The sequence below is a fragment of the Paenibacillus alkalitolerans genome (assembly GCF_016482785.1).
Classification (GTDB): Bacteria; Bacillota; Bacilli; order Paenibacillales; family YIM-B00363; genus Paenibacillus_AE; species Paenibacillus_AE alkalitolerans.
Map to the genome: position 1 here is coordinate 115,344 of NZ_JAEMXM010000001.1, position 461,373 is coordinate 576,716.

General features: G+C 49.1%; 377 protein-coding genes, 20 pseudogenes and 1 riboswitch (2 of these 398 running past the window's edge). Of the genes and pseudogenes, 187 read left to right on the forward strand and 210 right to left on the reverse strand.

The annotated features are described in order from the left end of the window. Positions 1-225 carry the 5' end (the start) of a C40 family peptidase gene (locus JET16_RS00525; protein ID WP_199613627.1) on the reverse strand. The gene continues 432 nt to the left of window position 1, outside the view, so only the first 225 of its 657 coding nucleotides appear in the window; the start codon lies at positions 223-225; its stop codon lies off the left edge, out of view. 207 nt (positions 226-432) lie between these two features. Between JET16_RS00525 and JET16_RS00530 the strand changes: the two genes are divergently transcribed. The 4 genes from JET16_RS00530 (at position 433) to JET16_RS00545 (ending at position 3,221) form a co-directional block, all read left to right on the forward strand. After that, entirely contained in the window at positions 433-1,212 is a 780-nt protein-coding gene (locus tag JET16_RS00530; protein ID WP_199613628.1) for a VOC family protein, read from the forward strand. Between the two features lie 273 nt (positions 1,213-1,485). Continuing rightward, positions 1,486-2,025: an ATP-binding cassette domain-containing protein gene (locus JET16_RS00535; protein ID WP_199613629.1), complete on the forward strand. Its 540-nt coding sequence runs from the start codon at positions 1,486-1,488 to the stop codon at positions 2,023-2,025. Then, a complete protein-coding gene (locus tag JET16_RS00540; protein WP_199613630.1) occupies positions 1,991-2,401 on the forward strand; it encodes an ABC-2 family transporter protein in 411 nt (136 codons plus the stop codon). Before JET16_RS00535 ends, JET16_RS00540 begins: the two co-directional genes overlap by 35 nt. Positions 2,402-2,552: 151 nt before the next feature. Next, the gene (locus JET16_RS00545) at positions 2,553-3,221 is read left to right on the forward strand and encodes an ABC transporter permease (protein ID WP_199613631.1); all 669 of its coding nucleotides are present in this window, start codon (positions 2,553-2,555) and stop codon (positions 3,219-3,221) included. 17 nt (positions 3,222-3,238) lie between these two features. Here JET16_RS00545 and pdxR (JET16_RS00550) read toward each other — a convergent pair whose 3' ends face one another. Next, complete coding sequence (gene pdxR / locus JET16_RS00550; RefSeq protein ID WP_199613632.1) at positions 3,239-4,651, reverse strand: MocR-like pyridoxine biosynthesis transcription factor PdxR; 1,413 nt, start codon at positions 4,649-4,651, stop codon at positions 3,239-3,241. 397 nt (positions 4,652-5,048) lie between these two features. Between pdxR (JET16_RS00550) and JET16_RS00555 the strand changes: the two genes are divergently transcribed. The 8 genes from JET16_RS00555 to JET16_RS00585 all read left to right on the forward strand — a co-directional run bounded on the left by JET16_RS00555 (position 5,049) and on the right by JET16_RS00585 (position 9,634). After that, positions 5,049-5,870, forward strand: coding sequence for an alpha/beta hydrolase family protein (locus JET16_RS00555; protein ID WP_199613633.1), 822 nt, complete (start codon positions 5,049-5,051; stop codon positions 5,868-5,870). A 262-nt stretch (positions 5,871-6,132) separates the two neighbouring features. Next, on the forward strand, positions 6,133-6,729 hold the full coding sequence (locus JET16_RS00560) for a histidine phosphatase family protein (RefSeq protein WP_199613634.1): 597 nt from the start codon (positions 6,133-6,135) through the stop codon (positions 6,727-6,729). 194 nt (positions 6,730-6,923) lie between these two features. After that, a complete protein-coding gene (locus tag JET16_RS30720; RefSeq protein ID WP_325176575.1) occupies positions 6,924-7,151 on the forward strand; it encodes a hypothetical protein in 228 nt (75 codons plus the stop codon). A gap of 2 nt (positions 7,152-7,153) precedes the next feature. After that, on the forward strand, positions 7,154-7,417 hold the full coding sequence (locus tag JET16_RS30725; RefSeq protein WP_325176576.1) for a cysteine hydrolase family protein: 264 nt from the start codon (positions 7,154-7,156) through the stop codon (positions 7,415-7,417). Between the two features lie 50 nt (positions 7,418-7,467). Next, on the forward strand, positions 7,468-7,950 hold the full coding sequence (locus JET16_RS00570) for a GyrI-like domain-containing protein (RefSeq protein WP_199613635.1): 483 nt from the start codon (positions 7,468-7,470) through the stop codon (positions 7,948-7,950). 45 nt (positions 7,951-7,995) lie between these two features. Continuing rightward, the gene (locus JET16_RS00575; RefSeq protein WP_199613636.1) at positions 7,996-8,379 is read left to right on the forward strand and encodes a hypothetical protein; all 384 of its coding nucleotides are present in this window, start codon (positions 7,996-7,998) and stop codon (positions 8,377-8,379) included. 44 nt (positions 8,380-8,423) lie between these two features. Further along, positions 8,424-9,038 (forward strand): HD domain-containing protein, encoded by a 615-nt coding sequence (locus JET16_RS00580; RefSeq protein WP_199613637.1) that lies wholly within the window; start codon positions 8,424-8,426, stop codon positions 9,036-9,038. Positions 9,039-9,070: 32 nt separating this feature from the next. After that, entirely contained in the window at positions 9,071-9,634 is a 564-nt protein-coding gene (locus JET16_RS00585; protein ID WP_199613638.1) for a GNAT family N-acetyltransferase, read from the forward strand. A gap of 66 nt (positions 9,635-9,700) precedes the next feature. Here JET16_RS00585 and JET16_RS00590 read toward each other — a convergent pair whose 3' ends face one another. Further along, complete coding sequence (locus tag JET16_RS00590) at positions 9,701-10,714, reverse strand: Gfo/Idh/MocA family protein (RefSeq protein WP_199613639.1); 1,014 nt, start codon at positions 10,712-10,714, stop codon at positions 9,701-9,703. A gap of 367 nt (positions 10,715-11,081) precedes the next feature. Here JET16_RS00590 and JET16_RS00595 point away from each other — a divergent pair, with 367 nt between their 5' ends. The 10 genes from JET16_RS00595 (at position 11,082) to JET16_RS00640 (ending at position 22,370) form a co-directional block, all read left to right on the forward strand. Beyond that, positions 11,082-12,182 carry a GerAB/ArcD/ProY family transporter gene (locus JET16_RS00595; protein ID WP_199613640.1) on the forward strand — a complete coding sequence of 367 codons (1,101 nt, stop codon included), beginning with the start codon at positions 11,082-11,084 and terminating at the stop codon, positions 12,180-12,182. A 73-nt stretch (positions 12,183-12,255) separates the two neighbouring features. Continuing rightward, positions 12,256-13,857: a spore germination protein gene (locus JET16_RS00600; RefSeq protein ID WP_199613641.1), complete on the forward strand. Its 1,602-nt coding sequence runs from the start codon at positions 12,256-12,258 to the stop codon at positions 13,855-13,857. Positions 13,858-13,900: 43 nt separating this feature from the next. Beyond that, positions 13,901-15,115, forward strand: a complete 1,215-nt coding sequence (locus JET16_RS00605) for a Ger(x)C family spore germination protein (protein ID WP_199613642.1) — start codon at positions 13,901-13,903, stop codon at positions 15,113-15,115. A 6-nt stretch (positions 15,116-15,121) separates the two neighbouring features. Beyond that, on the forward strand, positions 15,122-15,355 hold the full coding sequence (locus tag JET16_RS00610; protein ID WP_199613643.1) for a hypothetical protein: 234 nt from the start codon (positions 15,122-15,124) through the stop codon (positions 15,353-15,355). A gap of 382 nt (positions 15,356-15,737) precedes the next feature. Beyond that, the gene (locus JET16_RS00615; protein ID WP_199613644.1) at positions 15,738-16,562 is read left to right on the forward strand and encodes a helix-turn-helix domain-containing protein; all 825 of its coding nucleotides are present in this window, start codon (positions 15,738-15,740) and stop codon (positions 16,560-16,562) included. A gap of 68 nt (positions 16,563-16,630) precedes the next feature. Next, complete coding sequence (locus JET16_RS00620) at positions 16,631-16,813, forward strand: hypothetical protein (protein WP_199613645.1); 183 nt, start codon at positions 16,631-16,633, stop codon at positions 16,811-16,813. A 166-nt stretch (positions 16,814-16,979) separates the two neighbouring features. Further along, on the forward strand, positions 16,980-18,449 hold the full coding sequence (locus tag JET16_RS00625) for an alpha/beta hydrolase family protein (RefSeq protein WP_199613646.1): 1,470 nt from the start codon (positions 16,980-16,982) through the stop codon (positions 18,447-18,449). 87 nt (positions 18,450-18,536) lie between these two features. Then, the gene (locus JET16_RS00630; RefSeq protein ID WP_199613647.1) at positions 18,537-20,372 is read left to right on the forward strand and encodes a LysM peptidoglycan-binding domain-containing protein; all 1,836 of its coding nucleotides are present in this window, start codon (positions 18,537-18,539) and stop codon (positions 20,370-20,372) included. Positions 20,373-20,447: 75 nt separating this feature from the next. Beyond that, on the forward strand, positions 20,448-21,881 hold the full coding sequence (locus JET16_RS00635) for an ABC transporter substrate-binding protein (protein WP_199613648.1): 1,434 nt from the start codon (positions 20,448-20,450) through the stop codon (positions 21,879-21,881). Between the two features lie 117 nt (positions 21,882-21,998). Beyond that, on the forward strand, positions 21,999-22,370 hold the full coding sequence (locus JET16_RS00640) for a hypothetical protein (protein WP_199613649.1): 372 nt from the start codon (positions 21,999-22,001) through the stop codon (positions 22,368-22,370). 245 nt (positions 22,371-22,615) lie between these two features. Here the strand turns inward: JET16_RS00640 and JET16_RS00645 are convergent, their stop codons facing one another. Continuing rightward, positions 22,616-23,671 carry a glycoside hydrolase family 5 protein gene (locus JET16_RS00645; protein ID WP_199613650.1) on the reverse strand — a complete coding sequence of 352 codons (1,056 nt, stop codon included), beginning with the start codon at positions 23,669-23,671 and terminating at the stop codon, positions 22,616-22,618. 372 nt (positions 23,672-24,043) lie between these two features. Between JET16_RS00645 and JET16_RS00650 the strand changes: the two genes are divergently transcribed. The 12 genes from JET16_RS00650 to JET16_RS00705 all read left to right on the forward strand — a co-directional run bounded on the left by JET16_RS00650 (position 24,044) and on the right by JET16_RS00705 (position 40,528). After that, complete coding sequence (locus JET16_RS00650; RefSeq protein WP_199613651.1) at positions 24,044-25,132, forward strand: LacI family DNA-binding transcriptional regulator; 1,089 nt, start codon at positions 24,044-24,046, stop codon at positions 25,130-25,132. Positions 25,133-25,203: 71 nt separating this feature from the next. Then, positions 25,204-26,229, forward strand: coding sequence for a substrate-binding domain-containing protein (locus tag JET16_RS00655; protein ID WP_199613652.1), 1,026 nt, complete (start codon positions 25,204-25,206; stop codon positions 26,227-26,229). A gap of 339 nt (positions 26,230-26,568) precedes the next feature. Then, complete coding sequence (locus JET16_RS00660; RefSeq protein WP_199613653.1) at positions 26,569-27,936, forward strand: ABC transporter substrate-binding protein; 1,368 nt, start codon at positions 26,569-26,571, stop codon at positions 27,934-27,936. 230 nt (positions 27,937-28,166) lie between these two features. After that, positions 28,167-31,064 (forward strand): extracellular solute-binding protein, encoded by a 2,898-nt coding sequence (locus JET16_RS00665; RefSeq protein ID WP_199614234.1) that lies wholly within the window; start codon positions 28,167-28,169, stop codon positions 31,062-31,064. 15 nt (positions 31,065-31,079) lie between these two features. Next, on the forward strand, positions 31,080-32,048 hold the full coding sequence (locus JET16_RS00670; protein WP_199613654.1) for a carbohydrate ABC transporter permease: 969 nt from the start codon (positions 31,080-31,082) through the stop codon (positions 32,046-32,048). Positions 32,049-32,051: 3 nt separating this feature from the next. Beyond that, complete coding sequence (locus tag JET16_RS00675) at positions 32,052-32,918, forward strand: carbohydrate ABC transporter permease (protein ID WP_199613655.1); 867 nt, start codon at positions 32,052-32,054, stop codon at positions 32,916-32,918. A 10-nt stretch (positions 32,919-32,928) separates the two neighbouring features. Further along, positions 32,929-34,398: an NHL repeat-containing protein gene (locus tag JET16_RS00680; protein WP_199613656.1), complete on the forward strand. Its 1,470-nt coding sequence runs from the start codon at positions 32,929-32,931 to the stop codon at positions 34,396-34,398. Beyond that, entirely contained in the window at positions 34,379-34,999 is a 621-nt protein-coding gene (locus JET16_RS00685) for a Yip1 family protein (protein WP_199613657.1), read from the forward strand. Before JET16_RS00680 ends, JET16_RS00685 begins: the two co-directional genes overlap by 20 nt. A gap of 15 nt (positions 35,000-35,014) precedes the next feature. Beyond that, the gene (locus JET16_RS00690; RefSeq protein ID WP_199613658.1) at positions 35,015-37,591 is read left to right on the forward strand and encodes a DUF5696 domain-containing protein; all 2,577 of its coding nucleotides are present in this window, start codon (positions 35,015-35,017) and stop codon (positions 37,589-37,591) included. Continuing rightward, positions 37,588-38,490, forward strand: coding sequence for a carbohydrate ABC transporter permease (locus JET16_RS00695; RefSeq protein WP_325176577.1), 903 nt, complete (start codon positions 37,588-37,590; stop codon positions 38,488-38,490). Before JET16_RS00690 ends, JET16_RS00695 begins: the two co-directional genes overlap by 4 nt. A gap of 24 nt (positions 38,491-38,514) precedes the next feature. Beyond that, positions 38,515-39,516 (forward strand): carbohydrate ABC transporter permease, encoded by a 1,002-nt coding sequence (locus tag JET16_RS00700; RefSeq protein WP_199613659.1) that lies wholly within the window; start codon positions 38,515-38,517, stop codon positions 39,514-39,516. Positions 39,517-39,538: 22 nt separating this feature from the next. After that, positions 39,539-40,528, forward strand: coding sequence for a glycoside hydrolase family 113 (locus JET16_RS00705; RefSeq protein WP_199613660.1), 990 nt, complete (start codon positions 39,539-39,541; stop codon positions 40,526-40,528). Between the two features lie 96 nt (positions 40,529-40,624). Here JET16_RS00705 and JET16_RS00710 read toward each other — a convergent pair whose 3' ends face one another. The 3 genes and pseudogenes from JET16_RS00710 to JET16_RS29865 all read right to left on the reverse strand — a co-directional run. Further along, positions 40,625-41,965, reverse strand: coding sequence for a multi antimicrobial extrusion protein MatE (locus tag JET16_RS00710; RefSeq protein WP_199613661.1), 1,341 nt, complete (start codon positions 41,963-41,965; stop codon positions 40,625-40,627). Positions 41,966-42,381: 416 nt separating this feature from the next. Further along, positions 42,382-42,834, reverse strand: a complete 453-nt coding sequence (locus JET16_RS00715) for a hypothetical protein (protein ID WP_199613662.1) — start codon at positions 42,832-42,834, stop codon at positions 42,382-42,384. Between the two features lie 106 nt (positions 42,835-42,940). Then, positions 42,941-43,143 (reverse strand): annotated as a pseudogene (locus JET16_RS29865) (IS1595 family transposase); the annotation flags it as partial. A gap of 171 nt (positions 43,144-43,314) precedes the next feature. Here JET16_RS29865 and JET16_RS00725 point away from each other — a divergent pair. The 30 genes and pseudogenes from JET16_RS00725 to JET16_RS00865 all read left to right on the forward strand — a co-directional run bounded on the left by JET16_RS00725 (position 43,315) and on the right by JET16_RS00865 (position 80,761). After that, the gene (locus JET16_RS00725) at positions 43,315-44,997 is read left to right on the forward strand and encodes a glycoside hydrolase family 2 protein (protein ID WP_199613663.1); all 1,683 of its coding nucleotides are present in this window, start codon (positions 43,315-43,317) and stop codon (positions 44,995-44,997) included. A gap of 88 nt (positions 44,998-45,085) precedes the next feature. Further along, entirely contained in the window at positions 45,086-46,249 is a 1,164-nt protein-coding gene (locus tag JET16_RS00730) for an ABC transporter substrate-binding protein (RefSeq protein WP_199613664.1), read from the forward strand. Further along, on the forward strand, positions 46,236-47,393 hold the full coding sequence (locus tag JET16_RS00735) for a CaiB/BaiF CoA transferase family protein (RefSeq protein WP_199613665.1): 1,158 nt from the start codon (positions 46,236-46,238) through the stop codon (positions 47,391-47,393). Before JET16_RS00730 ends, JET16_RS00735 begins: the two co-directional genes overlap by 14 nt. A 6-nt stretch (positions 47,394-47,399) precedes the next feature. After that, complete coding sequence (locus JET16_RS00740) at positions 47,400-48,386, forward strand: CaiB/BaiF CoA transferase family protein (protein WP_325176578.1); 987 nt, start codon at positions 47,400-47,402, stop codon at positions 48,384-48,386. Beyond that, positions 48,383-49,219: an amidohydrolase family protein gene (locus tag JET16_RS00745; protein WP_199613666.1), complete on the forward strand. Its 837-nt coding sequence runs from the start codon at positions 48,383-48,385 to the stop codon at positions 49,217-49,219. The genes JET16_RS00740 and JET16_RS00745 overlap by 4 nt, the downstream gene beginning before the upstream one ends. Positions 49,220-49,244: 25 nt before the next feature. Continuing rightward, entirely contained in the window at positions 49,245-49,568 is a 324-nt protein-coding gene (locus JET16_RS00750) for an L-rhamnose mutarotase (RefSeq protein WP_199613667.1), read from the forward strand. Between the two features lie 27 nt (positions 49,569-49,595). Next, a complete protein-coding gene (locus tag JET16_RS00755; protein ID WP_199613668.1) occupies positions 49,596-50,048 on the forward strand; it encodes a MaoC family dehydratase in 453 nt (150 codons plus the stop codon). Between the two features lie 27 nt (positions 50,049-50,075). Then, positions 50,076-51,179, forward strand: coding sequence for a Gfo/Idh/MocA family protein (locus tag JET16_RS00760; protein ID WP_199613669.1), 1,104 nt, complete (start codon positions 50,076-50,078; stop codon positions 51,177-51,179). A 268-nt stretch (positions 51,180-51,447) separates the two neighbouring features. Then, positions 51,448-51,957, forward strand: coding sequence for a GNAT family N-acetyltransferase (locus JET16_RS00765; protein WP_199613670.1), 510 nt, complete (start codon positions 51,448-51,450; stop codon positions 51,955-51,957). 231 nt (positions 51,958-52,188) lie between these two features. Further along, a complete protein-coding gene (locus JET16_RS00770) occupies positions 52,189-54,015 on the forward strand; it encodes a cache domain-containing sensor histidine kinase (RefSeq protein WP_199613671.1) in 1,827 nt (608 codons plus the stop codon). Then, positions 54,012-55,607 (forward strand): response regulator, encoded by a 1,596-nt coding sequence (locus tag JET16_RS00775; protein WP_199613672.1) that lies wholly within the window; start codon positions 54,012-54,014, stop codon positions 55,605-55,607. Before JET16_RS00770 ends, JET16_RS00775 begins: the two co-directional genes overlap by 4 nt. A 172-nt stretch (positions 55,608-55,779) precedes the next feature. Then, on the forward strand, positions 55,780-57,105 hold the full coding sequence (locus JET16_RS00780; protein WP_233530910.1) for an ABC transporter substrate-binding protein: 1,326 nt from the start codon (positions 55,780-55,782) through the stop codon (positions 57,103-57,105). Positions 57,106-57,191: 86 nt separating this feature from the next. Then, entirely contained in the window at positions 57,192-58,103 is a 912-nt protein-coding gene (locus tag JET16_RS00785; protein WP_199613673.1) for a carbohydrate ABC transporter permease, read from the forward strand. Between the two features lie 15 nt (positions 58,104-58,118). Continuing rightward, positions 58,119-58,940, forward strand: a complete 822-nt coding sequence (locus JET16_RS00790; protein ID WP_199613674.1) for a carbohydrate ABC transporter permease — start codon at positions 58,119-58,121, stop codon at positions 58,938-58,940. Between the two features lie 37 nt (positions 58,941-58,977). Further along, entirely contained in the window at positions 58,978-62,958 is a 3,981-nt protein-coding gene (locus JET16_RS00795; RefSeq protein WP_199613675.1) for a cohesin domain-containing protein, read from the forward strand. A gap of 120 nt (positions 62,959-63,078) precedes the next feature. Beyond that, positions 63,079-63,177: a YjcZ family sporulation protein gene (locus JET16_RS29870; RefSeq protein WP_233530911.1), complete on the forward strand. Its 99-nt coding sequence runs from the start codon at positions 63,079-63,081 to the stop codon at positions 63,175-63,177. A gap of 136 nt (positions 63,178-63,313) precedes the next feature. Then, positions 63,314-64,027: a nucleotidyltransferase domain-containing protein gene (locus JET16_RS00800; RefSeq protein ID WP_199613676.1), complete on the forward strand. Its 714-nt coding sequence runs from the start codon at positions 63,314-63,316 to the stop codon at positions 64,025-64,027. A gap of 200 nt (positions 64,028-64,227) precedes the next feature. Next, a complete protein-coding gene (locus JET16_RS00805; protein WP_199613677.1) occupies positions 64,228-65,739 on the forward strand; it encodes a DUF5605 domain-containing protein in 1,512 nt (503 codons plus the stop codon). 206 nt (positions 65,740-65,945) lie between these two features. Next, on the forward strand, positions 65,946-67,295 hold the full coding sequence (locus JET16_RS00810) for an ABC transporter substrate-binding protein (RefSeq protein WP_199613678.1): 1,350 nt from the start codon (positions 65,946-65,948) through the stop codon (positions 67,293-67,295). After that, positions 67,292-68,200: a carbohydrate ABC transporter permease gene (locus JET16_RS00815; protein ID WP_199613679.1), complete on the forward strand. Its 909-nt coding sequence runs from the start codon at positions 67,292-67,294 to the stop codon at positions 68,198-68,200. Before JET16_RS00810 ends, JET16_RS00815 begins: the two co-directional genes overlap by 4 nt. A 20-nt stretch (positions 68,201-68,220) precedes the next feature. Next, complete coding sequence (locus JET16_RS00820; protein ID WP_199614238.1) at positions 68,221-69,045, forward strand: carbohydrate ABC transporter permease; 825 nt, start codon at positions 68,221-68,223, stop codon at positions 69,043-69,045. 15 nt (positions 69,046-69,060) lie between these two features. Next, on the forward strand, positions 69,061-70,323 hold the full coding sequence (locus tag JET16_RS00825; RefSeq protein ID WP_199613680.1) for an MGH1-like glycoside hydrolase domain-containing protein: 1,263 nt from the start codon (positions 69,061-69,063) through the stop codon (positions 70,321-70,323). A gap of 171 nt (positions 70,324-70,494) precedes the next feature. Next, the gene (locus JET16_RS00830; RefSeq protein WP_199613681.1) at positions 70,495-71,226 is read left to right on the forward strand and encodes a hypothetical protein; all 732 of its coding nucleotides are present in this window, start codon (positions 70,495-70,497) and stop codon (positions 71,224-71,226) included. Positions 71,227-71,715: 489 nt separating this feature from the next. Further along, positions 71,716-74,224 (forward strand): annotated as a pseudogene (uvrA, locus tag JET16_RS00835) (excinuclease ABC subunit UvrA). 321 nt (positions 74,225-74,545) lie between these two features. Further along, a complete protein-coding gene (locus tag JET16_RS00840) occupies positions 74,546-75,604 on the forward strand; it encodes a LacI family DNA-binding transcriptional regulator (RefSeq protein WP_199613682.1) in 1,059 nt (352 codons plus the stop codon). Then, positions 75,597-77,318 carry an extracellular solute-binding protein gene (locus JET16_RS00845; protein ID WP_199613683.1) on the forward strand — a complete coding sequence of 574 codons (1,722 nt, stop codon included), beginning with the start codon at positions 75,597-75,599 and terminating at the stop codon, positions 77,316-77,318. Before JET16_RS00840 ends, JET16_RS00845 begins: the two co-directional genes overlap by 8 nt. A 15-nt stretch (positions 77,319-77,333) precedes the next feature. Further along, on the forward strand, positions 77,334-78,224 hold the full coding sequence (locus JET16_RS00850) for an ABC transporter permease (protein ID WP_199613684.1): 891 nt from the start codon (positions 77,334-77,336) through the stop codon (positions 78,222-78,224). 17 nt (positions 78,225-78,241) lie between these two features. Beyond that, the gene (locus tag JET16_RS00855; protein WP_199613685.1) at positions 78,242-79,126 is read left to right on the forward strand and encodes a carbohydrate ABC transporter permease; all 885 of its coding nucleotides are present in this window, start codon (positions 78,242-78,244) and stop codon (positions 79,124-79,126) included. Positions 79,127-79,149: 23 nt separating this feature from the next. Continuing rightward, positions 79,150-79,950 carry an endonuclease/exonuclease/phosphatase family protein gene (locus tag JET16_RS00860; RefSeq protein ID WP_199613686.1) on the forward strand — a complete coding sequence of 267 codons (801 nt, stop codon included), beginning with the start codon at positions 79,150-79,152 and terminating at the stop codon, positions 79,948-79,950. A gap of 400 nt (positions 79,951-80,350) precedes the next feature. Further along, positions 80,351-80,761: a VOC family protein gene (locus JET16_RS00865; RefSeq protein ID WP_199613688.1), complete on the forward strand. Its 411-nt coding sequence runs from the start codon at positions 80,351-80,353 to the stop codon at positions 80,759-80,761. Positions 80,762-80,823: 62 nt separating this feature from the next. On the opposite strand, the gene JET16_RS00870 is transcribed toward JET16_RS00865, so the two are convergent. Then, the gene (locus JET16_RS00870) at positions 80,824-81,090 is read right to left on the reverse strand and encodes a hypothetical protein (RefSeq protein WP_199613689.1); all 267 of its coding nucleotides are present in this window, start codon (positions 81,088-81,090) and stop codon (positions 80,824-80,826) included. An 86-nt stretch (positions 81,091-81,176) separates the two neighbouring features. On the opposite strand from JET16_RS00870, the gene JET16_RS00875 reads away from it, so the two are divergent. From JET16_RS00875 to JET16_RS00895, 5 genes are all read left to right on the forward strand, one after another. Next, positions 81,177-81,725 carry an MOSC domain-containing protein gene (locus JET16_RS00875; protein WP_407673073.1) on the forward strand — a complete coding sequence of 183 codons (549 nt, stop codon included), beginning with the start codon at positions 81,177-81,179 and terminating at the stop codon, positions 81,723-81,725. Positions 81,726-82,087: 362 nt separating this feature from the next. Next, positions 82,088-83,191, forward strand: coding sequence for a helix-turn-helix domain-containing protein (locus tag JET16_RS00880; protein WP_199613693.1), 1,104 nt, complete (start codon positions 82,088-82,090; stop codon positions 83,189-83,191). A gap of 156 nt (positions 83,192-83,347) precedes the next feature. Continuing rightward, complete coding sequence (locus tag JET16_RS00885) at positions 83,348-84,259, forward strand: carbohydrate ABC transporter permease (RefSeq protein WP_233530914.1); 912 nt, start codon at positions 83,348-83,350, stop codon at positions 84,257-84,259. Beyond that, entirely contained in the window at positions 84,256-85,095 is an 840-nt protein-coding gene (locus JET16_RS00890) for a carbohydrate ABC transporter permease (RefSeq protein ID WP_199613696.1), read from the forward strand. Before JET16_RS00885 ends, JET16_RS00890 begins: the two co-directional genes overlap by 4 nt. 70 nt (positions 85,096-85,165) lie before the next feature. Further along, positions 85,166-86,458: an ABC transporter substrate-binding protein gene (locus JET16_RS00895; protein WP_233530915.1), complete on the forward strand. Its 1,293-nt coding sequence runs from the start codon at positions 85,166-85,168 to the stop codon at positions 86,456-86,458. A gap of 771 nt (positions 86,459-87,229) precedes the next feature. Here the strand turns inward: JET16_RS00895 and JET16_RS00900 are convergent. The 5 genes from JET16_RS00900 to JET16_RS00920 are packed head-to-tail and all read right to left on the reverse strand — an operon-like array spanning position 87,230 to position 92,119. Then, positions 87,230-88,621: a mandelate racemase/muconate lactonizing enzyme family protein gene (locus tag JET16_RS00900; RefSeq protein ID WP_199613700.1), complete on the reverse strand. Its 1,392-nt coding sequence runs from the start codon at positions 88,619-88,621 to the stop codon at positions 87,230-87,232. A 37-nt stretch (positions 88,622-88,658) separates the two neighbouring features. Beyond that, a complete protein-coding gene (locus JET16_RS00905) occupies positions 88,659-89,399 on the reverse strand; it encodes an SDR family NAD(P)-dependent oxidoreductase (protein ID WP_199613702.1) in 741 nt (246 codons plus the stop codon). Between the two features lie 19 nt (positions 89,400-89,418). Continuing rightward, positions 89,419-90,198, reverse strand: coding sequence for an SDR family NAD(P)-dependent oxidoreductase (locus tag JET16_RS00910; protein WP_199613704.1), 780 nt, complete (start codon positions 90,196-90,198; stop codon positions 89,419-89,421). 36 nt (positions 90,199-90,234) lie between these two features. Further along, the gene (locus JET16_RS00915; protein ID WP_199613706.1) at positions 90,235-91,197 is read right to left on the reverse strand and encodes a mannonate dehydratase; all 963 of its coding nucleotides are present in this window, start codon (positions 91,195-91,197) and stop codon (positions 90,235-90,237) included. Positions 91,198-91,213: 16 nt separating this feature from the next. Further along, a complete protein-coding gene (locus JET16_RS00920) occupies positions 91,214-92,119 on the reverse strand; it encodes an RraA family protein (RefSeq protein WP_199613708.1) in 906 nt (301 codons plus the stop codon). A 226-nt stretch (positions 92,120-92,345) separates the two neighbouring features. Between JET16_RS00920 and JET16_RS00925 the strand changes: the two genes are divergently transcribed. The 26 genes and pseudogenes from JET16_RS00925 to JET16_RS01050 all read left to right on the forward strand — a co-directional run bounded on the left by JET16_RS00925 (position 92,346) and on the right by JET16_RS01050 (position 117,332). After that, positions 92,346-92,993, forward strand: a complete 648-nt coding sequence (locus tag JET16_RS00925; protein WP_233530916.1) for a GntR family transcriptional regulator — start codon at positions 92,346-92,348, stop codon at positions 92,991-92,993. A 156-nt stretch (positions 92,994-93,149) separates the two neighbouring features. Next, a complete protein-coding gene (locus tag JET16_RS00930; RefSeq protein WP_199613710.1) occupies positions 93,150-93,440 on the forward strand; it encodes a hypothetical protein in 291 nt (96 codons plus the stop codon). A 151-nt stretch (positions 93,441-93,591) separates the two neighbouring features. Next, positions 93,592-93,744 (forward strand): hypothetical protein, encoded by a 153-nt coding sequence (locus JET16_RS00935; protein WP_199613712.1) that lies wholly within the window; start codon positions 93,592-93,594, stop codon positions 93,742-93,744. 22 nt (positions 93,745-93,766) lie between these two features. After that, entirely contained in the window at positions 93,767-95,140 is a 1,374-nt protein-coding gene (gene pdxR / locus JET16_RS00940) for a MocR-like pyridoxine biosynthesis transcription factor PdxR (RefSeq protein WP_199613714.1), read from the forward strand. A 127-nt stretch (positions 95,141-95,267) separates the two neighbouring features. Next, a pseudogene (locus JET16_RS00945) lies at positions 95,268-95,459 on the forward strand (polyketide cyclase); the annotation flags it as partial. Between the two features lie 329 nt (positions 95,460-95,788). Next, entirely contained in the window at positions 95,789-97,525 is a 1,737-nt protein-coding gene (locus JET16_RS00950; RefSeq protein ID WP_199613716.1) for an ABC transporter ATP-binding protein, read from the forward strand. 127 nt (positions 97,526-97,652) lie between these two features. Continuing rightward, on the forward strand, positions 97,653-99,314 hold the full coding sequence (gene hutU / locus JET16_RS00955) for a urocanate hydratase (protein WP_199613718.1): 1,662 nt from the start codon (positions 97,653-97,655) through the stop codon (positions 99,312-99,314). 13 nt (positions 99,315-99,327) lie between these two features. Beyond that, positions 99,328-100,626: an imidazolonepropionase gene (gene hutI / locus JET16_RS00960; RefSeq protein WP_199613719.1), complete on the forward strand. Its 1,299-nt coding sequence runs from the start codon at positions 99,328-99,330 to the stop codon at positions 100,624-100,626. Next, positions 100,598-101,863 carry a Zn-dependent hydrolase gene (locus tag JET16_RS00965; protein ID WP_233530917.1) on the forward strand — a complete coding sequence of 422 codons (1,266 nt, stop codon included), beginning with the start codon at positions 100,598-100,600 and terminating at the stop codon, positions 101,861-101,863. Before hutI ends, JET16_RS00965 begins: the two co-directional genes overlap by 29 nt. Positions 101,864-101,876: 13 nt before the next feature. Next, on the forward strand, positions 101,877-103,205 hold the full coding sequence (locus tag JET16_RS00970; protein ID WP_199613721.1) for an amidohydrolase family protein: 1,329 nt from the start codon (positions 101,877-101,879) through the stop codon (positions 103,203-103,205). A gap of 13 nt (positions 103,206-103,218) precedes the next feature. Then, on the forward strand, positions 103,219-103,419 hold the full coding sequence (locus tag JET16_RS00975) for a hypothetical protein (RefSeq protein WP_199613723.1): 201 nt from the start codon (positions 103,219-103,221) through the stop codon (positions 103,417-103,419). A gap of 381 nt (positions 103,420-103,800) precedes the next feature. After that, on the forward strand, positions 103,801-104,997 hold the full coding sequence (gene cntE, locus JET16_RS00980) for a staphylopine family metallophore export MFS transporter CntE (RefSeq protein ID WP_233530918.1): 1,197 nt from the start codon (positions 103,801-103,803) through the stop codon (positions 104,995-104,997). 43 nt (positions 104,998-105,040) lie between these two features. Beyond that, positions 105,041-106,036 carry an ABC transporter substrate-binding protein gene (locus JET16_RS00985; RefSeq protein WP_199613726.1) on the forward strand — a complete coding sequence of 332 codons (996 nt, stop codon included), beginning with the start codon at positions 105,041-105,043 and terminating at the stop codon, positions 106,034-106,036. A gap of 8 nt (positions 106,037-106,044) precedes the next feature. Beyond that, on the forward strand, positions 106,045-107,076 hold the full coding sequence (locus JET16_RS00990) for a FecCD family ABC transporter permease (protein WP_199613728.1): 1,032 nt from the start codon (positions 106,045-106,047) through the stop codon (positions 107,074-107,076). Further along, entirely contained in the window at positions 107,069-108,121 is a 1,053-nt protein-coding gene (locus tag JET16_RS00995) for a FecCD family ABC transporter permease (RefSeq protein WP_199613730.1), read from the forward strand. The genes JET16_RS00990 and JET16_RS00995 overlap by 8 nt, the downstream gene beginning before the upstream one ends. A gap of 109 nt (positions 108,122-108,230) precedes the next feature. After that, entirely contained in the window at positions 108,231-108,686 is a 456-nt protein-coding gene (locus JET16_RS01000) for a GNAT family N-acetyltransferase (RefSeq protein ID WP_199613732.1), read from the forward strand. Positions 108,687-108,829: 143 nt separating this feature from the next. Continuing rightward, positions 108,830-109,021: pseudogene (locus tag JET16_RS01005) on the forward strand (thioredoxin reductase); the annotation flags it as partial. A gap of 244 nt (positions 109,022-109,265) precedes the next feature. Next, the gene (locus tag JET16_RS01010; RefSeq protein ID WP_199613733.1) at positions 109,266-109,469 is read left to right on the forward strand and encodes a hypothetical protein; all 204 of its coding nucleotides are present in this window, start codon (positions 109,266-109,268) and stop codon (positions 109,467-109,469) included. A gap of 84 nt (positions 109,470-109,553) precedes the next feature. Further along, entirely contained in the window at positions 109,554-111,170 is a 1,617-nt protein-coding gene (gene nikA, locus JET16_RS01015) for a nickel ABC transporter substrate-binding protein (RefSeq protein ID WP_199613735.1), read from the forward strand. A gap of 18 nt (positions 111,171-111,188) precedes the next feature. Beyond that, positions 111,189-112,133 carry a nickel ABC transporter permease subunit NikB gene (gene nikB, locus JET16_RS01020; RefSeq protein ID WP_199613737.1) on the forward strand — a complete coding sequence of 315 codons (945 nt, stop codon included), beginning with the start codon at positions 111,189-111,191 and terminating at the stop codon, positions 112,131-112,133. Continuing rightward, entirely contained in the window at positions 112,130-112,972 is an 843-nt protein-coding gene (gene nikC / locus JET16_RS01025) for a nickel ABC transporter permease subunit NikC (protein ID WP_233530919.1), read from the forward strand. Before nikB (JET16_RS01020) ends, nikC (JET16_RS01025) begins: the two co-directional genes overlap by 4 nt. 54 nt (positions 112,973-113,026) lie before the next feature. After that, positions 113,027-113,812 carry an ABC transporter ATP-binding protein gene (locus JET16_RS01030; RefSeq protein ID WP_199614241.1) on the forward strand — a complete coding sequence of 262 codons (786 nt, stop codon included), beginning with the start codon at positions 113,027-113,029 and terminating at the stop codon, positions 113,810-113,812. A gap of 59 nt (positions 113,813-113,871) precedes the next feature. Further along, positions 113,872-114,684: a nickel import ATP-binding protein NikE gene (gene nikE, locus JET16_RS01035; protein WP_199613741.1), complete on the forward strand. Its 813-nt coding sequence runs from the start codon at positions 113,872-113,874 to the stop codon at positions 114,682-114,684. Between the two features lie 153 nt (positions 114,685-114,837). Continuing rightward, positions 114,838-116,316: a protein adenylyltransferase SelO gene (locus tag JET16_RS01040; RefSeq protein WP_199614242.1), complete on the forward strand. Its 1,479-nt coding sequence runs from the start codon at positions 114,838-114,840 to the stop codon at positions 116,314-116,316. Between the two features lie 230 nt (positions 116,317-116,546). Beyond that, positions 116,547-116,924, forward strand: a complete 378-nt coding sequence (gene mscL / locus JET16_RS01045) for a large conductance mechanosensitive channel protein MscL (RefSeq protein ID WP_199613743.1) — start codon at positions 116,547-116,549, stop codon at positions 116,922-116,924. 36 nt (positions 116,925-116,960) lie between these two features. Beyond that, positions 116,961-117,332, forward strand: a complete 372-nt coding sequence (locus JET16_RS01050; RefSeq protein WP_199613745.1) for a winged helix-turn-helix transcriptional regulator — start codon at positions 116,961-116,963, stop codon at positions 117,330-117,332. A gap of 55 nt (positions 117,333-117,387) precedes the next feature. On the opposite strand, the gene JET16_RS01055 is transcribed toward JET16_RS01050, so the two are convergent. After that, the gene (locus JET16_RS01055; protein ID WP_199613747.1) at positions 117,388-118,458 is read right to left on the reverse strand and encodes an SDR family oxidoreductase; all 1,071 of its coding nucleotides are present in this window, start codon (positions 118,456-118,458) and stop codon (positions 117,388-117,390) included. A 324-nt stretch (positions 118,459-118,782) separates the two neighbouring features. Between JET16_RS01055 and JET16_RS01060 the strand changes: the two genes are divergently transcribed. Further along, complete coding sequence (locus tag JET16_RS01060; RefSeq protein WP_199613748.1) at positions 118,783-120,003, forward strand: metallophosphoesterase; 1,221 nt, start codon at positions 118,783-118,785, stop codon at positions 120,001-120,003. Between the two features lie 264 nt (positions 120,004-120,267). Further along, the gene (locus JET16_RS01065; RefSeq protein ID WP_199613750.1) at positions 120,268-120,918 is read left to right on the forward strand and encodes an SGNH/GDSL hydrolase family protein; all 651 of its coding nucleotides are present in this window, start codon (positions 120,268-120,270) and stop codon (positions 120,916-120,918) included. Between the two features lie 128 nt (positions 120,919-121,046). On the opposite strand, the gene JET16_RS31010 is transcribed toward JET16_RS01065, so the two are convergent. Then, complete coding sequence (locus JET16_RS31010; protein ID WP_407673063.1) at positions 121,047-121,280, reverse strand: hypothetical protein; 234 nt, start codon at positions 121,278-121,280, stop codon at positions 121,047-121,049. Next, on the reverse strand, positions 121,255-121,842 hold the full coding sequence (locus JET16_RS01070; protein WP_407673064.1) for an oxidoreductase: 588 nt from the start codon (positions 121,840-121,842) through the stop codon (positions 121,255-121,257). Before JET16_RS01070 ends, JET16_RS31010 begins: the two co-directional genes overlap by 26 nt. A 405-nt stretch (positions 121,843-122,247) precedes the next feature. Here JET16_RS01070 and JET16_RS01075 point away from each other — a divergent pair, with 405 nt between their 5' ends. Genes JET16_RS01075 through JET16_RS01085 form a run of 3 tightly spaced genes read left to right on the forward strand, consistent with a single transcriptional unit; the run spans position 122,248 to position 123,615 of the window. Then, positions 122,248-122,844: a pentapeptide repeat-containing protein gene (locus JET16_RS01075; protein ID WP_199613752.1), complete on the forward strand. Its 597-nt coding sequence runs from the start codon at positions 122,248-122,250 to the stop codon at positions 122,842-122,844. Between the two features lie 29 nt (positions 122,845-122,873). Further along, positions 122,874-123,182, forward strand: coding sequence for a hypothetical protein (locus tag JET16_RS01080; protein WP_199613753.1), 309 nt, complete (start codon positions 122,874-122,876; stop codon positions 123,180-123,182). Positions 123,183-123,207: 25 nt separating this feature from the next. Next, positions 123,208-123,615 (forward strand): VOC family protein, encoded by a 408-nt coding sequence (locus JET16_RS01085; RefSeq protein ID WP_199613755.1) that lies wholly within the window; start codon positions 123,208-123,210, stop codon positions 123,613-123,615. A 126-nt stretch (positions 123,616-123,741) separates the two neighbouring features. Here JET16_RS01085 and JET16_RS01090 read toward each other — a convergent pair whose 3' ends face one another. Continuing rightward, on the reverse strand, positions 123,742-124,140 hold the full coding sequence (locus JET16_RS01090; RefSeq protein WP_199613756.1) for a hypothetical protein: 399 nt from the start codon (positions 124,138-124,140) through the stop codon (positions 123,742-123,744). Positions 124,141-124,484: 344 nt separating this feature from the next. On the opposite strand from JET16_RS01090, the gene JET16_RS01095 reads away from it, so the two are divergent. From JET16_RS01095 to JET16_RS01110, 4 genes are all read left to right on the forward strand, one after another. Then, positions 124,485-125,600, forward strand: a complete 1,116-nt coding sequence (locus tag JET16_RS01095) for a M20 metallopeptidase family protein (RefSeq protein WP_199613757.1) — start codon at positions 124,485-124,487, stop codon at positions 125,598-125,600. A 268-nt stretch (positions 125,601-125,868) separates the two neighbouring features. Beyond that, the gene (locus JET16_RS01100) at positions 125,869-126,705 is read left to right on the forward strand and encodes an RCC1 domain-containing protein (RefSeq protein ID WP_199613758.1); all 837 of its coding nucleotides are present in this window, start codon (positions 125,869-125,871) and stop codon (positions 126,703-126,705) included. A 22-nt stretch (positions 126,706-126,727) separates the two neighbouring features. Further along, positions 126,728-126,952 carry a hypothetical protein gene (locus tag JET16_RS01105; RefSeq protein WP_199613759.1) on the forward strand — a complete coding sequence of 75 codons (225 nt, stop codon included), beginning with the start codon at positions 126,728-126,730 and terminating at the stop codon, positions 126,950-126,952. Positions 126,953-127,646: 694 nt separating this feature from the next. Continuing rightward, a complete protein-coding gene (locus JET16_RS01110) occupies positions 127,647-128,564 on the forward strand; it encodes an aminoglycoside phosphotransferase family protein (RefSeq protein WP_199613760.1) in 918 nt (305 codons plus the stop codon). Between the two features lie 92 nt (positions 128,565-128,656). Here JET16_RS01110 and JET16_RS01115 read toward each other — a convergent pair whose 3' ends face one another. Then, entirely contained in the window at positions 128,657-129,877 is a 1,221-nt protein-coding gene (locus tag JET16_RS01115; RefSeq protein WP_199613761.1) for a cytochrome P450, read from the reverse strand. Between the two features lie 101 nt (positions 129,878-129,978). On the opposite strand from JET16_RS01115, the gene JET16_RS01120 reads away from it, so the two are divergent. The 3 genes from JET16_RS01120 to JET16_RS29880 all read left to right on the forward strand — a co-directional run bounded on the left by JET16_RS01120 (position 129,979) and on the right by JET16_RS29880 (position 131,508). Further along, positions 129,979-130,524 (forward strand): PadR family transcriptional regulator, encoded by a 546-nt coding sequence (locus JET16_RS01120; RefSeq protein ID WP_199613762.1) that lies wholly within the window; start codon positions 129,979-129,981, stop codon positions 130,522-130,524. Positions 130,525-130,828: 304 nt separating this feature from the next. Then, the gene (locus tag JET16_RS01125; protein ID WP_233530920.1) at positions 130,829-131,287 is read left to right on the forward strand and encodes an aldo/keto reductase; all 459 of its coding nucleotides are present in this window, start codon (positions 130,829-130,831) and stop codon (positions 131,285-131,287) included. Next, a complete protein-coding gene (locus tag JET16_RS29880; RefSeq protein WP_233530921.1) occupies positions 131,176-131,508 on the forward strand; it encodes an aldo/keto reductase in 333 nt (110 codons plus the stop codon). Before JET16_RS01125 ends, JET16_RS29880 begins: the two co-directional genes overlap by 112 nt. A gap of 86 nt (positions 131,509-131,594) precedes the next feature. On the opposite strand, the gene JET16_RS01130 is transcribed toward JET16_RS29880, so the two are convergent. Beyond that, positions 131,595-132,350: an exodeoxyribonuclease III gene (locus JET16_RS01130; protein ID WP_199613763.1), complete on the reverse strand. Its 756-nt coding sequence runs from the start codon at positions 132,348-132,350 to the stop codon at positions 131,595-131,597. 188 nt (positions 132,351-132,538) lie between these two features. On the opposite strand from JET16_RS01130, the gene JET16_RS01135 reads away from it, so the two are divergent. From JET16_RS01135 to JET16_RS01170, 8 genes are all read left to right on the forward strand, one after another. Beyond that, entirely contained in the window at positions 132,539-133,303 is a 765-nt protein-coding gene (locus tag JET16_RS01135; protein ID WP_199613765.1) for a copper amine oxidase N-terminal domain-containing protein, read from the forward strand. 441 nt (positions 133,304-133,744) lie between these two features. Further along, positions 133,745-135,010 carry a VOC family protein gene (locus JET16_RS01140; protein ID WP_199613766.1) on the forward strand — a complete coding sequence of 422 codons (1,266 nt, stop codon included), beginning with the start codon at positions 133,745-133,747 and terminating at the stop codon, positions 135,008-135,010. 187 nt (positions 135,011-135,197) lie between these two features. Then, positions 135,198-137,477: a helix-turn-helix domain-containing protein gene (locus JET16_RS01145; RefSeq protein ID WP_199613768.1), complete on the forward strand. Its 2,280-nt coding sequence runs from the start codon at positions 135,198-135,200 to the stop codon at positions 137,475-137,477. 164 nt (positions 137,478-137,641) lie between these two features. Continuing rightward, positions 137,642-138,610, forward strand: a complete 969-nt coding sequence (locus JET16_RS01150) for an ABC transporter permease (RefSeq protein WP_199613770.1) — start codon at positions 137,642-137,644, stop codon at positions 138,608-138,610. A 36-nt stretch (positions 138,611-138,646) separates the two neighbouring features. After that, positions 138,647-139,519 carry a carbohydrate ABC transporter permease gene (locus JET16_RS01155; RefSeq protein ID WP_199613772.1) on the forward strand — a complete coding sequence of 291 codons (873 nt, stop codon included), beginning with the start codon at positions 138,647-138,649 and terminating at the stop codon, positions 139,517-139,519. Positions 139,520-139,591: 72 nt separating this feature from the next. Continuing rightward, positions 139,592-141,118 (forward strand): extracellular solute-binding protein, encoded by a 1,527-nt coding sequence (locus JET16_RS01160; RefSeq protein ID WP_199613774.1) that lies wholly within the window; start codon positions 139,592-139,594, stop codon positions 141,116-141,118. 332 nt (positions 141,119-141,450) lie between these two features. After that, positions 141,451-141,696, forward strand: a complete 246-nt coding sequence (locus tag JET16_RS01165) for a hypothetical protein (protein ID WP_199613776.1) — start codon at positions 141,451-141,453, stop codon at positions 141,694-141,696. Between the two features lie 183 nt (positions 141,697-141,879). Then, a complete protein-coding gene (locus JET16_RS01170) occupies positions 141,880-142,239 on the forward strand; it encodes a Lin0512 family protein (RefSeq protein WP_199613778.1) in 360 nt (119 codons plus the stop codon). Positions 142,240-142,510: 271 nt separating this feature from the next. Here JET16_RS01170 and JET16_RS01175 read toward each other — a convergent pair whose 3' ends face one another. Further along, on the reverse strand, positions 142,511-143,527 hold the full coding sequence (locus JET16_RS01175) for an MFS transporter (protein ID WP_233530922.1): 1,017 nt from the start codon (positions 143,525-143,527) through the stop codon (positions 142,511-142,513). Here JET16_RS01175 and JET16_RS01180 point away from each other — a divergent pair. Then, positions 143,442-143,711, forward strand: a complete 270-nt coding sequence (locus JET16_RS01180; RefSeq protein ID WP_233530923.1) for a helix-turn-helix domain-containing protein — start codon at positions 143,442-143,444, stop codon at positions 143,709-143,711. The two genes, JET16_RS01175 and JET16_RS01180, sit on opposite strands and share 86 nt — an antisense overlap. A gap of 136 nt (positions 143,712-143,847) precedes the next feature. Here JET16_RS01180 and JET16_RS01185 read toward each other — a convergent pair whose 3' ends face one another. Continuing rightward, positions 143,848-144,426: a TetR/AcrR family transcriptional regulator gene (locus tag JET16_RS01185; RefSeq protein ID WP_199613783.1), complete on the reverse strand. Its 579-nt coding sequence runs from the start codon at positions 144,424-144,426 to the stop codon at positions 143,848-143,850. A gap of 371 nt (positions 144,427-144,797) precedes the next feature. Between JET16_RS01185 and JET16_RS01190 the strand changes: the two genes are divergently transcribed. From JET16_RS01190 to JET16_RS01225, 9 genes are all read left to right on the forward strand, one after another. Beyond that, positions 144,798-145,565 carry an isocitrate lyase/PEP mutase family protein gene (locus JET16_RS01190; protein WP_199613784.1) on the forward strand — a complete coding sequence of 256 codons (768 nt, stop codon included), beginning with the start codon at positions 144,798-144,800 and terminating at the stop codon, positions 145,563-145,565. A 274-nt stretch (positions 145,566-145,839) separates the two neighbouring features. After that, the gene (locus JET16_RS01195) at positions 145,840-147,006 is read left to right on the forward strand and encodes an MFS transporter (RefSeq protein ID WP_199613785.1); all 1,167 of its coding nucleotides are present in this window, start codon (positions 145,840-145,842) and stop codon (positions 147,004-147,006) included. 363 nt (positions 147,007-147,369) lie between these two features. Continuing rightward, positions 147,370-148,998: a pectate lyase family protein gene (locus JET16_RS01200; RefSeq protein WP_199613786.1), complete on the forward strand. Its 1,629-nt coding sequence runs from the start codon at positions 147,370-147,372 to the stop codon at positions 148,996-148,998. A 558-nt stretch (positions 148,999-149,556) separates the two neighbouring features. Beyond that, a complete protein-coding gene (locus JET16_RS01205) occupies positions 149,557-150,195 on the forward strand; it encodes an FHA domain-containing protein (protein WP_325176580.1) in 639 nt (212 codons plus the stop codon). A 19-nt stretch (positions 150,196-150,214) separates the two neighbouring features. Beyond that, positions 150,215-151,525 (forward strand): UDP-N-acetylglucosamine 1-carboxyvinyltransferase, encoded by a 1,311-nt coding sequence (gene murA / locus JET16_RS01210; protein ID WP_199613787.1) that lies wholly within the window; start codon positions 150,215-150,217, stop codon positions 151,523-151,525. 8 nt (positions 151,526-151,533) lie between these two features. Then, the gene (locus JET16_RS01215; protein ID WP_199613788.1) at positions 151,534-152,187 is read left to right on the forward strand and encodes a zinc dependent phospholipase C family protein; all 654 of its coding nucleotides are present in this window, start codon (positions 151,534-151,536) and stop codon (positions 152,185-152,187) included. A gap of 115 nt (positions 152,188-152,302) precedes the next feature. Beyond that, on the forward strand, positions 152,303-152,827 hold the full coding sequence (locus tag JET16_RS29885) for a phosphotransferase (protein WP_233530924.1): 525 nt from the start codon (positions 152,303-152,305) through the stop codon (positions 152,825-152,827). 62 nt (positions 152,828-152,889) lie between these two features. Continuing rightward, a complete protein-coding gene (locus JET16_RS29890; RefSeq protein ID WP_233530925.1) occupies positions 152,890-153,390 on the forward strand; it encodes a phosphotransferase in 501 nt (166 codons plus the stop codon). Positions 153,391-153,894: 504 nt separating this feature from the next. Next, positions 153,895-154,344 carry a VOC family protein gene (locus tag JET16_RS01225; RefSeq protein WP_199613789.1) on the forward strand — a complete coding sequence of 150 codons (450 nt, stop codon included), beginning with the start codon at positions 153,895-153,897 and terminating at the stop codon, positions 154,342-154,344. Between the two features lie 314 nt (positions 154,345-154,658). Here JET16_RS01225 and JET16_RS01230 read toward each other — a convergent pair whose 3' ends face one another. Both JET16_RS01230 and JET16_RS01235 read right to left on the reverse strand, forming a co-directional pair. Beyond that, positions 154,659-155,537 (reverse strand): haloalkane dehalogenase, encoded by an 879-nt coding sequence (locus JET16_RS01230; RefSeq protein ID WP_199613790.1) that lies wholly within the window; start codon positions 155,535-155,537, stop codon positions 154,659-154,661. A 152-nt stretch (positions 155,538-155,689) separates the two neighbouring features. Beyond that, positions 155,690-156,277, reverse strand: a complete 588-nt coding sequence (locus tag JET16_RS01235) for a TetR/AcrR family transcriptional regulator (protein ID WP_199613791.1) — start codon at positions 156,275-156,277, stop codon at positions 155,690-155,692. A 234-nt stretch (positions 156,278-156,511) separates the two neighbouring features. Between JET16_RS01235 and JET16_RS01240 the strand changes: the two genes are divergently transcribed. The 42 genes and pseudogenes from JET16_RS01240 to JET16_RS01455 all read left to right on the forward strand — a co-directional run bounded on the left by JET16_RS01240 (position 156,512) and on the right by JET16_RS01455 (position 195,194). Next, entirely contained in the window at positions 156,512-156,886 is a 375-nt protein-coding gene (locus JET16_RS01240) for an NUDIX domain-containing protein (protein ID WP_199613792.1), read from the forward strand. Positions 156,887-158,279: 1,393 nt separating this feature from the next. Beyond that, positions 158,280-159,248, forward strand: a complete 969-nt coding sequence (locus tag JET16_RS01245) for a hypothetical protein (protein WP_199613793.1) — start codon at positions 158,280-158,282, stop codon at positions 159,246-159,248. Between the two features lie 623 nt (positions 159,249-159,871). Next, the gene (locus JET16_RS01250) at positions 159,872-160,450 is read left to right on the forward strand and encodes a stalk domain-containing protein (RefSeq protein WP_199613794.1); all 579 of its coding nucleotides are present in this window, start codon (positions 159,872-159,874) and stop codon (positions 160,448-160,450) included. 458 nt (positions 160,451-160,908) lie between these two features. Continuing rightward, positions 160,909-161,148 carry a hypothetical protein gene (locus tag JET16_RS01255; RefSeq protein ID WP_233530926.1) on the forward strand — a complete coding sequence of 80 codons (240 nt, stop codon included), beginning with the start codon at positions 160,909-160,911 and terminating at the stop codon, positions 161,146-161,148. Between the two features lie 106 nt (positions 161,149-161,254). Continuing rightward, entirely contained in the window at positions 161,255-161,398 is a 144-nt protein-coding gene (locus tag JET16_RS01260; RefSeq protein WP_199613795.1) for a hypothetical protein, read from the forward strand. Positions 161,399-161,730: 332 nt separating this feature from the next. Next, the gene (locus JET16_RS31015; RefSeq protein WP_199613796.1) at positions 161,731-161,907 is read left to right on the forward strand and encodes an NUDIX domain-containing protein; all 177 of its coding nucleotides are present in this window, start codon (positions 161,731-161,733) and stop codon (positions 161,905-161,907) included. Positions 161,908-162,110: 203 nt separating this feature from the next. After that, positions 162,111-162,806, forward strand: coding sequence for a vancomycin resistance response regulator transcription factor VanR-A (vanR-A, locus tag JET16_RS01270; protein WP_199613797.1), 696 nt, complete (start codon positions 162,111-162,113; stop codon positions 162,804-162,806). Then, entirely contained in the window at positions 162,784-163,941 is a 1,158-nt protein-coding gene (gene vanS, locus JET16_RS01275; RefSeq protein ID WP_199613798.1) for a vancomycin resistance histidine kinase VanS, read from the forward strand. The genes vanR-A and vanS overlap by 23 nt, the downstream gene beginning before the upstream one ends. Positions 163,942-164,175: 234 nt before the next feature. After that, positions 164,176-165,144 (forward strand): D-lactate dehydrogenase VanH, encoded by a 969-nt coding sequence (gene vanH / locus JET16_RS01280; RefSeq protein WP_199614244.1) that lies wholly within the window; start codon positions 164,176-164,178, stop codon positions 165,142-165,144. Continuing rightward, complete coding sequence (gene vanA / locus JET16_RS01285) at positions 165,137-166,168, forward strand: D-alanine--(R)-lactate ligase (protein ID WP_199613799.1); 1,032 nt, start codon at positions 165,137-165,139, stop codon at positions 166,166-166,168. Before vanH ends, vanA begins: the two co-directional genes overlap by 8 nt. A 26-nt stretch (positions 166,169-166,194) precedes the next feature. Further along, entirely contained in the window at positions 166,195-166,803 is a 609-nt protein-coding gene (gene vanX, locus JET16_RS01290; protein WP_199614245.1) for a D-Ala-D-Ala dipeptidase VanX, read from the forward strand. 133 nt (positions 166,804-166,936) lie between these two features. Next, the gene (gene asnB, locus JET16_RS01295; protein WP_199613800.1) at positions 166,937-168,787 is read left to right on the forward strand and encodes an asparagine synthase (glutamine-hydrolyzing); all 1,851 of its coding nucleotides are present in this window, start codon (positions 166,937-166,939) and stop codon (positions 168,785-168,787) included. 198 nt (positions 168,788-168,985) lie between these two features. Continuing rightward, positions 168,986-169,999 carry a D-alanyl-D-alanine carboxypeptidase family protein gene (locus JET16_RS01300; protein ID WP_233530927.1) on the forward strand — a complete coding sequence of 338 codons (1,014 nt, stop codon included), beginning with the start codon at positions 168,986-168,988 and terminating at the stop codon, positions 169,997-169,999. A 198-nt stretch (positions 170,000-170,197) separates the two neighbouring features. Beyond that, a pseudogene (locus JET16_RS29895) lies at positions 170,198-170,838 on the forward strand (FadR/GntR family transcriptional regulator). A 72-nt stretch (positions 170,839-170,910) separates the two neighbouring features. Beyond that, positions 170,911-171,024, forward strand: a pseudogene (locus JET16_RS01315) (FtsW/RodA/SpoVE family cell cycle protein); the annotation flags it as partial. 7 nt (positions 171,025-171,031) lie between these two features. Next, positions 171,032-172,102, forward strand: a complete 1,071-nt coding sequence (locus JET16_RS01320) for an undecaprenyldiphospho-muramoylpentapeptide beta-N-acetylglucosaminyltransferase (RefSeq protein ID WP_199613803.1) — start codon at positions 171,032-171,034, stop codon at positions 172,100-172,102. 337 nt (positions 172,103-172,439) lie between these two features. Continuing rightward, complete coding sequence (locus tag JET16_RS01325) at positions 172,440-173,423, forward strand: SMODS domain-containing nucleotidyltransferase (protein WP_199613804.1); 984 nt, start codon at positions 172,440-172,442, stop codon at positions 173,421-173,423. Then, positions 173,420-174,355, forward strand: a complete 936-nt coding sequence (locus JET16_RS01330; protein WP_199613805.1) for a CBASS cGAMP-activated phospholipase — start codon at positions 173,420-173,422, stop codon at positions 174,353-174,355. Before JET16_RS01325 ends, JET16_RS01330 begins: the two co-directional genes overlap by 4 nt. Positions 174,356-174,485: 130 nt before the next feature. Beyond that, complete coding sequence (locus tag JET16_RS30730; protein ID WP_199613806.1) at positions 174,486-175,364, forward strand: DUF2971 domain-containing protein; 879 nt, start codon at positions 174,486-174,488, stop codon at positions 175,362-175,364. A 475-nt stretch (positions 175,365-175,839) separates the two neighbouring features. After that, entirely contained in the window at positions 175,840-177,201 is a 1,362-nt protein-coding gene (locus tag JET16_RS01340) for an excinuclease ABC subunit UvrA (RefSeq protein ID WP_199613807.1), read from the forward strand. 62 nt (positions 177,202-177,263) lie between these two features. After that, complete coding sequence (locus JET16_RS01345) at positions 177,264-178,232, forward strand: excinuclease ABC subunit UvrA (RefSeq protein ID WP_199613808.1); 969 nt, start codon at positions 177,264-177,266, stop codon at positions 178,230-178,232. Next, on the forward strand, positions 178,225-179,175 hold the full coding sequence (locus JET16_RS01350; protein WP_199613809.1) for a serine hydrolase domain-containing protein: 951 nt from the start codon (positions 178,225-178,227) through the stop codon (positions 179,173-179,175). Before JET16_RS01345 ends, JET16_RS01350 begins: the two co-directional genes overlap by 8 nt. Before the next feature lie 26 nt (positions 179,176-179,201). Then, positions 179,202-180,122 carry a serine hydrolase domain-containing protein gene (locus JET16_RS01355; protein ID WP_199613810.1) on the forward strand — a complete coding sequence of 307 codons (921 nt, stop codon included), beginning with the start codon at positions 179,202-179,204 and terminating at the stop codon, positions 180,120-180,122. 552 nt (positions 180,123-180,674) lie between these two features. Further along, positions 180,675-181,118, forward strand: a complete 444-nt coding sequence (locus JET16_RS01360; RefSeq protein ID WP_199613811.1) for a MarR family winged helix-turn-helix transcriptional regulator — start codon at positions 180,675-180,677, stop codon at positions 181,116-181,118. Between the two features lie 84 nt (positions 181,119-181,202). Beyond that, positions 181,203-181,694, forward strand: a complete 492-nt coding sequence (locus tag JET16_RS01365; RefSeq protein ID WP_199613812.1) for a pyridoxamine 5'-phosphate oxidase family protein — start codon at positions 181,203-181,205, stop codon at positions 181,692-181,694. 34 nt (positions 181,695-181,728) lie between these two features. Beyond that, entirely contained in the window at positions 181,729-182,730 is a 1,002-nt protein-coding gene (locus JET16_RS01370) for a hypothetical protein (protein WP_199613813.1), read from the forward strand. 29 nt (positions 182,731-182,759) lie between these two features. Further along, positions 182,760-182,984, forward strand: coding sequence for a hypothetical protein (locus JET16_RS01375; RefSeq protein WP_199613814.1), 225 nt, complete (start codon positions 182,760-182,762; stop codon positions 182,982-182,984). Positions 182,985-183,117: 133 nt separating this feature from the next. Beyond that, positions 183,118-184,230: pseudogene (locus tag JET16_RS01380) on the forward strand (aminotransferase-like domain-containing protein); the annotation flags it as partial. Positions 184,231-184,308: 78 nt separating this feature from the next. After that, positions 184,309-184,536 (forward strand): annotated as a pseudogene (locus JET16_RS01385) (DUF420 domain-containing protein); the annotation flags it as partial. A gap of 457 nt (positions 184,537-184,993) precedes the next feature. Next, positions 184,994-186,484 (forward strand): aminoacyl-histidine dipeptidase, encoded by a 1,491-nt coding sequence (locus JET16_RS01395; protein ID WP_199613817.1) that lies wholly within the window; start codon positions 184,994-184,996, stop codon positions 186,482-186,484. Positions 186,485-187,269: 785 nt separating this feature from the next. Next, a pseudogene (locus JET16_RS01400) lies at positions 187,270-187,889 on the forward strand (chloramphenicol phosphotransferase CPT family protein). 180 nt (positions 187,890-188,069) lie between these two features. Next, positions 188,070-188,891 carry a GNAT family N-acetyltransferase gene (locus JET16_RS01405; RefSeq protein WP_199613818.1) on the forward strand — a complete coding sequence of 274 codons (822 nt, stop codon included), beginning with the start codon at positions 188,070-188,072 and terminating at the stop codon, positions 188,889-188,891. Positions 188,892-189,167: 276 nt separating this feature from the next. Then, positions 189,168-189,398: a methyl-accepting chemotaxis protein gene (locus JET16_RS30470; protein ID WP_325176608.1), complete on the forward strand. Its 231-nt coding sequence runs from the start codon at positions 189,168-189,170 to the stop codon at positions 189,396-189,398. 131 nt (positions 189,399-189,529) lie between these two features. After that, positions 189,530-189,838, forward strand: a complete 309-nt coding sequence (gene tnpA / locus JET16_RS01415) for an IS66 family insertion sequence element accessory protein TnpA (RefSeq protein ID WP_199613819.1) — start codon at positions 189,530-189,532, stop codon at positions 189,836-189,838. Then, positions 189,832-190,092: pseudogene (gene tnpB / locus JET16_RS31020) on the forward strand (IS66 family insertion sequence element accessory protein TnpB). Before tnpA ends, tnpB (JET16_RS31020) begins: the two are co-directional and overlap by 7 nt. After that, entirely contained in the window at positions 190,041-190,280 is a 240-nt protein-coding gene (gene tnpB, locus JET16_RS01425; protein ID WP_407673065.1) for an IS66 family insertion sequence element accessory protein TnpB, read from the forward strand. Before tnpB (JET16_RS31020) ends, tnpB (JET16_RS01425) begins: the two are co-directional and overlap by 52 nt. Positions 190,281-190,410: 130 nt before the next feature. Continuing rightward, entirely contained in the window at positions 190,411-191,046 is a 636-nt protein-coding gene (locus JET16_RS01430; protein ID WP_199613822.1) for a DUF4004 family protein, read from the forward strand. Between the two features lie 24 nt (positions 191,047-191,070). Further along, entirely contained in the window at positions 191,071-191,799 is a 729-nt protein-coding gene (locus JET16_RS01435) for a polymer-forming cytoskeletal protein (protein ID WP_199613823.1), read from the forward strand. Between the two features lie 15 nt (positions 191,800-191,814). Continuing rightward, a complete protein-coding gene (locus JET16_RS01440; RefSeq protein ID WP_199613824.1) occupies positions 191,815-192,534 on the forward strand; it encodes a bactofilin family protein in 720 nt (239 codons plus the stop codon). 39 nt (positions 192,535-192,573) lie between these two features. Next, positions 192,574-193,527, forward strand: a complete 954-nt coding sequence (locus JET16_RS01445) for an ABC transporter ATP-binding protein (RefSeq protein WP_199613825.1) — start codon at positions 192,574-192,576, stop codon at positions 193,525-193,527. Beyond that, a complete protein-coding gene (locus JET16_RS01450) occupies positions 193,524-194,306 on the forward strand; it encodes an ABC transporter permease (protein WP_199613826.1) in 783 nt (260 codons plus the stop codon). The genes JET16_RS01445 and JET16_RS01450 overlap by 4 nt, the downstream gene beginning before the upstream one ends. 501 nt (positions 194,307-194,807) lie before the next feature. Continuing rightward, a complete protein-coding gene (locus tag JET16_RS01455) occupies positions 194,808-195,194 on the forward strand; it encodes a hypothetical protein (protein ID WP_199613827.1) in 387 nt (128 codons plus the stop codon). Between the two features lie 741 nt (positions 195,195-195,935). Here JET16_RS01455 and JET16_RS01460 read toward each other — a convergent pair. From JET16_RS01460 to JET16_RS29915, 24 genes and pseudogenes are all read right to left on the reverse strand, one after another. Continuing rightward, entirely contained in the window at positions 195,936-197,309 is a 1,374-nt protein-coding gene (locus JET16_RS01460; protein WP_199613828.1) for a sulfatase-like hydrolase/transferase, read from the reverse strand. A gap of 13 nt (positions 197,310-197,322) precedes the next feature. After that, the gene (locus JET16_RS01465) at positions 197,323-200,553 is read right to left on the reverse strand and encodes a glycosyl hydrolase (RefSeq protein ID WP_199613829.1); all 3,231 of its coding nucleotides are present in this window, start codon (positions 200,551-200,553) and stop codon (positions 197,323-197,325) included. Positions 200,554-200,752: 199 nt separating this feature from the next. Continuing rightward, positions 200,753-202,351, reverse strand: coding sequence for an extracellular solute-binding protein (locus tag JET16_RS01470; RefSeq protein ID WP_233530928.1), 1,599 nt, complete (start codon positions 202,349-202,351; stop codon positions 200,753-200,755). Positions 202,352-202,416: 65 nt separating this feature from the next. Then, positions 202,417-203,218: pseudogene (locus JET16_RS01475) on the reverse strand (carbohydrate ABC transporter permease). Beyond that, positions 203,219-203,821 (reverse strand): annotated as a pseudogene (locus JET16_RS01480) (ABC transporter permease subunit). Between the two features lie 1,120 nt (positions 203,822-204,941). Next, positions 204,942-205,088, reverse strand: coding sequence for a hypothetical protein (locus tag JET16_RS29910; RefSeq protein ID WP_233530929.1), 147 nt, complete (start codon positions 205,086-205,088; stop codon positions 204,942-204,944). Positions 205,089-205,276: 188 nt separating this feature from the next. Next, positions 205,277-206,140, reverse strand: coding sequence for an RNA polymerase sigma factor SigJ (gene sigJ, locus JET16_RS01490; protein WP_199613830.1), 864 nt, complete (start codon positions 206,138-206,140; stop codon positions 205,277-205,279). Between the two features lie 56 nt (positions 206,141-206,196). Beyond that, on the reverse strand, positions 206,197-207,297 hold the full coding sequence (locus tag JET16_RS01495; RefSeq protein ID WP_233530930.1) for an NAD(P)/FAD-dependent oxidoreductase: 1,101 nt from the start codon (positions 207,295-207,297) through the stop codon (positions 206,197-206,199). Between the two features lie 574 nt (positions 207,298-207,871). Then, positions 207,872-209,497, reverse strand: coding sequence for an extracellular solute-binding protein (locus tag JET16_RS01500; protein ID WP_199613831.1), 1,626 nt, complete (start codon positions 209,495-209,497; stop codon positions 207,872-207,874). A 59-nt stretch (positions 209,498-209,556) separates the two neighbouring features. Next, on the reverse strand, positions 209,557-210,435 hold the full coding sequence (locus tag JET16_RS01505; protein ID WP_199614250.1) for a carbohydrate ABC transporter permease: 879 nt from the start codon (positions 210,433-210,435) through the stop codon (positions 209,557-209,559). A 15-nt stretch (positions 210,436-210,450) separates the two neighbouring features. Next, on the reverse strand, positions 210,451-211,413 hold the full coding sequence (locus tag JET16_RS01510; RefSeq protein WP_199614251.1) for an ABC transporter permease: 963 nt from the start codon (positions 211,411-211,413) through the stop codon (positions 210,451-210,453). A gap of 240 nt (positions 211,414-211,653) precedes the next feature. Beyond that, positions 211,654-213,978, reverse strand: coding sequence for a helix-turn-helix domain-containing protein (locus tag JET16_RS01515; RefSeq protein ID WP_199613832.1), 2,325 nt, complete (start codon positions 213,976-213,978; stop codon positions 211,654-211,656). Positions 213,979-214,183: 205 nt separating this feature from the next. Continuing rightward, entirely contained in the window at positions 214,184-215,761 is a 1,578-nt protein-coding gene (locus tag JET16_RS01520; RefSeq protein ID WP_199613833.1) for a glycoside hydrolase family 43 protein, read from the reverse strand. Between the two features lie 120 nt (positions 215,762-215,881). Further along, on the reverse strand, positions 215,882-216,739 hold the full coding sequence (locus JET16_RS01525) for an MBL fold metallo-hydrolase (RefSeq protein WP_199613834.1): 858 nt from the start codon (positions 216,737-216,739) through the stop codon (positions 215,882-215,884). A gap of 44 nt (positions 216,740-216,783) precedes the next feature. Further along, positions 216,784-218,118, reverse strand: a complete 1,335-nt coding sequence (locus JET16_RS01530) for an MATE family efflux transporter (RefSeq protein ID WP_233530932.1) — start codon at positions 218,116-218,118, stop codon at positions 216,784-216,786. Between the two features lie 48 nt (positions 218,119-218,166). Beyond that, complete coding sequence (locus JET16_RS01535; RefSeq protein WP_199613835.1) at positions 218,167-218,931, reverse strand: ABC transporter ATP-binding protein; 765 nt, start codon at positions 218,929-218,931, stop codon at positions 218,167-218,169. Next, positions 218,912-219,727 carry an ABC transporter ATP-binding protein gene (locus JET16_RS01540; protein ID WP_199613836.1) on the reverse strand — a complete coding sequence of 272 codons (816 nt, stop codon included), beginning with the start codon at positions 219,725-219,727 and terminating at the stop codon, positions 218,912-218,914. Before JET16_RS01540 ends, JET16_RS01535 begins: the two co-directional genes overlap by 20 nt. Further along, the gene (nikC, locus tag JET16_RS01545; protein ID WP_199613837.1) at positions 219,724-220,572 is read right to left on the reverse strand and encodes a nickel transporter permease; all 849 of its coding nucleotides are present in this window, start codon (positions 220,570-220,572) and stop codon (positions 219,724-219,726) included. The genes JET16_RS01540 and nikC (JET16_RS01545) overlap by 4 nt, the downstream gene beginning before the upstream one ends. Then, positions 220,569-221,516 carry a nickel ABC transporter permease gene (gene nikB, locus JET16_RS01550; RefSeq protein WP_199613838.1) on the reverse strand — a complete coding sequence of 316 codons (948 nt, stop codon included), beginning with the start codon at positions 221,514-221,516 and terminating at the stop codon, positions 220,569-220,571. The genes nikC (JET16_RS01545) and nikB (JET16_RS01550) overlap by 4 nt, the downstream gene beginning before the upstream one ends. Continuing rightward, positions 221,516-222,985 (reverse strand): nickel ABC transporter substrate-binding protein, encoded by a 1,470-nt coding sequence (gene nikA / locus JET16_RS01555; RefSeq protein ID WP_199614253.1) that lies wholly within the window; start codon positions 222,983-222,985, stop codon positions 221,516-221,518. The genes nikB (JET16_RS01550) and nikA (JET16_RS01555) overlap by 1 nt, the downstream gene beginning before the upstream one ends. 101 nt (positions 222,986-223,086) lie before the next feature. Beyond that, positions 223,087-223,605 carry an ABC transporter ATP-binding protein gene (locus JET16_RS01560; RefSeq protein WP_199613839.1) on the reverse strand — a complete coding sequence of 173 codons (519 nt, stop codon included), beginning with the start codon at positions 223,603-223,605 and terminating at the stop codon, positions 223,087-223,089. Continuing rightward, positions 223,592-224,896, reverse strand: coding sequence for an MFS transporter (locus tag JET16_RS01565; RefSeq protein WP_199613840.1), 1,305 nt, complete (start codon positions 224,894-224,896; stop codon positions 223,592-223,594). Before JET16_RS01565 ends, JET16_RS01560 begins: the two co-directional genes overlap by 14 nt. Before the next feature lie 95 nt (positions 224,897-224,991). Further along, positions 224,992-225,942 (reverse strand): FecCD family ABC transporter permease, encoded by a 951-nt coding sequence (locus tag JET16_RS01570; protein WP_325176609.1) that lies wholly within the window; start codon positions 225,940-225,942, stop codon positions 224,992-224,994. A gap of 353 nt (positions 225,943-226,295) precedes the next feature. After that, complete coding sequence (locus JET16_RS29915; RefSeq protein WP_199614254.1) at positions 226,296-226,433, reverse strand: SCO family protein; 138 nt, start codon at positions 226,431-226,433, stop codon at positions 226,296-226,298. A gap of 595 nt (positions 226,434-227,028) precedes the next feature. Here JET16_RS29915 and JET16_RS01580 point away from each other — a divergent pair. Then, positions 227,029-227,334, forward strand: coding sequence for a hypothetical protein (locus JET16_RS01580; RefSeq protein WP_199613842.1), 306 nt, complete (start codon positions 227,029-227,031; stop codon positions 227,332-227,334). 236 nt (positions 227,335-227,570) lie between these two features. On the opposite strand, the gene JET16_RS01585 is transcribed toward JET16_RS01580, so the two are convergent. Beyond that, on the reverse strand, positions 227,571-228,446 hold the full coding sequence (locus tag JET16_RS01585; protein ID WP_199613843.1) for a cell wall hydrolase: 876 nt from the start codon (positions 228,444-228,446) through the stop codon (positions 227,571-227,573). Positions 228,447-228,666: 220 nt separating this feature from the next. Here JET16_RS01585 and solA point away from each other — a divergent pair, with 220 nt between their 5' ends. Beyond that, a complete protein-coding gene (gene solA, locus JET16_RS01590) occupies positions 228,667-229,812 on the forward strand; it encodes an N-methyl-L-tryptophan oxidase (RefSeq protein WP_199613844.1) in 1,146 nt (381 codons plus the stop codon). Positions 229,813-229,829: 17 nt separating this feature from the next. Here the strand turns inward: solA and JET16_RS01595 are convergent, their stop codons facing one another. The 11 genes and pseudogenes from JET16_RS01595 to JET16_RS01645 form a co-directional block, all read right to left on the reverse strand. After that, the gene (locus tag JET16_RS01595; RefSeq protein WP_199614255.1) at positions 229,830-231,650 is read right to left on the reverse strand and encodes an ABC transporter ATP-binding protein; all 1,821 of its coding nucleotides are present in this window, start codon (positions 231,648-231,650) and stop codon (positions 229,830-229,832) included. Positions 231,651-231,687: 37 nt separating this feature from the next. Further along, the gene (locus tag JET16_RS01600; RefSeq protein WP_199613845.1) at positions 231,688-233,442 is read right to left on the reverse strand and encodes an ABC transporter ATP-binding protein; all 1,755 of its coding nucleotides are present in this window, start codon (positions 233,440-233,442) and stop codon (positions 231,688-231,690) included. Between the two features lie 3 nt (positions 233,443-233,445). Then, a complete protein-coding gene (locus tag JET16_RS01605; protein ID WP_199613846.1) occupies positions 233,446-233,880 on the reverse strand; it encodes a MarR family winged helix-turn-helix transcriptional regulator in 435 nt (144 codons plus the stop codon). Between the two features lie 153 nt (positions 233,881-234,033). Beyond that, positions 234,034-235,389: an MFS transporter gene (locus JET16_RS01610; protein WP_199613847.1), complete on the reverse strand. Its 1,356-nt coding sequence runs from the start codon at positions 235,387-235,389 to the stop codon at positions 234,034-234,036. Between the two features lie 605 nt (positions 235,390-235,994). Further along, positions 235,995-239,087 carry an S-layer homology domain-containing protein gene (locus tag JET16_RS01615; protein WP_199613848.1) on the reverse strand — a complete coding sequence of 1,031 codons (3,093 nt, stop codon included), beginning with the start codon at positions 239,085-239,087 and terminating at the stop codon, positions 235,995-235,997. A 165-nt stretch (positions 239,088-239,252) separates the two neighbouring features. After that, positions 239,253-241,742, reverse strand: coding sequence for a carbohydrate-binding protein (locus JET16_RS01620; RefSeq protein ID WP_199613849.1), 2,490 nt, complete (start codon positions 241,740-241,742; stop codon positions 239,253-239,255). Between the two features lie 335 nt (positions 241,743-242,077). Continuing rightward, on the reverse strand, positions 242,078-242,881 hold the full coding sequence (locus JET16_RS01625; RefSeq protein ID WP_199613850.1) for a TIM barrel protein: 804 nt from the start codon (positions 242,879-242,881) through the stop codon (positions 242,078-242,080). Positions 242,882-243,196: 315 nt separating this feature from the next. Then, a complete protein-coding gene (locus JET16_RS01630) occupies positions 243,197-243,787 on the reverse strand; it encodes a DUF3967 domain-containing protein (RefSeq protein ID WP_199613851.1) in 591 nt (196 codons plus the stop codon). A 350-nt stretch (positions 243,788-244,137) separates the two neighbouring features. Then, complete coding sequence (locus JET16_RS31025; RefSeq protein WP_407673075.1) at positions 244,138-244,773, reverse strand: fibronectin type III domain-containing protein; 636 nt, start codon at positions 244,771-244,773, stop codon at positions 244,138-244,140. Then, a pseudogene (locus tag JET16_RS29925) lies at positions 244,769-245,139 on the reverse strand (Tn3 family transposase); the annotation flags it as partial. The pseudogene JET16_RS29925 and the gene JET16_RS31025, both read right to left, overlap by 5 nt. Positions 245,140-245,383: 244 nt before the next feature. Next, positions 245,384-246,928, reverse strand: a complete 1,545-nt coding sequence (locus JET16_RS01645) for an MFS transporter (RefSeq protein WP_325176582.1) — start codon at positions 246,926-246,928, stop codon at positions 245,384-245,386. Positions 246,929-247,158: 230 nt separating this feature from the next. Between JET16_RS01645 and JET16_RS01650 the strand changes: the two genes are divergently transcribed. Both JET16_RS01650 and JET16_RS01655 read left to right on the forward strand, forming a co-directional pair. Further along, positions 247,159-247,338 carry a hypothetical protein gene (locus JET16_RS01650; RefSeq protein WP_199613854.1) on the forward strand — a complete coding sequence of 60 codons (180 nt, stop codon included), beginning with the start codon at positions 247,159-247,161 and terminating at the stop codon, positions 247,336-247,338. A 329-nt stretch (positions 247,339-247,667) separates the two neighbouring features. Next, positions 247,668-248,519 carry a LysR family transcriptional regulator gene (locus JET16_RS01655; protein WP_199613855.1) on the forward strand — a complete coding sequence of 284 codons (852 nt, stop codon included), beginning with the start codon at positions 247,668-247,670 and terminating at the stop codon, positions 248,517-248,519. Positions 248,520-248,835: 316 nt separating this feature from the next. On the opposite strand, the gene JET16_RS01660 is transcribed toward JET16_RS01655, so the two are convergent. After that, positions 248,836-253,293, reverse strand: a complete 4,458-nt coding sequence (locus tag JET16_RS01660; protein WP_199613856.1) for a glycerophosphodiester phosphodiesterase family protein — start codon at positions 253,291-253,293, stop codon at positions 248,836-248,838. A 240-nt stretch (positions 253,294-253,533) separates the two neighbouring features. Between JET16_RS01660 and JET16_RS29940 the strand changes: the two are divergent. Both JET16_RS29940 and JET16_RS29945 read left to right on the forward strand, forming a co-directional pair. Next, positions 253,534-254,166, forward strand: a pseudogene (locus JET16_RS29940) (DUF2278 family protein); the annotation flags it as partial. A 66-nt stretch (positions 254,167-254,232) separates the two neighbouring features. Further along, entirely contained in the window at positions 254,233-254,553 is a 321-nt protein-coding gene (locus tag JET16_RS29945) for a lamin tail domain-containing protein (RefSeq protein ID WP_325176610.1), read from the forward strand. A 576-nt stretch (positions 254,554-255,129) separates the two neighbouring features. On the opposite strand, the gene JET16_RS01670 is transcribed toward JET16_RS29945, so the two are convergent. The 3 genes and pseudogenes from JET16_RS01670 to JET16_RS01680 all read right to left on the reverse strand — a co-directional run. Continuing rightward, positions 255,130-255,678, reverse strand: coding sequence for a hypothetical protein (locus JET16_RS01670; protein ID WP_199613858.1), 549 nt, complete (start codon positions 255,676-255,678; stop codon positions 255,130-255,132). A 571-nt stretch (positions 255,679-256,249) separates the two neighbouring features. Then, complete coding sequence (locus tag JET16_RS01675) at positions 256,250-258,817, reverse strand: helix-turn-helix domain-containing protein (RefSeq protein ID WP_199613859.1); 2,568 nt, start codon at positions 258,815-258,817, stop codon at positions 256,250-256,252. Between the two features lie 308 nt (positions 258,818-259,125). Continuing rightward, a pseudogene (locus JET16_RS01680) lies at positions 259,126-259,290 on the reverse strand (Tn3 family transposase); the annotation flags it as partial. 78 nt (positions 259,291-259,368) lie between these two features. On the opposite strand from JET16_RS01680, the gene JET16_RS01685 reads away from it, so the two are divergent. The 3 genes from JET16_RS01685 to JET16_RS01695 all read left to right on the forward strand — a co-directional run bounded on the left by JET16_RS01685 (position 259,369) and on the right by JET16_RS01695 (position 260,517). After that, the gene (locus tag JET16_RS01685) at positions 259,369-259,521 is read left to right on the forward strand and encodes a CDGSH iron-sulfur domain-containing protein (protein ID WP_199613861.1); all 153 of its coding nucleotides are present in this window, start codon (positions 259,369-259,371) and stop codon (positions 259,519-259,521) included. Then, complete coding sequence (locus tag JET16_RS01690; RefSeq protein ID WP_199613862.1) at positions 259,522-260,115, forward strand: HD domain-containing protein; 594 nt, start codon at positions 259,522-259,524, stop codon at positions 260,113-260,115. It begins immediately after the preceding gene. 78 nt (positions 260,116-260,193) lie between these two features. Further along, positions 260,194-260,517 (forward strand): NIPSNAP family protein, encoded by a 324-nt coding sequence (locus JET16_RS01695; RefSeq protein ID WP_233530933.1) that lies wholly within the window; start codon positions 260,194-260,196, stop codon positions 260,515-260,517. 375 nt (positions 260,518-260,892) lie between these two features. Here JET16_RS01695 and JET16_RS31030 read toward each other — a convergent pair. Beyond that, a pseudogene (locus JET16_RS31030) lies at positions 260,893-261,097 on the reverse strand (IS1595 family transposase); the annotation flags it as partial. Positions 261,098-261,376: 279 nt separating this feature from the next. Between JET16_RS31030 and JET16_RS01705 the strand changes: the two are divergent. After that, entirely contained in the window at positions 261,377-261,703 is a 327-nt protein-coding gene (locus JET16_RS01705; RefSeq protein ID WP_199613863.1) for an NIPSNAP family protein, read from the forward strand. Between the two features lie 13 nt (positions 261,704-261,716). Here the strand turns inward: JET16_RS01705 and JET16_RS01710 are convergent, their stop codons facing one another. Continuing rightward, entirely contained in the window at positions 261,717-261,899 is a 183-nt protein-coding gene (locus JET16_RS01710) for a hypothetical protein (RefSeq protein WP_199613864.1), read from the reverse strand. 23 nt (positions 261,900-261,922) lie between these two features. Beyond that, positions 261,923-262,300, reverse strand: a complete 378-nt coding sequence (locus JET16_RS01715) for a GerAB/ArcD/ProY family transporter (RefSeq protein WP_199613865.1) — start codon at positions 262,298-262,300, stop codon at positions 261,923-261,925. Positions 262,301-262,585: 285 nt separating this feature from the next. On the opposite strand from JET16_RS01715, the gene JET16_RS01720 reads away from it, so the two are divergent. Both JET16_RS01720 and JET16_RS01725 read left to right on the forward strand, forming a co-directional pair. Continuing rightward, entirely contained in the window at positions 262,586-263,215 is a 630-nt protein-coding gene (locus JET16_RS01720) for a recombinase family protein (protein ID WP_199613866.1), read from the forward strand. After that, positions 263,200-266,169 carry a Tn3 family transposase gene (locus tag JET16_RS01725; RefSeq protein WP_199613867.1) on the forward strand — a complete coding sequence of 990 codons (2,970 nt, stop codon included), beginning with the start codon at positions 263,200-263,202 and terminating at the stop codon, positions 266,167-266,169. Before JET16_RS01720 ends, JET16_RS01725 begins: the two co-directional genes overlap by 16 nt. Before the next feature lie 14 nt (positions 266,170-266,183). Here the strand turns inward: JET16_RS01725 and JET16_RS01730 are convergent, their stop codons facing one another. The 4 genes from JET16_RS01730 to JET16_RS01745 form a co-directional block, all read right to left on the reverse strand. Then, the gene (locus JET16_RS01730; RefSeq protein WP_199613868.1) at positions 266,184-266,966 is read right to left on the reverse strand and encodes a hypothetical protein; all 783 of its coding nucleotides are present in this window, start codon (positions 266,964-266,966) and stop codon (positions 266,184-266,186) included. 227 nt (positions 266,967-267,193) lie between these two features. Further along, a complete protein-coding gene (gene mreB, locus JET16_RS01735; RefSeq protein ID WP_199613869.1) occupies positions 267,194-268,171 on the reverse strand; it encodes a rod shape-determining protein in 978 nt (325 codons plus the stop codon). A gap of 101 nt (positions 268,172-268,272) precedes the next feature. Beyond that, entirely contained in the window at positions 268,273-268,413 is a 141-nt protein-coding gene (locus JET16_RS01740; protein WP_199613870.1) for a hypothetical protein, read from the reverse strand. Continuing rightward, on the reverse strand, positions 268,410-270,710 hold the full coding sequence (locus JET16_RS01745; RefSeq protein ID WP_199613871.1) for a beta-L-arabinofuranosidase domain-containing protein: 2,301 nt from the start codon (positions 270,708-270,710) through the stop codon (positions 268,410-268,412). The genes JET16_RS01740 and JET16_RS01745 overlap by 4 nt, the downstream gene beginning before the upstream one ends. Before the next feature lie 132 nt (positions 270,711-270,842). Here JET16_RS01745 and JET16_RS01750 point away from each other — a divergent pair, with 132 nt between their 5' ends. Beyond that, entirely contained in the window at positions 270,843-271,694 is an 852-nt protein-coding gene (locus JET16_RS01750; RefSeq protein ID WP_199613872.1) for a helix-turn-helix transcriptional regulator, read from the forward strand. Positions 271,695-271,791: 97 nt separating this feature from the next. Here JET16_RS01750 and JET16_RS01755 read toward each other — a convergent pair whose 3' ends face one another. The 4 genes from JET16_RS01755 to tkt all read right to left on the reverse strand — a co-directional run bounded on the left by JET16_RS01755 (position 271,792) and on the right by tkt (position 276,762). After that, a complete protein-coding gene (locus JET16_RS01755; protein WP_199613873.1) occupies positions 271,792-271,944 on the reverse strand; it encodes a beta-xylosidase family glycoside hydrolase in 153 nt (50 codons plus the stop codon). A gap of 24 nt (positions 271,945-271,968) precedes the next feature. Next, the gene (locus tag JET16_RS01760; RefSeq protein WP_199613874.1) at positions 271,969-273,483 is read right to left on the reverse strand and encodes a glycoside hydrolase family 43 protein; all 1,515 of its coding nucleotides are present in this window, start codon (positions 273,481-273,483) and stop codon (positions 271,969-271,971) included. A 32-nt stretch (positions 273,484-273,515) separates the two neighbouring features. Beyond that, positions 273,516-274,532: an endo-1,4-beta-xylanase gene (locus JET16_RS01765; RefSeq protein ID WP_199613875.1), complete on the reverse strand. Its 1,017-nt coding sequence runs from the start codon at positions 274,530-274,532 to the stop codon at positions 273,516-273,518. Positions 274,533-274,767: 235 nt separating this feature from the next. Beyond that, positions 274,768-276,762 carry a transketolase gene (gene tkt / locus JET16_RS01770; RefSeq protein ID WP_199613876.1) on the reverse strand — a complete coding sequence of 665 codons (1,995 nt, stop codon included), beginning with the start codon at positions 276,760-276,762 and terminating at the stop codon, positions 274,768-274,770. A 114-nt stretch (positions 276,763-276,876) separates the two neighbouring features. Between tkt and JET16_RS01775 the strand changes: the two genes are divergently transcribed. Further along, a complete protein-coding gene (locus JET16_RS01775) occupies positions 276,877-277,758 on the forward strand; it encodes a LysR family transcriptional regulator (protein WP_199614258.1) in 882 nt (293 codons plus the stop codon). A gap of 125 nt (positions 277,759-277,883) precedes the next feature. Here JET16_RS01775 and JET16_RS01780 read toward each other — a convergent pair whose 3' ends face one another. The 8 genes from JET16_RS01780 to JET16_RS01815 all read right to left on the reverse strand — a co-directional run bounded on the left by JET16_RS01780 (position 277,884) and on the right by JET16_RS01815 (position 287,406). Further along, on the reverse strand, positions 277,884-278,597 hold the full coding sequence (locus tag JET16_RS01780) for an N-acetylmuramoyl-L-alanine amidase (protein WP_199613877.1): 714 nt from the start codon (positions 278,595-278,597) through the stop codon (positions 277,884-277,886). Between the two features lie 327 nt (positions 278,598-278,924). Further along, positions 278,925-280,508, reverse strand: coding sequence for an ABC transporter substrate-binding protein (locus JET16_RS01785; RefSeq protein WP_199613878.1), 1,584 nt, complete (start codon positions 280,506-280,508; stop codon positions 278,925-278,927). Positions 280,509-280,542: 34 nt separating this feature from the next. Beyond that, entirely contained in the window at positions 280,543-281,565 is a 1,023-nt protein-coding gene (locus JET16_RS01790) for an ABC transporter ATP-binding protein (RefSeq protein ID WP_199614259.1), read from the reverse strand. Beyond that, the gene (locus JET16_RS01795; protein ID WP_199613879.1) at positions 281,528-282,559 is read right to left on the reverse strand and encodes an ABC transporter ATP-binding protein; all 1,032 of its coding nucleotides are present in this window, start codon (positions 282,557-282,559) and stop codon (positions 281,528-281,530) included. The genes JET16_RS01790 and JET16_RS01795 overlap by 38 nt, the downstream gene beginning before the upstream one ends. Before the next feature lie 38 nt (positions 282,560-282,597). Beyond that, a complete protein-coding gene (locus JET16_RS01800; protein WP_199613880.1) occupies positions 282,598-283,536 on the reverse strand; it encodes an ABC transporter permease in 939 nt (312 codons plus the stop codon). A 6-nt stretch (positions 283,537-283,542) separates the two neighbouring features. Beyond that, positions 283,543-284,463, reverse strand: coding sequence for an ABC transporter permease (locus JET16_RS01805; RefSeq protein WP_199613881.1), 921 nt, complete (start codon positions 284,461-284,463; stop codon positions 283,543-283,545). A gap of 342 nt (positions 284,464-284,805) precedes the next feature. Further along, positions 284,806-285,756, reverse strand: coding sequence for a J domain-containing protein (locus JET16_RS01810; RefSeq protein ID WP_199613882.1), 951 nt, complete (start codon positions 285,754-285,756; stop codon positions 284,806-284,808). Between the two features lie 114 nt (positions 285,757-285,870). Next, positions 285,871-287,406, reverse strand: a complete 1,536-nt coding sequence (locus JET16_RS01815) for an ABC-F family ATP-binding cassette domain-containing protein (protein WP_199613883.1) — start codon at positions 287,404-287,406, stop codon at positions 285,871-285,873. Positions 287,407-287,836: 430 nt separating this feature from the next. Here JET16_RS01815 and JET16_RS01820 point away from each other — a divergent pair, with 430 nt between their 5' ends. Then, entirely contained in the window at positions 287,837-288,400 is a 564-nt protein-coding gene (locus tag JET16_RS01820; RefSeq protein ID WP_199613884.1) for a hypothetical protein, read from the forward strand. 112 nt (positions 288,401-288,512) lie between these two features. Here JET16_RS01820 and garD read toward each other — a convergent pair whose 3' ends face one another. From garD to JET16_RS01965, 29 genes are all read right to left on the reverse strand, one after another. Further along, complete coding sequence (gene garD, locus JET16_RS01825) at positions 288,513-290,042, reverse strand: galactarate dehydratase (protein WP_199613885.1); 1,530 nt, start codon at positions 290,040-290,042, stop codon at positions 288,513-288,515. Positions 290,043-290,079: 37 nt separating this feature from the next. Continuing rightward, complete coding sequence (gene gucD, locus JET16_RS01830) at positions 290,080-291,540, reverse strand: alpha-ketoglutaric semialdehyde dehydrogenase GucD (protein ID WP_199613886.1); 1,461 nt, start codon at positions 291,538-291,540, stop codon at positions 290,080-290,082. Continuing rightward, positions 291,527-292,486 carry a 5-dehydro-4-deoxyglucarate dehydratase gene (gene kdgD / locus JET16_RS01835; RefSeq protein WP_407673066.1) on the reverse strand — a complete coding sequence of 320 codons (960 nt, stop codon included), beginning with the start codon at positions 292,484-292,486 and terminating at the stop codon, positions 291,527-291,529. Before kdgD ends, gucD begins: the two co-directional genes overlap by 14 nt. Before the next feature lie 13 nt (positions 292,487-292,499). Further along, positions 292,500-293,615: a glycoside hydrolase family 88/105 protein gene (locus tag JET16_RS01840; RefSeq protein ID WP_199613888.1), complete on the reverse strand. Its 1,116-nt coding sequence runs from the start codon at positions 293,613-293,615 to the stop codon at positions 292,500-292,502. A gap of 26 nt (positions 293,616-293,641) precedes the next feature. Beyond that, positions 293,642-294,484: a carbohydrate ABC transporter permease gene (locus tag JET16_RS01845; protein ID WP_199613889.1), complete on the reverse strand. Its 843-nt coding sequence runs from the start codon at positions 294,482-294,484 to the stop codon at positions 293,642-293,644. Beyond that, positions 294,484-295,389, reverse strand: a complete 906-nt coding sequence (locus tag JET16_RS01850) for a carbohydrate ABC transporter permease (protein ID WP_199613890.1) — start codon at positions 295,387-295,389, stop codon at positions 294,484-294,486. The genes JET16_RS01845 and JET16_RS01850 overlap by 1 nt, the downstream gene beginning before the upstream one ends. 107 nt (positions 295,390-295,496) lie before the next feature. Further along, positions 295,497-296,852: an ABC transporter substrate-binding protein gene (locus JET16_RS01855; protein ID WP_199613891.1), complete on the reverse strand. Its 1,356-nt coding sequence runs from the start codon at positions 296,850-296,852 to the stop codon at positions 295,497-295,499. Positions 296,853-296,977: 125 nt separating this feature from the next. Then, the gene (locus JET16_RS01860) at positions 296,978-298,534 is read right to left on the reverse strand and encodes a response regulator (RefSeq protein ID WP_199613892.1); all 1,557 of its coding nucleotides are present in this window, start codon (positions 298,532-298,534) and stop codon (positions 296,978-296,980) included. Continuing rightward, positions 298,527-300,263 carry a cache domain-containing sensor histidine kinase gene (locus tag JET16_RS01865; protein ID WP_199613893.1) on the reverse strand — a complete coding sequence of 579 codons (1,737 nt, stop codon included), beginning with the start codon at positions 300,261-300,263 and terminating at the stop codon, positions 298,527-298,529. The genes JET16_RS01860 and JET16_RS01865 overlap by 8 nt, the downstream gene beginning before the upstream one ends. Before the next feature lie 231 nt (positions 300,264-300,494). After that, a complete protein-coding gene (gene glgP, locus JET16_RS01870) occupies positions 300,495-302,669 on the reverse strand; it encodes an alpha-glucan family phosphorylase (RefSeq protein ID WP_199613894.1) in 2,175 nt (724 codons plus the stop codon). Between the two features lie 151 nt (positions 302,670-302,820). After that, positions 302,821-305,484, reverse strand: a complete 2,664-nt coding sequence (locus JET16_RS01875; protein ID WP_199613895.1) for an Athe_2463 domain-containing protein — start codon at positions 305,482-305,484, stop codon at positions 302,821-302,823. Positions 305,485-305,492: 8 nt separating this feature from the next. Then, complete coding sequence (locus JET16_RS01880; protein ID WP_199613896.1) at positions 305,493-306,293, reverse strand: copper amine oxidase N-terminal domain-containing protein; 801 nt, start codon at positions 306,291-306,293, stop codon at positions 305,493-305,495. A gap of 17 nt (positions 306,294-306,310) precedes the next feature. Continuing rightward, entirely contained in the window at positions 306,311-307,057 is a 747-nt protein-coding gene (locus tag JET16_RS01885) for a hypothetical protein (RefSeq protein ID WP_199613897.1), read from the reverse strand. A 21-nt stretch (positions 307,058-307,078) separates the two neighbouring features. Further along, complete coding sequence (locus tag JET16_RS01890) at positions 307,079-307,723, reverse strand: hypothetical protein (protein WP_199613898.1); 645 nt, start codon at positions 307,721-307,723, stop codon at positions 307,079-307,081. 14 nt (positions 307,724-307,737) lie between these two features. Beyond that, entirely contained in the window at positions 307,738-308,754 is a 1,017-nt protein-coding gene (locus tag JET16_RS01895) for a hypothetical protein (protein ID WP_199613899.1), read from the reverse strand. Positions 308,755-308,885: 131 nt separating this feature from the next. Continuing rightward, positions 308,886-309,179 (reverse strand): WXG100 family type VII secretion target, encoded by a 294-nt coding sequence (locus JET16_RS01900; RefSeq protein WP_199613900.1) that lies wholly within the window; start codon positions 309,177-309,179, stop codon positions 308,886-308,888. Positions 309,180-309,216: 37 nt separating this feature from the next. Further along, entirely contained in the window at positions 309,217-309,531 is a 315-nt protein-coding gene (locus JET16_RS01905; protein ID WP_199613901.1) for a WXG100 family type VII secretion target, read from the reverse strand. 32 nt (positions 309,532-309,563) lie between these two features. Then, entirely contained in the window at positions 309,564-313,493 is a 3,930-nt protein-coding gene (gene essC, locus JET16_RS01910; protein WP_199613902.1) for a type VII secretion protein EssC, read from the reverse strand. Next, positions 313,493-314,323, reverse strand: a complete 831-nt coding sequence (locus JET16_RS01915) for a DUF5050 domain-containing protein (protein ID WP_199613903.1) — start codon at positions 314,321-314,323, stop codon at positions 313,493-313,495. Before JET16_RS01915 ends, essC begins: the two co-directional genes overlap by 1 nt. A gap of 12 nt (positions 314,324-314,335) precedes the next feature. Then, the gene (locus tag JET16_RS01920; RefSeq protein ID WP_199613904.1) at positions 314,336-314,566 is read right to left on the reverse strand and encodes an EsaB/YukD family protein; all 231 of its coding nucleotides are present in this window, start codon (positions 314,564-314,566) and stop codon (positions 314,336-314,338) included. Between the two features lie 12 nt (positions 314,567-314,578). Then, positions 314,579-315,076: a hypothetical protein gene (locus JET16_RS01925; RefSeq protein ID WP_199613905.1), complete on the reverse strand. Its 498-nt coding sequence runs from the start codon at positions 315,074-315,076 to the stop codon at positions 314,579-314,581. A 13-nt stretch (positions 315,077-315,089) separates the two neighbouring features. Further along, positions 315,090-315,569: a hypothetical protein gene (locus JET16_RS01930; RefSeq protein ID WP_199613906.1), complete on the reverse strand. Its 480-nt coding sequence runs from the start codon at positions 315,567-315,569 to the stop codon at positions 315,090-315,092. 20 nt (positions 315,570-315,589) lie between these two features. Further along, positions 315,590-315,787 carry a hypothetical protein gene (locus JET16_RS01935; RefSeq protein WP_199613907.1) on the reverse strand — a complete coding sequence of 66 codons (198 nt, stop codon included), beginning with the start codon at positions 315,785-315,787 and terminating at the stop codon, positions 315,590-315,592. Between the two features lie 25 nt (positions 315,788-315,812). After that, positions 315,813-316,697: a hypothetical protein gene (locus JET16_RS01940; RefSeq protein ID WP_199613908.1), complete on the reverse strand. Its 885-nt coding sequence runs from the start codon at positions 316,695-316,697 to the stop codon at positions 315,813-315,815. Next, the gene (locus JET16_RS01945; protein WP_199613909.1) at positions 316,694-317,686 is read right to left on the reverse strand and encodes a hypothetical protein; all 993 of its coding nucleotides are present in this window, start codon (positions 317,684-317,686) and stop codon (positions 316,694-316,696) included. The genes JET16_RS01940 and JET16_RS01945 overlap by 4 nt, the downstream gene beginning before the upstream one ends. Beyond that, positions 317,673-319,127 (reverse strand): ATPase, T2SS/T4P/T4SS family, encoded by a 1,455-nt coding sequence (locus JET16_RS01950; protein WP_199613910.1) that lies wholly within the window; start codon positions 319,125-319,127, stop codon positions 317,673-317,675. The genes JET16_RS01945 and JET16_RS01950 overlap by 14 nt, the downstream gene beginning before the upstream one ends. Before the next feature lie 15 nt (positions 319,128-319,142). Next, positions 319,143-319,970, reverse strand: coding sequence for a P-loop NTPase family protein (locus tag JET16_RS01955; protein WP_199613911.1), 828 nt, complete (start codon positions 319,968-319,970; stop codon positions 319,143-319,145). Further along, the gene (locus JET16_RS01960) at positions 319,943-320,827 is read right to left on the reverse strand and encodes a CpaB family protein (protein WP_199613912.1); all 885 of its coding nucleotides are present in this window, start codon (positions 320,825-320,827) and stop codon (positions 319,943-319,945) included. Before JET16_RS01960 ends, JET16_RS01955 begins: the two co-directional genes overlap by 28 nt. A 3-nt stretch (positions 320,828-320,830) precedes the next feature. Next, positions 320,831-322,198 carry an AAA family ATPase gene (locus JET16_RS01965; protein ID WP_199613913.1) on the reverse strand — a complete coding sequence of 456 codons (1,368 nt, stop codon included), beginning with the start codon at positions 322,196-322,198 and terminating at the stop codon, positions 320,831-320,833. A gap of 221 nt (positions 322,199-322,419) precedes the next feature. Here JET16_RS01965 and JET16_RS01970 point away from each other — a divergent pair, with 221 nt between their 5' ends. After that, on the forward strand, positions 322,420-322,833 hold the full coding sequence (locus tag JET16_RS01970) for a prepilin peptidase (protein ID WP_233530994.1): 414 nt from the start codon (positions 322,420-322,422) through the stop codon (positions 322,831-322,833). 269 nt (positions 322,834-323,102) lie between these two features. Here JET16_RS01970 and JET16_RS01975 read toward each other — a convergent pair whose 3' ends face one another. Next, positions 323,103-323,921 (reverse strand): helix-turn-helix domain-containing protein, encoded by an 819-nt coding sequence (locus tag JET16_RS01975; RefSeq protein WP_199613915.1) that lies wholly within the window; start codon positions 323,919-323,921, stop codon positions 323,103-323,105. A gap of 123 nt (positions 323,922-324,044) precedes the next feature. Between JET16_RS01975 and JET16_RS01980 the strand changes: the two genes are divergently transcribed. Further along, a complete protein-coding gene (locus JET16_RS01980) occupies positions 324,045-325,340 on the forward strand; it encodes a Gfo/Idh/MocA family protein (protein ID WP_199613916.1) in 1,296 nt (431 codons plus the stop codon). Positions 325,341-325,505: 165 nt separating this feature from the next. On the opposite strand, the gene JET16_RS01985 is transcribed toward JET16_RS01980, so the two are convergent. From JET16_RS01985 to JET16_RS02245, 53 genes and pseudogenes are all read right to left on the reverse strand, one after another. Continuing rightward, a complete protein-coding gene (locus JET16_RS01985; protein ID WP_199613917.1) occupies positions 325,506-326,855 on the reverse strand; it encodes an ABC transporter substrate-binding protein in 1,350 nt (449 codons plus the stop codon). A 37-nt stretch (positions 326,856-326,892) separates the two neighbouring features. After that, positions 326,893-327,774: an Ig-like domain-containing protein gene (locus JET16_RS01990; protein WP_199613918.1), complete on the reverse strand. Its 882-nt coding sequence runs from the start codon at positions 327,772-327,774 to the stop codon at positions 326,893-326,895. A gap of 24 nt (positions 327,775-327,798) precedes the next feature. Continuing rightward, a complete protein-coding gene (locus JET16_RS01995; RefSeq protein WP_199613919.1) occupies positions 327,799-329,094 on the reverse strand; it encodes a pectate lyase family protein in 1,296 nt (431 codons plus the stop codon). A 153-nt stretch (positions 329,095-329,247) separates the two neighbouring features. Further along, positions 329,248-331,557, reverse strand: a complete 2,310-nt coding sequence (locus JET16_RS02000) for an AraC family transcriptional regulator (protein ID WP_233530995.1) — start codon at positions 331,555-331,557, stop codon at positions 329,248-329,250. 44 nt (positions 331,558-331,601) lie between these two features. After that, positions 331,602-333,752, reverse strand: a complete 2,151-nt coding sequence (locus JET16_RS02005) for a glycoside hydrolase family 88/105 protein (protein WP_199613921.1) — start codon at positions 333,750-333,752, stop codon at positions 331,602-331,604. Further along, on the reverse strand, positions 333,752-336,220 hold the full coding sequence (locus tag JET16_RS02010) for a glycosylhydrolase-like jelly roll fold domain-containing protein (RefSeq protein WP_199613922.1): 2,469 nt from the start codon (positions 336,218-336,220) through the stop codon (positions 333,752-333,754). The genes JET16_RS02005 and JET16_RS02010 overlap by 1 nt, the downstream gene beginning before the upstream one ends. Positions 336,221-336,277: 57 nt before the next feature. After that, positions 336,278-337,237: a carbohydrate ABC transporter permease gene (locus tag JET16_RS02015; RefSeq protein ID WP_199613923.1), complete on the reverse strand. Its 960-nt coding sequence runs from the start codon at positions 337,235-337,237 to the stop codon at positions 336,278-336,280. Between the two features lie 14 nt (positions 337,238-337,251). Continuing rightward, a complete protein-coding gene (locus JET16_RS02020; RefSeq protein ID WP_199613924.1) occupies positions 337,252-338,112 on the reverse strand; it encodes a carbohydrate ABC transporter permease in 861 nt (286 codons plus the stop codon). Further along, complete coding sequence (locus JET16_RS02025) at positions 338,109-340,352, reverse strand: DUF5696 domain-containing protein (protein ID WP_199613925.1); 2,244 nt, start codon at positions 340,350-340,352, stop codon at positions 338,109-338,111. The genes JET16_RS02020 and JET16_RS02025 overlap by 4 nt, the downstream gene beginning before the upstream one ends. Continuing rightward, positions 340,349-342,508: a YIP1 family protein gene (locus JET16_RS02030; RefSeq protein WP_233530935.1), complete on the reverse strand. Its 2,160-nt coding sequence runs from the start codon at positions 342,506-342,508 to the stop codon at positions 340,349-340,351. Before JET16_RS02030 ends, JET16_RS02025 begins: the two co-directional genes overlap by 4 nt. Before the next feature lie 18 nt (positions 342,509-342,526). Beyond that, complete coding sequence (locus tag JET16_RS02035; RefSeq protein ID WP_199613926.1) at positions 342,527-343,432, reverse strand: carbohydrate ABC transporter permease; 906 nt, start codon at positions 343,430-343,432, stop codon at positions 342,527-342,529. Positions 343,433-343,434: 2 nt separating this feature from the next. Next, on the reverse strand, positions 343,435-344,400 hold the full coding sequence (locus tag JET16_RS02040; protein WP_199613927.1) for a carbohydrate ABC transporter permease: 966 nt from the start codon (positions 344,398-344,400) through the stop codon (positions 343,435-343,437). Beyond that, complete coding sequence (locus tag JET16_RS02045; RefSeq protein WP_199613928.1) at positions 344,387-347,353, reverse strand: extracellular solute-binding protein; 2,967 nt, start codon at positions 347,351-347,353, stop codon at positions 344,387-344,389. The genes JET16_RS02040 and JET16_RS02045 overlap by 14 nt, the downstream gene beginning before the upstream one ends. A 36-nt stretch (positions 347,354-347,389) precedes the next feature. Next, positions 347,390-348,502 (reverse strand): ABC transporter ATP-binding protein, encoded by a 1,113-nt coding sequence (locus tag JET16_RS02050; RefSeq protein WP_199613929.1) that lies wholly within the window; start codon positions 348,500-348,502, stop codon positions 347,390-347,392. 219 nt (positions 348,503-348,721) lie between these two features. Beyond that, positions 348,722-349,690, reverse strand: a complete 969-nt coding sequence (locus JET16_RS02055) for an NAD(P)-dependent alcohol dehydrogenase (protein ID WP_199613930.1) — start codon at positions 349,688-349,690, stop codon at positions 348,722-348,724. A gap of 89 nt (positions 349,691-349,779) precedes the next feature. After that, positions 349,780-352,431, reverse strand: a complete 2,652-nt coding sequence (locus tag JET16_RS02060; protein WP_199613931.1) for a LuxR C-terminal-related transcriptional regulator — start codon at positions 352,429-352,431, stop codon at positions 349,780-349,782. 165 nt (positions 352,432-352,596) lie between these two features. Beyond that, the gene (locus JET16_RS02065; RefSeq protein ID WP_199613932.1) at positions 352,597-353,505 is read right to left on the reverse strand and encodes a carbohydrate ABC transporter permease; all 909 of its coding nucleotides are present in this window, start codon (positions 353,503-353,505) and stop codon (positions 352,597-352,599) included. A 14-nt stretch (positions 353,506-353,519) separates the two neighbouring features. Beyond that, positions 353,520-354,425 carry an ABC transporter permease gene (locus JET16_RS02070; RefSeq protein WP_325176611.1) on the reverse strand — a complete coding sequence of 302 codons (906 nt, stop codon included), beginning with the start codon at positions 354,423-354,425 and terminating at the stop codon, positions 353,520-353,522. Positions 354,426-354,569: 144 nt separating this feature from the next. After that, positions 354,570-356,249, reverse strand: a complete 1,680-nt coding sequence (locus JET16_RS02075) for an ABC transporter substrate-binding protein (RefSeq protein ID WP_199613933.1) — start codon at positions 356,247-356,249, stop codon at positions 354,570-354,572. 125 nt (positions 356,250-356,374) lie between these two features. Next, the gene (locus JET16_RS02080; protein ID WP_199613934.1) at positions 356,375-357,910 is read right to left on the reverse strand and encodes a response regulator; all 1,536 of its coding nucleotides are present in this window, start codon (positions 357,908-357,910) and stop codon (positions 356,375-356,377) included. Beyond that, a complete protein-coding gene (locus JET16_RS02085; protein ID WP_199613935.1) occupies positions 357,907-359,718 on the reverse strand; it encodes a sensor histidine kinase in 1,812 nt (603 codons plus the stop codon). The genes JET16_RS02080 and JET16_RS02085 overlap by 4 nt, the downstream gene beginning before the upstream one ends. Further along, positions 359,715-361,304, reverse strand: a complete 1,590-nt coding sequence (locus tag JET16_RS02090) for a response regulator transcription factor (RefSeq protein WP_199613936.1) — start codon at positions 361,302-361,304, stop codon at positions 359,715-359,717. The genes JET16_RS02085 and JET16_RS02090 overlap by 4 nt, the downstream gene beginning before the upstream one ends. 162 nt (positions 361,305-361,466) lie before the next feature. Next, a complete protein-coding gene (locus JET16_RS02095) occupies positions 361,467-362,351 on the reverse strand; it encodes a DUF2935 domain-containing protein (RefSeq protein WP_199613937.1) in 885 nt (294 codons plus the stop codon). Between the two features lie 407 nt (positions 362,352-362,758). Further along, the gene (fur, locus tag JET16_RS02100; protein ID WP_325176583.1) at positions 362,759-363,235 is read right to left on the reverse strand and encodes a ferric iron uptake transcriptional regulator; all 477 of its coding nucleotides are present in this window, start codon (positions 363,233-363,235) and stop codon (positions 362,759-362,761) included. 130 nt (positions 363,236-363,365) lie between these two features. Next, a pseudogene (locus tag JET16_RS02105) lies at positions 363,366-363,704 on the reverse strand (ribulose-phosphate 3-epimerase); the annotation flags it as partial. Between the two features lie 173 nt (positions 363,705-363,877). After that, positions 363,878-364,264, reverse strand: coding sequence for a hypothetical protein (locus tag JET16_RS02110; RefSeq protein WP_199613940.1), 387 nt, complete (start codon positions 364,262-364,264; stop codon positions 363,878-363,880). 64 nt (positions 364,265-364,328) lie between these two features. Next, positions 364,329-365,129: pseudogene (locus JET16_RS02115) on the reverse strand (2-hydroxyglutaryl-CoA dehydratase); the annotation flags it as partial. A 306-nt stretch (positions 365,130-365,435) separates the two neighbouring features. Then, positions 365,436-366,965: a 4-hydroxyphenylacetate 3-hydroxylase family protein gene (locus tag JET16_RS02120; RefSeq protein WP_199613941.1), complete on the reverse strand. Its 1,530-nt coding sequence runs from the start codon at positions 366,963-366,965 to the stop codon at positions 365,436-365,438. After that, entirely contained in the window at positions 366,965-367,780 is an 816-nt protein-coding gene (locus JET16_RS02125; RefSeq protein ID WP_199613942.1) for a TatD family hydrolase, read from the reverse strand. Before JET16_RS02125 ends, JET16_RS02120 begins: the two co-directional genes overlap by 1 nt. 92 nt (positions 367,781-367,872) lie before the next feature. Further along, a complete protein-coding gene (locus tag JET16_RS02130; RefSeq protein WP_199613943.1) occupies positions 367,873-369,210 on the reverse strand; it encodes an alkaline phosphatase family protein in 1,338 nt (445 codons plus the stop codon). A gap of 15 nt (positions 369,211-369,225) precedes the next feature. Beyond that, the gene (gene eboC / locus JET16_RS02135) at positions 369,226-370,104 is read right to left on the reverse strand and encodes a UbiA-like protein EboC (protein WP_199613944.1); all 879 of its coding nucleotides are present in this window, start codon (positions 370,102-370,104) and stop codon (positions 369,226-369,228) included. 85 nt (positions 370,105-370,189) lie between these two features. Further along, a complete protein-coding gene (locus JET16_RS02140; protein WP_199613945.1) occupies positions 370,190-371,914 on the reverse strand; it encodes a PQQ-dependent sugar dehydrogenase in 1,725 nt (574 codons plus the stop codon). A 365-nt stretch (positions 371,915-372,279) separates the two neighbouring features. Continuing rightward, positions 372,280-373,266: a superoxide dismutase gene (locus tag JET16_RS02145; RefSeq protein WP_233530937.1), complete on the reverse strand. Its 987-nt coding sequence runs from the start codon at positions 373,264-373,266 to the stop codon at positions 372,280-372,282. A 420-nt stretch (positions 373,267-373,686) separates the two neighbouring features. After that, on the reverse strand, positions 373,687-374,439 hold the full coding sequence (locus tag JET16_RS02150; RefSeq protein ID WP_199613946.1) for a response regulator transcription factor: 753 nt from the start codon (positions 374,437-374,439) through the stop codon (positions 373,687-373,689). 12 nt (positions 374,440-374,451) lie between these two features. Further along, the gene (locus JET16_RS02155; RefSeq protein ID WP_199613947.1) at positions 374,452-376,275 is read right to left on the reverse strand and encodes a cache domain-containing sensor histidine kinase; all 1,824 of its coding nucleotides are present in this window, start codon (positions 376,273-376,275) and stop codon (positions 374,452-374,454) included. Between the two features lie 67 nt (positions 376,276-376,342). Continuing rightward, a complete protein-coding gene (locus JET16_RS02160; protein ID WP_199614263.1) occupies positions 376,343-377,365 on the reverse strand; it encodes a TRAP transporter substrate-binding protein in 1,023 nt (340 codons plus the stop codon). Between the two features lie 113 nt (positions 377,366-377,478). Then, positions 377,479-378,774: a TRAP transporter large permease gene (locus JET16_RS02165; RefSeq protein ID WP_199613948.1), complete on the reverse strand. Its 1,296-nt coding sequence runs from the start codon at positions 378,772-378,774 to the stop codon at positions 377,479-377,481. After that, positions 378,771-379,286, reverse strand: coding sequence for a TRAP transporter small permease (locus JET16_RS02170; protein WP_199613949.1), 516 nt, complete (start codon positions 379,284-379,286; stop codon positions 378,771-378,773). The genes JET16_RS02165 and JET16_RS02170 overlap by 4 nt, the downstream gene beginning before the upstream one ends. Positions 379,287-379,404: 118 nt before the next feature. Further along, positions 379,405-380,205, reverse strand: a complete 801-nt coding sequence (locus JET16_RS02175; RefSeq protein ID WP_199613950.1) for a polysaccharide deacetylase family protein — start codon at positions 380,203-380,205, stop codon at positions 379,405-379,407. Positions 380,206-380,211: 6 nt separating this feature from the next. Then, positions 380,212-381,207 carry a Gfo/Idh/MocA family protein gene (locus JET16_RS02180; protein ID WP_199613951.1) on the reverse strand — a complete coding sequence of 332 codons (996 nt, stop codon included), beginning with the start codon at positions 381,205-381,207 and terminating at the stop codon, positions 380,212-380,214. Positions 381,208-381,224: 17 nt separating this feature from the next. Next, positions 381,225-382,022 (reverse strand): alpha/beta hydrolase, encoded by a 798-nt coding sequence (locus tag JET16_RS02185; RefSeq protein ID WP_233530938.1) that lies wholly within the window; start codon positions 382,020-382,022, stop codon positions 381,225-381,227. A 5-nt stretch (positions 382,023-382,027) separates the two neighbouring features. Next, on the reverse strand, positions 382,028-382,813 hold the full coding sequence (locus JET16_RS02190; RefSeq protein WP_199613952.1) for an alpha/beta hydrolase: 786 nt from the start codon (positions 382,811-382,813) through the stop codon (positions 382,028-382,030). 213 nt (positions 382,814-383,026) lie between these two features. Then, entirely contained in the window at positions 383,027-384,421 is a 1,395-nt protein-coding gene (locus JET16_RS02195) for a glycoside hydrolase family 43 protein (RefSeq protein WP_233530939.1), read from the reverse strand. A gap of 720 nt (positions 384,422-385,141) precedes the next feature. Then, entirely contained in the window at positions 385,142-387,436 is a 2,295-nt protein-coding gene (gene metE / locus JET16_RS02200; protein ID WP_199613953.1) for a 5-methyltetrahydropteroyltriglutamate--homocysteine S-methyltransferase, read from the reverse strand. Between the two features lie 112 nt (positions 387,437-387,548). Beyond that, positions 387,549-388,451 (reverse strand): LysR family transcriptional regulator, encoded by a 903-nt coding sequence (locus JET16_RS02205; protein WP_199613954.1) that lies wholly within the window; start codon positions 388,449-388,451, stop codon positions 387,549-387,551. 308 nt (positions 388,452-388,759) lie between these two features. Next, on the reverse strand, positions 388,760-390,712 hold the full coding sequence (locus JET16_RS02210) for an AMP-binding protein (protein WP_199613955.1): 1,953 nt from the start codon (positions 390,710-390,712) through the stop codon (positions 388,760-388,762). Between the two features lie 40 nt (positions 390,713-390,752). Continuing rightward, on the reverse strand, positions 390,753-391,913 hold the full coding sequence (locus JET16_RS02215; protein ID WP_199613956.1) for a homogentisate 1,2-dioxygenase: 1,161 nt from the start codon (positions 391,911-391,913) through the stop codon (positions 390,753-390,755). Positions 391,914-391,933: 20 nt separating this feature from the next. After that, positions 391,934-392,875, reverse strand: a complete 942-nt coding sequence (locus JET16_RS02220; RefSeq protein WP_199613957.1) for a fumarylacetoacetate hydrolase family protein — start codon at positions 392,873-392,875, stop codon at positions 391,934-391,936. Positions 392,876-392,885: 10 nt separating this feature from the next. Beyond that, a complete protein-coding gene (locus JET16_RS02225; RefSeq protein WP_199613958.1) occupies positions 392,886-393,509 on the reverse strand; it encodes a flavin reductase family protein in 624 nt (207 codons plus the stop codon). Positions 393,510-393,526: 17 nt separating this feature from the next. After that, positions 393,527-394,639 carry a 4-hydroxyphenylpyruvate dioxygenase gene (gene hppD / locus JET16_RS02230; protein WP_199613959.1) on the reverse strand — a complete coding sequence of 371 codons (1,113 nt, stop codon included), beginning with the start codon at positions 394,637-394,639 and terminating at the stop codon, positions 393,527-393,529. A gap of 102 nt (positions 394,640-394,741) precedes the next feature. Further along, a complete protein-coding gene (locus JET16_RS29950) occupies positions 394,742-394,861 on the reverse strand; it encodes a RidA family protein (protein WP_325176584.1) in 120 nt (39 codons plus the stop codon). A 278-nt stretch (positions 394,862-395,139) separates the two neighbouring features. Further along, a complete protein-coding gene (locus JET16_RS02240) occupies positions 395,140-396,045 on the reverse strand; it encodes a PhzF family isomerase (RefSeq protein WP_199613960.1) in 906 nt (301 codons plus the stop codon). 124 nt (positions 396,046-396,169) lie between these two features. After that, a pseudogene (locus JET16_RS02245) lies at positions 396,170-396,382 on the reverse strand (EamA family transporter); the annotation flags it as partial. On the opposite strand from JET16_RS02245, the gene JET16_RS29955 reads away from it, so the two are divergent. After that, entirely contained in the window at positions 396,362-396,586 is a 225-nt protein-coding gene (locus JET16_RS29955; protein WP_233531058.1) for a LysR family transcriptional regulator substrate-binding protein, read from the forward strand. The pseudogene JET16_RS02245 and the gene JET16_RS29955 sit on opposite strands and share 21 nt — an antisense overlap. 319 nt (positions 396,587-396,905) lie before the next feature. Here the strand turns inward: JET16_RS29955 and JET16_RS02255 are convergent, their stop codons facing one another. From JET16_RS02255 to JET16_RS02270, 4 genes are all read right to left on the reverse strand, one after another. Further along, on the reverse strand, positions 396,906-397,823 hold the full coding sequence (locus JET16_RS02255; RefSeq protein ID WP_199613962.1) for an aldo/keto reductase: 918 nt from the start codon (positions 397,821-397,823) through the stop codon (positions 396,906-396,908). 231 nt (positions 397,824-398,054) lie between these two features. Then, on the reverse strand, positions 398,055-398,339 hold the full coding sequence (locus tag JET16_RS02260; protein WP_199613963.1) for a hypothetical protein: 285 nt from the start codon (positions 398,337-398,339) through the stop codon (positions 398,055-398,057). Positions 398,340-398,452: 113 nt separating this feature from the next. Beyond that, positions 398,453-401,536: an S-layer homology domain-containing protein gene (locus tag JET16_RS02265; RefSeq protein ID WP_199613964.1), complete on the reverse strand. Its 3,084-nt coding sequence runs from the start codon at positions 401,534-401,536 to the stop codon at positions 398,453-398,455. A gap of 230 nt (positions 401,537-401,766) precedes the next feature. Continuing rightward, positions 401,767-405,525 carry an OmpL47-type beta-barrel domain-containing protein gene (locus tag JET16_RS02270; RefSeq protein WP_199613965.1) on the reverse strand — a complete coding sequence of 1,253 codons (3,759 nt, stop codon included), beginning with the start codon at positions 405,523-405,525 and terminating at the stop codon, positions 401,767-401,769. Between the two features lie 488 nt (positions 405,526-406,013). Between JET16_RS02270 and JET16_RS02275 the strand changes: the two genes are divergently transcribed. Next, the gene (locus JET16_RS02275; RefSeq protein ID WP_199613966.1) at positions 406,014-406,883 is read left to right on the forward strand and encodes an aminoglycoside 6-adenylyltransferase; all 870 of its coding nucleotides are present in this window, start codon (positions 406,014-406,016) and stop codon (positions 406,881-406,883) included. A gap of 197 nt (positions 406,884-407,080) precedes the next feature. Here the strand turns inward: JET16_RS02275 and JET16_RS02280 are convergent, their stop codons facing one another. The 17 genes from JET16_RS02280 to JET16_RS02360 form a co-directional block, all read right to left on the reverse strand. After that, positions 407,081-408,094 carry a sialidase family protein gene (locus JET16_RS02280; protein WP_199613967.1) on the reverse strand — a complete coding sequence of 338 codons (1,014 nt, stop codon included), beginning with the start codon at positions 408,092-408,094 and terminating at the stop codon, positions 407,081-407,083. A gap of 22 nt (positions 408,095-408,116) precedes the next feature. Beyond that, positions 408,117-409,001 carry a carbohydrate ABC transporter permease gene (locus tag JET16_RS02285; protein ID WP_199613968.1) on the reverse strand — a complete coding sequence of 295 codons (885 nt, stop codon included), beginning with the start codon at positions 408,999-409,001 and terminating at the stop codon, positions 408,117-408,119. A gap of 14 nt (positions 409,002-409,015) precedes the next feature. Further along, positions 409,016-409,927, reverse strand: coding sequence for an ABC transporter permease (locus JET16_RS02290; RefSeq protein WP_233530940.1), 912 nt, complete (start codon positions 409,925-409,927; stop codon positions 409,016-409,018). A gap of 106 nt (positions 409,928-410,033) precedes the next feature. Beyond that, the gene (locus JET16_RS02295; RefSeq protein WP_199613969.1) at positions 410,034-411,590 is read right to left on the reverse strand and encodes an extracellular solute-binding protein; all 1,557 of its coding nucleotides are present in this window, start codon (positions 411,588-411,590) and stop codon (positions 410,034-410,036) included. Between the two features lie 174 nt (positions 411,591-411,764). Next, positions 411,765-414,128 (reverse strand): helix-turn-helix domain-containing protein, encoded by a 2,364-nt coding sequence (locus tag JET16_RS02300; protein ID WP_199613970.1) that lies wholly within the window; start codon positions 414,126-414,128, stop codon positions 411,765-411,767. Positions 414,129-414,203: 75 nt separating this feature from the next. Continuing rightward, positions 414,204-415,265, reverse strand: coding sequence for a GntR family transcriptional regulator (locus JET16_RS02305; protein WP_199613971.1), 1,062 nt, complete (start codon positions 415,263-415,265; stop codon positions 414,204-414,206). A 163-nt stretch (positions 415,266-415,428) separates the two neighbouring features. Further along, positions 415,429-416,538 (reverse strand): phosphodiester glycosidase family protein, encoded by a 1,110-nt coding sequence (locus tag JET16_RS02310; protein ID WP_325176585.1) that lies wholly within the window; start codon positions 416,536-416,538, stop codon positions 415,429-415,431. Then, positions 416,528-417,007 carry a hypothetical protein gene (locus JET16_RS02315; RefSeq protein WP_199613972.1) on the reverse strand — a complete coding sequence of 160 codons (480 nt, stop codon included), beginning with the start codon at positions 417,005-417,007 and terminating at the stop codon, positions 416,528-416,530. The genes JET16_RS02310 and JET16_RS02315 overlap by 11 nt, the downstream gene beginning before the upstream one ends. A gap of 221 nt (positions 417,008-417,228) precedes the next feature. Then, entirely contained in the window at positions 417,229-418,794 is a 1,566-nt protein-coding gene (cbiQ, locus tag JET16_RS02320) for a cobalt ECF transporter T component CbiQ (protein WP_199613973.1), read from the reverse strand. After that, positions 418,791-419,099, reverse strand: a complete 309-nt coding sequence (locus tag JET16_RS02325; RefSeq protein WP_199613974.1) for a PDGLE domain-containing protein — start codon at positions 419,097-419,099, stop codon at positions 418,791-418,793. The genes cbiQ and JET16_RS02325 overlap by 4 nt, the downstream gene beginning before the upstream one ends. Further along, positions 419,096-419,725, reverse strand: a complete 630-nt coding sequence (locus JET16_RS02330; RefSeq protein WP_199613975.1) for an energy-coupling factor ABC transporter permease — start codon at positions 419,723-419,725, stop codon at positions 419,096-419,098. The genes JET16_RS02325 and JET16_RS02330 overlap by 4 nt, the downstream gene beginning before the upstream one ends. 2 nt (positions 419,726-419,727) lie before the next feature. Next, positions 419,728-420,879 (reverse strand): agmatinase family protein, encoded by a 1,152-nt coding sequence (locus JET16_RS02335; RefSeq protein ID WP_199613976.1) that lies wholly within the window; start codon positions 420,877-420,879, stop codon positions 419,728-419,730. 40 nt (positions 420,880-420,919) lie between these two features. Continuing rightward, on the reverse strand, positions 420,920-421,717 hold the full coding sequence (locus JET16_RS02340; RefSeq protein WP_325176586.1) for an ABC transporter ATP-binding protein: 798 nt from the start codon (positions 421,715-421,717) through the stop codon (positions 420,920-420,922). 24 nt (positions 421,718-421,741) lie between these two features. After that, positions 421,742-422,611 (reverse strand): ABC transporter permease, encoded by an 870-nt coding sequence (locus JET16_RS02345; protein ID WP_325176587.1) that lies wholly within the window; start codon positions 422,609-422,611, stop codon positions 421,742-421,744. Between the two features lie 6 nt (positions 422,612-422,617). Further along, positions 422,618-423,637: an ABC transporter substrate-binding protein gene (locus tag JET16_RS02350; protein ID WP_199613978.1), complete on the reverse strand. Its 1,020-nt coding sequence runs from the start codon at positions 423,635-423,637 to the stop codon at positions 422,618-422,620. Positions 423,638-423,699: 62 nt separating this feature from the next. After that, a riboswitch (guanidine-I (ykkC/yxkD leader) is annotated at positions 423,700-423,808 on the reverse strand. Positions 423,809-424,074: 266 nt separating this feature from the next. Next, positions 424,075-424,404, reverse strand: coding sequence for a chaperone CsaA (gene csaA, locus JET16_RS02355; protein ID WP_199613979.1), 330 nt, complete (start codon positions 424,402-424,404; stop codon positions 424,075-424,077). A 118-nt stretch (positions 424,405-424,522) separates the two neighbouring features. Beyond that, a complete protein-coding gene (locus JET16_RS02360) occupies positions 424,523-426,196 on the reverse strand; it encodes an IS200/IS605 family accessory protein TnpB-related protein (RefSeq protein WP_199613980.1) in 1,674 nt (557 codons plus the stop codon). A gap of 115 nt (positions 426,197-426,311) precedes the next feature. Between JET16_RS02360 and JET16_RS02365 the strand changes: the two are divergent. After that, positions 426,312-426,611 (forward strand): annotated as a pseudogene (locus tag JET16_RS02365) (DJ-1/PfpI family protein); the annotation flags it as partial. Here JET16_RS02365 and JET16_RS02370 read toward each other — a convergent pair. The 24 genes from JET16_RS02370 to JET16_RS02485 form a co-directional block, all read right to left on the reverse strand. Further along, complete coding sequence (locus tag JET16_RS02370) at positions 426,580-427,680, reverse strand: alcohol dehydrogenase catalytic domain-containing protein (protein WP_199613982.1); 1,101 nt, start codon at positions 427,678-427,680, stop codon at positions 426,580-426,582. The pseudogene JET16_RS02365 and the gene JET16_RS02370 overlap by 32 nt on opposite strands. Positions 427,681-427,930: 250 nt before the next feature. Further along, positions 427,931-428,767 (reverse strand): carbohydrate ABC transporter permease, encoded by an 837-nt coding sequence (locus tag JET16_RS02375; protein ID WP_325176588.1) that lies wholly within the window; start codon positions 428,765-428,767, stop codon positions 427,931-427,933. Between the two features lie 15 nt (positions 428,768-428,782). Next, a complete protein-coding gene (locus JET16_RS02380; RefSeq protein WP_325176589.1) occupies positions 428,783-429,685 on the reverse strand; it encodes a carbohydrate ABC transporter permease in 903 nt (300 codons plus the stop codon). A 79-nt stretch (positions 429,686-429,764) separates the two neighbouring features. Continuing rightward, on the reverse strand, positions 429,765-431,102 hold the full coding sequence (locus JET16_RS02385; protein WP_199613983.1) for an ABC transporter substrate-binding protein: 1,338 nt from the start codon (positions 431,100-431,102) through the stop codon (positions 429,765-429,767). Between the two features lie 118 nt (positions 431,103-431,220). Further along, positions 431,221-433,017 carry a sensor histidine kinase gene (locus JET16_RS02390; protein WP_199613984.1) on the reverse strand — a complete coding sequence of 599 codons (1,797 nt, stop codon included), beginning with the start codon at positions 433,015-433,017 and terminating at the stop codon, positions 431,221-431,223. Between the two features lie 24 nt (positions 433,018-433,041). After that, entirely contained in the window at positions 433,042-434,655 is a 1,614-nt protein-coding gene (locus JET16_RS02395) for a response regulator (protein WP_199613985.1), read from the reverse strand. 145 nt (positions 434,656-434,800) lie between these two features. Further along, entirely contained in the window at positions 434,801-436,135 is a 1,335-nt protein-coding gene (locus tag JET16_RS02400) for an ABC transporter substrate-binding protein (RefSeq protein ID WP_199613986.1), read from the reverse strand. Positions 436,136-436,262: 127 nt separating this feature from the next. Beyond that, positions 436,263-437,882, reverse strand: coding sequence for a response regulator transcription factor (locus tag JET16_RS02405; protein ID WP_199613987.1), 1,620 nt, complete (start codon positions 437,880-437,882; stop codon positions 436,263-436,265). A gap of 29 nt (positions 437,883-437,911) precedes the next feature. Further along, positions 437,912-439,654 (reverse strand): cache domain-containing sensor histidine kinase, encoded by a 1,743-nt coding sequence (locus tag JET16_RS02410; protein WP_199613988.1) that lies wholly within the window; start codon positions 439,652-439,654, stop codon positions 437,912-437,914. A gap of 23 nt (positions 439,655-439,677) precedes the next feature. Next, a complete protein-coding gene (locus tag JET16_RS02415; protein ID WP_199613989.1) occupies positions 439,678-440,526 on the reverse strand; it encodes a carbohydrate ABC transporter permease in 849 nt (282 codons plus the stop codon). After that, positions 440,523-441,431 carry a carbohydrate ABC transporter permease gene (locus JET16_RS02420; RefSeq protein WP_199613990.1) on the reverse strand — a complete coding sequence of 303 codons (909 nt, stop codon included), beginning with the start codon at positions 441,429-441,431 and terminating at the stop codon, positions 440,523-440,525. Before JET16_RS02420 ends, JET16_RS02415 begins: the two co-directional genes overlap by 4 nt. A 557-nt stretch (positions 441,432-441,988) precedes the next feature. Beyond that, positions 441,989-442,891 (reverse strand): dihydrodipicolinate synthase family protein, encoded by a 903-nt coding sequence (locus JET16_RS02425; RefSeq protein WP_199613991.1) that lies wholly within the window; start codon positions 442,889-442,891, stop codon positions 441,989-441,991. Positions 442,892-442,929: 38 nt separating this feature from the next. After that, positions 442,930-443,892: a phosphoglycerate dehydrogenase gene (locus JET16_RS02430; protein ID WP_199613992.1), complete on the reverse strand. Its 963-nt coding sequence runs from the start codon at positions 443,890-443,892 to the stop codon at positions 442,930-442,932. A 2-nt stretch (positions 443,893-443,894) separates the two neighbouring features. After that, entirely contained in the window at positions 443,895-444,725 is an 831-nt protein-coding gene (locus JET16_RS02435) for a carbohydrate ABC transporter permease (protein ID WP_199613993.1), read from the reverse strand. Positions 444,726-444,738: 13 nt separating this feature from the next. Beyond that, positions 444,739-445,608: a carbohydrate ABC transporter permease gene (locus JET16_RS02440; protein ID WP_233530941.1), complete on the reverse strand. Its 870-nt coding sequence runs from the start codon at positions 445,606-445,608 to the stop codon at positions 444,739-444,741. 65 nt (positions 445,609-445,673) lie between these two features. Further along, a complete protein-coding gene (locus JET16_RS02445; RefSeq protein ID WP_199613994.1) occupies positions 445,674-447,005 on the reverse strand; it encodes an ABC transporter substrate-binding protein in 1,332 nt (443 codons plus the stop codon). 137 nt (positions 447,006-447,142) lie between these two features. Further along, on the reverse strand, positions 447,143-448,810 hold the full coding sequence (locus tag JET16_RS02450; protein ID WP_199613995.1) for a response regulator transcription factor: 1,668 nt from the start codon (positions 448,808-448,810) through the stop codon (positions 447,143-447,145). 3 nt (positions 448,811-448,813) lie between these two features. Continuing rightward, the gene (locus JET16_RS02455) at positions 448,814-450,499 is read right to left on the reverse strand and encodes a sensor histidine kinase (protein ID WP_233530942.1); all 1,686 of its coding nucleotides are present in this window, start codon (positions 450,497-450,499) and stop codon (positions 448,814-448,816) included. A 225-nt stretch (positions 450,500-450,724) separates the two neighbouring features. Continuing rightward, entirely contained in the window at positions 450,725-453,112 is a 2,388-nt protein-coding gene (locus JET16_RS02460; protein ID WP_199613997.1) for a glycosyl hydrolase family 95 catalytic domain-containing protein, read from the reverse strand. Next, positions 453,109-454,239, reverse strand: coding sequence for a glycoside hydrolase family 88/105 protein (locus JET16_RS02465; RefSeq protein WP_199613998.1), 1,131 nt, complete (start codon positions 454,237-454,239; stop codon positions 453,109-453,111). Before JET16_RS02465 ends, JET16_RS02460 begins: the two co-directional genes overlap by 4 nt. Before the next feature lie 15 nt (positions 454,240-454,254). Further along, positions 454,255-456,306, reverse strand: coding sequence for a glycoside hydrolase family 65 (locus JET16_RS02470; RefSeq protein ID WP_199613999.1), 2,052 nt, complete (start codon positions 456,304-456,306; stop codon positions 454,255-454,257). After that, positions 456,275-458,638, reverse strand: a complete 2,364-nt coding sequence (locus JET16_RS02475; RefSeq protein WP_199614000.1) for an AraC family transcriptional regulator — start codon at positions 458,636-458,638, stop codon at positions 456,275-456,277. The genes JET16_RS02470 and JET16_RS02475 overlap by 32 nt, the downstream gene beginning before the upstream one ends. Positions 458,639-458,930: 292 nt before the next feature. Then, positions 458,931-460,526 (reverse strand): extracellular solute-binding protein, encoded by a 1,596-nt coding sequence (locus JET16_RS02480; protein ID WP_233530943.1) that lies wholly within the window; start codon positions 460,524-460,526, stop codon positions 458,931-458,933. A gap of 81 nt (positions 460,527-460,607) precedes the next feature. Continuing rightward, positions 460,608-461,373, reverse strand: partial view of a carbohydrate ABC transporter permease gene (locus tag JET16_RS02485; protein WP_199614001.1) — the 3' portion only. Its footprint extends 104 nt past the window's final position; 766 of the gene's 870 nt are visible here — the last part of the coding sequence; its start codon lies off the right edge, out of view; it ends in the stop codon at positions 460,608-460,610.

The window sequence follows — 461,373 nt, forward strand, 5'->3', positions numbered from 1 at the left end:
GCCGTCCTGCACTTGTATCTTTAGCCAACCGCTGTTTACTTTCTCTATGACATGGATTCGTTCGCCTTTAGGAATCATCCTGTATTTGTATCCGCTTATAGTCGGTTGATCTCTGAAATTGACCCCCCATGTGACTACCGTTTCGTACTGCACCGCGGCGGATACTGATGAAGCGAAGAACACGATTGCCAGTACAGATGCGAGTAAAATAATAGACTTGCGCATTGCTGTCACCTCCATAAGTTATACTAATAGAATAGCTTGCGAAACTAGAATGGGACAGAGGCCAAATCATGGAAATGCCCTACACCCCGTCGATCGGGGGATAAATATTTTCCAATTTCGATTCCAATACGAACATGTGTGTGGTATTATCGTAGAAGCGTCGACAAACTTATATCAAATAATCATTTTTGGAAGGAAGATTCAATTATGAGTAGTCCCAAGGCAATCGGTTCTTCTTTAACAGTGTTTCTAGTCAGCGATTTGGCACAGTCACAAGCTAATTACCGCGACGTACTTGGTTTTAGCGTCACCGACTGGTGGGCGGAGCGGGACGGGTTGAGCGGTCTGGCGCTGAAGCTCCAGCAAGCCGCGAAACCCGAAGACGTCCGGCCGAATGCCCCAGCAGCGGGAAGTTCCATCGGAGTCGACGTCTACGCTTATGTCGATAACTGGGCGCAGCTGGACTCCATGATTAAGGAATTCAAAGAAAAAGGAGCGCACATCGCGCAAGAAATCGTCACCTATCCGGATGGAGGACCGTGGAAAGAATTCATCGTACGCGACCCGGACGGATATGCAATCGCTTTCGGCGGCGTTGACGGGCGTCCCGGCGGGCGGCGCAGTCCTCTGAAACCGCATATTGGCGGCGTAACGTTGTGGGTTCGCGACCTTGATACCGCTGTTGAACGATACGCAAAGTTATTGGATTTAAACGTGTCGGAACATGATCGATATTTCGGCCATCTGCATGTATTCAAACTTGAGAACGGGACCGATTTGACGCTTGATTCGAACGGTATGGAGAACGTGCCTGTCAACTGTCACGGCCCGGTGCTGTTTTCGGTGCACACCGACGACATCTACGCGGCGCGTGAGCATGCGGAATCGCTTGGATTTAAGGTCGTGTACGGCATTGCGCGCCATCCGGGCATGTCGTACTTCAACATCCGCGACGAAGACGGCAATGTTATTACGGTTATCCAGTGAGTCTAAATATGGATGGCTTCTATGGCAAAAACCAGCATGCACCGATTTCCGCGTTCGACACCGGAGGAGCAAGGAATTTCATCTGATAAGAACGTCCCGTAAATGAAGGAAGCTGGGAGTAGTTAGCGATCATAATTGATTTTACGTTGACCCTATAGCTTCTATAGGGTCTATTGGATTTTGACTCTAATTTTCCTAGTACAATTTTCCGCCGAAGCTGGTAAAATGGTCTAACATATAAAGAAACTTTTGAACTAGTACAGGGGAGCTCACATGAATATCATTGACGTTCAAGACGTAACGAAATTGTTCCGGCAATATCGACGCTTTCCGGGAATAACAGGGGCTTTTCGCAGCTTGGTTACTCGTGAATACACGGAACAGAAAGCGGTTGACAAATTATCGTTCCATATTCGGGAAGGAGAAGCCGTAGGTTATCTCGGTCCGAATGGAGCAGGCAAGTCGACGATGATTAAGATGCTTACAGGCATTCTTGTTCCGACCTCTGGAGATATCCGTGTGATGGGGAATATACCTTATAAATCGAGGAAGCATAACGCGCAGCACATCGGTGTCGTGTTCGGGCAGAGAAGCCAATTATGGTGGGACTTGCCCGTTATAGATTCTTTCGATTTGCACAAATACATATATAAACTTCCGGATCGCCGTTTTCAGGAAAATCTCGAATTCTGCGTTGAATTGCTTGGAATAGGCGATTTTATTCAAAAACCGGTCCGGCAGCTTAGCCTGGGGCAGCGCCTCTTTCCTCGTATCTTGGGTGTTTTTCGGTATTCAAGCGCCGGCTTCAGTTGAACATTTTTCCGCTTTTCTCATTGCTCTCGTTATAGCTTTGATGTTATCGTTCCTGCTTGGCTACCTAATTTCGTTGATCGCATTTTGGTTTCTGACTCATTTTGCATTGGACTGGACTTTAGGGGGATTGATGCTCATATTTTCGGGATCTTTCCTGCCGCTGTGGTTTTTTCCTGATTCGTGGGCGGCGGTTGCAAGCGCATTGCCGTTTCAATTCCTCGGGTTTATTCCAGCCGCTATCTATATGGGGTATATCCCGGCAAGTGAGCTCGTACCCACTTTATTGGCCGGGTTGGCATGGATCGGAGGCTTGATCATCGTCGTGCAATGGCTTTGGTGGAGAGCCGTCCGCAGGCTGGTCGTTCAGGGCGGTTAATTTATTCAGAATGGAGGTGTGCGCAAATGACGTGGCCGCTTTTCGGCAAACTGGTGCAGCTGCTCATGAAAGAGCGGATGGAGTACCGGGGCGATTTCATATTAGGAGCGTTTGCTCAGATTATCAATTATGGGGCGAGTTACGCCGTAATTTGGTTGTTCTTAAAAAATTCGATACGATTGCGGGGTGGACTTGGCCGGAAATCGCCCTACTATATAGCATCGGATTATTCACTTATGCGATCGGCGCTTCTTTCTCATTCGTACAGATGCGGGAGCTTGAAGGACAAGTGAGAAGCGGGACGTTTGACGGTATTCTTACGAAACCTGTGAATCCTTATCTTTATATGATTTGCAGGGGCTTTAACTTGGGTTATATCGCGCATGTCTTCATTTCCGGCATCGTGCTCCTTTGGGCTCTATCTCAGTTACATATAGAATGGACATGGTTTAAGGTCGTTTATTTTTTGTTGGCGCTTCTTAGCGGTTCGATGATTCAAGCCGGGTTGATGTCGGTCATCGGCGCCTGTTCGTTTATATGGATACGTACCGGCTTTTTGTTCAGTCTGTTTTTTCGGTTAAAAGATTTTATTTCGTATCCGATATCCGTCTATGGAACTTTTATACAAATCATCTTGGTTTTTTGCCTGCCGTTCGCATTCGTCAACTTTTTTCCAAGCGCATTCTTGCTTTCCAAACAAACGCCGCTCATTCCCGAATGGGGGACGTGGTTTGCGCCGCTGGTCGGACCTGTATGCTTTTGGATTGGTTATAAATTTTGGATGTATTGCGCCGATAAATATCAGGGTGCGGGCGGTTGACATACAGTTCGGTCCGGTTATACCGGCAAACGGCTGGCGACAAACCGGTGCAGCCGCCTCACGCCTTCCGCGATCTCCTCCTCATTCAGCTTGCCGTAACCAAATACGATATTATTCCGGTGGCGTCCTTTGGCGATCGCGTAATCCTCGAATGAGCTAAGCCGGACACCGAACGATTCGGCTTCCGCCCAATTGAGACAGCCGTACGGTTCCGATGGAAAGACGACCTGCACGTGCAAGCCGGTTTCGTCTCCGCAGATGTCTGCATCTTTACCGAAATATCGCTTCATTTCTGCCTTCAGGTGGAAGAGTCTATTCTTGTATACAGTTTTCATCTTGTGGATGTGCCGGTCAAAGTGGCCATTCTCTATAATCCGGGCTAATGCTAGCTGGATGATCGCCGGCGATGACAGATTCAACTCGGTTTTCACGCGAACAAAGGTATCGACCAACTGCGGCGGTACAGCAAGAAAGCCTAGCCGAAGCCCTGGCGACAGCGTTTTGCTGAATGTCGCGGCATATATGACACGGGAAGGGGCGAGCGCCTGAAGCGGTGGTACCGGGACGCCCTTATGCCGGAATTCGCTGTCGTAGTCGTCTTCCACGATGTAATGACCGGCGGCTTCCGCCAATATGACCGCTTGCTGCCGTCTCTGAATCGACATGATGCTGCCTGTCGGGTACTGATGGGATGGAGTGACCAACAGCAGTCCGCGCGGTTCTGCGGGGGCAATGCTGTCAACTTCCATTCCTTGTCTGTCAACGCCGACCGGACGGATAGTGTAACCCATTCGACGAAAGATGTCCGGTATGAAATCGACAGTCGGGTCTTCGACATATACGGTCAGAAACATGGGTGAGCAAGCGGAAGCAATGAGCAGAAAGCCTTCCGACGACCCGGATACGATGAACAACTGATCGGGGCTGCAGCGGATGCCTTTGACACGGAACATATAGCGGGCGATTGCAGCCCGCAATTCCGGTTCGCCCTGGGGATCGCCGTAATTAAACACCTCGTCCGGTGAGTATTCCGTCACTTCACGAACATATTTCCCCCACAGCTTGCGCGGAAAGAGCCTCAGATCGGGTGTACCGCTATTGAAGTCGATAATGTCCTGCCGCTCTTTCGCACGATTGGAAGGATTATGCTGAAGCATGGCCGCCGGTTGATTAGCACCGGTACGGATATGAATACCTTCGGCGATATAAGTGCCGGAACCGACGCGGCTTTCCAAATACCCCTCGGCCGTCAATTGCTCGTACACTTCAATTACGACATTCCGCGCCACCCGCAGCTCCTGCGAGACCTTCCGCGTCGGAGGGAGCCGCATTCCCTGCCATAGCTCGCCGGTTTCGATCATATTCCTCAAGTGAGCGCACAGCTGCCGTGTGATCGAACCCACTGCGGGATTTAGTACGAACCCGAACATGCAATGCAGCACCTCCAAATTGTCTCCTTCAAATTGGTTCCTCAAAATTGAATGGAGTTGGAATTAAGCTGTACCAATCATTCCTTATTATACTAAACGTGAAGGATGGATATAAGAGGAGGATGTAAATCCTGAAAAGGAAGTTGGGAAGATCGGGTATCGAAGTGGGGTATTCAATATCGGTTGGGAGGGCGGGGGACCTCACTAAATATATGGTAGGATGGAGGTAGCTAGTCCCTACGAATTTCCAAAAATGTATAGCTCTGCGCATGTTATATCCTGTATATTGGTAATGGGATTAGTTATAAAAAGAAGAACGATTGAAAGTCCATAGCAGTAATAACGCGGCTTCGTTCAACTAGATCGCATCTGAAATTAAAGTTAGGAGGTTTCTCAATTGAAAGCAACCAACGAGAATGGTGTGATTATATCTCAAGTCGAAGTTGAACGATCTCTCGGAGAATACGCTGAACAAGCGGTAGCTTATCGAATTGAATATTTGAGTGATGGTTACAAAGTGGTTGGTTTTATCATAAAACAAAGAGAAATCAATGGAAAAACCCCGCTTTTAATCTATAACCGTGGTGGAGCAGAAGAACGAGGATTGATCAACCATAATGTTCTCATATTTTTATCTTACTTTGTAAGGAAGGGATTTGTCGTTCTAACCACACAATATAGAGGAAACGACGGTGGAGAGGGACAAGACCGATGGGGTGGTGACGATATAAACGATGTACTTAATCTCATGCGTGTAGCAGAAAAGTTAGATTATGTGGACATGAGTAAGAAGGTGATGCTTGGCCAATCGAGAGGCGGGTTAATGACATATTTAGCGCTAAAGAAAAAGGCAGAATTGAATGCTGCGGTTGTTATAAATGGTCCAAGCAATATGATAGATTTGTACTATCAGAGGGAAGAAGTAATGAAAGAAATACTGGATCGTCTTGTAGGGGACCCCGTGCGAGATAAGAAGGAGTATACGGAGCGGTCCGCCATCTACTGGGCAGAGGAGATCAATGTTCCCGTACTAATAATCCATGGAGAGAAGGATTTGATGGTACCGGTAAGTCAAGCGAGGGAGATGATCAAAAAATTAGAAGAATATAAAAAAAAATATCGGTATCTCGAATTGTCTGGGACAGGACATTTTGTAAAGGATAGATGGGAAGAATTGAGGAAAGAAATCATCGAATTTTTTAATGACTATATAACGTAAAACGGCGAGTGAGGATTGGATCAGTATTTCGAAGAAGTAGCTGACATCCTATTACACCGCATTCATGCATCGGGTCGGTTTCGCCGCCCCTCGGTCCACACGAGGTATTTCGTAGAAGCGGATCAAGCTGACAACCCTGTACCGACTAACTGCACAAGCGCAGCCGCTCACTCCGTTCGCTTTAGTCGGTGAGGGTTCTGAATGCAAGAGACGTTAGCTAATCATTGCAATGTTCATATTAAATGCAGCTTAAGGAGGCACTATGAAAACCTATATATATTTTGTTAGACATGCGATTTCTCCATTGTCATTAGAAAACGAAAGGATAAGAGGATTGTCTGAACAAGGAATGAAAGACTCTGAGCGAATCGCAGAGATCTTGAAAGATGAGGGAATTGATTTTATATGTTCGAGCTCGTATGTACGAGCAATTGAGACAGTTAAACCATTAGCTGATCTCTTGAATAAAGAGATTAGACTATTTGAAGAATTAATAGAACGACCTATTGCAAGTTTGAAATATGAGATTGAAGTAGAAGCATTATTAAAGGGCATTGAAAAGTCGTTTATTGATATAGATTATTGCTTACCAGAAGGGGAAACGACAAGGCAAGCCCAGGAAAGATCAATACCAACGATAAAACAACTCCTTGCAGAATATAAAGGAAAGAAGATAGCGATTGGAACTCATGGGAACATCATGACAATAATATTAAAGTATTTTGAGGACAGTTTCGGGTATGATTTTTGGAAACAGACTACAAAACCAGATATTTACAAACTAGAATTTGATGGAGTCGAATTAATAAAAGTAGAAAGACTATGGAAACCTGAAGGCAAAGGCAATGACAACAGCTAACAATGTGTTTACGCATCGGGGGACAACCCTCCTGGGGCAGATCATGGTAAAAACAAGTAGGTCTTCTTTATCCGAACTTCAAATAACCCGCGGAGCGGTTTAGTTCAACACTAACATTCACGCTCCGAGCCTGGCAGCCCTCTGTTCGCAAGAGGCATTTCGCGCAGCAAAGACATTTTGAAGGAGTAGATTCAATGAAGATCGGGTTTTTGATTATCGATATGCAAGCAATCTTTTTGCAGGACACATTAGAAAAGAAGATTGTAGACAGAGCCTGTGAATATATAAATTATGTATCCGATATTGTCCGTTCTAGAGATCATTTGGTTATACATATTCAGGATGTAGAAGGAATGGAAGAAGCAAATAAAGAGTTGTATAATTTTTTATACCACAAATTCATATTAAGAATAATGATCTAAAGATGACAAAAGAATATTCGAATGCATTTTGGAAAACAGAACTGGATCAAATTTTAATATCTCATGGTGTTGAATTAGTTATCATTTCCGGGTTTGCAGCAGAGCATTGCGTCTTATTCACTTATAATGGAGCAAAAGAAAGAGGGTTTGAACCTATACTGTTACAACAAGGTATTCTAAGTTCGAATAATGATGCAATAGTCTCAACTTACAGAGAAAGGAACATGATTTCCTACCCCGCGATTAAATATTTAGCAAATAAATAAGGTTCTCAGCGCCGTAGATACATATCGAATAAAAAAAGGGAGAGTGCAATATGTCTGTTACCATCGAAGATAAGGAATCTTTTACAGTTATCGGGAAGTTAGGAAAAGGTCTTTCATCCGAAGGTTACAAGTGGATTCCAGCTATTTGGCAAGAGGCAAAAAGTAATTTTGCCGAAATTCGTGAATTAGTAAAGAAAGACAGTGAAGGTAATTTAGTAGGAATTTGGGGGGCTATGAGTGATATTTCGGAAAGATTTGAACGTTGGACAGAACGAGGCAAATATTTAGCTAGTTGCGAAGTGTCAGATAACTCCGTTGCTCCAACAGGATGGACTAAATGGGTCATCCCTCCATATAAATATGCGGTTATTGGATGCAGTCAAGATACATATCAAGAAAAATTTAATTATATGCTTAGTGAATATCTTCCAAATAATGGTTACTCGATCGTCGGGGCCGTTCATGAATTTTACAACCCCAAAGAGACAAATGGAAACTTATATTTGTATTTTCCGATAGAAAAAAACTTGTAGGATAATCCATCCATCTATATCTCCAACATTAAAGCGGGTGAAAAAATGGTTGTATTGATATCGGCAATAATATTTTCTGCATTAATTGGTATTGTGATTGTTTTCCAATTTGCGTTAGCGGCAGGAATGCCTTGGGGAAGTTATGCAATGGGAGGGAAGTTTCCCGGAAAATATCCGCCAACTATGCGTGTCGCCGCTTTAGTTCAGATCATTATTCTGATATCAATAGCTTCAATAGTGCTTAGTAAATCAGGTCTTGTGTTTCCTGATTGGCGCTCGTTTACCAAAATAGGTATTTGGTTTGTTGTTTCTTTTTCTGTTCTCGCTACAATACTGAACATAATAACAAGAAGCAAATGGGAAAGAAGAATTTGGGCACCTGTATCTTTGCTGCTGCTCATTACAAGTATAATTGTAGCTTTCGGATAGCTATAAGTTCGTACCGGAACAGGCCGCTACACAAAGGAGGATCAATGAAGTCACCTTATAATGCGATAAAAATCAATAATATAACAGGTAACATTAGGGAAGACGTATACCAATTTTTGGTTATAAACAACCGTCCTCAAACCGCAGAACATTGCATGCTGGTAGGAGATGAGGCAAAGAGAATCGCAGAAATATTCAATGTTAATATTGAGGCGGCAGAAGTTGCCGGATATTTACACGATATAAGTGCAGTATTTGCAAATGAGGTTAGAGTGCAGGTCGCTCAAGAATTGGAGCTGGAAGTTTTGCCGGAGGAAAAGATATTCCCCATGATCATACACCAAAAGATATCCAAAGCGATGGCAAGAGATATATTTAACGTACAGTCGCCTGAGATTTTAGATGCCGTCGGGTGTCATACAACACTAAGGAAGGGTTCAACAATCCTGGATAAAGTGTTGTTTGTTGCAGATAAAATAAGATGGGATCAAGCCGGCAATCCGCCATATTTGGGTGAAATATTGAAAGGGTTAAATCGATCGCTTGAACATGCGGCGTTTGCATACATAAATTATTTGTGGAACGAGCGGGAGAAATTGAGAGTAGTTCATCCTTGGTTAAGAGATGCATATTACGAACTAAAGGAACAGTTGGGTTAATTGTTATCCGAGTCGGGGAAGGACGATGAACGGTGGGACATATCGCAGAAACTCTGTTTGAAACTAAAGATCAGATGTTAATATCACTGAGATCCCCTACAGTATCTGATGCTCCAAGATTGCATACATTCGTCAAAGACCTTCTTAGCTCTGAGCAAGAGTACCTCTTAACTACACCGACAGAGTTTCATTTGACAGCAGCACAACAAGCAGAATGGATCGAAAAGTTGTATAAACAAGAGAATAGTGTGATCATCATTGCAGAGAAAGATCAATCGATTATCGGGCTCTTAGATTTTCAAGGAGCTCGTAAGAATAAAATGGCGCATGTCGGATCTTTTGGATTGAGTGTTCGGAGCGGCTATAGGGGTCGAGGTATTGGAAGAGTCTTGATAAACAACCTTATTGAATGGGTTAATCAACGAGAACAAATAGAAAAGATTTGCCTGGAAGTATTTTCAAATAACGCAGCTGCGATAAAACTATATAAGTCAGTCGGATTTATAGAAGAGGGCAGACAAGCGAGACAAATTAGATTAGAAGACGGGAGGTATCTGGATCTTATACAAATGGGTTTATTTGTTATTCGCAATTGAAAAAACCTTCGCTAGCTGAACGAAAAAAAGCCGGAGTCACCTCCGGCTTTTCGGTTTTTTACGCGCTTATTTCACGAAATCTTCATGCGGTACCGGCAGCTCTTTACCTTCCGCGGCGGAACGCTCCGTCGTCTCAATTACAGCGATATTCCGCATCGCCTGCTCCGGTTTTACAACCAGTTCAACCCCCTTATATAGGTGGGCTGCGATATTCTCGTAATATTTATGGCCTTGGTCCTTCTCGCATGCGACCTTCGTTTCCACCTTCACACCGTTTATTTGCGAGAACAATGTCAGCTCGCCGTCAAAGATGTTCGTATCGATAATGGCGCCCTTAGTTCCGAGCACTCGAACGTGGGGCTTAGGCGCGTGAGCGATACTCGATATTTGAATGTGGGTAACGGCGCCGTTTTCCATGTGGATAATGCTGTCGACTTGATCTTCGTTGGAAACCTCATGCCAAACGCGATTATGGATAAAGCCTCTGACCGATTTGATCTTCCCCGGAACGACTCCTAGCGCATAATCGATCAAGTGGGCTCCCCAATCATAGAAAGCTCCGCCGGAAATTTTCTTGTCGGAACGCCACCAGCTGCCGGGAGCATTATATCCGCCGAAGGAGAACTCCATATGGAAAATATCCCCGATGATATCTTTGGAGATTAAATCTTTCAGCGTCAAGTACCAGCCGTCCCAGCGCCGGTTATGGTATACGGACAGCATTTTGCCGGTTTCCCGGGATAGTCGGACCATGTCATAAGCATCTTCCGTGAAAATACACATCGGCTTTTCCAATATGCAGTGTTTGCCGCTTTGCAATATTCTCTTACCGAGATCGGCGTGCGTGTTATGCGGAGTAATGACTGTAATAATGTCAACGTCGTTCCTGGCTATGAGCTCGGCAGGATCGGTAAATGTCAGTATCTCCGGGAAATCCTGCTTCGCTTGCTCCATTCGTCCGCTATCCAGGTCGCAGGCCGCAACGAACCGTATTCCGTTATTCATCATTTGCTGAGCGTGCTGCTTTCCCATGTTGAAGGCGCCGCCATAACCGATAACGGCACCGCGCAATGCTGCCATATTGAGATCATCCCCTAGTCAAGTGCAAATTAATTTCCTGTCTTAATGTAACCACAAACGCTTTATATTCGCTATGTCCTAAATGGCAACAACATGAACAATCTGGCTATCATTTTTATTGGCGTTATCCTTCGGGCAAGTTTCTTTGTTGGCGCCAATGAGGGAAATAGGGACCGTATTCGGTACGTTAATGGGTGTGTTTATTCTTCAAGAACGCCAAGGATCGAAGAACATAGCTTCATCAATAATGATCACGATAGGCGTAATACTGTCTGGAATGTTCACCGATTAAGTAAATACGGTTGTGATAATTAAAAGTTGGGAATGAATACTTATATCCTCAATTGAAGTAGACGGTGAGTAGAAATTGAAAGTTGAAAACATATCCGTACGTCAATTTGGCGTTCTTGTCATTTTGTATACCATCGGCACTACAATCTTAATTATCCCATCGGGTCTTGCCACATTAACTCGACAGGATGCTTGGATTGCATCCATACTCGGATTGGGACTCAATATGTTATTGGTTTTGTTCTATAACAATCTGAGCCGCCGCTTTCCCGATATGACTTTGGTTCAGTATAGTGAAAAAATTTTGGGGAAATGGCTGGGAAAGCTGGTTTCCCTTTTTTTTATTTTCTTTTCGTTTATCGGTGCTGCAACCGTATTATTTTATATGGGTAATTTTATTACGACGGAAGTGATGTCCGAAACGCCGATACAAGCGATCAACGTGTTATATGCAATGATTGTTGTAATGGGTTTGCGCCTCGGACTTGAAACATTGGCTCGTGCGGGAGAAATATTATTCCCTTGGGTGTTTGCAATATTTTTTGTTTTGGCGGTGTCTCTATTGCCGGAGATCCAATTATATAAAGTGCAGCCCGTCTTTGAGGCTGGGGGCAAACAGTTATTATATGCCGCGTTGTCTGTAACCGGTACCGCTTCGCTCCCGTTCATCGTGCTGTTCATGATATTCCCGGTGAATGTTAACGACAATCAAAAAGCAAGAAAAGTCTTTATTAATGCGACATTGACAGGAGGTATTTATTTTGTAGTCATTACATTTTTGTGCATTACGGTACTTGGAGCCGATTTAACGGCAAACCATTTGTATCCCAGCTATGCTTTAGCCAAAATTATAAACATTGGGCAGTTTTTCCAACGGGTCGAAGTTCTTATAGCGGCGATTTGGTTTATTACGGTGTATTACAAAACAACATTTTACTTTTACGGATTTGTAGTAGGGATCGCACAAGTATGCAATCTTTCAGATTACCGACCGCTGGTTTTGCCTTGCGGAATGATTTTAGTCGTATATTCTCTTGTTGTATATCCGAATGTCGTTTATGCGGCAAAGTTCGATTCTATGGTTTGGATCCCTTTTGTGATGACGTTTGGCTTGCTAATGCCGTGCATTTTACTCGTGATAGATGCTCTCCGGAGAAGAAAGAATACGAAATCGTGAACTTGATGGGGATTTATTTTGCCATTGGAGGAAACAATATCCTAAACATTTAGCTTTAGTCGAGGTTCATCATATGAGCAGCTTTATCAAAATGTTCAAGAAAACATCAAAGCAACCGCCATTAAAGCCAACCATACAACCGCAAAGCCCGCAGGGTAAGGAACCGATTGAAGCTTCGCTCGCGGCAAATTTGCAGAAGGTAAAGCAGGCGACGGGGAATAGCGGTGATGTAATCATCCGGGAGTTCGAAATAGGCGATTCCGGGCAATTGAAGGCTGCTGTCATCTACACGGACGGTTTGGCCGACAGCAAGGCGATCTCCGACTTCATATTGGAATCGTTCATGTTTGACGCTAAAGAAAACGGGTTGCATATAGGCGAAGAACCATTCGGGCAAGATGTTTTGAAACGTATAAAAAGTTCATCTTTAGCCATTGGCGAGATCAAGGAAGCCACTGACTTCGAAATGATATTAAATGCCGTACTTTCAGGGGATACGGCAATTTTAATCGATGGACAAAGCGTTGGTATTGTTAGCGGAACGAAGGGATGGAAGGACAGAGGCGTAACGGAGCCTTCCTCGCAGACGGTCGTCCGGGGACCGAGAGAAGGTTTCTCGGAATCTCTTCGTACGAACACCGCTCTTATCCGCCGGAAAATCAAAGATTCAAATCTTTGGCTGGAATCGATGCAAGTCGGCCGTGTCACGAAGACAGACGTCGCCCTCATGTACATCAAAGGTATTGTCAATGACGAGGTGCTGCAAGAGGTTCGTACGAGACTGCAACGAATACAAATTGACGGTATATTGGAGAGCGGGAATATTGAGGAACTGATTCAAGACGATACCTTTACGCCTTTTCCTACGGTTTTCCACTCGGAGCGTCCGGATACGATTGCAAGCGGCTTGTTGGAAGGACGCGTTGCGATTCTGGTGGACGGCACTCCATTTGTGCTGTTGGTACCAGCGCTATTCGCCCAGTTTTTTCAGGCCAGTGAAGATTATTACCAGCGTGCGGATTTCGCCAGCGTTCTGAGAATTGTGCGTTACATATGTTTTTTTATCGCTTTGATGGCGCCGTCGCTTTACATTGCGATCACCACCTTTCATCAAGAGCTTCTGCCCTCGGGACTCTTGATCGGGTTAGCAGCGCAACGGGAGGGAGTGCCTTTCCCGGCTTTCGTCGAGGCGCTGCTCATGGAGATCACATTTGAAATATTGCGGGAAGCCGGGGTTAGAATGCCCCGTGCGATCGGTCAATCCGTTTCCATCGTGGGGACGCTCGTCATCGGACAGGCGGCTGTCGAAGCGGGATTAGTTTCGGCCGCCATGGTCATTGTCGTTGCAATTACTGCCATATCAAACTTCGTCTTTCCGGCTTTCAACATGGCCATTTCAATAAGGATGCTGCGTTTCCCGCTCATGGGACTTGCAGCATCGTTCGGCTTATATGGAATCACGATCGGATTGATCGCGCTCATATTGCATTTATGCAGTTTGCGTTCCTTTGGTGTTCCGTACATGTCTCCGTTTGCTCCGTTCATAGCCACAGACCAAAGGGATGCCATTTTCCGTTTTCCATTATGGAGTCTTTCTTCCCGGCCGCGGTTGATCAGCCAAAAAAACATTATTCGGGAAAATACCGACCCGCCGTCGCCGGAACGCGGAAAGTGACGCCTTGCCGAGAAAAATGTTTTGAACATCAGGGGAGGTCATAATGAGACGAACTGTCGGATTGGTTTTAATTATCCTTGTTTTCCTATCCGTAATGACAGCTTGTTGGAGCCGGAGGGAATTGGATGAGTTGGCGATCGCGGTTGCTCTCGGAATCGACAAGAAAGGCGACCGATATCAGGTCACGGCGCAAGTCGTCAATCCAAGCGAAGTTGCTTCGGGAAATAAAAAAGGCGGAGGAGGATTGGGAGCCCCGACTACCACGATTACGGCAACGGCGGATACGATCTTTGAGGCGCTTCGAAGAATGACGGTCAAATCGCCAAGGAGAATATATGTGGCACATTTAAGAATGCTTGTCATCGATGAAGATATCGCCAAAGAAGGAATCCGAAAAATTCTGGATTTTATGTCCAGGGGTCCGGAATTTCGTACGGATTTCTACATAGTAATCGCCAATGGGGTATCGGCTGAAAAAATATTACGTGTGTATAGCACCCCTCAAGAAATTATCCCTGCCAACAATATGTTCGCATCGCTTGAAACCGCGGAAGAAGCGTGGGCGGGGGTAGCGAAAGTAACATTGGACGAGTTGATTGAAGATTTGAAAGCGGCAGGAAAACAACCGCTGCTCACAGGCGTAGTTCTTACAGGCCGAAAAGATTCGGAACAATCGGAAACGAAAACAAACGCAGAGAAAATGAAACCGATTTCGGTTATAAAGTTCCAAGGTATGGCGGTTTTTAATGAGGATAAGATGTCCGGCTGGTTAAACAGTGATGAAACCTTGGGCTATAACTTCATTCAAGGGAAAATTAAGAATACCGTAAAATCCGTTTCCTGTCCGGATGGAGGTAAACTGGTACTTGAGGTAATTCAATCGGAAACGCAAATGAAAGGGAAAGTCGTGAACGGTCAACCGCAGATCGAAATCGAGGTCAGAACCGAAGAAAATGTGGCGGACGTTGAATGTAAAATCGATCTCATGAAACAGGGAACGATTTATGAATTGCAGAGTAAAGAGGAAGAAAAAATCGACAAGTTTATGAAACAGGCGATTAAGAAAGCTCAAGAATTTCGTTCCGATATTTTCGGCTTCGGCGAAGCGATCCACAGAGCTGACCCCAGAGCTTGGAAAAAACTGAAGAATGGCTGGGATGATCATTTTGCAGATGTAAAAGTAAATACCAAGATTGATGTAAACATACGTCGATTAGGTACGATTATGCAACCGCTGGAAGGCAAACCAAAGGAGTGAATATCCGTGTCCGGAATTGCCTTTATTATTGCAGCTGCCGTTATCATCGCGATTATCGAAGTTCCTGCGATGTTGAAGAAGAAGCTCAAGAGAGATCTGACGGTTTTTTTTATTCTTCTCCTGTTCGGAACGACAACCGCCATTCTCCAGAGTCTTCATGTGACTTTACCTAATCCTTTGGATTGGATCACTTTCGTATATAAACCTGCAAGCGACGCGATTCAATATTTATTGAAATGAAAGGGCTAGGCCACTGGCCCAGCCCCGTTTCTTTTATTCGGCTGCTTCCTCGTCTTCTCCGGTTTCTTCCTCGACTGCCTCTTCCGCCGCCTCTACCGTTGCTTCGTCAGAAGGTGAGATTTCATTTTCGTCAGCAACCATACAAATCCCTCCAATATAATCTTAGACTTCTGTCTAAGTTATTTAAAATATATTGAAAAGGTTTACATTTTAGTACGGGTGCGGATGAGGCAAGAATATAAAAACTGTTCAACCATAAGTTGAATACGGGAGTTATTGCGCTGCAACCGGCAATTGATTGGAAACGTGTTGGATTGATGATAAGTTGGATGTATCATAGCGCGCTCTGGTATAAATCCAATCTTTCGAGGAGGAAGAAAGCATGATTGATGTTAGGAAAATAGGCGCATTCATATCGGAATTGCGAAAGAGCAAAGACATGACTCAAGTGGAGCTTGCCGATCAATTGAACGTGAGCCACCAAGCTGTTTCCAAATGGGAACGGGGCGAATCCCTGCCGGATATCGGAATCATCCCGAAGCTGGCAAAGATGTTTAATATTACGGTTGATGCATTGTTAAGCGGAGGAGAAGCGGAAGATGCTGCTAACGATGAGGGAGTCGGCGCCGCTGTCGAAGGTCTGGCGGAAAACCGACCGGAGCAATTTGCCGACGCCGTTAATGAAGGCAAAATTGAAGTGGAAGAGCTTGTGGAATTGGCTCCTGTGTTAAAATCAAGCGTTCTTAATCAAGTGACTGAACGTTTGGATCAACACCGGATTACGATTCATCACATCGTCGGGCTGGCTCCCTTCCTAGGAAAAGAAACCCTAAGTAATCTCGTAAACAGATTGATAGAAGGTGAATTGGACGCTGATACAATATCCGGCATTGCGCCGTTCCTCGATAAGGAGCATCTCGACCGGTTGTTGAATCATGCGGGGGCCGGCAGCCTGAATTGGGATGTTGTCCAGAGATTGGCTCCCTTCGTGGGGAAAGAGACGTTGACCAACCTTGTTCAACGGGTCGTTGACGGAAATATCGATGCATCGCGTCTGATAGGATTGGCCCCGTTTCTCGGTCAAGACAATATCGATAAGCTAGTTGAGCAAATCGAATTGGAAAATCTGAACCCTGAATTACTGACCGGATTGGCGCCTTTCATCCACAGAGATACGTTAAACAGGCTTGTCATGCGCTTCGTGTGAACTTTGTCCGAACCTTCTCTTTTTCTAAAGCATATTATGCTTACAGAAAATAATAGGAGGTGGGACAAATGGATAAATTTCTGACCTATTTGGGAGGGATCATAGGCGGTTACACCTTGATTCAAACCGAAGTTTCGGGAACAGTATTGTCCAGTTTGGAACCGATCTTTGATATTGTCGGCGCCGTATCGATGATTGTATTTGCAACCGCATTCATTGTGCGGGGTGTCCGTTCGCTGTTGGGGAAATAGAAGTTATCGAATAAATGGATCAAATAGGGAGAAACCGTTGGAGTTTCTCCCTATTTGGATTTGAACAAACTGATTTTACATAAAAATCACATTTTTTTATCAGCCGATTTTATAAATGGTCATTATAATTGAATGGATTTGATACCAATGAAGGAAGGAAATATAAGTGAGAACGGGAGAAATCATTTTCTTAGGACTTAGCATGATCGGATGGGTTTATATTTTGTTTTCACGCAAACCGCTTCGTACATGGACAGGACGGTTGCTTGCGGCAAGTACCTTTGTTTCGTTGGCGTTCCATCTCTTATTCGAGGGATTGAGATGGCAGATGGTACCCGCATATAGTTTCTCGCCGGCAGCGGCAATCGTCATATTATTACGAAACACTTCGTTCGTGAGACGTACGGCCCGGTTTTGGATCGCTAAGACTTTCGTTGCAACTGTATCATGCTTGTACGGCGGGATAGCCTTGCTTCTTCCGATTGTGCTGCCCGTATTTGAATTTGATTCTCCTTCCGGACAATATTCCGTCGGGAAAGTATCCTACCATCTGATCGACAATAATCGGGAAGAGATATTGACGGACTTGCCCGGCGATCGGAGGGAGTTGATGATTACCGTTTGGTACCCGGCTCTTACTCCCAACAATAAAGCAGACCGTTCGCCATATATCGACCGTTGGTCAGAGATGGGCAAGGCGCTTTCCGGACAGTACGGAATACCGGATTTATTATTTACGCATTTACGGCAAGTAAAAACGAACTCTTACTCCAGACTTGAAGTTGACGATCGGGAAAGGAAGTATCCGGTTGTTTTATTTTTACATGGGTTCCCGGGAATGCGCGAGACCAATACGTTCCTGGTGGAGGAACTGGCCAGCCACGGTTACATAGTCGTAGGTGTAGACCATCCGTATCATTCGATTGCGACGGTGTTTCCGGATGGAAGGTCGGCGCTTCTTGACAAAAACACGCCCAACATGCTCGACATCGAAGGTTCCGATAAATTCATTAGGGACGTCTGGGTGCCGGATTCCAGATTTGTAGTCAACGAGTTGATTACAATCAACGGTAAAGACCGCTACGGGTTGTTAACCGGAAAAATGGACCTGGAGCGCATAGGTGCGGTGGGACATTCATTCGGGGGAGCGGAAGCGGTGCAACTGCTTGTCCTCGAAGGCAGAATAAAGGCTGGTATCAATATGGACGGTACGCTGTTCGGCAGCGATTTTCCTGCAGAAGGATTACATAAACCGCTATTGTACATGAATACGGACGACGATCGATGGGAAGAAGGGCTTCGTCTGCCCCCACCGCCGAAGGATATTCTCGAACAGTTAGGGATTACGGCTGAACAGTTCGAGCAGCTCAAAACTACGATTGCCGATAGGAGAAAGAGCATTTACGAACATGCACATATCCTTACGCTGCATGGCGCAAAACATATGAGTTTTTCGGACTATTATTTGTGGAGCCCATATCTTGCCTTAACGGACGGAGTATCCCCGAAAACGCAGCACAATATAATCAACCTGTATACGGTGGCGTTTTTCGACCATTACCTGAAACTAAAGCAGAATCGGTTGACCGATTATCACGGAAACGACTATTCGTTTCAAACAGCGCGAATCGAGTAAGCCGAAAAGTGATTTTTTGCTAAAGATGCCCTGCCAGCCCAATAGTCGGCATAAAGATTAATAAGGCTGATTCGAGGGGGTAGGAAAATGCAGCTGTTTTATACGGTTCGAGCCGGCGATTCGTTATTTCTGATTGCAAGAAGATGGGAACTGCCGATCCAATCTTTGATTGCGGCGAACAATTTGACTCCGCCGTACACGATTTTTGTCGGGCAACAGCTATCGGTTCCGCCTGGAGTGGATAGGGTGAGAGTTGAGCCGGGGGATTCGGTATACCGGATTTCTCAATCTTTCGGAGTTCCCGCATCGGTGATTATAGAGGCGAACCGTCTTCAACCGCCGTACGTCATTTATCCCGGTCAACTTCTCAAAGTTCCTCCGGGTGTACCGTATTATGTCGTTCAGCCGGGGGATACGCTGTTTGAAATTGCTCACCGGTATAACGTAATAAGCGGGGGGCAGGCGGCGCCTGAATTGATCCAACGGTTGAATAGGCTTCCTACTGTTTCGATTACGCCCGGTATGAGGCTCGCCATCCCATACGCCCCGCCGGGTGACGGGGGTCTGATAGCTTATACGACGGACGCAGCAGGAGAGTTCGATATATGGTTGTACAACCCCCGGAATGGTGCCGTTATACGTCTTACATACGGATTGGCCGATACTTTTTCCGTACCTGTTTGGTCACCGGATAGCAGAACGATCGCTTTCATCGGAAGGAACCGGATTATTTTTGTAATTGATGTCAATACCGGCGCCGTTGCCAGCATAGATCAAGTGGGAGAATTGCCTCCGCCCGGGCTTGACTGGTCGGCGGATAACCGGACATTGGCGTATGTAAAACAAGACGCGATCGTACTGTACGATATTGTTGCACACCGGTCTCGTACGATACCGCAGCCGGGCGTCTCGGAAGTGCAATGGTTCCCAATCGGCGACGAACTGCTCTTCGAAGCGCCCGATGAATCGGGAACGAGCCAGCTGTTCCGCATACGCACCGACGGAACCGGCAAGAGGCAGATCACCAGGAACACGGGCGGGCTGCTTCATAACATTCGGATTTCTCCCGACGGTTATTTTGCGCTATATACTACGCCTGGAGTAAGCATTTCAATCATTCATACCGTAGAAATCGATACCGGCAACGATTTCGAGGTTCCGGGCGGACCGCTTGCCAAAAATTATTTTCCCGCATGGTCGCCCGACTCGACAAGAATTGCTTACAGTGCAACGGCTTTCGAAGACAGAGGGTACTTCTCGCTTATACGAATTGCCGGGAGCCGCGGAGAAAACGACAGCACTTGGGCGATCTCCGATTGCTTCGCCACTCCCGTCGATTGGTCTCCGGACGCCAAGAAGGTCGTGTATCTTTCCGGCTGCAACGGCGGAGGCTTTGCGAGCGAGATATGGTTATTCGATACGTCTCATCCTGTTCCCATACGCCTTCTTGCAGGTGGAAGGATTACGGCTGTCCAATGGTCACCGCAACCGATCGCCGGTTTACCTAAGAAAACATATACCAATCCGGTATACAAAGTTTCATTTGAGTATCCGGCACATTGGCGGAGGGTAACGGATGAGAGGTATGAAGGACCGGACGGATTTTTCCAAATATCCGCTATATCAGCCGGATCGGACATCCAAGAGGTTTGCCGGAATGAAGCGTTTCACCCTTTAAGGCCGTACGGGTCGCAGCCGCGAATATCTCCTGCGGTCATACGGGGCCAGGAGGCTTGCTATATTTTCCCGTCACCGGACCAACCTGCCGAAATGCGGGGCCAAGCGGCTCTCATCGTCCGGTATCCCCGGCCGGTTGTTATTGAAGGGCAGACGTACAACTACTTCATCTTATGGGCCGATCAAATGCATATTAACGAAATCTCTGCAACATTAACATTTTTAAATACAAAAAATTTTCCATAAATTGTGAACCTTTTCCATGCCTAGTACGTTAGTAGTATAGGACATACATACTGCCGTTTTAGGAGTGGAAAGTAATTGAAACGAATAGTGTTGAAGCGTGCCAAGTTGAGGATTATTGCAGTTCTTGCGTTTTCGATGCTCGTCGCTTGTTCGAGCGGAGGCGCTCCCAAACAAGTGCTCGCGCCATTGGCCGAGGGAGAAGAGGTGACGATCAAGGTAACTTATTGGGACGAGAACATATTTTATCAGCATTTCGGAAACTTGTTCATCGCTCAGCATCCGAATATCGATATCGAGGTCGTATCTACTAGAGGCTTGTACAGCCCCGATAAAGACCGGTCCGAAGCGATGAAAGAGCTAATTGAGAAAGAGCAACCGGATGTCCTGTTGTTAGACGATTATTTGTTAGAGCCCCTTATTAAAGAGGGGATGCTGTACGAGCTTGATCCCGTCATGGAACAGGACGGATTCGCGCTTAAGGGAATACTTCCGTCCGCCATTGAGAAAATACGCCGGCATGGGGATGGGAAGCTGTTCGGTTTGGCGCCGACCTTTTCAAGCTATGTAATATATTATAATAAGTCATTGTTCGAGGAGCACGGCGTACCGCTGCCGAAAGACGGCATGACGTGGGAAGAGACGCTGCAGCTGGCGGAACGGTTTCCGGTGGACGGGTCCGAAGAAGAGCGCGTTTACGGTTTGGAAGCATTCGGTGGTTCTACATACTATTACTTTTTACGCTTTGGCATGGATCAAGGTCTTTCCTATTTGGATACCGCAAACAAGAAGGTAACGCTGAATACGGATTCTTGGAAGCAGGCTGCGGAAACTGCGCTGCGCTTCCAACGTTCGAAAGCAATATACGTGGAGAAGCCGTTTAACCCGAAACAGGGGGAAACATATGACAATCATTTGCGCAGGGATCCCTTCTTGACCGGCCGGCTTGCTATGAAGATGACAGGCTCCTGGTATATGAACCAACTGAAGGAGGCGAAAGACCGGTTCGGGGAGAAGTCCGCATACGAATGGGATGTGGTCACGATCCCGGTGCATCCCGACAATCCTACGGAAACGAACTATTTTAATTTGTCGGATATTTTCAGCATTAACGCAAAATCGGCCAATCTTCGCGCCGCATGGGAGTTTGTGAAGTACGTCAACTCGGACACGATGGCCAAGATTACGGCCCGCTCTCCGATATTCGGCGGGCTTCCCGTGCGAACGGAACATATTCGGAACGATGAAGGGAAACATATGGAGGCTTTCTACAGCTTAAAGCCGAGCACGAAAGATACGTATGCCGATTACGGCGAGCTTCCGAGATCGTTTTTCGAAGAGTCGGATAAGATTTTGCCTAAACATTGGGACGCGTTGGTCAAAGAAGAAGTAACTATCGAGGAAGCATTGCGTTTGATGGAAACTGAATTACAGGCCGTGCTTGACAAAGCGATTGAGAATGTGGAGAAGAGCGGCGAGGAAAGCGGTGAAGGTTCCGAAGCCGGCGCTTGAATGTTTTGAGACCGGGAGAACTGGCGCTCCCGGTCTCATTTGTTAGTCTGTCAGCTTTATCGTCTAGTTGCATCCCGCCGCCCGTCCTGTTCCAGAGTGAAACACGGTGGTTCACGGATGAATCACGTTGTGCCGGAATGGAACAAGAGGCGGAGTGCGCGGCACGCTTGTTCCAGAGTGAAACACGGTGGTTCACGGATGAACCACAGTGTCGGAATGGAACAAGAGGCGCAGTGCGCGGCACGCTTGTTCCAGAGTGAAACACGGTGGTTCAAGGATGAACCACGTTGTGCCGGAATGGAACAAGAGGCGGAGTGCGCGGCACGCTTGTTCCAGAGTGAAACACGGTGGTTCACGGATGAACCACGTTGTGCCGGAACGGAACAAGCGAGATTGGGCCTGTTGAAGCAACTAGGTATGTTAAATAGCGATACGCGCCAACGAGAAGTTCTAACGATACTGTCGTCAAGAAAGCAGCTTAAGGGATAACTTCCCTCCCGCGCCTTTGCTTGGGCTACGTCCTCCATCAAAACAAAAACATACTATTCTCCATCGTCCCGATGGATAATCCAACCTGCTCACGCAAACGGGCGTCCGCTACGACGGCAATCAAATCAAGCAAGTGTTTACAACCTGGTGAAAATGCGATCGAAATAATTCCAACGGTGAGTAGTCATTGATTTACCGTCTTGCTTCCGGTGGTTTCGTAATTGCGCCGGCGTGCCGCCGCTGAATTATTCGGTTACGGTTACGCCGCCGATTAACGCTTTATGAAGCTCGGTTCTCCAATTACCCAGCTGCCTGTCATACACGCCGAACCCAGCGGCGAACTCCCAGTAAGCCCACGGAATATTTCTCTTCTCGGCTTCGCTTCGGACAAATTCCGTCCATTTCACACGAGATGCCATATCCGACTTCGAATAAGCGCCGAATTCTCCCAGCCACAATGGGCGATCGTTTTCCTTCGCCCATGCGGCCGCTTTATCGAAATCCCGGACGACTTGTTCGGGACCGGCCGGATTTTTATCGGGAGACAATGAATGATAGTCTTCAAACCAACGCTTTACCCAATCAATCTTGATGGCGGCATCCGCGGGCGTTACCTGAGAATCGGGAGGTCCGGGCCATGTTACTCCCGTAGTGCCGACCTCCGGACCGCCCCATTCGGCCCCTTGATGAGTGTATAGGTACGGATCGTAATAATGAAATGTAACAATCGCATTCTTCTCTTCCTCGGGTACGGATAAGCTTGTCAATCCGCGTATTCCGCCCCAATCGGACGTGCCGATAATAAGCGTCCGGCGCGTGTCCGTCATACGGATTTCGGCAATCGTGTCCGCCAGTAGATCGTTCCAAGCGCGCCAGGAAAGGTTCCCGTGCGGCTCATTCAACGGTTCAAAGTAAAGAGAGAGGGGGCGATCTTTATATCGGCCGGCGATTTGTCTCCATATGCCGATAAACCGATCCTTATGAGCTTCGGGTGAGTCGAACAATTCATCATAATGATGTACATTGATTACAACGTTTAATCCTTGTGATTGGGCCTGGTCTATAACCCAGTCGATCCGTTCGGCGAACGCCTCTTCTATTGTGTAAGGGGGTTCAGTTGCGGCATGGGATGACCATTTGATCGGGACGCGAACCGTGTCGAAACCGCCTTCTTTGATAATTTTAAAGTACGATTCCTGCAGCGTAACACCCCATTGTCCTTCGACAGGTGCCTCCAGCGCATTTCCCAGATTTATGCCTTTGCCTAGCTTGTCAGCCTGCAAGAAAGGATCCGGCATCATGTCACTCTCCTTTACGGAGTCAGCGGGGAAACAGGAAGTTAATAACAACAGTATCAAAATGAACGACTGCAAAGGAAGGTACTGTTTCAAGATTCTCAATACCGCCACCCCGCTATGCCAATATTCACCTTCCACATTATTGTAAGCGCATCCAACATAATTTGTAAATAACTTTCGAGCGCTCCTTTTTGGTATACACCGCTTTATAGATAACACGAAAAATAACAAATATTGTTATGTATAACTTTATGTTGCATTAACTAACCCCAATGTTGACGTGGAGTAAATTACCCATTATAGTAGAAATGCCTAACAAAAACCTAACATATTTAAATGCGTGTTCTTGCGTTGACAAAATTGGAGTGATAACGGTTGACAAAAAAAGTGACGATGCAACAAATTGCCGACCATCTCGGGGTCTCGAAATTTGCAGTCTCCAAAGCTCTCTCCGGCAAAGCCGGCGTGAGTGTGAAAACTAGAGAACGCATCTTTAAAGCAGCCAAGCAACTCGGATATTTTTCACGGAAGCATGATAGGTTTAAACAGGCACCGGCAATATCAAAAGCATCCTCCACAGGAGTTGTTGTGGTATTGTTTCCCGATGTGCGCTTTCAGACGCAGGAGTCTTCGTACTGGGCGCCTATTGTGGAAGGGATAACACATGAACTGACAAATAACGGTTTGGATATGGTGGCTATTACGGAGCTTGTCGGCGACAATGCGATAAATGTTATTAATCCGGCAAGCATTGACGGCACAATCAGCGTCGGACCTGTGAGCAACGCGTTGCTGTCGGAGCTTGGAAGATGGGGGTTGCCGCTAATAACGATCGATAATGAAACTTCCTCGGATGCGGAGACGGACTGTCTGTTTACCGATAATTTTAATTCCGTTCGCCGATTAACCGATCAATTAATCGGTGCCGGTCATCGATCCTTGCAATTTGTGGGAGACGTTCGCTATGCCAGAAGCTTTTATGACCGGTGGTTAGGGTTTCGTTCTTCTTTGGAAGAGCACGGCATCCCGTATAGTCCGGAACAAGGCCTTATTCGGCTTAGCGAGAGCAGCTTTCACAACTTCGAAGAATTGGTCGGGATCATATCCGGACTAGTTCAACGCGATGCGCTCCCTGGCGCGTTCGTTTGCGCATGCGACAAAATTGCCATGATGACGATTGAAGCGTTGCGCAGTCTGGGTCTGAGCGTTCCTTCCGATTGCTCGGTAACCGGTTTTGACAACATCGAAGAGTGCGCCAAATTCACCCCTATGCTGACAACGATCGATGTACCGAAGCAATGGCTCGGAATTCGCGCCGTTCAAATGCTGCTTTGGAGAACGCGGTTTCGCGAAGCGCCTCCGGAGAAAATATATGTTCCAGCGGAGATCGTAAATCGAGAGTCGACCTCCATTCCCAAAATAAGAAAGATAGCCGATATGTCGATTAATGTTGAAAATTGTTAAAAGATAGTTGAATATTAAGAGATAGCTGGACAAATGAAGCGAACATCATTTTTATCGATTGGATGAGGTGCATGAGGGGAAAAGTGACGATTCAGGAGATCGCGGATCTCGCAGGCGTTTCCAAATTTGCCGTATCCCGCGCTCTGGCCGGCAAGTCCGGTGTTAGCGATCAGACGAGGGAGAAGATTTTAAAGATGGCAGGGCAGCTCGGTTATTTTAAAAACAACGAACCAAAACGTTTTGCCGGCGAACTGCAGGATCATAACGGCATTCATTGGTCCGGGACGATTGTCGTTTTGTTCCCGAACATCCGATACCAAAACAGGGAATCGCTCTATTGGGGGCCGGTTTTCGACGGGATTTCGACTCGTTTGAACCAAAAGGGACTCGACATTCTTACCCTTACCGAACCTTCGAGCGATCACGTGTTTTCCGTGCTCAAGCCGGAAGCGATCCGGGGGATCGTTACGATCGGCACAATATCGACTCAGATTCTGCTCGACATTGGAGAACTGAACATTCCGGTTGTTATGGTCGACCATATGGATCCGGTGTTCCAATGCGATACTGTTTTCACGGATAATTTCTACTGTATGAAGGACATGATGATCAAGCTAGTGAGCAAGGGCTACAGGAAATTTCAGTTCGTCGGCAATATCCGTGACGCGCAAAGCTTCTATGAGCGATGGCTCGCCTATAAGGCTACGCTGGAAGAGCATGACATCGAGCTGAACCAAAATCCTCTCCTCATCGGGCCGGAGGCGAACGATATGTATAAGCTCATTCCGCAAGTTCCGCTCGATGCGCTGCCGGAGGTATTCGTATGCGCGAACGACTCCAACGCCGTCTTCTTGATCGACGAGCTTCGAAAACGCGGCTTGAACGTTCCGGACGCCTGCGTCGTCACCGGGTTTGACAATGTGAACGAAACATATCCGATCATGGCGACGGTCAACGTTAACAAGGAACTGCTGGGCATGCGGGCGGTCGACCAAATGTTATGGCGTATCGTGAACAGGGATTCCGCGTTCGAACGCAAACTGATTTACGGCGATATTATCGTCAGGGACGATTACGCCGGCCAGCCTCCCGCTTAACCGGAAGATATTGATACTTTCGCGGGCTATCCTCTAGTCATCAAATGATGACTAAGGGATAGCTCGTTTATTTTAGGTACCAAACAGTCAAATAACAAAAAGATAACAAAAACATAAAATTTAGCAAATTATATAATTGACGACGACTAGTCGTGATGCTATTATTGTTTTGTAATAGACAAAAACATTACATAACGGTGGTGATGAGCGACTTTCCAGCGAGTACTTGTAAGCGGTTTCGTAGGGGGAGCTTAGCTGGTAAACGGCCGAACGGGTTCAACTGGCGATTCGCGGTCGGCTATCGGCAAGACGTACAACTAATAAACGGGAGGTTAGGAAATGAAAAACTTGAAAGTGCTTACAATTGTACTTATTGTTTTTATGCTCGTGCTAACAGCTTGCGGCGGCGGCGGCAGCAATTCCGGCGACGCCGGCAATACCGAAGCGCCGGCCGACACCGGCGGCGATAAAACGGCCGAGGAAGAAGAGCCCGTTTCCGAAGAACCGGTAGCGATCGATCTTGGCGGCCGCACCATCCGTATCGCGGCTTGGTGGGACGATAAACCGAAAGGCGAAACGGCAGGGGAGAAAGCCCGCCTGGAGAAGATGGCGGAGCTTGAAAAGAAATATAACTTCAAGTTTGAGTTCCTAAACATTCCGTTCGGTGAATACATGGATAAATTTACGACGACCGTGCTTGCGGGCGAACCTCTCGCCGATATCGCGATCATGGAATACAAGAGGGCGATCGTGCCCGTAAAAGAAGGCCAGGTGCTTCCGCTCGACGCATTTACAACCCCGACGAGCGACATCAACAACGATCAGAAGCTTGTGAAGAAGCTTCCTCCGCTCGGAGGCGGCGAGTATGCCTTCAACTCGCCGGGCGTTTCGGTTGTCGGCATGCATTATAACCGCGACTTGTTCAAGAAGCTTGGTCTTCCGGATCTGCAAGAGCTGTACAACAATGGCGAATGGACGTGGGAGAAGTTCCTCGAGGTCGCAAAACAAGCGACGCGCGACACGGACAACGACGGCAAAACCGATGTGTACGGATATTCCGGCTGGGCGGCTGACATGGCTCGCCACTTCGGAGCCGCCAACGGCATCTCGTTCGTCGACGACGCAACGCTCAAAGATAATTCCTCAGATCCGAAGATGGTCGAAGCGCTCGAGTTCGTAAACCGTATTTACAATGTCGAGAACGTCGTAAAGGTGAAGACGGGCAATAAGATGGACTGGAATGAGACGAGTACGTTCAAAGACGGGGACGTTGCTATGTCCATCATGTACGACTGGAACGTAGGCGACCTTACCTTCGAAGCCGGTCTCGTTCCGATTCCGGTCGGTCCGCAAGGCAACGAGAAATTTACTTACGCGAATACGGCCCTCAACGGATGGTTCATTCCGAAAGGCGTGAAAGATGCGCCTATCGTATATCAAATCTTCGAAGAGATGCGCGACGTGCCTCCAACCGAAGAATATTTAGGCCAAGATTGGCTGGAGTCCCGATATAAAACCGAAGAAGACATCAAGATGGCTTTGGAGCACATCAACGGCACGGGCATGATTTCCGTCGAAGAAGGCATTCCGGATTATCCGTTCTATAGCATTATGGACGATATAATCAAAAACAATCAATCCGTGACTGCAACGATAGAGAAATATAAAGCGCAAGCTCAAGCCGCATTGGATAAAGTTTCGAAGTAGAACCGACTCGAATGAGAAAGGGGTGTGCCGTACAGACCGGTGCACCCCTATCGTTTTAGCATAACAACAAAACAAAAAACCTAAATTATTTAGTGTAATAATTGACGGTTGTTTTGTCCGATGATACGATCATTATGTGAAATTCGCATGATACATAAAGCCGATATTGTGTTGGCATTGGGGGGCTGACATTGAGAGGGAAAGAACGAATCGGGAAATTGGCGTTGGCGATGTTGAACGTCATGCTGACGATCGGGTTGCTGGGACCCGTCCCCCTTGCGTCGGCCGAAGGCGGCGCAAGTTCTTCGGTCACTGACGCCGCGATCGAATTCGGCGCCGACCGGTTGTTCGAGATGCTCCTGGACCGTCAGGGCTTTTCGGATTATATCGCTCAATATGAAAACGCTTCATTACCGGATCGGGAAATCGTGGTGGAGGCTTCCGACTATTCCGGAATCGAAGGAGAGGGCTTCGAGACGCTGAACAATTACGAAGGACAGGAAGGCGTTTCCCTTAAGACGGGGGAACAGGGGAGCGCGGAATGGACCGTTACCGTGCCTGAATCCGGACTGTACCATATCTCGATACTGTACTTTCCGATCGAAGGGAAGAGCTCCAGTATCGAACGATCGCTGCTAATTGACGGCGAAGTGCCGTTCGAAGAAGCCGCTTACCTGCAGTTCGATCGAATATGGGATAACGAGTTGGATCAGGTCAAGCGCGACAACCGCGGCAACGATCTTCGTCCGCAGCAAATTGAGAAACCCGAGTGGCGGGAGGCGATGTTCAAAGATTTCGAAGGGTACTACGAACAGCCGTTTCAATTCTACTTTACCGCGGGCACCCACAAAATCTCGCTAGTCTCGCAGCGGGAGCCGATGGTCATCCGAAATCTGAAGCTGTTTCAATATAAGCCGCCCGCTTCATACGAGGAAACATTGAAACGCTATCAAGCCGAGGGGCTTAACGAAGCTAAAAATATCATGATAACGGTACAAGGAGAGGACGCGATCGCCAAATCGTCGCCGACCTTGTATCCGCAAAGCGAGCGGACGAGTTCGGCAGTCTATCCGTATAGTCCGTCCATGATAAGGGTCAATACGATCGGCGGCTATAATTGGCGCATTCCGGGGCAGTGGATCGAATGGGAATTCGAAGTGCCCGAGACCGGGCTGTACAAAATCGGAATGAAGACACAGCAAAACTTTGTACGGGGTATTTATTCCACCCGCAGGTTAACGATTGACGGCAAAGTGCCGTTTAAGGAAATGGAGCGCGTCCCGTTTCGTTTCAACAACAATTACCGCTTGGACGTGATGGGCGGCGCCGAACCGTACTTGTTTATATTGGAGAAGGGAAAGCATATTTTGCGCCTGGAGGCGAGCTTAGGAGAATTCGCTCCGCTGATCCGCGAGGTCGAGGAAAGCTTGTTCAACCTCAACGCCATGTACCGCAAAATATTGATGATAACCGGGTCTTCTCCCGACGAGTTCCGCGACTACCGCGTGGAGAAACAAATTCCGAACTTGTTGGAAACGTTCGCCGCGGAGAGCAAGCGGCTTAAAGACGTCAGCGCCGAGCTGCGCAGACTGTCCGGCGGGAGCGGCGATTCGGAGGCGTTATTGAAGACGATGGCCATCCAGCTTGACGAAATGATCGAGAATCCGGACACGATTCCAAGACGCTTGACCGCCTATAAGACGAATACCGGCGGACTCGGCACTTGGCTGCTGAAGACGCGGGAAATGCCGCTCGAGATCGATGCGATCTACGTGGCGTCGCCCGATAAGAATCTGCCGAACGACGGTATGGGTTTTTTCGCGAAGCTCAGGCACGAGATCGTAACATTCATGTACTCGTTCTTTATCGATTACAATCAGATCGGCAATGTGTCCGACGGGAGCGGGGAACGGTCGGTTACGGTATGGATCGGAAGCGGCCGCGACCAGGCGAATACGCTGAAAGCGATGATCGACGAAACCTTCACGCCGGAAACCGGAATCAACGTCAATCTTAAGCTTGTCCAGATGCAAACGCTGCTGCCTGCCACGCTTGCCGGGCAAGGGCCTGACGTCGCCATGCAGATCGGCAACGACATTCCGGTAAACTACGCGATGCGCAACGCGGCTGAAGACCTTACCCGATTCAGCGACTTCGAGGAAGTCGCGAAGCGCTTCCGGCCTAGCGCATTAGTACCGTACACGTACGAGAACGGCGTATATGCGCTGCCTGAAACTCAGACGTTCAACATGCTGTTCTACCGGAAGGATGTGCTCAACGAGTTGGGGCTGTCCGTGCCGGAAACGTGGGAAGATGTGGCCAACATCTTCGCCGTCCTGAATAAAAATCATATGGAATTCGGATTGCCGCTCGTTCTACAACCGTCTTATCCCGGCGAAAACATTCCGCCGAACTCCGTTTACGCGATGCTGCTGATGCAGAACGGCGGGCAGTTTTACCGCAATGGAGGCAAGGAATCCGATCTGGATTCCCGTATCGGCATCGAAACGTTCAAAGCTTGGACGGAGTTCTATACGGACTACAAACTGGAACGGGAATTCGATTTCCCGAACCGTTTCCGGACCGGACAGATGCCGATCGGCATCGCGGACTACACGACGTATAACCAATTATCCGTGTTTGCGCCGGAAATTCGCGGAATGTGGGGCTTTGCACCCGTTCCGGGCACGAAACAGCCGGACGGAACGATCAGGCGCGAGGTGCCGGGCGGCGGAAGCGGAACGCTTATGCTGCAGGGCGCCAAAGACAAAGATGCGGCATGGGAATTCATGAAATGGTGGACCAGCGAACAGATTCAAACAAAGTTCGGAAGGGAAATGGAGAGTCTGATGGGAGCTGCGGCGCGCTATCCGACCGCAAACATCAAAGCCCTTGACAGCCTGCCTTGGCCGGTTGCCGATTACGAAAACCTTAGGGCGCAGTTCGAATGGGTGCGCGGCATACCGGAGGTGCCGGGCGGCTATTTCACCGGACGCCACCTTCTGAATGCATTCTATAAGGTTGTCGTTAACGCCAAGACGGAGCCACGGGAAGCGATAGTGGATTACACGCAATATATTCAGGAAGAAATTCGCGCGAAGCGAAAAGAATTCGGCCTGCCGGAATAAAGGGAGGGAACCACAATGTCTGACGCCATCATTAATGAACCGAACCCAGCCGCATCGGCCTTGAAACCCTCCGCCCGCTCTCAATCCTGGTGGGCAGTCAAGAGGCAGGCCATCAAAGCGAATAAGCATGCATACGTTCTTATGGCGCCATATATGCTGTTGTTCGCGATGTTTACCGTTCTTCCCGTCATCATGTCGATTTTTATCAGCTTTACCTATTTCAATATGCTCGAGTTCCCGAGATTTATCGGTTGGCAGAACTACTCCAGACTGTTCCTGGAGGACGACATATTCCTCATCGCCATCAAGAACACGCTGTTGTTCGCGGCAATTACAGGTCCGGTCAGCTACTTGGCGTGCTTCATCTTCGCCTGGATCATTAATGATTTGCGGCCGAAGATGCGCGCCTTCATGACCCTTGTTTTCTACGCTCCGTCCATATCGGGCAACGTCTATTTCATATGGCAAATGATATTTTCCGGCGACCGGTACGGTATCGCCAACGGCTTCTTGATCAATTGGGCGATCATTCTCGAGCCGATCTTATGGCTGAAGACGGAGAAGTACATTCTGGCGATTATCATTCTCGTGCAATTATGGCTGAGCCTTGGCACCGGCTTCCTTGCTTTTATCGCAGGGCTGCAGACCGTCGACAAGACGTTATACGAAGCCGGCGCCGTCGACGGCGTCAAAAACCGCTGGCAGGAGCTCTGGTACATTACGCTGCCGTCGATGAAGCCGCAGCTCATGTTCGGTGCGGTCATTCAGCTGACTACGTCGCTTGCGGTAGCCGACGTATCGATAAACTTGGCGGGCTTTCCAAGCGTTAACTACGCCGCGGAGACGATCGTAACGCACCTGATCGACTTCGGTACGATCCGCTTCGAGATGGGCTACGCTTCGGCAATCGCCACCGTACTGTTTACCCTTATGGTGGGCACGAACCTCATCGTTCAACGACTTCTCCGGAGGGTGGGGAATTAGCGCATGAATATCACATTTCAACTGCGAAAAAAACGCGTGAACCGCTCCTTCATGGGAAGCTTCTGGATGTTCGCGTTTCTGGCGGCCGTCGGCGCTTTTATGGCGCTTCCGCTCGTCTATGCGATCAACGCGGCGTTCAAGCCGCTCGATGAGATTTTCCTGTTCCCGCCGACGTTATTCGTTCGCAATCCGACTTTGAACAACTTTGTCGATCTTATGACGCTGCTGGGCAACTCGTGGGTGCCGTTCTCCCGCTACATTTTCAACACCGTATTCATCACAGGCATGGGAGTCATAGGTCACGTCATCTTGGCTTCGGCGGCTGCATTCCCGCTTGCGAAATATAATTTCCCCGGCAAAACGATTTTGTTCACGACAGTCGTATTGTCGCTCATGTTCACGCCGGCGGTCACCGCCATTCCGAACTATATGATCATGTCCTGGATCGGCTTTATCGATACGTATTGGGCCGTTATTGTGCCGGCCTTCGCATTCCCGTTGGGACTGTATCTGATGAAGCAATTTATGGAGCAAATCCCGGACGCGCTGCTCGAAGCGGCCAAGATCGACGGCGCCTCCGAATACCGGATTTTCTGGCAAATCATAATGCCGAACGTGAGGCCGGCATGGCTGACGCTGATCATCCTGCTGTTCCAATTGCTGTGGGGGACGGACGGCAACGGATTCATATACAGCGAGCAGCTGAAAACATTGCACTTTGCGTCCAATCAAATCATACAGGGCGGTATCGCCCGTGCGGGCGTCGGCGCCGCGGTAGCGTTAATATTGATGAGCGTGCCGATCACGCTGTTCATCTTTACGCAAAGCCGTATCATCGAGACGATGGCGACGTCCGGTATGAAAGATTAGGGGGGCGGCCGTGATATTGAACAAAGCGCTTATCATAACGGCGATCATTTCATTCATTGCGGTGAACGCCGCTCCGCCGGTATCGGCGGGGGCTCCGTACGAAGCTTATACCTACAATTACTATCGGGATTCCGTCCCGCTGCCTGCACCGTTCCTTCCGGATCGTTCGGTTTCGGGAAGCGATCTGGGTGTCGGGAGCTTCAAAAATCCGAACGATTTGTACGTGACGGAGGACGGGTTCATCTACATTCTGGATAGCGGCAACAATCGCATCATATGCACTGACGGCAACTGGAACGTCATCCGGGTCATATCTTCGTTCGAGAACGCCGGCAAGGAAGATAAGTTCAACAATCCCGGAGGCGTATTCGTAACGGAAAGCAAAGAGATCTACGTCGCGGATACCGAAAACAGCCGTATTGTCGTGCTGACGAATCAAGGGAAGCTTGTCAAAATCGTCGACAATCCTCAATCCGACATTTTGCCGGGCAATTTCAAGTTCAACCCGGTCAAGCTCGCTGTGGACAAGGCAAACCGGATCTTTGTCGTGGCGCGCGGCGTATTTGAGGGATTGATGCAATTCGAGGACAAAGGCGGCTTTATCGGGTACGTCGGCACGATCAACGTAACGCAAAGCTTCACCGACAAACTTTGGCGCCGGCTTGCGACGGATGCGCAGCGCGAGCGGATGCAGCTCTTTATTCCAACGGAATTCTCCAACGTCGATATTGACAGCAAAGGGTTTGTCTACTCCACCAACATCGACATGAATATGCAAAACCCGATCAAACGGCTCAATCCGTCGGGTCAAGATGTCATCAAGCGGTTCGGTTATTATCCGAATATGGGCGATGTGCGATACCGGATATTCGGCAATAACGCGGGTCCGTCGAAGCTTACCGATATCAAGGTGATCGGCGGCGGGATGTATACGGTGCTCGATTCGTTCCGCGGCCGGTTGTTCACGTATAACGACGAAGGGGAGCTGCTTTACGCTTTCGGAGGCAGAGGTACGCAGCTGGGCGTGTTTAATACTCCGGTTGCGGTCGAACGGATCGGCGATAAGCTCGCCGTGCTTGACCGGGGCAAGAACAACGTCGTTGTGTTCCGACCGACCTTGTTCGGAAGCTCCGTCCATAAGGCGGTAACCCTTCATTATAACGGCAACGACGAGGAAGCGGTTGAAGTATGGAAAGAAGTGCTTCGCTTGAATTCCAACTATGACATCGCTTACCTGGGTATCGGCAGATCGCTCCTTATGGAGAAAAAGAACAAGGAAGCGATGGAATACTTCGAGCTTGGCATGCAGCGCAAATATTATTCCGTTGCATACAAGCGGTACCGGAGAGAAGTGATGAAGGAGCATTTCGGCACGTTCATGACTGTGTTGGTGACAATAATGATTGCGCTTGTATCGTTCCGGTTCGTCAAGAAATGGAGAAAGAGGAGGACTGTGAATCGTGAAGCCGGAGCATTATAAATTTCCGTTCCATGTCATTCTGCATCCGTTCGACGGATTCTGGGATTTGAAGTATGAAGGCAAAGGCAAAGTCAGAGTCGCTATGATCATATTGGCGCTGCTTGTTCTTAGCGTTATTCTGCAGAAGCAATTCGCCGGATTCCTGGTAAATTACAACGATCCGCGCTACCTGAACAGCCTGAACGACATTCAATACACCGTTCTTCCGTTCTTCCTGTTCTGCATTGCCAATTGGTCGATTACGACGTTGATGGAAGGCGAGGGTAAATTCAAGGAAATTGTCATGGCTGCCGGCTATGCGCTGCTGCCGTTCGTGCTTATCAATTTGCCTATGACCTTCATCAGCAGGTTCATGACCGAGGAAGAGACGCCATTCTATTATTTGACCGGGAGCTTGGCGGGGGCTTGGTTTCTCTATCTGCTGTTCGTCGGCATCATGACCGTGCATCAGTATACCCCGGCCAAAACCGTCATTACGTTGGTGTTGACCGTCATTGCAATGGGAATTGTCGTATTCCTCGGATCGCTCGCCTTCAGCATGGGCATGCAGATTTATTTTTTCATCTTGAATATTTACCGTGAACTTATATTCCGGATGTAAAGGAGGCCGCAACCTTTGAGAAAACGGACAAAATGGTACGCGGCATCGGCTTGCATTCTGGTTGCCGGCATAGCTGCATTCTTGATTTACAAAGTTAATACAGGCGTGCCGGCGATCAACACGGCTTCCTACGACCAAGGGACGTCCGAGCCCGTGCAAGCGGCGGAGCTGAAGTTTCTGCAGGGCGGCGCCGATGCCGTTCCGGGAATGAAGCTTGCGGCTGAAACGGATGAGCTGGCACTCTACTTCCATCCCGAAACGACGGAATTTGCCGTATTGAATAAACGAAGCGACAAAGTGTGGCACAGTAACCCGGCTGACAAAGACGAGGACTCCAAGGCTTCTCCATTCGAGAAGGAAACGCTGGCTTCGCAAATTACAATAACGTATCGGGACAACATGGGGCGGGTCGACACGTTCACCAATTTCGCGCAAAGCATCAATCGCGGCCAGTTCACGGCGGAGAGCATCGAGAACGGCATCCGCATCGCATACACGCTTGGCGATATGTCGCTGGGCATTGACGCGCTCCCGAAGTTTATCAGCAAGAAGAGGATGGAGGAGAAGGTGTTTAGCAAGCTGGACGAAGCGACGGCGCGCTATGTAAGCACCAGGTACTATCCGCTGAAATCGAATCCGGACGTTCTGGAGCGGTTGGATTCGGCCGTCGAACGGGCCCTGGTGCTGAAGAGAATGCTGGAAGCATTCCAGAAAGCGGGCTATTCGCCCGACGATCTTGCCTTTGATAACGAAGAGAACGGGGTTGCGGGAGGAACAGCCGCTAATAAGCCTAATTTTACGATTCCGCTCGAAATTCGGTTGAACGGCGATTCGCTTGTCGTTACGGTACCTGTCAGCCAGATTCAAGAAAGCGAAGGTTACAGGATTCGCATGTTGAATTTGCTCGGATTTTTCGGGGCTGCGGGAACGGCGGAACAAGGCTACATGCTCGTGCCGGACGGCTCCGGAAGTTTGATTTACTTGAACAACGGCAAGACGGGAGAAGAGGTTTACGCGCAGAGGGTTTACGGTGAGGACTACAACGATAACAGCGGCAGGCGCGGCCAGGTGGCCGAAAGCGTAAGGTTGCCGGTGTTCGGTCTGAAATCCGGCAGTGAGGCGTGGCTCGCAGTCATTGAGAAGGGTGACGGCATTGCGAGCATAAACGCCGATATTAGCGGGCGCAGTAATTCTTACAACCATGTTTTTTCCAGCTTCGCCATTCGCGGTGAGGATGAGCTGGAGCTGTATAAGGGCAATAAAGTCGAAGAAATAAAATTGCTGACCGATGAGCGGTTTGCCGGCGACGTTCAAGTGCGGTACAGCTTTCTTTCCGGCGATGACGCGGATTACTCGGGCATGGCCAAGCGTTATCAGGAATCGCTCGAAGAGCGGGGCGTGCTGAAGCCGCTTGCGGCAGAGGGAGATATGCCTTTCTATCTAAGCGTTCTCGGTGCCGTCGATAAGCGGCAGACGTTTCTCGGCGTTCCGTATAAGGGCATGATCTCAATGACAACGTTCGATCAAGCCGGCGCGATCGCCGACCGGTTGAAATCGGACGGAGTTTCCAATATCCGTATGCGTTATTTGGGCTGGTTCAACGGCGGAATAAATCATAAAATCGCTGCGAATGTGAATGTAGACGGAGTGCTTGGCGGGAGCTCGGGTATCAAGTCTCTTGCTGCCAAGCTGGAGGCGATGGGCGGCAAGCTGTACCCGGATGTCGCTTTCCAGCACGTTTACCGGGACGACTTCAACTTTGCGCCGGCTTCCGACGCCGCGCGTTTCGTCACGCGCGAGGAAGCGGTCCGCACGCCGTTCAACCGCGCATTCAATACGATGGATTACGATTTGGGCATTTATTATTTGTTGTCGCCGGCCAAGCTGCCTTATTATGTGGATCGTTTTATCAACGGATATGAACGGTTGGAGAACGACGCCGTCGCGCTCCGCGATCTCGGGGACTTGCTGCATGCCGATTACCGGGTCAATCGCGTTATCTTCCGCGATACGGCCAAACACATCGTGGCGGAACAGCTCGGCAAATTGAAAGAGCGCTACCCGAATTTGCTGATTACCGGAGGGAACGCGTACGCTCTCGCATATGCCGATCAGGTGGTGAACGTTCCGACCTCAACGAGTTTGTTCAATATTACGGACGAGGAGGTGCCGTTTTACCAGATGGTCCTTCACGGGTATGCCGATTATGCAGGAGCGCCGGTCAACCTGGATGACGAACAGGACGTACACGCGCATCTGCTGCGTTCGATCGAACTCGGTTCCGCGCCGCACTTTTTCTGGTCCAACGACTCCTCGTCAAAATTAAAATTTACACTCTACGACACGATGTTTTCGACGCAATATACGTCTTGGTACGATCAGGCGGTGGACATGTACAAGAATGTAAACGCAGCGCTTGCTGGCCTTCGTTCAGTGAAGATCGACAAGCACATTCGTCATATGGAAGGTGTCGTGGAGGTACGGTACGAGAACGGCGCTTCCGTATTTATCAACTACACGGATAAGCCGGTAACGGTGAACGGAACGAGAATCGGCGCGAAAAACTTTACGGCGGGCGGTGGAAGCCAGTGAACAAGAAAAGGATGACACTGACTCGGAAGAGGGCGCTTCTCGGCTATGCCTTTATCCTGCCGTGGTTGATCGGATTCGTATTCTTGTTCGCGGCGCCGCTCGTTCAATCGGCCAATTTCAGTTTTCACGAGCTCAAAGTGGCTCCGGGCGGCTATGAATTGCGCTTTACCGGTCTCAAAAACTTCAACGACGCACTGTTCGTCGATGCGAATTTCAACAGGATATTGACGGAATCCGTAACGGAAATGGTCTGGAACGTACCGATGATATTGTTCTTTAGCCTGTTTTCGGCGGCTTTGCTCAATCAGAAGTTCAGAGGACGGACGATGGCAAGAGCGGTGTTCTTTCTTCCGGTCATTCTCGCTTCCGGCGCGATCGCGGCCGCCGAAACTTCCGGTTTGATCAGCTTGACCGGCAGCTCGGAGGTTGCGAAAGAGCTTGGCGAGATGCAAAGCGGGTTCGACACGCTGTCTCTTATCTTCCTACTGGAAAACGCCGGATTTCCGGAATGGTTTATCAATTATATCGTCGACGGCGTTATGCGAATCTATGAAATTATACGCAGCTCAGGCGTTCAAATCTTGATTTTCTTGGCTGCTCTGCAGTCGGTTCCGCCGTCGATGTATGAGGTGGCCAAGATGGAAGGCGCGACCGCTTACGAATCGTTCTGGAAAATTACTTTCCCGATGGTGAGCCCGCTCATTCTGACCAACGTCATATACACGATCATCGACTCGTTCTCGAACAGCACGGTAACGCAGACGATCTATGAAACGGCATTCCGGTCGCAAAACTTCGGGCTCAGCGCGGCCATGTCCTGGCTGTACACGCTGGTAGTCGCCGTCATACTGGTCATTATCGGAGTACTCATCTCCAGAAGAGTGTTTTATTACAACTGAAGGTTGCGAAAGGAGGAACGGCGCATGGAATCGTTCAATGTCAGAGAAGACGCGTCCATGGTGTACCGGCTGCAGAGAACGAAAAACAAATCGTTGGAATGGTTATGGTCCGTCGTCCGCTATATACTCGTCATCGGGATATCGTTCGTCATTATTTATCCGCTGGCAAGGCAAATTTCCACAGCGGTCAAAGATCCTGCCGATATCTACAACCCTACGATTTATATGGTGCCGGTTCATTTCACGCTGGATAACTTCAGGCTCGCTATGGAAGTTCTGAATTATTGGCCGCTGCTCGGCAATACGCTGCTGTTCGTTACGATTACAACGTTACTGCAAGCCGCTTCTTGCGCCCTTGCGGGATACGGGTTTGCAAGATTCACTTTTCCGGGCAGCAACATATTGTTTACGTTTGTTATTTTAACGATTCTTATTCCGATGAGCACGTTGATGGTGCCGATGTACCTGCATTTCCGCAATTTTGATATTATGGGTCTCGTCACTCTGTTTTCCGGGAAGGACGGCGTCAATTTGCTCAACACCTATTGGCCCTCCATGATAACGTCGGCGACGGCAAACGGTTTGAAGTCAGGTCTGTACATCTATATTTTCCGGCAATTTTTTCGCGGTCTTCCCAAGGAGATTGAGGAAGCCGCATTGATTGACGGAGCGGGCGGGTTCATGACATTTTTCCGCATCATGCTGCCTAACGCGATCCCTGCGTTGGTGACCGTTATGCTGTTTGCATTCGTATGGCAATACAACGACACGTTCTATGCGTCGCTGTTCATGAGCGAGAGCGCCTTAATGTCAGTCAAGATCGCTTCTTTGCCTGCCGATGCCAACCAGTATTTGCCGTCCCTTCTCGGGCTCGGTGCGAATGCGGAAATGAAGGCGGACCCGAATCATGTTGCGATGATTGTCGATACGGGGATTTTGCTGGCAATCGCTCCGCTCATCGTAATGTACCTGTTCGTGCAGCGGTATTTCGTTGAGAGCGTGGAGCGTACGGGAGTTGTGGGTTAATGAAAAGGGGCGGATTTTGAAAATGGAGCGGTTATTCATCAAGGGAATGACGTGGGGATGGAACTCAAAGCGCGGAGATTACAGAACGCCCGAGGCGGCCGATTCTCTTCGCAAGCTTTGCGAGACGGGATGTGAATGGGTCGCTCTGTCGTTTTGGACGTGGCAGGACACGGTGCATTCCACCGAAATCTCTTTCGATTACGGATATACGGTGACGGACCGCGATTTGGAGTTCGCGGTTCGCGAAGCAAAGAGGCTCGGGTTGAAGGTTTGCTTAAAGCCGGTTGTCAATTCTCGAGACGGTCTGTGGAGAGCGAATATCGGTTTTCCGGATGAGGAGAGCGTTACGCACAGATACTGGGATAAATGGTTCGAGTCGTACACGGATTTTTTGGTGCATTATGCCGAACTGGCTGAAGAGCTTGACGTCGAAATGTTCTGCGTCGGCTGCGAAATGGTGAAGTCGGAGTCTCAAACCGACCGCTGGAGAAGCGCTATCGTGAAAGTGCGTCAAGCGTATTCGGGTCCGCTCGTTTACAACGCAAACCACGGCAAGGAAGAAGGAATCGCCTGGTTCGACGCGGTGGATTATATCGGAACGAGCGCATACTACCCGGTAGGAAAAGCGCCCGGAGACACCGAGGAGAACATGATCGCGAACTGGCTCCCCGTTCGGGAAAAGCTGGAGCGGCTTCAGCGCAAGTTTAATAAGCCGATTATATTTATGGAGATCGGCTGCCGCAGCGCCCTCGGGTGTGCGACGATGCCGTGGGATTACGCCAGCAGCGAGCTTCCGTACTATGAAGAGGAGCAAGCGAATTTCTATAGCTCCGTCATCAAAGTGTTTTGGGACGAGCCTTGGTTTTCGGGCTTCTTCTGGTGGGATTGGAGCGTCAAGCTTTATCCGTTGGAGCAGGCCGGAACCAACCTCGGGTTTGATGTTTACGGCAAGAAGGCCGGTGTAATACTTGCGGAGTGGTATAGCAAACCAATTAATATATTAAGTAAGTAACATCATGAATAATTAATATAGTTAATTGTTATATGACATTAACAAATTTGGTCGGCTTAATGCCGATCTTTTTTTTACACAATAGATAGTCGGATCCTACAGTGCCGTTAATTTAGAACGGTGCTGCAGGTACAGCGCAGTCCACACAACCGCCAGCTCGCCCGCAAAACCACCCGTAATGGCGACGGCGCCGATGCTGCCGTTCCAGGATGGAACGAGGGCGACCAATATGACGAGCAGACTGACTGCTAGTCCGGCGTTGGCGCACTGGGACCAGACGAACACGTTCGTCCGCCGGCGGAGCATAAGCAATCCGTTGCCGAAATCCAGCCATGGAAGCACGAATGCCAGTGCAAGGAACGAACGCAGCACATCGATCGTTGCCGGCAGCAGACGGCCGCTTAATCCGAGCAGCTCCGCAAAGATATAAGAACCGATAGGCGTCCACCCGATGGCGATGAGCAAAACGCCCGGGACAAATCCGACGATGAGCTGAAACCGTCGTACAAGCTCCGGGGAAGAGGCGTGAAAGTTAAGCACAATTTGATGAATGTAAGTAAAGAAGCTCATCACTAAATTAAATATGCTGGAAGCGACGGCGAATGAGGCGATCGCCAACTCGATGTCCGACGTCTTCCCGAGCAGGGCGTTGACGGCGGGATGGATCGTTACCGCGATGAACGATGAATAGAGCAACGGGCGATAAAATCCGAATACCTGCTTTTTTTTTGTGATGCCATGCGATTGTATTCGTTCCGGCATTTTGCGTACGAGAATTCGGCCTTCCAGGAAACTGACAAGCGCTTCAATCATCATACCTGCAGCAAATATAAGTGCGCCGACCGCACCGCTGTCGACTTGTTCCATCCGGATGAAATATTGAGAGAGTGCGAACATGCCGGCTAATCGGACGACCATGCCGATCGTCATCCATTTGGTCCGCATCTGCGAGATGATAACGCCGTGGTACAGGCAGCGTAACGCGGAAAATACGCTTACCCACATTAAGAACCGGTAACCTTCGACTACGGAACCGACGGCGCCCGGCTTGACTCCGAATATTTGTCGGAATACGAGCGGGCCGGCCGGAGTGTAACTAATGATTGCGCCGAATGCGATGCACGCCGCAATAAGAATGTATGTTACACCCGACATGGCCCGGAACGACACACGGTCTCTGACCAGTGCCGAGCAAGTTTGCCTTATGAGAACCGCCGGTCTTTCCGTTAAAATAAATAAACTCATCCCGATCGCGTAGCTGGCAATGACCGCCTCCGGCTGCTGCGCTTGGGATAAGGTGGCATGAATGATTACGTGTGTAATTGTCACTAAACAAGAGGCTAGGCCTAGCGGCAGAAAAAACAGCACCAGAGTTAACATGGAAGTTGTTCGGGCCGTTGCAGGCTTGGCGGTTTGGGATAAAGATACGTTTGACATATGGCTGGGCCCCCGGTCGGATGCTGTTTCAAGATTATAGGTCCCATTGTAACACGAATGGACAGCGAAGGGTCCATCACTTTTCTACGCGTTTGTCACTATGTAAGCCGTTGATGTTGTCACATCTATCGGGTGGCATGATGGAGCGGTGAAAATTATGCATAGTACGGTCGGAATGATCGTTATGATACTAATCGATGATAGCGGGGGTATACGCCTTTGAGTATTTTCAAGAAAACTGTTGTCGAAGAAGCCGGCTTAGGGAATATTCCCCTCCCGCACCTTCGCTTGGGCTACGTCCTCCATCAAAACAAAAACGCTGTTTTCGCAAATATTGTTGCTCTCTACTGATGTCTAAAATTGTCCAATACTAGTAAGGATACCTAATTCCCATACGGGCGGGCATCCTCAACTAATCAATATCTTTGGGTTTTACGTCTATACTCTTCTTCAATCTCTGCTTTTTCCTCTTCTGTTGCATACCTAAACAAATGCAAATGCTCATCTACGTTTATTTCAATAATTTCAATTGGAGTAACGGGATTGGGATTTACCCATTGATTCCCACCTGCGTATGTAAATCCTTCACTTGACACTTTATATACATAACCTTTTCCTCCGTAGTTTGGGTGCCCACTAACAAATATCATTTTTAACGGCTCTCCATACTTGGGGTGCATAACTCGGCTGCTATTGCCATGTTCGTCAGGAACGACTCCTAATGCAAAAGCTATTGCATGATCTTTAATAGAAGTTGCGTATACTGCAAACTGGTTTCCTTCATTGTGGCCCCAATCATACGCTTGATTTGGCTTTAATTCATCAACCAACTTACTTCCCCCGTGGAACAAAAATACTGGCTTTTCCATTAAAGGTCACCTCTATCATCAAGTAATGCGATATCACAACCATATTTTACCATATACATGCATGCTTTGAGGGAAATTTTTTAGTCAATTCAGTTTCTTAAGCAATCTACTTGAAGTTCTGTATAGTTATAATATTCGCTCGCTTACATGTATCCAGTAACATCTTTTTCTGCCTGTCTGCATGATGTAACTCCAAGAATCGTTACCAAAACATATAATTGTCGAGATTTTGGTTGCAACACCTTGAAACCTATCCATCCACTTCTTCAAACGGGAATGGATCGAGTTTACATGTTGGATGTGATATACGGATTAGTCGCGAAAATTGCGGTTGCACGGCGATGAATGCCGAATTCAGGCGCTGAATCTGATTGCTTCCGTATTCTTATACCTGCCGGCTTGATAATTATATTTTTCACCTTCTTTGAAAAACGATATGATAGAAGTGCTTACTATATATAAGGAGATGAGATCGGGCCGATGATACGTTTATTCCAAACGAATGTCGTTCGCAAATTAAAAGAGTTGGAAGGGGATTGGGATTTCCAGCCGGTAGAGGCGGATGGAACGCTTCCTTCCGAATATCGGTACAGGATGCCGGTGCCCGGCTGCTGGGAAATGCATCCGCGTTTCGATGTATACAGGGGAAAGGCAGCATATCGCACGACAGTGCAAACAGCAAAGAAGACGGCACTGCGGCTCACATTTAAAGGCGTGAGCCATACGGCTGAAGTTTATTTTGACGGAGAGAAAATTGCCGAGCACTATAACGCATACACTGCTTTCTCCGTTATTGTGCCGGAAGCCGATGCGGGGACGCACGATGTCGCAGTATTGGTCGATAACTCGTTTAACGACGCTTCCGCACTGCATGTTCCCAACGATTATTTTACGTACGGGGGAATTATTCGGCCGGTCGTCGTTGAAGAGATTCCGGACACATTCATTGAGCGGATCGAGTTTATTCCTTCAATGGCGGGTTCCGGTTGGCAAGCTTCCATTAACGTGTATGTCCGAAATATCGGAAACAAAGATACGGAGGCGGAGCTCCGCGGAACTTTGGCCGGCACTTCAATCCATATGGGGAAACGTCTTATTCCTGCGGGACAAACGGCAGTTTTCCACGCTAACCAAATGTTCAACGGTGTGAACGCTTGGTCAAACGCGGCGCCTAACCTATACTTACTGCAAATGCAGCTTTATTCCGCTTCCGGCGGCGAGCCGGTCGACGATTTGATCGAGCGGGTCGGATTTCGCGAAGTAACGACGCACAACGGGAAAATTCAGATCAACGGGGAAGACATTATGCTGAAAGGCTTCAACCGCCATGAGGACCATCCTCTCGCCGGAGCGGCCATACCGTACCAGCTCATGGTAAAAGATGTGGAGCTGATGGTCGACATGGGCGCCAACACGGTGCGGACGAGCCATTACCCGAACGACGAACGTTTCCTGGATCTGTGCGATGAACGAGGTATTTACGTATGGGAAGAAAACCATGCCCGCGGCCTGAGCTTGGAACAGATGAAGCACCCGAATTTTATGAAGCAATGCGAAGGTTGCAACCGTGAGATGGTCGAACAGCACTACAACCACCCGAGCATCATCATCTGGGCGATTCTCAACGAGTGCGCGAGCGATACGCCGGAAGGCAGGGAAATGTACAAGGCGCAGCTGGAGCAAATTCGCTCGATGGATCAATCCAGGCCGCTTACGTTCGCCTCCCATCATAGAGATAAGGAGCTTTGCTTCGATCTGGCAGATATTGTGTCGTTCAATTTATATCCGTTATGGTACGGCGAAGAAGATCCGGGTGAGCTTTGCGATCAGGCCAGAAAGTGGGCCGATGAAGCGGGCGGATTGGGCAAGCCGATGATTATGAGCGAATTCGGAGCCGACGGTTATTACGGACTACGGGATCCCGCCCGTTTCAAAGGCACCGAGGAGCGCCAGGCGGACATCATCAGACGGAACATTGTGGCTTATCAAGCGAGACCGTTCATATCCGGGATGTTGATTTGGCAGTTCTGCGATTGTAAGGTAACGGAAGGAAACGGATGGCTGTTATCCCGCGCAGGGACGCAAAACAGCAAAGGGATTGTCGACAGATACCGCAGGCCAAAGCTTTCGTATGATACGGTAAAAAGCTTATTTCACCTATAATTATGATGCGTTCACTGTATTGAACTAAGTAAAAGAGGAGGGTATTGTCATGTAGAGGTAAGGAATGTTTGCGAGGAGGAAGCGTACGATGCCGGTTAAATTGAAAGGGATTACATGGAATCACAGCAGAGGTTTCGTACCCGTCGCTGCGACGTCGCAGCGGTTCGCGGAGTTAAACCCCGGCGTGGAGATCGTCTGGGAAAAGCGGTCTCTTCAACAATTCGCCGATATGCCGATTCAGACGCTGGCGGAATCATACGATCTGTTGATTATCGATCATCCGTGGGCGGGAGTTGCAGCCGAGCACAACGTACTTCTTCCGCTGGAACGTTACTTATCGGAGGAATTTCTTGCGGACCAAGCCGCCAATTCGGTCGGAAAATCGCATGAAAGCTACAATTTCAGCGGCTTCCAAAGCGCGCTGGCTGTGGACGCGGCAGCTCCTGTAGCATCTTATAGAGAAGATTTATTGCAGGCTTACGGACTTGAGCCGCCGCAAACGTGGGAAGACTTATTGGCGTTTGCCAAAACAGGCCGCATGGCGTTCCCCGGTATCGCAATCGATTCGTTGATGAACTTCTACATGCTGTGCAGCACCCAAGGCGAGGATCCGTGCGTGTCGGATGAATACATCGTCAGCTCCGACATGGGGTTGCAGGTACTCGATCAGTTAAGAGAGCTCGCCGCATATTGCACCAAAGAAATGTTCGATTGGAATCCGATCAAATTGTACGAGGCGATGTCCGGAGGAGACGATATTGCGTATTGTCCGTTCGCATACGGATATTCGAACTATGCCCGCGCCGGCTATTCCAATCATCCTTTGCGTTTTTGCGATATGGTGACGATCGGACGTCACGGCAAACTTAAATCGACGTTGGGCGGAACGGGAATCGCCGTTTCGTCCCGGTGCGCCCATCCGGATATCGCCGTCCGGTACGTCGAGTTTACCGCAAGCCCGCAATGCCAAAGAACGATATATGTGGAAAACGGGGGCCAACCGGGGCACCGTACCGCATGGATGGACGAAGAAGCGAACCGCCGGTGCGGAAATTACTTTGTTGCGACGCTTCCCGCATTGGACCGTTCCTATCTCCGTCCCCGTTACAACGGATACTTGCATTTCCAGGATCATGCGGGCGATCTCGTTAGACGATTCATGATGCAAGGCGGTTCGGGGAAAGTCGTTCTGGACGGTATGAACAAATTGTACCGGGAATCGAAACGGGAGGTGCCTCATGAGACCGCTTGACGGACTTTTGGTCTTGGACTTCAGCCAGTTTTTATCGGGACCGTCGGCGGCGCTCCGTCTGGCGGATCTCGGAGCGAGAGTGATCAAAATCGAAAGGCCGAACGGCGGCGATTTATGCCGGCAGCTTTCTTTGAGCAATTTATTGTCTGACGGAGACAGTATCTTGTTTCATACGATTAACCGGAATAAAGAAAGCTATGCCGCCGATCTGAAGCAGCCCGGCGACCTGGAAAACGTGAAGAAACTGATCGAACGGGCGGACGTGCTAATCGAAAATTTCAGACCAGGAACGATGGAGAAGCTCGGGCTCGGTTATGAGCAGGTGCGGCTGCTGAATCCCCGAATCATATACGGCAGCATTACGGGATACGGTAAAGAGGGACCTTGGAAAAGCAAACCGGGCCAAGATTTGTTGGTTCAAGCGATGTCCGGCGTCACATGGTTGAACGGCGATGCCGGACAACCCCCGGTACCGTTCGGTCTCGCTGTGGCGGACATGCTGGCCGGCGCTCATATGGTCCAAGGGATACTAGCCTGTCTCATCCGAAGAGGCAAGACGGGGACGGGCGGGATTGTGGAAGTGAGCCTGCTGGAGTCGATCCTCGACTTTCAATTCGAGGTGCTCACTACATATCTGAATGACGGTCAACAATCTCCCGTCAGAAGCTCCGTGAACAATGCGCATGCCTATTTAGGTGCACCTTACGGTATATACGAGACGAAAGACGGTTATATAGCGTTGGCGATGGGATCGGTGGTGCGGCTTGGGGAACTGCTTGAATGTCCGGAGCTTCAAGCTTACACGGATCCGAACGATTGGTTTGCACGGAGAGATGAAATTAAAAGCGTGCTCGCAGCTCATGTCAAGAACAAGACGACAAATGAGTGGCTGGAGCGGCTCGAACCGGCGGATTATTGGTGTGCGGACGTAATGAATTGGGACTCGCTGATACGCCACGATGGGTTCCAAGTGTTGGACATTGTGCAGCAAATCGCCCGTCCCGGAGGAGCTCCGCTTCGCACGACCCGCTGTCCGATCCGTATCAACGGGGAGCGGTTGAAATCGCCGAAATGGGCACCGTCCGTCGGCGAGCATAATGAATCGATCCGGACGGAATTCGGTTTAGAGGAACAGGGCGGTTGATTCCCAATGTGTGCGATGAAACCGTTGGAAGGCATCACGGTGATCGATTTCAGCCAATTCCTGTCCGGACCGTCCGCAAGCTTGCGTCTTTCAGACCTTGGAGCCCGCGTCATTAAGGTGGAACGTCCCGGCAGCGGCGACATATGCCGGAGGCTGTATATTTCCAACCTCGTAATTGACGGAGACAGCTCAATCTTTCATGCGATCAACAGAAATAAAGAAAGTTTATGCGCGGATTTGAAGAAGCAAGAAGATGCCGATTTCGTCAAGCGGTTGATCGGGAAAGCGGACGTAATGATACAAAATTTCCGGCCAAGCGTTATGGAGAAGCTTGGATTTCACTACGAAGCGGTCAAGGAAATGAATCCTGCATTAATTTATGGGGAAGTGACGGGGTACGGTTCGGAAGGGCCTTGGAAGGATTCGCCCGGTCAGGATTTGCTGGCGCAATCGAGATCGGGTTTGGTTTGGGTTAAAGATAAGAACGGAGAGCGGCCTTCTCCATTCGGTCTCGCAATTGCCGATATAATGGCGGGAGTACATTTGGCGCAGGGCATTTTATCGTGTATGGTTCGCAGGGCTGTAACCGGAGAAGGGGCGCACGTTCAAGTAAGCTTATTGGAGTCGGTGATCGACATCCAACTGGAACAATTGTCAGAATATATGAACGGCGGGAATTGCGCACATCCGTCTGCAACCCCGCACTCGCATAATGGAATATACGAAACGGAAGAAGGTTACCTCGCAATCGCTTCATCCTACACTGACCCGGCTGACGTTCATGAGACGAAAGTGCTTACTTGGGAACAACTGATGAAGCAAGACGGGTTTAAAGCGCTGGACATGATTCAAGAGATCGAGCGGGAGGGTGGTCCCGTAATGAGAACGACCAGATGCCCGATCCGTATCGACGGTCAACTATTCAAATCGCGCAAAGGCTCTCCGCGAACCGGGGAACATAGTGCAAAAATCAGAAAGGAGCTGTTTCAATGAAAATCGACGCTCATCAGCACTTTTGGAATTTGGAACAAGTGGCTTATCCGTGGCTGGATCCGATGTTCGGTCCGATTTGCCGCACGATCGAGCCTCCGGAGCTGGAACCGTTGTTGAAAGCGGCGGGAATCGACAAGACGGTCATCGTCCAGTCGATGAACTCCTTTGCAGATACGCATTATATGTTGGAAGTTGCAGCCGCCTACGATTGGGTGGGAGCGGTAGTCGGCTGGGTTCCGCTGAACATTCCCGAGATTGCCGACAAGAAATTGCAAGAGTTTACGAAGAATCCGTATTTTAAAGGCGTGCGCCACCTCATCCACGAGGAGAAGGATCCGGACTGGGTCGTTCGCGATAATGTGATCGAAGGTTTGAAGGTGCTGGCCTCCTACGGAATGACATTCGACGTGGTCGCCGTTTTTCCGAATCATCTGAAACACGTGCCGACTCTTGCCGAGAAGGTGCCGGATTTGAAAATGGTCATCGACCACTTTGCGAAGCCGCCGATCAAGGACAAGCAAATGGGGGAGTGGGCCGAACAATTTACCGCGGCGGCTCAATATCCGAACGTCTTTGCGAAAGTATCGGGACTGAATACGGCGGCGGATTGGGAAACTTGGATAGCCGACGATTTGAAGCCCTATATCGATTATGCGTTACAAACGTTCGGCTCGCACAGGCTCATGTTCGGCAGCGATTGGCCGGTCGCCAATTTGGCGGGGGATTATGCGAAAGTTTGGACGGAAACGAACAAAGCGATCGCGGATAACGACAAAAGGGACATTGATATGATTTTAGGCGGTACGGCGGCGCGATTTTATGGGGTTAAATGAGTGGACTAACAGGAGGGACAACGATATGAAGCGATATGGAAGCGTGATTAAAGTAAGGCCGGAGAAGCTGGAAGAGTACAAGCGGCTGCATGCGGCCGTATGGCCTGACGTATTGAAGATGATCAAAGAATGCAATATCCATAACTATTCCATTTACTATAAGGACGGTTATTTATTCAGCTATTACGAATATAGCGGTACCGATTATGAAGCCGATATGGCAAAAATGGCCGCGGATCCCGTGACACAGAAGTGGTGGGAAGTGTGCATCCCATGCCAAGAGCCGCTGGAGACGAGAAAAGAGGGCGAATGGTGGGCACAGATGGAGGAAGTGTTCCATCTCGATTGATGCTGGACCTTCGGAGGTGACCGGTTTATGTTTCGGACGCAATATTTTGAAGACTATTCAATCGGGCATACGAGAGAGACGCTAGGGAGGACGATCACGGAGACGGATATCGTTCTTCATGCCGGACAGACGGGGGATTTTTACCCTCATCATATGGATGCCGAGTGGTGCAAAGGCCAGGATTTCAAGCAGAGAATAGCGCATGGCACGTTGATTTTCAGCGTCGGAGTAGGGATGACGGCCGGAGAGATCAATCCGGAAGCGATGTCGTACGGTTACGACAGGCTTCGGTTTATTAAACCTGTGTTTATCGGCGATACGATTCGGGTAAAGGTTACAATCAAAGAAAAACGCGATCATCCGAAACGTCCGCAAAACGGCATTGTAACGGAAGCGATAGAGGTGCTTAATCAGAAAGACGAAACGGTGCTGGTATGCGAGCATCTGCTTCTCGTAAACAAGCGGACTATATTTGCTTAATATTTCATCGCGGGAGGATGGGCAGCCATGCATCTGAAGGATCGATCGGATTGGCTCGATTTGGACTATAAGCCGAAACTGCCGTTTAACAAATCCCGCGGGATCGGCATCATCGGGGCGGGAGCGATCGTAGAAGCGTGCCACCTGCCTGCTTATCGTATGGCGGGGCTCCATGTTGTCGGCATTTACGATATTGACCGCTCGAAGGCGGATAAGCTCGCCAGTCAATTCGGTATCGGCCGGGTGTTCGGTTCTTTGGACGAGTTGCTTGCTCATCCCGATGTGGAGGTCGTCGATATCGCCGTACCGGCGAAGTTTCAACCGGATACGGTGGAGCGGGTCGCCGCCGCAGGCAAGCACGTGCTGTGCCAGAAACCGCTCGCCGAATCTTACGAGGAAGCGAAACGCATCGTTAGCTCCATTGAGAAGGCCGGTGTCGTCGGCGCGGTAAATCAGCAGATGCGGTGGTCGCCCGGCATTCGCGCAAGCCATACTATTGCTCAAAGAGGTTGGTTGGGAGACATTACGCAAACGACCGTTCAAGTCAACGTGCTGACCGAATGGGAGCAGTGGCCGTGGATCACCAAGATCGATAGGCTTGAAATTATGTACCACAGCATTCATTATCTTGACTCGATCAGATTTTTGGCAGGCGTAGCTCCCGAATACGTATATGCCGACGGCGCGAAGTTTCCGGGACAAGCGAGCACAGGAGAAACCCGGACGCTCATCCATATGAAATTTCCTGGAGAAACCAGAGGACTTATCCATGACAATCATAACAACATCGCCGGTCAGGACGATTGGTACGCGACGTTCCGGCTGGAAGGCACGGAAGGCGTCGTTACGGGCACAAACGGTGCGCTTTATAACTATCCGACCGGAAGGGAAGACACGATCCGGTTCTTCAGCAGACGAATCGATCCGGACTACTGGTTTGCACCGAAGCTCGAGGGCCGTTGGTTTCCGCACGCTTTCATGGGAACGATGGGCGAGCTGCTGCGTGCGATCGAAGAGAGCCGGGAGCCGGAAAACAGCGTCAGGGACAATCTTCTTACGATGCAAATGGTGTTTGCCTGCTACCGCTCGATGGAACAAAACAGACCGGTGAGACTGGATGAATTTTTGTAGCAGTTAAAGAGAATAATTACGAACTTTGCGCTCCGTACAATATTGAAATATATGGGGAGAAGAATAACGGACCTGAATCCGAGGATTCGGTTACGGATATTATATTTCCGATTCGGAGCAAATAAATTTTGCCAAGAACCGCTCGAAATACTATAACGATGATTATAACCGCGGCCTCTCGAAGATTGACCTTCGGGAGGTTTTTTCATTTGTGGTATAATTAGCTAACTTTCAATAGAGTGTTTTATGGAGGGAGCGAACTGTTTTTATGAATAGAATTACACTGCGGTTGATGAATGAACACGATTCGGAAATGATCTCTAATGCATTTAGCGAGCAAGGATGGAACAAGCCGGCAGAAAAATATGTCAGATATGTAAAAGAGCAAAATAACGGAGAAAGAGTCTCGTTGGTCGCAGAGTATGACGGCGATTTTGCCGGTTATGTGAATGTCATTTGGAAATCCTATTATCCTCCTTTTCGGGAAAGAGGCATTCCGGAAATTAACGATTTTAACGTGTTGATCAAATATCGCAGACGCGGTATAGGCGCCAAGCTAATGGATCGAGCCGAAGACATTATCGGAGAGCGCACGAACATAGCGGGAATCGGCTTCGGCTTATACTCCGATTACGGACCTGCGCAAATACTGTATGCAAGACGCGGCTATATTCCAGACGGGAACGGCATATACCGGAACGAACACCGTGTCGAACCGGGGCAATCTGTAGTAATAGATGATGATGTGGTGCTCTACTTGACGAAAAAATTGAAGTGAGAAGGCTGTGAACGTTTTACATGACGTTTGCGCGCAAGCTGTACCTCGGAATAGTGGCGGCCGTCTTCCTTATTAAATGGAAGTGATCCGCCGATGGAACAACAACGAATTTATTGCAGACGCTCCCAGAATCGCGCAAAAGGTAGAATAGCGGTGAACCGTTTTCTTAAACGTGCAGAAGTGTTACATTGATTGTAATGATTGAAAGCGGATACAATGGGACGGTGTGCAATGATTCCGACAGAGAAAGAGCGGTTTGTCAGCATTAAGACGAAGATGATCGTGTTGTTTCTTCTAGTGATTATATTGCCGATTCTCGTCATGTCGTACAGTTCCTATCTTTCTTCGCAGAAACTGTTGGAGAGAAAGTATACGGATCTGCTTCAAGAGATTTCAAGGCAGGCGAATATTCGGATCGATGAGTATTTGACGGAAGTGGAGAAAATATCGATGCTGGCCAGCTACGGCGTGAACAGTTACGTCTCTTACTCCGCCCAAGACAATTATCCGATTCAGAACTTTTTGCGAGACAGCAGCAAGGAGAACGAAAGCCAAGCCTACCGGCTGCTGATGAACTACATCATGATGAAGGACCGCGCTTTTTCCGTATATATCTACAATTTAAACGGCGGAAGGGATCTGTACATCAGCTCGAACAAGCCGGTTAACTATAACTACACTTCCGTACAAGAGCCTTGGTTTCAACAATTTCTTCAGTCGTCTCAATCCGTATTTTATTTGCAAACCCATCAGGATTATCAAACCAAGAGCGACAATAATTGGGCGATCTCCAACGTGCGTAAAATATTCGACATGAAAGACGGCAAATTGTTGGGAGTCATGGTCGTCAGCATTGACATCGACTTCATCGATAAAGTGAACGGCCGTCTGCTGGAGTCGCGGCGCTCGGCTTTCACAATTTTGGATGAGAATGAAAATATCATTTATAACAGTGATTACGAAACAATAGGAAAGCCGTTTGCCGAAGTGTTTCCGGTGAACCTCAACGATATCGACGGGGTGTCGGGCGGAGGAATTACGCATGTGGGAGACAAGGATTATATCGTAACTTATTTGCCGTTCGAGCGGCGCAATTGGAAGACGGTTCTGTACATGCCGCTAAATGAGTTATCAGTTGAGGGGGACATTCTGAGGCGAAATTTGCTCATGATCGCGTTCCTGCTTATTTTGTTCGCCGTAGTCAGCTCATTTTATATATCGGCCAGAATTACAAGACCTCTCAAAATATTAATGCGCAACATGACCTCGGTGGAAAGAGGCGTATTCGAAAATTTGCCGACCGTCAAATCGAATGACGAAATCGGTTTGTTGGCGAACCGTTTCCACCTCATGTCTCACGAGTTGAAGCAACTGGTCAACCGCATCTATGTGGAGGAAAAGGAAAAAGCGGAAGCGGAGATGAGAGCGCTGCAAGCGCAAATCAATCCTCACTTCTTGTACAACACATTGAATTCGGTGAAATGGATTGCGTCGATGCAGCGATCGGACAAGATCGTCGAGATGACGGAAGCGTTGATATCCATGCTGCGTTACACGACCAATAAAACCGGTACGCTCGTCTCCATATGCGACGAGTTGGAAAATATCAAGCATTACGTAACGATTCAAAAAATTCGCTACTATAACCGGATACAAGTAGATTTTGACGTCGATGAGAACGTGTTGGATTGCAAAATTTTGAAGTTGACGATTCAACCGATCGTGGAAAACGCCATATTCCACGGGACGTCGGAGCATGAAGACGAGGGGAAGATCCGGATCGCCGTTTACGTTGAGGATGGAACTGTCGTCATTTCCGTCTCCGATAACGGAGCCGGTATGGATGAAGCGACAATTCGAAACTTAAACCAAGGATTGGCAAATCCGAAGGGTACGTTTAACGGCATCGGGATCAGCAATGTTAACAGCAGAATTAAAAATCACTTCGGTTCCTCGTACGGTATTCGTTTCACCAGCAGTTTGGGAAACGGCACGACATTTTATATCAAAATTCCCGCAATCTTTGATCGATCGGACACAGAGGTGAGCACGGCATGATCAAAGTGTTGATTGTCGAAGACGAGCTGTTGATGAGAATAGGAATCAAATCGATTATCCCGTGGGAAGAGCACGGATTTACGATCGTCGGAGAAGCCTCCAACGGCAAAGAAGCGTTGGAGGCGGCGGAGAAATCCCGGCCGCATCTCGTCATTACCGATATCAAGATGCCGGTAATGGACGGGATCGAATTTATACGCAATGCGGCCAAAGTACTCGATTCGTGCCAGTATGTCATATTGAGCTGCTTGGAGGAGTTTCAGTATGTGAAAGAAGCGTTGAAGCTCGGCGCCGCCGATTACTTGATCAAGAGCGACTTGAAACCGCATCAGCTGATCGAGGTGCTGGACAGGATCAAGGGAAAAATCCAGAACGATGACAGCCTGCGGAGGAACGGAAACTTCAATAAATCCGTCGGGTTTTTGAAAGAAAGCTTGTTCAAAGAGCTGATCAGCGGATTGAAATCCGAGAAGGACTTCATAGAAGAGCTGAAGCAGCTGAACACCCGGCTGCAGCCTAACGAGCTGTCGGTAATCAAGTTATCCATCGACCGTTTCGAGAAGGTAAGGCAGAAATACGTGGAAAAGGATGAGAAGCTGCTCCGGTTTTCCGTCGTTAATATTTTAGAAGAGATGATTCCGCCAAAGTGGAACAAAGAAATCGTTGTCGAGAGCTCCAGAGAATATTTGCTTTTCGTTAATCCGGAGCCTGAGGAAGTGAAGTCCGGGACGTATAAGCATAGTTTGGATAAGCTTTGCCAGAAGATGATCGAGGCGATGAAGGACTTCATGAATATTTCGTTGACGATCGGCTTTAGTTCGGTCGTGTCCGGTTTTATCGGTTTGAAAGCGGCCTATAAGGAGGCGGATACTGCGGTCCGGAACCGCTTCTTTCTTGGAGCCGGGCGGACGATTTGCTTTAACGACGTCAAGACGATGCCGGAGCGGGACAATCACGGCAATGTAATGGGGCGTGAAGAAGAGAGACAGTTCAGAATCGCACTGGAAAGTTTAAGGATAGACGATAGTATGTCGTTTATCCATTCAATCTGCCGGCGAATCGCACAGAATGATCATTTGTCCGAACATGCCATCCGAAAAACGTATATCCGATTGATAGAATTGATCGGCACGCATCTTCCCGAGGCTGCGCCTTTGCCGGAAGCCGGAAAAACGCCGTATGAAGGAATATTGGAGTTGGATACCGTTCAAGAACTGCAAGAATACACCGAAAGCTATTTGGTTGACCGTTTCAAGAGGCAAACTGCGGAAACGGATCATCGGAGTTATGTGGATATGGCGATCGACATTATTATGGAGTTTTATGCGGAAGATATTTCGCTTCAAAGCGTCGCCAATCAAATCAATGTCAATCCGTCGTACTTGAGCCGGGTGTTCAAGCAAGAAGCGGGAGACAACTTCATCCGGTTTCTTACGAAAGTACGCATCGATAAAGCGAAGTTTTACCTCGAGACGAAGAATATAAAAGTGTACGAGGTAGCCGAAAAAGTAGGCTATCACAATTACACGTACTTCAGCAAAATTTTCAAAAAGGTAGTGGGGGTAAGTCCGGAAGAATACCGGTGCTCGTGAAGCGGACAGTAAAAAAAGTGCATGGTGCATCCATGCCTTTTTTTATTGCCGGACTTGCGGACTGTAATCAGGTAAAAAAAGTGGACGATACCGTAAACAACGTTCATTTTCTATCGCTCGACTTATTTTTACAATGTAAATGCAATCGAAAACGAAAGGGGAACGAACATCTATGAACGCTTCTAAAAGATGGCTGGCAGCGGCGTTGTCGCTTATGCTTTTGTTCGTGCTGGCTGCATGCGGCTCGACCGGTTCCGGCGGAACGGGGGAAACGGCGAACCAAGGATCGGAGCAGACGGCCGGCGGCGGTGAATCCGGAAATTCGGACGAGAAGAAAGAAGAGCAAGTTACGCTTAGATATTCCAGTTACCTGCTGGATACGGCGCAGGCCGGCAAAGCGTATTTCGATGCGATCGCCGAATTCGAAGCGCAAAACCCTAACATCAAGATCGAAACGGATTTCATTCAAAATGCGAACTATACGGCCGGCATCAAGACGCGTTTGCTCGGCGGAGAGAAGATGGACGTGTTCGATACTTGGTCTCCAAGCTTATTCGCGGAATTCGCCGCATTGGACGAGCAAGTGTATCTCGATTTGACGGGAGAGGAGTTCCTCAACGACTTTCTGCCCGCATCCTTGAAACCGGTCACGGTCGATAGCAAAGTGTTCGGAGTGCCCGAGCTCATTCACAGCGACGGCCTGTTGTATAACAAGACGCTGTTTGAAGAACACGGACTTCAAGTTCCGCAAACATGGGACGAGTTTTTGGCGGTTTGCGAAACGCTGAAGCAAAAAGGCATTATTCCGATCGCAATGGACTCGGAATGGTGGGTGCCGCAATTTTTCTGGGGCTCGATCATGTCGAACAACGGCGCCGATGCAGCCTGGACGGCAAAACTGGAAAGCGGCGAAATCAAAATCAACGATCCGGCATTCGTCGATGCGATCCAAAAGCATAAATTGCTGATCGATAAAGGTTACGTTCCAGAGGATTGGACGGGAATGAAGCACGAGCAATCCAAGGACCTTGTAGGACAAGGCAAAGCGGCCATGATCATTACGGGAACATGGGACATCGCCAGCATTATGGAACGGAATCCGGCATACGATATCGACTTCATGATCGTGCCTGGCAATGAGAAGACGGTTCCGAACATAAACGTCGGCGCTTACCGCGTTATCAACAATAAGACGGAGCACCCTGAAGAAGCGAAGAAATTCGTGGCGTTCATGAACGGCAAAGCTCAGCAGGAGAAGCTGTCCGCCGGCGCCAAAGCGGTGCCTTCGATTAAGGACGCCGCGATCAGCGATCCGGTGAGCGAGAAGATCGCCGCCGTCGTCACGCGGGACGATGCGACGCTGTATTGGCCGCATACGGTGTCGACCGAATCGCTGCAGGTCAAGATCCTTGAAGGCGTGAACAAATACTTGGCCGGTCAGGAGCTTGACAAGACGTTGGAAGAGATTCAGAAAGCGATCGACGACGCCGGAAAGTAGTTGGTATAACGCGCGGCAGGAAGGGTTCAAGGCGTTCGCGTTCCGCATCGTCTTGAACCCTTTCATTCAACTCTGAGGTGACTTAAATGACCAGACATTCGCTGCAATCGGCACGAAAGAGAAGAAACATCGTTTTGTTCCTGTTTACGCTGCCGGCGCTGCTTGTTTACACGGCATTTTTCCTTCTGCCCATTGCCGGCGATATTTACTTGAGCTTGTTTGAGTGGAACGGCGGCAATACGAAGATGAACTTCGTCGGGCTGGACAACTTTATCGAGCTGTTTACCGACGATCCGGAATTTGCGAGCGCTTTATGGCACAACGTTGTATATATGGTTACTGTTGTCGTCATCCAGCTGACGTTGGCGCTCGCCTTTGCGCTCATCTTGGTCAAGAAGCTGTGGGGCGGCAACTTCTTCAAGACGATCTTCTTGCTGCCGGTCGTTCTCTCCAACGTGACGCTGGCGCTCGTATGGTCGTATATGTTCGATCCGATGAACGGGTTCGTTAATTCATTTTTCAATACGGCCGGTCTCGGTTTTCTGGCGCACAATTGGCTGGGCGACAGCAATACCGCGCTGTTCTCCATCGCGTTCGTGAATGCGTGGCAGTATGTCGGCTATTCGATGGTCATTTTTATCGCCGGGCTGCTCACGATTCCCGAATCGCTCTTTGAAGCGGCGGATATTGACGGCGCCGGCAGGTGGAAGAAGTTCGTATTTGTGACGGTTCCGTTGTTAAAGCCGGCCATCATGATGAACGTCGTCCTGTCCACCACAGGCAGCCTGAAAGTGTTCGACCTGATTTACATCATTACGCCGCCGGGCGGACCGGTCAGCAGCTCGACGGAAGTGCTCGGGACGCTTATTTACAAAGTCGGATTTACTTACGGCGAAATGGGCTACGCATCCGCGATTTCTCTTGTGCTGCTCATCATTATCATGATTGTCGGCTTCGTGCAAATCCGGTTATTCCGCGCCAAAGACATCGGTTACTAGGAGGGGGCGAATCAGATGAGAGACAAATTGCTGCCGTTTCAGTACGCCGGATTGGCGCTGTTTGCGCTGGTCATTTTGACGCCGCTTACGATTGTATTCTTTGGCGCTTTCAAGACGTCGGCCGAATTGTTTAACAATCCGTTTTCGATTCCGCAAGCTCCGGTGTTCGAAAATTTCCATGCCGCATTTATACAAGGGAATATGCTTGTGTATTTCAAAAATACGATACTGATTTCCGCGGTGTCGTTAGGAGTTGTGTTGTTCCTCAGCACGATTACGTCTTATGCGATTACGAGAAACGATTTCAAGTTAGGCGACAGGTTATATGCTTATTTCATATTCGGCATTATCGTACCGGCGCAGGCGGTCATGATTCCGACGTACTGGATGATCGCGAAGCTTGGGCTCGTAAACACATTGTGGTCCGTGATCATTATTTATATCGCCTCAACCATGGGGTTTTCGATCTTCATTCTGAGCGGATTTTTCCGGACGATACCGAGGGAACTGGATGAGGCGGCCGTCATTGACGGGTGTAACGAGTTTCAGGCGTTCTGGAAAGTCGTGCTTCCGCTGTGCGCGCCTGCCGTCAGCACGGTGCTTATATTAAATCTGTTGTTTATCTGGAACGACTTTTATAATCCGCTGCTTTATATCCGAAGCGAAGAGATCAAGACCATTTCTCTGGGTCTGTCCAAATATATGGGCCGTTATTTGACCAACTACCCGATCATGTTTGCCGCCGTCGTGATGGCGTCGGTGCCGGTTATTGCCGTATTCGTGGCGCTTCAGAAGCAATTCGTCAGCGGCATTACGGCGGGCTCGGTGAAAGGCTGATCTTGAAATCTTAAAATATGGCGAAGGAGTGATTTTAATGGGAAGAAGAAGGAGAACATTGTCGTCGATTTTGTCCGTTGCATTGCTGTTGTCTCTGTTTTCGGGCTTTGCGTCGGCTGCGTCGGGGGCGTCCTGGGCGGAGCTGTCCGTTGATTTGGCGGACAGATCGCTCGGCGAAATTTACCACGGGGCAAGCGCAGCGCTGTACGGCTTGAGCGAACCGAACGTTCCGGACATTAATACGTTGATTCCGCTCAAACCGTCGCATATTTCGCAGAAGGCGCCGGACGGCGTGCAGCATCCGTCGGGAGACGGCTTGCGCGTCGCCGATTATTTCTTCGAAGCCGGGGGAGGGTTTGTTCAGGTTCTTATTCAGGATTATTACGGCCTATGGTATTACCCGTCCAGAACCGCCGAGGAGTACATAAATGAAGCCGTCGTGCCGGTGGCGACCGCGGTCAAGGCTTACAAAGACGAGTGGGCGGCGAAACATCCCGGCCAAGATCCCGATGAAAAATTCCTGTACATTCCTTACAACGAACCCGAACAAAACGGCACCCGATATCCGAGCATCAACAACGCGAACGCTACCGGCGAGAACTCCAGAAATACGTTCAACAACGATTGGTTGAAGGTGTACCGAGCCATCAAAGCGATCGATCCGGGCGCCAAAATATCGGGTCCGAACTTAATTAACTACAAATCCAATGTGATGAATTCGTTCATATCGTTCTGTGTGCGAAACGATTGCTTGCCGGATATCGTCTCGTGGCATTTGCTGTCCAACAAAGCGTACAATCACGCGGCGAGCAACTTGGCTGCGTATCGCGCATTGGAAGCGACTTTGGTTTCCGAGTATGAGAGCTTGTACCCGGACCGCAAGAGCCCGTTCCCGATTCCCGTCGATATTAATGAATACGCTTCCACTGCGGAAATCGCATCAGGCGGTTCGCTGGTGCAATATATTGCCCGCTACGACGAACTGAAAATACACGGCGCTCTTCCGTATTGGAACACCGCCAATTCATACGGATCGCTGCTTGCCGGACAAAATGAACCGAACGGCGCATGGTGGCTCTACAAATGGTATGCCGACATGCAAGGGGACATGGCCAAGGTCAGCGTTGTGAAGGCGAATGATGATAGCGATGCGTATGGCCAAGGTTTATACGGGTTTTCCACAATCGATGACGACAAAAAACAAGTGAACATCGCCTTCGGAGGAACGAAGGGCGAGAGCCGGATCGTATTCCGTAACATCACCGGGCAAGAAAACAGCCCGAGCTTTCTCGCCGGCGCCGATCAAGTGCATATCACCGTTTGGTATGCCGGTTACACCGGACTTACGGGCTTCCTGGTGGAGCCGGCGCAAATCATCGACGGCAACTTCGACGTCGTTGACGGTTCGGTAACGCTGCCGGTGCGGATGGACGATCACACCGCCGTATATTTTGCCGTTATGACGGAAGCGGCCGATTCCGAACCGAGCGAAGTATGGACCGAGAGGTATGAAGCGGAGGAAGCGGAAGTAAGGGTCAATGTACAGTCTCCGCAAAATGTGTATCCGCGAACGAACTCCGGCCGTTCTTCCTCCAACGGACAGCACATCGGAGGGATCGATTATCCGGACAGCATGATCAAATTTACAAGCGTCACAGTGCCGAAGGACGGAAGCTATCGGCTCGATATCGTCGAAGGCAGCGGATCGACCGCGCAACTCCCGGCCCAATCCGGCGGCGGTGTTTCGAACCAACGGCAAAACTCCGAATTTTTCATAAAAATTGACGATCAGCCGTCGTTCAAGGTCGTCCTCCGGGCGGATTACAGCTGGCAGCAGATGGGGATGGTCAGCAAGTACATCGATTTGACCGCGGGAACTCATTCAATTGCCATCGGCAAGTACAATCAGGATACGGGAGAAATGGGGCAGGGAGCCGCGACGTTGGATGCGGTCGAGCTCACTTATAACGGGGTAATGGGATCGCAGCCGAGCTATCGCGTTCAAGCCGAGTTCGCCGATTACGATGTTTCGAAAGGGTTGACGAGAGAGAGCGTATTGCCCGGCTTTGAAGGAGCAGGGTATGTGACCGGATACCATGCCGCGGATGCGAAAACCCGCTTTGTGCTAAGCGTGCTGGAAGACGGCATGTACGATGTGACGTTCAAGCTTGCAACGGACAGCGCCGGAAAGCTGATCGTCGATCACGACAGACGAAATGTGATGAACATTCCGTTGAACAACACGAACGGCACATGGCGCGAATGGACTGTAAAGATGTTTTTGCGCACCGGCATCAATCTGATCGATGTGAAATCTGCCTCAGATATCAAACTTGACTATATTGAAGCCGTATATGCCGGCAAAGATCCGATCATTACGATTGAAGCGGAGGATGCCGTTGTAGCGGGAACTCCGGCAGAAGGAGACCCGCCGCTCATTCGCGGCGACGCGTTTGCCAAATACGCTTCCGGTGGCAAATATGTCAATGGAATCACTTCCTATGACGGACAAGAGAGATACCTGGAAATCCCGGACATCTATGTACCGCAATCGGGCACGTACAAGCTCGTCATCACGTATGCGAACGGCGAATATTCCGGTTCTCATTCTTATAACAACAACGTCGTTGAACGTTATGCGCAAATGTCGGTGAACGGCGCGGAACCGCAAACCGTTTATTTCAAAAACACGATTTCCTGGCAGCAATTCGCGACGGTCACGCTGGACGTCGAGCTGCGGGAAGGGACGAACAGCATCAGGTTCTCCAATAACAATACGTACGACGGCGGTTCGAATCCGTACGGCGGAAGCAACGCGTCAGGCACGGAGCCGTTTGTTCCCACCGTCATGGTGCCGAAGCAATATACGCCGGCATTCGATAAGTTTGATATTTACCCGCTGCCTGTCATAGCGGATAGAAATTCGGAACCGTCCGCTGCGCATCCGGTCATATCGCTGGAAGGAGCGGACCGCGTGAAGGTGAACGAATCGTTCGAACTCACTTTAAGGATGACGGGTCTGCCTAAAAATTCGAAAGAGGCGCGGATGACGCTCTCGTACGATCCGGATATTATTGAATTTATCGCTGCCGAACCGATTATGAAGGGGTTGGATGTGTTGGCGGCGCCTTCCGAAACCGCCGGCGAAATCGTCGTTACAATGAAGAAGACGCCGGAAATCGGTTCCGGAGACTTGCTGAAGCTGCATTGGAGAGCGAAACAATCTGAAGCGGTTTCTGCGGACATCAAAGTGAAGGATGCCGGCATAGTGAAGGCACAAGCGGTACCGCTGTACGATATGATCTATACGGTTGCGATTTATGCGGATGTCCGCTCGATCGAAGTAAAAGGTGCCGGCGGCGCCGATTCTATCACCAGCAATAAAGGAACATTGCAGATGGAAGCGAAAGTTGCTCCAGCGAACGCTAATCAAACCGTGACCTGGTCGGTTTACGATTTGGAAGACAACGAAACCGACATTGCGGTCATCGGTCCGGACGGTGTGCTGACGGCTGCCGGCAACGGAAAGAACGGTCAGGTGAAAGTGACGGCGGAAGCAACCGACGGCACCGGTGTCATGGGAGAGACGATCGTTCACATCGGCAATCAATTGCTTCAAGTAACCGGAACCCCGTTCGGACTTGGTCCGGCTTGGTCGCCCGGCGGCGAATACGATAAAGCGTTCGACGGCGATGTCAACACGTTCTACGACTATTACACGGCAAACGGAGGATATACGGGAATTGATTTAGGTGAAGGTAATTCCGCCGTAATCAATCAGATTCGCTTCTATCCCCGTATCGGGTTCGCCGGTAGAATGCCCGGAGGAAAATTCCAAGGCTCAAATGAAGGACCGGATACAGGATTTGTAGATCTTTATACGATTCCTTTCACTCCGCCGGCAGGTTGGAACGAAGTTACGATTAGCGATCCGACCGCCTACCGATATCTTCGCTATGTTGCGCCGGATGGAGGGTACGGTAATATCGCGGAAGTCGAATTTTTCACAAATCCATAGTTTCGCTAATGCAAGCGCCGGAGTATTTAAGTTAGACTAATGATACGGGGATTGAGTCTATTCCGGGCTCCCGGAGCTTACATACTCTAATATAGTATGATGCAATGGGAGGTGATATTGATGTCCGCTGTAGGTAAGGTATTTACTTCGACAGGCACAATCTTGGTCCTCTTTATATTACTTGTCATTGTTACTCGTACGGTCTTCTTTGGCGCATAATTTCCCGTTCCAAAAAACCGCGATTCAATTCGATTCGCGGTTTTCCCGTTTATTCGAGATTATGCGTTCAGTAAAGTTGGGCCGCGAATCCAGGAAAGTCGGATACTGTTATTTCTAACCAAGAGACGGTGAGGAGATGAGGCGAACAGCGATTGAAGCTGCAGAACAATTTGTGATGAACCATTTTCCCTGTTGCAATACAGCTATATTGTCAGGGAGTGTGAGTCAAGGAAGGGAAACAATGCATTCAGATCTCGACATCGTAATAATAGATGACACTCAGCTTTTTCCCTATCGTGAATCGTTTTATGAGTCGGGATGGCCGATCGAAGCATTTGTCCTAACCAAAGATACGTATCGCGATATGTTTGAAATCAATGAATCCCGGGGTTTGCCTACGCTTCACCGGATGTGCGCCGAAGGAATCATCTTAAAAGATGATGGTACTGCAAGCGAGGTTGTCGAGATTGCGAGAGAAACCCTAAAGAAGGGGCCGCTGCCTTGGACGGCTGAAGAAATGAAACAAGCAAGATATGAAATAAGTGAATGTTTGGAAGATTTGACAGGTTCAGATTGTCATTATGAAAATATATTTATTGTCAATAAACTGGTTGGACTTGTTCATGAGTATGTGTTAAGAATGAATGGTTGTTGGATTGGAGATGGAAAGTGGGTCGTGCGTTCGCTGCAAATATACAACAAGGAGTTTACTGACCAATTTCTCCACATATTAAATGATTTTTATAAGACGGAGAGAAAAGATGCGATTATACAATTTGTCGATAATATATTAGCGCCGAACGGCGGCAGACTATTTGAAGGTTATTCGGAAGGGAAATATGTCGATTGATAAGGTAATAAACATATTTCCCTTGCATGAGAAGGTCAACAGGGATTCAACCTGTTGACCTTCTTTATCTTAGATTGAAAAATTTGGACGGCGGTTGGTGTCTAACATCAAATTCTACTACATATCATAACAATTTATTGATAAAATTTAGTTATTGTTTACTAAACTTTAGTTGAGATTATTTTAAAGGAGGAGCGGGAATGAAATCGAAGACGCAAACGCATGCGGAACGGTGGGGGTTGTTCGAATTGGCATTGGAAGGGACGGACGAAGGCAATCCATACAAGGAATGCCTACTGACCGCTATATTTCGGCATAGAGAAAGGACGGTCGATATCACGGGATTTTACGACGGTAACGGCGTATACCGAATCCGATTTATGCCGGATACGGAAGGGGAGTGGACTTACAAGACGGCCTCTAACTACCCGGAGCTGGACGGCATCACGGGCAGGTTGACATGCGGCGCTCCGGCTGCCGGAAACCGCGGTCCCGTTCGCATTCGGAACCGTTACGGTTTCATGTATGAAGACGGTACCGTCTATCATGCGTTCGGCACGACCTGTTATGCGTGGATCCACCTGAATGAGCACTTACAGGAGCGGACGCTGCGAACGCTCGCTTCGGCTCCGTTTAATAAAATCCGCATGTGCGTCTTTCCGAAGCATTACAGTTTCAACTCGGAAGAACCCGTCTATTTCCCTTTCGTCCGAACGGAAGCGGGCGAAATTGACTTCAGCCGGTTCGATCCGCGATTTTTTGCGAACCTGGAACACCGCATCCTTCAACTCCAACGGCTGGATATTGAGGCGGATTTGATATTATTCCATCCATATGACAAGGGGCGATGGGGCTTCGATTCAATGGATCGGGAAACGGACGACTTCTACTTGCGTTATGTATTGGCCCGATTATCCGCTTTCCGCAATGTGTGGTGGTCGTTAGCCAACGAGTATGATTTCATGAAGGGCAAGCATACCGAAGATTGGGACCGATTGTTTCAGATCGTTCAGCAGGAGGACCCGTACGACCATCTTCGTTCCATTCACAACGGAACCCGAATGTACGATCCGGGCAGCGTTGTCATGTACGATCACGGAAAACCTTGGGTCACGCATTGCAGCATTCAGCACTGGGACGTGACGTTAACGGCCGTGTGGCATGATTTATACAAGAAACCGATTGTCATTGATGAATGCTGTTATGAAGGAAACATACCGCAGCGCTGGGGCAATATTACAGGCGAAGAGATGACCAGGAGATTTTGGGACGGAGTCACCCGTGGAGGATATGTCACGCACGGCGAAACTTTCTTGCATCCCGAAGACGTCATATGGTGGGCGAAGGGCGGAGAACTACACGGCGAAAGCCCGAGACGCATTGCGTTTCTCCGGTCGATAATCAACGGTGCGCCCGCTGACTGCGAGCCGATTCCAGCGGTATACGATGTACCGACAATCGGGGTAGAGGGCGAATATTATTTGCAATATTTCGGTCTCCATGTTCCTGCATACCGAATGATCGAGCTGCCGGATACCGCGGAATACTCCTTGGAAATCATCGATACTTGGAACATGACGATTTCTGACGTTCCGGGGAAAGTTAGCGGAAAATTCCGGCTCGATCTTCCCGGCAAACCGTATCAGGCTGTCCGGACACGAAAAATAACAAGCGATATAAACAATAATCCAATTTGTCATAAGCAGCACTAACTAAAATATTAATAGTAATAAACAGAAAAATATTTAGTAATTACCCTAAAAACAAACTAAACTTCTCGTTGACAACGTAAAATTGCTGATGTTATCATTATTTTGTACAATGAAAGCGCTTGCCATTAATAAACTGATTCACTGAACAAAACTAAATTAATTTACAATTGGTTTAGTTGTTGAGAGAATAAAGGAGGTTGGGATCGTTGAAAACAGCGAAGGCGATTTGGATTATGTTTATTGCGGCAATGCTGCTGTTCGTTGGCGCTTGTTCGGGTGGCGGAGGGAACCAGGATGCAGCCGACGACCCGACGGTAACGGAAAATAATGAGCAAACGGAACAGAAGGTCGATGAAGACAGTAACAAACAGCAAAAAGTTGAGCTGCGCATCATGTGGTGGGGCTCGCAAATTCGGCACGACGCTACTTTGAAAGTGATTAATTTATTCCAACAAAAGTACCCTCATATTAAAATCAAGCCCGAGTACATGAGCGACGGTTACTGGGATAAGTTGAACACGGTCGTCGCCGGCGGCAACGCCCCGGATTTGATCCAGCTTGGAAACAACTATCCGGACTACGTGCTGCGCGGAGCTATAATGGATATTTCGTCACTGTACGGCAACGAACTCAAGCTTGACAGCTTCGATCAAACCGTTATCGATTCCGGAAAGATGGACGGCAAACTGTACGCAGTAAGCTTGGGATCAAATGCTTCAGGAATTATTTACAATAAGGCTTTAATCGAAAAAGCGGGAATGCAGCCTCCCAAAGAAGGCTGGACTTGGGAAGAGTTTGAAGCTTACAGCAAAGAACTGAAACAAAAGCTCGGAGACGGCTACTATCCGTTCATCGATCAATCGGCGTATACACACTATATAAATCATTTCGTACGCCAGCGGGGCGGAGCGTTATATAAGGACGGTAAAATCGCCTTCACCGCGGAGCACATCAAGGAATGGTTCACCATGTGGGACAGATTCCGGAAGGACGGGTTAATCCCGGATGCCGAAACGACAGCCGCCTATAAAGAAGGTCCGGATAATTCGCTGTTTGTCGAAGGAAAAGCCGTTATGAAAAATATTTGGTCGAATCAAGTTAACGCCTATCAGAATGCTATGACCGATGAAATCGGCATCACTCTGCTGCCGGCAGGAGGAACGACGCAAGGCATGTGGCAGCAGCCGAGCCAGTTCATGTCCGTCAATGCAAAATCGAAGCATCCGAAGGAAGCGGTCATGTTTATCGATTTCATGGTGACGGATCCGGAAGCTACCGCAATCTTAGGCAGTGAACGCGGCATTCCCGGCTCCTCCAAGGTTCGGGATATGCTTAAAGAACAAGGGACTGAAGTAGAGAAGCGGATTTACGAATATGTTGACCTGGCGCTTAAACATTCCCGTCCGATGGATCAGGAGATGGTTAACATTGCCGAATGGCAGAACGAGCTGACGGTTCAATCGCAAAAACTCGCTTTCGGCCAGAGCTCGATCGAGGATGCCGCGAAAGCGGTGTATGAAGCGGCGGTTAAAGCGGTGGCAAAAATACAACAATGATAAATTACATAAGAACGGTATGGAAGAGGGACGGAATCGCGTATTTGTTCTTACTGCCCTGGTTCATCGGATTTTTTGCACTGACGGTCGGACCTATGATCAGCTCTTTATATTTATCGTTCACCTACTACGATGTATTATCACCCCCCAAATTTATCGGGTTCGATAATTATAAGAAGATGTTTACCGATGATCCCAGGTTATTTACTTCCTTGCGGGTAACGTTCCTCTATGTGTTTACTTCGGTGCCCCTTCGGCTGTTGTTTGCACTATTCGTTGCGATTTTGCTTAACAAAGGCCTTAGAGGGTTAGGGATTTATAGAACTGTGTACTACATTCCGTCGTTGTTGGGCGGCAGCGTGGCCATTGCTGTGCTATGGCGCAAAATATTCGGAGGCAACGGCGTAGTGAATGCGATCCTGCTTGAGCTCATTGGATGGAAAGCCCCGGATTGGATCGCGAATCCGAAATATGCGTTATACTCTATCGTGGCATTGTCAGTGTGGCAGTTCGGAGCTTCCATGATTATTTTCTTGGCTGGACTGAAGCAAATTCCGCAAGAGCTGTATGAAGCGGCCGAAGTGGACGGAGCGGGCAAAATCCATCGATTCTTCGCGATTACCTTGCCGTTGCTGACGCCTGTCGTATTCTTTAATCTGGTGATGGGAATGATCGGCGCCTTCCAGGCCTTCACTTCATCTTTCATTATAAGCAACGGAACCGGCGGGCCGATCGATTCGACGTTATTTTATACGCTATATTTGTACTTGAAGGGCTTCTCCTTCTTCGAAATGGGTTACGCCTCCGCCATGGCTTGGCTGCTGCTCGTTATTATCGGTGTGTTCACCGCGGCCGTTTTCGGATCGTCGAAATATTGGGTGAACTATATGGATGGGGGGAGATAACGGTGGCGAGAGGGATCGGTATGAGGAATATATTGATCCACTGCATCATTATCGCTGTCGGCGTCATTATGCTGTACCCCATCGGATGGCTCGTCAGCAGTTCTATTAAGCCGAACAACCTGATCTTTTCGGATTTGAGCATTTGGCCGAAACAAATAACGTTCGGGAACTATTTGCAAGGATGGAACGGGGTCGGGGGCAATAAATTCAGCGTGTTCTTTGTCAATTCGTTTGCGATATGCATTTGGGCTGTGGCCGGTAATTTGATATCTTGCTCGTTGGCGGCGTATGCGTTCGGACGGCTGCAATTTTCGCTGAAGAAGCTTTGGTTCTCGCTGATGATGATCACGATCATGCTGCCGCATCACGTTACCATTATTCCTCAATATATTTTGTTTCAGAAGATGGGCTGGGTTGACAGCTATTTTCCGCTCACAATACCGAAGTTTTTGGCTACGGAAGCTTTCTTTATTTTCTTGATGATTCAATTCGTCAGAGGAATCCCGAAGGAGCTGGACGAATCTGCGATCATCGACGGCTGCGGCCCGGTTCAGATTTATTGGCGCATCATTTTGCCGTTGTCCGTTCCCGCTCTTATTACGACCGCGCTTTTCACCTTTATGTGGACGTGGGACGACTTTTTCAGCCAATTGCTGTACATCAGCTCGGCGGAGCTGTTTACGGTTCCTTTAGGCTTGCGGCTGTTTATGGATTCGACGGGAGAATCGTTCTACGGGGCATTGTTCGCGATGTCGGTTCTTTCATTATTACCTTGTTTAATCTTGTTTTTCTCCATGCAGAAATATTTCGTGGAAGGAATTTCAACTTCGGGGATTAAAGGGTGAAAAGGGGGCGCAGGAATGGATCGATATGAGAGCATGCTAGGAGAGTATATCAAGGATAACGTCGATAAGACATTGAAAGAACCCGCTCATTATTTGAAACATCCTTTCGTCGATCCCGGGTCCGTGTATGACGGAAACTTATGGGACTGGGATTCTTTCTGGGCGGTGTATGCGCTTCTAAATATGACGGAATCGCCTTCGGCGGACCATCGGTATGTAAAATATGCGAAAGGCAATATACACAATTTCTTTGATCACCAGCTCGACGACGGATATATTCCTATGATGATTGCAAAAGACCGCTATCAAGAGCCTTATTTGATTGGAAAGCATAAAGAGGGCCATGTGCTGAACATGCACAAGCCGTTCTTATGCCAGCAAATCGCGTTGATCAGCGGCTATTGCAACGATTACTCATGGATGGAAAGTTATTACGATCATTTGGAAAAATACTTCGCATGCTACGACCGTAATTATTTCCATGACCGATCTCAACTGTATGTATGGGCGGACGATGTCATGATCGGCGTCGATAACGACCCTGCGATATTCGGGCGGCCGCGCTTTTCGACTGCGGGCATTTATTTGAACGCTTTTATGGTCGGCGAATGCAAAGCGATGTCCGTCATCGCGAGGAAATTAGGGAAGCTTGAGGAGAGCGGCAGGTATAAAAGAAAAGCGGAAGCATTATGCGAAGCGATACAGAATGAATGCTGGGACCGCCGCGACAGATTCTACTACTCCGTGGATGTGGATATCAAAACCCGGCCTTATGACTGGTTTCATAAAGGGCTGGGTGTATTCTGGAACACGCTTCCGATAAAAATCCGCTCTTGGTCCGGGTTTATTCCCATGTATTCCTGTATCGCTTCACCGGAACAGGCGGCGTTCCTTGTAAGGGATCATATCATGGACTCCAATACGTTCAGAAGTCCGTTCGGCGTCAGAACATTGGCGCGGGACGAGAAAATGTACGATGTGAGAGCGACAAACAATCCGTCGAATTGGCTGGGGCCGATTTGGATCGTAAGCAATTACGTCGTATTTCGCGGTTTGATGAACTACGGTTATGCAGCGGAAGCGGAAGAACTGTGCGGGAAGACCGTGGAGTTGCTCGGGAAAGATTTGGAGCGTACGGGAACGCTGCACGAATATTACGTTCCGGAAAGCGGCGAACCGGTCATGAACGGAGGATTTCTGAATTGGAATCTCTTAGTGGTCAATATGCTGGATGAGTTAAACGGGAAGCCGCCGATGTCGGAGTTGTTCCTATCATGATGCCGGATTTGATTACGATCTCGCCAGATGCTTGAACCGGCGCACCTGGATCAACGAGGTGCTCCCTATTCCGGGGGGGCATTTTTTTTTGTCGATTTCAATCGGTCGCGGTGAGCAACGAGTAACATTTTCAGAGAGGAGATCGTCTAAGTGGGGAAAGGGGGGCCGAGTATGGGGAACATGATGAAGCTGTTGGGAGCGAGCATTTGTATTATTCTTATTGTGATGATTATTTCAGGCTGCGGCAGGGGGAATATGATCAACGGAAGCATCGGAAAAGATGATTTGGAGAACTATGTAAACAAGCTTCATAAGCTGGAGGATGTGTTTAAAGGCCATCGTGTCAAGTTTCAGTCTTCACACAGCAACGAACGGGAAGGTTTTCTGGAAATTCGCCGAATAGGCGAGCATTCCAAGCCGCTTTCGGACGAAGAGATAGCCTCCCTTAAACGATCGATCTATGAAGCCGTAGGAGGCGTGTTTCCGTTGAACATTACGGTTTATACGATTGAAGAGCAACCGGGAATATCCGGCAAAATTACGGCAATCGACAAAGACGGGCGGTTCCTGGTCGTTTCATCGGATAAGTTTTTGGACAAAGAAGAGAAGATGCCGGACGCCGCGTGGTACGCCATGTCCGACGACGCGGAAATCGAGTTTGAAGGGAAGCCGGTCAATGCGGAGGACGTGAAGATCGGTTCGTCGGTAAAGGTTTGGAGCGAAGGGCGAACAATCGAACTGGATGGGGAAAAGCACCGGCTGCTCCCGATCGCGAAAGTGTGGTTGAACGGTCAAGCGTCGGATGCTTCCGACATCGCGGTGGGCGACGCGGTGAAGATTTGGTTTGCAGGATATGAAATCGGTCCGGAGAAAATGGTGACGCAGGTGGTTATCGAACGATAGAAGAATAAGGGTCGCTCATTGATTCGCTCAACTGACAGATAGATAATGAAACATGAGAATACACCGCCGGTCAAAATAACGGCGGTTTTTATTATTTACTAAAGCAACATTATTAGAAAGAAGAGCCTATGAAAAACAGCAAATGATAAGAAATATAGTAAAAGTCATTTTGATATGAATTAGATTGTCTGGTAATCCGGCATGCAGTAATGACAGCGTGTTATGCGGGTAGTTGCACGGTATGTCCGAAAGTTCTTGAACAAATCCGCCGCGCACTTTCTGGCAAGTTAATGACTTTTGCTAAAGGGGAAGGGTCATACAGGTTCATGTGCAGAAGCCGGCAGAAGTTACTGCAAAACATTAAAGTGCATCGAGAAACTTTTCCATGATCGAGATTGAATTATTAAATACTTTGTGAAACGACCTTCTCACTTGCATGAATGTTGTAGAATGGGTCGTGAAGCAATAAATACCAATTAGAAAGGCTGGATGTTGGTGAAAGATGTAATAGAAATCCGGGGCGCCCGGGAAAACAATTTGAAGAACATTACGCTGCAGATTCCGAAATACAAGCTGGTTGTGCTGACCGGCCCGTCGGGATCCGGAAAGTCGACACTCGCCTTGGACACGCTGCAGCGGGAGTGCCAACGCCAATACATGGAATCGATGGGCATGACCGCGGAAACCGTCGCCAAGCCCAAGGTCGATTCGATTGTCGGCTTATCCCCGTCGATCAGCGTCGGACAGCATGTGACGAACCGAAATCCTCGGTCGACGGTCGGTACGGTAACGGACATCCATACGTACTTGCGCTTAGTTTACGAGAAGCTCGGCGAACGTCCCTGTCCCCGTTGCGGGACACGGTTCATGCCGTCCGGACGAGCAATCGCCGCTTTCGGCAGCCGATGACGACGGGGGGCAGGACTATGAGACCGTCCGTTGTCCGCATTGCGGGGAACAGATGGAGAGGTTTACCCGCCGTCACTTCTCGTACAATACGCCGGAGGGTGCTTGCGAAGGATGCGACGGGCTCGGTCATACCGTCAGTCTGAATATGGACGCCGTATTCGACAAGGAGCTTAGCCTGCGCGGCGGATGCGTGACGACCTGGTTCGACATGCTGATCAAATATAACATACCGATCTTGGAAGCGGCGGCGAAGCATTACGGCATCGAGTTCGACGCCAATCTGCCTTTGAAGGAGTACGGCGAGGTTCAGCGCGATTTGCTCTATTATGGCGTTGAAAGCGAGGACTTCACCCGTCGCTTCCCGGACATAAAACCGCCGAAATCAGTCAATGCCGGCAAGTTCGAAGGTGTTGTGACCGGCATATGGAGACGGTATAAGACGAACGGTGGCGAATCCGGAGAAGCGGCCTTGTTCCGCGAGAAGACGTGCGAAGCGTGCCGAGGCGCCAAGTTGAAGGAAGAGGTACGCCGGGTGACGGTCGGCGGAGCTTCGATCGCCGAGGTTTCCGGTTGGTCGCTGCACGACACGCACGCTTGGCTGGAGCGCCTCGCGCGCGAGCTGCCGCCGGACGACAAGGAGCTTACGGAATCGATCCTGCACGATCTCGCCGTTCGTACGAAGCGGATTGTAGATGTCGGTCTCGGGTATTTGACGCTAAGCAGGCAATCGATCACGCTCTCAGGCGGTGAAGCGCAGCGGCTGCGGCTTGCCTCGATTCTCGGATCCGGTCTGACCGGCGTGCTTTATATACTGGATGAACCGACGGCCGGGCTGCATCCTCGAGACACGGAGGGACTCATCAAGGTGCTAAAGCAGTTAAGGGATCTCGGCAACACGGTGCTCGTTATCGAACACGACGTCGAGATGATGCGGGCCGCGGATCACGTCATCGACATGGGGCCGGGGGCGGGGAGTTTTGGCGGCCGCGTGGTCGGGCAAGGGACGCTGCGGGAGCTTGAGGACAGCGGGGAGTCGGTCACGGGCGCCTTCCTCCGCGAAGCAAGAGGTTCGGCTGCCGCGCGCGAACGCCGTTCGGGGAACGGGCGGTATCTTCACATTCGCGGCGCTCATGCGAGAAACTTGAAGCATATCGACGTATCGCTGCCGCTCGGCTGTCTTGTCGCGGTCACCGGCGTGTCCGGTTCCGGGAAGTCGACGCTTCTGTTCGATCTCGTCGCTGCCGGCGGGCGAGACGAGCAGATGAGGGAAGGCTGCGAAAGCATTACCGGGTTCGACGCCGTGAACGGGATTGTGACGGTCGATCAGTCGCCTCTCGGCCGGATGAGCCGGTCCAACGTCGCGACGTACACAGACGTATTCACCGCGATTCGGAATTTATACGCGGGACTCCCGGAAGCGAAAGAGGCAGGCCTGACTTCGAAACACTTCTCGTTTAACACGCCTGGCGGCAGATGCGAGCATTGTCAGGGTCTCGGCGTTGTGCCGATGGACATGTTTTTCTTGCCGGGACTCGAGGTTCGCTGTCCGGTATGCCGCGGCAGGCGCTTTAAGGAGGAAGTGCTTCGCGTCGCGTATCAAGGCGTCAATATATCCGATCTGCTGGACATGACGGTGGAGGAAAGCTTGCCGCTGCTTCAAGGTCAAGGCAAGATGGACGCGCAGATCGCCCTTCTGCACGAAGTCGGTCTCGGATACTTGCATTGGGGTCAATCGCTCCGGACTTTATCGGGCGGTGAAGGTCAGCGGATTCGACTCGCCAAGGAGCTAAGCGCCAAGACGAAGCGGCATACGTTGTATTTGCTGGACGAACCTTCAACCGGACTGCATCCGCGCGATACGAAGCAGCTGCTCGTGCTGCTGAACAAGCTGGTCGACGCCGGCAACAGCGTTATCGTCGTGGAACATAACCTCGACGTTATTAAAGAGAGCGATTGGGTTGTCGACATCGGTCCCGAAGGAGGGCATGAGGGGGGACAAGTCGTCGCCGAAGGAACGCCGGAAGCGGTCGCCGCCATGGTCGAGGCGTCGCATACGGGACGATTTCTGCGAGAAGCGCTGGTAATCTGACCTCCCTCGGTTAAATTCTCTGGATCGCTTGAACGGCGATCTTTTGTAGGAATATGCAAGTATCCTTTGGTGCACCTTCTCTTTCCTAGCTGTTGGAAGAGAAGGTGTTTTTTTATTTGAAAGCGGTTTTTCGCCAGGTATACCGGCATTAACGGAAACATAACAATCATTAAACCGGTTTCATTGCTTTTGCGATAAATCATATCCATATATTGCCGGAATTAATAAAAACTCAACAAAATCATGACAGTCAGTTAATAAAACCGGTTTAATATAACCTTGTCCATTCGATGTTTCTTTAGAGAGGGGGGAGAGGGAGACTTGGCAACGATCGACGATGTGGCCAGAACGGCCGGCGTTTCGAAAAGCACCGTATCCAACGTGTTCAGCCAGAAACGCCCGATCAGCAAAGAAGTGACCGAACGCGTTCTGGCTGCCGCGCGGAAGCTGAATTACAGGCCGAATTATTGGGCGAGAAGTTTGGCGAACCGGACAACCCGCATTATCGGACTGAATATGCCGGGCGAACGGGTGAAGTTCAGTTTGTTTCACCTGTCGCTAATGAACGGCGTGCTGAATGAGTGCAGCCTGCACGGTTACCGGCTATTGGTCAATTCGCTGCCTAAATCTTATTTGAACGAGCTGCCGCACGTATCGTCGGAGCCGGTAGACGGAGATATTTTGCTCGATCCGGTGGAGAAGGACACGCGTATTGCCGAACGGATTCGAAAAAATTTGCCTGTCGTCGTTATCGGGCGGCCGCCCGGGGATTTCGAGTCGAAAGTGTCCTATGTCGACAATGATAATGTCGCCAATGGCGAGAATGCAACCCAGTATTTGCTGCGTCTCGGACACAATCGAATATTGTTCCTCAATGCATCGCGCTACAAGACCGTCTCGATAGACCGGGGGTTAGGTTACCGCCGCTCGCTCGAAGCAGCCGGGGTGCCGTTCGACCCGCAGCTTCTCATTCACAAAGATCCGGATATGACATCTTCCTCGTTCGGGTACTCGATCTCGAAGGAGATGCTCATGAAGCTTCCGGATATAACGGCGATCATTACCGATACGGATAAGATGGCGCTCGGCGTCTACCGTGCCGCATCCGAGATGGGGATCGCCATCCCGGACGATCTGTCCGTGATCGCGTTTAGCGACGATTCGGTATTCGCCCCCGAATTTAATCCGCCGCTAACCGGAATCAAGCTGTTCGGGGAGCAGCTTGGCCGGGAGGCAGCCAAGCTGCTGATTGATCAATGCGCGGCAAAGCAGCATTCGGTGAAACGTATTCTGATATCGACGGAAATGGTCGAGCGGGGTTCATGTGCAGCCGCCTCCCAAAATAAGGGGAAAATACAAGGAGGGATGAAGAATGAATAAATGGAGTAAACGAATGATTCTTGCATGCCTTACGGCGATTGTAGTTCTTACATCGGCATGCGGGGACGGCACCCCGAGCGCAAGCGACGGGGGAAGCAAGCAACCGGATCCGGCGGCAACAAACCAAACGGAAACGAAGACGGAATCGGAATCTAGTGCAGAATCAAAAACGGAGACGAATACAGATACGTTTGACCCTTTCCGCATGCCGGAACCGATAGAAGTGACTACTTTCAAGAGCGTGAGCGCGGGTGCCAAGCTGAACGCCGGTGAGACGGTCGAAGACAACCAGTACACCAAATATATTAAAGATAAAACGAATATCAGCTTTAACATTTTATGGCATGCATCCGGTCCGGACTTCGATCAAAAATCAAAGTTAGCCATATCGAGCGGTGATATCCCGGATATTCTATTCGTTAATGAATTGACGTTCCTGTCGCTCGCCGAAGCCGGTCAAATTGAAGATTTGACTGAAGTGTTCGAGAAATACGCGTCGCCATTGACGAAAGAGCTGTACGCGTCGACGAACAACAGGGCGCTGGACAAAGCAAAGTATCAAGGCAAGCTGATGGCTATCCCGAACATAAGCGTACAGGCGGATGCGGCTAGTCTGCTGTGGGTACGGAAAGATTGGATGGATAAGCTCGGTTTGAAACCGCCGGCATCGGCGGACGACATTGCGACGATCGCCAAGGCGTTCGTCGAAGGCGATCCCGACGGCAACGGGAAACCGGATACGATCGGGTTGACCGGCTCCGACGGCGCACTGTCCGTACCGGGAAAAGCGGGCCACCATAACTACAAAGGTTTGTTCATGGCATACAACGCGTACCCTGGGAATTGGATCAAAGATAGCTCGGGCAGTATCGTCTACGGCTCCATTTTGCCTGAAACGAAGCAAGCGCTTGGGAAAATTCGGGAATGGTATGCGGCCGGTCTCATCGATAAGGAATTCGCGTTACGCAAAGATCTCAATCAACCGGTCATCGGCGGGCAGGCGGGAATGTTTTTCGGACCGTGGTGGTCGGGAGGCATGGCGGCGGATACGATGACCAACAATCCGAAGGCGGAGTTTGAACCGTATCTTATTCCCGATGCCAATGGTCAATACAACAACCTGATGGTGCCGGTCAGCAATCGATTCATCGTCGTAAAGAAGGGGATGAAGCACCCGGAGGCGGCCGTCATTTACGCCAACACGTTCATTGCCGCTCAGCGTAAAGCCGACCCGGACGCTTTGAAATTGGACTTTACGGTAAGCGCCGAATATTGGCCGATCGGCAACGCAACCTTCGATTATGCGGACGCTGTGGAAAGAAAGTCAGAAACATTGAAGAAAGCATTAGCCGGAGAGATTAAGCCCGAAGATTTAAACCCCGAGATGAAACAATTGTACGATAACGCAGTCGCCGATAAAGCGATTCCGAAAGCCGATCTGAAAGTTTGGCGGTCGTTCTACGGATATACGGCACCGGCCGAGTTGCTGAAACAACCGATGAACCAGGTTTACAGCGAGTTTACGGCGACAACGAAAACGATGGAACGGAAATGGGAGAACTTACAGAAGCTTGAGAAGGAAACATTTTTGAAAATCGTTATGGGTGAAAAGGAGCTGGACGCTTTCGATCAATTTGTGGCCGATTGGAAGGCGCAGGGAGGCGACGAGATCACGAAGGAAGTGCAGGAGGAAGTCTCCAAACTCCAGAAGTAACGGGTGATCCGACATATGAACATGAAATCGTATCATAAGCATTATCATCTGATGCTGCTTCCGGGTGTCGTGCTTCTTATCATCTTTCAAGTCATTCCGATGTTCGGAATCGCGATCGCTTTCCAGGATTTCAAAATCGGCAGAGGTATATGGAATTCCGAATGGATCGGTTTGGAAAATTTCATCTACTTGTTCGAGATCCGCGACAGTGGAATTATCTTCTATAATACTGTGTTCATCGCACTTTGCAAGATCGTTGCCCACCTGATCGTTCCGCTCGTATTTGCGTTGATGTTAAACGAAGTCCGGATCATGGCATTCAAAAGATGGGTACAAACCGTCGTTTATTTGCCTCACTTCATTTCATGGGTAATTTTGGCCGGTATCGTCGTCGACATGCTTTCGCTGAACGGGATCGTCAATCAGACGCTGAAAGCGTTCGGCGTCGAACCGATTATGTTTATGGCCAGCAACGCGTGGTTTCCCGCGATTGTCGTGGGCAGCGATATATGGAAAGAATTCGGCTTTGCCGCCATTATTTACTTGGCTGCGCTTGCCGGAATTAATCCGGCATTATACGAAGCGGCGGAAATTGACGGGGCCAGCCGCTTCCAACAGCTGCTGTACATTACGCTGCCCAGTCTTGCGACGACGGTCGTTTTGCTTGCGACGTTAAGCATCGGTAACATCCTGAATGCCGGCTTCGATCAAATTTTTAACTTGTACAATCCGCTTGTGTACGAATCCGGAGACATCATCGATACGTTCGTATATCGAGTCGGTCTTGTTCAAGCGCAGTACGGTTTGGCAACGGCCGTCAGTCTGCTCAAATCCGCCATCGGGTTTGTTTTGATCATCATTTCGTATGCGCTGGCTTACCGGTATGCAAATTACAGAATTTTTTAAAAAGGCGGTGAAAGTTGATGGTCCGGGATCGAACGTTGTCTGCTCGATTGTCCGAAATGCTGCTGCTTGCGGTGATGCTCGTTATTTCATTGATTTCGCTTGGGCCCGTTCTGCATACGGCCGCCGTATCGTTTAGCGATAATGCGGCAGCGGCAGGAGGTTTCGTCAAACTGTGGCCGGTCGGGTTCTCATTGGAATCGTACAAAAAAATCATGGAGGAACCCCATTTCATCCATTCGTTTTACGTTTCCGTCAAGCGCGTTCTGATCGGCGGCGCCATCAACTTCGCCTTGACCGTGCTTATGGCGTACCCGCTTTCTAGAAGCACCAAAGAGTTCCCGTATCGGAACGTATATATGTGGTTTTTACTGTTCACGATGCTGTTCAGCGGGGGAATCATTCCTCTGTATTTGACCGTCAAGACGCTCGGCATGTTCAACACGATTTGGGCGCTTGTGCTTCCGGGAGCGGTGCCGGTGTTTAATGTGGTCTTGTTGATGAACTTCTTCCGGAACATGCCGAAAGAATTGAGCGAAGCGGGATATATCGACGGAGCGGGGCCTTGGTATATGTTGGCCAGAATATTCGTGCCGCTGTCGCTGCCTTCGCTTGCGACCGTAACGCTGTTCAGCATCGTCGGACATTGGAACTCCTTCTTCGACGGTCTCATCTTCATGCGGAGCGTGGAAAACTACCCGCTGCAAACCTATATTCAGCAGCTTGTCGTGCAGATCAATTTGCAGGAGCTTGATTCCACCCAAGCGGAGCTGCTGCAGAAAATATCGGAGAAAACTTTAAATGCGGCGAAAATCGTCGTCTCCATGGTGCCGATCCTCGCGGTTTATCCGTTTCTGCAAAAATATTTCATTCACGGCATTATGCTCGGGTCCGTGAAAGAGTAATGAACAGGGGAGAATGAAGCTTGATGGATATGACCGTGATGACATTCAATCTGCGGCATGCAACCCCGGACGACGGTAATAATTATTGGTCGAACCGGATCGGCAAGGCGGCTGCTATTATAAAAGAGCATTGCCCTCTTGTGATCGGTACCCAAGAGGGTTATCATTCGATGCTTCTTGATTTGGAGCCGTACCTAAACGATTATGCATGGGTAGGAAGCGGCCGTTTCGGTGAGCACGATAATGAGCATTGCGCGATTTTTTATCATAAGGGCATGCTGGAAATCGCAGAGCATGGACAGTTTTGGCTGTCGGAAACCCCGAATGTCGTCGCCTCGAAAAGCTGGGACAGCTGGTTTCCTCGAATATGTACATGGGCTCGTTTCACAATAAGCGGTAAGGGCGAATCCTTTTATATTTACAACACGCATCTCGATCACTACAGTCAAGCGGCTAGAGGCGAGGGCGGCAGGCTCATCATGGAGCGAATGCAACGTCAGCGAAGTCTGAACGGCGTATCGGCAATCTTGACCGGAGATTTCAATAGTGTACCGGGCGACCGGCCGATCCGCTTGCTTCGCGGGGAAGAGGGCAGAGTCGCTTCGGAGATGAGGCTGGTCGACGCTTATTCGCTTATGGAGGGCAATCCCGGCCTCACCGCGCACAGCTTTGCCGGAGGTGTCGATGGAGAGCCGATCGATTATATTTTCGCGACGCCGGAGTTTCGAATCATTGACGTATGTGTCGATCGAAGGGAAATCGACGGCGGCTATCCGTCGGATCATTACCCGGTAGTGGCGAAGCTTCAGATAGATAACGATTAAGCAACAATCGATTATATCGCACATGCTGGCGCTTGGATGCGCCAGTTTTTTGTTGACAGACTGTCTATAGATTCAACTGACTTAGTACGCTGAATCGAAGAAATTTCGGTTCCAGAGTCGCGAAAGCCCTTTTCAGACGCTGCAAGCGAAGAAATTTCGGGTGACGTTCGTGCCCTCAATTAATCGACAGTCTCACTTTGGACCCTATCCGGCTTCGGGTTTCCCGAGACCCGGATACGTTAGGAAGTTTGTGTAAACATTCGACAACAGTTCTATCACGTACCGGATAATGCAGGGTTAAAAAAATAAAAAAACATTCCTTGACAGGAATATACCGTTTTGGGTATATTATAACCAAGGGATTGACAAGCTCCCATAAAAAACTTTGAGGTGATATGAGATGGCAGTTAAATCGAATAACATTTTTGTAAATTTGCCCGTGAAAGATCTGAAGAAAACAAACGAGTTTTTCTCACAAATCGGTTTTGAATTTAACGCGCAATTTTCTAATGAAAATGCAACGTGCATGGTAATTAACGAGAACATCTTCGTCATGCTGCTGGCTGAAGAGTTTTTCAAGACATTTACTAAGAAAGATATCGCCGATGCCACGAGAAGTACGGAAGTACTTATCGGATTGTCGGCCGAAAGCAAAGAAAAAGTGGATGAGATGGTCAACAAAGCGCTGTCTGCCGGAGGAAAGCCTGCCAACGAGCCGCAGGATCACGGTTTTATGTACGGGTGGAGCTTTCAGGATTTGGACGGCCATATTTGGGAAGTTATTTATATGGATCCAAGCGCGATTGCCTAATGCACGCGAGCAAGAGCTAAGACGGCCGGTTCCGGCCGGACTTAGCTTTTTCTTCTGCTCAACTATCTGACAAAGTAACCGATGATCATCATCACGAGACCGAAAATCGCAGCCCCGCGTTTCACGCTTTTATTTTCTTTCGGCCGTAAAAATAAGCTGACGATAAAGCCTAACGGGATTACAAGTCCGTTCAAGTTAAAGTAGAAAGCGCCTAGAATGTAGTACCCGAAAAGCTTCAGCACCAGTAAATCCTCGTCTTGTTCGCGGTTTTTGTACAGCAAGAAAACGGCGCCGATCAAGACCAAAGTCCAAAAAATAAAATACATCATGTTCCTCCTTCCAATAAAATTATACTTATACTACGCTTGTATATGGAAGAAGTTCCTCATTTTATCTGACGGGGTGAAAGCGAGTGATATTTTCGGATGGTCTTGTAATTGCAGTAAGCTCAAGCCCGACCCATTCCTTTAGCAAAGAGAACCAAGAAAGCATTTCACTGCTTGCGGGATTGGGTGTTGCAGAAGACGCGCATTCGGGCGTTACGGTCAAACATCGTTCCAGAGTAACCGTTGATCCTTCCCAACCCAATCTCAGACAAGTTCATCTTATTCATTCCGAATTGCATGACGAGCTGCGGACGAAGGGCTTCAATGTCTCCGCAGGTCAAATGGGGGAGAATATTACTACGCGCGGAATTGAACTGTTGAAGCTTCCAAGAGGAACACGTCTTCATATTGGCAATACCGCAATAGTTGAAGTAACCGGCCTTAGAAATCCGTGCAAGCAATTGGACGATTTTCAAACAGGTCTGATGTCGGCGGTATTAGAGACGGACGAACAAGGGAAATTGATTCGCAAAGCGGGGATTATGGGAGTAGTTATAGCGGGAGGAGAGGTAAAACCGCTGGACCGGATTAAGGTTTCGCTCCCTGATGAACCATATTTGCCGCTTGAACGTGTGTAATCATGCCAAGAGGTGCTCTCGATGCACCTCTTTTTTCTTTAAACGATAAAATCGCCAAATTTCGGCAAAATCTCCTATGGTCAAACATAATGAGAGCGGATACAATTGGACCATGAATAGAATTATCGATAATCGTTAATCGGTAATGACCAATAAGAAAGATGGTGAGGATAAGGACTTTAAAACGGCTTAGGGAGCTTCTTCTGTAAAGAATCCATGTCGAGCAGTATGAAGCCACTCAACTGAACTAACGCATTTCATCTTAGTGCATTAACATGTGTTAAGGGGGAAGTGGAGGTATGCAAAACCAAGGTCTTTTATTCAAGAACGAGGTTGTCCTCAAGTTGATGAGAGATCGTTATATGTCTGATCTAGTCTCCGATAAAGGAAATGCCAAGCAAAATTTAAAAGAGAATCTCACCTACTTGCAATTAAATCCGTACTTCTCCTTTCCGACAGTGGCATTGATTGAGCCGGCAGGCTCTTTGCGGGAAGAGGATGAGAAGCGGCAAATAAAACATCAGATCAGAGCTTTCTTGGAAGAACATCTATCTAATGACTGCATAGTGTTCCTAGATGAGTCCGGGCGAATCGGGATCTTGTTCTCATGGGTATCGAAGGAAGTAATGGAAGCTGTCCGAACGATGCTGAAAAAATATTTTGCGAACCCGGTAAATATTGGTGTGGGCAAGCCGTGCAACCAACTCTCGGTAATACATTCTTCATACACGGAAGCTTCCCACGCACTGCAATATAAATTTTACAAGGGAACGGGACAGATCATTTATTTCAGCGAGCTTGGAAAATATGAGTCATCCGGTGACTATCCGGCGGCAAAAGAGCAAGAGCTGTTCCAATATATTAGATCCGCGAAGTGTCCGTCCGAAATCGAACAGGCCGTCAATGAATTCTACCAATATATTTTACGGAACGGCCCGGTCGAAATAATAAACATTTACGAACTATCGATTCGTCTTCTGGTGGGAATCGAAAAGAGGATTCTTGCCGCAGATCTTAAAGGCGGTTACAAATCTTATGAAGTTATGTCGATAATCAAGATGGAGACGCTGCAAGAAATAAAACTCTACGTCAGCAAGTATTTAACGGATATTGCGGAAATACTCTCCCAAAACGCAAGAGTGAACCACCGAAGCATTATCAAGAAGACGATTCAATATATGGAGCAGGAATGCCAGCACGCAACATTGCACAGCGTTGCAAAGAAGGTATATATGACTCCCGCGTATTTGAGTTTGCTTTTCAAAACAAACACCGGCAAAACGTTCATTGAACAGTTGACCGATATCCGAATGGATAAGGCCAAAGATATGTTGAAAAGCACGCATTTAAAAAACTACGAAGTGGCAGTAAGAGTCGGATACCATGATTCTAGATATTTCAGCCAAATATTTAAGAAAAAGGTCGGCGTTTCGCCCAGCGAATATCGTGCATCGCTAGGGCATTAAGAAATCTTTATCTCTAAAAAAAACAAACATTTTCGTAAAATCGTCACCTGTCAATATGAAAGCGGTTTCTGATATATTAAGTTCACTTGGGTTATGAGGGGTGAGACATATGGGATAAACTCAGCCGCAGTAAGCAAGCTTTCGTTATGGACACGATTGGTTCGAAAGAAAAAGAATAACTCGTACGAAACCAATATAGCGGGTTACGTATTTATTTCGCCCTGGTTAATAGGTTTTCTACTGCTTACGCTTTGGCCGATTGCTCAGTCTTTCTACTTATCCTTCACCGAATACTCCCTTTTAGCCGATCCGATTTGGGTAGGTACCGAAAATTACAAGAAAATTTTTACCAAAGACGCGCTGTTCGGCAAATCGCTAGCTGTCACATTTACATTCGTACTGTTTTCCGTTCCTCTCAAACTGTTTTTTTCGTTAATGGTAGCCATGCTTCTTAATAGAAGGTTAAAGGGCATGAACCTGTACCGGACGGCGATTTACTTTCCATCCTTAATTGGCGGCAGTATTGCCGTATCCGTTCTTTGGAGAAACATGTTCGGTTTAGATGGCTACGTGAACCAAGTACTTGCATGGTTCGGTATTCAAGGTGTCGGTTGGATTACAAATCCGGACACCGCGCTTGGTACGCTGATCCTATTGAACACTTGGCAATTCGGTTCAACAATGGTGATTTTCTTGGCCGGATTAAAGCAAATTCCACAGGAGCTGTACGAATCGGCCTCCGTGGACGGAGCAGGAAGATTGAGGAAGTTCGTCAATATTACGCTTCCAATGCTTTCACCGGTCATGTTTTTCAACCTTGTGCTTGGCGTAATCGGCTCGTTCCAAATGTTCACGTCGGCGTTCATCATTACTAAAGGCGGACCGGTCCAATCGACGTATATGTACGCCTTGTTCCTTTACGAGAAAGCATTCAAGCATTATCAGATGGGCTATGCTTCCGCACTGGCTTGGATACTGCTTGCGATTGTTGCCGCCTTAACCGCGCTTAACTTCTTTGCTTCGCGTTACTGGGTATTTTATGAGGCGGATGGGGGGAAGTCCAAATGAATGCGTTGCGCCCCAAACTTTCGGTACTCGGCAACCATTTGTTCTTATCGAGCTTCTCGCTGCTGATGCTGTATCCGGTGATTTGGTGGATCGGGGCATCCTTGAAAAAAACCGAGGAAATGCGTTTGCCTACCATTTGGCCGGAGACGCCTATGTGGGGAAATTACACGAAGGGTTGGAATTTCTCCGCCGAGTTTTCATTCGGGCACTTCTTCGCCAATACGTTGATGATGGAGTTTTGGAACGTACTGGGCGGGGTGCTGACCAGCGCCGTAGTGGCTTACGGCTTCGCCCGATTGAATTTTAAGCTTCGCAGCTTTTGGTTCTCGATTCTCCTCCTTACGATGATGCTGCCGGGTCAGGTAACGATCGTTCCGCAGTATATTTTGTATAACAATTTGGGTCTTGTGGACAGTTATATTCCGTTGATTTTACCGCATTTCTTCGGCGGCGGGGCATTTTTCGTCTTTCTGTTGGTTCAATTTATCAGAGGTATTCCGAAGGATTTGGACGAAGCGGCAAAGATAGACGGTGCCTCGGTTTACGGAATTTTCCTCCGGGTTGTTTTTCCATTAATTAAACCGGCGTTGGTCACGGTGGCCATCTTCACATTTATTTGGAGTTGGGATGATTTTTTTGGGCAAGTGCTGTATTTGAGCTCCGTCGAGAAATTTACCGTCGGCTTGGCATTGAGGATGTTTATCGACCAGTTTGAAATTCAGTGGGGGCAGCTTTTAGCGATGTCGCTGCTCTCGATTGTTCCGTCGGTCATTGTATTTTTCCTAGCACAGAAGCATTTCGTCGAAGGAATCGCCACTACCGGTTTAAAAGGATAATCATTACAGTCAAGAGAGGGGTAATGAAATGAAGGGTGATCGTTTGCGGGCAAAGGGGTTGACTTTGCTGATGACTATTGTTCTGTTGCTTGTAACGGCTTGCAGCGGGGGCGGGCAAGAAGCGGGAACAGAAGTCCAGGAGGAACCGGCGGCTGAGTCCGGGGAGAAATCAAACAATAACGCAAAGCTTAGCATTATGTGGTGGGGACCGGATGCAAGACACGAAGCCACATTGAAAGCGCTCGAAATTTATACGAAGCAGCATCCTAACGTCACGTTTACGCCGGAATATCTGGCTTGGGACGGGTATTGGAGCAAATTGCCTACGCTTGCGGCGTCGAAATCAATGACGGACGTGCTGCAGATGGACGCCGCTTATATTAAGGAATACGTGGCGAGAGGCACGCTTGAGGATTTGTCCGACATTGATCTTAGCGGTATCGTTGATCCTAAAGTAATCGACAACCTGAAGATCGACGGTAAGCTGTATGGCATTCCGCTTAGCCAAAATGCGCAAGGTATCGCGTTCAACAAAGCCGAACTCGAACAATTCGGCATTCCGCTGCCGCAAAAGGATTGGACATGGGACGACTACTTCAACTGGGCTAGGGAGGCTCGCAAGAAACTGCCGGAAGGCCAGTATCCGATCGGTGATACCACCACTTGGGACTGGTATCAATATTACCAAGCGTCCATGGGTAAAGGCGAGATCATGGCGGACGGCGGAAAAACATTCAATCTCGACAAAGAATTATTCATGAAGTTTTTCAACACTTATGCGGAATTCCGCAAAGAAGGCATTGTTCCGCCGGCGGAACAAGCGGCGGCGTTTGTGGAAAACGATCCGCAAGCGGATCCGATGGCATCCGGCGTCGTTATGACCCGCGGCGGTACAACAGGTTCCGTAAGCGTGCTGGAAACATTAATGCCAGGTAAAGTAGATGTCGTCAATGTTCCAACGGGACCTGCAGGCGGCGGTTGGGCGCAATCCACGATCTTCTTGAGTGTCAGCGCGAACTCAAAGTATAAGCAAGAAGCAAAAGAGTTTGTTCGGTGGTTCATTACGGATAAGGAAGCCGGTCAAGCGCTTCGTCTGACCCGCGGCATTCCGATCAATCCGGAAATTTATGCAGAGCTTGAACCGACGCTGGAACCGAAAGATAAGCTCGGCAAGAAAATATATGACGTCTCAGTCGATAAAGCGATGCCATTCTTCAGTGCCGCCCCAGGCTATACGGAATGGGTAGACGCTTTCAAAGCGGAGATGGAAGCAGTTACTTACGGCCAGCAATCGATAGAGGAAGCTTATAATAAAATCAATCAAATGGGTCAAGACCTGGCAGCTAATGCAGCCAACAAATAATAGCTGACAGAGTGCGCAATTTTTTTCATTCCCGAATTAACGGAAAAGCGTTCCGTTAATTCGGGGTTTCTTGCTACATTAACTCTGTGTCGAACCCCCTTGTGCGAACTATTCCCTTGAAACAGATAAACCGAGTCGGTTGTGACCTATGTCTCGAACCTCCTTGCGGGCACTATCCCTATGAATCAGACAAACCAAGTCGGTTTTGACCCTTGTCTCGCCCCCCTTGTATGCACCATCCCCATGAATCATATAAACCGTGTCGGTCTGACCTATGTCCAGAACCTCCTTGCAGGCAATATCCCCAAGGTTCAGATAAACGAGTCGCCATGACCTCGTTTCAACTGTTTTATGAGAGCTATCCCTGTTGTTTCAGAACTCGGCAAGGATCGCGGTCGAAACGTACAAAGAGGGATGAACTCCGGAATCCGGAATCTCAAAATACCCATTGCTGACTAACCGGGAGAGTATGCGCAAGTTGATACGCAACTGGAAGTCCGGGCAGCAGGATCGGGACAAATGGACAAACGATCGTCTGAATGTAGGGGATAGTGCGCGCAAGGAGTAACGAGGGGACTTATGAAGTTGCGAAGGGGCTTCTTCTTGAGGTAAACGGGGGTACTTATGAAGTTGCGAGAGGTGAAGGGATCGGCGCTTATGGAGGTGCGAAACAGAAAATTGAGTAGCAGTTTCGAGCTGCTCAAGTGGTCTAAAGGAAGGGGGTGACCGCCAAGGCAAACTCCTTAACGGTCCTATTGATATGCAATCCCATTAGCTCCACAATCGGTCGTTGCCGACAAAGTCGTTCCATTCGTCCGTAGATTCCCACAGACCGGGAACTTGCGGATGCAGGTGCTGCGCGATCACTTCGTCGTTAAGCTCTTCTATGCCGAGACCCGGCGCGTCCGCAACGCGGATGAACCCGTTCTGCAGGAGCGGTTTTGGAAGTTGGGGAGCAATAATAATATCATCCCACCACGGAACTTCGACGGAGTGGAACTCAAGCGCTAGGAAGTTCTCGGTTGCTGCCGCAACGTGAACGGCCGCCAAGCAGGCGATTGGGCTTTCCGCCATATGGATGGCCATTGCGACACCGTATTCCTGCGCCATATCGCCGATCTTCTTCGTTTCCAAAATACCGCCGGCCGTCAGAACGTCCGGGTGAATGATAGAAACACCGCCGGACTCGAGAAGCGGCTTGAAGTTTTCTTTTAAATAAATATCCTCTCCCGTGCAGATCGGTGTCGTTACGGAGTTGGCCAAACGTACATATTGATCGGTATAATGCCAGGGGATCATGTCTTCCATCCAAGCAAGATTGAACTTATCGATGCGGCGTCCGAGCTTGATGCAGTCTTCGATGCCAATATGGCCGAAATGGTCGATACAGAGCGGCACTTCGCAGCCGATTACGGAACGGACATCGGCCACGTATTGCTCGAGTATATCCAATCCTTTCTCGGTCACGTGGATACCGGTGAAAGGATGGGCGATATTTTGGAAGTCATAAGCGCGATTGCGCAGGTAACGCAGTTCTTCCGCCGGCACATTGCCATTCTTCCTTGCATTCCAATAAGCCCTGGATGCCTCGCGCATTTCCTCTAAGAAACCTAGCGGCGCGCTGAGTGTTCCCGGTTCGTCGATGATTTGGCCGATCCCAAGATCCATCTTCAGGAAGGTGAAGCCTTGCTCCATCCGTTTCTTAAGCGCATGTCCCATCGCCGTGCCTGTATCTTTACCGTCCACATCGGTATCGCAATACATCCGGATTTTATCGCGGAACTTGCCGCCAAGCATTTGGTAGATCGGGATGCCGTAGGCTTTGCCGGCCAAATCCCATAATGCGATCTCGATTCCGCTTACGCCGCCGCCTTGGCGTGCGTGGCCGCCAAACTGCTTAATCCGGCGGAACAGCTTATCGATATTGCAAGGATTTTCACCGAGAAGGCGGGGCTTGAGCATTTGTGCGTACAGTTTATCTGCGCCGTCGCGCACTTCGCCGAAGCCGACCAAACCTTGGTTTGTATATACTTTGATCAAAGAGCAGTGCATCGGGGCGCCGACAATATCAGCGAACCTGATGTCGGTAATTTTCAACTCGGAAGGTTTCGAATGGGTGTTTACATGGGCTAGCGCGCTTCCATAAGATTGTTGTTGTACCATCGTTCGGACTCCTTTGCCATCATATTAAGAGGTTTGGTTATAACAGCATGCTTGCACCGTCTAATCGAATCGAAGCGCCGGTCATAAATTCGCTTTCATCGGAAGCGATGTAGCAAACCATGCTTGCCACATCCGAAGGAAGGCCGATACGGCCCAACGGGAACTTTTTCCGAATATCGCGTCTTGTTTCCCCTGTGCCATGCTTCCCTACATTTACGGCGCCGGGCTCAATGGTATTGACGGTTATTCCGTATTTCGCCAGCTCGATCGCGCTTTCCCGTCCCAACATTTTTACGCCGCCTTTCGTCATGGAATAGACGGTATCAAAATCGGTCGGCCGCTTCCCGTGGACGGAAGAAATATTGATGATTCTTCCGGTTCCATTTTCCTTCATATACGGAATTACGGCTTGGATGCACTGCCAGTACCCTTTCAAATTGATGTTCATCATGCGATCGTATGTTTCGTCGTCATGATCGTATAAGTTCAAATTCAACTGAAGTGCGGCATTATTTACAAGAATATCGATTCCGCCGAGATGGCGCGCAACCTCATTCACCATGCTGTCGATTTCATGCTTGTCGGCTGCGTCCGCTCTAACGATGATCGACTCGCCGCCGATTTCTTCAATTTTCTGCTGCGTATCTCTCGCGCCTGCGTCGCTCGAGTTGTAGGAGATGGCTACTTTGGCTCCGCGTTGCGCTAGCGCAATGGCGATTCCCTTGCCGATGCCGGTTCCGGCGCCGGTAACAATGGCAACCTTTTGTGACAGACTCATGGAATACCACCTCCCAAAGCTATGACCGTTTCATTTTGTGATCCATATAGTGCATGAGGAACCCTCCGTCCATACGGATTTCCGCACCGTTCACATAGCGCGCTTCATCGGTGGAGAGGAATAAGACAAGGTGGGCTAGGTCGTCATAGCTGCCGAGAAAGGCATTGGGGACTTTATATTGATAGAAATCGTATAGAGTAGAGATATCGCTCTTAAACAAGAGATCGTCTCCATCGACAGGACCCAATTCGATTGTATTCACGTTGATACCGTCGCGGCCTAATATAATCGCCGCTTCGCGGCAGAGCATCTTGACCGAGCTCTTAGATACGCTGTATGCGAATGAGGAGCCCGTCGGTTTCTCGGCATGTATGGAACTTGCGTAGATGATTTTGCCGGATTTCTTGAGAGCCATTTGTTTGCCCACCGCTTTCGTGCATACAAACGCGGATTTGGCGTTCGCATTCATGATTTCCAGAAACAATTGCTCATCGCATGTTTCTACGCTGGCCGGTTTTAAGACATTATTGTTGTGTACCAGAACGTCAATAATGCCCAACCGCCGAGCGGTTTCCTCAAGTATGGCCTCCACATCGGAGCTCTTGCACAGGTTAACGTTTGTCACAACGGTCTTTGATCCGGAGTCTTTCAGCAGCTGCAGGTTCGATTTGATGTTTTCGCCGCCTGAAGCGCTGTTTAAAATAAAATGAGCGCCTTCCGCAGCCAAACGTTCGGCAATCGCTCTTCCCGAACCGCTATCGGCATCCGTGATGAACACGATTTTGTCTTTTAGTTTCATAGTTCGCCCCACCTGCCTATGAACTTTTGGAGCCGGTTAATTCCTGTAAGCGGCTTCCATAAGACCTTTTATATAACCGACACCGAACAGTCGCCCAAGCGTTTCGTAACCGGGATTTCCGTTGTCTTCGCCTGCCATCGTAGGAACGTGGTCCGGCCGGGCGGGGCCGTCAAATCCTACTTCGGCGTATGTTTTCATCGCCTCGAACATGTCCGTTATTCCATCATCGTGGAAGGTTTCCTCAAACTTCTCGGCAGTTCCGCGCACGTCCCTGAAGTGAACGAAAAACAATTTATTTTGTTTGGCGAACTTGCGAATCGCGGCGGGAATATCGTCTCCGGCTGTCGCAAGGGTGCCTTGGCACAAGCAAACGCCGCTGTACTCGCTTGGCACCAAATCGATAGCGCGCTGAAGTGCGTCTGCACTCGTAAGAATTCGGGATACGCCGCGAATCGGCGAGATCGGCGGATCATCGGGATGCAGCGCCAATTTGACTTTTGCCTTTTCAGCCACCGGTACGATCGCTTTCAGATAATACTCCAGGTTCTCCCACAGTTGATCTTCGCTTATCGGGGCATTCTCGGTAAATGGCGCATTTTTCATGAGGGAATGGTCGTAACTGGATACCAATGCGCCTCCGCGCGTACGAGTGCTGGTTGAAGTGCGGAACCAGTTAAACTCGGCCATGAAATCGTAACACCATACCGGAATTCCCAGTTCGCCCATATTCCGAATTAGCTCTTGAATGACAGCTATTTCTTCATCTCGTCCCGGCAATCCTAACTTTATTTTATTTGCCGGCGGCCTGGCTTCGATCACTTCAACATGAAAACCGAAATTTTCGAATCTTTGTTTCATAAGCAATAGATTTACATAGTCCCAAGGCTTATAGCCGTTCTCTACCCCGGGCAATCCTGCTACCGCGTAATTAACGCCCATCTGCTTACACAAAGTCCATAATCGGTTTTCATGGGTTCCTAACGCTTCTGCTAATTTCAAATGAATAACCCTCCCTTTACAGACGAACGTCGCTGGACGGTCCGTTTTGGTCCAATTTGCGTGCTTCATCGATTTCCCGGTCCCATGTCAGGTGCCGGTATTCGGCTGCTTCTTCGGAGCTATTGAACCAGTCCAGGAAGTCCTGCCAAAGCGGCATCGTCCATGAGGCGTCGATTTGCGCTGTCGTATAAACACCTTCCTTCAAGCGGATGAAGCCGAAAACGTCGCGAACTTGGGACTTCTCCGCATTAACGACAGTAAGCTCGGCCAGATGGGGAGGGATAAAGATCACTCCGGCCGGAGACGCGTATACGATGTCGCCCGGAAGACATATCGCTCTGCCGATCCGCGCCGGTACGTTCATCCCAACCATCGTTACGTCCGCAATGGCCGTCGGATCGCTTCCGCGGTAGAACACGTTGATATTTTCGATCTTTACTACCTGCTGATTATCGCGGATACCTCCCCAGATCACCGCGCCGCCTCTTTTTGTGCGTGTGGAGATGGCGGTCGACAAGTTTCCGCCTACATAAGTGCCTTGATAGATTTTATCGAACATGTCCACGACGACGACATCGTCTTCTTGCAGACAATCGATGACCCATTGATTAAAGAACCCTTTTCTGCCTTCCTGCTCGTGTCCGTATTTCAGCAGCGTTTCGTGCAAGTCAGGACGTTTCGGCACCATTACGGCCGTGACGGCGCGACCGACCATCACCTTGTCGGGGTGGATGATTTTGAAATCGCCTTCAAACTGATACGCATAACCTCTGTTCCAAAGCGGTCCCCATACTTCCTCTAATGTAATTTTCCGCATCCGTCGAAGAATGTCGTCCGGTACTTTGGGACGGCCGTTCGGAAACCGTTCGCCTTGCCAAAGCGGCGTCAACTGGACTATTTCTTCCGGATTGTCAAACTTCATGTGAACACCTCATTTTTGTTTACATTCATTTCTTATGTTACTAGCCCGGTCCGATTCGGTGCGATGACGTAAATTTACGATATTGTTTGATTTTTTACTGATGATTCAGTCAGTATGGCGACCGAATCTCGCGCAGCTGTAAACGGTTGACGACTCATCACACCTTCGGATACGATTGGTATGAATTAATGATTATCGATAATCCCGCTGCTGAGAGGTGGACCCGATGATGTTTCATACGAATGTTCCAATCCATACTGTTTCCTTAAGCGAACAGGTGTATATCAGCATAAAGAAAGCGATCCTCAAAGGCGAGTTTCCCCCCGGTTACCGTCTGCTCGTCATGGACATCGCGAAAAAATACGAAATTAGCCAGGCGCCGGTGAGAGAGGCTCTTGAGAGACTTAAACAGGAAGGGTTGATCATCGGTAAAACGAACAAGGGGTCGGTCGTTTCCGATATCACTCTGAAAGAAATTAAGGATGTATATGAGTTTCGGACCTTAGTAGAGGGACATGCCGTCCGGGAAGCGATGAAAGTCATGAACGCAAACGACTTGAGCTATCTGGAAAATATTGTGCACGGAATGAGAAAGGCGATCGATGAGAAGGATCCATTTCAATTAGTAGAGCTCGACATGAGGTTTCACGGTTTTTTTTATGAAAGGTGTAACAATCATTTGTTTGTTGACATCTGGAAAAATATCCGCACGAAAATCATGAGATTTATCAGCATTACGAATCAGCACATTCCGAATGACGAGATCGTTGAAGGTCACCGTGAACTGCTGGAAATCATAAAAACCGGAAATGCGGAGGAAGCCGCAACCAAGTGCGTGGATGGATTTCAATTTTATAAAGAATATACGGGTTAGCGGTCTCCATGTTTTATGTAATTTTCATGTTACATTCATTTTACTTTAAGTTTTAACTCGTACCATGAGCGTATACTCGTTCCGAATCGCAAAAATGTTCCGGCAAGAAGCTGGATATTTGCTGGGAGATTAGGGACACAAAGGAGTGGATGCGACATGAGTATCGAGGATATCACAAAGAATATATCCGAACGAAATAAGGACTTGGCGCTTTATGCGAAACACGTGCTGGAGGCATTGGATCATTTGGAAGAGTATCACCGCCGGTACGTTGCGGCACAAGCTCTTGCGGGTATTAAGCCGAGCGGCGGACAGGAACAAGTTTTTTACGATACGCTGTCCGACGTGCGGAAGGAACTGCTGCATACGCTGGAATGGACGATAGAGGATTTACGGCACAAAGGAGATAAATACTACACTAATCACTTTAAAGATGGAGTGGAATGAGATAAACGGTCGGCAATTGCCGACCGTATTTTTAGTAGTGGCACCATTCAATCTAAGTATAAATGGCTCTCCGTTTCGACCGAAATGCGTGCTATGTTTGGATCTGGGCCTTTACGCCCGACCGACATCGCTGTATCGTAAGGAGGAGCCTATGCCGGCAGGAAACGGAAAGGATCGAGTCACGATCATCATTTCAATCGCTGTGATTGTCGTTATATGCGTACTGCTTTCGAGAGGTCTTGGGCCTATTGCGGCTTTGCATGAGAACGATTCGATTCAGAATCGGAATATCGGATGTTCGTAAGGAAAAGCGGGAGGAAGCATCAATGGATTGGCTTTCAATCAACCGGGAACGGTCTGTTCCGTATATTCGCCAAGTATATGTCGGCATACGTGAAGCGATACACTCCGGCAAACTCAAGCCGGGAGAGAAGCTTCCCTCCACAAGGGAGCTTGCCGAACGGCTCGGCGTGTCTCGCAACGTGGTGATGGAAGCCTATGACATGCTTTTCGCGGAAGGGTATGTATCGGGCAAAAAGGGCAAAGGGACATTTGTGGCGGAAGGGGCGCAGCTGGACCGATTACCGGACATGCCTAAGAGCCGGCGGAAAGATGCCTCCGTTGTGGACGAAAGTGTCATCGATTTCCGCACCGGTATGCCGGATGGCGGCTGCTTTCCAAGGGGATTATGGGTGCAGTGCTATAAGAAAGCCGTGTTGAACGGTCCGACCCGACAATTCCATTATCAGCCGGCCGCAGGTTCGGCCGCGTTGCGAGAAGCGCTTGCCGGATATTTGCGCCGTGCCCGGGGCATTGTCTGCGATCCCGACTGCATTGTCGTAACGAACGGCGCGGCGCAAGCGCTAGCGATTTCAGCGAAGCTATTGTTAGGTCCCGGCCGGGCTGCAGCGATAGAAAATCCGTCCACCCGCGAGATCCGTTCCATCTTCGCATCCTATGGCGGGCACATTCATTCCGTTCCCGTAGACCGGGGCGGAATCGTCACGTCCGCATTGCCGGATGATCCGCGCGTTCGTATGATTTATGTGACGCCGTCCCACCAATTCCCGACCGGAGGCGTTCTTCCGATTCAGAGAAGAATCGAATTGCTGCATTATGCCCGCTCCGTAGACGCATACATCGTCGAAGACGATTACGACAGCGAGTTCCGATACGAAGGGCCGCCGGTTAGTGCGCTGTACGAGCTGGATCCGGACCGGGTTATCTATGTGGGAACGCTTAGCAAGATGCTGTCTCCTTCGCTAAGGATCGGTTACGCCGTGCTTCCCGAGCCGTTGGTTGAGAATTTTATTATGGAGAAATGGATATCGGACATACATACGCATTCGCTTGAGCAAGAGGCGCTTGCCGTATTCATTGACGAAGGTCATCTGGAGCGGCATGTTCGGAAAATGAGGCACCGCTACCGGAAAAAGCAGCAGCTTCTAGTCAAATCTCTTGCGGAAAAATTTAACGGTAATATAGAACTTTTCGGCACTTCCACCGGTTTGCACATTTCCGTTCATGCGCCGCATTTGCCTGCATCACCGGAACCTGTCAACGTTGGGGGAGTCCGGCTGTACCCGGTCCAATATCACGTCTTCGGCGACGAAAGGCGCAAACACGAATGGATGTTCGGGTTCGGTCACTTGTCGGAACAAGAAATTGTTGAAGGTGTTAGGCGACTGCCGGGAGTATAAATCCTTATAACTAGATCGCGAGCTGCCGATTGGCGGCTTTTTTGCGAAATGAGCAATCGGGAAGAAATGAGTAACGAGGATTCTTTGCTATTATATAAGAAACTCAAAATATAAAAGGAGCAATACTATGGCGACTCTGAATCAAACACCGGTTGTCAAAGCGGAAATGCTCATCCGAAAACCGGTTGAAGAGGTGTTTAAGGCGTTTATAGATCCGGCCGTTACCGTAAAATTCTGGTTTACGAAAAGCAGCGGAAGATTGGGAGCGGGAAAGCATATCAGATGGGATTGGGAAATGTACGGCGTTTCGGACAATATAAATTCGCTCGCAATGGTAGAAATTATTTATAAACGAATGTACCGATTGACACGTGCTGCCTGGAGAATATAATAAAATCAACTTCTTTTGTTGAGAGGGGTTATTTCGATGAGAACACAGGTGAATGAAAACTAATTAAATATAGGCGTAAATGCGGCCATTGCAGGTAGATACGACTACCCTTTATTTTGTGCTGCGCTTACGCAAATCATCGGTAACCTTTCATAATGGAGTGCCTGTTACAGGAACGACACGACTGCAAGGTCGTGTTTTTTTGTGTCCGCAGGCAACTGCCCGATTACACTCTCAACGAAGGAGAAAATCAATATATGAATTTCCGGTATAAGAAGTTTCTTTCTTATTACAAACCGTATTTGAGGTTGTTCTGCGCGGTAATGGCGTGCGCCGTCATTACATCGGCGATTACACTGATGTATCCGTTGCTGACAAGATATATTACCAAAAATGTATTGGAGCAAGGTATCGCGAATGCGCTAAATCAAATTTATATGACCGGTGCATTGATGCTTGTATTGGTTATAGTGCAAACCGCGTGCAATTTTTTTGTCGATTACCGGGGCCACGCGATGGGCGCCATGATGGAACGCGACATGCGAAAGGAATTGTTTGAGCATTATCAAAAGTTATCGTTCGGATTTTATGACAAGCAAAAAACCGGCAAGCTCATGTCCAGAATCACCAACGATCTGCTCTCATTGTCGGAATTGTATCATCACGGCCCTGAAGACTACGTCATATATCTCATCAAGTTTATCGGGGCGTTCGTCATACTGTTTCATATCAATGCGGAATTGACGTTGGCTGTGTTCGTCTTTTTGCCGGTGATGGCCGTTTACGCGCTTTTTTTCAATAAAAGGTTAAATATCGCTTTGAAGAGGAATAAAGAAAGAATCGGCGATATCAATGCGCAGGTTGAAGATAGTCTTTCGGGAATCCGGGTCGTGAAGTCATTTGCCAACGAGGAAATCGAAAAAGATAAATTCGCTTACGAAAACAACCGGTTCCTCGACAGCAGAAAAAACACCTATAAGAACGAGGCGTACTTTTATAATGGAATGGCTGCTCTCATTCAGCTTACTACAGTGACGGTTATCATTTTCGGCGGTGCGAGCATTTTGAATGCGTCGTTGGATTTGGCGGATTTGATCACATTTTTATTGTATATCGCCCATCTCATCGAGCCCATCCAAAAGCTGACTCATATGACGATGCAGTTTCAAGAAGGCATTACCGGATTCGAACGTTTTATGGAAATCATCGAGACGGAGCCAGATATCCAGGACGCGCAGAATGCAATTGAATTACAAAACGTTCAAGGAAATGTGGAGTTTAAAAATGTAACGTTTAGGTACGAGAATAGCCGTCAGCATGTGCTGAAGGGTATTTCTCTGAGTGTAATGGCCGGAGAGTATATTGCATTAGTGGGACCTTCCGGAGCCGGCAAAACAACGTTGTGTTCGTTAATTCCAAGATTTTATGAAATCAGCGATGGAGAAGTGCTCCTTGATGGAGTGAATGTAAAAGATATCCGTTTGAGCTCATTGCGAAGGAATGTAGGGATCGTTCAGCAGGACGTCTATTTGTTTGCCGGGACGGTGATGGAAAATATCCGCTACGGAAATCCTGATGCAAGCACCGAGGAAATCATTGAAGCGGCAAAACATGCAAATGCTCATCATTTCATCATGGGATTGCCGGAAGGATACGATACGGATATCGGCCAACGCGGCGTTAAGTTGTCGGGAGGGCAAAAGCAGCGGTTGAGCATCGCGCGAGTGTTCTTGAAAAATCCGCCGATATTAATATTCGATGAAGCTACGAGCGCGCTGGATAATGAAAGTGAGAAGGTTGTTCAAGAGTCGTTGGAGCATTTAGCGAAAAACCGCACGACTTTCGTAATCGCCCACCGATTATCTACGATTAGAAACGCCAAAAGGATTGTCGTATTAACGGATCATGGGATCGAAGAACAGGGGACGCATGAAGAGTTGATGGGAAATTACGGCACCTATGCGCGTTTGTACAATATGCAGTTCAAGATTTGATGCGGGAAGAGCCCGGTCGGCAGTTCAGTCTGCGGCCGGGTTTTTGCATTTTTCGGATGAACATTCGGAATTCGGCTGGAAACGATGGGAACATTGGAGCGTATGCTGAATAAAGGAGGGACCGATCATGAACGGTACAGACGGTGTACGGATAATAGCCCCGAGGGGCACGAAATTGCAAGCGAAGGGCTGGGTACAGGAAGCCGCGCTTCGCATGCTGATGAACAACTTGGACCCTGAAGTGGCCGAACATCCGGAGAAGCTGGTAGTGTACGGGGGCATCGGCAAGGCGGCAAGAAATTGGGACGCTTATCATCGGATCGTATCTTCTCTTAATGAGTTAGAAGATGACGAAACGCTGCTCGTACAGTCCGGAAAACCGGTTGCCGTCTTCAAAACGCACAAAGACGCTCCCAGGGTGCTTCTTGCAAATTCGAACCTTGTCCACGCTTGGGCGAATTGGGACACCTTCCATGAGTTGGATCAAAAAGGCCTGATGATGTACGGACAAATGACGGCGGGAAGCTGGATTTACATTGGAAGCCAGGGGATCGTGCAAGGCACCTACGAGACGTTCGCGGAGTGCGCGAGACAGCATTTCAACGGGTCGCTGAAAGGAACGATCACCGTGACGGCAGGGCTCGGCGGCATGGGCGGCGCGCAGACGCTCGCGGTTACGATGAACGAGGGGGTTGTTATCGCTGTCGACGTCGACCGGTCGAGAATCGAGAAGCGCATCGAGACCCGCTATTGCGATCAACTCGTGGAGTCGCTCGATGAGGCGATTTACTTGGCCGTGGAGGCGAAGAAGGCGGGCCGGCCGCTGTCGATCGGCCTGCTGGGCAACGCGGCGGAAGTGTTGCCCGAGATGGTCAACCGGAATTTTATCCCTGACATTGTTACCGACCAAACGTCGGCGCACGATCCGCTAAACGGTTATCTCCCGGCGGGGATGACGCTGGAGGAGGGCGAACAGCTGCGGAAGCGGGATCCTCAAGCATACGTTGTAAAATCAAAGGCCAGCATGGCCGTTCATGTACAGGCGATGCTTGCGATGCGCAAGAAAGGCGCCGTTGCGTTCGATTACGGCAATAACATCCGTCAAGTAGCGTATGACGAAGGGGTTGCGGACGCATTTGATTTTCCGGGCTTTGTTCCGGCATATATCCGCCCGCAATTTTGCGAGGGGAAAGGACCGTTTCGTTGGGTCGCCTTATCCGGAGACCCGGAGGATATTTATAAGACGGATGAAGTCATTCTCAAGGAATTTGCGGACAATGAGCATCTGTGCAAATGGATCAACATGGCGAGGGAGAAAATCGCCTTCCAAGGCTTGCCGGCCAGAATTTGTTGGCTCGGTTACGGGGAGCGCGCAGAATTCGGAAAGATTATTAACGACATGGTCGCTTCCGGCGAGCTGAAAGCCCCTATCGTCATCGGACGCGATCATCTGGACGCCGGCTCGGTCGCCTCTCCCAACCGTGAGACGGAAGCGATGAAGGACGGAAGCGACGCGGTGGCGGATTGGCCGATACTGAACGCGCTCGTGAATACGGCTGCGGGAGCGAGCTGGGTTTCGGTTCATCATGGAGGCGGCGTAGGCATGGGATACTCGCTTCATGCAGGGATGGTAGTCGTTGCGGACGGTTCCGAAGATGCGGCAAGGCGGCTTGAACGCGTGTTGACGACCGATCCGGGCATTGGCGTGGTGCGCCACGTTGACGCCGGTTATGACTTGGCGATCCGCACGGCGAAGGCGAAGGGCATTCGTATACCGAGCATGAATTGAAGGATGGAATACTATGACAGTGATTACGCATGTGAAATCGGCAGCACAAATCGTGACGATGAAAGGGGCGAGCGATGCCCCGAAGAGAGGCGAGGCGATGTCCGATATCGGCCTGATCGAGAACGGAAGCGTTGTTCTTGTCGGAGATAGGATCGCTTTCGTCGGGTCCGACGGTGATGCCGCGGACTTCCTGGAAACTTTCGAGGGAGACATTCGCCTCATCGACGCTTCGGGTAAGATTGTAACGCCGGGACTCGTCGATCCGCATACTCATGTGGTGTATGCAGGCAGCCGGGAGAAAGAATTCGAAATGAGACTGCAAGGGGCCAAGTACATCGATATGTTGAAGCAAGGCGGCGGAATACTGAGCACTACCCGCAGCACGAGGGAAGCCGGCTTGGGGCAGTTGATCGAGCAGGCGCACGTAAGGCTGGACCGGTTTTTGCTGCACGGCGTAACGACCGTTGAGGCGAAGAGCGGGTACGGTTTGACGGTTGAGGATGAGGTCAAACAGCTTGAAGCGGCGCGCAGACTGCAAAGGATTCATCCGATAGACATCGTTCCCACGTTTATGGGCGCACATGCGATACCCGTTGAATACAGAGGCCGTGCTGACGAATACGTGCAATTGATCATTGAACGAATGATCCCGCTTGTTTCGCAACTGAAACTAGCGGAGTTTTGCGATGTATTTTGCGAAGAAGGTGTGTTTACAGTTGAACAATCCAGGAAAATACTTGAGGCCGGCAAATCGTACGGTTTAAAGCCAAAAATCCATGCCGATGAAATCGTTCAAACCGGCGGCGCCGAACTTGCGGCCGAGGTTGGCGCCGTTTCCGCCGAGCATCTGCTGCAGGCGTCCGATGCCGGCATACAAGCGTTGGCCAATAGCAATACGATTGCCGTTCTCTTGCCGGCAACCGCACTTTTCCTAATGGAGAAACCGGCCAGGGCGAGAAAGATGATCGATGAGGGAGTCGCCGTCACGCTGTCCACGGACTGCAATCCCGGCACTTCTCCGACGCAATCGCTGCCTTTCGTCATGAATATCGCCTGTTTAACGATGAGGATGACGCCTGCCGAAGTGCTGGCGGCGGCAACGATCAATGCGGCGCATGCGATCTGCAGGGCGGATCAAATCGGAAGCATCGAGGCAGGCAAGAAAGCCGATCTCGTACTGTTTGACGCTCCGAATTACCAGACGCTTCAGTATAACTTTGCCGTCAATCTTGTCCATACGGTCATTAAGAACGGAGAAATCGCAGTTGAAGGCGGTGTTCTCATTGCAAACGGAAAACATGCTTCGAATTAATGCGGCACGACTCGAAGCAAACATACAAGCATTGGCCGTGTTCGGTCAAAATGATCGAGGCGGCATGGATCGCACGACGTTTACTCCGCCGGAATTAGAAGCAAGGGATTGGTTGAAAGAGCGGCTCAAAGAACAGTCCTTCGATGTGCGGGTCGATCAGGCCGCCAATATTTGGGGCAAACGTGCGGGCACTGTGCCGTCGCTGCCGTCCGTCGCTTTCGGTTCGCACATCGATACGGTTCCGAACGGAGGGAAGTATGACGGCGCGCTTGGCGTATTGATCGCGCTTGAAGTGATGACGCTGCTTAACGAACATAACGTACAAACGAGGCATCCGTTGGAGCTTGTCTCGTTCAGTGCGGAGGAGCCGAATCCGTTCGGATTGTCGACATTCGGCAGCCGAGTCGTTACCGGCAAGCTCAAGAAGGAACATATCGACGGTGTGGCGAATCCGCAAAGCCGGCTTCTGACGGAAGCGCTGCGCAGCGCGGGAGGGGATCCCGAGCGAATCGAGGATGCCGTCCGAAGCGTCGAGCAACTCGGCGCTTATCTGGAAGTCCACATCGAACAAGGCAAACGGCTGCTGGAGAGGAACATTCCGGTCGGCATCGTTACCGCGATCACAGGTATTTACCGGGAGGAAGTTGTCGTTTGCGGTGAAGCCAACCATGCGGGAACGACGGTGATGGAGGACCGGAACGACGCGTTGACGGCTGCCTCCGAAATCATCCTTGCCTTGGAGGACGTGTGCCGGAACCATCCTGCGAACGAGTCGGTAGGCACGGTCGGACGAATCAACGTTAAGCCGAACGCAGCCAATATCATCCCGGAGGAAGCGGCATTTATCGTTGAGATCCGCGGGAAGAGCAGGGAAGAAATCCTCGAAGTGATAGCGGAATGGGAGCGCCGGATCGGAGACGTAGAGCGGCGCCGGACCGCGAAGGTGACGCGTAAAGTGCTGCTTGATCAAGATCCCGCTCCGATGGACGACTTGATCGTTCAAGTGAGTCAAGAACAATCGGGCGTGCTCGGCTATCCTTGGTATAAGCTGGGCAGCATGGCCGGCCACGACGCGGCGCACATGGCGTCCATTACAAGAAGCGGCATGCTGTTCGTTCCGAGCGGCGGAGGCAAAAGCCACTGTCCTGAAGAATTTAGCCGTATGGATGACATCGAGAAGGTGTCGAATGTATTGCTCCATACGATTCTGGAGCTTGACCGGCGCTTGGACCGGTAAGGGAGGAGAACGCGTGGCGATACTGTACAAGGCCGATTCCATTTTTTATAAAAATCGATTTCAGAACGGCTTGGCCGTTCTGGTTGATAACGGGGTCATACAAGAGGTTGGCGACGCCAAATCGTTGGAAGCGAAATATCCCGGAGTTGAACGTAAGGATTGGAGCGGAAAAGCGATCGTTCCAGGAACCGTTAACGCTCACAATCATTCGTTTCAAAGCCTGCTCAGAGGCATCGCCGTCGACCGGCCGTTTCTGGAGTGGCGCGATCAAGCGCTCTATAAGTATAGTCCTCTACTAGACGAAGACGCCATATACACCGGGGCTCTGTTCGCTTTCGGCGAAATGCTGAAATACGGCGTTACGACCGTGAGTGACTTCTTCTACGTCCATAACGGCGGCACCGACACCGATGAAGCCGTCATTCAGGCTGCGAAAGATGCGGGCATCCGCCTTGTGCTGGCCCGCACGATGTACGATTGGAACGGCGCGCCGGCCGGTTTCCAAGAGACGGTGGAAGACGCCGTGCGAAGAACTCGAAATCTTGCAATCAAATACCAAGGCGATCCGATGGTTGACATCCATCCGGCTCCGCACAGCCCGCACGCCGCTTCTCCGGAAATGATCAAGGCCGGCCACCGCTTGGCTCGGGAATTGGACACCCCTTTCCACATTCATGTAGCCGAGGAAATGTTCGAGGTTGTGGAGACGTTGGAAAAATACCGGTTGCGACCCGTTCATTATTTGGATCGGCTCGGTGTGCTCGATGAGAGTATGATTGCGATTCATCTGGTTTGGCTGGACGACTCGGAAATAATTCTGTTGGGGGAGCGAATGGCCGCATTGGCGTATTGCCCTTCAAGCAATATGTTCCTGTCGGACGGAGTAACGCGTATTCCAGACTTGCTGCAATCGGGAGTGCGCGTCTCGCTAGGTTCGGACGGCGCCTGCAGCAATAACAGGATCAGCATTTTCGAAGAGATGAGAATGTGTTCTTTATTGCAAAAGGTGACCCGATTAGACGGTACGTGCATCAACGCCAAGCAAGTGTTCGACATGGGCACGAAAGTTGGCGGGGAGCTTCTCCGTCTGCCGGTAGGCATCATCCAAGAGGGTTATAAAGCGGATTTTGTCACGCTCGATTTGAACGATCTCTCCTTGTCTCCGAAGCGGGAACTGTTTGCGAACGTTGTCTACTCGCTTCAGCCTAACGCGATAAAGGATGTTGTGGTGAACGGGAGAACGATTGTTGAAGATGGCACGCTTCGAACGGTATCGGAGAAATCGATAGTCGATAAAGTGGACCGGCTATTTGAACAATGGAGTGCCACGGGCTCGTCGTAAGACGAATTTTGTTTTGATAAGTGTCAGCAAGAACGGTGAAGGCTTGACAAACACCGCGAGCCGGATTACGACGGAGACCGCTGTACTGCGGAAAATACGGCTGGAGCTGCTTGAAGAGGCCGTCGACGCATTGATCGAATCCGTCCGCAACATCGATATGCCATTGGAAGAGCTTCTGGACTTGGTAAAACGCAAATATGAGTCGGAGGCGTGAACGGAGCCGGAAAATCTAACGTGATGAAAGAGATCATGGGTTTGACGCCAATCGACGGGGAGAGATTCGCATCGATGGCCAACCTGCAGATAAAGAGATATATAAGAAGGTTGCTTTTGTACCGGATCATCTCACAATGCCATTCGGCATGAGAATATCCGATGCGTTCATCTTTATGGCTGATTATTATCCGAACTGGGATACTGCCAAAGCGAAGGAGTTAGCATTCAATAGAGGAAAAACGTTATGATTACTATTTACATTGTAAAATTTTTGAAGTACAATCAAAATCGACCTTAATCGTAATCATTACTATTAATTCGATCCCTGATAGAATGAGAGCGGCGGTGCAGACTGGTTCCAAGAGGTGGTTTTTAGTTGATGTACAGCCCTCTATCTAAAAGTATGGTGAAGCTGTATGCATTGGCGATGTTTTTCTTCACGGCTAATTCCGTGTTAACCGTCGTAGTCCCTCTCCAAGCTGCAGACCATGGCTATAGAGAAGGCGAGATCGGCATCATGATGGGCTTCTACATGTTTGCATGCATGTTATTGCGTCCGTGGGCGGGGCAAATGATCGCGAAACACAGCGTGCTCACCGTCATGCGGTGGTTGTTAATAGGGCATGCGTTGACTTTGCTCGTCTATATTTGTTTTGGTGCGGACGGTCTTTATATCGTTCGTGCGCTGCAAGGAGCTGTGACCGCATTTTTCTCTATGGCCATGCAAATCGGAATCGGGAACATATTGCGGGATGAAGACAGAGGGCAAGGAATGTCGATGTATTCTCTATCTACAGTGCTGCCTGGGTTATATGGTCCTGCGTTGGCGCTGCTTCTTTGGACGCCGTCCAAACTCGCCTATCTTTCGGTGTTTATAGCGGTATTGGCGATTGTCCCGCTTTTGTTTCTGTTGCGCTCGCCTCTTCCGGGAACGAAGCAGGGAGGAGCGGCATTTACATTGCGCGAAATGCGGTCCGCATTGGCAGAAGTGCTTCCCCATAACGGTTTGATCGTTTCCGCTTTCGTCATGCTTGCAGGCGCTTTCGTATTCGGGGCCGTTTCTACGTTTCTCCCGCTATATATGGTGACAACAGGCGAAGGAAATCCCGCCCTCTATTTGTTTTTGCAAGCGGTTGTCGTCGTGTGCAGCCGATTCGTATTGAGAAAATACATACCTTCGGACGGCAATTGGCACCCGGTTTTCGTGTCCGTCGTATTGCTGTTCTCCGTTGCCGGAACGGCGCTGCTCGCCGTATTGCCGCATCTCGGTTATTTTGTATACCTTTCGTCTGTCTTTAACGGTTTGGCCATGTCATTGCTTTACCCGACTATTACGACGTATATTTCATTCGCCGTTCCGAAAGCGACAAAGCATATCTTGTTCGGCATATTTTTAGCTTCATACGATTTAGGTTTTGCTCTTGGCGGCTTCGCAACGGGTTATATCGTTCAATTATTTTCATTCGCTCACATGTTTGCGGCATGCTCCCTCATCGCTTTGTCGGCGATCGGCTTCATTTGGATAAAGCGCAGGGAAACGGTCGTCATTTTGGATGTTCAAACAAATATGAAATGATTCCGGAGGACCAGGGAAGGTTCTTGTTCTACTGACAGTATTCATGATGCTTCTGATTATTCTTGTCACTGCATGCGGCGGCGCTGCCGCACCTGAGGGATCGAACGATATGAATTCGGACTTGGCGAAAGAGGCAATGTCGGATACATCGGCCGCTGACGGGGCGGAAGAGAAGCTTTCCGTCGTTGACGATACGAATACAGAGTTGACGTTCGAACAGCCGGTCGAGCGAGTCGCTTGCGTCGTCTCATTTTGCATCGATGTAATGGCGGAGCTCGGGATGGAACCGGTCGCGATCAGCGAGGGCGGCGTCCGTACGATTGCAACGCAAGAGGAGTTTTATGGGGAGAAGGGACAAACTTTCGCGTCGATCGGGGGCAGTTTCTTTGAACCGAATCTCGAGGACCTCGTCAATGCGAAGCCCGATCTCGTCATCGGTTTGAAAGGCGTTCACGATGCGCTGCGGGAAGGCTTGGACGGCGTCGCGCCGATCATATTGGTCAATCCGGTCCATTATTCGGAATCGCTTGAGCTGATCGAAGCGATCGGCCGCATTACCGGGAAAACCGCGGAGGCGATGGCGGCCGCCGAAACGTTCCTTGCGAAGCTCAAGGAAGCGAAGGAGATGTCGCCAAAAAATAAGAAAGCGCTGATCATGTTCGGAAGCGATGTAAATTTCGCGGTTGTTACCGACAGCGGATTAGGCGGCACCGTCATGAAAGAAATCGCCGTTTATCCATGGAAGGTGAACGATCCTTCCGAAGATCCTTACGGTGACGGCAGCATTCCGTACTCTCTCGAGAAGCTGCTGGAGGAAAATCCGGACGCGATCTTTGTTGAAAGCTATTCCTTCGGTCCAGGTACGAAGCCGTTGTCGGAGCAGCTTGCCGACCTGCCGCTGTGGAGCGAGTTGAGGGCTGTGAAGGAAAACAAGGTCATCGAGGTTCGTTCCCCGATATGGGGAGACGGCCGCGGCACCCGTTCGTTAGGCATCTTATTGGATGAATCGATGAAGTTTCTATATCCGGAGTTATATTAGGTGATGCGATGAAAATTGAAGCAGGAAGGAACGCGATCGGAGGAAGAAGCTTTCTTCCTCCGATCTTATTGCTGGTTGGCTTCTTGTTTATTGCCGCGGGTTTGCAGGTTGTCGCCGGCTCACCGGCGGTTTCTTGGCGGGAGCTGCCGGGCATTGTGTTCTGGGACGAGGGCGGTGAGCTGCAGCGAACGGTCGTCATGGAGATTCGTATGCCAAGAGTCGCGCTGGGATTTCTGGTCGGAGCAATGCTCGGGGCGGCAGGGACGCTCATGCAAGGTGCGATGAACAACGCTCTGGCCGGACCGGAGCTGTTAGGCGTTTCGGCGGGAGCGTCGCTTGCATTGGCTGTGATTACCGTGCTGCATTTGCCGGTATCCGTACAACTGCACCCGTTGTTTGCGCTCTGGGGCGGTCTCGTTGGCGGATGCTGCGTGGTGCTTGCAGCCCGCGGAAGCCGGGGAGCGCTCGGTATGCTTCTGATCGGGATGTCCGTGTCTGCGATCATGAACGGGCTGCTCGTTCTGCTCATTTCGCTCGGGACGAGCAATGATGTAAATATGCTCTACCTGTATTTGCTCGGTTCTCTTGCAAACCGCAATTGGGATCATGTGCTGCGCATCATGCCTTGGTTTCTCGCAACGCTGCCGGTATGCTTGTTTTTTACCAGGACCATAAACTTGCTTCAGCTCGGCGACGATACGGCAGCCGGACTTGGCGTGAAAGTGGGACGCTCAAGGGTTGCCATTTTTGCGCTTTGCGCAATTCTAGTCGCTGTTACCGTGTCGCAGAGCGGACCAATCGGTTATATTGCTTTGTTGGCTCCTCATATCATCCGCACCTTGCTAAGGATGGCCGACGCGCGGATCGTTCTCCCGCTAGCTATGCTTTGCGGAGGCGTTCTGCTCGTTACGGCCGATATGGCGGCACGTCTATTGCTTTATCCGATCGAAATCCCGGTCGGAATTTGGACGACGCTGCTTGGCGGCAGCTGCTTTCTATTCCTGCTGTTAAGAAGGCAAGGAGGCGGATTTCATGGGTGACCGAAATGCGTCGGCACGTTCGGGAAAGATGGTCCCTCTAGTTTTTTTCATCTTGGCTTTCGGGGTCGTCCTCTTGTTTATATTGCATATCGGCTATGGGAAGACTTCATTCACACCGAAAGAAGTAATACTGGCGCTCTTTAATCTTGGGGGAGACGACGGGGCTCGTCACATCGTATGGAATCTACGCTTTCCACGCGCCTTAGTCGCGGTTGCCGCCGGCGTAATGCTCGGCATTGCGGGCGCAATCCTGCAGACGATTCTCCGCAATCCGCTGGTCGAACCGGGATTGGTCGGCGCTTCCTCCGGTGCAGTGTTGTTCGCCGTTCTTTGGGGGATCGCTTCGGCAGGTTGGAATGCTGGAAATAAGCTGCTGCAATTCGTCGCTCTCGCCGGCGGCCTAGGCGCAGCCGTACTCGTATTTGCATTGAACGCGAACCAGAGAGGGAACAGTGCCAGACTCGCACTGGTCGGCGTCATCGTTACTTCGATTCTTCAGTCGACGACTTCGCTGCTCCTCCTTCAGAACCAACAAGGGCTTACTTCCATCTTCCTGTGGCTGTTCGGATCGCTGAACGGAAGAGGGTGGAGCAGCTGGTCTTCAATATGGCCATGGGCCTTAGCAGGAACGCTGCTGGCATTGGCGTATGCGCGAAAGGCGGATATTTTACGGCTTGGCGATGAAATGGCCGCAGGATTGGGACTAGCCGTAAACCGAACGCGATTTGTGCTGCTCTTGATTGCTTCCGCGCTGACGGCGGCTGCAGTATCCGTCGTCGGAGCAATCGGTTTTATCGGGCTGATCGGACCCCACATTGCGGGCTTGCTCGCGGGGAGGAGTCCGGCGGTGTTGTTCCCGGTCAGCGGATTGATGGCGGCATTCCTTCTGCTGGCTTCCGATTGGATCGGGCAGAGCATCACGATCCGCCTTCCGCTGCCGGGCATGGAAAACCATACGACGAGCTTGCCGGTCGGCGCCGTCACTACGCTGCTCGGAGCGCCGTTCTTCTTGTATTTGCTGCGTAAGTCGCTTGTTAGAATGTAAAATGAGACGGTATAAAAACCGATGGCCGACCCGTTGAGCGTGGAAGCAATAAGACGTATACTAGATTAGGAAGAAATTGAGACTGTGTCCGTGGAGTGGTATGTATTTTATGGAAATTAAGGTAGACGATTTAACCGGATCAAAGGTAATTGCGCTTATTAAGGAACATCTTGAGAGTATGTCATCCCAATCCCCGCCCGAAAGCTGTCATGCCTTAAATGTCGAGGAGCTAAGAAAACCGGATGTAACGTTCTGGAGCGCTTGGGAACAAGATGAACTGCTTGGCTGCGGTGCGCTGAAGGAGCTTGACGGGGAACATGGCGAAATAAAATCAATGCGGACATCTTCATCTCATCTAAGAAAAGGCGTAGCCAAGCGAATCCTTGAACACATCATTGAAGAAGCCAGGCGTCGCGGCTATAAGCGGCTAAGTTTGGAAACGGGCTCCATGGATTCTTTCGAACCGGCTCGAAGGCTATATGCAAGCTTCGGGTTTCAATATTGCGCTCCGTTTGCCGATTACATAGAGGACCCAAACAGCGCATTTATGACCAAGGAATTATAAGAACAGCGCCACCGTTGAACACCGCTTCAGCGGTTTTTTTCTAATTAACTAGAAAGGAGCATTTTGCATTGACCGATATGCTCACTTAAATGAAAAATCTGAAAAATCGATTGAACAAGACATGGGGGGTTCAATCCGTTGAACCCGCCGGAGACATACTTAAGCACGATGGGAAGCTATATTTGATTGCCGGCGCGTTTCAGGATGCGGCGAACGCAGTAAATAAAGCCAAACAATACATTCAACCCGATGCCAGTAAAGATGCGATGGTCTCTTCGCATAATGAAGTTTTCAAAGAGAGAAATAGAGAGTTGGTAAAGCAGATGATGAAGTAATTCCGAATATCGAAGAGTCAAGCGCCAATGGGAATTTATCGGATAGGGCTATGTTCGAGGCCTTGATATCAGGAGGCCAAGAACATCGTCCTTTTTTTCTTCTTTTGTTGACAATGATAATCATTATCACTTACTATAACAAAAGAATGATCAATCGGATATCCGGTAAGCGATATGCATTGTTCCGGTGACTGTATGTATGTCGCTACTTTAATTGGGGGCTAAAAAAGGTTGTGCTTAACCAATGAGTTCAGACACCTTTGTGGTAAGCATCGCGGATTACCAGCTTGAAGAGTATTTGAGATGTCCGCACAAATATTACAACAAGTACATACTACGCAAAAACACGGATCATCAGAACTGGAAGCAGCTCGTTCAATACGCGGTCAATCATGCAATCCATGAATATTATTCTCTTCCGGCGGAGAGCCGCATTGACAAGGGATAGGGATTACCCTATACTACTTTCGTTAGTGATAATGATTATCATTATCTTAGACATTACTGGAATTGAGAGGGGTTTGTTTTTCACATGCTTGCATCCCAGACAAAGTTATTAGTAATACTCGTCCTGATCCTAACTACATCGCTTTTAGGCTGCTCCAAACAAAATTCAACGTCGGTTGAGGGGACAGGTGCAGCTCAGAAGGAGAAAACGATCACGATTTCATGGCCAAGAGACATCGGACCCATGAATCCGCACGTTTACAACCCTTCTCAATTGATTGCGCAATCGATGATTTATGAACCGCTCGTTACGTATACAGAAGGCGGGAAACTTGAGCCGCATTTAGCCGAATCTTGGACGATATCGCCGGATGGAAAAGAGTATACATTCAAGCTTCGCCGTAACGTCAAGTATTCGGACGGAACGATATTTAACGCAAACAACGTGAAGAAAAACTTTGACGCGATTATGATCAACGCCGAAAATCATAGCTGGCTCGGTGTCTTTAATGTGCTGGATAAGACTGAGGTTATTGATGAATACACATTTAAGATGACGCTGAAGCAGCCGTATTCCCCTGCATTGCAGGACTTGACTGTCGTACGCCCGGTGCGCTTTCTCGGAGATGCCGGCTTCCCTGATGACGGCGACACGTCCAAGAGTGTGAAGCAGGCGATCGGTACAGGACCATGGATGCTGACGAATTACAAGAAGGATGAATATGCCGAATTTACCCGCAACCCGAATTACTGGGGTCAGAAACCAAAGGTTGATAAAATCGTCATCAAAATCATTCCTGACGGAGAGACCCGCGTTCTTGCTTTTGAGAAGGGCGAGCTGGACTTGATCTTCGGCGAAGGCGCAATCAGCATGGATGCGTTCAAACAGCTGAAAGCTAGCGGGAAATATGAAACTACCCTATCTGAGCCTGTCGCTACAAGACTCATTGCGATGAATACGAAAAGAGAAGCTTTGTCGGACATTAAGGTACGCGAAGCGCTGCAGTATGGCTTTAATAAAAAAGCGATGGTCGACGGAATTACTGGAGGCTTGGAGGAAAACGCGGACAACATTTTGTCCAAAAATTTCCCTTACACGAACATCGATGCCACGCCATTAGATTACGACGTTGAAAAAGCGAAGGCTTATTTGGATGATGCGGGCTGGAAGCTGCCTGCAGGCAAGACGGTCCGTGAGAAAGACGGAAAACCGCTTGAGCTTGAGTTAATTTACGAGAAGTCGGATCAAATTCAGAAGCCGATGGCCGAAACGCTGCAAGCAGAATGGGCGGCAATCGGGGTTAAGCTGAAAATTACCGGGCTTGAGCTGACCGAGCAGATCAAGCGGTGGCGCGGCAATGAATTTGATTTGAACTTCACGAGCAACTACGGAGCGCCTTACGATCCGCACTCGTTCATACATATTGTGAAGGAGAAGGGCTTCGGCTTCTCGGATGCGCTGTCGAACATCTCAGGCAAGCAAGAACTTGACCGGCAAATCAATGAAGCTCTTCTTTCCACGGATGAGACTGAACGCAAGGAGCTTTACAGTGCAATCCTGAAACATTTGCAAGAGCAATCGGCATTGGTGCCGCTCTCTTATATTAAAAAAACAGCGGTTTATCAAAAAGATGTGACCGGATTTGCATTCCCGGCCAACCGTGAGGACCATCCGTTTAACGGAATCGATACCGGCAAGTAATCATAGGGGAGGCTTGACATGGCTGGCTATATAGTAAAACGGATTTTTGCCATCATCCCCATTTTTCTTTTTGCCACCTTACTATCATTTACAATGATCCATCTTTCGCCGGTCGATCCGGCGGAAGTTTATTTAACCGTCGCCCATATTCATCCTACAGATAAGGTATTGGCACAGGTCAGGCATGAATTCGGCCTGGATCAGCCGTTGATAGTTCAATATGTTCAATCTATTCTGAAGATGTGCCGGCTTGACTTCGGCACATCTTATATTACGAAGGAACCCGTTTGGCAGGAAGTAGTGCTGCGAATGCCGGCGACGCTCCAGCTTGCTTTCGGCAGTATTGTTATGGCTGTTTTCGTCAGCGTGCCGCTCGGTTTTTTATCTGCGATATATAAGAATAGCTTTATAGATCATCTAACAAGAATGATCGCTTTTATTGGCGCCTCGATTCCGCAGTTTTGGCTTGGTTACCTGCTGATTTTCTTCTTGTCTCTGAAGCTGGATTTATTGCCGGTTCAAGGGAAAGGGACATGGGCGCACTTGATATTGCCGTCAATGACGCTCGCTTTGGGGCTTATCGCGATATATTCGCGGTTGCTGCGCAGCAATGTTCTCGAGCAACTGCATGAGTTCTATGTGCTCTATGGAAGAGCCAGAGGCTTGCGGGAGCGGCTTATTATGAGCAAGCATGTACTCCGCATTGCGATTTCGCCGATGATTACGGGTCTTGGCATGAACATGGGGAAGCTTCTGGCCGGGACCATCATTGTGGAGCAGGTCTTCTCTTGGCCGGGGTTCGGTCGATATTTTGTCGAATCGATCTTTAACCGGGATTTGCCGGTTATCCAATGTTACGTGTTTCTTGCGGCTTGTCTTTTCATCTTATGCAACCTTATCGTGGATTTGCTGCAAATGATGCTGGATCCCCGAATATCGCGGAAAGGAAGAGCCGAACATTGATTGCGTTAACTCGAGTCAGCCTTAAAAGCCCAAAAACTGTACCGGTATGCTTATCTGTTCTGCTTGTCCTTCTTCTCATCACGGTATTCGCTCCGTGGCTTGCACCGCATGATCCGATCCAGGTTAATCTGGCGAACAAGCTGCAGCCTGCTTCGCTTGACTATCCATTGGGCACCGATCATTTGGGCCGCTGCAACCTTTCCCGTCTGTTATATGGAGCACGCTACTCTTTAGGTTTTGCCTCTTTAATTTTTATCGCTTCCTTGGGAATCGGTCTGGTTATCGGTTCTATTGCCGGGTATAAAGGCGGGTTCATTGATTATATTTTGATGCGGTTTTGCGACGGAGTGATGGCATTTCCGAGTCTCGTGCTTGTTCTTGGCCTGGTCGGAATATTCGGGCCCGGCCTCATGCAGGTCGTATTTGCGATGATGCTGGTGCAGTGGGTATATTATGCAAGGATGTTTAGGGGGATGATCGTTAGCTTAAAGGAGCGTCATTTTATAACGGCGGCCAAGATCAGCGGGTCCTCGGAGCGGAAAATCATTGTACGCCATATGCTTCCTAACGTGCTTCCCCCGATAGCCGTCATGGGAACTTTGGAGATGGGATGGGCGATTATGGATATTTCGGCCCTTTCCTTCCTGGGACTCGGCATTCAACCGCCCGCCCCGGAGTGGGGGGCTATGATACATGAAGGGAAAAACTATATTCGAAGCAATCCGGAATTAATGGTCTACCCCGGAATGATGATTCTGCTTGTCGTCATTTCATTTAATATGCTGGGGGAGGCGTTGTCGGACCGTTTCAGTGTCAAACGACGTTTTGAAAAGTGGTGAGACGACTTGAACCAAGAACAGGGCAACATATTGCAGGTTACCGACTTGAGAGTTATGGTAGAAACGCCGCGAGGCATGCAAAGCCTCGTTCACGGCATCGATTTTGAGCTGAGACCGGGCCGTGTGCTTGGGCTTGTCGGCGAAAGCGGCAGCGGCAAAACGATGACTTGCCTCTCGATCATGCAATTGCATGATCGGAAAACGATGTGCGTTGAAGGCGGCATTCGCTTGAACGGACGCGAGCTGAACGGACTTCGAGCCGAGGAGATGCGCCGTATTCGCGGAAAGGAGATGGGGTTCATCATGCAAAATCCGATGAATGCCTTCTCTCCCGTCTTTTCCATCGGCAATCAATTCGTCGAAACGATCCGGGCGCATACGGCTTTCAGCAAAAAGCAATCGCTTGAATTGGCAGCAAGTGCGTTGCAGGATGTGAATTTGCCCGACCCCTTCATGCTCATGCGGAAATATCCCTTTGAGCTAAGCGGCGGCATGCTGCAGCGGGCGATGATTGCACTAGCGATGTGTTTGCGGCCATCGCTGATTATAGCGGATGAACCGACGACAGCGCTCGATACGGCAAACCAGTTGCAGGTGCTGTGCCTTCTGGAGCGCATCCGTACGGAATATGGGACAGCAATACTGCTAATCTCGCACGACTTGGGCGTCATTGCGGAAATGGCAGACGAGGTCGCCGTTATGCAGCGGGGAGAAATAGTGGAGAAAGCTGATGTTTACGAGCTGTTCGATCATCCGAAGCATCCTTACACAAAACAGCTGATGGAAGCTCGTCCTACATTGCAGATGAATGAGCGGATCGAGGAGCTTGTCATGTCATGAATGCGCACGGCAGACAGAGACGGGCTATGTTCACGAGGCCGAGAAAAGGGGATGGTCGCATGAGTTTGCTGGAGGTAAAAGACATTACACATAGCTTTGCCTCAACCGGTTTTTTTCGGCGATATACTCGGAAGGTCAAGGTGCTTTCCGGTATTTCCATTTCGATTGAACAAGGCCAGTGTTTGGGTCTTCTCGGAACGAGCGGAGCAGGAAAAAGCACGCTGGGCAAAGTAATTTTAGGCCTTGAGAAACCGCAGAGGGGTAATGTGATATTTCAAGGCGTCGACTTGTATAATGCGGACCCGTCCGCCCGCAAACAGCTGCGCCGCGATCTTCAAGTCGTATTTCAGGATTGTTATTCTTCGGTCAACCCGCGGATGACGGCGGAGCAAATTATAGCGGAGCCGTTGCAAAACTTCGAGAAGCTGACTCCTATGGAACTAAAACGAACGATCGGAGAGCTGCTTGAAAGAGTCGGACTTGAACCGGAGGATATGCGCAAGCAGCCGCATCAATTTAGCGGAGGACAGCTGCAAAGAATCAATATTGCAAGAGCGATTGCGTTAAAGCCGAAGCTAATCGTTTTGGACGAGGCTGTAAGCAGTCTTGATATGGTGACCCAATCGCACATTTTGAAGCTGCTTAGCGAGTTAAAGTCATCGTATGGCCTTTCTTATCTCTTTATTACGCATGACATTAAAGCCGCTTACGCGATTTCTGACGCTATTGCCGTTATGGAACAAGGGGAAGTTATCGCGCGTTGTACGGATAAAGCGGAGCTTCTCAAACTCAACCATCCCAGTGTAATGAAATTGCTCGGCTCGATGCTGGCAGAGCATCCGCGGGATCGAAATTTCTCGGGATTAGAATGAGCCGGTGAACTCCCGCGCATGAATTGACTGAAAATTATAAGTATGAAACAATTATTTGAGGTGAGTGTATACATATATTGGAAGAAGCAAACATTAACTGTGGCTGTCATGCATATGGAGAGGAATAAACTAATGTACAAAAAAGGAGATACGATGACAGAGCAAAAAGCAATTATAGATACAGGATGGAACTTCGATAACAGTTATGCCCGTCTGCCGGAAATATTTTTTACAAGGCTTAATCCAACCCCTGTACGCTCACCGAAGTTGATCATTCTTAATAATTCGTTGGCGGCATCCCTTGGGTTGAACGCTCAAGCGTTGGAATGCAACGATAGCGTAGCGGTGTTTGCCGGAAACCGGATTCCCGAGGGAGCTTTGCCTCTTGCTCAAGCTTATGCAGGCCATCAATTCGGGCACTTTACCATGTTAGGGGACGGCCGGGCTCTGCTGATTGGCGAACAGATCACTCCGCAGGGAGAACGGGTCGATATTCAGCTTAAGGGCTCAGGCAGGACGCCATACTCCCGCGGAGGCGACGGTCGGGCGGCTCTTGGACCGATGCTGCGAGAATACATTATCAGCGAAGCAATGCATGCGCTTGGTATCGCCACCACTCGCAGCTTAGCGGTAGTGACAACCGGTGAACCGGTCATCCGCGAAACCGAGCTGCCTGGTGCAATTCTCACCCGAGTGGCTGCAAGTCATCTCCGCGTCGGCACCTTTCAATATGTTTCGAGATGGGGCACTGTTGATGATCTTCGGGTGCTGGCGGATTACACATTGCAAAGACACTACCCGGAAGTTGACGCCGATGAAAACCGCTATCTTAGTCTGCTTCAGGAAGTGATCAAACGCCAAGCCGTGCTCATTGCCAAATGGCAGCTCGTCGGCTTTATTCACGGGGTGATGAACACCGACAACATGGCCATTAGCGGTGAAACCATCGATTATGGTCCTTGCGCCTTCATGGATGCCTATGATCCGGCAACGGTATTCAGTTCCATTGACATTCATGGCCGTTATGCCTATGGCAATCAGCCGCATATTGCCGCGTGGAACCTCGCGAGGTTTGCTGAAACGCTATTGCCGCTGCTGCATGAAGACGAGGAGCAAGCTGTGAAACTGGCCGAAGATGAGATTTCTAACTTTGCCGAGTCGTTTCACCGGAATTGGCTTACGGGAATGCGGGCAAAACTCGGAATCTTTAACGAAGAACCGGAAGATGAATCCCTTATTGAAGGCCTCCTTAGTATGATGCAAAAGTATCGTGCGGACTACACCAACACGTTCCGCGCATTAACTTTTGATGAAAAGCCGGAGGATATGGCTCTGTTCGGCACCGCGGAGTTTGCTCAGTGGCATGAGCAGTGGAAGGAGAGATTAAGCAGACAGCAGGAACCAAAAGACTCCTCGCAGCAGTTGATGCGAAGCAGAAATCCCGCTTTAATCCCTCGCAACCACCGGGTAGAGGAAGCGTTGGAAGCTGCGGTGGAACGAGGAGACTACAGCGTCATGGAAAGGCTTCTTGATGTTCTATCGCGACCCTACGCGCACTCCCCCGAACAGGCCGATTACTGCACGCCGGCTGCACCATCAAACCGTCCTTACCGAACCTTTTGCGGTACCTGAAATAGAAAAACTTTATAAATAAGTTGTTTTTGGAAAAGGGCATACTATTTAGCCCTTTTTCTGTTACGCTCAGTTAGACAAAATAGCGCCATCTTACAGCTTCCGGGTTCCAGCGGTAGTCCGTTTCGACAGAGAACATTGCAATGGCTGCCTCATGGCAGCCTTGTTCATTTACCAGTATGGCGCTATGATAAATTATCGGCAAATATTATTCGAAGGAGCCTGTATCCATGTGGAAAGAATTCAAAGCTTTTGCACTTAAAGGCAATGTAGTGGACCTTGCCATTGGTGTGATCATCGGTGCCGCATTTGGAAAAATCGTCACTTCTCTAGTCAATGATCTGCTGATGCCCATTATCGGTCTGCTTGTCGGCGGCATCAATCTGAGTGATCTTCATATCAAGTCAGGAGAAACTATATTAAAATATGGATCGTTTTTCCAGACAGTGCTTGATTTCTTTATAGTTTCATTCTCCATCTTCTTGTCTATAAAAGTCATCAACAAATATAAACGAAAAGAAGAAGCGAATCCCGACGTACCGCCACCGCCGAGCAAAGAAGAAATCTTGCTTACCGAAATACGGGATTTGTTAAAACAAAAAAATTAATCCGAGGAAAACGGTTGGAGAGGGTGATCCAAGATCATGCAGGAACCGAATAAAACCTACAATACAGCGGTTGAAGCATTTCTTGAAGTCATCGGAGGCAAGTGGAAGCCCGTCATACTATTCCACCTCACATTCGGTAAGAAGCGTAATGGCGAGCTAATGCGCCTATTGCCTGACGTAACGCAAAAAGTGCTGACCCAGCAGCTAGGGGAACTTGTGAAGGATGGAATCGTAGCCCGGATTTCTTATAACCAGGTACCGCCGAAGGTCGAATACGAGTTGACCGACTACGGTTGGCGACTTAAAGATATCCTTCATCTCATGTGCAGATGGGGCGACATGCATATTGAAAGAGTTTATGGGGATAGAGGCAGGGTTCTTTTCAAACCGCCGCATTCCGGCAATTAAGAGTTATACCGGTCCCTGATCATGAGGAACCGGTACCGTGCGAATATTAATTGGATTAAGGAATTACTTTGCGCTGGCGGAAGTCTTCAAAGATGTCCATAAACATCTTCTCTGTATCGACGAAGTCATGGAAGCCGAAGCGGCGCGCTTTTGAGCTGTCGGCAAAAAAGTCGTAATCCCAAGCAAACACGAAATCCCCGAAACGCCAGGAGGAAACGTCTTTATAGCCGTTATTCTCCAATCCGTACTTCTCAACCATGGATTTCCAAAGCGGCTCCTTATCGGCCATAACCACCTCCAATGACATTGGTAACGGCGGGGCTGTTTCGAGTTCGAAAAACGCCGCGATCTTGGGCCAAAGCTCGTTCCATCGGAAAAGGTCGCCATTTGTGATGTTAAACGCCTGATTCGCGCATCCTGCATCGGTCGCCGCCCAGACCGTCGCACGAGCCAACAACCCGGCATCGGTCATTTCCAGCAGGCTATGATAAGCCCCCGGCTTCCCGGGAAAACGGAGCGGCAAGCCCAGTTCCTTCGACATGGAAGCATAAATCGCTATGACCATCGCCAGGTTCATTGGATTGCCGAGTGCAAATCCGCAAACAACCGACGGTCGAAGGGCGGACCAAGTCCAGGTGCTTCCCGGTTGCCGCTGTTCGAGGAAAAGTTGTTGATCGACGTTGAACTCGGGCGGCATATGGTAGGCGTCAGTTTCCTTTGCGGGTGTCTTGAATGGACCGAGATGAGCGCCGTACACCTTGTACCCTTGCATAAGACTGATATGCTGCAGGTTCGGGGCGACCGCTTCTACCGCGTTGACCACATTCACAAGCATGGATAGATTAGGTTGAACGAGCTCGGCCCAAGTAGGGCGGTCTTGATATGCCGCGTAGAAGATATGGGTGACCTCGGTTAATGTGCCCAGCTTCTCTCGGGTTTCATCTTCGTTAAGCAAATTCACCGGTACATACCGCAAACGACCGGTGTCATCTCCGCAGCGTCGGGATACTCCAATGACGTTCCAATCGGAAAGTGTAAGCAGATAATTAATGAGATTCCGTCCGATTACTCCATTGGCTCCAACGACTAATGCGGTCTTCATTGTTTCAATTTGATCTGATTTCATTAGGTTTCTCCTCCTCACCTTCAACTGATGAATATTGTGGAATAGAAGAAGGGAGATGTATAGTACGCACTTTCAAGTCATATACGCACTTGAAAGTAACTTAGCGTAATCCTTTCAATTTTAATAGGTTTTCATGATCAATACCGTGACAGGGCGAAGTTAATAAAAGAGGAAGGTTTAAAAAGGGCTCGCGAATTAGCTGCTACCTTCTAGAGAGTTGTCGGAAAGATTAACATAATCTTTAGAACGAGCTAATATTCTTCTTAGATTACTTCGATAGATTGGTGGTGTACTTATCCAATAAATGTAGGAGGTATTTGTTCGATGAGCCATGATGAAGCAAGTAAAAGCATGAGCAGGAGGGATTTTATTAAAGTCGGAGGGGCGGGTGCGCTGGCGCTCACGCTCGGCTCGACGGGTGTTCCCGTCGAATTATTTGGCGGAGGGAAGGTGCAGGCAGCAACCAACGACAACGTGAAGCTGCAATTCAACCCGGACGGAAAGTTTAAAATCGTCCAGTTCAACGATACTCAGGACGACGAACTTATCGATCGGCGAACCGTGGAACTGATGGAAAAGGTGCTCGACGCCGAAAAGCCGGATTTCGTCGTCCTTAATGGCGACAATATTACCGGGGGCTGCGATACGGCGACAGAGATGAAGCAGGCGATGAACAACGTTGCCCAGCCAATGGAGCAGCGAGGAATCAAGTGGGCCGTAACCTTCGGGAATCACGACGAAGACTCGACTCCCAACGCCGGTCTCTACGAAGAGGAGATGCTGCGATTTTATATGGCGTACAAGCATAATGTGAACCAGCCCGGAGAACGGGGAATTACCGGGACGGGGAATACCCACCTGTTAATCCGCTCCTCCCAAGGGGCGAAGCCGTCCTTCAACCTCTGGCTGCTGGACAGCGGAAGGTATGCGCCACAGACGATCGCCGGTCAAGACTTCGAAGGATATCCGACCTGGGATTGGCTGCGGTTCGATCAAGTGGCGTGGTATTACGAAACCTCCAAAAAGCTGGAGGAGCAACTGGGTTATAAAGTGCCGTCGCTCATGTTCATTCATATCCCGCTCTGGGAGTACCGATTCATGTGGTTCGCCAGCGTCGACGGAAGGTCCGAGGCCGACCATGCAAGGGCCGTCGTGAAACACCAGATTGTTGGAGAACGGAACGAAGAAGAGTGCCCGGGTCCGATCAATAGCGGCATGTTTTCGGCGATTCTGGCTCGAGGCGATGTTAAGGGCGTTTTCTGCGGTCATGATCACGTCAATACGTACCACGGCAACTACTACGGCGTGCTGCTCGGCTATGCCGGAAGCGCGGGTTTCGGCGCTTACGGTTTGCCCGGCGAGGATCGGAACCGGCTGCGCGGCGCCCGGGTATTCCATCTCGACGAACACGCTGAGAACGTTCTTGTCGAGACCCATATGGTGTTTGCCAAGGATTACGGCATCGATCTTACCGCGAACGACCAAAGCACGGAGCCCGCTCCGATCCCGGAAAACAAGAAGCAGGAGAAGATAGTGCAGCAGTAAGCGTCGTATAATTGTTGCTACTAAACGATAGTTCAACTCCGAAGGGGCTGCCGAGTGGCAGTCCTGTCTTGTTTTTAGGTTCAGGGGAGACTTATATAACGACGGTCAACTTGGCGATAGCACAACTGAGAATCGATTAACACCCGTGAAACTAAAGAGGAAATGGCCGACCGAAAAGTAATGGTGAAGCGGGTTCAGCCATTGCCGCCACTTTCTTGAACTGGTACGATTCTGAATATTGTCCAATTCGAAAGGAGTTATAAGATGAAGTTCACGAGGATCTTGTTTCAAGGCGATTCCATTACGGATGGGGCCAGATCGCGCAATGACGATCTGAATCATGTATTGGGGCATGGTTATCCCTATATTATTGCAAGCAAATTGGGCAATGAGCTGGCGGAAACAAGGCCGGTGTTTTTCAACCGGGGCGTCAGCGGCAACCGGGTGTCGGATCTGTATGCGCGCTGGAATGAGGATGCTTTCAGTCTTCAACCCGATTTGATCAGTATTCTGATCGGGGTTAATGATGCATGGCGGATCGTCAACGGCGAACCGACAGGTGCGACGGACCGGTTCGAGCGCGCTTACCGTCACTTGCTGGAGGAAACGAAAGAAGTTCTTCCATCTGTAGGCCTTATATTGTGCGAACCGTTCATCCTCCGAACAGGTGCAACTGCAGGAAAGTGGGATGAGTGGCAGAAACGGATCGGCAAATATCAGGAAACCGTCCGAAAACTTGCTGAAGAATTTGAAGCCGTATTCGTTCCGCTGCAAGCAGCGCTTGATGAAGCATGCGGGAGAGCCGATGCGGCGTACTGGCTTTGGGATGGCGTCCATCCGACGGCAGCGGGGCATTATCTCATTGCACGGCAATGGCTATCGGTCGTACAAGAGAGCCGGTTCGCTATTCGTTAAACCTTTATTGGCGAACTGTCAAATATCAAAAAACAGCGGCAGTCTAAGACTTATTCTTACGTCCTAGTCTTGCCGCTGTTTCGTTTGTGCTGCATGAAAGTCCCGAAACCTGCCGCTTTCACAACGGTTTATACCCTGGTATCAATCGGGAACCAGCCAGGAATACTCATCATGAGGCTCCACATCGGATCGGGAATATTTAATGCCTGCTGATCATTCATGGAGAGCGTCGTCCTGATCTTCTCCTCACGCCCCTGCAAGATAAGTTCGCTCCATTCCGGCTCCATGATCAACTGACGTCCGATTGCGATGATTGGAATGCCGGATTGCAGGGCTTCAAGTGCATCCTCGGGTGTATGCATGATCGCGGATCACCCGTTGAACTTCTCTAGTAATAGATAAAGCGAGTGTCATTCGTTTCTCAAGGCTGCCGCCGAAGGCGTCGCTGCGCCTGTTGGTGTAAGGGGAAAAGAACTGTTGAAGAAGATTCCCGTTTCCTCCATGGATCTCAACGCCGTCAAAGCCGGCTTCGACGGCTCGTCTGGCTGCTTCTGCATACGAGTGGATAAGACCGTATATTTCCGGCCCGGTCAGCTCGCGAGGGATCGCCGCACCAGCTCTGTTCTCCGGAATATTACCGGCACTGACGAAATCTCCGGTTTTTGAACTTTGCCTGCCGGCATGGAAGATTTGCAGCACTGCCAACGCCCCTTCTGTCTGAATAGCCGCGGCAAGCTTACTTAATCCGGGAATGAGTTCATCGCTGTCCGCACCAGGCCCTCCGATTAATCCGCCTTCAGGAGATACATAAGTGGCAGCGGTAATAACCATGCTTACACCTTTGGCACGGCGGCTATAGTAGCGAATTTCTTCTTCGGAAATAGAGCCGTCCGCATTCGAGCTCATATGTGTCATAGCCGCCATAATGATTCGGCTTTTCAGTTTAATGCCGCTACGTTGGAAGGTAAAGGGTTCGAAGTCGGTCGATAAGCTTGTTTCATGGGAACGGCTCCTTACAATTTGGATTACTCCACTCCTAATGAACTGAAGTATTACTTCAGCGATAAGGAGGAGTTATTAGACCGATTATAGTTTTTTGCGAAAGATTGCGTAAGAACGCAAATCATTCGGATCTAATCCGATTGTTTGGATTCACTTACTTTTTTAAAGTTGATATGGGTAAGTCTCCACTTTAACACGTAATAACGATCGCTTTCCCGTTTTCGGAATGAAATAGACGAATGATAATTTTTACATTAAAATAGAACATATATTCTTATCGATACAAATACCCGAAGAAGTCACTTAAAGAAAGTGGGGGAATGAACTTTGATTCAATTTACCGAAACTGAATATGACGGAGAAATTATTAAAGATGTTGAATTTAGTGCACAGCAACTGGAGTCGATCATATTTTATAATTGTATTTTTGAAAATTGTGATTTTAGTGAAACCGCGTTTAAGTCATGCAAATTTAACGACTGCGAATTCAAGAAGTGTATTTTGAGTGTTATCGGAGTCAAAGATTGTTCTTTTTCAAATGTTACTTTTAATAAATCGAAAATAATGGGTGTGAATTGGTCGGAATCTAAATGGAAAAAGATGGCGAGCGGATGTACACTTCAATTCGATGAATGCAATTTGAGCCACTCAACCTTCATCGGTTTGAATCTAAAGGGCATTCTCGTACGAAATAGCGTGTCAAGAGACGTGGATTTCAGAGAATCGGACCTAACTAATGCCGACTTTCAATATACAGATTTGACCGGCAGCATATTCATGAATACTAACTTAACAAATGCGGATTTTTGCCATGCAACTAATTACTCAATATCCGTTACGACAAACAAAACGAAAAATGCTCGTTTTATGTTGCCTGAAGCAATGTCATTACTGTATTGTTTAGACATTAACCTAGTTGATTAAAGAAAATAAACGATAATGGAGGCTTATCAATGAGTCAACGCTATCGAATTACAAGAACACTTCAAGAAAACGGCAATTCCGAACAAACAATAACTTTGGAAGAGTGCAAACGGTATTTTGCGTCCAAACCTGATTTTTCCTATACATCAGTTTTTACGGTGAAAGGATCTACCAGCATGTCGATTGAGGGAGATTTTTTCATGTGGAGCTGTGGAAATAAAAAGATCCCGTTCCGGCATTATCAGGGAGATATTTACGTTTCGGGCACCGATAAAGCAGTGATTCCCAAGATGATTGAGGTTGCGGGTGAATTGGGAGCGGATGTGCTGGAAGGGTAATATTTTCATAGAAGAAGGTGCGGCAATGGGTGCTTGGTGGATGAAGAGCGTCGAATTTATTACCCTGTTCGTAGAGGATTTGCAACGCACGAAGTTGTTCTATCAGGAAGTTTTTGGCTTGTCGGCCGTATTTGAAGACGAGAGTTCTGCGGTATTCGATTTTGGAAACATAAGTGTTAATCTGCTCAAAATTTCTGAAGCATTCGAGCTAATCGAGCCTGCGGCTGTCGCCGGTCGCGAGGGAGGATCGCGCTTTCAGTTAACCATCACTGTGGATAATGTTGATACTGTTTGTGAAGAGCTTAACAAGCACGGGGTTACGCTACTCAACGGCCCCATGAACCGACCGTGGGGAATACGCACCGCCAGTTTTACCGATCCCGGCGGCCATATATGGGAAATCGCACAGGCCCTGCCCAAGGCCGAGGAATGAAGAGTAATCAGTTGACATATACCATATGATTGACACTTACATAATATATTTGCTTAATTGAGGTAATCTTCAAATAGCCCTCATCTTGGTGTCAAGGTGCGGGCTATTTGATTATTATTGCGGCGATCAAGCATTCGCAGATTGCTTACCATAGACGCTATGTTTGACGATTTCTTCGATCTCTTCCATCTGCAAAGCGAACGTCTCCGGCGAAATGTTCCCGCGCTCGAGTCGAAGCTCCAGCTGCTGGCTCAAGCCGCGCACCTGCAGGCGTACGACGTCTTGCGGATCGCGATCGTTGCTTCTGGCGATCTCTGCCAACGTTGCCCCTGCGTATAATGCATCCTTGACTTCCTCCTCCGTAGATGCCCCCAGCACGCGGAGAAATTCTTCCGCTTCGGCGTCACGGTTCATCGTCTTCGAAGACGGATCGGCCTTCACGGTTTCCCTCTCCGTAACTTGAGACCCCAGCGCAACCGCTACGGCCAATGTACCGAGCATGAGCATCCTTTTGGCATGTATCATCTGGTCCATCCTTTCTTCGTCGTCGGTTGCAGCGATAACGTCATCATACACGAGAAACATGAAATTCAGATTAAGAAACGATTAAAAATTTATGATCATTTCACGAGTCACAGAAATTATGAGTGCGAGCCATTTGGGGACTCTTCCTTCCGCTTAAGAAGGGCAGGGGATCTTATGAGTATAATAAGATTCTGAATCTTCTTTATGTGGTAAAATAAACAATATTCTATTTATATTTCAATGGAAACCCAATGGAGGGTGAGCGCATTATACGGTCATGCCCGTTCCCGGCGGAGGTAATTGCCAAAGCGGAAGCGAGCGCAGTGCATTAGGAGATGATTACGTTGGAACGTAAGAACCTGGAATTAGTCATACAGCTGCGTCATGAATTACACCAGCATCCGGAACTCTCGAATCGGGAGGTCTGGACCAAACAGCGTTTGATGGATTTTCTAAAAGTGAATACGAAGCTGAGGATCGTAGACAAAGGCCTCTGGTTCTATGCCATTTACCGGGCGGGAGAAGGCAAGAAGAGCATAGCGTTCCGTGCGGATTTCGACGCGCTCCCTATGGAAGAGACGATTGGCATCCCGCATGCTTCCAGGATCCCCGGAGTCTCCCACAAATGCGGGCATGACGGTCACTCAGCCAGCCTGGCCGGGTTTGCGTTGGAGATTGACCAGAAGGGCGCCGATAAAAATATCTTCTTCCTCTTCCAGCATGCCGAAGAAACTGGAGATGGCGCAGCCCAGTGTGCTTCAATTATCAAAGAGCATAACATTGAAGAAATATTCGCGTACCATAACATGAGCGGTATGGCTTTCCAATCGGTGAACGTCATTGACGGAACAGCCCATTGTGCTTCCAAGGGTATGACAATTCATATGCAGGGCTCTCCAGCCCATGCCAGCCAACCGGAGGAAGGGGTTAATCCTTCTTTTGCCATTGCCAAAATTATTGATGCTATTCCCGAATTGATCTCTCCGGAGAACAACAAAGGTATGGTGCTATGCACTATTGTTCAGGTAGATATAGGGGAGAGAGCCTTCGGCTTATCTGCAAGCAAAGGTGATTTGCTTCTGACGATCCGTGCATTTTACGAAGAAGAATTGGAGAAGCTTCAGAAAAATCTCGAAGCTCTCGCTCAAGCGCAAGCAGACAAGTATGACCTCAAGGTAACTTTCTCCTACAATGATATTTTTCCGGAGACGGTAAACTGGAAGGAAAGCTCGGATAAGATACGCCAGGTTTGCAGGGCTAAGGGGATCCAGGTCGTCGAAATGCCGAAAGCATTCCGCGGATCCGAAGATTTCGGCCATTATTTGAAGCTAACCAAGGGTGCGATGTGCTTCATCGGAAACGGCGAAAATTATCCTCACGTCCATACCTATGAGTATGACTTCCGGGACGATATCATCGAAACCGCGGTCGAACTTTTTAAAGGGCTAGCTGAACTGTAATATTAGCCTGCTGATGAATCAGGTTAAATAGTACGGTTGGGGATGAGAAGATGCCATTATTTAAAATGAAGATACGTATTCCAATAGCGTTGTCAATTATTTTTGCTATCATGACGGCAATGGCAGGCTGTAAAAATCAAACAGTAACGTCTCAACCGGAATCGGATTTTTCTGAAAATGAGGCACAATCCGGTACAGATTCTAATTCCATATCAGTAATTGAACATTCCGATTTAGGGGGGTTCCGAAGCAGGATGTTCTCGTATCGTTGTTTGAACTCAATGCATGCACAATGGAATTGCATCGGAACGATTTAGATAAAGTACAAAAAATGAAATTTTCTCTACCAGCCCAGCAACAAGAGACACTCAGCGGTATTAAGGCAATCTCTGTTCGCAAGCTGATTGATGAAGCAGGTTACGGATTTCAGTTTGGATCTTCATTTGCTTTGAACGAGGATGGACAGGTGTATATCTGGGGCCAACAATACGGCTGGGAAAATAAAGGTATCCCATTTCCGCAGCTGGTGACAGGACTCCCGGAAATCAAAGAAATTTCAGGCTTGTATGCGCTCGATGTTGACGGAAAAGTCTGGATGTTAAACGGAATAGAACCACCTACTCCGATTGACGGCTTATCCAACGTTGTATCCATTTCTGATACAGTCAACGATATATTAGCGGCTGTTACCTTAAAAGGACAATTATGGTTGTGGGCGCCAGAGGTAGCGGAATACAGGGAGGAAACTCTTGTACAAGTCAAGCATGCAAGTCAAGTAAAAGCCGTTTACGGGGATGTTTACGACATATACTGGATCGATCAAGATCATAAAGTATGGAGAGCTGGAATCGAATGGGATGCAAAGCTGCATGAACCAACTGCGGTCGCTTTGCCGGAAGGTAAGAAGGCAATGAGGGTAGAAACGACCTATGAAGATGATTACTTAGTGACAACGGACGGAAATATTGTTCCAATTCAACAAGAACGGCAACCGGAGTATGAAGTGCCGGAACAAACCGTGCAAATCGCCGGAACGTACGGAATGAGATTTTATTTGAAATCGGACGGTACGGTAGGGGGAGAGGCAAACAGCTACGTGCTATAAAATCACCACTGAAGAAGGCATTATGCAGATTATTAGGGATATTAACGGTTGGATTGCGAAGGTCGATTCCGGAGATTTATATAAGTTTGATCGATTGAATGCGGAAATAGTCACTGTCAGGAAAGTGATCTTTCCGGCAAATGTGCAGCCAGAAATAGTGAAAATGTACGGTTATCCGTTCTTTGCTGTTTTGACGGGGATGGAAAGGTTTATTACAAGAAACTGGAAACAGAAGATGCGATTATGATGGAGCAGATCACTGATTTGCCTTTGATTCGGGAATGGACGACAACAGGAGAAGATGGACATTTCGTCCATCTATTCGTGGTATTCTTTTGAGATTGAAGGACCGGGCTCCTACTGGCATATCCTTATCGCCGCAGACGGAACGATCATGATTAAAGGCAATAGCCCGTATTTCGGTTACATTAGCAAACCCGCATCGGTTTTATTGGACAGTCAGCGATTGTTACAATGACGAGCATCGGGGAGGGGGAAGTGTTTTGAACAGGAAACTTGCTTTTTCCGTACTAATAATAATCGGTATGTCATTATTACTTTACATGATGAACGAAACGTATTATATGATCCAAGAAAAGACCAAAGAACTAAATAATTTTAAGTACTGGAATGAGTACACTAGTGTTTTTATTTGGAGTGGTAATTGAATGGAAAGCTTTGTACAACGTAATAAAAGGACATATAAAGGTGAGCTGGCGACTCCTTATACCGGCCATTGTTTTAGGCATTATATCCTTTATTCCAAGACAATACTGGGTACTTTGGTTCGGACTCGGTCTTCCTTTTTATATAGATATGTTGTGGAAACCTGAAATTCAGACGCTTATTACTGTTCTTTCTGGAATCTTATTGATTCGTTCATTGGGTGAGAGAGAATGATACATAGGTTTATGTTCGAGGAGTGGGGGTAGATCCTAAGGATGAACAAGCGATATTGTTTCAATCAAGATGAAATCGAAAATATAATTAACCGTTTTGGTAAAGATTTTTATGAAAAAGTTTTGAGGGATATTGAAACATACGCGGATAAGTGGACTTTAACCTCTTTTCAACTTATTCCTTCATATTCTGCAAACTTAGTTTTTAAATGTTATTCTGCAAAATATGGGAATGTAGTGCTTAAAATAGGTAATCCTTCTTTCGAAGAAATAATTACAGAATTTAATACTTTGTCTCAATATAACGGCAGACGTTTTTGCAGAGTCTTTGACGCTGATATTGATAATGGCGTGATACTTGAAGAGCGTGTGCAGCCGGGGACTCCTTTAAGGGATGAGAGCTCTCTTGATAAAAGACTTGACGTATTTTGTTCCCTATATAAAGGCTTGCACCTAACACCCGTCAATGCAGAAATATATCCGACTTACACCGGGTGGGTTAACAGGATAACAGAATACATGAGCGATCGGCAGGATTGTAACGAATTATATTTGCATATGAAAAAAGCAAAAGATATATGCTTTTCGGTAGCTTCTTTGTATTCTCAACAGATGCTGCTCCATGGAGATTTTCACCATGATAATATTTTACTTGATCATGATGGAGAGTATAGAATTATTGACCCTAAAGGCGTAATAGGCGATCCTGTATTTGATGTTCCACGTTTTATATTAAATGAGTTTGGTGAAGAAATAACAACGGAATTACATAAGAAAATAAACCATATCATATGCATCTTTGAAAAAATACTTAATATTCCGAATGAAATACTAAAACAATGCCTTTATGTGGAAACTGCAATGGGAATATGCTGGTGCGTAGAAGGCGGCTCAACCCCTGAGGAGTATCCGAGTCTTTTAAAAAATGTTGCTTTCGCAGAATCAATTTTGAATGCTTAGAAGTACTTAGAGGAGACGATTATGAGTAATTAGTTATAAAGAGAAGAGGGGCACCTTTCTTAGGTACCCCAAATGTACATGGTCCTTCCTGTCTATGCCTTCTCCAGTCGAACCGGGAAGCTCTTAAGGGATTGGCCTATCGCCGAATCGGTTAAATGGTCGCTCACCTCGAAGTCCTCTGCCGGCCGAATATCGGCGAACCGTTTCACAAAGGAGTTCAAAGCGATTCGCGCTTCCATCCGGGCGAGCGGGGCGCCCAAGCAGAAATGCGGACCGGCTCCGAAAGTGAGATGGTGTTGGTTGCCCGGACGATGGATATCGAACTCTTCCGCATGGGCGAACTGGGCTTCATCCCGGTTCGCAGCGCCGATCCACGTCACAACCATCTGTCCCTTCTTCATCTCGTGCCCGAATACGTCAGTATCTTGAGCTACCTTTCGATCAATGGAAGCCGGAAAGCGGAAGCGCAGAACCTCCTCGACCAGTTGGGGAACCAGTGATAAGTCGGACCGCAGTTCCTGATAAATACCAGGTTTATCAAAGCACATGGAGTAGAAAATATTTGAAATAAGAGTAGTCGTCGTTTCGTTACCCGCGCCGAGCAGTCCGATGCCGGACATGACTACTTCTTCATCCGTTAATTGCTCTCCGTCAAGCTCGGCTTTGGTCAAATCGGTGATAATATCATCAGCGGGATGCTTCCGTTTCTCCAGCACGATGGGATACAAATATTCATAAAACTCCTTCATGACACCCGCTTTCCGGGCGGCGAGGTCGTCGTAGGTTTCATTGGCATACGGGAGAAAGAGAATGTCCGACCAGGATTTGATCATAGCCCGGTCTTTGGAAGGGACACCGAGCAAATCCGCGATTACAGTAACCGGAAGAGGGATCGCGAGCTTCTGCACAACGTCTGCGGTCGTCAGGCTATCGATCTCCGTGATCAATTCGTCAACAATGGCTTGGATTCGGGGCTCCCATTCCTCAAGAGTGCGGGGAGCGAACGCTTTGGCGAGAAGGGCGCGCCGATTTCGATGCTCCGGGGGATCGACGAAATTAACATTGCTGCGGTTATCCATTCTGGGAACGGGAATCAGGCTTCGTTCCTTTTTGTTAGAGAATAACTGGTGGTCAAACAGCACACGCTTAACATGCTCATACGAAAACACATTCCATACATCCTGCTCGGCATCGTAATACACTGGACTGTTTTCTCTCATCTCTTTGTACCAGGCAAATGGTTCCCATTGCGATTGCTTCGACTTCAGCTTGGAAATTTCGTGCAAAAGGATGTTTTGATTCGTCGAACTCATAAAAATCCCTCCTCTTAAGATATACTTACATATGTTAATTTAACATATAATATGAAGCGGTAATGTCTTTTACACAAAAATTTCATAAATAGGTGATGCCGGTGTACGCGGAAATCTTGATATTGGGACATCTCCTGTCAGGTCCCAAACATGGATATGAAATCAAGAAAAACATCCAAGAAGCGCTCGGAGAGGGGTTTGAAATCAATAATAATTTGCTGTACCCCGCGTTGCGCCGTTTCCTGGAGATGGGCGCCATTTCCAAAGAAGTCGTGAGGTCGGAAGGAAAACCCGACCGCCATGTCTACTTTCTGACGGATACGGGGGAAGAGATATTTGGTGAAATGATTCGTGAATTTCCAACGAAATTGGCAGCCAACCCGATTGAATTTCTGGTACGGGTGGCATTGTTTGACCGAATAGAACACGACATGCAGCTGGAGATTCTGCACAAGAGACAGGAGATCTTGGAAAAACAGCTCCATCGTTATCGCGATATCGAGAATGCCAGTCCCCAAACTCCTTTTGTCACGGAGGTCATTTCTTTCCAGCAAACGCAAGTCGAACATGAATTGGCCTGGATCGACAATTTGAGACACAAGTTACATATTATGCACGATCATCGTGATACGGATCGTGATGCTTAATGCGGCCGCTTCATTTTGTGGGGTTTTCGGCGTGCTCTGATCGAGCCTAAAATCAAATCAGCCCTGCGGCGCCAAGTCCGAAGGGCTGTATATAAAGGGGTAATACAAGAATAAACCCCGTACATTAAACGAACCTTAAAAATCGGTGACTACTGTATTACGATTATGAGACAAATTAATGAGATTGACGTTAACCGTACCTCCGAATTGGTTCCCTGAAATCAATTTATTTTGGACCTTAAGGCGACCGATTTCCTTCTATATAATGAGTTCGAACGTTATTAGAAATGGAGGTTGCGGTGAGATGCAAAGAAGGAAATTAGGGAAATCGGGGATCGAGGTAAGTTCCGTCGGATTCGGTTGCTGGGCCATCGGCGGTCCGTTCCGGTTAGATGGATTGCCGGACGGCTGGGGGGAGGTCGACGACGGCGAATCGGTACGCGCGATTCGGCGGGCGTTGGAGCTTGGCGTCGATTTCTTCGACACGGCGGACGCATACGGAACGGGACATAGCGAAGAGATCGTCGGTTTTGCGCTGGAAGGACGCCGACATGAGGCGGTAATCGCCACCAAATTCGGATATGCCTACGACGAATCGACCCGGCACGTATCCACACGCTACGACGTCTCCCCGGATTATGTTCGAAAAGCTTGCGAAGCTTCGTTGCGGCGACTGAAGACCGATTATATCGACTTGTACCAACTTCACGTGGGCGATATTTCCTTTATTTTAAGGACGGCAAGCCGAAGGAGGAGTATCTAAAGGCGTTAGAAGCGATTCGGGAAATCTTAACCTCCGGGGGGAGAACCTTGGTTCAGGGGGCCTTAGGTTGGATTTGGGGGCGAAGCGAGAACACGATTCCGATTCCCGGGCTCAAAACCGTGAAGCAGATGGAGGAAGCGGCCGAAGCCGTAAGCTACGGACCGCTTAGTCCGGTGCAGATGAGAGCGATCGACGACATCCTGAAAAGTTTCAAAGCGTAGGCGGCGCGGGCCGTTCCCGGAGAACCCGGGAACGGCCCGTATTATGTATTACTAAGCTCTACAATTGTGAGTGACCATGGCCGATATCAATCGGCAAGTTCCAAAATAATAGGGCAATGGTCGCTGCCCAGCACGTGAGCATCGATTCGCGCATCCGTGATACGGGATTGGAGCCGGGAAGAAACGAGGAAATAATCGATCCGCCACCCGACGTTCCGTTCCCTTACCTTGGGCATGTTCGACCACCAAGTATAGGCATCGGTGCGGTCTGGGTAGAGATGCCTGAACGTATCGATAAATCCGGAATCGAGGAGCAGGGTCATTTTCCCGCGTTCTTCTTCGGTAAAACCGGAATTGCCGCGGTTACCCTTTGCGTTCTTCAGATCGATCTCCTGATGGGCCACATTCAAGTCGCCGCAAATGACCACAGGCTTTAATGCGTCCAACTTCTGCAAATAACAGCGGAACCGCTCTTCCCACTCCAGGCGGAGCTCGAGCCTGGACAGATCGCGTCTGGCGTTCGGCGTATATACGTTGACTAGATAAAAATCGTCAAATTCCAACGTAATGATTCGGCCCTCGGGCTCCGGATCCTCCTCCAAGCCGTATTGTACCGAAAGCGGCTTTACTCTAGTGAAAACTGCGGTGCCGGAATAGCCTTTCTGCACAGCATAGTTCCAATATTGGGCGTGTTCTTCGCCGAGCTCAAGAACAATTTGCCCAGCCTGCAGCTTCGTCTCTTGCACGCAGAATATATCAGCTTCCGTTTGCTTGAAGTAGTCTAGGAACCCTTTATTAACGCATGCTCTCAGACCGTTTACATTCCAAGATATTAACTTCATTCTATAAATCCTCCGGGTGGTTACTCTATTCTATCGAAAGTTTAACATAATTGTTTGGAGTGCGCAGTGCCGAGCTCTAGAAATGTATCAAATGGAGATATCTCTAAAGAACTTTCTATACGGATTTAACGTCTAGAGTATATAAAGAATCGACGGGAAACGATAGCGCAAGGAGGGTTGCTTAAACAATGAGGTATCTTACATCCATTATTATCGCATTGTTTTTGTTTTCTACGTTTTACGGAAATGTTTATGCGCTAAATTCTATCGGAGAAAAACCTATTCATTTAAAAATCGATAAATATTACATTCTCTATTCGATACCAAGTGCCCCGTTTATTGATAAAAAGAACAGGTTGTTGATCCCGCTTCGTTTAGTGGAAGATCTCATGGGTGGTTCTGTTGATACAAAAACAAATACAGCATCGTTGGATCATAAGTTTCAGTTCACCGTCGGCTCTACAACAGCGATTGTGGATGACACCGTAGTCAAAATGGATACCATGCCCGTGTTAAAGGATGGCGTCATATTCATTCCTTTAAGATTGTTCTTGGATCACACCGATTTAAAATGGGAATGGTCTACGAAATATAAGTATCTGCATCTTAAGGACAAACGTATTGTAAAAGGAAAGCCGTTTGAGCAGTTTGCAGGAAACGATTTTACCGTAACAGTTTCAGATAATGCTTTTCATTTAAAATCGTTTATGGTCAAAGAAGAGGTGCTGACTATCAAGGCTCTCAATATTTCCGGGAAAGACATCGAATCTGGAAAAGCCGATATCCAACCCTTGGTTTCGTATAGAAGAGGCGGCCATTCGGTTGACTCATATACACGCTCGAATTATCCGCCGTTGCCGGCTGTGGAGAAAGACGATGAGGTCATAAAACGTTCAACTATGTATGTTTCGGATGCTTCCTACATCATTTCTGTTGGAAGAGAACTAAAATAATGCCGAATCACAAGACGGGTGTTCATCTATCAGCCTTACCGAGAGGACTCCCACTTAGTTAAACACACAACAAACACCTACCCCAATAACCCAAAATATGTTAAACTTAATTAGAACAAACGTTTGGGTTCGGGGAGGTGAGATTATTGGGATTGAGGGGTTGGACGATAACAAGGCCGTCAACGTGTCAACTCCGCTGGTGTCAAGCCTTCGGTAATTGGTACGATGGATACAGCAGAAACTCCCACTTCGACCGGAGCGTTCGCGAAGGTATGTGTCGGGAGTATTCATTAAGGTCCCTATATCATTAACGGATAACGAATAGTAAAGTTACAATTCGAGACATAAACGGCTATCAAATCGCTATCGGTGGAGGTGTTGTTAATAAACAACTTATTTCGAGTTAAAAGGACATATGCCAGATAAAGGGAGATGAATGTTTTGAACAAGCCATTAGCAAAAATGCCTTCCGGCACGCTATTTGTCAAAGATCTGCAGGAATCGATCAAGTGGTACAATAAGGCGTTTGGATTTCAGGTTGTATCCATCAATCCAAACTTTTCCACAATGGAGTATGCACCCGGACGATGCCTGTTTTTTAACAAGGATGAGAAATCATCACGAAAGTTAGTCTTCTTTTGTAAAAATATCGAAGCGTTAAGAAGGCAACTAGTATATGCAAATGTAGAAATGGCGGTCGATGAAGAGTCTCTAATAAAAATAATAGATTTAAACGGTAACATAATCGAAGTTTGGAATAATAAATACGAGATGAATCGCTTTCAAGCTTCCATGCCGGACTTTTTTGTAAATGTTCTGATTCGGTGCAGATTAGAATCCAGAGGCGACATGCATCTATTAGCACGTTCTATTAAAGATGATATTGAATTTGAAGAAGTGTCGGAAGAACTACAGGCTTGGTGCCAACAACATAATATTCCTGTTATGGGTGAACCGTTTATTACCTCTCAATATTCAGGGCAAGTTAGGGATGAGCCTTATGTTCATACAAAACCATCAGGCCAAATCGATAAAGTGTATGCCTGCATTCCCTTAAAAAATATCCCTAGAAACGATCTGCCTGCAGATTCAGAATACATTTATATTCCTCCTCAAGATTATACGGTATTTCCAATAGACTATACATACATTGACACGCTGCGAAATAACGAATTAAGACGCAGGTCACACTTTATGAACCCATTCTTCAGAAGGCCTGAAGGCTCCTTTTACATTCATGAGGTTTATAAGGATGATTTTATCTATGCCTATATCCCTTATGAATGGTGCGAGGGAAAGCGCGGACATAACGCCCATGAGAGCGCTCCATTGGGCCAGGGAGCAGTTCCTAGACAATATCTTGACATGCTATTCAGCACGTTATACGCAAGTGATCCGCTTGCAACAGCAAATTGGTTCGGGAAAGTTCTAGGCAGCCAAATGGTAGAGGAATCACCAACGGGTATTGTTATGCAAATTTCTCATGGAGCTTACTTAATGATTAGCACGAATGAGGATTCTCCAAGAGGATTGAGCCTGATTAGTGATCACACTGAAGAACTAAAAAAGCAACTGGCAGAGATAAATATCGAGCTTACTGCTCAAGACCAGAATAACTGGTTTGCATTTAAAGGTCCGGATAATAATGCGATAGATGTTTGGCGTGGTGGATTTGGTATGGAGAGAATTTCAATTTTTATTGTCTGACCTGGGTGAGGAAAACCCGGAACCGTACCGCCCGAAATAAGCCGATTTATACCCACGCAAATTGCGTGTTTATAATTCCTTTTAATCGAGTAAAATCTTTTTTCCTCCTGGATGTAATCGCTTCCAAACGTTGGACGCCTCATGTAATATGTAGGGAAACGGCATGGTTCCGCATAGGGGGGCAGTTATGTCTAAGTATTGGATGCGACTCCTTCTTTTCGGTTTTTTTCTGGGCGTCATTCCGGTTGTGGCGGTCGGGTGGTTCTCCTATTCTATTGCATCCCGGGACATCGAAACGAAAGTGATTGAAGGCAACTCCCAAATTTTGCAACAGACACAGATGCGGATCGAGCAAGTCATGAAGTCGGTAGAGCTCGCTTCGATCCAATTCGCGTCGTCGTCGTCGGTAAAACGGAACGCCGGCGCCCGATTGAGCGTAACCGATTACGATCAAATCAGTGTGTTATCGAAAGGATTGTCCCATTTGCAGACGCTGACCGGCGTCAAAGAAGCGTGGCTGATTCATTTGGATAACGACTGGATTCTCAATTTCCGCTATTTTCGGCTGTTCCGCGATTTGCCGGAGCGCGAGACGTTTCTCGACTACGGAAATCATCCGAAAGCGCTGTTTTGGACCCGCGCGGGCGAGGGGAACCGTTCCGTCATCCGCATGGTCTTAAAAATACCGTCCGTACCCGGGGTTCCTCCGAAGCAGATCATGGCGGTCGACATCCGGTCGCGCGATATTCGGGATCAGTTGACATCAAGCGCGGAGCTCGGAAGTCAATTTATTATAACTTCCGCCGGAGAAGACTTGTTCGGCGGGGACGAATCGCCGCCCTATGCGGGGCTCCGGAAGGAAGTTGCGGACCGCGTCCGGGATTCCGCGCGGCAGACCGGCTTCTTCTATGCGGAGGCCGAGCGTAACAAGTGGGTCGTCATTTACCGCGTTTCAACATATACAGATTGGATCTACGCTTCGGTCGTCCCATTCGAAGCCGTTACCCTCGAATCGAAACGGATCGCGGCGCTTACTTGGGCGGTTTGCCTGTCGGTCGCAGCAGTAACAGCGGCCATTGCCTACATCGGAAGTCGAAAAATTTATGTTCCGGTCAGGCGGTTGTTCGAGTTCGCGAGAGGCATGGACGCGCCTCAGCATCCGCTGCCGTACGACGAATTGTCGCTGATCGAGACGCGGCTGCGGTATTTGTCGGACAACGGCAAGCGGCTGGAACGACAGCTCCGGGGACAGTTCGGACAGTTAAAGCAGTTTTTCGTATTGAAGCTGTTCATGGGGCAGGCGCACGAAACCGATTCCGACCACCGCGCCGGTTTGTACGGCTTTCCGGGCGGATGGAGTCGCCTTGCCGTCATGACGGTCGCAATCGACGCCCGGGAAGGTGAAACGATCCGCGAACGGGATCGTGAATTGCTGCTTTACGCTGTCGGCAATATGGTGGAGGAATTGCTGCCGCCGCATACGCGCTTCAGTCCGATCGTGCTGGAGCAGTCGCAAGTGACGATCATCGCTGCGGATTCGGACAATGCGGAGCGGGTCAGGCGGATGCTGCAGGAAACGGCCGAGACGGTCCGCTCGAAGGTTTACGAATATTTGAAGCTGCGTGTCAGTATCGGCATAAGCAAACCTTACGAGCGGCTGCGCGATACGGCCAAAGCGTACGACGAAACGCTCGAGGCGTTAAAGAGCCGGTACCGGCTCGGCTGCGACGTCATCGTGCATGCCGAAGACGCGGAGCCGCAGCAAGAAATCGGAGCGGCGGACGTGTTTCAGTTGAGGCGGCTGGAGGAACAGATGATTCACGCCGTAAAGATGGGGGATCCAGGGAGAGCGGATGCGCTCCTTGAAGAATATATAAGCTCGATCGCTAGCAAGGAATCGTGTTCCCGCGAATATCCGGCGCTTATGGTGCAGTTTATCGCCAAAGTGTATCAGCTTGTTCAGGAACAAGGCGGATCGATCCGCTTCGCGCTCGGAGAGCGGGCAGACATCGAACATTTTATGAAGCTCGGTTCGTTCGAAGACATCGCTTCCTGGTTCCGCAACGACCTGTTTGCTCCGTTGTTCGCTTACTTGGAGCGAAGGATGGAGTCGAGGTATACCGACATCGCCGGTCAAATGCTGCGGTTGATTCATGAGCGGTATGACGATGATTTGTCGCTCGAGGTATGCGCGTCCGCGTTGAATTTTCACCCGGTCTACTTAAGCCGCGTGTTCAAGAAGGAAGTCGGCGTCGGCTTCAGCGAATATTTGACCGAGTACCGGATCGAGATGGCAAAACGATGGCTCGAGGATACGACGCACAAAATTTCCGATATCGCGGGAAAGCTGCGTTACGCCAACACGAGCGCGTTCATTCGCACCTTCCGCCGCTCGGTCGGCGTGACGCCGGGACAATACAGGGAACGGCAACAAAGCGTGGAACTGAATATGCATCCGGATGCTTGAAGCATCCGGTTTTTTTTTTGGCCTGGTTGTTTTCTGCACACGCCAGGTTAATTGCTGCACATCGGGCCGGCCGGTCCACAAGAAGTTAAGAGGAGATTATGGCGAAACATTACGGTCTCTCCGATAATAAGATGCAAACCAATAACATAACTGGGAGGGGAGTTATGCTGCCGCCATGGTTTCGCATTCGCATTAACGCAATTGCCTCCGCGCCCGCTCTGAGCCGGAGAGACGGTTGGCTGAAGGACATCGCGCGGGACCGCTGGCTGTATTTAATGCTTTTGCCGGGCGTCTTGTATTTTATGGCGTTTAAGTATTTGCCCATGTATGGCGTCGTGATCGCTTTTATGGATTACAAACCGTATTTGGGATTTGCCGAAAGTCCGTGGGTCGGGTGGAAGCATTTCGAACGGTTTTTCGGAGAGCCGCAATTTTGGCAGTTGTTTCGGAATACCGCGGTGCTTGCGCTTTATAATCTGATCTTCTTCTTTCCGCTGCCGATTATGCTCGCGCTCTTGCTCAACGAGCTGCGCCGCGAGCGGTTCAAACGGTTCGTGCAGACGTGCGTCTACGTTCCGCATTTTGTTTCCTGGGTCGTGGTCGTCGGGATATTTTATTTGCTGTTCACGACCGAAGGGGGCGTAATCAATGAATTGATTTTCCTGCTGACGGGCGAACGGATCGCCTTCTTGCTGGAGCCCGAATGGTTTCGGACGATGATCGTTTCTCAGCAAATTTGGAAAGAAGCCGGATGGGGGACGATCATTTTCCTCGCAGCGCTGGCCGGGGTCGATCTGCAATTGTACGAGGCCGCCCGCATCGACGGAGCGAATCGGTGGCACTTGCTGTGGCACATTACGCTGCCCGCCATCCGCAGCACTATTGTCATTTTGCTCATTCTCCGGTTGGGCAACTTTCTCGACAGCGGCTTCGAACAAATTTTCTTGATGCTTACCTCGACGAACCGGGAAGTCGGCGAAGTGTTCGATACCTACGTCTATATGCGGGGGTTGACGCAAGCGCAGTACAGCTACAGTACGGCGGTCGGATTGTTCAAATCAGTCGTCGGTCTCGCGCTGGTGGTAGGCGCCAACTGGCTCGCGCGCCGTTCCGGCGAAGAAGGCGTGTATTGAACGGCGAGATCGACTCTCGGAAAGGAGACATGAAGCATGGTCAAAGACAAATCGTTCGGCAGCCGGCTGTTCGACTTCGTCAACGCTTCTGTGCTGCTGGTCGCAGCAATCGTCACGGTGCTCCCGTTTTTTTATGTGATTGCCGTATCGTTTACCGATCCGGCCGTAGTGGCCAAGGGCGGCATCATTTTGTTCCCGACAAAGTTTTCGCTTGCGGCCTATGAATACATTTTTTCTACTAATACGTTAGTGCGAAGTCTGGGCATCACCGTATACATTACGGTCGTCGGCACGCTGATCAATCTTTTGTTCACGTCGTTAATGGCGTACCCGCTCGCCAAGACGCATTTGCGCGGCCGCCGTACGGTTCTGTTGGCGGTGTTATTTACGATGCTGTTCGGCGGCGGCATGATCCCGACATATTTCGTGGTCAAAGCGTTCGGGTTGACGAATACGCTGTGGTCGCTGATGATACCGAACGCGATCAGCGCGTTTAATTTGATCGTGCTGAAAAATTTCTTCCAGCAAATTCCCGACGGGTTGGAGGATTCCGCCAAAATCGACGGCGCGAACGACTTGGGCGTGCTGTTTAGAATCGTTCTGCCGCTGTCGCTGCCCGCCATGGCGACGTTCGCGCTCTTTTACGCAGTAGGTCATTGGAACACATTTTTCAGCGCCATTCTGTACTTGAACGACAACCGGATGTGGCCGATTCAGGTGCTGCTGCGCGAAGTCGTCATTATGGCCCAAAGCCGCATCGGGGATGCCGGCTTCGAGGAGACGCAAATCCAGCCGCTAACGATCCGAATGGCGGTCATCGTGTTTGCGACCGTTCCGATCTTGCTCGTATATCCGTTCTTGCAGAAGCATTTTGCGAAGGGCGTCCTGCTCGGATCGGTGAAGGAATAAACGGCATCCGTGCTCCCTGTTGCGTACGGACCGTTCAATTACACAGATAGAAGGAAAAAGGAGGCATTCACTATGAGGTTGGATTCGTTTCGCAGGAAAGCATTAATGGCTGCCTGCTTCGCAGCATTGACCGCTGTTGTTGTAACCGGCTGCGGAGGCAGCGAAGGCGCGAACGCGCCAGCGGAGGAAGGAGGATCTTCCAAAAAGCCGTTCCGCATTACGATCGCGACGTCGCAAGTGAACGAAATTCCGCCGAACGACAACGAAGTGGAGCTGGCGATCGAGGAGTACACGAATACGGAGCTTGATATGCAGTGGATTCCGAGCTCAGCGTACATCGAGAAAGTCAATGTCATGATCGCGTCGGACGAAATGCCGATGATGCTGCGCGTGAAATACGAGCCGCAAATCATCAGCGCGATTCAATCCGGACTGTTTTGGGAAGTCGGTCCTTATTTGAAGGATTATCCGAATTTGTCCGCACAGCACGAGCAGTATTACGAAAATATTAAAGTGGACGGCAAAATCTACGGGGTGCCGCTATTTCGCGACATCGGGCGCTCAGCGTTCATTTACCGCAAGGATTGGTTCGACCGGCTCGGTTTGAAGCAGCCGACGACGGCCGATGATTGGTATGACGTCTTGAAAGCGCTTGCTCTAAACGATCCGGACCAAAACGGGAAGAAGGATACATACGGCATGATCTTGGACAAAAACGTTAGCGGAGGGACCGCGGCGACGTTGACCCGGATCGCTGTCAGCCTCGGCGCGCCGAATATGTGGGATGTGGATGCGGATGGAAAATTCACACCGATATTTATGCATCCGGCACATTTCGAAACCGTCGAAATATTCCGGAAGCTGTACGAAGAGCAGGCCGTCAACCAGGATTTTGCGGCGCTCGACGGTTCCGAAGCGGAGAAGATGTACGACGCGGGGCGGGGCGGCGTCCGGATCGCCGTCACCGGCAACGCGAAGAGCATGCATGAACGGCTGGTGAAGACGATCCCGGACGGCGTCTTCGATCTGGAGCCGCTGCGCGGACCGAACGGCATCCGTCTTCCAGGGCAGGAGGGCAACAACGGATTTTACGTGTTTCCGAAATCGACGGTCAAGTCGGAAGAAGAGCTGAAGAGCATCCTGAGCTTTGTCGACAAAATGCTAGACGAACCGATGAGCGTTCTGCAGCTGCGCGGCATCGAGGGAAAACATTTCGTTCGAATTGGTGACGGGAAGACGGAATTCAGCGACTTCGACGCGTTCCAACGGGAGGTCAAGCCGTATCGCGACATGCTGTTCAACTTTGAAGGATACAACGTTCCTCCGCTCAAAGACACGCCGCAAGGGGAGAAGGGCTTGAAGGTCGCTCAAGAGAATCTTAATTACGTGGTGCCTAACCCGGCTCTGACATTGTCGTCGAAGACGTATTCGGAAAGGGGAGCGGAATTGGACCAAATCATCAACGACGCCGTTATTAAGTATATTATGGGGAAAATCGACCGTAGCGGCTACGACGCCGAAATCGAACGATGGAGAAGCTCGGGCGGCGGCGACATGATTAAAGAATACGAGGAGGCCTACTCCAAAACAAGGCAATAATTTCGTTCCGCTAGTTTTTTATTTTCGGGAGGGATGTCGAAATCGGGCAGGAATGAATAGGAATGAGTTGAAATAGTTAAATTAGAGGTTCCTAATCAACTTTGTCTCCAGATGTCGTTGAGTCCAGATTTGTTGAAAGTCGTGGCGAAGACGGAAATTATATGTGACGCGAGACGAATATTAGAGAAATTGAAATAACAAAGAACGAGAGCATATTGATCCAGCACCAGGAGGCTGCCGCGGAAATGACCGGCAGTCTTATTCCACTATTGGACCAGATGCTTAAATGATTTATGGAAATAAAAAGGGGTAATTATAAGGAGATGATTGCTATGATGAAGTGGATAAATGACTTATTTAATAAGAAAGTGGTTATAGTTCATATAACATCTGATCCAGGCGAATCTTTTAAATCGCAACAAAAGCTTCAAAAGGCGGGTATTAAATTTACGCAGGAAATCGAAAACCAAGGTTCGACTACTTCACAAGCTTACTTTGGAGGAAATGTTCAGCCCATTATGAAATTAAGAGTATCCGCTGTTGATGAGTATAAGGCAAGAGAAGCGTTAAAAACATAAGATGAATAAGATTGAGCTGACGGACACCGATATTTGAAATATGTCCCTGCAGGAAACGGGTCGCGAAGCTTAAGATTCTGTGGTTAAATCTACAGACCGGTGACGGAATACCCTGGGGATCTGCTATACTTGATGGGACAACAATTCATGAAGCGATCGAGCTTAGAGACGTGAGGTAAGGGAATGGAAAAAATATTTTTCATCGAGCTTGGCATGGGAACGGATTTGCATGGACAGAATGTGACGAAAGCAGCGGTGCGAGCTGTTCAAAACGCGATTCATCACAACTCGATGCCTGGGCTGCGGTCGGTCCTGCCGGAAAACAGCTTGCACCGGATGAAGGTGAACGTCAGGCTAGCAGTGCCGTGCGATAAAGACAAGCTTGACCATGAAGCGGTTAAAGCGGTTCTTCCCTACGGTGAAGTGACGGTCGAAGTGGTCGATGGCGGGATGGTCACTCCAAGCGGCGTTGTGCTGCCCGATAAGGGCGACGAGAACGACCTGATCTACGTTGTCATCGCATCCGTCGAAGTCGGATATTAACGAAGCAAATTAGAAGGATTTTTACAACCGCAAATTACTACCGAGGAAGGAACGACTATCAATATACGTCCAGATATACTTATACATAAAGGAATGATAACGGTAACCCCCTTTACATGTCCGGGTCGTATGCTCATGCACACGAATAAGTCCACCATGGCGCTGTAATAGAAGGTTCTCCTTACACATTGATACTACCGTTTGTATACTGTGATATTTCTGATTAAAAACGATTTTATAAATAGGCTGCCATAAGGCAGCCAAAAATGTATTAGGCTCCCGCCTTCTCGTGCATGACCGGTACCTTGCGACGTCTGGGCAGCCCAATCCCTGCAAGCGCTCCTGCCAGCGATAAAGCACTGGAGATGATGATCGCCGGAACGAATCCACTGTTGAAGGATAAGGTGGAGGTATAATTTCCATTCGCGGCGAAAACCGAGGCGAGGATAGAGATGCCGAATACACCGCCGAGTTGACCCAGCATATTGAAGGCGCCAGATGCTTTCCCGATCTCGCTTGGTGCGACCGAACCGATAACAGAACTCATGGATGTGGGCTGCACCATTGCTAATCCGCATCCGCTGATGATCAGCGGGGCAACGAATTCAATGTAGGGGGTACCGGGCTCTGCGAGCAGCCCAATCCAAATCATCCCGAGTGCATGCATGAGAAGTCCGCCGATAATGAGTGGACGCTCGCCAATCCGGTTGACCGAATTGCCCGCGACCGGTGCAACAATAAATACGGCTGCAGTCCAAGGCAGCATTCGCAGCCCCGCGTCCAGAGGCCCGAATCCTTGTGCGATTTGCAAAAACTGTGCGATGAAGAATAAGGCGCCGTACAAGGAAGCGTTACGCAAAAAGATAGCCGAGTTTCCTATGGAGAACGCGCGGGAGCGAAAAAAGCGCATCGGCAGCATCGGATTCCGGGAGCGTAGCCCCCAGATGACAAATAAAATGCTCAACAGAATACCGACTGCCAAGGTTGATATCACTTCCAGGCTGGACCAGCCGACGCTGTTGCTGCGAATAAGCCCCCACACCAACCCGAGCGCACCGCCTGTCGCGAACGTGAGTCCGAGAAAGTCAAGGGCGGTGTTCGGTCCGAAGCTCTCTCCGATTTGACTCCATATTAGTACAAACATGAGCAGTCCAATCGGGACATTGAGCCAGAAGATCCATTGCCATGCAAGACCCTCGGAGATGGCGCCGCCGACAACGGGACCCGCAAGGGTAGCCAGCCCCGTGTTCTCAGCTCGCTTCACCCGACTTGTGGGTGAGCACCCCATCAAGTATCTCACCCGTTGGCGCATGCACAAGGCGACCCGCTTGCTCAAGAACGACGTCGAGATGGAAAAGATCGCCGAGCTTCTCGGCTATGAGTCAGAAGTGGCCTTTCGCAAAGCCTTCAAGCGAGAAGTTGGCATTCCCCCGGCCAAGTATCGCAAAATGAGCGCTAGCTTGCAATCCTAATAGTCATTCTTTTATTTTTCTTAGTCACCGCTTTCTTAGACGATGAATGGCGGTACAGCCTCCGGCTGCACGCAAAAAACCGGTCCCTCGCTTTTCGGCGAGGTACCGGTTTTTTGCACTTGTATCAAGGTTTTACTTATGCTTTCTCAAGTTGCAGGTCAATCAGATGAGCTGCAATCGTTTTGAGTTGACCCGCCGGGCCAGTAGTGCCGAAGATTGGGGCGGAAGTCAACGCTCCATTAATAACCAACAGGAGTTGATCGGCTAATTGTTCGGGATCGCGCGCACCCGCTTGGCGGCTGAGTTGAGTTAATCGGCTTAATACCTTTCGCTCATGTTCGACAACGCAACGGTGGGCAGGATGATCGGTTTCATTGATTTCAGCCAGTGCGTTCATGAAGGCGCAGCCACGAAAGTCCGGCTCCGTCAACCGCTGTGTGCAGGCTTCGACCCACGCCAACAACTGTGCTTTTGGGGATCCTTCATGCGGTGCGATCACCTGGTCGAACCATTGCCAATGGAGTCGTTCCTCTTTCTCCAGATAGGCGGCAATTAAATCATCTTTAGTTTGGAAATGCCGATAGAGCGTCGCCTTACCTACACCGGATTTCGCAACAATCGTATCGATGCCTATCGCACGTATCCCTTCCAAATAAAACAATTCGGCTGCCACATCCAGAAGACGCTGGCGTGCGGATGAGTGTCTTTCTGTCATTATAACCCGCCTTTCGCTCAGTGAGCAAGCCATTCTACTTGAACAGAACAGTTCTGTTTTAATATATCACGATTGCTCTCTTTCAGCAATTAAAGGGAGGCTAATGAAATCTCTTGACATGATACAGAACAGTATTGTAACATTGCTTTTGTGGAACAGAACAGTTCTGTTCCGAAATCAAGCTCATTGATACACCAAAACCATTTTCTAGGAGGGCAAGATGGAAACCAATCGTACATCAACCCGGACACAATTCGTACGCCGTGCGTCGGAGATTGTCCCCATTCAGCAGACCAACTCAAACTGGAATGAGAAGCATCGGCGTTTGCATGACGAGACAAGACATTTCGACAAAGAAGGGATGCATGGTTATGAACCATATCCACCAATTTAAGGAGCTGCATCATTCTGAGGAAATATTATTGCTGGGAAACGCCTGGGACCCGTTGTCCGCACTCGCACTTGAAAAAGCCGGATTCAGGGCAATCGGCACGACGAGTGGGGGGATTGCAAAATCGTTGGGCTATAACGATGGGGAACAGATTGATTTTGATGTACACTTAGGAATCATTAAGTCGATCGTAAACTCTGTGAAAATCCCGGTATCGGCAGACATCGAGTCGGGTTACAGTGATAATGCAGATGCAATTATCGATAATGTGCTGCGAACGGCGGATTTGGGGGTTGCCGGCATCAATATTGAAGATTCCCCCAAAAATCAATCGGAGCTGAGAGAACTGGTCAAGCATTGTGACCTTTTGTCCAGAATGAGAACGGCGTTAGAGAACAATGGCTATCATGAATTTTATATCAACGCCAGAGTAGATACTTTATTCAAGAAGCAAGGTTTGACTGAAACGATCGACAGAGCCAAAGCCTATGTAGAAAGTGGAGCAAGCGGGGTCTTCATTCCACTTTTGAGAGAAGATGACGAGATCAGGGCCGTAGCGGAACAAGTGTCGGCGCCTTTGAATGTAGCCTCATTACCTGGGCTCACCAATGGTCATAAACTGAAAGAGCTTGGCGTAAAACGTTTTAGTTTGGCAGCTGCTTTATTTATTAAGATGCAAGCATTTTTAGAAACAAGTGCATCTCAAGTTTTTGAGAATCAAGATACCTCACTACTATATGTGCGTTAACAAACGGCGTTCGGGTTTTGCCGCCTTGCAAGGAGTATGTGCCTTTTTAGGCTTACGCTCACTAACGGTTTTCAAGGTGGTCGATTCGAACGCATGTTTATATTTCCTGTGATTGCAATTTGCAAGTACGCGCTTTATACTCAGGGGTGTTAGTCAACAAATAGCGAGAGGAGATAACTTGCATGTATCAAAATTTCAGCATTTCTTTTACGGTAGACCAAAGTCCCATCTGAAAGCAAAGATACATTTGATCTTGCGCAACCGGAGGAAAAAAATGAAAAATGGACTGGTATATGTGTTCGCCATAGGTGGATTTTTACTTGGAACCGCTGAATCCATCGTGGCCGGCATTATCGAAATGATGTCAAGCGATCTTCAAGTATCTGTCTCTTCGGTAGGGCAGTTTGTTACGTCTTTCGCTTTAGGTTTTGGTATAGGCAGCCCCATTCTAATCGCACTTACTGCAAAGTATGATCGTAAGAAAGTATTATTGACGTCATTGGTCTTGTTTGCGGCAGGAAATGCACTTACCTTTTTCGTTTCGAGCTTTGAACTGATCCTGCTGTTCCGCCTCTTGGCCGGAACCGGCGGCGGGGCTTATATCGCAGTTGCCTTAGCCGTTGCTACGAAATTGGTCTCCGAAGATAAAAGAGGAAGTGCAATCGGCATCATTGCGACAGGGGTTACTTCCGCACTTGTAATCGGCGTCCCTTTGGGTACTTTATTGAGCCAAGCCGTGGGATGGCGTTACTTGTTTATCATTATTGGGATACTCAGCCTCATCCTTTCGTTCATCATCTCTCGATACATGCCGGTAATCAATGATAAACAAAAAATTCCATTATCGGAACAAATCAAAATACTGAAAGACAAAGCCGTTATCGCATGCGTTCTGGTATCCTTGTTTATCGTTCTTGATTATGCGACGTTGTTGACTTACCTCACTCCATTCATACAATCGTTTCATCGATTAACAACAGAGGCCATCAGCATGATTCTGTTGGCGGCCGGCATAGCCTCGATGATCGGATCAAGATTGGGAGGTTACCTTACGGATAAATGGGGGAGCAAATCTACGATCTATACGGGTCTTCTTTTACAGGCGGCCATACTTCTTTTATCGTCTATGTTAGGAACAACTATGATTGGGATGATTTCGGTCATTCTGATTTGGATCGGCTCCTTGTGGATTATTACTCCTTCCCTTCAATTTTATCTGGTCACGCTATCGCCAAAAGCGCCGGATATAGCTCAAAGCGTAAATTTGTCATTTTTTCAATTCGGTTTGGCGCTTGGGCCTCTCTTAGGAGGAGTTATCATCAACTCATCATCTGCGTCGAATCTGGGTTGGACTGCGGGGATAGTGGCACTGATCGCGATGGGATTCGCCATCTTTTCTTTCGCTTTTAGCAGCAAGAGAAAGAATGTCGCCGCGGCATAAATATGTCTAGGGTTATACAAATGAATGAACAAAAAAGCATCCCCATGATTATCAGGGGATGCTTTAATCATTCCTATGAGGGGTGATTTTGTTGTGCGCGGCAGGATATAGAGAGGCCAAATGATGTCTCGAGAATATTGCTCGATCACTATGCTAATTGAAAACAAGGGAAATTTAGGAAGGAATATGGACGGGTTATGGAGAAGTTATAATTGTCAGCGCTTACAATTTGACGCAGGTATTTGGAAATGAAAGATTTAAGGATATTTGATTAAGGAGGTGACATGTGGGCAGCATGTCGGTTTTTGTTTTTAAAACTGAAAATGTTTGCAAAACCTATTAATCCATATGGAGGTGCTGATCATGATAAAAAAGTTCTCCTTAAAAAAAGGTATGATATTCACCTTGATTACTGCCTTGGCGGTAACGTTAACTCCGGCCGTAATTGCTAATGACGCTGACCAAGACGTACCGCCTGCTTCTCATGTTACCGATAAGATCATTGTTACCGATGCCGATAAAATTGATCGAACAAAAGATTCTATCGAAGAAAGATATGCCGATGCGAAACACATTAATCTTCTGCACATTTTGGACCTTGTAGAATTTGATGAAGGCATACAACAGAAAGGAAACACCTTTATAAATACATTAGAAGTGCCGGGCGGGAAAAGCAATCGTTATGTCCGCATTGGGTTTAAAGATGGGGTAGGAATGCTGGATTTGACGGCTCTCAATGGTTCTTCCGGTCAAATTGGGGTACATATCAATGCCGGTGTGGATGTGAGCCGAACGACAAACGGGATGTACTTATATCTCAAGGACAACGTGAACGGGGCAGAAAGCTATGTCACTTCAAGACATGTGATCGATTGGCGGAATTACACGGAAGAGACCGCGGTTTTTGATAAGATGTTTGAATTGGAAACGACATTATGGGATGTGGATCAAGCATATATTGAAGTATTGCTTCCTTATCAAGCCGAGATCACGATTCATGACATCTTCATGTTTGTGGAGAAGGAAGTGCCCGGATTCAGCGATATGCATGAGCGGATTACCGGCGGTGCTGAGGCGGCAGCGGATAACATCCATGTCATTCACAACGCTGCTGAATTTGCGGTGGCACTTGATAAAGTAACAGCGGCAAGGGAACCTTCCATTATTTATGTCAATGGAACCGTAAGTTACGAGGAGTGGGTCGAGGCAACCGGAAAAAAGGATCGCGCAATTACTGTCGGCTCCGAAGTGCAGGATCTGTCCATCATCGGTGTCGCCGATCTAGGAATATTGGATGGTTCAGGCTTGAAAATCCATGGCCATAATATCGTCATTGAAAACTTGACGATTCAATACGTTGAAAGTAATGATGGAATAGAAGTGAACAACGCGACGGACGTTTGGGTCAGGCACAACAGTTTTATTGACGGCGGCCGAGAACTCCCGGAAGGGATCCGATTTGACGAGTTAATGTCAATCAAAAACAATTCACAGCATGTGATTGTGTCATGGAATCATTTTAAAGACAGCAATCGGGTTCTCCTTGTAGGAAGCAATGATGGAGTGGATGCTTTACCGGACCGCAGACTCATTATGCACCATAACTATATCGAAAATGTAACACAGCGTGTGCCCCTTTATCGCGGAGGCCATGCGCACATGTACAACAATTATATTAAGAATGTCAATCTTTCAGCTTCGAATGTGCGCAGTAACGCAAAAATGAGAATTGAAAACAATTACTATGAAGATGTGAGAGATCCGATCGGCGACTTCCACGGTCTTATTCCAGGCCGATGGGAAGTGAGCGGTAACATCTTCGACAATTGTATCGGCAGTCAACCTACGGAATCCACGATCGCCATTAACTTCAAAGATTATGAATACGAACTGGATCCGACCGAAGAGGTACCTGAAATTGTATCCAATGGGGCAGGAGCAGGGAAGATTGAACAGGACTTAGAGTTTATCAAGAGCTTGGTTCAACGCTGATCCGCGGGATAGAGGCGGGTTAACAGCGCACTGGAAGAACTGCCGAGCAAGTTGAATCAATAAAGATTTCCGTACCTCGTCATTTGCTGATCGGGCAAATGACGAGGTTTTTTCATGGGGTGCCAAGCTTCGAGTTCGATCAGAAGGAAATAAAATCCTATGTATGATAATGCGGGTCCATTGCGACATATCTAGCTTCTCCTGTTTGTCAGCATTATGACTCTGTTTGAGGGCCCTGATGCGACTATGTTCTTTCGTTATAGCATTAGTAGACTCTGCGAATATTGGATACCCATGAGCTCAATGATTGATAGCTGAGTTAAACTTTTGGATCTTTCCCGAAGGGGGAAGACCGGTGCCGGTTCCCGGCGTTACTGAAATGTGAGCGGGCCGTTAGTGCAAAGGGGTTTTTTTCATCCTCAGTTTAAGTTACGATGAATAGTGGAGTCATTTCCCAATACCGGTGGCAGCCTGCCATCGCAAACGGAGGGGACGAGACTGGAAAACTTTGCATGCCTATACGTCATTCGCGGCGAGCCTTACCGATCGGGCACCTACGTGAATCTGACCGCGGATGAAACGCTGTTCGGCCGGGTATCCAATCGGATGACTCCGGATTTGGCCTTTACGAACGCATTTATTTCCCGGCGGCATTTCGTCATCCGCAAGGAGCGGGACAAGGCGGTGCTGTACGATTTGGGGAGCCGCCACGGTACGGAGATCAACGGCGCACGGCTTACGCCGCATTACCCATATCCCCTGAACAATTTTGATATTATTAAGCTCGCCAAAGGGATGGCCGTCCTCCACTTTACTTATTCGTTTGCCGATCATACCCTTGAAATCGAACCGCTCAGCATCACCAGGCAGATGGAAGTCCCGCAGCTGCCGCTGACGATTCATTGGGAGAAAAGGGAATGTGTGGTGGAAGGCAAGCGGATCCCGATGTCCGAAAAAGAATATTTGCTGATTCGCGTGCTTCATGAGAACGCGAACCGGCTCGTTCCGCTCGAGGAAATCAAATCCAGAGTATGGCCTGAACGGTCGCCGGGAGCGGAAGGCGTCCCGGATGTGACACTCGACGAATTGAACGCCCTGATCTACCGGGTGCGCAAAAAATACGGCAAAGACACCTTTCTTATCAGCGCAGTGCGCGGCAGCGGCTACGTGCTCGAATCGGAATCGAAATCATCATAACGAAAGTGGGAATCACTTCATGAAGTATATACAGGCGGAGTATTCTGGCCCGCTGAACGGAAAGGTACATATACCCGGAGCGAAAAACAGCTCCCTTGCGCTGCTTGCCGCTGCTTGCCTGGCGGACGATATTGTAACGCTGGAGGGTATCCCGCGCATAGACGATGTCCGTATTATTGCGGAGATCAGCCGGGATATCGGGATGGAGCTGAAACAGGAAGGCGGACAAGCCGTCATCGACCCGCGCCGGATTCACAGCGCCGTGATCGACCCGGGCAAGGCTTCGAGCTACCGGGCGTCTTATTATTTTGCAGGCGCGCTGCTGGCCAAATTCGGCAAAGTCACGATCGGTTTTCCGGGAGGCGACGATTTCGTTTCCAGGCCGATCGATCAGCATATCAAGGTGTTTCAAGCGCTCGGAGCTCAGGTTCATTTCTTCAAAGATTATTACGTAGTCGAAGCCGCCGAACTGAAAGGCGCGGATATTTATTTCGATACTATTACCTGCGGCGCGACGATTAACGCGATGCTGGCAGCTGTGCGGGCCAAAGGGCGGACGCACCTGTACAACGCGGCTGTGGATCCGGAGGTAGTCGATATGGCAACCTTCCTGAACCGCCTCGGCGCGCGGATTTACGGGGCGGGAACGGAACGTATCCGTATTGAAGGCGTTTCTTATTTAAACGGGGGAAGGCACGCGGTGATTCCGGACCGGCTGATTGCCGGGGCTTTTCTGATGGCGGCCGGGCTCCACGGGGGGCAGGTTACTGTCATGGACGTCATCCCTGAGCATCTTGGCGCCTGCCTCGCGAAGCTGGAGGAGGTAGGGATGCATGTGGAATGCGGCGAGAGCCACATTACGGCTTACGGTACGGGCTCGCTGAAGGCAACGCGGATCCGCGCAGGCATGTATCCGGGCTTCGCCACCGATTTACAGCAGCCGATGACTGCGCTTTTGCTGCAGGCCAAGGGGAAGAGCATCGTTACCGACCGCGTCTTTCCGAAGCGATTCGCTCACGTGCCGCAGCTCCGGCGGCTCGGCGCAGAGATCGAGCTGCGGAAAGAAAGCGCTTTTATCCGCGGCGGACTTCTGCTGCAGGGCGGCTGGGTGCATGCTACGGATGTGCGTGCCGGCACCTGCTTGCTGCTGGCCGGTTTAGCGGCCGAGGGCAGCACGTGGATTACAGGCGTCGAGCACATTGAGCGCGGCTATGAGGACGTCATCGGAAGCTTTCGATCCATCGGGGCCAAGCTCTCCATGCGCGAGCTGGATGTGCAGGAGCTGCCCGGCCGGTTTGCGAGAAAAAAGCTTGAAATTATTGAAGGGTGAGGGAAAATATGGGGTCAAGAATAATGCACTTGATTATTGCTAATAGAATTGCAGAGTGTCTGTCGATAGAGGATAGAACACTATTTTTACTTGGAAGCATTGCTCCAGATGCTGTTTCACCTAAAGAGTTATCACATTTCTTTAAAGGTGAATTACAAGATTATTCAAGAAGCATTGATTATAAAGGATTTTTACATAAATATAGTTCGCAGGTAGAAAGTCATTATATATTGGGATATTTTACACATTTAATCGCTGATGATATATGGCTGAAAGGTTTTAATCTTCCTTGGTTGAGAAACAGAATGGAAGCAAATAAAGAATTATATAATTTATACCATAATGATTTCCGATTACTGAATGGGAAATTATTAGAATACTATGGTTTTACAGATGAATTGAGAAAAATGCTCGGTTATCTTCCTACAATCTTTGATTTGGAAGAGGTTAAGTCCAAAGATGTTGAACAATTTATTCCTTATGTATTAGGCGATATGGAGTACGATAAGGAAGTTATAAATGAAAAGCTTAATGTTTTTACGTTTGATCAGATAGTTGGTTATATAGAGACATCAGTTGATATGGTGTTATTGAATATAAAACAGGCGGCCATCCGGTACCGATTGCACTCTGTTCGCGAATGGTTAATCTCCCATCTTTAGAGCAGGAGTGCTTTGACAAGTTATGGAGGAATATAGAAATAAGGACTTCACTAATACCGGTACGCGATTCGAATTTGAGCTAAAGGGCAATCCCACCTAGGAGGTAGGATATATTATGAATTATAACGAGGTTGTTAAAATCGGTGATGCATATTTACTTCCATTAGTATCAGAGTTGTACGGGTTGGAAGGCTATGAAACCAGGCCGGTTAAGGCACATGCCGGAGGGCGGAATGTCGTTTATAACTGTGAGAGAGAGGGCGCTGGTGCAAAAATAATCAGAATCGCCTTCTTAAATGACAGGAGCCGGGAAGAATTGCTGGGCGAAGTTGAATATATCCAGTATTTATTCGAGCATGGCGGCAGTGTCTCGGATGTAGTCAGCTCCAGGAAGGGGAATCTGCTGGAAGAGATAACTCATAATAATCACACCTTTTTTGTCTGCCTTTTTGAAAAGGCGAGAGGAAAAAAGCTTGTGGAAAATAAATATCGGTATCGGGAAGGAGCCCCTATTACCGAATATTATTATAACTGCGGTAAAGTCCTGGGAAAACTGCACCAATTGTCGAAAGAATATACTCCTGTCCATCGCGGTATAGTTTTTTTGATAAATACAATGCCGAATATATCGATAAACTGATACCCGGCTCCTTATCTCTGCTTAAGGAGAAGCTGGTAGAGCTCCTTAAAACCTTAGAAGGATTGGACAGGAACCATGAGTCTTTCGGTATGATCCATTTTGATTACAACGATGGGAATTATTCGATTGATTTTGATAACGGGCAAATAACTGTATATGATTTCGATAATTCATGTTTCGGCTGGTATATGTATGACCTGGCAGATCTCTGGAGAAGCGGAGTGGGCTGGACAAGTCGTGAACAAGACGCCGGTAAACGCAAAAAGTTTATGGATGATTATTTTAAAACAGCCCTCGAGGGATACAGATCCGAGACCAAGATCGAAGATTCGATGTTGGATAAATTGCCTTTATTTATTAAAGTAACCCTTATGGAAAATATTGTAGATGAATTCGAGTGTATGTGGAACAATGGTGAAGAGCCGAAGTGTGATGAGTGGCTGTCATATTGCATAAAATGCCTGGAAGACGATATCCCGTATATGGGATTTTTCCATGAAATTTACTCTGTGAAGAACCCTTTGAGTATGAGAAACGAAATATTTAGTCTTTTTGTAATGTGAAACCTTAATAAGAAGACCGTCAATCGATTGAACTAGCCGGGTACAAGATTTCAGCAACTACACACGGGACTGCCGCGGGATCTTCAGTTGCTTCGTTGCGCTAACTGGCGCGATAGTTCAACGAATAGAATGCAATTGGTACATTTATCACTCACAAAAAGAACTCTCCACTCGCGGAGGGTTCTTTTAACCATATACTTTACCATTGGTACTACGCTGGTATTACCCCTAATACGAACGGGCAGGATTGTAGAATTTTTTAACGAATAAATACATTCAAGGAAAGCTGAAGCCTCAAATACTCGGAATTGATCTGAGAACCAGCAATGGCGATCATCGACAAAGAATTTGAAGTAACTCTCGTTCTAGGGGCAGGAAGGCGCAGTCAAGGAATTTCGTGAACGGAGAACGGCACGCAAGCGAGACGGGGTGCACTGAAAACGCTTGTGATAATTTAGTAATTCACAACGAAAAATAGCTAATTAATAAAGGAGAATGTAGAATATGCTGAGCAAAAAAACGAATAATGCGGATGTTATCGGTTACTGTTGCATGAGATTTCCAGTCTCGGATTTGAAAAGTTCGGTAGATTTTTATTGCAATGTGTTGGGCTATGAATTGAATTCGGCAGATTTTCAGTTTGGAGAGGCACATGTTGCATTGAAAAATGGAAACGGTCCGGGCATTTTCTTGATGGAAACCAAACCGGAAGATGTCACACAATTGAAGTTTGTATTTCCTCGTTCATTCTTTATCACAAGCAGCACGGGGCACGTGACGATGGTTGAGATGTTAACGAATGATTTGCTTGCTTTGCATGAACGGATTAAACAAGCTGGAGCCCATATTGATAAAGAACCTGTATTTACTAATGATTTCGGTTATTTCACCTTTTTTGATCCGGACGGGCACTATATTCGGGCGGTCGAAGAAAAGGCTTTTATTTCGACTTGAAACAAAGAATGATTTCAACACTCAAACGGGATCTGACTGAGCATGAGAATCAATTGCTATGGGGGCTATGTGAAAAAGCTAGTGTTGAACAGCAAAAGTTTCTCAGCTCCATCATCTCGGAAATTTATACAGGGATAAGGGAAAATTTCGTTGGGCCGAGAGATGGGGTCAAAAACTCCAATGAGAGGCGCACTGTTGGCAGCGATGAGGTCAAGATCTCGATATCCCCAAGGCTCCATAAATAGCACAAAGACGCGAGTGGGAAACCGGTCGCGTCTTTGTGCTCAGCAGAGGGAGAACCCCCGGGGATCGTCCTATTTCAGATCTTTCAACCAAGCCGCAAGGGCGACACCGACATCATCCGGAGCATCTTCCTGGGGATAGTGGAGCCCCTTCACTGCGACCTCTCTTTGTGCAGGCCAGGTGCGGCAATAATCAATGGCCGATTGCGTCATCTTGCCTGGCTCGGCTCGAATGAATAGCTTGGGAACGGGACTTTGTGTTAACCAATCTCCATAAGCAGTAACGATTTCAATCACATCCTCCGGCTCTCCATCAATTGGAAGCTGACGCGCCCAGGATAATGTTGGTCGACGTGCCTCGCCCGGCTCTGCAAAGGGTCGGCGATATTGTGCCATCTCTTCTTCTGTTAACTTGCGAAGTATGGTCAACGGAAGATTGACTTCAATGAAGGAATTTTGTTCCAACACCATTTGTTCACCTTCCGGGGACCGCAGCTTCTGAAAGATCTTGCGTGCGGTCTCCGTTGTCTCGTTCCAACTTACTGATTTGATAATCGCCTCCATATAGACAATGCCTTTCACCGCGTTGGGATGGCGGCGCGCCCAATCGAAGCCGAGAGCCGAGCCCCAATCGTGCACCACAAAAACAATGTTTTGTCGTACGCCAAGTTGATCCAGAAGCTCATCCAGATAACGTCTATGCTCGACAAAGGTGTAAGAGCCGGGACCGCTGTCCGGGAGTTTCGCGGAGTCCCCCATGCCGATAAGATCGGGAGCAATGCAGCGTCCATGCTCTTGAGCATAAGGAATAATGTTTCGCCATAGATAGGAGGAGGAAGGATTGCCATGCAGGAAGACGATAGGATCGCCGCTTCCAACCTCCACATACGCCATCTCCAACCCGAAAACCTGCCGACGCTTTTTTTCATAAGGAAATACTTCTAACTTCATGTTTCCAACTCCTTTTACATTTGTTTGTTGTATAACAACGCTTGAATTCCTTGAACGGAATTGCAAGCGGTAAAACAGCTAGATACCGATGTAACGGATTTCAGCACCGAATATAATGCAAGCACTTACTTACATTACGGGTTATAAAAGAGCTAGGGGGTCAAAGCCCTAGCGAATAACCGAACGCTTTCTTCGATAAAATCATCTAAAGGTTGGTCGGGAGAAGCACCTTTTGCGTTAAGGCCACTGTAAAATGCACCATAATTCATCCACATAAAAGACATTGCTGTCATCTCGGGATTCGCCGTCATCACCTTATTTTTCTCCATCATGGCAGTCAAGTAATTTGTCAGAAGGTTTCTTAAATGCCGGGGATGGCGCCCTGCTTCTTGGTAAATTTCTTGAGGAAGACTGCTGCTGCCTTTTTGAGCGATATATAGTAATTTTCTGTTTCGATTCATGATCTTGTGGTACGTTCGACTGATTAAGAGAAGATCCGTATGCAACTCCCATTTAAGCGATTCTTGAAATAACTTTGTCATCTCTTCAGCATAGTGATAACGATGAAATGCTGTCTCAAGCAACTTCTGTTTCGTGCCGAAATGTCGAAAAAGCGTGACTTCGTTCACTCCGGCTGCAGCAGCAATTTCTTTGGTTGTCGTGCCATCATAACCTTTTTCTGACATCAGATCGATTGCCGCCATCAATATTTTGTCGCTTGTGCTTTGATTGTCGTTCATGCGCCACTCCTCTAATGCAAGTACTTACTTACAACGTCATTTTATACTGCCTTCGACTTCATGTCAACAAACAAAAATCATTTTTTCGCTTCCGGGGATCTTAAGATGGGTTGCCCCGCTTCATCAAGAGCTCAGTAAACATAAACACGAGACTGCCGCGAGATCGATCGGCAGCTTCGTCGTTACGCAAACGGGCAGAAGAATATCCTTTTAAAAACCTTAAGGGGGATTACTTTGAACCGACCATTGTTAAGAGCGGAGGCAATTATCATCCGAAAAGACGGACTATCTGTATTAGTTCAATGTGATAACGAAGAAACATTTTACCGCTTTCCTGGTGGAGGCGTTGAATTCGGAGAAACCGCTGCAGAAGACATCAAAAGAGAGTTGATTGAAGAATTTGATTTGCAATCGGAAATCGGCGCACTTGCATGTCTCAATGAAAGCATTATTGAGTATGACGGCAAAAAGCGGCATGATTGCACTATCTTACATTGGGGGTCAATTGATGACATTCAGGTCCCGGATTCAATAAATCATAACGAACGCGATGGAATAAAATTAACTTGGCGAACTTGGGATCAGAAGGGATATTGGATTTCTAATTGAAAGAGTGGAACCTGTATCTCATTTAGTTATAAGAAAATCTATTAAGAATAAATGAAAGATCCAATCGCGCAATTCAAAGAATAGGAGCGAAGTTTGAAGGAACCTTGCGACAAGAATTGATTAATCATGATGGGTATATTCGAGATTCTAATATATATAGTATTTTGGACAAGGAGTGGGAGACTGTAAAGAGGAACTTGTTGAGTTTTTAAAGTCGATGATAATACTCTTAGAACTTACCCCGGTAACCAAAATGCATATATTCGCTATGGCGCGCATGACATGTTCATGACGAGATGGGGTATCCAAGATTCATCACCTACGCATAGTCATCCTAGGCTTTTGTACTCTGAGTATGCCGAAAGTACACACACGGCTGTTGAACAAACGGATACGTTCAATTCTAACGATATCTCCAAATTATTGACAAAAAAGTAGCGCCAATCGAGCAATTGAATGATGCTACTTTTTTGTCAAAAGAATGATTGTTGCTATATTTTTGTCACTTACGGTGCTACTTTTACGTCATTGGACAAACACCGACCGACCTGTCGGACGACAAGAAAATGGGCCGATTCAAACCCGCTTAATTCGCGGTCTTTTTTATTTATAGGCCCAAGTTCTTGTCGCGAATGAACGACAAGAACTTGGGCCTTTTGTCGATGAACGACAAGAATTTTTGCCTTTTATCGATAGTAACAATTGTGAAATTACAGCAGTAAGGCTAATTTTGCATGAATATGGGCCGCGACTTTTTTATTTATAGGTACACTATTCATGCGACCGCGACAAGAACCTAGGTCTTTTGTTGATTGATGCAAGAACGTTGTCCGTTTGTATGCCTAGTGGCAAAAAAACGTATTACAAGGGCAGGAAATTGTTGGTTGGAAAAAGAATTAACAGATACCCAATAATTTTATTCCAATTGAATTTCTAATAAAGTCAAAAAGGAGGAAGCAATATACAGCAAGATATCAACCTAGTCCAGTCAGCCGGCAATGGTGATTTTGAAGCATTTGCTGCACTAGTCAGAACCTATACGAACGCATCTTGTGCAGGGATATAGGATTCTTGGAATTGATTTGAATCGGAATGAGGCAGAGACGATCTTCCGGCAAAACTACGCTGACCTCGGACAACTTGTTCGGCATGGAAACAGTCTGTATTTCATGCTGCACAGCAATCAGAACGACCGGTACCGGCTCAACAGGAAGGTTCGGACTCGAACCTGAATATGTATACGGAGGTCGTGAAGATTCATCCGCAAAATCGCAATATGCGCCGTTTTTTGGCAAAAGGGTATTACGATGCTGTGGAGATTGTCGGCGATTCCGGCGGTGAGCCTGTCTTTGTGTTCCGAAATTAAAACTATGCTTTTGGGAGGCCATTTATCTTGAAAGAGAAAATATTACTACCTTTTACAGCATTCATCTTATTGACCAGTATTGTAGGATGTTCAACAGGAACAACTACCAATCAGGATGTCAGTAGGGAAAATCAGGTTACTGCCCATGATCATAATCTTAATGAACAGGAGAATGTTGAAGAACAGAAAGAGCGAACCGAGAAACAAATCCATGATAATTCCATTGATTTCAAGGGAGTTAAATTGCCGAAAGAAGCAATGGAACTTTTTGATACAGCAGTGAATGATGCAAAGGCGGATGCCTCCAATGTAGAACCATTATTTAAGGAATTATTATCATGGCTTGAGAAGAACGCATCGGCTTCTATCGGCTTTTATATGAATTATATTGAAATCAACAAAATGTTAGGATATCCCGAAGATACACATCCCTATGAGTTACTAAAAATATTGAATAACGATCTACTAAAAAACCCTGATGAAGTGACAAATAAGGAATTCAAAAACAAGTTAATAATGATAGCCAATAATGGGTTGATGTTTCGAACCGCTGAAGGAGATTTTGAACCAACAATAAATTTCGGATATTTACTTGATAAATATGACGATATCTTGTCTGAGGAAATGAAAGAATACCTTCAAATCCGTGCTTCAAATTCAAATATATATGATGAAGAAAGTATCATTGCTTCATATAGCCAGTTGGCGAAAAATGTTATAGATGTTGAAAGGTTTTTAACGAAGTATAATGAATCGGATATGCGTACAGTAGTTAAGAATATATATGCAAATGTGTTAGCATCCTACCTCCTTGCTGGTCAAACGAAGGCTGAGATGAAAACGATATATGAATCATTTCTTGAAGAATACCATGGATCAGAAACTCATGCATACATGATTATAGATGATTTTTATAAGTTATTGAGAGAAAACAATTTTAAATATAATGATGAGGTATACAAATATATTAACATAACTATTGATCAAGTTCGTTAGTAGTTAAAAAGGGTTGCCGGCTGCTAATAAGTCAGTTGAGCCATATTCCTTTTATTACCAATAGTTATTCATAACCGGTGTCCAGTACTTTTTCAGAGTACATCTTCACCAACCACGTTGCCCGTTTATAACCTATAACATGAGCTAGGAATCACACGGGGTTTCAACTTTCGTACTTTTTCCATTGCATGTGACGTAACGGAGTGAAATGCCTATTGTTAAAGGCGGTGGAGAGGCACCTAAAGTGAAGCATTTATATAAGGTGACTTTCAAGACGAACATGGATTTAGTTTTAGGACCGATTGTCGTTTATGTCGACGGCGACACTAAAAAAATCCTCGGTTATGGAGTGAGAGAGTGAACAAAAAGTATTATTTTAACCCCCTCTCTTGCTGTCCATTGACACAAAACTACCCGCAATGATGACACTAATATACCTCAATCAAATAGCCGTTTTTCGAACTGCCTTGACCGGTTTACAACAATCAGGTGCTCCTTGGAGAAAAGGACGGAATTTGCTACCAAATTAGAGCACAAGGACAATTCACATACGATCGGTTGTTTGATTTACTTAAGAATTTTAAAAACTAATCTGAAGGCGTTCCGGATGATAGTCGGCAATAGTGGAAAACAAATATTCGGTATTCAACACCAAGGGGCTTAACGTCTATGCATCAGATTCAATCAAATCCCTGTTATTTCCGGTGAAAATTATCATTAATGGGGAAAACAAGCATCTAGGCAACGAATACGTTGTACTTAATTATAAAAATCATGCCTACGTCCCTTTACGATTTGTTGCTGAGAACTTGGGGGCAACAGCAAAATATAATGCGAAGAGTAAAGAGATTTCAATCTATAATAATGACAGTCAAAATACGAGCTCAAATAATATTTATCAAGGCCCCAATGGGTGGTCTTTTGAATACCCGAAATCTTGGGATAAGGCTACGGATAGCCATGTCCAAGAAACAGCAACAGGGAAAACAATTATTTTTGATGTTGCAAATGTATCGTCTCAACAAGAGCTGGAAGAATGGATTCAATCGGAAATTGATCGAAAAATGTCGGCGGATGGAGATCGAACATTGGTGGAACCGCTGACTATAAATGAACAGAAGGGACTAACCGTTTATCGTTATGAGATCTACTTGAAACCTGGAGATATGAAGGGGGACTCTTCGGAACGTCATCTTTTTTGATGGTACCAAACGCTATGCTTTTCGTGATGCAGATGATGTAACAGAAGAAGAATTTAACCTTATGATCGATACCTTTGTAGCACTTCCTTAATAGGAGGCTTTTTTTGACTCTCTTGTAAGAATGATAGAGAACAGACACCGGGATTTAATTATCAACTTCTGGCGTAAAGTCTGATCATACACTAAACTCTAACGGGTAGATGCTGCTGGATTATCGGCAACCTGCTCAGCTAGCGGGAGTTTAGCGTAATTTTTTGCATGTTCTTAAAGCAGGGGGTAATTGTACATCCACAGAATAAAATAAAAATGATTATTCTTGCAGGGGAGATAGGGAAATGATTTATCGAAGAAAGTCATACAAAATTGATGCAAGAAGAATAGATGAATTTAATCATTTATTTAATGAATTTCTTTTACCTACTCAACTTAAATATTGAGCAAGGTTGGTAGGGCGGTGGATGACGGAGGAACGCGAAGGTGTTATTGAAGTTTTTGCAATTTGGGAATATAACAGTCATGAGGAATATCAAAATATTGAAAAACAAGTTAAAAGTGATAAAGTTCATGTTAAACGTGTGCGGAATCAACATGAGAAACTAAGAAAACGTGGAGAAGGTCTCTTGAAAGAAGTACCTAAAGAAGATTTTTTATTGAGTACAGTACCAAGAAATAAAACGATACTTGGTGATTTTCCTTGAAGAAATTGTTCAACGGATACGATAGTTCAATTTGAAGTGATTGCGGCGTACATTCCTTCGCTTAGCTCACAGGTAGTAGGTTGCCATTTTACTTAAGGAGAAAGAAATGAATATTAGAAAACTTAATTTAAGTCAAACGAAAATTACCCAAGAAGAATCGTCGAAGAAAAAATTACAAATGAAAAGTGTCGGGCGACAAGAAAATGGGCCGATTCAAACCCGCTTAATTCGCGGGCTTTCTTATTTATAGGCCCAAGTTCTTGTCGCGGACGAATGACAACAACTTGGGCCTTTTGTCGATGAACGTCAAGAACTTGGGCCTTTTGTGTTTCCATAGGAAGTTGTCGTCGGACGACCGAAAGGGGCGGAACTTTCCCAGATCCTCAAGCGTCTATTTAGTGGAGTCGACACAAAACGAGTGAGATAACGTGGGTTTTATGTGTGGCGCTTCGTTAGCGATTTCATCAGTTGTATACGTCAGTGACGCACTGAATTGAGTGAGTACGATGAAGGTTAGTGTGGGTGTACAAGCTGTTATTATAAATAACAATAACGATTCTAACGAGGGATGAAGACGGTGATGTGTCTTACATCCTCCCAGGTGGCAAACAAGAGTTTGGTGAAACATTAGAGCAAGCTGTTTGCCGAGAAGTATTTGAAGAGGTTGGAATATCCGTAAACGTTGACGAGTTTTTATTTCTTCGAGAGTTTATTGGGGCCAACATGAAAATGCCGAAGCTAATAAAAACCTTCACATAGTCAGTCCTATTTTTTTTTGCAGTATACAGCCCGATAATGATATTCCTAACTCCCCCGAATCCAGATCCAGTTTTATAGAGAGAACCTGTATTTCAAAGGAACAGATGAGAAAATTTTTAGCTTTTTATCAAGGGTTGCATTACCCAAAAACATTTAAAGGATATGATGGTATTAAAGAATTTGTTAAAAGAGGGTTGATAACTATGAGCGATAAAATACTTGTTGTGGACGATGAACGCGAAATTGCCGATTTGGTTGAGCTATACTTGAAAAACGAGAATTATACGGTTTTCAAATACTATACTGCCAAAGAAGCGTTGGAATGTATCGACAAGACCGAGCTTGACCTTGCCATACTGGATATAATGCTTCCCGGTTCGAGCGGCCTCACTATCTGCCAAAAGATACGGGATAAGCACACCTATCCAATTATCATGCTGACCGCGAAAGATACGGAGGTAGATAAAATTACAGGGCTAACAATCGGCGCGGACGATTATATAACGAAGCCCTTTCGCCCGCTGGAGTTAATTGCGCGGGTCAAGGCGCAACTACGCCGCTACAAGAAATACAGCGGAGCGGTGGTGCAAAGTGAAAATGTTATTGTCCACTCTGGCCTTGTCATTGATATTAATACGCACGAGTGTTTTTTGAACGAAAAACCTCTATCCCTTACACCTACTGAATTTTCAATCCTGCGCATCCTCTGTGAAAACAAGGGGAATGTGGTTAGCTCCGAGCAGTTATTTCATGAGATATGGGGCGACGAATATTTCAGCAAGAGCAACAACACCATCACCGTGCATATCCGGCATCTGCGCAAAAAAATGAACGACGCCATTGATAATCCGAAGTATATAAAAACGGTATGGGGGGTTGGCTATAAAATTGAAAAATAAAAAAACCGATTATTCCAAACTAAAACGAACACTCTACCTGTATATCCTTGTGACAGTTGTGGCAGCCGTTGTATTCGTGCTGTTATTGGATTTATTTATCCAGCGGCAAGCCCTTGGGGAGGGGATCGTACGTTTTTTGCAAGACAGTTTTTACTTAGATCGTCAGGACGCGATGACAATATATCACTATATTGTACGGAATAATATGGAAATCGTTATTTTTATGGCGATTGCCATTAGTATTCTTATCCTATGCCGCATCATGCTTTCAAAATTTGCAAAATACTTTGACGAGATTAATACCGGCATCGATATCCTGATTCAGAACGAAGATAAACCAATAGAGCTTTCAGCGGAAATGGAGTTCATGGAACAGAAGCTCAACACATTAAAACGGACTCTGGAAAAGCGAGAGCAGGATGCAAAGCTGGCCGAACAAAGAAAAAATGACGTTGTGATGTACCTGGCGCACGATATTAAAACGCCCCTTACATCCGTTATCGGTTATCTGAGCCTGCTTGACGAGGCGCCAGACATGCCGGTAGAGCAAAAGGCAAAGTATGTGAATATCACGTTGGACAAAGCGTATCGCCTCGAACAGCTGATCGATGAGTTTTTCGAGATTACGCGGTACAACCTCCAGACGATGACGCTCACAAAAAAGCACATTGACCTATACTATATGCTGGTGCAGATGACCGATGAATTTTATCCCCAGCTTGCCGCGAATGGAAAACAGGCGGTGATCCATGCTTCCGAGGATTTGACCGTATTCGGCGACCCCGATAAGCTGGCGAGGGTCTTTAACAACATTTTAAAAAACGCCGCTGCATACAGCAAGGACAACAGCGTCATTGACATTACGGCGGGCCTCTCCGGGGATGTGGTGTCCATCGTTTTCAAGAACGCCGGAAGCATCCCCAAAGATAAACTCGCTGCGATATTTGAAAAGTTTTACAGGCTGGATGATGCCCGTTCTTCCGGTACGGGCGGCGCGGGACTTGGATTGGCGATTGCAAAAGAAATCGTTATTCTGCATGGCGGGCAGATTTACGCGGAAAGCGATGATAACTACACGACGTTCACGGTAGAGCTTCCGGCATTTCCAGATTTGGCTGATAAAAGGAATTCCTAAGAAATGAACATCGTTTCTTAGGAAAATCTCAAGGAAATCGCTACTTTCCCTTAGGAAATTCACAATTGAATATTAAAAAACGGCTCGTTCTTATGCGGTAGAGTTAAACCGTAAGAACGAGCTTTTTCGTTTCGTCTGAGAAGGATATGACAAGTTTATGTTTCCATTTACCGCGATCGGCATTCCCGTTTCATTTCTTATTGGTGCCTTTCGCAGAAAGGGGTGGCCTTAATGATGAAAAACATCGGCATTACCGTTTATGGATGCGAGCAGGATGAGGCAGATGCATTCCGTGCCCTTTCGCCGCGCTTTGGCATTACGCCCACGATCATTAACGTTCCCGTATCGGAAGCCAACGCCATATCAGCCCCTGGCAATCAATGTATCAGCGTGGGACACAAATCCGTCGTTTCCGCGTCTGTTCTTCTTGCGCTGAAGAGAGCCGGCGTGAAATATATCTCTACCCGAAGCGTCGGCTGCAATCATATTGATACAGCTGCCGCTAAGCGAATGGGCATCGCTGTCGGCAATGTGGCGTATTCGCCAGACAGCGTTGCCGATTATACCATGATGCTGATGCTTATGGCAGTACGCAACGCGAAATCGATTGTGCGCTCAGTGGAAAAACATGATTACCGGCTGGACAGCGTCCGTGGCAAGGTACTGCGCGACATGACCGTCGGCGTGCTGGGAACCGGCCATATCGGCAAAGCGGTTATTGAGCGGCTGCGGGGTTTTGGATGCGAGGTACTGGCTTATAGTCGCAGCCAAAGTGTAGAGGCAAACTATGTTCCGTTTGATACGTTGTTGCAAAATAGCGATATCGTTACGCTTCATGTGCCGCTCAATGCGGATACGCGCCATATCATCGGCCGCGAACAAATGAGGAGAATGAAGCAAGGCGCGTTTCTTATCAATACAGGGCGCGGTGCGCTTGTAGATACCGATGCGCTGGTTCAAGCATTGGAAAACGGAAAACTGGGCGGCGCCGCATTGGATGTATTGGAAGGAGAGGAAGGGCTTTTCTACTTTGATTGCACACAAAAACCAATTGATAATCAATTTTTACTGAAACTCCAAAGAATGCCGAACGTGATCATCACGCCGCATACGGCTTACTATACCGAACAGGCGTTGCGTGATACCGTCGAAAAAACAATCAAAAACTGTTTGGATTTTGAAAGGAGCCTGGCACATGGATAGAGTAAAAATTGCAATTCTGTTTGGCGGTTGCTCGGAGGAGCATGACGTGTCGGTAAAATCCGCAAATGAGATCGCCGCTAACATTGACAACGAAAAATACGAACCGATATACATTGGAATTACGAAATCCGGTGTTTGGAAAATGTGCGAAAAACCGAGCGCGGATTGGGAAAACGGCAATTGCTTTCCAGCCGTGCTCTCGCCGGATAAAAACATGCACGGATTGCTTGTTATAAAGAACCAAGAATGCGAGATCCACCGCATTGATGTAGCATTTCCGGTGTTGCACGGCAAGTCTGGTGAAGATGGAGCAATACAAGGTCTGTTTGAATTGTCCGGTATCCCCTATGTAGGCTGCGATATTCAAAGCTCCGCGATTTGTATGGACAAATCGCTGGCATACATCATCGCGAAAAACGCTGGCATAGCTACTCCCGAATTTTGGGTTATTCATAAAGACGATCATCCGGCGACAGATGCGTTTCCCTATCCTGTTTTTGTTAAGCCGGCGCGTTCAGGTTCATCCTTTGGCGTGAAAAAAGTCAATGGCGCGGACGAATTGGACGCCGCCATTGAATCGGCAAGACAATATGACAGCAAAATCTTAATTGAGCAAGCTGTTTTGGGCTGTGAGGTCGGATGTGCCGTATTGGGAAACAATTCCGAGTTGATTGTTGGCGAGCTGGACCAAATCAGGCTTCGGCACGGTATCTTTCGAATTCATCAGGAAGCCGAGCCGGAAAAAGGCTCCGAAAACGCAGTTATAACCATTCCCGCAGACCTGTCGGCAGAGGAGCGAGAACGGATACGGGAAACGGCAAAAAAAATATATAAGGCGCTCGGCTGTAGAGGTCTTTCCCGTGTTGATATGTTTTTACAAGATAACGGACGCATTGTGCTTAACGAAGTAAATACCCTGCCCGGTTTCACGTCATACAGCCGTTATCCCCGTATGATGGCCGCTGCAGGTATAGCGCTTCCCGAACTGATTGACCGCCTGATCGTATTAGCGTTAAAGGGGTGATAAGCATGGAAAAGGGGCTGATAAGCATGGAAAAGGGATTTGTTTTTTTAGATGAAATATTGAACGGTGTTCGCTGGGACGCCAAATATGCCACATGGGACAATTTCACAGGGAAACCAGTAGACGGATATGAGGTCAATCGCATCGTGGGAACACATGCCCTAGCCCTTGCGCTGCTGGAGGCGCAGAAGCAAGCGGCGGCTCTTGGGTACGGTTTACTGTTATGGGACGGGTATCGCCCCAAACGTGCGGTAGAGCGCTTCCTGCGTTGGTGCGAGCAACCGGAAGACAACCTCACAAAAGAAAAATACTATCCGAATATCGAGCGAACCGAGATGGTTGCACAGGGATATATAGCGCCACAATCAAGTCATAGTCGCGGAAGTGCTATTGATCTTACGCTTTACCACTTAGATACGGGTGCGCTTGTTTCCATGGGAGGAGGGTTCGATTTTATGGATGAGCGTTCACACCATGAAGCAAAAGGGATTGCAAGCATGGAAGCGCAAAATCGCAGACTTTTGCGTTCCATCATGGAAAACAGCGGGTTTGAAGCGTATAGCTTCGAATGGTGGCACTATGTATTAAGAAACGAACCATACCCCAATCACTATTTTGATTTCCCCGTTGTATAGCGAATACTCCTGATTTTCTACATAAGCTTTTGACCGTTGCACAGGCAAACTAGAGGGTGTTGGTCAAATGCTAAAAATTGTAGTGTTTGACGGTTATATCTAATCACTGCTCAAACGCGAAAGGACAAACCGCATGTGTGGAATTGTAGGCTTGATGCATTTTAATGAACGGCCCGTAAATGCGGAAGTACTGGTAAAAATGACAGAGACCATTGTGCATAGGGGACCGGATGACGTTGCTTATCATATTGACGATCGTATCGGCTTAGGATTTCGAAGACTATCCATCATTGACGTTGTGGAAGGGCGTCAACCATGTTCGAACGAGGATCGAACGGTTTGGTTGGTTTTTAACGGGGAAATTTATAATTACAAAGAGTTAAGAAGCATGTTGATGGATAAGGGACACCGTTTCTCAAGTCAGTCTGATTCCGAAACCATTGTGCATCTTTACGAAGAGTATGGGGAAGACTGCGTCGATTATTTGAGAGGTATGTTTGCTTTTGCGATTTGGGATGCTCGCAAGCGAACGTTATTTGCAGCGCGTGATTTTTTTGGGATTAAACCCTTGTATTACATCGTAGATCAAGAGGGATTTGTTTTTGCTTCCGAAATCAAAGCACTCATCGCTAGCGGAAGAGTGAAAAAAACGATAAGAATGGAAAGCTTGGTTGCGTATTTGACGTTCCAATACGTGCCTCAGCCCAACACGATGTATTCGAACGTGCATCAATTGCAGGCAGGGCATTGTATGCGAGTGGATTTTGACGGGAGGGTGCGAGTAAGTAAATACTGGTCACCCATCTTTGAGCCATCCGAACGATCGATGAACGATTATATAGAAGACATTCGAGCGTCCTTGCACAATTCCGTCGAACTTCATATGCAAAGCGACGTACCACGGGGCTGCTTCTTATCCAGCGGCATTGATTCCACAGCGATAGCGGCCCATATGAATTCCTTTGAGTCGATTCGAACCTTTTCCGTAGGATTTGAAGGTTCGAACAATGAGACCATTATTGCGGGAAAAACGGCTTTCGAGTTAGGGACTTATCACTGCGACCACATCATTTTAGAAGAAGAGTATTTCGGCAGTGTAAGAAAGACGGTTTGGCACCAAGACGATCCGGTGGCGGACCCGTCTGCTGTCGCACTATACCATGTTGCGTGTTTGGCGAAAGAGCACGTCACTGTCGTCCTGTCGGGTGAAGGTGCCGATGAATTGTTTGGCGGGTATCGCATTTACCGGGAGCCGAACTCATTGCGAGCGTTAAGTTGGCTCCCCTCAATGTGGAAACGAATGATGCAGAAGATCCTAACCGATACGCAATGGTCGTTTACAGGGAAAAACTATTTACTAAGAGCGTTTACGCCGCTTGAACAACGCTTTTTTGGCAACGCGAATATTTTTCACGAAGATGCGAAACAAGATTTACTTACGAATTGGGAGAGCTGGTTTCATAAAGTGGGAAAGGCTAGCGATATTACGAAAAAGTTTTACCATGAATCGGTTCACCATGATCCGGTTACCCGGATGCAGCTCATTGACTTGAACTTATGGTTAACCGGGGACATCCTGATGAAAGCCGACAAAATGACTATGGCGCACTCGCTTGAATTACGGGTCCCCTTCCTTGATAAAGAAGTATTTGAGGCAGCAAGGAAAATACCGGTTCGCTACCGGATTGCGGCAGGGACCACGAAATATGCCTTACGGAAGGCAATGGAAGGAATCGTGCCGGATTTTATAGTGAATCGCCCCAAACTCGGCTTCCCGGTCCCAATCCGCGATTGGCTTCGCCGCAAGGAAAGAATGTCCGTTATTCGTGAGCAATTATTAGTGCCTTCCATGTCGCAGTATTTCCAACTTCCTTACGTTGAACGCATGGTACAAGATCACCTGGCCGGCCGGGGAGATTATTCTAGAAAATTGTGGGTGCTATACATCTTTAGCCTATGGCACGAAATGTATATGGAGCAATAGTTTGTGCACAGCCATTGACCTAGGAACCGATATGGAGGAAAAAGGCTGCTTGAAAAAGCAAAAAAGGTAGCGGGCGAGGATGAGCTTCTGTTTTTTCCCCAGTACAAAATAAAGAGGAACATGCAGATCCGGAAAAAATCTTAAGAAGTTCATTTGATGGAATTCCAAGATAAGCACAGAATAAGGAGTTATTTTATTATGGTACGAACAGAAAAAAAGAAAAAGTCAGGAATACGCATATTTGTAGCGCTTCTATTGATGGTTGTCGTTGCTGCTTTGGTCTACAAATCCATCATTACTCCAGAAAACCACCAAATACCTGTGAATGAATATGACGATAACAGCTCGTCGTATTCTCCGCCCATTTCTTCAGACCATAAAACAATGCCAGATCCATCGTTGGAGCTAGAACCCGAACCCTCTGTGTCCATATCTCCCGGCGAACTGAACAGTCCTAATGCGATTCTGATCAATTTAAAAGATCATACCGTTCTGATGCAGAAAAACAGTGAAGAAAAAATATATCCTGCTTCATTGACTAAAATGATGACAGCCATTGTCGTAATAGAAAACTTGCCTGATTTGAAGAAAGAAATCACACTGACCAATTCTGTGTTTCAGGGCCTGTCAGAAGCAGATGCATCTATGGCAGGCTTCCAGCCGGGGGAGGAAGTAAGGGCGATTGACCTTTTATATGGGGCTCTGCTTCCTAGTGGGGCAGAATCTTGTGTTGGACTTGCTTATTACATTGCAGGGTCGGAAAAGGACTTTGTAGGGATGATGAATCAAAAAGCGGCAGATCTCGGCATGCATAACACACATTTCGAGAACTCAACTGGACTTCAGCATGAAAACCATTACACAACAGTAAAAGATCTGTCTATTCTTCTAAGCTATGCTTTACAGAATGATACTTTCCGGGAGATTTTTACTTCATCACGCCATACCACACCGCCAACGAATAAGCACCCTGACGGGATAACCTTCAAAAGTACCATGTTTGAAGAACTTAACAATCAGAGCATCGCCGACGTGGAAATCTTAGGAGGGAAAACTGGCTTCACCGATGAAGCGGGTCTATGTCTTGCGAGCCTCGCTCAAGTGGGTGACCAAGAATATATTTTGATTTCAGTTGGTGCGAAAGGGGATCACTATACGGAACAGTATAATATTACCGATGCATTAGCTGTATACAACAGTATAGAAAAATAGTAGTTGTTCATAAGAATTTATAAAGATTTTGAACGGTTCCGGGAGGAAATGGCGAGCGCTCGTTCGCCGTGCACAGAATGTCCGCGACCTCTTGCGTCGATCCCGGCATCAGCACGGTATCCGGCATCGATGGGACAATCGGCGTCGCATCGTACGAATATGCATATGTATGAACGACACGGGACGGGGACGGATGACATGAGCCTGCAGCGGAAAAATTACGAAATCATCACGGACGAGCTCCGGCGCTTTATCGAATCGGGTCTCATCAAGCCGGGGGAGAAGCTGGACACCATCGACCAACTGGCGACCCAGTACCGGGTCGGAAAGTCGACGGTCCGCGAGGCGCTCAGCCAGTTGAAGGCGCTCGGCCTGATCGAATCGCGGCAGGGCGGCGGAACCTATGTAAAAAAGCCGGGCCTCGAGCCGTCGGCGGTGCTGGACTCGCTGCAGACGTCGAACGCCGAGCTTGCGCAAGTGCTGCAGGTTCGCAAGATACTGGAGGTCGGAGCCGCGGGGCTTGCTGCACTGTACCGTACGGATGAAGATATCAAGGAGATCGGCAAAATCGTCGAGCAGATGAAGGATACTGTCGGGCCCGGGCGTCGCGCAATCCGATACTGGAGACAATTATGGCGCTTATTGCCGCCGCGATGCACCGCATGATTCAAGATAGTCGCAAGCTGTGGCTTTTCAGCGGGAAGGAAACGGCCGCCAAGCTGTTCGAAGAACACAGGATGCTGTTCGAGGCGAATCGCGACGGGGACCCGAAAGCGGCGGCTGCGACGATGACGAAGCATCTCACCCAAGTCGAGAACGCTTTGCAATCGGCAAAATAGCATCGGGTTTGTCGACAATAAGCATCGGATATCGCCGCCGGCCCCGGAGGTAATTGTTTATGCAAATGGTGGATGTTCCCGGTAACCGGCATTACACTGCCATTCATAAGTGCAGGTGGGTCTTCATTGACGCTTATGCTGACATCGGTCGGCATCCTGCTCAATATATCTCGTTATTCGAGGTGACAGCAAAATGAAAACTATTGTCTTTACCGGAGGTGGCTCCGCCGGGCATGTTACGCCTAACCTTGCGCTCATGCACAGGCTTGGGCAATTAGGTTGGGAAATTAAATATATAGGTTCGGCAATGGGCATCGAGAAGGACATCATAGAACGTGAGGGAGTTCCCTTTTACCCGATCTCGTCGGGGAAATTACGTCGATATTTTGATCTCAAAAATGTGAAAGACCCTTTCAGAGTGTTGAAAGGTGTTTATGAGTCTTATAGATTGCTCCGTCGGTTGAAGCCCGCCATCGTCTTTTCGAAGGGCGGGTTCGTTTCCGTCCCGGTCGTTATAGGCAGCCGGATGAACAAGGTTCCGGTCATTATTCATGAGTCTGATATAACGCTAGGGCTAGCAAACAAAATTTCAATTCCTTTTGCAACTAAAGTTTGTGTTACCTTTCCGGAGTCTTTACAGCATGTTCAAAAAGATAAGGCCGTTCTGACGGGTTTACCGATTCGTGAACACATTCGCAGCGGTAAAGCATCTCGCGGATACCAGCTATGTAATTTTCATTCGCAAAAACCTGTCATTTTGGTGATGGGGGGCAGCTTAGGCTCACAAGCCATTAATCAAGCAGTCCGTGGTAACCTGGAGCGCTTGCTTGCACAATTTCAGATCGTGCACCTATGCGGGAAAGGTCATATGGCAGAGGAGCTTGCTAATACACGGGGATATAACCAATTCGAATATGTAAACGAGGAGCTACCTGATATTCTGGCGATGACAGATTTGGTTGTTTCCCGGGCGGGTGCTACGTCCATTTATGAATTTCTGGTACTGGAAAAGCCTATGCTGCTTATTCCTTTGTCGCTGCAAGCAAGTCGAGGAGACCAGATTCTGAATGCGGCGTCATTCCGGAAAGCAGGTTATGCAGATGTCCTGAGCGAAGAAACCCTAACGGCAGATACGCTTGTAGAACGAGTAGAAGCTCTGTATGCTAATCGTGAGACTTATAAGGCTGCGATGCAATCCCGAAATGAAAGCGATGCGGTTGCATCCATCGTAGAACTGATTGAAACCTACAGCGGAATTTGCTAAAGCGAATAGTTAGGAACTTGGTGCGGCGCCCTTGAATATTAATTACAATCTAACGACACAAACGTACCCACATAATTTTTTTTAAATAGCCCATACTTATGGGTTTTTCTTTATTTATGTCGCAACTTTTGTGTCGTAGCTCTGCGACATAAAAGTTCCGTCATCGTACTCTAACGTCACAAATGTGTTGACATAATGGCGAGTTACTGGGATCTTCTTCCTAGATGGAGATATGGAACACCCTTTTGTCCGTGCAGTCACAACAGCAGGAACAGAAGGGAATGGCGAAAGTTGTAGAGCCTTGCAGGAAAATGTCGATTCCTAGGAGAATACTCCCATGTATGGACTGGTCTTCATTTCCAATCAAGGATGGAGGGTTCCCTTGGCGATTCACTCGTTATCCGCAAACTTCGCATACTTCTTCAACAGGCTTAACCCAAGCCCGACTTTTGTATCTCGTGCATCGAGTGAACACTCCACGATTACAGGGCTGCTCGAAGATCCTAACGGACTCGCTAGCGAATTATCACCCGTCTGTTTTCTTCAGGGATCATACAGGCAACAGACAGCGATATATACGATCAATGATGTCGATATCGTAGTTCTCTGTAAGGGATTATCATTTGGGGAGAGTGGCGGGGGCGGGGGAAGGACTTGGTCAAGAAACGAAATCTTCGACACGTTGGCTGCGCCTTTGCTCAACGATGGGCGTTATCGTAATAAGGTTCGTTACAACGAAGGTAGTATGTGCATAAAGGTGGATCTCGGCATAAAGGTCGAGATACTTCCTGCTGTCTTAAAAAGGGGAAACCATGACCCAAGGGTCGAACCGTTTTGCTTGTATCGTCCACATAAGGGAAGGTGGGAAGAAGGATACGCAAGGACACATCAAGCATACTTAACGAGCAAGAACAGCGTTACGAACAGCAACTACATTCCTGCTATCAAGGTGTTCAAACATATACGGAATTATCATGACATCGATGCTGTCTCATTCCATATCGAGAGCCTTCTGCACGCAATCCCAAACGTTTACTTCGAGGGATCTCCTGCTGATTACATTGCGAGTCTTTTAGGTTATATCGCCCAATATCCAGCTGAAGCTTGGTACCGATCAGATATCAAGACACCATGCGGGGAACGGGATTTGTTCGATGAGGATGAATGGAATTGGCATGATTGGTCTGTGTTCCACCAATTTGTCGTCCTACTAGCCCGACTTTCCAGGATAGCAGCTACAACCCATGACCGACCGACTGCGATCGAATGTTGGAAGGACGTTCTCGGGAATGATTTCTTCCCTCGGGAGGTTTCAAGGTGAGAAGAATTTTATCGATTGACGGTGGTGGAATAAAGGGAGTGTTCCCCGCATCATTCCTTGCTTCATTGGAAGATGCAATCGGAGACCGTATTGCAAATTATTTTGACTTAATCGTCGGGACATCAACGGGAGGAATTATCGCACTCGGTCTAGGCATGGGGCTAACTGCTAAGGAAATACTATCCTTCTATGAGTCAGAAGGGCAGAAGATATTCAGGCAAACCCCAATCCTGAGTAACTTGAAGCGGATAGGGAGTGCAAAATACAGTGCCAAACCTCTTCAAAAGGCTTTAGAATCGACTTTTGGTGATAAGCGGTTGTGGGAGAGTAAGGTCCGTCTTGTAATCCCCGCCATGAATATAGATACGGGAGAGGTTCATGTTTTCAAGACACCACACAAGCCTAACTACATACGTGATTACACCGAACGTGCAGTAGATGTCGCTTTGGGTACTGCGGCAGCACCTACATTCTTCAGGACCCATGTAACTAATTCTGGAACACCGATCATTGATGGTGGAGTATGGGCAAACAACCCAGTAGGCGTTGCTGTTGTAGAGGCAATAGGTGTACTTAACTGGCCAAGGGATGAGTTAAAGGTTTTGAGCCTAGGCTGTACTTCAACACCGATTCATGTCGGCGTAGCCCGCTTCCTTCCAATGGGGATAGGATACTGGGGGCCACGCATAACGGAGGTATTCATGGCGGGGCAATCCTCTCAAGCACTTGGTACGGCATCGTTGCTTGCAGGGAGCGAGAACCTAATAAGGATTAGCCCAACTGTCCCAAACAAATATTCGCTTGATGGCATAAAGGAGATAAGGTCGTTGATGGGTCTTGGGAAAACAGAAGCGAGCAAGACGTTTCGAAACCTAGATGCCGTTTTCTTTACTGAACACGCAGAGCCGTTTGTACCTTTCCGTACGATGTGAGGGGAGAGCGTTGTGATTGAACGGATCGTCCATAAATAAACATTGCCATTATTTTTTCGCCGATACTGGGATCGATTGGATAATCCGATATTCTAAATGTCATTTGGGAGGGCATCTAAGGGGGTTTTCTGTGGCTGACTTTGGTTTAGATAAATACCGCGAGGAACATCCGATGGATTACCTCAAGGCGATTGAATTAATTAATTCAGATCCTTACAACTCACTAGTAAGTGATACAATATACAAAATCACTAGATTGCATATACCCGATACAGTATATAAATATTTTTCATTGACTGATGATAAAGAACTAAACGAATTGAAATTTAAGACCATTGAAGATAAGAAAATTTATTTGGCATCACCTAAAGAACTCAATGATCCGTTCGAGAGTAATGCCTATTTTTATCGTAGTGAAAGACTAAGCAGATATTCACGTCTTAAACATGTAAACGGAAGAATAATTGATGACTTTGCTTCTTTTAGCTTATTTTCTTCATTTACATCAAATGGGATCAACAGCATGCCAATGTGGGCACATTATGCAAACAATCATAGGGGTTTTTGTTTGTCGTATGATTTGAACCAAGAATATAACTTGAGTATGAAAGGTTGTATGCTTCCCGTTCAATATACGGATAAGCGAATAGATATTACACCTATAATGGAAACGATTGTATCAGAAACACTAAAAAAGATAAAAGAGGCAAAGTGGAAAGAAAATAAAACAGTGTTAATGGACAATATGATGTTAATCTGGGTTATAGCTTATTTAAGTTGTTTGAAACATGTTAGCTGGAGTTATGAAAAAGAATTGAGAGTAGTTATTGGACGGAAGGACACTCGCTTGATGAATGCTGGTCCTTCTGCAATATACATTGGAATGAGTTGCACGAATAAGTATATCGAGAGATTGAAGCAAATGGCAAAAAAATTAAATATACCAATATATAAAATGCAACTTGAAAACTATTCGCTTGATTATGAGTTTTCAGTTAAGCAATTATAATAAAAATAGATTCCAACGGTAGAAAGTAAATGTTTGTGAAAATGGATCGACTCAAATTAAACCGTTTGAGGTATTAAAAATTTGGTTAAGAGCTAAATAATACAGGTGGCCTTTGGTAAGCGGACTCGTTTAGTCCGCAATTACAGCAAAATGTCGGACGACAAGAATTTGGGCCGATTCACACCCGCGTATTTGGCGGTCTTTTTTATTATAGGCCCAAGTTCTTGTCGTAGACGAACGTCAAGAACTTGGGCCTTTTGTCAACAATAATGTGGCGCGATAAGAACTTAACCCTTATGGTTGATAAGGGAAAAAAGCTAGTAATCGTTTAACTAAGGGCTATTTGTTCTTCAATGTTATATGCCGGGAAAATTATCTTTGATGATTGCAAATGCATGAAAATCTTCCCGACCGAACAATTGTTTGCTAATATTAAAGAAATAATTGGATATTAAAGTTAGAAAGGAAGAGATAATTGAAACCCGTAAGTATACGCGGAGCAAAGTTACATAATTTGAAGTCCCTTAATTTAGATGTTCCGAAGGGAAAACTGGTTGTTATTACTGGGGTAAGCGGTTCAGGGAAATCAACATTAGCTTTTGATTTATTGTATCGTGAAGGGAAGCGGAGGTATGATCGGGCGGTAGGTTCGACGAGTTTTGAAGAACATGACGGCTTCGATGAAATGTCCGGATTATTACCTACCGTGGCCGTGGAACAAAGAATCATTCGGCAATCCAACCCCAGAAGTCTAGTGGGAACAAGAACTCAATTACTTGGGCTAATGCAGATAGTATATTCAATCGCAGGAAATTACCACTGTAGCATCTGCGGTGGTAAAACAAATTTTCAGCGTAAATGCAAAGACTGTGACCTTGCAATGGATCCATTACCGACTTCATATTTTAACTTCAATTCTCCGCTTGGTATGTGCTTGCAATGTTTTGGTACCGGACGTATATCGATCATCAGTGAACAAGAAGCTCTGAAGAATATGGATCGCTTTTCTATTATACGTGGAACGCCTGGAAAACTAAAAGATGGCGTAAAACGGCTAGGGAAGGCATACGGATTTAACCCGAATGATTCATACTACACCTTGTCTCCTGATGCACAACATGTATATTTGCATGGAGATTTATCCGTTGGGTATGAAGGATTACTACCCTATCTGACTCGTTTAGGAGTAGGTAATGAAACCGACGGATCAACAGTCTGTCCATCTTGCAGAGGCTCCAGAATTGGGGAAGAAGCCCGGAATATAACCATTCAAGGGATGAATATCAGCGAACTGGCACAACTCACGTTGCGTGAACAAGCTTCATTCTGGGAGAAGGCGGTCAATGGAATCGTCTCTGCAGAGCTAAACCTGAGCGGGGTTTTAAAACGTATACAGAAACAGATAAACCAGCTTTGTGATGTCGGTCTATCTCACCTTTCATTATACCGGCGCACACCTAGCTTAAGTGGTGGGGAGTTACAAAGATTATTTCTGGCTTCACATTTGGAATCGGAATTGGAAGGACTCATTTATGTTTTCGATGAACCTTCAGTAGGATTGCATGAGAGAGAAAAAAGCCGTCTGATTCAGCGCCTAACAGAATTAGTGAATCAAGGAAACAGTGTGATTGTCGTAGAGCATGATTTTGGCATCATTCAATCTGCCGACGAAATCGGTCCTGGTGCGGGTACTGATGGAGGACGAGTGGTTTATCATGGCGATCTGATGGGGTATTTAGCTTGCCCGGATTCATTGATTGCTCCATTACTTAAACATCCTACTCCATTTATTCTTGAAGATAAACAATCTCCATTATCGATTCCACACCAAGACTAACTATTCGTAACGCCAGAACCCATAATTTAAAAAATATCACTGTCTCTTTCCCTCTTGGGGTAATGGTCGGAATAGCAGGTGTTTCAGGAAGCGGTAAGAGCAGCCTGATCTCGTCCACTTTGGTCCCGTTATTAGCTAAGTCCTTTCAAACCTTGAAAACTGATCTCAGCGAAGAGAGTGAGATAGATGACGAGGAAGGATCTTCAGAGGAAATATTGACAGGTACATTGCTTATAGGGGCCGAAATGTTAAAAGGGGTCTCCGTTGTTACTCAAGCTCCAATTGGACGGACAAAGACATCCACGCCGGCAAGCTATATCGGAATATGGGATGGCATTAGAACTTTATTTGCATGCCAAAGAGAAGCAAAAGAGCTAGGATTATCGCCCGGTGATTTTTCCTTTAATTCGACCGGCGGATGCTCCGAATGTAATGGAGAAGGGAAAATTAAAAAAGAATTACGAGGCTATGCATTGACCTGGCCTTGCCATATTTGCAATGGAACGCGGTATCGCCCGGAAATCCTACAAATTACGTTCAGGGAAAAGAATATAGCCGATGTTTTAGATATGACTGTGTCTGAAGCAGTTCACTTTTATGAAAGTGAAACCTCTATAACCGGACCATTAAAAATACTGGAAAAGGTCGGAATGGGTTATGTAACATTAGGGCAGTCGGCCGTTACCATCAGTGGCGGGGAAGCACAACGGATTAAGTTGGCCAAAGAATTGGGACGTAATCGTACTGGTAATATCTTGTATATTTTAGACGAACCGACAACGGGATTAAGTTGTGTGGATTCTAACCGACTCATGGTAGTTCTGAGAAAACTGGTTGACAAAGGAAACTCGGTATTAGTTATCGAGCATGACTTGTCGGTATTGGCGGCATGTGATTGGGTCATTGAGTTGGGGCCTTCTGGGGGGAGTGAAGGCGGCGAGGTAATAGCTGAAGGTTCACCTGACATGCTTGCGAATATATCTAGTTCAATTATTGGAACATACTTCAAGAAGGGGGCAATGTATGACTAGTCGATCCGCGTTATGGGATACGGTAGCTTCTCCAGAGGAACAAGAAATGGATTCGTCTAAGTTAGCGCTTGTAGACCGTGCAATTTTCAGCAGATATCCGAATGTTTTAAGTATGCTCATCGTTAGAAACAATACTATCGTCTACGAGCGCTATTATCGTCAAATTGGACCGGAGAATGCTGTCCCGGTTATGTCAGTGAACAAAAGCGTTCTTTCTTCTTTAATAGGCATAGCCTTGGATAAAGGAATCTTATCAAGTGTAGATCAAGTGGTCGCGGACCTCTTCCCAGAATTAGAGATTGATACGCAAGGAAAACGCATCACACTAAGACATCTTCTCACGATGACCTCTGGCCTTTACTATCCACGTTTGGCTGGGGATGCTCAGCCAATTTGGCAGAGGACAATGCGAAGCAATAATTGGGCCGAATTCAGTTTAAGATTACCCATCAAGGACGTAATTGGGCAAAGCTTTAATTACAAAAATACTGATGCTTTTCTTGCAGCAGCGTGTCTTTCACGTGCTACTGGCAAGAGTATAGGTGAATTAGCGAATGAATGGCTGTTTGAACCACTTAAATTAACCATTCCTTATTGGAAAGCAGACGATCCACAGGAACTCGGAATCGGATCGCTTTCTATGACTGCAAGAGATATGGCCAGATTCGGATTGCTCTACTTGAACGGAGGTATTCATGGAGATGATCAGATCGTTCCAAGGGAATGGGTGATGACTTCTGTGAAAAGGCAGGTTGGAAAAAACTATGGTTACTTGTGGTGGATAGAAAAGGATGGCTTCTCCGCATCTGGTGCGGGCGGATCTCTCATAAGGATCATTCCTTCGAAGCAACTTGTCATCGTTTTTCAAGCAAAACATTTGAAGAGGTTTATAGATCCAAGAGAGATCGTAGAACGTTATTTATTATCTGCTCTTATTGAGTAGTTTATGACAAAGGGGGTTTATAAATAATGAATTTATCAGCCACAAATAACAGTGAACAATTTGAATCTTTAATATCCCATATTGAACAAACAAGGAGTATTATCAATTCCTCAGCTGCAGCCGTTATAATAATTAAAGATGATCAAATTGTCACTGAATGGTACTCTGGTTACCATCATGACAAGCCCGGGGCTAAGCCAGTAACAGCTGATTCACAGTTTAATGTATATTCAATAAGAAAAACACACATCGGACTAGCCCTAGCATTAGCTGTCATTGAGGCTGATCTTGCCCTCGATACACCGGTCCATCCATTCATTGAAGATATTTCAAAAGATGAGTTGAAAACGGTTACGATCGGAAATGTGCTTACAAAAACGAACCCTAAATTCTTTGGACCAAATAAGATAGAGGGGGAAGGTTTGGCCGCTAGAATTGTTAAGAAAGTTACAGGAAAAACAATTGCACAATTAATAAGGGAAAAAATTTTAGAACCGTTGCAGTTAAAAAACACGGAATGGATTTCGATACCGAAAGATAATATAGTTTGTGATTTTACGGCTGGTGATGGTTACGCCTCTATCAGATTGGAATCTGATGAGGGGGATGGTAGAAATCTTTATATGACAGCAAAAGATCTCGCATACTGGGGATATCTGTACCTAAATAATGGTGTAATTAATGGAGCTCAAATCATCCCCAAATCCGTAATCGATCTTTCGGAAAAATTAAAATCTACTCCCGAGTATGCGAATAAGCGAATAATGGGATGGTATTTTGGTGACGACATGATGTTTGAAGCAGAAGGGGCAACAGGCTGCCATGTTGTTATCATTCCGAAATATAAAACCGTTGCAGTACGTATGTACAATCGATATGCGACAACACACATTGAAACACTTTTAAAATGTTTAAAACATGATGTATCAACTCAAACGGCTTTATAAGTTTTTTAATATCCTCTGGCTAAAAATAAAACTGAAGCGAGGCGGCTGGCAAAGATCCAGTCGCCTCGCTGCGCTAAACGGGTAGCATAGTTGAGCAATCAGTTACGGTTGCTTTTCAGCAAAGTCGCGATTATCTAATAGGCCCAAGTTCTTGTCGCTAAAAGGCCCAAGTTCTTGTCGTCCGATGCAAATGTTGTCGGACGTCAAGAACCTGGGCCGCTTCAAACCCGCATAATAGGGCCTGTTGACAAATGCCGTTTTTGCGAAATCTGACTTTGGTAAACCCAGTATTTATGCAGGTTTTCAAATGTCAATTTCGCCAAAATGATGATTTGTCAACAGGCCCTAATACGCGGGCTTTTTTATTTATAGGCCCAAGTTCTAGTCGCGGATAGAAGACAAGAACCTGGGCCTTTTGTTGATGAACGACAAGAACATGGTCCGTTATTCGATTACACTATTTCATCTCCATTACTTGACAATAGTACTATATACAACTATTCTATATACAATTGTAGTATCTACTTTCTAGATTATTGAAAGGAATTATATATGATGAAGTTGCGTCAGGGCGGATTTATAATTTCAAAAATTCATCAGTTGTCGGGGCGCATTTTTTCCAGAAAGCTCAAGGACTATAACATTAACGATATTAACCCAGCGCAAGGCAGAATACTTTTTGCTCTTTGGCAGAAGGATAATATTCCCATTCAAGAACTTGCAAAGAAAACTGCCTTAGGTAAATCAACTCTAACCCGTATGCTAGATAAGCTCGAAGAAACTGGATTTCTTCTCCGTGTATTCCCGAACGATGACAGGCGAAAAATACTCATTCAGCTCACTGAGGAAAATAAAAAAATGAAAATAGCCTACGAACAGGTGTCCGTGGAAATGACCAAACTATATTATAAAGGATTTCAAGATAGCGAAATCGACGAGTTTGAGAAGTATCTTGAACGGATTTTCAACAATCTCAAAGAACATGAAGCTGAGTAAAGGAGCTTCGGATATGCCAAACAGCGACATTCAAATCTCTATAAAATAAAAAAACAAGTATCTCCTAGGAGGACCGGTGCGAGTATGAATTCCGAAAGCGCAATTGAAGCAGGGATCCGATCGGCAAAACAACTGCTGGTGGACGGCATCACCCCGATCGATAGAGAAGTGTGCATACAAGAGTCCCTTGATTTGTTGGAACGTTCGGAAATCGCGATGGTAGGTTCGACTGACGAAAATGGCTACCCTCATATCAAGGCCATGTTCAAGATTGAATCGGATAAATTAAAATCCATTTGGTTCAGTACCATTACGTCATCGAGAAGGGTGTCGCAGTTTATCCGAAATCCGAAAGCGTCGGTCTATTTTTACGATGCAGGGTGTATTGCAGGGCTATTGCTTGTCGGAGAAATGGAGGTCCTGCAGGATGCGGAATCAAAAGAACGTCTATGGAAAGAGGGGTGGGAAGTTTACTATCCTCTTGGAGTCACCGACCCTGATTATTGCATTTTAAGATTTACGGCCAAATATGGGGATTATTACCGAGGTCTGCAAAATATCACCTTTGATATTTGAGTGCATATGAAAATCGACAAAAAGGAGTATGAGGATGACAAAGCTCTCGTTTAACCTCTGGAATGATTTGGATCAATTTGATTTGGGCAATTCTAATGCACGTCCTGGAGTATATCTGGGGCAACAAGCAACTTATCTTGAAAAAACCGGCTCTGCCGTTTTTCTTCACGATGAAATCCCTTTTACCTGCTTTCGCCTTGAAGCCGAGGTTGCGATTCCTGAGCAAGTAGGGTTTATTGGGTTTGTTTTCGGCACCAAGGATTCGAAAAATTATGAGCTTATTTATTTGGCGCCAGAAGAAATTCAATATGATCCGGTTATGAATGGTTCGACGACATGGCAAATTTATAATGGCCCTATGTATCAAAAGCCTTTGCCGAATACTACTGGGAAATGGGAAAAATTTGCCTTGGAAGTGCAACCGAACGGTGCCGCCGTTTATATGGGTGATGATACTTTCCCTCAACTGGTAATTCCTAATCTTCAGCACGGAGACCCTATTGGTAAAATAGGGTTTTGGGGGTTTTTGCCCAGCTACATTCGCAATCTTTCGATAGAGGAAATAAAACCGACGCCCATTACGAAAAGAGAAAGAGATTTGGAAAGACTGTTAACCGAGACTTTTGTAACTGAATGGATGGTTTCACCAGTCACCGAAAACCATTGGACGAAAGCCGTTGTGGAAGAAAACGGGATATTAAACCTTAACCGAATCTATACCGCCGAACAAGGTAGTTCAGTGCATGCGAAAAGTACTTTTTACATACCTGAGGAGAATGAGACTCTGCTAACTTTCGGATACAGTGATCATCTTCGTTTATGGGTAAATGACGATGAAGTATACCAAGGGTATTGGATATGGAGCCCCCCGGAAAGTGATGGACGTATTCGGTCTGACTTTGCCAGTGTTCCTGTTCGCTGGAGAGCCGGCTTCAATACAATTCGAGCAGAAATAACTAATAACGAGTTCTTCGGCTGGGGTTTGTGTATAAAAACTGGGCTGTCAAACATGTCATTTATTACAGAAGAAAAATGAAATTATTCATAAACATTGGAGGCGAGTTAATGCGTGGATATATTGTAAAACAAAGTGACGGATATTTTTATAGTGCAATTTCTAGAACAAAGAGAACGGCAGTTCTACACGAAGCTACATTATTCCCTTACATAGAGAATGAACAAATACAAGGTCATGGTTGGAATATTTCAATGCTTTCATTAGAAGAGGCACATGATCAAAGTCCTGAATTAATTGAAGTTGTTTACGACATAAAGTTGAATATGGTTTAGATTTATCGATTAATTAGTTGATATTCTTGAGGGTTAATTACAAAAGCCCGAAGCTTAGATTCTCATAAGCCAAATAGACCAAAAATCGAAAGAACTTGAGCTGTTCCGATAAACGGCCCAAGTTCTTGTCGCATCCGAAATTCATCAACTGCCTGTCCTTTATCAGTTTTCCCAAGCGTTAATCGATCCGAATTTGCTGCCCAATCTGTTCCTGTCCGAATATGTAAAGAAGGTGTTCGACAGTTACCCGAAATTGTTGGGAACATACTCCAGCGCTCAAGGGGACGAGGAGCTACGTGAAGCGCTTAGCCGCTTTATGGTTCGGCAGCATTGGGTGCAGTTGACCGCAAGCGAAATGGTAATCACGACCGGTGCGCAGCAAGCGATTGATTTGCTTTCCCGCATATACATCCGTTCGATGGATCCGATCTTGGTGGAAAGACCGACGTACAGCGCCGCGCTCGATATTTTCCGCCAACAGGGCGCCCGGCTTTTGCCTGTCGATATATATCCGGACGGGTACGATCTGGAGAGAGTGGAATTATTGATGAAACGGTATAAGCCGCGGCTTTTCTATATGAATCCTACTTTTCATAATCCGACGGGTTATACGGTGCCTTCTGCGCAGCGCAAGCAGCTTGTGGAGTTGGCCGAACGATACAGGTGTTTGATCATAGAAGACGATGCGTTTCATGACATGTACTTCGACAAGCCGCCTCCGATGCCTTTAATCACTTACGATACGGAAGGGTGGGTCGTATATCTCCGCAGCTTCAGCAAATATGTGGCTCCGGGACTGAGGATTTGCTCGGTGATCGGGCGGCGCCCCGTTATCGGCTCTCTGATTACGGCGAAGTCTCTCGCAGATAACGGTACTCCGTGCGTCAATCAGAAAATTTTTCTGCATTATTTCGGGTCGGAACGGCTACAGCAGCACCAGGAAAAGCTGCGAATCGCCCTTCAAGTAAGGAGAGACATTATGGAGCGGGAATTTGCGGGTGCCGGGTGGGACTGGGTCAGTCCGCAAGGCGGGCTTAATTTGTGGGTGAAGCTGCCGGACTCGATTCCAATGGAACCGTTTTTCGCCGAATGCGTCCGGCAGTCGATATCCTTCGTCCCCGGGGCGATTTGCGACCCGCTCAGGGAAATGAAATCTTGGATCCGGTTAAGTTATTCCTTTGTCAACGAAGGACAGCTGCGGGAGGGGGCCAGGCGGCTTACGGATATCGCGGAACGTTTCAAGTAGACGTCGAATTTTTGCTTTCGAGGGGCATATTTCATTATCATATAATTAAAATGTTCCGCGAAGGAAGGAATTTCGCTCATGGCACCGACTAAAGAACGCAACTTCACGCCGCTTATCGTAACGCTCTCGATTGCTGTCAATGCGATTGTGGCTATTCTCTTCTTCCTGCCGGAGGCGGAGGGGCTCGAACATATTGATTTCACGATGCCGATGCTGAACGCGGTGTTCAACAGCTTTACTTTCGTCTTTCTCCTCATGGCGCTTTATTTTATTAGGAAGAAGAATATTAAAGTTCACCGAAACTATGGACAGCTCTGTTGAAAAACAGGAAGCCTATGTTTATCTTTACGGGGTATCAACTTTTGCTTCTATGCTTGCTATGAAGAGGGGACAAAATTCGGAGCTCGCTGCAATCGCGGGATTGCTTCACCACTATTATTTCTATAAAACCGGAATCCGTGAGTTTCCTGGCCCCAACAGTTCATAACGACAGGCAAGGGAGTTGACTTTCAATAAGGTATTATGCCATGCCGATCCTGGCGGGCGGCCGCTTGATTGGCCGGATGGACCCGCGTCTCGACGATAAACAAAAGCATCTTAAGGTGCAGCTGCTGCAGATCGATCCTGGAATAGATGTATCAGACCAACTACGGGCAAACATTCGTCGCGCGTTAGAATCGTTTGCCCATCTACAGCGCGGGTTGCTTAAAAGGGAGATACTTACATAGAGCATTAATGAGACTCGGTTTAGGAGGAAACACCTATGAATGACAAGACAGCCAATATCTATACAGGCGACAATAAAGTATTGCAGTATTTTGAGGAACTGTCCAAGATCCCCCGCGGTTCCGGCAACGAAAAAGCGATCAGCGATTTCATTGCGGATTTCGCGCGGCAGAGAAATTGTGAAGTCTTGCAAGATGATCGCCATAACTTGATCATCCGCAAGCCCGCTTCGACGGGATATGAGGCGGCGCCAACGGTCATTTTTCAAGGCCATCTCGATATGGTATGCGAGAAAAACAAAGGAACGGTACACGACTTTACCCGGGATCCGATCCGCTTCAAAATCGATGGAGATATGATTTACGCGCAAGGCACGACGCTTGGCGCGGACAACGGCATTGCGGTAGCGACGGCGATGGCGATTATCGATTCGCCTGAGGTGGTGCATCCAGAGCTGGAAATCCTACTGACAACGGAAGAAGAGACAAGCGCGGAAGGCGCGTTCTATCTTGACGCTACTCCACTGAAGGGCCGCATGATGATCAATTTCGACTCTGACCGTGAAGGCATCGTGTTCGTCAGCTGTGCAGGCGGCGTTAATGCTTATCATACGGTGCCGATTGTATGGCAGAATCGGGGACCGGAAGCAGGCGAGCCCTATACGATTCATGTACAGGGCCTAACAGGCGGCCATTCCGGCGATGACATTATCCACGAACGCGGAAACGCCAATAAGCTGCTTGGTCGAGTTCTAACCGACCTGGTTGGCCATGCGGATTTCGCGCTTGCAAGTGTAAATGGCGGCATGAAAGTAAACGCTATTCCACGCGAAGCGGAGGCAGTCATCTATTTGACTTCGGAAGGCAAAGAAGTGGCGGAATCACGCATTGACGAGATAAATCGTATCCTGCGGGACGAATATCAGGTGAGCGACAAAGGCGTGACCGTAATGCTTCAAGCTGGATACAATATGGACGGAGAGGAAGGACCAGTCTATTCGGACAAGGTATTCTCGGAAGAGACGAAATTAACCGTCATTCGTCTCCTAACCCTTATTCCAAATGGCGTGCTGAGCATGGACAAGGCGATTCCGAACCTGGTCCGCACGTCATCGAACCTTGGCGTCGTCACGACGAGCGAAGAGGAAATTGTCCTGCGCAGCTATGCGCGGAGCTCCTTGCGTTCGCAGATCGACGATGTCCTCCAGACGATGGAGACACTTGCGCAGACGGCGGGCTGCGGCTTCCGGTATGACAGCTATTTCCCTGGCTGGCCGTACCGCGCGGATTCCAAGCTGCGTCCAGTCTTTGAAAAGATGTACGAGCGCCGATTCGGCAAGTCGCTAGAAATCAAGGCGGTTCATGCCGGCCTCGAATGTGGCGTGCTGATCGAGAAAATGCCTGACCTCGACGCCGTTTCCTACGGGCCGAACTTGTTCGATATTCATACGCCGCAGGAGCATCTGTCGATCTCTTCCGTGGAGCGGACGTGGGAGTTTCTGCAGGATGTGCTGCGGGGGCTGAAATAAATTAATTTGTAATATTGGAGTCGCATCCATATAATGGGTGTGACTCTTTTTTTGAGGTGAGAACATGTATGTTATGGGTACTGATTCGATTGAGATTCCTATTAGCCTTAGGAGGTGATGTACGATTAGAACGTTATCCTTGCTCTTATTATTAACAACTGTAAGCGTACTCCTTATTGCTTGCGGAAAGCCTTACGGCCATTACAAAGATGATAAAATGATTGAGCCGTCAGGGAACATTGACAATGAAGAAGGGGCAAATAAGGTTAATCCTCAGTGGGCTTCCTCTTTTATTCGCCGTTGGGTCGTTATGAAAAGAATTTGTATTGGTTTGAAAAGGAGGCCTCCACGGAAAATGTGGAGGCTCTTTTTTCGTACCTCAACAAAAGGCCCAAGTTCTTGTCGCGAACGAAAGACAAGAACTTGGGCCTTTTGTCGATGAACGTCAAGTACTTAAGCCTTTTGTGTTTCCTTAGAAAGTTGTCGTCGGACGACAACAACAAAAGCCGATTCAACCCCGCTTAAACAGCGGAATTTCCGAAAGACAAGAACTTGGGCCTTTTGTCGATGAACGTCAAGTACTTAAGCCTTTTGTGTTTCCTTAGAAAGTTGTCGTCGGACGACAACAACAAAAGCCGATTCAACCCCGCTTAAACAGCGGAATTTCCGAAAGACAAGAACTTAACCCTTTTGTTGTTGGAGGAATCACCATTGATCGCTCAGCTAACTGGCAGTTTAGCGCAATCTTAAGTGTGGTACAATGTGGAGTGATTGGAGGCAAACATATGTCACAAGAAAAAGAACACGGACAAATAGTAATATTAAACGGAACCCCAAGGTCTGGGAAGTCCAGCATTGCCAATGTGATTCAAAATACATTCGACGGCGTGTGGATGAACATGGGAGTCGACCGGTTCATGCAGATGACCCCTGAACGCTGCCAGCCTGGGATCGGGCTTCGACCAGGTGGAGAACGCCCCGACCTTGAGCCTCTCATTGTGACCTTGTACCATGCCATGTATGAGTCCATTGCTGCACCAGTCGGCTCGGATTGAATGTAGTAGTTGATTTTGGTCATCATGACGAATATTCTATACCACTTGGGATTTTACCTAACTGCGCTCGAATCCTGAGTGGGCTTCCAGTTTTGTTCGTAGGTGTGCGATGCCCTTCAGAGGTTGTAATGCAGCGGCGGATTGCTACATGGAAGGTAGGTTACGAAGAGGATGGATCAGTACCCAAGCCGGTGAGATTATGGCAGAATGCTGTCCATTCGCATGGTATATACGACTTGGAGGTAGACACCGCAGTATTAAGCACTGAAGAGTGTGCCGAAATAATACGCAAGCGTCTCGAAGAGGGGGGGCCGTTCTCTGCATTCAAGCAACTTGAGACTATATCTTAGGGGGGAAAGTGTCACTCATTCCACTAACGGGCAACGAGAGTTCATGACAATGGCTTCCAGCATCTGAAGTGACCCCAAAAAGTTAGACACTGGGATTTTGGTCGTTCCGAGATAGATGCTACCCTGCTAGTAGTAAGTTTATAGCTGATTTATTGATGTGGACAACCAAAGGAGGAAAATATGTTACTGACACAACAATTAAATGATATTGAACTATTGCAACAAGAGTGTGAAACTCATGATCACTTACAACTCAAGCTTAACTGGGAAATGCTCAGAAGACGCGAATTCGATAAGCTTGATTTTTTTCATTATGAAAATGGCGAACTTGTCGCATTTTTAGGCTTGTATCCTTTTGGATCTACAGTTGAAATATGTGGCATGGTGAAACCTAGTGAACGACGAAAAGGGCATTTCCATCGATTGTTCCAACAAGGAATGGAAAAAGTCAAACAAAACGGATACAAGAAAATTTTATTGAATACACCTGCTGGATCAGATGCGGCAAAAGCTTTTTTGAGTAAACATGGTGCTGAGTATGCATTTTCGGAGCATCAAATGGAGTGGCAAGTCAAGGCTCTTGAAGAAACGGACGGTATCGTTTTGAGACAAGCAACTTTAGAGGATTATGAAATGCGCGTACGATTATCCGTTACGGCGTTTGGAATGGACGAAGAAGACGCCAGGGCGATGGAATGCAAAGTTTACGGGGATAACACCGATATACTCATGATTGAAGTAAACGAAGGAACGGTTGGGAAAATTAGGGTCAGCAGGGAAGAGAGGCAAGCGTGGATTTATGGATTTTCCATTTTGCCAGAACACCAAGGAAAAGGAATTGGTAGGAAAGTGTTGAGCCGAGTAATTCAAGAGCAACACTCGGCCGGATACTCGGTACACTTAGAAGTCGAAACTAAAAACGACCATGCTCTAGGGTTATATGAATCAGTTGGATTTAAAGTGGTACATGCACAAGACTACTATAGATTTCAACATGGATGATGATAACTAATCCAAATCGGCCCATGTCGTCCGAAGAAGAACGACATGTGTAAAGAAACAACAACAAAGATGTCGGACGACAAGAACATTCGCCGATTCAAACCCGCTTAGAATGCGGGTCTTTTTGTTATTTCGGACAAGTTCTTGTCGCTGGCCCGCGACAAGAACTTGACCCTTTTGTCAATGTGCTAATGCCAAACCACACGCTTCATGCTCTTATAAGCATATTAAGTGACATAATAACTGTTAATTTGGTGTTGTAGTACCTTCACGGATATCGCGAATCAGACCAATCTTCTTCCGCTTAATGCGGCAGTTGAAGCGGTCAAAGCAGGAGAGCACGGACGATGTCAAAAGGTTGGCAAAACATCCAAGATGGCTGCCGATGAAATAGCTTCCATTCTTTACGACATTCGGTCCCGGTCTAACCCCAACTCACAGAGAGCAGGTGCTTCAAAGCAAATAGGTTTTGAGTGTGAGCCTGATGTTTGCTCGAACGTCTCGTAAGTGATGATGAACACTTGGAGACTAGAGGAATTAATGAACGGTATTACGTAAGCGTCAAATACTCCCCACCTTCAATCAAGCAAATAGTAGTGAGATAATCTTCGTCAGAATGATGCGAGGAGGATTTCTTTATGTCTACCCAACTAGAACGCAGGAAAGTTTGGGAAGCGAGAATTGCAGCCTTCCGCGGGAGCGGGCAGAAAGCAACGCATTGGTGTGCTGTGGAGCAGATTAATCGCCGCCAGTTGTATAACTGGATGCGAAGGTTAGATAACGAGCGTCCAGCCGACCATTCAGCCTCATGGTTGACGGTCAAGGTAGACGAGCGGTCATCGACACCGTTGCAGATCAAAGTCGGTTCCGCTGTAATTGAAGTGAAGCCAGGATATGACGCCGTCCTGTTGGCCGATGTGGTCCGGACATTACAGACCGTATGCTAAATGACGTTAGCGTAGATCGGGTATATCTCGTTTGCGGCAGTACCGACTTGAGAAAATCGATTGACGGGCTAGCCATCCTCGTCCAAGAAGGATTTGATCTCGATCCGTTCGCCCCTGCGCTCTTTGTGTTTTGCAATCGTGAGTGAGACAAGTTGAAAATCCTTCACTGGGATCACAACGGCTTTTGGCATTACTATCGTGCTTGGAGCGCGGACGCTTTCGATGGCCCGCGGAAACATCGGCATCTACAATGACTGTCAGCCGCCGCGAATTGCGATGGTTGCTAGACGGACTCTCCCTTGAACAGCGAAAGGCACATCCGAGCGTACCCGACGCATTGATTATTGCTACAGCTAAAACTTATAACTTGGCTCTAGTGTCAAGGGATCGTGATATGCATTTTGTAGAAAAAGAATTGAATATGATATTTATTAAAGTTTAAACCACCACGCCTCTTAACAATGCGTACCAAGGTGTTTTTTCTTTTCATTTTTTGTCTTGCCATCGTAACAATGTTATGTTACTCTGTTCTCAGGAGTGAAACAAAACATTGTTACGTTAAGGTGGGGTATATGACAGAAGATAAAGACTTGTTGTCCAAGAAGGAGCTGTTGCGGCTGACAGGCATATCCTACGGGCAACTGTACCGATGGAAGAGGCAGAACCTTATACCTGAAGCATGGTTTATCAAACAGTCGTCTTTTACGGGACAAGAAACGTTCTTTCCTAAACACAAAATTCTCGAACGAATCGATGCCATTATCGATCTAAAGGACAAATACTCTTTGGACGAATTGGCGCGACATTTTAATCCAGACGTAAGCGAAAAGCTATACCCGGTAGAGGAGGTTCTTCGACTCGGTTATCCGGAGGATATGGTCCGGTCTTATTTACACGCTTCGGTCCAGGAATACTTCACATTCCATGACCTACTGTTTCTAGAGTTGTTTTACTCCCTCATCAAAGAGGAACGCTTGACGAAGGCCGAGGTTGAAAATTTGTACCATTCAGTTCATTCCTGGGCTGGACGGTTCGATCGAACTGGCATGCAAGTAGTGGTGTGCGAGGAGAACGGGAGGCATTTCGTCCTACTTGTTCCGGAAGGAACCCTCTTGTTGGATCCAAAGCTGCAGCTGGTGAAGGCGCTTGCTTTAGAAGACTTAACCAAGGCCATCAGCGATAAGTTAAAGATATGGGAAACGGTCTAATTATTAAGAGAAAGGGGATTGTTTATGAGTAGTGATGTTGCCATTAGCGGAATGGGCAAAGTGTACGGAGGCGTATATCATCGCGTCAGCATTAGTGGAATGGGCAAAGTAATGGGATCCATAGAGGCAGCCACATTAGAAATATCCGGCTCGTCCGTCGTCGAAGGTGACGCAACGATCGACAGCATATCCATCTCGGGCAGAACGATCGCGAAAGGGAACGTGAAAGCTCAGAAGATGGTTTCGAACGGGAGCATGACGGTAAAAGGGGAACTTCGTACAGATACGCTGCAAAGCAGTGGAAAGCTTCGATGTGATGGTTTATTAAAAGCAGTCTCCTGCACCAGCAGCGGTTTCTTGTCCTGTGGTTCCGATGTGGAAGCAGATGAATTTCATGTCGAAGGGTACGTTCAAGTTAACGGTCTGTTGAACGCAGGCCAAGTAAATATAGTTTTTGACGGTCCGGTAACCATCTCGGAAATCGGCGCCGATTCCGTACACATCCGCAAGCAAGTGAAGGATCATACAGGGATCAATACAATTATTATGAAACTGACTAGTGTCTTCAGAAAGACGCAATGTTCCTTCCGTTCGATTGAGGCGAACAGCGTGGATATTGAAAACACCCGCGTGGGCAAGATCTCTGGGGAAACGATTATCATCGGCCCTAACAGTCGGGTCGAACGAATTGAATATTCCAAGCGTCTTAGTATCCATCCATCGTCCGTCGTATTGAAAAAAGTAAAAATGTAGGAAAGGTTGTCGGCTATGAGCAAAACGATATCAATTCGAGGACACGGAAGCGTAGGCGGAGGAGCTTACGATAAGGTATCCGTCTACGGAAACGGTACGGTGAACGGCGATCTAAAGACAGCGGCAGCGATCATTCGCGGTCACGGTGTCATCGAAGGAAACCTCATTGCGAATCGATTCTCCATTGCGGGTTCATCGATTGTAAATGGAAATATAGACGGGGAAGAGATCATTGCAAAAGGCAGTTTCGAAACGAAAGGGTCATTGACGGTAAAGAGCGCCTTGCTGACCGGAAGCGTCGTCTTAGGACCCGTTCGAGCAGACCAAATGAAAGGACGGGGCAATTTCAAGTTTAGGGGAAACATTGAATGCGAGGAGTTTTTCGTCAAAGGAGTCATACAGGCACAAGGATTGATCAACGCGCAGGACATTACGCTGGAACTTGTTGGTGAAAGCTTTGTAGCTGATATAGGCGGGGAAACGATAACGATCAAAGGGATTGATCATTCAGGTTGGTTCCGTAAATTATTCAATCGATACAAAAGCCCGAAAGAAGTTCGACTGAAAGCTGAAGTCATAGAAGGAACGACCGTGGACATTAGCAACGTTGAAGCCAAAACGGTGCGAAGCAGCACCATTCGGGTCGGTCCGCATTGTCGTATCGATATGGTTGAATATACCGAAAGTCTGCAGATCGATCCGACCGCCGAAGTCCGTAACAAAGTTAAATCTTAAACCATCTCCATGATTTAGGGAGGGAAGCGAGGGGAAGCGATGAATTCCGTTTATGAAATCAACCATGTGAGGAAGACGTATAAAAAAGGGAAAGTTGTTGCCAATGACGATATTCATTTTAACGTGGAACAAGGTGAAATTCTTGGGTTGCTTGGACCGAACGGTGCAGGGAAGTCGACGTTAATCAAACAAATGGTCGGTCATCTGAAGCCGTGCGGCGGGGAAATCCTTTTTATGGGGACAAATGTTATTCGAAAATCAAGCGATGTAGCGCGGCAAGTGGCTTATTATGCTCAGGAACCTCATGCGTTAACCGGATTGAAAGTGGGTGAAGTGCTTCAATTTACAGGTTTGCTTAGAGGATTGTCTCGGAAGGAAGCGACGCGGCAAACGAAAGAATTGTTGGATCGCTTCGAGATGGGGGATTTGGAGACTCAACAACTGAAGCATATTTCAGGTGGGCAAAAGAGGATGATCGGCATCGGAACGACGTTAATCGGTGAATGTCCGGTCTATATATTAGATGAGCCTACCAATGAACTGGATCCGAAGAAGCGACGACTCGTATGGAATCTTATTCAAGAACGCAACCGGGGCGGAGCTACAATTATTCTCGTAACGCATAATGTGCTGGAGGCAGAACAAGTCGTGAATCGTGTAGCTGTCATTAATCACGGCAAGCTTCTCGCCGTAGATCACGTATCAAAGCTCAAACAGACGGTAGATCAACGACTTAAACTTGAGTTGTCAGTAGAAACAGGAAAGGCGAATGACGTCGAGCAGGCTCTCGCTGCATTCGGGATCATCCAAAGAATCGGAGAACATCGCATTCGGCTGTTACTGGATCGAAGAGATGCCAGCAGCGTGATGGAACGAATATTGAATAAGGATTTCATGTCGATCGAAGATTTTGCGCTGGTACCTCCGTCTCTTGAGGATGTTTATTTCCATATCGATGAGAAGAATACACGGCAGGAGGTGGCCGCAGGATGAATTCGATCGCTGGCGTAAGGTATAGAAAGGATTTTCGTCAATCTTGGGTGAAACTGTGGATTCTATTCCGGATCCAATTTTCCTTCATTCGCGACCGGTGGATGATGGTGATTATCATGGCCACGATGTTTCCTTTGACAACGCTGATGTTTATGAATTTTTTTACGGTGGATCCCACTCCGGAGATGCTGGTCAAGTTGATTGCCGGCAACATGATTTTCGCGATTATCATCATGGGAATGAATATGATGGCGCAAGATATATCTTGGCAGAAGCATCAAGGTCACTTTGTCTTTTACGCGTCCCTTCCTATTTCCAAATTCCATTTCGTCATCGCTAACTTGCTTCGCGCATTTCTTTCTACGTTTCCTTCGGTAATTATCTTAGCTGCGCTTGGACGAACGGCATTCGGCGTAGAATTTCATTATTCGTGGGGTTTGGTCCCGGTCCTCATGCTTTCTATCCTCAGCATTATCGGAATAGGGGTCATGCTCGGTTTTTGGTCTCCCAACCATCAGCTTCTCAATATGGCATCGCAATTTCTAATGAATATTGTCAGCTTTCTAACGCCGGTTTTTATAGAGATGCATCAACTTCCTGTGATCATGAGGTGGATTTCATATCTGCTCCCGACCACGTATGCGGCACAAGCTTTAAAAGATATGCTGCTGGTCGGTTGGACGGAAGCAGTTACGGTGAGTGTTGCGGTGATGAGTGGTTTTGCCGTGTTATCTATCTTTCTTATTTATAAGTTGATTCATTGGAGAGTGGATTCATAGTTCTGAAGACGATGAATCAATCACTCGGATCCTATAGTTTTCTTGCTTTGATTACGAAGGTTACAGGAAGCATCCTTTGCTTTATGAGTCTTGCGGTGTAGCCGATTGGGACGATGATTACGGTACCGGAGTCAGCTTATAAAGGATGCCAAGTGGATTTTTAACCACCCTTCGTCATGGACTGCTTAAGCCCAGCTACTGGATGAAAGTGCATAATAGATTGCAGAATAGATTATGAAAAGCTGGTCGCCGAGATCGGCTTTTTTTTTTTTTATACAACTCCTCGCTCAAATTCTCGGTGTTGAGCAAATGTTGGTGATCTAAAGGATCGGCAGAGAAACGGTCGCAGGCTTTACACGGAGGGGGGAGAAGGGGGCGTTGCCCTGGGACCCATAAAATTAGCCCAACGGCCCCCCTTGTACTAGTGGAATAAAAAATATAATATACAAAGTGGTAGCGACAACGAAGAAAGGAAATAATTGTATGGAGAGGACTAAGGTAATGAGCAAAAAAGCAGCTGTAGTTATGTTAGTATTAACTGCTATTCTTCTACTACCCAGCAATGGTGCATTTGCGCTTGACGATGGTGTAACACGTTCATATGCTGTTGGGAGAATGGACCAGATAGGTTTATTTGAAAGTATCACGGGGGGATACATGTATTCAACTGTTCCAAGTGTAAGTTCAGGCTGGTCTTCAACAAATTATAAGCGCTTCATCCAAAAGGGAATGTGGGTAACCATTAACGGCGATCCTCAAGATAGTTGGATTGAAAGCGAATACCGGGAGGGTGCGAATTATAATTACGAATATATGAAGGGTTTTTATATGGCTCACAATGCTGCAGGCTCGGACGGTTGGTACCGAGAAGGCTTTGTCCTAAAATAAATGAAGACGGAGAGCCAACTCCGTCGTGGACAACTGGTTCGACCAACGAATTCCCTTTACCTAAGTCAATACCGAATCAGCAAAACCCGCGTCTCACTTGCCGTTGGATTTTTGCTGTTTAATAAGGTCGGATGTTAAGAGCCTCAACATGATCCTAAGTAGGGATTATTATTAGAAAAACTAAGATCAATTTTTCACGTTGACTAAAAGAGTTAGTGACCTATATAAAAAATTGACACCCGACTCAATGCTGCATAAAACTTCCCGTGTTAAAAATGTATGTTCCATTATCGACAAAAGGGTCAAGTTCTTGTCGTTTAACGGGTCAAGTTCTTGTCGTCCGACAACAGTGTGTAAAATATTACCATAATTATCGGTGTTCAGTTTGAGTCCGATAATATATATTATGTAAACAAATATAAATATTATCGGTCGTACCCGTGAATTATGTTCTCTGTCAATCGCTGTTATCGTGCCGACCCTGTAAATTATGTATCGGTTAATAGAAATAAAGAACGTCCCATAATTTTAGTTATGGGACGTAACAGTGTATTTCCTAAGCTACTTTTAGAAAGTTTAGGTTTATTCCTTTTCTATAAAATGCATATCACGGTCTCATGAAACTAGAGTCAAAATTTCGTTGTTCATCGCTCACTAGTTGTTGGTATATTCCTGAATAACCGCGTCGGTCCGCATTATATCACAGCAGTTAATTTATCTATTTATGGGACAGCCCCTTCCTTACTCATTTTGTTCGTGCTCTAACACCTTGCGTTGATTCGACGCCTTCGGAGGCGCCGCTTCGATCACAGGCTCGGCTTCGCCCGCTTCGATCATTCGTTTGATGAGCCTTTCACGCAGACGGTCGGCCGTTTCGCGATGGGATTCAAAGCCGACTAAATTTATCAACTCATACGGATCCGCGTGTAAATCGTATAAAAACTCCTCCACATAACGCTCAGAGGCCGCATCCCGGGTCGGATGCTTATCCGGCGCCGACACCGAATACTTCCACCGCTTCGTGCGGATCGCGCGGCCGACCTGCGACTCGCTGATTTGTACAAAGACGTCGTCTGGCCAGTCGACGGACTCCCGCTTCACGAGCGGGACGATGGAGCGTCCCTGCATATGGCCGGGGATTTCAATTCCCGCGGCGTCGAGCAGGGTCGGTACGAAGTCGACCAGGCTGACCAACTCGCGAACAGTGCCCCCGCCCGTAAAACACGAGCCATACAAAGCTGTCGGCACGCGGATGGAGCTATCATGGCACGACCGCTTATACTCCCCATTCCTCGTCTTGAAGTGGGAACCGTGATCCGATGTAAACAGGATGATCGTCTCCTCCTTCAAGTCAAGGCTCTTCAATGCGTCGGTCACCCGGCCGAGCGCTTCGTCCAGCCGCTTCACCATCCCGTAATAGCCGCCAAGCTGCTGGTGAGCCGTACCTCCGAGCGCCGCCATATCCGGCGGCACCCAACGGGAGGTGTACGCGTCACGGTATACATCCGGCGCCGGATAATCATCGCGCCGATTCTGGTGATGCGGCTCTAAATAAGATAAAAATAGAAAGAACGGTCGGTCCTTGCGTTCGTCAATATAGCGAATCGCCGCATCCGTCATGGCATCGACCCTGTACCCCGGCAGCTTGACGAATTCATTATCATTGTTGTAAAGCACAGTATTATAGGCGTCAGAAGTATGCTCCAGCGCATCCGCCGCGAGCCAGTACTTGTAACCTCCGCGCAGATGCTCAGGCACCGGCTCCGTTCGGGTCACCGCCAGATGCCATTTTCCAATATACCCGGTTTCATATCCCGCTTCGTTGAAATATTGCGCAATCGTCGGCAAGTCCTGCCGCAATGGAATCCCGTTCGTAAAACAGCCGGTTTTTGTCGCGTACAAGCCGGTTTGCAGGCACGACCTTGCCGGTCCGCACACCGGCTGACAGGTGAACGCATACTCAAGATGTGTTCCATAGCGCGCGAGCATGTCAAAATTCGGCGTAAGCCCGAGAGGGTTGCCATGGATGCCTGTCGTATCCCAACGCTGTTGATCCGTAAAAAACACAATCACATTCGGCTGCTTCCTGCTCTGCTTAACAGCTGCACCGGTCATGTACTTCACTCCTCTAAATGTCTTTTAGCACATGCGCCTCATAGTCGAACCATTTTCCTTCGAGCAATCCGATCAAGGTATTCGTGACTCGCACCTCAATCCGATTGGCACCTTTCGTGAGCAAGTCGGTCCTGCCCTCCCACACGTATGGGGTCCAGGGACGCACGCCTAACGAATGCCCGTTCACAAGCACCTCAGCACAATCGTGAAAATTCGCATCCCAATCCCGGAAAACCAGCCGGAACGTATCGGTATCCGGAATGTCGGACAACGTGATGTTTCTCCGGAATGCAATCGTGCCCGCGTAATACGGGAGCCCCTCGTACGGCCCGTTTTGCAATAGCCCTTCTCTGGGAACTGGTACGATGGCAGGGCCGTCGTTCTTGCCAGCCGTTGTGCGAACGCCGAAATCCCCGATCAAATACAAGGCATCCACAACTCCGTCCCAATCGTTCGCGATCGTTACTTCGATGGAAAGCGTGTTTTCCCCTGCCTTCAACATAAGTGCAACATCGGTGACCTGGTTGGAATTATCGTATATGAATCTCCAATTGAAATCCTCTTCTACGATCTTATTTCCGTTTAAGCGGATGACATAGTCACCGCTGATGGCTCCGCTGTCTTTCAGCAGCAGACAAGCTTCTGGAAGGTATTCCACGTGAAACCGCTTCGTGTATCGGCAGCGTATCGGATATTTTACTTCCTTCTTCTTTGGCGTTCCGAAGATTTGTTGGAACCGGAGCGGCAGCAGCAGATGCTCGTCCGCGATCTCCTCCGCTTGGTCGATAAAGGGCTTCACTTGAACCTGCATCGCCTCTTCAGGCTGTCCTTCCCTCAAATCCATCTCAAGCTCGAAGGAATCGATCCGTACCGCATTCTCGCCCAACATTTCCATCTCCCACCGGCCGTCCGCCGCAAGCTCCCATTCGTAGGGTTCGGCGGAAACCGAGTTCGCGACGAACTCATGACCACCATTGACTCTTTCGATGATGAAGGCATGAGAGGCATAGGGAGCAAAATGTACCGGCACCCGCCATACCGCCCCGTCCCGCATAAGTGTTACCGGCTCGGCCAATCCGCTCTCAAGGTTCAGCCTGACGATTCTCACACCGTCCTCAGCCGTGTCGCAAGACAGCAATCCTTCATGCTCGCCGCCCTCTTGATTCGCAATAAAGATGAGGCTTGAATCCTCGGACAACCGGCGCCGATGAACGATAAAACTCTTCGAACCGTCCGGAACCTCAAACTTCACCTCATCCGGGGCATGTCGGTCCAAAATTGAAAGCAAAAGATCAAGTGCCTCTGCCCCCATCGGGAGGAAATAGGCATTTCTCTCCCCTTTTCTCCACGGTTTTGCAGGAACCGTGACCTCCTCGTTCCAATAAGACGCCAAACTGGATTCTTCGACGCCAAAGACGGAAAACAGTTCTCCCCCTGCGTATTCTTCGGTATCGATTCGCTCGTATGGCAAAAGTCCGCAAGCGATCACCGTGCCGCCCTGATCAAGAAACTTCTTTATTTGTCTCCGCGCTCCTTGCTCCAAGCTCGTCATCGGAGGCAAAATCAGCACCGAATAAGCGGCGTTCCCGATCCGTATCACGCCGTCCGCGACCTCGGCTTCCGCTAACAGCTCGGCGTCGAGGGGGTCGTAATCCTTGCCCGCGAACACAATTTCCTTACAAATCCGCAGCCAGTCATGCTTGATCTTCTCGAGCTTCCGTTTCTCTTGCTCATCGGAGCCGCAGTAACCGAACCGATGGAACGGATTACCCATGAACGACCAGATCGTTGTCGTCGGATCAAGCACCGCGATCAAACGCTCCGGCGTCCCCTGACTCGTCACATAGCTGATCCGCTTGACGTAATCCGATAAATGACGGAAATGCCGCCAGTACGGATTTTGCAAAAATTGAGAAGGAGGCGCATCATGCTTCGTCAGTCCATCCACAGTGTAAAAGAATGCATGAAAATTAAAGAAGTTAATGCCCATCGCAGCCATTCGGTCGATCATCCACTTCGCATCCTGCAGGGTCATGGACCAACCGACGCTATGGAAGCATTCTATAAGTGCACGTTCCCGTCCCAACTGATGGCTTAGCGCACTGACGGATTTCGGGTTAGAACGGTAACTAAGGAAATACCGGTTCATGATCCAGTCCAGCGTTCGCCCGAGCTTGTCATGGGCACTGTCTCCGCCCGGAACATGGCTGTACAGTTGCGTCGTCATCCGGACCGAAGGCACTTCAGCAACGTATTGAAGCTGATATTTCTCGCACCAGTCATGGATTTGCTTATGATAGGTTTGTCTGATGAGCAAATGAATGGCTTGAAAGTAGTGGTATCGGATTTTTGCCGTTTCTTCTCCGATATTGAACAAAAGGGCCGGCAGACAGCTTTTCAAATCATAGCCGAAGGTCGACTCGAAAAACTTGGGAAGGCGCGGCGACCACGGCAACTTGCCGAGCAGCCCGGTTTCGTCCGTAAACATGCCCTTCACCGTCTTACCGAAATACTCCCCAATTGCTTTTGCATATCGCTCGTGAGTCATTTCTATAAACGTCTTTATGGCCTCGGCATGACACGGATCAACGAATGTCCCGTAATACTTAAAATCATTAACTTCCGCCTCGAGGAAAAAGTGGAGCTCCCACTCCCCGCGCGGCGGCGTCCAATGCAGTTTTTTCACGGTCCGGTAGGTGAAGAAACGTTTCTGGTTATAGGCAGTTAACCCTGTCTTTTGGAACACAGGCTCCGATTGAAAGTTCCCGATAGACTCGCTGACATCGATGCTTTGATCCCAACACCTTTCCCCCGTTTCCGCGTCGAGGGGAACGGCCCTCGCGTATAAAATCCGTGCCCAGGGAAGCTCCATATCGCTTGTCTTTCCGTCCTGCACTTTTTCCGTCACATGCGCCAAGGTGTAGTGCTTCGCCTCCGGATGCGTGAGCACGACCTCTCCGCCGGCGATCCCGCTCGGGTACGGATATTCATCGTACAGCCATACCTCAAGACCAAGCTCTCCCGCCGTTTCTATGGAAAGCTTTACCTTCCGAAACCATACTTCCGATAGGTACGGAATTTTCATTCCTTGTCTTGGGCAGATAAAAAATCCGCCGATCCCCTGCTCCGCCATCGACCGAATTTGCGAAATGATCTCCCCGTCGTCCATCTCGCCGTTCCAAAACCAGAAAGGATGAATCCCAAATTGAGGCTGCGGCTGCTCAAACGCTTTCAAATCGAACAACGGGTACCCACTCCAATCCGTAGTAGTTTTCATTATAAAAGGAATACGAACTATAAAGTGGTTCCATCTCCCTTATGAACAGACTATCCCCCTATCCGGGCGACCGAACCGGCACGCATGCCGATGCGGTAACGGCGGGCGGCTTTCGCCAGGATCATCGATTCTTCCCGCCGACCGCCGATAACTCACTTTGCTCGTTTTATCGATGCGCTTGCGTCTTCGCGTACCATTCTTGGACGCGTTCCGTTACTTGATCGCCTCCGGCTTGATACCAACGTTCGACGAACTCGTCGAACTTGTCGATCGGCCATTCGCCGATGACGATCTTCGTCAAATACTCTTGGAACAACTTATGCGACTGAATGTCCGGGAAGCCTTCATACACCGTGCTGGGCAGACCGTCCCCCGCGATTCTCTTCGCATCTGCGGTGCTGACGGCGAAGATGTCACGTACCATCTGCTGCATATCCTCCGGAACCGTCTGGTCGATGCGATCTTCCATATCTTCCTTCGTCGTAAAGTTTCGCATGCCGAGCGCGATCGGTTTGTCTTCTGCCGGCGGCAGCAGCTTTTTCTTCCCGTCGATAACCTCGTGCTGCACGCCTTCGATACCGAAGCGTACGAATTCTATATTCTCCGGGTTAAAGAAGAAATCGAGCAGCTTCAACGCATAAGGCGCTTTATCCTCAGACGCCTTCAGAATGATCCATTCCGGTTCGCCCATGCTCTTCTGGGTTACGAACCCTTCGAAGCCTTCCGCCTTCGGCAGCGGCATGCCCGATATATATGCATCCGGCGCGCCTTGCCGCATGGCTGTAAATCGGTTAGGCAAGTGTGCCGGCAAGTGGTACCAACTGCCGACAAGGTTGTTGTTGATCTTCGCGGTCCATACGTCGCCTTTATTCAGGAACGTCTCGTTATCCAACAGCTTCTCCGCGTATAAATCGCGGATGAAGGCGATCGCGGCCTTCATATTATCGGTTACGCCGGCGTATTGGATCTCTCCTTCGTAGATGTCCCATTCCGGATACCCTTCCCACATGGCGACGCCATACATAGCGAACAGGTGGTCCATCCAACGACCGAACTCGCGGCCTGTCGTCGGCAGTTCGTCGGCCTGCCCGTTTCCGTTGGGGTCCTGGTCGCGGAACGCGCGAAGCATCTCCTTATAGTCCTCTACTGTCTCAGGCATGTCGAGGTTCAGTTTATCCAACCAATCTTGGCGGATCAGCGGCGCGCGTTCCGGTACGAGGAACACCTTCGGTACATAATATATTTTGCCGTCTTCGGTGGCAGAACGGACGACATCCCATGCTTCCTGAGGGATACTTTCCCAGACGTTAGGAGCGTACTTCGGCAACAGATCGTCGAGTGGCAGCGCGCCGCCCTGCTGGATCAGCGTCTGCTCCACGCCGCCGATCGGGCGAAGCATGTCCGGCAGATCGTCCGAAGCGATCATGAGGTTGATATATTCCGCAGGTTCCGAGCCAGGCGGCGTCGTAATAAGTTCGTATTCCACGCCCGAACGCTCCGCAACGTATTGGACGTGCGGGTCGTCGCTTCCGGGGAGTGTTCCGACACCCATGTGGCTCTTAAACACTTTAATTTTTACCGGTTCTTTAGGTTTCTCCGCTCCCGCATTCGCGCCCGCGTCCGTCCCCTTCTCCTCGACTACGCTATTCGTCGGCTCTTCTCCTCCGGACGAACCGCCCGCGCTGCAGCCGGCAATGGCGGTGAAAGCGAAAACGAAGACGAGTGCGGCGGTCGCGATCGGCCTTCTCAACCATGAAGTTTTCATGTCATACCCTCCTTGAAATCTCGTTTCTATTGTCTATATAAAACCGAGCTTCCCGGTTATATAGCTTACTCCTTCAACGACCCTAACATGGCGCCCTTCACGAAGTACTTCTGCAAATAAGGATATACCAGAATGATCGGTACCGTGGCGAAAATAATCGTCGCCGCCTTCAGCGTCGTCGTATTAAAGTCGTAATCGCCCAAAAACAGATTGACTGCCGCCAGCTCCTCCGGCGTCGTCAAGTAGGCGCGCAGCTTCATCTGCAGCGGCCACATCGACGAGTCCCGGATGAACAGCACCGCACGCTGGAACGTATTCCAATACCCCACCGCGTAAAACAAATTGACCGTAGCCATGACCGGCTTCGACAGCGGCAAGTAGATCTGGAACGAAATCCGGAAATCCGAGCAGCCGTCGATTCTCGCCGAGTCGTCCAATTCGCCGGGGATGCCCATGAAGAACGTTCGAATACTCCCTTACTGTCAGGAAGAAAGGGATCATCGGTGCGTTGAAAATCATCGTAACGACGATCCCGAGCATGATCTGCTTCCGGATCAAGAATTCCTTCCTGGCCAGCGGGAAGGCAGTCAGTACCGAGAATAACATGCTGATGATTGTGCCAGCCACGGTGATATACACTGTAATGCCGAACGACTGCCATAGCTCCTGGGTTTGCAAAATATGCGTCCATGAGCCCGTCGTAAATTCAACGGGAACTAGGAACACCTTCTTCGAATCCGCCGCGACCGGCGAGCTGAACGATACCGCCAGAAGATGCAGGAGCGGAATGATCATCGTTGTCGCAGCCGCGGACAGGAAGACGTAATTCAGCCAATTGAACGACTTTTCACCGAATGTTTGTCTCATTTACCACAACCCCTGTTCCGATTTCCGCGCGAGGTGGTTAAATATCCACAGCAAAATAAAGCCGATGACCGATTGGAACAGACCGATCGCCGTTGTGACGCTGTATTGACCCTGCAGCACACCCGCCCGGTATACGTAAGTTTCAATAATGTCGCCCACCGAGTACGTCATTGGCGTGAGCAAGTTGTAGATCTGATCGAACCCGAGCTCAAGGAAATTGCCGATATTCAACAGGAAGAGCACCAGAATCGTCGGCGCCATGCTGGGCAGCGTAATATAAACCGTCTGCTTCCAGCGGCTTGCCCCGTGCATGACAGCCGCTTCGTACAGATTCGGATTGATGCCGGTAATATGATCGGTGCCGGGAACCCGAAGATCAATTGGTACAAGGCAATGACCGCGGTATTTCGGAGCACTTGGTAAAAATCTTGATACGTAAACAAGTAGATGAAATTATTGAGCCCGACCCACGGACTTCCTAGAATGCCGTTAAAAATCTTATAGTCCTGAAACGCGATAACGCTTCCAAAATGCGATCCCGGGAAGAATCATGAGATACAGCATCCAGTGCTTCTTCATGTTTCGAATGTATCGATGCGCCATGCGTTCCTCCGGCTTCGCCACTGCTATAGACCTTTCCCCTTCCGCTCTTGCCGGCGTTGTCATCTTCCCGACCTCCCTCCTCTGTTGTCATGGACATCGTACCGCCAGTGCCAAGGATATACAATCGTTACATCTTCCATCGAATGAGCAAATCCGTGGAAGCGCATAAACCCGCATGGTAACAAGGTTTTCGAGGCACTGACTGTTGGTATGGTTGGTTCCGTGACAGATCGGTTGATTGCTTTTACCAAAAAAAAGACCCGCGCGTCAGCACAGATCCGATTCGAATTGCCGATTATCTCCAACGAGTAAATTTCTTAGCGATCAAGAATGCTGCCTTCGCCCTCGGAGCCTCCATGCTGCGTCATCGCTACAAAACAGTATCAATTCAATTCTTGGCATCTCACCGGAAGCCGGCTCTTTCTCCACGATGCTCCTCCCCGCCCGCGTGGATGAATGCAAAACCGTCCCCTTTAAGATTCTGCATAAAGTCATCCCCGAATAAAACTTACGGTTTACATGAAATGGATTGGGGAAAACTGAATTATTGTACCGACCGATAACTTCCAGGGTTGCGCCCATAATCCCAGTACCGGCACGATAATTATGTAAACGACTCGATAACTCGCCAAACAGCATAACTGAATATATATTATGTAAACTAATTTGAATATTATCAGTCGTACCCGTGAATTATGTCCTCTATTATTGTCAAATGACATAAAACTAGGATCAATAATGACAAAAAAATAGCAACAATCATTATATTGACAAAAAAGTAGCACCTTCTTATAATAATGAACTTTTTTTTCGTCGTTTCTTTTCTGAGTCAAATGGACATTTATATTGCAATTGTAATTGCTTCAGCTTGAAAAGAATTTCATTATTCCAACATTGAAATTCTATGATATTGTTGTTTTCGATTCTTACAATAAAGAACGGCAGCTTCTCGTATTTAAACGGCGGTCGGTGATAAAAATAAACTTTACCTCTTTCCAAGTATTTCTTATTTCCGGCAAATTCAAGCCAGTTGATAAAATGGTTCATAATCAATAAATATAATACTCTATTCAGTACCCATTTTGTTGCTTCGGTGCTCTCAAAAATCCTGTTTTTACTCCTAAAAACGAAAAAGGGAACGCACGAAACGAATTCGATGTCCTAGACTGCTTGGCTTTAATCGAGCTGATTGCTTAGCCAAGTAGTCCTTTAGCAAGTTTAAAGTTGCATCCTCGATTTCAAGATCGCCTATTTCGCGGATCAACATCTTTAACTGGAGACTGTAAGCCTTTAATGTATGCGGGCTGAATCCTAGAATATGCGTTTATCCGATTCATACAGCATCCATAACTCATTTAATTTCATAACTAATGTTCATCAAACTTAAAGACTTGGAACGCTTTTATCTTAGTTTGCCGTTTCCTTATCATCATGGAAAAATCTGCAGTCGACTACCTAAACCCGAGTAAGCTTATCAGGGTTTACTACGACGTAGATTCTGGCAAACTTTCCGCTCCGGAGTTGTATAAATATAGCCCCCACGGCTTCGTCCCCCGAACGGAGTACTATACCGGTCTCACCGTTCAGAGGGGCAACCTCGAAGTGAAGATTTCCCTGATAATAGCGTTTAATGCCTTCGGACGCGCCGCCCAGGACTCGGGCCACGCGATCACGCGTTTGTATCGGACGCGTGGTCGCAATTACTTTTCCACCTCCGTCGGCGATGAGCATGACGTCTTCGGTCAGCAGAGATAGCACATGATCGACGTTACCTTGCTCGATGGATGTGAGGAACCGACTGACCCATTCCAATTCGACCGCTTCGGCCGCGACCGGCTCCTCCTCGGATATACCCATCTTGCTTCTTGCCCGGCTCATCAGCTTGCGGCAATTCGCCTCTTTCTTGCCCAGCAGTTCCGCTATTTCGGGATAATCGAAGCCCAGCGCCTCACGCAGGACGAAAACCGTCCGTTCTGTCGGCGTCAGCCGCTCGAGCAGTACGAGCATGGCGTAAGACAGCAGATCGCGGCGGACGACCGTCATCTCGAGCGTATCCGCCTCCGGCGTCCGAATCGGTTCAGGGAGCCACGGACCGACGTACACTTCCCTGCGCTTCCGCGCCGACTTTTGCATATTGAGGCAGTGATTGGTTACCATTTTGCACAAATACGCCTTCGGCTCCTCCAAACGTTCGGGATGTACGTCGCACGCCTTAACAAATACATCCTGCACCGCATCTTCCGCGTCTGCCGCGGAGCCAGTCAACTGATAAGCCAACGTGAACAGAAGCGCTCTATATTGATCGTACAGTTCCTCCATCCGCCGTCTCACCTTCTCCGGGCTATTAGACATATATCAACTTGGTCCCTTTGTTTCTATCGGAGCCAGCTAGCAAAATCCCATCCCAGCTTTTTGACTTTCCACGCAAGCTTCCCCGTTATGATGATATCAAGTCCCCATTTGCGTACCCACATCAACCCGCGATTTTGCCCAAGGCCGATGCCGAAGGTATCCAAAAACGATTTGTGAACCGGCGCGGAACGGCCCTCCAGATCAGCCATCACGATTTTTCCCAGTCTTAACGCCTGCGGCCCAGCTTCTTTGCACGTCATCTGATCTGCCTTGCCGGTACTCGGATCGACGATTCTCGCACAATCGCCAATGCTGTATACGCCCGACATCCCTTGGACGCGATAACATTCATCCACCAGCACTTGACCTTCAGAAGTAAGCGGCAAGCCCATGCTGCGGAGGGCCGGATTCGGTATCAGACCAATCGTCCATATACATAGGCCAACCGGCAGACGATCACTATTGCTCAACGTCAACACTCCTGCTTGCTCCCGCATTGCCTTACGATTGTGAAGCACTGTCACTCCACATTCTCTGAGCGTCATCTCCAACTTTCGTCCAACTTTTTCCGGCCCTCCCGGGAACAGCCGCTCGTTCGCATTTAACAAATAGACGGAGATATCGGACGGATTCAGTCCTAGTGCCGCCGCTTCCTTCCGCATGGCGAGCACCAGCTCGGCGGACGTCTCGATGCCGCTGATGCCCGCCCCCGCAACCGCGATTGTCATTAGTCGCTTTCGTTCCTCAGGGTTCGTCTCGACGGCAGCCTTCCGCAGATTGGCACGCCAGCGCTCCCGGATGTCTGCCGCCGCTTGCGGGTCGGTCAAGGCGATCCCTCCCTTATCGGGATCCGGTCGACGAACAATGCTTCCGACCGCAACTACTAAAAGGTCATAATAAATTCGGGCATCATTTCCTTGCGCATCCGTATATCGAATCCGTTTTTCCCTACTATCCACAGAAGTAACCGTACCTTGCAAGAATTCGACTCCTTCTGAACAATAACGCGTCCAGGGAACCATAATCTCTTCCCCGCCTGCGGCCGGCCGGAACAACATCACTTTGCGCACATGACCGGGCTGCTTGTCGATCAGAACAAACCGAATACGCTGTCCGTTCGCCATGCCCCGGGTCTCTTCCTTTTTGCTTTGAGCGCCCCAAGCCCTGCATGGCCGCCTCCAATGATAATGCATGTCAAGTCGTTCATCTCACTTCATCTCCTTTACATTTTTCACACATATAACAACGTAAGGATCTGATTTGTGACAGTGTAAACGAGCGAAGACTGTTCAAAAGCATTTTTTGAGTTGATCCCTTCCATCAAACGGTGGAGGGGCTGTTTGCTTTCACATGTATGGGACTAGTTATGTTAGATAGACTTATCCTCTTGTATTCAATTCCACTAGGCTGCCAATTAGTTCAAAAGGACGCTCCCACGCCTTCGCTTGGGCTACGTCCTCCTCATTATATTCCATTTCCAATTATTGATTAAAGTACATACGCGGGTAGCATGTATTGCCAACAAAAAGTTTTATTTCCACTGTTACTGAGTTATATCAAACGATTTAAAAGTACATAACTCAAGTGCAAAGAGCAGGGTTTACGCAGCTGCGTAAACCCTGCTCTAATTTTAGACCATTCCGTATATTTAGAACTAGACCGCGAGAGCGAAGGAGTTCTTAACGGGGATGATTTTCTTTATCGCTTCTGGTATCGATCGTATGCAGCTTGCTGTATCATTAGCACTTCGGCCAGGCCCATACTCTCGATATTCTTGACGTACACGTCAAAATTATCGATTGGCTCAGCCCCCATGACGAACTTGTTTACCATCTCGTCCTTATAGGTCGTAATTTCGGCGAATTTCGAATTGAGCACGTCCCTGTCCGCTTGCGGAAAAGAGAGCGCCAGCGGGTATTTGTCCTTGATGAACGGCGTGATCGAATCTCGGATTTCTTTAATCTTTGGCGTCACCATAGCATCCTCGTAACGAAGATCCCATTGGAAGGCGAATTCCCGTTTGCCCATCTCGAACATTTTGATTAGCGGAGATTTGTTCGGATCCTTCATGATCACATCCGTATATACCAGTTGGTTGTTTGTGATCGTATAAGTTTCGCCCAATGCGCCGAAGTTCATCGCCAGCTGGCCTTCCTCGCTATAGAACCAATCCTGCATTTTGGCGATTTCCACTTTATACTTCGATTTCGAGCTGATCGCAAAGCCGTTACGGATCAGCGTTTGCTGGCTCTTGGTATATGCTTCGACGCCAGGCCCTTTCAACGGCGTGATCCCCGTCATGTTCACCTGTGGGTTTTCCTGGGCGATCAGCTTCTCCAAATATTCAATGCGCGGGAAGGTATCGGCCGTGTAACCCGAAACCTGGTTCGTAAAGCGCGACTCCCACACCTTCTGATCGTTCGTGATGTACTCTTGGTCTATCAGTCCTTCCTTATACAGCTTGGCGACGAAAGCGAGCGCATCCTTTAGCTTCGGATTAGTATACGTATACTTGACCTGTCCGTTCTCCAAATAGAAATCTTCTTCGAACGATACGCCAAATGGTTCAATGAACGCATTCAATCCGTTCAGCTTGTTTCTTGTGGTGAACGGAATTTCGTCGGCCTGGCCGTTTCCGTTCGGATCCTTCTCCTTGAACGCCTTCAGTACCTCATACAATTCATCAGTCGTCGTCGGTGCCTTCATACCGACGTTATCCAGCCAATCTTGGCGGACGATCTGCAGACCGATCGTTTTCACGGCCGATATTTGCGGGAAGAAATAGATGTTTCCGTCATCCGATTTGATGTCTTTCAGGATTTTCGGGTTTTCATTCAATATTTTCTTGAAGTTCGGCATATGTTCGTCGATCAACTCGTTCAATGGCTCGAAAGCTCCGTTCTCCCCGCCTTTGTTGAGCAAATCCGGCGTAGCTTCCATAACGTCCGGCAAATCCCCGCCGGCCAAAGTTAGATTGAACTTCTCGAGATAATCCTTGTTGTCGTTCGGCGCCTTCAACCAGTTGAAATACACATTCGTTCTTTCCACGATCGGCTTCATCCAGACTGAATCGTTCGAGGATACGGATTCGGGACGCGGCTTCATATAAATGTCGATCTCGATCTTCTCGTCCAGAATCTTATCGCCGTCGGAGGATGGCTTGTTCTGCTCGGCTTCGGATTGCTTGCCGACTTCATTGGCTTTCTGCTCAATCGCGGCTTTTTCATCCGCTCCTTGCCCGTTTCCGCCGTTCGCACAACCAACAAGCAGGATCGTTGCCGCCATGACGGCGGAAATGTTATTCATCCAGTTCAATTTTCTCATATTGCGCAACCTCCCTTATCATCGATTATCTATGGGGTCGCCCCCGCGTTTTTACGGTTTCATCCTTTGATGGATCCCATCATCGATCCTTGCACGAAATACTTTTGAATGAAGGGATACACTAACAAAATCGGCAAGGTCGCTACCACCAAGGTGGAATATTTGATGGATTCGCTTAGCAGATTTTTATCGTCATGTACATCGGTCATCATCTGGTCCGTCTGATTTTGAATCACGATGTCGCGCAATAAAATCTGCACGGGAAACAGCTTCTCGTCGTTCAAATAAATCAGCGCCGGGAAAAAACTATTCCACTGATTGACGGCGTAAAACAAGCCGATCGTCACGAGCGAAGGCACCGACAGCGGAAGGACGATTCTCCACAACGTCTGCAGCATTGAACAGCCGTCGATCTTGGCGGCGTCTTCAAGCTCGCTCGGAATTTGCTCGAAGAACGTACGCTGGATAAACACGTAGAATGATGCGACGGCCGTAGGAATGACGATCGCCCATATGGAGTTCCGCATCCCTAGCGCATTCACGACCAGGAAGGTCGGAATCAAGCCGCCGGCGAACAGCATAGGAAGGAGGACGAATCCGGTCAGGATGTTGCGTCCGGGCAGCTCTTTTCTCGATAGCGGATAAGCGGCGCAGATCGTGAGGAACAGGCTGACGGCGGTTCCGGCCACCGTATATACAACCGTATTCCAATACGCCCGGCCAAGCATCGGAAACGCGAAGACCCGCTTATAGGCATCCAATTGGAAGCCCATAGGAATGATGCCGATTTTCCCTTGAGATATGTATAGCTGATCGCTCAAGGACGCAGCGATGACATAGAGAAACGGGTAGATCGTGGTAATGACGATGATGCCGAGAAACAACGTGTTACACGCGAGAAAAGCCAAGCTTCCGAACGTCATGCGATAGGTTGGCATCATTCACTCCTCCTATTACCAAATGCTCGTCTCCGAATATTTTCGCGCCAGTTTGTTGGCGATCACGAGCAGCACGAGCCCCATCACGGATTGGAATAACCCTACGGCGGACGCAAAGCTGTAGTTGGCCTCGAGAATGCCTCGGCGATACACATAGGAGCCGATGACATCCGCCGTGACGTACGTGTTCGGATTGTACAGCAGGATGATCAGTTCATACCCGGTCTCAAGCATGTGTCCGATTTTAAGAAGCAGAAGAATGATAATCGTCGGCGCAATGCCGGGCAACGTAACATGCCACGCTTGCTTCCAGCGGTTTGCGCCGTCCATGCGGGCGGCCTCGTACAGGTCGGTATTGATCCCCGTCAAGGCGGCAAAGTACAGAATCGCCGACCATCCCAACGTCTTCCATAGATCGATGAGGGTGTAGATGCTCCAGAAATATTCCGGCTTCTGAAGGAAGGCAGTCCTTTCCGCACCGAACTGGACCAGCAGATTGTTCACCAGTCCTACGCTGGGCGACAGGAACGTGACCGCCATGCTCGCCACGATCACGGTCGATACGAAATGCGGCAAGTAACTGATCGTCTGTACGGATCGTTTCACCCAAGCACTTCGAACTTCGTTGAGCAGCAATGCAAAAATGATCGGTGCCGGGAAAACAATAATCAGATTGAGCAGATTGAGCATGAGCGTATTTCGGATTAACCTCGCGAAATAAATCGAGTCGAAGAAATCGAGAAAGTGTTTGAATCCGGCCCATGGACTGGATAATATTCCCTTATACACGTTGTAATCCATAAAGGAGAGGACCACCCCCATGATCACGGGAGCGTACCGAAAAATCGCATAGTAGATGAACGGAAGCAGAAACATTGCGTAGTAGGGCAACGCTTTCTTTGCCGTTCTTCTCCAGTCGGCCCGTCTGGACGTCGCGGTTGTCGAGGCCGATACGTCTGCGGCTGCGGATTTGGCCATCTTCGCTTGAATCCTCCTTTCGTCATTGTCTCGCAAGCCAAGGCGGCCTTGCCCCTCCAATGTATCCGCTTTCAATCGATCTGCCAATCTTTCATTCTTACGATCCATCCTCAAATTTCGGGATTTGCCGCGAAAGGGCATCCGCAAGTTTTAAGGCGGATTATCAAAACATCCGATTCGCCCGGAAGTCGCATTGGAAGAGGCCGGACGGACGAATCCGCACGGCCTCCGCGCGACAAGCTATCCGTTCACTTGACGGTATTGCCCCGGCGTAATCCCTTCATGTCTCTTGAAAACACGGATAAACGTGTTCGCGCTTGAAAAACCGACAGACTCCGAGATCGCCGCGATCGATTCCTTCGTATTTCTCATCAAGAGCTTCGATTGTTCGATGCGCTTGGCGTTGATATAGTCGACGTAATGCATACCCGTGACATCCTTGAAGATGCTGCTTACGTACGAAGGAGACAATCCGATGGCCTCACTCAGCATCGTCAGCGAAATATCCCGTCGGTAGTGCTCGGCGGTAAACGATTCGATCTGCCGGAGCAGTTGGGCATACTGTCCCTCCTTTTTCTCCTGAAGCCAACGAACGAGCGCCTGGAACGCCTGTTCGATGCAATCCTTTTTCTCCTCGATCCCTTCCCTGCTTTCCAACTCCCGATGTAAATCGAAGGACGGGCCGAATACTTCCTCCGGTGTCGAGCCGACTTCATACATCGTGCGAAGAACGGTGCCTGCCAGAGAATGAAACAGATGCATAACGGTGGATGGCGTCGAATGCCCCGACTCCAGGTTGTCACTCCAGATGGAATGCAAGTACTCGGACAACGCGGAAGTATTGCAGATTTTCACCGCATTAATGATTCGCTTCTCCATGTCGAACGAATAGATGAACGAACGCTCCGGGAGCTTGCGGACTTCATCGACATAGATGATACTGCCCTGCCCTTTCACTAGCTTGTACTGCAGAGCCGACAGAGCGTCCACATAAGAATACGAAATATCCTCGACCTGCTGTGTCGCATTGCCCACCCCCACCGTAAAGCTTCGGCCGTATTCCCGTTGGAAGTGGTCCGTCACTTTCCGAATGAACTCGTCGATCACCTCAGGGCTGAGTTTGTGGTAATCCAGATTAACCACCGACACGATCTTGCTATTACGCTTCGCAATCGATTTGACCGAAAAGCGAGATCGGCTGATCGCCGCGGCGAATCCGTCGATCTCGCTGATTATATCAATATCGTATGGACTGATTCTATCGTCCAGGGTGAAGTCCACAGGCTCGAATACGAGAATCTGAAATGCACCGAACGAGAACGGCAACTGCAGCTTTTCGGACGCCTCTGCCAGCCTCTCGCTCGTCGTTCTGCCCTCCAGCATGTCGTAAAGAAATTTTTGCTGCAAGGCCGGCAGGTTTTTCTGAAACTCCTCCTTCAAGTGGTGGTTTTCGTAGTAGACGTAATTGATGATCCGGTCTATGAAACCAATCTCATCCTCCCGTTTAGGGGTATCGTCTCCAAGAGCGCTCTTTCGTTCGAACAGCTGCAGGCAGCCCACCATATGATTGATCGGCCGGTAGATCCGCTCCGAGAGGAAGTAAGAGATCACCAAGCCTACGGAGAGGCACAAGATGGCAGCTACCAGCGTGAACTGCCTGAATTTATTGGCCTTCTCGGTAATGAATGCTGTCGGCACCACGCTTATGTAAGTCCAGTCGTTGAATTGGGACGTAGTAAATACGATTTCATAGCTTTTGCCGGAAATCTTATCCTGCAGGTACCCTTCTCCCGTACCGGACGATCGGACTTTATCCGTAATGATGTTCTTGACGGAGTTAATCGTGACGTCGAGCTCCGATCGGATCGGACTGTTGATCATATCGCGGCCCGAAGCGTCCACAACGTATAAGAAGGCTGGATAAGATTCGCTCCCGCTATGCAACATACCAGATAAATCTTCGGCATTTACGCTGAAGTACAACACGCCGCTTGGGACCATCTCGTCGGGGGGAAGCATTCGCGCAAAGGTTACGACGGACATCGGTTTGTCATAAGAGACGACATCGAAGTGTCCCATCGATTTCATGCCAAAATGACTGCCCACGGTCTCTTTCCAGGGCAGCTCGGGTTTGGTTGTGTAGATGCCTGTGTAGTAATAATCCCGATCGTACTTCGACTCGAAGTTCAGAACGGCCGGATACCGGTACGGCTGAAGCCAAATATCCGAGATCAGTCTGTTCGAATGCTTTACGCTCCTTAGAAACTGGATGATATCGTAAAACAGCAGCTGATCTTGATTCCATGTCTGCTCGGTCAGGTACATGGATCGTCGGACGTCGCTTTGCAGCGAGATCTGATACGACAGCACGTCCCATGACATCAGCGCTTTGTCGATGTTGTTCCTGGCCTGCTCGATATACTTATTGTTAGCGCTTACCACTTCATCGATCAGCAGAGACGACGATTTCGTATAGGATAAATATCCGAATGCCAAGATGGCCGCGAGAACGAATAAGTTGAAGAACACAAGCAGTTTGACGAAGATACTCTTGTGCTTAAACATTCTGATACTCGACGGGAAGACGTTCACGTAGCACCTCTTTATTCGATATGTGTGTCTGCGTTACCGTTTTTTAAATTGTACGCCACCGCACGAGTACTGTAAATTCATTTCATGATATCCAAAAAAAGAGCTAGCTATCGAAAAAAACGCAAACAGCCCGGCGCCTGTATACAGGTCGACCGGGCTGCCGACCGCTGCCATCCGATCACGCTTGCTCCGTATATTCAAAATAATCGAAATCGGCATGCTTCCGTGCGCCGCTTAAGTCTTGCACGCAAAGTCCGATGAAGGTTCCCGTAAACCGGATGTAATCAGGGGACTCGTCGGATAGGTGCGCCACATCCATCTTGTCGCCGACGGGGCTCCAATCCGAACCGTCCAGAGAGCACCAGAACTGTACGAACTCCCGCTCGATGACCGCCCGGAGACCGCAGCGCGTGACGCCTTCGATAGGGAGGTCGCAATCCATCGGTTCGTCATACCGACCTCCGACGCTTCGTATGATTCCAAGACACTTACCGGCCTCTTCGTCGCGCGTGATTCGGAGGTAGATATAATCCTTCGTGTCGTAATATAGAATCAGTCCAGCCATCTGTTGGTATTGCTCCGGCTCGAATTCGACGCATGTCTCGGCCGTGCAGTTGAATGCCTGCTGCCTGCGCGCCACTAAGCTTTGTCGATGACGGGAAATGAGCGACTCCCTGCCTTTCAACCGCAAGAAGCCCGGTCGTTCCCGCAGAGACAACCAAGCTTCGTCTGCCGGAACTCGAAGAGTACTCCAGTCGACGCCAAGCGTGTCTCGGTTGAAATCATCCCTCGCGGGCGAGGGCGGGAATGGATGCGGGGCCAGTTGCGGGGCTTGAACGACAACCAACGGCTCATGACCTCCTCCATCTATCCTTAGCCACTTCTCCTCCGTCCAATAGCATCGCTGTATCGCAGTCTCTCTGCCCATATTGCACAGTTTGTCCCTTACAGGTCGGCCGCATAAGTGAACCATATACCATTCGCCCGTTTGCGTCTCCACCAGGCTGCCGTGTCCCGCTTTCTGCAAAGGCAAATCCGGTCGTCCCGCCGAGGTCAACACCGGATTTCGCGGGTCCACTTCGTAGGGGCCGTCGATCCGTCTGGAGCGCGCCATGGTAACCGCATGGTTGTACTCGGTCCCTCCTTCGGCGGTCATCAAATAGTAATAGCCGTCCCGCTTATACAGATGCGGCCCCTCTGTAAGCTTCAAGTCGGTCCCCTTAAAGATATGCCGGACCGGTCCGACCAGCTTCGCTTCCTCCGCCGAATATTCCTGAAGAACGATTCCGGCGAAACGGTTACGGCCCTTGCGGTGATCCCACAGCATGTTGACAAGCCACTTGCGCCCATCGTCGTCGTGAAATAAAGAAGGATCGAACCCGCTGCTGTTCAAGTAAATCGGCTCCGACCAAGGCCCAAGGATATCCGTCGCGGTCACGAGATAGTTATGGGTGTCCTTGAAGGCGCCTATTCTGCTTTTCACGTCGGTGTAGATCAGGTAGAACACACCGTCATGATAACTCAAGCATGGGGCCCAGACGCCTCCGGAATCGATGTTGCCCTCCATGTTCAGCTGGGACGGTCTCGTTAAGGCGTGGGTGAGCAGCCTCCAATGGACCAAGTCTCTAGAGTGGTGAATCTGCACGCCGGGGAACCATTCGAAGGTTGAGGTCGCAATATAATAGTCATCCCCCACTCTGAGAATAGACGGATCCGGGTTAAATCCACGCAAGATCGGGTTTATGATCGTAATCATTCTAATCCCCCCTGAATTCGAATGATTTTACTCTATCTGTTAATCCGTCTCTTGCCTATCTCCCATTTTTTCGAACCGTCCTCCATTTTTATGACACGTTTCGCGACGGTGTCGTAAATATTATTGATTCGATACAAACGCTCGGGGCGATATGTATATAAAACGTTCCGCCTGAGCCATTACGTGAACTTTTTGATAGGGGTGATTTTCAAATAGATACTGGACAAAATGACCGGGCTTCTCCCCATTGGCGCTAAATCCGTCATAGTGAAGAGGGATGATAGTTTCTATTCCGGCTGCGACGGCCACCTCTGCCGCTTCGCGGTAATCCATATTCCCAACGATCCCCCGTTCACGTCGAAAGAAATCACCACCGTTGATCGGAAGCAAGCCGAGATCAATGTTATGGTTTTTCAGAGTTTCCACAAGACCAGGGTAAACTACCGTATCGCCGGCATGATAAATGGTGACTCCGTTCATTACAATCAAATAACCGACGTATCGGTGCATACCATGTTCGTCGGTCTCCAGGCTCTCGTGAGCTGCTGGAATGGGAAGGATTCGGGCATCTCCGAACGCTAGCCATTCGCCAGTCACCGCATTAGTCAAGAGATTCTCTTGCACTCCGCATCGAAGCATCTTATCACGGCAAAAGACCGGAGAAACATATTGAGTGCCCGGACAGTTGCGTGCCATCACTGAGATCGTACCCTCATCGAGATGGTCGCCATGCTCGTGAGTAATCAGGCATACATCCGCCCGTCTGATGTCTTCGGGAGAAAACGGCGGCTGAAAAGCGCGTTTGGCGCCCCTTCGTTCCAACAAATCGGATACCCAAGGATCAATGTATATAATCGTATCCTTCCCCTTCAGAATGATACTCTCTTGTCCGACAAACCATACTGCAACGCACTCCTCCGGCAAAACCACCGCGTCAATCCGGTCCATTATCGCTTGTGGGTTGGGCAGTATAGACATAGTATTTCCTCCCTCGTTTGAATCAACCTATAATCCGACTTACTTTAATCAAGCTTCCTCTTTAATCTGCTTACATACATCCAAAGCATTAACGAGCGAACCAAACTGAAGACGATAAAAGCAAGCCATAGCCCATCATTGCCGATCCAATCCCGGGTACCGTAAAGGACTGCGACAAACACGATCATTGAAATGATCATGGAATTGCGAATCGGTACCGATTCCGTAGCCCCGTTAAATATACCGTTCAGCAGTAACCCGCCGAAAACGACGATCGGAAAAACAAACAGCCAGACCGAATACCGAACGGCAAGCGCTTGTACCTCCTCAGAAGCCGTGAACAGCGAGATCAAATGGCCGCCAACCCCCGCTAAACCTACAGATAACACAAGAGCTGAGACGAAGGACCAAAACATTCCCAACTTGATCGTATGCCGAAGCAGCGCGCCATTTTTCTCTCCGTAAGCCCTCCCCGACCAGATGCTGCCGGCATTCGCGAACCCGTCAAAAATGTAGGAGACAATCAAGGCGATTTGCATAAGAATCGCGTTGGCGGCCAGAACGGCGTCCCCTCTCCCGGCTCCCGCCGCAGTAAACAACCCGAATACGGAAAGAAGACAGAAGGTCCTTATAAACAAATCCCGGTTGACCTTCAGCATGTGAACGAACGACTCCGCATGGAAGAAAGTACGCCAATCTTTACTCAATCGGTTTACTTTCGACCACACAAATAGAGCGCCTGCCAAAAAAACGAACGCTTCGGAAATGAGCGTCGCCCACGCTACGCCTTGCACTTTCATGCCTAGACCGAGTACGAAAAAGAAATTCAACCCGATATTTAAACCGTTCAATAGAAGCTGCATCCATAATGCCATTTTAACTTTAGAGCGTCCGATTAACCACCCGTATACCGCGTAATTTGCAAGCAAAAGCGGGGCGCCCCAGATCCGAATGGAATAATATTGTTCGACCAGAGCCGCGACACTTTGGGACGGCCCAATGAAATAGAGAGCCGCTCGCAAGATGGGATCTTGAAATGCTATGAATACGAAACCGAAACCGAGTCCTAAAAAGAAAGGCCGGGAGAACGCCATAACCAATCCATTGGAGTCTCCCGCCCCGTCCGCTTGCGCGGTAAATCCGGAAGTGCTCACTCGAAGAAATCCAAGCAGCCAATACAGGTAATTAAAAATCAAGGAACCTACGGCGACGGATCCGATATATACAGGATCGCCAAGTTGTCCGACGATCGCAGTGTCGACAGCCCCCAACAGAGGCGTCGATAATGCGGATAGTACAAGCGGAAGTGACAACAGCAAATACGACTTGTGCGTATATAGCGGCGATTGTTTCTGGAGCAATGACATTTGTAATCTCATAAATCCGGTTCCTCTCGGTGTATGTTACTTAGATAACGCAGCGGCACACTATCTAAAAAATGAAATGAGCTCTTTTGTATAAGGATGGCGCTCCTCCGCGAATAATTGATTGCGGCTGAATTGATCGATAAGCTTTCCCTCTTTCATAACCATGATCCGTTGGCTCATTTGATTGACGGCGGCAAGGTCATGTGAAATAAACAAATATGAAAGATGTAAACATTCCCGAAGTTCCGTTAATAAATTCAGAACAGCTCCCTGTGAAATAACATCCAGACTTGCGGTAGGCTCATCCAGCACAATGAGCTCAGGTTCAATACTGACAGCGCGTGCAATGTTCACACGTTGCCGTTGTCCTCCGCTTAACTCATGAGGATATCGATTTGCCAACTCCGACGGCAGCTCAACGGCTTCAAGCAGCTGCTTTACGTAGGCGTCCTTAGAGGTATAAGAAAAGTAAACAAGCTTTAGATCATTCTTATACTGGGAATATGCGTCAATAAGAGAATCTTTTATTTTTAACTTTGGATTTAGAGCCGCGGACGGATTTTGAAACACGATTTGAATCTTTCTCCGGTAAGGATGCAACTGCTTCTCATTAAGTTGTTCAATCGCTTGATTATTTATAAGGATCGTTCCGCTGTCAATCAGTTCAATCCGCAACAGACACCGTGCCAGTGTGCTTTTTCCGCAGCCGCTTTCCCCGACAAGTCCAAGACATTCACCCTTTTCCAGCTCAAAGGAAAGGTTGTTCACAGCTAATTTTCCCGCTTTATAAGACTTTGTCAGGTGTTTAACCGTAAGCAGGCTCATCTTCTTCCTCCTCCCTTAGACCGGATGGAAGAGAATGCCCCAGTGTAGGTGCAGCTTGAATCAACTGTTTGGTATACTCATGCTGGGGATGGTCAAGTATCCGATGCTTTCCTCCGGACTCAACAATCTTCCCTTCCTTCATGACAGCGAGACGGTCCGCATAGCGTCTGACATGGCGCCAATCATGCGTAATAAATAGGATCGAACACCCTGTTTCTTTTTGCAGTTTTGCCAGCAATTCTAAAATCCTGTGCCCTGACACACTGTCAAGCGCGGTTGTTATTTCATCTGCAATCACCAAGTCCGGCGACAGCAAAAGCGCCATTGCAATTGAAACACGCTGAAGTTGTCCCCCGCTTAGCTGAAACGGATATTGATTACATAAAGCTTCTTCCAGCCCAACTGAAGTGAGCGCTTGAATTGAATTGATCTGCCGAGTTTTTGCAGAGACGATGCCGTGTGCTTTCTGATATTCTTCAAGGTGTTGACCGATGGTTCGAAACGGCGTGAAAGAGCCCTGATAATCTTGAAAAATATAAGAAAGCTTTTGACCCCGAATGGCCCGCATCTGTTTTTTTGACATTGACAGAATATTTTCCTCGTTAAAAAAAATCTTCCCCTCAACCTGCAAATTGGGGGGAAGCAAGCGTCCAATTGCCTGGGAGAGCAAAGTTTTTCCGCTTCCGCTTTGCCCGACTAGAGCTAACCACTCCCCTTGATGAATGGAGAATGAGACATGATCGACGATTGTCTTCTTTCTGCTGCTAATGGATAGCTGCTCAATCGATAGGTTCATTGTCCCGCCTCTTTCTTGACATCAAAATGATCACGCAGAACATCGCCCAGCATATTCGCAAATAACACCGCTATTACAATCGCCGCGCCAGGATACACCATTAATTCAGGCATTGATTGGAAAAAAGGGCGCGAGTCGTTGAGCATTGCTCCCCACTCGGGGACTGGAGGTTGAGCGCCTAGTCCAATGTACGAATATGCGGAAATGAGCAAAATAATTTTTCCAAGATCAAGACTTGCCAGAACAAGAACATGTCCCGCAATATGAGGAAATAAGTGCTTGCTCATGATTTTGCCGGAAGACAGTCCATTCGTACGGGCAATCAGTACATAGTCTTTTTGGGCTTCTGACAGAACAGTACTCCGAACAAGACGCGCATAATTAACCCATTTAACAAAGACGATCGCAAGCACCAAGTTGCCGATGCCCGGTCCAAGTAAGCCGCTTATGATAATCGCTGCAATAGTGTCTGGAAAAGCTAAAAAACCGTCTGCAATTCGCATAAACACCTTATCAACCAATCCGCGTTTATATCCGGCAATGAGCCCAACAGGAATGCCGATGATGAGAGCGAGTAATAATGCCAATAAGCTGTAACCTATCGTCTGTTGACCGCCTAGTAACAGTCTGGTCAGTACATCCCGACCTAGATGGTCTGTTCCAAGGGGATGCTGAACGCTCCATCCCTGGAGGCGGCCGTCGAGATTTGTTAATGTAGGATCATGCCGTAAATAAAAAAAAGTGTATACGGAGACCGCACTGACAATGACAACGAACAGGAGCACAAGTGCAGCTTGCACACTGTGCTTATTCTTCTTTGACAAATGTATAGATAAGCCTTTCATCCGCCGGCCTCCCTTTCTTTCAGCTTCATCTCGGGATTTATATACCGGTAAGTCAAATCCACACATGAATTTACAATGAAAACAATGACGGCCATTATCAAAATATACCCCTGTATCAGCGGAAAATCACGTTGACGTATCGCATCGACCACAAGCTTTCCAATTCCAGGGTAGGCAAATAAAACTTCAATCACCACAACTCCACCGATTAAGCTTCCCAGGCTGACACCAAATACAGTAATAACTGGAGGCAGGCTATGACGAAATGCATGAGCGAAAAATATTCTTTGTTCTGACAACCCGCGGGCTCTCGCTGCACGAATAAATTCCTGACTAAGCGCATCAAGCAAACTGGATCGAAGCAATCGAACATATACGCTTGAAATGGCCAGCCCAAGAGTAATAGACGGCAGGATCAAGGAAACAAAACCGTCTCTCCCCATTGTAGGAAACCAATTAAACCGTACCCCAAAAATTTCGATGAAAATAAGGCCAAGCCAAAAGCTCGGCATGGCTGCACCAATAATTGAGAGTGTTCTGCTCATGCGATCAACCCAACTATCTCGATAGAGGGCGGATAACGATCCCAACGGGATGGATATCGCCAGCATAACAATCACCGCGCCGGCTGATAATTCAAGGGTAGCAGGAAGTCCCATTAAAATCATATCCATCACAGGTTGGCCGGTAACATAAGAGCGACCGAAATCAAGTTGGATGAAACGAAGAAGCCATTGCCCATATTGGACAAGCAATGGCTTATTAAATCCCATCTCTTCTCTTAATGCCTCTACTTGCTCCCGACTAACCGATAGTTCATCAACGTTTAAAATGGTCAGAACAGGGTCGCCGGGAGCAAGCCGGACAAATAAAAAACTGATAAACGTAATAAATAACATAAAAAGCAGGACTTCAAGGAATTTCCGTACAACGATTCGAAACATTATTTCACGTCCAACCGATTTGTAATCATGTAATATTCGCTCCGCGTTGTCACCCAATTTTTCACTTTTTTATCGTTATAAGCAACGATCGTGGAAGGATGCAAAACAAATGAATTAATCACATTCTCATGAACATAATCGGCTGCTTGCTCAGCGAGTAAAGCTCGATTTTCTTGACCTACGGTTTGATTGAGTTTATCAATGATTGAAGTCAACTCGGGGTCATTAGCACCACTAAAGTTAAGTGCGCCGGTCGGATGATACGTTGCGTTTAAATAATATCCGGCATCCCCTCGCGGAGCAGTCAAATTACTATAAGTAGCCAGATCCCAGTCGCGATTTGATGCCATGTATTCTTCGGGGATATCGATTTGCCGAATCTTGACATCGATACCCATCTGTTTGGCGTCAGATTGAAAGACCTGGGCAATCAATGGCAAGTCTGCTCTTGCTGAATATGTCAGCAGAGTAAACTGAAGAGGTTCGTCGTCCTTTTGCATTTTTCCGTCTTTAAGAGTATAGCCGGCTGCCTCCAGGTAGTTGACAGCTGCATCCTTTCCCGAAGCACGCTCTTCGTAAGATGGGGCGAACGGCAGTGATGGAAGGAATGGACCTGCAGCAGCTTCCCCATACCCAAGCAGGATTGTATCAACAATTTTCTGGCGGTCAATCAAGGCATCCACAGCACGTCTTACATTGACATCCTGCAAACTTTTGCGTTGTATATTCATGGTCAGTTGATGTACACGGAAAGTTGCAGTAGATTCAACTTTCATGCCGTCTGTTTCTCTTAACATTTCCAAACTTTCCACTTCCGGACGATAAACAATATCTACTTGTCCGGATTTCAATGCAAGCGAACGGGCATTTGCATCCTCGTTAAAAGAAAATGTGACTGAATCGAGGTTTGAAGCCCCATCCCAATAATCGGCATAACGTTCAAGCTCGAGTTTGCTCCCAGGTGTGAATGACTTCAGCGCAAAAGGCCCCGTACCTATAGGTTTATTGACAACATCCTGTTCTGTTACGTCAATGATTGAAACATTGGGATTAACAAGTTCTGAAACAAACTCAGGAAATGGTTCTTTTGTTGAGATATTCAATGTATATTTATCCGCTTCGATCGTATCGATTTTCAATGCATTCTGAATAGCGACACTCTCTCTAAGCGCTCGTTCAAGGGAGGCTTTTACGGCTTCTGCATCCATTTTCTTACCATTTTGGAATGTGACATCTTCACGGAGTTTTATCGTCCAATGCTGTCCATCCTCACCTTCCCAGCTTTCCGCCAGCCAAGGTGAAACGGTTAGATTCTCTTCATCTAATCGGACTAGAGTTTCTGTTATTCCTGCTCTTAACGGTACATAGCTTGAATCTACGTGCGGATCAAGGGACTTAGTAGAAAAATTATACAGAAAATGAATGTGCTTAATATCCCCTCTATCAGCTGGAGATTGCGTACAGGCCATTAACAAGCTGACACACACCAATGCCAATACCAATAAATAGCAGTATCTCTTGTTGCTTATTTTCAAAACTATCCCTCTTTTCGTAATGATAACGATTTACATCATATCGTAATAATTACGATTAGACAAGGTTCATCAAGCAATAAATGATCCGCACGCTGAGCGAGCGCACGAGCAATCAATACGCGCTGCTTCTCGCCCCCCGACAAAGTGCTAAAACTGCGGTCTGCAAGTTCCCTCATGCCTACTCGGCGCAGGGCGCCAGCCGCAATCTGATGGTCTTCCACTGTGTAGGCCTGCAACGACGAACGGTGTGGCGATCTGCCCAAGAGCACCATTTCAGCTACTGAAATCGGCAAATTCGGCGCGGCTTCCTGAGCCACTACGGCGATTCGCCGGGGTAACTCACGACTGGATAATGAAGTCACCCCTGCATCATCAATAAGTACCGTCCCTTCGCGTGGAGGAAGCGCAGAATAAAGTATACGTAAAAAGGTAGACTTTCCACTTCCATTTGGACCGATAAGACCGACAACCTTACCCAAATGTGCTTCAAGACCCACAGAAGCAAGTACGGGCTCCCCATCGTAAGCAAACGACACCTTCTCAGCACGAATCAACTGTTTCCCCTCCTCCAGGTTTTTGTCCCTTTCTGTTTATAGCCGAATTGTATTGATCATGGCCCCTTTTGACTAACGGATCTGCAAGCTCAAGCGCGCCCGGGACTACAAGCACAATAAGTGACACACCCACAGTCATCAGTCCACAAATGAGCAGCACGGGAGTTTGCCCCGCTGCTGTTAATGCGTAGGGAAGCAGGATAAGGCCGAGCGGAGCAATAGCATAAGACACCATAAAGTCAAATGAGAAAACCCTTCCCAGCTTGTCCGGTGCTACCTCGCGCTGAACAGCGCTGAACCATGGAATGTTAAATGCCTCGATCCCGGCTCCTCCCAGAAAATAGGCCAGAAGAACAAGGATGATCCCCCATTGTGGGGATATTGCCGGAATGGTGAGTGCCAGCGGTACCAATCCATATAAACTCAAACCAATGAACGCAACCCTACCTGGACGGCGAGGCGTCCATTTTGCCATCCACACCGCTGCGGCCGCCGCGCCCAACGAATAGCTTCCCAGCGCCACTCCAAGGAACGTATTGCCATTCACACCAAGCAGATCCCGACTAATCAGCGGCAAAGTCAACTGTTGTACAGCGAAGCCTAACGTCAGCCACACCACAAGCGCCCCGAGACCGGCGATAAACCAGCGATGCCGGGCAACCTCACTCAATACCCCTCCGAAATCGGAAAAGGGGTTTTTCCCAGAACCGGTGGTCGCGACTCGCCTGCTGTTTGGCAGTAACTTCGCCAGCCAAGCTGATCCCAGCCATAACAAACCGGTGGCAAGCAACGTTGCTGAGCCGCCGATTGAAGCATACAAAATTGCCGCCAATGTTGGGCTGCCGACAAGAAGAACCCTGTTGCTTAGGGTGGATAGCGCATTCGCCTGTTGCCTTTCCTTCTCCGCTACAACCTCGCCAATCAAGGCCTGGTAAGCCCCTCTGAAGATGCCCTCCCCTAACCCGGCGACCAAGATTGTCGCGCAGAGCAAGGGCACCGAAAATGAAAAGGTGACGATCGAAGCCAGAATAGCCATCCCTCGAATAGCACTTGATAAGGTAAGCACATTGCGTCGTGAATAACCGTCGATTATGCCTACCCCAAGGATCGCTCCCAGCACAAAACCTGCTGTGCGAGCTCCCAGTACCAGTCCGAGCACCTCAATGCCGCCATGAGTATCCAATAGATATAGAGTAAGTGCAACTGGCGTAATAGACGTAGCTGCTCCAGAAGCCGTGTAACTCAGCCATGCTAGCCGGAACTGCACATTTCTCAAAATGATAAACATCATTCACCTCAAAACGAGGGCAATGTTCGCCAATAGCCCTATTTAAACTTAAACGACCATCGTACACCCGCTATTCGAAAATTGCCCCCTATATCATATCAGCCTTCCGACCGCATCTTTCGTACCAGGAAAAATAAGAACGGGGCGCCAGCCACGGCAGTGATGATGCCCAAAGGGAGTTCCCGCGGGGCAAAAATCATACGAGCGGCAAGATCTGCCCAGATCAAAAATGAAGCTCCCAAAAGTGCCGCTACCGGCAGTAGTCGGCGATGAATCCCCCCAACACAAAGGCGGGCCACATGTGGAACAACCAAACCTACAAAACCGATTCCCCCAGAAACAGCCACAGCAGCCCCTACACATAAAGAGACGACCACCAGTACTTGTAAACGCACTCGTGCCGGCGGGCTCCCAAGCGCGTGAGCCGTATCATCTCCCAAGTTGAGCGCGTCAAGCCGCCTTGACCATAGCACAAGGAACACAAACGAGATCAATACCATCGGTCCGGCAACGGCAACCGAAGACCAATTCGCCCGAGTAAGCGAACCTAACAACCAGAACAACACAGCCCTGGCGCCTTCCGGAGTATCCGAGGCAAAAATCAGAAAACTGGTCGCTGCATTGAGCACATAACCGATGGCCACTCCTGCGAGTAATAACTTGATTGATGTTATCTTCCCGCCACTGGATGCAAGCGCAAAGACCACTGCAGTGGCGCCTAGCGCACCCAAAAACGCACTGCCCGTCAAAGCATTTGCTCCAACGGACACTCCAACTCCGAAGAGAATCGTTAGCGCGGCTCCAGTCGAGGCGCCTGCACTGACACCAAGCAGGTAGGGTTCTGCTAGAACATTGCGTACTAAGGATTGCAAGGCTACCCCTGAAATCGCCAACGCAGCTCCAACGAAAGCGGCCAGTAGCACCCTCGGGGTTCTGACAAGCCAAACAATGCTGTCTTCAGATCCGCTCCAACTCATTTCGAAGCCTTCAAACAAATGGTGGAGCACAATACGAGCCACCGTACCCGGATAAATCGTAATAATTACTATTAACGTATCATCCTACAAGTATCTGGTCAATGTAGATAATATAGCAACCATTCTTGTCATGTAATTTTCCACTGTAGTACGGACTAGTTCAACGTCCTTGATCCCATACTTTTTCCTATTTCACTGCAAATCATCTTCAAATCATCTTCAAAGCTTTGCATGACGAATGCATCCGATAACAATTCTCCCTTAAGCACTTGAGCAGCTTCCTCCATTTTTCGCGACATATTGTAGAGATCCCTTGCTTCGCCGTCCTTTATTCGTAATAATTACTATTAAGATGTTCCATGAGTCACCTGATCGGAGTTCGAATCTTTCAGTACAAGCGTTTTTAAGGAATTGCGGGCAAATTCTTAGATTTGTTCATCCGAATACGCAGTCAACACATGCCAGTTAGTAAATTCCGCATTGAATTTACTGACGTAGTTTTTTAACACTTCCGGCTTATCTCTCTCCGGATCTACACTAAAGGATACAATTTCTGCCGCGATTCCGGGCGATTATCGGCACGGACTCTTATACCGCTGCGCTGGCCGCTGTCGGAGGCAGCTTATTCCTGAGCGAGTAAGCCAGTCGTAGTACTGATGTTTTTTGCTTCACCGTGCCGTGCCATTAAAGTTAAATAGTATTAGACCACCCTCATAAACAAATAAATAACCAAAATCACTCGGAAAAAAGATACTTCTATAATAATCCGGACGATCCATTAAATTTTGTTACGGTTGATAGAAATAAAGACCGTCCCATAATTTTAGTTATAGGATGGCCTCAGATATAGTAAGCTTCTACTATTTTTTCTCCATAGTGAACAAATGGAAAATGACACTCCAGGAATCTAAAATTCCCCACATATTGGGTACCCGCCGTGGATCATATAGGTTTTTTTCCATAGATTGTTGTATCTGGTATGCCCAACCACAGGTTGAGGTATCTTTTTAAACACATTGTTATTTAATCACTTTTCAAAGGAGGCCTTTAACACTGAAAAAAAAGAACAAACGGCGAGCGTCCACTCTCCGGATAAAATCAATAAGCAATGGCGGTCAATCATGGAATGTCAGCGCGAAGTACAACGAGCTTAAGTGGTTGGATGAATTAAAAAATGATTATTCCATCGAGGAAATAGAGGAAGTCAACGAGAATCACGTAACGGACAAGAACGTTTCATCCGTTTCTCAGTACCGGAAGCCAGAAGAAATTAACCCAGATAGGGTATTATTTTCACCGAAAACGACTAATTCGAAGGAGCAGTCGCAGGCTCAACTGGAAGAAAATGCTCAGTCTACCAAGGATTTATTCGAGGAAGTTAAAGTTAAAATAAATTCAGGCGACTATTCAATTGCAAATGGTTACGATGTTCCGTTCTCCTCGAAAGGATTCAATTCAAGCTAGAGGTAAAAGTAGAAAGTGCGAACCCCCATAGGCCGGAATGTTCAAAAGAAGTTGTAGCTTATATTTTGCGGGTGGTGTCAGCTTCGCGATACCACCCCGGATAAGCTGCCGGTGAGCGGCTGGCAACAGTTTCCCCCACTCCTCTGGGCAGCAAAAGATAACAACTTCGACCGTTAATAAAAGAAACGCCCCCTTTGCCTTAAGGGACGCCTCGCTTCAAAGCTACTTTACGTTCATTATTTCGCGAAACGATGATTGCCGATTTCCGCGACCACGCTCAGCCGTTCCCAGAACGCTCCGTCCGTCACGTCGGGATTGTAAAAATATATGGCGCCCTCCACGTTATTCTTGCCATTCATGGCGTCTTTCGTCGCGCGCAGCACGCTCGCGTTCGGTTCGCTCTTATCCAGGAGCCCGTTATGCGCTGGCGGAAATTGAACGCCCGAGTAAATCACCTCGTGGATCGAATCCGGGAACCGCGCGTCTCCCACTCGATTCAGGATGACGTTGGCGACAGCCAGTTGCCCTTCGTACGATTCATATCCCGCTTCGACTTGGACCAGCTTTGCGAGCAGCAACAAGTCCTCCACTGCATATGGCTTCGCTTCTTGAAACTCGGAGGCGACCAGCGCATCGGATGACTCCGCCATAGCAAGATCGGCGCGTCGTTCGTCCACGTTCCATACGACGGTCGCCCCCAGGAATCCGGCCGCGTACCGAAGCGGGACGTATGTCCTGCCGTCGGTGACGTAAGGCGCCGCATCCATCCGATACCGACGACCGTTGAAGAAGGCAACGGGAACGCCGTCGCTCATGACGATTTTGTCGCCGTCATCGGTATGTATCGTTAGCGTTGCATTCTTTTGATCCCATGCCGTCGTTGCTTCGAACAGGTCGGCCAGCGAGCCGACCGGAACGTACAAGCGGCCATCCGACAACTGCATAGAAGCGTCCCAAGCGGATTGTTCCCCGTCGATGGTCACCGTCGGTTGTTCTATGAGCATTATTTCCCCGGCGGCGGCCGAGACCGTCAACGGCGCGGAAACCATTAAGTGCAGCGCCGCGGCGCCAATCAACGCCCGCATTCGATAAGACGTTCTCTTCTTGTTCATTCCTACCTCCTTGATAGGTCATGATGAAGATCGTTCCAATCGTTAGCAGTGTACCATAGGTTCTCCCCCGAGGAAACGGAAAACTCGGAAATCGATCCGTCGTCGCACCCGTCGTGCCGATATGAATATGCAAAAAGGGACTCTTCTGTGGGATAATGGAATCACTCTGCAAGGCCAAGGCGAATGCAAATCTTTAGGAAGAATCGAGGAGAACCAAGAGATGAACGGTCTTTACGATGTAATTATCGCAGGAGCCGGTTCCATGGGGATGGCCGCTGGATACTACCTGGCAAAACAGGGACGAAAAACATTGCTGCTCGACGCAAATGATCCTCCCCATACCGTAGGCAGCCATCACGGAGATACCCGCATTATTCGGCACGCATATGGCGAAGGTAAGCAATACGTGCCCATTGTACTGCGGGCACAGCAGCTTTGGCTGGAATTGGAACAGGAAGCTGAGATTTCCCTATTCCGGCAAACCGGCGTGCTTTCTGTCGGCGCCTCGGACTCCCCTTTTCTGAAGGAAGTGAAGGAAAGTGCGGCAACCTTCTCCCTTCCGCTTGAGGTGCTAAATGCAGAAGTGATCCAAATCCGTTGGCCGGGCATCACCGTCCCGGACGATTTCTTGGGGTGCTTTGAAAACGCTTCTGGCTTTCTGTTCAGTGAGCAGTGTATACGAGCCTATCGTAATAGGGCGGTAGCCCTCGGCGCAGACATACGCCCTAATTCACCTGTTACCGACATTGAGGTAAAATCTGACGGAGTAGTCGTTCACTGCGGTGAAAAACGCTACTCAGGCGACTCGCTCATACTGTCTGCAGGAGCGTGGTCAGGAAAACTGTCGGCTTCGCTTGATCTGTCACTCCCGCTTACTCCTACTCGCAAGACGATAGGCTGGTTTGAGGCAAATGAACAATTATACGGCGCCGCTCATTTTCCCGCCTTTATCTTTGATTTGAAGACGTCCACGTACTACGGATTCCCCAGTTTCAACAGCTGTGGCGTGAAAGTAGGACGACACGACGGCGGTCAAGCGGTTAATCCGGATAATATGAATCGGGAATTCGGATCGCTCCCTGAGGATGAAGGCGACCTCCGTAGCTTCCTTACTGCCTGTATGCCGCAAGCAGCGGGCGCTTTAAAGCAGGGGAAAGTCTGCTTGTACACAATGACGCCGGACGAGCATTTCATCATCGACCGACACCCCGCATACCCGCATGTGGTAATCACCGCTGGCTTTTCCGGTCATGGATTCAAGTTCGTCAGCGCCGTTGGGGAAGCAGCCAGCCAGTTAGTCACATCGGGCAAAGTAGAACACGATGTATCACTCTTTTCATTGAAGCGGTTTTTCTCGATTCCGTAAACGGGAGGTTTTCCCCGTCACGCTTGAATATTTTCGAACTGATTGAAAAACATCTCGTAATATCTTTTTCCTTCATGAATCAACTCTTCGTGGCTGCCCTTCTCCAACACCTTGCCCCGATCGATGACCATGATCGTGTCGGCGTCCCGGATCGTATTAAGGCGATGCGCGATAATAAAGCTGGTTCGGTTCTTCATAAGTTTTAACAAGGCTTCCTGGATATGCAGCTCGGTCCGTGTATCGATGCTGCTCGTTGCTTCGTCCAGGATCAGGATCGAAGGCTGAGCCAGAATGACCCTTGCGATCGCCAGCAGCTGTCGTTGTCCATGGCTTAAATTCCCGCCGTTCTCGGACAAGACGGTACCATAACCGTTCGGGAGACGTCTGACGAACACGTCCGCGTTCGCCATCCTGGCCGCCGCGACGACCTCCTCGTCCGTTGCGTCCGGCTTTCCGTATTTTATATTTTCCTTGATGGTCCCGGAAAACAGATAAGTATCCTGCAATACAATCCCGAAGCTTTGCCGCAAACTGTCCCTCGTATATTCCCTGATGTCTCTGCCGTCTATTAAAATTCGGCCACCCGTTACATCATAGAATCTTGTCAACAGGTTGACGATGGTCGTTTTTCCGGCGCCTGTCGGGCCCACCAAGGCGATGCTGCTCTCCTGCGGCGCTTCGAAGCTTACGTTCTGCAGAATCGGGACATCCGCCCGGTAACCGAAGCTGACATTTTCAAACACGACGTGGCCTTTCGGCTGCTCCAGCCGGATCGCGCCGGGCGAATCGGAAGTCTCCTCTTGTTCATCCAGCAACTCGAACGCCCGTTCCGCGCCTGCCACGCCCGCCTGCAGCACATTATAGGTCTGTGCCAAATCGTTCAACGGCCTCACGAATTGCCGAGAATACCCGATAAAGCTTGCGATCACGCCGACGGTAATCGAACCGTTCACGGCAAGCAGCCCACCGGTGAACGCAATGGCCGTAAACCCGATATTGTTAATAACGCTGAGCAGCGGCATCATGAACCCCGACCAAATTTGAGCTTTAGTCGAAACATTATAAAGCTTGGCGTTGACCTCCTCGAATTGCTCGATCGATTTCTGTTCATGATTGAAAGCTTTTACGATCTCCTGCCCGGTAATCGTTTCCTCGATATGGCCGTTCAGCTTGCCGAGCTGCGCTTGCTGCTCCTTGAACATCACGCTCGTCCGCTTCGTGATCGTGCGGGTTAGGAAATATACGAGCGGTACTGTGATTATAGCGGCTAATGTCAATACCGGGCTAAGGGCCAGCATCATGAAGAGCGAACCGGCAATCGAAATGCTTCCGGCCATCAGCTGAACGGTCGACTGGGAAATCGTATTGCTGACATTATCGATGTCGTTCGTCAGTCTGCTCATGACTTCGCCGTTGGGGCGGGAATCGAAGTATGAAAGCGGCAGCTTCTGCAGCTTCGCGAACAGCGACCCGCGAAGGTTCATGACAACGCGCTGCGACAATCCGGCCATCAGCCATCCCTGCAACAAACTGAATAAGCCGTTCCCGATGTAAGCCGCAGACAGCGCGATAATCATAATATAAAGCAGCTGCATGCGGCCCGATTCGATTGAATCGATTGCATGGCCGATCAGGAACGGTCCCGCTACGGTCAGCGCCGAATCGAGAATGACGAATGCCGCAACGACCGACAGCAGTTTTCGCTCCTTGCCAAAGTATTCCCACAGCCGCTTCATCGTCGCCGTGAAGTTTTTCGGCTTTGCGACAGGTCCTCGCCCGGGAAATCCGCCGCTGATGCCTCCGGGTCTGCCGGGCCCCGGTCCCGGTCCATGCAGCATAGGAACTTCCTGCCGTCCGGTCGCGGAGCGGCTTTGCTCAATTTGCCTGGACATTCGCTTGCAGCTCCTTCCCGATCTGTGATTGGAAAATCTCCCGGTACACCTTGCATTCTTTCATCAACGCTTGATGAGTACCGATTCCGACCACTTCCCCTTGGTCCATCACGACGATTTTGTCGGCATCCATCACCGAGGTAATACGCTGAGCGATCATAATGCAGGTAAGATTCTTTGCATATGTCTTCAAAGCTTCTTTAATTCTTATCTCTGTAGCTGTATCCACCGCGCTGGTACAATCATCCAGAATCAGGATGCGCGGTTTTCGAATCAATGCCCGCGCAATCGAGATGCGCTGCTTCTGTCCTCCGGAAAGATTTACGCCGCGTTGGCCCAGCCTGGATTGATAGCCCTCGGGCAATTGGGTAATGAAGCCGTGGGCTTCCGCCATCTTCGCCGCTTGTTTGACTTCTTCTTCGGTTGCTTGCTCGTCGCCCCAACGAATATTTTGCATAACGGTTCCCGAGAACAAGACGCTCTTTTGCGGTACGATCGCGATTCTCTTCCTCAGTACGGCGGGATCGATGTCTCTCACGTCCTTGCCGTCGATCCGCACATGGCCGGCTGTCGCATCATAAAACCGTGGAATAAGCCCTACCAAGCTGCTCTTTCCCGAACCGGTGGAGCCGATGATGCCGACGGTTTCCCCCGGCAGACAAGTGAACGATACATTCTTCAGCACGGGAGGGCCGGACGTTCCGGCATACGCGAAATCGACGCCTTCGAAGTCGATTCGGCCAGACACAACGACGTCATCACCTGACGACGGCTCTTTCCAAGTCATGGAATTTTCTTGCAAAAAAACTTCTCCGATCCGCGTCGTAGATGCCCTCGCTCTCACAAACATGTTGAACACCATGGAAATCGTCATCAAAGAAAACAAAATTTGCGTCATATAATTAACGAAGGCCACAATCTCGCCCACTTGATTTTTCCGCATCCATCCCGAATCGATCCACGTTCCCCCGACCCAAATGATCGCAACGACGCCCAAATTAACCGTCAACATAATGGCGGGATTAAAGACGGCCATCGACCGCATGGCATGAACCGACCTCTCTTTCTGCTCTTCATTCGTAAGGCGAAACTTATCCGTCTCGTAATCGAAACGGTTAAACGCTTTTACCACCCGGACACCCGACAAATATTCCCGAACGACGCTGTTTACTTTATCAAGCGACTGCTGCACCTTCATAAAGCGGGTAAAGCCGATTTTCATATTCAAAGCGACCAAAACCGCGATTATCGGCACAACGACAGCAAATATTACGGATAATTCGGGATTTAACCGGACAGCCAGAATGAGCGCGCCGATTCCTAAGAGCGGCGCCTTCACGAAGATCCTCATAAGCCCGCCCGCAAAGGTTTGCACGACATTGATGTCGTTCGTCATGCGGGTAATGAGCGAGGCTCTCTCGAACTTGTCGATATTTTCAAACGAAAGCGACTGGATCTTGCGAAACAGGTCGGACCGCAGCTCCGTTCCGAACTTTTGCGATACGAGAACGGCGTTCACGTTGCGCAAGCTGGCGGCAACGGCGCCGAGCGCCGTGATTGAAAGCATGATGCCTCCCATTCGCATCACATAATGCAAATCGTTGTTTGCCACCCCATGATCGATAATCAATGCCAGTAATGTAGGCATCATCAAGTCGGCTGTCGCTTCGAGCGCCAAGAAAAAGAAGGCGATCAAGAATCCTTTCCAATATTTCCTAAAATATTTGCGGTAAGGCATAGATTACGCATCTCCCTTTTTGGGCAAATGATCGGAAAGCTTTTTCATCAAACGTACAAACATTTCCCTTTCATCTTCGCCCAGGTGCCCGAAGGGCTCCGACAGCGCTTCCATCCAGGTGACTTCAGTCTTGCGGATCATTTCCGAACCGGTCTCCGTCAGGTTGATCACCTTGACACGGGCATCTTGAGCATCCGGTTTTCGGGCCACATACCCCGATTTCTCCAATCGGTCCAACATTTGCGACATCGTGCTGGGCCGAACATCCAGATGCTCCGCCAACTGCCCGATCGTCATTCCGCCCCTGCGATGCAGCTGACGCATCAACAACCATTGCACTCGCGTGATCGGCTGTTGGTTCTGGTCGAAAGCGGCAGAACGCAAATGCCGGTTGATTGCTTGAAAGTAAGCCAAAAACTGTTCCAATTCCGCTTTCAATCGCGATCCCTCCTCATACCCTCATAAATATATTGTATAGCTAACCTAAATAAAATGGTACGGTCAATTGAGGAAAATGGAACCGTCCGCGGACGATTCCTTTTCCAGCCTGATTTCCGCATCAAATGTTTTGTACCATGTTTGCCGAACAACCTAATGCCCCCGCTGCGCCTCCAGCTCCACTCGCAGCTTCTCTACCCGCTCCTTGGATAAGTTGTACACCAAAGCGAGCAGCACGATCATAGCCAAGCTGCCGGTAGCCGGTACGATCGTAATCACCTGCTTGATACGTTGCGCGACTTCCGCCGGCTGCTCGGCAAGCCCCTGTACGTAGCCGATGGCGCCCAACGCGAAGCCAGCCAGTCCGCCGGACAGCGCTTGACCCAGCTTGCGAGCGAAGGAGTACACCGAATAGACCGTACCCTCCTGCCGCTTGCCGGTGATATATTCGTGATAATCGATGATATCAGCCACTAGCGCCCACGTCAGCATCGTAATATACCCCAGCCCGATCAACGATAGGAATTGAAACGCCAAGTACACCCAAGGGTTGACGAGCGGCAGTGAAAAAAGCAGCAGGTTGCTGACGAACGTCAAGACGAGCGCGCCCGCAGCCACTTCCTTCTTCCCGAATCGGGCTACAAGCGGCTTCACCGTCGGAAGCAAAATAAACGTAACCGGTACGATGATCAAGGTCATCCAGCTGAGCAGCTCGCCGTTCTTGAAATAGTCTTTGAACAAATACGGATTGAGCGATGCCATCAGGAAATTGACGGTCAGCATGATGATCGATACGATGATGAAGGCGATCAGCGACCGATTCCGCAGCATGCCGCGGACCGTATCTCCCCAGTCGACCTGGGGCGCTTCATCGTAGCCGGCAGTGATCCGTTCGGTCGTTAATTTATAGCAGCCATAATAGAAAATCACACTAAGCACCGCAAACAACACCGCCGCCGTTAAGAACCCTCCGGCCTGCGGTACGTTGTTCGCGTCAAAGATCAGCTTGGGCACGGTGAAGGCAATAACGATATTTGCAATAGCCGCGCCTAGCGTCCGATATGTGGAAAGGGAGGTCCGTTCTAGCGGATTGCTTGTGATCGCCGAAGCGAGCGAGCCGTACGGGATATTCACACAGGAATACAGCGTGCCGTACACCATGTAAGTAAGGTAGGCGTAGACCAGAGCCATTTGCTCTGACATCGATGGAAAATAGGTGAAGCACAGAACCCCGAGCACGGTAATCGGTACGGAGAACCGGATCAGATAAGGCCTGAATTTGCCCTCTGGAGACGGCTTTCTACTATCGATGAACGCACCGATCGCCACGTCGCACAGCGCATCCCACAGCCGAACGACCAAGAACATGACCCCGACGGCATGCGCGTTGATCCCCATAATGTCCGTATAAAACAACATCAGATACGTAGCCATATAGACGAAGAACAAATCGTTGGCCAAATCTCCGAACATGTAACCGACTCTATCTCTATTGCCGAAAGGTCTCATCGTGCTCCCCCACTAGTCGAATCGAACCGTTTGAACAGCTTCCGCACTCTAATCATTGTAAGTGAAACGGCATGGATAAGGCAAAATTTAACTTTCGCCGCGCGGAAGCACGTTCGACTGGCTAAATGAGTTTCGTGGGGCTTTTTTCTAGTATCTCAAGCCCGGTGCCCGGGTGGGAGTGGTACTGTCATTCACTGTTCTTATCCGGTGCTACACGTGAAAAATATGAAAATTTAACACTAGTAATAACCGAGTATCACCAAGAGGAGGCTCTACATAATATGAAGAAAAGCTGCAAGTTTAGTAGCTAAGTTGGAGGGGAAGAAGCTATGCTAAAGATAGGGAACTATATTCATAGTCCTGCTCCGGACGGAGGGAACTCTCCCGATTTGAAAGCGACCGGGATTATATCCTCGGCAGATGGCGTGTTGTTCGACGGAGGCTCGGCTTACGCCGGCTGGATGGGAAGTGCGACCTCTCCGGCGACTGTGAATGTTGTCATTGATCTGTTGAAGGACTACCCCTTGGACCAGAAATTGAGAGACTCAAACAAGAGTCTTGCCCTAGGAATTATCGGGCAAGACTCTTGTTTCTGCAGCACCTGCTCATTTTTTGCTGAAATCGTGATAGAATTTCGTTCGTTCCCGAAGCATCACTTTGTAAATGTCGTAGTTGGTCGCCATAATCCCTTTCAAGTAGTCCTTGTAAGGACGGTCCGAGACATTCACTAAGCCGGAATTATAGCGCTCCGACCAATCTCCGATTCCCGACCAATATCTTCCTGAACCGGCTTGATCCACATAATTGAACAAATGCGTTCCCACAACGAAGTCCAGGCTGGCTAAGCCCTCTACGTAATTCCGGTAACGCAGTCCTCTCTCGGTCTGGTTAAAGGCCGCATTCGGCAGAAGCGGGTCCAACCCCTGCTCCTCCGTGCCATAGCCGAATTCACTGACCAGGATCGGTTTGCCGCCCGTCTTTTCGTATACATCCTTCAAAAGGTCGGTCTCGAGCTTGTAGGTATAATAGTTAATGCTAATGACATCGACGTATTTCCCTTCGACCTTTGACAGAATGGCCCGGATCTTCTCATTGTGGAAAGTCGTCGTGATCCAGCGGTCTCCAAGCAAAAGATGATTGGGATCGTATTTGTGGTAGAGCCGGGAAACCGTCCCGAAGAATGTATCCAAATAGTAGTAGAAAAAATCGTCCATATCCTTCCAGGCCTGTGACGTTTCAAGGGGAAGCTCCGCTTCTTTCAAGTCTTCAAAGGATGTAAAACTTGTTCCCCAACTGCTGTTGAATGCGCCAATGTTTACATACTTATCCTTTAATCTTTGAACTAAACGTCCTTTGATGGCCGCCGAGCTTGCCTTCAGTTTCGGCACATGGGAATAAAATTTATGAAAATCGTATTCGTTGCCGATGAAATACCCGATCAGAAACGGATCGTTCTTGTACGGCGTGAGTGCTTTCTTGAACGCCAGATCGATCTTGGCCTCGGCATCCGGCGCAAAAATGTCGAAAATGTCAATTCCTCCGGAAGGATTGGCCCAGTCCATGCTTCCGAGCGGAAGCGTTCGCGTGTGAGGGAAATTGTTCTCAGATCCGTATTTTTCGGGTGAGTATCCTCCCGCACTGTTAAAGCCCCAATTCTTAAGCCGACCGACCGCTTCCGAATACATAGAACTGTCTGTCGGAAATTCTCCCGTCTTCTTGTATTTATTCGCCAAATAGAATGAGAAACTGTCGTGTTTAGGCCCTATAAACGCCGACTGATATGCCCCTTCATAAGGAGGAATCCATTCAAATTCCTCCTCCCGGCCCTTCACCATCGTATAGGTTTCATCGCTGGTGATGCCGTTTACACCCAAGCTGAAGAAGAGGTTGCCTTCCGGCGTTGTCATCACTTTCCGGCTGCCGAGCTGCCGAATCTTAAAAAAACCGGTTCCTCTCAACCCGTATTTGGCCGCACTGCCGGCCAGCCCGCCGTAACGGTCCCGTTCCTTAGGCGGATTCAGACTGCCGTAATAGGCAGCGTCTGCCGCAGCATCCGTTTTCAACTCCGAGTCGTGTTTCACTTTCGTCGAAAAATTCGCGGAAACCATCTGACCGAACTTGTCCACTTTTACGTCGCTGCTGGCGTTGATCGTATACTTGCGGATCGGACTCAGCGCCATTCCGTCTTTGACGGCATACGTCTCCAGCACATTATAACCGGTGAGATGCAGCGGTTCCTTATACGGCTGGAATGCGGAGCCCTTGTTCAATCGATAATAAATTCGAGCCCCTGCCGATGCCGAGGACAGCTCGGTCTGGGACGATTCAGTGCTTCTTGTTGACTTGATATCTACGGAAGCGGCGCTTCGATTGAGGATCACCTTGGAAAGCTGCGGCGTCCAATTCTTGGCCGATCCGGGCAGCTCGATTTTTAAAAACCTCGTATTCGGCGGCAGCGACGAAGCTTCATAAGCGTACTGCTGCCAATTGTTTGCCGGGTAGCCGACCGGATAAACTTTGGCCGGAACTTCCGTATAGTCATTTCCGTCTTCCGAGGCGAATAACCGGAATTTTTCAATAGCAACCCCGGTAAAAAAATAGCTGTAAACGATAAAGGAAGAAATATCGTAACCGGTTCGGTAAATGACTTCCCCCGTCTCCTCCGACGTTCGCGCCATCCGCCCGGAATCGCCGCCGAAGTAAGCAGGCTTGTCATCGGCGATATACATATTTGTGCGGCTCAATACCTGATCAAAGTTATCGAGCGGATCGTTGAGTCCTGCTGGCTGAGCCTGTACCGGCCCATCAATCGCATACCGGTAGGTGGAAACCCGGCTGGCCGTCACTTTGTCCGAAGACGAATACACGGCGTAAGTCTTCAGCTGAACATCTTTCAGCATTGCAATCGGCGCTTGATAATGCTTGCGGGTGTGCGATGTTTTCGGATCGCTGCCGTCTGTTGTGTAATATATGGCAGCGCCTGATGTCGGAGTGCTCAAAATCACCATGCTGCCGTAAGGGACGACCCCCGAAGGAAAGCTGGAACTCACGCCGGGAGATCCTTGAAAGGACAGGGCAGGAATATCCTTCATCGCCAGAGCAAGCAGTGCCGCCATTTCCTCGCGTGTCATTGCATCCTTAGGCCGATACGACCATGCAGCGTTATCTTGTTTCACTTCCTTACCATACCACCCGTGGGCAATAACGCTGCTGGTCCCTTCCGCCGCCCAGGGGTCAGGCTCTGCGCTGAATTCGAGTACTGTGCCCGGAGACAGTCCGACTTTTTTGGCATATCGCCACACCATGGCGGCAGCCTCTTGGCGCAGGAGAAATTGATTCGGTGAAAAGGTCGAATCGGACGTACCGTTTGTAATGCCCGCTTGATTGGCAGCACGTATGTAATTTGCTGCCCAATGGTCTTGGATATCCGAAAACGGGACCGGGCTGCCGTTTTCTTCCAATTTAAATGCAACCGATACAAATTTTGCAAACTGGGCACGAGTCAACGGCTGCCCCGGACCAAACAAACCTTCTTCTATTCCGTCGGCCACACCGAGTTCTTTTAACTGATGAATATAAGAAAAATATGAACTGGTACCCGATACATCTTCGAAATTTGCCGCAAATGAAGCATTTCCCATACCTGATAATGTGACGAAAACCAACGTGAACATGAGTAAAATTTTAATTCTTCTCATTTTGGCTCCTCTCTTTTTGAAATAAAAATCTCATTATATTAATCGAACCTTTCCAAAAATTTGAGAGGGGGACAAAAGGACCTTTAATATTCCGCGGGAATGTCTTCCGTAAATTCTTTCTCCAGGACTTTCTGCAACGACCGCCGCTCTATTTCCATTTTCGTTTCATTGATGTTTGATTTCGAAATAGTCGATAGTGCCGATTGCCTGACCCTCAACACCTTCAAACGTAAAGTATAAGTTTTGAGTACCGACGGTTGGCGCGATCGGAACATTGGAAGTGTTCCAATTCTGCCATCCGCCGGTGGTAGTGATATTAAACGTTCCTATGATGGTACCCGTGGGGCTTCCCAGCCGTATCCTCATCGTGCCTGAACCGGCGGAGGCGAACCTGAAATCGATACTGCGCATCCCCGTTAGACTGACGTCGCTGTAAGCGACCCAGTCACCGGGCTGCAATGAACCAACTCTCAGCCCTGTCTCGGTTTCGGACAAGGTATAGGTCGCAATCCCCATTTGCGAACTGTATTTCTCGGCTTCTATCTTGACTGGAGACGGAACTTGCAAGGAAAGGTTACCCCCTCCGTTACGGTGGAGATTTTCCAAACCGTCATGTGCCTTCTTCATGATATTAACCATATCCGTATACGGCTGATCTTGCTGATTGACAAGTCCGACGTTGTAGCTCTCGCCGTCCGGACGCCCGGTAACCGGCTGATCGTAATAGGAAAACCAGCCTGAGCCGACAAACAACGGATGCGCGGCCTGGCTTTCCGCAAGAGCTTGGTAAGCCCGTCCTTTTTCCGCTATGCTTGGTGTCATCGTTGCCGTACTGATATCGGAAAGTCCGCGTTCGGTTAAGCCGAATGAATGTTCCAGATTCAACAGGGGCTTTCCGTAAGCTTCGTATCTGGAAATCCAGCTCGCATTCCTTGTATAACTGTCCACGGAAAAGGCATCTACATACCCCATAGCTTCCTGATCCCAACCCAAGCTGGTTCGCCAGGTAGGGACGACTGTCGTGCCAAGAAACAGATGATTCGGATCGTATTTTTTGATAATGTCCCTGATCATGGAATGGTAGGTTCTGGATGCCAGCCTGATATACTCCGAAATATCGACCGCGGGAACTTTGGCGATATCGATCGGGGTGTCTTTCAAAGCGTCAAATGTTACAGCGTGCGTACCCAAAATCCGATTGACCACCGCGAGATTGCCATTATATCTTGGTGCAAGAAAATCCACGAATGCGCTTTTCGCCGGAGAGTCCGAAGAATACGTCAGCACCTGTTTTACGATTTCGGCATTCCAACCCGCTTCATTATCGTAGGTATAGCCGATCAACCACTTGCTGTGTCTCGCATTCTGAAGCTTTGTCTTCAGCGATTTCTCGATGTTTGGCCTGCTCTGCGGGTCAAAAACGTCGTACGTCCATTTTATCCTCCTCAAATTCGAGGGGTCTTGCAGGACTTGAATATACGGAAACGCTATGTTTTTCGGTTTGGTCCATTTGCTGAAGGTGTTAAAGCCCCAATGGATCAAACGTTTCTTCGTGATATCCTCCCATTTCGACTCATAGCCGCTCCCATATTTTTTCATGACATTGGCGACGACGAAGCTCACGTATTCGCCTTTGGCATCTCTGGTGTAGCCGGGAGCGAAAGCGGTCCGATCGGGCAGTTCCTCAAAAATCTGCTTCGTGGTACCGTCCGCTTTCAGGATCGGAGTCTTATATCCGTACTCCCACAAACTTGCGGCATCGACCCCTTTCACAATAAAGGGATACCCTTCCGGCGTAATAAACCACCATTTGCCGTTTATGTTTTGAAGCCTGAAATAACCGGTGCTTGCGTGCTTTCCTAGACTTTTAATCCCTCCATATTGATCATATTTTGACAGATCAAGCGAAACATTCGCCAAGGCAGCGGCCTCATCCGCATATTCCTGCTGCAGCTGGGCGTCGGATGTAACCTTTCCCGGCCAGGTTTCACTCACCGATTGACCGTATTTGTCCGCCAACAGGGCTTCCTTCTTCAGTTCGGCTTTCAATTGTTCCGGTGTAAGAGCGGGTCCCGGATTTTGTCCTTCATCGCCCGAACCTCTATAAATTTCAACTTCCGTCAGCGGAATATGTTGATAGGGCTGGGTACGTCTAATGTTCAGTATGATCATTCTGGCCGACTTGTTAGACATCGGGACGGTTACCGAGTAGTTCAAATCGGTTCCCGTTCTTACGTGCCTTTCGGCAATGTAATAACCCGATGCCGACTCGGGACGATACTTTATTGTAATATCTTTAAATCCCCAATATTTGTTAGGCGAATTCAGCACCACGCGGATCTGATCCAATGGGTAATCCTTCAACAGGTCAATGACCACATTCACAGTCCCCGGAGAGGTTGCGCTTCCCATCCAGCCCGCATAAGACGGGGCACCGTCGAACAACACGCCGTTTGTCGAGGATATGACCCCGGTCTCTTCCCAGTCAGGGGGATTCCCTCCGTCCGGAGCACGATTATAGATATAGTTACCTGTTTTTAACAGGGCGCCTTCCTCTCCAACTTTACCGATAAATACAAAAACTGATGTGACGATAAACGCTGCCAACAGGAACGTCAAAATCCCTCTGCGACTAAATTTGAAACTTTTCTTCATTGATGTTGAGCCTCCTCTTGGTAGCCCGACAATTACTATAGCATAATTTTAATCATTATTTTGCGCATATCATAAAGAAGGACAGTCCAATCGGACTGTCCCGCAGTAAATTTCTTCTTGTTTGGCGTTGTTTATGTACGTGATCTTCACCTTGCTCGCTTTGCGGATGAAGCTTTCATCTGAGATTCATTTTGATCGCAAACGTTTTTCCGTCATTTGCCACGACAGGTTCTTGTTGGCCAATTTCCCGGTATATAGCTAACCTAAATAAATTGGTGCGGTCAATTGAGGGAAAAGGCACAGTCCCGCGGAAAGTATCTTTCGGATTCACATTCCTAATTCGATTTCTGAGTAACTTGCTGAAGCAGATTTGTATAATACGCTGCGCTCTCTACCATAAGCCTGCAATCGGTATGGTCGCCTGACAGACCGATCTCGAAAATAAAATCGTGGTTTTCGGTGTAAGGGATAACCATCTCCCAGTCGATCGCTCCTTGTCCGAGCGGTAAAGAGTCGTGACCTATTCCGAGCGAGTCGACAAGGTGAAAATATCGGACGAATGGGGCCGTTCTCTCTAGAACATGCTTTAGCTTATGATTATCGCCTCGGAGTGATATGAAAGCGTGCGATACATCGATGTTCAAAGGAAGTTTCAACGGTGCGATCAAATCCTCGATCAGATAGGGATTGCTGTAGGAAAAGAGCCCCTCAATCGTGTCCTCCCAAAGGAAGATTCCTTGTCCGAAGCTCAGAATTTCATCGATTTTATCTTTCATCCTTCTCGTTTGGTGAGCGGAAACGTGCGTCGAGCTCTCGGTTCCCGAGTAATGGGCATGGATGACACATCGAATTTTTTCCTCTTGGCAGATATCAGCAAGTATTCTTGAGGATTGCCAGTAGTAACTTTGAACCTCCGGGTCGGAGGATAAAATATCAAGAAATTTGCCGTTGATTTTGGCCGGGTGGTGAAGAAAGACTTTGATGCCCCGTTCTTTGAACAGCCTGATTACTTCAAGCAGCCGCGAAGGTGCGTTAAGATCCGCTGCCTCCAAATGGAGCTCGATTATTTCCGGATCATACTGCAACCTATCTTGAATAGCCTTGTTTGTCAGATTCGTTTTCAATCTGATGTGTTTCATCTATTGTCACCTCAATTCTATTGTACCTAACCGCAAGGGAGGTGACACGAATTTGCAAAAATTTCATTTTCAGTACAAATCAATATACGAACGAATGCACTATGAAAGGGCCTCTTGTTTGCTTGCTCATTTCACTGTTCGCAGGAAAGGTAACGTGCTTTTGCGCCAGGTATATAAAAAGAGATGGCTATTTATTGACAAATAGAAAATCACGCTAAGCACCGCAAACAACACCGCTGCCGTCAAGAACCTACCGTTATTTGAGCGAGGCTGCTTAACAAACCGCGGAAGCCTAGTAACATTGGGATATTCAGGTTAACTCATTATCATCTTCCATAACTTTCGATGCCACGTATTTTCTTTCGTTGCCGCTACCATTTTTTTTGTCTCCATTATCTCCCTAAGAATCGTAACTAGTTCTTCGTCGCGCATTTTTACTTGTGCTTCAATGAAGGACTGGTGTTCTTCCTGCCTATTTAATTGTTGCGAGACATCCTTTAGAATCTTATCTTGCTTTAATCTCAACTCATTAATCTCCACGTCCATGTGATTAACCACAGTCTTAAGCTGCCGTACGTCTTCTTCCGTTTTCCCTAAACGTTCACCAAGATACGATACAATTTCTTGTTGAATCAACTTCCTTATATCTTCCTCATCTTGGTTGATGTTATCCCGTTTTGAATTTAATGCCATCATCGCTGCCTCATCTAACGATTGACCTTTTAACATCCGCTCCTTTATCTGTTTCAGGAGCATTACATCGTTTTCTTTCAACTTCCATGATGACTTTCCAATTTTCTGAATGCTGTATCCCTTCCACAGGAGCAAAAGACACCAACGATGTATCGTTTTTTCATCTAACCCTAGTGTTTCAGCTACTTCTTTCATTTCCTTTTGTGTCTTCATATAATCCCCTTTTCATTGGTAGATTAATATAGTTCTATCATAATCCCTCAATAGCTAATATGTTGTCGAAACGAGGGTGTCAAAATGTGAATTTTAAAATGGAATCGTGTCGTTTTTCACAAAAAATAAAGTTAAAATAAATGATTGTTCGAGCCAATAAGCCATTTCCCAGAATGCAAGCTCATATCGGCTATGTGTGCCGCGTCCGCTCCACATACTCTAACGATTCCACCCATTTGTTTTCGCTTTCCGTCCGCGTTATCGTGTCCTTTTGCTTGTCCCCAAACATAAAAAAAGCCCTCGTCGCCGTGTTAAACGAGGGCTTTCTCTTTGTTATTATGCTTCGCTGCCTACGGTGAAAGTCGAGGCGCTCTGGCGTTCTCGACGGTAACTTCTACCGTATCTTGTACGCCGCTTAATACATTTTTCGACAAAGTTATCGTTACATCCTTCACTACCCCGTCGAGCGTTTTGCCTAACGCCTTTAAAGATTCTTTGCTTTCATTGCCGTACGCGTCAACAGCACGGATCTCGATCTTGTACGTCGTGTTCGGCTGCAGTCCGTCGAGGGTCAGCGTCAACGGATTGGGGACCGGATCTTTGTAAAACTCCGAGAACGCCAGATATTCCTTCGTGACTTCCCCTGTTTCCGCGTTCTTTGCCACGATTTTATAGTCATGGACGAGCAGATTGTCTTTGGCTTGCGTCAGCATAACGGTCAGCGAGGTTACAGTTGTTTTATCGTCTACGATGGAAAGCATCGCGTCTCTGTTGAAGTAGGGCGCCTGCTTGTCGCTTCTCGCGTCCGAATATTTGAAGTTTTGTTTATTGGCTGGATTGCTGATTTCAAAAGGTTCGCCCGTCCAGTCATTGTTGTGGATATCGCGGCGTTTGATCAGTACCTTGTTGTTATGAACCTCCACGATGAGGGCTTGGTTCAAGACATCGGCGCCTTCGGGAACTTCTCCTTGGATTAATTCCGACACGAAGATCGGCTTCTTTTAAAATATCCAGAAGGCTCGTCATCGGCCAACGCTGAATCATCTCTGCTTTTACACGTGAAAGATTGACTGGCTCAGCTTGTGGTTCTAGCGGAGATAAGCTAATCCAACCATTCCCTTTCTCCGTGATCCGCACCTTGGGGTTTTTTGGGAGTCCGGTATCGAGCTTTTCCAATCCTGCTTTCATGGCTTGCTTCAATGCTGAATGAAGGCTTCTGCGTCCAACGGTTGCTTTAGCGCCTTGTAATTTTCTTCCCGCCGTTCTTCAAAATCTGTTGGCAAGTCATCATCCGGATTCCGGTACCGGTTAGCTCCGACCACCCATATTTCCTTGCAGCGAAGCTTGTCCTGACCAAACCCCGAAAGTTGGATCCATTCAAGGACTACATTCGCGAACTCATGAACGAAGGATGCCTGAATGCAGTCATTCTCTATGAAGAAATCCGTGAACGAGGCTATCAAGGCGGAATCACGATATTGCGGGACTTTATGCAGCCGCTGCGTCCACAAGTGCAGGCTAAAGCTACGGAACGATATGAAACCCCACCCGGCCGGCAAGCACAAGTCGATTGGGGTGAAGTCACTGTGGAAACGATTACGATTCAGCTTGCTTGGATTCAACCGCTTCGTCGCCGTCGGCATTACCGCCGTCAGTTCCAATATGGCGCAAGATGACGGCCGCGAGTATGGAGAGGATCGCGATGCTGACTGCGCTCGTTGCCGCTGCTGCATTGAATCCCGCCGTGAAGGCTGCCTGCGCCTCCTCAAGCAAGCCGGGAGGCAGTTCTTGCGCTACCGAGGATGCCCCCGCGAGGCTGTCTCCGACGGCCTTGTGGACATCCTGAGCCAGCGTATCGGGTATCCGGTCGAACATCCGGCTGCGATAGACGGCGGTCGTGAGGCTACCCAGCGTGGCAATGCCAACCGCCAGGCCGAGTTCCTGCACAGTCTCGGACATGGCCGAGGCTGATCCTGCCTTCTCCGCTGGCGCCGCGCCTACCACCAGATCCGTGCCTAGCGCGGCGATCGTGCCAAGGCCGAGATAGACGAGTGAAAACGCGGCGGTGACCAGAGCAATGCCAGATGGCTCGTTTTCGAGGCGCGTGAGCATCAAATAGCCGATGACCGACAGTCCGAGCGCGCCCGCGATCACATAGCCGGGCCGGATACGCCGCGATGCCAGCGGTGCCGCGATGCCAGCGGCCAGCATAGCGAGCGCCGGTGGCCCCATCCAAAGCCCCGCTACCAGCGGCGGTAGGCCGGCGACCAGTTGTAGGTACTGAGTGACCAGCAGCATCGTTCCGCCGACGCCGATGAGGCCCACAAGGAGTACGACCAATGCGACGCTGAACACCTTGCTAGTGAAAAGATCCAGGTCGATGAGAGGACTTTCCAGTCGGCGCTGTCGCCGAACGAACAAGATCACGAAGGCGAATCCACCAGCAATCGCAAGCGCCGTTCCGGTACTGAGCCCATTTTTGGAGATCTGCTTGATGCCGTAGATGATGGGCAGCAGGGCTAGGAGCGAAAGGGTGACACTCAGGATATCCAACCGGCCGTCCTGTGGTGCCCGGTATTCCGGAAGGAGAAATGGTGCGGCTACAAGCAGGAGCCCGACCACCGGCACCGCGACAAGAAAGGCCGCACCCCACCAGTAGTGCTCTAGCAATACACCGCCCACGACCGGGCCAGCCGCCATGCCGAGCGCGAACATGGTCGCCCACACCCCAATCGCCAGCGCACGCTGGTGACGGTTGACGAACATGTTGCTGATAAGTGCCAGCGTCGATGGCATCAGTGTCGCGCCCGCCACACCAAGCGCTGCACGTGCTGCGATAAGCGTGGAGGCGCTGGTCGAATAGGCCGCGAGTACAGAAGCGATTCCAAAGGCAGCCGCCCCGACCATCAGCAGCTTGCGCCGCCCGATGCGATCACCCAGCGTTCCCATCGTGATGAGGAAGCCGGCGATCATGAAGCCATAGGCGTCCACGATCCATAGGGCCTGTGTGCTCGTCGGCCGCAGATCGATTGCTAGCGCCGGCAACGCCAGATGCAACAGCGTCAGGTCGAGCCCGAGTAGGATGGTTGGTAGGGAGAGAAGCGCGAGCCCAGCCCATTGGCGCGGGCCGGCGAGCCTCACGGACTGAAGTGTTCGCCCCGCAGGCCCTTCAGTGGTACATGGATTTGCCAAGAGAATCACTCCTTCTGATCTTCAATGCTTAAATAAATTACACAAGCTTCCTTCCTTTATGGCATCCCACCGTCCCCAGCGCATTGGCTTGCAGTTCCACTTGAGCGGCATGAGCAAGGAGGAAACGACCTCCTATATTCGGCACCACATGACCGTAAGCCGGACGGAGAGGCCAGTGTTTGCCGAAAACGCGCTTAGCCGGATCTTTGGCCGCGAGCCAGGGACTTCCGCGTGTGTTGAACCAGATCTGGACACAGATTCTGCCCGACGCCACCGCCCGGAATCTGGAGGTGATTGAAGAAGCCGACGTCGGCCGCGTACTCGCCGATATGGACCGGCAGCGCGGCGTTACCAGTTGATCCGAAAAAGGGTCCCGTACTCTTATGCGGTTGGCGCATGCTGCTTCTGGCATGAGCCTTCTTGTTGAACGGCGGCATACTTCTCGCGTTGTTGGCGGATTGACGGCACATTTCCAACGCCATTGTCGGTGAGATTTACACCGTCATTTTACGCGAGCGGCAATAGACAACTCCAATTACTTCTAAAATAATCGTTCATGCTAGAAAAAGATAAGCCATTTTTCCTCCTCCACTCTTTATTGTCTAAGTCGAGTATACATGCATATTATTATCAAGTATAATGATTGTTAGTGATATTAATATCACTTTTAATGATGGAGGTGTAATTCTTGGAACTAAGCGACCTGAAGTTATTTCAAGCAATTGCTGAAGAAGGAAGCATTTCTGGAGCTGCAGAGCGATTAGATTATGTTCAGTCCAATGTAACTGCAAGGTTACGTAGACTAGAGGATGAGTTGGGAGTCCTTCTTTTTTATAGAAGACCTAAAGGAGTTCAGATCACAGAAAAAGGCGCACTTTTCCGTAAGTATGTCGATTCAATTTTGCAAATGGCAGATGAGTCGATCAAAATACTTCAAGATCACGGTAAACCAAGTGGATCATTAAAAATAGGTGTTGTTGAAACGGTTACGTGCGGAAATTTCATGAACCTAATTGCTTCTTATCAATCGCGGTATGAACAAGTATCTCTCAGTTTAGAAACAGGCAATCCTCTTGAATTAATGGAGAAGGTAAAGAACTTTGAATTAGATGCTGCTTTTGTAACAGGTGAGCTGACTATTACAAATTTCGTTACCGACTATTTATTAACGGATGAAATTGTATTATTATCTGGCAGGACATTAGATGTCTCAGCTTTAATAGAGCAAAAGTGGGCGATCTCTCCAAGAGGTTGTCCTTTCAGAATGAAATTGGAACAATGGTTGAAGGATGAGGGAGTTGCACTAAAGAACTTCATTGAGATTAGTTCATTAGAAACGATTTTAAGCAGTGTGAGAGCTGGGTTGACGTCCACCATTCTACCTAAATCGGTTTTAAAAGGTCCATATGAAGATTTACATGTGTACCCTATACCCGAATCGTATCAATTTATTGAAACAGGTCTTATCAGAAGAAGAGAAAAATATATGAGCTATGCTTACAAAGCTTTTGCAGATCTAGTTAAGGAGGAAGGCCTGTAAAATGTAATGCCCCCCAATGTCAAGACACGAATTTCTGAGAAATAAGTTATGTCCTCCTTCCAGTGGTTAGGAAGCGATCATGTACTGCAAAGAATGAGAGAATGTGAAGAGAAAGCAGACACTATAAACCCGAACAAAAAAGTTAAACACGACGGCTTTGGGTGGCTAAACGCGCGCGAGTGGTTCGATTTTGCCGTTATGCATGTCCAACATCACCTGCGTCAGAAGAGCGAACTGGAACAAAAGCTTGGGATTTGAAACGAACAGCTTCTTATTACAAAAAAACCGGCTGCATTGCGCAGTCGGCCAACTAAAATCACGCGTCGTCTCCATGTTCATCGTCCGTATCGGAAGATCTGCCGGACTTCTTCGCTTCCACTCGAATCGTAAATTCGGTAAAGGCATCGCCGTATTTCACGTCCACTACGGTGGTGCCGGCACGCAAGCCGTGCAGCTTCCCATCCTCATAGACGGCAATCGATGCGTCGCGCGTTAAAAACTCGACTTCCTTCGTTACATCCAGAACTTTGCCTTCCGAAGCATAGATCACCCGTTTTACCTTCTTCTTCTGACCGACTTTCATCGTCAGCACATCAGGTTCCACCGTCATTGTGTACGGCTCTACCACTGCAATCTCGATCGGCTGCGAATAAAGTGTATAAGTGCCGTTATCGCTCATCGTGACCGTGTACCGCAGCAATATGTGCGCAGAACCTTTCATTTTTCCCTTCAAAATGTTCCCGTCAACCTGTACCTCTTCCCCGCCGTCCAACAGCACGATCTCCGGAGTTACGACCGTTTCGCCGTTCGTATATGACACAAGCTTGGCCGACAGTGCCAGCTCGCCACCCTTCATTGCGACGTAGCGGCTCTGAAGCGGAGCGAGCGTATGCGCCCAGTTCGAGGACCATTGCGCGTAGTCCGTCGTCAGCCCGTACGTTCCAAGTCTGAAATAAGTTAAATAATCGGCTTCGTTTCGGTACGTCCACGGCCAAACCGTCATGCCGCGATGTTTCGCCGCCTCCATAAAGTTGGCGCCGAGCCCGGGATAACTCGTGTTGAACGTCGTGTTTAGCGGGCCGATTGCCTTGAGCGTCGCCCTCAGCGACCTGTTAACGTTCGTCTCGTTCGCATAACCGCCCGTCAAGAAGCCTGCCGACATGCCCGGCATTTTCCGACCGAGCAGCTTCAACTGATCGGCGTTAAAGGAAATGACCGTCACTTGGTCCTCCACACCTTTCTCGGCAATCAGCCGCACCAGCGCGTCGACAATTTCCGGCTTGCTGCTCTTGATCTCTACAAAATGTGTGATATCTTTGCCCTTAAACTCATCGAACATCTCGGCAAGCGTCGGAATCTTTGCATCCGGATATTGCTCTGGGAACTGTTTATTGGCTTTGAACTGCCTCAGCTCCTCCAAGGTGTAATCCTCGATGCGGCCGGTCCCCGTCGTCGTCCGGTCCAGTGTCGGGTCGTGCATAATGACGATATGGCCGTCTTTGGTCAAGTAAATATCCGTTTCAAGTATATCCGCCCCATACTCGACTGCCAGCCGGTAGCCTTCCATCGTGTTTTCCGGCGCGAGCGACGGAATGCCGCGGTGGCCGATGACCCAAGGTTTCCGAATCAGGGCCGTTCCGCCCGTGTACACCTTCAACGCATCGAATGCCGCTGCAGGGGCGTCGGTGACGACGCCGTTCACGCCCGCTGTAATAAGGCGGTGCAGCGGCAGCGCTTCCCCCGTCTTGTCCGCAGCCCAAACTGTGATGAGCCGCTTTTGCAAATACCGGACTTGCGTAAGCGTCGCGGCGTTTTGCGGAAGCAGCGCAATCTTCGCCTGACTGTCGTTCGTGGCGCGGCTGATGTCCATCAGCTGTTCCGGCGTCGATGCCTCAGACCCGCGGAAGTCGACGATTCCTCGAATGATCGGATACTGCGACCTCGCCTGCTTCACAAGCTCTCCGTTATTCGAAATGACGAACACGTCTTCCAGCCCCTGCGCCTTCAGATAACGGATTAATGCATCTATCGTCGCTTCGTCCTTCACATAGAAGGCGGGCATGACCTTCGTGCCGAACCGAGGAAGAATCTCATCCAGGCTGCCAAGCTCGATTTGTCCGTCACGGCTCGTGACCATCAAGCTGCTGTTCACTGTCACAATCGCCGTGGCGGGCAGCGTGCCGGCAGAATTCAGCACGGTAAGATCGTCGCTCGTCTCGATTTCCGTCACGATCGTCGGCGCAAGCACGATATCGCTTTCCGGTTCGGTCACGGTTACGAAACGGTCTGACGGCGCCGGCGGCAGCGGCTTCTCTTGAAGCGATATCTTTATATTGTCGACTCTCATATGGCTCCCATCCGCTTGTAGGCCGATGCGGCCCTTCTTGTAGCCGCCTGCAAGATCGTTATCGATCAGCAAATTATCGTTAATCCATTCCTGCACACGGTTGTCTTTCAGCTTGATGGTATAGCGGTACATTTTGCCCGGGTCGATCCGTTCCGTGAAAGAGGCACGGTCGTGGACGCTCCACTGATTGGCCGGCGTCCGTTCGGCAAACTCAACGCCGTTAACGGCTGTGGCGTCTTGTCTTACCGCCATCTGGTAATACGGATAGTTGCGGTTCTGCACCCGGTACATGATGGAATGCCAGCGGGAGGCATTGTTCGCGGCCAAATGCGTCACGTCCGCTTCAATCTTGTAGTCGCCGAACATTCCTAAAAATTCGGGGAGCAGCACGCGCGACGGGTTATCCGGAGCGGTACTTGCGTCAAGCTCGAACGCGCCCGCCTTAACGCTGGCTTTGCTTGGCGTTGTGCCTTGGATGCGGCTCCAGCCTGGCGGCATCGTCCCTTCGGCGTCATCATCAAAGCTTGCCTCGTACAGCACATACTCCTCATCGTTCGAATCCTTTGCCACGATCAGAAGCTGAACGAAGACATCGCCGGCTTGAGCGGTTACGGTGTGGACTCCCTTTTGTTTGACGGCCAATTTTCCGCCCTCCACCGTTACTCCACTGCCGCTTGCGCTCCATGCTAGCTCGCTTCCGATAATTTCTCTGCTCGTCAAATCGTTATAATCGGCGGTGAAGGTAATCGTGCTTGGATCGACAGTTTGGCCGGTTTCGGCGAGCACGTATCCGTCACTATGTCTCAAGTAGACGATGGACGGGCCCGTTGCGGAAGGCGTTACCGTTATTTCACGCTGCACGGCAATCCGATCAAATACGGCCGTTATGGTGGCGATTCCTTCCCGCAGCGGATGGAGTGCGCCGTCCGTCACTTTAAGCACCGAATCATCCGAGGAGTAAAGCTTGAGCCGCCCGGACGGGATGCTGTCGTTGATTCCATCGGAGAAATAAACCGAAGCGGAGACTGTGATCGGTCCGGTGAACGCTTCGACGGAATCGGGCACGGCGAGCTCCATGCTTTCCGCATTAATTCTCGTCACCTTCACATTGTCGAACGAAATTTTGCTCTGATCCCCTTGGAGGCCGACCTTTCCCCGCTCCAACAGATCGGCCGTAAAGCTGCGATCCATCAGAAGCGTGTAGTCCTCCGCATTCTTCGGCTTGATATATTCCTTCACATTGTTGTCGAATACTCTCACCTTGAACGTATAATCCGCACCGAGCGCCAACGGCTTCCATACTCCGCTGGCCGGAACGGACCAGCTGCCGTCCGGCTTGCGGTACGCAAGCTCGTACGTTCCGTTCTGACGTACGGCCATCTGATTGTACGGCTGCTTACCATTCGACGGCACCCGGAACATAACCGCGCCCCAACGCGAGTTGTTCAGCACGCTCTCAAAGCGTACGTCCGCTTCAATCGCGTAGTTGTCCCATTGAACGGGAGCGGTGATTCGGCCCTGCTTGGCGGAGGCGTTGCCTTCGAATACGAGCCTCCCGCCGCCGTACGTATCCTCCGTTACCGTCATCGGCGCCGTTCCCGCTGCCGCATCCGATATCCAGCCGAATGGAGTCTGACCGCTATCGTAAGTGTCGAAGCTCTCTTCAAGGAGTATATCGGTGACATTCCAGCTTACCGGCGGCGTATCCGCAAGCGTCAGCGTGCCGTAGCCGGACGTGTCGTTCCAGAACGAATCCGAGTTGTACGCGCTCCAGTAGCTCGACCTGCCGGTCTCTTCAAGCGCGTCCCGGTCAGTCACCCCGATATCAAAGCCAAGCTGGCGGCTTTTAAGCGGGTCGAAACCAAGCATATCCCAAGGGATGGCCGCTTCGGCCGTCCAACCGTCTGGTGTCGTAGAAATCGCGCGAAGAATTTTTTTCTCGTCCTTCGACGCATGATTCGGCGCCGCCCCGAAATAGAAGCTTGGCGTGAAGCTGTCCGGCGCGTACACGAACCCGATTTGCATGTCGTTCTCTGCGAAAGGAGCGGAACGGTGAAGCGTCGGATCGAAAAACATGCCGATATGATCCTGTTCGAACCAGTACCCGCTGCCATCGTGAATAAGTGTCTCGTCCTGCACCTTCACAGCGATATAAAGGTACTTGTAATCCCATAACATACTGAAAGATGAGTCCTGAAATTCGCCGCTTCCCATTCTGACCTCAATCGGTTCATACTTGCTCCATAGAGGCTCGTCCAACCGGCCGTCAATCAATGGAGCCGTAACCGTTCTGCCGATCGAGGATGCTTTTCTTTCAATTCCTCCAACAGCCTTTACCACCTCTCCCGAACCCGCGAGTGAAAACGGAAACGTTGCGAACCAAATGAGCGAGACTAATAACATGCAAAGCTGCCTTTGCTTACGCACGCTGACTTCATCCTTTCTACTAAAAAATGCTTCCGCGGTCAACATACCAATGAAAGGTTATCGACATATCAACGGAAAGCTAAGAAATTATGAAGTCGGACAAGCTCCTGGAACTTAATTAAAGGGATGTTTCGTCAACAAATTTTTAATAACATGGCGAAGAGGAGTTATTTCCCTCATATAGAATGGTTAATGGAGAATCAAAAGACCATGTCGAGACCGTATTGAAGGAGGAAGCTTATGCCCATCCACCCCTATGGTGTGCTCAAATGTAAAGCGATCGACCGGCGTCTCGGCACCAAAGAGAACGCTCACTACCAGGTGTACGCTACCGCAAATAACGAACATTTTCGTATCGCAATCAATGTCAAGTCGCAACTGAGCCCGTCCGAGCTATTGTACTGTACGGTTGAACAATTTCAGCATTTCGTGACAGCTGAATTGCCAGCTGTACCATTTGGTTTTACACCGCTGGCAAGCAAGCCTGACGGACCGGCGCTCGATTATATCCGCAGCAATTTGTTCGATAGTCGCGACATGGTGCCGCTTGCTTTCGACATACCGGGACAAGAGAACGATCTGAACGAGAAGCTTGACTTCTACATCAAGCGCGCGATGGAAACGGATGATGCCGTTTTGTACGCATTCGGGGAAAGGTGGGGACCCGAACCCGGCAAGAAGGACAAAATTTTCGGATTCGACCCCGGCAACGGCATTCACAATATTCATATGAATCAAGGCAACAGCGACAGGTTTACGAAAGATGACGGCGTCTACCAAGACGGGGGGCTGTTGATTCATTTCCCGTCGGAAGACAGGTGGATCGCGGTATTTCTCGCATTTCAGTCCCAATCTTGGCATACCGACGATCAGACAGGACGTGCAATTGCCGGTCCCGATGAAGATACAGTTCCGGATACCGGTGCGAGGCCGTTTCCAGTGGAAGGCGGCATTCGAATCGCCGGAGCCATCGTTATACCTGAGGGTGACGGCAACGAAACGGTTACGCTGCTGAATGCTTCCAACCGGGACGTAGACCTGACAGGATGGGCAATTGCCAATAAGGTGAAGCAGAGATACAAACTGCAGGGCTTCATCCAACCCGGACAGTTTATGTCTATCCCTATAATTGGGCAGAGTTCGGGATTCCTCCGAAACAAGGGGGATATTATCACCCTACTCGACCAACGCGGCCTGAAAGTCGATGGAGTCTCTTATACGAAGCACCAGGTAAAACCAGGCTGGACAGTACTCTTTTGAGATCATACAAATAAGAGAGCTGCCTTCCGGTAATCACATACACTATGCTCGTACATACGATTTTTTTGGATCAAACACGAACAACCGAACCTAATTAAGGATCGGTTGTTTCGTTTACCATAAAAATAAAAATCCCGCTGAACCGATCAGCGGGACCGTATTTTACTCTGGCCAGTCATTCTTAACTACGTCACTAATCCAAATATACATCGCTCCTACGAGGAGAGCACCGAGCCCAACGATCCCAAAAACGATATACCAGACCATTTCACCGCCCCATTATCCTTGATTTGGATTTAGCATTTACATCCCGGTGCACTTTCCTTTTCAAATATCCATGGTTTGTTGTATTCCGAATCTAGTGTGAAAAGACGTCATAATTCTAATGTTAAGACATCATTCTTAAGAGTTATGTTTCCATCATTCGTATGACTACTTAAATATACCTCAATATTGTTATTCTATAAGTTTCGTATAATTTTTCAATAGTCACGTAATAACTTTCTCATTCTCTGACATTCTTTATCCTCCCTAAGCCAACTTGCTGGTTTTGCCGGCGACGTTGGCACTACCCGTCTAAGCTAGTTCTTTCCCCGCTTTACGCACTAGCGCAAAGATCGTCAACTCCACAATTACAGACAGTACAATGAGCAGAATGTACAGTGCGTACCATTCACTTTCAAAGTTCATTGAAAAAGGAATCGCAAACAGCATCAAACCGCAAACCGCCAGATAAAAGCGCCACCTCAATTTGGCTGATTCACGCAAGCTGCCGTTTCCTGCAAATTTCGCAAGCGTACCGATCCCTCTGCAGATAAAGAACACCAGGAACAACTTAAGGAGCCCCTCCAATACAGATAAGAGCATCATGAAACCGGGCTCCACCGAAATCACTACCCCTGGTCTTGCAGGAATGTAAACACTTGGGGCTGACACGAAAATGAGGAATATCGCGATACATTTTGCCGTACGGAAATCATTATGTTTCTCCTCCTCCAACGCGCTCAAGGCTGCTGCCGCCATGAAATAACCGATGAAGTCGGCCAGCAAATCGATGGATTGGATGCGAAAGTCCAGTATGGTTAACAAGAGACCCCAAGCCAGTTTATTGTAATGACGCGCCAATGTGATGAGCCCCCTCTATTTCGAATCCCGAACCAACTTCTTGATTACCCGTTCATCCGGATATGGGTCGGAATGAATCGGGATCGTGCTTACCTCCCTATCTCCCTCCGGAAGCTCAAGCTCCATACGAATATCCAATTTATAAAATGTAGTCGGGGTCACGCCAACATTTTAACGAAAGTATACGCTAAGCCTTCAGAATAGCTTAGGATATTATCTTACTCTTAGACTGAAACGTGTGTCTCCCGAAGTATAAGCCGAAAGCTTGCTAGTATCACATAGAACTGCTGCGTCCAGGGAAATAGGAGACCAAAGTCATTATTCCCTTTTTTCAAGGGCTTAGCGGTGGTCATTAGGTGTTTTCAAAACGTAGATGATAGCTACTCCTACTGTGGAGTTGTATTATTATGTCTCGAATAGCATGCTTTTCGAAAGTTGAGAAGAACAACTTTATAAAAACCAGCGGTGTTGGAAGTTCGGAGTGGCTGAATTAAAATCGGACAGCGACTCGCTGCCGCCGAAGAAGAAAATACCAAGCGTTGCTCGACAAACGGCGCAACAAGGAATGCCCCTACACCTCTAACGCAAAAGAAACGGCCTGCTCTCTCGTCATTCCTCTTCCAATCGCAATGGCCTCGTTAAACGGCGCATCGCCGCATTCTAGCCTGCAGGTTCGTTTCGCCTGCTCGTAAATCCATTGAAACTGGGGCTGGGCCGCGGAGCCAAGATTGGCTCGTAATTTCTCGGAGACTCCGATCAGCGTAGCGGCCGCCCGGTATTCTCCCAGCCCGCACAACGCGCTTGCAAGCCCCTCGACTCCTCGCGCGAGGAACCACGTTCCCGGATACGTTTGGCAGATGGCGATGCCTCTCTTGAAAAGTGCCAACGCTTCTCTGGGTTTCTGCCGGTTTAACGCAATATATCCCAAGGCCCGAAAAGGTCCCGACAACTCCAAGTCGTCTTTTGCTTTCTCGAATAGCGTGGCACTTTCGACGAGCAAGGGTTCCGCCCGTTCCCACTGCTGCTGCGCCACCAGGATGTAACTCAGAGAACCTAAGGATGACGCAAGGCTCCAATCGTCACCTGAATTCCTGGCATGCAGCACGCTCTCTTCTGCTAGCCGAATCGCTTCGTCCGTCAAGCCCGAATGCGATGCCAGCTGAGTAAGCATGCGAAGCTGAGATGCCAGGAGCGCCGGATGACCGAGCTTGCGAGCTTCATCCGCGCTTTGTCTGGCCAGGTCTTCGGCTTCCTGGACTTCTCCCATGACCCACAGCAACACGCTAAGACCATGCTTCGCTTTTACCGCGTGTTCTTGAACGGAAGTTTGACTGTGCGTCGCCAGAGCCGCACGCAGCTGCGCGGATCCTTCCTGCAAGGTCCCTTCATGCAGCCAGTAATAATAGAGGCAGGACGCCATTCGTATTGCAGCTTCCGCCCGCGGATGATCGCAGGCTAGTTTCAGCGCGGAGCGAATGTTGGCGTATTCCCGCCGAATCGCCACGAATGCGGCATCCCGGTCTCGACTGCGGAACCCCCGTTCCGCTCTTTCTACGAATCGACAGTAGTGCTCGACGAAGCGGCGGATCATCCGTTCGCGTTCCTCGCCGGTGCAGTGCCTCTCCCATTGTTCGCTTCCAAATTGTTTAATCGTCTCGAGCATCGCATATCTGCGCCTAGGTCCGCTACTCGCCAAATCAACAGATAGGAACGATTTATTGAATAGGCTAGCAACCAAGCTTAAGGCCTCCTGACGATCGAACCGTCCGAGCGAGGGGTTCGATTCCTCATCCACGCAGATCTGTTCGACCGCTTCCAGCTCGAATCCCCCGGTAAAAGCAATCAGCTTCCGCAGCAGCTGCCGCTCTTGCTCCGTGAGCAGGGCGAAGCTCCATTCCAGGGTGGCTCGAAGCGATTGATGACGGGGTGCGGCCGTTCGCTTCCCGGCTGTAAGGACGGCGAACATATCGGACAGCCGTTCGTCGAGTTGCTCGATGCTGAGCACGTTCGTCCGGGCGGCTGCCAGCTCGATGGACAGCGGGATGCCCTCCAGACGTTTGCAGATTCGCCCGACGATCTTCACGTCCGCTTCCGATACGCGGAAGGAGGGAGACACGGCGGTCGCGCGCTCGATAAACAGCTGAACGGACTCGCGGGACAGAATGGCGTCATCTGACGCATGATCCCGCAGCTCATTCTCCGTGGGGAACGTGAGCGGCGGAATCCTCCATACGCGCTCCATGCCGATGTTCAACGGCTCCTGGCTGGTGGCCAAAATAACGACCCTAGGGGAGGCCGACAACAACCGCTCGATGAGAGAAGAGCAGAAATCGATCAAGTGCTCGCAGTTGTCGAACACGAGAAGCATGCATTTGTTCCGGATATGGTTGAGCAAGGACTCGATAAGCGGCCTTTCCTTCTGTTCCTTGACGCCCAATACCGACGTGATGATTCTCAGCGCCGAGAGCGTATCCATCGCCGAAGCGAGCTCGAACAGCCACACGCCGTCGGGATAAGAAAGGCAGGCGTCCGATGCGACCTTATACGCCAGGCGCGTCTTGCCACTTCCCCCGGCACCCGCGAGCGTGACGAGGGGGGAATCGGCAAGATGTTGCCGAATCTCCCAGACCTGTTCGAGGCGGCCGATAAATGAGGACATTCTGCTTGGTAGATTCGTTGCTCCATATGGTGCGGTAGCACTTCGCGGCGATTCATCGGTCCTGTGTGCCGGCAAACCTGCCGATCGGATTCCGGAGTGAACGTCAGCCTCTCTACCCGCAGAAGCAGCTGCGAGAATCGCCTCGAACCATTGTTCGTCAAAAAGGGGATACATCCGGTTGTTTCCTGACCTGTCGTCATGGAATCGACGGACCGTCTCCCAAAGCAACTGAGCCTCCGCGCGCTCGGAACCGCGAAGAAACTTTTGTTCAACGACAAAAAGTTGAATCAGCAATTGCAGATTATGAGCGCTCGGCAGCCGTTCGCCATTTTCCCACTGCTGAATCGTCCTTATCTCCACCCCGATCCGCTTGGACAGATCGATCTGCCGCAGCTTCGCCCTTACGGCCGGGCCCGGTCTCTGCCGCAGTTTGCGAATCATCTCTTCCGGCCATATCCGTTCCGTTTGATTACCTGCCATTTATTCTCCTCCCGATAACACGAACTTACACGAACTTACACGAACTCTTCGTACGAACTCGCCTGCATTCTTAGCATAGACGTCATCGTGCTAAGATTCAATCATACCGAACACGCCGAGTAAGCGTGAGGAAAAGACTAAAGGAAAACGAGAAGGAGGAATGCGGCATGCCATTCGTACGCATCGCATTGATGAAGGGCAAATCGGCGGAGTATCAAAAGAATGATGTTCCCACGCTATTTGGTTGATTTCGATGTGCAGAAGCTCCCTCGCGTCCGGACGGATGTGATCGTACGGCAAGAGTCACTGACTGGGCGTAACGGCCTGAACTTACCGGGTGCCACCTGGTTGCTCTGTTGCCATGTGTAGTCGCCAGTCAGGTTGATGTGCTCCCATCCGAGTGGTGATAGGTGTTGTAATAGGTTGTCATTAATCGACCGTCCGCGTGCTCTTAACGACTGTATCGCCCGCTTACGCCGGCCCTCTTTCGTCAATTGCACGGGGGTAAAGATAACCGAAAGGCGACCTTTTGAAAGTGGGTGAACGAAACCATGTCCAAAACCGTAATCATGAAATTAAATGGCGGCCCTTATGTCATAAAAGGAGAGTTTGAAGTTGTAGACGGGAATGGAGCCGCTTTCGCTACAGGCGATGCGGTTGCCCTTTGCCGCGTACAGGGCTGCTCCGAGCGCAGAGGTAGCTAAATGGATATTGAAAGGTTTAATAAACAAATAGAGTTCATTGTAGAAATTGACAAAGTGAAACAAATACTTAGGAACACTATTCTAATGGATGCTTCAAGGAAAGAGAATGATGCTGAACATACATGGCATATGGCTGTAGGAGCTATGATATTGTCTGAATATGCCAATGAAAGTAATTTGGATATGTTAAAGGTCTTTAAGATGATTTTGCTCCATGATATTGTGGAAATTGATGCTGGAGATACATTTGCTTATGGTAATGTGAACTGGCAGGAAACAGCTGAAAAAGAAAAAAAAGCCGCAGAAAGAATATTTGGAATATTACCAAATGACCAAGCTAATCAGTTAAAGGAAATCTGGAATGAATATGAAGAAGCAGAAACTCCTGAAGCAAAATTTGCCCAAGCAATGGACAGCTTTATGCCTATCCTCCATAACTATAGAACTAGTGGCCTACAATGGAAAAAGTTAGGTGTCACAAGAGAAAAAGTATTATCAAGAAATAGAAGAATTGAGAACGGTTCTACCATCCTGTGGAGTTATATTGAAAATATTGTTAATGATGCAGTTGAGAAGGGTTTTTTGGAGCCATAAAAAATGTAGAATATCTTTTAGCTTGCGGAAAAGACGGTTTCAACGATCAAACCATACGATTATTACGGAAGCGAGGGAATGTACATGTTATACGAGCTGCGCATTTATACGATTCATGAAGGGAGAATGGATGCGATTCAGCAGCGATTCGAGCGGCACACGCTCGGTATTTTCGAGCGGCTGGATATAAAAGTGGCCGATTTCTGGATCGATCAGACTGGGCATCCGAAGCTGTATTACGTGATGGAATACAAGAATATGGAAGATCGGCAGCTGAAGTGGGGCACGTTTGTGCAAGATCCGGAATGGGTCGAGGTGAAGCGCAAGTCCGAGGAAAGCGGTCCGATCGTAGCGAAGATAGAGGAAATATTTATGAAACGGGCCGAATTTTTTATGCGTTAACGTCGCTTGCCCTAGCAGTGGATATATTTGAACGAAGCCCAGCGGCAAAGGCTAGCCGCCGGGCTTCGTTTCATTTAAGCTCCCTTTCGACAGCAATTGTTAGATTAATCACCGTCTTGCGCGGCTTGCTCCGCTTCATGAAGTTCCGCTCGCTCCGACCGGGCGATGAAGACCAGGGTTCCCAGCACTCCGCATACCGCAGCGCCGATCAGGAGCACCGCGATTTTCGTGAAAGGGGGATTAATATCTGTCCGGCATCGCCGCAAGAAAACAATGCTTGGCGAAGATAAATGTTTGTCTCCTTTACAGGGAACAGACAGGAAGAAACTAACATGTTTTTCTTATTCAACGGTGTGTTCTCAAATTCCTTGCTATCTAAATATCGGAACCAAGCCAAGTAATTTTGCAGATACTTAGTTGCCACACCGTTGAAGCGGTCTATCCAGCGTTTTAATCCTCTATGATAACTGTCCACATTGTGGTAAATGCCTTTTACACGCTGTTTCCCATCGGTTTTGAACCGATATTGAGACAAGCCCTTTTCGTTAGCAAAGGAACTTGAGGCTCTCCACGAACACACCGCGCATATCAGACTGTTAACCACCGTCAACGTCTTTGCCTCCGTGCCAAGACTTCAACAGCATCCCCTCATAAAAAAAATTCTAAAAAAGGATATTGACCGCATTGTTCATATCAGTTTAATAAATAAAGCCAAGGCTAATCTCGCACCCTGGCTTTGTTTTGTCTACAATTGCAAACAACATGATAGAACTTTATTTTCCCACGAAAGAACTCTAATTTCCATGAAAGGACTTTATTTTCCGCGAAAGATCTTTATTTTCCCTGATCAGCGAGAACTTTGTTATATGAATTGCGGGTTTATCATATTCACCCTGGCAAGATGAAGGCGATCCAGGACCGGTTCCGGGACCATGTCCTTGCTTTGTTCGCGAAGCATGGCATGAACGTAACGCAGTTCTGGGAAGACTGGGACGAAAGCGAGAATCGGCTATACTATCTCGTCGAGCATGAAGACATGGACGCGCGCAACTTGAACTACGACCGCTTCCGCAGCGATCCGGAATGGTTGGCGATCAAACAGGTGTCCGAGCTTGACGGTCCGCTCGTGGCGAAGCTGGAAAGCCTGTTCATGAAGAACGCGGCCTTCTTCACGGCCATGTCATGAAATGAAGTCCCAATCAACGATGGCGCGCACTGCTTGACGACCATTCTGCCGCCGTATACGCCAACGATACGTCCAACGTGACCGATTCATAACGAACCGCAGCGGGGTACGCTGCAAGCCAAGAGCCGGAAGCTGTTCGCAGCGTTCCGGCTCTTCCCTTTGGTCGGCTTCGCGATGAAGCGCGACAAGCCGTCATGCGGCGCCTGCGTTTGTTTTTTTCTAGCGCCGCTGCATGCCGCCCGCCTTGCTTCTGATCCAGTCGATCAGGAGAAGCGACAGCGGAATGAGGCTCTGCATGATCAAGCCGAGGGCCGGGTAGATCAAGACGAGATACGCGTGGAGTTCGCCGCTGTTATGGAAGATCCAGGCCGAGCCGATCGCCGACAGCAGCGTGGGCGGGGCGATGAGCTCGCGGTAATTCCGGATGCGGAACAATTGGCTGACGCTTAGACACAGAATGAAGAGCGATACCGACACTTTAACGAAATTGCCCATAACCCACAGCGCGACGGCAATCGCTTCCAGCCGCTCGAACGAGCCTTCGATGCCGATATATTGGATGACGACCAGGAACGAATAGTTCAGTTTGCCCGTCAACTGATGATCTGGGTGTTAATGTCGTTCTTCCTTCAGCTCCTTCCGCGTTATGCATATAACAAGACAAGACTGAGATTTGTGACATCGGATCCAAAAATAACTTCGCCCATTAAAAACAGCTCAAGGTATTGTACTAGAGCTGGTTTTTGTTGTCTCGAAAAGCATGCTTTTCGAAACGCTATAAATCCCCCCTATTCTCGCGTCTCAAAAAATACTAAAATGAATTTAGAAACGTATCAATTTAGTACCATACTTTTTGAAACGATTTTTAGGGGAGTGGATCGTTTGAAGCTGGCATATGGTCGGGTATCGGCTAAAGACCAAAATCCGGAACGTCAACTGATCAAGTTCCGGCAGTTAGGTGTTGATGATAGATATGTATTTGTAGATAAGCAGAGTGGCAAGGATTTCGAGAGGCCACGCTATCAGGCTATGCGGATGATGCTCCGGGAAGGTGACCTGGTTTATATGGATGCGCTGGATCGCTTAGGACGTGATTACGATGGAATTGTAACGGAATGGAAATACATCACGCGTGAAATAAACGCTGATATTGTGTGCCTGGAAAATGAAGCATTGTTTGACAGCCGTAAGTTCAAAACGATGGGAGACATCGGTAAGCTGTTGGAGGATCAATTTCTAAGCATGCTGGCTTACGTGGCCGAGCAGGAACGAAAAAAGAATCGGCAGCGACAATCGGAGGGAATCGAAGTTGCGCGGGCGGCTGGAGTAAGGTTCGGCAGGCCAAAGCAGGAAATTGATGATGGTTTTATTCGGGTTTATTCAGATTGGAAAAAGGGGCGCATAACGGCTACGGAAGCGATGCGACAGCTCAGTATGAAAAAGCCGACCTTTTACCGGCGCGTGAAGGAGTATGAGCAACTGGAGGATAACAGACGATGTACGCGAGAGTAAGGGAACTGCTGACTCCAGAGGAACGGCTGCAATATTTGCAAATACCGCCTGATCTAGGCGAATGGGAATTGGGCACCTATTTCACATTAACCCAGCATGATCTTGAAATCATCCAGCAACGGCGAAGAGAATATAATCGACTCGGCTTTACCGTGCAGCTGTGCGTACTTCGTTATCTCGGCTGGACGTTTTCTGATATAAAGGAAGTGCCAGTTCAAGTTCTTCGTTATATTGCAAAGCAAATCCATGCCGATGTGGAGTCTTTTGCATCTTACGGCGAACGGGAAGCCACCAAATACGAGCATCTGGAGGAAATCCGGAAGGAATATGGCTACCAGACATTTACAATGGGCGAGTATCGTTCTTTGTGCAAACATCTTTTTAACCACGCAATGGCAAACGGCAATCCCTTACACCTGATTCAGCTCGCACTCGAAGATTTGCGTAAGCGTAAAATTATTCTTCCTTCAATGGCCACGATTGAAAGAGTAGTTTGGGAAACTCGCAAACGGACAGAAGAAAAAATATTCAAGCTGCTCAGCAGTTCACTGACAGAATTACAAATTGCCAAGCTGGACCGCGTCTTAGCCACCATGCCGGAAAGTAGCAAAACCTATTTGGCATGGTTAAGGGAAATTCCAGGTACCAGCTCTCCGGATTCTTTTTTGAAGGTGATTGAAAAGCTTGAATACATACGGGATTTACAGCTGCAAGTCGATACGAATGGCATCCATCCGAACCGGCTACGGCAGCTTTCAAAAATCGGTTCACGTTACGAACCTCATTCCTTCCGCCGTTTTAATGATCCGAAAAAGTACGCGATTTTAGTAGCGTACCTATTGGAACTGATTCAGGATTTGACAGACCTGGCTTTCGAGATTCATGATCGGCAGATCATGATACTGCTTTCCAAAGGGAGAAAAGCCCAAGAGGAACTTCAAAAACAAAACGGTAAATCGATTAACGAAAAGGTTGTTCATTTTGCCGATCTTGGGGCCGCTCTTATTAAGGCCCGAAGTGAAGGTACTGATCCGTTTGTTGCGCTTGATGCCGTTATGCCGTGGGATCAGATCGTCGCATCCGTGGAAGAAGCTAAACGGCTGGCGCGGCCCGTAGATTACGACTATTTGGACTTGCTGGAAAAGAAATTCTATGCGCTCCGGAAATATACGCCAACGCTGTTAAAATCGCTAGAATTTCGCTCAACTAAGTCAGCTGAGCCACTACTGAAAGCGGTCGATATCATCCGGGATATGAACGAAACGGGAAAGCGAAAGGTTCCGGAAGGCGCACCGCTGAACTTCGTTTCGAATCGCTGGCAAAAGCACGTTTACGACGAGGATGGAACGATCAACCGGCATTACTACGAAATGGCTGTCCTGACAGAGCTGCGGAATTACGTTCGTTCCGGGGACGTATCCATTGTCGGAAGCCGTCAGCATAAGGATTTCGAGGAATACCTTGTACCGAAAGCTGATTGGATTGGCATCGATCCAACCGCTACAAAGCTTGCTGTTAGCTTGTCCGCAAAGGAATATCTTGAAGAACGGACTGAATCACTTCTTCAAAGATTAAACTGGGTTTCGGACCACATCGACGAGCTGGATGGCGTTAATTTGGAGAACGGGAAATTGCACATCGAGCGATTGGAGAAAGATGTTCCTGATGAATCCAGGAATTTCAGCCTTTCCCTCTATGAGTTGCTGCCACGAATCAAGCTAACGGATCTGCTCATGGAAGTAGCCAACTGGACGAATTTTCATGAGCAGTTCATTCACGCTTCCAGTAACCGCGCTCCGAACGAGGAAGAAACGACAATCCTTATGGCTACTCTTATGGCAATGGGAACGAACATAGGGCTTACAAAGATGGCTGAAGCCACGCCGAGCATTTCATATCGGCAAATGGCCAATACAGCACAATGGCGGTTGTACGAAGACGCAATGAATATAGCGCAGGCTGTTCTTGTTAATTTTCATCACAAGCTGGCGCTGCCTTCATATTGGGGGAACGGCACGACCTCATCATCTGATGGAATGCGCGTCCAGATCGGAGTTTCGGCGCTTCACGCAGATGCTAATCCTCACTACGGGACCGGAAAAGGAGCTACGATTTATCGCTTCGTGAGCGACCAATTCTCCACGTTTTACACGAAAGTCATCAATACGAACGCTCGGGATGCCGTACACGTCATCGACGGTTTGCTCCATCATGAAACGGACTTGTCCATCGAGGAGCATTATACGGATACAGCTGGTTACACAGATCAAGTCTTTGGTTTAACGCATCTACTTGGATTTCGCTTTGCGCCGCGCTTACGCGACTTGGCTGATTCCAAGCTCTACGCTATCGGAAAGCCTTCCGATTTTCCTAAATTGGAGAAGCTGCTGCGCGGACAGATTAATACAAAGATCATTCAGGAAAACTACGATGATGTTCTCCGGCTGGCTCACTCCATCCGGGAAGGCACCGTTTCAGCATCACTCATTATGGGGAAAATCGGCTCCTATGCAAGACAAAACAGCTTGGCTACCGCGCTGCGAGAAATGGGACGTATCGAGAAAACGATCTTCATTCTGGATTACCTTTCAAGCGAGGCGCTGCGACGAAAAATCCATCGTGGGTTGAACAAAGGGGAAGCCATGAATGCATTGGCCAGAGCGATCTTCTTCGGCAAACATGGCGAACTGCGAGAACGGGCGCTACAAGACCAGCTCCAACGGGCGAGTGCGTTGAACATTATCATCAATGCAATTAGCGTTTGGAATACGGTCTATCTCCAGCAAGCAACAGAACACCGCAAAAAGCAAGGAAAGCTTCAGGAAGAACTACTAAACCATATTTCTCCACTCGGATGGGAGCACATCAATTTCTTAGGCGAATACAAATTCAATTTTAAGCAGAATACGTCTCTCAATTCATTACGACCGCTGAAACAACAGGAAGCTGAATGACCGGTTGGTCCGGGCTATGTCACCCGGACTATTGGGCTTAGAGTAAGAAAAAACGCTGAGCCGGCCACATCCGAAGGCTTAGCGTATATTTTCGTTAAAATGTTGGCGGGACCCCTAGTCGAGAAGCGGTTATCCCATGCATATCTCAAATACACCGTGTCATTCTTCTTCAGTAGGATCGGAAAGGGGATATCCTTAACCTCAGCGCTGTTATACCCGGGTACAGTCAGCTCCAACTGCAGAATATCGGTCAACAGTTGCTGAAAATGGTGAGCGATCCCAGTAACCATTACATCCTCTAAAGCCCGTTGCGAATAAAATCCAGTGCCGTCGCTGGATCCGCCGCCGGATTGAAATTCTAACTTACGGCTCCAATTCATCGGTGACCGGAGATGGATTTCGCCAATGTCCACACTCTCACTGGTCCCGTCCGTGTAGTAGACGTTAATATGGGTAATGACCACATCGCCTTTCTCCCGCCACGCTTCTTGTGACCCCTCGTGGAACGCGACGTTAAATTCTTTCAACACCTGATGAGTATATTCGGATTTCAGATGCCCGAGCGTGGTGATCCGTGCGTCTGGAGCTTCCGGAAGTTCAATGTGGGATACATCAATATCGAGAGTCTTATTTGCCAGATAATAAATTCCGAACGTCTGTCCGTTCAAGACGGTAATATCATAGTAGTGTTTCATGAAAAGCGGCTTTGACAATTGAAGCTGCTGATAGTACACCAAGTTGCCGACCCACGATAACACAATGAGCACTGAGCTAAGCACCAACACATGTAGTTTCACGATTCAATCCCTTTCTGCCGGGGAATTCGGGATTATCCGTTTATTGAATTAGACCGCTTGAAGATCGTAAAAGTTCCTTGAGTTTTCCTAATAATTTACCGGGTATGTCCGGCGACCATCGAACTATACGTGCAACATGAAAGAAGCGATAGATTCAATCCATCGCTTCGTTATCGTATCCATTCAATTCAATAAGCTCTGTGTTCAACCTCTCTTTGGCCGTGCACTCATAACATCATGCCTGTGCCGGCCGCAATACATTCAAGGGGATCAGCTGCAGTATGTACGGGAATCCTGGTTTCCATGCAAAGGCGTTCGTTAATTCCCTCCAGTAAAGCACAGCCCCCACAGAGCAAAATCCCCTGCTCAATCACATCGCCAGCTAGTTCCGGCGGGCACAATTCCACCGTCGCACTAATAGCTTGTACCAGCGTCTTTATGAAATCATCCACAATTGTGAAAATTTCACCGGACGTTATCGTAATCGAACGGGGCAACCCATCAACCATGTCACGTCCCCGAATCTCTAGAGAACGTTCTTCTGCAGAGGCGTTGGCCGTTCCGATTTGTTTCTTAATATTTTCAGCCGTTCGCTCTCCGATTTCTACGTTATACTTGCGTTTCACATAATCCATAATGTCTCGGTCTATAGAAATTCCCGCCCGGTTCAGCGTATTGCTTGCCACAATGCCGCCTAGTGAAATGATTGCGACTTGACAGTTACCTCCGCCAATATCCAGCACTAAATGACCAATCGGCTCGTTAATCGGCAATCCTGCACCGACCGCGGCGGCTACCGGTTCTTCCACTGCAATTGCCTTTTTTGCTCCTTTATGAACAATCGTTTCCATTATCGCACGCTTTTGTACATTGGTAATACCGCAAGGCATGGAAATGTACACTTTGGAGCCTCGCAACAACGACGAACGACCTTGGATTTTTTTCATAAAATAATCAAGCATATTGGTGGTCATATCGAAATTAGCGATGACGCCGTTCATCAAAGGATAGTTGATTTCCACATGGGCGGGAGCTCGTCCAATCATCGCTTGCGCTTGCGTGCCGACAGCCAGTATTCCACCGCTATTCTGATCAATAGCGACTACGGATGGTTCGTTCAGTACGATACCTTTACCCCGCTCAAAGATAACTGTGTTTGATGTCCCCAAGTCAATACCGTAAACCTTTTCAAATCTCTTTAACATTGAACCTCTCCTCCTTAGTTCAAAAACCATTGCTTAAAGGTCGATCGGAAGGATATTCAACATTATTCGACAGATATAGATGATATAAGGGGGTACTTCCGTTATTGTTGTTTAATAACAATTAATGTTAATTGTATTCCGCCGCCAGCATGACTCCTTCCAGCGGTGAGAATAGAAAAAGCCATGAGGTTATCCTCATGGCTTGCATAGAATAATTGGAAAATAACGCCGTGATCCGTCACGCTTTCCCTTCCCACTGCTCCATCCGGTCCCGATCGACCAATCGGATCCCGTATACGCCTCCGGCTATCTTCCCTGCGGTCGATTCGAACTTCACTTCCACGTTCCGTTTCCCGCTAGTCAGCTCGATCGGGATATCGTAGAGCATGTCGAAGAGTTGGTCCGGATTCTCGGCCTTCAGCTGCTGGCGTGCGATCACCTTCCCGTCGACCAGAATCTCAAAGTCCCGTTCCATTCGGACACCGTCGACATGGGCAACGCCGTCGCTGCCGAAGTACGTTACCTGTAGAGCCATCGGCTTGTCCGGCATGACCGCCATCCGATAACGGAAATAGCCGCCGTTTACCGCATCTCGATAACCTTTCTGGGCGTGAACGGAATAGCCGGATCTCGACTCTTGAGATTGAATATCATGCTCGACTTCGGATTGTTGTTCATGCGGGCTCACGACATCAACCGTTATTGCGTTGAGCCGCTCCCGCTCCGCTTTCTCGTGATCCGTATAACGCTCGTATTCTTGCTTGTTCATTAGCTTCCAATAGATCGTGTACCGCTGATGATGCAGGGCATAGAACGGGATCAGCGTCACGCGCGAACTGCCGGGCTCGCCGATGGGATCCGTGACGAACGTCAGAACTGAACCTTCCACGGGTATGATCCATTTCTTGATATCCGGTTCATCCGTAACCAGTACCGGAACGTCGATCAACGGGTGATGATGCAGCTTGAGGTGGTTGTCGACGATATCGTTTTCCGGAAACCGGTCTCTCCCAAGTGCGCCGGCGAGTACGACGGGGCCGTACATGAAGCCGACTTTCTGCTCGTCGTCCTTCGCCCGGTAAATGTGCAGATCCATCGGGAGCGTTACTTCGATCGTATCGCCGGCATTCCAGTTGCGCTCGATTTCCAAATAATCGCGTCCGGAACCCGTATAGGTTTCGGAACCGCTCACGACCGCCGTCACCATGCCGGCAGCCCAATACGGAATGCGGATGCGAAGCTTGAAACGCGCGTCCTGTGCCTCTTCCAGGACGAGTCTCGTCCGGTCCGTCCGCGGAAAATCCGTTTCTTGCCTAATGACGACTTCCCTATCTTCGAAGACGGCCCTGGAACCGATGAACAGGTTCACGTATACCGCATCCTGCTGCGCATGGTAGATCTCGTGCGTATACCGGGCCGGGTTCTCCATCCCGGTGCCGGTGCAGCACCAGAACGATTGATCCGGCGAACCGTAAACTTTGAAGTGGCCCGGCTCGGTCGATACGAAATACATTTTCATGCCGGAATCCGGATCCTGGGAAGCCAAAATATGGTTGTATAAAGCGCGTTCGTAGAAATCCATATACTCGGCATCCGGCGACCAGCGGAACAGGTGGCTGGTCAGCTTCAACATGTTGTAGGTGTTGCACGTTTCCGCCGTCTCGACGCCCAGCTTCTCGGTACCTCGCGCCCTGAAGTGCTCGAAGATACTGTTGCCGCCGATGATATAGGAACGGTTCCGCGTCACCTCTTGCCAGAAAAATTCCGCGGCCTTCCGGTACGTCTCTTTTCCCGTAATCTCGTAGAGCTTGGCGGCGCCGATCACCTTCGGAATCTGCGTATTGGCATGTTTCCCCTCAAGCTCGTCTACTCCTCTGGCGAGCGGCTCCAAGATGGCTTGATGGCAGAAGCGGATCGCAAGCTCCAAATACGCGCGGTTGCCTGTAAGAAGGTAGAGATCGGCCATCGCCTCGTTCATCCCGCCATGCTCGCAGATCAGCATGCGCTGAAATTGCTCGTCCGTCAGCCGGTCGGTACCTTTCTTGGCCCAATCGGAGAGTTTAACGACCGCTTGAAGCGCTTGTTCAATCCCCGCCAGCTTATAAGCATCGATGAGACCCGCATAAATCTTGTGAATGCTGTACCAGGGCACCCAGGAGCCGCCCAGCCCGAAGTTATGGACCTCGAAGTCGCCGGTGAACACCCTGTCGAAGCAGTCGCGCGAGAATCCGCTCAAATAACCGTCCGGATCGTGCGATTGCACATAAGCAAGCTCGTCGACCGCATAGATCAGCTTCTGCAGCAGCGCTTCGTCTCCCGTCGCCGCAACCATGGCCGAGGCGGCGGACAGCCAATGCCCGACGGAATGACCGGCGATCGGGGTCGATTCCCATCCGCCGTAGCGCGGCTTCTTCGGCTGCAGGCTTGCAGCTTCGTAGCAAGGCGCAATCAGCCGGTCAACGTCCAGATGAAGCAGATAACCCTTCCCAGTTTCTTGCGATTCTTGAAAAATGCCGTCTAGCAGCGTAACTTGTACCATCCTGCACAACTCCCCGATATACACGATTTGATTATTTTATCCTCCCAGTTTATCCTTTAAAATAGCGATAAACCACGAATTAACCAAACTATTTTTTATAATATTTCACACATCGAATAGAGGGAGTTATCAATGGACAAGATCATAATGGAGCTGCCTCCGATGCCTTATTACATTACGATCGGACGAACGCAATTTAAGCAGGGCGAGCATCACCCGAATCGGCGAAATATCGGCATATTCGATTGGCTGCTCGTCGTGCGGGGCGCGTTATATATCGGCGAGGACGAGAAGCAGTGGGAGGTCGGCCAAGGCCAATCGCTTCTGCTGCTTCCCGACCGCTATCATTACGCGACGGCGCCTTGCCGAACCGAGACCGTCTTTTATTGGATCCATTTTGTTTTTCAAGGAACTTATAGCGACCATAGCGACGCCGACTTTTCGCTTCAGATCCGGCACGCGTGGGCCAACCCGTATAAGCTGAGACTCCCGCAGTATACGACGCCCCGGCAGTTCTCGAGAATCGAACGGCTCCTTGAACAGATGCTGGATTATGCGGGAGCGAGCGGGTCAGCCGCATACTGGAAGGAGCAGCAGCAGTTTATGGACCTGCTGCACTTCCTTGAAGAGGAGGAGTATGGCGATAACCCCCCCACGTCTGTCATGAGGCTGGCGGAGCGGACAGAAGAATATTTGCGCCAGCACTATCAAAGGGACCTGAAGAACGAAACGCTGGCCCAGGCGCTGCATTTCCACCCTAACTATATCGTTCGGTGCATGAAGGAAATCTATCAGTGCACGCCGATGGAATATTTGCTTAAGATTAGGCTCGAACAAGGGAAACTGCTGCTGATCAAGACGGAATGGCCGGTGGCGATCGTCGCCGAGCGCGTCGGCTTCAACTATGCGCCGTATTTCTCAAGCTGCTTTAAACGTTATATGGGCATGTCGCCGCTCGCTTTCCGAAAGCTGTACGCCGGCTAACGGTAATACCGTCTCCGGCCAACCGCAGGCCAAGAGGCGGTTCTAATGCTGACCTGGATTCCCGAAGCTCCAAGCCAGATCTCTCGCATATTCGCTTCTACTCGACGCCTTCATACTCGAACCAATCAAAGTGAGCCGGCGACGCGGATCGAGCTCCGTGGCCCGTCGTGTACATCGCTATGAGGACGCCCGTAAACCTGCCGGCGACTTCCGTGGCGACGCTGATTACGGGATTGCGATAGGTTGCCATTTGAACGGAACGCTCCTTTGTATCTTACTTTTTGGCCGTTTTGTCGTAGCGGAAATAATCGAAATCGACGAACCCGCCGATTTGCTTGGTTGCATAATTGAACAACCCGATCCGGCAGCCCATAAAATGATCCAGCGTATACTTCATTTGCAACGGACGGCCGATTTGTTCCCACTGGGTACCATCAACGGAATAGTAGAAAGAGGCGAGATCCACGCTCTCCTCGAAATTAAAATCGATCCTCAAATAAATCCGGCTGCCCTCGTATCGAATTTGCTCGACCGTTTGTTCGCCGCCGTCGCCCCCGTTGACGCACATGGCAACGTGACGTTCGCCGTTCTCCGCGACTTGGATGACGACGGTTCCGAAATGATGCTGCATGGCGACCAAGCCGGCGCGGTCGCCCGGTTTCATATGGGTGACATCCATCACCGTCATCCCGCTGCATGCCGGACCTTCCGTCCGCTGCGTTAACGTGTTGCGGGCATATTCGACACTGCGGGCCAGATAACCCGTCTCCAATCGCAGATAACCCGGCCGTGCCGTCACGGACCACAATCGATTGTCCGGGTTATGATTCCATTGCCAATTCAATGCCAATTTATTCTCGACATACTCGAACTCGTCGCTGATCACCAATGGTTTAGGCGCCGTGTTCGGCAACGGCACTTCAAAAGCCTTCGGCGCCTTGCCGTCCACGCCGAATATAGGCCAGTCGTCAGCCCAAGAAACCGGGACAACACAAGGAATTCTGCCGACGGCATCGTGATCTTGGAACAGCACGGCATACCACTCGCCTGCCGGCGTGTCGACAATGCCGCCTTGCGCGACACCGTTGTTCCGGTAGCCCATGTCGTCATCGAGCAGCAGCTTGCGCTCATACGGACCCAGAAGCTCCCGCGAACGATAAAGCAGTTGTCTGCGGCGCCGGTTTCCGGCATTCGGCCATTCGATGAAGAACAAATAATAGTAGCCGTTCAACTTATAGGCGTGGCAGCCTTCGCAGCGCAGCATGATCCCTTCTCGTTCCGTCTCGAACAGCAGTTGGTTGATGCCGCCCGGTTTTAAGGCCGTCGCGTCTGCCGCCAACTCCGTGATGCGGATATCGCCGTTGCCATGGATGACAAAGACGCGCCCTTCGTCGAACAGCAGACTCGGATCGTGATGGAGGCCTTGAATGACGAAACGTTCCCATCGTCCGTTCTCGATATCGTTCGTACGGTAAACATAGAACCGGTTCATGTCAAGGCTCGAGAAGCAGACATAGAACGTTTCCTTATGATAACGCAAGCTTGCGGCCCACGAACCTTTGCCGTAAATGCCTTTGCCGTCCAGCAAATTGTGCGCATCGTTATCTTCGAACGTATCGTATACATAGTTCACGATCTCCCAATTCATCAAGTTCTCCGACTTCATGATCGGGCATCCGGGCATCGAATGCATGCTGGTACTGACCATATAGAACGTTGTCCCCACCCGGATAACGCATAGATCCGGGACATCCGCCCAGATGATCGGGTTAGTTATGATCGTATTCATTCGTATGATTCTCCCCTTTGCGAATACAACGTTTAAGAGCGTGCGACGTCAAGTACATCCCAATATGATTGTTTCGGCTTATGCTCCGTGTCAAAGAGGAATGGCCAGTTTTTTCTGCCGTTGACCGGGAAGTTATCCAACCAGGTATAATCGTCGGCCGCTCCCCAGAATGTCACGGACTTAATATGGTCGGAGTACTCCTTAAACAGTTGAAAAAATTGTTTGTACCGTTCCGCTTGCCGCTCAAGCATCTCGTCATTCGGCGCCGCCAGATCGGTTCGGCGGTCGTCATGCCGGAATACGGAAACATCCAACTCCGTAATATGCAGCTTCATACCGAGACTTGCATACCTTTCGATGGCTTCGCGAATATCGTCAATGGTCGGATGTTCCAGGTTCCAGTGCGCTTGAAGCCCGATCCCGTGAATCGGCACGCCCTTTTCCTTCAACGATTTGACCAAGGTATAGATTTTTTCTCTCTTTTCGGGTACGGACTCGTTATAATCGTTATAAAACAATTGCGCCCCCGGATCAGCCGCATGCGCATATTCGAATGCTTTGGCGATGAAATCTTCTCCGGCAATGTCGAGCCACTTGGACGTACGCAGCAACTCCCCGCTTTTGTCGGAAACCGCCTCATTCACCACATCCCAAGCATAGATACTTCCCTTATAACGTGTGACCACCGTTTCAATGTGGGATTTCATCCTCGCCAGCAGCGTTTCGCGGTCAACCGCGCTGCCGTTGCGATCTTCAAACACCCACTGAGGCGTTTGATTGTGCCATACAAGCGTATGCCCTCTGACCCCCATACCGTTGGCTTTCGCGAACTCAACCAAACGATTCGCATCATCGAAAGTATACTGATCTTCAGAAGGATGCAATCTCTCGAACTTCATTTCATTCTCCGCGGTTACACTATTGAAATGATGCGTCAACAGCTCACGCTGCGTGTCCAGCGTCATTGGATTTACAGCCGCCCCTATTAAGAAATGCTGCTTAAATGCTTCATGAAGTTTTGGGAACTCACCAAAATGAGAATTTAACATTCCCTTGACTACCTCCTCTACCTTTACACCACTTTTAGCCAGTACAGATTAAGCTTCAGGTAATTATTCCTAAAAATTGTACCGTTTACAGTTAGTAATGACAACCTGCCGATCGAGTGATTAATCGCCCGGTAAGTTATAGGCTACTTTCACAATTAAAGAAGATTGCAATCCTCCCGGTGTAAAGGTCTGGGTTGCAATCTTCTTCCATACTCACTTTTATTTTGGCTCGGGGTTATTTCAATAATGCTTTGGCTAATCTAACGACATTGCCGACGGAGAAGCCGAAATATTCCATTACCGCGGTGCCCGGACCCGAAGCGCCGAACGTATCGATGGACAACACTTTGCCGCCTGGACCCGCATAACGTTCCCATCCAAGCGAGATGCCCGCTTCGATGGCGACCCTCTTCGCGACCGTGTCAGGAAGAACGCTTTGCTTATAGGCTTCGGACTGCCGGTCGAACAATTCCTGGCTCGGCATGGCCACGACGCGAATGGAGAGGCCTTCCTTTTCGAGCTCCGCTTTGGCGTTCACGGCCAGGGAGACCTCCGAGCCCGTTGCGATCAAGATCATGTCCGGCTGCCCGTTCGTCTCCGTCAAGACATATGCGCCCTTGGCGACTTGCTCGCGGTTGGCTTTGGTCGTTTCGTAAATCGGCAAGTTCTGTCTGCTCAATACGAGGGCGACCGGTCCTTCCTTCTGCGCAAGCGCGTAAGCCCATGCGCTTGCCGTCTCGTTGGCGTCGGAAGGTCGGATGACAGTAAGTCCCGGGATCGTACGCAGCGCGGCCAAATGCTCCACGGGCTCATGCGTCGGCCCGTCTTCCCCGACGGCGATGGAATCGTGGGTGAATACATAGATGACGGGCAGCTTCTGCAGCGCGGCCAAACGAATGGACGGGCGCAAATAATCGCTGAATACAAAGAAGGTGCTTACGAAAGGCCTGACTCCTCCGTGCAGCGCCATGCCGCTGCCTGCCGCGCCCATAGCATGCTCACGCACACCGAAGTAAACGTTGCGTCCTGCATAAGTCTCGATGGCGAAAGCGGGCTCTCCCTTTATATCCGTCATCGTCGAATGCGAGAGATCCGCGCTTCCTCCGAATAAAAATGGTACGGTCTTCAGGTAATGATTGATCGCTTCTCCGCTCGCCACGCGGGTCGAGACGGTCTTCGACGCGTCGAACGTAAGAATATCGGCGGCGTCGATCGACACGGCACCTTCGATAGCTGCAGCGAGTTCTTGGCCTAGCGAAGGATACTTCGCGGCATAAGCAGCGAACAGCCGGTTCCATTCTTCTTCTTTACTAGCGCCCTGTTGCTTCAGCCGGTCGAAATACGCACGAACTTCTTCCGGAACGGTGAATTCTTCTTCGTAGGGCCAGCCGTACACTTCCTTTGTCGCTTTGGCTTCCTCTTTGCCCAGCGGGTTGCCGTGCACTTTGTTCGTGCCTGCCGCCTTGCTACCGTAACCGATGATCGTGCGGATCTCGATGATCGTCGGCTGCTCGCCGTTCCGCTTGGCCTCCGTGATCGCTGCCGAGATTGCAGCCAAGTCGTTGCCGTCTTCCACCCGCAAATAGTGCCAATTGGCGGATTCCGCCCGTTTTCGAATATTTTCGCTGAAGCTCAAGCCCAGTTCTCCGTCCAGCGAAATATTGTTGGAATCGTAGAGCACGATCAATTTGCCGAGCTTCATATGTCCCGCCATGGACATCGCTTCATAAGAGATGCCTTCCATCAAACAGCCGTCTCCGGCCAGCGCATACGTATAATGATCGACTACCGGGAATCCGTCTCGATTGAATTTCGAGGCAAGATGCGCTTCGGCCATCGCCATCCCGACAGCCATGGCGATACCCTGTCCCAGGGGACCCGTCGTGGCATCCACGCCATCCGTATGTCCGTACTCGGGATGTCCCGGCGTACGGCTGTTCAGCTTGCGGAACTGCTTTAAGTCCTCTAACGTCACTTGATACCCGAACAGATGCAGAAGGCTGTACAGCAAAGCGGAACCGTGCCCCGCAGACAGCACGAACCGGTCGCGATTGAACCATTTGGCGTTTCCGGGGTTGATCTTCATATGTTCGGACCAGAGGGTGTAGGCCATCGGCGCCGCGCCCATCGGCAGTCCCGGATGACCGGAATTGGCGGCGTTGGTGGCATCAATGGACAATGTTCGGATCGTATTGATCGCTAACTGATTGATCGTTTGCGTGTCAAGCATGGCGTTCTCCTTTTCTCATCTCGAATTTTTGTTTCTTTTTTGTGGTTTTACTATAATACAAACTACAGCCATATAAGTAATGAATATATTTAAGAGGGGCTCTAGATCATGTCTATGGGTATCAATTATGAACTATATAAAGTTTTTTATTGGGCAGCCAAAACGGGCAGCTTATCGCAAGCCGCCAAGGTGTTGTACCTTACGCAGCCAACCGTTAGCCATGCTATCAAGCAGCTTGAGGAAGGTTTCGGCGTCACATTGTTCTTTCGCAATTCCAAAGGCGTCGAGTTAACGCAAGAGGGCGCCGTCCTCTATTCGTATATCGAACAGTCGCAAATCCTCATTTCGCTTGCCGAGGAGAAGATTACTGCGCTGAAAAACCTGGAAAGCGGCGAACTGCGCATCGGCGGGAGCGACTCGCTGTTCAAGCATTATTTGCTCCCCTACTTGGAACAATTTCATGAAAATCATCCGGGCATCAAGCTGCACCTGCATCACGGAACGACGCCGGAAATCATAACTTTTTTAAAAGAAGGCAAAATCGATCTAGGTGTCGTTCGCATGCCGATCATCGATCCGCAGCTTGAAGTCAAGATGAGCTTCCAACTCCAAGATTGTTTCGTAGCCGGAGCCCGTTATGCGGATATGCAACATAAGGTGCTGTCTCTGGAAATGCTGCTTCAGCACTCCATCATTCTGTTCTCACGGAACAGCCGCGCGCGAATGGCGATCACGGAATTATTTCAAAGCTACGGATATTCGATCAAGCCGGAGATCGAGGTCGGAAGCGTGGATTTGCTCATCGAGTTTGCGCGCAGAGGACTCGGAGTTTCTTACGTGACCCGGGAATTCGTATCGAAGGAATTGGAAGAGGGATCTCTTTTCGAGGTTCGATTAGACGTACCGCTCCCCCCTTCTCATGTTGCGATATTGACGATGCGAAATATGCCCCTATCAAGCGCGGCAAGCGTGTTTATTGAACTGATTCGGCAATAAAAAAAAGCCTGATTATTTCAAGCTTTTCAATAAGGGCATATCTATGTCACTAGACATTTCGGTGGGATAAGTTTAACGCCGGATACCTCATTTTAATTCATAGTTGACCAAATTTGCCGATCTTACTAACTACCTTCCAGCTTTCGATAAAGTTTCTGCAAAATGACAGCTTCCGCCCATAACGGCAGGGGCTGTTCAATCTTTTGTTTCCAGCTTGGATCGGTCAAATGACCTTGTGCGTAAAGCCAGCCAACGGCATCTTTCTTCCAGTCCGGCGTTCCCGGCGGGTAGAGCTCCACTAATCCCATCGCATTGCCAATCCCTCTGGCAATCGCTCTTGCTAATTCTTTGATTAGCTCAGAATCTTTCAATAGCGTAGCATCCATTACATTATCCACGAACAGATTTTCCAGGAGAATCGCCGACATTTTCGTTTCACGCAACACGGCGAAATTGGCTTCCTTTTTGCCGCGATCTTTCACGCCAAGTGGTCCGAGGTAAGCCATTACCTCTGCATGGACGAAATCTTGCATCTGCCCGCTCTTTCCACTTCGGGTACCGGAGTAAACAAAGGATTCAAACCCTTCCCCTCCCCCCGCATTATGGTGAAGTGAAACAAAATAATCCGCGTTCAACTGATTGGCAAAGCTTGCCCGGTCGGATAATGATACAAAAGTATCCGTTTCTCTTGTCATACGGACATCCGCATCATAGCAGTTTAAAAGCCAATCACGTACCTTCAAACCAATATTCAAAGCCAAATCCTTTTCGATAATACCATTTGACTGAGCGCCGGGATCATTTCCTCCATGACCAGGATCCAATACCACAATCGGCATAACCATCCCTCTCCTCTTACGAGTAGTAGCAATGTATTATATCGTATTCCTATAATACATTTTGGCTACTTATCTTTTCTTAAACGCTCGTCGTTCCGCATATAATACGCACTTCGCACAAACAACAATTTTTTTGTCCTTATCGTCTAAATATTTACGAGGATGGTTCGCTTTTTTACCGCAAATGAAACATTTTGAACCGAATAGCCATTGAAACATTGAATTCACCCTTTATTTAAAAATGCTTCTTTTCTTTCTATATTGTACTATGACAATTACGATTTAATAAAAAAAGACCGCGCTGGGTTTGCGCGTTCTCTTTTAGGTTTAATTGCTTTTGATTTCTTCGACATAGAACATGGAGTCGACGCGAGGCTTATAATCGATCGCATCGCTGACGGAATAGTATTCATTGCTTCTGAACAAATAAATATAGGGAAGCTCCTCGGCCGCGATGAGCTGTACTTTCTTATATTGTTCCGCCCTCTCCTCCGGGTTCATGTTCACAGCAGCTTTATCCAGCAAATCGTCGACGGTCGGATTGTTGTACCCAAACCCCTTGGGGTTATAAGTAGAATGGAAATGAATTAATGCGAGAGACGGATCGAACATCGTATTGTTCCAACCGGTTTGGAGCAGTTCTGCATTCTTGCCGTTGGTTCTTACGTCTACGTACTGGCTTGCTTCCAGAAGCTGAAGTTTTACCTTAATGCCAGCAGCCTCCAACATGCCGGCGATCATTTGCGCCATTTCACTATCCGCGTACGTACGGCCTTGCGAAGCGGTATACGTAATTTCCAACGGGTTGCTGTCGGTATAGCCGGCTTCCGCAAGCAGCTGCTTCGCACGTTCCGGATCGAACCTGTGCGTATTGTATAAGCTTTCTTCAAATCCTGGAACGCCAGGTACGATACGCGTTCTGGTAGGCGCAGCCGAACCGTCTGTATATTTCTCGATCAATGCCATGTTATCGATTGCGTAATCGATCGCTTCGCGAACCTTCGGATCCGACGTTTTAAATTCCGGGTTTTGGTTGACCATGAGCATCATGACCGTCGTCGTATCGTTAGGGATGACGGTGGTGCCGTCATTATTTTCGACGCGTTCCAAGTCGGTAGGCGGGATGTTGGCCGCAATGTCGACACCGCCGGTCAGCGCTTCTCCGATCCGAGTCGAGTTTTCGATGATCGTCCGGAAGATGACGGTATCCCACTCCGTAACGTCCCCCGCGAAATAGTTGTCGTATTTGCTTAAAACCAATCGGTCCCCTTTGCTCCACTCGACGAATTGATAAGGGCCGCTTCCGACCGGGTGCTTCATATAACCTTCCCAGCCTGCTTCTTCAATGTACTTTTTCGGGAAAATGCCGGACCCCTCCCTGGCGATTCGATAAGGCAGCACAGGGTCCGGGCCGTTGGTAATTATGTTAAAATGCGTATCGTCAATAATTTCCACTTCTTTAATCGTTTTATAGTTTTGGTGCTGCACCAGCTTGTTGTCCAAGGCTACGCGTTCCAGGGAAAACTTCACGTCTTCCGCCGTCAGCGGGTCTCCGTTATGAAACGTAATATTGTCTCTTAGCGTGAACGACCATGTTACATCATCCGTTTTTTCGTACGATTCCACCAGATGCGGCTGCACCTTGCTGTCGTGATCCCGCTTCAATAAATAACTTTGCAGGTTGACCATCACAGCCTCCGTAGAGATCGCGGTCGTGTTGTGAGTATCGAAGGTGTCAACATCCTGGCTTAAAGCAAAAGTAAGTGCTTTCTCCGCCTCTGTCCCTTGCGCCGCCGTTCCCGTTTCGGAAGACGGTTTGCCCGCATCGCTCTGATTGTTGCAAGCCGTAAGCAACAACATTGCGGCTGTGGTTAATATCCAAGCGATTTTTGTTACGCTTCTCTTTTTCACGGTCCATTCTCCTCTGCAGTTTTGTATGAATCTGCTAACTAATCGACGTACTGCAGCTATGTTCGCTCCCAATCGGTTCGTGGCAGGCGACCATCCTCCCTTCTCCCTCCACCTCCTTCAGCGGCGGCTCCTCTTGAATACAGCGTTCCGTTGCATAAGGACAGCGCGTATGGAATCTGCACCCGGCCGGCGGGTTAGTCGGGCTTGGAATATCGCCTTCCAATACCGGCATTCCCTTTTGGCTTCTCAGCGACGGATCCGATATCGGGATGGAAGAGAGCAGACCTTGCGTGTAAGGATGCTTTGGTTGCCGGAACAATTGTTCCTTGCCCGCCACTTCTACGATTTTCCCTAAATACATGACGGCGATGCGGTCGCTGATATGCTTTACCGCAGGAAGTCCATGGCCGATGAAGATGTAGGTCAGGTCGAATTCCCTCTGCAGCCTGGACAGCAAGTTCAATATTTGTGACTGTATGGATACGTCGAGCGCGGATACCGCTTCGTCGCAAACGATCAGCTTCGGCTTTAATGCCAAGGCTCGAGCGATCCCGATACGCTGCCGCTGGCCGCCGCTGAATTCATGCGGATACCGAGGCGCGAATGAAGGACTCAATCCTACGGTGTCCATGAGTTCAAGCACTCTTTGGCGAAGCTGCCCACCTTCCAGCACCTTGTGTGACCGCAACGGTTCGGCGATAATATCTTCCACACGCATTCTTGGATTTAAGGAGGAGAACGGGTCTTGGAAAATCATCTGAATATCTTTTCGCTTCTCCCTCATTTGTTCGGATGTCAGCTTTCTTAAATCTTGGCCTTCGAACAAGATCTCGCCTTCCGAAGCTTCCAACAATCTGAGAACGAGATTGCCGGTTGTCGATTTCCCGCAGCCGGATTCCCCGACAATTCCGAACGTTTCTCCCCGGTATACCTTGAAATCCACTCCATCTACCGCTTTAAGCAGCACCCTTTTTTTGGCGAACCACCCCTTAGTAATGTCAAAATGTTTTTTTAATCCCTTAACCTCCAACAGCGGTGCTTGTCCCCTGTTTGCGATCTTCAACCAAACTCACCTCCTCTTCCACGTGCAGCCAACATCTCGCCTTCGAACCGGACTTCAATTCGAGCAGCGGCGGCGCATCGCTTACGCATTGCTTCATGGCGAATTTGCATCTCGGATGAAACCGGCAGCCGTCCGGCATACTGGAGGGCGCCGGGACCGTCCCCGGGATCGAATCAAGCTCCGTTCTCGTCTCTTCCAGCCGCGGTGTACTGTTCATCAGCCCTAGCGTGTACGGATGCTTCGGGTCTCTGAACAATTCGTAGACCCCTGCTTCTTCTACGACTTGTCCGGCGTACATCACGATCACACGGTCCGCCATCTCGGCGATCACACCCAAATCATGGGTAATGATCATGATCGACGCGTTCGTTTCATCCCTTAATTGCTGCATAAGCCTTAAGATCTGCGCTTGAATGGTGACGTCGAGCGCCGTTGTCGGTTCATCGGCGATGAGCAGCTTGGGATTGCAGGAAAGTGCGATAGCGATCATTACGCGCTGCCGCATTCCTCCGCTTAATTCATGCGGGAACGATCGGAACACTTCTTCCGGGCGCGAAATCCCGACTTTTTTCAGCATTTCAATGCTTCTTTGTTTCGCCGTTTTCTTATTGACGGATTGGTGCAGCATAATATTTTCGGAAATTTGAAAGCCGACGGTCAGGAGCGGATTGAGCGATGTGAGGGGCTCTTGAAAGATCATCGAGATCGCATTGCCTTGCAGCTTCTTCAGCTCGCTTTCGGATATTTTCGTTAAATCCGTTCCCTCGAATATGACCTCGCCGCCTACGATCTTCCCCGGCGGTTCTACCAGTCCCATCACCGAATATGACGTTACACTTTTCCCGCATCCGGACTCCCCCACGACGCCCAATACTTCACCCCGTTCGATCTTAAAAGATACGCCGTCGACGGAACGCGTCACTCCCGCCTCCGTCTTGAAATACGTCTTCAGGTCGCGGACCTCCAGCAGCGCTTGTCGTGTCGACATCAAGCTCCCTCCCTTTCTTGTGCAGCATGAAACTTAATTTACGACCGCCGGCTTTGCGTGCGGGGGTCGAATACGTCGCGCAACCAATCGCCCAAGAAAATAATGCCTAGCACCGTGATCGTGATCGCTATGCCGGGGAACGTGGAGATCCACCAGCTTGTGGCGATATGGTCCCTGCCTTCGTTGAGCATGTACCCCCAGGAAACGATCGGAGGCTGAATCCCTAACCCGAGAAAGCTAAGGGACGCCTCCAAAACGATATTGCCTCCGACCGTCAAAGTCGAAATGACGATGCAAAGCGATACGATATTCGGGAATATATGCTTGAACATAATCGTTCGATCTCGAGTGCCGATCGATCGCGCGGCTCGGACATAATCACGCTGCTTGATGCTCAGTACTTCCCCTCTGATCAGACGGGTATAGGCTGTCCATTCGGTAAAACCGATGACGAGGATCAGTGTCGTGACGCTCGTGCCGAATACGCCGATGACAACCAACATCAGCAAGATCCCCGGCACGGCCATCTTCGCATCGACGATACGCATGATAACGGAATCAAACCATCTTCCGCCGTAATATCCGCAGACGACCCCCAGCGTAATGCCTATGAATCCTGCAATGAATACCGATGCGACGCTGACCAGCAGAGAGATCTGGGATCCGTAAATAATGCGGCTTAACAAATCTCTGCCCAAATTGTCTGTGCCCAAGATATGCTTTGTCGTGCCGCCTTCGATCCAGAACGGCGGAGCGAGCGTATTCCTCGCATTCATGACGCTCGGATCATGCGGGGCAAGGAAAGGCGCTAGAAGCGCGGTCAGCGCGACGACGACGATTATGACGAAACCCGCCGTGCCCGTTTTGCTCGCTAGCAACAGCCTGCTCCACCTCGTAAAATAATTCGGCTTATTGGCGACCGATACGCTCTCTCTTTGTACGGGATTTGCCAACTCGATTCGGTTATCTACTGACATCGCCAATCACCCTTCGTATTTAATTCTTGGATCGATCAAGCGATAGGTTACGTCCGCCAAGAAGTTCATTAGAATGATGATTAGCGCACTTACGAAGACGACTGCTTGTACAACCGACATATCGCGAACACTGATCGCTTTCACTAACAATTGTCCCATCCCCGGCCATGCGAACACCGTTTCCGTAATGACCGCGCCTCCGAAAAGCACCGCGACCTGCGTCGCCATAACCGTCACCACGGGGAGCAAGCAGTTTCGAAACGCATGCCGATAATAAATGATCACATTCGAGACCCCCTTGCTTTTGGCTGTGCGGATATAGTCCTGACTGAGGATATCCAACATACTGGAACGGATCAAGCGAGTAATTTCAGCCGCGGCTCCGCTCCCCAGCGTTATCGCAGGAAGGACAAGGTGCTTCCATGAGCCTTCACCGGAAACCGGAAAAATTTTAAGGATAATGGAGAACAGCAAAATAAGCATAATCGCCTGCCAAAAATTCGGAATAGCTTTCCCGACGACAGAGAAACCGGAAATAAACAAATCGACGAAGGTGTTTTTCTTAATGGCGGAAAGGACTCCCAGCGGAACAGAAATGACGATGGCAAATATAATAGAGGCAGATCCAAGAAGCAATGTGCTCGGCAATCGTTCGAGAACGATGGACAAGGCGTCTTCCCGGTAGACGTACGAGATCCCGAAATCACCTTGCAGCAAATTCCACATATAAATGCCGTACTGAACGTAAAAAGGACGATTCAACCCAAGCGTCTCGCGTAGTTCCGCGATCTGTTCGGGTGTCGCGTTATCCGAAATCATGAGCGCGACCGGGTCGCCGGTCAAATAAATGAGCGCGAAAATAGCGGACGAAATAATAAATAGGATCGGTATGAACTGCAGTAAATACCTCGTCACATAGTGTTTCATGAGGTTCTCCACCATCCCCTCTCAAGCTCCTGCTCTTCCCTTTACGTTATGTATCCAAACTTTAAATGTCATATACAATGACATAATATCAACAAAGGTTTGGTTTGTCATTGGACAGATGTGCTAATTTTTCCGGTTAAGGTTGTTCATATTGGACAAACGGTAAGAGATAAAGATATATAACATTACATGTTTTGTAATATAACGCAAAAAATAAGCCCATGCGCAAATGCATGGATTCTGACATACACCGATCGTAAGATTTTCAGGACCGGCCGCGGCGGGTGCGCTCATTTATTATTTTGACGTTCGTGTGACGGCGTTACTTGCTTTAGTTGCTAACTAATGCGCCGCCAGCGCCTTCAAATACTGTTCGATCAGCAGCAATGCGTTCTCCGGGTTCTTCGCGTCAAGCCGGATCCCGACGATCATTTCCTTCATGTGGAGCGGTAATTTCTTTGCAAGCGGACTGCTGCTGATGTCGATGCCGAATACGTGCTCTTCACCGCTCACGGGAGCTTCGGGATCGGTGTTCCCTCTGAGCTCGTCGCGGTCCGGTACGAACGCGCGTACCGCTGCTCCCTCCGGCAAGAGATCCTTAAACCGGCCTTCTACCACATCGTCCAAACTCATTAGAATGTCGTTGCGAGCCATCCACTGATAGCTGTCCGAATCCAAAATATACACGTCCGGATGTTCGGTAGCCAGCTTTACTGTGACTTTCTGGAGCATTGCGTAATCCAAGGAATCCTGCGCATTCATATTGTAGGAGAGTACGTCGGCTTCCACCCGCTTCCACTCCGGGAATTGACCCAATATTGCCGCTTCTAGCTGATCCGTTCGATCCGTATCGCTCGGCAAGTAAAACCGTCCGAGGAACGACGCCTCCAGGTCGGCCGGCGGCAGCGCCGCAAGACGGGCTTGCTCCGCACGATGTTCGCTGTAAGCTATGATTCCGTAGATTATCAACGTTATGGCCGCAACACTCGCTAATAAATGCCATTTATAATAGCTGAAAAAATGGTCCAGCTTCTCCGCATGTTTCGCATAACCCCTGTATTTCCCATATTGCTTCTCGTCCAACGCATTAATCGCTTGCTTGTTTTCATGGTCGACGATGAAACGATAGGCGCGATTCACATTACTGAAATCGAGCTCCCCTCCGTCCTCCTTGCGAATTTCCCGTTGCCGTGCTCTTCTCAGCAAGATCTCGTACCGCTTTTCGACCTCTTCGCGCGTTGCGTTCTCTGGGAGACCTAATGTTTCATAAGCTTGTTTCAAGTCGTTCATCATGCGTTCACCTCATAAAAATTATAGAAACCGCGGCTTTTCGCTGTCAACAGCGGCAGCCATATTTATAGACTCAAGGGTTAATTCGGGCCGAGGAACTTCTCCCCGGCCGCACCTTTATCTCTTCCAATTCTCCACCTGCCAGATATCGGTTACCCAACCTGCATAGAAGGACGGTTCGTGAGAGACGAGTAAAATCGTCCCCGTGTATTTTTCGAACGCTTCTGTCAATGCGTTTTTTGCCCGGGTATCCAGATGATTCGTCGGCTCATCCAATACGAGGAAGTTGCAGCGGGTTAACATCAATTCGCATAAACGAACCTTCGACTGCTCTCCTCCGCTCAATGTGTTAAGAGGCTGCCGAATATGTTTATCGGTTAAGCCGGCCATGGCCAATGTTTTTCGGATATCTCTTTGCGTCAAATCCGGCCGAAAGGAGCATAGCTGTTCCAGCGGCGTTTGTTCGGACAAATAGTGCTCTTGTGCATAATAGCCGGCTATAACTCGTTCCCCTAATCTCACTGTTCCGCGCAAAGGATTCAAATATCCCAACAATGTTTTAAGCAGCGTAGATTTACCGATCCCGTTGCAGCCCATAACGGCAATCTTGTCTCCCCGGTTTATTTGCAGATCGCGGGGAGCAAACAGCGGCTCCGTGTAACCGATTTGTATTTGCTTTGCCTCCATAACCTGGGCGACCGGCTCCATATGAACATGAAACGAAAATCGCGGCCGCGGTCCTGCTGTCGGTCTTTCGATCCGGGTCATTTTTTCCAGCATTTTCTCGCGGCTTTTCGCTTGCTTCGCTTTCCGTATCCGGTTCTTTTGAATAAAGCTTGCTAACCTGTCGATTTCTTTCTGTTGCCGCTCGTATGCTTGTTGTGCCTGTTGTTTGCTTTGATCGTAATGGCTTAGGAATGTCTCGTAGTTACCAGAGTACCGTTTGAGCTGCTGATGTTCCAAGTGGAAGATCGTGGTCGTGATTTCATTCAAAAACGTTTCGTCATGCGAAACGACAAGGAATGCGTGCTCATACCGCTTCAAATAATCGGTTAGCCAAGCTATATGGGCGTCATCCAAAAAGTTTGTCGGTTCGTCAAGCAGTAATACATGCGGCTCCTCCAGCAAAAGCTTGCCCAATAACAGTTTCGTGCGCTGGCCGCCGCTCAGCTTTTCGACTTCTCGATCCAATCCGAGTTCCATAAGGCCTAACCCGGAAACGACCTCCTCAATCTTCGAATCGATTTGATAGAAATCTGATTGCTCGAGTTTGTATTGCAATTCGCCGTACCGGGCTAATAAAGCCTCGATGTCCCTCTCTGCCGCTGACATTTTCTCCGCTATTTGCAGCATGCTCCGTTCCAGTTCATACAAATGCGCAAAGGCACCTTGCAAAGTTTGCAAAATCGTAGTCCCGGCCTTCAACTCGATTTGCTGCCGAAGGAAGCCAAACTTTACATTAGGCAACCACTCGATTGTTCCCGTATCGGGGATCAAGTCCCCTGCCAAAATTCGCAGCAGCGTCGACTTGCCGACGCCGTTGCTTCCGACCAGGCCTGCGTGCTCCACACGATGTAAACGAAAACTAATTTCACGAAAAATTTGTTTATCCGCATACGTATGCGAAAGATTTGCGACGGATAATATACTCATTTCCATTCTCTCCTTTAGCTTCATGCTGAAGCCAGCCGAGAGAACAGTGATTAAAGAAATATTCGGTTCAAATTAAAAAATGGGCAAGGCGAACACTCCGCCCTCCCCATACAATGAGACATTGTTAGAAAGGAATAGCGTTCTTTATCGCTGTTCTTCGGCTGGCTTATCCTGAAAAATGGGCAGACTTCTCCCGTTTAAGCCAAATTCCGAACTTGAACAGCCGATAAATGCATACTCCTTCCACCTCATCTTGAATTTTAGTCTTACCTTTTCCATTATATTCACGTTCTCGGTCGTGTCAAATAACGGAAACAATTATAATAATTTTCGATGTCCTAACTCCAAATTATCAATCAATATTCTTCATGTTTTTTGGAGAAACGAAATAGAATAAGTAGAAATACGTATGAGGAAACAGGAGAATGTCATGAAGGAACGGACAAACGAACGGATAACGGTCTATCGGATGAATGTTGATAATCATGATCGTAACGATAAAGAAAACAAGGAAACAAAACGTAGAAAAAAGCGAATCGGAATTATGGCCAGAACACAACTGATTTCGATAATAGCTATATTTATTAGTATTGCAGGAATGCTTTATTTCTATCATGAAAATATAAAATTAAACAATTCTCTATATTCCGCATTTCAAATGGTGGATTCGTTGGAAGAGAAAGTGCAAGCTTTAGAAAACGACGTCCAATGGCCGGGAGAAAAAATGGTTTCCGGGATCACTGTTACCGAAAAAATTGAAAACTATATAAAGACGAAACACTTTTTTGTTGATGGTATAATGCCGCCTCATAAAAGTGACCCAATAGTTTTGATAATTAACTTTAGCTCGAATGAGGTGTTAGAAATGAGCGATGAAATTATAGGCAAAGAAATGATGGGGCTATTAAGTTTAATAAAACGGCGTTTTGAAATGAATAATTACCCAACCTCTTCAAATTCGGATGAATTTAAAGTTACTATTAATGTCGACTAGATTTCAAAATGTTATATAACAAACGTCCCTAATAACAAACACAACGGCGCCCGGTGAGCGCCGTTGTTTCTTATTATCACGTGTATTGATTGGACCAGGTCCGATTCGATCATCAGGTTACCGGTGCAGGGTTAAACAGGCATAATTCATTGTGAAGTCCCCATCGTTCGGCCCACGTTCGCTTTCGACCGCTTGCGACATCGATGATAAGGCGGAATATCTCCCAACCAACGTCTTCTATCGTAGCCTCACCGGTTGCGATTCGTCCTGCATTTACATCGATCAGATCGGGCCATTGATCCGCCAAAGAATTTCGGGTCGATACTTTAATGACCGGAACCATGGCCAATCCGTAAGGGGTACCCCGTCCGGTCGTGAATACATGCATATTCATTCCTGATGCCAGCTGCAAAGTTCCGCAAACAAAATCGCTTGCCGGCGTGGCGGCAAAAATCAGACCTCTTTGCGTCGCCTTTTCTCCGGGAGAGAGGACGCCGGCAATCGGGCTGCTGCCTGACTTGACGATAGACCCGAGCGACTTCTCCACTACATTGGATAATCCGCCTTTTTTATTGCCGGGTGTCGGATTGGCGCTGCGATCCGCTTCGCCCTTATTCAAATAATCGTCATACCATTTCATTTCCCGAATCAACCGGCGCCCGACCTCTTCGTTCATCGCGCGCGGCGTTAATAAATGGACGGCATCACGCACCTCCGTCACTTCCGAAAATAAAACCGTTGCCCCTGCACGCACCAGCAAATCGGCCGCATAGCCTACGGCCGGATTGGCGGTAACGCCGGAAAAAGCGTCGCTCCCTCCGCATTGCAAGCCGACTACCAGGTCGGAAACGGGACAAGTGACGCGCTGCCGGGAATTTAATTTTTTCAACCGCTCTTCCGCCATCTCCATAATCGACTGTATCATTTTGCCGAATCCATGATAATCCTGTAAAGAAACGAGTTTAGCCAGATCTCCGTCAGGTATTAATTTTTCCGGCAGCAGCTTCTCGCAACCTAAACCAACGGCCATAATTTCCCCGCCGAAGTTGGGATTGGCCGCAATATTTTGAATCGTGCGAATCGGAATGACGGCTTCGGGAGCTTGTATCGCGACTCCGCAGCCATAGTTATGGTTTAAGGCCACCACATCATCGACATTGGGGTACCTTGGAAGAATTTCTTCTTTAATCCGTTTTACTGCAAAATCCAGAACGCCTACAACACATTGAACGCTCGTAGTAATGCCAAGAATATTTTTAGTTCCGACGCTGCCGTCCATATTGCGAAAGCCTTCGAACGTATAGCCTTCAAGTGGCGGCAGCGGCGGCGGCACTTTGTTCGCAAGGGGAAGTTCGTCCAGCTCCGGAGGCTTTGGCAACCGGACTAACGATTCGTCAATCCAACTGCCTCTTTGGATGGGACGCGCAGCATACCCGATGATCTCGCCATATCGGATGATCGCCTCATCCTGGTTCAAATCGGTTAAAGCAACCTTGTGTCCTTGCGGAACATTTTCCCTCAGCTCCAGGCCGCAGGCAAATGCAGTCCCTTTGGGCAACCCTCTTGAGTTCACAATAATGGCAACATTATCGTTCGGATTGACCTTGATGTAAAGAGGCGATTCTTTTTGACCCTCTTCCATTACCTTTAGTCACTCTCCTTTTATGCTGGACATGATATTATTTTATGAACACGGTTTTAATAGAGGTGAAAAACTCTATGGCTGCGCGACCTTGTTCCCGTGAGTGAGAGCTGGATTGCTTCATTCCCCCGAACGGCGCCTGCATCTCCACCCCGGCACTTTCCGCGTTAATACGAATAAGTCCCGCATCCATCTCGTTGATAAAGGCAAGCATACGGCTAATATTCGTAGTGAAAATAGAAGCGCTAAGTCCATATTCAACATCGTTAGCCAATGCTAGCGCCTCTTCAATCGAATCCGCTTTCATTAAAGCAAGCACCGGTCCGAAGATCTCTTCTTGAGCTATAGTCATATTGGACGCTACATTTTCGAAAACCGTCGGTTCCACAAAGAATCCGTTTTCGTACCCCGGCCCTTGAAGCCTTTTGCCGCCGAAGATCAATGCCGCTCCTTCTTCAATCCCCTTCTGAATATAAGAGACCACTGTTTCTAACTGGCTTTCGTTGGCGCAAGGTCCCATCCAGGTGCCTTCCTTCATGCCGTCCCCCACGGTAATCTCCTGCAGCTTCTGAAGCATCCTTTCCTTAAATGGCTCGTAAACCTCGCGTTGCACGATAACTCTGCTTGTCGCCGTACATTTCTGGCCAGTTGAACGCAGCCCGCCGCTGATCGTGGCCTCCACGGCAAGATCGAGGTCGGCATCGTTTTCCACGATAACCGGGTTTTTCCCGCCCATTTCCAGCTGGTATTTGGCCCCTCGGGCAAGTGCGGCCTGACCGATTCGTTTGCCCACCCCGTTAGAGCCGGTGAAAGTAATTCCGTCCACATCAGGGTGCTGGGCCAATCCTTGTCCGATGACGGAGCCTGGCCCCGTCAGCATGTTGATTACTCCGGCGGGTAAACCCGCTTCGACAAAGCATTCGATGACCTTGGCGCAAGTGACTGCGGTTTCGGAGGCCGGTTTCAATACTACCGTATTGCCATAGATCAAGGCGGGAGCCATCTTCCAAATCGGGATGGCGACAGGGAAATTCCAAGGGGTAATAACCCCAACGACCCCTAAAGGCACTCGTGTCGTAAACATCAAAGCGCTGCTGTCCGTGGACGGTATCACCTCTCCGACGGAACGCATCCCTTCCCCTGCATAATAGCGTAATATGGCTGCTCCTCTTGCCGTTTCTCCCTTTGCTTCCGGGAACGTTTTGCCCATCTCTCTTGTCATCGTTTCGGCAATTTCATCCAATCTTCTTTCCAAAATGGATGCAGCTTTGAATAAATAATCTCCTCTCGCGCTGCCCGATAGCTTCTTCCATTGTTTCTGGGCTTCTTTTGCGCCGGACACCGCTTTGTTTAAATCATCCAAAGACGAATGTTGATAATACCCGACAATCTCATGTGTATTCGCCGGATTGATGCTTTCCTTTACATCGCCGGTCGAAGACGCCGTCCATTCTCCATTGATATAATTGAAATAATTTCGGATTTCAGTTGCTTTCATGAATCGCTTCCTCCATTCTTTTTGGCTTTTGTTTCGGATATTTCTCGAAGGCGGTTTTCAAGATTAGCTCCAATTCTTTATAATGTTCTTTCTCCACCGGAATGAGCGGGGGACGAACCTTCGTTCCAACCGGAAGACCCACAATTTCCATGCCGGCTTTGATCAAGGAAACCGCGTAGCCTTTTCTTTGCTTACGGATTCTGTTGATCGGCAATATTACATCTCTATAGAGATCGTTCAGCAGAGCTTTATTCTGATTAAGCAGCGCTTCATAGAACATCGCCGAAATATGCGGTATGTAGTTGGAAATAGCGGAAGAATATGCGGTGAACCCCAGATTGACATAAGCAGGCATGGTTACCTCCGCCATCGGCATCCCGTTCAGCCAACGCAAACGTTCCCCGATCGTTTGGGTCAGTTCTATGTTCAAATCCATATTGCCGAGACCATCCTTCAGCCCCGCAAGCTGATTGTATTCAACCAGACGCTGAAGCGTGTTCAATGTTAAGACGCAATTATCCCGCTTATACACGATTGCATTCAATTCCGTGCTGCTTATGATGGTGCTCAAATAATCGTACAAACCTTCCTGCTCCGGTTCAATCAAATAGGGAGGCAAAATCAAATAGCCGTCTGCACCCAGCTTTTCGGACAATTGCGCCAGCTGCAAAGCATTGGTTATGCTGCCGCCAACCCCTGTATATACCGGCACTTTACCTTTGGAAACCGCAAGAGCGGTTTCGACCATAGTCTGGTACTCGAATGGGGCCAGTGCATGAAATTCACCCGACCCGCAGCCGATAAAAATCGATGTCAAACCTTCATCGATTAAAAATTGAATGTTTTTCTCGAGCGCTTTCACATCCAGATTGTCATGCCGGTCGAACGGTGCAACCGGGAAGCCCAGAATTCCGGCAGGCGCAATTCTTTCGGTTTTCGTCATCATTTTGCCGCCTTTCTCATAGGGAAGTTGTTAAGCCGAGCCGTTTAATCTCGTTATAAGCCATTAGCAGAGGCGCCACCCCATGACCGTTATTGTCCACGATTTGTTCTTGGAAGAGGTAATACGCCAGACTGCCGTCGCGAATTTGCCCGGATTCCGGATGCTCGCCCAGTCCGGCGCTTCGGCAAATCCCCCCTAACCTTACTTCGCCGTCTTCTTCTCTCAGGTATCGGGCGACGGTTCCGTCAAACGCCTGTTTCCCGAATGCGTTGTATTCCTGCGGCACATATCCCAATCGCGTTGCTTTCAAAGCCGCGTAGGCCAGCATCAGTGTTCCGCTCGTTTCGAGATAATTGCCCGGAACATCCGGCATATCCACAATCTGATACCACATCCCCTCGCTATGCCGGTGCGGCAGCATATCGTCGATCAACTCCTTCAAACAGACCTTTAGGAAGCCGCTGTCCGCGGGCTCTCCGTCAAGCAGCTCCAGCACATCCACGAGAGCCATTGCGAACCAGCCGATCCCCCGCAGCCATACATTCGGGGACTGCCCTGTCGATTTATTGCACCAGAACATTTGTCTGCTCTCATCATAAGCGTGCATATATAATTTCTTCTCATGGTTATAGAGGCATTGACGGGCATTCCGGAATTGCCGCAGTGTATCGGAATAATCCTTCCGCTCTGCGAATCGCTTCACATACTGGACATAGAAAGGCTGCCCCATATATAATCCGTCCAGCCATACCTGATTCGGGTAATTGTCTTTATGCCAGAACGACCCGGCTTCCGTTCTCGGATATGTAGACAGCTGTCCGTACAGCATATCCATGATCCGTTTGTATTTGGGGTCCCCCTCCCTTTGATAGAGGGCGAACAAAATAACCGCCATCCGAATTTGGTCTATATTGTAGTTGTCGATTTTGATGCCAGGGATATTGCCGTCCGCATCAAACAGTCGATCGATAAAATCTTTTACAAATCGGTACTCTTCTTCATTGCCGGTAAGCTCAAAGCTGTCCAAATACGACTTCAAAATACAGCCTTCAATATAATGCCACCTTGCCGAATACCATTTCTCTCCGGTCCTATATTGTACTTTCAATTTGTCTACTAATGCATAATTCAACGTGCGTCCCCTCCATTTTCTACCTTTTATCCTTTTAGACCGCTGGTGCTGATTCCTTCCACAATATACTTTTGGAACGAAAAGAAAATAATGATGACCGGAAGCAAGCTGAGCACCGACATCGCAAACAAATTACCCCAATCCGTGACCGATTCCGGATCGGAAAACATTTTCAAAGCAAGCGCCAATGTATACTTAGAAGGTTTGCTCAAATAAATAAGCGGACCCATAAAGTCGTCCCAGCGCCAATAGAAAGAGAAAATGGCGGAGGTCATCATCGCAGGAACGACAAGCGGAACGATGATCCGGTAAAAAATAGAGAAACGGTTGCAACCGTCGATTCTTGCGGCTTCATCCATTTCATAGGGAATCGTGCGAATGAACTGCATGATCAGAAAGACGAAGAACGGAACCCCGAAGAACGTCGGCAGAATCAACGGCCAATACGTATTGATCCAACCAAACCAGTTGAACATGATATATTGAGGGATCATGATGACTTCAAACGGAAGCATCATTGTAAGCAGCATGCAAACGAACCATACATTTCTCCACGCAAATTTGATTCTTGTGAATCCATAAGCGATGAAGGTGGAAGAAACGACGCTGCCGATCGTGGAAGCGAGAACAACAATGAACGTATTTGTAAAAAAGGTGGTAAACGTAATGCCTCCGAACCCCTTCCAGCCGTTAATATAATTCTCGAAATGCCATCCTTTAGGATATATCGAATGCGCGCTGACAAAAACCTGCGATCCTTCTTTTAAAGAGCTTGCGAACAGCCATATCAACGGATAGAGCATGAATGCGGTCAGCAGAACCAAGATCAATTGCCGGATCATCGCTTCTCTGTTGGAATTCAGAGCCATTACCTGTCACCTCCGGATTCATAATGCACCCAATGCTTCGAGCTCCTGAAGACGAAAGCGGTGAATATCCCGATAATCAAGAGCAGAACCCAGGCCATTGCGGATGCGTAGCCCATCTCGAAGAACATAAATCCGCGCTGGTATAAGTAGAGGGCATATAGCAACGTGCTGTTCAGCGGTCCGCCTTGAGTGATGATAAAGCTAGGCGTAAATGACAAGAAGCCGCTGATCATTTGCATAATGACGTTAAAGAGGATGATCGGCGTCAGCAGCGGTATCGTAATCCGCGAGAAGCGGTACCAAGCATTGGCGCCGTCCACACTGGCCGCTTCATAATAAGACATCGGAATGTTCTTTAATCCCGCGAGAAAAATAAGCATTGATGAACCGAACTGCCAGCCGAACAAAAGTATTAATGTCCAAATCGCCGTATCCGGATTTCCAAGCCAAGAGGTTGTCGGCAAACCCAAGGCTTCCAAAATCCCGTTGATCGCCCCATTATTGCCGAACAATTGCCTCCACATGACGGCAACAGCCACACTGCCGCCGATAATGGACGGCAAGTACAAAGCCGTGCGGTAAAATCCCGATCCCCGGATTGTTTTCACCAGCAGCAGCGCTACGGCTAAGGCGAAGACAAGGCGGAACGGGACAGCCGTAAACGCGTATAAAAAAGTCACCTTCAATGATTGCCAAAATTTGTCGTCTTCGGTGAACATCCGTACATAATTGTCCAGGCCGATCCACCTTGGCGAACCCAAAAGATCGAATTTCGTAAACGACAAATACAAAGACATTCCGATCGGAAATATGGTCAGCCAGAAAAATCCGACCAGAAACGGCGAAATAAACAAATAACCCGATAAATTAGCATGGTCCCGCTTTTTCTTCAGTTTGCCTATCATCGTCATCCACCACTTCCATCTAGGAAATATCAATCGGAACAATGGAAAACCGGTCCCGATCATTTGAAATCAACAATCAGGACCGGTCTAACAGTTCTATCCAGCGGTTATTTTCTGCTTAAGATTTCTTCCGCTTTCTTTCTGAACTCCTTTGCCGCCTCCTGAGGGGTCAATTGTTCGTATAACACCTTTTCATCCGTTTCCGTAAGCACCTTTAACACTTCCGCAGCCGTTGCCGGATGATTGCCGTCGATCGGACTGCTGTTCTCGGTCAACAGTTTAATGTAGTCGAACGTTTTCGCCGTGCTTTCGTCAACCGTTGACTTGAGCGCATCCGCAACGACAGAGCTTACAGGCACCCCTCGGTCGGCGTTCAAGATTTTGTTCGCTTCTACGTTATTGACGAAGAAGCTGATGAATTTCGCCGCTTCTTCTTTATTCTCCGAGCTCTCCGGAATGGAGAAGAACATGCTTGGCTTCAAATACATGCCCTTGGTTTCGTTCGGCCCCGGCATCGGCGCGATATCCAGCGGTCTTTGCGCCGCTTTGGCATGGGCACCAATGCCGTTCGACCATGTGAACGTCAATCCCAATTTGCCAAGGACGATCATCGAATTTTCCGTGGAATCGTGCTGGGCTTTTACGTCAAGCTTAGGAGCAAGTCCTTCTTTAACCCATTTTTGGTGCATCGTGAAATAATCTTCCAGGATCTTGTCGTCCGTATAACCCAGTCCGGTTCCGTCGTCGTTAAAGTAGCGGCCTCCGTGCTCACGAAGCCAAATTTCTACTACACGGTGCGTTTCCAGCGTATCTACGCCGTATTCCGCAACCGTCTTCAGCTTTCTCGCCGCGTCTTCGACATCGCTCCAAGTCCATCCAAGCTTAGGCTTCTCAGCTCCGGCTTTTTCGAACAAAGCCGGATCGTACATCGCCATATAAGCATTGGTTCCAAGGGACAAACCGACGATTTTTCCGTTCAATGTGCCGGAATCAAGGATACTCTGAGAAATGTTCGTCGTATCGATCAGACCGCTTTCAATGAACGGAGTCAAATCGGCGAGCAGCCCTTTCTCGGTATATTGGGTCAAGTATTCCCCGAAGTTTTGGTTCATTACGTCGGGCAAATTTTTACCGGCGGCTTGGGCGGCCATTTTCTCCCAATATCCGTCGTAGCTGGAGAACTCCGGTTGAATTTTCACGTGCGGGTTTTGTTCTTCATACATCTCGATGACTTTCAGCGTGGCGTCATGACGCGATTGTCCGCCCCACCATGCAACCCTTAACGTGATCGGCTTTTCATCGCCTCCGGGACTTGCGGCTTCGCCCGCGCTTCCGCCGCTGCCGGCGTTCCCGCCGCTACCGGTGTTCCCGCCGCTTTCGGATGATGCTCCGCCGCACGCAGCCATGGCAAATGTGAGCAAGGCAGCCATCATCAACGTTGCGATCTTTTTAAACTTCGTCAAATGATTTTCCTCCTTTTTTACTTGCGACTCGAAATATTAATCTATCGATTGCAAATCCATTGTATTGAAAGCGCATTCAAAAATAAATTCAAATAACCGTCTTGTTGGTCGAAAAAACCGTTATTTCACAACATCAGATTTTTATAGTCCGATACAGAATATCCGGTCGTCTTTTTAAACACTTGGCTGAAATACTTGGGATTATTTCCGAATCCTACTCTTTCTGCAATTTCTATGATCCTGACGTCTTCCATTTGATGAATCAATTCCTTCGCCTTGGCGATTCGCACGCCTATCAAAAAAATTGTAAACCGTTCGCCGGTTTCTTTCTTAAATACTTTGCTTAAATAATCCGCGCTCATGAACATCATTTCATTGGCCAATTTATTTAACGAGAAAGATTCATCCTCAATATTTTCCTCCACAAATTCGATCATTTTTTTCACGATGCGGCTTTGTTTATTCGAGTGCGCCTCGTAAGTATCCTCGGCAACTTCTCTAGCGGATTGAACAATAAACTCCTCGATATGATCCAGCGTTGTCATGCTTTCCAATTCGGCGACTTTCTTCAAGTATCGCTCCATGTTTTGCCTGCCCGCTTCTCTGACGATGATCATAAACAGTTCCAACGTATACGATTTGACCAGACCGATATCGAATTTTTCCCTTTTTAGCCGAGCGAAGAACCTTGCAATATACTCTTGCGATTTATCGATAGATCCGCCTCGCAAGGAGATAGCCAATTCTTCATGATCAAACTGAACGTCTTCCGGGTGCTCTCCGGGCGTCCGGATGTCCTGATGGTCTATGATGCTTCCTTCGCCGAGATAGAACCGGTGCGTCAAACATTCGAGCGTCTGCTTGTACAGCTTCCTCAAATTGCTGATTTTTCCAGAATCGCTGACAGCAATGGTAACTTCCAAACCATAATAATTTTTGTATACTTTTTTAATCTGTTTCAATTGATGTGACAGGTTGTCCATCCGCGGATTCTCGATGAGAATAACAACCCTTTCACCGATCGTCGTGCTGAGGAGCACTTTGTTATGTTCTCCGGCCAATTCCGCAGATATGTTTTTCAACGCGAAAATATGCTCAACATCATACGCTCCTTCGATCTCGAACAACAAAAGCTTGACAAGCTCTTCTGAAATCTGAAGATTCAACAGTTGACTGTAGTAATCCCATTCTTTCTTTCCGTATGTCTTATTCGTAAGGCATTCCTTTAAAAATTGTTCTTTCACTTTGGGCATGACTTTCTCTAAATTATAACGCGTCTTTTGGATGAAGGATTCTTTTTTGCGGGTTTCCTCCATTTCTTCAATAACATTGCTCAATACCTCGGCAATCTTCCTCTCATTGCACGGTTTCAACAAATAATGCTTGACACCGAATTCCATCGCTTTCTTGGCAAATTCAAATTCCTCATATCCGGAGAGGATAATGAACCGAATTTCCGGGTACGCCGTTCGTACCGCTTGAATTAATTCCAATCCGTTCATTCCCGGCATTTTGATGTCGCTGATCACGATATCCGGCGGCTCATTCCGGATCATCTCCAATGCTTCTTCGCCGTCTAACGCCGTGCCGATTAACCGGGTTCCGATTTGTTCCCATTCAACGAGTGCCGAAACCCCTTGAAGTATGAATTTCTCATCATCGGCTAGCAATACCTTATACATGAACTTCACCTCCATGAAATTTGAGCAAAATGGTTACCGAAGTACCCTTTCCCGGTTCGCTGCTTATACGGATTCCATATTTTTCACCGAACATGAGCTTGATTCTATCATCTATATTTTTCAGCCCTATGCCGGTTTTCTTGGAAACCACTTTCCCCATTCTTAAATCTTCGAGCTTCTGAGCATCCATGCCGGGACCGTTATCGGACACGACAATTTCAATATGTTCGCCGACACGCTCCGCAACCACTTCGATCCGGCATACTCCTCTGACGGCCTCCAATCCGTGTTGTATGGCATTTTCCACAACAGGCTGTAAGGTAAGCTTCGGAATGAAACAAAGGTTGATTTCCTGATCCACGTTAAGGCGGAAGTCCAGCCGGTCATCAAAACGATTTTTTTGTATTGTTACGTAATCGTTCAATATATTTAATTCTTCGAGAATCGGAATGAGCGGTTCCTTCTTGCTGATTACGCTTCGCAGCATATTCCCGAGCGCTTCCACCGTTTCGGCGATTTGATGCTGCTTATTGATCTTGGCCATCCAATTGATCGTATCTAACGTATTGTATAGAAAATGGGGGTTTATTTGGGCTTGCAGCGCTTTGTATTCCGTTTCTTGAATGATCAGTTGTTTCTGATAGTTTTCTTTGAACAGTTCATTGATTTTTTCCAGCATGATGCGGAAATTTCGGTGAAGCTGACCTATTTCATCCATATTCGGAGTGCTTTGTAAAGTATCGGTATTTTCAAAATTCCCTCTCTGTACCTGTTTGATTTTCTCCGTCAAAGATACGAGCGGCTTGGTGATACTATGGGCGGCCATTCGGCTGATCGGAAGCACCAACAGAAACAAAACGATAAAAAACAAAATCATTTGAGTCCGAAGTTGTCCGGTCTGGCGAGAAATCACCTCATAAGGCAAAATATTGTAATAAGACAATCCATCATGGTGTTCTGACGTTAAATAGGAGATCAGATATTTCTTCCCATGAATCTCGCGAATTTCAAATCCATTCTTACCTTGGGAATTGATAAATTCTGTTTCATCGAGTTCCGGATTATTGGAAAACACAATTTGATCGTTTTGAGCGATTACAAACAGTTTATCTGCGGAAAGATCCAGAAACTGGTCAACGAGCGTTTCCATATCAATCCAGAACACCAAAACCCCGTAATGCGATAAATTCAAATTTTCCATGCCCCTGATTTGCCTTATGGAAATTAATTTTTGTGAATCTTCCCTCCCGGCGAGCCATACGTTAGAGCCTCCCGCTTCTTTAGCAATCCTTTCCAAATCCAGACCTTGATCTTGAATTCCAAACGTGACGGTAGTCAGGACTGTTCCCTGAGAATCCATAATTTGCAAGGAAGAAATATATTTTTCTTGCTCCATAAAATATAACATCCGGTTAAATAAATTTTCTCTTACTCTAAACAGCTCGTAAATTGTGTCATTTCCCCGGATAAAAGCAAGATAATCTTGAATACGGGCATCCGTGCTCATTTGAAAAGACCATTTTTCGATTTCCGACAATTCGCTGTCTATGGCGGATGAAGATAAATTCAATACTTCCGCCGCTTCCGTATAAATCCGGTGTTCGTAAATGCCGGCAAACACATGAAAAGCAGCCAAACTGGCGATACATACGACAAGCACAATGAGGCCGGTGATGCCGAAAAATTTTTCCCTTATTTTCAGATTTCCTAAAAAAGTTTTAATGCGCAACTCTCCCCTTTCCTAGTAGAATTTCTCCTTCGTTTTTAATTATTTTATATCGGATAAAAGAAGACGAAAAGGCGAACGTCTCCAGGTGTTCAACCGGAAACGGCCGCCTTCTTTCCAATACTATCTTATTCTTCTAACCTCTTGGGAATTAATCCTTTTATTTTTGACAATCGTGCGCAACTTGTTAATTATTGTACCCCGAAATAGAACGGCAATGCGCTCTGTGCAAACTTATTTGTCGCCCCACGCCGACAGCTCCATTTCAAAGTCGCTGCTGAAATCGCGGCTGATGGGCACGACACGGATATTGAACTTCGATAGCCACCATATGGAGTCCGTATTGTTTAAATACGACCCCTCGTATCGATACATACCATTTTCCAACACCTCAACGAAAGTAAGCTCGGACTTGCATATTCCGTTAAATCCCGGCCCGACCGCTTCTACCTTTACATCATTATGCCATATGGGACCTAATATAATATCCGCCTCAAATCGAATCATGGTGAGGCCGATCTTCGTGACCCTCGAAGATGAGACGTCCATCCGCCCGACTCGAACTTCATGCCAATTGTCTCGTATAAATCGTTTGTACGCGGCCACCCTGCCGGCGACCTCAAGGTCGTTGACGGCAAAGCAGCTTCCGCGTCTCATGATAGGAACATATAACTTATTCCAGTAGTCGTTTACCATTCGATGTGTATTGAATTTCGGAGCCAGCGTACAGATCGATTCCTTCATCATGGCAACCCATTCTGTTGGAACTCCATGTTCATCGCGCGAGTAGTAAGTTGTTGCGATCCTTTTCTCTAATAGTTCGTATAAAATTGTACTATCCGAGCAAGCGCGCTCCTCGCCGTTTCCTTCCGTTCCTCTTTCAATGGCCCAACCGTTGCGGCCGTTATACCCTTCGTTCCACCATCCGTCTAGTATGCTGCAGTTCAGAACTCCGTTTATAGCCGCCTTTTGCCCGCTTGTTCCGCTTGCTTCCATCGGTTTCACCGGGGTATTGAGCCATACGTCCACACCTTGTACCAAATGTTTCGCTTTTTCCATGTCATAGTTCTCTACAACGAAAATTCGTCCTTTGAAGCGCTCCGACTTCGACACTTCTACGATTTTCTTAATGAGTTCTTGCCCCGGCCGGTCGGATGGATGAGCTTTGCCGGCAAAAACAAAACATACGGGCCGCAAAAGATCGTTAACGATGCGATCCAAACGTTCCAAGTCTTCAAACAGTAAATATGCCCTCTTATACGTAGCGAATCGTCTAGCGAACCCGACAATTAACAAATTCCCGGCGGAGGAAGAGTCAAGTGGAAGTCCCAGCCTTTCGATCATGACGGCTTGGTTTCGCCGGTGCCTCTCCCACAACGTATGAGATGGAATCTCTCTTACCGGCATCCATGTTTTCGGATCCGATAAGTTCGTCTCCCATCGAAAACCAAGATAACGGTCGAACAGCTCCTTCATGCCCGGCGACAACCATGTGCCAATATGGATGCCGTTCGTGATCGAAGTAACCGGAATATCCTCCTGTGGAATATGAGGCATCCAACGATGAAGCAATTCCTTGGTTACTTCTTCGTGGAGCTTGCTTACCCCGTTTACTTTCGACGATACCGTTACCGCAAGGCGGGTCATATTAAAAACGTCGCCGATTCGACCCAATGCCAGCACCTTATCCCGGTCTGCTCCAAGCTGCCAATAAAAATCCCCGAAATAGCGATCCATCATCTCCAAGCTGAATACATCATGCCCTGCCGGAACCGGAGTGTGGGTAGTAAATAATGTACTCGCTTTCACTGCTTCCAGCGCCGTATCGAAAGCAACACCCTCGGCAGAATATTCTCGTATCCGTTCCAATGTCAAGAAAGCGGAATGTCCTTCGTTTAAATGCCATACCCCCGGTTGAATTCCTAGAGCGCGCAGCAATCTAACGCCGCCGATGCCAAGAATGATTTCCTGACGAATCCGCGTGTCTTGGTCGCCTGGGTAAAGGTGATCGGTCAAGCGACGGTCTTGCTCGTTATTTAGCTCCACATCCGAAGATAAGAGATACACCGTAACCCGCCCGACTTTCATGGACCAAGCGGTAAGGACGACTTTTCTATCGGCAATCGGGACTTCTATATATACTGGACGGCCCTCTTGATTTAGAACGGGTGCAACAGGAGATTTTGCCGTATCGATCTTAGGAAAGAGATGTTCCTGTACCCCGTGCTCGCGAATCCGTTGTTGGAAATAACCTTTGCTGTAAAAAATGCCGACCCCGATCAGAGGGAGATTCAGATCGTTCGCAGCCTTGATGTGATCACCTGCCAATACGCCAAGGCCGCCGGAATAGATCGGCATCGATTCGTCAATACCGAATTCCGCGGAAAAATAAGCCACACAGTCGGACATTACCTCACCCCAAGTTCCTTCTTTCGTTCATTACACCATATGCGCAGCCTCCTATATGTGCTTATGCCCACCGAAACCGTTTCCGGTTCATGAAAAAAAGCTTGGATTAACCAAGCTTTCATTGAGCGCATATTTTTGTCACCAGACATATTTAATTGTTCAAATCGTCGTACATGGAGCCATGAACGGTGACATTGATCTCGTCCAATGTCCGTACCCCTTTCAGCGTGCCGAGAGTACGGTAAGCATGCTGCTCCCGATCCAATGCGACGTCCGCTATCCATGCTCTTACGTAGTAAGTTCCGTTTGGCATGTTGGCATGAGTATAAACATTGAGGTTATCTTTGTTGATGACAATACTTACCCTCGTCGTTTCCGTGATTTTGTACATATGCTGCCCGCTTTTAACATATTCAACATAGCGATAATTGCTCTCGCTTTCCTGCGTGCGCGAGTCGCCGTAGCCCTCCATCGCCTTCTTCCAGGAGGGATGGGAGTCGCTGCCCTTTGCCTCTGAATGCTCCAACTCCTCCACTTTCTTGCTGTAACGGGACTCGTCGTCGGTTCGGTCGAGCACGATGAGCAGCACCTGCCCGTCAACGCCTTTATTGTTTTCGGCTGTCAGGATGCCTGTTTTGCGCTCGAAGCCTCCCCCGCTTGGCGAGAGCGGTTCGTTACGGATGTTGACGGCAGCCTTCTTGCTGTTGATATACATCAAATCCGTTTCGTACCGGAACGAATCGATCACTGCGTCGACAAGATCCTTGTGATCCTGAGTGTCCGCCGGAGTCGGCTTGAACGTGACCGTCTCAACAGTGAACGTGTACGTTCCCGCCGGATTGAAATAATACCCGGACTTGATCGGATAATCATACTTCTGCAGCTCGCGGTCGGTGGCGAATACGGCCCTGTCATACAACGGCTTTCGGTTCGAATTATCGCTCGCCGCGGTCCGGGATTGCTCGTAATCGCGGGCCATGGCCCGCTCTGCTTTCCATCCGACCACACCGGAAGCCTGCTCCGTAAACGTCCGACGATACTGTCCGTCCACCGGTGTCCATCCGTACTTGTTTCCGTTCTCATCCAGATGGTGCATCCAACGGATGACATAGAACGGGTACGGTTCATTTTGCCAGAATAACTTCTTGGTCTTCGATGCCAAGTCGTTCTGCTCGATTTCCTCTTTATATTTCATCTCAGGCAAATTTTCGCGTCCGTTATAAACGAATGTCTCGAACCATCTGAAGTCCGTACCGGAGTCGAACGGCGCTGTGACGGTTTCGGATTTTGTTCGCTTCTCGCAGTTTCCATTCGCGTCGCAGGAGGCGTTATAATCATACTCGTATGTTCTGCTTACCTCACCTGAATAGGAAACCGAACCGCTTTTAAGAATCGAATTGCCGGGGTCAGCCAAGTTGCTCCACTGGCGGCCGATCGGATCATCTCCAAAATCCTTTCGTTTAACGGTTGCATGGAAAATCGGGTTCCTCTCGATCGTTTCGCTGTCTTCATTCACCGGCGGATTGCCTGTGACTTTGTCATCCCGGAGCAGGCCCGGCGTATCGTTGGTCACGTCTAGTGCGCCTGTCGCATTGCCGGACCACCGGCCTTGCGGCAGATTGAGCTGGGCGGTGATCGGATTGCCGTTCATCAGCGGAAAATTCACTTTTCTGGAAAGCACATCGTAATCGAGCTTGATCGGCGTAATCAGCTTGATAGCCTTCGGCTGCGAATCCAAGCTGTTGTTGCCCATGTATTCCTCTTGCAAACTGCGGTCCTCGTTCACATCAAATCTAATCCGAACGTCACTGTCAGGCATGATGAAGCTCGCATATAGCACCGCTTCGCCGTTCGCGCCGATCGTCAACTCGCCGGACTTCTTATTTGAAGTACCATCGAAAGACGCCGTCAGCGGTGTCCCGTCGCTCGTTTCAATCCTCCAGCGGAAGCTGGGTTTTACGTCTTTCTTGAACGAAGACTTCACCCTGACCCCGACTCGCACGTGCTTTCCTGCTATCGCCCCTGAAGGCAGCAATTCGAACGACGCATCCAGATCGGCAACGAGAACAAATGGCGCAATCGGAATGTTCAGATAAGTTATCCCGCCGTAAACACTCCTGATATAAACGGTCCCAAGTCCCCAAGACCGCATCGTCGGCGGCTGAAGGATATGGACGTAATCAATCCAGTCGCCGCCATTTCTTGGCTTGGCATTGCGAGTATATACGGTGCGGTCCTTAAATTCCGAATTTTTATTCCCGTACATGAAATTGCTATACGTTTGGCCGCTGCCGAAAGCATAATTTAAACCGGTAATGATCGCGTTCTCGAGCGTACCGCCATTCTCGTCTTCGTAGAGGTCGAATGCACCTTTGCTGATTTTATAACTTTCCTTAACGTCGGCGTTTCCCCAGGGCGACCGGATCAAGTCGAAATCCTGAATCTTAATCCCGCTCCAACCGGCGTCCCATGGAAACTCCATATTGGGAAAAGACTCGCCAATTCTGCTATAGCCGGAGTATCTGAATAAACGGACTCCTTTATGGGTCAACTCCGTACCGTGGGGAGAACCGTAAACGATGTCCCCGTGTTTCGTGCCACCTTCCGTCCGCAGCATCACTTTGAACGAACCTTTTGCGGTGCTCTTGGGAAAGTAGTTCAATCTATGGTAGAGCTCCTCCATATCCTTATTGCTTTGTTCACGTATGGCATTCGCATCCTCATCGCCGGCAGTGACGGCCGATTGGACGAAGGAAGCAGGAAAAAGACCGTATAGGAGCAGGAAGGCGATTGTAAGAGCGGCGTATTTCCTCATGAGTTCACCTACTTCTTATAGATCGATACGTCTATCCCCTCATACGGCGCCGAAATGACATAGATCTTATAGTTATCGTCTTCGTATATTTTCAATTCCAGCCGTTTATCGATCGTGTCAGGTGTTTTGGTCCGGACATATTTCATCGCATCATCGACCGTATCGCTATCAATCTGTGAACGAAGGATGGCGTCCACTTCTTTAACTTGCATTTCATAATCGGCGCCGATCTTATCGAGTTCAATGAGCAGCATCAGAAGCGCGGATTCCTTGTCATCCGGATCGTGACCTTTCTCGATATTCAGCTCGGAACCGGTATTATGATAGACGGTAAAGCCGTAAATATCTTCCTTGTCGCCTTGCTCGTCTTTGATCCCCGACGTGTCGATATAAACCGTGTTGATTTTCTTATCCCAATTGACGGTCGCTCCAAGCGCTTCGCTGACGAAGCGGATGGGTACGTATGTCCTCTTATTCTTTAGTAAGGCGGCCGTGTCCATCTTACGGATTTCCCCGTTCAAGGTGTACGAGGTTTTGCCGGTGACAAGCGATAAGGTTTTGGACACAATCTCAATGGTGACGGTTTTCGACTTGTTGTTCCAGCCCACTTTGGCGCCGAGCGCTTCGCTCACGAAGCGAAGCGGCACCTGCGCCCTTCCGTTATTGTCGATGAACGGCGCGGCGTCCCTCACATCGATACGATCGCCGTTAACGACGATCCGCAGCGGCAAGTTCGCAGCAAGAGACAATGCGGGCAGCGACGAAAGGACAATAAAGAGCGCGGCAAGGAAAGCTGCTGTTTTCTTCATGATTATCCCCCTTCCAGTCACATGCTCGTATTTGACAGCGAATAATGCTGCTTGAGGTCCAAGAGATAGGCTACATATGCGCCGAGCAGCGCCGCTTCTTCAATGACGCCGTTCGATGCCAGCATAACCTTCAGCAGAACCTGCTCGAAGCTTTCGGCGATCAAGGCGTCCTGAATCAGCGGTCTCCGGTTCAACAGCGCGACGTCGACAACGCCGAACAGCCACTCCATGTAACCTGGCGCCATGGAGAAAAGAGGCTGTGCTATGTACAAGGACTGTCCGGGCTGTAAGCCGCTTGACGGATCCCCCTCAAGTTCTTGCTCATGCTGCGCAAGATATCCCGCATACGACCGTTCCGCCGTACGAATGCGCGCGATGATCCCGTCGTTGCCGCCGGCGGCCGCCGCCTGCGCTTCGAGAAAGCAGAACGCGCCTACAATATCGGCCGCCGCCTGCCGCCCCCAGCGACGCAGATGCGTCATTGCCGCCTCCGTCGCTTCCTCCAGTGTCTTGACCTTATCGAGATCTTCACTAAGTTGATTGACGATCGTTTCGGTGTTGAGCCAGTCCCTTGCATATGACTGCGCATAGCTGGGGAACCCGATCCACTTGTTTTGGAACAAAAAAGACAACTCTTTGGACGCATCCGGCTTGAGCCGCGAAGAACCGTCCTCCGCCGTTTCCAGCAATTGTTCCGAATAGGCTTCGATCTTCATCGGATCCTGCAAATCTTCCATACCTAGCATTTGCAAAGTGATAGACATCCGGTAAACACTCCCATCCAATTATTTTTTAATAGTACGGCCGTTCCTCCTCCGAACGGGCCGCGTGTCCGGCTCCCAATTCGGGTCTTCCGCCTTGATCCAACCGGAATAAACGACCAGCAGGATATAAATCGATACGGGTACGAATACCAGGGTTATAAAAAACGGGAGCATATCTGGAAAATGATCGGAGAAGAGCTGACTAAGCCCGTAACCGATCGAGCCCGCGACACCGCCGCCGATCAGCCCTGCCGCAAAGATGATTTTTCCGGCTCGCGTTCTGGGGTAGAGCACTTCTTGAAAAATGGTTCGCCTGTACCGGTAACCGATGTAAGCGACAATTACGTTTAAAAGAAGGAGACCGACGGCAAGCACCGGTCCGGCGCCCCACGATCGCCATACGATGCCCAGAAGACACGCAACGAGCAGATTCATTTCCGAGATGAAGAAGAGAACTCTGCGTTTCGGAGACCGTTCGATCGCTCTTGTCAGCTTCAAGACAAGGACAAGCAGCACGTTCAACAGAACGACTGTGAATACAACCGTGCCGATGCCCGGCGACCAGTCCGGAATGACGGCCATAAGCAAGGCGAATAAGGCAGGTGCGAACAATGCAAAGAAATAGATCGCATTGTAATTGGTTGCCGCGGGCCCGCTTTTCGTCATGAAGGCACCTCCCTCTAAAATAGCGACTTGATTCCGCCGATGACACTGCTCGCCGCTTTGCCGACCGCTTCAATGCCTTTGTTCACTTTGTCTTTCGCCCAATCCGTAGCCGCTTTACCCGCTTTCGTGTTTAAAGCGAGGCCGATCCCGACGCCGGCAACGAATCCGACAGCCGTTCCGAGTCCCGGGACCACCGATCCGAACGCTGCTCCGGCCGCAGCCGCGGCGCCCATCCCGATCGCGGTGCTTGCGGCCGTCGTTCCTACCATGACTCCCGTTTCTACGATGAGATCCGACGCAAATTCGGTGCTGGCAAGTCCGTTATCCTTATGCTTGCCCCAGCCGTAATCGTAGACGCTGACTCCCATCGTGGCCGCAGCTCCCAGGATACCCCCGCCTTTCAGCGAGTTTTTCCATGCCTTGGAGTTCATAATGTTATAGTTGCTGCTCAATTTGCTCACTACGCCGGTCTTCATATCCAGGTATTTGGCAACCTTGGAATTATCCAGCCTGTACCTTGTGCCGGTAAGCCCTTCTCTTGTGCGCCAAGCCGCGTATCTTTTATCCCAGAATCCGGTCGCGCTCCTCGCTCCGTAGACGTGAACGTAATTTCCGTTCACTTTGAACTTATAGCCCTTATACCAGGAATATAAGCCGATCCCGACATCTTGATAAAGATCCCACGCCCGCTTGTACCAATCTCTGATGATCGATTTTCCGTAATCTCTAGCCATCTGCGACCGCTGCTCCGCCAACAAATATTCCTCGCCGGCATCGATCAATGCGGTTGCCTTGCCGCCAAGCTTCTCGCCGATCGCCACGCCAAGCGAGACGATCTCGGACAGCAGCTTCTCGACGGAAGCCGCCTTGGCTCGTACATGGGATTCGTGATAGCTGCTCTCCGTACTCCGGACGAGACTGCTGACATCCTTGTAAACTCCCGAAACGGCCTTCTCCAGCGGAGTATTCAACTTCTGCATCCCTTCGGCCAGTCCCAGCACTTTGTTCGGGTCGACTTTGATGACTGTCATGGGTTCACTTCCTTTCCCTGCATGAATCTATTTTCGAACGGACCTGTCGTCAGGCTCCGATTTTTTTTTGGGTCAAGATGTGGGAAAGCGCGGCAATGCGCGAAGCGCGCTATGCCGCGCCGATGATTGCATTATCTGCGTCGAAGCTGATTGGCAATGTCTCTTTCATGCTGTTCCTTGATATCGGCAATTTTGTTCAACTGAATGCTGATGTTGTCTACGCATTCGACCATCTTGTCAAAGTTGGGCTTGAGCAGCTCGAACTCGTCTACGAACGCCTTCGCGGAATCGCCTTGCCACCAGCCTTCGACGGCCTTAATTTCGCGGTGAAGCTGATTCACGAGGTCTTTTGCATTGTGGCCTTTGTTCTTGATCGAGTTTGCGACGCCTCTAGCCTGATCGGGACTGAACGCTTGATTTACCATAAGTTTCACCTCCTTTCAAGCTGCGCATGGAATGACGTTAAGGCACCCGCTGCTTATTGGCCTGGCGCCTCCGTTCTTCCTCCGCCTTGCGCCGCCTTTCGTCGTCGGCGGCCTGCACTTCTCCCGCGAGTCCGCTAAGCTGGGTTGACAGGCTGTCCAGCTTGGATGAGAGCTTGCTGATATCGGCATCGATCTCGGCATAGGACTGCCGGGTCGCATTGCCCGCATCGCCCTTCCACCAGTCGGATGAGCCGTTCATTTCCTTCAAATACTTGCCCGCTTCGCGGCGGATATCGCCTGCGGCGGTGCTTACGGCCGTAGCTTTGCTTCGAATCTCTGCCGGTGTAGGCATGATTTACTCCTCCTTTCTTACCGCAAGATGAATTAGATCCCTAATGAAACAACTTCCTTATCCGGAATGGCGGCGGCATGAACCGCAGTCTTTAAGGACTGGAATTTGTTCTTAAAGATGAAATATCCTTCACCCGGTCCCATTTCCTTCTCCTGGACGCCATACGGCAGCCTTGCGTTGAACAGGTTCTGCTCTTTCAGGCTACCGAGCAGCACGCCCGTTTGCTCTTCGCGGATCGCCTTGCCCAGCCCGTCCCAATTGCCGGCGAGCTCTGATGTATTATCCGCCGCAATGACGGCGACCTTCATCCCCCGCTCCTGCTTAACGATTCTCTCAAGCAGCTCCTTGAGCGAATACAGATCACCGTTCGTGAATTCGCTAAGCCGGTCGATGACGAATACGATCTGCTTCCAGGAGCGTACCAGTTGAACGGCATCGCCGCCCGTTCGCCTTGCCGCCTGCAGTTGGGCGCGGCGCGTCAGCAGCTCCGACTTGACGCCTTCGATCAGTGCCGTCATATCTTTGACTTGCGACAGATCCGTTACGTTCGGCAGGCGGAACATCGGTTCGATGCCCATGCCGGACGAATCGATCGCATAGATGTCGATCCCGTCGGGTCCGTATTTCTCGCTCAAGGCGAGCATCCAAGAAACTAGGAGCGTGCTCTTGCCCGACATGGCATCGCCGGCCACCATCAGCACCGGTGTTGCTGCGACATCTATGTATACGGGCTGCAAGTCGCCTTCGCCGAGCCCGATCGCCAGCTGCGCTGTGCCGTCGTTAATCGCGGCGATGTCGATTTTGGCCGGCATCACCGGAACTTCCCGCGCCCGTTCCGTACGACCGACCTGCGCCAGCCTGTCGAACCGGTCGATCAGCTGCTCTGTCGTCCGGTCACGGAATTCCGGCAGCGCCGTCTGGAATTCCAGAGGCGGCGTGCCTCTCGCCAGCGCGCGCCCTGGGGTTGCCGCGGGCGCCAGCCCTTCCGTCCGGCCGACAATAGTGTCGTATTCGTTCTTCTCCGTAAGCTGCAGGCTGACCGCCATCTTGAAGTTGACCGAAAATTTGTAGCGGACGAGCGAAGCGTTGCTAGCCGTCGCCACCATATAAATACCATATTTAAACCCTTCCCGGGCCAGAACGACCATCTTATCGTCGATGTTCTCGTACGTTTCCGACAGGGCGAAATAATTGTCAACGATGACGACGATCGCCGGCAGCTCTCCCGCTCTGCTCCGGTAATCCGTAAAGCTGTCGCTGCCCGCGTCCTCGAACAGCTTCTTTCGTTCCTCCATAACCCGAAACACAAACAGCACGAATTGGTTGATCCTCGTCTCCTGCTCCAGCGTCATGACTCCGCCGCAATGAGGCAGCCGCTCGAACGGCTTAAACGAAGAGCCGCCGAAATCCATGACATAGACGTTCACTTCCGAGGGGGAATAGACATGAGCCAACGACAAGCAAAGCGTCTTGAGCAGCACGGTCTTGCCGGTTCCCGGCGCCCCGTAGACGAACAGATTGCCTTCCTTGGCGAAATCAAGGAACAGAGGCTCCTGCCGCTGCCCGCGCGGATCGTCAAGCAATCCGACAGGCACGCCGCATATGGCCGTTCGGACCGGCCATACGCCGTTCTCTTCATTAAAGCCCTCGCCCGGTCCGAACAGTTCATCCAAGCGAACCGTGTCGGGAAGCGGCGGCAGCCACGGTCCTGAGAGCGGTACGATACCCGCCATCGCGCAGGATGACGCAATATGCTCCGCCATCACCTTCAGCTGGCTGGGCAGCTCGTGCTTCGCAATCTTCTCTTCTTCAAGCGGGTAGATCTGCTCGGACTTGCCGTTCATCCGGATTTCGTAAATCCGTTTGGTCCGGTTCTCACTGCGCTGCATTTCTTGCTCCGGATCGTAATCCGCGCCGGAATACGCCGATTGGAACAATTCGAAAATCTCGTCATTGCCCACCTGAATGTAGGCGCGTCCGGGTTCCTTGATCCTGGCGGCGTCCGGCCGCTTGATGACGTCCCTGCTGTCCGATTCATCCTGCACCTTCAGGCAAATCTTAAATTTGGAATTGCTCCAGATCTGGTCGTCCACTACCCCGGCAGGCTTCTGCGTCGCCAAGATCAGATGGACGCCGAGGCTTCGCCCGACCCTCGCCGCGCTGATCAGCTCTTTCATGAAATCGGGTTGATCCTGCTTCAGCTCCGCGAACTCGTCCGCGATCATCACAAGATGCGGAACGGCCGGCATGCCGTTCTTATCTTCTCTGCTATAGTAGAGCTTCTGGTATTTGTCGATGTTGTTGACCCCGTATTCCGAGAAGATCCGCTGCCTGCGCTGAAGCTCGCTCTTGATCGAGAGCAGCGCCCGCGTCGTTTGGTTGCCGCCAAGGTTTGTGATCGTCCCTACAAGATGAGGCATACCTTTGAAAACATCCGCCATGCCCCCGCCCTTGTAGTCGATGAGGACGAACACCACATCGTGCGGGTGATAATGGACGGCGATCGATATGATAAGGGTCTGAAGCAGCTCGCTCTTTCCCGATCCCGTCGTCCCGGCCACCAAACCGTGGGGGCCGTGTCCCGTCTCATGCAGGTCCAGGTTGAACAGGGCACCGCCGGCCTTGGCCCCGATCGGCACGCTGATTCCTCTGAACGTCCGGTTCCGGCTCCATCTGGTGTGCAGGTCCACATCTTCCGCCGTGACCGCTCCGAGCATCTCCAGAAGTGTGATGGAGTCCGGCAGCGCAAAACTGGCGCCGGTCTGGCGGATTCGCAGAGGCGCCAGCCTTCGCATCGCTTGTTCGACTCCCGTGAAATCCAGCTGATCGGGGATGAAAATCGACTTCTGCCCGGATTCCCTGTCGGCCAGTTCGCCGGTTTTTCCCTGCAGCGTAATGACTGTCCGGCAGTTCATCGGCAAATAAGCCTGATTGCTTGCCGTGAAGACGGCGGATACGCCAAGCGTGCCGCTCGGATAATACAGGTATTTGTTCACAGGCTCGTTGTCAAGCAGCGATGCATCTTCCACGATGAAGACATAATGCGGGAGCGCGCCGCCGCCGACCGCTCTCGATTCCCGGTCTTTCAGCACCTCGTACAGCTCTCCCAGTACGGGATGGGCCATAGTTCGGCCGCACAGCAGGTACCGGGTTTCAAAATCGTCATCCCACACATGCGGTAAAAATTTCAGCCAGCTCCAAGCGTCCGCGTTCCCGTCGGCGGCCAGCACGACCACCCGCACATCGTCATATCCGTGGTGGGTGACGAGCTGAAGCAGCAGCAGCCGGATGAGCGCAACCGTCTTGTCCTTCTCTCCGGCGACGCCGCAAATCTCGGTGGCCGGGAGATTTAGGGCGACAGGAACGTCCTGAACGCGTTCGAATTCGAGCGCCATCCGCTGCGGCTCCATCTGCAGCGGGTCGCTCTCGATGATGACCGCCTGCGGATTGTGTTTGATTTTTACGGCCAAAGGCACGCTTCCCAGACCGACCCGTAGAGACAGGAAATCCGGGTAAGACGATGTGCGTTCCCAGAGCTTGTTGTCGAGCTGCGCAATGCGCCTAAGGCATACCGCCGGCTCCGGATTCATATCGTTCATAGCCTTGATTTGCTTTTCCCTGGCCAAAGACAGTTCGCTGCGCCGATCGGCAATAAACTGAAGGTACTTGCTCTCGCGTTCCTTCTTTTGACGCCGAAATTTGCGGATTTGCGCCGTTGCCCCGGCGAGCGAGGTGAGGAGCGTAACCACCGTCGTGGTGATGGAAATCATCAGGAACAACGATTGCGCGGCAAGCGCCATCAGAAACGTGATGACCAGCATCACCGCAGGCGGGGCAAGCAAGGTAAACCACGATATTTCCGGCTTCTCATGGACAAAGGGCGGATCCGGTACGGCCACTTCTCCGGACGGCATTTCCGGTATAAATCTGGGCTGCCGGCTGAATTGATACGGGTCGTTCATTATACCCCTCCTCGCCGCTGCGTCACGACTTTCAACGGCTGTCCGCCGTGCAAAGACATCGTGTACCAATCATTCCGTCCGTAGAAGTATAACTCGTCGCCAATCACATGCAGGTAGTCGGCGCGTTCCCCGCAAATTCGGATATTGCGCCCTTGCTCCGGGTCCACCCGATAGACGGTCCGGCCGTTTCTCCGGTTCGCGCAGTACAGGTAGCGGCCGTCCGTATTCAGTCCGGCCGGCGCCAACTCGTCCAACCGGACAATATCTCCGCAGGCCGGGTCAAGAATCGTCAGCGCATAATTCCTCTCCCGATCCGCATAGGCCAGTTTATCTCCGAACAAAATCATATGAGCCGCCGCACATTCGGCGATTCGCACCGCTTTTCCGCCGCCGCTGCCGCACGTCCAAATCCCTTTGTCCGTCGCAAAGAACACATTGCCGCCCGCTGCGGCGAAACAGACGGCCCGCTCGTCGGCAAGCCGGACGTTGCCCGATCCGTCCGTCCGGCACCGGTACAGCATTCCGTCACGCTCATCGATATAGATCAGCCAACCTCCGCTGTAAGCAATTCCGTAACACGGCGCATCGAGTATCGTTTCAGCGGTCAGCGTGCCGGCATCGAGCTTGACCAGGGCGCCGCCGCGCTGCCGGTCGCTGCAGTAGATGTCTACTCCGTGCGCGTTCATAAACCAAAACGAACCACTCGCCCTGTAAGCGGATCCCGTTGACGCATCAAGCATGAACGTACCGACATCGCCTCGCGCGTCACTTATAAACAACTTTCCCTGCGTCTTAAGTATAAGTCCGCCGTTCGCCGAATTGCCGTCCATGGTCCGTCCTCCTCATATGAGCGTGAGCAGCGCGCCGTGCGCCACGCCCTCATCCGCCAGTGTCCGGTCATGAGCCAATATGCGGCCGAGCGGTTCCGCCTGCAGCCGGTTCTCCGGTGTAAACGAAACGCCGAGCGCCTCCGACAACATACTGATTAATTCTCCGGGAGTAACGAACAAAGGTATTTTCAGATCCACGTTCAAATTGTTGTCCGCCTCAAACGTCACCATCACATAGTCCATGGCAGGCTCCTTTCAGTTCCTGACCGAAAGCACTAAATTTCGTTCACTCGCGATTGTATAACCCACATCTTCCCCTGCAGCTTCAGCCCATCGTAAATATTTGGTCTTGAACTTGTATGCCGATTCCGCCTTCACCTTGATTTCGGTTACGGTCCTCTCAGTATCGGAATCCGTATTCTCCCTGAAATCCAGCGTCACGATCAGGTCGTTCAGCTTGCCGGTATCCGACGTAAATGTCAGTGTATCGCCGGTCCTGTCGTTGAGCGATACCTTCAGTGCGCTGCCCAACGCTTCAGAGAAATAATCGGCGAACCGATCCCGGTCAATTCGAGCGTCAAGATTTCGCTGGCTCTCGAACTCGAGACTCCTGTCCTTGGCCGCCCGCAGCGCATTGGACAGAGCGGTGCCAAGAACAAGCTTCTCCCGGGCGACATTGGCGACTTCAACCATCGGTTCCACCAATACGGATAAAAAAATGACCGCCAACAATCCAAACGCAATCGTTCGCACCAGTCTCATCCCGTCAATTAAAATAATAATTCAAGTCTTTGTAATGCTTGAGTCCGATCGTTGTCAGAGAGAACGTCACCGGGACTTCCCGCTCGTACTTCCGGCCCCATAACGTTATGCTGAGCGGGTATACCGCGCTCATCGTTACCGTCACCGGACTGCCGCGCTGCCGGTACGGCTTCTCCAACTCCGTCAACGCCGCATACGACGATTCGTTATCGCTGCCGATCGCGCTATAGCTGCTCTCATTGACCGCCGTAATCCGGATATCCTCCGGTTTTTCCCGGAAGACGGGCCGCTCTTTCATCCGCTGGAGCGCGTCGTCGTAGTAGGATTGCTTAATATAATTGTCGCTTGCCGCCGCTTGAGACAGGTTGAATGTCTCTACCACCAGCGTCAAGTACCACGGAAAGAAGAAAATCAGGTTCGTGAACAGCATGATGCCGATCGATGCCAATATTGCGACGAGCAACGCCTTCGCTATGCCGCGCATATTCGCCGCCTCCCGTCCGCTTAGGTAAGGGTATTCTCAATCTGGTCAATGAACAGCCTCCACACTTCGTTGACCCATGAGCCTATGTTGGTTTGGATCGCAGTGACGATGAAACCGATGATGACGATGACCGCGACCGTCGCCGCAATTTGCCTGATGCCGAAATCTCCGGAATTATCCTTCCAAAATGACGCTTTGCTGCTGTTTTCCTTTTTCAAGTCGCTTCCCTCCGCTTATCCGGCTTTATGATTGAAACATCTCTAAAGAAGCAAGAACCGTAAATAAATAGTAAACCGCGATGTACACGGCAAGAACTGCAATGAGCACAAACTGCAGCCTCGCGTTGCTGCGTTCGCGCTTCAGTAACTCTTCTTCCAGCGCGATGACGCGGAACTCGTCCACCTCGTTCTTCAGATAGACCATCTGGGAAATGTTGTCATATCCTTTCAGTCTCGTTTCGAGAATGTCGCAAAATTTGATCACATAACGCAGCGGCACCCGCTTCTTGAACTGCTTCAGCGCGTACTCTTCTCCATATTCAATGTTGTCCAGCATGACTCCGAGCTCTTCCGCCATGTCCGGGTTCGCATTCGGCAAATAGTCCCGGATGATGTCCGCCAGGTAAATATTGACCGACTTCGAATATTGGTAGTACACCATGCTGAAGAAAGCTGGAAAATCGAGTGCAATGTTCTTGTTTTTCTTCTCGATCTTCTTCTCCAGCTCGGTGACCGGGTACAGCCAGCCAAGGATAATGAGAACGGCGGCAACGCAGCCGAGCAGCCGGTTGGCGCTCATGGCAACCGCCGTGAACACAATCGCCGCGGAAGCGTACATCAGCTGCTCCGCCCGGATTTCCTCCGGCGAGACCGCCAAATCCAGCCGGTCGGCCATTCTTTGGAACCGCAGTCTTTCGGCGCTTCCCAGCAACCTGCCTACATAATTTTGCGCGATCGTCTTTTTCATCCTCTGCAGCTTTTGCCGGAACGCGGCATCTTTTCTTTCCCTAATAAAGCTTCGGGCGCGCCGTTTCTGCCTGCGGTTAACGGGTTTGAACATAGGGTACAGAAATACCTTAACAAGGTAAGCAACGGACAAGAGCGCGCTCAGCTTGGCTATGAAAATCATGAGCCGTCGCCTCCGGGTCCCAGATTCCCTTGCAGCGCCTGACAGCGGGCGAAGCTGAGGCATACGGCGCTGACCAGGAACGTATTGATCATTTTGCCGGCGTCCGTATGCAGCATGAACTGCCGAAAATCCGGGACGGACAGCGCATAGAAGAAGAACAGAATAATAATGGCGGTCTTCATCAGGAAATCCCGGTTCATTTTGCGGAATATACGGTCCTTCCTGGCGTTGATCTCCCTTAATACGGCGTTCTCGTCGACGATATCGAGGAAGATATCGGCCATCCCCTTGCGCTCGTTGTATTCAAACACGGTCGCCTTCTTGGTGAAACTGTCGAACTTGGGGCCAAGCTGCCTGTTTAGCAGCGTGATGGCTTGCTTGAAGGAATAGCCGTTATTCTCGCAGTTGTCGATGAATTGCTGAAAGTAAGGCCTGATCCCAGGCCGTATGTACTCTTCGCTTGCCATCACTTTCTTGATGGCGAGCAGTACGCCGTCGCGCGCCAGCGGGCAAATCATGTCCTCCGCGTCCATAATGTCTTCAAGCTTCTCGGCCTTGATCGCCTTTGATTGCATGACGAAATAGGTCAGAAGCCCGATGAAGATCGATATTGTAATCACAACGCTTAACGTCACATCTTTCATAAAGAACACGACAAGCAGCGCGGTCACGGCAAAACATATGCAGAGCAAAGAGGTGAAGCTTTCCAGCGTAAGCGGCAGGTTGAAGTCCAGAATCAGTTCATCAACGAGCCGATTGTACTTGGCGTAGATGTTCTCCTTTCGCTTTACGATCCGCTCCCTCTTGATCCGTTCCACGTAACGCTTCGCGTTGTAACGGCCCAGATGCTCGGCGAAAGTGTCCAGCATATTAAGGAAGAACCGCCCCGTCCCTTGGAAAAACCTCACTTCAAACACGGAATTGAAGACAACGAATGCGGCAAGTCCGGCAAACAGACTCATGATGAAGGCTGTGTTATGGAATATCATACGTTTCCACCTCGTCTTCTTCCGGCATCCTCGTCAGGAACTCGAACCGGCTCCGTTTGATGCCCGCCTTCAGCATCGCCTGCTGCACCTTCTCGGACAGCATGCCGACCCGCTTGTGTTTGCCGACGATTTTGATCACCCTGTGCGTACCCTCCTCTTCGATCACATCTTCGGAGATGAACTTGTAAATCGGGTTCACGATCGGCTCCAGCCCCTCAGAACCCAATATCTCCGAAACCGACGTAACCTTCCGGGTGCCGTCCGCCAACTTTTCCTGATAAATAATGAACTTCACCGCCGTACAAATATTGCGGAGCGCCAGCTCCGCAGGCTCGTTCGATGCCATCAGGTAAGCTGTCAGAAACCGGTAGATAGCCTCTTTGTCCCCTTCCGCGTGAAGTGTCGAGAAGAAATAGTGGCCGGTCTGCGCCGCGCGCAGCGCCGTCGCGAACTCGCCCGGCGTGCGAAGCTCGCCGGGTCCGATCCAATGCGGTGACTGCCGCATCGCGTTGATCAGCAGATTCTCCATCGTCGCGGGGCTGGAGTCGTCTTCTTCCGGAACCGACTCGTATTGCAGAACGTCGTTGATGATTTTGCCGTGATCGCTGTCTCCCTGCCGCCGCAGAAGCCTCATCTCCGACGGGTTTTCGATCGTGATGATCCTTGACAACGGATTGATTTCCTTGACGAGTACTTCGTTCAGCGTTGTCTTGCCGCTTCCCGTCGGCCCTACCGTTATCCAAGACAAGTCCGCCTTCGGAATGAGCGACAGAAGCTTGAACATGTTGACCGAGAACGACTCGTTGCGGATCATCGTCTCCGGGGTAATCGACTTCTTGCTGAACTTCCGGATGACGAAAGCCGGCATGCCGTACGGCGAGATCTCGGCATGGGTAGCGTTGACGCGGTAACCCTCGATCGTCCGCGCGTTGACCATCGGAACCTTCGGTGTAAGCCGCACTTTGGATACGCCGATCAGCTTCGAGATAATCCGCTCCATATGCTCGCGGTCGCTGAATTGCTGATCCCACCTCAGCGTCTTGCCGCCGCTCTCGACGAAAATTTGCTCCGGACCGTTCGCCCGGATTTCGTCGATGGAGGGGTCTTCCATCGCTTTCGTAATCGGACCGTAGTGAGTGATCTCGTCGATCAACGCCCGCTTCAGAGACAGCAGATCGTAATACCCTTCGACGTTCGGCCGCTGCGAGTCGACGAACTCATGAATGTAAGACTGCGCCATCTCGCGTTTGCGGGCAGGATCGCTCTCTCGCCGGAACGCGTGCGTCGCGATCTTGGTAATATATTTCTGGCACAGCTCCAGCACTTCTTCGAACGTGATCGTCGTATATTTTTTTCTTAGCTCCTCCATGTCTTCCGTATTCTGTACCTGGTTTTGAGATACTTTTTGCTGCATGTCGCTGATTTTCGCTCGAGTAAGCAAACGCCTCTCTCCTCTCTAGTGGGATGCGAGAATGTCGGCCAACCTGCGGATTTCTCTCAAAAAGTACTTATTGACGAACGGGTTGTCCCGCACGTAAAGCTTTCCGTCAAGCGCATACGCAGCGGCTTCTTTGACGAGCGGCACAGCCGCAACGATGTTGAAGCCGAGCTCCTTCAGCACTTTGTAATCGTATTGGATGTCCTGCAGGTTCATAAAGACAACGCTCGTAAATTTCGCCGTGCTGATACCGACCGATGAGGCGTAATCCAGAAGCTTGAGAATATTGCCGGACGTTTCGATCCGTTCGGCGGCGGTGAAAAATCCGATATGGCAATATTTCATCGCCCCGAGACAAAACTCAAGCGGCGGAATGTTCGGAATATCAAGCAGTACGAGATCGAACATGCCCTTGAGCCTTTCGATCACTCTCTCCAGATGCTCGAATTCGAAATCGAAGTACTCCTCGATCAAGTCATGCGGACTCGGCGAGAGCAGGTACAGCCTATCGTACTTCGTGCGCAATATTTCCTCCCTGAATTCCGTTTTGTCGCTCTTGAGCACCTTAATCAGGCCATGCCCCCGCTTGTTCGGATGAACTGCGAGATGCTGATAGATGTTCGGATAAAACACTTTCAAATCCACGATGCAAGTATTTAAGCCTTTCTGCGCCAACAGATACCCCAGGTTGCTGATGAGCAGCGCATTGTCGGTATAGTCGCTGGCCGGCACGAATCCTACTACGCTGTAGATAAGGCCGCTTTCCTGGAGCGCGGCGCCTACCAAATCTTTAGGAGATATTTTTTGGAGGATGCCGGCTATGGTGCGCTCTGCTTGTCGATCCATGACTCCACCTCATTTTGCAGCGTAGGCAGCTGGTCCATTATGACGTTGCTTTGGCTTCGGCTCAGAATGGTGATCAGCAGCGATCTTCCTTCCAGGCCCTTATATTTGGCGTAGTTGTCGATCTGTTGCTTGGTGCCTTCAAGCAGAAGCGCCCGCGGTTGGATGCTCTTTAGGAAATCTTCGCTCTTCATGACTCGCTGCCGCTTGTCTTCGTCCAGCTTAAGCACCTCTTTGTACACTTCATAGATGGAATGGCTGTTGGCGTTGAGCATATCTTTCACGACGATGCTGTCGAACAGCACTTCCGTCTTGGTCACCTTGCCCCGGGATACGCTGTAGATGTCGTTGGGATTGCCGCTTGCCGCAGGGGCGTCGGTTTCGTAGGATACCCGGATGCGGACACGGTCGCCAGGCATTAGGATATCTCCGCCTGCTTCGAGGAAGTTATAAGGAAGAGTAAGCACCTCATGCGTCTCTTCCAGTTCGTACAGCCATTCGTTCTTCAACGGCTTCTCGCTTGTCAGTTGATCCTTGTAAAGCACGCTGTTGTTCCTTATGTAATATTTCGTGAACTTTCCCAGCACCTCCGGCAGATCGCCGGCCAGAAGCATATCGTTCGTATATTCTTTCTTGATAATGGAATATTTCTCAATCTGTTTCTCCGTCAGAACGGTGAAGGCCGGGATGCCTCCGTCTTGTTTCACACGCAGCACATCGATAGTGTCCTTGGCGTCTTTATTCGCATTCGTAATCACATTGAACGACACTGCGATCACGACGAGACTGAACACCACTGACAAAATCTTCTTCCAAGTGTTTCGGTTAGGCGAGATGCTCTTCACGGTGCTTAAATCCATCGGTTACCTGGCTCCCTCCATCAACCGCAGCAGAATGTCCCCGTAGGCCCGTTCGTAGACTCGCCCGGTTTGCACTGCGGGGATATCCGTCTCGATCTGGGTGTCAAAATCAGACATATAAGGGACGAATCCCGCCGTCATCTCATAGTCGAAGCGATCGCTAAGACCTGACGCCAACACTTCTCCAACCTTGTCCGGTGTGAACGGTTCCCCTTGAAGCCTGGATCTGTCGTTGTATTTGGTAACGACCAGTTTCGACTTGGCATTGAGCAGTCGCGAGTCTTCCCGGTTTAAGACAACTTCTACGTTCCGTACCGTGCTAAGAACGGCATGCAAATTGTTCGGCACGCATAACCCGAACGTATCGATATGAATCATGGCGTCCCGGAACGTTCCGAACAGATCGAGCGGCATGTCCATAAGGATGATGTTGAACCGGTTCCGCAGCACGGATAATAGGCCTACCAGCTTTGCGCTGTTATAGAACTGCCCGGCCAGCTTTCGGTCGTCGAACGAATAACCGAGCGCGGCCAACCACAGGTTCTCCTGGAGCGGGAAGGCCGTGGTCATATAGTCTTGCGGCCTCGCCAGCGTCCGGATGAGCGATGCATTCATGTCCTCATCCTTCTTCGTGAAATCGTGAAACCGGTTGAAATACATATTGGTGCTTCTATACGCAATATCCATATCGATAATCATCACTTGCAGTCCGCGCTTGCACGCTTCGCTCGCCAGGTTTACGACCGTGCTGGTCAATCCGCTGCCCCGGTGCCCCGTAATCGCGACAACCCTGCTGATCCCGCGGCTCAAGTTGCCGAATTCCTTATCCGTTCGGTCCGTTGCTCCCGGTTTCGGCTCGCCTCTGGGCTTCGGGAGGAACCGTTCGAGGAACGGCCTTCGCCTGCCCGGTTTGTCTTCGGCCGGCCCTTCCCGCTTGAAGGTGCGGTTGCGGCGCTCGTCCGACGTCCCCCGGATCCGCATCAGCTCGTCCAACGCCTGCCGATACAAGAAAACAGGAATGCGCACATAGTCGCACAGGATAACCGTCAGGCGGACGGCATGCGTTGCTCCAATGCGCTCGAGTTCGGTTTGCAGCGAGTCTTCCCGGGTCAGCAGAACAACAGGAATGCCCGTTCGTTCCCGTTCGGCCATCCACCCGATGAGAAATTGCACTTTGTCGCTGTCCTCTTCCGTAAGCAGGGACAGCGCTTCGTCCGTAATCAAAACCCCCTCAACAATCGGATTGACTTCTTGCAAATATTGCGGCAGGTCCCGCAGTACCAGCGGGTCGGAGTTGACGATTTCGATTTGTCCGCCGTTATGACGTGACATTGTAAGATGGGCATATCCGCATACCAACAGCACTTTCACTGCAATCACCTGTAATTGGTTATGAATTTTACATTCGCTAACCCGGAGCGGCAGCAACTTCTCGGTTGACGGATCCTTCATGATGTGAGAAAATAGCGCCGTTCTGCGGCCTGTCCGCTTGAAGGCAGCTTGGTATAAAGGAAAGATTGGAATAAAAACAGACTTGTAGACTTGGTTAATAGAGAAATGATCCTGCACATTGAGGCGATATTGTGTTGAACATGGTCCTGACGGCTGCCATCTGCATCCTGCTTGTGCTGTGCAGCTATTATGACATCAAGATGCGAATCATTCCGAATGGCCTGATAGTCGTCATCCTCGCATTAGGTGCGGCAAACAATTTGCTGCATCATACGCCGGAAGCGGCAGTGTCCGGCATTCTGCTGCCTTCATTGCCTCTTCTGATTATGCGATCCTGGATGAAGGGCATCGGGGCGGGAGACATTAAGCTGCTGTCTGCTGTCGGTGCCGGACTCGGGTGGCTTCCGAACGTATATGTGCTTCTGCTGGCTTGCACCGCCGCATTGCTGTATGCCGGTTCACAGAAGCTGTATTTCGGCCGCGCCCCAAAGTCGGTGCCCTTCGCTCCGTTTCTGGCAATCGCAGCGCTATTAATCTACGCCGTCATACAATGATTTCCATATTTCTACGGAAATCGTAACATATTCAAAACCTAAATAGGATACCTCTAAAGTAGTAAACCCGGCTTCAAATACCGCGTGCTTAGTTCCGAACGGCTTGTATTTCATCAGTTCTTTAACTGGAAAAACAGCAATCATAAGACATTCTTGTGCCGATAGTTTGATGATGTAAAGATTATGTTAAGTGTTATTACCTGCTGCATTAATGAAAAAGAGGCAGCCTAGGACTTAATTTCTTGTCCAAAGATGCCTCTTTTCCCCAGTTATGGCTTTCGCTGCATAAAGCTTTTCCGGTAGTGGGTCGGGGTCGTCCTGATAATCCGCTTGAACACGCGATTGAAATGAGGGACACTGTCGAATCCGGACATTTCGGCTATTTCAATAATCATCTTATTGCTCTCCCTGAGCAAACGCTGAGCCTCCTTCACCCGCACGATTTGTACATATTCGGAATATGAGAAACCGGTTGCGCGCTTGAAGGTTCTGCTTAAATAAGAGGAGCTTACATAAAATTTCTTCGCCAGCTCGCTTTGCCGAATCGGTTGGGCGTAGTTGGAGTTTATATAGCGCACAATCTCCTCCACCTTCCGGCTGGCGGCGCTTTCCGCCGTTTCCGCTTGTTCGGCCGAGCCTTCGCAATGGCGGACAGCCGCTATCAGCAGCTGGACAAGCAGCGTCTGAAGCACGATTTGGTGCCCGATGCCGCTGTTTGTTTTTTCTTCCAGCATTCGATACAAGTATTCTTCAATCTCCCTTTGTGCCGAGGGATCAAGCCGTGCCACTTTGGTATCCTGCCGGAAGCAAGATAATAGCAAAGGAATGTGATTTTGGTAGTTGCTTAAATCACTTTCTCTGAAGCTGATCAAGATCCGCTCATGATTCGGTATTCCGGTATCGACGGTTTTATGAACGTCATATTTTCCGATCAGAACGAGGTCGCCTTTACGTATTTTATAAGTAACACCCTCGATAAAATAGTAACGCTCCCCTTCCAGCAAATAATAAATCTCATATGAATCGTGGAAATGATCCACATCCATCGTATAATGTCCCGTACGGCGCACCTTATTAATATATAGCATCTTACAGCCACTCCCTCAGGTATGACAAAAAATGCAAAGAATATATCAAATAAACAATTAATGAGTAGATATCGACCCTTTCATGTACTATTCTAGCATTAATTCAAGAGGGAGGTATATAAAATGCTGAAGAGAAAGCGGTATGCGCACGTCGGGACCGGCGGACGCGCTTCCTTTTTTTACGAAGCGATCGCCGGAACTTATAAGGAAACGGCAGAATTGGCAGCATTTTGCGATGTGAATCAAACCCGGATGGATTACGCCAACAAGCGCCTTGCGGATAAATTTGCGGATTTCCGACCCGTTCCTACTTATAAAGCGGATGCCTTTGAACAAATGATTCACAGCGAAAAACCGGATGTAGTGATCGTGACTACGGTCGATCGTACGCACCATACCTATATTATTCGTGCATTGGAGCTTGGCTGCGACGTCATAACGGAGAAGCCGATGACAATCGATGAGGACAAATGCCAACAAATATTGGATACCGTCAAGGCAACCGGCCGCAAAGTCAGGGTAACTTTCAACTATCGTTACTCGGCGCACGCAACGAAGATTCGTGAATTGATCAGAGACGGCGTTATCGGGGATGTCCTTCAAGTGAATTTCCAATGGCTGCTGGATACGAAACACGGCGCGGACTATTTCCGCCGCTGGCACCGTGATAAGCGGAACAGCGGAGGTCTTCTCGTACACAAATCGACGCACCACTTCGATCTTGTCAACTTTTGGCTGGCAACCGAGCCGAAAAGAGTATTCGCTATGGGGGACTTATCGTTCTACGGCAAAGAGAATGCGGAAAAGCGCGGCATAACTCAATTCTACCAACGTGCGTACGGCAGTCCCGCAGCTCAAGACGACCCGTTCGCCCTGCATCTGGATAAATCCCCTTCGCTGAAGGCCATGTATCTTGACGCGGAGCATGAAGACGGGTATCACCGCGATCAAAGCGTGTTCGGTGACGGCATTTCCATTGAAGACACAATGAGTGTTCTGGTTCAATACAATAACAGGGCTATTCTAAACTACTCCCTTCATGCCTATTCCCCCTGGGAAGGACAAGTCGTTGCATTTAACGGCACCAAGGGAAGAATACAACTGCAAGTCGGCGAAAAATCGTATGTGAACGCCGGCGGCAAACAAGCGGATGAGGGCGCGGCCAAAGTCAGACAAATATTCGTTCAGCCTATTTGGGGAGAGCCTTACGAAGTCCCTTTGGTTCATGCCGCGGGCGGCCACGGCGGTGCGGATCCGATCCTGCTTGAGGATTTGTTCGGCAATCCGCCGGAGGATCCTTTCCACCGGTCGGCCTCCCATGTGGACGGCGCCATGTCCATCCTGACAGGAATTGCAGGAAATATCTCTCTCCGAACGGGACAGGCGGTCGATATTAAAGACTTGGTACAATTTCACTAACAATTCAACCGGTAATTCCATTAATGACCGTCAGGCGATACGACTCGTATGACGGTCATTTCCATGTTCCTTCAATTACTTACATTGAACAGGGACGCAAAGAAACCGTAACCGACAAAGCGTCAAATTACGGTTTCCGAAATGCGCTCATTTCAATTGCATAAATTACTTTGTTTTCGTATCGGTGATTTTTTGATTCGACTCCTCCGCGTACGTCCGGAAGATCGTGTTAAAGTCTCCTTCCAGCACCACCTTGGGAGCCGCCTTTGCATAAGGTGTCACCACTTTGCGGTCATGCTCGGATTTGTAAGGAATCGGTGCGAATTTGTTATAGAAAGCCGCGCTAAAATTTTTCCCTCTGAACATACTTTCTTCTCCGAACATCTTCTGGATGGCTTCATCGTTAATGACGGGCATTACTCCCATTTTTGAGAGTGAAGTTTGCATTTCGTCGGATACGAGATACTTGATAACTTCCATAGCGGCGTCTTTATTTTCCGCCATATTCGTGACGCTGAAGTATGTCGGGTAAGCTTGCGTCCCTATTCCCGGAGCCTCGTCGAAAGTCGGCATGGAAACCATGTCCCAATTCATCTTGGAAAACTCTTCCGGGAAGACGAAGATGATTGAGGATAACCATCCGAACATCGCCAAATCCTGCGCTTCCAAAAAATCCTTGCGGTTCGGCAGCTTGTTTTCGTGAGCTTGCATATATTCCCGGTAACCCGGACCGACTGCCGGTTGGACGAAGACGGTTTCATAAAATTGTCTCCAACGTTCGTCTTGATCCAATGTCGCTTTTTGCGTTTTCGGATCGACGAACGGGATGGAAAGCTGATTCATCAGAAGCATATGGGTTTCCGATGATGACAGCCCTGCATAGATTTTATCGCCTTCCGTCCGTGTCAGTTTTTTCGACAGCTCCGCCGCTTCCGTCCAAGTCATGCCGTCCGTCGGATAATCTACGCCGAATTTATCGAAGAGATCCTTGTTGTAATACATTACCATCGTGTTGTTGAATACGGGAATGCCGTAAATTTTGTTCTCTCCCGAAATTTGTTTGATCGCTTCGACGGCCGTCGACTCGAACCGTGTCATATCGATCTCGTGCTTCTCGATCAGCTCAGACATATCGTATTGCAGATCGTGACCCAGCAAATAGGTCGAGAATCCGCCAATGGATTCCCAGAAGATGTCTATGCGTTGACCGGCCGTAATCAACTCTTTCAAACCGACTTCCTTTGTTTTAGGAATATATTCGATAGAGTAATTCGGAAATTTCTCCTTTAAAGCATTTCCGAACCGCTCGTTCCAGCTTTCGACGGAGTCGCCGCTGTTGGAGTGGACATACAAAGTTAATTTTTCATCCGAAGTTGCGGATTCTTTTACGCTGCCGCCTTCCGCTTCGTTGGCGGTTGAGCCCGGCGGCTCTTGAACGTTACCTGAGCTGCAAGCAACCGCCGTAATGAGAAGGCAAACGGCTATCAATAAGCTGAAAATCGTTTGACGTTTCATTGCTTATACCTCCCGATATACTTTATTTGTAACTGCTTTATTGTGTGACAAGCTGTATTTCCGAGAAGATTGAAGAATTGTAATGCTCGATCGGATTATTCTCATTGCCTGCATCCACGGCAAATCCGATATAGAACGAGTCTTCGGCGAATGTCGCGGAAGATACTTTGACCCAGTCGACCCCGTCTCGGGAATGATAGCCTGTTACTGTATCTCCGGTCTTGGTTAATTTGAAGTAAAAGGGAGTGTTTAACGAAGGGATCGGAGGCGTTTGCGTCATCGGCGCTCCCTCTGAATCTCTGCTGTAGAACACGGAGCAGTACTGATCCCCCCGGACGGAGAAACCGATCATCGCTTCTTTCGCCGCCGGCTCAAGTCCGTTCCGGATCATCAAGCCCGAACGGTTGTGCGGCGCCGTTTCCGTTATACGGTCGAGACGGGCCACAAGCTCCGCATTGCCTGTCACTTCTTGGTACACATAATGAAACGCTTGATCTTCCTCTGTAAGTCCTTTGTTATTTCCAAACACCGGAACGATATTTCCTCCTCCCTTAACCGTCAACCGTCCGTCCCGCAGGTCTGCATGACCGGAAATGCCGGGTTGGCCGACATCGGCGGACATCCAAGGAGCTATATCGCCCTTAGCATTGATATGGACGGGAACGGGCGTGGAATCCGTCGATGTCCCGCTGTCGTCGGTCGCCCTTGCCATCAAATAAAACGTACCCTCCGGAAGCTCATCCCAGAAAAACGTATACGGCGCCTCAAAATCTTCTCCAAGCTTCATGTCGTTCGCATAGAACGCAACTTTAACGATGCTCCCGTCAGAATCATGGGCTTTCGCGGCGATATTGATTTGACCTTGCTGCCCTTTCAGCAGGTCCGTTTCGGGTGCGATAATGGAAACTTCCGGATTCATCGAACCGTTGCCGGCACTAGAGTTCTAATACTCCTCCAGATTTGTGTAACCGTCCGAATCGGTATCTCCATTGCGATCTTCGGCGTCGTTCGGGTTAAATCCCCGCTCAAGCTCCCATTGATCCGGCATGCCGTCGTGATCGTTATCCGCAGGAGCCGGGGCGCTGTGCAGCTCGGTCCATCCGCCGACATCCTCGGGATGATTGATTTGTCTTCCGGTACGGTTCCGAATATCGTTGATCAGCCTGGCGTCGATGGAGTCCCTTTTCGGCAATACTGCCCCCGCCTGGTTCAATACCAGTTCATAAGCTTCGTGAGCGGTATGGGTCGTAACGGGCGTGACTTCAATCGGCTCTTGCATAATCTCTTTTCCGGCGTCCGCATCCACGCCGAGCCAGTTGTCCGCCGTTACAGCCGCATCCCCGTCGACCACGTTGCCGCCGACATACAGTCTTCCTATGGAGCCCGTTTGGGTCAGCAGCTGGCTGCGCTTGTTCACCAGCGTATCCGGACCGTACTTAAAGTAATTGTTGACCATGTTTATGTCCGAGCTGTTGCCGCCGTATGCGCTCATGTAATTCCAGTTGTAAACGATATTGTTGCGGAAATCGAAACGCTTGTCGCTGTCTAGGGTCCCTTTCAATCGCGGATTTCGGCTTGAATTATGGATTAATATATTGTGATGATAGCTTGCGTTATTGGATCCCCATAATCCGCCGAAGCCGTGCCTGCCCTTGGAATGGGTGGACATGTGCATCGCTTCCCCGATAATGGACCACTGCACGGTCGTGTTCGCATTTTCATAAGGCGATAGAACCTCGTCAACTCCCCACGTAATGGAGCAATGATCGATCATAATGTCGCGGTGTCTTCGTGCAGACATAGCGTCACCCGTGGATTCCGTATGGTCCCCCATTCGGAATCGCATATACCGAATGATTACATTGTCCGCCTCGATATAGGTGGAATGGTTGTTTACACTGATTCCGTCCCCTGGAGCCGTCTGGCCGGCAATCGTGATGTTGCTTCCCCGGATTCGCAACGGCGAATTGAGGTTGATATTTCCGGAGACTTTGAATACAACCGTGCGATTGCTTTGGCTTACCGCATCCCTTAATGAACCGGGACCGCTGTCGTTTAAATTTGTAACCTCGTACACTTCACCGCCGCGCCCGCCGGTCGTATACATGCCGCCGCCTTCCGCACCCGGAAAAGCGGGAACCGGGCTGCCATCCGATACGGCTTGAACGGGACCGACGGAGCAGAGCGGGATCACGGCCGCAAGAACGATTAAACAAAGCTTGCCAGTCCATTTGAACATTGATTTCCACCCCTTCTTTTGACATGAATGCGCTTTCTTTTCTCCATTTTGCCACGCTCCTTATCTTGCGTTCTACTCATTTATTGACGTATTACGGCAAACTTGATTTATTTTGTCATATAATGAGAATTTTACATCCTTTTTTAGTTTTTCTCATTTCTCCCTGTATTGGCTTGGCGTAACTCCCTCGTATTTTTTGAAGATGCGATTGAAATAACTGTGCTGGTATCCGATTTGTTCGGCCACATCGTTTATTTTTAAGTCGGTGGTGCGAAGCAGCTCCTTTGCGCGGTCTATCCGAAGCTGCGTCAAATAATCGACAAAGTTGATTCCTGCAATATGCTTAAACGCTCTGCTCAAAGTATAAGGAGTCGTACCGGTCAATCGGGCACAGCTTTCCAAGGAAACATCGGTCATAAATTGCGTTTGAAGCAGCTGCATCGTTTGTTCCACGACCCGTTTCAGCTGGAGGTTGGAGCGTTCCTCCAAGTGCCGTCTATATGGGCGTACAACCTCTTCCTTGAACCATTGCGTCAGCTTGGCCGGCTCGCGAATTTGCGCCAGCCGTTCGAACATGTTGCACCCTCCGAAGAGCAGATGCGGCTGCAATCCCGATTGAAGAATGATGTATTGAATGCTCCCGAACAGCTGCAGCACGCTTTGTTGAACGAGGTACTCTTTCTGCGCTCTGGAGACCTCGTCGAGAAACTGATCGATCAGCCGCTCGGCCGCCTCCCACTCCCCCATACGGATGGCTTGCGAGATTTCGCGATCCAACGCGAACGGGTAATGATTGTTGTGATCGTAGACGTCTGCCGAGAGATCATCCATGCGGATGATCTGATTCTCGTCCTTGAACAGCCTGTAGCTTGCAGCTTGCATCACATCCTGAAAAAGGTCCGGAATGGTTTTCACGAGCAGTGTCGGACGGCTGATCGTTACCGTGACCATAAGTTTGATATGCTTGTTTATCGCTTGAGTAAGAGCTTCGGACAAGGCGTGAATCGATTCGTTCTGAGGTTCGTCCATGGGTGTAATGACCAGCATGCCGACCGACAGGTTGTGAAAGTTCAGCACACTGCAATGTTTCAAATGCTCAGCAGCGAGCTCCTCGATGATGTTGGCCGCTGCGAAAGTAACCAGTCCCTCGTCGCCGGCGAGAAAGCGGTCCTCGAGGCGTGACAGTCCTGTCAGCTGCACACCTACGAAGGTGAATTGCTGCCTGCTGACCGCCCAACCGTAATGCCTCATCCGTTCACGCAAATCCTTCTCGGAATATGCATGCAGATGTCCTTGAATCAGCTGCAGTAAGAACCCTTCCTTTACACGCGGAAGCTCCTCCTCCAACCGCAATTGCAGCGTCGTGCTCTCATGGTTCAGATGATGCAAACGTTTCTCCAGCAGCTTGAATTCATCCATGCCGAGACTGCGCAATTCCGCGGCTTTATCGCCGCCTATTAACCTGACGAGGCGCTCGACGGGAGTGTAAATTTTCCGCGACGCGACCCAGGACAAAACCAACGCGGTCAACAGCATCAAGGCGCTGATGATGAAGATCGTCTTCGAAGCCATGACGACCGGATATGTGATGGCCGACATGGGAGCCGCCGATACATACGTCCATTGCTTGCTAAGGCGGTCGAATGTGCCGTAAGAAACGGAGTATGTCGTTCCCCGCCACTCCTTGACGTAGCTCCCGGCTTTGCCGCCGGCCTTAAAAATATCTTCCCGCAGCGACCGTTCGAATACTTGAGCCTCGACTCCTTTGTTCGTTGACAAGATCATCTCTTTATTCTCATTCATTAGGAAGGTTGCGCCTTCATGATAAGGTGTCAAGGTCAAAAGCAGATCGTGCAGCCGATCCGACTTTAGCGATACGGCCAGAACGCCGAACGATTCTGTTAAGTCTCCGTGTATTTTGCGAGCCAGCATGATGACGGGTTCCGTCTTGGCTGGACCGTCTTGGGAAGCCCCCCGCAATACAATCGGCTTGGAAGTCCAAAATATTTTGTCGGGGCGGGACAGCAATTGTTCATATTGCGATTGCAGCTTCGTATTGTCGGATAACTGTGTAAATTCAGGGTCGAAGAGATAAAGCGCGGGCCCTTTAATGTACAACTGCACCCGTTCGATTAGCGGATGGGAGCCTTGCAAGATTAACAATGTGCTGACCAGATCCTTTGTCTCAATAATACGTAGAGAAAAATCTGTGTTTTTCAGCCTGCTGCCGAATCTCGGATCGAAGGCCCAGTGAGACAATCCCTGCTCCAGGTAGGAAAATTGATCGTTGATCGCACGTACCCGCTGCTGCATTTGTTTGCTATGAAGCGCCATAAGGTCGTGTTCGATCGTACCGACGGCAAACACATAAATAGCGACCCCCGTAATTAATCCGGGGATACTGGCGACCAGTAAGATGATAAGGAGGCTTTTACGGTAGAAACTCCCTTTGGCTGCCTTCATCCCCTTCAACTTTTCCACCCGCTTTTCGTTGTCTTAAATTTCGGCTAGTCTTTAAGACTATCCGTCATGTTTATGACTTCGATTCCGGCCAACAAGACGATGCCGATACCGTGAGTGTCATTCAGGTTCCAAGAAAGCTGGTCTTTATAATATAAAGCGGAGAAGGAATACCCTGACCCTCTGCAAACCCCGTACACGTTGCCCCATTTATCCAGAGCTATCCGGCTTAAACCGTCCCAAGCGTCCAATACTGATTTTACATAAGGAGCTTGCTGCTCCAGCCACTTGTAACGGACCCCGCGGGCAAAAGCGTAAATGAACATGGAAGTGCAGGAGGTTTCTTCATAAGAATCCGGTACGTTCAGCACTTGATGCCACATGCCGTGTTCCCCTTGCAAACGCAAAAATCCGGCACACAGCTCGCTAAAGAAGGAAAGCAGTTCATCTCTAGCTTCGTGGTTCCCGGGCAGCACGGCAAGAAGCTCCGTCAAGGAAAACAGGACCCACCCGTTTCCCCGGCCCCAAGGCACCCGCGTAGGCTTGTCGAATTTAAAATCGTGTACGTGCGACATAATTTGCTCTTCCGGCATATACAAGTATTTTTTATAAAGCCGGAATTGTTTGACGGCATCGTTCAAATACGTTTCGTCGCCGGTTAGCTCGTAGTATCTGCACAAAAACGGCGTGCTCATATATAAATCGTCGCACCACAGCGTATGCTGCATGAAATCCGTGCTGCCGCGCACACGGTACAAAGCGCCGTCCGGCAACCGGTCCTGGAAATCGGAAATATATCGCGCAATGCGGTCTACGGCCTCCCTGGCTCCGCGAAGCACTCCGTGTTTCATGCCGATTAAAGCCGTAGCCCCAAAGGAACCGCAATCATCCAGAGAATCGATGGCGGACAGCTGATGGTTTACTCCTGCGGCGCCGTATTGTTCCTTGTCCCATAAAGCATAGGTGTCGAACGAGGTGCAGAGCTCGATATGATCGAGCGCATATTGAACGTAATCCGGCCGGCCGATGCCGAGACCGGTCTGCAATATTCCGTAGAGAGTTACTCCCAGCGGGTAGTTCCATTTGCCGAAATGAGTATTTTCGATATAGGGACGAATCCACGTATCCGGCTGATCAAGCCTCCAATATGTACGCTCGCCTTCGTGCTCGAACAGCTTTGACATCTTGCATATTTGTTCCGGCGGCAGATCCGATTCCATCTCTCCCAAGTAAAACCATACTTCATCGCTCCCATTTACGGTTACGGGCGGCATTAACTCATAACCTTCAGGCAGCGGATCGGCATCGAACCCCCATGTCTCCCCTGTACAGGTTGAGCGGATCAATACATCGTCCGTCCGGAAATCTCCCGGAAGCGGGATACGGAAAGAACCGCCGTCGTCGGCGCTATAAACGAGCTTTCCGCCGATCCATATCGTAAGACTTCCGACATGGCGACCCGTCCAATAGGAGGCTTCTTCCGCAGCTCTGCAGCGCAGCTTTGTCCAAGCATAAGCCGTCTTCCCGATCTCCGCATGAAATAAACGGGAGAACGCACCTTTCGCCAGTTCCCGTTCATCCCATCGCTGGACGGGATGCCAGGAATATTTCGCATCAAGCACCGGCATATTTCCGTCTGTCAAGATTAACTCCTCATCCGTCGGATCGCTGTAGAGCCACCCCTCCTGGCCTTCGCGATCTTGCGAGGGAACTATGAAATGCAGCGGAAAGCCCTTGATCGATCCCGTGCCGAACAAACCGCCGCACCCGGTAGGCGTAGAGAGGAAGCGAAGCAGGAAGTGGTTCCAGCCTTGCTCGAGCTTCGCCCTGAACCCGGTCTTCCGCTCTGGAAACACATCGTCATTCAGATTCGAGTTAAACACCCGCTGACCGTTAATATAAACAGAGATGGGGCCGAAACAGCTGACGCTGAAGCCGAGAGTTGATGGACTGTCGGTCCACAGCTTGGCCCAGGCGTAGACGAACTGTCCCTCCTTCAGCTCAGCGAATTTTGAAGCGAAGTCGAATTTGTACCGGTAGTCCTCCCCCCTTATGAAGCCTTGCCGGTTAAAAGCTCTGTACACGACCGGATGTTTCGGATGTTCGCCGATATAGCGGTTGGCGATGATCTCCAGCGCTTCCTTCACCTGTCCGGGATACCGGCGTTGCATACTAAGCTGTTCTTCGAAATATCGCATCAATCGTTCCTCCCCGAAGAAATGTAACAATATAATCCGACAGGTCCGAGCATGCCGGACGGCAACGAAACCCGGTCGTACCGATTCGCCAAAGTGTTCGTCACTTCTACGCGCAGCTTATTCACACCGTTTCGGAGCCTGTCTTTGACGGACCAGCGATACGGTCCCCACAACCGCACTCCGATCTCTTGCCCGTTAAGATAGACACGCGCCATCTCGTGCACTTCTCCAAGATCCAGAATGATATCGTCATAAGATGCGTCCGGCTCCCATGTTACATCGGCATCATAGCTGAGAGTACCCGAGAAGTGTTCCATCCCGTCCCATTCGACCCATGACTTTAACGAGACGTCTTCCCGACCTTCTATGTTCCAGCTCCCGGATAAATCAATATGATGCGTCAGTCGGGGAATCGGAAGGAAACGGGGTTCAAGCTTTTGATACGGATCCACGGCAACGATCAAGCATTCCCTTCGTTCAATCCGCACGCTCACCTCCGTACCTGCCTCCTTTTCAACGGCGGCTGCGGGCTCAATGGCGCCGGTCCACGCATTCCATATTTCCGCCCTGCCCCGTTCGGCTACGGCAATCTTTCCGTCAAAAGCCGATTCCCCTTCATTCACTATCACGTATAGATGCAGTCCTTCCTTGACCACATGGCTTACTCTTAAGTCTTTCCCCGCCGGGTCAAGATCAGGTTTGCCCTTCATCCGGCGGCACGCTTCATCGATGAGACGTTCTAGAGCATCGAAGGTCAGCTGACCGAAATTCGGAGCGCTGGCAGTCCCGTCTTCGATCCACTCCAACACTGTGCCTCCTTGGCGGACGAAAGTCTCCAATTTACTCCATGTCGATGGCTCCAGCAGCGCTCCCTTGTCAAGCACGATCGTGTCGTACCGCTGATTCGCAATCGATATCGCGCCCCCCTCCAGCTTGCAAACATTCGCGTCTTGCAAGAGCGACTCCTCCAAGTAATTGAATTCCAGCTGCCGCTCAAACATCGGCTTGGCGACTCGCCACGATAAGCGGTCCGCTTGACACAGCACGGCTACATTGGTCGTGTTGGCGCTGTCCGTCATCACCCAGCTCATCCGTTTGATATACCGTGAAAACCGGGCAAACTCCGGCCACCAGATGTTATTGGGTCCTACATCCGGAGCGCGCTCATGCAATCGCTTCCCATCGATAGAGTAATAGAATGCGTGAGGAGAAATTAAATTGACGCCGCGAACGAACAGCCAATCCAAATACCACTTGATGTCGCCGGCGGTTAACGCCCATCCGTTCCCTTGGCCGCAGACGCCGAAGCATTCGTTCAAATTTCTTCTCCTGCCCCGGTGCCGGGCAGCGTCCGATGAACACTTCCCCATGGTGCTGTGACGTCCGACCGTCCCTTTCTCGTCCTCAGGCGCCAGCCACCGCCACACGATATCTTGTCCGGGAATATGGAAATACCTCAACAATCCGATATCGTCGCTGGCCGCGGGATGTCCCGTCAAGGCGATGCCGCGTTCCTCGCACCAATCGTACAGCGGTTTATAATAAACTCTTTCCATTCGTTCCCGCACCGCCTTGCGGTACGATTGGCGGATTGATTCAGTTCGAACGCCCGCATCGAGCCACAATGCGGACAACTCTTCCTCCCTGCCGCCTCCTGCAATGAATTCCGCAAGGAAACCTCCGGTCCAAGGGATCAATCCTTTCCTGTGCCTTCTGCCCATCAGGTCCGGTTCATCGGTAAACATAGCGATAACGGTGTTGCCGAAATAACGGCCTATCCGGCGGTAATAACGTTCATGCGTCAGCTCGATAAACAAGCGGACGGCCTCGGGATTGAGCAAATCGGCCGATCGCGGAGCATCGGGCTCCCCGTCGTCTTGGCCGTAGTGGATGCCCCGAATCGTGCCGTTTGTGAACGTTTCGACGAACGCGACCAATAACCAACCTTCCGGATCGGGCGGCGCAAACTCGACAAAACCGTCTTCCTTCTTCAGTATGATCGTCTCATCCAGGCTTACCGCTTTATCTGGAGAAATTTTGACTGCTTGAACGGATACGAGCTGCTCTCCTTCCTCCAGCGGTACTTTCCACCGTATCGGCCCGTCGGCCGGCAGCTCGAGCATTCGAAGCCCGCGGCTTCCAAATTTCGGGTTTCTTCTAACGACCTCGCCGTTAGCCGATCCTGACGGGTACATGCCTTCATCGTAGAGAATCACCTGCATGTTCAGCTCCGCAGCCTCCCGAACGGCGGCTTCCACCAAGTCCATGAAGCTGTCGGACAAGTAAGGCATCTCTTTCGGTATTCCGATTCGCGGATGTAAAACAAACCCCTCAACTTCTTTAGAATGAAAATCGCGTATTTGCCGGATCAGCTCCTCCTTCGTCAACTCGTCGTTCCAAAACCAGAACGGTATCGGGGAATAAAGCCCTGACGGTTCCATGAATTCTTTTCGCAATTGATCGAACATGTTTCGGCTCCTTCTATTCGAAATAATATTCATTCTCGGCACGCATTTTACAAGATTTTACTCCACCAAGCCCGTGCGGTCCACGCTTTCGACAAACCATCGCTGTGCGAATACGTATAGAACCAAAGGCGGGAGTATCATTAAAAATGCGGCAGCCATCTTCATCGGCTCGTCATAGATGGAAGGACCCACCTCCTCCGCACGCAAGTTGATCGCGTTTGTAATGCTCGACACGCCGACGGATAACGGTTGATCCGGCATGCCGTGCAAGTAGATCGTAGGGGTGTAAAAGTCATTCCAATTCCAGACGAAGGAAAACAGAAATACAACGACGAATGCCGGCCGCGCGAGCGGCAGCATGACACGGAAAAAAATTTTCGGCGCACTCGCCCCGTCCATGGCGGCCGCCTCTTCCAGCTCCTTCGGCTGCTTGGAGAAGAACTGCCGGTAGATGATGACGAACAGCGCTCCCTTCACGCCTTGACCGAAGAAAGCCGGCAGGATTAGGGGGATATACGACTTCAGAGCTCCCAGTTGGCTGGCGGCGATCAGCGTCGGCAATACCGTAAGCTGGGGCGGCACGATAAACGTAAGCAGCAAACAAAAGAACCAGAAGCTTTTAAACGGGATCTCCAGACGGGCGAATGCGTATCCCGCAATCGCGCAAGTGACGGTTTGAAACACCGCGGCGGCGACAGACAGCCCAAGGCTGATAGACAGCGCTTTCGGGTAATTAAGCAGCTGCCAGGCATCCTGAAGCATACCGAAGTAGACCGTTCTCGGCACCCACTTCACGGCCGGATCCACCAAATCCGCCGAATCTTTGATCATGCTTGTAACCATGAAGAAGATCGGGTTCAAATAAATGTAGGCAGTATCTATCAGAATTAAATAAAGAAAGCATTTATAAATGAGACCCTTGTCGGCCTCCAGCCCGAATAACGTCGTTTTCAGCTTCTTGAGAGCGGTTATTGGTATATTTCTAGTTTTTTTACGTCCGATACTAACATGTGCCATCGTAAACCTCCTCGTCAAGCTTTGGCCGGTCGTGTAATTCTGGAGAAAATATAAAATATAAGGCCGAGAAAAGCTAAAATGATACCGAAATAGATCCAGGCCAAGGCGCTGGAAAGCCCGTAATTCGTCGTATTGACTCTGTCGATGATCGGATTGGTAGGGAACGTGAATAAATCGACAACCGTATAAATCGAATTTAGAAGTATGAAAGGCACCATCTCCGGCAGCGTAATTTTCCAGAATGTCTCCCATGGCGTCGCTCCGTCGATCCGCGCCGCCTCGTAGATGGAGCCGGAAATGGTTTGCCTTCCCGCAAGAAATATCAAGATTTGCACTCCGGAATACCAGAGCACCAGGACAAAGGAGCCCAATACGGCAATGATCGGAGCGGCCCAGCTTCCGGGAAACAGCTGCGTGACAAAGTATGAAATATTGTATCTTTCCAGAAAACCGATATCCCCTTCCCCTTGCGCCATGAACTCTTCGATAATTTGTCCCGTCGTAAAGATAACGGGCAAGAAGAAGATGACCCGGAAGACGGTCCTGCCTGCGAATTTCTGATTCAGCATGATGGCGATCAGCAAGGCGAAAATAACGATGACCGGAATCATAATCAGCGACTGCCGCAAGAATGGGATCAGTTCGTCGTACAAATATCTTCCGTTCTCGAACAGGATCGATCTGTAATGTTCCAACCCCCGGTATTCCACCTTGAGGCCGGTCGCTAAAATTTCCAAGTGGTTGAAACTCATATAGAACGAATACGCAAGAGGGAAAGCCATGAACAATAAGAAGCCGGTCGCCCAATTGGAAATAAAAATCGTTCCCCATATTTTTCGTTCCGCCGCCGCGCTGATTTTACGTCTCCTTTTCATACCCCGCCATTCCCTTCCAGTACGACGTAATTGCGTGCAGGGACGGTCACTTGTCCGTGAACGTAAGGATTATCATTGTAGTTGACAAGTATTGTCGTTCCATCTTCATATATCGTTGCCATGACGCCGTTCGCAAGCTCGCGGTGATCCGTTATGAACTTGCTCTGCACCCCCGCCAGCGCCTTATTGTATCGTTCATATTCGGCAGCCGCGGTTTCCGCCCAATCCGCGAATGCAGAGCTTTTCAGCTGAAGTCCGTGCGCTTCGGTGAGGGCTTCCGTTTCAACCTGCGTGAAGACAAAGGACGGAAGCGCACCGTACTCGATATCACGAAGAAAGTCGTTCGTGTTCTGATGTCTGTCATTTTCTTCGCTTGACGTATAGGTGATCAGCCCGTGCAAGGCGATCTGAGCGAACGGCACCGGTTTCTCGGAGAACAAATCGTAAGAGAAGTCATCCGATAAATTGCGGATATGCGTAACATTGTCAACGGCATAAAAGTTCGGGTTTTCCGCTTCGACTATTCCAAGTGAGTCGTTGACTTGTTGAAAAATTTCTTCTTGCAATTTCAATGCTTCCGTCCGGTCGCTGCCGGTCCTTGCATTGTAATCGCTGGCCAGCATGCTTCCCGCTTGTTCCAGAAACAAACCGTCCGCTCCGAATTTTTGATATTCCGATAAATCGCCTTCAATCGTCTCTAGAATAAATTGCTGGCTGGCCATGTACAAATTGTCTTTGCGGTGCCTGAATTTCTGAATCGTGCCCGCCATGTCGCGAACGGCGTGGTACTGTGCCATGAAACCGTTCGCTCCGGTGTTGTTCAAATCATAGTTGACGCCTAACAATACCTTTGCATGCATGGAATGCGCCAATTCGACGAACCGCTTCATCCCTTCGTTCCCCCCCAGACGATCATCCGCGGGAAAATAACCGCCGTGTGCGCTGTAGCCGCCTTTCTGCCAACCCATATAGGTAACGTACATTTTCCCGACACCTCGGTTGCGCAGCTCGGTGACGATAAGGCCCGCTTCCTCGGTGGAGGTCGCTTGGATATAACGGTCCCCGATCATGCCGTCCGCGGTATCGCCCCCGATCAACGATATGTACAAAGGAAGCGGTTCGTTGTTATCTTCCAGCTTGCGCATCCCTTTCTCTTGCATTAAGTAGCGGCGATATCGGGCGGCCATTCCCGCATAATCGGCCTCATCTTCGTCTAGGAAATAGTAACGAACGGTCCGGTCCGTGCCGAACCTCATCTCTTTGTTGTAAGTTATATAGCTTGTTCCTTTGTTTCGGTTCGTAATTTGCTCGTATTCTGCTCTGTACTTTTGCTGAGCGGTGATCCAATTGTATTGGCTGAACAGGCCTGACGGCGCGGCGAACACTTCGCTGTACTCGGCTCCTTCCCCGATTACCGCGAGCATCGCCTTGTTTCCGGACTTTATCCCGAACACGGGCATCTTCACAGGATAACGGGAGCTGAAGGATAGACCGGTCTCGAATGACGGATCCCTTCCGAACACCGGTTCCTGATATCCTCTATTCGTGCTTATGCGATTGTCGTCGAAGCGAATCAAGGCGCCGGAGCCGTCGGGAATAAACATGTACCCTTCCCGGTTCGCCGAATGCTCCGCCGCCAAGAAGGGAAACAAACGAAGCCATAGCAAGCTGTATCCGTGCTCCTTAATCCCGCCGTCGATTATTTTCGTCTCCACGTAATCATCCAGGATTCGGATTTGCACCGGAACGGACAATCCGTACTCCGGCATATCGTAAGTCCACTGCACCCCGCCTTCGATCTCCTTCACGGCGTTAATCGTTCCGTTCACCGCCGTAAAATTGCTCTCCTTCGGGGGTGAATTATAGACGGTAAAGTCGATGTACTGAAACATCAGCGGGGAAACGAGATGCTGCTTCCACATACCTCCGATCGATTCGTTGGCCCAGTCCCGCGGATCGGGATAAGACCTCCACACATGTCCGTTTCTTTTATCCTCCACTTGGAAATGACCGGTCGATTCGTCCAGCTTAAGACGCAATATATCGGTCTCCGCCACCTGCCGGAAGCTTTCATCCGCCGGCAGCGCCGCCTCTTTCCGATTCGAGCTCGAGAATGATTCCGGCGTTGAAGCTTCGGCCGAGTCCTCCTTGAATTTATAATTCATCCGGCTTGCCGCCACGATCAAAGCAACCGCGAATATAATAATGAAGCCCGCTCTTAATTGCTTCCTTAAGATCAACGCAGCGCCACCTCCCGATATACCTCATGTATAAAAGTAAGCAACTCGTTCGTGAGACCGACGACAAGAAAGATCAGTACGGCCAAAACCGCTAACGCGACAAAAGTCATCGCAATATTCAGCAAAGTTTCGCCTACGGAATAATTGTGAAGAGACTGAACTTTCCATAAGAACAACAGTGCCAGCCATATATACATGCCGTTGTGGAGATATTCGTATATGGCTCCTTCCGAATGCGTCATGGCATTGGAGAGGAAGGCCAGCGGCACTCCTACAAGAATGAGCGGCGTCAATGCGTACGCGCTTCCGACGAACACATCCTTGAACCTGCCTTCGCCGCGGTAAATCGAGCTTATTAAATAATTGCACAGCACCCATCCGGACCATAAGCCGAAGAAAGGCATCAACATGGATACGATGTTAAATCCGGAAGACGGCACTGGATTAAAGGCGAAGCTAGTCGTCGTTTCGGACACGACCACGGAGGCGCTAGCGGCGGCAAGCAGGAGAAAGGAGCTCGCATAGCCGCCTTTGTTCTCGTACCGAAGTGCGGTAAATCCGTCGATAGGATGTTTCAAAATAACCGTGCTTTGCTTTATTTGAATCCAGAGAGGAAAGCCGAAGCTTATTCGCAATTTCCAACGGTTCGAGTCGATATATTTACGGAACAGCCGGCTTAAGAACAAATAAGCAACAACGGTTGCGGCAAATATATTCGCAAACAAGGCGAACCTTTGCTGAAACCACTGCAGCCGGATTTGCCAGAACGATTCCGAATAGCCCTTGGCGTTGCCGGCATCCTTAAACAAACGCGCCGCCTCGTGATAGTCGCCTTTCTTATAGGCTGCTCTTGCCAAACCGAGGATGGCCGGAAGATATTCCGAGTGCAAGCGCAGCACCTCCTCCCACGGCTGCTCGCTCTCGATGTATCTGCCTTGTTGAGTCAGACGGTTGGCATGATGCACCATGGCGCCGAATTCGGACAAGCGGTAAACCTGAAGCATATTTTCCTGGCTATCCAGCACGAACAATTCTCCTCTTGAGTTCGTCTCGATCGACACCGGCACCTTCAGCAAACCCAACTGCGAAGCGGAAGGCGATGACGGCCCGCCCCAATAAAATAATAAGTTACCGTCGGCATCATACTGACTGATATAGGCATATAGTGAGTCCAACACCGTAAAGTTGCCTTCACCGTCTACCGCCACATCCACAAGCTGCGGGAATTGGGGCTCTCCTTCGGCGAAGCGGACGTCATAACGGTTAAGCTCTCCGAAGCTTTGTTTCGCGGTTCCGAACTTGCTGTATTGAGCAAGTATGTTTTCCCCTTGGAAGTTCAGCTTCTTTATTTGTTCGGTTCCGACCTTCGGGCCGTTCGTTACCGTATAGATAATACCTTCGCGGTCAATTGCAACGTTGCTCACCGGCGGAGGAATTTTCCGTGTTTCATTCTCGTACATCTCCCGGGTATATATCGCTCGCTTGACGGCATCCAGTAACGAGAACGGAGCGGCATTGGCGCCGTAAAACCGTTTGAACTCCCCTTCGGGGTCAAGCTGCACCATGCCGTAATAGCCGCCCATCGTAACGATATAGACGTATCCTCTCTTGTCAACTATCACCTTGGTCGGATCGAATTTAAGCTCATCCGGCACATTCCTCGATTCCGGACGCTTATACTCCTTCAACAGTTCTCCATCGGCGGATAGCCGCACTACTCTCTTGTTCCCCGTGTCGGCGACGTATATATCGCCGTTATCGTCGACGAATACGCCTTGAGGAGCGTTCAGCGGACTTTCGGGCAGTTCGTAGTATCGGACCCACTCTCCGTACTTATCGAATTTGACTATTCTGTTGTTGCCCGTATCCGCAATGTAGATTTCGTCGCGGCTGTCGATGAATACGTCGCTTGGTTTTTGCAACGGGGAAGGCGCCATTGCAGCCGGATCGTCAGGATGCTGCTTCATCAGCCCTGCCCCGATAATTCGATGCGGGTAGTAGGCCGGCTGCGTCTCTATTTGAAACCCGTAATTGTCCTTTGTAAATGTACCGTATGCTACCTCGGCTTCCGCCGCATACGGCGACACGATCATGCCGAGTACGCAGATCAGGCAAAGAAGCGGCGTTCGCATCCATTGCCGTATGTAAAATTTCATGCTCTTCCCTCCCCATGTCTATTTGATCCCTGAGTGCGCCATTGTCGCGATCACTTTGCGCTGAAAAAACAAGAACATGATCAGGGTAGGCAAGAACATTACCAGGGCGGCAGCGGCTGCCGCCGTTTGCCTTGCGACGGAATTGGCCAAATTTTGGGTAATGGTGGTCAGAAAGAACGGGAACGTCTTCATTGCATCGTTTTGGATGAACAAGGTAGAGGTCGAAACATCGCTCCATATCCCTTGAAACGCCAAGATGGCGACGGTCGCGGCGGCCGGCATCGTTACCGGGATGACGATTCGCAGGAAAATCGTAAGCTCGCTTGCGCCGTCGATTTTTCCCGCTTCAAGCAATTCGTTAGGAACCTGATCCATGAATTGCTTCATCAAGAATACTCCGACCGTACTCGCCGCATGCGGCAAAATATGCGCCCAGTACGTATCCGTAATTCCAAGGTTTGCAACTATGACGTATCTCGGAATGTTCACTGCTTCCTGCACGAACATTAGGGAGACGACGATCGCAGCGAACAGCAATTTATGACCTGGAAACTTATGTTTGGCGAGGGGGTATGCGCATAGTGCGCTGATAATTACCACCGAAGCGGTCCCAAGAAATGCGACGGTAACGCTGTTGAACAAATACCGGGTCGCCGGAATTACGGAATCTCTCGTAACAACAAACAACTCTATGAAGTTGGACAAAGTCGGCTGCCGAACGAAAACATTCGGCGGGAAAATAAACAGTTCCGAATACGGCTTGAATGCGTGGTTGAATATGTATACCAGCGGCAGCAGCATAAATAAGCTGAACAAGCCGAGCAGCACCATCAGTACTTTCTGAGTGTTATCGATGCGGGACAATGTTCGCGAATTGTTCCGCCAAACCCCCATTCCCGCACGTTGTTTGATGGACCGGATCATTTTCAATCCTCCTTCGCTCCGAACAATTTCCAGCTGAGCCGGTTAAAGAGATAGATGAAAACAAGCAGCACTACGGAAAGCGCAGCGGCATAGCCCATCTCGAAGCGAATCAAGCCGTAATCGTCGATATGATTGATCAGCGTATGGCCTGCGTATTCCGGCGTCGGCTTCATCTGGGACAGCTGTTCGCCGATCGAACCGCCTTTGAACGCAGCAACGATCGCCATTACGGAAGCGAACAGTATTTGCGGCCGCATGTACGGTATTGTGATGTACCAAATTTCTTGCAGACGGCTATTGATGCCGTCGAGCCGGGCCGCTTCGTACAGTGCGGGATCGACGTTCAATATTCCGGCGAGCATGGCCAGGAAGCCTACCCCCATGCTCGACCACAGCGTGACAACGATCATCGAGTTCATTAAGTAGGCAGGGTCAAGCACCCATAGCTGCGGATCGTTAATCAGGCCCAACCGAAACAGAAAGCTGTTCAGGTAGCCGAGACGGTCGCCCGCCAGAAGTGGAAGCCAGATGATTTGCATTACGACGCCGCCGGTCAAGGAAGGCGCGTAAATTGCCAGCACGAACCAAAGACGGATCCGGTCCGGAATTTGCGCAATGATCCATGCAAGCATGAAAGACAGGATCAATCCGCCCGGTCCCACCAGTACGGCAAACTTCAATGTGTTGGGAATCGCATGCTTAAGAAACAGCGTATCCTGGGAAAGCATGTACTCATAATTGTCCCAGCCGATAAAGTTCGGGAACTGAATCGTATTGAAATCGGTAAAGCTTAGACCTAATGCAGCAAGCACCGGAAGCAAGACAAACAAGAAAAATAAAATGACGAAAGGAGCGATGAACAGATAAGAGAGCCGGAATCTCCACATCTCTTTGAACAAATTTTTCGATTTGACATGTATGGGCGCCCGCAGCTTCGGTTCTGCCAGACCTGCATCATGGACTGACATAAGCGTCCACTCCCTTCCATGGCTCCTTTACTTTCGGCGGGTCATATGTATCCACAATGTTTCCGGTTTCGTCAATAAAGCCGAATTCCTTCGCTTTGCGCCATATTTCGCGATTTATGCCAAGAACGGCTTCTTCCAGCGAATCCCTGTAGTTTTGACCGCTGAGCACGGTGCGGTTCCAGGCGTTCAGCAGCTCTCTGGAAATGAAGTAAGAGCCCGGAATGTTCGCAATATCCTTATACCAGCGCCATTGTTCCAACATAACGTTCAATTCGTCTTCGTTCCAAGGCAGACGGGTGAACGCCTCCAAATTCGCGGTGTTCCAGCGGAACGCGACTCCATAGAAACCCTCCAGGTCGTTCCCGAAGCGTTGCTGAACATCCGCCGAAAGCCACCATTGGAGAAACTTCCACGCTTCCTCCTTGTTGACGGACTTTGAGAATATCGCGGCCGACGTTTGGTTTCCTCCCGTCCAACGTTCGATCTCTCCATCCGGTCCTCTCGTTCCCGGCATGGGCGCTATGCCCCACCATCCGTCAAGCTCCGGCGCGGCTACACGCATCTGCAAATAGAAGTTGAAATCGGCAATCCCGATCGGCATGTCGCCGTCTCTGAAATGCTGATAAAAGCTCGGCACTTGACGCTCAATTCCGTAGATCGTGAACAAGTCGGTCATCAACTTGAAGCCGCTGAAAGCTTCCGGTGTATCCAGGGCTGTTTTTAACCCGTCACCGGTGTAAAAGTCGGCTCCGTGCTGGTAAATGAATGTCATATAATCGTTGAACGGAACGTGAAAGTTATACCCGTTCTGCTGCAAGGTCGGGATCATCCGGATGACGTCCTCCCACGTTTCAGGAATTTGAAGTCCCAGCTTCTGCAAAATATCTTTCCGGTAATAAAGCACTTGAAACCGCTGTGTTTCAGGCAATGCATAGTATCCGCCATTGTAATAATACGGAAGCGTCGAGCCCGGGGAATATTGCTTGAAGACGTCTTCGAAGCCCGGATTGTCCGCTAAATTTTCCACTGCGCCGCGGATAGCCAGCTCAATCGGGCGACCTTCGGTCATACCGAGGGCGATATCCGGCGCCTTGCCGGCCGCATTGGCCAGCACCAGCAGGTTCTCGTCCGGAAGCAAATCCGCTTTGACCCGAATTCCCGTTTCAGGAGTGAAATATTGATCCGCCATGTCTTGAATCAAATTCACATAATCCCTGCCGTAGTTGATCCATACGTTTAATACTTCATCATTATCGTAAGAAAGCCGGCTCTCAGCGCCGAATGAATGGATGAAAGCGGAGAATGAACCCGCAAGCTTCTCCCACCAATTCGCAACGATGCGGGGCATCTTGGCGCCGACTGGCGCAATATACAGTTTATCTAGCATCAACGGCGCATTCGTAAGTCCCGCCGTAATCGAACCGATACGCGTAGCGACCGTGGACAGCTCTTCCAGCTTGTACGGAATATCGTTCGGGTATTTCTTGATCTCCTGCAGATCCGTGACTGACGTGGACAAAGCCTGAGTGTTATTATCCGCCTGACCGTTAACCTCAATCAGCATCGTCTCCATCTCTTTGACTTGCGTCAGGATCGATTCAAGCTGGTCGATCAGTTCGGGAAAGTTTTCTTCGATTGACCAAGTCCGGTTCCGGTCGTCCACGCCTGCGGTGATCGTGTTGATGTCGTCGGACAGCGCGCGGATGGCGCGGAGCACCCCTTCCTGCTCTTTGATGACAGGATTGAACGGGGCATACGTCGTTTGCATAGTGATCGTATGCATACCCTTTTCCAAATATATTTCGTAAGGGTTGCCCGACTCGTCCTCGAGCAGGACACCTTGCCAGCCCGAGCTATAAGGAATCGGATAAGCAAGGAGCTCCCGGAACGGCACTTTGCCGTCAATATAAATCTTGCGGAACACTTTCTTGTTAGACTGATACCCTTGATATGCGCGCATCCCGATTTTGTATCGCCCGCTTTCGGCAACTTCGAACGACCAAGTAACGGCACCTCCCCCGCTCTGCCAACGCGTTCCTCCCACCGCATTAAAGATTGTCTTGTTGTTTGCGTCGGGGGTCGTGAATGCATCGTGGTCGGCCGTCACTTGCAGCGCGACGTCGTTTTTGGCATGCACGGTTTCCGTTTCTACGATTACAATTTCGCTGCCCGCCGGAGAATTATCCGGATTTTCCGGTGTTATATCGGCGTAGGCGGGAACTGCAGCCGGCGATCTAAGCTCGATTTGTCCGATAACGATCGGCGAGAACGATTGCAGCCGAAGTCTGTGCGTTCCTTCGGTCAGCTTCCATTGCAGCGGGGCGGAATACGCTCCTCCCGCATCTTCGAACGGCTTCTCGATCCACTGCTCTAGCTCGATCGGTCTCGGCCGGATGTGATCGCCGAATTCATCCTTCTTGAATGGGAGCGTATCGCGAAACAACCGCGGAAAAGCCATCGCCCTTGCTTCGCGGAACAAATATCGTCCGTCCACGGACATGGCCAGCATGGTTGGACGAAAGCTCCGGTAAGGCGATTCTTTATCGTTGTAAGAATGATAAGTGAGCACGATTTCGTACAAACCGGTCTCCGGCACATGAACCTCATATTCAATCCAATTCGTCCGATCGTTTCTCCATATCAGCACATTGTTTCTTCCGGCGTAATGACCGGTAATCACATCCGCCTGCTCCGACAGGCCGGCGAGCCTGCTTCCCTCAATCACAATATTGCTTGTCGCTGCAGGCACACCCTCTTGTTTCCACCTTTCGGAAACTTCCAAGTAGTACGGTTCGTGCTCCGTACTTTCCAACGATGCCGGCGGTTCATCCGGCACCGGAGCTCCTTCCCCGGCGGCCGTCTTATTCGCTTTCGTCAGCGAAGTTTGCGCTACAACGGAGGCGATGAGCGTAATGCAGATAAGGGTAACCGCGGCGCGGCGGATCAATAACATGGCAATCACCTCTTCTATCCTGGACACACAGCGTCGTTAAAACTTTTCGCCTGTCATTTTATTGAAGAACAAAGCTTTATTCATATCCATGACCAGCGCAATCGTCTCGCTTTCCGCGAAATAGTTTCTCGGATTGACGCGGACGACCAGATCGGCATCCGTCCCTATATCCACATACAGATAGCGGTCGGCGCCCATCAGCTCGCTGAAGTTGTTGATCCCGCGGAAGACGGCGTTCGGGAAGGCTTCGAACATTATCGTCTCAACACCGATGTTTTCCGGACGTATTCCAAGAATGACATAACGGTCGATCAAATTGTGTCTGCGAAGCATGTTTGCCTGTCCACCGGGAATTTCCAAGGCAAACCGGTTCGTATGGAACTCCAATTTCTCTCCCGCTTGCTGAATTTTGCCTTCAATAAAATTCATGGGGGGAGACCCGATAAAGCCGGCTACGAACATATTTTTCGGTTGATTGTAGATCGCCTCCGGCGAATCGACCTGTTGGATCACGCCGTCTTTCATCACTACGATGCGGCTTCCCATCGTCATCGCTTCCGTCTGATCGTGAGTTACATAGATGGTCGTTACTCCGAGCTGCTTCTGCAGCTTGATAATCTCCGTGCGCATATGAACGCGAAGCTTTGCGTCCAGATTGGACAGCGGTTCATCCATAAGGAAAACTTTCGGATTGCGCACGATGGAGCGGCCCAATGCCACACGCTGGCGCTGTCCGCCCGACAGCTCTCTCGGTTTTCTGCCGAGAAACGATTCAATTTCAAGCACCCGCGCCGCTTTCTTCACCGACAGATCGATCTCGTGCTTGGGCAGCTTGCGGAGGCGCAAACCGAAAGCGATATTTTCATAAACCGCCATGTTCGGGTACAGCGCATAATTTTGAAATACCATGGCGATATCCCGATCCTTGGGCGGGAGTTCGTTGACGACCTCATCGTCAATAACGATTTCCCCTTCGGATATTTCCTCGAGTCCGGCCAGCATACGAAGCGTTGTCGACTTTCCGCAGCCGGAAGGTCCTACGAACACGACAAATTCTTTATCTTCGACCTCAAGATGGAAATCCTTCACAACAGGCGGTTTGTTTTTGCCGTACGACTTATACAAGTGGTGGAATAAAATACGCGCCATATTTTTCTCCTCTCAACAAAACCTGTATGATTTGAACCTACTCCCCGCCGCATTTTCCTGCAATCGTACATTTTTGCAGCGGACCAATTCACTTTCCAGCGGAATATGCAAAAAAGCCACGGAACTAACAAAAAGCGTTCGCCATGCTGCGAAGCTCTTTGTTTTCCGTGACTCGCAATCATTTTATTTCAAATTTGTAATCCAATGATGATCATGCGATCATACGGTAATTACGACATTTCCCTTTTTGCGTCCCTGATCAACGAAACGGTGTGCATCGGAAATTTGCTCTAAGGAAAAGCGCCTGTCTATGAACACAATAAATTCGCCGTCTTCCGCCAGTTTCGCGAGGAATCGCAAGTCCTCCGCATGTTCGGTTGCCATGCCGGCGATTACTTTCTTGCTGCTTGTCATGGAAGCCCACGGTATTTGTGCAAACTGAGGCAAACCTCCTGCAACGAGAAGAAGGCGCCCTCTATCCTTCAACGATTTTTTGCAGCTTGAAAATCCGACCGTACCGATCGTGTCCATAATGATGTCATAGGTTTCGCCGTTCTCGGTGAATTTCTCCTTGGTATAATCAATTACTTTATCTGCGCCAAGCGATTTCACCAACTCAAGATTTGCGGTACTGCATACACCTGTCACTTCCGCCCCAAAATACTTTGCAAGCTGCACCGCAGCCGTGCCTACCCCTCCGGAAGCGCCGATGACGAGCACTTTTTCCCCGCGTTCAATCTTCGCTTTTCTAAGAAAACTAAGTGCGGTCGTTCCACCGAAGGAAATCGCTGCCGCTTCTTCGTATGTCAGATTCGCCGGTTTAATGGCTAGCGCCCCATCTTCCTTCATTGTTTTGTACTCGGCATAACACCCCATACCCATTCCGCTGATTGCAAAAACTTGATCACCCGGTTTGTAGGTTTTTACATCTTTGCCGACGGTTTCGATTTCTCCGGCAAGCTCCGTCCCAAGCACCGGCTGCCTCGGCTTGTATATGCCGAAAATCAGCCGGGAAATCAGTCCGAAGCCTGCAGGCACGTTACGGGACCGTACCCTTGTATCCCCGGATGTTACGGTTGTCGCACGTACTCGAATCAGCACTTCGTTGTCCTTGGGAGTCGGCTTTGGCACCTCCTTCAGTTCAAGAACATCGGGGGAACCGAATTTTTGGTAAACGACAGCTCTCATATGGATTCCATTCCATTCCTTTCACAGTAAAGTGCCGAGCGCACGATTTATATATAGTTTATCTGCAACAAGGTATGGAGTTTTAGATACTAAAGTATGGTCTTGGGGTACGGCTGTAACAGACCTAGCTCGCGGCCGCGTGCCACCGCTTCGGTGCGCCGCCGGACTTGCAGCTTGTCATAAATATTCCGGTTGTATCCTTTAACCGTACTCAATGCGAGGAAAAGCCGCTCGCAAATTTCTTGATTCGAGAGGCCTTGGGCAATAAGCTGCAAGATTGTTAGTTCACGCTCGCTGAGCGGTTCGATCAGAGTCTGATTCGATTTGTCTTTGTATTTTTGCTGTTCGGCTTCAAATGCAGCCTGCAATTTATCGATATAGTCCGGGGACATTCCGCTGGAAGCCGCTTCGGACAGCAGCCTGGCCATCGGAATCCCTTCATCAACAAAGAGGCGAATGAAGCCGCCGGGCTCTGCATATGCCAGCGCGTCAATTAGAAGACTTATAGCTTTTTCTTGTTCGCCGTGTGCTTGAAGAACGATAGCCTGTAAAACCATAGACTTCAGCCGTTCATTCTCCCAACCCTTCTCTTCGGACTTCAGACGAAATGGTTCCAAAGCCGCCAGTGCCGCAAATGTGTCCCCCATCGCCAGATGTACTCGGGCTTGGCTGATGGGAAGGCTGTATTTTTGAGCCAGATCAGCAGCTTCGGCTAACTTGTCCTGCCTGATCAATACAAGCACTAGCGCGGCTGCGACCTCGGGAATCTGAAGTAAAAAGTTACGCTCTTGTGCATGACGACCCGCCTTTGCCAACAATGCAGCCGCGACGGAAGTCTTCCCCTCGGCAAGCGTCATACGAGCAAGGAAAACCTCGCCGGCAATCAATCTGTCCGAGTTCTCGATCATGTTCGCCAATTGGATGCTCTGCTGCGCGTGATCCTTCGAGGCATCGAGATCGTTCCATTCGTAGAAGATGCGGGCAAGACCAAGATGAGCCTCGCAGGCAACCGGGTGCGGCGGATTGCCTGCGAGTTCCAGGACACGCCGGTAGGTTTCGTTTGCAGACTCGAGCTGGTTATTTGCTTCCATTATATTGCCAAGTCCGATGTTAGCCATGATGGCGACGATGAAATGCCCGATTTGTTCGCTGATTGTTATGGCTTCGGTATAAGCACGAATTGCCGCGCTGCGGTCTCCCTGAAGCTGAAAGGCATACCCTAGCGTCCAAGTTGTGGCCGTACGGACGGGAAGATTATCGGGATGCAAATACTTAAGAGCGAGTTGCGACTGTTCAATAATGGTTTCTGCTTGATGCTGGCTGACAGCCAAAGTGGCTCGTATGGATGCAATATGTCCTTTAAGATCACGAGTATTGATGTCAGGCTCGGCATTCTGAAGAGATTGTTCGGCAGCTTGAAGTTTTTGTTCGACACCGGATATTTGATTAACAAATAAAAGGACCGAGGCGAATGTTACCCATAACGAGGGGATGGCGTTCAACTCCTCTGTCCTAAGCGACTTTAGCCAATTCAGAACAGGGGCCACCGCACCGCGGAAGTGAAGCGGCATTCCCCCGCCTTCCATAAGCCGCGCGGCGCGGTGAAGATCATTAGCGGCGGCTGCATGCCGGAAAGCTTCAAGCTCCAGTCCATTATTCTCATACCATTCGCTCGCACGAATATGTAATTCGGGTAAGACGGCATCTTGTTGCATTCGTTGGCGAAGCAATTCTGCAAATAGATGATGATATCGGTACCAGCGCCGCTCATTGTCCAACGGGATGAGGAACAGGTTGGCTTTCTCAAGATAATCGAGTGTTTTTTGCCCGGTTTCGGCGGGATCGAAGCGATCTTCGGCGCCATTGCGCATAACGGCATCACAGAGAGGGCCGCACAATCGGTCCAGAATCGATGTGCGCAGCAAAAAAAATTGCACACTCTCAGATTGCCGTTGCAACACTTCTTCTACAAGATAATCCAGCACGAAATGATGGGTACCCGAGAATGATTCGATGAAGCCGGCTGGATCCTTGTGACCCTGTAATGAAATCGCGGCTAATTGCAGACCGGCAGCCCAGCCTTCGGTTCGGGTTTCAAGCAGGGTGATATGTTCAGGCGAGAGATTCAGGTCCATCGTTCGGTTAAGAAATTCTGCCGTTTCCGAGCGGGTAAACCGTAAATCCGAGATGCGAAGCTCGGATAATTGATTCCGGGCGCGCAGTCTGGCAAGGGGTAGAAACGGATCCTTCCTGGTGACGACGACCATGTGCATCTGAGGAGGCAGATGGCTAAGAAGAAAAGCGAGGGCATCGTCAATCGGCCGGGCATCAATAACGTGGTAATCGTCAAGGACAAGAATAAAATTGTTCGGGACTGCTGCGATTTCATTGAGCAATGCGGTCAATATCGATTCGGTTGACGGCGGTTGAGGAGCGTTAAGCATGCTTAACACACCTTCTCCAATATTATCCGCAATTGTCTGTAAGGCTGCACAGAGGTAAGTGAGAAAGCGCGGAAGGTCGTTATCTCCTTCGTCGAGCGACAGCCAAGCTGCGGGATGTCCGCAAACGGCAAGCCATTCGCTGACAAGCGTCGTCTTCCCGAAACCGGCGGAGGCGGAGATGAGGCTCAGCTTACGGTGCAAACCCTCGTTCAACCGTTCGATCAGGCGGGGACGGTGAACAGATTTAGTCCTTGTCGCGGGTATATAAAGTTTTGTGGATATAATTGGTGTATTCAATATCCGTCCCCCCATCGTTCACTATTATAAAAAATAATTCTAAAGTATTATGCCGAAAGTTTCCAAACTATTTTTTAGCAAATGAACCGGAGGAATGTATAAAGCGAAAAACCTTGAGAGGCGTAAAGCCAATCAAGGTTTTAACGAGCCATTGCTCCAATCACGCTATTCTTTCACACTTCCCAACTGCAGCCCGGTAACGAAATGTTTCTGCAAGAACGGGTAGACAAAAAGTATCGGCGTTGCCGCGACCATCGTAATCGCTGCCCGAATAGACACCGGCGTCACCATATTTCTCGCGCTCTCCTTATCCATGCCCGCCACAAGCCCGGGATTGCTGTTCTGGTTCATTGTGGAAGATAACAATTTCATCAATTCAAACTGAAGCGTGCTCAGCCTTTGATCGGATGAAGCAAAGAAAAATGTGTCCAACCATGAGTTCCATTGCCCGACGGCGACGAACAACGAGATAGTCGCCAACACCGGCGTGCACAGCGGGAATACGATCCGCAGAAAGATATAGAAATCGCCGGCCCCGTCCATCTTCGCGGATTCAATCAAACCTTCGGGAAGCGTGCGGATGTATGTCCGGATAACGATCAGATTAAATGCGCTGATCAGACCGGGAACGATATAAACGAGAAAATTGTTAAGCAGATGCAGATCGCGGATCAAGAAGTAGAACGGAATGAGACCCGCATTGAAATACATCGTCAAGACGATGACAGTCGTAATAAACCTGCGAAACACATATTCGTTCCGGCTGAGCGTATAGGCCAGCATCGAAGTAAGGAAGACGCTTAGCACGGTGCCGATCACCGTTCTGGCAACAGAAACCCAGAATGCGTCGAATACGGTCCCGCTGATGAATACGGCTCTATAGTTTTGCAGCGTCCAATGGCGTGGCCACAAATATATGCCGCCTCGAATCGTATCGTTGCCCTCGTTAAAGGATACCGCAAGCGTGTTCAGAAAAGGGTAAAGGGTTACGACGGCCAAAAATATTAAGAATATACCGTTAAACGTGTTGAACAGCACCGGCTCGAGCCGGAATGATTGCATTGTTTGCCGCATCCTTGTTCGCCCCCTTAGATGAGTCGTTCTTCGCCGAGACGCTTGGCGATTCTATTTGCAATAAAGATCAGGGTTATGGCGACTACGGTTTTAAACATACCCGCGGCGGTTGCAAGCGAATAATTGCCTTGTCTTAGACCGTACTTTAAAACAAAAATATCTATCGTTTCCGACCAATCCATAACAAGCCCGTTGCCGAGCAAATATTGCAATTCGAATCCCGCTTCCAATATCCAGCCGAGATTCATGATAAGCAATATAACGATGATCGGTCTCATGCCGGGAAGCGTAATATACCACATCTTCTGGTAACGGTTCGCCCCGTCCATATCCGCCGCCTCGTAGAGGGAAGGATCGATCGACGCAATTGCCGCCAAATAAATGATCGTGTTCCAACCGACTTCTTTCCAGACATGGGTAGCTCCTACGATCCCCCAAAAATATTTGCCTTCGCTAAGCCATAAAATCGGCGATTCGATCAAGCCCAATCTCATCAATACATCATTTACGATGCCGTCTTCGATCGAAAGAGAAGTGGCGACGATGCCGGTCACGATAATCCATGACAAAAAATGCGGCAAATAAGATATGGTTTGGATGGAACGCTTGAAAAGTTTATTTTTGACTTCGTTCAGCAAGACGGCAAGGCCGATCGCCGTTATGAAACCGAGCACCATATTGATGACGCTCATCGCCAGCGTGTTGCGCAGCACGCGCAGGAACGTATCGTCGGAGAACAGGAATTGGAAATGCTTAAAGCCGACCCATTCTTGCTGCCAGAAATTTCTTGCCGGTTTGAAGTTTTGAAACGCCATCGACCATCCCCAAATGGGCACATATGAAAAGATAAAGACATAAACCAAGAGTGGAAGAGACATCAGCATGAGCTGTTTCTGGTTTCGGATGAGCTTCCAATTGATTTTTTTTCGTGCCGCCGGAACGCTTTGCTTATTATCTAGTGCTGCTTGTGACAATGTCCTCCCCCTTCCTGCAAGGTAATAAAGCGGAAAGCGGAATGATGGTTTCCCGCTTCCCGCTTCCCGGATTATGATCCAGCTATTCTATCAGTTGCTCCAGTTTTCGATACGCCATTGAATTTGTTCGTTGTAGCGGTCTTCGATCGCTTTGATGTTAATTTTGCCAGCCTCATTAACGAATTCGTCCCAGATGGAATCGAATTGTTCCGGTTTGGAAAGTATGGCTTTCGGATAGTACTTCACTTGTAATTCTTCCATTTTCGTCGCGGCTAATTTCGCATCGGAGCCTTCGATCAGATCGATTTGCCATGCCGGATAGTACACCGGGTTTTCCGGCGGTTCGGAGAAGAAGTCGGTCCAAAACTTGTAGCCGTACGCATTCAGCACTTCTTTATCCAGTTCCTTCAACCCGTCGAAGTATTCCTTCGGCTGCGAGCCCGGACTCGTCGCGTTTCCGTCGCTGAAAGTACCTTCCAACTTCGGAGATGTACCAAAAAATCCGGCCATCTTGTTTTCCAGCTTCCAGGCCGGATCTTCCTGCTGCTTGCGCATTTCCGGCGTGCGATAGAACATGCCGTCGTCACCGACTAAATAGTCTTCTCCCTCGACTCCCCATTGCATCAATTTCTGCCATTTTTCATCCAGCAACGAATCCAGGAACTTGATAATCCGGACAGGATCTTTGGCGTCCACCGTAATACCGAAGCCGTTGTTCAGGTTGATCGGCGGTCTGTCGAGGTACCAATCTTTAACTCCGTCGTATACGAGAGGCAGGCCCACGTAAGTGCGCTCAATTTTTTCCTGCGCGATCAAGGAATCCTCGCCCTGCCCGAAATTCCAATGTTGGTCGAACATGCCGAGCACTCGACCGGTGGCGATTTTCGCCAAATATTGATCGTAGTTTTGCGTGAACGCTTCTTTGTCCATCAAGCCTTGCGCATTGATTTCGTTCAACTTCTTGTAGTAGGTCTTTGCAATATCTTTATGGGCGAAAATTTCCGCAACGTTGTTTTTGACAATGACGCCGCCGTCGTTCGGAAATCCGGCCAAATGCTCGGGCGGATTGAATAGAGGAAACTTCTTCCAGTCGTATGCCAGTGTCGTAAAGCCGATCGTCGGCTGCCCGTCGATTTCCGGATATTTCTCTTTGTACTTCTTGATTAAGTCGAAATACTCTTCAAGCGTCTTCGGCTTCGGGTAACCGAATTCCTTAAGTACCGCTTTCTGAATCCAAAATGCCGGGCCGGCATACCAGGTCATATTAAACTCGCCGGTGTAAACCCCGTAGTTCGGCAGCCAGTAGATGTGGCCGTCGCTCGGATCCTTCATTTTGTTCCAGTATGGCTCGTAATGCTTCTTCAAGTTCGGAGCGTGCTGCTCGATCAAATCTTCCAGCGGGATAACGGCTCCCGCAGCGACCAGCTTCGTGTTGGCGGTGATCAAATCCGGATACTCCCCGCCGGCGATCATCACGCCAAGCTTCTGTTCGGAATCCCCGACCAAGTATTCCTCTTTGAGCGTAACGCCGAGCTCGTCCTTGATTTTCTTAGAGATCTTGTTATTTTCCGTAGGAACCTGCCCTGAAAAGCCGTAAAATACCGAAATGTTCAACGGATCCGTCTTTTGTTCCGCAGGCGCATTCGTATCCGTTCCCGGATCGTTCGAATTTTCCGTTGCATTGTTGCTGCTGCAGCCCATTAAAGCGGCACTAACCAATAAAATGACCGCGATGACGGATGCAAAAGTTCTTTTTACCCTTACCCCCATTGAATTGCCTCCCTTTATGAAAGATGTTTGACGAGAACGCTTTCAAGACAACACGACATTCCCGACACCTTTCATTATGAACTCCATGTATGCGATTACAATGAACGGATTAAAGGAGTTACCCCCTAAAATTTAGTTGCTTTGTATTTGGCAGGCTTAAGACCGATTCGTTTTTCGAAATGTTTCAAGAAGTGGTTATAACTCGCATAACCGACTTTTTCCGCAATGGCCCCCGGCTTCAATTCCGTGTCCCTAAGCAATCTCGCCGCCTCGTCGATCCGCAGATTATGGACGTACTCTTGTATACCGACGCCGTATTTGTCGGCGAAAGCTTTGCCTAGATAAACAGGGTGTACATAAAACACGGACGCAATTTCTTTAATGGTCATACCGCTCCTGTAATGCTTATCCAAGTATTCCCTTACTTCCGTCATCAAGCGGTCTGTCCCTCTTTCACGCAGCGCCCCGAGCCGCTCTCTGCACTCAACGCAAAAATCCCTCAGCAGCGATTCCAAACCGGACATGCCGGCGTTAGACAGACGCAAGCTGCCGCCCGAAATAAACCTGTCCGCAATCGTGGCGACGTCCGCTCCCGCTTCGCGAAGGATCGTCAAGCTTTTGAATATGATATGACAGACGGACATCCGGATCATATCCGGCGCCGCACGGGAAGCGCGGCTTTCGGCCAGCCATTCGTCTATCGATTCATCGAGCTGTGCCTGGTCCCCGAATTCTAACGACTGCAATATTGCGTCTGCTTCTCGGGTCGGCGCCGGATTGAAGCGCAGCGACATCTCACGCACATCTTCGTGCAGAACGTACGATGCTCCGTTCATGAAAAATAAATGCTCGAACGCTTCAAGCGCCGTCAAATACGAGCGCCTGATATCGGACAAACGCTCCGTCTTCTCCCCTATGGAAATTCCGAAGAGGACATCCGTCTCTGCCCGAATGACTTGAATCAGCAGTTCCGCGAGCATTCGAACGTCAGTCCGATCGCTCATTCCGCATACGATTCCGAGCACCCCCGGTTCACGATCGTTTATCGCAATGCACGGGATATGCTCCAAATGATTTACAACCGCTTGTTTGACCGCAAAGTGCTCCGATTCATCCATTCGAATATGAATATACCGCCATGACGGCGCTTTCCGTTCCAGATCGTTCAGGTACGGCCACCCGGCGTCCGAATCCGGATCCTCGCCCTCCAACAGCTCCGATAGTAACCGATGCATATCGGCCTTGGCGGCGAATTCCCGGTAAGCGGCTTTTCGCCGCCGTTCCGCCAATCGGCTGCTTATGTCCGAAAGCACTTCCTCGGCTTCCTCATCGATGAACGGCTTGAGCAAATAATGATGTACACCGAATTCCATCGCTTTCTTCGCGTACTCGAATTCGCCGAATCCGCTGAGCACGATGAAGATCACGTCCGACTGGCCCTGCTTTCTGGCGCGCTCGATGAAATCGAGGCCGTTCATAACCGGCATGTGGATATCGGTGACGACGACGTCGGGGTTGCAGCTTTCAAGCCTTTGCAGCGCTTCTTCCCCGTTCTCGCATTCCCCGCAAATTTCAAAGCCGTATTTTTCCCAATCGATCATCAGTTTCAAACCCTCGATTGCCAGCGGTTCGTCATCGACCAGCAGCGCCTTGTGCTTCATACCGCCTCCCCTCCTTCCACTGACCGTTCAAAGAGCTTGTCAAGCGGGATATAGAAGCTGACGACGGTCCATTGACCTGCGTCGTCTCCAATGCGAAAATCGACCCGATCGCCATAAAACAACGCTAATCGCTTATACACATTGAGAATTCCTACATGTCCTCCGATTTCTCCGTCTTCGCTTAAAGCGCGCAAAATTTCCTCCCGTTTATTCTCCTCGAATCCTTTGCCGTTATCTTCAACCGAGACTTGCAGATGTCGATCCGATACGATTGCCCGGATACGAATGATCCTTACGCCTTTCACTGCCTGCAATCCGTGTTTGCAGGCGTTTTCGGCCAACGTCTGGATGCTCATCTTCGGAATTTTGCAGCTGGCGGCGGCAGGATCGATATCAATGCTGAAATCGAAGCGGTCCATAAACCGGAACTTTTCGATCTTGAGGTACATCTCCGTAAACGTTATTTCCTCTTGCAGCGTTACGAGATCGTCCGTCCAGCTAAGCAATCTCCTTAGAACAAGGGACAAATTTTTAATTATATCCGCGACCTGGTTGTAACCGTTTTTCTTGGAAACGACGAGCAGGGCGTTCAACGTATTGAATAAAAAATGCGGATTCATCTGGCTCTGCAAAAAATTCAATTCTGCTCGAACTCTCTCCAGCTCGAGACCTTTCTTTTGAATTTCCAGCTTATATACATCGTTAATCAAAGAGTTGATCTTGGCCGCCATCAGATTGAAGTTCCGAATAAGTCCCCCGATCTCGTCCTTTCCTTCTTGCAGCGTGATCGGATCAAACTTTTCGTTTTTCATCTTCTCCATATGCCGCGACAGCTTCTTCACCCGATAGTTGTATGACCTCAAAATAACATAGATAAGCACGGTGGGAACGATGGTGCTGATCACGGCCAGCCAAAAGATAAACCGCCTGGATTCATATAACGTTTCGGCGATTTTCCGATGGTCGGATACGCCGACGAGCCTCCAGCCGGACAAGTAGCTGGCGTTGCCCAGCTTGTGCTCGTAACGCTGCGACAGCTCGACGTTCTCCGCGTCCGCCGGTATTTTCGAATAATCCCCGCTGCTCCAACCCGGTCCGGAAACGACGATCCGATCCAAAGGATCGATCAAGGCGATATCGAGAAAACCGCTCTCCACATGTAAAATTTCCAACAGCTTGCCTATATTCAAATCAATCTTCAAAAACTTGTCATACGTTCGGTATCCGTCATACTGGTCCATTTTCGTCAAAATGCTGATCCGCTTGGCGGGCTTGCCGAGCAGTAGAGGCTGGGGATCTTCATGCGCAATGACGGTTACCCTGTTCCTGGATCCAGCAATCGCTTTATACCAATCGGTTTGCCTCATCCGGTCGGTCAAGTAGAAATATTCGCCACCGCTTTCGACCGTGGGATTCGTTGTGTACACGCCCAACTCGAGAATGCCGGGATGAACCGGTAAGTTCGGTTTGAGCTTATTTCGCAGCAAGCTGTCGAAAACATCATAATACTCCACCCTCGTTTCATACGTTCGGTCGAGAGCTTCGTACAACGCGCGGTCTTTCGAAATCGAATAGCCGAGGCCGACCATCTCGTCGATCAGACGCGCGATTTCACCGGTGGCGCGATCCATGGAAATGAACATGTTCTGTTCTTCCCGGACGCGAATATTTTGCGAAACTTGATTGAGAAAAAGCAGATTGATCGAAATGATCGGAACGAGCACGCACAGCAGGTAGATCAATAAAAATTTATATTTGAGCGGGATGTCGTTGACCCATGGGAATATCGTTTTCGCCTGCCGTGTCATTGATTGCTGTTCCTTTCCTCGAATTTGTAATAAGCAGAAGGCAAACATTTCACGATCGATTTAAATTTTTCCGCAAAATATTCGGGGTCGGAATAACCGACCGTTTTGGCGACTTCGCTTATTTTCATATTCGATCGGCTTAGCAGCTTTTTCGCTTCCTCGATTCTGCAATGATGCAAATAATCGTGGAACGGCATACCGGTCTTTTTTTTGAATAACTGACCGAGATTTACGGGATGTATGCCGAACTCTTCGGCCAAAATACGCAGCTCGAGTTTTTCCCTATAATGGGTGTTTACGTAATCGATAATCTGCGCCATTATCGGATGACCGAAGGCGTTGCGCTTTAACTCGTCCAGCGTTTCCGCCGCGACGGCGGCAAATGCGGCCAAATTGTCCTTCACCGACGAAGGCAAGAACGGATAACAGCTGCCTCTCAAACCTAATAAATAAGGCATGAGCCGGTCGGAAGAACCGCCTCGCCGGCTGATGAGATCGATCATCTCCGTCTGAAATGAGCCGATCACGAATAGAATATCGGCGGGATCCGCATTACATCGGGCTAATTCGGAGCAAAACCTTTCCATACGCTCACGGACCTCCCCGGGTTTTCCGGAAACGGAAGCGATCATTTCCACCAAATCCGATGTTTCGCCGGAGAGACGGCTGATGCAGTCCGAATTGCCGGAATGTTCCGAATAGCGGAACACTCCCGCCGTCTTTGATGCGAGCCTCAGGGTCGACGAAAGTTGGGCTTGCCGGTACAAGTCGGGAAGCATGGAAATTCCCCGTCCACGCGAGCTGACATAGAACGAAACCGTCCATCCCGTCCATTGCTGCAACCGCTCGCCGATATGAGCCAGTTGGCGTTCGAACTCCTTGCCTGTCCGTTTGCAATCCCTGATCGCGATACCAAACCGGCTTTCGCTCTCTTCAAACAAATAAACGTTGTATTCCCCGGATAAATCGGACGCGATTCGACGGGCGATCCCTATTTCCTTCACTCCGGAACGACGGCTCATGCCGCTTTCGGAGTAGTTCTCGATTTCCCCTATGATAACGATAAATGATGAATTCTCGTTTACACCGCTCACTTGCGCCGCGTGCGCACAAAGCTCGTCCGGGCGCTCACCCTTCATCCAGCCGGAAATTGCGGATTCGGCAGCCGAAGCGAGAATACGCTCGTCGAACCGGTCGCTCGTCTTTTCCTGTTCCAATTCGGTTCGAACTTTGGCGATCACTTGCTCGACTTCATCCGACATGATCGGCTTGCTCAAATAATGCTTCACTCGATAGCGAATTGCCGTCTTTGCGTATGAAAAATCGGCATGTCCGCTCAATATGACGAATTTCGATCGGACGGCCAGCTCTTCCTTCGCCTTGCGTATCAATGTCAATCCGTCGAATACCGGCATCCGGATATCGGTAATGACCAAATCGGGATCTTTGCTGCGAATGAGATCAAGCGCATCTTCTCCGTCGCTTGCTTCTCCGCACAAAACAAATCCATTCTTTTCCCAATCGACTAATGTTCTCAAGCCTTCGAGCACGTAAGGCTCATCATCCACGATCAATACTTTCTTCAAGGAGCCACTCCTCCTTATCAGCCGATTCGTGATGCGTCACGTAAACGGTTACATTTTTCATTTCCGAATCATTTTACCATAATTCTGGATCACTGTTTTAAGATAAAAAAACGACCCATATTGGGTCGGTAAGTTTTTGCTGCAATATAGTTGATTTCGGCATTATCTGACTTGAATTCTGTCAAGTATATCGATAAAGTAAATGACCTCCCTCCTCATGTGGTCCGCAAGCAGCGGAGGGAAATTAGTTTGCCCGGTAGGTATTCTGCATGTGGATATTTCATCCAAGATTCTGGTCAAATAATCACGAAACGCAAAGGAGAGCTTCCTATTTTCATCAAGCAGCGCGCGCAATTGAGTGCCGGTATTTTCAACTTCTTTGGCCTGTAGCATAAGATTCTGGTAATCATTCTTGAAACGAATGGCTGTTTGCCGGTAACTCTCTTGAACTTCGGGGCGGAAGCTCATCGAAAGGTGTTCGGCATGCTCGGAGTGGGTACGGGAAAAGAACATGCTTTCTTCAATGGCTACCGTAAAAAGCTGTTCCGACGGCAAACGATTGTACAATAATCGTGGAACCGTTTGGGCAAACCGTCCTCCGTCCATTAACCCTAAACGTTCGCGTGTGCGGGTTTGTTGATTGGTTTTTGACCGCTCTAATGTGCCTACAAACCGGTCTGCTTCCCGCCGGACATGATCTACAAGAATAGCGGGCAAAATGCCAAGCCCCTTGCAAGCTTCCAAGGCTTTGAAGATCTCATTTTTAAACATTATCAATTGGTTGACCATGACGATCGTTTCTTCCCTCAAGTTGAACAGGATTACGTCCGGAGCTGTTGGAGGCGTCGCAATCGTACGGCTATACAGCTTATCGAGCTCAATAGCAAATTGATCGGCCATTCTGAAAAGCTCCTCCTGCTGCGGATTCGGATCAAGTCCAAGACGAATAAATTTGGCATGTTCGGCCATAAGTATCGTCCATACCCGCATTTCTTCCAATGCCGCGATAAGAGCCTCACGATCCGGGACAAAATTGCTGTTCATCATATGAGCCCAAATCGGTGCGTTAAGAAACGGATGTTGATACAGATAAATCCCTCCTTGAAATAGGTTGAATATTAATACCTATGCCAGTAAGAGGTTTTCTTTGATCTGGAGCATAAATTATTTATTTGTCGGTAAAGAGGGATAGTACAACGGATCTTTATAATACGGGATATACGGAACAGGATATGGAGTAGGGTAAGGGAAAGCTCGGTGATCGCATCGGCAGTTAGGTCCGCACTGACAGTTTTCACACCGGCAATGAGGGTTCATACACTTGCTCATAATGCACCTCCTTTCTAAGTGCATCTTAACATGACCATTTATTTATATGTTGTTCATACTTTAAATGCGAAAATAAAAACAACTTCTCTGCAATACCCGAGAAGTTGCCGTCTTGAACAATTTACTTATGAAACCTCTTTGCACGCTCTTTTGCAATCGTCTCCGTTACACGCTTCATACACACCCATAAAATCGAGCCGGTGATCCGTCACCTTAAACCCGTACTCGCGTTCCAATCGTTTCTCCAATTCAAGCAGCCAATCGTCTTTGATCTCTTTAAGCTTTCCGCATGCGGTACAAATCAGATGATGGTGCATATGCGCTTGCTGTTCGCCGCGGAGGTCGAAGCGGGCCACCCCGTCGCCGAAGTTCATCTTTTCAACGACATTCAGCTCGGCTAACAGCTCCAGAGTCCGATATACCGTAGCAAGACCGATATTGGGGAAAAATTCTTTAACCAACATAAACACATCTTCGGCGCTTAAATGCTCGTGTTCATTCTCCAGTAATACGCGGACGGTCGCTTCACGCTGCGCCGTCAGCTTGTAGCCTTTGCTGATCAATTCCCGGTTGATCTTGTCGAGCTGCTTCGATATGGTCACGTTGAGACATACACCTCCCATGGAAACTAAACACATGTTACAGGTTTGCTTTTTAGAACTATTATAATCTATACGGTGCTCATGTTAAATCTTTTTGTATGGAAAGTAGCTGGTAATATTTTTTCTTAAAAACTACACCTGTTTTCAAACCATTTTCCTTAATCAGTTGAAGTGTTCGATGCAAATGAGTGCAAGCCTCGAAATGTACGGAAATGCGATCTACCTTAAGGTTTACAAAGCGATGAATATATCGTTCAGGCTCATGGATCATCAAGTGCACATCGAGTGGAAGTTCTGTGCATTGCCGGACAGCTTTTACAATCGGGAAGCCCATGGAAAGGTTCGGGACGAAACGCCCGTCCATTACATCAACATGAATCATATTGACGCCGCTTTTATCAACTTGGGTGATTTCTTCTCCAAGCTTTGAAAAATCGGCTGATAAAATGGATGCAGCGACTAATACCATTAAGCTTCGCCCCTCTTGTCAAGACACTGTGTAACCTTACCCTTTATATGAATGCACATACCGATAAAGCTCATCTTCCTCCTCATCATCGGAATCCGAACGATCTTACCAAGTATTTAGAAATGGACTGCTCATTGCAGAGGTGCGACAAAACAAAGGCCGTTTTCCCACAGTCATACCGCTGAGGGAGCTCGTCCAAAACCCTTTTTACTATATACTGTATCCGGAAAATCACCCTCATCTACACGATCGTTTTCCATATTGTGTCTCACACTAATCGTCCGGTTTCCTTCCTTGTACGATGCTACTTCCCAGGATTCCCCCACTTCCGTTCCCCCTTTAACGCCATTTTCCAAATCGTCGCGATGCACGATGGAAACATGACTATGAATGTAACGGACAGGAACACCAATGACCATGGTTGGTATTCCACGAAAGGATGTATGGAAGGCTCCGCCATCGGTGCCGCCCCCAGGCATGATTTCGATTAGATACGGGCCTTCCCCTAGACGATTGTCACCGTCTGTAGTTCGTTGAAATCGTTTCAGCCGGGGCTTCATTCAGCGGAGTATAACGAGCAAAAAATTAATTCATTGATATCAATGGTACGCGTACAATCCCATACTATACCCCTTGAAGTTCCTCACAGTTGGTCCGAACGGAAAATCTGTTCATAAAGCCGCGTGTATCATATATGAAGTTTGCCGCCGTGCAAGCGACAAAGTGCCGGCTCGTCCGCAAAGGATGAATGAATTTCGAACGGCTTTTTAATTTCTGAAGATGCTTAGCCGTAATCCCCTTCTTCATCAAAGCTTCTTCGAACTCTTTCTGGGCGGTCTGCTTTGCTTTGAACAACATCATTTGCACCCTGCTGTATACATTGATCGCTCCGTCTCCCGTTGTTTCGATGGGGAGGAAAATCGCATCCGGATATTTTTCGGTGATCAATGATTGTACTCCGTCCGACACGCCGGAAGACGGCATGCATCCGAACGGCTTGACGGAGATGGTCATATTAACTTTCCGTTTTTTCACGTTCAGGATCAGCTTCCCTACTTCCATATGACCCTCTCCGCCGCGAAGCTGGTTGTTATAATGATCGTGGGCTATCTTCGCGATTTCCTCCATGTCGGGCAGGTGGTATTGGTGCATGCCGATTACTCTCGCGTATGTTTGGAACATGACCCGAAGAATACGGTCGGCCAAGCACAGCATACGCAGGAGCATATGCGGATTTTTCCCCTGTAAGCCGTGTTTGCCGGAATCGGCTCGACGAAGGCTCATTCGTTTCAATGTATCGTACCGCCCCGCCCAAAGGAGGTAAAGTATCCAAGCCGTAACAGACTGTACTTCCACTTCCGCCCCTTCATTTTCCAAAAACCGCTGCAGCTCGTAGTTGCCGTCCCCTTCGGTAGTCATCGCCCAAATAAAATACATAAGAAATTTCGAAAATGTTATTTATATAATGAGCTGTTTTTCTCTGCAAATTTTCAAAACCCTTTTCTCAACTGAAACTATCCCTTAAACAAACGTTTTTTGAATTGTCAAAAAGGAGGTTTGGCACTGCCAAGCGTAAAAGAGAGCATCGATTTCTCGATACTCTCTTTTTCAAAGAGGTTGTACCTTTCACAGGTTTTTACAACCAGGAAACCCGCTGCTCCGTTGTTGCACCGACTTCTAACACAACCTTGATGGGGCTATCTGTTCATTGCCAGTCGGTTTAGTGTATCCTTACCTTATCACGAAACTGACATCATATGGATTAATCCAAGTTGAATCCGTCCAACCATCGAGGTCATAATCACTCATGCACTGCTCCACCATACCTTTAAAGGCATCGGCAGAACCATTATTCATTGCTTCCATCAAGGCATGGATGCGAATATCTTCGTAATTACCGGTATAGTTTCTTTCGTACAATCGATGACGACCGCCAAATTCGCTGCCTACGGCATCCCAAAGTAATTTATTCAACTTGACCTTCTCAAGGCTGTTTACCCCGTTGGAACCACGGTAAAATCTCTCCAAGTATGGGCGAAGATCCGGATTTTTAAAATCCTCCGAGCTGGAAGGTTGTACGATTAGCCCGCCGCCTGTCACATTTTCAATAATTTCATGAATACGTGTCCAGGCAATAGTAGAGAAAACTCTGTAAGCAGTTCCATGTTCGACGTTTGGAAGAACAGTCCCGTTAGGCCCAGGGGCAGGATCCTTTGCCATTGCCGTACTAATCGCCCAAAACAAATTTCGCCATGCAATCATTTCTCCGACATTTGCTTTGACACCGCGATATTCGTTCGTTCCGGTAGATTCAATAACTTTCAGAAGCAACCCGGCAATAAAGTCAAGCTTTACTGCCAAACGAGTACAGCCATGAAAGAGAAACAAATTAACGAATCCGGAACGCGGGAAGAAGTCATTTGCTTTTTCAATGTCCCTATAAACCAATACATTCTCCCACGGAATCAAAGCTTTATCAAAAATAAGAACAGCATCGTTTTCATCGAGACGGCTTGAAAGCGGGTTGTCGAATGGACTTCCTGTCACGGCTGCATTCAGTTCATAAGATGACCGGCAGATCATTTTTACCCCTGGCGTATCGTGGGCCGCAAAGAAAGCAAGGGCAAACTCTTCTTTTTGAATAGGTAATGTACCGTTGTGAGCGACAAAATTACAATTTGTTATGGCAGTCCCTGTTGCAACCATTTTCGCGCCGCTAACTATAATCCCGGCATCCGTTTCCTTCTCCACATTGATAAACACATCGGAAACATCATGCACCGGTTTGTGTCTGTCGACAGGAGGATTGATGAGGGCGTGATTGATAAATAAGACCCTTTCCTGTGCCTCTTGATACCAACGGAGTGCATTATTCTCATATGGTGTATAAAAACCTGGATTACCGCCAAGAGTTCCCAGAAAAGATCCCTTGTAATCCGGGGTGCGCCCCATCCAACCATAGGTAAGGCGGGCCCAACTTGCGATCGCTTCCCGGGAGGCCAACAGTTCTTCCGCGGTGTTGCTCACTTTAAAAAACCGATGAGTATAGCTGCCTCCACCTGTATCCGTTGCTGTTGTTAACACATCATGGTATTTAGGGTCGTGCAGCGCATCGTAAAGTCTTGCAATGGAACGTGCCGAATTACGGAAGGCCGGGTGGTTCGCAATATCCTTTACACGCTGGCCATTTAGCCAAATTTCCCGGTCATCCTGAAGACTATTTAAATACTCCTTTCCTGTCATCGGCTTACGAACGTTCATCACCGCCCCCCCTTCTCGATCGTTTGCAATCTCAACTTGCCTGACTGACTATAAAATCGTACCGGATTATCCCAAACCAATTGCTGAATTACTGTTTCACCGTACTCTTTCTTTTTCATTTCCAGAGCCGTTATCACCACATTCAACGGGTTGGAAGGCCCCCAATCGGCCGCAGTATTAATTAGCATTCGTTCCATTCCGTACCGATCCAATATTTCAATTGCCAACTCGGGGGAAACCTTCGTCGGATAAATGGTCATTCCGCTCCATCCCCCATAGGCTGCAGAAAGATCAATGGTGTCTAGATTATTGTGGTCGATCAAAACTTGATCGGGATCCAGCCCTACTTCTTTTAGCACCTTAATTGTACGCTCGGTGCCTGCCCTTTTATTTTGATGGGGAGTATGCACCATCACCAACATGTTCAATTCTTTCGCTAAATGAAGCTGACGTCGCATAATCTCTTCTTCCGCATCCGTGATGAGATCAAACCCGACTTCGCCGATAGCCAAACACCGCTCATGCCGCAAATAGTCTTGGAAGCCGTCAACCACCTGGTGCGCAATTTTCAGGTTGTTGGCTTCCTTCGGATTCATCGCCACACAGCTATAATGCTCGATCCCGTATTGTTTCGCTCTTTTCGGTTCAAAACTCAGGATATGCTGGAAATAATCAAAATACGTTTCTGGGTAACGGCGCTCGCTTCCGAGCCAGAAGGAGGGTTCGACTACAGCCTGCACTCCGGATAAACTCATTCGTTCGTAATCATCAGTCGTACGGGAATAACAATGAATATGAGGGTCAAAAAACTTCATTGAGTTCACCCCGATCGCATTTTTTAAAATTTTTCAGTCCCTACAAAATATACGGTCTCGTTTTTTTATTTAGAACGAACCGTTTCTTCGTGCTATTTATCTCCATGTAAACAAAACTGCAGTAACAGGTCATGAATTTCGATGGCCTCTACCTCATTCGGCAACATGATATCTCTGCCGCAAACAATCATGGAAACGTTATCGCTTTCCTTTTTGCTCGGTAATCCATGCGAGCCGAGAATTAACTCCGGCTGTAGAGGAATGCGGCGAGTTTTCGGATCGAAGAACAGTTCAACCGGATCATAGCCGGGCTTGCGATGAATATCGACGGTGTAAGCAAATTCCGGCGCCCGCTCATCCTCTAGCCACCAATAATAAACAAACCAGCTATCCGGTTCCGCGATGGCGATCAATTCGCCGGACCGTGCATGATTTATGAGGTGCTCCTTCTTCTCCGATTCTCCCCAAACCTCCGCAATGCCGGGCAATTGTTCTAAAGATCTCTTAACTTCAGGAATATCATCGGAATTTGGAATGTAGATATGAGCCAACTGGTGATCCGTTAGAGCGAAAGCTCTAGAATACTCCATATTAATAAAATCCATATCATCTACGCGGTCAATGATCTGGTATCCCCTGCTGTGCAGAAACCGGTTGATAAAAATCGGGCGTTGAACGGATTTAAAGGCATATTCCGACAGTAAAACGATACGCGTATTCTCATAAAGCTGCCGGCGGTTTAACTCCTCCATCAGATTGCCGATAAGCCCGTCGATCTCAATTATAGATTGCTTCGCTTGTGTACTGTCCGGTCCGTATTTTTGCGCGTTATAGTCCAGATTGGGCAAGTAAACGAGAGACAACCGGGGTCGATACTCATCTAACACATCAATAGCAGCCTTAAGAATCCACTCGCTCGATTTCAGCGACGCTAAAGGTCCCCAAAACGTCCGTAAATCGAAATCCCCATGTTGTTCCCGGAGTTTCGAATATAATCCGTGGGGCTTGGACGTGCACCACTGAATCATGCGGTTTTCCAAATGAATAGGAGAAGGAGTCACCACATAATCCGCCGTACTAAGTTTGCTGAATTGCCAAAACAATACAGCTGTTTTGGCTTCCGGGTCCGACTTCTTCAATGTATCCCACAACTTTTCACCCTGAATGGGAACCATATACTGATTCCACATTGTAATCTCTTTATATTGCCGGTCCGGGAGTCCATTACAAATAATTCCATGTTCGGAAGGGTATTTGCCCGTTATGTACGTGGCTTGCACCGTTCCGGTTACTGCAGGAAAAACAGGCCTCACTTTGATATGCTGACCACCGCTCGCAATTTTTTGGATATTGGGGGTTAAATCCGGATCAAGCAGATGTTTCGGCTGCAGGCTGACAATATCGAGTACAAGTACATGTTGTTTATTCATTTCCTTCCCTCCTCCTCATGTAACGGAAAATACGTGCGACCACGCATAACTAATAAGCATAAAAGCGAACACGGTTAACCAAGCTGTCATTCCGCCGAAAGTTGTGGCAATCGCTGCATCCAGAAGAGGTAAACCGATAATGCACGTTCCAACCGCTTTGCGAATATGGACGGCGTCCGGTTTTTTTAGAGAAGGATATATCCCTCTGAACGTCCATAGGAAAAAAACGGATACGGTAATGAAAGTCGCCAACAGTGTATCCCCTCTGCCTAAGCACATGACAGCAACCGAGCAAACAAGAATCGCAAAGCTCATCATCCAAACACGCTTCGGATATAAAGCATCCCCTACTTCTCCTCTTGCCAAAGCAGTAACGACGGAAATATAGACGAGACCGATAAAGGAGATCCACCAAAACTTTGGCAGTTGCGAGGGAAGCAAGCTGATCCCGAGCAAGAGATTCAATCCACGGCATGATCCCATACAAATCGGTCCGAAAAGATAGTGTTTTTTTAAAAAAGTGTCATATAGACAAATTAACGCTACCAGCGTACATGCGATGAAAAAACTAACCCAGTGGACGAAAAAAGTTATAACGAGCCCGCTCATTCCCAGTATGCAGATTAACGTCAGCGCATTAGAGCGGGCAATACGTCCGGAGGGCAGCGGTCGTTCAGGCCGTTCTAATTTATCGAGCGGGTAGTCCATGTAATCGTTTAGCGCTATTCCCATGGCATAAAAGCAGGCGCTTGCAATCAGCAAAGAAAATAGGGGAATGAAGTGAAAATGACTCCAAATACCGTAAGCGATCCACCCGCCTGCCATTATATCGGCCATTGCTGTAAACAGATTGGGGAAACGAATGAGTTCAAGATAAGCTTTCAACTTGGTCATAAAAGGTCACGCTAACCTCCTCATCCGTGCGGAAACCTCCAGCCCTATCCCGCGGCTCTTCGTTATGATGCATCTGTATGTCATCTTATTTTTTACTAATTCGCCATACTGCACCTGTTTCCGCATATGGAATGGCCGTAGCCACATCAGCCCCGAGCATACCAAAATCAACCACATAAAGACTTTGTCCGTCAGGCGAGAAACGTACTGCCACAGGACGTTCCGGACCAGAGCCGCCTTTACCGGGCTTAAGATTAATCAAGAAGTCATGTACTTGTCCGGTGATGGGATTGGCACGAACTACCCGGTAGCCGACGGGTTGCATTTCTGCGGTGGTCACTGGAGGAGCACTGCCTAATTGAGCGAAAAATATTTCACCTATCGGAGCGAAAGATTCGTTGATACTAAAGTCAAACTTTTGTGTGGCGGAATGCGGCTTAAATCGAATGAGCGGTTGTTCCGCTAATCTTGGGTGCTCCAATAATAAGAATTCGGGTTGTGGGTGTCCAGGCGGTTTGAAATAGGGTAAGGTTACCGGCAGTCCGCTCGCATAGTCCGGCCATCCGTACCAACCGGGATTTATTTCGTAAAAAGTATCCCAGTCTCCCTCGATCGGTCGGCTTCCGCGAAAGTCAAATCCGTTATTGGTAGCATATAATCGACCATCAGGAGCGAAGCCTAATCCAAATATATTCCTAAAGCCATCCGCTATAATCTCTAACCCGCTCCCATCTGGATTCGCTCGATAAATTACTCCGTTGGCTAACGTTTGTCCCCGAATTGTCTCCCCAGGAAAGCCTGGAGTCCCGAAGGGATGAAATGCGCCGGTTGTTGCCTTATCATTGGGATTTAATTTTGTTAAAGGATTATCCGTTGTAAAATTTTGTCCCTTCAGTCTAAGATCTCGTGCGGGAATATCGTGATAATTCGGTCTGTGACCAAGCCATCCGTAATATGCGTTATCTACTCCCACGACACCTGAGTTAGTGACTGTTCCAACAGAAAAATACATTTTATTATCCGGACCAAATACCAACTCCGAAGTAAAGTGGTCGCTTCCGCCGCGCAGCCCGCGAATTATTACTTCTCTGTGACCGTTTCGATCGATTTTATATATTTTACCGTCGTGACTTCCCTCAATTAAATACAAATGGTTTCTGTACCAAGACATGCCGGTTAGCGGCCCTTCGAAGTCCGAAGCAAATACATGAGTTGTTCCGTGTTTATCGATACGCAGAACCCTTCCTTTGGCATACGCCGGACCATATGCGTAACCCGATTCGGCAACATACAGTTCGCGGTTTTCATCAAAAACCAAACTTGTCGGAAAGGTTAGTCCTGATATAACCGGCTCCAATTCGAATCCTTGCTGCAGCCAGTAATCTGAAGAGCTTATTCGGGCTTCTTTACCATATGTAAAAAGGTTCCTTAATCCCATTAATAAATTAACTTGATTGGTTTGTAAATGTATGAGTTGTTGAAGCGTGGAAAGTAACTGCGGATATTGTGAGAAAAAATAAGTATAGGATTGATAAACTTGTAAAAGCTCATTTTCCCTTTCTGTCAATTCTTTTAAGAGTGAGTACGGATCATCATGATTCATTATTGAACTGAACGGGGTTGCAGGTCTACGAAATTGAAATGAATGTAGTATCATTTCAAGGATTTGGCTTTTTTGTTGTTGGATATGCAGCAGAGGTGGAACATGTGGGCTGTTTCCAACGAGTTTATAAAATCGTTGATATAACTGTCCGTTTACTTCTTCCCAAACTGCTTCTCTAACGATGAGTTTATTCGGGAAATTAAACAAGTAGTTAACCTCCTTTGATCTGAGTTGTTTCAACATCCATAAACTATATGATCAAAGGGTTATCCCTTATGTTTGCATCTACCTGCAAAAAAACTCCGGGAGGAGATTCAACTTTTCGAATACTTTGCCGGACGTTTCCTCCCCGGGAAAATACACATCACTAGCAAGTGGAGTACAAATTATCGTTCATCTTTGCCTACAAAGTGACATATGTCGTGATTAACTTGTTGACTTTAGTTAAGTTCTTGAAGCAGGCTCTTTTAATTCGGTTGCAGCGCTAATAATTGATCAAACTCTGTTGTCCGCAATTAATCGACAGCCTCTTGGTCGTCGCAAAAAGAAGTGTTTTTGCTTATTGTTTGAGTTCAATAAGGAGTCCAGGTAATTGTACGAGCTTTCTCGAAGCGTTCCTTAACATGGCTCCAATTGACCACATTCCACCAAGCGTCAATATAAGCTTTTCTATCGTTTTGATACTTAAGATAGTAGGCATGTTCCCATACATCGAGAACGAGCAGCGGAATGACGTCCCATTGAGACAAATTTTGATGCTTTTCCGCTTGGAGAATTTCCAGCCGGTGAGACCGCGGCGCCCAGACGAGAATCGCCCACCCGACGGCTTCCACTTTTTCGGCTGCGGAAGAAAAATGTTTCTTAAACGCAGAGAAACTGCCAAAAACTTTCGCAATTTGTTCGCTTAAACTTCCTGTCGGTTCCCCGCCGCCTTGCGGGCTCATGTTGTTCCAGAAGATCGTATGCAGGTAATGTCCGGCCCCATTGAAAGCGGCCTCGCGTTCCCAGTGGGCAATGAGTTCAAAATCTCCGGTTCTCCGTGCCTTCTCCATCATTTTCTCCGCTTTGTTTAATCCGTCTACATAGCTTTTGTGATGTTTGTCATGGTGAAGCCGCATCGTCTTTTCATCGATATAAGGTTCCAGCGCGTTATAGTCGTAAGGCAAAGGAGGCAGAGTGTGCTCTCCGATCGGAACGGCATTCATTGAGTTGTTGTCGGCTCTCCATTTTTCCTTATGCAATTCGGGATCATTTTGATTAGAAATTGCATTCGTTTGGAGAAAACGAGTGAAATCGAGATGTAACATTTGGCTTTGATGAATGAGCTCGGCCAATTTCTTTGGATGATACCTTGTCGTATTGGACCACAGAACGTTTTCAGCTTTTGCCGCCAAGTTCCGAAAGGCATACTCCCAATAATCCAACGAATTTTTGCATCCTTCCGGAACTTTCCGAGACAGTCTTATAAAGGATACATAATCGATCCCTTGGGAACACCATTCCGCAATACTTTTGCAGGCTTGGATCGGATCTCGATGCGTATAGTTATAACTGTTCAATATTTGCTTCCTCCTTTCCTTGATAAACTATGCAGACATTTGCCCTCGGGTTCGTTGGTTGACACGCACAGAGATATGTAATATGAAATATATGATTCCCCGTTGGATGTAAAAGGAAATCAACATAAAAACCCTGGCACATTGCAAAGTTTTTTTCGGGATCGATCACTAATTTTTCCTTCTTGTGCTCGATCAAGCGGTGGCGGTTCATATTGACAAACAGATGATTGTGGTTCGCCAATACGTCGCCGTATCAGCCTCTTGAAGTATGCGGCATTGTTTGCCAACGCCGATACTCATACTCTATAACAGGAGCTCCTGTCACAACATCCCTGTCCGATTCCGATGTAATGCTCAGAGGCTTGCTTCAATAATTCCTTATTTTTCCCTCAAATGGAGGGCATTACATTATATAATATTTCATTTTTTCTCCAGCAAAGCTTTCCGATAGTTGCTTGGCGTCTGTCCGGTTGCTTTCTTGAAAGTATTGGTGAAATAGGCCGAGTCCGTAAAACCTAATCTCTCGGCAATTTCGGTTACGCGCAACGACGTATTTTCCAATAGTCTGGCCGCTTCCTTCATTCTTATCGCCGTGACGTAATCCGTGAAGGTCATTCCTTTGGTTTGTTTGAACAGCTTGCTGAAGTAGCTCGGGTTAAGGTGGATCCGATCCGCAGCTTCTGCTGAAGATATGTCGTAGGCGCGATTCGATTCGATGAAATGAATGACCTGGTCCACCGGAGACAGCTCCTGAATGTTTACAACATGTGAGGACGCGTTTTTCCCCGATGACGCATGTTCTTTCGTTCTTATCCATTCGCGAAGGCATCTATCCAGCTCTTCCTTCTCAACCGGCTTCAATAAGTAATCGAATGCGCCATGGCGCAATGCTTTCTGCACATAGGCGAAATCATCGTGCCCGCTGATCATGACGACACCGGCACTGTATTGATTCTCTTTGATTTCTTTCAATAGCGAAAGTCCGTCCATTACGGGCATCCGGATATCCGTAAGAACCAGCTCCGCATCGTTGAGCTTCAGCCAATCCGACGCATCCATGCCGTTTGACGCTTCATGCACGACAGTGACCGGAAGCTCGACCTTTTCAATGACTTTTCTTATCGCGGTTCGAACCCACTTCTCATCCTCCACAAGAAGCAGACGATATATCATCGATATTCCCCCTTATAGCGGATTGTAAGGCAGTACGACGCTTACCTCCGTTCCTTCCCCTTCAACGCTTCGAATCCTCAAACCGCACCGTTCCCCGAACACATGACGAATCCGGCGCTGCACGTTCATCATTCCTATATGAACCTCTTCAGCCGGCTCCTCTTCATCCAACCGGCGTCTCACCTGTTCAAGCTTCTCCGGCGGTATGCCAGGTCCGTTGTCGGTTATGCGTATTTCAAACAGTTGATCCGGCAGCATGTTGACCGACAATTGAATAACCGTTTTGCCGGGATTTCGTTCCATGCCGTGTACGATGCAATTTTCGACGATCGGCTGAAGCGAGAATTTGGAAATCTGTTGGCGAAGCGCCCAATCCGGAACGTCGAAACGGTATTCCAGCCTCTCCTCAAAGCGGAATTTCTGAATGCGCAAATACACCTCGACGATCTCGACCTCTTGCTGAACCGTAACGGTGATGCCGGATTCTTTCACATTATACCGCAGAAGCCGGGCTAACGCGGCCGCCATCGAACCGATGCTTTCGATTTCGTGCTCAAGCGCCATTCCGCGGATCGTATCCAAGGAGTTATAAAGAAAATGCGGATTGATTTGCGCTTGAAGCATTTTAAGCTCCGTTTCCCTCTGCCGTAAGTGCATCTCCGTCTGCTTCAGCTTTGAGAAATATACTTCGTCAAGCAGTTGAGAAAGCCGGTTCACCATCGTATTAAATCCGATAGAGAGCATGCCGATTTCATCCGCCGTCTCCACGGGCAGTTTCCCCTTGAAATCTCCGATTTCAACTCTTTTCATATATTTGTAGAGCCTCTTAATCGGTCTTACCAAGCTTGCGGCCAACCCGATGCTGAACATGAGCGCGAGGGTCATAAATATCGCCGTTGTCCCAAAGATCATCTTTCCAATATATTCCCTGCTGCTGCGCATTAATTCATCGTACGGTATTGAGGTGACGACCTGCCATTGCAACGACTCGCTTCGGCTGAACGTGAACATTTTCCTGGCGCCATCCACTTCTGCTATAAAAGAACCGCTTTTTTCGTTGCGAATCGAGTTAACAATAATAGGGTCGGCTTTCGTCCCGATTAAGCCCTTGTACGGATGATACACAAAATACCCATTCTCATCCAACATAAATAAAAACCCTTTTCCCGTTTCGCCAAGCTTGATCTTCCTGGCCACATCATGCAAGCGCTTATAATTCACATCGATGACCAGCATCCCGAACGGCTGCAATGTTTGCGGATTCGCAATCCGTTTCACAACCGAAATGACGGGCTCTTCCCTGCCGTTCCACTTGATGAGCCGGCTGTATACCTTCGGACGTCCCGTTACAGGAATTGTATTGTACCAGTATTCACGCTCAATCCCGTCAACGGTGGATACGTCCTCTTGAACCGTCGAATGAATCGACTGAATCCGATCAAGAATCAAAGTAATGTTGATGATATCCGACTGAGAGTAGGCCGAATTTTTCAACAAGTTGCGCACCGGTTGTATTACATCCGTGTCATTTGCTTCTTCTAATGTTTTGAGCTTTAAAAAAGCAACCGTATCCGGATGATTCACAATTTTCAATGTACTGATCTCGAAGCCGCGAAAATAATCCTCGACGTAGATCTTTACTTGCTCAATGATTTGCCAGCTGTATCGCCTTGCCTCGTTTTCGAGCGTTCGGGCCGATTCCCGATAGGAGATGATCCCGACCAGCATCATCGGGACCACGACAAGCAGTATGGAGTAAACCGTTAACTTTGTCATGAGGGAGTGGTCGCGAAGCAGTATTTTCCGGATTATTTTTGTTATGAGCTGTCGATTCATGTGTTACTGCTCCCTTTGAATGAATAGAAAAGGAGAGAACCCTTGCGGGTATCTCTCGTGTTTTAGATTATTTAGAAGCTTCAATGGCATCCAGAATCTCGCGGTATTCCTCCCGATAGCTGTCGATGACCGGCTTTACCGCGTCTTTCCAAGGTTGAAAATCAGTAACTTCCGTGATGGTCACTCCGGCTGCGCGTACGGCATCTTCCGATTCTTTCTCATATTTAGCCCATTCTTCGCGCTGGTATTCGATTGAATCCAATGCAGCCTGTCTGATTATGCCTTGGTCTTCCTCGGATAATTTATCCCATACCGTCTTTGATACGAGCAGCACTTCCGGAACCCGTTGGTGATGGTCCAGCAATAAATGAGGAGCGACTTCATAATGCTTGCTGGAGTAATAACTCGGATAGTTGTTCTCGGCCGCGTCGATCACTCCGGTCTGAAGCGAGCTGTACACTTCTCCGTACGGCATCGGCGTCCCGCTTGCTCCAAGCGCCTCCATAATGGCAAGATTCAACTTGTTTTCGATAACGCGAATCTTCTTCCCTTTCAAATCCTCGATACCAGTTAACGGTTTGGAGGAATAGAAGCTCCGGGAGCCCGAACTGTACCACCCTAATCCTTGCAATCCGGAGGATTGCAGGGTGTCCAGAAGGCTCATGCCCGATTCGCCTAAAAGGAACTTCCATACATGCTCGTCGTTATCGAAGATGTACGGCAGGCTGAACACTCCGAAATTTTTGCTGAACTCCGCCATCGGGCCTGTACTGACGCGGGTAAATTCAATCGCACCTAATTGAACCTGTTCAATGACCGCCTTCTCTTCACCAAGCTGCGCCGACGGGAATACGTCGATCGTAATACGCCCGTTGGAACGCTCTTTCACAAGCTCGGCAAATTTCATATCGCCTTTCGTCGTCGGATAATCGGCCGGATGCGCCTCCGCCAATCGGAACGTGTACGTCGGTCCTTCGTTCGCGCCGGACGCCGATTCACCGGTTTGCGTGTTTCCCCCTCCGGATGCGCAACCGCTTACAAGGATCGCCACGAGAATGATAGCAATAAAGCTCAAGTTAATGTTTTTCATCAAGTGCTCTTTTCCCCTTTCTTGGTTTAATCGTCTACATTTTGTAGTATATTGAAAGCGCATTCAGAGAACCATGTATGATTTTGTTATTATTTTGTGATATTTTTGTTCCGTTAGTGCCCGTTAACCAGGTTCGGAAGCCACATCGAGATGCCTGGTACGTACGTAATAAGCAGCAGCACAGCAACCATCACGCAAAAGTAAGGTATAAGCCTCTTCGTCGCCGCCTCGATGCTCACCCTGCCTACGGCGCACCCGACAAACAGAACGGTGCCGACCGGAGGAGTTATGAGCCCGATGCCTAGATTAAGAATGAGCACGATGCCGAAATGAACGGGATCCATACCCAATGCGGTTACCACCGGGAACAAGATCGGCGTCATAATGAGAATGAGCGGCCCCATATCGAGAGGCGCCCCAAGAACTAAGAGCAGTACGTTAATAATGAGCAATATGATAATCGGGTTATCCGAGATCGCTAGCAATCCTTCAGTAAGCAGGGCCGGAATTTTCAAATACGTCAAAACCCAAGCAAAGGCGCTGGAGGCCGCTATTAGAAACAATACCATGGCGACGGTTCGGAACGTCTTCAAGAAGATAATCTTCACATGGCTTATCGGAAGATCGCGATAGACGAAGAACGTAAGAATAAAGGCGTATACGCAAGCGATCGCACCCGATTCCGTCGCAGTGAACCAACCGGAAAAGATACCCCCCAATATAATTACGGCGGTAAACATGGAGAGAAAGCCATCCCTTACGATCTTTGGGACGTCTTTGAGCTTTACCGGCTCTCCCTTCGGATACCCTCTCTTCTTCGCAATAAAAAACGATAGCGTCATCAATGAGAACAACAAGATTAGGCATGGAACGATTCCCGCGAGAAACAGACTGGAAATCGATACGCCGCCGGCAGCGAGCGCGTACAGAATCATGTTATGACTTGGCGGCATCACTACGCCCTGAATCGCAGCCGCGGAAGTTACCGCAACGGAAAAATCGGCATCGTAGTTTTTCTTCTTCATCATCGGAATCATAACGGATCCGACAGAGGAAGCATCCGCCGCTGCGGAACCGCTAATGTTGCCGAACAACATGCAGGCAACGCAGTTGACCATAGCGAGACCGCCTCTTATGGCCCCTACGGTTAGTTGAGCCAAGTTAATAAGCCTGACTGCCAATCTGCCTTCGCTCATGATCTGCCCGGCCAGAATGAAGAACGGAATCGCCAAGAGCGAATAGGAATTTATACCTTGCACCATCCGCTGTCCGATCACGGCAAGGGGCAAGTCCAGCGTGAAGGCAACCAACAGAGATGTTAAGGCAAGTACCATTGCGATTGGGAACCGCAACAAAATCAATCCGGTAAAGCTTACGGCAAGAATAATAATGGAAATCGCAGTGCTCATTCTCCCAACCCCTCATCCAGATGTTTGTGCTGAACGGTGTCGACCCCTAGAAGATGGAGAATGGAGTAAAAACAAATCATGACTCCGGTGACCGGCATAATGACATACATTACACTGCTTGACCAACCGGTCGCGCTCATCGTATTTCCGCTCATCAACATCGTGAACCCCCAACCGTTCACGATGAGGAAGAGGCCGAATCCGAGGTTGCAAAGCGAAATCAGCGCGTCCAACATCCTGTTGATCGCCTTGGGAAACCTCTTCGCAAGGGCATCCATTGCAATATGAAGGCGGTCCCGAAAGCCGATTGCGATTCCCAAGAAAGAAAACCAGATGAGCAGAAGCAATGTGATTTCTTCCGACCAAAAGAACACAAAGTTAAACACTTTCCGGGTAACGACCTGTAAAGTCACAATTAATGTCATAAGTGCAACCGCACTGACGGCGAATATTTCTATCGCCCGGTCGATCCATACTGCAACAGCCTTTACTCTCATAAATAATGCACTCATTCGCATTCCCCCTTGTCACGATGTTCTCCTTCACATTGTAAGGGCTTACACCGATCCGAAACAGGATGCGTTTTTGTGCTTTATTTGTAATATTTTTGTTTTATGCCGCTAATCTTACTTAATCGAGCCGGGTAAGCTCCCCGCCTTTCGCCTCTGCGATTTCCCCGCCTACGCTAAGCCACACGGACATTGCGGACGGATTATAGACGAATTCGCATGCCGCGGAAAATTGAAGACGATCGAAGGCATGAAGATAGTCCACGATTTCGATGTTGGTTGCGTACCAAATGTTCTCCCGGCCGCCGATAAATTCGCAAAACCGCTCGATAACGTCCCAGTTGTTTTGCTGATCGAACTCGTAGCTATGGCCCCATACATACATCATGTACAGGTACTGCCGTTTGTGCAGCGCATCGAACGCCTTTGCGAGCTCCAGTACGTCGTGATTGTGGTGACACGTCGGATTCCACTCGAGCAGACGATCCGGCATAGCGAACGACCTGCTGCTGTTCACCGTTCGTGCATATTCGATACCGAGGTGGGGCAGCAAATCCATGATGGCCCGACTGTAAGAACCGTTCGGATATGACATCCCCCGAACCGTATATCCTGTCAACCGCTCCAGTGCTTTCCGGTCCTCCATAATTTCGTGGATCAACTGTTCCCTCGGGCTGCGCGCGATTGTCGGGTGAGTTACGGTATGCGCCGACACTTCGTGACCAGCATAAAGAGTGCTCGCCTCTTCCGCTCCGATCCGGTCGCCGGCGCCGAGCAGACCGGAGTTGATATGGAACGTTCCTTTGATGCCGTAGCGGTTAAATATCTCTATCAGTTTCCGATCCGCGATCTTTCCATCGTCGTAGCTCATCGTGAGCACCTTATGCTTGCCTCCGGGAAAACATTTTACAATCTGCTTCATCCCTTCTCACCCTCCGAACGTTCTCACCGGCTCGCCGGCTTTCTTGTATATAGCATTGATAAATTCGGTAGCGGCCGCCGCCGATTCCCCGTCAATAAACGGGCTTCGGCCTTGCTCAATCGCCCGAAGAAAATCCGAAGCCAGCTGCTTGAACAACTCCTCATTTGCAGATCCGGCTGGGTCGAAAGTCGGTGGCTTCATCCCGGGGATATGGAATGTCAAGATTTCATCGTAATTCGCAGTCACGGTACCCTGGGTGCCGGAAATTTCTATGATTTCCTTCTGCATGCCGAGACTTGCCGTAGACGCTTCGATCATCCCGACCGCGCCGTTGGCGTACCGCACAATAGCGTAGCCGTGATCTTCGGTTTCAATACGGTGATACACTTGAAACATTTTTGCGTCCAATATTTCTTGATATCCACCGTTCAACCATAACGCCAAGTCGATAATATGGCTTCCTTGTTGGATGAATGGCCCGCCCCCGTCAATCTCCTTCGTGCCGTGCCATGATTCGTAATATGTCTTAGGCCGAAAATGTTTGATCGTTACATCGACCGACATGATACGCCCCAACGCCCCCGAATCGATGAGCTCCTTCAGGTAGCACATATGCTTAATAAACCGTCTCATGTATGAAACAGCCAGCAGCACCCCGCGTTCCTTGCAGGAGGCGATCATCTCCCGCTGCTTGTCCGGCGAGATATGAAGCGGTTTCTCGCAAAGACAATGCAGCCCCGACCGGGATGCCGCCATAACGCCATCGTAGTGGGAAGCGTTTGGCGTGCAAATCACGGCTGCAGTCGCTTGCGAGCGGGCGGACGTCTCCGCGATGTCGGTGCCGCTCACCGGAATGCCGTGCTCTGCGGCGAACGCCGCAGCCTTCTCTGCATTGCGGCCCACGACGGCGGTGATTTCCGCCTCCGGAATCGATGCGAACGCTTTCAGATACGCCTTGCTGATAACACCGTGTCCGATAAGCACGATGCGATGCTTCTTCAAATGAGATTCCTCCTAACTTAACTTCCTATGTAGGCAGTCCCTTTTCTCAATCCGAGAAATTCAAGAAAACGTACGATCTCTTCGTCCCAAAACTCCCAAGTGTGCCCGTGTCCTTCCGCTTCCCGGTAATGATAGTCGTACGGATTGCCTGGCAATCCGGCGAAGAAAACCCGCATGAGCTCATTCAGGTGAAGCCAGGGATCCTCGCTGCCGCATGAGTGATACACCCTAGGTAGCGGCGTTCCTTTAGCAAGTGCTTGACGCCCCAGAAATTTCAAATCGTTCTCCGTTTCCTTCATATCACCCTCCCCGAATAGGAGGATCCGGTCGTAAGCGCGATCAGAGCCATCGTTCACGAGGGCGATGTCGGATTTGTCGCCGGCCGAGAATGCGCCGATCGCCGCATACAGATCCGGACGGGCCAGTCCGATACGGAAACAGCCGTAGCCGCCGTTCGACAGGCCGGAGATGTAGTTATCCTCCCGATCGGAAGAGAGTCTGGGAAACAGGTGACGGAGGATCGCCGGCAGCTCCTCGGTCATGTAAATAAAGAAACGGCCGCCGTGCGCCATGTTCGTATAACAGGAGTTGAGGACGCCCGGCAGTACGACCGCGATACCGTATTGGTTCGCATAGCTCTCAATGCGGCTCATTCGCTGCCACGCAGTGTGGTCGCCCGAGCCGCCGTGCAGCAGCCAGAGCACTTTCAGCTTGCCGTCTCCCGTGTACGGACGCTTCTCCTGCGGCAGGATGACGTTCACCTGCATCTCCATTTCCAACACTTCGGAGAAAAAATGAGTCTCCATCAATGCCATAGCGCTTACTTCCCTCCCTCGACGGACAGGTGCTGCAGCAGCCAAGGGATGGTCCGTTCGATGCATGTATCCCAGCATTGCCAACTGTGGCCGCCCGGGCCTTCCTCATATTCTAGCGGCAGCCCCAGCGATTTCGCATGTTGTTGGAAACGGACGTTCTCTTCGTGTAAGAAGTCTTCGGTTCCGCACCACATATACAAATTCGGGCGAGGGCCGTCCGATGCGGCCAACCTTGAGGCGGACGCGAATAGGTCGTTCACTCCGCCTTCCAGCCGCTCCCTGCTCCCGAATATATCGCTAGATAACTGCGAGGGCAATCGGTCGTAAGTCTTAAGCGCATCCATCTCGCCGGAGAAGGATGCGGCGGCGGAGTAGCGTTCGGGCGCATTCAATGCGGCCTTCATCGCACCGTAACCTCCCATGGAGAGTCCGGCGATAAAGCGGTCTTCCCGGGCGCTCGAGATCGGATACATGCGTTCGCAGAACGCGGGAAGCTCCTCGGTAATGAAGCGGAAGTACTCCCGTCCGAACGCCATATCAGTATACCAGCTCAGGTGAGCGGCAGGCATAACGACTGAGATCGGCTTATCCTCCACGTAGCGCTCGATGCTCGTTCTCCGCATCCAAGCGGTATGATCGTCGCTCATGCCGTGAAGCAAGTATAATGCCGGGTACGGTCCCGGGTCGTTCACGCTGCGCCAACCGCCGGCTACGTGCTGCGGAAGCAATACCTCCATCGAAACCGGCATGCGAAGAACTTCGGAATGATAATGTACATGAAGCCAAGCCATGGTCGAAGCAGCCCCCTAGCATGTGTATAAGTCTTCAATTCTATTTGTAGTTTCAGTTATACTAACTTTACATTATCTGCAATCTGAGAACAATTCGATATAGGAACCTCTGGTTATGTCGGACGATGTAGGAACGCAAAAAAATAAAGCCGCCATCTGTTTAGAGTAATGGCTGGCTTTTGCAAGTACAATGTTGTAAAAGTGAGCGATTGTTCAAGTTTTCGCGGCGGCCACATATTTGGCGTAAATGGCATCATACTCCGTTTTTGTAATGGGAATTACCGTCCCATGACGGGGATGTGGAGGCAGCTCATAGGAAGAAGACATCACCCATTCCCCGGAATTCAGGTCGGTCGTTTCAAGGGGGACGTAGCCTCTGCCGCTGAACTCGTCTACAAACAGATACCATTTATTTTCCGTATTGGATTTAAAAATCGTCGGACCTTCCACCCACTTCATGTTGCCTACGCCTTCTTTAATCAGTTCAAAGTTAGTGTCGAGCACAGAATTCCCGACTTCTTGGAAGACCGTCTTTCCATAAGGCGTCGAAGCGGAATTGTCTCTTTCATCCTTTGTGAATCTGTATATCTTGCCATCGTGGGCAATCATGGTCGTATCAATGATTGAATACCCGAAATCCATGTAAACTTGAGGTTCCGTGAAAACATAGAAATCTCTGGTTTTACTGTACAACATTTTTTGGCGGGCATTGCCGGTATGACTTTCATTTTCGAATATATTCGATGCCCAGAAGACAACATACTCGTTTGTCGTATGATCGTAGATCACTTCGGGTGCCCATGTATTTCCCGCCTCCGCAGGCGCCACCTGAATCATCCTTTGCTCCGACCAATGGATAAGGTCGTTGGATTCCCAGACCATAATGGATCTGCTGCCACTTCTTTGCGCCCGGTTCCAGTCGCCGTTGCCGTGAATTTTCAGATCGGTTGCAATCATGTAAAACTTATCGCCTTCCGGCGAACGGATAATAAAAGGATCTCTCAGTCCTTGCTCGCCTATTTCGGATGTCAGGACCGGTTGTCCGTCGTTCAATTCGTTCCAGCGCAGAGGATCGTTTCCTTCGCTTAAAGCAAAATAGATCTGCTCCCCGTTTATGAAGCGATCCCCAATAAAATAAGTAAAGAAGTATCCTGCATAATCCTCTTCCTTAGGAAGCTCTCTTACTCTTGCTTGAAAACTCTTTGTTGCGGATACGTCATTTTTGGTGATGGTTGCCGTTAGCGTAACTGTGACATCCCCGCTTCCGCTCGCAGGACGCGAAACTTCCCCTGTAGTTGTAATGACGGTGGGATTTTCAGAATTCCAAGTAATTCTTGTTTCGTGATTTCCTTCTGTCGGCAGTGTTAAATGGCCACGGACATCATCGATGTTGTAAACGATCAAAGCTTCCGTATCCAGCCGAACTTCCTCTGCAATTGTTGACTTATCCGCTGCGGTATCCACTAACTTTTCCCCCTTATCGGCAATTGTTTCATCCGGCTCCACATGACCGGCTAATCGATCGCCTCTACTATTCATAAAGATGCCGGTTGCAATTATTATTAGAAGAACTAGACAGGTGAATAACATTCGATAGTAACGATTCATGTGTATCACCTCTCGTCATTTCGCATAGAGGCAAACATAAATGCATATCAATTAATATATATACTAATGTTCATAATATATTATCGCTTATTGGCCCATTTTTCAACGTAAATAATTTGCCGTATTTTTTTATCTACTCCCTTGAGAATAAATAAGAAGAGAACTTTCAGGTTGTGAAGACTCCTCTGAAAGTTCGGAATTGTACTGCTATTAGCGGAAAGACTCCGTATAGGACGCTATTAAGATCCTTGGATCGTTATTTTTTTTGCGCATCACCGTGTTTCACTATGAAACAAGCACGCACGATTCGCCGCCTCTTGTTCATTCCGGCACAACGTGGTTTTTTTGCGCATCACCGTGTTTCACTATGAAACAAGCACGCACGATTCGCCGCCTCTTGTTCATTCCGGCACAACGTGGTTTTTTTGCGCATCACCGTGTTTCACTATGAAACAAGCACGCACGATTCGCCGCCTCTTGTTCATTCCGGCACAACGTGGTTTTTTTGCGCATCACCGTGTTTCACTATGAAACAAGCACGCACGATTCGCCGGCTCTTGTTTCACACCGGCACAACGTGGTTCTTTCGCGCATCACCGTGTTCACTATGAAACAAGCACGCACGATTCATGGTTATATGTCCGAGTGAACCCGGTGGCATCTGTAATTTACTACAAATCCTTCCGTTGATATGTCCTGACTCGATATCGGAATAAACCATTAATTAAGCGAATGTTGGACATATTTCGCACGGACGATCTTTGTCGCTTCAACCATATTGCGGAGGGAAGAAACAGTCTCATCAAATCCGCGCGTCTTAAGTCCGCAGTCCGGATTGATCCAAAACAGCTTCGGATCCAGCACACGCAAAGCGCGTTCGATCATCGAAGTCATTTCCTCCACTTGCGGAACCCGCGGACTGTGGATATCGTATACGCCTAAACCGATGCCTTTACTATAGGTATTCAACTCGAAGCTGTGAATCAGCTCTCCATGACTGCGGGATGTCTCGATCGAAATCACATCGGCATCCATCTCTTCGATCGAATCGATCATGTCATGGAACTCGCAATAGCACATATGCGTGTGAATTTGCGTGGTATCTTGTACCGTGCAGGTGGCTGCGCGGAATGCCTTTACAGCCCACTTCAGGTACTTCGATTGTTCTTCCTCCTTGAGCGGCAGCCCTTCGCGCACCGCGGGCTCGTCGACCTGTATCATGTGAATACCCGCCTGCTCCATTGCCTCCACCTCTTGTCTAAGCGCATAGGCCAATTGATAAGCGATGTGTTCGCGATCGATGTCATCGCGAACAAACGACCAGTTCATGATCGTAATCGGTCCGGTCAGCATTCCTTTAACCGGTCGTTCGGTCTGGGACTGAGCATATTTTGTCTCTTCGACGGTCATCGGCCCCTTGAACGCTACGTCCCCAAATATGATCGGCGGTTTGACGCAGCGGGATCCGTACGATTGTACCCAACCGTTCTGTGTGAACGCGAAGCCCGCGAGCTTCTCGCCGAAAAACTCGACCATGTCGGTTCGCTCAAATTCGCCGTGCACGAGAACATCCAGCCCGATTTCCTCCTGCAGCTTGATCCACAGATCGATCTGTTCCCGGATGAAGCTTGTATACCGCTCATCGCTCCATTCGCCTTTGCGCCAAAGCTGGCGGGCCCTGCGAACCTCGGCGGTTTGCGGGAAGCTTCCGATTGTCGTTGTCGGAAAGATAGGCAACCGCCATTTCTCCTGTTGAGCTTTATGACGTTCGGAGAAAGGACTGTTCCGTTCGGGGTGCTGAGTACTGATAGCGGCAACCGCATGCTGAACGTCTTCCCGATTGCGGTCGGCAGACAGGTTAAGCGCCTGGCCGGCACGATCGTATTGTTCCAGTTCGGATATGATACCGCCACCGTCTTTCGCTAATGCTTTCGTTAGAAGTACAAGCTCCTCCAGCTTCTCATCCGCAAATGCGAGAGCTTCCTTCAGTTCGGATTTCAGTGTCGTTTCATGTTGTACCGTTACCGGAACGTGAAGCAAGCTGCAGGACGATTGTACGACTAACCTCTCGACCGGTACGAGCTTTGCGAGGCTTTGCAGCAGCGCCAGTTTTTCACGAAGAGGCGCCTTCCAAATACCGCGGCCGTCGATGACACCCACACCTAATACCTTGTCCGCCGGAAAACCCAGCTCTTTGATCGACGACATATTACCGGAAAAGCCATGTACGAAATCAAGTCCTATTCCTTTCACTGGCAGTCCGACGATGTCGCTGTAGCGCTCTGCCGATTCAAAATAGGTTTGCAGCATGATGTTCAAGTTCGGCGCCGAAGCGGCAAACGTCCCATAGATTAACTTCAATCGCTGCACATCGGCTTCGCTTAGCTTTGTTACGAGTATCGGTTCATCGATTTGTACCCACTGAACCCCTTCTCTTTCAAGCTCCCGCAAAATCTCCACATAGAGAGGAAGCAGCCGGTCGAGCCACGAGTCTGTCTCCGATACGCTATAACCCTTTGACAGCTTTAGGAAGGTCAACGGTCCGACAATAACCGGTTTTCCTTCTATACCGAGCTTCTCCTTCGCTTCCCGATATGCCGAAAGAGGTTTATTTTCGGTAAGCGCCGGCGATACCCCGTCCAATTCAGGAACGATATAGTGATAGTTGGTGTTGAACCATTTGGTCATTTCGCATGCCGCCGAATCCTTCGTACCGCGGGCCATGCCGTAATAGACGGATAGCGGTACGGCACCGCCTTGATAAGAAAAGCGCTTAGGAATGATGCCGAACATTGCGGCTGTATCAAGCATGTGATCGTAATAGCTGAAATCATTCACCGCGATGAAGTCGATGCCCTTCTCCCGCTGTTTGCGCAAATGATTCAAACGGATTTCCTGCAGCTGACTGTGAAACTCCGATTCTATGAGCTTGCCTGACCAAAATGCCTCCAACGTCTTCTTCCACTCTCGATTCGCACCGATACGCGGATATCCCAGCACACTGCTTTTCACCATGTTTTGTAAACTCCTCTGCTAGTTGTTTACAAAAAACATATCACGTCAGGCTGGATATAGCGTAACTGATAATAACTATATCTAGATATAGTTTTTGGCTATAACAAAGCGATTATTGGGTTATTGCCTGCTTGAGCGACTGAATATACGCCTCTCCCAGCTTGGATAGTGAAGCGTTTCGATGGGATATCCAACCGACATTGATCGTTTCCTCGCAATCCAACGGCACGGGAATAATTTCATTGCCGTTTAAGTCGGCGCTCAGTACACCGGTGGATATCGTATATCCGTTTAATCCGATCAACAAATTGAAGAGCGTCGCCCGGTCATTGACTCGAATGCTTTTCTTGTGCGACATCGTGCTGAGTATTTCTTCCGAAAAATGGAATGAATTATATTCTCCCTGGTCAAAGGACAAATACGGATATTGCTCCAGCTGGTCAATCGTCACGATCGATTGCTTCGCCAAGGGATTCTTAATACTGATAAAAATGTGCGGTTTCGCGATAAATAAGCTGTTGAACTGCAAATTGGCTTCTTTAAGCATCTTGTTGATGACTTTCTCGTTAAACTCATTCAAATATAAAATTCCGATCTCGCTGCGCAAGCTTTTGACATCCTCAATAATTTCATAAGTTTTTGTCTCGCGCAAAGCCAATTCATATTCATCTTGGCCATACTGCTGCACTAAACTTACAAATGCATTCACCGCGAAAGCGTAATGCTGAGTCGATACCGAAAAATGCTGCGGGGAAGGTTTGGCATTGAGATACCTGCCTTCCAATAATTCCGCTTGCTCGACCACCTGTCGCGCGTATCTTAAGAATTCAACCCCGTTCTTGGAAAGGGATATTCCTTTATTGGATCTTTCAAAAATCGTAATCTTCAATTCTTCTTCAAGATCTCTAATTGCATTGGAAAGGCTGGGCTGAGAAATAAACAGCCGCTTGGCCGCTTCATTAATGGAACCTCTCTTCACGACTTCAATCACATACTTTAATTGCTGCAGCGTCAATGTGACTCTCCCCTCTATATTCTCGATGTTCTCGCAGGCAGTTGGATTCTTTGCTGTTTTACATTACATTATACATCACTATTTTCGGCCATGATTTTTTCTCCGGTTATTCAAACCGATTTTCTTTCTCTATCGTTATTTATCATTGGGGGAGTGCACCCTGTCCTCTTCAAATAACAAACTAACGGAAGGAACGGGAGAAGCGACCTCATGTATCCGAATTTTGTGGCATTTCCAGTCTGCATGAGTGTTTCGCGGCAAAAAACAAAGCCGGCCGACTCTTCGCCCCAGAGTATGGCCGGCATTATTTAAATAATCAACCGAATAGCATGCACCGCTTCGGGGTTTTCCAAGGCCGACAAGTCGCCCGGATCTTCCCCCAAATAAGCGGCGCGAATCACTCTGCGCATAACCTTGGCGTTCCTTGTCTTGGGCAGCGCATCTACGATATGGATCGCCTTCGGCTTTAACGACTTCCCGAGCCGTTCAGCGACCAAAGCAATCAAATCCGCCGTCAACTCGGACGGTTGAATCGCATTTGCGCGGGAACGATGCGGGACGATAAAACAGACGGCTGCCTCCCCTTTCACCTCGTCGGGTACGCCTATGGCGGCCGCTTCCGCCACCAGCGGATGCTCCACGAGCAGCGATTCCATCTCCGCAGGGCCGAGCCGTTTGCCTGCGATTTTTAGAGTATCGTCGGAGCGACCCGTGATGTACCAGCAGCCGTCTTCGTCGATATTTACCCAATCGCCGTGCACCCAAACATCGTGCCAACGCGACCAATACGCCTTCTCATATCGCTGCGGCTCCTGCCAAAAGCTTTCCGCCATGCCGACCCATGGACTCTTCAGAACCAACTCCCCGACTTCGCCCCGTACAGATTTCCCTTCATTGTTAAACACATCCGCGTTCATGCCTGGAATCGGCGTGTTGAAGCCGGCCGGGGCAATCGGTTTTAACAGTACATTACCGAGAATGCCCCCGGATATTTCAGTACCGCCCGAATAATTGACAATCGGTACACGGTCTTTGCACACTTCGTGGAACAGCCAGAGCCAAGACTCCGGATTCCAGGGCTCTCCCGTCGAACCGACCACCCGCAGCGAGGACAAGTCACGACCTCGGAAGCATCGCTCTCCGTGCTTCATCAACACGCGAATCAATGTCGGAGAAATACCGAGGTGCGTCACTTGGTGCTTTTGGACAAGTTGGAATATGCGATCCGGGCCGGGGTAATCAGGCGCTCCTTCATAAAGCGTCATCGTGCCGGCGTTGAGCAGTGAGCCGTATACCAGAAATGGCCCCATCATCCAACCCATGTCCGTGATCCAAAACATAACGTTGCCTGGCCGAAAGTCCATTGCATATCCGGCGTCGAACGCCGCTTTGATCGGAAACCCGCTGTGCGTATGGACGATGCCTTTGGGCGAGCCGGTCGTCCCGGAGGTGTACAGGAGCATGAGCGGATCGGCGCTTTCCATCGGGAGCGTTTGCAATTGTTGCAAGGAGTCGGAGCGGGTCAGCTCGGTCCATTCCACGTCTCTCTCCTGCCGCCAAGGGATATCGATGCCAAGGCGGCGAACAACGACCAGCTTCCGGACTGCAGTGACGTTGTCTGCCGCCTTATCGGCTTCCTCCTTCATCGGAACCACTATACCGCGCCGGTAATAGCCGTCTGCCGTGATGATGAGTCTGCAGCCCGCCCCTTCGACGCGTTTGGCCGCCGCCTCCCAGGAATAGCCGGAGTATACGGGGGTAGAAATTGCTCCGAGCTTGGCAACGGCAAGCATGGCAATTACGGTTTCCGGCAGCATCGGCATATAGATTGCAATGCGCTCGCCCTTGCTTATCCCTAATCGACGTAATCCGTGCGCCGCACGATCGACTTGTTCGGCCAGCTCGCTATAGGTAAACCTTCTCGTTTCCCCGTTTTCGCCTTCCCAGAGGAGAGCATGCCTGCCGGATACCGCCGCATCATTCAACCATTTGTCGACTGCGTTGTAAGCCGCGTTGATGCGGCCCCCGGCGAACCATGAGGGCCGGCGTATCCCCCCCGCCAAATCGACGACCTGATCATAGCCGTGAAACCATTCGATCCCCATATCCTCTACAACGGCATCCCAGAACCAGGATATGTCTCGAATCGATTCCCGATAGAAATCGTCAAAATCGGCAAACCCATATTTTCGCATAAAGCGATAAAGGCGTGTTTTCTCCATCTCATGCTTCGGCGGGTGCCAAACCGCTTTTTGCCGCATGTTCAGCATCTCCTTTTTTTTGCATCGCTCCGCGTTATCATTACGATCTTGGAACCCAGCTGTATGCGTAATCTTTATCCTCAATCTCCCGTGCCTGCCCCACGACTTGCAGAGGACGGAACGTGTCGATCATAACCGCCAATTCATTCGTTTCCTTCTTCCCGATGCTTTCTTCCACTTTGCCGGGATGGGGACCGTGCGGGATGCCCGAAGGGTGCAGCGTTATCGAGCCTTCTTCAATCCCTTTGCGGCTGCCGAAGTTTCCTCTCACATAGTACAGCACTTCATCGCTGTCGACATTGCTGTGAAAGTACGGAGCGGGGATGGACTGCGGATGATAATCGTACAGCCTTGGGCAAAACGAGCACACGACGAAATTGTTCCCTTCGAAAGTCTGATGAATCGGCGGCGGCATATGGATGCGTCCCGTAATCGGTTCGAAATCGTGAATATTCAATATCCATGGATACAAATAACCGTCCCACCCGGCCACATCCAGCGGATGATGGGAGAGTATATGGGAGTGCAGATGTCCGCCTTTTTTTGTACGGACTTCAAACTCGCCTTTTTCCGTAACCGTTTCCAATATTTCCGGAACGCGGATATCCCGCTCGCAGTACGGACTATGCTCCAGCAACTGTCCGTGTTCATTACGGTAACGCTTAGGTGTCGTGATCCAGCCGTTCGTTTCCGCTACAAGAAACTTGGATTTCCCGGCATCCGGAACCACACGGTAAATCGTGCCGATCGGCAGCACGATATAGTCGCCGGGGCGATACAATAATGTGCCGAACATCGTTTCCACTTTGCCTGACCCGTAATGAACGAACAGCAATTCGTCTCCGTCTCCATTGCGGTAGTAATAGTCCATCGCTTCCGTCGGATTGACGACACCGATCAACAAATCGTCGTTGCCGAGAATATACTGCCTGCCTGCGACCGCGTCGCCGGTTTTGTTACATCCGATTGTGCGGAAATGCCGGTGCCGCAGCGCTCCCTGCTCTTCATACTGAGTTCTGCAAGCAGAAAGCAAATGCGCTTTTACGATTTCGGCAGGCGCATAATGATGGTATAGAATCGATTGGATTCCCGAAAAGCCTTTCGTCCCCATCACCTGTTCGCGGTACAACGTACCGTCCGTCCGGCGAAATTGCGTATGCCTCTTAGGCGGGACCGTCCCCATGCGATGATAAAACGGCATATTCGCTCCCTCTCTCCCGATTACTCCACCTGATTTTTCAACACGCCCAGTCCGGTGACCGCAAGCTCCACCTCATCACCCGGCTCGAGCCACCGGTGAACCTCCGTCCCCAACTCTAGAATGCATCCGGTGCCAACCGTCCCCGATCCGATCACATCTCCCGGATATAATACGGCATCTTCCGAGGCACGCTCGATCATTTCCCCGAACGTATAGTAAATATCCCGGAAATTACCACGAGACAACAACCGCCCGTTTACTTTGGCCGTCATCTCCAAGCTAAAGCGGTCTCCTGTGCGGTATGGCGCCAGTTCATCCTTCGTAACCAGATACGGACCGAGAGAGGTGGCAAAATCTTTGCCTTTTGCCGGGCCTAATCCGACTTTCATTTCCTGGCGCTGGAGATCGCGGGCGCTCCAGTCGTTCATGATACAGTATCCGGCAATATAGTCATCCGCCTCGCATGCCCGTATATTACGTCCTTCCTTTCCTATGACACAGGCGATTTCCAGCTCATAATCCAGCCATTGGCACTTCTTGGGCCGCAGTACCGGCTCATCGGGCCCTATAATGCACCGGTGATTGGAGAAATAAAATACGGGAATTTCATACCACTCCGGAATCATCGCAAGTCCTCGCCCCGCCCTCGCCGTCTTCACATGCTGCTCGAAAGCGTAAAAATCGCGCACGCTGGACGGCTTCGGAATCGGAGCGCACAAGGAAACGCCGGCAAACGGGAATGCCTTCCGCGGCTGCTCTATGAAAAGCTTCGCAGCATCCAGCCTGAATTGTTCCGCTAATAGGTTCGCGACCGGTAAACACGTTTCCGAATCCTGTAAAAAATCCTGTATATTATCCGGCAGTAATCCCCCGCTGGCCAGCTGCATGTCGACCACTATGCCGTCCTGAACCCAGCCCGCCCTCTGCTCGCCTTTTTCATTGAGGAACGTAACAAATTTCATGCGGGTCAACTCACTTTCCAGGCTGCTTTTTCCGTTCCAGCTCGAACGTATCCGAAACTGCCCGTGTATATGTTTGCCCTGCCATCCGGCCGATCGGGCGCAGCTTTTCGCTGTTGATTTTGCCGTTTTCGAACAGCTCATCCAGAACATGCAAATAAACGACCCGGCCGATCACCAAGCTGCCGGCGCCGGGATGATCGCCGAACGTAACGATTTCATGCAATGTACACTCGAGGTGCACATCGCATTCTTTTACACGCGGCGGTTTGACGAACTCGCACGGTATTTTGGTGAGACCCGTTTGCACGAATTCATCCACCTCAGGCGGATATTCAATCGCACAATCGTTCATTTTTGCGGCGATTTTCTCACCTACAATGTTGATGACAAACTGTTTCGTCGCCTCGATATTGGAGAGCGTATCCTTCTTTTTCCCATCGGTCCCCCTGATCATCGGAGCAAAACAAACCATCATCGGATTCGCGCATATGCCGGTAAAAAAGCTGAAAGGAGCCAAATTGCAGTGCCCGTCTCGATCGACAGTGGAGACAAATGCGATAGGCCGGGGCAGAACGGAGCCGATAAGCAATTTGTAGGCGTCTTTCCAATCCAGCGTGCCGGGATCTACCTTCATCTTCCCACTCCTTTATCTTAAAGATTACCTCTGCGGGCCTGTTCCCGTTCAATCGATTCGAATAGCGCTTTAAAGTTGCCCTCCCCGAATCCGGTAGCGCCTTTCCTCTGAATGATTTCAATGAACAAGGTGGGACGGTCCACGATCGGCTTCGTAAAAATTTGCAGCAAATAGCCTTCGTCATCCCGGTCGACTAAAATATTCAGTTCCCGAAGCTTGGCAATATTTTCATCGATTGCGCCTACCCGGTCAGGCAGCATTTCATAATAATTGTCCGGCGTAGTCAAGAAATCAACGCCGTTATTCCGCAGGGCGGATACCGTAGAAATAATGTCATTCGTTAAAAGCGCGATGTGCTGCACGCCGGCACCGTGATAATAGTCGAGGAATTCTTGAATCTGCGATTTGCGCTTTCCGGTTGCCGGCTCGTTAATCGGAAATTTGATTCGCCCGCCGCTGAACATGACCTTCGACATCAGCGCCGAATACTCGGTCGAGATGTCCTTATCATCAAAATGTATCATCTGTTTGAAGCCCATTACCTTCTCGTAATACCGTACCCATTCCTCCATGCGCTCCACATTGCCGACAACATGGTCGACTCCGATGATTCCGGCCGGTTGATGCAAAATGGGCAGCTCGCAAGGCTCATACTTCGGCAAAAACAGCCCGTTATAACCGCTGCGGTCGATTAACGTGTGGACTGTATCCCCATACGTTCCGATAACAGCCATTGTTACCGTTCCATGAGCATCGGTAAATTCCCTCGGCTCCATAACCGGGATACCGCCGCGGTTAACCGCCTCCCGGTAAGCCTTCTCCACATCGTCGATCCGCAATGCAATGTCTTTCACGCCGTCGCCATGGTTCTTGACAAATTCCGCGGCCGGATGGTCCGGCGAAAGCGCACCGGTGACGACAAACCGCGTTTTATTTTGTTCCAGCACATACGAAACCTTGTTTATTTCTCCGGTTTCCAATCCTGCATAGGCAGCTGGACGGAAACCGAATCCTTTGCTGAAAAAATGCGCGGCTTGTTTCGCGTTGCCGACATAAAATTCAATATAGTCGATTTCCCGTACCGGAAAAAAATCAGAAGCTACGCCATCGAACCGTCTTTGTTTTTTCATGCAGTCTCATCCTTTTTCCACCATCATATTCAGCATGTGACGAAGATGTCGAAGCTTCTATTGGAAAGATGTACGGATATACGGGTATTAATCTCTATTGTTCTAAATAATTCCTGCCGTGGCTTCAATTCCGACATTGCATCCAAAATGCAGTTCCTTCACGACAACAACTGTTCTTGCAGGTTTATGGCTCCCGAAAAACCGGCCGTAAACAATGTTCACTTTATCCCAAAAAGCAATATTTGTAATGTATACCGTCGTTCTAATAATTTGCTCTTTACGCTGCCAGCCTCATCAAGAATAATTTCGATGTTCTTTAATACTCTTACTGTCTCGTCCTCGATCGTTCCGATTTTCTTTTGTTCTGTATCCGGGTCTATAGCTACTGGTTTGAGATATAAATCAAATCACCATAAATAACGGCTTGAGAGTAATGACCGGACGGTTTTAACGCATTGTCTGTAGATACATATATCATTTATATCCCTCCTGATAGTTGCTCATAAGATAAGTTCCGATTGAAATACAATTACCGCTTCGCCGGAGATGTTAACTTCGACAGGTTCTCCATTCTCAATTTGCACTTCAACTTCCATAGTTCCAGATCGTCCCATTGCTTCCCCTTGTTTAGCTTTGAATCGGAACGAAGATCCGTTATGCTTTGCGAGTTTATGATGAACAAGGTATGCCCCAAGGGGGCCGTTGGCGTTTCCGGTTACCGGATCTTCGTTGATCCCTATAGCGGGAGCGAACATCCTTCCTCTGATGAGGATGTCATGATCAGCAGAATCGGTCGTGAACGTATAGTAACCGTTACAATTTATTCGTTTGCTCAATTGAGCAAGAGCTTCGTAATTTGGCTTAAGCTGATGTAAGATGACACTGCTTTTTATACCGATCATCACCTTGGAGTGACCTGTTGAAACAATTTGAACAGGGTGATTTTCCAATAAATCTTCTTCTGTGACGCCTAAAGCCGATAACAGCATTTCCCTGTCCCCTCCCTCAATTAACGAACCGAACTCGATTTTCCCTTGCTTCATAATGATTTTATAATCGTTGTCTTCCCGAATGACATCAACCGGCAAAATGCCTGCCCCCGTTTTATGAATAACCCGTGTCGTATCCAACCGTTGTTCAACGGCGCGTGCATAGTGCGCAGCTATAGTGGCATGTCCGCAGATCGGCACCTCATGTGTCGGCGTAAAAAAGCGCAGATGAACATCATATGCGGCGTCACTGGAAGAAAAAATAAAGGCCGTTTCAGAATTGTTAAGCTCCCTCGCAATTTTCTTCATGTCGCTTTCCGTTAATCCGTCCGCATTCGTAATAACCCCGGCAGGATTCCCGGTAAACTTGTGTTTCGTAAACGAATCAATCTGATATAACCGATAACTTCTTGTCATACCGCTTCTCTCCCAACTTTAGGGTTTTCTTTATTTCCCTGTCCTTTATCTCGCATTGATTTCGGTTTTAAGTTTACCAGGACAATGCTTGAAATAATCAGAACAAGTCCCGCTATTAGTTTAGAAAGCCGAGAATCAGGCCGGCAATTTTACAAAAGAACATCGGTTCCCCCAGCCATAACCACGAGCAGATGCCAAGCAGCACAGGTTGGAAGAAAACTATCGTTGCAAATAGTCCGGCAGGCACATAATTCAGCCCTATGGTTTGAAAGATGCAAAATAGAATAATGTTCAGCGCCGAGGATATTAAATAAATGTGCCATGTATTTTGGTTACGGCTGCAAAGGGCTATGAAATCGGAACCGTACGCATTCGGGTTATTCGGGAGAAGCATCCCGGATTGAAATTTGAATTCTATGAAGGAACAATCGATGAGATTAAAGAATGGCTGTCATCCAGAGTGATCGATGTCGGTTGGATTATTCCGCCGAATGACGGGTTTGAAATTGTTCCGTTCTACAATGACGACATGTGTTTGTAATACGAGACGATCATCCTCTTAACAACCGTCCGATAATTCATATAACGGATTTGAACAACGAACCTATGAAGGTCTGGGTGCTGCTATCGTATCCAAAATATCATTGTCGCTGTCAAAATTACCGCCTAATGTCCAAGTACGCACCATTGATCCGCAGCCGTGCAGAGTAATTAACTTGGCGGTTCCTTCATTGAAGGAGGCTTCGATCGCCGTTAAGCTTTTCATTCAAACAGCAAGAGACCTTTATTTATCCGCTGCCTTGATAGAATGATAAATGCCCCATATTTTTGGATATGGGGCATTTATTCCGATGATTGAGTTAAGGAAGCACATTGCCTGCCGCCCGATAAATCTCATACCACTCTTGGCGTGTCAGATGCACATCGCTTGCTTTACAGCAATCTTTTAACCGCTCAATATTCATCGTTCCGGTCACCGGCTGCATGCGCGCGGGATGGCGCAATATCCATGCGAGTGCGACGGTAGTGTTGCTCACTTCATATTTTGCCGCGATTTCGTCGATCTTCCGGTTCAATTCCGGGAACTTGTCGTTCCCGAGGAATACGCCTTGGAAAAATCCGTATTGGAACGGCGACCAAGGCTGGATGGTGATATTGTTCAATCGGCAATAATCAAGCACGCTGCCGTCCCGGTTTACAGCGGAGTCGTTTTCCATATTTACATTAATTCCGCTTGAGATCATCGTCGCGTTCGTGATGCTCAGCTGAAGTTGGTTCGCAACAATCGGCTGCTTCACCGACTTCTTCAGCAGCTGGATCTGCATCGGGTTGTGATTGGAGACGCCGAAATGCCTCACTTTCCCGGAGTTTTCCAAAATATCGAACGCCTCCGCCACCTCTTCCGGCTCTACCAGCGCGTCCGGCCGGTGCAATAGCAAAATATCCAAATAATCGGTTTTCAACCGCTTCAGAATGCCGTCAACGGATTCCAAAATATGTTCTTTGGAGAAGTCGAACATGCCTTTGCTAATACCGCACTTGGATTGCAGGATGAGCTTCTCGCGAATATCGTCGTTCATTTGGATCGCTTCCGCGAATATTTCTTCGCAATTGCCTCCACCGTAAATATCGGCATGGTCGAAGAAATTGGCCCCTTGATCCAGGGCGGTCTGGACGAAACGCTCCGCCTCTTTCTTATCCAGCGAGTTAATTCGCATGCAGCCGACCGCAATAACCGGTACTTCCAACGTGGTGCTTCCCAGCTTGATTGTTCTCATAGGTTTGTCCATTCTCCTTTACCAGAACGCGGCTCTCAAATGAGAACCGCGCTTATTATAGTGTTAATGTTTTTGGTGGAAAAAATCGAAAAATGCATGGAATATTTCGATTCCTTGAAACAGAAAAAGACTGGCGGCAGATAATGTAAAGAAGCCGATCACTATCAATCGAGCCAATAACATGGGCATTCTCCTCCTTATGTTAAATTAAATGAAGGGAGAAGATCTATATTAAAAATAACTCGATTGATAAAAAACAGCCAGCAAAAAATGTTTCGATTTGAAGTTTACAGCCGCAAAATTTCCGGCCGCAGCAGAGAACGAAGAACCGCCGATAATAACGGGATAATGCGAAATGATGCCATACAGCTTTAATTTTTCATCCGTATGCGCAGTATTATCGGAAACATCGGCAGTTATTTCGTCGATTGCGGTAATGGCGGGATGAATCGCAATGAAAAGTACGGATAAAATCGTAAAGATCAGCAGCGCAGCATGCCGGCTATTTCTTTTCAACGCGCATCCCCCCTTGCATAACGACTCCTTTAATCATAAATTAAATTTCCAGGGTTGAACAGCAGAAAAAATTGCGGCGACCGTTTCCACTGGGAAACGGCCGCTTTGTTGAGTTATTTTGAGCTGAAATCGTAATAAAATTTCGGCCGTTCCCGGAGAAACACCTTGTATATGTCGTAGTTGGTCGCCCTGATCCCTTCTAGGTAATCCTTATACGGACGATCCGCGACGTTGATTACGCCGGAGTTGTAGCGCTCTCCCCAAATTCCCTGCCAATACCTTCCATGGCCAGCTTGATCCACATAATTAAACAGATGGGCTCCGACAATGTAGTCCAGACTTGCAACTCCCTCCACGTAATTCCGGTAACGCATTCCCCTTTGGAGCTGGTTCCCGGCGGAATTGGGAAGGAGAGGCTTCAATCCCTGCTCACCGGTGCCATAACCGAATTCGCTGATTAAAATCGGTTTGCCGCCCGATTTCGTGTACACGTCATTCAAGAGATCGGTTTCGATGTTATAGCTGTAATAGTTGATGCTGATGACATCCACGTACTTCCCTTCCACCTCTGCCAGCACGCTTCTAAATTTTTCGTTCCGGAAAGGCGTTACCATCCAACGGTCCCCGAGCAGAAGATGATTCGGGTCATATTTTCGATATATCCGCGATACGGTTCCGTAAAACGTATCCAGATAATACCGGAAAAATTCATTCATATCCCGCCAAGATTGCGAAGTACTGACCGGCAGCTCGGCATCTTTCAGCTCATCGAACGATTTGAAGCTAGTGTTCCAACTGCTGTTATATGCGTCGATTTCTTTATATTTATTTTTCAATGTTTGGACTAATCGTCCTTTGATCGCCGCGGAGCTTGCTTTCAGCTTCGGCACATGGGAATAAAATTTATGGAAATCGTATTCGTTGTCAATGAAATATCCGATCAGAAGCGGATCGTTCTTGTACGGTGTGAGCGATTGCTTAAACGCTTGATCGATCTTGGCTTCGGCGTCAGGCGCAAAAATGTCGAATATCGAAATTCCGCTAATTTTGGCCCAACTCATGCTATTCAGCGGAAGCATCCGTGTATAAGGGAATTTGTTCGCCTGTCCGTATTTATCGGGCGAAAATCCGCCGGCACTGTTAAAGCCCCATTTCTTGAGACGATATACCGCTTCCGCATAAAACGAGCTGTTAGTCGGAACGGCTCCCGTCTTCCTGAATTTATTCGCCATGTAGAATGAGAAGCTGCCGTGATCGGGCGTAATAAATGCCGACTGGTACTCCCCTTCATATGTGGGAAGCCATTCAAAATCATGCTCCCGTCCTTTAACCATCGTGTAGGTTTCATTAGGCGTGATTCCGTTCATCCCTATGCTGAAAAATATATTGCCCGCCGGAGTCGTCATCATCTTCCTGTTGCCGACCTTCTGAATCGCGAAAAAGCCGGTGCCCTTAATTCCATACTTGGCCGAGCTGCCTGCCAATCCGCCGTAGCTGTCCCGGTCTGCAGGGGGCTTTAAGCTCCCGTAATAGGACGCGTCTGCCGCGGCATCCGCGACCAGCTCCTCCTCGCTTGTTACTTTACCCGGAAAATTCGCGGAAACCATCTGACCGAACCGGTCGACTTTAACATCCTTGCCGGCATTGAGTCTATATTTGCGGAAGGGACTCGGAACTTTCCCGTCTTTCACCGCATACGTTTCAAGCACATTATAGCCTGTCAGCTTCAGCGGACCGGAATACGGCTTGAAAGCGGATCCGTTATTGACACGGTAATAAATCCGCGCCCCCTTCGAATCGGAAGTCAGCTCGACCAGAAGCGAATCTGCGCTTCTCGTTGACTTCATATCAACGGAAGCGGTGCTTCTATTGAGCGTGACTTTGGAAAGCTGCGGCGACCAAGACTTCGCGGATCCGCGCATAACGATTTTCAAATACCTTATACGAAGTGGTAGTGACGAAACCTCGTACACGTACTGCTGCCAGTTGCCGGCAGGATAACCGATCGCATAAACCTTGGCGGTTATTTCCTTATAATCCTTACCGTTCTCCGATACGAACAACTGGTTCTTCTCCAAGTCGATCCCGGTAAAAAAGTAGCTGTATATCATTATCGATGAAATATCATAATCGGTACGGTAAATGATCGTCCCCGGCTTGGTCGACGTTCGCGCCATCCGTTTCGAATCGTTGCCGAAGTATGCAGGATCGCTCGATGAAATGAAAATATTCGAACGGCTATGAATCTGTTTAAAGTTATCGAGTGGATCATTGAGTCCCGATTGATTTGACAATGCTGCTTTCGTCACATACCAGTAGGTGGAAACATCGCTGGATGAAGCTTTGCCCGAAGACGAATAATTCACTGCGTACGTCTTAATCACAACATTGTTCAGTACCGGAATCGGCGAGCTGTAGTGCTTGCGGGTACGCGATGTCTTGGGATCGCTGCCGTCAATGGTGTAGTAAATGGCTGCGCCGTCTTTGGCGGCAGTTAATACGACCATACTGCCGTATGGGACGTTCCCCGACGGCAGGCCGGAGCTTACACCGGAAGATCCGTTCTGCCCCGGTTTGCCGGCACCGGCATTGCTCAAACTGCCGGGGACATCCTGCATCGACAAATCGATCAATGCGGCCGCTTCCTCACGTGTCATGGCGTCTTTCGGCCGGTACGACCATCCGTCTGAAATTTTTTTAACGTCCTTCCCGTACCAGCCATGGGCAATGACACTGCTGATTTCTGTAACCGCCCAAGAAGCGGGCGCCTCCCTGAAGTTCAATACTTTTCCGGAACTAAGCCCCTGTTTTTGCGCGTACCGCCATACCATGACGGCCGCCTCCTCGCGATTGATCGCTTTACCTGGCGAAAATGTCCTCTCCGAGGTACCGGTAATAATGCCCGCTTGATAAGCGGCGTGTATGTATTCCTCGGCCCAATGGTTTTGGATGTCCGAGAATGGCACTATATTGCCGTTATTTTGCAGCCTAAACGCAATGGAGACGATTTTGGCGAACTGGGCGCGGGTCAGCGTCTGTTCCGGGCCGAATTTGCCTTCGGATATTCCGTCGATAACGCCGAGCGCTTTCAACTCGTTTATATAAGGATAATATGAACTTGTGGCAGGTACATCTTCAAAATCCGCGGCTGATACTGCGGCTCCAGTACATGTCGATGCTGCGATTGTAACAGCCAAAAGATATTTAACCGTAATATTCCCCCTCCCGCTTCGTTTGCCGGCTTCATTTCTAACAACTGTTCTTTGATTTATGCGCAACACTCTCACCCCATTTATGTTAGACGTTATTTTTCCCGAAAGGTTTCTATAGATTTCCATTCGATATAAGGCCGGTGAAGCACAAAAAAAAGATAACCGGAGGATCCTGCCCTGCCGGTTATCTTGTTGAGTTTATCTTTGGATTGCTTTTATATCTGTTCTTTCAAGTAAGCGATATCCGCCAACAGATGTCCTGCGAATGCCTTATCGATTTGTCTGCCGGCCAGCGCCGAAACCTCCTTCTCCAGAGCGTTCAACGCGTTAATAATCTCTTTGCTGTCGCTTTGGTTTTGGAGATGTTGAACTTTGTCGAGCAAGCTGTCCAACACGCCTTCGTTCGTAATCCAACCTTTGCCGTACGCTAACCGCAACGCTTCATCCAGATAACCGTGATCCATTGTCACTTTCAGCACATAGTGCCGTACCGTGACGTTGCCCGCATTGTCCGTTGCGGTGACAACGATCGGGTGATCGCCGATCGGCAGCGAATAAGGATCAGCAGTGAGAGGCACACTCGCAACGGAACCGTCGAGCGTCGCTTCGACCTTGTCAACGCCGCTTAACGAATCCGTAATCACGAATGGAATGTTCACGGCATCCGGGCGATATACCGTTGTCGTTACGGTTGTTTGAACAATCGGTCCCGTTAGATCGATTTTCACCGCTGCCGATTTGACGGCTTCCTGATTCCCCGCCGAGTCCACACTGTAATAACGAAGCGTGTATTCCCCTTCCTCGTCGATTACAGCCTGATTGCCTGACACGAACGGGCCGTCATTTATGCTGTAATAGGTTGAAGTTTTCGAACCTTCGGCGTCCACGGTGCTAAAGGTTACGGTTTGAGCCGTATTTTGCCATCCGGATTTCGCATCGGTCGTCGTTACGGGTGCCGTCGTATCCTTGGGAGTTCCCAATGTCTTGACTATCACGCTGTTGGACTTTTCCGATTCTCCGCTCGCATTTTGCGCCTTGATGTAATAGGTGTACTCGACACCCGGCTCTACGGTGCGGTCGTAATACGTATCTACTTTGGCATATCCCACATATTGGGCTTCCTCGCCGGCAGATGACCTGTATATATTGTACTGAGCCGCGCCCCCATGGGATGTCCATATGAGTCCGACAAAGGTTTCTCCCTTCAATCCGACGAACAGATTGGTAGGTGTGGACGGCAAAGGCATTGCAACGGCAGCCTCATCGGACTGCGCCGATTCTCCCATTTCGTTCACTGCCGTGACTTTGTAACTGTAACCTGTTTTACTGACGCTAATTTTTTTATCGACATAGACGGCTGACGAAGTGCTGCCTAATAGGGTAAATGTACTTTCGCCACTCGCTTTTCTATATATGTTATAACTTTCAGCGTTATCCACCGGCTTCCATAAGATTTCGAAAGCTGAAGTTGTCACCGTTCCTGCAGATACGCCGGTTGGCGTCTCCGGAATCGTAACAGGCGGATTCGTCGTTGTACTGACGCTGCCGGACTTTTCGGATTCGCCGCCGACCCCTGTCGCCGATACTTTATAATAATACGTAGTGGAAGGGCTCACCGTCTTGTCGGTATATGCCGCGGTTAACGAACTTCCAATCTTATTGTAGGGCCCTTCCGGATCGCTTTCCCTGTATATCCCGTAGCTAAGGGCATCTTCCACCGGAGTCCATTCCAGACCAACGGAAATACTCTTTATTACGGGCACACTTAAACCTGTCGGCGCAGGCGGTATCGGCTGCGTAGTATCAAAGGCGGACACTTCAATATTTTCGGACTGTGGAGATTCGCCTCCGGCATTCAATGCGGACACTTTGTAATTATATGTATTTCCTAGAACTGCAGCAGCGTCAACATACTGTGCCGTTGTGGAGCTTCCTATTACTTTGAAATACGGATCCATAGAGGAGGAACGGTAAATCAAATAAGCACCCGCCCCGCTTACCGGTGACCAATCAAGTGAAACAGAGAGGTCTTCCGACATCGTGCCCGTCAGTCCCGAAGGTGAATCGAATGGAGGCTCCGCTTGAGGGCTTGACGGCTTAATGATCACGAAATAGTTCATTCTGGAAGTATTATTATTCGGTCCCATCACGACGAAAGAGGCCGCGGAATAGTTCTTTTTGTACAGCTTGAACTGCACAGGCTGGTCGTCTTCGATTACTAATCCCGTGTCTTCGTAAGAAGAAGTCAACCATTGAGGCGGGGTTGTAATCCTGGAATCATAAGCCACATATACGTCTGCGTCGGCAGCCAAGTAGAAGGAAACCAAATTGTCGCTTGTTGCGCTTCTTGAGTTTACCGCCGACCGGATCCATTCCATGCCCTTCAATTCGTCCGGAATGGATACGAATTTATACACTCTGGTTCCGGTCAATCGGTCTCCGGCCACCGGATCCCCGACTTGGAGATTCTCTTGAACCGACCAATTCGACTCGTTCACATCTCCGTTGCTGCTGTTATCGTTTATTACTACGTTTCTAAGTATGTCTCCGTCCATGCTTGGCTTCGGCTCGGATACAGGCTCAGGCTTAGGCTCCACAGGCGGTTCGAACGGAGTTCCGGACCATGCCGGCGGGACTGACGGGTAATTCGCGGGGAAGCCGGGCGCCGCCAGTTCATTCAAGTAATGCTCCAAGTTGGTATAGCCGTCCCCGTTCATATCGCCGTTCCTGTCCTCCGGGTTATTCGGATCGAGTCCTTTCGACAGTTCCCACTGATCCGGCATTCCGTCCCGGTCCGTATCGGCCGGTGCCGTTACTTGCTCCAAGACGGGAAACCCGCCGACATCATTTTCATGGCCGATGATGACACCGGTTTGATTTCTTACGTCGTCGATCACACGCCGGTCCGCCGCATCACGGACTAGAGAAGCACCGGCGTAATCCAGAACATGATTGTATGCAATCTCCGGGTCTTGCGTATGAACCGGCGGGTATTCGTACCGCTCAGGAACCACGACGCTGGGTCTTTCAACTTCTATCATTCCCGTACCTGTATCCGTCCCGTCCAAAATACCGTTTTTATTGCTGTCGATACGGTTGTTATCGAGATACAAGCTATAATTCTCATTTCCGCGTACGATAGCATAATGAGGATCTGCGGAGTTCAAACCCGCAATAAAATAATTCCCTACGACATTTCCGTAGCCTTTGGTCCCGGATTCGCCTCCGGCCACATACGGAAACTGCCCCCAGTTGTAAACAATATTGTTGACAAAGTCGATCTGTCCTTTGGTTTTCGGATTTCGGTCGTTATTATGGGCATAGATGTTATGATGCATAGTGATCGTGTTCATCTCGATCAATCCGCCCATAGAGTGCGTTAGAAGCCCTTCTGAAATAATGGACCATTGCACGGTTATGTTTTTGGACTCCGGATTGTCGTAATCTTTGCTCTTGATGGATAAGACTTCATCTGTCCCCCATGAAAAAGAGGAGTGATCGATGATCACGTTCTGGCAATCTTCGAAATACATGGTGTCATCTTTAAAGCTTTGAACGCCCAAACGAAAGCGCATATATCTTATAACGATATCGCTGCAATCAATGAAACGGATATTGTTTCCTCGGATCGTAACTCCGTCTCCGGGCGCCGTCTGGCCGGCGATGGTTATTTTTGATTTATTCCTGACCACAATCTGGGGGATAGTTATTTCACCCGATATATCGAATACGATGGTTCGCGGCGTCGTTCCGGCTGACATTAGCGCATCATGGAACGTACCCGGTCCTGTAAGCTCATAGCTTGTGACATGATAAACCTCGCCTCCCCGTCCCCCCGTTGCCGCATAACCGAAGCCCTCCGCTCCGGGAAATGCCGGGAGAGCCGTATAACCGGCTTTTACTTCAGGAACTTGCAGTTGGAAGAGAGAAAATCCAAGAACAATACATAGAACTAGTGCCAAAAACCTCTTCATTTCGCACCTCGTTTCACAAAGTTAATAGAACCGGTGTCCTCCTGAGCTCCAAAATCGCGTTAGCTTCGCAACAACAATTTCAGTCGGTAACCGCTTTCAGTTATGAGGGTAGGGTCAAATCTCTTTGCTCTCGCCTCCTTCACTAAATGTAACGCCATCATATCCGTTATGCGAAGGAATATTCAATCATTCAATATTCCACGGAATGAACAAAAACGGGATGACGCGCCGAATGGGAAAATTCGATTGCGAACATCTTTGTGTGGTAAAAATGTTGATACGCTGGAACTTTCGTTCGCATGGTTTGTTCCAGCACAAATAGCCATTGTGATATAGTATGTAAAAGAAAAACTGCGACTGTCGCAATGGAAGGTGAGTGTTTCATGAAGAAAACGTTGAACAAGTTATAACGTGCTAAAGCCCGAGGTCCTCCTCTTGAAATCGGCTTATACAATTTTGTAAGAGATACCGGGAGGAGTGTTTTTGCGATGAGAAGCGAAACCGAAATGCTGCAAACGATTTGCGATTTTGCAAGGAACGATGAACGGATCCGGGCGGTCATGATGAACGGATCGCGGGCTAACCCACAAGCGGCGAAAGATATTTTTCAGGATTACGATATCGTATACTTTGTGGACTCCGTTCAGGAGTTTGTTTCCGATCAAAGCTGGATTTCCCGTTTTGGAGACATCTTGATCATGCAGACTCCCGATAAGATGGATAACCCGTACGCGGAGCGGTTCGACAAGTTTGCTTTCCTTATGTTGTTTTCTGATGGAAACCGTATCGACCTTACTCTGTTTCAGATCGATCAATTGGATCGGTTTGCTCATGACAGCCAGACGGTGATGCTGCTTGATAAAGATGGGATATTCGGAGACGTGCCGCCGCCAAGCAATCGCGATTATTTGCCTGTTCCTCCATCAGAGGTGCAATTTTATAATTGCTGCAACGAGTTTTGGTGGGTGAGCACCTATGTCGCAAAAGGTTTATGGCGCCGCCAGCTGCCGTATGCCATTCGCATGTATGAAGGTCCTGTGCGGGATATGCTTATGCGCATGCTCTCATGGCATATCGGCGTTGTTACGAATTTTAATGCGGAGCCCGGCAAAGAAGGTAAATATTACGAGCGCTATCTGGAACCGACAAAATGGGACGCCTTTTTACGCACATTTGCCGGTGGAGATTACGGGGAATTATGGCAAGCGCTGTTTGAAATGTGCGCTCTCTTTCGGGATGCGGCGTTAACGGTAGCCGATCACTTCGGCTATAACTATCCAATCGAGGATGACCACCGAGTGTCGGAATATCTTCGTAAGGTCCGAAGCTTGCCGCCTGATGCAACGGATATTTGCTGATCTTTCATCTTCCTATTAAGCTAGAATGGCAGCCGAGGCCTGGGTCAGGCCCGGCTGCCATTTTATAACTCGTACAATTAATTTAACGCGCCTCCTCCAAAAATGAAACGGTGCTCCCAATGACTGCCTTCGATAGAGTGTCGAAATAAGTTGAATTATTTGATATTTTGCGGTTGCTCGGGAAATATTCCGCTTCTTTAACTCTCGATCAGAAAGTCCTCTTCCCGGAAGCTGTATCCCCTGATTTGTCCCTTGGGCGAATCATCCACAATATACTGAACGACGTAAATTTCTCCGTCCTCAAACTGTACCCAACCGGAATACCCTAAGTCGGATACGGGACTGCGGTCGAAATCGACAGGCATAATACGAGTCCATTGGTCACGTCTTTCTTGTGCCTTAGCCGATTCCTGGTCCGTCAAGGCCGCAAAGAAATTTTGCGTCCAATTGCCGAGCCAGCCCTTCCCTCCTTGCATAAACCGGTACGTGATGAGTATGCGTCCGCTCTGCAGCAGACCGGCGACCGGCCGGTGGCATCCCGGGAGCGGGATCCGGTAAAGCCCGCTCCAGCTTTCTCCCTGATCATAGGATATGGCTTTGTAGCAATCCAAGCCGAGCCCGGAATTTTCCCGCAAGAACGCGACTAATGTTCCGTCTTCCAACGGCAGGATGCTCACCTCGCACAGCTTCAGCTCAGGGTGCGACGCAACGAGCACAGGCTCCGACCAATTCTTCCCTTGATTATCGGAATACCGGAGCCATTGTCCGCTCTTGGTATGGGCGGACAGCAGCCACCGTCCGGACGGAAGCTCACACAGCTTGTCTGGAACGATTCCTTCCAACGGAGTTTCGAGCGGCTCGGACCATTGCGTGCCTTCGGGGTCGCCAACCCAGAAATAATTGCGGCCGCCGTTTTCCTTCTCCTTCGTAATGAGATCGGCAACGATGATCAGCCTTCCGTCACGAAGCCGGGAAATACGGGCGCAGTTCCAATACGGCATTCCGTTCGTCAGCTCGGTGAACGCTCTCTTGTTTTCCCATGTCCTACCCCGGTCCGTGCTTTCTATGAGCATTAGACGTGTGGCAGAGCGGTTCCCATGGTGCGTACACTGGGAAAATACGCAAACCAGCTTGCCGCCCTTCGTCAGCGTCACATCCGGCCACGCTTCATACCAATCGTCGTCGCGGCTTATTTTAAACTTGGTTATCATGCGGGTTTCTTCCCCTCTCTCATCAACCTTTAATCGATCCGACCATTATCCCTTTGACGAAATACTTTTGGATAAACGGATATACGAACAAAATCGGAAGCGTGCTTATGATGATTACCGCTGATTTCAAGGTGGCCGCCGGCGGCGGGTCCTTAATGAATTCGATTTGGGTTTCGTCATGAATGATGCCGGTAAGCAGGATGTTGCGCATAATGACTTGGATCGGCAGGTTGTTCTGAGAATTAATATAGATGGAAGCGCCGAACCAATCGTTCCAATGGTGTACGGCATAGAACAGCCCTATAGTGGCAATAGCGGGCATGGAAAGCGGAATAATGATTTTCCGCAAAATAACGGCCGGAGTCGCCCCGTCGATAACCGCGGATTCCTCCAGCTCTTCCGGCAGCGTCATGAAGAAGTTCCGCAATATGAACAGGTTCCACGCGCTGATCAGCCCGGGAAGAATAAGCACCATCAACGTATCCTTCAAACCTAAATGATCGATCAGCATGTAATTCGGAATGAGTCCGCCGTGAAATATCATCGTGAGAAAAATGACCAGAACCAACTGGTTTCGTCCGGGAAGCGTCCGGCGCGACAATCCGTACGCTAACGTCGCGGTAAACAGCAAATTGAGAAAAGTGCCGGCAAAAACGCGAAACAGTGTCACTTTATAAGCGTTAAGAATAATCATGCCTCGGTTCAGCAGCATGTCGTATGCGCCGAAATCGATTTTTTCAGGAATGAGAACGAACGCTCCCCTTCGCATCGATTCCTCGGCGCTGATGAACGAGGTGGATAATACGGCGAGGAACGGAACGAGAAACATAAGCGACAGCACGGTCAATAGAACGATATTGAAAACGTCGAATATGCGTTCTCCCGCGGTCGGCTTCAATGCGCTCATCGACGGATCACCCCCTACCAAATTCCCGTCTGGTTCATTCTTTTGGCAACGTAGTTCGCGCCTAATATTAGAAACATAGCAATGACATTCTTGAATAAACCGACAGCCGTTGCGAAGGAGTAATTCAATTGCGTCAGGCCTTCCCGGTATACGTACGTATCGATGATATCCGCCACTTCATATACCGCGGGAGAATACAAGAGCAGCACTTTCTCGAAACCCGCATTCAGCAGTCCGCCGATCGACAAAATGAGCAAAATGGCGATCACCGGGGTTATTCCCGGCAGTGTAATGTGCCATGCTTGCCGCAAGCGGCCCGCTCCGTCCATCTTTGCCGCTTCATACAATCCCGGGTCGATCCCCGACATGGCGGCCAAATACAGGATGCTGCCCCATCCGATAGACTGCCACACATGGGAGATGACCAAGATGCTTCGGAAGTAAGCGGGACTGCCTAGGAAATGAATCGGTTCGCCGCCGAATTGAACGATGATCGCATTGATCAATCCCCCGTCCGTGGACAATATCATCATCGCTAATCCAGCTACGACAACCGTTGATATAAAATGCGGCAAATACGAAACGGTCTGCACGACTCTCTTGAACATCATGTGTCTCAATTCGTTCAACAGCAGCGCAAGCAGGATCGAAGCGGGAAATCCGAACAGAAGCTTATAACCGCTGATCAGCAGCGTGTTCCGCATCACGTTCCAAAAATAATACGAGTTCCAAAACCGGACGAAATGCTTGAAACCGACCCACTCGCTTGTGAAAATCGCGCTCACTCCCTCGAACGGGGACAAATCCTTGAAAGCAATAATAATTCCGAACATCGGGATATAATCGAAAATCAAAAAGTAGAGCATGCCGGGGATGATCAAATAATAGTAAAATCGGTGCAACTTGATAGCCGGCCATAATTTCAAAGATGCTCCTCCTTTCGAAGCTTCAGCGATACCGTTTCACGGCGGCGGTCGTTTGCCTGTGACGGGCTGCAGGAATGCCGCCGTGAAACATTTTCGGATTATCCCGTTACTTCTTCTTTTCGTTATATTGCCGCGTATATTCGGCGATCCACTGGTCGAGACCCGCCTTGTACAGTTGATCTATATATCGGTCGATTTCGGAGATCGGCCGCGCGCCCGTCACGAACTTCACAAGCTCTTCGCTTCTTAAACGGTCGATATCTCCCAAGGTGGGGATATTTTCCTGAAGCTTTGTGTTATCGTATATAATCGTCGCATCAAACGGCATTTTCGCTACGCTGAGATTTCCCAGTTCGTTGTTTAAGTAATCCGCGTGCATTTTCTTGATCGGATCCTTGAACGCATACTTTGTTTCCGTTGCCGTACCTAAGGAAACCATATATTCGCCCGCGTACTCAATTTCCGGATTGATCAGCTCGATCTCGAAGTTGCTGTCCCCGATAAACCTCCAGTTTTTGCCGAATGCTGCCGTGAGTGAATTGGCCGGGATGTTCTGGTATTGATGATTGATAAACTTCATGACCTCTTCCGGATGCTTTGCTTTCTTCGTAATAACCATGGACGTCGTGCTGCCGCGGGAAGCCGTCATCAGCTTTCCTTTCGGTCCTTCGATTCCCCGTACAATCTCGTAATTGGCTTCTGACGGCAAGTTTTGTTTGATTTGCGGGAATAGGAGCGTGATGCGGGAATACCACATGGACGAAGTGCCGACACGATTCGTCTTCAACAGCTCCAGCGCATCGAACTTGGCGAACGATTCCTTGTAGATGTAGCCCTTCTGATACCAGTCCGCCATCTTTGCCACAAAATCTTTGAATCCGGGATCGAGCTCGAACGGCTTAATCTTTCCGTCCGACGGGTCGACCCAGTTGCTGTTCCCATGCTCCGTAAACCCTCCTAGCAACGCGTTCTTTATTCCGTTCAAATCCGTCATCATCGGAATCGTGTCGTCTTTCCCGTTTCCGTCCGGATCGTTCTCCTTAAACGCTTTCAAAACAGCTTCCAATTCATCGAGGTTTTTGGGCATTTCCAGATTCAACTTGTTCAGCCAGTCCGTCCGAATCCAGATCGGGTAGTGAACGGATGGAGTGCCTCTTGGAATCCCCCATATGTTTCCTTCCTTGTCCGTCATATTCACCCACGCTTCAGCCGGCCACGCATTCTTAATGTCCTGCCCGTGTTGATCCAGCAAGTCGTTGAGCGGAATGATCGCGCCTTTGGAAGCATAGTCGTCCCAATTGCCTTGGAACGTATCGATCTCATCGTTGGACCCAAGCATCAGATTCAGTTTTTCGGATTCCGACCCTTTGGGCGGAACGATCGCAATCGGTTCGATGCCCAGTTCTTCAATATACATTTGCTGCATTTCTTTCAGCTTTTCCGGCATGCTTCCTTCCGGCTTCTGGTTCAGTGCGCCCGTGTTTTGGTAAATATAAATTTTGGGTATTTCTTTCTTTTCGCTTGGCGCTGCCGGCTCATTTGCAGTTTTACCCTCCGCAGAGCTCTGTGTTTCCCCGCTGCCCGGGGGGCTTGAGGAGCATGCCGCGATCGAAACGGCAATTAACGCGGCAATCATGCAAATACTGACGACCTTCCTCAACATTTTATTTCCTCCCTTTGTTTTCGAATCGCAAGAGTTCGCCTCTTGATCGAAACCAATCATAGCAGTCGATGGAAGCGCTTAAAATAATAACTATTCTATATTCGTACAACAATCTTTACGTATCAAAAAAGTATTATCCCGACCCCGCCGAAAGCGGCAGAAATCGGGATAATCTTAGGAGCCATACAACTTTTTATACTCGCCTGGCGTTACGCCGATCATTTCCTTAAACACCTTAATGAAATAATATGCGTTGTCATAACCGACCTGCTTGCCCACTTCGTTGATTTTCAGCGTACTTCCGGCAAGAAGCACCTTGCTCTTCTCGATTCGGATGCGCTTGACATAATCGACAAACGTTTGACCGGTAATTTGCTTGAACAGCCTGCTGATATACGCCGGATTCATCGACAATTGTTCCGCTACGGAGTTGAGTGAAATTTCCCGGTTGTAATCCCGCTCAAGAATGTCGATCACTCTGGAAATATGCTGGTTTCCCTTCGCATTCATTTCCCGCTCGATATGCAGGGTCGTCATTTGAATGAGCCGGTGGAACCATCGCCCGATTTGATCCAAGGAATCCCGGTCCAACAGCTCCCGGTACGGATCCGTCGCTCCGCCCGAAACGGTTCTTATGTCCGCTCCCAATTGGCTGCAGGCATGAATCATCCCCGTCAAAAGCTGCATGAACATCGGTTGAATTTGATTGTAGTGCAGCTTGTTCTTGTGCGCGTCGATTTCGGAAACAAACTCGTCAAAGGCTTGAAGCGCCTCCTTGGTTCGGGCGGTTTTCAGATGCCCGAGCAGCAGCTCTTCTTTATGTAACGGATAAACAAAGCGGCTTTCGTTATCGATTCGTATATCGTCGATGGCAATGACCATACCGCTGCCGTACAAAATTCGGTATTTTATTGCAATTAGCGCTTCTTCATAAGACTGCGGCAGCTCCAGAATCGAGTCGCATATCCTTCCGATGCCGACGGTGCACGGATGCCGCAGCTCGTAATTCACTTCATCCAGAAGCTGCTGTCCGAGCAGGAACACTTGCTGCCGGTCCATCCCGCCGCACGACATCACGACGGCAACGATATTTTTCTCCGCTCTCACGAAGAAATGCTTTGCGTTAAGGATCGGGCTTCGTTCGAGCGTATCAATCATACGCAGCTTGACAAGATCGAATGTCACATGTTCGATTGTTTCCCGGCCGGTATCGTCATCTAAAGAAAGCGCGAGCACGACAAGGTCGTTCAGATCGATATTTATGCCTAAATAGGCTATATTGCTTTCGATTTCTTCCACGCTCATCGAATGCCTGTGAAGAAGAGACGACTTGAATTGTTCCCGGTGCACGGGAAGACTTTGTTCAAGCTTTTCTTTATAATAGTCCCTTTCGTTTAGCGCAGACTGCATGAAGCGGCCGATGATGCCGATTTCATCCGTCTGTTCCGGGGATTTCCGCTCCGAGTCGCTTCCGACTATGGCCTTGAGGCGGGAGATAGGCCGGTATAAGCTTCTTGATGACAAATATGCCAATGTAAACGAGAGGAAAATGAGGACGGTTGCGGACAGGAGGATAGTTTGCTTAATGGATGCGGTGCCCTTCGAGAGCGCCTCCATATCCGAGACGTTCACGAATGTCCATCCTAAGAAAGGAGAAACGGAATGGCTGACCAATATTTGCTTATTCCCGATCTTCGCTACGAAAGAGCCGTTCTTTCCGACAAGGCCGGCGCTCTTCGGCAATATCGAATGTATGCTGCGATGCATATTTTCCCGGTCGCTGTGAAACAGAACTTTCCCTTTCGCGGATACGACGTACATATCATCCCGGTTATTAAGGATGTTAATTATTTCATTGTAAATAATCGATGCATCCAAATTGATGACGATCGCATTGTCGTACCTTGTTTTATAGATAATCGTCAACAAGTTCTTTTTCGTATCGTTGTATTGGTTAGCAATCCGGGGATCCATAAATACGGAATTGGTTCTCGAAGCGCCCAAAGTAGGGTACCAATCCTTGTCATGAAAGCTGTCCAGAGAAAACTGCCGGTTCGAGCCGTCATTTTCCGATGTGAGAACAAGGTCTTTCCTGCTGTCATAGTAATAGACGGAATCTACATACTCGTTGGACAGCCTGAAGGAATTGATCGTGCGGATGGAATTTGTTTTTGCTTTCAAATACTCGTACAGGGCGGACAGATCCTCTTTAAGAAGCTCTCCCTTCAAGGCCTCGTAATATTTGCCGTTGGGAAATCGTTCAAATGAAAGAAACGATTGATTCAAAACAAGCAGATTGGAGTTTTCTTCAATCCTCTTCAGCACAATTTCAATGGCATTAAGCGTCTGGTTCAAATATTGAAGTTTGCTCTTCCCGGTTTCCTCCTCGAAGGTTTGAGAAAATTTATAGTAGGCGACAACATCGGACAGCAGATTGGGAATGACAGCAATCAACGTAGTGGTCATGATCAGCTTTAAAAAAAATTTTCTTCTTAAAAGCTTGTTAAACCATACTAACTGTCTATTACCTTTAAACATACCGTTCCGCCCCCTATTTGTACGTGTAAACGGTTACAAAATGGTGGAGTAAAGCAAAAAGTTGTGTTAGCTTGATCAGCTTTCCCTGACAATTAACTCGGGCTGCAGCACTTGGATCGCGTTATCACGAGCCCTCCCCTCGAGCAGCAAGCGTGCCGCTTCAAAGCCGATATTATAGGTTTGAAATTTTACGGATGTAAGCTTCACCGGAAGCGTCTGACAGATGTCGGTATTGTCACAGCCTACGATTCGGATATCGGTACCGACGGCAATTCCCAGCTCTGCAGCTGCGGCATAAGCCCCCCTTGCGATCCCGTCGTTAAAGCAGAAAAGCCCGTCCGGCCGTTCTTCTTGCCGCAGAAATCTCAAGGCGCTGAAATATCCCTCCCCATCCGACTCGAACGAAGATTCGAATACGACCCGCTCTTGCCGTACCGGTATGCCCGCTTCCGCCAATGCGCTGACGTAGCCTTGGAATCGTTGAGACGATGCGGAATAAACCGGTCTGGATATGAATGCGATCCTCTTGCATCCGGTTGCGATTAAATGTTTAGCGGCGGAGTAACCGGCATAGAAATTGTTCGATATGACACTTGAAGCATGGAACCCCTCAAGCATTCTATGGCAAAAAACAAATGGTATCTCCGCTTCCACAAGCTTATAAAACGGACTGAAATCCGATTTGCCGTATATGGCGGGGACGATCATGACGCCCTGTACCTTGCTGTCTATTAATTTTTGAATATGTCTTGTTTGCTTTTCATAATCGTTATCTGTATTGCAGATTATTAAGTTGATTTCATTCTCGCTTGCCACATCGCTTGCCCCTCGTACAATATCGGGGTAATTATAATGCTGAATATCGGGAATCAGCAGCCCCCAATTATTGATATCTTGAGCGGCACGGCCGATCCGGGCGTTATTCTTTTCGGAGACATATGTACCGCTCCCGTCGCGGGCATACAACAGCCCTTCCCCGATTAACTCCGAGACAGCTCTTTCGATCGTTGTACGCGCAACCTGATACGATTCGGATAAAACGGTCCTCGAAGGCAAACGGTCGTGCGGTTGTAACGACGCAATATGCCTAATCAATTGTTCCTTAATCTGCATGTACCGAAGCGACTGGATACTCATCGAACCGCACCTGCCTCCATCCCTGGAATGAATATCTGTCATACAGGAAAAATCATACATACAGATTATATAATTGCAAAGCCGGATATTCAATATTTTATTGCACACGGAAAACCCCGTTCATAAAGAGCGGGGTTTAATACGGACTATAGCTTAGTTTAATTTACGGCAATACTACGAAGTTGGAAACGACTTTTCGTTCCCTGCCGTCGGACGGGCTGTTCAGCAGCTTGCCTTTGTAGACGAATGTGCTGGAGCCGCCGCCGTCCAAATTGTAGGCGTCCCGCACGTTCCATTCGAGCAGTTTCGTTTGCGCTTCCTCCAACGTCACTCCGCTGCTGTACCCTTCTTGTCTACCGTCGATGACGATAAACAGCAAATCGCCGTTCGAGAAATGGCCGATCAGCGTGCGCGGCTCTTTTTTGTTTTTCCATTTTTTCGGTATTCCAAGCTTTTTGCCGTCTTTGAGCAGCGTCGGCACGAACGTGGCGCCGTGTTGAACGTCCAGAGCTTCTATTTGTTTTCTTGACGTTATTTCTCCGCCGACCAGGTTGCCGCTCTTGTTGATGCCGATAAAGCTGAGGCCGGTTTGGTAGAACGTCAAGATTTCTCCGTCGACGACGGTGACTCCCATCGGGTACAGCAGGCCGTTCCTTCCTTTGGAAAAACCGCCCGCGTTGATCGCGAGCACGGCGCCGGTACGTTTGGCGGCCGAGCTGGTCGTTTCGCCTTTGTCGCCGATTTTGTCATGGGACATGACGAGTTTGACCGCCTTTGGATCTTTCAGCTTCACTTTTGCCATGTACCCGCGGTAGCCGGCTTCCTTCAAGGAAAACACTTTCACATTAGCGCGTTTGCCGAAAGTCTGTCCTATCGGTTTTCCGAGAATGTTGGAGAGCACCGTTGCCAGCACATCGTCCGTCTCTTGATTGTGCTGCTTGCTGGCGTTAACCAATTCGTCGACCGCTTTATGCTGTTCCGCAGCGATGGCCTTCTCTTGTTTGGCGTGTTCCGACAGTTCATTCAATACGGTATGTATCGATGACAGCTGTTCGACAGAGGCCGCTGCGGTTTGCCCGATCTGCGAGTACGAGCCGGAGACATCGGTCGCTTGCTGCTGCATGCCGCTCAAATATGTGTCAGCCTTTTCAAAAGAGAGCACGGTTGGAGCATATTCGGCCTTAAGTTCAGGAGAGCGGTAATGAAATGCGGCCAAAAATGAGACGAGCACCGTTACGATCAGGCCGAGCGGGACGAATGTTTTAATAGACACGCGCCGCTTCCTCCAGCTTCTTGATCGATTTGCGCAGCTCCTCCAATTCCTTGCTCAGATCGGTGATCCGTTGGTTTAGAGCTTGCTTCGTCTTCGCGGTCGAACTGAGCGAATCGCCCGCCAGAGACATTTCTTCCTTGACCGCATCCAGTTCGCTCTCGACAACGGCGAATTGCTGCTTAAGAGCTTCGGCCTGTTGTTTATTCGCTTCCAGCGCGGTTTGCAGGTCCGTCAATTTCTTGTTCAACTCCGCTATATTTGTCTGGTTCGTCTGTTGAATGCGCTCCAGTTGATTCAAGATGCCTCCGACATAGTAATAGGCCAGCGCAAAAGCGCTCCCGGCCAGCAGCGTCCAAAGGAGAATGGCAGCCGTTCTCACGACCCACTTCGACAATCGGCGCTTCGGATTGGCCTTTTCTTTCGGCACGCGGGCCAAGCGGGATTCCATTTCGTAGTACACTTCGTTCATGATTCGTTTCCTTTCGTTGTGACTTGTGTGCGGTTATTTCCATCCTATCATACTTATAGACGCTAGATTTATAGATTTTGTTGTAAAAAAATGAAATTTGCTGATCAGGTTAAGTACACTAAATTCCGTTATCGATTACGTTCAACCCTCGAAAGCAACAAAAAAACGGCTGCCTAAGCAACCGTTTACCTCTGGAGCTTCTTTATAAGTTAGTGAGATAATTACGAAGATTCTCCGCCCCCGGCCATCAAACGCCAAATCATCTGTGCAGCCTGTCTCACGTTTCGGGGACGGCAGTTTTGCCCGGCTCCTTGTAGCAGTTTGAACGGACGCGCAAGTCTCGGGAGATGAAGGCCGCCTTCGGCAATCCACCGATCGTCGAATAACAGCTCGGTACCGCCGTCAGCCAAAACTTCTCCGTCTTTGATCAGAATGACTTGATCGGCCCATTCGGCTGCAAAGTCTACGTCGTGAGTCGCTACGATTAACGTGATCCCCATCAAGTGCATGCTGTCCAGCAGTGCTTGCAAGTCATCTCTCCCTCTAGGATCTAGAAAGGCCATAGGTTCATCCAATACGATAATTTCCGGTTGAATAGCAAGCACGCCGGCGATGGCGACTCTGCGTTTTTGTCCATAGCTTAACTCAAAGGGAGAAAACTTCCGGTACTCCCGCATACCGACAGAGCCTAAAGACATTTGAATGCGATTCTCAATCTCCATCTCGGAAAGTCCCATGTTGCGAGGGCCGAAAGCGACATCTTCTTCAACAGTCGGGGAGAAAATTTGATCGTCAGGGTCTTGGTAAACGACACCTATACGCAACCGCATCTCCTCTACCCGTTTCTCGGCGAGTGATCCCCCAAAGATCTTGACTTCCCCCGTTGCCGGCCTTTCGAGGCCGTTTAAGAGCGAAATCAGAGTTGATTTACCGGCACCATTTGGCCCCATTAAAGCAACCTTCATGCCGGCCTTGATACTCAAGCTGACTTTTCGCAGCACCTCCCTGTCACCGTATGCAAAAGAAACCTCACGTAATTCGATAGCCGTTCGTATTTTACTCCCCGTCTCCGCCGAGTGCGTTGTCCTTTCAGGAACATGTACTGATTGTGACGCTCCCGAATTTAGCCCTCCGCGGGCGCTCATCGAGAGGTAAATCCGGCGGCTTCTCGACATAGCTCGCAGCAACAGCACGCCCAGAAGCTGTCCGAACCGGCGGTACGTTACGCGAGACCAGTACCATCTACTCGTCTTCCAACCCCTGGACCGCTGGGCTTTCACCATCCCTTGAACCTCTTCGGCCAAAAGAAAGAAGTAACGTATGAGCAAGCTGACGATTTCGATAAATACGGCGGGAACACCCAGCTTCCGGAGGCAGCGGACAATGTCGAAAAATGCGGTCGTTTTCAATAGAACGGTAAGGAGCACGTTTGCGGTACTTATTTTAAGCAAAAGAATGAACGATTGAACAATGCCTTCCATACTTGCCTTAATCCCGCCCGCTTGGAATAACGCCTCTCCATCGACTGTGAAGGGCAACAGCACTAACGTTCCTAAAGCGAACGGAATCAAGAGCAGCAATCTTGCGGCCAATTGGCGCAATGCGATACCGATCCATACTCCCGTGAACGTGACAACTGCAAATAAGAAGATTAAGGGCTCCGGCCGTTCAAGCAGCACGACGAGAAGTATCAATAGCATAACGGCCGCGAGCCGTGTCATAGGTTCACTCATCAGACGCGGCAGCCTGATTTGATCCTGCGTCATGGAAGAAAGAAACCCTTTCATGATTTGTTGCCTCTCTGTTTATGGAGGTTTATCATCCCTAACGCCCGAATTGTTCCCATGATCACGGCAATTCCGATTGCGCCCGCCGCAGAAACGGCGGCTTCCGGGCGCATGGGTATCCAGTCCAAACGATAATTGGCAAACGGTGCAAAAATCCAATAAGAGCGGCTTATGTCTTGAAAACCTTCGTCTTCGGCGACACGCTCAAGTCCATCCGGGTGCTCGGAGGCGAAAGGAGCCAAAAACAGCAAAATACCGAAAACGACAACCGCCAGTACCGCCAACTTCCGTTTGTCCCGGATCATTTTCGCACCTCCGCCCTTACAGGGGTCATCTTTCGTTCGGCAAAATAAGAGCATACGAGCATTGTCGCCAATCCTTCTCCGATGCCGATTAAACCATGCCAGCCTAACATGGCGGAAAGCGCGGTTTGCAAAGGCACCGTTTCCGACCAAGCCAAAAGCAAAGCTACCCCGGCCGCGGCCATTACTATCGATAACCATCCGGCGGCGAACGTTGCAGCTCCATCCCAGCGGTTCGGAAGCCAACGTACAGCGATTTTATGCGTCCAGTATCCCGTAAAGCTGCCGATGACTCCCGTACACAAAATGTTAGCGCCTAATACGGTAATGCCGCCGTCTTGAAACAGCAGAGCCTGAACGGTAAGTACGGCGGCCATAATGACCACGCCGATTAACGGTCCGAACAATATTGAAGCCAGAGCGCCACCCAAAAAATGTCCGCTCGTCGCACCCGCCACCGGGAAATTGACCATCTGAGCAGCGAATATAAAGGCGCCGACCATCCCGATCGAAGGAACATCAGACCTGTCGATTTTGGAGCGCCTCAGGCAATAGCCGAGAGCCGCCGCTCCCGCGAAGGAAGTGGCCGCCCATACTTTGACATCCAAAAATCCGTCCGGGAGATGCATGATTATTTACCTCCTATTTTCCCGTTATCAACCATTGTGGCCAGCACGTCCAGCACCGCGCGTGTCGCCAGCAGAGCCGTCGTATCGCTTATGTCGTACGCGGGTGCAACCTCCACTACCTCCATCGCGCATATGCCTTCTTTCGCCACTAAGTGCATCAGCTTCAAGGCCTCCCTTGGCAGGAACCCTCCCGGTTCGGGCCAGCCGGTGCCGGGTACGAAGCCGCAGTCGATCGAGTCGATATCAAAGCTGAGATAGACCGCTTTAGCGCCTTTCCATGCAACCTCCAATGCCATCTCCGCAACCTTCTCGATCCCTAATGTCTCTACATCGTTTATCGTCATAATGGTCGTTCCGCGTTCGCGTCCGACTGTGACGCCTGCGCGCGGAACCTGCCATCCGCCGATTCCGATCTGCACGAGGTTGATCGGCGGCGCATTCTTTATGTTGGTGGCGTGAAACCACGGCGTCGTGTGCATCCGTTCGTCCATATCCTTCTCTTGAATGTCGATATGGCGGTCCAAGTGGATGATGCCGACGTTACCTTCCACATTCTCCGCAACTCCCCGGACGCAAGGATATCCGATCGAGTGGTCGCCCCCCAGAATGACAGGCATTGTCCCCTTGCTCATGACATGAGATACGGCTTTCGTAATTTGATCGAAGCTTTTTTCGATGTTGGCTATCGTGAATACGTCTCCGACATCGCAGATCTTCAACTGTTCCCGAAGATCCACCCCAAGCTCGTAGTTGTAAGTCTGGTATAGCGCCGAAATCCGGCGGATCGCCTGCGGGCCGAACCGCGTCCCCGACCGGTACGTAGTGCCGATGTCGAATGGAACGCCCATTACGGCGACGTCATATTCACCCACCCGGTTCACATCCTCAAGGAAGGGCATCTTCAGGAACGTGTTGATTCCGGCATAATGAGGAAGCTCCCCGCGGCTGAAACAGGAAATCGTTCGGTCTCCGATGCTTTCCGCAGCTTCCAGCCCAAGCTTAATGCCGCGTTCGATCTCCTCATTGGCCCGAGCCGCAGGAAGCGTTCCTTCTTTAACGGCGGCTTGAATTCCGTGAAGATCCTCCCGGTTGAATCCGGCTTCTTCGGCGCGTTGCCGGCGGTAGCTTAATCCGTGGTTATCGAAAAATCCCATTGCAACTCCCCCAAGCGATTGTATTAACAAATATAAATAATCAGCGCTGTTTTAGTTGAGCGTACAATTCCCGCTTCAGTCGAAGAAACTCCGGCAGCTCGCGGGTCTCGGGAGCTCTTGCAGGCGGAAGAGGCACCTCGTACACTTCCAAGATCCTTCCCGGGGCTGCTCCCATCACCGCGATTCGTTGTGAAAGAAAAACCGCCTCCTCTATATCATGGGTAATGAACACGACGGTCGTCTTTTCCTGCTCCCACACTTCCAGCAGAAGCTCCTGCATCTCCAGCTTCGTCTGTGCGTCAAGCGCCCCAAAAGGCTCATCCATCAACAACACCTTCGGTTTATTGGCCAGTGCCCTCGCAATAGCCACCCGCTGCTTCATTCCTCCGGACAGCTGCTTGGGAAAAGCGTTGGCGAATGACTCCAACCGGATCGTGTTCAAATAACGGGTAGACACGGCGCGCCGTTCCAATAACGGAATCCCCTTCAGCTTCAGCCCGTATTCTATGTTCTGCCTGACGGTCAACCACGGGAATAAAGTGTACCCCTGAAACACCATCCCCCGGTCCGCCCCCGGCCCCGTTATTTGTTCCCCGTCGAGATATATGGCGCCCGAGGAAGGCTCGTCGAGGCCGGCGATCAAACGAAGCAGCGTTGATTTGCCGCAGCCCGAAGGACCCAAAATGCTGAAAAATTCATTCGCCTTCAACTGCAGGTCAATATCGCGGAAAACTTCATGTACGTTTCTTTTCGTCTCAAAGCTTTTGCCGACCCCGACGATGTCGATGGAACCGGCCGATGCGGGTTGTACCGCCGCCGAACCAAAACTCCTTCGCACAGCCCTCGCCTCCATTAAAAATAGTCACACCCATGGATACAATCGACGGTTAAAGAAAGCAAACAGACGGTCGCTCATTAAACCTAATAAGCCGATAACAATAATTCCGACGAAAATTTGCTCCGTATTCAGAAACCGCTGCGCCTTCATAATCGCATAACCGAGGCCGCTGTTGACCGCAACGAGCTCCGCCACCACCAAATACGTCCATGCCCAGCCCAAGATGAGGCGCATCGTATTCATCAAATTCGGCATCATATACGGCAGTATGACCGTCTCGATCGTTTGCCGCCGGCCGGCTCCAAGCGTATAGGACGCTTGAATCAAATCGTCAGGAACCTGTTTCGCATTAATAGCCACCATAAGCACCAACTGGAAGAAGCAGCCTATGAAAATGACCAGCACCTTCGTCCATTCGCCGATCCCCGTCCATACCATCAGAAGAGGAATGAATGCGACTGCGGGCATATACCTGACGAATTCCATCGGCGGCTCTACAAAAGCTTCACCGGCTTTAAAGGTTCCGGCGAGAAGTCCAAGGGGTACGCCAAGCGCACATGCAAGGATGAATCCGGCCATGACGCGAAACACGCTGATTCCGATGTGGTTCCAGTATTCGGGATTAGCGAGCTGCCTGAACAGTTCCAGCAAGACCGAGTGCGGATAAGGAAGGAACGTCCTCTCTACGAAGCCGCCGTAGCTAACAATCGACCAAATCCCCGCCATCAGCGCAAAGGACGATATCGCAACCGTCAAGTAAGCATTTCGCGAAACGTCGCGGCGGATCGTAAGCCATGCCTTCCTTTTTTTTGAGGCCGCGGGCGCGGCGGATTTTTCAATTCGGGTTCGAGAGCGTTCCGTACCTGTTCCCATAACCGCTTCCACCTTTTCCACGAGTCATCACCTCTCCGCCGCTTTTTGGACGAATGACGGTTCCAACAGCTCCTCCACATTCGGAATGGAGCCGATCATATCCAGCTTCTTTAAAAATTCCGCAGTCTTTTGTCCTGTAAACACGAGGGAGGTGTATTCTTCGCCGGATTCGAATGCTTTCACGTTCTCCTCCGGTGAGAACAGCTTGATGCTCTCCATGCCAAGCTTGTAATCTTCAATGCTCGTCTCCGCTTTCTCGGCCATGATCGCCAAGCCTTCTTCCGGGTTTTTCTGAAAGTCGGCAAGAGCATCGAACCATGCGTCTACGATCTTTTGCACGTCATCCGGCCGATTCTTCACAACTTCTTCTTTGAAGACCAATAAATCCGGAATAAGTCCGGGCGTCTCCTTCGAGGAAAAGAGAACGCGGCCTTTGCCCTCCTGCACCGCCTTCGTTTGGAACGGCTCCCAAAGAACCGAAGCGTCGACTTTACCCGTTATGAACGCTGGACCCGCATCGTTGACAGCCATGTTAACGAAATTGATGTCCGATTCCTTCATTCCGTGCTGATCGAGAGCGGTCAATAGCAGCAGATGATCCACCGTGCCGAGCTCTGTGGCTACCGTCTTCCCTTTCAAGTCCGGGACCGTCTTTATTTCCGGTTTGCTGACGATCGCGTCGCCGCCGTTGGAGTTGTCGTTGATAAGTACCGCCTTGAGCTTGATTCCCTTGGATAGAGGAGCTAACGTATCGCTTAACGTCTGGCTGTTTGCGTCCACCTGACCCGTTGACAACGCTTGAAGAGAGTCGCTGTATACAGGGAACCATGTCAACTCGACATCTACACCGTGTTTCTTGAAATAACCCTTTTCTTCGACCACGTACCAGAAAAACCAACCCGGCCATGGGCTCAACGCCAATTTAATAGGAGCAGCGCCACCGCTGCCGGCGGTCGAACCGCTCGTTTCGCCGGCTTTCGCGCAAGCCGATAAAACGATTAAGACCGCCAGGGTGATTGACAGTGTCAGGCAGATGCGTTTCTTCATAGTCCCTCTCTCCTTCTTTTCTTAATTAATAAGACAAAAAGCCGGGAGAATAATTGTAATTATCCTCCCAGGCTTTTATCCTTCCGTGAATATGGAGCGCGGCGCGCCGCCATACGCTGTCTCTCGGACCAGCTTGGAACGTACGCCAACGGAACCCTAGACAGCTTTTTTTTATTCAATTGTAAATTGCGTTATAATATGTTACATCAATCGGTTATTTTTTAAGGATTTTAATTGTGATTTTATGATTTTATACCGAATATGTTAATATATATTTCATTATTATCACATAAATTACTCGATTACTTCTTTAGTGTTAGATAAAATAACATATTTTTGTGTGTAATTCGATTGCCGAAAACAAGCATCAAAGAAAAAACTCCCTCAAAATCATTAGATTTATAAGGGAGTTTTTAAACTATCTTTATTTTACCCATTCAGGCAACAGGCGTACCGTTCTTGACAGGTTCATCCGGCCTTAAAAGCACCACGTCGCCTTCCTCTGGGACTCCGCCGATTACCAATACTTCAGATTCAAAGCCGGCGATTCGCCGAACGGGAAAGTTTATGACTGCCGCCACTTGACGGCCAATAAGTTGTTCGGGTTCATACCTTCTCGTTATTTGAGCGGATGAGCGCTTAATGCCAACCTCGCCGAAATCAATCTCTAACTTTATAGCAGGCTTCCGAGCTTCCGGAAATGGTTCTGCGCTTATTATTGTACCGATACGTATATCCAACTTCAAAAAATCCTCAATTGTTGCCACGATGAGACCTCGCTTTCGCACGTTACAAATAGTATTGAACTGCTCCCGCTTGTAGAAGCGGGAGATTCCCTACAAAGAGAGGCATCCCAAAACTGCTGGGAAGAGGCAACCCGTTCAACTAGGCGCCGTTTGCTATCCTCAATATAATCTCTTTTTGACCTGAATCTGCAAGAGCCCCCGGGTCAAATAGTTCGTGCCAAGCACGAATGCTATATCGGGATGATGGTTTCATTTCGAAAAAACTATGCGGCCTGACGCCCTTGAGTTTCTTGGAAACATAACTCCAATGCGCCCAGTGGTGCTTGCTCGTTATCTTCTCCGGCAACAAGCCAAACACCGCTGGTGGAAGTTTCTCTTTACATCCCATGCCGCGCCGCGCAATGACATACGCCGCGGCTACATGGATGGAACACCCCAAGGGTTTCATGTACTTCATTTTTCCGATTTGCGACGTATACGCGGGATTCACTTCAAAGACGGCAACGCCCATTTTGTCCGCCCGCGCTTTGATCGAAGAGGTCATTTTGTCGTAAGCAAACTGCGTCATCTTGCGGTTTGCTTTTTTATTGCCGTACCTGAGTTTCGATTTGGAATCGGTGGTATCCAACTGTTCAATTACGATCGGTTTGTGTTTGGTAACGGCGAGATCCACGAGCGCCATCGCTTCGTGCTCGATGATTTTCGTGATTTGGCCGCTTGTTTTGTGCTCCATGTCAAACGGGAAGACGCCTTTGGACAAGAGCTGCCCCTTATCGTTCGTCTCAGCCCATGCGAAATGATCGAAATTGCAATCGACGCCGATCACGCCGTCGACCTTACTGTAGTTGATTTCACTTCGCTGTGGCTTATGGACTGTCGCCTTTACAATATAATAATCTCCATGGTCTTCCACCGCCCAGGCGATCGGTTTTCCTCTGTTCTTCCGATACGTAACCGCATCGTCCACTTCTTGTTGGCCGTACGGGAAGCGGAGATTACGAAGTTCATATACGCCGAGGGGCAAGTGCATATGCAGTGTCTTGCTTTGCACATCATACTTGAACACAAAGTTACCGTATTTCGCGTCCTTGCGGCCGCTGACGGCTAACCTGCCGTAACGCGCCCGATGGTACTCCCGCTTCCACAACTCGTGATCTTTCGTGTATTTCTCTATTGTAAACTGCTTCCGAAACAAATTTTTCGAACCGAAGATCACGCGGCCTGTATACTTTTGCAGGTCCGCAAGCTCTTTTTGCAGTCGTTTCAGGCGGAATTCCACCATGGCGATGCGGTGGGCGATTCTCTTGATTTCGGGTTTCAGATAGGTATGCTCGAACAAATACGCGTTGTCATACAGCTTCGTTTCTCTTTTGTATCGGACAATGTAGAAACGACCGCACTGATCCTCACGGCAGGACTTGGCTTTGAATTTGCCTTCCATCAGCGAGGCAAGCATCTTCTTTTTCAGGGTGAGCTTGCGCTTTAGCGATTTCAGTTTGTTTTTTGCCGTTTCGATCGCGTCCTTTTTGTCAGCGATATATTGTTTGCGCAGTTCCTGAACGCTGGAGAACAGCGCATTCGCTTCTTGCAGCGCGCTGTTGGCGAAGTAATCGTCGATATCGTACCTTTGTTTTAGCACCACATGCAGCGAGTCCTGATGCCGCTTCTTGCCTTCCCTTGCTTCGCGCATTAACGTTTGAAAAGCGTAGTGCTTGGCTCGGTTAAACCGCTCGGAGGCATCCGCCACGGCGTCGATAACGGGTTGCTCTATTGTATTTTTATACATACGTTTGGAGAAATAAGTAGCCAGCATATTGGATGCCTCCTTTTGCGGAGGTTTATATTAGATGATACACCGGTCTGCGCAATGGATTTTTTTACATTATACACGAACATTTGTTTGCAATCAACCCGCTTGTTTCATATGGAAGCTGGAGTGGAATCTCCAACGAATCGTGCGGCATTTTTTTGAACAAAACAAACCCGTTGCCGCTATTTGTCACGCCGCCCTTGTGCTAAACACCGTACGTGATTTGATGGTCGGCAGAACATATTCGGCATACACGGCATGCAAGCCTGACGTAGAGATGTGCGGAGCCGTTTACCCGGAGTCAACTGTTCACGTTGACGGGAATTTGGTTTCGGCCCATGCGTGGCCGGATCTTCCAAGCTTCATGAGAGAATTCGTAAAATTAGTTAACGAGTCTCCAAACTTGGAACTAAAATAACCTTCAGACAATGCTTGCCCTCCTTGACCATCTCGAATCCCTGTTTGAAATCTTCCAGCGGCAGCTTGTGCGTGACCACGCCTGCGGTTGGAAGATCGCCCTTCAAGATGGCGTCTATCACGATCGGATAGCAGTATGGTCCCAGATGCGAACCTAATATGTCCAATTCTTTGCGGTCACCGATGATGCTCCAATCAACGGTGACCGGTTCCTTAAAGACGCTGAATTCGACGAAACGGCCAAGCTTGCGGATCATGGACAACCCTTGTTCTACCGCTTTGGGATGTCCCGTCGCTTCGATATAAATATCGCAGCCGTATCCGTCCGTCAACGCTTTGACTTCCGCCACCACATCGGTTTTGCCCGGATTCAGTACGATGTCCGCTCCGAAAGCTTTCGCCATTTCCAGACGATGATCCATCATATCCAGCACGACCAGCTTGCCTGGTCCCGATAATTTCGCCGCGCCAACCATACCGAGGCCAAGTGTGCCTGCTCCGGCAATGACGACCGTGTCTCCCAACCGGATTTGCGCCCGTTGAACGGCGTGCAAGGAGCAGGCATAAGGTTCGATCAGAACCGCTTGCTCTAGAGTCAGCGCATCGGGAACGCGGTGTACGATAGCATTGTTCGGAAATTTCATATAGCGCGCCATGGCGCCGTTAACATAATGCTGAAAACCGAAAATATCATGCTTCTCGCACATCCAGTACTGTCCCCGGCCGCAGTATCGGCATGACCGGCACGGTACGATTTGCTCTGATAAAACCCGATCGCCGATCTGATAATCGGTTACACCTTCGCCCAGCGCGGCCACTCGCCCGACAAATTCGTGACCGGGGATGACAGGCGCCTTTACATAAGCCGGTTGATTCCCGTCTCCCCAGAACATAGGCGCTCCGGCGTAACATTTGGCGTCGCTCGCGCAAATTCCAACCGCTTCCACCTCGATGACGATTTCGCCCGGTTCGGGCAAAGGCGTCGGCCGTTCCTCCAAGCGATAATCGGCTGCGGCATATGCGACCACCGCGTTCATTGTCTCGGGCAATCGAGCTTGTTTCCGATCCATTCAGGGCACACCTCACAACAAACTAGATATCATCCTGTTGCAACGACGTCACAGTGTCCAAGTCCAAGCTTCTATTTCTTTGTATTATACCTTACTTGTTGTTCACGGTGTCGTAATTAACCTTGTTAATTGTCCAGAAAATGGTTCAATCCATTGCAAAATAAAGACGCTTCATCTCAAGGGTCTGAAATTTAATGCCATAAACTACAGATGATTAATATTTAATTGTATTAATTGTAAATAATATAATCTATTTTATTCCCGAGAACGTAATTCCTCGAATGAATGCTTTCTGTACAAGGAAGTACAGGACTATAATCGGAAGCGTGATAAGAACGGAAGCCGCCATCAACATTTGCCACTCCGCGCCGTGCTGCGTCTTGAATGCTTGGAGTCCAAGCATAATCGTATACTGAACCTCATCGTTCAAGTAAATCAGCGGGCCTTGATAGTCCGTCCAGCTCCCCATAAATTGAAACAACGCAATGGTAAGCAGCGCCGGTTTGCAAAGCGGCAGCATAATTTGCAAGTAGATTCGAAGCTCGGAGGCTCCATCAATTCTTGCCGCATCCTCCAGCTCCTTCGGCAATCCCATAAAAAACTGACGAAGAAGAAATATGAAGAAGGGTGCTCCGAAGAAAGCCGGCAGCCATAACGGAATATTCGTCCCGACCCAGCCGAAATTTTTGAATACGATAAAGATCGGAATCATCGTTACTTGGTAAGGCAGCATCATAACGAGAAGCGTTATGACGAACAACGGTTTCGCCCCTTTCCAAGGAATTCTTGCAATTCCGTATGCGACAAGCGGACACGAGAACAGTACGCCTGCGGTTGCGAGTCCTGTAATAACCATCGTATTTTTCAAATACATAAAGAACGGCACGTAGTTTACAGAATCGGGATAGTTGCTCCAAACAAGCTCGCTGGGGAACCAAACCGGCGGCCAAAGGAACAGTTCGGAGTCAGGCTTCAGCGAAGTCGATAACATCCAGATAAACGGCAATAGGAAAAATAACCCGAACGCGGTGAGAAACAGATGGGCACTCGTGTTTCGTGCCGTAGTTACGGTTTTATATGAACGCACCTTCCGCTGACCTCCTTAATCTTTCCCTTGGTAATACACCCAGCGTTTTTGAGACCAGAAAATGAGTGCGGTCAACGCGATAACAATCATGAACAAAATCCATGCCATTGCTGACGCGTAGCCCATCTTCAAATAACCGAATCCGTTCGTATATAAGTACATGACATAGAACATCATGGAGTTCGCCGGCGTCCCTTGGCCATTCGTCAACGTATACGGGAGAACGAAGTTTTGAAGCGCCCCGATCGTCCCCATCACCAAGTTAAAGAAAATAACCGGTGTTAATAAAGGCAAAGTGATATTTTTCAGACGTTGAGCCACATTCGCCCCATCCACATCCGCAGCGTCGTAATAATCTTGTGGAATGTCCTGCAGTCCGGCCAAGTAAATCACGATAGATTGTCCGATTCCCCACAGGCTCATTAAAACTAGTGACGGTTTCGACCAATGCTCGCTGCCAAGCCAAGCGGGTCCGGGAAGTCCGAGCTGTTCAAGCCAGTGATTGACGAGACCGAATTGCGGATTTAACAACCACAGCCATATAATGGTGGTCGCAATCGGAGGAACCAAGCTCGGCATGAAAAACAGCGTCCGATAAATTCCTTGCCCGCGAATTTTTATGTTCAACACCAAAGCCAGTCCGACACCGACACAAATGCTTATCGGTACAAATAAAAAGGTGAAGTATAACGTGTTGTATATACTTACCCAGAATACGTTGTCCTTCATTAATTGGCGGTAATTTTCCATACCGACCCATTCTCCGGGCTCCAAGATACTATAAGACGTGAAACTATAATAAATAGACATGAGAAGCGGATAAAAGTTGAATAGGAGTAACCCGATGATCCAAGGCAGGCAGAACAGGAAGCCGTACAACGCCAAATTCTTTTCGTAGCCGGTCGACGGTTTCTTCACAGGGATTACCTCCTTCGCTCATAATATTAGGGGGCAGCCGACTATCGACGTAGCCCCCACGCTATTAGCTAACAAGTATCTATTTCATCTTTGCCAGCTCGGCATCGACGTTCTTCTTGACCTGATCCAACAATTCCTGCGCGCTGCCTTTTCCGTTGATCGCCAAATCCTGCACACGGAACGTCTCGTTCCACAAGAAGGCTCCAACAGGCGTAACGGGTCTTGTGTACGCTTTCGGCATCAAATCCAAAAATACTTTCAGGTTCGGGTTATCCGCCAGCTTCAGCTCCTCGTTCACTGCAGGCATTGCGGTAATATCGTTGCCTGCGGTCGGGCGTTTCGCCCAAAGCAGCGTACCTTCTTTATGTGCGACGAATTTAATGAATTCCCACGCTTCTTTCTCATGCTTCGCGCCCTTGGGAGTAACGTAGGACCAGCCGCCCGCCCATGTTACAGGGTCTATGCCGGCCGGCGCCGGCATCGGGGCTACTCCCCACTCGAACTTAGGCTTATACTTGCTAAGATCGTTCAAGATCCAGTTGCCGTCATAGACGAATCCGACCTTTCCGGACCAGAACGGGTTCATGCCGGTTTGGCCCATTGCGTTGGAGAAGCTGGTCAACGTTTCAACGTCATACGTCTTTGCGTACCATGCCATCCATTCCAACGCTTTTACAATTTGCGGGTCGTTAGGTGTCAGCTCGCCGTCTTTCTCCCACTGGCCGCCCCAGTTCCAGCCTTGCGTATATAAGAAACCTTGGTTCATCCATGGAATAAAGCCGATTTGATCGTATTTGCCGCCGGATCCTTTCTTGAATATTTTAGCTGCCATCGCATCAAGCTCTTCTATTGTCGCAGGCGGTTTTTCCGGATCGATTCCAGCCTCTTTCATTAATGTCTTGTTGTAATACATCGCCCGATTGTCCGTACCCCATGGAAGAGCGTAAACTTTGTCCTCGTAAACAACTTCCCACCATAGTCCTTCGTAGTAATCGCTAGAATTAATTCCCGACGTTTGCACATAGCCCGTCAAGTCTGTCAATGATCCTTTTGCTGCCCAAGAACCGATCAGGAAGCGGTCGAATAGAGCGACATCAGGCGGATTTCCGCCTGCAATTGCTGTGAGCAGCTTATCTGAAGCTTGCGTGTTTCCCGTTGTCTCCACGAACGTCATTTTTACCTTGATGTTCGGATGTTTCTTTTCGAACTCATCTATGACGTTTGCTTTAAATTCCTTCTGGAAATCTCCGCCCCACGGGAACCAGAAATCGATCGTTACCTGGCTGTTGGAGCCTCCTTCTCCATCTGTGTTGCCTTCGGCGGTCGTTGGATTTGAACCGCTTGAACACCCTGCCGCAATTAGAGAGCAGACAAGCACAAAAGCCGTAATCAACCGAATTTTTGCCTTCACTTTCATGTCCTAAGTACCTCCCTTTTTTGGTTCGGTCTCAGCCTGTTGGCTGCACCTTAATTGTATGCGCTTTCAGATACATGCGAAAATGAGGTTGGTTTTAGGTTTGGTGTCATATTTTTGTTTATTTATCGACGAGCGGAATGATCATGCTCACACATGTCCCTTTTCCCAACTCGCTCTCCAACGTCAATCCGTATTGATTCCCATAAATCAGTTTAATTTGCGCATTAATGTTTCTTAATGCAAAGTTTTCACGCATATCCGTTAGTTCCAACGTGTTTCTGATACTTTCCAACCGGTCTCCCGGAATTCCGATTCCATTGTCCTTCACTGTAAACAAGATGCCTGTTCCGGTTTTCCTCCAAGCGATATGCAGCTCGCCTTTACCTTTCAAGTTTTCAATGCCATGATATATTGCGTTCTCCACGAGCGGCTGAAACAAATATTTCAGCACGATGTTATGCCGGATGTCCGGATCGACCGCGATGTCCACCGTAAACTTATCTTCATACCTGGCTTTCTGAATGGACAAGTAACTCTCAACCAATTCGACTGCCTCGCTGACAGTGACGAATTCCCTGCCGTCGCTTAGGCTTAGCCTGAGGTACTTCGATAATCCGAATATCATTGTGCTGATGGCATCTATTTTGTAAATACGCGATATCCAATGGATGGAATCAAGCGTGTTGTAAATAAAATGGGCATTAATCTGAGAGGCAAGCATTTTCAACTGAGTTTCTTTCTTCAAGAGTTGTTGGACGTATAACTCGTCTATCAGCTGTTTAATACGGGATAGCATGACATTAAAGCTTTCATATAAAGTGCCGAACTCATCCTTTCGCCCGTGATAAATTTTCGCTTCGAAATCGCCTTCGCGGGCTTTCTTCATATAAGACATGAGCGTGTACACGGGGGTATAAACGAAACGTCCGACGGCCAATGCCAAAATCACGGCTACGATGACAAAGGCAACGGCAAGAAATAAAGTGTATATTTTTATCTCCTGCGTATCCTTTACAAGATTTTTGGTAGGGACCATTCCAACCAGCAGCCAACCCGTTCCCTCCATCTCCCTGTATACAATGAGCTTGTCTTCCCCTTGAATATTAGCATTTAGGGTTCCTTGCGGTTTTGACGGCAGCTTCAGTTTTGATATTTCTGCAGGAAGATAAATGTTGGGATCCTGAGCAATAATGTCGCCTGAGCGATTCATGATAAACGAAATGCCTGAAGCGCGAAAATCAATCTCACTAAGTATCTCTTGAATTAGCGAGGGGTCGATTTCATATAGCAACAGCCCGATAATTTCACCGCGGCCTTGAAGGTCTTTAAGAGCCCTTCCGAATGTAAATACCGGATTATTTTCATACAACGGGCTGTCGATCGGCAAGAGGGAGTGACGGACGCCGAACCAAACGACTTTCCCGTTAGCGTCAATTATGCTGCGGAACCAATCTTTCCGGAGCATGGCGGAATCGGCCGGGGGGACAACGAGAACCCCGGATGACGTCATTAAGGAGTATCGATAGGACGTATCGCTAAAGCCGATCAAATGCATGCTGACGGTATCGTTCTTGGAATTAACCAAGTTCGTTACAAAAGCGGCGACCGTTTTAGTATTCAAGACTCTATCGTAATGGTCCGAAAATTTCCCAATCAATCCCCGCTGCAGTTCTTGATACCCGAGTATAATTTGCGAGCGGTTCTCGTACTCTTCGAGTATGATCCGAAGACGCTTTTCGGCTTGTTCGACGGTTTGGAGGGCAATCGCCCCCACATTCGATTGAATGACGGAAGTCGATTTCGTAAAAGACAAGTATCCCATAATTGCAACGGTGAAAGACATCGAGACGAAATATAGTATAAACACTTTAAAACCGACGGAATTCCAAAATGGTCCGCTCTTTATGAACTTCATCACATTACGCTCCATCATAAATATCTAGACGCTATCCCGATATTGGGAAGGTGTGAGTCCCACGATATCTTTAAATGTTTTTACAAAATGCCTGAAATCGTTATACCCGACCTCATCCGCAATTTCGTAGATCTTCATATTTGTATCGTTTAAGAGTTGTTTCGCTTTTAATATTCGCAATCCGGCGACGTATCGGACGAAAGTTTCCCCGACTTCTTCGTGAAACAGTTTGCTGAAATACGAGGCATTGACGAACAGGTGGTTGGATACATCCTGCAAAGTGATTTGCCCGAAGAAGTGCTTGCCGATGTATTCAAGACCAAGCTCTATTATTTTACTGTAGCTTGCCGTACCGCGGATTCGAGCGCTCCATGTTTGCATATGATTCAACAATTGGCCGCTTAGATCGTCCATATGTAAGCTGTGACAACGTATTTCCTTTAAAATACTTTGCTCCGCCGCCTCTTCGTCGTTTACACAGGATTTAAGTTTGAAGAAGATGTTCGTCAACAACATGTTTAGACTTCTTGTAACCTGCAGCGGATCGTATTTTTGAAGAAGACTTTCTACACGCTCTTGCAGCCCGTTTATACTTTGCTCTAACAAGTTGCCGTCCCCAATTTTTAATGCGTGAATCAGCCGATTCTCCCACTCCGTACCCGGGGCCGCATACGGAACCCCAAGCTCAATGCGCTGCGGCGGCAGCCGGAAGCAATTATACAGCTTCCCGTGTCCTTCAATAAATGAATAGCTGCAAGCGTAAATCGCATCGTTATACGCTCTTGAAAGATCTTTCCAACTGCAAATCCGGCTTACGCCTGCGCTTGCGGTCAAATCCAGCAACCGCTTGGACATCTCCAATGCTTGCTGCAAAACTGAAGGTATTACTTCCTCCGGGTTACCGGATTTCTCGAGTTCCGGTGAAAATACAACGGCCACATCCGCATCCCTGCTGTCGCCAAGCTTGCAAAAAACGGATTTGTACCCGTTATCGCTTAACGATTGCTCGGCAATGTTCCGTAAACCGTACAGCAAATTCTTGCGGTCGTTGCGTGTTTCCCCTTTGGAGCCCCAATCGTGAATGCGAATGGCCGCAACCTGTAATTCGCGCGGATTCAACTGGAGCCGAAGGGCGCTCCATATTGCGTCCGCATCTTGAAAGGACTGATCGCTCTCCCCTAATAGAAACTGTTCCAAATACCTCTGCTGCGCGAGCGGCATGCTTTGACGGATCTGCCATTTCATCTCCTCTACCGCACTCTCTCTTTGCAGCTCGTTAACGCAACGCTGTACGACTTCAAGAAGCATTTGTTCCTCGATCGGTTTGAGAACATAGCCGGAAGCTCCGCACTTCAACGCTTTTTGGGCGTATGCGAATTCCCCGTAACCGCTAATGATGATCACTTTCGAATGCAGCTTGTTTTCATTAATATGTTCCAGTAAAGATAATCCGTCCATGCCCGGCATCTTGATATCCGTGATTACAATGTCGGGCGCGGTCCTGGAAAGCCAAGTGAAAGCTTCTTCCCCATTCTCCGCTTCTCCCCATATTTCAATGCCGTGGGACTGCCAATCAATCGTTTGCTTTAAGCCTTGCCGAACCCACTTCTCGTCATCGACAATCAACATTGAATACATTGCTGCACCTCCCGGGATCTCTTATAGTAAACACAACCCTCTTAATGCGTAATAATATAGTAAAACCCTTAATTGAACCAAGAAAAATAAAGAACCAAGGGCAACCCCTCGGTTCTTTCTCGCGATATCGTGAAGAAGTCAAAAATTACTGGTAATCCTGTGCCATAGCAACGATCTCTTCCCAAGCTTGTTCCGGCGTGAGCTGGCCGAATTGGATTTTCTCGGCAATGGTCACATAATCTTTCGCACGGAAATTCGACCATCCTTTAGGGTCTGCTTGGAACGGTTGGGCGATGCTTGAGGTGTTCTGGATCAGTGAAATGCCCATACGGTCGGCTTCATTGAATTTCGGCTCCAGGTGCCCGAGCACGTCCTTCGAAACAGGGACTCCTCTAGTCGTCCCAAGAATTTCCGCCGCCTCGATATCGTTGATAAACCAATTGATAAATTTCTTCGCTTCTTCCACATGCTTCGAATCGGAGGAGACGCTCCAAAACATCGAAGGCTTCAACCAACCCGCACCTTCGGGACCATTAGGCATTGTAACCATCGCATAGGCACCCGGCTTCATGGAATCCAAAGCTCCGGACTGGGCGGCGTGCAGTTGGCGAATCGCCACTTTACCGTTATTAAGCAAGTCGAGCGCCGGGTCCAATTCTTTATCGGTTACGGCCGCATCGGCAGGTGGAACGACGCCCTCCTCTCTCAGTTGAGAGAAAGTATTCACCCATTCGAGCCATAATTGTTTATCGATGTTAAATTTCCCGTCCGGGGTTACGTAATAGCCTTTCCCGTGGCTCATCTGATATATACCGTAGATGTCCAACGCTCCCGTATGATCCATTAACGCATGCCCCTCCGGCCCAAGCTTCGCTTTTATATCGCGGCCGTACTGGAAATATTGTTCCCACGTCCAGCCGTCTTTCGGAAGAGGCAAACCGAGCTTTTCAATCATCTCTTTATTATAGGCAAGGCCGAATGCATTGTTTCCAAGCGCAATGGCATATAAAGAATCGTTGTATTTTCCGGTATTCAATAACGCAGCATCCATTCCGGACGTATCAATTCCTTCGGTTATGTCGGCCAGTTGTTTCCGGCTTGCATATTCCGCCAAATAAGCGGCGTCCATCTGGATAATATCTGGAGCGTTCTTGGCGGCCGCTTGGGTGGACAGTTTGTCCCAATATCCTTCCCATCCGGAAAATTCGGGTTCGAATGTCACATGCGGATTTTTTTGCGTATAAAGCTCCAAAGCTTTCAAAGTCGCATCATGCCGGGATTGCGATCCCCACCACATAATCCGGAGCTTTACAGGATTCGGATTTGCGCTCTCCGAGCTCCCATTTGATGCGGTTTCGCCGCTATTCTGTTCGCCTGGCTCGTTAGCCGCCCCTTGGTTTGAGCTGCAAGCCGCCAAGCCGAATGCAAATGCGAAACAAAGCAATAGCAACATCCATCTTTTTACAACCTGCAAATTCATATATACTCCCCTCTCGACTCATTTTTAAACCGCTTACATAAAAATCGTAACACTTCCGTTCAGTCATGAGTATAAGAAGGATGCACAACGTATTTCAAAAATCAACAATAATAAACGGTTGCTGCCGTTATTTAAGAAAATCGCTAGGATTAAGACCGGTCTCTTTCTTAAACAGGGTGCTGAAGTAAGGGATATTCTTGTACCCTACCATCTCGGCAACTTCGTAAATCAGATATTTTCCTTCCATCAGCAGGCGCTTCGCCTTCTCCATTCGGACTTTCGTCACATAACTGTTGAACGTCTCGCCTACGGCATCGCGAAACAACTGGCTGAGATAGTTTCGGGATAAGTACACTTTTTCGGCCAATTCCGTTAACGTGATCTCCTCGGCATAATGGTCGTGAATATACTGCACCATAAAGTCAACCGCTTGCTTATGTTTTACATTCTCATTCCAGGCGCGGTGGCCGCACACAAGCCGAACCGTTTCAATCAGCCAACATTCCAATGCTTCCGGAGTGCCTACCGATTCCAAGCTTTGGGTTGCGGTCTTCATCATAGTGATGTCATCCATATTTTTGCCGACGTCAAACATCGTATATCGAATAATGGTCAAGCATTCGGAACCGTGCCTGACCAACGATGACGGCCTTGTCTCGCCAAACTGCCGCAAAGCGCGGATAAACTCGCGGACGACATCGACCGCCTTCTGTTCTTGCAAGGAGCGTATCGATTCGGCAAGTTGATGATAAAACTTAACCGGACGAAGCGTTTGATCAGTTGCTTCACGGGTCTTGTTTTCCTTCTTTTTAAACACATATAGTTCGGCGTCGCCGCAAACGGCGTTTTCCCGCTCGGCCAGCGCCAAGAACGCTTCCTCCGTGGAAACGGATATTTGACTCCAATGCTGCTGCAAAGCACCTACTCCGATCCGAAGACGGATGCCGAGCACGTCTTGAATACTGCGGATGATTCGCTTTCCGAGACCGCATGCTTCACTGACGGCAGCTTCATCGGTTTGCGTTCGGTTTACGTGAAGAATCGCCGCAAAACTATTTCCCTGCAATTCTACCAATTCATACGTTTTCCAATACTGTGCCAGAAGCTCGCCGATCACATTGCCGACCGCAAACCGAAACAGTCTTCGATCGGCGGCGGCCGCGTCGGAATATCTGGATGTCGCCTCGATCTCCACTCCAAGCACCAGATGATAATGGCTCTTCATGAGCGGATGTTTATGAAGAATGAACTCCTCGTGTTCTCCTGCAACAGTTCCGATGACGATGCTCTTTAACCATTCTCTTTCAACAAAAGGTTCATATAAGGAGATTTTATGCAATAATTCAACTTGCGCTTCCCGTTCCGACTGCTTCTTCCGCAATTGAGCCACGGCGTGCTCTATAACTTCCCGGATCGTGGAAACGGTTGCGGGTTTGGACAAATAATCGTCTACCTGCAGCTTTAAGGCTTCGCGGGCATACTCGAAATCCGAATAGCCGCTTAGAATAATAATTTTTCCGTCATACTCGTTTTTTCGCAGCTCTTTGATCATTTCCAACCCGTTCATAACAGGCATATACACATCCGTAATGACGATGTCCGGCAACAATTCGCCGACTAACCGAAGCCCTTCTTTGCCGTCGATCCCTTCCCCTACGCAGACCGCATTCAACTCATTCCAAGGTATCGCTTTTCTCATACTTTGCAGCACTTGCCTGTCGTCATCGATAAGGACAACCTTGTACATACGAATTCCTCCTGGTTACATGCGAGCAGTCACTCCGGTTTTTCCGTAACGGAAGGCATTAGTATTACCACTTCAGTCCCGCCGCCGTCCCGGGAACGGATGGTAACGGAAGATGTATTGCCGAAATAAACGGAAAGACGTTCTTCTACATTGCGTATACCGTACCCGCCTGTATCCTTCCGGCGCGAGCTTCTCCAATCCTCGGTAATTCCGTTGCCGTCATCCGTAATTCTTATAAGCAGATTTCCGTCATCCGCCTGCGCCTCGACTCGGATTGCGCCCCGTTGAAGACCGTGAAAGCCGTGAATAATACTGTTTTCAACAAAAGGCTGCAGCGTGAGCTTAGGCACATACAATGTACCGGCCGCATCGGGAATGTCCATCTCATATGTCAAGCCTTCTCCCCAGCGGATTCGTTGAATTTCCAAATAACATTTCAAATACTCGGCCTCGTTCTTTAGCGTAATGAACCGCTCTCCATTCGAAAGCCCGAGGCGCAGCATACGGCCCACCAGCTCGAGTATACGGCTGATCCGTTCTTGTCCCGCGTCGACTGCCATCCAGTTCAATTGATCGAGCGTATTGTATAGAAAATGCGGATTAATGTTTGCTTGCAGCGCGCTGATTTCGGCTTCCCGCTTTTGCCGATATTCTTCTTTAAGAGATTCATACAGCTCGGATATCCGTTCGGTCAGCCTTCGAAAGCCGTTGAACAGGGCTCCAAACTCGTTGCGGTAATCGTCAGGCAAATGAATCGGTGGTTTTCCGACGGAAAAAGCATTCATCGCAGTGAGCAAGTCACTAACCGGGCGGGTAAAATGTTTGGAAAACAAAAGGGTAAAAATAACGGATAACATGATGGCCGCAGCCCCAATGGCAAGAAGCGTCTTAGCGAGTTGAACGCTGCCCGCCGTGATCCGCGACCACGGCGTCGCCTCGATCAACAGCCACCCCGAACCGAGCGTCTGACTCCAAACGACGAAATACTCTTCCCGCCCATTAACTCCTGTGTATTCCGCGCGCGCGAAGCCGTTCGTTCCCTTAATGCTCTCCAAGATAGTACTGATTTGCGCAGGCGAAAGCTCGTCGCCGACCGCGATCTTCTTGCGCCCGCCGCCGTCCAGCACAACCCGGCTGGCGTCCGCCAACTCCTGGCCGCTCTTCATAATGGCCTCAATGACTGGAGTTTTCGCATGGAACACAAGAAGGCCTACATAATTCCCGCTGTTGGAATACACCTTTCTTGCGAAGCTGACGACTTCCTTATCGCCCCGCCAAGTGGCGATTTTATGCGAAGCGATCCAGACCGAATCGGCCAGCTCCAATTGCTTCGCCCAAGACTGCCGATGTAAGACGGAGGGACCGAAAAAATGCACGCTGGACACCTTCGTGCTTCGAACGTTTTCTTCCGATGAGAAATAAAACTCAATGGACTCGATCGCCGGCGAGCTGTATGTGAGTTGGGCTAAATATTCCTCAAACTTTTCCATCCGTTGGAAGCGGTCATACTCCGTCCCCCCGAGATTCGGATATTGGGATGCTATGTTTCGGGCAGCCGTTAACGACTGCTGTTCGATGCCGTCCATTAGCAAGGATAACTGTTTATTAATTTGGTTTAGGAGCGCTTGCTGATACCTGGATGTGCTCGATGCCATTTCATTTTCCGAAATCGTATATCCGACCCATACAACCGTAGTTAACAGAACGATAATGAAGCCGGCCGAGAAACCGAACAGCACACGGTCAATCCGGTAACGTTTAAATAAATTCAATGCCCTGCATCACCCGATTCATTTCATCCTTTAATGCCCGTGGTGGCAATTCCCTCTACGAAGTGGCGTTGAGCCGCCAAAAATACAATGACCGCGGGAACGATGGAAAGAAGAGACATCGCAAGCAGCTGTCCCCACGACATCGCGCTTTGCGTATCGATAAACAACCGCAATGCCAGCTGCACTGTATACTTCTCTATGGAATTAATATATATCAATTGTCCGAAAAAGTCGTCCCAATTCCAGAGAAAACAATAGATTGCAACAGTTACCAGCGCCGGTTTGGTCAACGGAAGCACGATGCGCAAGTAGATGCCGAATTGGGTGCAGCCGTCCATCTTTGCCGACTCGTCCAATTCCTTCGGTATCCCTCTCATAAATTGCACGAGAAGAAAGATGAAGAAAGAGCCGCCGATCCCGCCGGCTACAGCATGCGGTACGATAAACGGCAAATAACTGTCCACCCATCCGAAAGAGTGAAACATGGAATATTGCGGAACAAGCGTCACTTGACTGGGCAGCATGAGCGTGACAAGGACGATCGAAAACCAGAAATTCCGCAGCGGAAAGTCTAGGCGAGCGAAGCCGTATGCGACCAAGCTGCACGAAATGACCGTCGTGAACAGCACTCCGAGTATCAGTTCAAACGAATTCAAATAAAAGTGGGAAAAATCGTAATTCGGTATTGCGAACCAACCATCCGAAAAATTGCTCCATTGAGGTGCTGCCGGAAATATGCTTGGCGAGCTGAGTTCTTCCGTCTTCTTAAGCGATGCGCCGGCCCACCATACGACGGGATAAATCATCACTAAGCTGAATGAAAGCAAGAGCAAGTGCCTTAACACATTGCGGTTGACGGCTTGACGGTTCATGCGGCTTTCCTCCTTTCTTGCTCATAAAATACCCAATATTTTGAAGAAAGAAAGATGAGCGCGGTCGCCGCTGCGATGACTGCAAGCAAGATCCAGGCCAGCGCTGAGGCGTAGCCCATCTGCAATCTTCCGAAAGCCCGGTCATACAAGTAAAGCGCATACATATAAGTCGAATGAACGGGGCCGCCTTCGGTGATGATAAACGCTTGGGTGAACATCTGGAACGATCCGATCGTCTGCAGCACGAAATTGAAGAGGACGATCGGAGACAGCAGCGGTAAAGTGATTTTAATAAACTGCCTGATCTTCGACGCCCCGTCTACGGATGAAGCTTCATAATAATCCCTTGGAATTTGTTTCAATCCCGCAAGGAAAATGACCATTGAAGATCCGAACTGCCATACCACAAGCAATACAAGTGTGCTTAACGCCGTTCGCGGATCGTTGATCCAGTTCATTCCTTCGATCCCGAAAACGGACAAAAATTTATTGATAAAACCGTCTTGACTCCAGATGTTTCGCCAAAGAACGGAAACGGCCAGGCTCGCTCCGATCAGCGACGGAAAATAAATAAGCAGCCGGTAAGCGCTAAGCCCGCGAATTTCTTTGTTTAATATGACCGCTACCGCAAGAGCGAAGATGAGCTTTAGCGGAACCGAGAAGACTACAAACCAAAGTGTGACTGAAAGCGATTGCGAAAATGTGCGGTCATTGAACATAATGCGTTCGAAATTGGATAATCCGACCCACTCGGGAGATTCCAGCAAAGAATAATTTGTGAACGAGTAATATACAGACAACACCATCGGCCAAAGCGTAAGCCCTAGAAAACCGATCAGCCAAGGGGAGATGAATAAATATCCGGTTACCGGGTGCTCCCATCGTTTTATTTTCGGACGCGTCATGTGCGTCAACCTCCTCCATTCGGCTTTCTCTTACCTCATTTCATTGTAGGTCTTATTCCCGAGGCTTGAAATAATAAGGATGAACAATCTCTTTCAATAATTTCAGAAGTTTTTGCGCCAGATTAAACCTCTTTCAATGCCTTCAAAAAAGCATTTACGGGTATCTTGAGATCAAAATTATAACGGGACTTTGCCCTCTAATTTACGTGTGCGCACTCTCCCCTTGATTCAGAAATTGACCCTCTGTCCCGAACCTGCTCCCCATCTTCCCGTTTCGTATCCGCATACGTTCTCTTCGATGGCTTTGCCGTATTCTAATCCGAAGGGATCGTGCTTATAAGAAAATGGTCTTGAACAAATCAGTTTATCTGAACTATAGGGATAGTAAGCGCAAGGGAGTTCAGAATACAGCAGTCATTAAGAGAACCCCCTAGGGCATTTTGGGGTACTCACGCAATTTCTCGTGAAAGCGCCCCTCCCACTCCGAAATATTATAAATTCAAAAAAGCCGCATCTATTGATGCGGCATGCGGCCAGCTTTTGCTTTCAATTTGTTGCTAACCGTATAACGTTTCGCGGTTCAATTCGGCTAGAGCCAATCGCAACGAATCCGCTTCGCCGGGCAATAGATCCAGTTGCGGAGCCCGCATCGAACCGGCGTCAACGCCTCTAAGACGCAGCGCTTCTTTAAAATAAGCCATGTTGCTTCCGCTTTTCAGCGTTTCGCAATAACGGACCGCAATTCGCTGCAATCGTCTCGCTTCTTCGATCCGGTTCTGCTGATATGCTTCGTACACGGCGACGAACGGTTCGGGATATACGCAGGAAACGCCAGAGATCACTCCGTCGCATCCCATTGCAAGCGCCGCGAGCAGAAGCCGGTCGGATCCCTGCATAACAGAGAACGTTCCGTTATTAATGTTTAAATACTCGTTAGTTCTTAGGAAGTCGGGATAGCTGTATTTGATCCCCACCACATTCGGGCAGCGGTCCGCAACGCGCTGCGCGACGTCCGCCTTCAGATCGTTCGCGGCGCATTGCGGAATGTTATACAAATAGACCGGAAAGTTGTCCGGGACGCTGTTGGCGACCGTCACGAAAAACTCCTCCAGCTCCCGGTCGTTTGCCCCAAGGAATATCGGAGTAACGACACCGATCCCGTCCGCGCCGATCGTATGCGCATGCTTCGCCAACTCGATTGTATCCTGCAGTGTCGTTGCTCCCGCGTGGATAAACACCGTCACTCTGCCGCCCGCTTGCTTGACGACCGTTTCCGCCACCGCTTTTCGTTCCGCAACGGAAAGCCGGATCATCTCGCCGGTCGTTCCGAGCGGATAAAGGCAATGAACTCCTTTGGAGATTAAAAAATCCGTCAACTTTCCGACTTGGTTCAAGTTGACCTCCCCTTCTCTCGTAAAGGGGGTCACCATCGCGGTGGTAATGCCGTATAGACGTTTCATCGAAGCGCTCCTTCTGATGTTTGCTTAACGATAATCGATTACCGGAGTAAATGGGCGGGCTCTTTGCCCGAGAACACATTCAATAATGCTTCTGCCGTTGCAATACCGACTCGGCGGTATGTTTCTTCCGTCTCTGCGGCCGTATGCGGCGTTGAAACGAGTTGATCGATTTGAAACAGCGGGTTGTCACTCGAAACAGGCTCCTGTTCATACACGTCTATCGCTGCACCGGCAATTTGGCGAGTCTGCAAAGCAAAGGCCAACGCCTTCTCGTCCACCAATGCGCCTCTCGCCGTATTAATGAAATGGGCGGTCGGTTTCATCATCTCGAACTGGCGAAAGTTCATCATATGCCGCGTTTCCGGCATGCTTGGCAGATGCATGCTGACGACGTCGCTTTGCGTCAGCACCTCGTCGGAGGTTGCCAGCTTGACTCCTGACTCTCTCGCCTTCCCTTCATCCGGATATTTGTCATACGCGATGATGTTTACATCGAAGCCTTGAAGCTTCTTTGCAACCATGCGCGCTATATTGCCGAAACCGAGCAATCCGACGGTTCTTCCGGCAAGCTCGGTTCCCACACGGCGGTCCCAGTATCCCCGCCTGGCCGATTGATGCAAGGCGGGAATGCTGCGCATCGAGCATAAAATCAATCCGACCGTCAACTCCGCTACCGCGTTCGCATTTCCCCCGGGCACATTGCTTACTTGGATGCCGTATTGCTTCGCTTTCTCCAAATCGATATTATCGACTCCTACGCCGAATCTGGCAATCGCTTTAAGTTTCGGAGCCAGCTTGAACACGGCTTCATCCCACGTATCGACGCCCGCGATGACGCCGTCAACATCTCCGACAAGCGGAACGAGCTCTTCGAACGTATGGGGACGTCCGACTTGGTTTTCGACAATGACGCAACCGGCTTCTTCCAACAGCCGCTTCCCTTCCGCGCAAAGCGCCGAGAAATTCGTAGCCGTCACAAGCACTTTCTTTGACCCTGACATTCCTACTTGACTCCTCCCACGGTCATTCCGCTGACCATATATTTCGAAGTAAACAGATACATGATGACGACAGGTATGGAAGCGATGATGGAGCCTCCCATCAACGGACCCCATGCGAACACATCGCCCACAATCATATCGGCCAGACCGAGCGTAATCGTTTTGTCAGCGCTCTTGGATACTACGACCAACGCATACAAGTACTCGCTCCAACAAAGGGTGAACGCGAAGATGAACGTGGCGGCGATTCCCGGAGCGGATAACGGGAAAATAATGCTTGTCAACGTTCGTATACGGCTGCAGCCGTCAATCATCGCCGCTTCTTCAATTTCGTCGGGAATCGATTTGAAGTACGAGATCAGCATCCATGTCGCGTATGGAATCGTAATGGTCGGATAAATAAGTATCAGACCGTAGATCGAGTCGTTCAGACCGATGCTTGAAACCAACATGTAAAGCGGAATGAACAAGACCGCACGCGGCATGAGATAGGCATACAAGATGCCGCTCGATATGATTCTCTTCCCCCGAAACTTGAGCTTGGATATGGCATATGCGGCCAACACGCTAAAGAGAATGGAGAATAATGCTACGATCAATGAAACGACCAGGCTGTTCTTGACGTTCGCCAGAAAATTTTTCTCCGCAACCAGTTTCACATATGCGGACCAAGTGAACTGTTCCGGCCAAAACGTCGGTACCATATTGTATATTTCGCTTTGCGGTTTAAATGAGGTATTGAACATCCAATACAACGGAAACAAAGCGAATATGAGCAAAAGGGCAAGTGCGGCGTAAGTTATAATTTGGCGGCTCAGTGATTTTTGATCCATGCGTACACCTCACTTACTTGTCCGAAAGCGATCGCTTTGTGACGAAATTGATTAACAAAATAAGCGGCGGCAAGGTCAAAATCGCTATGGCGATCGCTTTGCCCAAACTCATGTTCAAGAAACCGATCGTATAGCTGAGCGTGGATAAAACTTGGGTGCCGTTGGAAGGACCCCCGCGCGTAAGAAGCCAAATGATTTCAAAGTCGTTCAATGTCCAGATCGTCGTCATTACGGCCGCCAATACGGTAACTTCTTTTACCGACGGCAGAGTCATATAGAAAAACCGTTTGACCGCACCCGCCCCATCCAACATGGCCGCTTCATACATTTCCTTGGAGACCGTTTGCAAACCGGCCAATATGGCAATGCCCATGAACGGGATCCCTCTCCAGACATTGACCAATATGACCGAAAACATGGCCAAGTCGGGAGTCGCCAACCATCCGACCGGTTGGCCGATAGCTCCGATTTTCATGAGCAGGAAGTTCAGTACCCCGCCGACATCGGAATAGATCCATTGCCAAGTAAACACCGAGACGATCGTCGGGATCGTCCAAGGGAGAAACAGCAGTACGCGGAACAGGTTGCGAAACACGATTTTTTCATTCAGAACGAGCGCCATCACCATGCCGAATACGGTTTTGGCTATCACGGCAACAAGCGTAAATACGGCAGTGTTCCAAACCGCTTTCCAGAACAGCGAGTCTCTGAATAACTCGATATAATTCGTTAAACCGTGAAAGACGGCAGGCGCGCCGACGACCTTGTTTGTAAAGCTCAGATAAAGCGCCCAACCGAACGGCACTACCATTACCGCCAGTAAATATATGATTACCGGGCTCATCAAGGCATAGGCCAAACTATTGTCCATATTCGTTCTCAAGGTGCATCCCGCCTTACATAGCCGGCTACGGACCGTGTTATGACGATCCACAGCCGCATAATGCATTACTTTTTGTAAACTTCTTCAATTTTGGCCTGCAGATCTTGAATTGCCGTTTCCGGCGTATAGTTCGGTTCCAGCAACAGCTTCTGGAAGGTGTCGTTGACAATGCGAAGGTTAAATACCTCTCCCGCTTTCGGATTGTATTCGCCCGGGTAGCCCAAGAAATTAAAGCCCTCCACGGAATCGACGAACGCTTTGTTTTTCTCATCCTGCCAAACCGGTTCGTTCTTCAAGCCGGTGAGCACAGGTCCGGTTAAAGGCGCTCCCTTCTCAATCCATGTCTTGTACCAATCGGTTTGAAGCATGTAAGCGATGAATTGCTTCGCAAGCTCTTTGTTTTTCGAATCTTTGAAGATGCCGAGATTGTTGCTGATGCCCGGGACGAAGGTGCCCTTCGGACCGGCCGGGTACGGCGCGACTCCCGTCTTTTCGTAAAGATCCGGATTATCGTTCTTAATCGTTGCCAACACGCTGCCGACGTTGAAAATCATGGCGGCTTGGCCGCTCAAGTATGCCTTGTTGTTGCCGCTGTCGTCCCACCCGAGCGCGCTTGGCGGCGTGCTTTTATCGGTAAGGAACAAATCGCGGATAAACTTCGCGGCTTCTACCGTTTCCGGTGAGTTGACGATTACGGTCTTCCCGTCCTTCGTATCCACCGAGCCGCCGTAGGACCAAATAATTCCGCGAGTCAGAAACTCGGCGTCCGAGTTGCCTTTGCCGTAACCAAGCCCAGCGCCGTATACGCCTTTGCCCGGATCGGTGAGCGCCTTCGCCATCGTCCGAAACTCATCCCATGTTTTAGGCGGTGCGTCGAACCCCGCCGCCTCAAGCATATCTTTCCGGTAGTACAGCACTTGACTTTCCGTCCAGAACGGCACCGCATAATAATTGCCTTCGAACGCGATCGCCTTTTTCACGTTGTCTTGAATGCCGCCGTTTGCTTGCTCGATGGTCTGGATAACGTCGTTTACATTTTCAAGTACGCCCTGTTCGTAAAACTGTCCGACTTCCTGATAACCGAAGTAGGAAACGTCCGGAGTCGTTTTCGATTCGATCGCGGCGCTCCATTTCGGATAAAAATCCTCGTAAGCGATCAGTTCGATGTTTACGTCGACGTTGTTCTCTTCTCCGAACTGCTTCGCCCTCTCTTGAATCAAATTGTTCTGATCTTCAAACAATTGCTTTTTCATCCAGAACGTAAGAGTCTTTCTCTCACCGCTTGGTTCTGTCGAATCCGACTCCCCGGGGTTGCTGCTGCTGCCGGCGTTGGCGCAGCCTGCTGAAATCGCTGCAATAATGGCGAGTGTCGTCACTCCCGCAATCCATTTTTTCATCCAATGCAATCCTCCCTGTTAAATCAAAATGTTCTTGGCTTACGGTGTCGAAAAGGGACCGTGCCGCCTTGGACCTTATGATAAATCGGCAATGAAACCGGTGAAAATGGCGAGTATTTAATCCGGATGGCAATATATTAACAAGATGAATTGTGCTCGGAAGCCGAAGCGTCCAATTTGATCCGGTATTCTTGAGGAGTCAATGCGTAATATTTCTTGAACACCTTGATAAAATAATTCGGATTTTGATATCCCAAGCGAAGGGAGATTTCATAGTTTTTCAATGAAGGGTCCGCGAGCAGCGCCGCCGCGAGCTCCATCTTTAGCCTCAGCACATAGTCGCTCAAGTTTTCGCCAGTTTCAAGTTTGAATAAGCGCGATACGTGAACCGGGTGAATCCGCATTTTATCTGCAATCGTCTGGAGTGAAACGTCTTGCAGGAGGTGATCTTGTATGAAGCGTTTGATTTTAGCCACGACTTCCTCACGATCGTTGCGCGGTTCCATCTCAACGCTTTGTTGAAGCAGGTCGTACGACTGGAACACCCAACTTTCCAATGCCCCTATGGAACGACTGGGTGCGAGACCCGCCGTCGCCGATAAACCCGGGCCGATCAACTCGGTCAACGACCGCCCGTGTTTATGCGAGAAAGAGCTGTAGGACGAATAAACATAAAAGTACGCCTCGGTCAGATGCTCTTGTGAATTCGACCAATGCTGCCTCAGTTCGTTGCAGATGCCCGACAGTTTATCATGGGCTTGTTCCCAGTTCCCCGACTCCAGAAGGTGAATAAGCATCGGTGGCTCGTACAGTCTCTGCAAGGAGTGAACGGGCGATTGTTCCGAATCCTCGGTCGCACAAATAAACAGTCCGCTCTGATTCCCGACTCTTTTGCGCAGCAGCAGCAAATTTTCGTCATAAAGGCTTCTGATGTCATGCGGGAAGCTTCCCCACTTGCTTATCAGAATCGAAACGGAGCCTTTCAAGTACCGTTTCACGTTCAACTGCAGTTGAGTGGCGAACGATTGGAGCTGTCGGGAAGCTTCTTCAAGGTTGCATTCTTTTAACTCCGATGAGAGAGTAACGGCATATATTAAATATCCGTGCACATCCTTACAGTTCCATAGCCGGAATGAGCCTTCGCACAATTCTTGCGCCATATTCCCTATCGCGTATTCCATCAATGACAAATTGTAAAAATCCAGCTCGGATAACCGGCCTTCCATACGAAGCGTGACCAATGCCAACGGCTCCCCCGTTTGCAGATGAAGCCGCAATGAATCGAGTTTTTCGGAAAGCTGACCGGGTAAAAACTTCATCCCTTGGATTAATCCGTTCAGCAATTCGGCTCGAATCTTAGGAAGGTGTTCTTGGTAAGTTTTCACGAGGCGCTCATAGGATTGATTTTCATTCCGTTCCTTCCGAAGCGCTTGCACCGCATTGCCTGCCGTTGTCAACACATCTTCGTCGCTGACAGGTTTAAGCAAATACTCGAACGCTTCTTGAGCTATCGCTTTCTGGGCATAGGCGAACTCGGCGTGACCCGACAGCAGAATGCACTTGATTCTTTTCCAGCTTTTGCGGATTCGGGCGATCAACTCGAGGCCGCTGATTCCGGGCATCCGAATGTCCGTAATGACAATATCGATCGTGTTTGTATTTAATATTTCGAGCGCTTCGTACCCGGAATACGCTTTATAAACATTCGTAATGCCGACGGCTGTCCAATCGATGGTGTCCGCCAAACTGTCAACGACGCTGTCTTCGTCATCGACGATCAATAACTGAATCGAATTTGCGTCCATGATTCATTCCTCCCAGATCACTTCAACGCGGAAACCGTCATATGGAGATTTTGAAAAATTTAAGCCGGACTTCCCTTCGTACTGATGTACCAGACGCTGATGAATGTTCCATAGTCCGCAACCGGTTTCTTCTTGAAGCGGAATACTGATTTGTTTTTTTATTTGTTCAAGGCGCTCCTCCGTAATCCCCGGTCCGTTATCGTCAACAACGATGCGGTAATAGCCGTCGCCCCGTTCTCCTTTGATCAGGATCACTCCGAATTGAAGGCTCGGCTCCACGCCGTGGATGACGGCATTTTCCACGATCGGCTGAATGAGCAAACGGGGAATTTCGATCTCCATCATCTCTTCGGGAATGTCGATTTCAAACCTGAACCGTTGGATGCGCAATTGCTGGATGTTCAAATAGTTGCGTATAAGCTTGACTTCCTCCCGGATCGTAGACGTCGTCTTCTCGGACCGTGTCGTATACCTGTAATATTCGCCAAGGTTTAAAGCCATCGCCGTCACGGCTTCCTTATCGCCCAAGTTCGCCATGTTTTTGATATAAAACATGCAGTTGTAAAGAAAATGAGGATTGATCTGCGATTGAAGCTGCTTTAATGTCGCTTCCTTCGACCGCAGCGTTTCTTTGTACACTTTGTCGATCAGTTCCTCGATTTTTTCGGCCATTTGGTTAAAGCTTGAGATGAGGAAATCGAACTCGTTGTTTGCTTTTTTATTGATTCTGGTGGAATACTGGCCGTCCCGTATTCGTTGAACCCCTCTGATAAGAAGGTGTATCGGTATTTGGACGTTTCTGTACAACAGCAGCGTGGCTAATATGCTTAGCGCCATCAATAGAGCGATTGATGAATAAAATAGATTTCTGCTCGTAACGATAGGAGTGAAAATCGATTGTATCGGCATAATGTCAATCAAATACCAACCGAGGCTTGAGGAGAGAATGTAATTGACAATGTATTTCTCGCCGTCAATCGTGATCGTCGAACTGCCGGTATGGGCCAGATTCATGGAGTCCAACACTTCGGAGGTTTTATTGACAAGCGTGCGGTCCGCCGTGTAGCTTACGATCGGATCCATGCCCGACTTGTACAGGAAAGGTTCCCTTTGGTTCCTCTGTTTGAATAAGCTCAACATATTTCGAAGATTGTCTTCCGTAAAACGGACCTCTACCAACAAATTCGGTATATCCGAACGTCTTACTTGCGAGAATAGATTTTGTTTTATGCCGAAGCTGACCGCTGTGCGCTGCGTCCATTGCCCGGTCGGGGAATGTGTGATGTTGTCGTCGTAATGAACCGAATAGTCGGTGGAAATCACTTCTTTGGAGTCCAGCAAGTATAAGATGATTTGGTTGTTCCATGCGCTGGTCGTCGTCTGCATGTTCAACATTTCGTAAATTCGCAGTTGTCTCTGGAGCTGCGTGATTTCATCGCCCGAATCTCTTCCGTTCAAATATTCCCGAAGACTGAAGTCTCTGCCGGCCGTCACCGAAAATTTCGTCAACTGTTCGATCATTAATTCCATCTGGCTCATAAAAAAAGAAAGCCGGTTTATGTTGCTTTCTTCCACCGTCTGCCGCACCACATTCACACTGACTTGATAAGAGTAACCGTACAATGCGACAATCGGTAGAAGAAGCGAGATTACAAGGATAATGATTTTCCCGAAAGTATTCGTTTTCAACGCCGCACCTCCGTCGTTTCTAAACAACATTGTATAGTCTATGGTAGTAGCCGGAGCAGGCTTGTATAGGGTATTTATTTAACCGGAGAGCATTCTTTTAACATTTGAATCATTTTACCATTCAATTTCTTATCCAGCGTTTGATAATTTCTGACATCCGGAACATACAAAAAAAACGTCATGGACATCGAGAAGCGACATCCATGACGTTTGACCGGTTACCGGCTAGTTTTGGCTGCGAACGGCCAAGATCGATCCTTTGTTCATTTTGACCCTGTAAGCGCCTTGCTGCGTACACTCTTTGACCTCGAAATCGCCTGAGATCGAATAACGGTGAACATATTCAGGCAGTTGAACCGTAAGTTCCGTCTCGCGATCCGCATAAATATCCGCCGCTAAACGGCTGCTGTCGAGATCCCATTGCAACGATAAGCTTCCCGTGTGAAACCGCCAATCCGCGAAGCTGCCTCTTCTCCATTTCGACGGGAGCGCAGGCAGCAGTTTTATCAATTTAGGCGACACGTACAGCAGCATTTCCTGCACGGCGTTCACCCAGCCCATATTGGCATCGAGCTGAATCGGCGCCGCCGGCATATTCATGCAGACGCCCATATTGCGCCAATCGTTATGCAATGTAAAGAGATTGGGCAGCAGACAGGAGCGCGACAATATGTCAAGACATTCCAATGCGCTGTCGCCGTCTCCCAACCGGGCATAAATCGATGCCATATGAGCAAGCGACCAGCCGCTTTGGGCTCCCAATTTCCGTAACCGGACGGCGGTTTCGAACGAACGGAACAGTTCGGGCTGCTCCTCCCGGTTCACTTCATGACCCGGGAATACCGGATACAGATGCGAGAGGTGACGGTGGCCGTACCGGTCGTCGAAGTCCGGATGCATCCACTCCCGCACCGCGTCGTCTTCATTCTGCTCATAAGGAGGGATTCGCATCAGCATGCGCTTCCACTTCTCCGCATCCTGCGGATCGCCTCCGGCGACCGGGCTCGCATCGATCAGCGATGTCAGCAATTGCTTCAGTATCGCGAAATCCATCGTTGCGTTGATGGCCGTCGGCATCGGATGGGCCAGCGGTTTCCCGTCCTTGGGCATAAAATTTTCCGGCGTATTTTCCGGGGAAACGGACGGATAAATTTTGTAATAGCCGCCCTCCCCTTCGACCAGAAAATCTTCGTAGAACGCAATTGCCTCTCTCATGAAAGGCCACGCTGTCTCCTTCAAGAAACGCTCGTCGCCGGTATACGAGTAGTGCTCGTAGAAATGGCTTGCGAGCCAGCCAGCCGCGCCAGTCCAATTCATGATGACGGGAACGATTTGGTTCGGCGTTCCGATACCGGGCGTGGAGCCCGCCGGAACATAGATGCCTCCGCAGCCGTACAGCTTGCGGGCGTTGTCGCGGAAATCGTCCATCAAGCTTTCGTAATAGCGAAACAACGAACCGGTCAGCTCTTCCAAACCGCCGACATGGGCATGCCAATACATCATCTGGACGTTCTCGTTGGCCATATTGTGGCACCAAACCAACCGATAATCGCCGCCCCACAGCCCGTACAAACCGAATGGCTGGTTGTTCGGACCGGTGCCGCTAATGAACAAATATCTGCCGTACGCCCACATCATCCTTACGAGTTCTGTCGGAGCTTCCCCTTCATACGCTTCTAACAGAAGCTGCTCGTTTGGCCGATCCTCATCTGCGGAGCGGTCGCCGTCGGGTTCGATTTCAAGCGATGCGGAGCGAAGCAGCGTCCGATGCAGAGCGGTATGCCGTACCAGCAGCTCTTGGTAATCCATTCGAATGCCGGACAACTCGTCCTTCAGCCGGTCCCATTCCCGAACACGATCGCTGCCGGATACGAACACTTTTACTATTGCAAGCGCGCGGTCCGCTCCTTCAAATCGAAGGCCATCCGGTTCGTTCGTTATTCGGCCTCCATCCGGAACGAGCCGCAGCACGGCGCCAAAATCCGTCCCGTCGTCGTTGCGGCCGGCGTACATTACAAACTCGCCGTCGGACCGGACAGCAACGGACTGCTCCAGCTCCTTATAGGCCGGCTCATCCTGCAGCCTGTCGCTCGGATGCATTCGGAGTCCGATTTCCCCGTTGACGGCTGCCGGCGTATCGGCTTCAATGCTATAGACGATACAATCGTCGGCGCGCGATACAAACAACGTTCGGGCATACTTTCGGGTGCCGTCGCTCCAGCTTACCGTCACCTCTCCTGTTTCCATGTTCAGCGACCGCTCGTACTGCCGGAAAGCTCTCTCGCACGGCATCGTCAGCCGTATGGCCGCAAGAGGGAACCGCGACGCCAACCGCGTCTCGTAGCCGCGCTGTTTCAAGGTGTTCGTAAGATGCCAACTCGCCTCCAAATATCGCCGTTCGTCCATCAGCTTCCTTGTTTCCTCCAGCGTGAAACTGACGTCCGGCAGCCGGTCCTTCCGGCCCCAGTGCCATAGATCCGCGTGATTGACGATAACGGTTTCTTCTTGAACGGCGCCGAACACGGAGGCGCCGATTGTGCCGTTCCCGGAGGGCAGCGCTTCGCGCCACATATTTTTCCACCAGGCAGCCGGATATTTCAAACGCATCTTCATCCCAGTTTCTCCATCTCCATGCCGGCCAGAAGAAACGGCGCGACGCCCATAAGCGCGTCGCTGACGACCTGCTCGCTCAAGTAGTATTCATAGGAACCGTCGCGGTACTTGCCTATGCCTCCCAATCCGGCTCCGTGGCAAATCCGGTGAAGATGGACACCGTCATCATCCTCGGTGACGAAGTGCTTCAGTATTCCGGCGAACGAATGCCGCACGACCGACCGGTCAAGCTCATTCACGTAATTGAGCCGAATCCCCTTGGCGAGCGCATACGTCAGCATGCACGAGGCGGATGCTTCCAGGTAGTTGCCTTCGCGCCCGTTTTCATCCATGACCTGAAACCACAGGCCGCTCTCTTGTTCCTGAGCGTGCTTGATCGCGTGGGCCATCCGGTGAAACAAGCCCATGATCTGTCCGCGCTTCGGATGATCGACCGGGAAGTGTTCAAGGGCATCGACGACCGCCATAGCGTACCAGCCCATCGCCCGTCCCCAGACGTGGAGCGACTTCCCCGTCGTATTGTCGCACCAGCGCTGCTCGCGGCTTTCGTCCCACGCATGATGCAGCAGACCGGTTTTCGGGTTCCGCGTCATGCGCTCGATCAGCAATATTTGGTTCGCGACGTCATCGAAGAAACGGGGCTCATCGAACGTCTTCGCGTATTCCGCGAGGAACGGGGACGACATGTACACTCCGTCGAGCCACATCTGGAATGGGTAAATCTTTTTGTGCCAGAAACCGCCTTCGCTCGTTCTCGGCTGCCCGATGAGCTGCGTGACAAGCCGTTGAATCGCCATTTCGTATTTCGGCTCCCCGGTCCGCTTCCAGAGCGAAAACAAGTTTTTCCCTTGATTGATTTGATCCAAATTGTAGTCTTCTAAGATATACGTATGAATCGAGCCGTCATCTCGAATAAACAAATCCATGTGGTGCTTGGCCGTTTCATAATAACTTGAATCGCCGGTGTGCTCCGACAGTCTCGCCAACGCCATAAGAGCCATGCCGGACACGTACCCCCATCCGTTAGCCATCTTCGGATGTTTGCCGTCGACGCACTGAGAGAGAATCGTGTCACCGATTTTCACGCACCAACTGCCTTGCCTTTCCGCCGATTTCGCCACCTTCATCCGTCTCCTCCTTTTCTATAAAAGCGGATGCAACCCTTCCCATCGGACAGACCAGCCTTCCCGGGGGAATCCGGGACAATCCCTATCCTGCCCGCCGTTCCAGCCGCATGCCATCATCGCGGCGGCGATAAGCAGTCCTCCGTTTCCCGGCAAATATACGGTGAGCCCTGGGCGCTGATAATTGTGTCCGTTCGGAAGGTATGTGTTCTTCGTCGCTTCCATGAGCAGAAACTCGACGGCCGTCTCCCGCTCGCCGAGCCGTGCGGCCGTCATGGCGCACATCGGGAAATCCCAGCCCCAAGCGGATTCCCAGATCCACTCTTTCTTCACTTTCTTGAGCGTGTTCCGCATCACTTCCTTGTCGACAAGCGTTCCCGGAAGCATCCCGAGCGCGCCGAGCATGGACGGATGATCGCGGTTTTTCGCAGCGAACGTGTCCGGGCAGCGTTCATGCGCCAAATACACTCCGTCGAGCTGCGGCGGCCTGGCCATCGTTCCCGCGACCTTCGACCACTCCGGATTCGAACGAATGTTCAGTCTATCCGCCCAGCGCAAAGCGATCTCCAAGCCGTATTTCCAGTACTCCAATTCGTACGGCGGATTCATGCCTTCATAAATATGGTGGCACTCCTGGGCCGGAATGAGCGGAGGGCCCAGATCGAACGAGCCCCTTTCCTCGTTCCAATGCGCATAGGACACCATAAAATCGGCGGAATCGAACACGATCGGCGCATACCGCTCCAGCGTTTGCCGGCTCGGTTCGGCCAGGTAAACCAGCTCCGCCAGCGTCATCGGATGCGGCTGCTGCCATATTAAGCCCGGAGCCACGGGGGATGGGCTTTGAACGCCGTCGAAGCCGACCATCTTCGGCCAACGGGCTCCTTCGTAACCTTGAGAAGCGGCGAGCTCTTTCGCCAAGGGCAGGGTCGCTATATACCAATCCATACTTTTCTTTAAAAATTCCGCCCGGCCCCACAACGGAAAATGCGCGGCGTGCCACCAATGCATCTCCAGGTGGAACTTGCCGAACCAGCTGTTGTACATGAGTCCCGTCTCTTGCGGCGGCAGAGATCCGCCGCTGTGAATCGCCGTCAAGTATTGCGACAATACGACTCGTCGTTCAAGCTCGAACGCTCTCGTATCGGTCGAAGCGGAGAAATCGGCCGCGCCGCCGCTCTCCCAGAACGCCGACCACTTGCCGCGGCTTGACTGCTCCGTGTCGTGAACCGTCACCGCGGACGGTTCGTGCGGTGCGAAGCTTACCGTGCACTCTAATCGATCCGAACCCTGGAGACCGCGCAGCGTAAAATCATGGACTCCGGTGCGTTCGAGCGTCGCGCTTCCGTTCCAATCCCACCGGACCCGGTATCCGTCATCATCCATCGTCCGCTGCAGGACGACAGAAGACGATGATTCCGTTATAATCTCCGTCCGGTGACGGTCGTCGTTCTCCCAATCGGGGAAGACCGACTTGGACCAGCTTGTATGCGTCATGTCAGGCGCCGGAAACCGGATGAAGATTTGAAGCCGGTTTTCGGAAATAAGCGGCGAAGCCACGCTTACGCCGATCGCTCCATGTTCGGCGTGGCAGCTTGTGCGTACCGCGACAGGGACTCCGTCGACGGTAAATTCGCTATGGATAATACCGGTCCAAAGATTTAGCTCCTGCCGTATATCCCTTAGCTCGTTCAACCGGACCTCCGTGCCGTCGCGGTGCAGCAGCCTGAACGCGATACGTCCCAATTGAAGGCGGTGCGGATTTTGCCGCAGCCAATGATACGCTTCCGCCTTATCCTCCGGTTTCATCGGGTACGCTACCGGACGCCCGTAAGTGTCGAAGGTCTGGTAAGCGATATCCTTCTCCGAGTAAACTCCCCGGCCTCCGGTGTAATGCCAGCCCCAGTTCGACTGCGTTCCCAGCGGAGTCTCGTAATCGTCATAGAAGGTCTGCAATCCGGTGACATCGACGCTGAAGCCGAATTCCCCGTTACCTATCGAGAGCGGAGACAATGGCTCCGCTTTCGTAAGAAGCGGGTTATGGCGCAATACGATTTCCTTTCGATTCATATGGATCCCTCGCTCGCATTTCGAGAAGTTGGACTTCATTGCGTGTTTCATTTGGCGATTCGTTCCGGAATTTCATCATCTCCCGGTACTTGCCGGGAGTAATAGCCTTGTACTTTCTAAAGACGCGGATAAAGCTGTTCTCGTGCTGATAGCCGACCTTTTCCGCAATATCCGATATTTTGTCGTCCGTTTCGAGCAGGAACTCCCCTGCTCGATCCATGCGCAGCTTCGTGAAATAACCGTAGATCGTGTCGTTGATCTCCTGTTTGAACAGCTGGCTTGCCAAGCTCACGCTGATCCCGACGGAATCGGCGATTTCTTGGATGCCGATCGATTCTCCCAGATGCAGCTTCATAAAATCGATCATCTGCCGGCATTGCACGAAATCTTTGCTCTGCATAAGACTGTGGAACCGTTCCGCCAATTCCGCGGCCCGGCGGTTAAACAGCTGCGCGATGTCGTCCAGATGAAGCGTGTTCAGTTCTTCGAACGGATCGAGCTCCTCCCAGCGGTCGGTTTCTTGCTTTTCGCCGATGCGGCGGAGACGGTCACCGACCGCTTTCAGCATGGATAACGCCGCCGAAGGATACGGCTCCGCAGCGCGCAGGTCAAGCATCATCCGTTCGAGCACGCTAAGCGCGCGCGCTTCGTCCCCCGCTTCAATCGCAGCGGCCAGCTCGGCGACTGCCGTATCGTTACCGAAGGCGGCCGGCATTTCGTGGTCGGATACTTCGCGAAAGAAGATCGCATTGCCGTAGCCCCGGAATAACCGGTAGCCCAGCGCATTGTCCGCCTCGAGCATCGCCTGCTTCAGACGACCCGCATCCTCGCGCGGCGTGCTTATTCCCATCGACACGCTGAAGCCCAGCATTCGATGGGCGATCGCGACGGCCTTCTCGCACGCATCATCTAGAACAGCTTCGCCGTTTGCCGGTTGAATTAGCATCGCCAGCTTATCCTTGCCGAAATCGGCGCAAACGGTGCGCCATTTCGGGGAGAGTAACTCCGCCATCACGTTCGCGAGGGCAAACTTCAAGAGCGAATGATCGGCGCTCGGGTAACGCCGCGACCACGCTTCGTAATTGTCGATGGACATTACCGCGATCGTTAACGGGGCGTCCGTCCAGCCTTGGAAATAACTGCTCCACTTCTCCCTAACTTCCCGCTTACTGTCGATATTGCCCATATAGATATCGTACAGGAATTTCGAAGCGGCCTCGGGCATCGTCTGCCGGATAAGCTGAGACAGCTGCGCATGGTCGCTGAGCAGCTCGGAGGTGAGTCGCTCAAGGTGAAGCAGATCCGCGTGAAACATGTCCCGGTCGTTCTTCCGAAACAGCCGCTGCATGCGGCGTACGGGCCGGAACGCGACGGAGTTGATGTAGAATATAGTCACGACGCCGAGCAGCAGTGCCGCTGCCGATACCCATAGAACTACGTTTCGGACGTGCTTCGACTGCGCCAACAAACTCTCCTGTGAGACGAAGGAGATGTACATCCAACCCGTCAGCGGCGACTGCAGTTGGTTCACTAGATACGAAGCGTTCATGTAACGAAGATCACCCAAGCCTTCTTCGTCCGTCTGCTCGATCGCCTCCTGAATCAAGGCCCGGTCCAACCCTCCGCCCGATACCGAATAGAGGATTTCTCCGTTCTCGTCGACGATAAATCTCGCCCGCTGCAAGTCGGACCGGTGCGGCGGATGGAGCTTCGAGAACAACTCCTCTTTATTTAGGTTGATTGCAACAATCCCCTTGAATTCGCCATGAACGATCACTTTGCGGAACAAGGTGATTTCCGGTCTTTTGTTTCGGACGCCGTCGGTCACCGGACGCTTCCGGACAAGCATCTTCTTGTCGCCGAACTCCCCGGCGATGCCGACCCAACCGGAATCGGCAAAGTTCAACTTGCTGGAGCTGTATCCATATGGCATCGACACGAAGCTGCTTCGTTCCAAATCGTATACATAAATGCTGTCAATAATGGACGTGTTGTTAATCAACGTCGATAAAAACTGGTATATTCCGGTGATATTGTTATATGAATTTTGATTTTCGCTCGTCAGAAACTTGTAGATGTAAGGATTAAGCGCGACCGAAACCGCGATCTGATCGGTTTTTTCGATATATTCGTCAATAAAGTTCATGCTGATCTGCAGCATCTGGTGCTGCGGCTCGCTTAGTTCGTTCTGCAAGACGGACTTGGACGTATAGTAGGATGTGATACTGACGCCCAAAATGATGACGCACACGGATACCGTAAGAAACAGGACGAGCCGGGTCTGCGTATTGGTGAAGGTATAGGTTAGCCATTTCTTAAGGGACTGCATCATGCCGTTTCCCGCCTTTCACAGTATCCATTCATTATACTGCGAATCCGTTCCGGACTAGCAAGCGCTTTCAGACTCGTCTCAGTGCGCCGTATCCCGCCTCTTCGGGCGCAGACTCCATTATCCTGTCGTTTGCTCCGCTTTCCGGGTTTTTTCCAGATGCTTCAACATACGGAGCGTCTCGACGACGGATTTCTCGTCATTACGCTCCCTCCTTTCCATTCATGTTGTTCCCAAATGCAAGCGTTGCCCGGAAACCGTGTTCCGGGCAACCGTTTCGAACGTGCCTTGGATGTTACTGGTTCGTCTTGGCATACCATTCTTGCACTCGTTTCGTAACCGTTTCTCCACCCGCTTTGTTCCAACGCTCCACGAACTCGTCGAATTTCTCGATCGGCCATTCCCCGATGACGATCTTCGTCAAATATTCCTGGAACAGCTTATGGGATTGAATGTCGGGGAAGCCCTCGTAGACGGTGCTCGGCAGTCCGTCTCCCGCGATTCTTCTCGCGTCCGCGGTGCTGATCTTAAAGATGTCCCTCACCATCTGCTGCATGTCTTCCGGAATCGTCTGGTCGATCCTGACCTCCATGTCTTCCTCCGTCGTCAGGTTGCGCATGCCCAATGCGATCGGTTTGTTGTCCGCCGGCGGCAAGATCATTTTCTTGCCGTCAACAACCTCGTGCTGCACGCCTTCGATGCCGAAGCGGATAAAATCGTCATTCTCCTCGTTATAGAAGAAATCCAGCAGCTTCAAGGCATGCTCAGCTTTATCTTCGGACGCTTTCGGAATGACCCACTCAGGCTCGCCCATGCTCTTCTGCGTTACGAAGCCGTCGAAGCCCTCCGCTTTCGGAAGCGGCATTCCCGCGACGTAAGCATTCGGAGCGCTTTGCCGCATGGCGGTTACCCGGTCGCGAAGATTCGCGGGCAGGTGATACCAGCTGCCGACAAGGTTATTGTTGATCTTGGCAGTCCATACGTCGCCCTTGTTCAAGAACGTTTCGTTGTCCAACAGCTTCTCCGCGTACAAATCGCGAATGAAGGCAATCGCGGCCCGCATATTCTCGGAGACGCCGGCGTACTGAATTTCGCCTTCGTAGATGTCCCACTCCGGGTACCCTTCCCACATTGCGACTCCGTATATGGCGAACAAGTGATCCATCCAACGGCCGAACTCGCGTCCCGTCGTCGGCAGCTCATCCTTCTTTCCGTTGCCGTTCGGGTCCTTGTCCCGGAACGCGCGCAGCAGCTCCTTATATTCCTCCACCGTCTTCGGCATTTCCATGCCGACGGCTTCGACCCAATCTTGACGGATGAGCGGCGCCCGTTCAGGCACGAGGAACACCTTCGGCACGTAATATATTTTTCCGTCCTCGGAAGCGGAACGGACGATGTCCCATGCTTCCTGCGGTATACTTTCCCACACGTGAGGCGCATATTTCGGCAGCAGCTCGTCGAGCGCGAGCGCCCCGCCTTGTTGAATCAAGGTCTGCTCCACGCCGCCGATCGGACGCAGGATATCCGGCAAATCGTCCGACGCGATCATCAGGTTGATATATTCGGCCGGCTCGGAGCCCGGAGGCGTCGTAACAAGCTGATACTCGACGCCGGTATTCTTCGCGACGTATTGAACGTGCGGGTCGTCGCTCCCCGGGATCGTCCCTACCCCCATGTGACTCTTGAATACTTTAATCGGAACAGTGGCTGCCGGCTCGCCCGTTTCGGCGTCTTTGCCGGTTTCCGGTCCCACATCCGATTCCGCCGGCGTTCCGCCTTCCGGAGACTCCCCGCCCGCCGTGCCGTTCGTGCTGCATCCCGCAATGGCGGTGAACGCCAGCATGATGATTAGCGCAACCGACATGAGCGGCTTTCTGATGTGTAGTGACATCTTTGCTCCTCCTTTTTTATAATACAATGCCTCTCTTTGCTTCTATATCAAACCGAGAGCCTCGGTCCAATACCGCTTCGATTATTCTTTCAGCGAACCCAGCATTGCGCCCTTCACGAAATATTTTTGCAAATACGGATACACCAAGATGATCGGTACCGTCGCGAAGATGATCGTCGCCGCCTTCAAGGTCGTCGTGTTAAAATCGTAATCTCCCAAGAACATATTGACCGCAGCCAATTCTTCCGGTTGCTGCAAATAAGCGCGAAGCTTCATCTGCAGCGGCCATTTGTCCGGATCGCGCAAGAAAAGCACCGCCCGTTGGAACGTGTTCCAATATCCCACGGCGTAAAACAGACTGACCGTGGCCATTACCGGTTTCGACAACGGCAAATAGATTTGGAATAAAATCCGGAAATCGTGGCAGCCGTCGATTCTCGCCGAATCGTCCAGCTCGCTCGGAATGCCCATGAAGAACGTTCGTATGATGATCATATTGAACGTCCCGATCAACCCGGGAATGATGAGCGCCCACAGTGAATTCATAAGCCCAAGCTCCCGCACCGTCAGGAAGAACGGGATCATCGGCGCGTTGAAGATCATCGTAATGACGATGCCGAGCATTACCGGTTTTCGCAGCATAAACTCCCTTCTGGAGAGCGGATATGCGGTGAGAATGGAGAAGAACATGCTGAGCAGCGTACCGGCGACCGTAATGTACACCGTAATGCCGAATGAGCTCCACAATTTTTCGTTTTGAAGTATTTGCGACCAAGACGCCGTCGTAAATTCCACCGGCAGCAGAAACACTTTCTTCGAATCCGCCGCGATCGGCGAGCTGAGCGAC

What these genes read in the sequence shown, in the direction of transcription:
- JET16_RS01780 (WP_199613877.1), bottom strand. Translation starts at nt 278,597, where the DNA reads ATGCCGATTGTGGTATTGGATCCTGGTCATGGAGGAAATGATCCCGGC.
- JET16_RS01370 (WP_199613813.1), top strand. Translation starts at nt 181,729, where the DNA reads ATGACAAAGCTCTCGTTTAACCTCTGGAATGATTTGGATCAATTTGAT.
- JET16_RS00665 (WP_199614234.1), top strand. Translation starts at nt 28,167, where the DNA reads ATGTTGAACGTCATGCTGACGATCGGGTTGCTGGGACCCGTCCCCCTT.
- garD (WP_199613885.1), bottom strand. Translation starts at nt 290,042, where the DNA reads ATGGAAGAGGGTCAAAAAGAATCGCCTCTTTACATCAAGGTCAATCCG.
- JET16_RS00790 (WP_199613674.1), top strand. Translation starts at nt 58,119, where the DNA reads ATGAGAGACAAATTGCTGCCGTTTCAGTACGCCGGATTGGCGCTGTTT.
- JET16_RS00865 (WP_199613688.1), top strand. Translation starts at nt 80,351, where the DNA reads ATGGCAGTTAAATCGAATAACATTTTTGTAAATTTGCCCGTGAAAGAT.
- JET16_RS01895 (WP_199613899.1), bottom strand. Translation starts at nt 308,754, where the DNA reads ATGACAGTCATCAAAGTCGACCCGAACAAAGTGCTGGGACTGGCCGAA.
- JET16_RS00725 (WP_199613663.1), top strand. Translation starts at nt 43,315, where the DNA reads ATGATACGTTTATTCCAAACGAATGTCGTTCGCAAATTAAAAGAGTTG.
- JET16_RS01345 (WP_199613808.1), top strand. Translation starts at nt 177,264, where the DNA reads ATGGTCGGAATAGCAGGTGTTTCAGGAAGCGGTAAGAGCAGCCTGATC.
- JET16_RS02400 (WP_199613986.1), bottom strand. Translation starts at nt 436,135, where the DNA reads ATGAATTTGCAGGTTGTAAAAAGATGGATGTTGCTATTGCTTTGTTTC.
- JET16_RS02435 (WP_199613993.1), bottom strand. Translation starts at nt 444,725, where the DNA reads ATGGATCAAAAATCACTGAGCCGCCAAATTATAACTTACGCCGCACTT.
- JET16_RS00765 (WP_199613670.1), top strand. Translation starts at nt 51,448, where the DNA reads ATGAATAGAATTACACTGCGGTTGATGAATGAACACGATTCGGAAATG.
- JET16_RS01355 (WP_199613810.1), top strand. Translation starts at nt 179,202, where the DNA reads ATGAATTTATCAGCCACAAATAACAGTGAACAATTTGAATCTTTAATA.
- eboC (WP_199613944.1), bottom strand. Translation starts at nt 370,104, where the DNA reads ATGACCAAGTTGAAAGCTTATCTTGAACTCATTCGTTTCCCCAATCTG.
- JET16_RS01930 (WP_199613906.1), bottom strand. Translation starts at nt 315,569, where the DNA reads ATGCGCGGCATAGCGAAGGCGTTGCTCGTCGCAATATTGGCATCGATC.
- JET16_RS02055 (WP_199613930.1), bottom strand. Translation starts at nt 349,690, where the DNA reads ATGAGAGCTGTCGTTTACCAAAAATTCGGTTCCCCCGATGTTCTTGAA.
- JET16_RS00530 (WP_199613628.1), top strand. Translation starts at nt 433, where the DNA reads ATGAGTAGTCCCAAGGCAATCGGTTCTTCTTTAACAGTGTTTCTAGTC.
- JET16_RS01685 (WP_199613861.1), top strand. Translation starts at nt 259,369, where the DNA reads ATGTCCAAAACCGTAATCATGAAATTAAATGGCGGCCCTTATGTCATA.
- nikC (WP_199613837.1), bottom strand. Translation starts at nt 220,572, where the DNA reads ATGAAAGGCTTATCTATACATTTGTCAAAGAAGAATAAGCACAGTGTG.
- JET16_RS01820 (WP_199613884.1), top strand. Translation starts at nt 287,837, where the DNA reads ATGAAGGAACGGACAAACGAACGGATAACGGTCTATCGGATGAATGTT.
- JET16_RS02065 (WP_199613932.1), bottom strand. Translation starts at nt 353,505, where the DNA reads ATGCGGCAAACAATGCAATCATTCCGGCTCGAGCCGGTGCTGTTCAAC.
- JET16_RS00670 (WP_199613654.1), top strand. Translation starts at nt 31,080, where the DNA reads ATGTCTGACGCCATCATTAATGAACCGAACCCAGCCGCATCGGCCTTG.
- JET16_RS02110 (WP_199613940.1), bottom strand. Translation starts at nt 364,264, where the DNA reads ATGAAGCCCCGGCTGAAACGATTTCAACGAACTACAGACGGTGACAAT.
- JET16_RS02215 (WP_199613956.1), bottom strand. Translation starts at nt 391,913, where the DNA reads ATGCCGTTTTATCATCGCATGGGGACGGTCCCGCCTAAGAGGCATACG.
- JET16_RS02080 (WP_199613934.1), bottom strand. Translation starts at nt 357,910, where the DNA reads ATGAAGCACAAGGCGCTGCTGGTCGATGACGAACCGCTGGCAATCGAG.
- vanX (WP_199614245.1), top strand. Translation starts at nt 166,195, where the DNA reads ATGGAAAAGGGATTTGTTTTTTTAGATGAAATATTGAACGGTGTTCGC.
- JET16_RS01110 (WP_199613760.1), top strand. Translation starts at nt 127,647, where the DNA reads ATGAACAAGCGATATTGTTTCAATCAAGATGAAATCGAAAATATAATT.
- JET16_RS01375 (WP_199613814.1), top strand. Translation starts at nt 182,760, where the DNA reads ATGCGTGGATATATTGTAAAACAAAGTGACGGATATTTTTATAGTGCA.
- JET16_RS02225 (WP_199613958.1), bottom strand. Translation starts at nt 393,509, where the DNA reads ATGAAGGTAGATCCCGGCACGCTGGATTGGAAAGACGCCTACAAATTG.
- JET16_RS01585 (WP_199613843.1), bottom strand. Translation starts at nt 228,446, where the DNA reads ATGAACAAGAAGAGAACGTCTTATCGAATGCGGGCGTTGATTGGCGCC.
- JET16_RS00615 (WP_199613644.1), top strand. Translation starts at nt 15,738, where the DNA reads ATGATTGATGTTAGGAAAATAGGCGCATTCATATCGGAATTGCGAAAG.
- JET16_RS01745 (WP_199613871.1), bottom strand. Translation starts at nt 270,710, where the DNA reads ATGGTACAAGTTACGCTGCTAGACGGCATTTTTCAAGAATCGCAAGAA.
- JET16_RS02480 (WP_233530943.1), bottom strand. Translation starts at nt 460,526, where the DNA reads ATGTCACTACACATCAGAAAGCCGCTCATGTCGGTTGCGCTAATCATC.
- JET16_RS01495 (WP_233530930.1), bottom strand. Translation starts at nt 207,297, where the DNA reads ATGGCGAACGGACAGCGTATTCGGTTTGTTCTGATCGACAAGCAGCCC.
- JET16_RS02050 (WP_199613929.1), bottom strand. Translation starts at nt 348,502, where the DNA reads ATGGCGCGTATTTTATTCCACCACTTGTATAAGTCGTACGGCAAAAAC.
- JET16_RS01470 (WP_233530928.1), bottom strand. Translation starts at nt 202,351, where the DNA reads ATGAAAACTTCATGGTTGAGAAGGCCGATCGCGACCGCCGCACTCGTC.
- JET16_RS00570 (WP_199613635.1), top strand. Translation starts at nt 7,468, where the DNA reads ATGTCTGTTACCATCGAAGATAAGGAATCTTTTACAGTTATCGGGAAG.
- JET16_RS00800 (WP_199613676.1), top strand. Translation starts at nt 63,314, where the DNA reads ATGAGGCGAACAGCGATTGAAGCTGCAGAACAATTTGTGATGAACCAT.
- essC (WP_199613902.1), bottom strand. Translation starts at nt 313,493, where the DNA reads ATGAACGACCCGTATCAATTCAGCCGGCAGCCCAGATTTATACCGGAA.
- JET16_RS01765 (WP_199613875.1), bottom strand. Translation starts at nt 274,532, where the DNA reads ATGTTAAATTCTCATTTTGGTGAGTTCCCAAAACTTCATGAAGCATTT.
- JET16_RS00795 (WP_199613675.1), top strand. Translation starts at nt 58,978, where the DNA reads ATGGGAAGAAGAAGGAGAACATTGTCGTCGATTTTGTCCGTTGCATTG.
- JET16_RS01430 (WP_199613822.1), top strand. Translation starts at nt 190,411, where the DNA reads ATGACAGAAGATAAAGACTTGTTGTCCAAGAAGGAGCTGTTGCGGCTG.
- JET16_RS02300 (WP_199613970.1), bottom strand. Translation starts at nt 414,128, where the DNA reads ATGTTTAAAGGTAATAGACAGTTAGTATGGTTTAACAAGCTTTTAAGA.
- JET16_RS01145 (WP_199613768.1), top strand. Translation starts at nt 135,198, where the DNA reads ATGTCTAAGTATTGGATGCGACTCCTTCTTTTCGGTTTTTTTCTGGGC.
- JET16_RS02020 (WP_199613924.1), bottom strand. Translation starts at nt 338,112, where the DNA reads ATGAAAAGGAGACGTAAAATCAGCGCGGCGGCGGAACGAAAAATATGG.
- JET16_RS00590 (WP_199613639.1), bottom strand. Translation starts at nt 10,714, where the DNA reads ATGGCAGCATTGCGCGGTGCCGTTATCGGTTATGGCGGCGCCTTCAAC.
- JET16_RS02035 (WP_199613926.1), bottom strand. Translation starts at nt 343,432, where the DNA reads ATGATCCGGTCCATCAAACAACGTGCGGGAATGGGGGTTTGGCGGAAC.
- JET16_RS02360 (WP_199613980.1), bottom strand. Translation starts at nt 426,196, where the DNA reads ATGCTGGCTACTTATTTCTCCAAACGTATGTATAAAAATACAATAGAG.
- vanR-A (WP_199613797.1), top strand. Translation starts at nt 162,111, where the DNA reads ATGAGCGATAAAATACTTGTTGTGGACGATGAACGCGAAATTGCCGAT.
- JET16_RS02325 (WP_199613974.1), bottom strand. Translation starts at nt 419,099, where the DNA reads ATGATCCGGGACAAACGGAAGTTGGCGGTACTGGCGGTTGTCGTTTTC.
- JET16_RS02330 (WP_199613975.1), bottom strand. Translation starts at nt 419,725, where the DNA reads ATGCATCTCCCGGACGGATTTTTGGATGTCAAAGTATGGGCGGCCACT.
- JET16_RS00755 (WP_199613668.1), top strand. Translation starts at nt 49,596, where the DNA reads ATGTTTCGGACGCAATATTTTGAAGACTATTCAATCGGGCATACGAGA.
- JET16_RS02335 (WP_199613976.1), bottom strand. Translation starts at nt 420,879, where the DNA reads ATGGGATTTTTCGATAACCACGGATTAAGCTACCGCCGGCAACGCGCC.
- JET16_RS00860 (WP_199613686.1), top strand. Translation starts at nt 79,150, where the DNA reads ATGGATATGACCGTGATGACATTCAATCTGCGGCATGCAACCCCGGAC.
- JET16_RS00900 (WP_199613700.1), bottom strand. Translation starts at nt 88,621, where the DNA reads ATGGTACAACAACAATCTTATGGAAGCGCGCTAGCCCATGTAAACACC.
- JET16_RS00775 (WP_199613672.1), top strand. Translation starts at nt 54,012, where the DNA reads ATGATCAAAGTGTTGATTGTCGAAGACGAGCTGTTGATGAGAATAGGA.
- JET16_RS00705 (WP_199613660.1), top strand. Translation starts at nt 39,539, where the DNA reads ATGGAGCGGTTATTCATCAAGGGAATGACGTGGGGATGGAACTCAAAG.
- JET16_RS00750 (WP_199613667.1), top strand. Translation starts at nt 49,245, where the DNA reads ATGAAGCGATATGGAAGCGTGATTAAAGTAAGGCCGGAGAAGCTGGAA.
- JET16_RS01725 (WP_199613867.1), top strand. Translation starts at nt 263,200, where the DNA reads ATGTACGCGAGAGTAAGGGAACTGCTGACTCCAGAGGAACGGCTGCAA.
- metE (WP_199613953.1), bottom strand. Translation starts at nt 387,436, where the DNA reads ATGGTGAAAAGCAGTGTGCTGGGATATCCGCGTATCGGTGCGAATCGA.
- JET16_RS01195 (WP_199613785.1), top strand. Translation starts at nt 145,840, where the DNA reads ATGAAAAATGGACTGGTATATGTGTTCGCCATAGGTGGATTTTTACTT.
- glgP (WP_199613894.1), bottom strand. Translation starts at nt 302,669, where the DNA reads ATGTCCGACTGTGTGGCTTATTTTTCCGCGGAATTCGGTATTGACGAA.
- JET16_RS00740 (WP_325176578.1), top strand. Translation starts at nt 47,400, where the DNA reads ATGTGTGCGATGAAACCGTTGGAAGGCATCACGGTGATCGATTTCAGC.
- JET16_RS00850 (WP_199613684.1), top strand. Translation starts at nt 77,334, where the DNA reads ATGAACATGAAATCGTATCATAAGCATTATCATCTGATGCTGCTTCCG.
- JET16_RS00920 (WP_199613708.1), bottom strand. Translation starts at nt 92,119, where the DNA reads ATGAAGTTTGACAATCCGGAAGAAATAGTCCAGTTGACGCCGCTTTGG.
- JET16_RS01155 (WP_199613772.1), top strand. Translation starts at nt 138,647, where the DNA reads ATGGTCAAAGACAAATCGTTCGGCAGCCGGCTGTTCGACTTCGTCAAC.
- JET16_RS01150 (WP_199613770.1), top strand. Translation starts at nt 137,642, where the DNA reads ATGCTGCCGCCATGGTTTCGCATTCGCATTAACGCAATTGCCTCCGCG.
- JET16_RS02085 (WP_199613935.1), bottom strand. Translation starts at nt 359,718, where the DNA reads ATGACACGGCAGGCGAAAACGATATTCCCATGGGTCAACGACATCCCG.
- JET16_RS00760 (WP_199613669.1), top strand. Translation starts at nt 50,076, where the DNA reads ATGCATCTGAAGGATCGATCGGATTGGCTCGATTTGGACTATAAGCCG.
- JET16_RS30720 (WP_325176575.1), top strand. Translation starts at nt 6,924, where the DNA reads ATGAAGATCGGGTTTTTGATTATCGATATGCAAGCAATCTTTTTGCAG.
- JET16_RS01915 (WP_199613903.1), bottom strand. Translation starts at nt 314,323, where the DNA reads ATGGACGGCAATTCGGCGAACGGCGGACTTATACTTAAGACGCAGGGA.
- JET16_RS02430 (WP_199613992.1), bottom strand. Translation starts at nt 443,892, where the DNA reads ATGTCAGGGTCAAAGAAAGTGCTTGTGACGGCTACGAATTTCTCGGCG.
- murA (WP_199613787.1), top strand. Translation starts at nt 150,215, where the DNA reads ATGAAGTATATACAGGCGGAGTATTCTGGCCCGCTGAACGGAAAGGTA.
- JET16_RS01985 (WP_199613917.1), bottom strand. Translation starts at nt 326,855, where the DNA reads ATGAAACGTCAAACGATTTTCAGCTTATTGATAGCCGTTTGCCTTCTC.
- JET16_RS01165 (WP_199613776.1), top strand. Translation starts at nt 141,451, where the DNA reads ATGATGAAGTGGATAAATGACTTATTTAATAAGAAAGTGGTTATAGTT.
- kdgD (WP_407673066.1), bottom strand. Translation starts at nt 292,486, where the DNA reads ATGATGACGAAAACCGAAAGAATTGCGCCTGCCGGAATTCTGGGCTTC.
- JET16_RS01800 (WP_199613880.1), bottom strand. Translation starts at nt 283,536, where the DNA reads ATGTCAGTAGATAACCGAATCGAGTTGGCAAATCCCGTACAAAGAGAG.
- JET16_RS02000 (WP_233530995.1), bottom strand. Translation starts at nt 331,557, where the DNA reads ATGAAGGCAGCCAAAGGGAGTTTCTACCGTAAAAGCCTCCTTATCATC.
- JET16_RS01505 (WP_199614250.1), bottom strand. Translation starts at nt 210,435, where the DNA reads ATGCCAACCTATCGCATGACGTTCGGAAGCTTGGCTTTTCTCGCGTGT.
- JET16_RS00825 (WP_199613680.1), top strand. Translation starts at nt 69,061, where the DNA reads ATGGATCGATATGAGAGCATGCTAGGAGAGTATATCAAGGATAACGTC.
- JET16_RS01755 (WP_199613873.1), bottom strand. Translation starts at nt 271,944, where the DNA reads ATGGCAACCTATCGCAATCCCGTAATCAGCGTCGCCACGGAAGTCGCC.
- JET16_RS00935 (WP_199613712.1), top strand. Translation starts at nt 93,592, where the DNA reads ATGCCGGCAGGAAACGGAAAGGATCGAGTCACGATCATCATTTCAATC.
- JET16_RS00820 (WP_199614238.1), top strand. Translation starts at nt 68,221, where the DNA reads ATGAGGAATATATTGATCCACTGCATCATTATCGCTGTCGGCGTCATT.
- JET16_RS00600 (WP_199613641.1), top strand. Translation starts at nt 12,256, where the DNA reads ATGAGCAGCTTTATCAAAATGTTCAAGAAAACATCAAAGCAACCGCCA.
- JET16_RS01860 (WP_199613892.1), bottom strand. Translation starts at nt 298,534, where the DNA reads ATGTATAAGGTATTGCTAGCCGATGATGAGAAATTCATACTTCAAGGG.
- JET16_RS01945 (WP_199613909.1), bottom strand. Translation starts at nt 317,686, where the DNA reads ATGATATTCCATAACACAGCCTTCATCATGAGTCTGTTTGCCGGACTT.
- JET16_RS00855 (WP_199613685.1), top strand. Translation starts at nt 78,242, where the DNA reads ATGGTCCGGGATCGAACGTTGTCTGCTCGATTGTCCGAAATGCTGCTG.
- mscL (WP_199613743.1), top strand. Translation starts at nt 116,547, where the DNA reads ATGTGGAAAGAATTCAAAGCTTTTGCACTTAAAGGCAATGTAGTGGAC.
- JET16_RS01215 (WP_199613788.1), top strand. Translation starts at nt 151,534, where the DNA reads ATGGGGTCAAGAATAATGCACTTGATTATTGCTAATAGAATTGCAGAG.
- JET16_RS01080 (WP_199613753.1), top strand. Translation starts at nt 122,874, where the DNA reads ATGAGTCAACGCTATCGAATTACAAGAACACTTCAAGAAAACGGCAAT.
- JET16_RS01500 (WP_199613831.1), bottom strand. Translation starts at nt 209,497, where the DNA reads ATGAGAAAATTGAACTGGATGAATAACATTTCCGCCGTCATGGCGGCA.
- JET16_RS01520 (WP_199613833.1), bottom strand. Translation starts at nt 215,761, where the DNA reads ATGATTACGATCATAAACCCGATCTTGCGTGGATTTAACCCGGATCCG.
- JET16_RS02155 (WP_199613947.1), bottom strand. Translation starts at nt 376,275, where the DNA reads ATGAATCGACAGCTCATAACAAAAATAATCCGGAAAATACTGCTTCGC.
- JET16_RS01530 (WP_233530932.1), bottom strand. Translation starts at nt 218,118, where the DNA reads ATGAGATTACAAATGTCATTGCTCCAGAAACAATCGCCGCTATATACG.
- JET16_RS02150 (WP_199613946.1), bottom strand. Translation starts at nt 374,439, where the DNA reads ATGATATATCGTCTGCTTCTTGTGGAGGATGAGAAGTGGGTTCGAACC.
- JET16_RS01995 (WP_199613919.1), bottom strand. Translation starts at nt 329,094, where the DNA reads ATGTTCAAATGGACTGGCAAGCTTTGTTTAATCGTTCTTGCGGCCGTG.
- JET16_RS00785 (WP_199613673.1), top strand. Translation starts at nt 57,192, where the DNA reads ATGACCAGACATTCGCTGCAATCGGCACGAAAGAGAAGAAACATCGTT.
- JET16_RS01795 (WP_199613879.1), bottom strand. Translation starts at nt 282,559, where the DNA reads ATGTCGACACGACAAGCGCTGCTGGAGGTCCGCGACCTGAAGACGTAT.
- JET16_RS00710 (WP_199613661.1), bottom strand. Translation starts at nt 41,965, where the DNA reads ATGTCAAACGTATCTTTATCCCAAACCGCCAAGCCTGCAACGGCCCGA.
- JET16_RS01630 (WP_199613851.1), bottom strand. Translation starts at nt 243,787, where the DNA reads ATGAAGACACAAAAGGAAATGAAAGAAGTAGCTGAAACACTAGGGTTA.
- JET16_RS01055 (WP_199613747.1), bottom strand. Translation starts at nt 118,458, where the DNA reads ATGAAATCAGATCAAATTGAAACAATGAAGACCGCATTAGTCGTTGGA.
- JET16_RS01970 (WP_233530994.1), top strand. Translation starts at nt 322,420, where the DNA reads ATGGTCCTGACGGCTGCCATCTGCATCCTGCTTGTGCTGTGCAGCTAT.
- hutU (WP_199613718.1), top strand. Translation starts at nt 97,653, where the DNA reads ATGAACGGTACAGACGGTGTACGGATAATAGCCCCGAGGGGCACGAAA.
- JET16_RS02185 (WP_233530938.1), bottom strand. Translation starts at nt 382,022, where the DNA reads ATGGCATTGATGGAGACTCATTTTTTCTCCGAAGTGTTGGAAATGGAG.
- JET16_RS01565 (WP_199613840.1), bottom strand. Translation starts at nt 224,896, where the DNA reads ATGATGTTTATCATTTTGAGAAATGTGCAGTTCCGGCTAGCATGGCTG.
- JET16_RS01070 (WP_407673064.1), bottom strand. Translation starts at nt 121,842, where the DNA reads ATGGCGGCTATGACACATATGAGCTCGAATGCGGACGGCTCTATTTCC.
- JET16_RS01980 (WP_199613916.1), top strand. Translation starts at nt 324,045, where the DNA reads ATGCTGAAGAGAAAGCGGTATGCGCACGTCGGGACCGGCGGACGCGCT.
- mreB (WP_199613869.1), bottom strand. Translation starts at nt 268,171, where the DNA reads ATGTTAAAGAGATTTGAAAAGGTTTACGGTATTGACTTGGGGACATCA.
- JET16_RS00925 (WP_233530916.1), top strand. Translation starts at nt 92,346, where the DNA reads ATGATGTTTCATACGAATGTTCCAATCCATACTGTTTCCTTAAGCGAA.
- JET16_RS01115 (WP_199613761.1), bottom strand. Translation starts at nt 129,877, where the DNA reads ATGAGTTCGACGAATCAAAACATCCTTTTGCACGAAATTTCCAAGCTG.
- JET16_RS00560 (WP_199613634.1), top strand. Translation starts at nt 6,133, where the DNA reads ATGAAAACCTATATATATTTTGTTAGACATGCGATTTCTCCATTGTCA.
- JET16_RS01325 (WP_199613804.1), top strand. Translation starts at nt 172,440, where the DNA reads ATGTATGGACTGGTCTTCATTTCCAATCAAGGATGGAGGGTTCCCTTG.
- JET16_RS02460 (WP_199613997.1), bottom strand. Translation starts at nt 453,112, where the DNA reads ATGAAGATGCGTTTGAAATATCCGGCTGCCTGGTGGAAAAATATGTGG.
- JET16_RS01125 (WP_233530920.1), top strand. Translation starts at nt 130,829, where the DNA reads ATGCAAAGAAGGAAATTAGGGAAATCGGGGATCGAGGTAAGTTCCGTC.
- JET16_RS00830 (WP_199613681.1), top strand. Translation starts at nt 70,495, where the DNA reads ATGGGGAACATGATGAAGCTGTTGGGAGCGAGCATTTGTATTATTCTT.
- JET16_RS01255 (WP_233530926.1), top strand. Translation starts at nt 160,909, where the DNA reads ATGACGGAGGAACGCGAAGGTGTTATTGAAGTTTTTGCAATTTGGGAA.
- JET16_RS01535 (WP_199613835.1), bottom strand. Translation starts at nt 218,931, where the DNA reads ATGAGCCTGCTTACGGTTAAACACCTGACAAAGTCTTATAAAGCGGGA.
- nikA (WP_199613735.1), top strand. Translation starts at nt 109,554, where the DNA reads ATGCTTGCATCCCAGACAAAGTTATTAGTAATACTCGTCCTGATCCTA.
- JET16_RS01510 (WP_199614251.1), bottom strand. Translation starts at nt 211,413, where the DNA reads ATGGCCAAATCCGCAGCCGCAGACGTATCGGCCTCGACAACCGCGACG.
- tnpA (WP_199613819.1), top strand. Translation starts at nt 189,530, where the DNA reads ATGTCTACCCAACTAGAACGCAGGAAAGTTTGGGAAGCGAGAATTGCA.
- JET16_RS02420 (WP_199613990.1), bottom strand. Translation starts at nt 441,431, where the DNA reads ATGACGCGTCCGAAAATAAAACGATGGGAGCACCCGGTAACCGGATAT.
- JET16_RS02160 (WP_199614263.1), bottom strand. Translation starts at nt 377,365, where the DNA reads ATGAAAAACATTAACTTGAGCTTTATTGCTATCATTCTCGTGGCGATC.
- nikB (WP_199613737.1), top strand. Translation starts at nt 111,189, where the DNA reads ATGGCTGGCTATATAGTAAAACGGATTTTTGCCATCATCCCCATTTTT.
- JET16_RS01130 (WP_199613763.1), bottom strand. Translation starts at nt 132,350, where the DNA reads ATGAAGTTAATATCTTGGAATGTAAACGGTCTGAGAGCATGCGTTAAT.
- JET16_RS01625 (WP_199613850.1), bottom strand. Translation starts at nt 242,881, where the DNA reads ATGAAACACATCAGATTGAAAACGAATCTGACAAACAAGGCTATTCAA.
- JET16_RS01960 (WP_199613912.1), bottom strand. Translation starts at nt 320,827, where the DNA reads ATGGATTTAAGCACCGTGAAGAGCATCTCGCCTAACCGAAACACTTGG.
- JET16_RS00950 (WP_199613716.1), top strand. Translation starts at nt 95,789, where the DNA reads ATGAATTTCCGGTATAAGAAGTTTCTTTCTTATTACAAACCGTATTTG.
- JET16_RS00580 (WP_199613637.1), top strand. Translation starts at nt 8,424, where the DNA reads ATGAAGTCACCTTATAATGCGATAAAAATCAATAATATAACAGGTAAC.
- asnB (WP_199613800.1), top strand. Translation starts at nt 166,937, where the DNA reads ATGTGTGGAATTGTAGGCTTGATGCATTTTAATGAACGGCCCGTAAAT.
- JET16_RS01920 (WP_199613904.1), bottom strand. Translation starts at nt 314,566, where the DNA reads ATGGACTATGTGATGGTGACGTTTGAGGCGGACAACAATTTGAACGTG.
- JET16_RS01695 (WP_233530933.1), top strand. Translation starts at nt 260,194, where the DNA reads ATGTACATGTTATACGAGCTGCGCATTTATACGATTCATGAAGGGAGA.
- JET16_RS01040 (WP_199614242.1), top strand. Translation starts at nt 114,838, where the DNA reads ATGACAGAGCAAAAAGCAATTATAGATACAGGATGGAACTTCGATAAC.
- JET16_RS02280 (WP_199613967.1), bottom strand. Translation starts at nt 408,094, where the DNA reads ATGATAACCAAGTTTAAAATAAGCCGCGACGACGATTGGTATGAAGCG.
- JET16_RS01850 (WP_199613890.1), bottom strand. Translation starts at nt 295,389, where the DNA reads ATGATAGGCAAACTGAAGAAAAAGCGGGACCATGCTAATTTATCGGGT.
- JET16_RS01455 (WP_199613827.1), top strand. Translation starts at nt 194,808, where the DNA reads ATGAGCAAAAAAGCAGCTGTAGTTATGTTAGTATTAACTGCTATTCTT.
- JET16_RS01230 (WP_199613790.1), bottom strand. Translation starts at nt 155,537, where the DNA reads ATGAAGTTAGAAGTATTTCCTTATGAAAAAAAGCGTCGGCAGGTTTTC.
- JET16_RS02470 (WP_199613999.1), bottom strand. Translation starts at nt 456,306, where the DNA reads ATGAATCGAAAGGAAATCGTATTGCGCCATAACCCGCTTCTTACGAAA.
- JET16_RS01200 (WP_199613786.1), top strand. Translation starts at nt 147,370, where the DNA reads ATGATAAAAAAGTTCTCCTTAAAAAAAGGTATGATATTCACCTTGATT.
- hutI (WP_199613719.1), top strand. Translation starts at nt 99,328, where the DNA reads ATGACAGTGATTACGCATGTGAAATCGGCAGCACAAATCGTGACGATG.
- JET16_RS02270 (WP_199613965.1), bottom strand. Translation starts at nt 405,525, where the DNA reads ATGAAGAGGTTTTTGGCACTAGTTCTATGTATTGTTCTTGGATTTTCT.
- JET16_RS00780 (WP_233530910.1), top strand. Translation starts at nt 55,780, where the DNA reads ATGAACGCTTCTAAAAGATGGCTGGCAGCGGCGTTGTCGCTTATGCTT.
- JET16_RS01525 (WP_199613834.1), bottom strand. Translation starts at nt 216,739, where the DNA reads ATGTCTATACTGCCCAACCCACAAGCGATAATGGACCGGATTGACGCG.
- JET16_RS01885 (WP_199613897.1), bottom strand. Translation starts at nt 307,057, where the DNA reads ATGTCTATCACTTTGCAAATGCTAGGTATGGAAGATTTGCAGGATCCG.
- JET16_RS02095 (WP_199613937.1), bottom strand. Translation starts at nt 362,351, where the DNA reads ATGATGAACAGCAATTTTGTCCCGGATCGTGAGGCTCTTATCGCGGCA.
- JET16_RS01300 (WP_233530927.1), top strand. Translation starts at nt 168,986, where the DNA reads ATGGTACGAACAGAAAAAAAGAAAAAGTCAGGAATACGCATATTTGTA.
- JET16_RS02125 (WP_199613942.1), bottom strand. Translation starts at nt 367,780, where the DNA reads ATGAAGTTTTTTGACCCTCATATTCATTGTTATTCCCGTACGACTGAT.
- JET16_RS01710 (WP_199613864.1), bottom strand. Translation starts at nt 261,899, where the DNA reads ATGACGGCTTGTCGCGCTTCATCGCGAAGCCGACCAAAGGGAAGAGCC.
- JET16_RS00640 (WP_199613649.1), top strand. Translation starts at nt 21,999, where the DNA reads ATGAATCACGTTGTGCCGGAATGGAACAAGAGGCGGAGTGCGCGGCAC.
- JET16_RS30725 (WP_325176576.1), top strand. Translation starts at nt 7,154, where the DNA reads ATGACAAAAGAATATTCGAATGCATTTTGGAAAACAGAACTGGATCAA.
- JET16_RS02390 (WP_199613984.1), bottom strand. Translation starts at nt 433,017, where the DNA reads ATGAAGTTCATAAAGAGCGGACCATTTTGGAATTCCGTCGGTTTTAAA.
- JET16_RS02415 (WP_199613989.1), bottom strand. Translation starts at nt 440,526, where the DNA reads ATGAACCGTCAAGCCGTCAACCGCAATGTGTTAAGGCACTTGCTCTTG.
- JET16_RS02395 (WP_199613985.1), bottom strand. Translation starts at nt 434,655, where the DNA reads ATGTATTCAATGTTGATTGTCGATGACGAGAAGTGGGTTCGGCAAGGC.
- JET16_RS00700 (WP_199613659.1), top strand. Translation starts at nt 38,515, where the DNA reads ATGGAATCGTTCAATGTCAGAGAAGACGCGTCCATGGTGTACCGGCTG.
- solA (WP_199613844.1), top strand. Translation starts at nt 228,667, where the DNA reads ATGAACGGTCTTTACGATGTAATTATCGCAGGAGCCGGTTCCATGGGG.
- JET16_RS29870 (WP_233530911.1), top strand. Translation starts at nt 63,079, where the DNA reads ATGTCCGCTGTAGGTAAGGTATTTACTTCGACAGGCACAATCTTGGTC.
- JET16_RS02170 (WP_199613949.1), bottom strand. Translation starts at nt 379,286, where the DNA reads ATGAGTGCATTATTTATGAGAGTAAAGGCTGTTGCAGTATGGATCGAC.
- JET16_RS00895 (WP_233530915.1), top strand. Translation starts at nt 85,166, where the DNA reads ATGACTATTGTTCTGTTGCTTGTAACGGCTTGCAGCGGGGGCGGGCAA.
- JET16_RS01190 (WP_199613784.1), top strand. Translation starts at nt 144,798, where the DNA reads ATGAACCATATCCACCAATTTAAGGAGCTGCATCATTCTGAGGAAATA.
- JET16_RS01940 (WP_199613908.1), bottom strand. Translation starts at nt 316,697, where the DNA reads ATGATTTTCATAGCCAAGCTGAGCGCGCTCTTGTCCGTTGCTTACCTT.
- JET16_RS02040 (WP_199613927.1), bottom strand. Translation starts at nt 344,400, where the DNA reads ATGTCAGTCCATGATGCAGGTCTGGCAGAACCGAAGCTGCGGGCGCCC.
- JET16_RS00890 (WP_199613696.1), top strand. Translation starts at nt 84,256, where the DNA reads ATGAATGCGTTGCGCCCCAAACTTTCGGTACTCGGCAACCATTTGTTC.
- JET16_RS01180 (WP_233530923.1), top strand. Translation starts at nt 143,442, where the DNA reads ATGGCGCCGCCGACAACGGGACCCGCAAGGGTAGCCAGCCCCGTGTTC.
- JET16_RS02370 (WP_199613982.1), bottom strand. Translation starts at nt 427,680, where the DNA reads ATGGATCGGAAACAAGCTCGATTGCCCGAGACAATGAACGCGGTGGTC.
- JET16_RS00745 (WP_199613666.1), top strand. Translation starts at nt 48,383, where the DNA reads ATGAAAATCGACGCTCATCAGCACTTTTGGAATTTGGAACAAGTGGCT.
- tkt (WP_199613876.1), bottom strand. Translation starts at nt 276,762, where the DNA reads ATGCTTGACACGCAAACGATCAATCAGTTAGCGATCAATACGATCCGA.
- JET16_RS02195 (WP_233530939.1), bottom strand. Translation starts at nt 384,421, where the DNA reads ATGAATCGTTACTATCGAATGTTATTCACCTGTCTAGTTCTTCTAATA.
- JET16_RS00660 (WP_199613653.1), top strand. Translation starts at nt 26,569, where the DNA reads ATGAAAAACTTGAAAGTGCTTACAATTGTACTTATTGTTTTTATGCTC.
- JET16_RS02210 (WP_199613955.1), bottom strand. Translation starts at nt 390,712, where the DNA reads ATGCGGCAAAAAGCGGTTTGGCACCCGCCGAAGCATGAGATGGAGAAA.
- JET16_RS01760 (WP_199613874.1), bottom strand. Translation starts at nt 273,483, where the DNA reads ATGAATACGATCATAACTAACCCGATCATCTGGGCGGATGTCCCGGAT.
- JET16_RS02220 (WP_199613957.1), bottom strand. Translation starts at nt 392,875, where the DNA reads ATGAAATTTGTTACGTTCCTCAATGAAAAAGGCGAGCAGAGGGCGGGC.
- JET16_RS01540 (WP_199613836.1), bottom strand. Translation starts at nt 219,727, where the DNA reads ATGAACCTATCGATTGAGCAGCTATCCATTAGCAGCAGAAAGAAGACA.
- JET16_RS29910 (WP_233530929.1), bottom strand. Translation starts at nt 205,088, where the DNA reads ATGTTGATCCGCGAAATAGGCGATCTTGAAATCGAGGATGCAACTTTA.
- JET16_RS02165 (WP_199613948.1), bottom strand. Translation starts at nt 378,774, where the DNA reads ATGAGCACTGCGATTTCCATTATTATTCTTGCCGTAAGCTTTACCGGA.
- JET16_RS01160 (WP_199613774.1), top strand. Translation starts at nt 139,592, where the DNA reads ATGAGGTTGGATTCGTTTCGCAGGAAAGCATTAATGGCTGCCTGCTTC.
- JET16_RS02450 (WP_199613995.1), bottom strand. Translation starts at nt 448,810, where the DNA reads ATGGACGCAAATTCGATTCAGTTATTGATCGTCGATGACGAAGACAGC.
- JET16_RS00730 (WP_199613664.1), top strand. Translation starts at nt 45,086, where the DNA reads ATGCCGGTTAAATTGAAAGGGATTACATGGAATCACAGCAGAGGTTTC.
- JET16_RS01225 (WP_199613789.1), top strand. Translation starts at nt 153,895, where the DNA reads ATGCTGAGCAAAAAAACGAATAATGCGGATGTTATCGGTTACTGTTGC.
- JET16_RS01775 (WP_199614258.1), top strand. Translation starts at nt 276,877, where the DNA reads ATGGGTATCAATTATGAACTATATAAAGTTTTTTATTGGGCAGCCAAA.
- JET16_RS01175 (WP_233530922.1), bottom strand. Translation starts at nt 143,527, where the DNA reads ATGGGGTGCTCACCCACAAGTCGGGTGAAGCGAGCTGAGAACACGGGG.
- JET16_RS02005 (WP_199613921.1), bottom strand. Translation starts at nt 333,752, where the DNA reads ATGCGATATTTCGAAGAACAGCTTAGTATGCAACGCCGGTATCCCGGA.
- JET16_RS01600 (WP_199613845.1), bottom strand. Translation starts at nt 233,442, where the DNA reads ATGCCTTACCGCAAATATTTTAGGAAATATTGGAAAGGATTCTTGATC.
- JET16_RS02445 (WP_199613994.1), bottom strand. Translation starts at nt 447,005, where the DNA reads ATGAAAAAATGGATTGCGGGAGTGACGACACTCGCCATTATTGCAGCG.
- JET16_RS02255 (WP_199613962.1), bottom strand. Translation starts at nt 397,823, where the DNA reads ATGAGAACAATCAAGCTGGGAAGCACCACGTTGGAAGTACCGGTTATT.
- JET16_RS00675 (WP_199613655.1), top strand. Translation starts at nt 32,052, where the DNA reads ATGAATATCACATTTCAACTGCGAAAAAAACGCGTGAACCGCTCCTTC.
- JET16_RS02305 (WP_199613971.1), bottom strand. Translation starts at nt 415,265, where the DNA reads ATGAGTATCCAGTCGCTTCGGTACATGCAGATTAAGGAACAATTGATT.
- JET16_RS00870 (WP_199613689.1), bottom strand. Translation starts at nt 81,090, where the DNA reads ATGATGTATTTTATTTTTTGGACTTTGGTCTTGATCGGCGCCGTTTTC.
- JET16_RS02010 (WP_199613922.1), bottom strand. Translation starts at nt 336,220, where the DNA reads ATGTTCGATCAATTGCGAAAAGAATTCATGGAACCGTCAGGGCTTTAT.
- JET16_RS00815 (WP_199613679.1), top strand. Translation starts at nt 67,292, where the DNA reads ATGATAAATTACATAAGAACGGTATGGAAGAGGGACGGAATCGCGTAT.
- JET16_RS01085 (WP_199613755.1), top strand. Translation starts at nt 123,208, where the DNA reads ATGGGTGCTTGGTGGATGAAGAGCGTCGAATTTATTACCCTGTTCGTA.
- JET16_RS01185 (WP_199613783.1), bottom strand. Translation starts at nt 144,426, where the DNA reads ATGACAGAAAGACACTCATCCGCACGCCAGCGTCTTCTGGATGTGGCA.
- nikE (WP_199613741.1), top strand. Translation starts at nt 113,872, where the DNA reads ATGAGTTTGCTGGAGGTAAAAGACATTACACATAGCTTTGCCTCAACC.
- JET16_RS02475 (WP_199614000.1), bottom strand. Translation starts at nt 458,638, where the DNA reads ATGATGCAGTCCCTTAAGAAATGGCTAACCTATACCTTCACCAATACG.
- JET16_RS31010 (WP_407673063.1), bottom strand. Translation starts at nt 121,280, where the DNA reads ATGCATACACCCGAGGATGCACTTGAAGCCCTGCAATCCGGCATTCCA.
- JET16_RS00735 (WP_199613665.1), top strand. Translation starts at nt 46,236, where the DNA reads ATGAGACCGCTTGACGGACTTTTGGTCTTGGACTTCAGCCAGTTTTTA.
- JET16_RS01350 (WP_199613809.1), top strand. Translation starts at nt 178,225, where the DNA reads ATGACTAGTCGATCCGCGTTATGGGATACGGTAGCTTCTCCAGAGGAA.
- JET16_RS29885 (WP_233530924.1), top strand. Translation starts at nt 152,303, where the DNA reads ATGAATTATAACGAGGTTGTTAAAATCGGTGATGCATATTTACTTCCA.
- JET16_RS02285 (WP_199613968.1), bottom strand. Translation starts at nt 409,001, where the DNA reads ATGAGCGCATTGAAGCCGACCGCGGGAGAACGCATATTCGACGTTTTC.
- JET16_RS02405 (WP_199613987.1), bottom strand. Translation starts at nt 437,882, where the DNA reads ATGTACAAGGTTGTCCTTATCGATGACGACAGGCAAGTGCTGCAAAGT.
- JET16_RS01975 (WP_199613915.1), bottom strand. Translation starts at nt 323,921, where the DNA reads ATGCTATATATTAATAAGGTGCGCCGTACGGGACATTATACGATGGAT.
- nikB (WP_199613838.1), bottom strand. Translation starts at nt 221,516, where the DNA reads ATGTTTCGAATCGTTGTACGGAAATTCCTTGAAGTCCTGCTTTTTATG.
- JET16_RS02295 (WP_199613969.1), bottom strand. Translation starts at nt 411,590, where the DNA reads ATGTTGAGGAAGGTCGTCAGTATTTGCATGATTGCCGCGTTAATTGCC.
- JET16_RS00845 (WP_199613683.1), top strand. Translation starts at nt 75,597, where the DNA reads ATGAATAAATGGAGTAAACGAATGATTCTTGCATGCCTTACGGCGATT.
- JET16_RS01000 (WP_199613732.1), top strand. Translation starts at nt 108,231, where the DNA reads ATGGAAATTAAGGTAGACGATTTAACCGGATCAAAGGTAATTGCGCTT.
- sigJ (WP_199613830.1), bottom strand. Translation starts at nt 206,140, where the DNA reads ATGGAGGAACTGTACGATCAATATAGAGCGCTTCTGTTCACGTTGGCT.
- JET16_RS02385 (WP_199613983.1), bottom strand. Translation starts at nt 431,102, where the DNA reads ATGAAAGTGAAGGCAAAAATTCGGTTGATTACGGCTTTTGTGCTTGTC.
- vanH (WP_199614244.1), top strand. Translation starts at nt 164,176, where the DNA reads ATGAAAAACATCGGCATTACCGTTTATGGATGCGAGCAGGATGAGGCA.
- JET16_RS01905 (WP_199613901.1), bottom strand. Translation starts at nt 309,531, where the DNA reads ATGCCTACACCGGCAGAGATTCGAAGCAAAGCTACGGCCGTAAGCACC.
- JET16_RS01890 (WP_199613898.1), bottom strand. Translation starts at nt 307,723, where the DNA reads ATGACGAAAAGCGGGCCCGCGGCAACCAATTACAATGCGATCTATTTC.
- JET16_RS01260 (WP_199613795.1), top strand. Translation starts at nt 161,255, where the DNA reads ATGAATATTAGAAAACTTAATTTAAGTCAAACGAAAATTACCCAAGAA.
- JET16_RS01065 (WP_199613750.1), top strand. Translation starts at nt 120,268, where the DNA reads ATGAAGTTCACGAGGATCTTGTTTCAAGGCGATTCCATTACGGATGGG.
- JET16_RS01440 (WP_199613824.1), top strand. Translation starts at nt 191,815, where the DNA reads ATGAGCAAAACGATATCAATTCGAGGACACGGAAGCGTAGGCGGAGGA.
- JET16_RS00630 (WP_199613647.1), top strand. Translation starts at nt 18,537, where the DNA reads ATGCAGCTGTTTTATACGGTTCGAGCCGGCGATTCGTTATTTCTGATT.
- vanA (WP_199613799.1), top strand. Translation starts at nt 165,137, where the DNA reads ATGGATAGAGTAAAAATTGCAATTCTGTTTGGCGGTTGCTCGGAGGAG.
- JET16_RS02190 (WP_199613952.1), bottom strand. Translation starts at nt 382,813, where the DNA reads ATGGCTTGGCTTCATGTACATTATCATTCCGAAGTTCTTCGCATGCCG.
- JET16_RS00770 (WP_199613671.1), top strand. Translation starts at nt 52,189, where the DNA reads ATGATTCCGACAGAGAAAGAGCGGTTTGTCAGCATTAAGACGAAGATG.
- JET16_RS02030 (WP_233530935.1), bottom strand. Translation starts at nt 342,508, where the DNA reads ATGAAATTTTACATACGGCAATGGATGCGAACGCCGCTTCTTTGCCTG.
- JET16_RS01170 (WP_199613778.1), top strand. Translation starts at nt 141,880, where the DNA reads ATGGAAAAAATATTTTTCATCGAGCTTGGCATGGGAACGGATTTGCAT.
- JET16_RS00905 (WP_199613702.1), bottom strand. Translation starts at nt 89,399, where the DNA reads ATGAGTCTGTCACAAAAGGTTGCCATTGTTACCGGCGCCGGAACCGGC.
- JET16_RS01060 (WP_199613748.1), top strand. Translation starts at nt 118,783, where the DNA reads ATGAGCCATGATGAAGCAAGTAAAAGCATGAGCAGGAGGGATTTTATT.
- JET16_RS01460 (WP_199613828.1), bottom strand. Translation starts at nt 197,309, where the DNA reads ATGACCGGTGCAGCTGTTAAGCAGAGCAGGAAGCAGCCGAATGTGATT.
- gucD (WP_199613886.1), bottom strand. Translation starts at nt 291,540, where the DNA reads ATGAAAGCAACTGAAATCCGAAATTATTTCAATTATATCAATGGAGAA.
- JET16_RS02130 (WP_199613943.1), bottom strand. Translation starts at nt 369,210, where the DNA reads ATGAATAAACAACATGTACTTGTACTCGATATTGTCAGCCTGCAGCCG.
- JET16_RS02175 (WP_199613950.1), bottom strand. Translation starts at nt 380,205, where the DNA reads ATGAAGCAGATTGTAAAATGTTTTCCCGGAGGCAAGCATAAGGTGCTC.
- JET16_RS02465 (WP_199613998.1), bottom strand. Translation starts at nt 454,239, where the DNA reads ATGAAGGTGGCGAAATCGGCGGAAAGGCAAGGCAGTTGGTGCGTGAAA.
- cntE (WP_233530918.1), top strand. Translation starts at nt 103,801, where the DNA reads ATGTACAGCCCTCTATCTAAAAGTATGGTGAAGCTGTATGCATTGGCG.
- JET16_RS02240 (WP_199613960.1), bottom strand. Translation starts at nt 396,045, where the DNA reads ATGACAAGAAGTTATCGGTTATATCAGATTGATTCGTTTACGAAACAC.
- JET16_RS01235 (WP_199613791.1), bottom strand. Translation starts at nt 156,277, where the DNA reads ATGAACGACAATCAAAGCACAAGCGACAAAATATTGATGGCGGCAATC.
- JET16_RS01990 (WP_199613918.1), bottom strand. Translation starts at nt 327,774, where the DNA reads ATGAATCCGGAAGTTTCCATTATCGCACCCGAAACGGACCTGCTGAAA.
- JET16_RS01405 (WP_199613818.1), top strand. Translation starts at nt 188,070, where the DNA reads ATGTTACTGACACAACAATTAAATGATATTGAACTATTGCAACAAGAG.
- JET16_RS01900 (WP_199613900.1), bottom strand. Translation starts at nt 309,179, where the DNA reads ATGGTAAATCAAGCGTTCAGTCCCGATCAGGCTAGAGGCGTCGCAAAC.
- JET16_RS02120 (WP_199613941.1), bottom strand. Translation starts at nt 366,965, where the DNA reads ATGAACGTTCGTAAGCCGATGACAGGAAAGGAGTATTTAAATAGTCTT.
- JET16_RS00645 (WP_199613650.1), bottom strand. Translation starts at nt 23,671, where the DNA reads ATGATGCCGGATCCTTTCTTGCAGGCTGACAAGCTAGGCAAAGGCATA.
- JET16_RS00930 (WP_199613710.1), top strand. Translation starts at nt 93,150, where the DNA reads ATGAGTATCGAGGATATCACAAAGAATATATCCGAACGAAATAAGGAC.
- JET16_RS01810 (WP_199613882.1), bottom strand. Translation starts at nt 285,756, where the DNA reads ATGATGAACGACTTGAAACAAGCTTATGAAACATTAGGTCTCCCAGAG.
- JET16_RS01010 (WP_199613733.1), top strand. Translation starts at nt 109,266, where the DNA reads ATGAGTTCAGACACCTTTGTGGTAAGCATCGCGGATTACCAGCTTGAA.
- JET16_RS01515 (WP_199613832.1), bottom strand. Translation starts at nt 213,978, where the DNA reads ATGTTTAAGCACAAGAGTATCTTCGTCAAACTGCTTGTGTTCTTCAAC.
- JET16_RS01450 (WP_199613826.1), top strand. Translation starts at nt 193,524, where the DNA reads ATGAATTCGATCGCTGGCGTAAGGTATAGAAAGGATTTTCGTCAATCT.
- JET16_RS01365 (WP_199613812.1), top strand. Translation starts at nt 181,203, where the DNA reads ATGAATTCCGAAAGCGCAATTGAAGCAGGGATCCGATCGGCAAAACAA.
- JET16_RS01435 (WP_199613823.1), top strand. Translation starts at nt 191,071, where the DNA reads ATGAGTAGTGATGTTGCCATTAGCGGAATGGGCAAAGTGTACGGAGGC.
- JET16_RS00985 (WP_199613726.1), top strand. Translation starts at nt 105,041, where the DNA reads ATGATGCTTCTGATTATTCTTGTCACTGCATGCGGCGGCGCTGCCGCA.
- JET16_RS01610 (WP_199613847.1), bottom strand. Translation starts at nt 235,389, where the DNA reads ATGAGACCTTTCGGCAATAGAGATAGAGTCGGTTACATGTTCGGAGAT.
- JET16_RS01955 (WP_199613911.1), bottom strand. Translation starts at nt 319,970, where the DNA reads ATGGATCGACAAGCAGAGCGCACCATAGCCGGCATCCTCCAAAAAATA.
- JET16_RS01050 (WP_199613745.1), top strand. Translation starts at nt 116,961, where the DNA reads ATGCAGGAACCGAATAAAACCTACAATACAGCGGTTGAAGCATTTCTT.
- JET16_RS02275 (WP_199613966.1), top strand. Translation starts at nt 406,014, where the DNA reads ATGAGAAGCGAAACCGAAATGCTGCAAACGATTTGCGATTTTGCAAGG.
- pdxR (WP_199613714.1), top strand. Translation starts at nt 93,767, where the DNA reads ATGGATTGGCTTTCAATCAACCGGGAACGGTCTGTTCCGTATATTCGC.
- JET16_RS01105 (WP_199613759.1), top strand. Translation starts at nt 126,728, where the DNA reads ATGCAGATTATTAGGGATATTAACGGTTGGATTGCGAAGGTCGATTCC.
- JET16_RS01805 (WP_199613881.1), bottom strand. Translation starts at nt 284,463, where the DNA reads ATGAAACACTATGTGACGAGGTATTTACTGCAGTTCATACCGATCCTA.
- JET16_RS01750 (WP_199613872.1), top strand. Translation starts at nt 270,843, where the DNA reads ATGGACAAGATCATAATGGAGCTGCCTCCGATGCCTTATTACATTACG.
- JET16_RS00535 (WP_199613629.1), top strand. Translation starts at nt 1,486, where the DNA reads ATGAATATCATTGACGTTCAAGACGTAACGAAATTGTTCCGGCAATAT.
- JET16_RS02045 (WP_199613928.1), bottom strand. Translation starts at nt 347,353, where the DNA reads ATGTTATTGATCCGCCGCGCCGCGGTTACCCTTATCTGCATTACGCTC.
- JET16_RS01445 (WP_199613825.1), top strand. Translation starts at nt 192,574, where the DNA reads ATGAATTCCGTTTATGAAATCAACCATGTGAGGAAGACGTATAAAAAA.
- JET16_RS01395 (WP_199613817.1), top strand. Translation starts at nt 184,994, where the DNA reads ATGAATGACAAGACAGCCAATATCTATACAGGCGACAATAAAGTATTG.
- JET16_RS02315 (WP_199613972.1), bottom strand. Translation starts at nt 417,007, where the DNA reads ATGAACGAAGTGTACTACGAAATGGAATCCCGCTTGGCCCGCGTGCCG.
- JET16_RS00995 (WP_199613730.1), top strand. Translation starts at nt 107,069, where the DNA reads ATGGGTGACCGAAATGCGTCGGCACGTTCGGGAAAGATGGTCCCTCTA.
- JET16_RS01880 (WP_199613896.1), bottom strand. Translation starts at nt 306,293, where the DNA reads ATGAAGAAAACAGCAGCTTTCCTTGCCGCGCTCTTTATTGTCCTTTCG.
- JET16_RS01090 (WP_199613756.1), bottom strand. Translation starts at nt 124,140, where the DNA reads ATGATACATGCCAAAAGGATGCTCATGCTCGGTACATTGGCCGTAGCG.
- JET16_RS01875 (WP_199613895.1), bottom strand. Translation starts at nt 305,484, where the DNA reads ATGAGGAAATACGCCGCTCTTACAATCGCCTTCCTGCTCCTATACGGT.
- JET16_RS00575 (WP_199613636.1), top strand. Translation starts at nt 7,996, where the DNA reads ATGGTTGTATTGATATCGGCAATAATATTTTCTGCATTAATTGGTATT.
- JET16_RS02015 (WP_199613923.1), bottom strand. Translation starts at nt 337,237, where the DNA reads ATGGCACATGTTAGTATCGGACGTAAAAAAACTAGAAATATACCAATA.
- JET16_RS01675 (WP_199613859.1), bottom strand. Translation starts at nt 258,817, where the DNA reads ATGGCAGGTAATCAAACGGAACGGATATGGCCGGAAGAGATGATTCGC.
- JET16_RS01815 (WP_199613883.1), bottom strand. Translation starts at nt 287,406, where the DNA reads ATGAGTATATTATCCGTCGCAAATCTTTCGCATACGTATGCGGATAAA.
- nikA (WP_199614253.1), bottom strand. Translation starts at nt 222,985, where the DNA reads ATGGCCTGTACGCAATCTCCAGCTGATAGAGGGGATATTAAGCACATT.
- JET16_RS01595 (WP_199614255.1), bottom strand. Translation starts at nt 231,650, where the DNA reads ATGCTGCATGGACCGGGACCGGGGCCCGGCAGACCCGGAGGCATCAGC.
- JET16_RS01615 (WP_199613848.1), bottom strand. Translation starts at nt 239,087, where the DNA reads ATGAGAAGAATTAAAATTTTACTCATGTTCACGTTGGTTTTCGTCACA.
- JET16_RS00605 (WP_199613642.1), top strand. Translation starts at nt 13,901, where the DNA reads ATGAGACGAACTGTCGGATTGGTTTTAATTATCCTTGTTTTCCTATCC.
- JET16_RS00910 (WP_199613704.1), bottom strand. Translation starts at nt 90,198, where the DNA reads ATGAAACTAAAAGACAAAATCGTGTTCATCACGGATGCCGATAGCGGT.
- JET16_RS02425 (WP_199613991.1), bottom strand. Translation starts at nt 442,891, where the DNA reads ATGAAACGTCTATACGGCATTACCACCGCGATGGTGACCCCCTTTACG.
- JET16_RS01360 (WP_199613811.1), top strand. Translation starts at nt 180,675, where the DNA reads ATGATGAAGTTGCGTCAGGGCGGATTTATAATTTCAAAAATTCATCAG.
- JET16_RS01620 (WP_199613849.1), bottom strand. Translation starts at nt 241,742, where the DNA reads ATGAAGAAAAGTTTCAAATTTAGTCGCAGAGGGATTTTGACGTTCCTG.
- JET16_RS00880 (WP_199613693.1), top strand. Translation starts at nt 82,088, where the DNA reads ATGTCTGATCTAGTCTCCGATAAAGGAAATGCCAAGCAAAATTTAAAA.
- JET16_RS00620 (WP_199613645.1), top strand. Translation starts at nt 16,631, where the DNA reads ATGGATAAATTTCTGACCTATTTGGGAGGGATCATAGGCGGTTACACC.
- JET16_RS01030 (WP_199614241.1), top strand. Translation starts at nt 113,027, where the DNA reads ATGGTAGAAACGCCGCGAGGCATGCAAAGCCTCGTTCACGGCATCGAT.
- JET16_RS00655 (WP_199613652.1), top strand. Translation starts at nt 25,204, where the DNA reads ATGAGGGGAAAAGTGACGATTCAGGAGATCGCGGATCTCGCAGGCGTT.
- JET16_RS02350 (WP_199613978.1), bottom strand. Translation starts at nt 423,637, where the DNA reads ATGAAGAAACGCATCTGCCTGACACTGTCAATCACCCTGGCGGTCTTA.
- JET16_RS02075 (WP_199613933.1), bottom strand. Translation starts at nt 356,249, where the DNA reads ATGGGGGTAAGGGTAAAAAGAACTTTTGCATCCGTCATCGCGGTCATT.
- cbiQ (WP_199613973.1), bottom strand. Translation starts at nt 418,794, where the DNA reads ATGAAAGGGTTTCTTTCTTCCATGACGCAGGATCAAATCAGGCTGCCG.
- pdxR (WP_199613632.1), bottom strand. Translation starts at nt 4,651, where the DNA reads ATGTTCGGGTTCGTACTAAATCCCGCAGTGGGTTCGATCACACGGCAG.
- hppD (WP_199613959.1), bottom strand. Translation starts at nt 394,639, where the DNA reads ATGAAAAAACAAAGACGGTTCGATGGCGTAGCTTCTGATTTTTTTCCG.
- JET16_RS01135 (WP_199613765.1), top strand. Translation starts at nt 132,539, where the DNA reads ATGAGGTATCTTACATCCATTATTATCGCATTGTTTTTGTTTTCTACG.
- JET16_RS00805 (WP_199613677.1), top strand. Translation starts at nt 64,228, where the DNA reads ATGAAATCGAAGACGCAAACGCATGCGGAACGGTGGGGGTTGTTCGAA.
- JET16_RS01690 (WP_199613862.1), top strand. Translation starts at nt 259,522, where the DNA reads ATGGATATTGAAAGGTTTAATAAACAAATAGAGTTCATTGTAGAAATT.
- JET16_RS00990 (WP_199613728.1), top strand. Translation starts at nt 106,045, where the DNA reads ATGAAAATTGAAGCAGGAAGGAACGCGATCGGAGGAAGAAGCTTTCTT.
- JET16_RS01845 (WP_199613889.1), bottom strand. Translation starts at nt 294,484, where the DNA reads ATGGCTCTGAATTCCAACAGAGAAGCGATGATCCGGCAATTGATCTTG.
- JET16_RS01320 (WP_199613803.1), top strand. Translation starts at nt 171,032, where the DNA reads ATGAAAACTATTGTCTTTACCGGAGGTGGCTCCGCCGGGCATGTTACG.
- JET16_RS00715 (WP_199613662.1), bottom strand. Translation starts at nt 42,834, where the DNA reads ATGGAAAAGCCAGTATTTTTGTTCCACGGGGGAAGTAAGTTGGTTGAT.